The following is a 461,373-nucleotide window of genomic DNA, read 5'->3' as shown; positions in this document are numbered from 1 at the left end:
GAATTATTCAATCGTTCAATACGCAACGCAGTCTTAACTTGATCCCTTTCCAAGGCTCAACAATTATTAATGTGAAAATTGGTTTTTTAGAAATTTTCTATAATTTTTTAATCTTCCTTCCTTTTGGTGGTTTACTGTCTGTTTCCAGTAAACGAACCTCATTTTTAGAAAAAACAATGCTGATGATCGCTTTTAGTTTAACCATTGAAATTCTACAGTTTATTTTAGGTATTGGGGCATCTGATGTGACCGATTTATTGATGAATGCTTTAGGGGGGATAATGGGTTTGCTGATTTATCGTTTATTATTACGTTCATTTCCTGAGATAAAATTAGACAAGTTTTTAGTTATGCTTGGTAGTGTAATTTTCGTACTTTGTTTGGCTTTCGTTGCCTTTATTATTATTTACAACTTATAAAAAAAAAAAAATGGGGCATCCAGATAAGATGCTCCATTTTTTCACTTCAATCTATTTACGTTTCTTTTTCTTCTTCTTATTTTTCTTCACCATCCGGTTCATGGCCATCTTACCCATTTTACCTTTGATTCCTGAGCCAAACATTTGGTCCATTCCTGCTGGCATCGAGCCCTTAGACATTTGTTGCATCATTTTACGAGATTCTTTAAATTGTTTAATCATTCGATTAACTTCAACCACAGAATTTCCTGAACCTGCTGCAATTCGACGACGGCGACTTGGATTTAATAAATCAGGATCTTCCCTTTCGGCTTTCGTCATTGAATAGACCATTGCTTTTTTTCGTTCCACATCTTTTGGATCAACTTGAATATTTTCGATTCCAGGCATTTGATTCATTCCTGGAATCATTTTGATTAAATCTTCAATTGGTCCCATGCCCATTACTTGATCTAATTGTTCGATAAAGTCATTAAAATCAAAGCTATTTTCCTTCATCTTACGCGCAAGTTCTTCAGCCTTTTGTTCATCATAATCTTGCTGCGCTTTTTCAATTAAAGTCAGCATGTCCCCCATCCCTAAAATCCGAGAAGACATACGATCTGGATGGAATACTTCTAAATCAGTTAGTTTTTCACCAGAACCAATAAATTTAATTGGCGCACCAGTCACTGACCGAATTGATAGTGCTGCACCACCACGAGTATCCCCATCTAATTTAGTAATAACAACCCCAGTGATACCTAATTGTTCATTAAAGCTTTCTGCTACATTGACTGCATCTTGTCCAGTCATCGCATCGACAACTAATAAAATTTCGTTTGGATTAGCCAATTCTTTGATTTGTTTTAACTCATCCATCAGCGTTTCATCAATATGTAAACGACCAGCGGTATCGATCAAAACATAGTCATTTTTCTTTTCGCGGGCTAATTCCATCCCTTGACGCACGATTTCAACTGGACTAACATCTGTTCCCATATCAAAAACGGGTACATCTAACTGTTGTCCTAAAACTTTTAATTGATCAATCGCCGCGGGACGATAAACGTCTCCAGCAATCATTAATGGTCGGGCATTTTCATTTTTTATTAGATAATTTGCCAATTTTCCAGCAAAGGTTGTCTTACCAGCCCCTTGCAAACCAGCCATCATAATTACCGTTGGAATCTTAGGTGATTTTTCTAGACCGACAGTTTCAGAGCCTAAAGTTTTAGTCAATTCTTCATCAACAATTTTGACGATTTGTTGTGCTGGAGATAAGCTGTCTAAAACTTCTTGGCCTAAAGCCCGTTCCCGTACATCTTTTGTAAAGCGTTTCACAACTTGCAAGTTAACATCGGCTTCTAATAAAGCCAAACGGATTTCTCGCATCATTTCGGTAATATCTGATTCAGTAATTTTACCTTTTCTTCTTAATTTACTCATCGCCTGTTGCAGACGTTCGGTTAAACTTTCAAATGCCATTTATTTTCTCCTTCTATTCATCTAAATCTTGTAATTCCTTGATATCACTAGCTAAATGCTCATCTTTTGGATAATGTTCGCTGACATACGTTTCAAGACGTTCTAACACATCTTGTCGTACCATATAGTCAGAAAACAAAGATAGCTTGCGTTCATATTCTTCTAAGATTTTTTCTGTCCTTTTGATATTATCATAAACTGCTTGTCGACTCACGCCATATTCTTCAGCAATTTCTCCTAAAGAAAAATCATCGGCATAATACAGTTCCATATAATTCATCTGCTTTTCTGTCAGTAATGTTGCATAGAATTCAAACAGTGCATTCATACGGTTCGTTTTCTCAATTTCCATTTAAGACACCCTCTAACTGACTTTCTTCTGAATATATTTTAATTCCATGATTGATGAAATAAGCTGTTGCAACACCTACACCGTTTATTTTTGTCCCTGAAAAAGTGCCATCATAAATTTTTTTACTGCCACAAGACGGACTGCGTTCTTTTAAAATTAATTCAGTTATTTGTTGCTTTTCTAGCCTTTCATAGGCACAAATTGCACCTTGCTTGAAAGATTCTGTCACATCTTGACCGTTTTTATCGATTACTCTAGCTTCTTCTTGCCAGACATCAAAGCCATCTCCGCCAACAATTTCTGCTGGTGTTCGTGGTGTTGACATCTCTCCTAAAACTTCTGGACAGATTAAAACTGCTTCATGGTCAGCTAAATAATCTTTAATTTGCTTGATTTCATTATGGTTACCATCATAACGACAAGCAATTCCCGCCAAGCACGAACTAATTCCTAACATAAGCTCCTCCAATCCGATAAAAAAGGTGACAAAACTGCCTATTCATTATACCATTTATTCATAGTAGTAAATAGTCCTACAAGGAATGAAAAGAAAACAACATTGATTTTTCATTTTTCAGATTTAAAATTAATAAGCGAACAATAATTTATATATTTAAAAGGAGAACCTAATGAAACATATACTGGTTGTTGACGATGAACCGTCAATTGTTACACTATTAACCTTTAACCTTGAAAAAGAGGGTTATCAGGTTACTTCAGCAGAAGATGGTTTGATTGGTTATGAACTAGCTTTAGCAGAAAACTATGACTTTATCATTTTAGATGTCATGCTGCCTTCAATGGATGGTTTAGAAATTGCAAAGAAATTACGACAAGAAAAAATTGACACGCCAATACTAATGCTGACAGCTAAAGATGAGGCAATTGATCGAATTTTAGGGTTAGAGATTGGTGCAGATGATTACTTAACCAAACCTTTTTCTCCAAGAGAAGTTTTGGCCCGGATGAAAGCTATTTTCCGTCGGATCGAGCCTAGACGGGAAAAAGAAGATACTACTCACGAATATTTAACTGCCGGTGAAATTCAAGCTGATTTAAGCAATTATCAAGTCACCGTTCGTGGCGAAAAAATTGAATTAACTCCTAAAGAATTTGAGCTGTTGGTATATTTTATGAAGCGTAAAAATCGAGTCATTGACCGAGATACTTTGTTAGATCGCATCTGGCAGTATGATTTTTCTGGTCAAAGTCGAATTGTTGATGTACACGTCTCACATTTACGGGAAAAAATCGAAGCCGATCCAAAACATCCGCAATATCTACAAACTGTTCGTGGCTTTGGATATAAATTTCAGGTACCGGAACAATGAAACGCAGACAACTAGACTATGTTGTTTTATTACTCATCATTGGGCTATTATTTTTTGGCAGCTGGCGTTTAGCAAATCGATTTTATACCAATCAATTAATTAGCCAACAGGAACAAACGCTAGAAGAAAATGGTCGCGTTTTATCTACTCAACTGGATTTAAATAATTTAACTGATGAAAAAAATCAGCAAACCATTGATCAATTTTCACAAGAAACAGAAGAAAGAATTACTTTATTGGATGCTGATGCAAAAATTATCTATGATACTTTTGATCACAGTCTACACGACAGTCGGAGTAATCGGCCTGAAATAAAGTCTGCCATTGATGGTAATAGTGTCGGCTCTGCTGTCCGCTATAGTGTTACTTTAAAAGAAAATTTGCTCTATACTGCTCAGCCGATAAATCAACAAAATCAAATGGTGGGGATTATTCGAATTGCGAAACCAACAGCTGTTTTCGAAGAGCAAACGCAAAATTTCCGTCGCTCCATTTTCTTTGTCTTTTTACTTTTTTATTTAGTCATCTATAGCATTATTTTTTATTTAATCTATCAACGTAATCGACCTATCCAAGCGGTCCTACCCGTATTAAAGCGAATGGTCGAGCAACCTGATAAAAGCAATTATGTCATGCAAAACTCTTCTCAGTGGCAGGAATTATATCTGACCATCAATGAATTAGGGGAACAAATTAATCAGACATATGCTGCCTATACTTCAACTGAGGAACAATTTACTACCTTGTTTCATGAGTTAATGATTGGGGTTTTCATGATTGATACTGAAGGAAAAATCGTTATGATGAATCCAACGATGGAAGAGATGTTACAAGTTGCTGGTGCGGAAAATCATTTCTATTGGGATGTTTTTAAAGACAATAAAATGATTCAATTAATTCAGCAAACACTTGTCGAAAAAAAACAGATTTATGAAGAAATTACTTTACAAGAACCCTCGCAACTTAGCTTAGAAGTGCGTATGCGTTATTTAGAAAATTTAGTCAATGGTGATCAGATTATGGCTACTGTTTATGACCTAACCCATGTCCGTAATTTAGAAAAAATTCAACGGGATTTTGTGGGTAATGTCTCCCATGAATTGAAAACGCCAGTGACTTCACTAATTGGTTTTACAGAAACCCTATTAGATGGCGCAAAAGAGGATCCTGAACTAACCACTCAATTTCTGGAAATTATCGAAAAAGATGCCAAACGTTTGCAACATTTAATTACTGATATCATCGAACTTTCTAAAGACAGCACCCATTTATCTGATCAGTGGCAAACGATTGATTTAGATTTATTTTTACAACAGCAAGTCGATTTGTATAATCATCTATTAAAACAAAAAAATATTTCAGTATCCATCGATAAAAAAGGCCCAGCACTTTTCCAAACACAATTAACTTTCTTCCAGCCAATTGTCAAAAATTTACTGGAAAATGCGATTCAATATTCTTCACAAGATAGTCAAATTATCATAAGTTATGATAATGCCAATGACCCTTTAATTTTGAAAATTCAAGATCAAGGCGTCGGTATCAGTCAAGCGGATCAAGAACGTATTTTTGAAAGATTTTATCGAGTCGATAAAGACCGTAGTCGCCATTCTGGCGGTACTGGTTTAGGGTTAGCTATCGTAAAAGAATATAGTGAAATCCTTGGCGGCACCGTCAACATTGACAGCCATCCTCAACTAGGCTCAACTTTTATTGTAACTCTACCAAAACATTAAAAAAGGACTGTTAGATTTTTTCTAACAGTCCTTTTTCATATTATTGATTTGTTACATTACCCTCTGCATCACGTTCCACTTTCATTTCTGTGATTGGCAGATAACCTAATTTTTTGACTGGTCCATTTTGGATTTCATCAGTTGTCATATAATCCATGAAATCTTTCAATGCGCCTTTAGGTTCACCATTAGTATACATATGCTCATATGACCAAATTTTCCAGTCGTTTGTTTCAATATTTTTAGCATTAGCAGTGATACCATCAACTTTCAACGCTTGTAAACTATCATCTAAATAAGAAAGTGCTAGGTAGCTGATTGCCCCAGGTGTATCGCCAACAATTTTTTTCACAGTTCCTGAAGAATCCTGTTCTTGTGCCTTGATTGGCTCTTGTCCATCTAAAGCAAATTCTTCAAAAGTTGCCCGTGTACCACTTCCAGAAGCGCGATTAATCACGTTAATTTCTTGATCTTTTCCACCAAGTTCTGACCAATTAGTAATTTTACCCGTAAAGATATCAATTAATTCTTGTTTCGACACGTCTTCAACGCCTACATCTTTATTTACTACTGGAGCAAATCCTACAACAGCAACTTTATGATCGACTAATTTGCTAGCATCGACACCTTCACCGGCTTCAGCAAAAATATCTGAATTACCTATCTCAACAGCACCGCTATTAATTTGACTTAAACCAGTCCCACTTCCGCCACCTTGGACCGAAATTTGAACATTCGGATGTTCTGCTACGTAACTTTCTTGAGCAGCATCAACTAATGGTTGTAAAGCTGTTGATCCAACTGCAGTAATTTTAGCTGCCTCATCACCACCACTGCTATCCTGACTAGAATCATTACTACTTCCACAACCTGCTAATACAAGTCCTGATACAAATAACGTTAAAAATAATTTCTTCATCATTAATCTCCTTAACATTTCGACTGTCTTCGTCTTATTTGAAAAAGTCGTTTCTTTATTACAAAAACAACTTTAACAAAGCTTTGTAAATGAAGAATTGTTTTAAGGTAAAGCTCTCGTAAAGATATGTAAATTTTTAGTAAAGACAAAATAAAAGTCATTTTCCTAGTTTTGACGTACAATATTTTCGAGGTGAGGAAAATGCTTATCATTTATTATTTTATCGACGATACTGTTACTAAAAAAGCTTATCAAAATGCAGCGGATTTCATTGGTGCGCAATTAAAAGAAGTCCCCGATTTAGAAGATTACTATCGAATTGATAAAGTGATTTTAGCCGACCAAGAATTAACGCTGAAAAATAAAACTATCGGTGGCTTGTTCGATCATTTGAATAAATAAAAAATAAGGTTGCGACATCTAAATCGCAACCTTATTTCTTATTTCCCTAAATATTCAGTTAGTCGTTTTACCGCTTCTTCTAAATCTTCCATCGATGCAGCATAACTCAAACGGACATATCCTTCTCCTTCAGGACCAAAAGCACTTCCTGGGATTAACGCCAGTTTATTTTTCTTTGCTAAATCCAAACAGAAATCCATGGCATTCAACTGGATATCAGCAGGTATTTTTGCAAATAAATAAAATGCCCCTGATGGACGAGCCACATCAAATCCTAAATCCGTCATAGCTTGATACAAATAATCTCTTCTAGCTTTGTATTCTACCCGCATAATTTCACCATCGCGAATACCCTCAATTAAAGCCTCAACTGCAGCCATTTGAGAAATCGTAGATGCTGCTGTAACTAAATATTGATGGACCTTTATAATTTGATCGGTTAATTCTTTCGGTGCACAAATAAATCCGATTCTCCAACCAGTCATTGCATGAGATTTAGACAACCCATTAATAACGATAGTTTGATCGCGCAAGTATTTCCCAAATGAAACATGCTCACCTTCGTAATTCAATTCACTATAAACTTCATCACTTAGCACAAAGACTGAATATTTTTTCAAAGTTTCTGCCAAGACTCGTACTTCTTGATCGTTATAAGCAACCCCAGTTGGATTAGACGGTGATGTCATGATAATCGCTTTTACTTTATCACCATGCTCTGCCATTGCTGCTTCTAATTTTTCTGGCGTCAAAACAAATCCACTATCTCGTGTGTCAATCGCAACTAGCTCAGCGCCAGCCAAAGTAACAATCGGTTCGTAGCCAGGATAAGTTGGCGCCGTAATCAGCACTTTGTCTCCCGGATTCAAAATCGCCAATAAGCTAGCAGAAATTGCTTCTGTGGCACCGACTGTAACTAAGATTTCATTCTCAGGATTGTAATGTAAATCATATTTCTCTTTGAAAAATTGACTAACACCTTCACGAACGTTCACTAAACCAGCCATACCACTATAATGACTGTAATTATTTTCAATCGCATCTTGTCCTGCTTTTTTAACATGCCCTGGTGTATTGAAATCTGGTTCACCTAAAGTCAATTTTAACATCCCAGGAATTTGTGATACTTCCTGATCAAATTGACGAATCAACGATACTTCAATCTTATAAACATTATCATTAAATCTATCCTGTAATTTATTCATAAAAACCCTCCATTTCTAATCATATTATCACAATAAAAAAGATAGTAAAGATTCAATTTCTTTTTTTCAATTCAAATAGAAATAGTTATTAAAATATCGCAAAATTTCCTTATCACTAAGATTCAATGGAAGAAAAATAAAATAACTTTAATTATCTATCATCATTCTTATCTGAAGATTGAATAATGATATTAGTAACTATAAAATAACAATATAATTACTATTAGGAGATAAATATGCTATTTTATAATAAAGTATGGTCGCTTTCTTTTATCTACTTTTTAATTCCCTATTGCCATCTAGCTTTAGCTATTGACTACCAATACCATTCATTGATAGGTATTTTCGCTGCTTTATTTATCGTCTCCATATTAGGATTTTTTGCTGGTAAAACCAATTATGTTTTCCATTTATTACTAGGTAACTTTATCAATCTGATTCTTTCTTACCTAATTATTCTATTAGAAACAAAATTCGTTGTTGCTTATGACAATAGCTTTTTAAATATTTCTGTTTTGTACAGTTTATTCTTAATAGCACAATTAATCAGTTGCTTTTGGGGCAAACTGTTTAGGAGTGAAAAAAAAGGCTTACTAAAGTAGCAAAAATAAATAATTATTCAAAAAAAAAGAGCTTTCCTGTTGCCAGGAAAGCTCTTTGATTATTGTCATAAAAACAATCGCGAATAATTGAATTATTCTGCAGCGTTTGTATCTTTGAGACCGTATTTTTTGTTGAAACGATCGACACGTCCATCTGCTTGTGTGAATTTTTGACGTCCAGTATAAAATGGATGTGAGTCAGAACTTGTTTCAACACGAATAACAGGATAAGTATTGCCATCTTCCCATTCGATTGTTTCTTGTGAAGATTTTGTAGAACCTGACAAGAATTTGAAACCAGTCGTTGAATCCATAAATACAACTGGGTGATATTCTGGGTGAATTCCTTGTTTCATCTTTTTTTCGCTCCTTTGCCCTGAATCATTTGCTGAATCAGAGTTATTTTTGCATTTTCGCAACAGATATATACTATCATGAAAAATTCAGCAATGCAATTATCTTTTCATATTTTTTCGTGGGGCGCGACTACCAAATGAAACATCTTTGAAAGCTTCAAAAAAGGCTTCATTATTATTGGTTTTACGTAGAAACTGAATAAATTGTTGGGTATATTCCAAAGAATCTCCCACCATATTTTTACGAATTTTCCAAATTTCTTCTAAGTGTTCTGGTGCCATCAGCAACTCTTCTTTTCGGGTACCAGATTTTTTAATATCAATTGCTGGGAAGACGCGACGTTCAGATAATTCACGTGATAATTGTAACTCTAAGTTCCCAGTTCCTTTAAACTCTTCATAGATAACGTCATCCATACGGCTACCTGTATCAACTAAAGCTGTAGCTAAGATTGTTAAACTACCGCCTTCTTCAATGTTTCGTGCCGCGCCAAAGAATTTCTTTGGTTTAAATAAAGCATTAGGATCAATACCGCCGCTCAAAGTCCGGCCACTTGGCGGTACTACTAAATTATAAGCCCGAGCCAAACGGGTAATACTATCCATTAAAATCACGACATCGCGTTTGTCTTCAACTAAGCGCATTGCTCTTTCTAGCACCAATTCAGAGACACGCGTGTGATTACTTGGTTGTTGATCAAATGTTGAATAGACAACGTCACCTTTAATGCTACGTTCTAAATCAGTTACTTCTTCCGGACGTTCATCAATCAATAGCACAATTAATTCAACTTCTGGGTAGTTATCTGTAATACCATTGGCAATTTCTTTTAACATAGAAGTTTTACCAGCTTTCGGTGGTGCAACAATTAATCCTCGTTGACCAAATCCAACTGGTGCAAATATATCAATCATTCGAGTAGATAAACGGCCACCGGTTGTTTCTAGCGTCATATGACGGTTGGGATAAAGCGCGGTTAAGGCTGGAAAATGAGGACGTTCTTTAGCTTCTTCAGGATCCTTACCGTTAACTGATTCTACGTGCATTAATCCGTAATAACGCTCTGATTCTTTTGGTGGACGGGCTTTTCCGGCAACTTTATCGCCATTTCTTAATCCAAAACGACGAATTTGCGAAGAAGAAATATAAATATCTTCCGCACTTGGCCCATAATTAATTGGACGTAAAAAGCCGTAGCCTTCTTGTCCGACAATATCCAAGACACCTTCCATATAAAAGAAGCCTTGCTTTTCAGCTTGGGCACGAATAACTGCCAAAGCCAATTCTTTTTTATTCATTTTATTGTAATACGGAATCTTGAACTGGCGCGCATAACCATAAATATCTTTTAGAGTTTTGTTTTCCAGTTCAGCCATTGTTAAATAGTCGCTCATTTTAAACCTCTTCCTGCACTTCTTCTTCGATCATTTCAATGGTTGCACCAAGATTTGTCAATTTTTCAATAATGTGGTCATAGCCTCTTAAAATATATTCAACATTGTAAATTGTTGTTTTACCTTCTGCCATTAATCCAGCAATTACTAAACAAGCGCCTGCTCTTAGATCAGAAGCTACAACCTCAGCACCATGCAATTTATTCGGGCCATTTAAAATAATTAAATTACCCGCTACTCGAGCGTTAGCACCCATTCTTACCAACTCAGGAATATGATTAATCCGCTTTGAATAAATCGTATCAGTAATTTCGCCTGTTCCATGAGCCTTAAGCAATAATGATGTCAGCGGCTGTTGTAAATCAGTCGCGAATCCTGGATAAGGAGAAGTCGTCACACTAACCATCTTTAAATCATGAGAAGGCAATACTTCAATCGCATCTTCAGAAATATTCATTTTTACGCCAATTTCTTGTAATTTTGCGATAAAACTTTCTAAATGTTCATAAATCACATTGTGGACTGTTATCCCTTCACCCATTGCTGCTGCCATCGATAAGTAAGTCCCCGCTTCGATTCGATCGGGGATAATTGAATGAATCGTGCCATGTAATTCATCTACACCTTCAATTCTAATTTCATCAGTACCCGCACCACGAATTTTTGCGCCCATATTATTTAGTAAGGTCGCTACATCAATAATTTCTGGTTCACGGGCAGCATTTTCGATAATTGTTCGCCCTTTTGCTTTAACAGCTGCCAACATGACATTAATCGTCGCCCCTATGGAAACAACATCCATAAAAATTCGCTCACCATTCAAGCCATCCTCATTAGTACGCAAGTAAATCACACCATGCTCATTGGAAACCTCTGCACCTAAAGATTCAAAGCCTTTAATGTGCAGATCAATCGGACGCGGACCTAAGAAACAACCACCTGGCAAACCAACAACGGCCTCCCCAAATTTTCCTAACAAAGCACCCATGAAATAATAGGATGCTCGTAGTGAATTAATTTTTCCGCTTGGCATTGGAATTGACACCACATTGGTAGGATCAATCACCATTTTATTATTTGAAAAATCAACCTTTGCACCCATAATTTCTAAAATTTCAATCAAAGAATACACATCTTGAATGTCTGGTACACCTTCTAAAGTTACCGGCGAATCCGCCATAATCGCTGCAGGAATCAACGCTACCGCACTATTTTTTGCTCCACTAACAGTAACATCGCCTTTTAATGGTTTCCCACCAATAATTTCTATTTTTTTCATAATTTATATTCACCTATACGTTTTTTATTTTCATCATTTTAAATTACATAAACCAATAACCATTTTATCATAAAATTGATTTTATAAAAAGATAGGCGTAAGAACTTATGAAAAGCACAAAAAAAAACCTCGGATTTCTCCGAGGTTAAATCTGTTTTAATTAAGCTTTACCAGCTGAACCAAACCAGTCAATGTGTTCTTCAGCATCTTTGATGATTGCTTCCACACCTGGTGCTAATAATTTACGAGGGTCAAATCCTTTACCTTCTTGATCTTTACCAGCTTCGATGTAAGCACGTGTTGCTTTAGCGAAAGATAATTGGAATTCAGTATTTACGTTTACTTTAGAAACACCCATAGAGATTGCTTTTTCGATTTGTTCTTGAGGAATACCAGAACCACCGTGTAATACTAGAGGTACATCATTACCTACAGCATTTGCAATTTCTTGTAAGTGATCAAACGCTAAACCTTTCCAGTTTTCAGGATATACACCATGGATATTACCGATACCACAAGCTAAGTAGTCGATACCAGTGCCAACCATTTGTACACATTCGTTTACGTCAGCTAATTCACCAGCACCGATAATGCCGTCTTCTTCGCCGCCGATTGAACCAACTTCACATTCAACTGATACACCTTTTGCATGTGCTTTTTCTACAACGTCTTTAGCTAATTTCAAGTTTTCTTCGAATGGTAAATGAGAACCATCAAACATAACTGAAGTATAGCCAACTTCGATACATTCTAAAGCAGCTTCGTATGAACCATGGTCTAAGTGAATTGCTACGGGAACTGTGATACCCATAGAATCTACTAAGTCAGTAATTAAATCTACACATAATTTGTAGCCGCCCATATATTTAGCAGCACCCATTGATGTTTGGATTAAAACTGGCGCTTTTTTAGCTTCTGCAGCTCGTAAAATCGCTTGTGTCCATTCCAAGTTGTTTGTGTTAAATCCTCCGACAGCGTAACCGCTTTGGCGTGCTGCATTTAAGAACTCTGCTCCTGATACTACTGGCATAAATAAATTCCTCCTAAGAATTTTCTTTTTGGCTAAGACGAATCTTAACTAACGACCCTATCATATCAAAGTTTTTACAAGTTTGCTACCACAAACCTTTTAGTAAACACTTACATTTTACAAATATTTTTTATTTTATTTTTTTCAGATAAGTGAAAACATATGAATTAAATTGATGGACTAAAAAAAGTTGTTTCCTTCAATCGTGGAACCCGTAATTTATCTATTCCTTGTTGTAAATCAACCAAATTTTTATAAGAAGGAATATCCTCCACAACAAAGAGTTTTTCATTGGGAATTTTTTTCAAAGTAAAATTGGCTACGAAAATATCCACTTCAATTGTTTGAGGATCTTTCAAGTAATAGAATGAGTCGGGCTGAACTTTAGTTTCTATTTTTTTGCCAAAAACTGCTTTTAGGTAATTAGCTAATGATTCCGCATGATACCTTCCTAGATCACTAAATACTGCAACTTCAACAACTTTTCTTAAATTATCAAATTGTAAAAAGAAGTCTTTCCAATAAAAAGCGACTACTGTAATCATATGGTCAAAATACATTGAATACCAAGGGCAATCAGTCTTTGCTTCTAAATCTTTTAAGATCTTTTCCATTACTTTACCAAAAAACAAATGATCTTGAGTTAGAATATGGCTGCTATACCAACTGCGATTATAAAAAATATATCTTGGATAAGGATAAATTTTATGACGCATATAAGTCTTTATAAAAGCCGCATTAATTCGCTCACGACTCTCATTATCGATGGTAAAGTCAAAGCTAGTAATTACTTGGTCAACAAAATCATAACCAATTTTTCGCAAACGCAATGATTCCTCAAAGTTATCCCACGCAAATTCCCACCAAAAAACAGTAATGATAAAATCTTCTTTCCATTTTTCAGGGAGTTGATATCCTAAAGGAGCGATAATTTTTTCCATGTCTGGTTTATACTTTTCCATCAAAGCGATTAGTTTTCGATGCCTTGCAGTCATCCTTGGCACTTTGACCATTAAATAATTTTGCTCACTACGTACAATAGTTACAGCAATTGCATAAGCTAAATCAACACGATCTACATCACCGTGCTCCCAATGAAAATCTTGATTCATTAAAAAAATTTGGATTTGCCGTTCATTTTTTCCTTCAATTCGATAAGGTGTTTTATTTAAGTCCATCCCTCTTAAATTGAGTACTTTTTGAATCTTTTGTGCTAAACGATATAAAGAAGCGCTACTTAAATGAAACGTTTTTTTCCAGTATTCTGCTGTTCGATTTGGCTGGAAAAATATAGCTTCTAATAATTTAAAGGCGCTAGAATCCTTTAAAATATAGCGATAAATGTCATGGATCGAATGATCTTTCGATTGGACCAATCGATATCCTAATTTTTTTTGATAGTCCATCGTAATATATTCTGACCAATGATCTTCTAAGTAATGTAAATCTGCTATAACTGTCTTCCGAGAAGCATTCGTTGCTACCATTAAATCCTCTATCGTGGACCAACCAGTAGAACTATGTAACGCATATAATAAATAAAATCGCCGGCGCATCGTATTGGATAAAATTGTTTCCATATTGCAAAACTCCTTACCATAATCAATGTAAGCCCTTTATAAAATTATAGCACGCTTCATAATTATTTCCGTCTCCAAAGATTCTTTAAACTTGTTATACTAATTTAATAGAACACTACTTGACCTTCCAGCTACTGGAAAGCTTAGTCTAAAGATGTGGAAAATTTCCGAAGGAGAAAAATAATGTTAACAATCAATCAATTTTCAAAAGCCGCCCAAATTCCGGCAAAAACCTTGCACTATTACGATGAAATTGGTTTACTAAAGCCTGCTAAAATCGATGCGGTTAACAATTATCGTTACTATTCAGTTCAGCAATTAGCAGATGTCATCACTATTCATTATTTAAAAAAGTATGATAGTAGTCTCGCTGAAATTCAACAGGTTTTAAAAGATGAAAGTTTTTTACCCACTCTTTTAAATCAAAAACAACATGAAATGATTGGTAAAGCAAAACATTATCAAAAGCTTCAAGAGGAAATCGCCACGGATATTACGGCTTTAGCTGAAGGAGGAGATTTTATGCTTTACAAAGATCAGATCAAACTAGTCAACAGTCCGACACAACATTTATTTTCAGTGCGAGAAACAATTAACATCAAGAATTTTGGTCAACTGATGGAGAAACTATTTTCCGAAATGAAAATCGCCGAGATACAACCTATGGGCGCGCCTATGGCGATTTATCATAGTGATGAATATACGCCAGAAAATTATGATTTAGAACTAGCTGTTCCAATCCAAGAAGTAAATAAGTCTACTAGAGAATTACCTGCTTATCAAGCAGCAAAATTAGCCTTTAAAGGTAATTACCAAGAAATGCCAGCAGTTTATGCTTCTTTATCTCAGTGGATTGCTGAAAATAATTATCACCTGATCGATAGTCCTTTTGAATATTATGAAACAGATCCAAGTGAAGCAGCTCCTGATGAAAACGAGGTAATTGTTTATTTCCCAGTTGTTAGAAGCTAAAAAAAGCCAGCATGTCGAGTCGGCATGCTGGCTTACTTTTTCTATTTAACTTCTTTATTTGCTAATGCAGCGCCAACAAAGTCTTTAATTAACGGTTGTGGGCGGTTAGGACGTGAAATCAATTCTGGGTGGAATTGACAACCTACAAAGAATTTTTTATTTGGTAATTCAACAATTTCAACTAAGCGATTATCTGGTGAAACACCAGAGAAAATCATCCCCTGATCTTCAAATAATTGACGATAAGCATTGTTAAACTCATAACGATGACGATGACGTTCTTGAATCACATCTTCATTTTGATAAGCATCAGCAGTTACTGTGCCTTTTTTAATTTTACATGGATATAAACCAAGACGTAAAGTACCACCTAGATTTTCTACATTTTCTTGATCAGCCATCAAATCAATAATATTATTTTCTGCATCAGGTTTTGTTTCAGTTGAAGCTGCATCTTCCAAATCTGCTACATTGCGTCCAAATTCAACACACATCATTTGCATGCCAAGACAAATCCCTAAAAATGGTACATCATTTTCGCGAGCATATTTAATGGCTTCGATTTTACCTTCAACACCGCGATCACCAAAACCACCAGGAACCAAAATGCCATCTGCATCTTTTAGTTTTTCATGAACATTTTCAGCAGTCACATCTTGGGCTTTGATCCAATCAACTTCAATATCAGAATCAAAGGCAAAACCAGAATGTTTCAATGCTTCAACTACTGATAGATACGCATCTGGTAATTCTACATATTTACCAACTAAAGCAATTCTCGTTGTTTTCTTCAAACTTAAAACTTTTTCTTCAAGTGCTTGCCATTCTGTCATATCAGCTTGTGGCGCATCAATTTTTAAATGATCACAAACAATTTGATCCATTCCTTGTGCTTGTAAAGCTAATGGAATCGAATATAATGTTTCAACATCACGAGACTCAATTACCGCTTCAGGTGCGACATCACAAAATTGCGCTAATTTATTTTTGGTACTTTGAGATACTGGTAATTCTGTTCGTACAACTAAAATATTCGGTTGGATCCCTAATCCACGCAATTCTTTCACGCTATGTTGCGTAGGCTTGGTTTTCATTTCACCAGCCGCTTTTAAATAAGGAATTAAAGTTGTATGAATGTACATCACGTTATCAGAACCCACATCAGCTTTCATTTGACGTAAAGCTTCTAAGAATGGTAGCGATTCGATATCTCCTACAGTTCCCCCGACTTCAGTGATGATCACATCAGAATCAGTCATTTTAGCTGCCCGCATGATTTTAGATTTAATCTCATTAGTAATGTGTGGAATGACTTGAACTGTTGCACCAAGATATTCCCCTTTGCGTTCTTTCCGTAAAACTTCAGAGTAGATTTTTCCAGTTGTCACATTTGAATATTTGTTTAGATTAATATCAATGAAACGCTCATAATGGCCTAAATCCAAGTCAGTTTCTGCACCATCATCTGTAACGAACACTTCACCATGTTGATAAGGACTCATTGTTCCCGGATCAACATTAATATATGGATCGAATTTTTGAATTGTCACTTTTAAGCCACGATTTTTTAGTAAACGACCTAAAGATGCTGCTACAATTCCTTTCCCGATAGAAGAAACAACGCCACCAGTTACAAAAATATACTTTGTCATATAAGAAAAAAACCTCCATTATAATTTTACAGGAAGTGTCTAGAAAATAATAAAAGCTCCCCACCAAAAAATGATAGGGAGCGTAATTTCTAAACCTGACCCTCTTAAAAGGGTGCCCAAGCAGTATAATAACCAGTCTTGCGAAAATTGTCAACTAGGATTTAAAAATTCTTAGTCAAATAGTCGCTCAAAGAAACTCTTTTTCTTGGATTCAGGTAATTCCTTTTTTTCCAAATCAGGATACTTTTCTGCTACATCAATTACTGGTTCATCTACTGCATGATCAGCCACCAATAATAAACCGATTTTATCATCACTTTCTGCTGTTGCCGTACTAACAATAGTAAAATCAATCTTATTGGTACTAGCAAATGTAATATATTTTTGCTGTAGAGTTTCTGGCATTGCTCCATTAATTAATAGTTTTGCATTTGGTTCCTTTTCAATTTCACTTTTCAAAGCAATTGAATAAATTGGATCACGCATTTCTTTGATATTCATGCTCAAATAACAACGTTCACGAAAAGTACCTAAGTATTTTTTTTGCTCATCAGGATTTATTTGTGGCTTGCCATACATTCCTTTATCTAAATGCTGTTGCAATTCATCTTTCGCCATCAAAATCGCTCCTTTAGTTTTGTTGCCAACATTATAGCAAACAAAATAAAGATATAAAAATTTTTCTATTTATTTTCGATAAAGGCCAGTTTAGCCGCTTGTAAGTTCGCTGAAGTATACGCACACATAAAAGCTGTCCCATTTGGATAAACTTCAGGAACCATTCTTTCAAAGATAACCGCTAACGGTGTATATTCCGTTTCCCAAGTTCTTACTTGAATATCCTCTGCCATTTTGATTAATTCACTTTTTGTGATTGGAAACTTAATATCTAACTCTGCTACAGCTTTTAAAAAAAAGTGCATACCAATATTAGGAAATCTCATCTAGTTTTCCTTCTGACGTAAATATTGATACATTTGTTTATCTTTACCAATACCAAACATATCAGGAGAAGCTGCACCACGATGATTACCCAGCCAAATTAAATCTCCCATATAAGCCTGTTTTTGAATTGCGTCACAAATTCCTGGATATAAATCCGCTTTAAAAATATATGGTAGACCCACAGGGGCTTGAGTAATTATATCTCCTTCTGGATTAACTACCATACTACGGCCAAACAAGGAATAACAATCATCCATTTCTGAATTATTGACGGCTACAACATAAACTTTATTAAAGTACGCTCCAGCTCGGTTTGTAATTTCATAAGCATTTTCAAAAGGTGTCATATAAGTCGTTAAACGTAATACAACATTGGCTCCTTTTGTCGCCGCTTCCCGCCAATTATCTTGGTAGTCTCCGTCAGAACAAATAATAGTAGCAATTCTTGCTCCTTTTGGTCCGGCAAAAACGTTAATTTCATCACCTGGACTAGTGGGTTCCACCGGATTCCAAGGCGTCACCTTCCGATAAACGTCAACAATCTCCCCGCGATCATTTATAGTAATACCACAGTTTTTATAAAAATTACCATCTTCTTCATCCACACAAGCGCCTACTACTAGCCAAATCTGATATTCTTTACAAGTTTCTTTTAAAAGAGCAAGTTCTGGTCCCTCTAGAGAAATGCAACATAAAGATGCATGTGGACCAACACCATTTAAAGATGCTTCAGGAGTGACAATCATATCTAGACCTGGATAACCAGTGACTGCCCTTTCAATCCATTCAATCAATTTATCGACATTTTTCATTACTTCTTCTTTTGATTTCGGCACGACTGCTAAACTCATTTGAAAAAGCACAACGCTTAAACACTCAGTTTCAATTTTACCAGGTAAGGGAAAACAATTACCTACGTTCATATCTTCCTCCTAACTAAAATATCATTTAGACAAAGTAACACTTTCCATTAGATTTTTAGGTGACTGCTGAGTAAATAATTGAAATTCATGAATTAAGTGAGCCTGATCATAATAACCTAATTGACAAGCTAACTTCGCCAAAGTCATGTCAGTCTTACCAAAAACAGCTTTGATCGCATTTTGAAAGCGAATAATTCGACTGTATTTTTTAGGACTAATCCCAATCTCTCTCCGAAAAATTTGTTGGGTATAGCGTCTAGAATAGCCTGTTTCATCGCCAACTTTTTCCATCGAAATAGCCGTTGTATTAGTACACAGCAAGACTGATAAATACTCCGACAATACTGAACGGCGATTTTCATCCAAGAAAATACTGCGATGATCAGCCAAAATCAAATCCTTCCGTTGTTGAAAATCCTTCACCAGTTTAAATTTTTGAATTAACTCATTTGCAGCGGGAAATTGGCTATCCAAAGAAACCAGTTGATTGACTAAACAGCTCTGATCTTTTTCCTTACAACGCAAACCGACATTGGTATAAGGTTTCACCCCAAAATAACAAATTCCCGGTTCGAAAATAGTTTCTTTTGCCTCGGTTAAAATCCCTAGCATTTTACTAGTCACTTCTTCTCCTTTGATTTCAAAGATTAGGTTGACACAAGCATCCGGCAGATAGGTAACCACCATCTCTTCCTTAACTTGAAACTGATAAAATAATGCCTCGGTTTTTAAATGTTCCCGCGACCAATCCAACAGCTCTTCTTGATAATCAATAATTCTATAATCATGGGAAAATAGCTGAAAAGGTTTGGCGTCAATTATTTTATTTTTGGTTTCCATGATTTTCATCAGACTCACTCTTTTCCATTATCAATTTAACTGAAGGACACAATCGTTATACTGTAAATCTAACATATTTTGTCATTCTTAGTTATAAAAATATGGCATCAAGAATTTTTTCAGTACCTACTCAGTTTCTATAAAGTTGTAAAACATTTTGAAACGATTTTCCATTGACCCTCAGTATCTTTAATCAAGTGGAAATGATCCTCCAAAGTCCCATCTCCAAAGAAACCTGTTTCATAGACGGTTGCTTCAGCAATATTTCCGGTTACTACTAAATGAGTAATCTCAGCCTTATAAGGGGCACCACTGTCTTTCATTGCTGGCTGAGAACCCACATCTTCGATAAAAGGTGTCGGTGTCGCAATCATCAAATCCGGTCCCATATAGCCAGTCATAATTGCACTAGGATGAAAAACTTTTTTCAACATTTCGGTGTCAGCAGTATAAGTTCCTTCGATATAATTCTCTACTACTTTTTGAACAGCTTCTTTTGTCATATTTTTTCCTTCTTTCCTTATAGTTTTAATAGTCTAGCAGCGTTATGATAAAAAACTTTTTCGATACTTTCAGGATCATTTGCTAAAGCTTTTTTAACCTCCAAAATTGAATATTTAAAATTACCAAAAGGATAATCCGTACCAAAAAGCACTCGATCTGCCCCTAATAAGTCCACCCCTTGCTTAATCAAAGTCGCATTACAGAAAGTGGTATCAGTATACACATTATCTAAACCAGCCGTTTTTTTAGCAAACTCTTCTGGCCAGCCACAACAGTGTGCTGCAATCAAATCATAATCTTTAAAGCGTGGTGCAAACTCATAGAAGTAACGCGGATCACCAAACTCTGGATTTTGCGGATAATTTACATCTGGACCATAATACTGACCAATCCCCACGTGGAAAATAACTGGTAGACCAGCTTTACCAAATAAATCTACCGCAGCTTCTACTTTTTCATTTTCCAAACTAATATTTTGCAAGATCGGATGGACTTTTAAAGCTTTGGCTCCTAATTTAATATCATTTAATAATTTTGCTTCCATCTCTGGAATCTCCAAATCAAAATTTGGACAAGTAAAAGGAATGAAGCGCTGATCTAATTTAGAGACAGCCAAATATTCCTCAAAGTTTGTGTTTGGCAAGACCGGTAAAAGACAAGCATAAGCAATCTCATTTTCAGTCATGTCGTGGGCAAAATTTTCCATCGTACATTCCCAAACGCGATATTGTCCCGCATCAATCAACTGTTGCAAGGCTACCGGATTTTCTGGGAAAAATGGCGTATTGTAACCAGAAGCTTCAAAAGGGATAAACGGATCAACATAATCACCTTTTTTATAATTGGTTTTAAAGGTAATACTACGATTTTCGTGGAAAATATCTCCTATATGAGTATGAAAATCAATAATTTTCATCTTATCTCCTCCTAATATCCTTCAAGATGTAAAATTTTAGCCGCATTTTCAAAGAAAACTTTATTCATCATTCTTTCGTCATCAGCGAAAGCCCGTTTAACTTCTTCGATTGAATATTTAAAGGTTCCAAATGGATAGTCCGTCCCAAAGAGCACTTTATCTTCGCCGATATATTTTACTCCTTGCTGCATCAATTCAGCCGAACACATAGTAGTATCGGTATATACGTTATCTAGACCCTTAGTATTTTTTGCAAAGTCCTCAGCCAACAAACAGCAATGAGCCGCAATCAACGGATACTTACTAAAACGAGGTGCAAAATCATAGAAATACTGTGGATCACCAAATTCTGGATTTGTCGGATAATCTTTATCTGGTCCATAATAGGAAGTCACACCAACGTGGAAAATTGTTGGAATATTGGCTTTACCGAAAACTTCCACCGCTGCTTCAACTTTTGGATCTTCTAAGCTGACATTTTGTAAAATCGGATGAATTTTTAAACCTTTCGCTCCTCGTTGAATGTCAAGCTCCAATTTTTTCTCTAATTCTGGAATCGATAAACTGAAATCAGGACAAGTAAAGGGAATAAAGCGAGAATCTAATTTTGAAACAGCTAGATACTCTTCAAAACTTGTATTTGGTAAAACCGGCAGCAAGCAGGCGTAATCAACATGATCTTCCGTCATATCATTGCCAAAATTTTCCATTGTACATTCCCAAACTCGGTATTGACCTGCATCGATTAAACGTTGATGGTCTTTTTCATCTTTAACAATCAGCGGCTTAGTATAGCCAGAACGTTCAACTTCAATAAATGGATCTTCGTAGTCACCTTTTTTAATATTGGTTTTAAAGGTAATACTGCGATTTTCGTGAAAAATATCTCCTACGTGAGTATGAATATCTAAAATTTTAACCATTGTTTTCTCCTTTACTCTGCTAAATTTTGTTGGTTCACATTTTTTGAGGTGCTGGTTTTGATACTCCAAAAAATAGTTATGACTGTTAAAATGGCTAGAAAAACTACACTAGTTAAAAAGACCGTACCGTCGTCAGCATTGGGAATTAAGCCAGCTAAGGCATTGATAATCAGTGGAGAGGCGGCTGCACCAACTGAGGTGAATGCCATGTAACTTCCCATTGAACTAGACATTTGTTCAGGTGTCGCCGTTTCAGAAATTGCCTGAATCCCTAAAGGAACCGACAATGAGAAACCAATCCCGGCCGTAATCGCTGCTAAAAAGACCACAGCAATACTTGGGAATAGTACCAATAGCAGATAGCCTCCTGCGGTTACCGCACATGCTAAGGTTAAGACGAAACGATTTAAAACTTTAAAAATTTTAGGAAAGGCAAAACCACCCACTACTCCGGCTCCGGTACTTAGTGACATAGCCAAAGCTACCGTTGAAGGGTCGCCTAAGTTCATTGAAGCAATATAAAGCGAAGCATTCAATGAAAAAGTCGAATAGCCAATACAGAACAAGCAGATCAACAAACCAATAAAATAAATCGAACCAGGAACTTTTGCTTTTGGCGCGCCACTATCAGCGGCTGTTTTTTCTGGTGCGACTTTTTCAGCTGGTAACCAGATTGTCACAATGATAATCGTCACAATGATAATCCCAAAAGTCAGATAAGCTTGAGACCACTGCACCCGCGCTAGCATCCCTGCTAACATCATCATGACTACTGAACCTCCATTTTGAAAAGCCGTCTGTAAACCATACATCTGACTACGCTCTTCTCCTTCAAATAACTCAGTAGAAATATTACTGATGGTCGTCATTAAAGTCCCTTGTCCGGCACCAATTAACAAACTTGAAGCATAAATATAAATCAATTGATCATTTAAAAAGGCTGGAATCAAACCGCCAATCATCATTAAAAACAATGCAACTAATACTAGATATTTCTTATTGATTTTATTACCTAGGACTCCTGCCAATAAGGTAGCAGGAAATGAAGCCACCATCCCAAAAGTCATTACCATCTGAATCGCTGTCAAACTGGCTTCAGGAAAGTTTTGCGCAATATTTGCTAAGACTGTCGAAGCCACCATGATTGCCATTACAATAAATGATTGAGATAGCACGGCAGCTTTTATTTTAAAGTTATTCACTACTTTTCCTCCTCGTACTACAAAAATGAGTGTCAATTTTGGGAAAATAGAACGAACACAAAAATCTTTCGTCATCTTTACTTTAAAATCATGATTTTAATTTTTGAATTTATTTTACTAAGGATGGCTTAGCTGCAGTCTAAACGCTCCTTAAATTCACATGCTTAAATAATGTCCATCGCCGCATAATAGCCGGTGTGGACGGCTTTTCTCACAACTGATGCGCCGGTACAATCGCCAATCGGCATAAAACTTTCCCAGCCATCCCAACTACGAATTTCTTCGACAATTTTTTCATTTGGTTTCATACCTACTGCGTAAATCACAGTATCAGCTTCAAGACTGTGAGCCTGTCCTTCAGCGTTTAAATAAGTTACGCCACTTTCTGTTACCTCAGTGACTTGAACTTGTGTCTGGCTATGAACCAAATCAGCCATTTTATCCATCATTTCAAATAGAGCTGCTTGATGAATCCGATTAGAATCGACTGCCAAGCCAGTTTGAAGTTCTAAAACGGTTACATCAACTCCTGCTTCAGCTAGGTGTAAAGCAACTTCACAGCCCATCAATCCCCCACCGATCATAATTGCTTTTTTTCCGACCTTCTCGGGGTGTTGATAAACCTCGGTTGCATGAATCATTTCAAACTTATCACTGCCAGGTAGTTTTAATTCCACCGGTGTGGCACCAGAAGCAACAATAATTGCTTGAGGGTTAAGTTTTTTCACCAATGCTAGATTCGCTTCTGTATTCAATTTCACTTCAACAGCATTCTTAGCTAGTTGTCTAATTAAATAATCCTTGAAACGTCTTAAATCATCTTTATGAGCGTCAATATCAGTAAATTTTAAGTTGCCTCCTAGTTGAGCTTCCTTTTCTACCAAGGTTACTTGATGGCCTCTTTTGGCTGCGGTAATTGCTGCTTTCATCCCGCCAGGTCCACCGCCAATAACTAAGACCCGTTTATGATTGACTACATTTGGCGTTCTTAGTGTATACAATTCATTTCCGGCTATTGGGTTAACATCACATTCATTGTGACCATCATACTTACCACCTAAACAATTCGTACATCTTAAACAAGGCGTCACATCGGCTTGACGACCAGCAAAAATTTTATTTGGAAGTTGAGGATCTGCCACAATTCCTCGACCAATCGCAATAAAGTCAGCCTTACCTTCAGCAATAATTTTTTCCATGTCCTCTGGATTATAATGGGCACCAACTGTCACAATTGGTGTTTTCACCCCACCGTTTTTCATTGCTTCAGCTAGTGGTAAATTACAGCCATGAGGCAAGTAAACAGATGGGAAGGTATATTGTTTTGTAGCATAATAAGAACCTGCGGAAACATGTAATAAGTCAATTTTCCCATCTAACATTTTAGCAAATTCAACGGCTTCATCAATTTCCATACCGCCCTCTAGATATTCATCCCCACTAATTCGATATTCTAAAAGAAAATCTTCTCCAACTTTTGCACGAATCGCATCAACCACCATTAAAGGAAATTTTGCGCGATTTTCTAGACTCCCACCGTATTCATCTGTTCGATGATTGGTAGCTGGTGATAAAAATTGAGCCAATAACCAACCGTGGGCACCGTGAATCATAATTTTTTGGAAGCCACTGTATTTAGCATACCAAGCTGTTTCCGCAAACTCATCGGCCACCCGCTTCATGTCGTCTTCGTCCATCTCTTTTACAACAGTGCCGTTTTCTTTCGTGAAACCATTTGGCCCAATTGGTTGGTGTCCGCGGGTAAAAATAGGTTCACTAGTATCGCCACCGTGGAAAATTTGGATCGAAGGAACTGCCCCATGACGTTTAATTGCATCGGTAACTTTTAACCAACCAGAAGTCGGAAAAATAGCTCTTTCAAAATCAGGTACCAGTACATCATCATTCGGCCGTCGACTCGCATCATAACGATTAATCGCGGTTTCACTCAACGTCACACTAGCAGCACCACCGCGGGCCTTGTCTTCGTAATAAAAAACTGTGCTTTCATCAGGCATACCGGTATAATAATCCGGCCAAACTAAGGATGTCGGTGAAGCAAAAATGCGGTTCCTAAAGGTGATGTTCTTAATCTTTTTGGGACTGAATAAATGTGGGTACTGTCTCATTTTAATTCCTTCTTTCAGCTATTTTTATAAACAATCTTCCCATCAACCATTGTCATGACTACTTTTGTTTTACCAATTTCTTCTGGTGGAATCATTAAAATATCCTGGTCTAAAATCTGAAAGTCGGCTACTTTCCCAACTTCAATTGATCCCCGAACCGCTTCAAGGTGTTCTTGTTTTGCGCCATTAATGGTGTACATGCGAATCACATCGGCACGCTCACTAGCTAAATCTGGACGATATTTATTTCCAGAGACGGTTTGCCGAGTCACTGCAAATTGAGCCCCTTCTAACCAATTTAAAGAAAAAATGTTAGAATCTGATCCATTGGCAACATTTACACCAGCTTTTTGATAGACATCCCAGGCAAACAGCGCATTTCCATATTCTTCGTCAAAACGCAACCGCATAAAATCCATCATTTGATAAGCTGCCACCGCTTGAACTGACATACTAATATCATATCTTGCAGCAACTTGGGCATTTTCGACTGTCATATCATCACCATGAATAATAAAATGACGAGGATTTTCCCGCGGATATTTTTCTAAGGCTTGTTTATAACCTTCAATAATTGTATCAATTGTTCGACCACCAATCGCATGAATTCCTAATTGCCAACCACGACGATGAACTTCGATAATTGTCTTAATCAATTCTTTTTCTTGTGCTAAATCGGTCTCTCCCGGAAAAGTTGAACGCCCATGATCTCCGACCACTTGATTATTTTCTCTTAGCCAACCGCCACCGTCACCGAATATTTTGACTGTCTCAGCCTTCACCCAGTTTCGATCTTGAAAATCTGGTAAAGTAGTTTTCTCCAATCCTTCCGTAATTGCTTGATAACTTTGAATACCATCAATTCCCGCTAATAAATTAATACTTACTCGAGCAGTTAATTTATCTTCCCTTGCTAATTTTTCGTAAATTCCAATACTTTTCTCGCCCCAAGTGCCTCGAATAAGCTGATTACCACCAATGCCTAAAATATCCACATGGCTAGTAATCCCATATTTATTTAACTCTCGGTTCATTTCTAAAATACAGGCTTCAATTTCTTCTGCTGGTAATGTTGGCACCTGCTGCCAAACTAAAACTTGAGCACCCCATTCATTTAAATAGCCAGTGGGTTCTCGACTGTTTTCTAGTCGTTCAATCAAACCAGCTTCTGGTGGCAAATCCGGTGTTTTTTCAGAAATATCGCAACGCCCCAAAGCTTGACTATTAACCACCATTCGATGGGCGCCATAATCATTTAAAACAACTGGATTATTTGGTGAAACAACATCTAAATCCCATTTTTTTAAGGTTCGTCCCTCTGCCAGACATTCTTCAATTAACATTTCATTCCAGCCCATACCGACAATCCAAGCACCCTCAGGAACTTTTTCAACGGCTGCTCGAATAATTTCTTGTAGATCAGAAATTTTTTTAACTTTAGGAAATCGGACATCTAAAAAAAGGGGACTTAAAGATAAACCGGTATGAACACCATGCATATGGGCATCATGAGTGCCTGGCAACATCAACTTGCCTTGTAAATCAATAACTTCGGTTGCTTCATCGAGATATTTTTTAATCTTTTCATTTGAATCAACGGCGATAATCCAACCAGAATTAACCGCCACTGCCTCGGCTAATGAGAATTCTTCATCCACTGTTGCAACTTTTCCGTTTAAAAAAATCACATCTGCTTTTTCCAACTGATTGCCTCCTAAGTTTTACAAGCGCTTTCTTTTCTTAATTGTATCAATCGCTTGTTGTCTAAAATTGTAAAAAAAAGAACTAAAAAATTTTTTTCCCTGCTAAATTATTTTGAAAATTAGCCAGAAATATTCTCTCAAAAAAAAGATACGTTTTTTATTCGAAAACACAAAAAAACCTGTAAGAAAATTAATTCTCACAGGTTGAACTACTTGTTTTTAATTACGCTATTAAATTATGCAAAACCTAAAGTATATACTTCATTTAACAAATCTGATTTATCTTTTTGGCCTAATGCGTTAAGTAGACTGCCGCCTGAAGCCAACCCACCTAAAGCGATTGAAGCACCATTTAAGACAGTTTGACGACCTTGATCAGCTAACTTCCATACCGTATTTAAAGCAAAGTGACCAGTTAATAATAGACCATTAATTGCTAATGGAATAATCCCTAAAATTGGAATCGCACTTAAAATACCTAGTGCCCAATAAGCTGCCACAAATGCAACTTCTACAACTGCATGTAGAGCAGTACTAGCGATTTGAATCCCACTATCTAAAAGAGAAGGAACAATTGTACCTAATGCACTTGCAATAAATAAAGCATTGTTCAAAGCTGCTTGATCAGCTACTGCTTGATCACGATCTGAACCCGTTACATTCATATTTTCAATATGACCATTAGCACTATCAAGTTGTGTTTTTAATGCTAAAAGCTGTGTAATTGTACTCAATGTGTTGTTTACAACTGTCCGACCTGTCATTAATAAATCTTTGCCGATATTAAATGCAGCGGCTGGAAAAGCTAATAATCCATCAAGGAACAACGGCAAAATACCTACAACTGGAATCGCACTTAAAAACCCTAGGCCTAACATTGGTAAAAAGAAAGCCAAATCAATCGGTGTTTCCACAACACCTTCAACGACATTGGCAACTAAATTGGCACCTCCACCAACAACAGCTGATCCAGGACCAATCAAGCTTAAAATTGCAGCTTGAATGGCTTCTTCAGCAGCGTGTTTATCAGCAGCTAGCTGTTTATCTTGTAAATCAAAACTTCCATTTCCAAGATTATGAATATTCCATTCATTGCCTTCATCATCTGTCACATCTACAGATCCCATTTTAGGAATACTAGCTACGACACCATTGATTAAAATAATACTTTCACCAGTATTTACATCATAAACAATCGTCATATTTCCTGCATTATTGATAACAATATCACCCATTGTATTTCCTTCAAGGGATTTCAAATATTTTTGCCAAATGACATTTGTTGTTAAATCACTTTCAGTTAATACATTACTTGTAATACCTTCAGCGTTAATAGTTTTCACTTCTTGGTCTTTTTGGCTATCAGCAATGCCGTTTACTGATACCGTGTTATCGTTAATCGGTGAAGTACTTTGATTCCCAGAAGTTTTTTCAGTTTCTGCTTCTGGTGTTGTTTGATCCACCACTTCCTCTTCGGCTGGATCAGTAACTGCAGCATTTTCATCTTTGACTGATTCGTCTTCAATACTTTCGGTCACTTCTGGCGTTTCATTAACATCAGTAGAAACCTCTGAATTTTCAGTACTTTCTGGCACGACTACCTCTTCTGTAGTCTCAACATCAATAGTAGTTGTTGGCTGTGCTGTCGCTTGTTCTTGCAAGGCTGCCACGGTCGTTTGAACATTTTGTGTTTTTTCTTCTTGCTGCTGTTGTTCAACCGCTACCTGTTCACTTTGTTCAAGAACATCAGCGCTTGCTTTCACGCTGCTTACAGTAGTCAGTACAGTCGACATTAATAAAACACTCAATACCCCCAATACTGGTTTTTTAATTTGTTTCATAATGTTATCTTCCCCTTTCATTTTAACATCTCTTTAAATTATATCATTAGTTATTATATTTTCAAATATAATTTTAAAAGATAACCAAAATCCTTATCAACAAGCTATTAGGAAGATGATTACAGCACAAAAAAATAATATTCAAAGTTATATTAAAAATGTTTTTTTCAGAGAAAAATATATTCCCTTTTGATACAAGTATTATTACTTGCGAAATAGTTTGCACATTGACAATTGATTCTTGAAATAAAAAAAGACTGCGAGAGAATCTCACAGTCTTAGGTCCGAGTATTTAAATCAAATTAACCGATAAATGGGTTGTTTTTTAAGTTGTAGAAAGATTTGATTCCTTGGTATTCAGCAACATCACCAAGTTGATCTTCAATACGTAATAATTGATTGTATTTAGCAATCCGGTCAGTACGTGAAAGAGATCCTGTTTTGATTTGGCCAGCATTAGTTGCTACAGCAATATCAGAGATTGTAGAATCTTCAGTTTCACCAGAACGGTGAGAAACAACTGCAGTGTAGCTAGCTTTTTTAGCCATTTCAATCGCATCAAAAGTTTCAGTTAAAGTACCGATTTGGTTAACTTTGATCAAGATTGAGTTAGATACGCCTTTAGCGATACCTTCAGCTAATTTTTCAGTGTTTGTAACGAATAAATCGTCACCAACTAATTGAACTTTGTCGCCTAAAGCATCAGTTAATTTTTTAGTACCTTCCCAGTCGTTTTCATCTAAGCCATCTTCAATTGAGATGATTGGATATTTAGCAACTAAGCTTTCGTATAAAGCGATCATTTCGTCAGTTGTTTTTTCGCCTTCGCCTGAATCAGCAAGAACGTAAACACCTTTTTCTTTGTCGTAGAATTCTGAAGAAGCAGCATCCATAGCAAGAACGATGTCTTTACCAGGAACGTAGCCAGCTTTTTCAATTGCTTCGATAATTACTTCGAAACCTTCTTCGTTAGAACCAAGGTTAGGAGCGAATCCACCTTCGTCACCAACTGAAGTTGCTAAACCTTTTGCTTTTAAAATAGCTGCTAAAGCGTGGAATACTTCCGCACCATAACGTAAAGCTTCTTTAAATGTTGGTGCACCAACTGGCATAATCATGAATTCTTGGAAATCAATTGAGTTGTCAGCATGTGAACCACCATTGATGATATTCATCATAGGAGTAGGCAAAACTTTCGTATTGAATCCACCTAAGTAGTTATACAAAGGAATTTCTAAAAAGTCAGCAGCAGCACGAGCAACAGCGATTGAAACACCTAAAATAGCGTTCGCACCTAATTTACCTTTGTTAGGTGTACCGTCTAATTCGATCATTGCTTGGTCAATCGCAGCTTGGTCACGTACATCATAACCAATGATTGCTTCTGCAATAATGTTGTTTACGTTATCGACTGCTTTAGTAACACCTTTTCCGCCGTAACGAGCTTTGTCGCCATCACGTAATTCAACGGCTTCGTATTCACCAGTTGAAGCGCCTGAAGGAACCATTCCACGACCAAATGCGCCGTCTTCTGTATAAACCTCTACTTCGATTGTTGGGTTACCGCGAGAGTCTAGGACTTCACGTGCGTAAACATCTGAGATAATTGACATGTTTTGTCTCTCCTTTAAGATTGTTTTTATTAATAGGGCAAGCCCTTATTATTGATAATAGTGAAAAATTAGCGTTTCTGCAAACAAAAACGTCGATTTTCAGAAAAAATTATTGAGCGCCTTCTAATAGTGCTAAGAATGACTCTGTTTGTAAGCTTGCGCCACCAACTAAAGCACCATCAACGTTTTCTTTTGCCATATATTCTGCAATATTTTCAGGTTTTACTGAACCGCCGTATTGGATACGAACTTTGTCAGCAACTTCTGAACCGTAAATACCAGCAACTGTTGAACGAACTACGCCACAGATTTCGTCAGCGATTGTTGCATCCGCAGATTTACCAGTACCAATTGCCCAGATTGGTTCGTAAGCGATGACCATACTTGAAACTTGTTCAGCTGTTAAATCAGCTAAACCGGCTTTAATTTGACCTTCGATCCACTCAGAAGTTTTATTAGCTTCATAAGTTTCTAGAGATTCACCACAGCAAAGGATTGGTAACATACCGTTTGCAAAAATAGCTTTGGCTTTTTTATTAATTTCTTCATCTGTTTCATGGAAATATTCGCGACGTTCAGAATGACCGATGATAACATAGTCAACACCTAAGTCTGCTAAAGCAGCTGGTGAAGTCTCACCAGTGAAAGCTCCTGAATTTTCCCAGTAGCAGTTTTGAGCAGAAATTTTCAAGTCAGTACCTTTAGCAGATTCAACTAATTCTTGTAAGAATAAAGCTGGTGAGCCAATCACAGAATCCACTTTGTCGTTTGCAGGAATTTTATTTTTAACTGCTTCAGCAAAATCTTTTGCTTCAGAAGCTGTCAAATTCATTTTCCAGTTTCCAGCGATAATAGGTTTACGCATTTCTTGCACTCCTTTTGATATATTATTTTTTTAATTATTTATCGTTAATTGCTTCTAAGCCTGGTAATGCTTTACCTTCTAATAATTCTAAGCTGGCACCGCCACCTGTAGAGATATGGGTAAATTTGTCAGCAAAACCTAATTGTTCAGCGGCAGCGGCAGAGTCACCACCACCAATGATTGTTGTTGCACCTTCAAGATTAGCAATTGCTTCGCAAACACCGATTGTTCCGCGAGCAAAATTACTCATTTCGAATACACCCATTGGGCCATTCCAAACAACTGTTTTTGCACCACTTAATGTTTGAGCAAATAAAGCAATTGATTCAGGTCCAATATCAAGACCCATTTGACCTGTTGGAATATCACCAGTATGTTCTTCAGTTGGAAGATCGTTTGAAAATTCTGCAACAGTAATTGAATCTACTGGTAAAACTAATTTGTCGCCAGCTTCAGCAATTAATTCTTTTGCCAATTCAACTTTATCTTCTTCCACTAAAGAATTACCGATTTCCATACCTTTAGCTTTATAGAAAGTATAAGTCATTCCACCACCGATTAAGATCTTGTCAGCTTTTGGAATTAAGTTTTTGATTACGCCAATTTTATCTGAAACTTTTGCGCCACCTAAAATTGCCACCATCGGACGTTTAGGATCTTCTACTGCTTCACCGATAAATTTGATTTCTTTTTCCATTAAGAAACCAGCAACAGTTGGAATACCAGTTGAGGCAATTCCAACATTTGAAGCATGGGCACGGTGAGCTGTACCAAATGCATCATTTACAAATACATCGCCTAAAGAAGCCCAGTATTTGCCAAGTTCAGCATCGTTGCCACTTTCTTTTTTACCATCAACGTCTTCAAAACGCGTATTTTCAAAAACCACAACATCGCCATCTTGCATTTTGCTAATTGCGCCTTCTAATTCTTTACCGCGAGTTTCAGGTACGAAAGTCACAGATTTACCTAATAATTCACTTAAACGTTCAGCAACTGGTTTTAAAGATTTGCCAGCTTTATCTTCTTCTGTTTTCACACGACCTAAATGTGAGAACAAAATAGCTTTGCCGCCTTGTTCTAAAATATAATTAATTGTTGGTAATGCTGCTTTGATCCGAGTATCGTCAGTGATTACACCGTCTTTTAATGGTACATTAAAATCTACACGGACTAAGACTTTCTTATCTTTCAAGTCAATGTCTTTAACTGTCATTTTTGCCATGAAAGAAACCTCCTAATATTTTATTTGTTGCACAAATCAAATTATACAACTAGATAGCTCTTTTGAGCCAATATTTACTCTAAAAAAAGCGGAGAAGCGCGCAGCTTCCCCGCTCGATTCAGACATTTTCGTTAAATCTTATAAGTTAGCGAAATATTCTAAAGTACGAACCAATTGTGCAGTGTATGACATTTCATTGTCATACCAAGAAACAGTTTTAACTAATTGTTTGTCGCCAACAGTCATTACTTTAGTTTGAGTAGCATCAAATAATGAACCGTAAGTCATACCAATGATATCAGAAGAAACGATTTCGTCAGTGTTGTAACCATAAGATTCGTTAGCTGCTGCTTCCATAGTCGCGTTGATTTCGTCAACAGTTACTTCTTTGTCTAAAACAGTTACTAATTCAGTTAATGAACCAGTCGCAACTGGAACACGTTGTGCAGCGCCATCTAATTTACCGTTTAATTCAGGAATTACCAAGCCGATTGCTTTAGCAGCACCAGTTGAATTAGGAACGATGTTTTCAGCAGCAGCACGAGCACGACGGAAATCACCTTTAGGATGAGGGCCATCTAATGTCATTTGGTCACCAGTGTAAGCATGGATAGTTGTCATTAAACCTTCAACAATACCATAGTTATCATTTAATGCTTTAGCCATAGGAGCTAAGCAGTTAGTAGTACATGAAGCACCTGAGATAACAGTTTCTTTACCAGTTAAAATTTCGTGGTTAGTGTTGTAAACAATTGTTGGTACATCGTTTCCACCAGGAGCAGTGATGATTACGCGTTTAGCGCCACCTTTTAAATGTAATTCAGCTTTTTCTTTAGAAGTAAAGAATCCAGTACTTTCTAAAACGATATCAACTCCTAAGTCAGCCCATGGAATTTCTTCAGGGTTGCGGCTAGATAAAACTTTCACTTCTTTACCATTTACGTCAAAAGAACCTTCGTGAACTTCAACGGTACCGTCAAAACGTCCTTGTGTAGTGTCATATTTTAACAAGTGTGCCAACATTTTAGCATCTGTTAAGTCATTGATTGCTACTACTTCTAATCCTTTTACGTTTTGGATGCGACGGAAAGCTAAGCGTCCGATACGTCCGAATCCATTAATTCCAACTTTTACTGTCATTAAAGATTTCCTCCTCAGGGATGTAAAAAATTTTTTTATTTTTAAAGGGTAGGCCCTTTTAAAATCTCATTTGCTGCGGCTTCATCAGTAATCAGCCACGTTTGTTTTGGTGCATTGTGCATGTAAGCAACAACTGCTTTGGCTTTTAATCTACCACCGGCAACTGCTAGTACAATCGGCAACTTTTGAACATCTTCTAAAGAAAGCCCAATTCTCGGTGCCCGATAAACAATTTCACCATATTCATTAAAGAAATAACCGAATGACTCTGCTACGGCGTTTTCTTTTTTTAAATGAAGAATTTCTTCCTCACTCATTTTTCGTCGACCTGCCATATGCAACGCTCGACCAATACTATGAACCACACAATCAGCATTTTTAATTGTCTCTAAAACACTTTTAATAGCTGGTTCTTTTAACAATGTATGATAGGCAGCTTGACTTAGCTGTTCTGGAACATATAAAACACGATGGGTTCCACGGGCATTTGCTGCCATGGTCGCGCTGACAGAATTGGCTTGAATCGAAACTGATTCACCTATTCCTCCGCGAGCAGGTACAAATATATTGTGGCGATTGGCTCGTTCCAATGGAGTCAATTGCTGTGCAATTTCCGCCATGGTTGTGCCACCCATTACTGCAATAATATTTTCTCCATCGGGAAGTCTTTCATTTAATGTCTCATCAATGATTGTACCGAAATCACTAATAACCTTAGGCTGTTCGTCAGAATTTCCTGAAACAATTAAACAGCGTTCAATCCCTAGTTCGTCAGCTAGCTTTTTTTCTAATTGATCCATTCCAAAGAACTGATCCATTAAATCTTCCAACTGAGCAAGTAATGCTGTACCTTTATCGGTTAACTGCATGCCACTTTTGGTTGCATCGATTAACTGATGTTCTCGTAAAAAATCTGTTTCACTTCTTAAAACACGTTCTGTTAGATGAAGTGATTCAGCAAGATTTCGACGTCCAATCGGTTGCATCCAGAAAATACTTTGCAAAATTCGGTAGCGCTTATTGACTTGTTCTAAAATGTCAGGGACGATTGTTTCCAATACTTTTAATTCACTTAACAAAAGGAATCCTCCGCCTTTGGACTTAATTAGTCCCTCATAGACTTTTTTTGACCCATCAAGCTTAAAAAAAAGTAAGAAATTGTAAAAATAAACTCATTTATTTCAAACTTCCTACAAAACAGAGTGTATCAGTTTTTTCCATTTTCTGCAAGATAAAAAACCAAGAAGTTTCCCCCTTGGCTTAATCAAAACGTTTTCTCTTAGCTGAACTTGGAATTTTCAAATTTTCACGATATTTTGCAACCGTTCGGCGAGATAATTTTTCGCCATCGTTTGCTAATAATTCAACTAACTTTTGATCAGACAGTGGCTTATTTTTGTCTTCTTGATCAATCATTTCTTTAATCTTCAACTTAATACCATCAGCTGAACTATCTTCATTATTAACTTTATTAACAAAAAATTGACGCAACTCAAAAATCCCAAAATCTGTTTCAATATACTTTCCATTGACAGCGCGGCTGATAGTTGATTCATGAACACCCGCAATTTCAGCAATTTCTTTCAATTGAAGTGGTTTTAAGGCACCAGATTGGTTTAAGAAAAAATCTTTCTGTCGTTCAACAATAATCTCACCAACTGTTAAAATTGTATCTTGCCGCTGACCCAAAGTTTTTTCCAACCATTGGAAACGTTGCTGTTTTTCTTTTAAATATTGTAATGTCTCTTCATCCGCTTCTTTGCTTAATCGCTCAAAATACTTGGTTTGGAAATTCACTTTCAATTGACCTCGTCGGTTAGAGACCACGTTTAACTTTTCGCCGTCTCTCATTAAAGTCAGATCTGGAATAATAAATTCCGCTTGATTATCTCCAAAGCTTGCTCCGGGAAAAGGATCCAAACTACGAATATAGTCTAAAATATTTTGTACTTCTGGTAAACTCAATTGATATTTCTTGGCAATCTGCTGAAACTGTCGATTGGCAATCGCTTCAAAGGCTTCTTCTAATATTAAATAAGCTAGTTCAGGTGCATTGTCATCTCGCTCTGTCTGAAGCATTAAACATTCCTGCAAGCTCCTAGCGCCTACACCAGCAGGATCTAATTGTTGTAATAAGGTTAAGCCATCTAAAAATTGAATGTCACTAGCCTGAAGTTGGGCTTTAACTTCTGCCTCATCTACGCGCAAATAACCATTTAAATCTAATGATTCCGCAAGAACTAGAACAATTTTGCGTAAAAAAGTATCACGATAATTTAGATGAATCTGATTCATTACATATTCAAACAGGGAGATTTGTACATCAGGAATTTGAATTGTTTGATTGTCTTGACTGGCGGGACTTTGACTCTTCATTAAATCACTTTGCAGTTTTGGTGCCCGGACTTCGATTAATGGATTTTCCAAAGCTTCACTTTCAACAAAAGTTAACAGTTCTTCAGTATTATATTGTAAAATTTGGATAGATTGCTGTAATTGTTGGGTCATGGCCAATTTTTGCGTCTGTTGTTGTTTTTGACTTTGTTGTTGTTGAAACTTCATTGGAATTTCCCCTTGTATTTTCTAATTTTTATGCTAAACTATCAATTGTGCCTGCGCCCTTAGTGTAGTGGATATCACGTAAGATTCCGGTTCTTGAGACGGGGGTTCGATTCCCTCAGGGCGCGTTTTTTTACAAGTATAACTGAATTTTTTATTTTTTTAAAGCTTCCTCGCCCTTCAATCGGCGAGTTTTTTTATTTAAAAATGCCAAGTAAGCAATCGCTCACTTGGCATTTTTTCTTTAAATATCCTCTTCGTCGTCATCTTCATCATCATCGTCGAAATCATCATCGTCAATAACGCTTAATTCATCTTCGATTCCGCCGGGTACGATTTCTTCATCATCTTCATTTTCTTCATCAGCACCGATTTCTTGTAAATCAGTATTGTATTCTGCGATTTCATCATCATCGTCATCATCGTCATCGTCATCGATTTCATCTTCTTCATCGTCCACAAGATCTGTATCTTCTGGATCGTCATCGTTATAGTCAATTGCATCTTCATCATCATTAATGAAGGCATTCACTTTTTTACGTTTCTTACGACGTGGCGCATCTTCTTCATCGTCTTCCAAACCATGGTTGACTTCTTCATCGATGGAATCAATCGCATACCATGAGCGTAAGCCCCAACGATTGTCGCCTAAAGAAATGAAACTGCCATCAATATTTAAATCAGTATAGAATTGTGCCAAAGCATCACGAATTTCTCCATCAGATTTGCCTAAATAATTTTGAATTTGGTTAACCAAATCAGAAAAATCCATCACATCGGCACGTTCTTCTAAAATTGCATGAGCCACTTCAATCATTGACAATTCATCTTTGTTTAAGCTCTCAAATATACTAAGTTCCAAGTATGACACGTCCTTTCAAAGTCTACTCTTTATCATACAAAATTGATCTTCAAAAAGCAAACCTTTCTTTTCTTAAGTGGTAAATTCTAATACCATATGATAGTCACCCACTTTGGCATCTTTCATGTACAAACCATAATCGATTGTCACGATTCCAGAAAACGGCCGGTCTTTTAAACTGACATGTAAATCTTCTGTATAAGTAGAAATTAGAAAAATCCCATAAGGTGTCCGATAGTTCGTATCCATCTTCTTTCGATAAGCAAATTTCATCTGCATGCGAACATTGCCAGAGCGAATGATGGATATTGTGCTGTCAGGCGTGATTTTTACTGTCACTGGGACAGTCTCTCCATCTTCTTGTTTTTCTTTATAACGAATGTAAAGCGTGTCTCCCATTTGAACAACTTGGCCATTTAAATCGAAGGCAAATTCTTCTTTTTGATTATTTTGAATCACTGTTGTACGTAATTTTATTTTTGCTGGACTTCCTTGTTGGATACTCATTTGAATCCGCCCCTTTCAGCATATATTTTTGACGGTTTTTTAATTTTTGTCAACTACTTCTAACTTTTTAAGCAGATTAATCCAATAACTACCAAATATTGTTTATAATAATGAAGAAAATTCAAATGAAGGAGCTTTTATGGATAAACTATTATTTTTTGATCAAGGCTTAGTAAAACCATCAGAAAATTTCTCCCCTTTTGCTCTAACCGATGTGTTAACAGCCTTTGCAGGTGATCAGAAACAACCTATCATACATTTTTGGCAATTAGATAAAACGTTAATCTTAGGCATGAAAGACAGCCGTGTTCCATTTTTGGCAGATGGGTTAAAATCTATCCAACAAACTGACTATCAAGCTTTGCTTAGAAATGCTGGTGGCTTAGGTGTAATCAGCGATTTGGGCATTTTGAATGTCTCCTTAATTTTGCCAAAAGGAGATTTATCAATTGATCAAGGCTATCAAAAAATGATTGCTTGGTTAGAACAAACGATGATTGCAAAACAACCCTTAATTAGTGGAGAAGTCACTGATTCTTATTGTCCAGGAAAATTTGACTTGTCTTTAGCTGGCAAGAAAATTGCTGGGATTGCACAACGTCGTGTGAAAGACGGTGTGGCTATTATGATGTATTTAAGTGTCAATGGAAAGCAATTCGAACGTGGGGAAATTGTCAGAGATTTTTATTTAGCTGGACTTAAAAAAGATTTTGGTGAACATGGTTACCCACCAGTTAATCCAAATAGTATGACAACTCTCGCTGATGCGTATCAAACAAATCTATCCGTCGAAGAAATTAAAGCGGACTTAATTGCACCCTTATCAATTGATCATCAGACAGACTTTTTAGAAAATTTTTACCATACAGAAGACTACCGCAAGCGAATCGATAGCATGATTCAGCGCAACCAACTACTAACAGAGGTGACTCATGAAAATTAATAATCAAGCATTACCAATGGAAAAAGTTTTTCGTGACCCGGTCCATAATTATATCCATGTCCAACATCAAGTGATTTTAGATTTGATTAATTCTCGCGAAGTACAACGTTTAAGACGAATCAAACAGTTAGGCACCTCATCTTTTACTTTTCACGGTGCCGAACATAGCCGTTTTGCCCATTCACTAGGCGTATATGAAATCACGCGTCAGATTTGCGATATTTTTAAACGTAACTATTCAATTGAAAAAATTGGTCCTGATGGTTGGGATGACAGTCAGCGTTTGGTTACTTTATGTGCCGCTTTATTACACGATGTGGGCCACGGTCCCTATTCCCATACCTTTGAGCATATTTTTAATACTGATCATGAAGCTTTAACAGTCGCAATTATCACTTCACCGGAAACAGAAGTATTTCAAATTTTAAATCGGGTGGCTGAAGGGTTTCCTGAAAAGGTTGCTAGCGTCATAACTAAAACCTATCCTAATCAACAGGTCGTACAAATGATTTCTAGTCAAATTGACGCTGACCGGATGGATTATTTATTACGAGATGCTTATTTTACCGGCACAGAATATGGGACCTTTGATTTAACTAGAATCTTACGAGTAATTCGTCCTTATCGCGGTGGAATTGCCTTTTCAATCAATGGGATGCATGCAGTTGAAGATTATATTGTCAGCCGTTATCAAATGTATGTTCAAGTTTATTTTCATCCTGTTTCTCGTGGCATGGAAGTAATATTGGCTCATTTATTAGATCGCGCCCATGAATTATTCCATGAGGATAATCAATTATTCGAGTACCATTCACAATTTTTAAAACCCTTTTTAAAAGGGAAATTTACTTTAGAAGATTATCTACGTTTAGATGACGGTGTATTAAATACCTACTTTTCTCAGTGGATTTCGGAAAAAGATTTGATTTTAAGTGATCTGGCTCGCCGATTTCTAGATCGTAAACCATTGAAATCAATTACGATTGATTCAGTTGACAACCCTAATCTACCAATCATGCGGGATTTAGTGGAAAAAGCTGGTTTTAACCCTAATTATTATACAGCAATAAATTCCAGTTACGACTTACCTTACGACTTTTACCGCCCCGAACAAGGACGTCATCGCACTCAAATAGAACTAATGGAAAAAGATGGCTCATTGGTGGAATTATCGAAAGCCAGTCAGTTGGTTGCAGCTCTAGCAGGTCAAGGGCAAGGGGATGCTCGTTTTTATTTTCCAAAAGAAATGATTCAAAAAGATCCGACAAATTTGTTTGAAGATTATTATCAAGCTTTCAGTAGCCACATTCACAATGGTGCATTGGCAAAATAAAAAAAAGTTTAGTGACCGCATGTTGTCGGTCACTAAACTTTTTTTAACCAATTTTCAACAGCCCATTTATGGCTGCCTCTTTTTAATAAAACCATGGCCTCTTCAGGAGCAACCCAGCGGCTCAAACTTCCTTCTTCGGTTGGTTCAGAAACTTTTTCCCAATTTTTTGCTACAAAAAAATAACCTGGATTATAAAAATAAGTATCTCGATGGCGGGAATAGAAATACTCGTCTGCCTGACCCAAGTATTCTGCCAAGTCGACTTTAAAACCTAATTCTTCCATCATCTCGCGATCAATCGCTTCTTCTTTCGTTTCAGAACCTTCGATTTCTCCACCTGGTAAAAAGAATGCTCCATTTGGCGCTTCCACGATTGCTATCTTCCCGTGTTGATTAACTAAAATCGCATAAGCTGCATAACGTGCCTGATAATCTTTTTCTTCTTTCGTACCAAATGTTGGAATCATAATTCTCCTCCTAAGATGTTTTATTTTAGTTTACCTGATAAAAATCCCACAAACAAGCCAACAAGCAAATATTTCCAGCTTCTTTTTTAATTATGCTATGATACAGTTAACAATTCATTTCAATCCACTTCACTTATTTTTCTTACGTGGATTAAATAGGAGGAAATATATTTATGAAAATGGCTCATACTTGTGTTCGTGTAAAGGATTTGGATGCTTCACTAGCTTTTTATCAAAAAGCTTTCGATTTCGAAGTTTCTCGCCGTAGAGATTTTCCTGAATCAAAATTCACTTTGGTTTACTTGACCTTAGCTGGAGATGACTACGAATTGGAATTAACTTATAATTACGATCATGAAGCTTATGACTTAGGTAACGGTTATGGTCATATCGCTATCAGCGTAGATGATTTGGAAGCATTACATGAAAAGCATCAAGCAGCTGGCTTTAACGTAACAGATTTAAAAGGATTACCTGGTACTGATCCTTCTTATTATTTTATCGTTGATCCTGATGGTTACAAAATCGAAGTTATTCGTGCCTAATCAAAAGGTGAACTGAAAATTCAGTTCACCTTTTTTTATCCGATCATGACACTTTCTTCTGGCAATTTATAGTGTCCAGTTGCTTGATTTTTTGCAATCTGAATAGTCAATGACAAGCCAATGGTCAAGATTCCTACCCGACCAATATACATCAACAAAATGATGACTAATTTGCCAACTACTGTCAAATCAGGTGTCAATCCCATAGTTAAGCCAACTGTTCCAAAAGCTGAGACAACTTCAAAAAAGAAATATTCCACTCCAGCAGTTGTAGGCAATTCTTCCGTAATTGATAAAATCACCACCGCAACGATACAAATCGACAAAGCTAAAAAGAACATTGTTAGAGCTTTAAAGACCACTGATGGTTTGATCGTTCGACCGAAAGCTTCTGCTTTATTACGCCCTCTTAGCATTGAAAATATTTGAATCAATAATACTCCGAAGGTAGTCGTCTTTAACCCACCAGCTGTCGAACCCGACGTTCCTCCAATAAACATCAAAAGGATTGTCACAATAATCCCAGCAGAGCTCATTTTGAAATAATCGATCGAGAAAAAGCCGGCTGTTCTTGGCGTGACAGCTAAAAAGAACATATCAACTAATCTAGTTAAGCCACCATTTCCATTAGTTTCAGTTAGATAGAACAATCCAGTTCCGACAACTAATAAGCCAATCGTCACGGTCAAAGCAATTTTACTATGAAGAGAGAATTTTTTCCTTTTTGTAAAATCCAACAAATCTCGCCACACGATAAAACCCAGCCCACCAGCAATAATCAAGCCGGCAATAATCATTAAGACATAAGGATTATCTTCAAATCCCACCATGCTATCGCCAAATAAATCAAAGCCAGCATTACAAAAAGCTGATACAGCATGAAATATGCTCAACCAAAGTCCTTGCGCAATACCATATTTAGGTAAAAAATCTATTGCCAACAAGAAGGTTCCTAATAATTGAATACATAGAGCCAGCCGAATAATATAAAGCATTAATTTCATGACTCCAGACAATGACTCCAAATTTAAGGCTTCTTGCAAAACAATCCGTGCTCGCAATCCCACCTTCATTCGAAACATTGAAAAAAATAAAATAGGGATCATCATAAAGCCTAAACCACCGACTTCAATTAAACATAAAATAATGGCTTGCCCACCAAAATTCCAATGTAAATCTGTCGGCAAAGTGGTCAATCCAGTAACGCATGTAGCCGATGTAGTGGTAAATAGTGCATCAATAAAGGGTGTTGTTTCACCCGACTGACTAAAAAAAGGCAATGTTAATAAACCACTACCTATCAGAATCAATGCTAAAAAGCCCAAAGGGATATATTGAATACTGTGGATTCTAGAAACATTCCTCAATTTTTTCATTCGCTTTATCCTTTAATTATTCCCCATATTTTTGATTTTTATTAGACGTGTAACCTCGGCCCGTTCATTTTCTTCGAGCTTCATTTGAATAAAATAAATCGTTTCTTCTAACTGAGGAATGGTCATATATTCTAAGGCATTCACACGACGTCGAGTTTTTTCAATTTCTTTAGCCATCAATTGACAAGTTTTTTCAATCTCTGTCAGTTCCAAAAGCTTTGGTAATACTTCTGCAAAACGAGCGACACTTTGATCAAGTTCCTCATTAGAATTTAAAAATCCATACTCTAGCGGTCCATCAGCCAAATCATTTTGATGTTGAAAATTCATTACCGGCACTTTGACACTCATAACATCTTTTTCAATCACATCTACTGATACGCGATCTTTTGGCACTGCTAATAGCTCATCAATAAATTTATCATTAATCATAGCGTCAGCTAAGGCAAAATCTTTCATCGCTTGATTTAATTCTACCTCAACTTCTTTACGCAACTGATTATTTTTTTTGATTAAAATAATAAAACGACGCATCAATTCATCTTGTTTATCTTTTAATAATTTGTGCCCTCGTGTCGCTGTGACTAATTGTTTTTTTAGTTTTGACAACTCCATTCGGGTTGGGTTGACATTTAACTTTGCCATGAGTGATCACACTCCTTTTGACAAATACTCATCAAGCATATCATCTTTGATTCGTTTTAATTCAGTACGCGGCAACATTGATAATAGCTCCCAGCCTAAATCTAAGGTTTCAAAAATTGAGCGATTTGTGTAATAACCTTGATTAATATATTCGGCTTCGAAACAATCTGCAAATTTTGCATATATTTTATCGGTATCAGATAAAGCTGAATCGCCTAAAACAACTGCTAATTCTTTGGCTTGTTTACCTTGGGCATAAGCAGAGAACAATTGATTCATGGTAGCAGCATGATCTTTTCGTGTTTTTCCTTCACCGGTCCCTTTATCTTTTAGTCGAGATAAGGATGGCAAAACATCAATTGGTGGTTTGATTCCGCTCTTGTATAAATCTCGAGATAAAATAATTTGACCTTCTGTAATGTAACCAGTTAAATCGGGTATCGGATGAGTCTTATCGTCTTCTGGCATTGATAATATTGGAATTTGCGTGACTGAACCCTTCAAACCGCGTATCCGTCCAGCCCGCTCGTATAAAGTAGCTAGATTAGTATATAAATAACCAGGGTAGCCTCGACGACCAGGAACTTCTCGCCGCGCAGCAGAAATTTCTCGCAAAGCTTCACAGTAATTGGTCATATCTGTCATGATAACTAGGACATGCATCCCTTTTTCGTAAGCCAAATATTCAGCCGCTGTTAAGGCCATTTTAGGTGTCGCGATTCGTTCAATTGCCGGATCGTTAGCTAAATTCATAAATACGACAGAGCGATCAATCGCGCCGGTTTTACGGAAATCCTCCATAAAGTATTCGGCTTCTTCAAAGGTGATCCCAATCCCTGCAAAAACTACAGCAAAATCATCATTAGCATTTAAAACTGCTGCTTGGCGAGCAATTTGAGCTGCCAATTCTTTATGGGGCAAACCTGAACCAGAAAAAACTGGCAATTTTTGTCCACGAACAAGAGTATTTAAATGATCAATCGCTGAAATCCCTGTTTGAATAAATTCATCAGGGTAATCACGAGAAACTGGATTGATTACTTCGCCGTTAATATCTAGATGTTTTTCTGCTAAAACTGCTGGACCATTATCTTTAGGACGTCCTAGTCCATCAAACACCCGGCCAATCATATCTTCAGAAACGGCTAATTCAAGTGGATGACCTAAAAATCGAGCTGTAGATTCTTGCAAATGAATTCCGCTAGTTCCTTCAAACACTTGAACCAAGGCCTTATCTTCACTAATTTCAAGAACTTGTCCTCTTCGAATCTCGCCATTTTTCATACGAATTTCTAACAATTCTTCATACTTGACGCCTTCAACTTTATCAACAGCCATTAAGGGACCTACCACTTCGCTGATTGTCATATATTCTTTAATCATTGGTCATCCCTCCTTTAGCAACTATCTCTTGTAAAATAATTGGTATGCTTTGATGAATATCACTCAATTTTTCAATCTCTGCTTCTGGTAAATACTTACTGCGGGCAACTTTATCTCGCAAATCAGTTGTTCCCTCCATGATTTCTTTCAAGTAGGCACCTAGATCTAGCGCTTTGCGACTCTCACTATAAAAAGTCAAAATATTGTTTAACATTTTAAATTGCTTTTCTCTTGAAGTAAATGTATCCACATCATCAAAAGCATTTTGTTGCAAATAATCTTCGCGAATAGATTTCGCTACTTCCAAAGTTAAGCGATCTTTTTCAGACAGTGAATCAATCCCCACTAAACGAACAATCTCACTTAACTGCGATTCTTCTTGTAAAATTTTCATTCCTTCAGTTACTAAGTCTGACCAAGAAACTTGCATTTGCTGGTCTAAATATAATCCCACTTCATTTGAATACAATGAGTAACTGGACAACCAATCAATTGATGGGAAATGCCTTTGTTGGGCTAGGTTTGCACTCAACCCCCAAAATACTTTTACAACTCGTAAAGTATTTTGCGTGACAGGCTCTGAAGTATCTCCCCCTGATGGTGATACAGCCGAAATTGCAGTAATGGAACCTTCACGCCCATCTGATCCCAGTGCCACGACTCGCCCAGCACGTTCATAATACTCCGCCAAGCGAGAACCTAGATAAGCGGGATAACCTTCATCACCAGGCATTTCTTCCAAACGTCCACTCATTTCTCGCAAAGCTTCAGCCCAGCGAGAGGTTGAATCTGCCATAATTGCTACGTTATAACCCATATCACGGAAATATTCAGCAATGGTAATCCCAGTATAAATAGATGCTTCTCGTGCTGCCACTGGCATATTCGATGTATTGGCAATTAAAATCGTTCGTTCCATCAAGGATTCTCCTGTTTTAGGATCAATCAATTCCGGAAATTCATTCAACACATCGGTCATTTCATTACCACGTTCACCACAGCCAACATAAACTACTAAATCGACATCGGCCCATTTGGCTATCTGATGTTGCACAACCGTTTTCCCAGCACCAAATGGTCCTGGTACAGCAGCCGCTCCACCTTTTACCACTGGAAAGAAAGTATCAATTACTCGTTGACCAGTGATCATTGGTGCTTCTGGATTTAATTTTTCTTTGACTGGTCGACCGCGACGAACAGGCCATTTTTGCAGCATTGAAAAACTTTTTTCACCTTCTTCAGTCGCTAAAACATAAACGGTTTCAGTGATATTAAACTCACCTGAGTGAATTTTTGTAATGGTGCCGCTAACACCATTCGGAACCATAATTTTATGTGTTAGTACTTTCGTTTCTTCTACGATTCCTACTACATCTCCAGCAGAAACAACTGTACCAATTTCTAAAGCTGCTTCAAACCACCATTTTTTTTGATGATCTAAAGCCGGTAATTGGACACCTCGACTCAAAAAATTACTTTGGGTCAACGTTTGAAATTTATCTAAGGGTCGTTGAATGCCATCAAACATTTGAGACACAATTCCTGGACCTAATTCAACCGATAAAGCTTCTCCCGTTGTTTTTACGACTTCCCCTGGTCCAATCCCAGCAGTTTCTTCATATACTTGGATGGAGGCGACATCTTTTCGCATTTCAATAATTTCGCCAATTACCCCCAGCTCTCCAACATAACAAATATCTTGAATTGCTGCGTGACCCATATTTTCAGCCATTACTAACGGCCCAGATACTTTGATTACTCTTCCTTCTTGCAAGCTGTCTGCTCCTTTACAATATATTCATTCCGACTGCTCGTTCTACTTGATCTTGAATCATTTTTTGCCCCAGTCCATCTGTTCCTGCAAAATTTGGAATTAAAACAATCGCAGGGATCATCTCTTCTTCATATCTTTTGACAGTTTCAGGAACCAGTTGCGCAAATTGTTCAGTCAGATAAATGATCCCATAACCTGACTGAGCCATTTCTTCAATATTTTTTCGAATAGCACTTGGTTGTTTATCCGTTCTTACATCAAAATCAAATAATTTGAAAGGCAATACCGAGTCTTTATCGCCAATTGCACCAATTTTATGCGTCATGGGTTACTCGCATCCTTTCCTTAATATCAGATTGATCCATTCCGATTTTTTTTCCAACAACTAATAAACGCAGATTTTTTATTTCAGTTTCTTTTCCGTGCAACAAAGCTAACATTGGTAATGGACCGAAAGCTTCAACTTGATAAGCTTCAAATAAACTTGCCAAATAATCATCTTTGGCCTTTTCCAATTTTGCTAAGTCAACTTTTCCATCTACTACCGCTGAAGCTGCTTCATTTCCATAAGGACTAGCCAAAATAAAATCAGCAAATGTTTGGGGCTGTTCAATAATCGCTAATAAATCTTCTTTGGCGATACTTCCTTGACTAGAAAGAACTGTAGATAGAAAGGCTTTACTTCGTTTTTGACGAATGCCACGACCTAAAATAATTAAATTAGTAAAATCAATAAAGGCTGTGATTTCTGATAGTAGCGCGACATAGCCTAACTTTTCTCCTACTATTTCTTGATTACGCAAAAAATCACGGTCAAAGATAATATCGATTCCTTGTAGACTATTAGACTCTGAAAAATGTGCCTTAACCGCATTTACCGTACCGATAATCTCATCAGGTAAACTATTAGATTGTCCAGTTTTAACCACACTTTTAATTTGTTCTAAAGAATAAAATCCATCATACAAAAATAATTCATCAAAGTTTTGTTCAAGTAATTCTGCCTTCATCAGGGCTTTTAAATTATGATAAGTAAATCGCATCGTATAAATCCATATCACTTCCGGCTCAGGTGCCAGTTCGATTAATTCTGTAATTAATTGATTAAAAGAGTTTTGTAAGCTTTCTTCAAAAGTCTCAGCAAAATCTCCCTGTAAAAATTCCCCATAAAAAGTACTATTTAGCAATTGCTGAACTTCTTTTAAGTCTTTTGCAGCAACTAAACGATCAAACATATCTGGGGTTAACAATTCAAGTTCTTTTAAGCGAATCAGAGGATTTAACTCATGATAGCTATAAGTTTTCATTTAGACCTCCTTAATCCAAAAAGGTTTGTGCCAGTTCGAAGCTTAATGTTTCTTTTTGTTCCTCGATTAATGTTTGATAGAGAAAATTATATTGAATACCTGCTTGATCTAAAATGAACCCCGCTTGATTGGGAATCACTTCATCTGATAATGTTAGTTGGTATTTTAACTGTGCATTTTGGATAGCCAACCATTCTTCGGTGTAAACATCTTTAGTTATTCCACCAGAAATGAATTTCAGCGAGCCAGAAACTGCTAATTTTTTTAATGCTCCATTAGCAAAATTTTGGTGTTCTTCAATTGACCAGTCATTCATGGCTTCTTGTGCGGCAATAAACATTTCATCCAATAATTGTTGTTTTAAATTTAAGTTAGCTTGTTTAGCTGCTACTTGTTGGCGATTTTTTAATTGCTTATTTTTTTCTTCTAATTGATCTAATTGATTTTCATATCTTTTTTTCTGTTCCAATTCAATCTCTTGTAAACTAGCTTGAAATTCTTGCTCAATTCGCATTTTTTCCGTTACTTGAAATTCTGTTTGCTTAAGTTGTGCTTCTTCATTTAATTGATCAATGATTTTTTCAATAGCATCCATTTAAATCGCTCCTTATACTTGACCTACTAATAGGAAAGAAATAACGAAGCCTAAAATGGCATAAGTTTCTACCATTGCTGCATAAATGATTCCCTTTGTTGCGTGCTCAGGTTTTTTAGCCAAGATTTGGATACCCGCTGCAGCCACTTTCCCTTGGGCAATTCCAGAAAATAAACCAGTAAAAGCAATGGGTAAAGATGCTCCTAAATAGCCTAACCCTTGAACAACTGTTAAATCAGACGATAGATTAGTAAAAATTAAGAAGGCAATTACGAACCCGTACAATCCTTGTGTTCCGGGTAATAGTTGTAAAATCAATGATTGTCCAAATTTTTCAGGTTGACTAGTTGTTAGAGCTGCCGCTGCTTCACCGGTCATCCCCACACCTTTCGAAGAACCAATTCCTGAAAAAATTGTTGCTGTTGCCATACCCAAAATCGCAAAAATAATCCCACCACTATTGTTAATTAAATACTCTGTCATTTTGAAATTTCCTCCAATTTATCTTTCTTTTCAATATTGATATATTTTTCCTCTGTTTTCAAAGGCTTGAAGGGTTTGCCTCCACCTTGATAAAATTTGCCGAAAAACTCTACGTATTGTAATCGTGCACCGTGAACATAAGCACTTAATAAGGATAAGAAAATGTTCAAGCCATGCAAGACCAACATTAGCAAAATCCCTACACTAAATTTTGCAACCGGTGGCATATAACCCACCAGCATATTAAACGCTGCGGCGATACTCCCACCTGAAATACCTAAAGCCATCAAACGTGTATAACTTACTAAATCTCCGATATAACCTGTGATGCCGTATAAATCATAGGCCCCACCGGCTAACGCTGCCAATTTTGATTTACTGCCAACCATCGGTAAAACGACTATTGAAAGAGCGCTAATTCCAGCAATAATTATCCCTAAAATAAAGATTGGCGAACTAGTTAAAAGCATCTTCCCAGCGGCAGCAATAATACCGCCTACAAAAATCCCTTGCCAAGCAAAGCCTTGAGAAATAGCTGCCAAATAATTTTTTGCTTTAATATTTTCTGCAGCTGCCAATCCTAAGCCAACGAAAATTTGGATCAATCCGAAAATGATGGATAAAATTAAAATCGTAATTACATCATTACTGGTAGACAATATTGGTTTGTATGGTAATGAAAAACCAAAGAATCCATTATAAATGAGTCCCCATACAATAGTTGGTATGGACAAAATTTGAAAGAATTCCATGAATCGCTTGGTCCCATTTGGTAATATTTGCGATTTTAAAACTATTGTCGTTGCTATCAACATCAATAATCCATATCCAATATCAGCGACCATCATGCCAAAAAACACTAAATAAAACGGCGTGAACCAAGGTGTCGGATCAATTTCTTCATATTTCGGTAGTGCATACATCTCAGTCAGCATTTCAAAAGGCTTAACTAAACGACTATTTTTAAGCTTGGTAGGAATTTCTGTTTCAATTTCAACCAGATTAGGCTCTTCCACGCTTAAATAAACTTCTTCTGTTGCTAACCTTTTTTCCAAAGACAACACTTCATCCTCAGCAATCCAACCTTGCAAAACAAATAAATGGTCTGTTTGGATATAGCTCTTATGGACTAACAATCGATTTTTCTGGGCAAGTAAAGTCTCTTCTGCCCACTCCAATTCATGAATATTTACTCGCTTTTGACCAATCATAGTAGATAATTGCTGTTTTGCTTGATAAACATCATTTTGCTCAGAATGAATTTCAGCTAACTTATTTTTTGGTAACTGGCTTTCTAGATAATCAAACTTCGTGATACTAAAATGAGCGATTAATTGCTTGACGACTGCTTGTTGCTGGTTTAAATAAATTAAACTGAAATTAGTGATTTTCCCATCACTATAAACTTCTTCGAAATAAATTGTTTCTTGCTGTAGATCAGCTTTTAGTTTTTCCCAATTCTCAGTCTCAACTGTTCCTAAAAAAGTTTGACTCGTTTTCAAATTATTTTGCTGTGGAATAACATCTAAATACTGCCATTTAGAAAAAACTTCTTCCTCTACCGTCAATGTTTTTTCTCTTTGATTCAGTTCTGCGAAACGACTGATTAAGTTTTCAATTTCTGTTAATTCAGTCAATAATTTTTCTGGATCAAATTGTTCTTCTAATTGCTGCAAGGTCAAAAATCTGCGTTTTAAATGAATCGCTTTTTCTTTACTGCTACCATGATCTTTAATAAATTTAATACTTTGATGAATAGCTTCAATTTGTTGATCGATCTGTTGAATTTGGTCTTGCTGATCATTTGGTTCAAAATCAGTAAAAAAAGCTTTTACCCACTGATTATTTTCCTTTAAATCGAAAACATCACGCACTTCAACGCCTTGAAATCCTTGAAGGGTAACTAAAATTTCATGGGTTTTTTTATCTTCAGCAATGAGTGTCAGTTTTTTCATTTTACTGACTGCCATATTTTTCTCTCACCCCTTCTAAAATTTTTGTAATTGCTTGCGCCTTAATTAATTCAAAATTTGCTTGATAATGATCCGCTAACTGTTTTTTTTGCTCTTCTAGCTGAAGCGCTTCTTTTTTTAGGTCATCATTCAACTCACGATTTCTCTCAGTTATTTTTTCGTTATTCTTTTTTTGTAAATCTGCTTGTTTTTCCTGTAACAATTGTTGATTCTTTTTTTCAAGTTTTAACAATTCTTTTTTGACTTGGTTCATTTGTGCTTCGTTTCTTTCTTCGGCTGCTTTGATTTTTTCCAGTGCCTCTAGCATCCCGCTCCTCCTTTAATTTGGTTATCTTTTATTTTCATTTTTTTGATGATTTTCGTTTTTTTAATTGAAAACAAAAAAAGGCCGCAAATCTTCAAGTGTTTCTCTCACCCCTTGAGAAACATGATCCTTGAAGCTTACGCCCAACCATTTTGAATAATAAATTCAATTCCATTATAGTATATCAGAAGTTATTAAGAAAAAAAAGGATTCTTATGACAGAGTAGGTTATCTTGCCAAAAAGATTATTTTATGTTATCAAAAGGATAAACCATTTAAAGGAGTTTTATATGAAAAAACCAATCATTGGTATTGTTGCCAACCAACATTATTTAGATAACACAGCTTTTTTTGATCAACCTTTTAGTTATACTCCCCAAGGTTTTATTGATGGTATCCATCAAGCAGGTGGAGTTCCTTTAGTACTTCCTCTTGGTCTTGCCGATTTAGCAGCAGATTATATTGAAAAAATTGATAAACTTTTGCTAGCTGGTGGACAAGATATTACCCCTAGCCTCTATGGGGAAGAACCTCATCCTAAGTTAGGTGCGACTAGTTTGGAGCGAGATTTGTTTGAAATGGCTCTTATCCAAGAAGCTATTGAACAAAAGAAACCAATTTTTACTGTATGTCGTGGCACGCAGATTTTAAATGTCACTTTAGGAGGAAATCTCTATCAAGATTTATCCTTGTATAATGATTGGTCAGTGAAACACGATATGTTCCCAACACCACCTGCTTTTGCTTTACATTCGATTAAAGTAGCAAATAATTCTATCTTAGGAAATTTATTAGCTGAAGAAACACAGGTCAATTCATTTCATCATCAAGCCTTAAAAGAATTAGCTGAACCGCTAAAAGCGATTGCTTGGTCCAAGGATGGTATTATCGAAGCTGTTGAAAGCAAAGATCCTGGTGTGCCGATTTTGGGTGTTCAATGGCATCCTGAATTAGTTCATAAAGCAGACCCTAAAGAGCAGGAATTGTTCAATTTTTTTGTCCAAAAATTCTAAAAAAACGAGCGCCGTCAACTGAATGACGACGCTCATTTTTTTAAAAATTAAAATTATCTGGATCTCCACCTAAACGCTCATTAATGTTTAAGCTATCGATCTCTTTCATATCATCTGGACTTAGTTCAAAATCAAACACATCAAAATTTTCTTTGATCCGATTTTCATGCACTGATTTTGGAATCACAATAATATCACTTTGTAAATGCCAGCGAATAATCACTTGGGCTACACTTTTTTGATGGGTTTCAGCAATTTTCATTAAAGTTGGATTGCTTAAAATTTTCCCTTGTCCTAGTGGGGACCAAGCTTCAACTGCAATATTTTCACTAGCTAAATATTTGCGCAAAGGCTCTTGTGTTAACGTAGGATGAATTTCAACTTGATCAACCATTGGTTTAATTTTTGCAGTTGTCATTAATTCTTCAATATGGTGTTGATGGAAATTAGAAACACCAATTGCTTTTGCTCGACCACTTTCATAAACTTCTTCCATCGCTTTCCAAGAATCGTTAAATTTACCTGGAACTGGCCAATGAATCAAGTATAAATCAACATAATCTAAACCTAATTTTTTCAAGCTTTCATCAAATGCTTGATGTGCTGTTTCATAGCCTTGATCAGCATTCCATAATTTTGTAGTAATAAACAGCTCTTCCCGTGATACGCCAGATTGGCGAATACCTTCACCAACTTCAGCTTCATTCTTATAAATTGCCGCTGTATCGATTAAACGATATCCTGCTTGAATCGCCCATTTTACCGAATTAATTGCATCTTCCGGATCTACACGCCAAACACCTAGACCAAAACGTGGCATTTCTAAACCATTAGCTAATTTTTTTGTTTTTTCCATACAAAATTCCTCCTCCAAATCTTTCAACTATACTTTATTTTGAAGAAAATCTTTTATTTGGTCAAATATTTTGATTATTTTTCCCGATCATTGCGCATAATTGAAAATGATTGGCGCAAGGCACTCACCATGCCACCTTCACTATAAACCAATACATTTGATTTATATAACTGAGCTGAAAATAAGTTCAATAAAATGGTGAAAACAATCAAGACAACTAAAGAGATTACAGCCCCAGAAAGACTCACTGTATCTGTCGACAGTCTCAGTGGCATACTATATGAGGAAAGAAATGGAATATATGCAGTGACCTTTACAATAATATTGGTTGGATTGGCTGCCCCCATAATGATATTTAGCATATAACCAATTAATGAAAGATACATCACTGGCTGTATCGCCTTTGCAGTGTCCTCAGGTTTGTTAACTAAAGAACCACATAAAGCAGATAATACTGCATAAAGTAAAATTCCGAAAATCATAAAGGCCAGCATAATGATTGTGTTTACGCCAAACAAATGTTTAAAGGTGACATTATTAGCTATCCCAGCAATAAAATCGGTATTTTTAAATTGCTGATAACCCACAACAATGGCGACACCGTAAATAATTAATTGGGTCAACGCAACTAGTAAAACGCCAATAAGCTTCCCATAGTAATGAGTTTTAGCCTTCATACTGGATAATAAAACTTCCATAATTCGGGTCCCTTTTTCTGAAGCAATTTCTTGTGCAATAATTGAAGAATAACTCATAATAAAAATAAACATAATAATAGTTGTTGCAAAACTAATCCAATATTGCGCGCCGGTATCAGCCTCATCAACTTTCATTTTACCATCTTCAAAATTCACACGTTTTGCTTGAAATTGCCCGGGTTCAATAATATGAGCGACTTGTTGATTGTTGATATTTAACTGACCAGCACGTAATCCCAACTGCAATTGATTAGTTATTTGTGTCAGCGCACCTTCTGTGGTCGTACCTAATGATGAAGTACTATATAGGGTACTTTGAACAGTATCATCATCTTTTGTATCGATAACGAAATAAGCATCAATTTTTTCATTCTCCAATTGATTTTGTGCTTGTTTCTTTGAATCCATTACTTTGAAATTAAAATCCTCTGACGATTGGCTTTTTAATTGTTCTGCAACTGCCGGCTGATTACTAATGATACCAATTTCGTTAATATCATTTGTATTACCAAAGAAATGTTGTGCCAAATAAAAGATACCCATTAGCAAAAATGGTGCCAAAATCATGATGACAAAAGCTGTTGATTTAACATTTTTTTTGTAAACGTCTTTAATAATAATTCCCATTTTACTCATGTTGGTCACCTGCTTTCCATTTGAATATCTCTTCTAAAGTTGGTGGTTGCTGATTGAACATTGGAATATAGCCATTTTCAGTTGCTTTAGCGAAAATATCTTTGCCAATTTCCGGATCAGACAAAGTTAAATCAAAAGTTCCATCTTCTTTTTGAACAATTTTTTCAACACCAGCAAATTCATCCAATTCCGCAGCTGTTAATGAAGAATCTAGATACAGTTTCGTTCGTCCAAAAGATTCACGAATTTCATGAACCTTACCATCTAAAACAGTTTGGCCATTCCGTAACATAATTAAATTGTCACAAATTTTTTCGACATTATCCATATTATGACTAGAAAAAATAACACATGAACCTTTACCTTTTAACTCAATGATGCCATCTTTTAATAGTTCCGCATTCACTGGATCCAAGCCAGAAAAAGGTTCATCCAAAATAACTAATTTAGGCTCATGAATCAAAGTAGCGATCAATTGAACCTTTTGCTGATTCCCTTTTGATAAGGATTTAACCTTATCTGTTTTCTTACCTTTTACTTGGAATTTTTCCATCCATTCATCAATTTTTGGTACAATTTCAGCTTTTTTCTTGCCTCTTAAAGCGGCAAAAAACAATAATTGTTCTTCAATCGATACTTTTGGATACAATCCTCGTTCTTCTGGTAAATAGCCAATGATGCTATAATCCTTCTCAGTTAATGGTTGTCCGTTCCATAATATTTTCCCGCTATCTTTTGCTAAAAAATCTAGGATCAAACGAAATGTTGTCGTCTTACCGGCACCATTTTGTCCAATTAAACCTAAAATTTTCCCATCCTCAATCGTTAAAGATAAATTATCTAACGCTTTGAAGTCTCCAAAAGTTTTACTAAGTTGCTCCACTTGTAACATTCTTCCCACTCCTTCATTTATAAACTCGAAAACAATAATGCGAAACCAACACCAATCACGGCTCCGATGACTGCGCCAATAATCATTAAAATAGATTGGTCGCGAATAAACGATTGCTTTTTAGCAAACTTATCTGGTTGGTTGTAATATCTTGTACGATCTCGGTAAAACAATTTATAAAACAACATCGTTGCAAAAATACCAATCGGAAAAAAAACACCAAAAAGCCCAAAAAAAGCAATGAATAATAATAATCCGTTAGGTACCGGCCACTCAGCTGCTTGAATAAAACTAATTGCTACCAGTACAATAAAGCCGAACAGTGCATAAATCAGCGAGCGCAAAAAATTATAGCGCCATTCCAACTTAAATTTTTCACGATAGCTTTCTTCGTCGGAAAAAATACTAGGTGTATCTTTATCAGCAGAAAAAAAATAATATTTTTTTCGGAAATCACTGACTTTTTGCCAACCACTTATTTGATACATCTCTAAATACTCTGAGAGATCTTCTGATTTACCAGAAAAATAATCAACTGCATACTGCCGGTTTTGTGGAACGCCTTTCTTGAAAACTAAAAAGCCAAAAATATTTAACTTCTCAAACTCCCAACCTTTAGCAGCTTGTTTTTCAAGGCGAAGCATTTCTTTTTCTGGATAAAAGGCCACACCTAAGCTGAGTAAATATTTCTTCTCAAACAACCCCATTAACCTTCGCCTCCTGCATCAGATAGTAATCTCTCACCGAATTGGTAAAATAATTTTCGTCGTCGGACGTCTTTTCGTAAAACTTCTTTTCCACTATCTGTAATTTGATAGATTTTCTTTCGATCAGTACTTTCTTCCAAAGTAATGTAACCACTTTTGGTTAATTTTTTTAAAATCGTATACATACTAGCGGGCCCGATCTCAAAATTTCCCTCAGTTAAAGCACTGACTTCTTTCATAATGGCATAACCGTGTTGTGGTCTTAATAAAGCCAACAAAATTAAATAGTTCGAATCTGTTAATGCTTCATCCATCTTTTCACCTTCTCTATATCACTCACTGATATATCTCTTAACGATATATTATCGAATGATATATATTTTGTCAATTTATTTTTAATTTTTTTTGATATAAGAAGAAAAAATCGAAATGATGTTCGTTAATAATTCTGAAACTCTTTCTGCCGTAAAAATAGCATCTCTGCTCGTCGATTACTATCCAATCCCTTTTACATCGTCCGTTTTATCATAAAAAAATAGCTTTACCAAAAAAAGACCAGTGAAATAATATTCACTAGTCTTCATGTAATTTTTGATAAACATTTTCGGCAACCTTTTGAGGTAAGCCGATCATTTTTAATTCTTCAATTGAAGCTGCTTGGATTTTTTTCAAAGATTTAAATTCTTTTAACAATAATTTTTTGCGTTTAGGGCCTAAACCATCAATCGCATCTAGTTTAGAAGCAAAACTATTTTTACTTCTTAATTGACGATGGAAGGTAATTGCAAAACGGTGGACTTCATCTTGAATTCTTTGTAGTAAGAAAAATTCCTGCGAGTTTCTTTCTAGTGGGACCACTGACAAGTCTGCTCCAAATAACAATTCACTGGTTTTATGTTTATCGTCTTTGGCTAATCCAGCAATCGGAATATCTAGACCCAGTTGATTATCTAAAACTTCCTTTGCAGCATCAACTTGCCCTTTGCCTCCATCAATTACAATTAAATCAGGAAAAGGTAGGTCTTCTTTTAATACGCGAGAATAGCGTCGATAGATAACTTCTCGCATCGATGCATAATCATCTGGACCTTTAACGGTCTTAATTTTATATTTCCGATATTCTTTTTTAGCAGGCTTACCATCAATAAAGACTACCATAGCTGCCACCGGATCAGTTCCCATAATATTTGAATTATCAAAAGCCTCAATTCTAATTGGTGCTGGAATATTCATAGCATCACCTAATTTATCGACAGCGCCAATTGTCCGCGCTTCACTCCGTTCAATCAGATTGAATTTTTCATTTAGGGCTACTCGAGCATTTTTACTAGCTAAGGTTACCAATTTTTTCTTTTCGCCTCTTTGAGGTTGTAAAACTTTAGTATCTAACAAGGCTTCAACACTGGCTTGATCAATATCGTCAGGGATTAACACTTCTTTTGGAATAAAATGTTCATTTTCTTGGTAAAACTGACCTAAGTAAGTTAAAAAATCTTCTTCAGCGTCATTGTAAAAAGGAAACATTGAAACATCTCGTTCAATTACTTTGCCTTGGCGAATGAAAAAGACTTGGACACACATCCAACCTTTGTCAGTACTATATCCAAACACATCCCGGTCAACTAAATCAGCGTTGGTCATTTTTTGTTTCGTCATAACTGTTTCAATCGATTTAATTTGATCCCGGTATTCCGCTGCCTTTTCAAATTCCATATTTTCAGCCGCTTGAGCCATTTTTACTTCTAATTGTTCCTGAATTTTTGTATGACCACCATTTAGAAATTGTTTAATTTCATTTACCATTACCCGATAACGGACTGTTGGAATATCAAAAATACACGGAGCCAAACACTGTCCCATATGATAATACAAACAAACTTCTTTCGGTAAAGTTTTACATTTTCGCAATGGAAACAAGCGATCCAATAATTTTTTGGTTTCATTTGCGGCACCAACATCAGGATAAGGACCAAAATACAACGCTTTATCTTTTAAAACCTTCCGTGTAATTAATAATCGAGGATAATCTTCATTAGTGATCTTAATAAAAGGATAGGTTTTATCATCTTTTAGCATGATATTATACTTGGGATCATTTTTCTTAATTAAATTAATTTCTAACAATAAAGCTTCAATATTAGACTCAGTAACAATATATTCAAAGTCCTCAATTTCACTAACCAATCTTTCAGTTTTCGTATTATGACTGCCAGTAAAATAAGAACGTACACGATTTTTTAAAATTTTAGCTTTACCTACATAAATAATTGTGCCATTTTTATCTTTCATTAAGTAACAACCAGGTTGATCTGGTAAAAGCGCTAATTTATTTTTTATTCTTTCATTCATTTGGATTCTCCTAAGTTTTCGCTAGGAATATTTTCTCACAAAAAGAAAGCCGAGACAAAAATTTTCCTTTGTCCCGACTCTGTTAACGAGCTTACATATGTGATGTAACTAATTCTTTTAATTGGTCTTTGGTATGTACACCAATCACTTTATCGACGATTTCGCCGTCTTTTTTAAGAACTAAAGTAGGAATACTCATGATTCCAAACGATGAAGGAGTTTCGGGATTTTCATCCACGTCCATTTTTACGATTTTTAATTCGCTATCATCATATTCTTCAGATAATTGTTCTAAAATTGGTGCTTGCATGCGACAAGGACCACACCAAGTTGCCCAAAAGTCGATTAAAACTAATCCTTCGTCAGTTTCTTGACTGAAAGTTTTATCAGTAACTACTTGTGACATAAATCTTCCTCCTTTGATTTGCTAAATGTATTATAGCACGATGTTTTTCTCCTGCAAATTTTTCTGCTTACAACTGTAAACTATTTAAAAGTGACCACAGTTGCACCATTTCCACCTTGATTTGCTGGTGCAAACTCAAAACTTTTGACTTGACGATTATTTTTCAAATAGTCTGTAATTCCTTGACGTAACGCGCCAGTTCCTTTGCCATGAATAATTCTGACCTGAGCATAACCGGCTAATAAAGCTGCATCAATATATTGGTCGACTTCTGCTAAAGCTTCTTCATATCGTTTACCACGTAAATCTAATTCCATTTTTACGCCAGCAGTATTTCCCCGTTTTACACCAGAAACTTGGCGGGCTTTTGGCTCTTCCAAAGGGGCTACTTGCGTCATATCATCTTCTGAAATAGTCATTTTCAAAATACCGATTTGAACTTGCCAATCTTTATTAGAGACTTTATCAATCAGTGTCCCTCGTTGGCCATAAGTTTCGACGATTACTTCGTCACCAGCCTTGAATTGTTTCTTGGCTTTGGCTTTTTGCAATACTTTATTTTTTTTCAGCTGTTCAGCTTGTTTCAAGTTGGTCAACTGACTTTTCGCATCGATTAATTCGTGCTCTTTGATATTTCCTTGCCCACCGCTTAACTGCATTTGGCGAATTTCTTTAATAATTTTTTCAGATTGTTCTTCTGCTTCATTTACAATTTTATTGGCCTTTTGACGGGCATTTTCCATTTCTTTTTCTCGTTCATCAAAGAAATAGCTATAAGCATTTTTTAAATCACGATAAAGCTTTTCGGACTCCTCCACATAATACCGAACTTCCAAATATTCTGTTTCCGTCGCTTTACGTTGATTTTCTAAATCAGAAATCATCTCATTCAAATCTTGACTTTCTTCATCAATAATTTGTTTGGCACTGTCAATAATCTGATTAGCCAAACCTAAACGGCGAGAAATTTCAAAGGCATTACTCCGTCCTGGTACACCAATCAGTAAACGATAAGTTGGACTCAATGTATCTACATCAAATTCCATGCTGGCATTAATTGTGTTTGGACGATTATAACCATAAATTTTTAATTCAGGATAATGCGTTGTCGCCATTACATAAGCCGATTTCGCACCAACAGCATCTAAAATAGCAATTGCTAGCGCTGCTCCTTCTTGCGGGTCGGTTCCGGCACCTAATTCATCGAATAAAACCAAGGAATGTTCATCAAATTTGTCTAAAATATTCACGATATTGGTCATATGAGATGAAAAAGTAGATAAGCTTTGTTCAATACTTTGTTCATCACCGATGTCTGCAAAAACTTCTGAGAAAATACCCATTTGGCTATCTTCATCTACAGGTAATGGAAATCCGGTTTGTCCCATTAGTTGCAGCAAACCTAAAGTTTTTAAAGTAATTGTTTTACCACCTGTATTTGGTCCAGTAATAACTATCGCCTGGTAATCTTCCCCAATCATAATATCATTAGCAACGACCATTTCTTGATCAATTAAAGGATGACGCGCTTGCTTGAAGAAGACCTGATTTTCATCATTGATTGCTGGAACAATAGCTTTTAATTCTTTTCCAAAACGGGCTTTCGCATTCATTAAGTCGAATTGTCCTAGAACATACGCATTATGTAAAATATCTTTACGGTATGGTACTAAACTAGCAGAAAGTTCAGCGAGAATCCTTTCAATTTCATTTCGTTCAGCAATTTGTTGTTGGCGTAGACGATTATTTAATTCGACAATTTGCTTTGGCTCCATAAATAATGTTTGACCAGAAGCACTTTGATCATGTACAACACCACCAAAAACACCACGATACTCTTGTTTAACCGGAATCACATAGCGATCGTTACGCATCGTTACAATAGCATCACTTAAATATTTCGCATTTTTACCACGAATTAAACCATCTAATTGTTCACGAATATTTTGTTCACTGCGGCGGATCTGACTGCGAATTGTCCGTAACTCAGCTGAAGCTTCATCACGGATCGAACCATCCGCTTCAACAGAACGTCTTAACTGCCCACTTAATTCAGGTAAAGTAACTAATTGGTCATGCCAAAAATACAATCGTTCAAATTCTAATTCACTATCATGCAAATCTTCGACAAAACGAACCACTTCACTAGTGGTCGATAAAACTCGTGATACTTCGGCTAATTCTAACCCATTTAAATTAGCGCCAATTTCAATTCGTTTCATATGTGGTGCGATATTATTTAGTTTTGGAACTGGGATACCACCGCGAAGACGTTGAACTTTTAATCCATCTGCTGTTTCGGCCAGCCAACTTGCTACTCGTTCCTTATCGCTAGAAGGCGTAAGTTGACGTAAATTCTCTGTCCCTTGTTCTGTTGTTAAATATTGTTGAATTTGATTTTTCACTTGTTCAAATTCTAATGTTTTTAATATACGTTCATTCATTATTTCACCTTCTTACATAAAATAAACCGAAACCAGTTGGTCTCGGTTTTTCCTTACCCTATAATATTCGTAACCCACAAAGTGTCAAATAAACGGCTCAAAATCAAAGAATGTTCAATAATCATTTTACCATACCAACTTTGTTCGATGAGATTTTGCACAAATCCCATTGGTACGAAGGTCATCAGTTTCAAAATTAAAAAAATCGCAACATAGCAATTAATGATTTGTAAAATCATTGAAACTAATGAATCATAACGAGGTAATAATTTCTTAAATAATAAATTGCGGAAAAAAATCCCAACAAAATGTGTCAATAACCAACCAATCCCCAAGATTAGCAGAAAAGCAAAACCAGCATAAAAAGCTTGATCTAATCGAAAAGCCTCTTCAACTGTATAATAAACCATTTGAGAATTTTCTGTCACTGAAGGATACGGCACATACAATTCAAACTTTGATCCTAAATTTTGATATAGCTGACGCGCAACAATAAAAGAAATCAAATAGCCAATCGAAAATACTAATTGATAAGCAGTTCCTCGGCGATAACCGGTATAAATAGCCAATAAAAAGGCGAATAAAATGATAAAAGTTAACATATACGACCTCGCTTACTTATCTGCTGCACGTTTTTGAATCTCCCGTTGACGATTTTTATTGACAACATCTTGTGCATCCACATGGTTCCGAATACCGGTTTCGTCTTTTCCTTGTTGCCGTAAAATCTCTTTGGCCTCCGCTTCAACTGCTTCGATTTTTTTTATTCGCTCTAAATTATGAGCAGCTTCTTGTTCCTTAGCGGTATACCTTTTTTGTAGCTTTAAATTTTCTTCTTGTTTGACAAGTTGATCGCTCATTGCGTTAATCGCCAATAAAATAGCGGCTTTTTCTGTAGAAATTCCAGGTGAAAGCTGCTTAATTTCGTTCAATTGTTCATTCACTAAAGCGGTCACCATATCCATATGTTGTTTGCTTTCTTGACCAATGATCGTATAATCTTGACCGTCTACAGTGGCTTTATATCTGTTTTGAGTCATCTGACTTCCCTCCATAGGAAATATGCTAAAAATACCTACTTATTATATGATAAAAAAGGCTACTTGTACAATTTTGAAAAAATTAGATAGCAATTTGAAAATGAACGACTGTTTTTACATAAAAAAATACACCAGCAAAAGGAATTGTTGAAGTGACCCAAAAAAATTAAACCAAAGATCTAATTTTTTGGGGTCAGTACATGTTCACTTTCTACTGGTATTTTTTTAATCCATTAAATCATATTCTTGCGTTGTTTTCTTAATTGATTTATACAATGCTAAGATTGCTAAAATATTAGGAATAATCATTAATCCATTAAATAAGTCTGCCATACTCCACACAAATTCAACTTTTAATGAACTACCGATGGCAATAAAAATCGCGACTAATACAGCATAAATCGGTACTGCTTTTTTTCCGAATAAGTACTTGATATTTACTTCTCCAAAGAAATACCAGCCAATCAATGTTGCATAAGCAAACAAAGTGACACAAATTGCAATAAATGGATACCCTAGATTACCTAAAGTTTGAGAATAAGCATATTGGGTTAATTCAATACCATCCAAAAATTCACCATGCTGCATTATTCCAAGCGAATTAGTAGTTAGGATAACAAATACAGTCATCGGTAATAAAATGATTGTATCAATAAAAACTCCCATCATTGCAACTAATCCTTGTTTGGAAGGATGTGAAACTTTAGCCAAGGCATGAGCATGAGGAGTGGACCCCATTCCTGCTTCGTGAGTGAAGAGCCCCCGTGCGATCCCAAAGCGTACACTTTCTTTAACACCCACCCCGAGGATACCACCTAAAACAGCTTCTGGTTTAAAAGCACCAACGAAAACATCTCGTAAAGCTTCTGGAATGCCTCTAAAGTTTACAATCACTACAAACATTGAGACAATTGCGAAAAATACCGCCATGATTGGTACAATTTTTTCTGTAACAGCCGCAACACGTTCTGTTCCACCAATAAATACATAAAGACTAGCTAGTCCTAAAATGACTCCGGTAATTAGTGGATGAATGCCAAAAGCGGCCTCCATTGCTTGACCAACTGAATTTGCTTGTACCATATTCCCCATAAATCCCAGTGCTAAAATTAAGAATATTGAGAAAATAACAGCAACAACTTTTCCTAAGGTCCCTTTAAAAGCTGCTCTGATGTAATAAACTGGTCCACCAACAACTTCATTTCCTTTTTTAGTTCGGTACATTTGTGAAAGAGTTGCTTCTGAATAAATAATTGCCATTCCTAAAATTGCACTAATCCACATCCAAAAAACCGAACCAGGCCCACCCATAACCATTGCTGTAGCAACACCAGCCAAATTACCAGTCCCAATTTGAGCCGCAATCGACGTCATTAACGATTGAAATGAAGTCATTCCCTCATCGCCAGCCTTAGTTCCTTTAAAAGAAATATTTCCGAAAGTTAATTTAAAGCTTTCTTTTAACTTTCTAAATTGAATGAAACGTGTCTGAATTGAAAAGAATATACCAGCAAAACATAACAGTGCGATAATAATGTAGTCCCACAAAAAATCTCGAATCCCATTAATAATCTCCATTTTTCCCAACCTTTCAATTTTAATTAGTAAAATTGTATCATAATTTCAGTGTATTAAGCATGAAAAAGCAAAAAAATATTCCATTTTACATAAATATTTTTTATTTTAACGCAAAAAAATCCTGCACGCTTTATGTGCAGGATGTCTAAACTAAATTGCAGAAATAGTACTATTAATAATAATTGATCTAACTATTCTACATAGAGAATCCTGTTAAAGCATCCAGATTTTTTACCATAACGATTCTCGAATTTTGATTTTTTAATTACTTCTCTTTATCAAGACGGATTAACAATGTTTTGAAAGCCATTTTTTAACTCTTGATTCTCAGTTTGACTAAAATGGAAGGCACCATCAGGCATTCCTTGATTTTGCATGGAAGTTAAAACGACTGGATCATTATTATGAATAGCAAAGAAATATACATGTTTTGCAGCAAAAGCAGCGGTATCAGCGTCTGAGTATACTGCAACTATACTATATTCAGCAGCTGATTCACCGTTTCCTGACCATTCTGCTGATACGATTTGATTATCTACTGCCATCGGTTGTTTTTGGGTATTTTCCAGTACGTCATCTGGTAGTTGTAAACCATAAAAATTAACATTGTTTTGCGGTTGATACTCTTGATAAGACTGTCCCATAGTCGCACTCCAGTTAACTATAAATGAACGTAGTGCATCTGCTTTTTCACTATCCCAGATGTTTTTTGTTACATTATTCTCAGGTTCTTCTGAATTTGTAGCTGATGTCGAACTGGAAGATTTCTCAATGACTTTCTTCGCCTCACTACTATTACTACTTGTTGTAAAAGTTTCTTGCTTCTGAATCTCATCATTTTGCGTCGTAGCAGTTTTTCTACAAGCACTTAAACCTAACAAACTTACTGATAACATCAAACCAACAACTATTTTTTTCATTATTTCCCCTCCCCGATTACATTCAACTTAAGCTTACCAAAATTAATTTACAAAAGGTAGTCCAATCGACTTCAAAAACAAATAAGGATACGTCAAGATCATTATCTTAACGTATCCTCACATCATTTATGTTCTTATCGGATTACTCAAATGCTTTTTTTACATCATCTAGCATTCTTTGCAATGATTCTAATCCGCCACCACTTAAGTACCAAACTTCAGGATCTAGTTCAATTACTTTATTATTTTTACCCGCATTGGTTTGTTGAATCAGTTCATTACTAGCAAGGTCATCATTAGTAGTATCTCCGCCAATCGCTTTTGTTCGATCAATGACAAACAAAACATCTGGATTGGTTTCTAGTACATATTCATAAGAAACATTTTGACCATGAGTAGAAGCTTCAATCTTATCATCTGCTTGTTGGAAGCCAAAAGTATCATGGACAATCCCAAACCGAGAACCATCACCATAAGCCGAAAGTTCTCCTTCATTGATTAAAACAACTAATGCTTTCTCACCACTAGACTTAGCCTGATCACTAACTGAAGTGATTTCTGTTTGTAACTCATCTAATTGTTTTTCTGCTTCTTGGGTTTCATCAAAAATTTTGGCTAGAGTCTTTACATTTTTTTGAATAGACGCCCATGTGTCAGTATAATCAACTTCTAAATAAATTGTTGGTGCAATTTGGCTCAATTGATCGTAATAATCAGCCTGCCGACCGGAGATAATAATTAAATCTGGAGACATCCCATTAATTGCTTCCACATCAGGTTCTTTGATGCCACCTGCCGAGGCTACATCTGCATACTTATTAAGATATTCTGGCAAGCTATCAACTGCAGCCCCAATAACAGTATCTTCTTTACCTAATGCATCGATTGTATCTAACGAACCCATGTCGAAAACGACAACTTTCTCTGGGTTTAATGGCACCTCCACCGTACCATTCGCATCAGTTACTTTCATTGTCTGACTCGAAGATTGTTCTGTTGCTTTTTTTGAAGAGTCAACTGTATCGCTCGCGCCTGATCCACAGGCCGCGATCGTAAATAATGTAGCTACCAAACCTAAACTCATTAAAAATTTCTTCATTAATATTTCTCTCCTCTACTTGTTTAAAAGTACATGCAAAATCTTTTTCCCTCAATTTCGCAAATTTTTATATTCATATCATATAAGGGATTTAATACTTCTTTTTTGATCATATTTTCTGTTTCTCCTCGAGCAAAAATCTGACCTTTTTTCATCGCTACAATTTCATCAGCGTAACTAGCCGCGAAATTAATATCGTGTAATACAATCAAAATCGTTTTACCTAATTTATCAACTAAATGGCGTAATGTTTGCATCATTTGAACCGCATAATTCATATCCAAATTATTCAACGGTTCATCTAACAAAATATAGTCTGTATCTTGCGCCAAAACCATTGCAATATAAGCTCGTTGAAGTTGTCCACCAGATAATGTATCAATCATTTCTTCAGCTAAATCAGACAAACCTAAATTTTCTAAAGCATCCTCCACTAACGCATGATCTTTTTTTGATAATCGACCTTTGCTATAAGGAAAACGACCGAAATTCACTAATTCGCGAACCGTTATTTTTAAACCGATCCCGTTACTTTGTTTTAATATAGCTAATTTTTTTGCTAACTCTTTAGATTTCCAAGTTTTCACTTCATTATGATCTAAATATATTTCTCCTGTATCGTGAGGAATTAATCGACTGACCATTGAAAGCAAGGTGCTTTTTCCAGCACCATTAGGACCAATAAACGCAGTTAATTTTTTTTGACTGACTGGTAACTGTACTTCAGTAACAACACGTTTTTCTCCGTAGTGTTTTGATACATTATGAATTTCAATCATGCTGTCTTCTTCCTTTCATGGACAATTTTCCCAACAAAATAAATGCCACCAACAAATTCGATCACAACACTTAAAGTTGCATTTAAAGCAAAAACTTGTTCAACTAAAAATTGTCCTCCTACGAGCAGAATAATACCAATTAAGGTACTCGTTAAAAATAACCAACGATGTAAATAGGTTCTGGTCAATTGATAGCTAATATTTGCCGCAATAAATCCTAAAAAGGTAATTGGTCCAACTAAAGCCGTAGCTGTTCCCGTTAGCAAACTGATTATAGCAAATAATAGCGTTTGAAAACGAGAAACCTGAATTCCTAAATTAGTCGCTTGATCATTTCCTAAATGTAAAACATCTAAATAAGGCGATAATTTCATCAAGAGAGCCGCTCCTAAAACAATAATAACCGTTGCCCAAATTAAATGATTTCCATTAATGTTCCCAAAACTAGCAAACAGGCGACCTTGCAGTAAATCATATTCATTAGGATCCATTAATACTTGTAGAAAAGTGCTCAAACTACTAAAAAGTGTTCCTAAAATCATGCCGATCATTAACAATAGAAATAAATTATTTTGACTCCGCTTTAACAAAAATTTACTCAGCAAAAGACTGACCAACGTCATCAATAATATATTGGCAAAAAACATACTCAATGTCTCCTGCGACAGCATGGTCACACCACCAATAAAGAAAAATAGTAAAGTTTGAATGACGACGTATAAAGAATCGTAACCTAAAATATTAGGAGTTAAAAAGTGATTTTGCGTCATTGTCTGAAAGGTAACCGTCGCAAAGCTAACTGCAATCGAGACTAAAATAAAAGCGATTAATTTTCGACCTCGAATTTGTAAAGCAAAATTTAAATTGCCATGGGTCTGATACGTTAAATATAAAAAACACAATAAAACGGCAAACACTGCTAAAAACGAAAGCCTAAATAAAAACTGTTTTTTCATAGCCGCTGCCTCCTTAATAGTAAAAAGATAAAGAGGACACTGCCGATAACTCCGACAATCACACTAACTGGTATTTCATATGGTGCAATAATTATCCGTGATAAAATATCACAAGAAATTAAAAAAATACTCCCAGCAATTGCTGTTAAACCTAATGTATCTTTCATATGGTCACCATAAATCATGGCAACGATATTTGGCACGACGACTCCTAAAAAAGGAACCGTTCCAACCATTATCAAAGTTACAGCACTCGCAATCGCTACCAAAAAAATACCGAAAAATTGAGTTACTTGATAATTCAAACCTAAGTTTTTGGCTAAATCTTCCCCCAGACCGATAATTGTAAACCGATAGGCAAAAGCATAAATCACAATAAAAATTGGAACGGTTAAATAAAGTAATTCGTAACTTCCTCGTGTGACTGTCGCGAAATTTCCTTGTAACCAAGAAGACATATTTTGTACTAATTGATACTGATAAGCGAAAAAAGTCGCCACCGAACCAACAATATTACCAAACATCACGCCAACTAAGGGCAACATCATCTGGCTTTTTCCAGGTAGATAACGTGATAGAAATAAGAACGCCAGCGTTCCTAATAAAGCAAAAACGAATGCCACAAAACCTCGTGTCAAAGTTGAGGCACTTGGCAAAACCAACATCACAAAAACAATCCCAAGACGTGCACTGTCCATGGTTCCTGCTGTTGTAGGCGAGACAAATTTGTTTTGCGTTAAATGTTGCATCACTAGTCCGCAAATACTCATTGTCGCACCTGCTAAAACTAAACTAACTGTTCGAGGTAACCGAGTGGTCATAAATAATAACCGCTGTTGGCCAACATTTTCCAATAAACCATTCACAGTCAGATCATTCACCCCAACAAAAAAAGAAAGAGCAACAAGTAAAATTAAAATAAAAAATAATGTAAATTTTTTCATTACTAGACCTTTCTGTTTTTTAATTGAGAATGATTTTCATTCCTAATGATTAGTTTAAAAAAAATTTAGCATTAAAGCAAGTTTTTTTTAGTTTTATCAAAAAATAATTTAGTGAAAGACATAAAAAAAAGAAAGAGCACCCAACTCTTCCTTTTTACATCAAAATTATTATAAATATTGACATATTTTTAATCTATCCATTTTTTCAAATAAGACAAGGGTAATTCCATTCTGACAGTTTTATTGGGATCGACAATTTGGCAAATTTTTAAGTTTCCTGCTAACGTTAATAAGTGTATCGCCTCTCCAGTCGATAATTCTGTATAATTTTCTACAAGCTGGACCATATTTTTTGTTGCAGCAATAGTAGCTTCGTCAACTGTTAGCTTTGAAGAAATCGTGCTGATTTTTCCGTTTCTAATCAAAAAAGGTAAGGGCCATTTTTTATTTTTAATAACAGAAACAGAAACAGTTACTTCGCTAGGAATTTCTGCACCACAACCAGATACTTCACCATCACCCATCGCTGCATGACAATCTCCCAGTGCTAGTAAGGCACCCGCTATATTAACTGGTAAATATAATTCAGCACCTTCACTAATTTCTGTACAATCCATATTTCCCCCATGAGCGTCAGGAGTCCCACAAGAAATTGGTGCACCTTTTGGAGCTGTCCCAATCACCCCAATCATCTTATTTATTGGAATCTCAATCTCATCAGTCAGCTGAACTTTATTTTCTTTAATATTTAAGACTCGAATGACGTTTTCTTCCAACTCATCTCCCATAACACCTAGATCTGGGCCGGTAAAAAGTGTCGCATTTCCTTTAATCGCAATTTTTTTTATTGAAATTTTTAATGTATCACCAGGTTCAGCACCTTCCACAAAAACTGGACCCGTAGCTGGATTAATCTTGTTCCAGTCCACTCCTTGATAGGAACTAGTTTCATCAGAAATTTGATTAGTAAAACAATCATAGATTTCAAAAGTAATTTCTTCCCCATCTTTAACAGTTAAAACCGGTTGATTATTTTTATCCATTGCATAAATACAGTTTTCTTTTTTTACAAAGTTCATTTCATTGCCACCTTCCTATTTTTTAATTATTTTATCATCAATTAAAAAATAGGAAAAGTTTTGTTGGAAGCAAAGTTCCTTTAGCCTTTGACAAGAACGACAAAAAAGGAGAAACCTACAAACAGGTTTCTCCTTTTTAACTCATGATTTATTCTTCTTCAGACATGAAAGTATTGAAAACTTCTTCAATCATATTCCATTCTTCATCAGTTTCAATTTGTAACAATTCACCTTCGCTACCATCTTCATTTTCAAGATAAGCATAAGCTTGTAATTCTACATCTTCATCTTCAGGGACACCTGCCGGATAAAGTAAAACATAATTTTTTTTGAATTCTTCTTGACCATCAATAGTTAAAAGAATTTCGTATAATGTTTCATTTCCTTCATCATCCACCAAAGTAATCATTTCGTGTTCATGACTATGGTCGTGATCGTGGTCGTGATTGTGTTCGTGTGCCATCTAAATTCCTCTTTTCTTAAAATTTGTTTCCTGTTCGGTCAAGATAATTTTGTAAGATCATCACTGCTGCAACTTTATCAATGACCTTTTTTCTTTTAGCCCGGGTCGTATCAGCTTGTTCAACTAACATGCGTTCAGCTTGAACAGTTGTCAGTCGCTCATCTTGATAATCAACAGGCAAATTGAAAAGTTCTTTAATCTTGTCGCCATAGGCCATCGAGGCTTCAGCTCTCGGCCCAATAGTATTGTTCATGTTTTTGGGTAATCCCACGACAAATTTAGTCACCTGATACTCCTTAACAAGCTCCGATAAACGATCAAAACCAAATTCCTCATCGTCTTCGTTAATGCGGATAATTTCTACCCCTTGGGCTGTCCAACCAAATGGATCACTGACTGCAATTCCAACGGTTTTCGATCCGACATCTAATCCCATAATTCTCATCGAAGTTCAATACCATGATCTTCTAAATAATATTTAACTAAAACTTCCATTACTTCATCACGTTCATGACGACGAATTAAATTTCTAGCATCATGGTAACGGGGAATATAAGCAGGATCACCTGATAATAAATATCCTACAATTTGATTAATTGGATTGTAACCTTTTTCAGCCAATGCATTATACACAATAGCTAACGTTTCACTGATTTCTTTTTTACGATTGTCGTCAAAATCAAAACGAACTGTTTCATCTGTATATCCCATCAGTACACACCTCTTTATCATTCACTTATTTTATTCTACTTAAAAAGTATAACAAACTTACCACAAGGTTGAAAGCCATGATACTTTTTAAAGAAAGAAAAAATTAAATTTTAAACTAATTGAGAAATTTGTTACAAAACTCCATTAAAAAACCTCTGGTAAAAGATCACCAGAGGTTGTTGTTGTGTTGATTAATACAACTCTAAATATTGCTCACGTTCCCATTCAGAAACTGTTTGACGGAAGGCCGCCCATTCTAATTTCTTCGCTTCGACAAAGTTAGAATAAATATGTGAGCCTAATGCATCCACAATTACTTGATCTTCACGCATAGCTTTAATCGCATTGTGAATAGTAGAAGGCAAGTCATAGATTTGTGCTTCTTTACGTTCTTCTTCGCTCATCACATAAATATTACGATCAACGGCTGCTGGCGGTGTTAATTTATTATCAATACCATCTAACCCTGCTTCTAATAATGTTGCCATTACTAAATACGGATTAGCAGAAGGATCAACTGAACGTAATTCTAGACGAGTAGATAAACCACGAGATTCTGGTACGCGGATTAATGGAGAACGATTGCGTCCACTCCAAGCCACATAAACTGGCGCTTCAAATCCTGGTACTAAACGTTTGTAAGAGTTAACTGTTGGGTTACATACAGCTGTATAGGCGCGTGCATGTTTCAATAAACCTGCTAAAAATTGATAAGCTGTTTCACTTAATTGCATTGGACCATCTTCATCATAGAAGACATTACCTTCATCATTAAATAAAGACATATTACAATGCATTCCTGAACCGTTGATTCCGTATAAAGGTTTTGGCATAAAGGTTGCATGCAAACCGTGTTTACGAGCAATTGTTTTAACTACTAATTTGAAAGTCTGAATGTCGTCACATGCTTCAATCGCATCAGCGTATTTAAAATCAATTTCGTGTTGACCTGGTGCCACTTCATGGTGAGAAGCTTCCACTTCAAATCCTAAATGTTCTAATTCTAAAACAATATCCCGACGGCAGTTTTCACCAAGGTCAGTAGGAGCAAAATCAAAATAGCCACCTTTGTCATTTAAGTCTAATGTCGGATCGCCATTTTCATCAACTTTAAATAAGAAAAATTCTGGCTCTGGTCCTAAGTTAAATGCAGTGAAACCATAATCTTTCATCTTAGATAAGGCACGTTTTAAGTTTCCACGAGGATCCCCTGGAAATGGATTGCCATCTGGACTATAGATATCACAGATTAAACGAGCTACTTTGCCATGATCGCTTTCCCAAGGGAAGATCATCCAAGTTGTCAAATCTGGGTATAAGTACATATCGCTTTCTTCGATTCGAACAAAACCTTCGATAGATGAACCATCAAACATCATTTTGTTACTTAATACTTTTTCTAATTGACTCACAGGAACCTCGACATTTTTAATTGTTCCCATAATGTCTGTAAACATTAAACGTAAAAATCGAACATTTTCTTCTTCAACGATTCGTTTGATATCTTCAACAGTTAAATCTCTTTTTGGCATAGTATCCCTTCCTTGCACTTCATTTTTTTATTTCCACAATCACTACAGCCGTGGACCTTGTGATTGGTATGGATGTTGTTGTTGGTTTAAACCACTTTGGGTCATCATTTCATCATAAAAAATTCGGCGAACATCTTTATCAGTTAACGGTGGTTTATCTTTGGCAGCTTTGGCTTCATCTTGACGCATTTGATAAACTCGTTTAATCCCTGCCATATTTAATCCGTCTGATAGATAATCTTTAATCTCTAGTAACACATCAATGTCGTTTAAAGAATACATCCTACGGTTCCCATCGCTACGTTCAGGATGAATCAGTTCTTGTTCTTCGTAATATCTAATTTGTCGCGCCGTTAAATCAGTTAATTTCATAACTGTACCAATTGGAAAAACAGCTAAAGATCTACGTAATTCCTTTTCCCGCATGACTTATCCTCCTTGCCTCTTGATGTTGAAAATAGAATACCAAAGCGTTAGACCGGTTGTCAACCCAAAATGTTAGATTTCCTTACATTAAAAATAAATTGTTCGGAAATGAGGGATTTTTAATTTAACTATTACCGGTAAAAAACTTCATTAATTGCATTGGAAACAGCGATTTTAACATGTTCAAAGGTCAAGCCACCTTGTAAATATAAGGAATAAGGTTCTCGCAATGGACCATCGGCACTTAACTCAATGCTGGCACCCTGAATAAAAGTTCCAGCCGCCATTATTATGTCATCTTCGTAGCCAGCCATGTACGATGGAACAGGTGCAACATACGCATCAATTGGTGAGAATTTTTGTATCGCTTGCGCAAAAGCAACCATCTTTTCCTTGTCTCTAAAGTCAATGAGCTGAATTAGATCGGTGCGAGGTTCATACCATTTAGGTGTAGAATTGAAATCATGTTCAGCTAAAATTGCAGCCGAATAAATTGCACCGCTAATAGCTTGGCTGACTACATGAGGGGCCAAAAAGAATCCGTATAACATATCATAGACATTTCCCAGCATGGCTCCACCTTCAGCACCTACTCCTGGAGTTGTTAGGCGGATAGCAGCTTTTTCTACCAAATCTTCTCGCCCAACAATATATCCACCCGTTTTTGCAATGCCGCCACCTGGATTTTTAATCAAGGAGCCAGCTATTATATCCGCACCTACTTCAGTCGGTTCAGTTAGCTCAGCAAACTCACCGTAACAATTATCGACAAAAATAATCACTTGTGGTGCGATCTGTCTAATGAAATCACACATTTCTTTGATTTTTTCAATCGTGAAAGAAGCGCGCATAGCATACCCGCGAGATCTTTGAATAGCAACAATCTTAGTACTTTCAGTTAATTTATTTTTTATTCCTGTAAAATCAACTGATCCATCTGGTAATAAATCAACTGCATCATAGCCAATATTATATTCTTTAAAAGAGCCTACGCCATTACCAGTTTCACCTAACACTTCCAACAAAGTATCGTAAGGAGTCCCTGTAATATATAAAAGTTCATCTCCAGGGCGTAGATTTCCATACAATGCTGTTGCAATTGCATGGGTACCAGAAACAATTTGTGGACGAACTAAAGCAGCCTCTGCACCAAAAACTTGGGCATAGACTGCTTCTAATACATCGCGACCTAAATCATCGTTACCATAACCAGTTGAAGGTAAAAAATGGGTCTCTGAAACCCGTTGTTCACGAAAAGCTGTTAAAACTTTTTGCTGATTTGTTAAAGCAATATCTTTTACTTCTTTTAGGCGAAGTTCAATTTGTTGGTCCACTTGTTCAATCTTATTTTTTAATTCATCTGGAAAATTATTCTGCCACATTGTCACCCATTCTCCTTATCCATTGAGAACTTTCTTTCGCAAAACCACGAATTTGATAGGTTTCACTAGACTCGTCAAAGTCTTCCGCTAAAACCAATGTTACTCGTTTAATTGTGCTTAATAATTGTCCCTCACTAGCTGAAATACTTAGCAAATATGGGCTCAAAATTTCCATTATTTCTTTTCTAATACTTTCTGACAGCTGTTCTTTTCCTTTAGAGGATTTAGCTGAAATAAGTGTATTAGGAAATAGGGTTGGTGCAAATTGAATCGGATTGATTTTATCGGCTTTATTATAAACAGTCAGCGTGGGAATATCTTCCATCTCCAACTCTTTCAACAAATCTAAAACCGTCTGTTCTTGCTGCTGACGGTCCTCAGCACTAGCATCGACCACATGTAATAATAAATCCATTCCACGACTTTCTTCTAAAGTTGAATGAAAGGCATCCACTAATTGTGTTGGTAAATCTTGAATGAATCCAACAGTATCAGTTACCGTTGTTTGCATTCCTTGCGGTAATGACCAACGTTTAGTCAAAGGATCTAAAGTGGCAAATAATTGATCTTGTGAATAAGTATCGGCGCTCGTAAGTAAATTAAAGATCGTTGATTTACCGGCATTGGTATAGCCTATTAAACCAATTTGAAAGACAGTTGAATCGTTTCTTTTTTGACGAGAACGTTCACGATGGGCTTCCACTTCTTTTAAATCTTTTTTAATAGCAGAAATTCGTCGGCGAATATGTCGTCGATCTGTTTCCAATTTGGTTTCTCCAGGTCCACGGGTACCAATCCCACCACCTAAACGAGATAAACTTTGCCCTTGACCAGTTAATCGATGAAATAAATAATTTAATTGCGCCAACTCGACTTGCAATTTGCCTTCTTTTGAACGAGCTCTTTGGGCAAAAATATCTAATATTAATTGAATACGATCAATTACCGGCACACCTACAATACCTTCAATTGTCTCTGCTTGGCGAGGAGATAAAGCATGGTTAAAAATAACTAAATCAGCTTCATGAGCTTCTACTAATTGTTGCAGTTCAGCCATTTTCCCTTTACCGATAATTGTTTGGCGGTCTACTTTTTGACGTTTTTGGGTCAATGAATACACAATTTCACCATGGGCCGTTTTAGTTAATCCGGCCAATTCGTGCATGGATTCTAAAAAATTGGATGTTGTATCATCTGTTTCTACACCAACTAGAATTACGCGTTCTGACAATTCTATCCCTCCTTAAGCCATGTTGCCACAGCATTTTCTATATTTGTAATAGTTTCTGGTTGTTGCACCAAATCATACCAAACAACAGGCATTCGATTTCTAAACCAAGTCAACTGCCGCTTGGCATATCTTCTGGATTGCAACTTAATTTCTTCGGTTGCTTCAGTTAAAGATTGTTCTCCTCGAAAATATGGGAATAATTCTTTATAGCCTATTCCTTGAGCTGCTTGAACAGTAGGCGTAACAAAAAGTTTTTCGGCTTCATCCAATAACCCATCATTAATCATTTGATCCACCCGTTGATTGATCCGCTGATATAACAATTTTCTTTCTGTATTTAGGCCAATAATCATTGGATTATAAAGCAATTTAGGTGTTTTTTCTGGTGAAAAAATTGAACGTCCAGTTAATTCAAAAACTTCCAATGCTCGAATAACTTTTTTTTGATTATTAAAGTGGATTTTCTCTGCTGCTAATGGATCGAGCGCTTTTAACTGCCCCCAAAGTGCTGATTTGCCGTTTTTTTCAGCAAAGATTTCATATTTTTTTCTTAACTGAAGATCATGGTCAGTTTCAGCTTTACCTAACTGATAATCCCATAACAAGGATTGAATATATAAGCCTGTACCACCTACTACGATTGGTAATTTTCCCGTAGCAGTAATATCCACAATTTTTTTTCGCGCTTCTTTTTGAAACTCTGCAACTGAGTAATTTTCATTTGGATCCTTAACATCAATTAAATAATGGGGAATTCTCTCTTTTTCTTTTTCAGTCACTTTGGCAGTACCAATATCTAGTGTTCGATAAACTTGCAAAGAGTCACCACTAATAATTTCACCGTTAAATTTTTTTGCTAAATCAATACTCAAACTGGTCTTACCAACCGCTGTTGGTCCAACTATAACTAATACTTTCTCCATTATATTCCTACTTTACATCAAAATAGCGTAACGGTTCTTTTGTTAAACGTGCTAATTGATTTTTCTTTTCCTGCGTAATTGAAAGTAATTCATCAGCAAAAGATTCCATCAATACTCGTCCACCCTTGTATGCGTAACCTCCCAAACGAACGGTTTCTTCAGGTGAAATAACCATTTTACGATGGGAAATATTTTTAAAAAACTCTTCCACTAGATATGTCGGTAAATAAAAATTATTTTGTGCGGCAAAAGATTGCAAATAAATATAATCATCAATTGCTATATAAGTATCATCAAATGCATTGAAACTAACGTAATTTTCCATCATTAAGCTACGTTTACTCAAAATTTCATTGATTTTTTTATTTAATAAATTCATTACTTCAATTTCTTTTACTCGGTGTTCAAGTTCTCGTTTCCGATAAGTTTGTCTTTCTTGATATTTAAAAAAGAAAAAAACTGTCACGCCAACAATCGCAGCACCAATCAAAACACCGATTAATCCAATAAGTCCAGTACTCATTTTTCACCCTCTTTTCCTGTCTTTTATATTACCATATTTCCGAATTAAAAAGGATGGTTGAAGAAAGTCAAAATAATCGTCCAAAACATTTGACCAATGTTGACCAATAGATTATACTATGTTTTAGAATTTAGCAATTACACTTGAAGTGTGCTAAAATAATTTTGAAAAAAGATTTGAGGAGGAATTTCCTATGAATTTAGTCCCTACAGTTATTGAACAATCATCTCGTGGCGAAAGAGCTTACGATATTTACTCTCGTCTATTAAAAGACCGGATTATTATGTTGAGTGGCGCGATTGATGATAACGTGGCAAACTCAGTGATTGCCCAATTACTATTTTTAGATGCACAGGACTCTGAAAAAGATATTTATATCTACATTAACTCTCCTGGTGGTAGTGTATCTGCCGGTTTAGCAATTTTTGACACAATGAACTTTGTAAAAGCCGATGTCCAAACAATCGTTTTAGGGATGGCTGCATCAATGGGTAGTTTCTTATTAACAGCTGGCCAAAAAGGGAAACGTTTTGCCTTACCGAATGCTGAAATCATGATTCACCAACCATTAGGTGGCGCCCAAGGTCAAGCAACTGAAATCGAAATTGCAGCAAAACATATCTTAAAAACTCGCGAACGCTTGAATAAAATTTTAGCTGAACGGACTGGTCAACCACTTGAAGTGATTGAAAAAGATACTGACCGTGACAACTATATGACAGCTGAAGAAGCAAAAGCATATGGTCTAATTGACGAAGTAATGGAAAATAGTTCAGCTTTAAGCTAAACAAAATGACTCCTGCAAATTTTTTGCAGGAGTTTTTTTATATAAACATATTTACTAAATAAATCACCCATAGATGCAATGGATAAAAAACGTAAAAGAAATATTTAGATGTTTTGGTTTGATAACCGCCTCTTTTTCCATTGTATAAATAAATCAATGGTAATACCGTCACCATCATAAACTCATTATCAAACGTCAAATATTGATACAAACTCTCCCCAGTATTCATCTGCCAAAAAATAACAATACTCCACGCAAACAAAACAAAACAAATAGCAAAAACTCCTAAATAAAGAATTTTCGAATTTTGCTTCAAGTGGCTAAAGTAAAAAATTAAGCTAATTGGCAATAAATAAAGACCACCTTCACTGAACAAAATTGGTAGTAATAAAAATCCCGCTACTACTAAATATTTACCATTCTCTCGACTTAAATCAACTGCCCATATCAAAGCGAACAATAATGCCAATGTTAGAAAAATATTATTTGGTCCAATTAATTGCAACACACTAAAACCACCAGTGAAATGATCGGTATAATTGTCAGCCAAAAAATTAATTAAACTATTCCCTAAAAGCATTATCCCCGCGCCTAAGCTTAATCGCCTCAAATATTTTTTTCGACTATGAGTATAAAAAAATCCTTCAATCAATAAAAAAACAAATAATGGTGCTACAAATCGACCCAACCAAGATACCCACAAAGGCCACCCTAAACTTGCACCAAAATAAGTATTGATATGATCGATTACCATAAAAACAATTGCTATAATTTTTAATTGATAACTAGATAAACCTTTTTTTAACATTTCATCTCCCCGCTTTCAATTCTTATCTTAGCAAAGAAAAACTTTATAAAAATGGGACGTTAGTCTGAAATGCTGCGAACAAAATTGTCACTTAGCTCGCTTTAGAATAACCAGTGGTATAATCAATCGTTACACCATCTTGCACATTGTAAATAAAAACATTATACGAAACATTTGAATCCTCAATACTTTGAGCTTCCATCTGGACCCCACGAGCAACCAATTCATCGTCTTTAAAATAAGGTGATACACGATAACGTACATGATGTTTTGTTTCACGAATATAATCGCCAACCTCTTCCTCATACTTAGTCATACCCGGGTGATTGAAACGAGCCGTTCCAGTCATCAAGTTTTTCCAGTTATTATTTTCGCCACTTAATTGAAAAGCAACCAGATGACAACGATTATATAAAGGTTGATCATCATAAAATTTTTGATGCCAGCCAGTTGGCTTAACGTTTAAACTTTCTCTTTCTTCTGTTGGCATCAACTCTTGACTTAACATTCCATTTGCTGGTCCTACGCGATTGAGATCATCTAAATCAGAAAAAATTGTCCATGAACCATTGGCTAATGACAAGTCAGTTTCGTTAAAATTGGGATTATTTTGGTTCAACGTAATGACTTTTTCACCATTATAATCTGGAATTTCTGATAAATGATCAATCGTAACACTTGGCATCGTAGATGAAATACTAGGTTCTGTTGATATCGTCTGATTTTCTGGATTGCTTTGACTGTAAACACCATAAGCAATTGCTAATAATATAATAATGCCGCTAACGACAGTCGGTCTCTTTTTTTTAACCATACATACCTCTTTTTTTAATTTTTTTGCTTAATTATTATAGCAGATTTTTTAAATAACGATGAAGATAATTTTTTTTAGAATGTTTGATACTAATTAAAAATTATCTTCAGGATTTCTTTTAATATAAAAATTTTTTCGAGATTTTTGGAAGAAGTTTGATAAAATAAATATAAAGGGGGCGTTAGAATGGAAACATTATTAATTGTGTTAGGCTTCATCGCTTTTGTTTTTGGTATTGTCAATTTTATTTCGGCATTTCGTAAAAAAACTGACAAGAAAAAAAGTGGCTATATTATTGTTGGTTCATTATTTATCATGGCTGCCGGCAGCATCTTGGCACCTGAACCTCAACAAACATCACCAACAACTGTATCAACGACGATTGCTTCAACAGAAACAAGTAAGAAAAAAGATTTACCAGATACAGGAAATGCCGGTAAAACAATTGCGTTGGATTTCCAAAAAGAGCAACAGCAGATCCATCAAGAGCTGGCAGCCATGGAATATACAGATCAGCAGACAATCGATGTAAATGGCGGTAAACCGACTTTTACTGAAGAAGACTCGGGTACAGACATCGGGTATTGGGAAAGTTATGGTGACTTAGATTCATTAAATCGGGCGACATACGGTGAAGCCTTACTAAACAAATCTTTGATGCCAAGTGAAAAAAGAGAAGCCCTAACGGTTGATCCGACAGGTTGGCGAAATAAAAAAATTGATAACAATTATCTCGACAATCGTAGTCATTTGATTGGTTTTCAATTAACTGGTCAAAATAATAATTTAAAAAACTTAATTACCGGTACACGGCAACTAAACAGTCCTGAAATGTTACGCTTTGAGTCTGATATTGCTTATTTCCTAAAACAAAATCCGAAGAAATTTGTTCGTTATTCAGTCACACCAATCTTTCGTGAAAATGAATTAGTTGCACGAGGCGTCCAACTTCAAGCTCAATCAATTAATAACGATGAAATTAGTTTCAATGTTTATATCTTTAATATCCAAGATGGTGTTGAAATTAATTACGCCGACGGAAGTAGTCGAACCACTGCTGAAATTCAAGCAGAAAATGACCGGAAAGCTGCGGAAGAACACGCAGCAGCTGAAGCTGAACAAGCCAGAATTGCTCAAGAACAACAAGCGGCGGCGGCTGAGCAAGCCAGAATTATAGCCGAACAAGCTGCGCAACAGCAAGCCGCCCAAGGAAGAACTGTTTACGTAGCACCACAATCTGGAAAAAAATATCACTTTAACGCCAATTGTCGCGGACTTTCTAATGCAAATTCAGTTGTTTCAATGACTGAATCTGAAGCTGCTGCTCAAGGATATGGCCGTTGTGGTTTTGAATAAATAAAAGAGACTAGCAGATTGTAGTGACCCCAAATAGTTAGACTTTTTTGGAGTGGAGAAATCCACTCCTTTTTTCTTTGTTTTTACTGCTATTATATTTTAAGCTGCTTTCAATGCCGATTTTCTAAATTGCACCGGACTCTGCCAATTTAATTTTTTCTTCATACGTTCATGATTGTAGTAATAAATGTAATTATCAATTGCTTGTTTCAATTCCTCAAAGCTATGAAATTCTCGTCCATAATAAATTTCTTGTTTTAATAAACTAAAGAAATTCTCCATGATTGAATTATCCAAGCAGGTGCCCTTACGGGACATACTTTGAAATATTTTATGTTCTTTTAATTTATGATTGTATGCCTTCATTTGATAAGCCCAGCCTTGATCAGAATGAAAGGTTCGACGGTAGAGACAGTCTTTTGTTACTTGAATCGCTTCTTCCAATGCCTCCATGATCGCTAGTGCATTTGGCTTTTCAGAAATACGATAAGAAATAATCTCACTGCTGTACATATCTAAAAAGGGATCAAGATACAGTTTCTTTTCACGAATGGTCCCGGATTTGTCTAGTTCAAAATATTTTAGCTCTGTCGTATGTGTCGTAATCTTTTGATGACAAATGCTTGTGCAAAAGCGTCGATGAATTCGATTTTTCGTAACCGCACCGATCTTCCCACGATAAGAATGATAACGACGAGATTTCCTCGTGAATGAGCGGACCTCAATACCCAGTTTCCTAATCAAGCGTTGCACTTTCTTCTTGTTTACATGGAACCCACGATTACATAATTCCTTTGTTAGGCGCAAACAGCCATAATCCTTATGTTGGCTTCTTATCTTAAGTATTTCCTCTTCAATTTCTTGATCTGGATTTTGTCGATCAAACCGTTTTTGCCAATACATAAAGGTCGATTTAGGGAATTTCAAAGTTTCAAGAAGCTCAACTAATTTGAAGGATCCTCGGAGGCTGTCGATGATTCGTGCGATTGATTCTTTCGTCTTTGTTGGGCTTCCTGTTTCGCAGCTTCCTCAATTCTTTTAAAAAAGCATTTTCAATCTGAAGAGAACGGACTTGTTTTTCTAATTCCTTGATGCGATCACGTTCTTCAAGGGTTGCTTTGTTTGCCTTTGGATTTTCTTTTTTCTTAGACAAAATCGGCGGACGTCCTTTCTTTTTTGAGAGTCCATCTACTCCTTCTGCACGAAAGGTTCTCATCCAATTGGCGATTAATGCAGGATTGTTTATCCCTAAATGATTCGCCACTTCACGATAGGACAACTCAGATGTTTGATATAACTCTATCGCATCCATCTTGAATTGAACAGAATAACTTTGATTTTGTCTTTTACGAAGAAGCCCTTCTTCACCAAATTCTTGATAAGCATTGAGCCAATTTTTCATTTGATTTTCTGACTTCAACCCGTGTTTCTTAGATAAATAGGAGAAACCTCCTTTTCCGTCAAGATACTCTTGAAGGATTTTCAGTTTGAATTCAAAACTATATTTAACCATAAAATACCGACCTCCAGAAGTTAGATTTTTGGTCTAACTTTTTGGGGTCGGTACAGATTTGCTAGTCTCTTTTCTTATAACGAACCTAATAAATTAAATAAGAGATGAATTGCCATACTGTAGCGTAAATCTTTCGTATATAAATAAGTTCCTGCTAGAATCCAACCTAAACTTGCATAATATAAAAAAGCCAGTGAAAAAGAAGCTTCATGCATCAAACCAAAAACAGTTCCAGAAACAATAATTGCTAATATGTGTGAATTACGTCGATTTTGATTAAAAAAATAATTGAAAAAAATACCTCGAAAAATTATTTCTTCTGCTAAAGGGCCAAAAACGACCGTATTGAAAACTGCCAGCATAGGCACTAAAGCGGTTGCTTGATTAATTGCTTCTTGATTATCTGGTGTATCTAAAGACAAGAAACTACTAAAAACAATAGCAACTATGTTCATGACAACAAACATACCTACCGTAAACAAAATCTTATTTCCAGCTAGTTTTTCTTTTCCAAAATGATTTGGGTTAGCAATTCTCAGCTGATTCCGATAACGACTATACAGGAAATGTAACAAAAAGACACTTAACGTCACCTCCCCAACTAATAAAGGCAGTTCATATTGCTGCATAAAATTGGGAAAATAAGGAGCAAAAGCTTCAAATTGTGGCACTCCTAAAATTTGAATAAATAAAAAAAAGAAAAATATTTTTAAGATTAACTTTAAAAAAACAGATTGATCTTTATCAGCCATTAGATTCACCTCATTTCATGAGTTTATTCTACACCAGTATTTGTGTAATCAATGTTTCATTTCTGTAAGATTGGTTTGGGCGTACTGAGTTTCAATAGAATTAAAAAAGGAGTTTTATTATAATTATTTTCAAAATATTTGTACTTTGTTTCAAGATTCGATAAAATATAATTGAAAGCGTTTTATAAAAAAGGAGGAACTATCATGAGAAAAGGTTTAATAGCTTTATCTTTGGGAACTGCTGTAGGATTTTGGGGGTTCGTAGTCAATAGTGAAGATGCGTCAGCGGCGGAGATGTATCGTCTTTACAACGCCAATAGTTCAGAACATTTTTACACTGAAAACAAAGGAGAAAGTGACAATTTACGGAAGGTTGGCTGGCATTATGAAGGTATAGGGTGGATAGCTCCAAATAGTGGTTCACCAGTTTATCGTTTATACAATGCTAATGCTGGCGATCACCACTACACGATGGACACAGGTGAAAGAGATCATTTAATAAGTGTTGGTTGGCAATACGAAAATATCTCGTGGCTCTCAGCTGAACAAAATGATTTGCCACTTTACCGTCTCTATAATCCTAACGCCGTGGCGGGAGCTCATCATTATACTTTGGATACTGGCGAAAGAGATAATTTAAAACGTGCCGGCTGGAAAGATGAAAATGTTGCATGGTATGCTGAAAGTCGTCCAACTTATCCATTTGCAGTGGCTAACAATGAAATCAGTGGTACAAAGAATTTTTATATTAGTGGCGTAAACGTCCCGAATAATATCTCAACAACCTTTACAAATCCTTCCAGTTCAGCAAATGGTCAAGTGACATTCAAATACACTGATTACAATGGTCAACAAAATTCGATTGTCTACAATGCTACTTTACAACAAGTAGCAACCAAAGATGTCCGAATTTTTTCTGCCAAAGATCATAGCATAAAAACAAATTCAGTAAATACCACTATTAAACTTGGGACTATCGTTTCTGGAGAAGAACAACAAGACCTTGTCGGTGATCTCTATCTTCAATACAATGACTCCGGCAGTATTTCATTAATCACACCAAATTATGCAGGAAATGTTATGCCAGAAGACACTGATGTGATGCTTGAGTATCTGATTCAATAATAATTACTTTTGTTAAAAAAATTACTAAAAAGCACGAAACCTTACTTGATAGGTTTCGTGCTTTTTTTAAGCGGGTGACGAGAATCGAACTCGCGACGGAAGCTTGGGAAGCTTCTGTTTTACCACTAAACTACACCCGCATTACCATAAAAAGTATAACGCTTTTTATTTTTTTCTACAAGCAAGAAAAGATGTTTGACAAAAAGATCATAATCTTCTACCTTCAACAGTATAAGATGGGAGCTAATTTTTTATGGACACTTTAAAAAATACTCAACAAAATATTGCTGATAAGAATAATACCGTTGTTTTTATCTCTTCACCAAATTGAAGTATCTGTCATGTTGACGAGCCTCGGGTACGAGCGCTAACAGAGAAATACCAGATGCCTTATTTTCATTTAGATATCATGACAGAACCAGACTTAGCCGGTTACTTTGAAGTGTTGACAGTTCCGGCAATTTTAATTTTTCATAATGGTCGTGAAGTTTTACGTCAAGCGCGTTTTTTACAAATGAAAGACATTGAACATATTTTACAGCAACTACCAAAAGAATCCGCAGATGTTGACTACAATGATTTATTTAATTAAAAAAGCTCGAAGCAATTGTTGAAAATTGCCTCGGGCTTTTAAAATTTACTTTTCATCATTTCCATGGTGTAAGAAATAAATCAAGGTTTGTAATTCATTTGTTAAATCAACGCTTTGAATAATAATATTATCTGGCGCGGATAAGCGAGCTGAAGTAAAGTTCAAGATTCCTTTGATCCCTGCTTCAACTAATTGATCGACTACTGCTTGTCCTTGTTCAGCTGGAATTGTTAGAATTGCAATTTCAATTTGTTGTAATTTAATTTGCTCTTTCATGCTATCTAATGGATAAACGGGAATACCATCTACAATCCGACCAACAATATCTTCTTTTACATCAAAGGCGCAACTTACACGAATACTATTGCTTTGATGAAATTTAAATTTTAATAGGGCACTACCTAGATTCCCCACCCCAACCAATGCAACGTTGGTTAATTGGTCATCGTTTAAAATTTTACCGAAGAAATTCATCAAATCTTCTACATCATAACCGTAACCTCTTTTACCCAGTTCACCAAAGTAAGAAAAATCACGGCGAATTGTCGCGCTGTCTACTTGAATCGCTTCACTTAATTCTGTTGAGGATACTTTTGTCTTGCCAGCGCTATTTAAAATCCGTAAATACCGATAATATAACGGCAAACGTTTAACTGTTGCTTTTGGAATTGAATTTTCTTTCACAATAACTCTCCTTATAATAAAAATTGCAATTTGCTTTACTACAAACCTATAATAGCAATTTTTATACTAAAAAAGCAATGGCTATGCTCACTAATTGTGAAATATTCACGTTGCTTTAAGAAAGCTAGTACAATTATTCCACCTTTTTCTAAAAAATAAAAAAGAAATATGATAGACTAAATCTAGCTAAAACAGATAAAAGAGGAAAAAATATGATTTTATTACAGGCAAATCAGGTCGCCCGCTATTTTGGCGCCGAAACATTATTTGAAAATCTCCATCTCGAAGTTGCCAGCAAAGCGCGCATCGGTCTTGTTGGGCGGAATGGCGCAGGAAAATCAACTTTACTAAAAATTATTGCTGGTATCGAAGCACCCGACGCTGGACAAATTATTAAAAATAAACAAGCAACTTTAGGCTATTTAGCACAAGACACTGGCTTAACCTCCAATGAAAATGTTTGGAATGAAATGCTAAAAGCTTTTGAAAAAGTACGTCAAATGGAAAGGCGCATGCGAGAATTAGAAGTACTAATCAGCACTACTGCTGAAAATGATTCAAATTATCCTAGTCTGATGAAAGAATACGACCAACTACAACACGATTTCAATGACCAAAATGGTTATGGCTATGAAAATGAAATCAGAAGTGTCCTACATGGTTTTAATTTTGATGAATCTTTTTATCAGCAGCCGATTGATACCTTGTCTGGTGGTCAGAAAACCAGACTGGCTTTGGCTCGTATGTTATTGGTCAAACCAGATATTTTAATCTTAGATGAACCTACTAACCACCTCGATATTGAAACTTTGGCTTGGTTAGAAGATTATTTACAAGGCTATCCTGGCGCATTACTGATTGTTTCCCATGACCGCTACTTTTTAGATCATGTGGTGAATCAAATATATGAAATTGCCCGCCACAAAATGACTCATTACACGGGAAATTACTCCCGCTATTTAGATCTGAAGGCCGCTCAATTGCAAAGTGACTGGAAAGCCTATGAAAAGCAACAAACAGAAATTGGTAAGCTGGAAGATTTTGTTGCTCGAAACTTAGTCCGTGCTTCCACTACGAAACGTGCCCAAAGTCGCCGGAAAACACTAGAGAAAATGGATCGTTTAGATCGACCAGATGGCAAAGAAAAATCAGCAACATTTATGTTTGATATTAACAAGACTTCTGGTAATGTGGTATGTCAAGTTGAAGATGCGGCTGTTGGATATGATGAAATTTTAGCTGATCCTATTAATTTAGATATTCGCCGTCAAGACGCTGTTGCATTAGTTGGACCTAACGGAATTGGAAAATCTACATTACTTAAATCAATTATTGGTCAAATTCCTTTTATAAAAGGAGAAGCTCATATTGGGACAAATGTTTCAATTGGTTATTATGATCAAGCACAGGCCGAACTACACGGCAACAAAACCATTTTAGCTGAATTATGGGATGAACATCCTACCACTCCAGAAAAAGATATCCGCACAGTTTTAGGTGGCTTTTTGTTTAGTGGTGAAGATGTCGAAAAAACCATTCCTTTATTAAGTGGTGGTGAAAAAGCTCGTGTCGCTTTAGCAAAATTATCTATGAACAAAGAAAATTTCTTAATTTTAGATGAACCTACTAACCATCTAGACATTGACAATAAAGAAGTTCTAGAAAATGCTTTAATTGATTACGAAGGAACATTGCTATTTGTTTCCCATGACCGTTACTTTATTAATCGAATTGCTAATAAAGTCATTGAATTGCGTCCTGAAGGTAGTAAATTATACTTAGGTGATTACGATTATTACTTAGAAAAGAAAAAAGAAGAAGAAGAAATCGCAGAAATGTTAGCGGAAAAAACTACCGTTACCGAAGCACCTAAGAATAAATTCTATCAAGATAAAGAACAACAAAAGCTGCAGCGCTCGCTATCTAGAAAGATTACCGCAATTGAAGAAAATTTAGCAAAACTTGATGAAACGATTGGACAATTAGAAACAGCCATGACCAAACCTGATGCGCTAAATGATCATGTGCGACTTTTAGAGCTGACAAATCAATTGGAAGCTGTTAAAGCTGAACAAGAAAATCAAGAAGCTGAATGGGAAGAATTAAGTTTATCTTTAGAAGAGTTGGAATAGGTCTTTAGACAGATGACACCTCCGGATCTTTATTGTTTAATGAAGACAACGGAGGTGTTTTTATGCGACGAAAAAGTCGATTTCCGAAATTTTTATTTTTATTACTACTATTAGGTGGCGGCTATTTCGGTTACCGCTATTTTATTGAAAGTAGCCAACCCGTCGATGCTGCTTTTGTCAGTGAAGCCAATCAAAAATTACAAACAGACGGACAAAAAATGCCATTAATTTTACAGACTGATCCTACTTGGGCCAACACTCCTTACGGCAGTGGTTCGACGACTAACGATTTAGCTACCAATGGATGTGCCATAGCTAGTCTTGCGATGGTTGCTTCCTTTTACCAAAGTCGTAACGTGAGTCCTCAAGAAATTTTAAACTGGAGCGGCAATACATATTATACTGAAGGTTCTGGGACAGCATGGTCAATCTTTTCCGCTTTTGCGGCGAATAATGGTTTGAATTATCAAAATTTAGGAGTGGATGGCAGCGCTATTCAAAATGCTTTAAATCGAAATATACCAGTTGTTCTTTCAGTTAATCCAGGAGAATTTACCGATGTTGGTCATATTATGGTTATCATGAAAGATCTAAATACTGATCAAATCCGGGTATTCGATCCAAATGACTCACCACGAAAAAAGCATTACAATCAAACTTATAACCTAATTGACATCTTAAACCAAACTTCAAATGCTTGGGCATTTAGTTGACAAAAAAGGACATTGGAGAATTATTTTTCTTCAATGTCCTTTTTTGTATTTAGTAATTACTTAGACTGATATATGATTTAATAATTGTTGATTTTCATAAGCTGCAATTTGTTCACAAAAATGTTTTGAAAGATAGTAACCTTTTCTCCAATTAGTAATAATATAATTACCATCAATATTCTCATTTTCCATCTTTTGTCGTAATTTTCGAATGATTTGTGACAACTGGGCTAAGTTTGATTGGGTAGTTTCTCCTGACCAAAGACAACTAGCCAATTCATTTCGGCCAACAATTTCCCCATTCGCTTGATACAATTCATTAAAGGCACGCCGCTCATTTTTCGATAAGTCATTCAGGAAATTTTGTAATGATTGCTGTTCAGTCTCTTCACCTTGTAGCCCAGCGGACATTTTTAATCGGTCATTTTCAGTTGTTAGTCCAGTTTTTATCAATACTTCTCTAATTTCTTTTAACGACATATTTGGTGTTAACCAACCAGAAAGACCCATCTCTTCAAAATCTTCTATTAAAGACCCCTCATCTACTCGATAAGTTCTGATACCATTTTTAGCTATTTTTCTAAATAATTGCTCCGTCGTATCATCAGATAAGGTCTCACTAAAAATAATAATTTCAAAAACAGACAAATTGTTGAATGCCCGTGTTCGATCATTAAGTATTAAATTTACTAAAGAGTTCGAGCATAAAACTTCGTAACCTAATAATTCTAATTTTTGTCGCAAATCATTTTCGGCCAAAAGATTTTGCGTTAATATTAAAACTGTATTCATAATCCACACTTCTTTCACAAAAAATTATTTTAGTACTTTAGTTATTTTAAAATTTAAGAAATTTTTGACAGAATAAAAGATTTTTATTTATTTCACTGTACAAATGTTACTACATTAGCTTTTCTTGTAAATCCCTTTGAAACCGTTTTCTCAACATCTTGAGTCTTTTATCTATTATTTTTTGAGTAATGTGATACTATCGTTTTAGAAAAGAGGAGGGATTAGCTGATGCGTATTTTTATGATCGACGATCAATTTATTATTAGAAAAAAAATAAAGGACGTAATTTCTGCATTAGCGTTCACAAATCTTTCTTTAAATGAAATTACGAATGAACAGGAATTTTATCAAAAAATATCTGAGCTCGAAATTTTTGACGATGATTTCTTTATCTTAGATATTGACCTAAAAACTTATTTTTCAGGAATTGATCTTGCTGAAAAAATTAGACAGCAAAATAAATCAGCGTTTATTGTTTTTTTGAGTGCCTTTGACTCAAAGGGAATTGAAATTTTAAATCGACAAATCTTCCCCCTTGGTTATCTACTAAAAGATCAGTCTGCTGATGAACTGACTGTTGCGATAGAGACGCTTTTAAAAAAAGCCAATTTGAAAGTTATAGAGAAACAAAAAGAAGAACAGATCTTAGTATTAGATAATTTTGAAACTGATATTTTGATTTTAGAAAGTAATATTTTTTATGCGGCCACCGTCCCTGGGTTTAAAAAAACGGTACTGATTAAGCATAAAGATGGTGAGTGTATGGTACGTGGGAAACTATCTGATCTGAAGAAGTCGATGAAGAGTCCTTATATATGTAAGGAATTAAAATCTTTTATCATTAATTTAGCATTGGTGAAAAATATTAGTACTTTAGAAGGAACCGTTCAGTTTACTGATGGTACGAGTTTGGAGATTGGTAAAGTTGGGGCACGTAAAATGAAATTATTTTTGAAGGGCCTTGAGTTAAATGAGCTTTAGCTTTATGGTCACTGCCTATGCAATTAATTACTTGGCATTGATCTGGAGTTTTTTTTACAAGAAGTTACTTTCAAAAAGACAGGCTTTAATTTTATCTGTTATTACTGCGTCAACCGCTCTCCTTTCAGTCTATACTAGTGATAGTTTCCTATACATTAATATTCTAGCTTACTTCTTTATCCAATACTTTATGATGTATAACCATACTAAAAATTGGCTTTTGCCTGCTGTATTTCTAATTTTTGCTGACAGCTTAATTATGTTAGTTTGGGTAGTTACCTATCATTTCCCTAGAGAAATTATGAATTTGTTAGGTCAACCGTTCCATTACAACCACTTAATTGTTAGTGTTCTTCAATTTTTATTGTTATTGCTCTGCTCATTCGGGTTTAGTAAATTAGATAAAAAATATGCCATTTGGCAATCTTTAAATGATACATCCCAAAAATATACACGTCTAGGCTTAGGTATTTTCCTACTATTCCTAATTCTAATGTTTTTACATGTCTACATTTCTATGCGTGGAGTCGTGGTCACACTCCTTTTAGTACTATGTTTAATGTTCGTAATCTCAACTTTACTGATTTCTTTACTGACTTTAATCAATAAAAACTATCAACAGAGAAAATATGTAGAAAATCTGACACTATCTTTGGAAGATGAAAGAGAGAATTTTCAGCTAATTAGAGAATACCGCCATGATTTTCGAAATATCATGTTAGCCATGGAAGAATACTTGTCTAATGAGGATATCATTGGTGCTCAGGAATTTCTGGAACAGATCGTGGGTAGTACAAAAGGATATCTGAAAAATTATCATTATGATCAAATTTCAGTTATTCAAAATACTGCTTTGAGAGGATTAGTCACTGAATTCATTCGTGTTTGTGAACAAGAAGATATTGAATTGACTTTGAAAATTGATCCAATTTCAACAATTCCAACAGTATCATTAGTTGATTTTTTAAGGGTATTCTCTATCTTAATGAACAATGCAATCGAAGCAGTTCAAAATGAAAAGAATAAAAAAATCTCAGTCAGTTTTACTAATGATCGTGACAAATTAATCATTAATGTGGCTAACCCTTCTAGTAATCCTGTCGATATAGCAGCTATTCTAAAAAAGGGAAATAGCACAAAGAACAATCATTCTGGCCTAGGCTTATGGAATTTAAAGAAAATTATCCATTCTTACCATGATTGCCAATTTTTACTAAAGAATGAAAATGGCTTTTTTAATGCAAAATTGATCCTAAAATATTAAAACCTTTAAGCGAAACCACTCAATGGTTGTCGACTTAAAGGTTTTTTTCATTATTCAGAATAATGAATTCGAGATATTATTGTTTCTTTTGTTACCATTTTAGTAGTTGCAAACGTTAAAATCAATTGAACGATAATTACAATTAAAATTAATAAAACGACTTGTATCGTTGGATAGGCATAGGTTTTTATTTGTAATACCCGATTTGTTACAGCATAAATATAAGCGCCATAGCCAAGTATGCTACCAAAAAATACCGACAATGCAATAATACCTACTGCATAAAATAGTCCTTCTCCCTGTAACATACGACGCATTTGACGATTCGACATACCAATCGCTTGCATGACACCTAACTGTTTTTTGCGTGACAAAATACTATCTATAGTTGTATTGATTAAATTCATCACACCGACAATGCCAAGAATTATCATGATTCCATAAACTGCACCACTCATTAAAACAGTGATTGATTCCCATTCTTTTTCAATTTCTGTAAATGAATCCATTGTCAAATAATCATATCTATTGATAATATTAGTTAGTTTTTCTTTGATAGCAGTCATTTTTTGAGGTTGGACTTGGACATCAATCGAATATGTCGTATTGTGGGGTGACTGTTCTTTTATGAATTGATTACTTGTCAATAGAGTTCCTCTACCTACAATTCCTTCGGGAACATCAGCGATAGCTGCAACCGTTAGTTCTTGAATGTGGGACTGATCTCCAGCAAATAATTCTACTTTTATTTTACTTCCTACTTTGATCTCCGGATAATGTTTCACTAAAACTTCTGTCGCAATCACTTTATTGCCAGTTAATAAGTCCGCAAAACTAACATCCTCTTTCTTCACGTAACTCTTTATTGTCTTAAATTGTTCTTCGTCAAAGCCTTTAAGAAATCCTGTTAATGCACCATCACCGTATATACTCATTATTGCGGGTGCCTCAAAACTCATCATTCGCTGAGGATAGATTTTTTGAACACCAGAAAGTTGTTCAATTTCTTGTAGAGTATCTTCAGACAATGGATTATTTTGTTGAATTACCGTCCATTCTTGCTGAGGATTCATTTTATCTCCTGAAACAGCATCTGTTTCTATCCTAAAGTCTTCAGCAATAGCATCTCTGGCAATCTGAGCTGGGTTCATACAGGTAAAAATAGTTGCCACGATAATAAATAAAATCCCAATCAAACTCAATGAAATAATCGTTGTGAATGTTCTTTTTTTATTACGGAAAAGATTGGTTTCAGCCAGCTTTCGCAAGTTTAAATTTGTAAAACTTTTTTGATGTTTACGTTTTTTCGATTTCTTTCCTGCATAATTCATCGCTTCAACAGGCATGATTTTACTAGCGAATCGCATAGGTTTCAAAGATGAGATAACCACTGTTAACAATGTAACCACTATTGCCAATATTGCAATCCACGGAATAAATAAACTAACCTTACCTTCCGCAATAATTTTCTGTATAACGATCATCATTTCATTTTCAGTATAAGTAGACATAATTTGTTGGAAGAAAAATTTCGCAGAAAAGATACTAATGATTAAACCAATTGGAATCGCAATAAGGGCCACCAATAAATTTTCAACCAATACAACTATTCTAATTTGCTTTTTGTTTGCGCCTAATGCTCTGAGTTTCCCGTATTCTTGGACTTTATTAATCATTGAAACGTAATAGATACTATAAATCGTTAAAGCTCCCACTATCAGAATGATTGCAACAATAAAAATCATTCCTTTAAAAAAACTAGGATCAACATAATTGGCAAAAAGATAATCACTATTCATGACAGTATCTGCTTCTGAAATATCAAAATCTTCTGCGATTTTTTTTGAAATATTTTCTATCTCATCAGTTGTACTTGCTTCGTTCGTACGAAATCTTACTAAAACTCTATATGTCCTTTCTGTTTCAGGAATAACTGATTTAGTAAAATTCTCTGAAACCAGCATCGATAATACTTTATTTTTCTTCGTTTGCGTTCCTTCTGGTAAAATACCTACTAATTTAAAATCATTAGTTTGTGCGATACTTAAACCTTCTTTTTCATAACGTTGGTAAGCTATAGGAATTGTGTCTCCCAATTTAGCATCGGCAAATCCTAGAGACAAAAGCCCTCCTTTAGATAATGCGATCTCATTATCTTTTTGCGGCGCTTTTCCTTCTTTGATAGTACCTTTTGACAGTTTTAAGGCTTGCTTGTCAAAATGCGTTATTACTATGCGTCCATCCTCAATAGGTATCTCGCCGATGTCTTGTCTTAAGCCATATGCTTCAAAAGATTGATTCAAAATTAATTGATCCTTCACTGGCTCCGAAACATTTCGATACATCGTATGAAAAGTTGGATAAATACTATTTACTGCATAATTTTGTGTATTGACCATTCCCATGCCAATACTAATAATTAAATAAACCAAAATTGTCGTAAATACAATCGCTAAACCTGATAAAATATTTTTAACCCGATGATATTTCGTATTCGCCCAGGCTAAATTTAGTACGGTTTTCATTTAAATCACCTGCCCATCTTCAATATGGACAATCCGATCCGCCATTTGTGCAATCATTTCATCATGGGTAATCATAATTAACGTCTGACCAAAATTTTCTACTGAATTTTTCAATAATGTCATGACTTCTAGTTCTGTTTTGGTATCAAGATTCCCGGTTGGCTCATCTGCTAAAATTATTGAAGGTTCAGCTGCGATAGCTCGTGCAATTGCTACCCGTTGCTGTTGACCACCAGATAATTCGCTGGGTAATGCACGTTTTCGATCTGCTAAACCAATCGTCTTTAATAAGTCTTCAATGAAAGGTTCTTTCACTTTTCGACTATCTAAACCAATCGGTAAAACAATATTTTCCCAAACATTCAAAGATGGAATTAAATTATAGCTTTGAAAAATAAAGCCGATTTTTTTCCGGCGAAATTCAGCAAGCTTTTCGTCTTTCAAAGTGAAGATATTTTTATCGTCTATTATAACTGCTCCAGAATCTGGTCGATCTAAACCACCAATTAAATTTAACAAGGTGCTTTTACCAGAGCCTGATTTGCCGACAATCGTAACAAATTCCCCTTTCTCCACTAACAAATCTATATGGTCTACAGCCTTAACAATTGTACTACCATCATCATAATGTTTTACCAAATCATTAATCTCCAAAATCATTTCAATCGCCCTCTTTCCTATCTCTTACTACAAGTATAAAAAAGAAAGCTTTCAATCAGCTTTCAATCTAGATAACAGAACTGTAAGAAACTATTTAATTAAAGGTAAGGTTATTTGAAAATTTGAACCTTGAGGATTTTGATTTTTCACCAGGAGAGCACCATGCTGTTCTTCAATAATTTTCCGCGCTAAAAATAAGCCAACCCCTGAACCTTCAATTTCTGTTTCAACTGTTTGCTGACCGCGATAAAAACGTTGATAAATTAGACTTAACTCTTCTTTGGCAATCCCTGGACCTTGATCAATTATTTCTATTAAGGCGTAATTGACTAAACTAGAACAGCGAATACGTATTTTTGAGTCAGTTGGTGAGTATTTTATAGCGTTCTCTAAAATGTTTCCTAGAGCCTCCCGTGTCCATTTGATATCAACAAAAATATCGATAGCTTCAGTTTGAATGACTTCAATCTCAATCTTCTTTTCAATTGCCGACATAATCAAACCGTTGACAACTTTTTCTAATAACTTTTCCAAACTATATTGTTGAGGGCTTAACGAAATTAAGTCTGCCTCTAATTGAGAGATTTTAACCAAACCATCTAACATCAAATCTAGCTTATTTATTTGTATTTCAGCTTGCTTCTTAAAATCTTGCCGCTCATCTACAGAATAATTTTCAGAAAGGGCAATCTCCATACTTAATTTCAAAGAAGAAATTGGCGTTTTTAACTGATGAGCAATTTCAGTTATGCTGGATTTAATATCGTCATCTTCTTTAGACTTTTTTTGAAGCTGCAATTGAGTTAACGTAATAGCCTCTGTTTGTTCAGTCAATTGATTATCCACTAAAATCTGTTCTTTTCTTAGCCTTTTAAGATGAAAAATAAAAAAAACAATCAATAAAAACACTGTTGTAATAGTAATTAGCAGATTTTTGATTGTATATTTCTGAATCAAATTTTGTTGAGTTGTTTCTTTGTTTAGCAAACCATATTTTTCTGATAATAACTGACCTGTCTCTATTTGTGCTTCATCAGTTTCTTGATTAACAATACGAATTACTTGTTCTTCTGACAAACTACTTTCTTCAATCAGTTTTCCTAATAAATAAGCCTGGTTTTCACGAAATCCCGTTTGAAAAGACTGATAGTTCCAAAACAATAATCCACCACTAAAAAGCAATATTAGCAGACTGATTATTAAGATCTTTGAACTGCGTTTACCCATAAATAGCCCACCCCTCGAATTGTTTTTATATTTTCTTTTCCAACTTTTTGTCGCAAACGGCTAATATTAACAGGAATCGTATTTCTATCTATGTAACCTTCTTTTGTATCCCAAATAGTTTCCAACAATTGTTCTTGTGACAAAATCTGTTGAGGATTTTCCAAAAATATTAATAATAATTGCAATTCTGTTTTACTTAAAACCACCACTTCATCACCAAGAGTCACTTTCATTTCAGCTGGGTTGAGTGTTAAATCGTTTGAATGTAAAATATTGCCACGATTATTTTGAACTCGCTTGAATAAAGCGTTAATCTTTGAAATCAAAACCATTAAACTAAAAGGTTTAGTAACGTAATCATCTGCACCTTGTTCATAACCAGAAACAATTTCATATTCTTCTTTATGTGAGGTCAATATTAATATCAGAATATTTGAATGTCGACGAACTTCTTGACAAAAGTCCAAGCCATTGCCGTCAGGTAAAGTAATATCACTAATCAATAGATTAAAACTTTGTTCAAAGAATACCTTTTTAGCGGCTGCAATGGTAGAGCAAATTATTACTTCATAGCCTTCTTTTTTCAAGCTTAGCTGAATTCCTTTACTTAAGCTTTGATCATCTTCTAACAATAGTATTTTACTCATGACAACCTCCAAATTTTTCATTCTTTAAAACTATTGTAGCAAAAGTTTAAAGGGAATTTCTTCCTTACTTATAAATCTCTAACCAAAAAAATAAAGTGTAAGCTTTATACTTACACTTCACTCGTTTATTTTTTGATCATATCTAAATAAGCAATGCTTCTCATCAAACGCTGAGCTCCCTCAATAATTTTGTCCTGTGGTGCTCCTAGATTAAAACGAAGATAATTCATTCCTTCTGGACCATAGGTTTCCCCACGCATGATGGCGACCTTTTCTTTTTTTACCAATACTTCTTGAAGATCATCCATTGAATAAGGTAAAGTTTCAAGATTAATCCAGCCTAAATAAGTCGCTTCAGGGATTAAAAACTTTATTCGTTTGTCTAAGTCTAAAACTTTTTTTAGTGCGTTAAAATTTGCATCAATTGTTTGATTTAACCTTGTTAACCATTCCTTTTGATTATTATAGCAATCCATCAAGGCTAATAGGGCCAAATAAGGTATTGAAGACAGACCATCGCGTCCTTTTAGAATTGCTAGAAATTGTTCTCTTAATTGTTCATCGGGAAAAATAGCATATGATCCTCCTAAACCTGGTGTATTAAATGTTTTAGAAGGTGAAGATAACAGTACAACTGGTGTTTTTATATTATTTTTTAAAGCTAATATAGGTAAATGAGTTTTTCCAGGTCGACGAACATCCATATGAATTTCATCACTAATAATTGCAACATTAAATCGATTACACAGTTCAATTATTTTTGCCAATTCCTCTTGATTAAAAACACGTCCTGTTGGATTATGCGGATTACACAAAAGAAATACTGCTGGTCGTTCTCTTTCGATTGCTTCTGCCAACATCCTAAAATCAATTGTAAAAAACTCATTTTGATTGGTTAAAGAAAATGCCAACAATTCCCGTTTATTTTCTTTGATACAATTAAAAAAAGCATCATAACAAGGAGTCAATGTCATGACTTTATCATTTTCTTGACTAAACATTTGGAGTGCAACTGATAGACTATAGATAATGCTAGGCGCATACACGCACCATTCTGGATCAATTTTACAATCGAATTGTCGAAGAAACCAACCACTTATACTTTCTTTAAAATCAAAATGATTCCAGCGTGTATAGCCAAAAAAACCTCGATTGACTGCTTGATTTAAAACTGCCGTCGTCCCTTCTGGAATCATAAAATCAGTATCAGAAATAGAAAATGGCAGCAAATTTTTTTCACCAAAACGATCTTGCACATAATCCCATTGAGTCGAATAGGTACCATAGCGAGACTGCTGCTGTTTAAAATTGCTCAAATATATCACTCCTTTTATCTAAAACTTCTAAAACCGCCAAAATCAAATCAATTGTCCTTTGGATATCTTTTAAGTCAACTATCGAATGCCATGAATGACAATATCTCACAGGAATACAAAGAACTAAAGTAGGTTTGCCATTAAATAGTTGGACTGAACCAGCATCAGTTCCACCACCTGCCAACAAATCATATTGCCAATTAAGATTTTTTTCTTCAGCAATCTCTTTTATAAAATCTAATAATTTTAAATTACCTAAAGCTGTACGATCAGCTAAAACTAAGCCCGGACCGTTCCCTAAGATTCGATTGGCAAATTGAGCGGCTTTTGGTGTGTCTTTTCCATTAGCTACATCAATCACTAAATTAAGATCAGCATCGACATTTTTTACAGCAACTTTTGAGCCACGAGTGCCGGCTTCTTCCTGTACAGTTGCGACCCCAATCACCTCACAATTTTGCCCTTGATATTGATTTAAAACTTCTGACATAACCGTACAGGCTACACGATTATCCAATGCCTTACCGATTATTTTTTGCTGATTAAAAGTATAATTAGCTATTGTATCTGGTAGTATCATATCTCCAATTTGTAGACCTGCTGCTATCAATTCTTCTGCCGAACTAGCACCAAAATCAATATACATTTCATTTATTGGTACCACAGATTTCATATCATGATTTTCTTTTGGTAATGTTCCCACCACACCTTTCAGCGTGTAGCCATTTTTTCGACAAGTTGCTCGCACAGTTTGACCTAAAATCACATGACCCCACCAACCACCAATCGGATAAAAATAAACAAATCCCTCTTCGGTAATTCGATGCACAAAAAAACCAACTTCATCCATATGAGCGTATATGGCTATCTTTTTTCTAGTAGCCGTTAGGTTGCCAAAATATAAATTCCCAAAGGCATCTTGCTGACTTGAAAGTTGAATTTCTTCTTTCAATGCAAGCCTAACTTGTTCTTCTTGTCCTGGTAACGCATCTAAATTTGACAATTTCATCAATAAATTAGCAAGTTTCATCAATCATCATCCATTCTTTTGGAAATTTTGTCAGTATTTCTGCAGTACCTTCTTTATTCACCAAAATATCATCTTCGATTCTGATTCCAAATTGCTGTGGTAAATAAATTCCCGGTTCAATCGTAAATGTCATATTTTTCTCAATTTTAGTCGTTTCATGAGGTGCCAAGGACGGATATTCATGACACGACAATCCTAAACCATGACCTAAATTATGACTAAAAAAATCAGCTATTCTGTCTTCCGCAAATCCGTTTCGAGCTTCTTGATCCAGTTCACCAAACGCCTTTCCTGTCACTACTTCTTTGATAGCTGTTTTTTGAACAGCTAATACTTTTTGATAGATCGTTTCAATTTCAGCTGACACTTGACCAAAAGCAAATGTTCTAGTGATATCTGAATAATAACCTTGATTAATCGTGCCAAAATCAATCATGATTAACTCATTTACAGAAATTTTTTTGTGACTGGCATGTGCGTGAGGCAGTGCTGTTCGTTGACCGGAGGCTACAATTGTTTCAAAAGCTGGACCATCACTCCCTTTTTTCTTACTGCGGTAATCAATTTCATTAGCTAATTCTATTTCAGTCATACCAGCTTGAATGAATGGAATGATTTCTGCTAAAGTCTCATCTGCCAATTGTGCTGCTTTTTTTATTTTAGAGATTTCTTCATCTGTTTTGATCATCCTCAACTTTTCAATTAAAAAATTAGTAGGTACTAATTTACCGATATTTTTCTCAGCAATTGTTTGGAAAAGTTTGAAAGTTTGATAATTAATTGTTTGTGCCTCAAAACCAAATGTTTGCTGTTTAAATTTCTTTGCTAATAATTCCTCTAATGAACTACCAACGGGAATCTCACAAATTTTTGTATCTTTTGTTTGCTGCTGCGCTTGTTCAGTATACCGACCATCTACAAACAAATGACTTTCTTTTTCTGTAATTAACAACAAACCATTAGATCCAGTAAAGCCTGATAAATAACGTCGGTTAACTTTATCTGTTACCAATAGACCATCCAAGTTATTAACTGCTAAAAGGGACTGTATTTTCTTGCTATTCATGCACTCACTCCTTTAAAAGAAAAAGGACAGCTTTTAAACTGTCCCGGTTGTTTAAAAATCAATATCCGTTAAATATTGTTCATCTTCATCACTAATTATTTGATTTGATTTAGCAATATTCTCTGCTTCACGGTCCAATTCTTGTTTTTCTAAAACTTTGAAAAATGGTAGATACAAACCAAACGACAACGCAATTTGAACCACTTGAATAATAATTGCTCGCCAGTCAAAACCAGTTAAAAATCCTTCCATAAAAATCGGCACATATGGTGGATCAAAAATTGGAAAGTTTAAAAATCCTAATTTCATCGCAATCATTGGTAACATTCCCACAAAGGCGCCTCCAAAAATAAATGGAATCATTAATACTGGATTTAGAATAATCGGTACCCCGAATAAAACGGGCTCATTAATTCCGAATAGAGACGGTAGTAAAGCAACCGCACCAACTTTTTTATATCGAGCCGATCGGCTAATTAACATCGCAATAACCAGTCCCATTGTTACGCCTGAACCGGTAAAATTAGCAAAAGCAGATAACGTTCCATTTGTAATAACATGAGTCAACGGTTGTCCAGCTTCGTGAGCAGCAATATTTTCAGATAAATATTGAACAGCAATTGGTGATAAAATTGGTGACAATACCGCCGAATGAATTCCGAAAAACCAAAAAACTAAACGTAAAACCAAGACGATATAAATAATCCAAAGAGAATCTAAACTACCAATAGCTGGTGCTAAAACATCCATAATTACTTGAGGTAATAAAACACCACCAGATAAGCTATCAGTTACTGCACGAATGACAATAAATAAAATCCCGATTGTTGCAGTTGGCGTAATTAATTCAAAAGAGCTGGAGACAAAATCCGGTACCCCTTCTGGCATCTTAATTACCAGTTTATGTTTCGTGAAGAATTGATAAATTTTAACTGAAATAATAGCTACAAAAATAGCGGTAAATAATCCTTTTGAGTCTAAATAACTAGCAATAATATTCCCGTTTTCATCAACATCCATTGCTACTATTAAAAAAGCAATAGCAGAAAGCATCATGGAGCCGACTGTATAAAGCTTATAGTTTTCACTTAAAAAATAAGATATTGCCAACACTGCATACAAACCAACCAGACCTAGCGAAACTTTTGAAATAATACTAAAAATATAGCCATAAGTTTCAAACCAATTTGCAACCGCTTGCGTTTTTATGAATTCAGGAATCGATGGGAAAATTGCTGCAATAGATCCCAATAATAAGACTGGTGTCATTACCACCATCCCTTTTTTAATTGCTGTTAAATAGGGATTGTTATCTACTTTATTAGCAACTGGCACCAACGTTTTTCGAATAAATCCTTCAACCTTGTCAAATGCACTTTGTTTTTGTGGATTTTCCATTTTTTAGCCTCCTATGCTTGCGCTTGATTTTTTCGATAAGCAACCAATGCTTGTTTCATGACAGTCGCTCCATCCATTGAGCCATAGATATCCGAAGTCAAAAGCACAGTTGGTTTATTCACTTTATCCGCTTCTGTTTTTATAAAATCATATTTATGGCTCAATTGTGGTCCGACTAAAATGACATCGTAATCATTGATATAACGATCCAATTTGTCGATTCCGATTGCTTCCATCGGATAATCCGCTTCCTCTAACTTTTGAGATTCTTTAACAACTTTTTTCATAGATTCCATCATCATGGTTGTTGAAAAACCCCCGGCACAAACTAATAATGTTTTCATTTATATTTCCTCCTTTTATTTATTACTTTTCTCGTAACATCTCAATCATTTCTTCAATCAAATCTCTTGCTAAAATGCTATTCATTAAATGGTCTTGCGCATGAACCATCAATAAAGAAGTTTCAGTTTTATCCCCATTTATTTCTGCAGTAATCAATTTTGTCTGGACATCATGAGCTGCGATACTTTTTTCTTTTGCTTCCTTCATTTTGTTATCAGCTGCAGTAAAGTCACCTTGTCGTGCAAAACGCAAAGCTTCAAAAGCAGCACCTCTTGAATCTCCTGCCGCCGAAATAATTTTAAAAATGTCCATTTCTTGGTTGGTCATATTGTTATCCTTCTTTCATCAAGCTTTTTATATAAGTGATAAATTCGTTATATGAATTTATTTTTGCTAATTGATTATTTAATTCTGGATCATCCATCATTTGAATCATCAAATAACTAATTTCTTTATGAAGTGTTAAATGATCTTTTTTTATATTGATTAAAAAAATAATTTTGACTTCTTTATCGTGATAATTCAATGGATTTTTTAATAAAATGAGATTGATTACTTCTTTTGTGGCTCCTTGCTCCATTGGATGGGGACCGGCGATACCTTTTTGGTAAATTGTGTCAATTAAATTTTCCCGTTCCAGTACACTCTTAGCAAAACCCGGTTTAGCTACTTCAAATTTTTCTAACTTAACTGCTTCATTTTGTAAAAGAGTTAAATAATCAGAATTCTCGTAAGAAATTCTAAACCATTCCTCTTTAAAAAGATCCAGCACAATTTGATTCGCATCTCGGCCATGTTTTTGTGATTCCCGTAAAATCGTTAAATCCTTTTCTATTTTAGAAAGATCCTTGGCATTTAAAATCGGCTTAGTAAAAATAACTGGCAAATCAATTTGATCTGTTTCTAACGGCACAGTTGAAATCAATAAATCATATTGATTTCCTATTCGACTAATTTCATTTAAAGCAAAAGTAGTGACCTCTGCTTTGGCAAATAAGCGTTCCAAATTCACTTTTAGCAAATAAGAAGCCCCGCCTCCGGTTGCACAAATAACTGCAATTTTTTGATAATCATCAACTACTTGATTGGCATACTTTTCCAAACTTGCAGCAAAATAAATTGCCACGTAGCCAATCTCATCTTTACTGATTTTGACGTCTGAACCTTCGTTTAATAAATCGATAAATGTTAGTGCCAAACTAAAGACATTGGCATATTGAGTGTAGATATCTTCAATTAAAGGATTTTCCAACTGATGTCCTGTATACAATCGTTGCAGTAGCGGCGCTACATGCATCAATAAAGCATTAGCTAATTCTTGGTCGTTGCTAAAGCTTGTTTGATAACGACGATCAATTATTTTCAGTGCCTGATGTATTTTATCAACAAGGTGATGATTATCAGTTTGATTTTTTAAAACTGTAAACTTTCCTCGTAATTGTTCTTTCAAATAAATTTTTTCCGATTGACTAAAACTTAATTGATAGTGATCTGTTAAGTACTGAAGCAAATTTTTGGTCAATTGATCATAAGTATCCTGAACCTGAGAATTAAAATTTTCTTCGTCAGAAAGTGTATTGTGTTGAAGCATCCGAAAACTCAATAATTTAATATGCTGCATCACGTTTTCAAAAACGATATCGCTAACTTTTAAATGATTCAGCTGTATTTGCTGCTGCAGAAAATTTCGTAAATCAGCTTCATCAAATATTCTATTGAATTCTTGATACTTCTCGGTCAGCATAGGTAGTTTTATATTTTTTCTAAGTAGGTCTAAAATTGCTTTTCGCTTTTGCATTTCTGAGCCGGTAATTTTTAATCCATAATGAGCTTTACTATATAATTTCAACTGATATTTTTGACAAAATGCTTCTACTTTTTTCATATCGGTCTTAATAGTTGATAAACTGACTACTAGATAATCAGCTAATTCTTGTAAAGTAATAAAATCTTCGCTGAACAATAAAACAATCAAGCTACTTTTGATCCTTTGCTCTGGACTAGTACTGTCAATTAGTTCGTCATGAAAACTATCTGTTAAAAAGCTCTGAAATTTTTCTTCAGAGACAATCACTAATTGATAGCCACTCCCTCGAATTCTTTTTAAAGCGAAACCTGCAGATTTTCCGATAGCGTTGATTAGTTTAATATCATTCGCTAAGGTTCTTTCAGAAATGCCGAATGCATCAGCAATTTTTTGAGGCGTAACAATCTGATCTTGGAGATATAAATATTCAACTATTCGCTCTTGCCTCATCATATGCTCCTCCTTACAAATCAAACTATATAATGTAAGCCCTTTATTTAAAATGGCAAATCTTGCAGCCAAAATTTGCAAAAAAAGTCTCATATTATTTTGAAGGTTGATTATAGTATATCGTCATCTTAAAATAACTAAACTAAAAGTTTATACATGAGATGAATTTCTTATTTATTCTTTGAAATATTTTTTTAAACCTATAAAACAATTCTTTTTAAGATTATAAATGTATTTTTCTGAAAGCTGTATTAGTACTTGGCGAACATCACATATTCTTTTAAAAACACATGATTATTGTCCCGTAATAATTAGTCAAAAAAAAAACGGCAACTATGGCCGTTTTAAATACTTCGATTATCTTATTTTCGATACATCTTAAACTCTAAATACAAATCATTATAAATCTGTAAATACTCTGAGCCTAAATCTTTATAAACCTCCAAATGGCTAATCGTTTCATCATCAGGATAAAACTGCGGATCATTCGAGATTTCCTTTGGTAATAGTGCTAGAGCTTTTTCATTAGGTGTTGAGTAACCAATATATTCTGCGTTTTGAGCAGCATTTTTTGGTTGTAGCATGAAATTAATAAAATCGTAGGCACCTGCTTGGTTTTTTGATGTTTTAGGGATGACAATATTATCAAACCAAAGATTGGAGCCTTCTGACGGAATAACGTAATGAAGATGACTATTTTCTGCCATCATATCAGCGGCTTCACCAGAAAATGTTACTGCTACCGCACTTTCTTCATTAGCCATATACATTTTAATTTCATCAGCAACAATTGCCTTAACATTTGGTGTTAAAGTATTTAATTTATCTACTGCCTGATTTAGCTGTTTCATATTTTTACTATTGATGGAGTCCCCTAAACTATCTAATGATAAGCCCATTACTTCTCGTGCCCCATCAATCAACATAATATTATTTTTTAATTCTGACCGCCATAAATCATCCCAATGTTGGATTTTTTCACCAGAAATAAATTTGTCGTTGTAAACAATGCCTAAAGTTCCCCAAAAATACGGAACTGAAAAAGTATTGTTCTCATCAAAAGATTGATCTAGAAAACGAGCATCGATATTTTCCAGTCCTTTAATTTTACTATGATCTAGTCTCAACAATAATTTTTCTTTTTTCATTTTTTGAATCATGTATTCACTGGGTATTGCAATATCGTAAGCGGTACCGCCTTGTTTAATTTTGGCTTCCATTGCTTCGTTAGAATCAAAGGTTTCATAATTGACTTTGTAGCCATATTCTTTTTCAAATTTAGCTAGTAATTCTGGATCAATGTAATCTCCCCAATTGTATATATTTAAGACCTTTGAACTAGCATTGCTGCTACGATTAATTTGCCAAACAGCTAACGATAAAATACAAATGATCCCAATCACACCAATGAATAATGCGTATAGTTTTCTCATTTCAGTACTGCCACCTCCTCAAATTCCCGTTTGCGTTTCCGGCTTTTTTTCGAATTGTCGCGGCTGATAAAATAATAACCTACAACTAAAATGAGAGAGAAGATAAAGACAAGTGTCGATAAGGCATTAATTTCCAAACTGATTCCTTGACGGGCTCGCGAATAAATTTCTACAGACATCGTAGTAAAACCATTTCCGGTTACAAAGAAAGTTACGGCAAAGTCATCTAAGGAATAAGTAAAAGCCATGAAATAACCAGCAATCACACCTGGAGTCAAAAATGGTAAAATAATGTTTTTTAAAACTTGCCAATTATTTGCCCCTAGATCTCTTGCTGCATCAATCATAGAATCATTCATTTCTCGTAATTTCGGTAAAACCATCAAGACCACAATCGGGATACTAAACGCCACATGGGAAATCAGCACACTGAAAAATCCTAGTTGAAACGAGCGAATCCAACCACCTAACATCGTAAATAAGATTAAGAAACTGGCACCGATAATTACATCCGGTGAAACCATTAAAATATTATTCAAACCTAATAACGCATTGCGAGAGCCGCGTTTTCTTGTATAGTAAATTGACATTGCGCCAAAAGTGCCTATCGCTGTAGCAATTAAGGCTGACAAAAAAGCTAAAACAAAAGTTTGCAACACAATACTAATCAAACGACTATCAGCAAATAAATTCTGATAATGTTCCCAAGTAAAATGAGTAAAGTTGCTCATATTGCCGCCTGCGTTAAATGAATAGAAAATTAAATAAAAAATCGGCAAATACAGCAAAACAAAAATAACTATTAAATAAATGTTTGCCCATGAAAATTTATTCTTCTTCATTAATTACGCCCTCGCTTTCTCTCACCCGTTAACATCATGACAATAAACATTGCTAAAATTAAAATCACTCCAATTGTTGAACCCATGCCCCAATTTTGAGTCACCAAGAAATGTTCTTCAATCGCAGTTCCTAAAGTGATTACCCGATTGCCACCGATTAAACGAGTCAGCATAAATAGTGACAAGGATGGAATAAATACAGCTTGCACACCACTTTTTACTCCATTTAATGATAGCGGGAAAATCACTCGCCGAAAGGTTTCAAAATTATTTGCTCCTAAATCACGACTGGCACTAATTAATGAAGGGTTGATTTCTTCCAATGCATTAAAAATTGGCATAATCATAAAAGGAAGTTCAATATAGGCAGCTACAAACATAAAGCTAAAATCAGTAAATAATAGCTGCTTCGGTCCAATCCCAATGAAACTAAGGAAATCATTGACTGAACCATTGGCACTAAAAATCCCGATAAAAGCATAAGCTTTCAATAATAAATTTACCCATGTCGGTAAAATTACCAGCAGTAAAAAAAGTTGCCGATGTTTTAGACGAGACAAAAAATAAGCAGTTGGATAACTCAAGAATAAAGTAAATAAGGTAATCAAAAAGGCAAAAACCACCGAATTCAGAGTCATTCTTAAATAAGTACTAGAAGTCAGATAGGTCCGATAATTATCTAAAGTAAAATGTCCCGACATATCAAAGAAAGATTGATAAACAATTAAAATCACGGGGGCAATTACAAAGAATAACAGCCAAAAAAAGTAAGGAACGGAATAAAAACGACGCATATTTTTCATAAGTTCCTCCTAATCTTCATAGCTTTCTAAACGAGCATCAAATTCTTCTTCTGATTCATTGAAACGCATTACATGGATATCTTCTGGTTCAAAATACAAACCAACTTGACTACCCTTTTTAGCTTTTTTGGTCGAATGAACCATCCACTCATTTCCATCAGAGTCAATGCCATTCATTTCATAATGAACACCACGGAATAATTGACTATCGACAGTTACAACTAACTTCCCTTTTTCTGGTGTCGTCAAAGTTAAATCTTCTGGTCGTAGTACTACTTCCACAGATTCATTTGGCCGCATCCCACCATCAACACATTCAAATTTTTTCCCAACAAATTCTACTAAATTATCTTCAATCATCGTACCGTTGACAATATTACTTTCTCCTACAAAATCAGCGACAAAATGATTAATCGGTTCATCATAAATATCAACTGGTGTACCACTTTGGACAATTCTACCCTTATTCATCACAAAAATTTCATCGCTCATGGCTAAAGCTTCTTCTTGATCATGGGTCACAAAAATAAAAGTAATTCCTAAGCGTTTTTGCAATTCTCGTAATTCATATTGCATGTCTGTCCGTAATTTTAAATCCAATGCTGATAAAGGTTCGTCTAATAATAAAATTTTGGGTTCATTAATAATCGCTCGTGCGATAGCCACTCGTTGGCGTTGTCCACCAGACATTTCGCTGATTTCACGATGTTCATAACCTTCCAACTGTACCAATTTCAAAGCTTCTAAAACTTTTTTCTCAATCTCTTTTTTATTTAAACGTTTGATTTTTAGACCAAAGGCAACATTGTCAAAAACATTCATATGAGGAAACAAAGCGTAATCTTGAAAAACGGTGTTAACTTGCCGTTTATTTGCTGGTACATCATTCATCCGTTTGCCTTCAAGAAAAATATCACCTTCAGTTGCATCGGTAAATCCAGCAATAATTCTTAGAATAGTCGTTTTACCGCAGCCAGAAGGTCCCAACAAAGTATAAAAGTGACCTTCCTCAATATCAAAATTGATTTTTTTCAACACCGGTACATCATCATCATATTTTTTAACTACATCTTTAAAAGAAATAATTGTGTTTGTCATTTCTTCACTCCTAACTTCTATAAATAAGAATCTGTCGCTACAATCAATAGCTGACTTTTGCCATTCGCTGCATTTTGCAAACGATGAGGTTTACTAGCTTCATAATAAATACTCTCTCCTGCATTGGCTATGTAATCATCCTCGCCAAATTGCAAAGTAACCTTGCCAGCTAACACATAAATAAATGTCTCTGATAATGAAGGTGAAAATTGTTTATATTGTCCATTTTTTTCAAAAGTTAGCAAAATAGGTTCCATTTCTTTTTCATTTGATTCTGGAATCAACCATTTGATTTGATACCCATTGGATTCATCATGATAAAAGGTCATTTCTTCATCTGAATAAACAATTTTTTGATTGACATTTTTTTGACTAAAGAATTGCTCTGGCGTCACACCTAAAACAGCTAAAATATCAAAAAAAGTTTCCATTGAAGGTGATGAGACATCATTCTCCAATTGTGAGATATACCCTTTAGATAAATCGGTTCTTTCGCCTAGCTCTTCCTGAGTCAAATTTTTTTGAACCCGTAAATTTTTTAATTTCTCGCCAATTTTCATATATTTACTCCTTGTGTTTGGTATTAGTAAACTTAGAGTTTAATACAACTATTCAAGTATACGAAGATTATCCTAAAATGCAAGACAACCATCCCTTTTATGAGAATCTTTTAAACAAAAAAATAAAGCAGATTCATTTGGCTTTTCGTCTTTTTTTCGCTAATATAGAGGGTATAAAATTGTTTGAAGGGAGCACCAACTAATGCCAACCTATAAAAGATTTCGTGTATCCAAAGATCAAACTGTATCGTACCAAATTGAAATTTTTGAAAAACCACAACCAAAAGAAAATGAGGTATTGCTTTCCATCAATTATTCCAGTGTGAATTATAAAGATGCTTTAGCCACAAGAGATAATACCGGGGTTTTACGTTACTACCCGATCACTCCGGGGATTGATTTAGCTGGGACAGTTTTAGTTTCTAATCATCCAGATTTTGAAGTTGGTGATACGGTCATCGCTAATGGTTTTGATATCGGAGTTGCTCATGATGGTGGCTTTAGTCAATTAGCGGTTATTCCAGGAGAATGGTTGGTTCACTTACCGAAAAATTTAAGTGAAAAAGATGCGATGATTTTTGGCACAGCTGGATTTACTGCGGCGTTGGCAGTGGATGCTTTGAAAAAACATGGATTAAATTCTGATAGCCGTGTTTTAGTTACTGGAGCTACCGGTGGTGTTGGTAGTTTTGCAATACATTTTTTAAAAGAATTAGGAATCAAAAATATTATTGCTTTAAGCCGAAAAGAAACTAAAATCGATGAATTAAAAAAATTAGGTGCGAGCGAGGTTATACAACCACAAAGCTTTTTGCCAGAAAAAGCTCGACCTTTAAGTAAACAGCTATTTGATTTTGTAATTGATTCTGTTGGTGGCGATTTATTAAGTCAGTTAATTCCTTTTGTCGGCTATGGAGGTAGTTTAGCCCTTTGCGGAAATGCTGCTGGAATTAAATTAAACACAACTGTCTTGCCTTTTATTTTAAGAAGTGTCAATTTATTAGGAATTGATTCTGTCAATGTACCTTTAGAAAAACGGCTACCAGTTTGGGAGGAATTAGGCAATTGGCAAGTCCCTGAAACTTTGACTATCAATACGACAACTTTGGAAAAATTACCTGATGTCGCAGAAAGTTTACTGGCAGGTACTCACGTTGGACGTACCATCGTTGAATTAAATACGCCATCCGTTTAAACATTTTTTTAATTTTATTGTCTTATTCAATATTAGGAGGAAATCAACATGCGTATCTTAATTACTGCTGGTGGAACGGCTGAAAAAATTGATGATGTCCGTTCGATTACTAATCATTCTAGCGGACGTCTAGGTCAAACGATTGCCGAAAAATTTCCCAAAGAAGTAGAAATTGATTACATTACAACAAAACAAGCGTTACAGCCTAAAGGTGACAATATCAAAATTTATTTGATTGAATCAACCACTGATTTAGCAAAAAAAATGACCGAGTTACTAGAAAAAAATCCTTATCAAGCAGTCATTCATAGTATGGCGGTCAGCGATTTTACTCCTGAAAGTTCTGTCACTATGGAAACTTTGGAAGAAACAATTTCAAAAAATCCAACTGATTTAGCCAATGCTCTAAAAGTAGCTGCCGATAGTCGAACTGAAAAGAAAATTTCTTCTAATACTGATCATTTAGTCATCATTTTGAAGCAAAACCCAAAAGTGATTTCGATAGTTAAAAAAATCCAACCAGAAACGATCTTAGTTGGTTTTAAATTATTAGTTGACGTCCCAATGATAGAGCTATTAAATGTCGCTAAAGCCAGTCTGGAGAAAAATCAAGCTGATTTTGTTTTAGCCAATGATTTAACTGAAATTTCTGGAGAAAATCATCATGGTTACTTATTGAATAAAAATGGAAAAGTTAAAGAAGCCAAAACCAAATCAGAAATTGCCGAATTAATTATTCAAGCAGTAACGGAGGAAACAAAATGAAAACTATTTTATTAGGTGTCTCAGGCAGTATATCTGCTTACAAAGCTGCCGATTTAACCAATGAGTTAACAAAATTAGGCTATCAAGTCGATGTTGTGATGACTGACAGTGCCACAAAATTCATCACACCTCTTACGATTCAATCTTTGTCTCACCGTCCTGTTCATTTGGACGTGATGGAGGAAATTGATCCAGCTTTAATTAATCATATTCAACTAGCTAAGCAAGCCGATTTATTTTTAATTGCACCAGCTTCAGCAAATACAATAGGAAAACTTGCCAACGGGATTGCTGATGATTTATTATCAACAGTAGCACTTGCTCTTTTACCTGAAACACCGAAGTTGATTGCACCGGCAATGAATACTTATATGTATCAAAATCCGATTATGCAAAAAAATTTAGCGACTCTAACTGATTTGGCTGGTTTTAAGGAAATTAAACCACGAGAAGCTCTGCTAGCATGTGGGGATTATGGTCGTGGCGCTTTAGCGACAGTTTCAGATATTGTAGAAGAAGTATTATCGAACTTGAAGGGATAGCAACATGAAAAATATGAGTGTCAGAAATTTTGCTTTGACTGCGATGTTTTTAGCAGTCATGATTATTTTGGCGGTAACGCCTTTAGGATTTATTCCGATTGGTCCGATTAATGCAACCACGATGCATGTTCCAGTAATAATTGCATCAATTGTTTTAGGACCCAAAATTGGTGGCAGTTTAGGTGGGATTTTTGGGGTCATGAGCATTATTCGCTCAACCATTATTATTACACCGATGTCTTTTGCGTTCTCTCCACTAATTGCCAATCCATTAACTGGACATGGTGATTGGCGCGCGCTAATCGTCGCAGTCATTCCACGTATTTTAGTTGGTATTGTCCCTTATTTTGTTTATAAAGGTGGACAAAAAATCTTAAATGAAAAAGCTGGTGGCTTAAGTTTATTCTTAGCGGGATTGGTTGGTTCTATGACCAATACAATTTTAGTCATGGGCCTAATCTTTATATTCTTCAAAGATAGTTATGCTCAAGCAATGGAGGTTGCCGCCAATACTGTTTTAGGTTTGATTTTAGGAATTGTCTTTGGTAGCGGCATTGTAGAAGCTGTAGTTGCTGGTATTTTAACGACGGCCGTCGCAGCCATCTTATTAAGACTAATGAAAAGAAGAGCCTGAGAAATTAATTCTCAGACTCTTCTTTTGGTTCTTCACCGATAATTCTCACTTCTGTTTCTAAATCCACATCGAATTTTTCTTTGATGACAGATTGAATATGGGCAATTAATTCAGTGTAATCTGTTGCAGTGGCCTGGTTAATATTAACAATAAAACCTGCATGTTTTTTAGAAATTTGCGCACCACCCCAGATCAAGCCTTGTAGCCCAGCATCTTGGATTAATTTCCCAGTAAAATGACCAACTGGCCGTTTAAAAACACTACCGCAGGATGGATATTCTAATGGCTGTTTTAACTGGCGTAATTCCGTTAATTCTTCCATTCTTTTTTGGATCAAAGCATAATCGCCTTTAGCTAATTTAAATCGCGCACTTAAAACAACGACTGGGTTTTCTTGAACTTTTGAATGACGATAGGCAAAGTCCATTTGACTAGCTGTCCAAGTTTCGATAGAACCATTTGGCAATAAAATTTCTGCATCATAAAACACATCTTGCAATTGGCCATCATAAGCTCCTGCATTCATAAAGACCGCTCCACCAACACTTCCTGGAATACCGCAAGCAAATTCAAAGCCACTTAAATTATTTTCTAATGCCAAATAAGTTGTATCAATTAATTTCGCACCAGCTTGTGCTGTGATCATTTCACCAGACACTGAAATTTCTTTCATCTCTGTCAAAATAATAACCACTCCACGAATTCCGCCATCTCGGACAATTAGATTACTAGCATTTCCCAAAACTAACCATGGAATGTTTGCTTGTTGACAAGCGGTAACTAAATTTTGAACTTCTTGATTATTTTTTGGAAAAGCTAATAAATCAACAGGTCCGCCGGTTTTAGTAAAAGTATAGTTTGCTAATGGTTCATTTTTTAAAATTTTTATTTCTGGATATTTTTCTAAAATTTGGTACACGTCTTCTGCTCCCTTACACATGACATCTGATATATTCTATCATGGTCAAAATAAATTCACCAGATTAAATTGTATGACGAAAATGTTGGGCTAACAATTCAGCACATAAGCGATGACTTGAAAGAACATCTCTTTGCTTTAAATCATGCGATTCATGCTTTACAGCTGCCACAAATTGCTCCACTATTTGTTCAAACCCACGTTTAAACAAGGTCGTTTCCCAATCGGAAAACTTCTCAATCGTAATGTCTCTTCCTCTGATTTCTTGATACTCAGTCAAATTTTCAACCATTGTTGTTTTTTCTGAATTGGTTACTTGATAGCGTTCATATTTGGCACCACTTTGTAAATCCATCGAGATAAAGCATTCTGTTTGTTTTGTCGATAAATGCATATGTGCATAGGTCATCATTCCATCGGTTTCTTTCACTTTACCAGTCATTTTTATAATCTCGTCATCTAGCAAATAAACTGCCGTATCGACTAAATGAATAAATAAATCATAAATGCCGTATTCAGTCGCTAGCGAATGACTGGTTTCATTTTTTTCTAAATGAATTGTTCTCTTATTAGGCATTTCCTTTAGCGCAACTACTTTTGGCGCAAAACGTCGATTAAATCCTGCCATAAAAATCAGATTTTTTTCTTCTGCTAATGTTAACAATTCCTTGACTTCTTGATAATTCTCACTAATAGGTTTATCGATAAAGACCGAGATATTATTTTCCAAGCAAGTCTTTGCCAGTTGATAATGGGCTTTTGTAGCCGCATGAATCAAACAAGCTTCGATTCCTTGCGTCATTAATTCATTTAAATCTTGATAAACTTCACTAAAACCAAATTGCGCTGCTAATGCTTTACGAGTCATTTCATTACTAGAAGCAAAATAAAAATCTGCTTGATTGCGTATCTTTAAATAAGTAGGTAAGTATGCTTTTTGAGCAATACCACCAATACCAATAACACCTATTTTCATTTAAGTTTTCCTTCTTTCTTTTAAAAATTATTTCGTTTAAAATAAGTATATGACAATTCGTACAGGAGGAATCATTTTGAAATTAATTTCGTGGAACGTCAACGGCCTACGGGCAATTATGAAAAAGAACTTTATGGAAGTTTTTAACCAATTAGATGCCGACTTTTTCTGTCTGCAAGAAACCAAATTACAAGCTGGTCAGATTGAAATGGATCTACCAGGCTATTATCAATACTGGAATTATGCCGAAAAAAAGGGGTATTCTGGGACAGCTATTTTTACAAAACACGAAGCTCTATCTGTTCATTACGGTCTTGGAATGGAAGAACATGACCAAGAAGGTCGCTTGATTACTTTAGAATATCAAGATTATTATGTAATCACTTGTTACACACCAAATTCCCAAAACGAGTTAAAACGATTAGATTATCGCATGACTTGGGAAGAAGCTTTTCTAAATTACTTAAATCAGTTAAAAGCGAAAAAGCCCGTCATTTTCTGTGGTGATTTAAATGTCGCCCATGAAAATATTGACTTAAAAAACTGGAAAACCAACCAAAAAAATGCTGGTTTCAGCCCACAAGAACGTGAAAAATTCAACATTCTTTTAGATAATGGCTATATTGATACTTTCCGCTATTTCTATCCTGATTTAGAAGGCGTTTATTCTTGGTGGAGCTACCGCTTTAACGCCCGTAAAAATAATGCTGGTTGGCGGATTGATTATTTTGTTGTCTCTGACGATCTGAAGAATCAATTAATTGATGCTAAAATTTGGACAGAAATCACGGGTAGCGACCATTGTCCGGTGGAATTAGATATTTCTCTTTAAGAGGTGAAGCAACTTGAACTTTATTGCGATGGATTTTGAAACAGCTAATTATCAGACCCACAGCGCCTGTTCTTTAGCACTTGTCATGGTAAAAAATGATAAAATAGTTGGGGAATATTATACCTTAATCAAACCTCAGACAGATTTTTTCTGGAAAAATATTCAAATTCATGGTATTAAACCAGAAGATGTAGCAAACGCACCAGAATTTCCAGAAGTTTGGGATCAGATTAAACATTATTATTTAGAAAATCGCTTAATTGTCGCTCACAATGCCGGTTTTGATACAAAAATTTTAGCCGGTTGTCTGGATTATTATCATATTCCGCAGCCCCATTATTTATCCTTGTGTACAGTGCAAACAAGTCGGCGGCTGTTTCCTGAAATGCACAATCATCGGCTAAATACGGTCTGTGATGAATTAGATATCCCTTTAAAGAACCACCATGATGCTTTAGAAGATAGTCGAGCGTGTGCCAATATTCTATTGTATCAAGCAGAACATTTTGGTACCCACCCACTAAAAAAATTAGTTAAAGCTTTATAAAACTAGCTTAGGCCATGAGCCTAAGCTAGTTTATCATTTTACTCATCAATAATACGGTCAAAAATTCGCCATCATTACTTCTTGTGCCCCGTTCCAAAGAAGCTTCTTCTTTAAAACCTAATTTCTGATACAAATGAATTGCTCGTTGATTTCTTTCTTGCACGGTTAATTCTAATCGATAAATTACTTCAGTTTCTTCTGACCAAGCAATTATCTCTTCTAGTAAAATAGTACCTAAACCCATTCCCCAGAAATCTTTAAAAATACTCATTCCAACTTCACCAACGTGTCGAATCGGTGCTTCTGAGCTAGCTTTCACTGAAGCATTACCGACAATCATACCATTAACTTCTGCCACTAATAAAATATTATTTTCGCTCTCATAAATAGATTCTAGGTTTATCGCAAGTAATTCCTCGGTCAACTCAATCCCCAGCTCATCAACGACTATAAAATCTGTCTCTTGATTAACGATATTAGTGAATGCTAAAATTTCAGCAGCATCTTTTGGAATCGCTTCACGAATGATTACTTCAAAATTATCCATACTTTTTCTCCCATTCATTCAAGATGCGCTCAGCAAATTTCTGTCCTTTTTTACCGTGAGCGACTAATTCTATCTCGCGACTATTATCATCGACTTTATTTAAAATAAGTTCTAAATAATCTAACGGCATGTATTCCCCTAATTGCTTGCCCCACTCAATCACCGACAAGCCATCACCTTCAAAATAATCATCTAAACCTAAATCATCCGCACCTGATTCAATTCGATAAACATCCATATGATATAGAGGTAAACGACCTTGCTGATACTCACGAATAATCGTATAAGTAGGACTTTTAACCATCTGTTGAATCCCTAAGCCTAATGCTATTCCTTTAGTCAAAGTAGTTTTTCCTGCACCAAGATCTCCCGTTAACACAAGATTATCGCTTGCTTCAGCAGTCTGACCAATGATTTCTCCTAGTCTTTGACTTTGATTCACATCTGCTAAATAAATCATCTACATCTCTCCTCTTTGACAGTATAACGATTTCTGTCGGTGAAGCAAAGTAATCTCTACGAAAAAAAGAAGCCCAAATAACGAGCTTCTCTTTAAAACAAATTTTAGTCTTCAATTAATGTTTGTGCTGCCGTGATGATTGATAATTTGTAAACATCTTCTTCATTGGCACCACGTGAAAGGTCAGAAATTGGTTTGTTTAATCCTTGTAGGATTGGTCCAATTGCTTCAAACCCACCAAAACGTTGCGCAATTTTATAGCCGATGTTTCCTGATTGTAATTCTGGAAAGACAAAGACAGTTGCTGTTCCAGCTACTTTTGAATCAGGTGCCTTTAATTGTGCTACAGCTGGAATATAAGCTGCATCAAATTGTAATTCACCGTCAATTGGTACATTTGGTGCTAAACTTTGCGCAATCTTAGTTGCTTCTGCTACTTTGTCTACTTCTTCTGAGCTCGCAGAACCTTTAGTTGAAAAACTCAACATCGCAACTTTTGGATCAATGTCGAATAATGCTGCTGTTTTTGCTGATTCAGCAGCAATTTCAGCCAATTCTTGCGCATTTGGATTAACGTTAATCGCACAGTCAGAGAATAGATATTTTTCTTGGTCACGACCACGAACCATTAAGAACGCTCCGCTGGTTCGGCTGATTCCTGGTTTAGTTTTAATAATTTGCAGTGCTGGACGAACAGTATCACCGGTTGAGTGAATTGCACCACTGATCATACCATCAGTAATATCCATATAAGTCAACATTGTTGCAAAATAGTTTTCATCTTTTAATGTTTTTTCAGCTTGTTCTTTTGTTACTTTGCCTTTACGACGTGCAACAAAACTTTCAACCATTTCATCCCAACGATCAAATTTATCAGGATCAATGATTTCAAAGTTAGCTACGCGAATACCACGAGCATCTGCTGCCTTTGTAATTTCTTCTGTATTCCCCACTAAAATGGGTTCCATTAGTTCTTCGGCTTTCAAACGTGATGCAGCACCTAAAATTCGTGCATCAGTTGCTTCCGGAAAAGCAATCTTAATGTTGCGACGAACAATCTTAAATTTCAAGCTATCAAATAGTTCCACAGTTATAAACCCTCCAGTAATTATTTACACCAAACATCATACAACACTTCATAAGAAAAAAACAGAAAAATTTTGCTGTATTAGTAAAAAAATTCTAATGAATAAACAAAGAAAGCCTTTTAACAATTTCTCTTATATAACAGAAAACGTTGTATTATTCATCTGTTTCAGATAGTTCCCAATCAATTGGTTGCTCTCCCCAACTTTTTAAAATTTGATTAGTTTTCGAAAAAGGTTGAGATCCAAAAAATCCTCTCCTTGCTGATAATGGTGATGGATGTGGCGCCGAAATTATCGCATGCCTTTGTAAATCAATCATTTTGCTTTTTTCTTGTGCTGGCTTCCCCCACAAAATAAAAACAATTGGTTGTTCACGCTGATTTAATTTCCGGATAATTTCGTCAGTAAATTGCTCCCAACCCTGTCCACGATGAGAATAAGCAACCCCTTCTCGAACAGTTAAAACAGTATTCAATAATAACACGCCTTGATGTGCCCAACTCATGAGATTTCCGTGAGAGGCTGGCTTTATATCCACGTCTGTTTCCATTTCTTTATAGATATTTCTTAAAGATGGCGGAATTTTTACTCCTTTTTTGACAGAAAAGGCCAAACCTTGCGCTTGTCCTCCACCGTGATAAGGGTCTTGTCCTAAAATCACTACTTTTACTTGATCGTAAGGTGTTAAATTTAAAGCTGTAAAAATTTCATTCTGTGGTGGGAAAATTGTTTGTGTTTGATATTCTTCTTCTAAAAATTTAGTTAACGTAAAAAAATATGGCTGCTCAAATTGATCAGATAAAACCTTACGCCAACTATTGTCTAATAGTAATTCCATTTTTTTGCTCCTTTATACCTATGGGTTCATCATCAAGAATATGGTACACTATCAATGAAAAAGAAGAAAGTTAGGTGAACAATTTTGATTAAATTAATTGCTTCTGATATGGATGGCACTTTACTAAACCACCAGATGCAAATTTCTGAAGAAAACATTACCGCTATCAATAATGCTTTAGACAAAGGTCTAAAATTTATTACGGCTACCGGCCGAGGTATTATCCACGCAGAACGGGCTTTAAATCCCACCGCGATTCGCGTGCCGATGATTTTACTAAACGGTGCTCAAATTGTTAATCAAGATAGAGAGACTGTTTATACAGCAGCTATCCCGCAAGACTTAGCCTTTAGTGTCTTAAATCATTTAAACGATCAAGCCATTTATGCAGAAGTATTTACAGCAGAACACGTCTATTCTGAAAATCAAGCTGTCAGAGAAGCTTTTCTGAATCAAAATGTCTTAGATCATGCGCCAGATTTAACACCTGAAGAGTTAGCTGTCCAAGTGGCAAATGTGATTGAAGAACTCCACACTGATTTTGTTCCAGATATTCAGGCAGAACTTATCAAAACCCAAGAAGAAGTATTAAAAATTATTGCCTTTGATAAAAATGGGGCAGAAATTTTAGAAAAAGTCTCTGCAGATTTGGCTGACTTAGGAGACTTAGCCATTACTGCTTCTGACAGTACTAACCTGGAAATTAATCATAAAAATGCTCAAAAAGGTGTGGCACTTGCTCATTATGCTCAACAGTTTGATTTTACATCAGACGAGATTATGGCAATTGGAGATAACTATAATGACATAAGTATGTTAAAATATGCTGGTACGAGCTTTGCGATGGGTAATGCAGAATTACCTGTTAAAGAAGTAGCCAAGTTTGAAACTGCCACCAATGAAGAAAGCGGCGTCGCCCTTGCCATTCAACAGATTCTTAGTGAATAATTCAAAAAAGCGGTGATAGAAATGACGGAATATTTTATTCAAGAACAACAACTCAGCGCAACTACCCGAACCGTCATTAAAAATTGTCAGGGAAAAGCGTTATATCTAATGGTCGGAAACTGGGGTCGCAAAGGCAATGTTTTGACCCTTTACGATATGTCAGGTGAAATGGTTGCTGCCATCAAGCAAGCCAGCGTAATTTTTGGACACAAGTTTGAAATTTATCTTGGGATTGAAAAAGTTGGTAATCTCCACAAAATTTTTAATTGGCCTGGTGATTTTTATTATATTAAACATTTAAATTGGGCTGTTTATGGAAATATTTACCACCATAAATATAAAATCAATCATTTTAATGAACCGATTATGCGGATGGATAAAGCAACATTATTAACCGGAGATTACTATGTGATGGATGTTACCAATCCAAAAGATGCACCGATTTGTATTTGCATTGCAGCAATCATGGATTACTGGCTTTACAATCGAAAAAAACAACCCGAAAATACTTCAAATCTTGAAGTAAATTTCTCATCCTAAAAAAGTAGCGCAGTCGTCTATTTAGACGGTTGCGCTACTTTTTTCTGCATATGATCATATACATGTCCGCTCAATGTCATTTCCCCAACATCATGAAATCCTTGACGCGCATATAAACGTTTGGCTTGAGGATTACCTTGGTCAACATTCAAGCCGATGACTTCTTTACCGTCACGAAGGGCCAATTTATCTAATGACTCTATTAATCGTGAGCCAATGCCATGCCCTCTAAATTCAGGATTTACCGCGATTGAATCGAGATACCATTCTCCCGGCACAGTTTCAGGATCAATAAACATTTTAATATCTTCTTCAATCCCTTTTTCTTTTAAGTAATTCATCAGTGGTAAGTCAATCACAGCCTCATCTTCCGCTGGATAACCAAAAGCAACGCCAGCGATTTTCCCATCAATCTCATCGACAATACCACGGCGATAACTATAGCGATAAGTTGGATCTAAAAAACAATCGGCAATCACTTTTTTCGTCTCTTCTTCACTGAAATAGTTCAGAAAATCTAACTCCATGTCCTTTAAAATAATTAAAATTAACTCTGCGGCTGCCATGCCATCTTTTTTTTCTGCAAAACGAATCATTTCCAAGCTCCTTTAATTAATTTCTATCCCCAGTGTAACATCTCTTTCGCTAAGTTTAAAACTAACTAAGATTATTTTCTATAAAATTCTGCTATCATATCTTTGGAGGGATTAAAAATGAAAAAAATATTGAAAATAATTGGTATCTTAATTGGCTTATTTGTTATTGTAATCGCAGGCTATCTTATCTATCTTTTTGCCTCTTATGACCGCATTGCTGATAACCAAGCATTAAAACCACAAAATATTTCTCAGCAAGAACTAACAACGAATACCGAATATCGCGCTATGACCTATAATATTGGCTATGGCTCTTATCCACCAAGTTACAGCTTCTTTATGGATGGTGGGGATAAATCAATTGCTGATTCTTCACAATCAGTGAAAGCTAATTTAGCTGGCGTCATAAATACGACTAAAAGTTTGGATCCAACCTTGGCTTTCTATCAAGAAGTCGATCAAAAAGGAACTCGTTCAAGACAAGTCAACGAAGTCCAAATGCTAAAAGATCAATTACCAAGCTATAATAATCTATACGGTGAAAATTATCACTCAGCCTATTTATTCTATCCCTTTACTCAACCAATCGGCCAAGCTAAATCTGGCCTAGTTACTTTGAGTCATGGAGAAATAACAGCTGCCAGACGTTATTCTTTACCGATTGAAACTAATTTTAATAAATTTTTCGACTTAGATCGCGCTTTTACTGCCGCATATATCCCTACTGAAAATGATAAGCAATTAGTTGCCATAAATATCCATTTTTCAGCTTATACAAGTGACAAAAAAATTCAAACAGCGCAATTTAATAAACTGTTTGAATTTATTAGCGAAGAATATCAAAAAGGCAATTATGTAGTAGTTGCTGGCGATTATAATCACGATCTTTTAGGCAATAGTCCAGAAATTTTTAACACGACGAAAGAACGTCGCACTTGGACGCACCCATTTCCAAAAGAAAAATTACCCGCCGGTTTTAGTCTACCAAATAAAGACTTAGCTAAAGATGCTGTTCCATCTGCTCGTGATTTAAACGAACCTTATCAAAAGGGAAAAACATACACTACTTTAATTGATGGCTTTATCGTTTCAGATAATATTGAAGTGAAAAATTTACAAGTAGAAGATACCGAATTTGAATATTCGGATCATAATCCAGTTTATTTGGACTTTCAATTAAATGAATAAATTGAGTGACTCTTTTTAAATCAAAAAAGCTTAAAGAAAATTAATCGATAAAACAAATTTTCTTTAAGCTATTATTTTTGTTCCCTTTTTCGTAGAGAAAATTTACTCTATGGCCGAATACCATTAATAAATGTCCAATTTAATGTTGCTTTATAATCCCCTTTAGAACTACCTCCAGCTGTTTTGATAGAAAAACCATTTCTCTTATTTTCTGGCACATTACCTAAATTACTCTCTAATGTCCAATCATCAGAAATAGTAACGCCACTACTAGCATCTCCATCCGAGTTGGCATCAAATATAGTCAAAGATTCATTTATTACATTTTTTGGTGCTCCGTTTTTATAATAACTTAATGCACCATTTAGTTCTTTAGATTGATTAGAATCAATTATTTTTGTACTTTCGACATTTAATGCCCAGTCAGTAGTATTAGTATTATTTTTAATTTCAAGTTTACCGTCAATACTTTCAGGGAAATAATTCTTTTCTTTGAATTCAGTCTTTTTCTCACCAAAATCTATTACATTAGGAACAGTGAATTCTGGAAGGTTAGCTGCATAATAATAATTCACATTCGTTTGATTTTTTTCAAGCATACCCAAAGTTAATGAAACAGGATCAGCTAATTGATACTGAGTACTTTCTTTGTTTAAAGTAGCATATTTAAAAATCCAGTTATCCTTGTCATATTCGTAATCCCGCAAGTTTAAATTATAGGTACCATCAACTGCTAAATCGGTGTCATCAATCTCAATCTCTCTAGCCTCTGTGATAGGTTCATCCGCATTGTTGAGATATTTTAAATTAATTTTATACTTATTAGCTGATACATTTACCGTTTGTGTGACAATATCAGACTCTTGATTATATTCATCCACTGCTTTAAATGAAAATGTATGTGTACCTATATCTCCTACATCTAGATATAATAAATTGGGAATTTCGAATTCTTTTTCATCCCCAAGATCATTACTAGTATCAATTTCCGAAAGCAATTGATACTCTCCACCATCAAGTGAATAATACATCTTAACTTTGCCAGATTCTACCGAGCTGACTGTTCCTTGTAATTGACCGCGTTCCCTTAGTTTTAAATCTGTAGAGTTTTGATCATCCAATTTGATAATTGGTTTTTCAAATTTTTGTAACACATTTAAGATAGCCGAGTTGATTTTGCCTGTTTCGCCACCTTCACTCGCTATAGCTGTACCATTAAAGTACACAGGACGACTGACATTTAAATAATTCATTAAGGCAGAAATCGGTTGCTGATTTCCTTCGTCATCTAAAATAGTTTGGCTAGTAACGATACTTTTTGTAGGGTCATCAGTAATATCTTTTCTTTCAAAGAAATCGACGATTCGCATAAACCGATTCCCTCGACCACCTTTTTCACTGAGGGAAGGATCATTAAGTTCTCCGTATGTCATCAACAAATCTTTATGAGATATAGTAAGATTTCTTTCGTTGTACAGCGAGCCTTCGAGAGCCATAGTATAATCATCTCCGTCAAGCTCTTGGAACTCTGTCGCCAGATAATTACCCTCACCGTCCAGTTGGGAATGAAGATTAAAACTTTTCAGAGGATCGAGGTTTAAACCATCACTGGATATTTGATCTGACACATCTCTAATCTTATCAATTGGTGAGAAATAGCTACTCCAGGAAGGGATTGAATTGTTTTCTACTGGATTTTTTTCAAGTTTACTTATATCGAAATACGCATCCTCAATTCCCCCTAATCTCTTTCCGTACCCAGCTAATCCTGGTGCTAGCATCAGTTCGTTATCAAGAAGGTAGAATGCCCATTCCAATTTATTAGCCGGATCAGGTGGTAAGGTTCCTTTAGTTAATACCTTACCTGGACTATTATCTGCTCCTTTAAAGGCATCAGCATTCCCAATAGGATCATAGTTCATTTCTATCAATTCATTTCTTGTTAAATTCCCTTCGTAACGATTGACGTCAATGTCAATATGCCCTGCAGCATGGCCGAGTATATCACCCAACCCGCTCAATGTGGCGATCAGACCTTCTAAAACAATAGGACGAGTGGTCATATCCCCTCTTTCAGACAACGAAAAGTTACTGTAATTTACACCTTTAATTAAGATATAAATGGCGCTAGGATCATCTTCACTCCATCTAGTGTATCTCGGAGCCCAAGTAACTGGAAAATAAAGTTTAGGAAATGGTAGAGGGACAGTATTAAGGGCTCGAAGTATATACCTTGAACTAGCTCCAGAGTTTTTCCAGTTAATTGATTTTGCCATCGAACGAGCATCTACACCTGGGGAAAAAGCTAGCCGCACGTATGCACCATAGTTTCCTGTCTGGATATCAGATAGAGCATTACTAGCTCCTTCAAGTTTTATACTTGCAGTCAAGGGAACAATCCCGGTACCTTTCCAAGTTCCTCCTTTAAATGGTTCGCTGCTCGAACCCGGTGTATAACTTGTCCTAAACTCCGCCTTAGGATCGATTCCGACAATATTAGCAAGAAATCCTGCGTCTCGAGTAAGTAGCTTCATTGAAGATAACTTAGTGTAATCGTTATTTTTCTCACCAATCCCAATAACCCCTCCTTCTTTTTGAGGAGTTGTATAATTGGTTTCCATAAGGCTTTCTAAGAAAATTCCAGTAACGTTACCGTTCTCATCTGTTTCCTCACGTATCTGACCTGCATTAGGATCATCAGCTCCCAGATTAATGTCTGGTTCATATTCTTTCCCAAATTTAAATTCGTCATATTCACCTAAATTTGGATCTTCATCATCTGCCGCAGCAGCTGTCAATGGAAAAACTGCTGCTAAAAAAAATGTTAAAAATAACAACATTAAACCTTTAATTTTTCTATCCATTTATACCCATCCTTATCTTAATTTCCAGATATATCTCAATTAAATATTATTTTAATTTCTCTATCTGAAAATTTGAATTCACAATAGTATAAAGGGGCTATTTGTTCTTATTCAGATAGTTTTTTCTTTCGCGTATTCCTTTTTCCTCTTATATAACAGGCAAAGTAAAATTATCAAAACCAAGAGAATACCTATTAAAGATAGACTTATGGAAATTATTTCTCCCGTTTGTGGAAGGCTCTTTCTTATGTTACTCGCAGGACGATAACCAGTTGTTACCGGATTTCCTTGCGGTCCTGCAGGTTCACCAGGATCTGGTGTTGGCGAATCCGCAAATTCTGATAAAGTAACACTACCTGGTGTCGAAGCGGCCATTACTTCGACAGGACTGTTAATGAGGAGGATCCACAAAAAACAAAATATGGAACAAAACAAAGCAAAGAATTTTTTCATTGCTCAGTACCTCCTTGTTTCAAATCATTAGAAATAATTGGTGTATTGTATATACACTGAAATCTTAATACTTACTAGTTTAAAGTTGTTAGTTTATCTATCCTGTTCTTCTTCTTTTTTCTTTTTACGACGATACAAGACAAAAAGTAATATTAATAATAGTATTATTAGAATGACAATTAATAATATAATTAACCATGTCCAATTTGATTCTTCGACTTCAGGATCATTAATTGCTTTTGAACTATATTCTCTCACTTCATTTTCCGTAATCGTGAAATCTTCTGTCCATTCCCAAGTCTTTTCTGCCCATTTTGGATCTGTCGTGGTCGCTTTTACATTCATCGTATAACGACCTGCTTCCATTGGTTTATCATTATAAAAAACTGGGAAGGAATAGTTTGAATTTGGTGCCATGATTAACCCACTAATTTCGTTAGAATACAACACTTCATACTCTCCACGTTTCATTACTTCTGCCGAAACAGTTAAATTAGATAAAACTGCTGCTTGATCATTTTGTAAATTCGCATTGATCACTTTTCGATAATTATTCAATCCTGTCGTAATATTTAGTAAGTTCATATTGGGCGCTTCAATTTCTTTATTCACAGTTAGCTTGATAGCCATCGCATAACTATACATGTTATTAATAGAAATTCCTTCAGAACTAGAAGTCGTTTCATCTTGCCCATCCCTTAAAAAATACCAAGAACCTAAATAAACACCATCTGGAATATTATCAGGTATTTTGATTTCTACTGTGACAACTTCAGAACTATTTGGTGCAATTGTAGCATCAATATCTGATGCTACAATCGTCGAAAAATCACTAACCTTAAATTTTAAACTACTATCGTATTTTTCTGGTTGGGAAGTATAGCTAATTTCTCCATTAGCATTTGTATAGGTTGTAAATATGTCAGAATGAACGCTGATTTCTTCTGCCTCGGAATTCTGAATCCGTGCTTGAATCGTTCGTGTTTCTCCTGGAGTCACCAGTAAATCATAGTACGAACTGGCTTCTGAAACTTGTGCTCCTTCAGGACTAATTTTTTGTACACTGTATCCGACACCAGCATTTTGAGTTGATGCTACAGTGACTATGCTTCCCCCAATAAAAAACAAAAGAAATGCCAGCAAATTAACAAATAATATATTTAATTTTTTCATTCAGCATAACTCCCTATATATAATTTATTTTTTAGCTATACACATTTGCAGTCAATGTCCAAGTTATAGTGGATTCATATGTTTTATCTTCTTTTGATTGACCACCTGGAACAATTAACGCAACTTCCCCTGCATTCCAAGTGTTCACAGAAGTTGCTTTACCCGCACCAGAGTTATCAACCCCAAATACGGTAAGAGTATTTAAGCCATCACCTGAAATAGTTCCACCTTTTGTAGAAATATTCGAAACGGCTGTTTCGCCAGTAGTGCTATTTCTAGCTACACCTGATGGCAGAACAAGCGTTGCACCAGCTAAAACATCACTTGTCGTACTTGTAAACTCAGTCATTCCAACATTGACGCTCCAACCATTGAGCTCAGAACGATTATCAGTTACTTGTAAATAATTAAGCTTATTGGTACTTTCAGGGGTATTTTTGTAGGTTGCTGCTGTTGCAGAAACTTTTTGTGTACCAAATTTAAATTGCTTTGGAATTACATCTAGTGACAATGGCCCTTGGTTCTTGGTTTCTTCATTGTCACCATCATTTCCACCAGGATCAGGTTTACTCGGATCTGTTGGATCTACTGGTTTAGTCGGATCATCATTAATCACAAAAGAAATATTACCATCAGTTTCCCCCACTGAATTTTCTGCTGCTAATACAGGTGATACTGTAGACAGAGATAGAGCAATGATTAATGCGATACTGGCTAATTTAACATTTTTCACTTTTGTCTACTCCTCTACAAATTAGATTGTTGGTCCGGCAGTTAGTGACCATTCCACATTGTTCGTATAAGTTCCTGCTTTAGCTACTCCTGCAGGAATGGTTAATTTAACTTCGCTAGATTTCCACAATGAAGTTGAGGTTGCTTTCCCTTTATTTGTCGTTGTTGATGTTGGAGCAAAAACAGTTTGTTCAGCAGTTGAAATATTCAACCCAGATCCACCAACCGTTGTAAAACTAGTATCGATAGAAGTTGACGGAACATTTAAACTATTCCGAGCATCTGCTTTTGGTAATTTAATATAAGCACCCGTCAAAATATTGTTAGTCCCATCATCAGTCAATTCTCGATCTTGTTTAACTTTTACAGTCCAACCAGTAACATCTGCTTCACGATTATCCGTTACTTGTAAGTAGTGTCGATCACCTCGTTCTTCGGAATTATCCATAGCTACACCAGTGTAAGTATGTTTAGTTTGATACATTTTTTGCACACCAAAATCAAATTTTTTCGGTGCAACATCCAATGATAGAGGACCTTCATTTCCGGTACCTGGATTATCTGGATCTTCTGGTTCCAATGGTTTAGTAGGGTCTGTTGGATCTACTGGCTTAGTCGGATCATCATTTTCTTCTAAAACAATACTACCTGGAGTCTTAGCAGTTGACGGTAGACTCTCAGCATTTACTGGTAAACTACCTAGTAACAAACTACTGCACAACAATGCACCCATTAACATTTTTTTATTCATTTTCATTCTGTACATCTCCTTTTCTTAATTAACAACTTGAATGCGTATTCAAAAATACATATTCAAGTTATCTAATAAATCAAAAACGGACATCTCAAAAACAAAGTAACTATCAATTGGTTTTAGTTTCAGCGACATCTTACCAACTACACCATCATGCACCCCCTCAAAAATTCTGTTTCAAGACTAATAATTATTAGATTAAAGATTGAACACCTTTAAACATTGAGAAAATTATTACTATCAACACATTAAAAAACAAATATTCAAAAAGACGATTTTTTTATAACCATTTTTTATATATCGAAAGATAAAATAAGAAAATATTAAATAATTTTATATAAAATATTAAAAAGTTTAAAAAAATACGCGTTTTTTGATAAATTTAATTTACAAATTAAGCTTAAAATCATTTTAGATGTTTGTCAAGAGAATTTTGAGTTATTCTTATTTAAAAAAATTATTTAAATAAACATTATATTTATTATTTTTTAAAATATTCCCAAAAAATAAAAAAGCTTAAAGAATGTTGGTTTCACATCCTTTAAACTTTTTTGTTTAATTCTATTATCCTACAGAACCTTCCATATAAAACCTGGCTATTTTATAGTTTCGAGTAGATATGTTCATTCTCGCTATTGAAGTCTTTTAACCTAATAGCGATAAGATAAAAGCACATAGTTTTACCCAGTGTCACAGATTTTTTCACAGACCACCAACGCCAAAATACATATTATTAAATTCTCATCTTGCGTGGAATATTATTTCTCATTTTATAGACGATTTTTTATTGTAAACTAAGGCATTTGTTTGACCTATCAAATCTTCTTTTGCAGTCAATATAAACTTTAATTTGGCATTAGATACTTTGATAAATTTATACGTAGTACCATCACTATCTTTATATACTAATGCTTCATCAGTATTTTTATTAACTCGTCTGAGTTTCATCGTTTGTTGATCATCAATGGTCAATGATATCTCGTTACTTTTGGTAGATGTTATATCTAATGTACTGCTAAGTTCGCTATCAGAAGATTGCCAGTTCCCCACAAGCCAACCAGAATCATTGTCACTTTTTAAATTAATTATGGCTAATATTCCGCCCGTTATTAACACAATAATTCCCATGGCTACTACTAATTTCTTCTTCACGATTCATTTAACTCCATTATTTAGAACCTTTTTAATCAAATTCAAAAAGTGTCCAATTTTTGATTTACCAACTAAATGTGAAACGTCCTGTGTCACTTCAATACAGCCGATGTAATTGCCTTCGTCATCTCTCACTGCGAAGAAGCTAATTTGAATTTGTTTCCCTTTTGCTGGAATGACCATTACTTGTTGACTAATTTCTCCACTATGCATTTGATCTAGCAATTTATTTATTCGCTTATTGCTTTTTCCTGGGTGTACATCCAGAACATGCTTGTTCAAGGCACTCTTATCTCTGTCAAACAACCGCATAGAGTTATTAGAGTACCACTTCACAATGTCGTTTTCGTCGATAAAATCAAATTCCTGTGGTATAGCTCTGAAAATACCATTTAATTGTTCAATCGTTAGTCTGCCTGATTCTAATTCAATTGGTAACATATTTTTCCTCTTTTCTTTTTACACTAGTTTACTTAATTGCTCTTTAGCAACTTTTGATTAAATATATATTCTGATGTTTACCTTTTAAATGGAACTTCTGAAAGAAACTATATAATTTTCTAGCTACATTTGCCCCGCTTTTAAAAAGATAACGGCTAACTTACTATGAATGAACATTGCTGTAACTAAAAACTTCTCCAATTACAATTTTGATATATTATTTCAAGTTTTCCTATTTTTCGCATTTATATCGGCTAAAACCATTGGCGAAAATGTTAGGAAATAACTACTATAAGAACTTTTTTTCACAGTGAAGCAATTCGCATGTAATGAGATCATCTTTGAATAATCGATTATTATAAAGCAGTAAGAAATGTTATTAAGCCAAATATTATCCCTGGAAAGTTAGCTGTTGCTAATGGGATATCTCTTGGGTTTTTTCCAAGCCCATAAATTACCCATAAGGTGCAATTCACTGCTGCTACCATTGGCTGTATAGGATTACCCTTTGAACCGGACAAGTTGTCTATTATCTGTGGTATATAAGAAACGTACATCAAAATTGACATGAAGTTGCTGTCCAACTCAAATATCTAATAAACTTATTGTTTTCCATTTTAAACCGCCTCGTATTCTTGAATAATATATTTTTTCTAATGATAATCTGTGCACGCTAAAAGACCTAGCAATACAACCGATTTTATTCGTCTAATCATTATAATTGTCTCCTTAAGTCTATAAATGCTTTACTAATAAAAAAGTGATGGGCATTAATTAAAACGAAAAAATTTTTTCGTTAAAAATGAAAAGTAGTTGGTATGCTTCATTTGGTATTCTCAATTTTATTTTGTAATCATGGTTACATAGATAGAGAAATTTGGTTCTTAATATGAATTATGATCATACTAATTACTTTTTTTAAATTTCATATTGGGATAATTCTTTACAATTCTATTCAGATTATGAAGTCGCAAATTTTTATGCTTTTGAGACAAATTTTCAAGCACCTTTGTTCTACCCTTTGAAGATCTTTTATTTTCGAATATATGTTTTAGCCTATATTCTTTGATTGCCGCGTTCTCAGTATCAGATTCATCTATGTGAACTTCGACTTCTTTTTTAGTAGTAATTGTAAATGTAAATGTCGTCACGACATCAGTTAAAAATAAGATTGCTAAAAGAATCGGGCCAATGCTCCGTGTATTATTTATGAAAAGATGAATATAATATTGAAAAAATGGATTAACAATTTTTATTAGAATAAGACAACCAATACCCCAAAAAAGAGAAACAGGAACAGCAACCCTTCCACCAATATTTAATGGAACATTTGTGTAATCCCATAATTTCATATTAAATAATTTTTCAAGTAACCAGCTAGTTATATATTCGATAATCGTTACAATTACAACAACATTGAAATATAAGTTTAGTAAGGTTCCCGCGTTTTCTGGTACTAATAACAGTACTGCGACTACACCAAAACCATAGACAGGACAGTATGGTCCTAATAAAAAACCTCGATACACAAAATGTTTATCCTTAATCGAACAAAAAATACTTTCCCAAACCCAACCTACAAATGAATAAACAATAAATGTCATAAAAAGTGTTTCAATACTCAATTTATTTACCTCGCTACCTGTCTTTATTTAGTGTGACTATTTCCAACTTCAATATTTTTTGGATGTTCTGTTAGCCAATACAGTTATTTTTTAATTATTTCCTATGCAAAAAATAATGTTGAACTAAATCACCTAGAATTAAGTATACCAAAATATGCTAATAGTACGATGGACATTTTACAATGAATCTATCTCAAAGTTTTATTATCTATATTACAAACAGTTACAACTAGGGTGATATATTCGATACTGTTATCTTGACCATATATTTATAGACCTACTTCCCATTACCACAAAAAAAGAACTCTTTTTCATAGTCTGCATATTTTTTCGCAACCTATAATTTAAACGGCGGTAATGTCCGCTCATCTGAAAAAAGTCTTACAATCCTATTTGTTTTCACCTCTAAACCTTTGAACTCACCATTTTTGACGTTTCCTAAACGGGCTGAAATATTCACTACACCCTTATTCCTGACTACAACAAAAAAGTCAATCGATACATGACTGGCTAGAACCTTTTAAAAATAAAGAGTAAGATAGATAATTGATCAAATACTCATTACTCTGGTACTACATTCGTGGCTACTGTTCCTTTGCTATTCTCTCCAATCGTATATGCAACTAGTTGACCAGCTTCTAAATTACGATAGCCGTCTCCGACAATTTCACTATACTGGACAAAGATATCTGTTCCAGACCCCTCGTTCACAATAAATCCATAAACTTTTTCTCCGTTAAACCATTTGACAGTTCCTTTTTGCATGTACATTTCTCTCATTTCTTTTATCTATCTAAATAATGAGTAAAAACATTTTGCCTAAAGCAAAAAAAAGAAGAAAAGAAGCTGTAGTATTATACAAAGGAAGAAATGAATCAATTTTTCAAATGTCTCAAAGACTATGGAAACTTTAAACAATTGACTTTCTTTCGATTACTAGCTTTTACAGCTGTCACAAATCTGAGATTCTTTCATTACAGTGGAAGGATATTGATTTACAAAACAATAGCGTCTCAATCGGTAAGACATTAGCCTTGGATGAGTTTACTAACATTATTATTCAAACGCCTAAAACTGCGTCTGGTACCTGTTCAATCAGCATGGATAATGAAACTGTAAATATCATGTCAAAATGGCGGGTAGTTCAACGTACAGATTATTTAAGCATGGGATTCAATACTTCAAGTGAAGATCAATATATTTTCACCAATGTAAAACGAACTATATTATCCATAAATCGTGAATGATTGGTTGAACTACTTAATAAAAAGTATGAATTGCCGAGAATCACAACACGTCATTTTCAGCATACTCATGCTTCAGGCTGGCGTACCAGTTCAGGAAGTAAGTGAACCCCTTAGCCATAAAGACGTAAAAATTACTTCAGAGATTTATTCTCATATCATGCCAGAAGAAGCTGAAAAAACCGCTGATAAATTTGCTCAATTTGTTGGTTTTAAAAAAAGTCACAGACCTTTTCACAGAGCCTACCTATTTTTACGCAAAATAAAAAGCTAGAAACCCTACAAAATAAGGTTTCTAGCTAGTAGAACAGGTTTATCCCACAAAAGGATGGTGTTTTCTACAAGTTTCAACAGCTTCTAAATGCTGTTAAATCAACATCCGTTATTTTGGAAGAAGCTGTGAAATTCTATCGAATTTTCGGGGTTAGTGCTAGTTTGGGTGTTAGTTTTCCAATAATAGTTACAAATCAAAAATCAGTATACTTTGTTTTTCTTCTAGCTACTTGATCTATGAATTCAATAATCTCTATAATCTTAACGATAAAATCACTATCTCTTTCTTCCAACTTCATCTCGCAAGACTTAATCTTTTTTAACGCTCCATATACATAGTCTAATTTATATAATTCTTTATACAGCCCTATCATCTCAATATATTGGTTAGATATTTCTTTTTCACTTGACGATAACTCCTTATTTACAACAATTGATCCAAATTTATTTCTGTAAAAAAGATTTTTAAAACTGGGATCTATAGGATCTATAAAATAGTCTATTTCCTTATTACTTTTAGAACAATTACACACTGGACATGCCAAAGCCATATATTGATAACTATCAATTAGTTCAGAATGATTATCTTTATTTTTAGTATGTTCAATATGAAAGAAAGAATCTGCATATGAAGCATACTCCCAACCACAATATGCGCATCTTGAATGAAAATCTTCTATTAAATACTTTCTTATTTGATTCCTATCTGATTGTCTAGTATATTTTAAAGACATCACTTCATCGCCACTTCTTCTTGTAGGAGGTGTTTCATACCCTCTGTAGTCACTTTTATAAATTTTTCTTATCATTTATCATCATGTCTTTCAGAATATTTGTCAATAATTTCAAATGCGTTTTTCATAAGAATTTTGAATTTTTCTTCCTCATCTTCTGAGTAATTCGAATCATAAAAAAGAGAAAATTGCTTCTCTATCTCTTCCTCATTCTTTAAAACAGAATATGATATAGATTGATCATTTTTCAATCCCAAATTGGCCCGTTCTAGAATCTCAATCTCCTCAAAATTATGCGTAATTTGTTTAAGTAGATAGCGCATCATATCACTCGTTTGTCCGGCGACATCTTTTTCAAAAATTCTTTCAGCATTCCTATCAATTGTAACTTCATCACTATATGAAGTATAGATTGCTAAAGGAAAATGAGCATTGTGTGACTTAATTCTTTTCCACATTATTTCAGCACTATCAAAAATTTCACTATTACTCAATCGAAAATCCATTATTAAAGCATGATAGTTATTCTCCAATAAACTATCCCAGAAATCTTCTTGTGTTCTCTCATCTTTAATAAAAATAAAAGATGGCTTGATGTCAAATTTTTTATATTCATCTAAAGAGACAATTTTTTTCAACTCTCGTTTTATTTCACTATAGGAACTATACATTGCATCTATATCATCATCAATATATCCAATAACAATCTTTTTTACATCATTATTCATCAAAAATACCACCTAACAAAGTAAATTCTATTTCGAAACCTTTTTCTCCTTTTTCAGAGAGTAATTTCTTTTCTCCTTTTAAACTTCTAACTATTGAATAGAAAATCCACATACCCATACCCGTTCCTCCATACCTCTCACTGTAGGTTTTATATGGTTCAAAAATGTTATTTTCATCTTCAATTTCTTCACTCAATCCAATGCCATTATCTGAGTAAACAAATTTCACATGGTCTGATGAGATTAACGACACATCAATATTTATATTTCTATTTACAATTTTCCCTTCTTCAAAGCTTTTATGTGAATTTGAAATTAAATTTAAGAAAATGCAATCCAATTGATGGTCACTAGCATGTACAAAGATTTTTTTTAAGGGATCCGCTAGTTTAGCATAATCGTGTTCACCATTTATTGTATAATTGTACGTATTATAATTATCACGTATCGAATTTTCCCACCATTTTAAAGTAAATTCAAGGTATTCAATTAAATTTATTTTGGTCTTACGAGCTTTTTTAGGATTCTTAGTTGCATTTTCAATAAAACCTAATATACTTGAATTTTTACGTTCAATAGAATCAGCATAACAATAAATATTTTCATCTTCTTCAAGTTCATCATATCTAACCCCAAACCTCTGCTCGTACAAATCTCCTATTTCTTTTAAATTAATGGGTACATTTCTAAAAAATATTTTGTCATTTTTTATCTGATGGGCAAACGTAGACATTATAATTCCTTGAGTAGCAAGAGTTCTTAACATATCTAACTCACTTATTAAAGAATCATTTTCATCTTGCGAAACATCCGTTAAAGAATATAATTCTAGAATTGTTTTCGGAGTTACAATTTTTTGAAATTCTTTATCTTCAAATAACTTTTGAGAATCTCCAAAATTCTTCTTTAACAATCTATCTATAGTTCGTTTTTTAGACTTGCCTTGACGACTGTGATAAGTTTTGTCAGATTTACCATCTAAATACTCATTATACAAAATATGGAGATTTGATCTAATTTGAGAAAATTCTTTAATTATCTGAATTAAAATTTTGACTAAATAAGAGAACTCAGAACTTTTTTTTAAGCCCTCTCTATTTGATTGATCTTCAAATCCATTATTCTTTTCTTTAGTAATATTAATGAATCCACTTAATTGATTAGCCTGCATTAAATATGTTGGCCTTGAAACAGCTGCCGGATCTTTTGCACGAATATTCTCTATACCTAACCAATCAAATCCTATTGTTTCTGTCTCACCATAAGGTCTAATTCTGAATCCATCTCTATAAAGCGATATTCCAGGTTCATAATCAAATTCGTAATATTTACTTGCTGGTGGATTAATAAACGGATACTGTCTACCACCTGATTTTTTTGTAAAATAAATGGTTCCATCAAAATCTCCTATTGGATTTTTAGGAGGTGTTTCTAATAGAAACTCACTAATTTTTTTTTCATCATAAAAAGAAAACCTATTAATTCTTTTCCCATCTTTTGTTATATATTTCCTCAATTCATTATAGTACTTATTTATAAAATCTGGAGGAAAGTTGAGAACATTTATCTCAGGAAACTCGCCTTCTAAAAGTAATAAATCATCATCATATGAGTAACTGAATGTAATATATGCATCACTATCGAGTTCATCTATCTCATATTCAATAGATTCAACTTCACCAAAGTAGTTTAAAAAAATTTGAAAATCTTCAAAATCCTGATTTTTCATTGGATTTTTCAGCTTACCAAGACTTTGCTTTAAAAGTATGTAATTATCCTTTTCTTTATTATCTTCACTTCGTTCCCAATCGTCACTCAAATCCTTAGAAATTATAATAGTTCCTTTTTGGCTAGGATTTTGCAAGTTTCTATTTTTATACTCTTCTTCAAATTGTCCAAGGCTTATTTCAGTAATAGGTATTTTAATACTCCCTATATCTTTACCAGAGCTAAACACTGTCCAGTCAATATCAAACTTATGCGCCTGATATGAATCACTTGTAATTATGGTTGATTTATTTCCAAGCCTTCCTAATGAAAGCCTACCAATTCCCATTGAACCGTTCATTATTCTCTTATCGCCATCAGTCTCTATATAAGGTATATTAGTTTTATCATCAGTTCCAACAGTAAAAAAAACCTCAAGAATTTTCTCATAACTCATTCCAGAACCGTAATCAATAATTTCAATGTTTTCGTTGTTTATTGTTACATCGACTCTTTTTGAAAAAGCATCATAACTATTTTTTACCAATTCTAGGACTGCACTTCTATAGTCTAAAACATTATCCCTACCTAATAAGTTAACAGTTCTTGTTGTTGCTTTAAAATTAGCAATCTTTTCTTGTTTCATTCTAAGTCCTCCCCTACTATTAAATCTCTTGGAATTTTAATCTTCTTCAAATCTGTAGAACTAATACTCTTATATCCAGCGGCATAATTTTTAGATGTAATGGTTAAATAAGCTCTTACTACATCTGAATTAAGATAGTCTAGAATTTGATTTAAATCAGTTCTCAAATATTCATTTTTTAGTTTAATCGACAGACCAGATAATAAGAATCCTTCTCCAACAATTTTGAATGGATTATCTTCCAACGAAGCCACCTTAGGAATCACTATTTTTTGATCATAATAACAAGTAAAGCCTTGGGTTCTACCAAAATATAAACCATATTTATCTTGATATTTTTCATCAAGCCTTTCAGATAAATAATCGTAGGTTTCTTGGTAATGCTCCTCTATTTCAGTATCTTGAAGATAAGCTGTTTTTGTTTCGTTTGCAGAAATATATGGAAAAATCAGATATTTTATTTCTTCAACTTTTGAAACTCTTATAACTTTCCTAAGCACTTCTTTATTGACTGAGAAAGGCTTTTTCTCCTTCATAAACATTAGTACATTATCTGTTTCTCCAGTTATCTCTTTTTCGTTTACTATAAAGACTTTATCCTGCAAGGTAGCAAGTCCATTTCTTATCTCAGCAAACTCTCCCAAATCAATAAACTCTTCCTGAACTTCAGTTAAAAAATCATGGCTGTATATCATATAATTATATTTCTCCATTAAATCTCTATATGTTACCTTAACCAAGTTTATCCCCTTATTATTTTTTACTCGTAAAACTTTATTACCTGTAGAAAAAACACTGATTGCCGTATAGGTAGTTGCCCCTTCAAACTTCATCTCATCTTTATAATCAATGATTGTTTCAACTAGTGAATTATCAATGAGATATCTCATCATTACTTCACCACTTCTAGCTTTGATATAGCTATTAGGCGTGATATAAACAATTTTCCCACTTCTGTTCCATAAATCAAATCCTATTTCAAAAAAATAATAATATAAGTCAAAATTAAATTTTGAACAAAACTCACTTTTTTCTCTTAGAGCAGTGATTGTTCTCTCATCCATATTATGTCTTGAAACATATGGGGGATTACTGATTACATAATCATATGTCCCAAATTTTTCAATAAGTTCTTTTCTATTAAGAGCATCAAATTTCTGAATATTCCATTCAATTTTTCTTTGTATATATTTTTCTGATAGATCATTTAATTTGCTTACACAAACAGCTATCGCTTCGTCTCTAATATCAAACCCAGCTATATTATTTTCCAAAAATTCAGCCTGTTCATCTTTATTTTTATCTTTGTTCTCAATAAAATATTTTTTCACAATAAGAGACAGTATATGTCCCTCACCGACAGCTGGTTCAATAAGAGTGAATTCACTCTTATAATCTATCTTTAATAAACTAACCATTTTGTTAGCCAATTTTTTATCAGTATAAAAAATGCCATTTTCCTTAATAAATTTATGTTCGTCGTACACGAGTATGTTCTCCTTTTAATAATAAAAAAATACGAAGATATCTATATTTTTTTCGCTAACTTTTTTTAAATTAAATATGGCTCAACTTTTTTTGTGGAACAATACATAAAGTCATCATTTAATTAATTATCTTGTTATAATCGGATGTTTAAAATCTTTATTACAAAAAAGTGTCTTTTTTTGGTTGCCTAAGTACTGTAATTAGTACGACACTGATTAGTATTAATACATTTAAATATAGTTCTTCTTTTACTTTATCATGAAAACAATTTAAGATATTTGTATCCATTAGTATTATCTTAAATCTTTTTATTTAAAATTTGCATAAACAAAATAACTCACATTTTATTCAATAATACTATGTAAAATTGTACAGCACCTTATGTATTTCCGCTATATCAAATCATCTATAATTCAAAAAATCTTTTTTAAGAATTTAAAACTCAAAAAAATATATCTAATAAATGCTAAATTATAATTTTATTAAAATAGCATAAGATATATTCTATTTAAATGCACCTTACATTTATTTGGGATACTAAAAAAGCTAAGAGCACTATTAAAATAGTATTCTTAGCTTTCTTCTGATTTTATCCTACGCTACCTTCCATCTCGTACTGGAATATTGGGCGTTACTTTAAGTTTACTTCCGTTATGTATGGATAGCTTCAAATCAATGTTTATAGGGTTTTATCGTCATATTGATTTTTACTAATTCGTTCGTATTTAGTATTTTTTGTGGCAAATTTGTGGCAAATTTTATTGTCATGTCTAAATCACAGTCTTATCATAGACATATTCAACATTTCCGTTTAACCCAGCAATACCTCTGAAAAATTTCTTATCCTCTTGTTTAATCCAAGCATCTCTCCACAAAAAAAAACAAATCATTTTTTACTTCAATTTTATCTATTTTTCCTTCTCTGAGATCCTTTATTTGTTTATCAAAATTATCCACTTATCTCACCTCAAAAATATATTATCATACATTTAACGACTTCTTCACTTTACATCAGAGTCAAGACACTTTTGTTTCTCACATTGTAATTTTAAATGATGGTATAAAAACATTGATAATTTGTATAATATACGGTTAAATTAATTTGAGATTATTTGGTTAATGATTTTAACTACATTTATAAGGAGTTTTATTGATGAAAAAAATATTTATCGGACTAACTCTAATTTTTTCATGTATTTACTTTTCAATTCAAACAATTGAATCTAATGCTCAAAAATTAGAAGTTACCCAAATGAATTCAAAAAAAAATACCACACTTGACTCAAATAATAAAATAAAAAAGTATTTGAAATCTAGCAACAAATCTTTAAAAATAAAATCTGTTGAAGGTGTATATGCTGAAAAAGGTAACTACACAGTCAATATTGAATTAAATTCTAGCAACAAAGGCATGAATTACGCTAAGAATCAAGTAGTGATGACAATCAAAAAACTAAATAAAAAAAGTTTAAAAAATTTCTCTAATATCAGTATAAGTGTGGTTGCAGATATGAAAGATGGTTCTCAAGGCTATGCAATAAAGTCTGATTTTAGTCCTACTTTCATTAACTCGGATGATGCAAAAATAGTAAGAATCAAAAACATCAATACCAAAGCTGAGTCATGGTGGGAACTATCTTAAAAATTTTCACCGGAAATTTGATAAAAACAGTAAAAAAAGCCTAGATTTTTTTAGGCTTTTTTATTTTTAAGAATTTGTTCGCTTTACAAATACAAACATACGTTCGTATAATGTTTTTGAGGTGAAAATTATGGTGCGACCATTTAGCAATGACAATATTCATGTAGAGGCTGAGTTCCCCTACCGTTTTAAGTCTACGGATCAATTAGAAATTGACCTAATTTCAGTAATCATGGAACCTATTCCCTTTTTTGCTTTTCATGACAGTCTATTACTAACTTTATTTCATAGTAAGAAAGATTATTTTTTGATTCCTGCTAAAAAGAACAAGAAAAATAAAGACTTATATTTTAGGTTCGATGTCGAAGTATTGAAACCGAAGGATTATAACTCTCCAACCGGACCAACAATTTTTCGATATAACTATAAAGGGTATGATTTTGGCAAGGAACTTAAGTAGATTATGATGATTTTATGAGGCGTGCGATGCTATGCTATACTATTTTTGAGGTGATGACGTGGATAAATTTACTGGATACTTAACAAAAATTCGACTAATAAACAGTAAGCCGTTACTTGTTAGATTCACTTTAGTCACGGCTGGTGAAAACATCAATTGTATTGCTGCTAGAGAGATACTGGCTAATCAGATTATGATGTTGCCAGATGATAAATACAACATGGCTATTATTGGTCATTTTAACAAGAGAAAGCAATTTGTTGTGAGGTTTTTGAATGTCATTAACAGCGATAAATTCACTAATGATTTAGGGTTATAAAGTCCGATTTTTCGGGCTTTTTTTGATGAAAAGAGTTGACTTCATATATACTACAGTATATAATATAAATATAGTTAAGGAGGAGGTGAAAGTGATGAAATTAGATGAACTAAAAAAGGCAGTCGAAATAGTCTTTACAATTCTAGCCTCAGCCAAGGTGTTAAAAGAATTATTTAAAGACAAAGACGACTAACCTTATGGGGAGGGTAACTCCTCCCTGTTCATCTGTATTTTATCATGGATTGTATGAAAAGAAAATTATTACTCATATTGCTACTTTTGTTTAATCTCGTTTCTGTGATTGCTCTAGTAACTAATAGAGCATCTAATACTTGGGGAACAATGACAATTATTGTAAATAGTTTATATGTTTTTTGGGATGATATAAAAAGAGGTGTTTCAAAATGATAATTGACACTGATTTAATAAAGAAAGCTATCTTTGATGGTTCTGCAGTTGAAGCTGCTGAACTATGCAACATACCCGCCCAGACTATCCGACAGTATCGTTCTAACAAACAATCGAACTCATATAGAGATTGGGAAAAAATAAGTTTAATAAAAGCAAAAGAGATTATGAACAATATTGAATCAAAGAACTCAAATCTCTAATTGTTGAACGGGGGGCGTCTATCCTTTTTATGCGCTCAGTATCATATGCATCACATTATTAGTATAAACCGTGTAGTCCAATGAATTGATTAATGTTCTCTTTCAATTTGTTCAAATTCTTCAATATTTATGTCATTAAATTTTGTTGTAATATAGTCAACTCCGCTTTCTTTTAAAAAATTTAATTTATCATAATCATACAATGTCCATGATCCAACTGAGATTCCATTTAATCTAAACTTGGAAACATTTTCTTTTGTTAAATCTGCTGAGTTTTGATCTACATTAACACCAAAACGATATTTTTTGCAGATTGACAGGACATCGTCATTCAATGAATTAGTTATATACCAAAGGTTAGCATGTTCGGACATACTTCTTAATTTCTGCATTATATCTAGACTGAGACTCATTAATATACAATTTTCAATACCTATATTTTGTTCGATATCTTTAAACAAGTTTTGATAACTTTTCTCAGAATAATTTCTCTGTCTAAGCTCAATAATTGGTGTTAATCCCTTTTCTTTACAAATTTTCAGATATTCAGATAATGTTGGAATATTTTTTTCTTCATCCGTCATATTGTTTATGTTAGGACCTATGTCTAATTTATATTTTCTGAGTTCCTTTAAAGTCATATCCTGAACATAGCCACTTCCGTTAGTAGTTTTATCTATTGTAATATTGTGCATTAACACCCATTGATTATCTTTGGTATCAATTATGTCACATTCGGCTGCTTTTATATTTTTGGGAATACTTCTGTATCCAGGTAATGAATTTTCTGGATACTCTTGACTATTCCCAGCATGAAGGATATATCTAATCCCTTCTAAAATACCGTCCCCCGCTTTTACAGTATATGTGTTGAACAGTCCAAAAACCATTACTATTAAAATTATAATTACCATCCAATTTACTAAAACCTTTTTCATTTTTCTATCCCCAATGTAATTTATAAGAATTTATTATTTAAATAACAAAAAAATAATGAAATATTGTGAAAAATATTTTTTTAAATGGCTATATCACTAGATATTCCTGTATTAAATGCTATAATGATATTAAATTAAATCACAATAGGGAGGCTATTTCAATAGATATAAAAGTAAATAATGCTAAAGGCATTTTAATATTCTTAGTCGTTTTTGGTCATTTTTTAGAGTTTAATGCAGGACCTTATTATCCACTTTTTCTTTTTATCTACACATTTCATATGCCTTTATTTATAACGATAAGTGGTTATCTAGCAAAAAGAATGACTATTCAAAAAATTATTAGACTCTTCATTTTATTAATTGCATTCCAGATATTTTTTGTATTCTTATTTAACTATTTTGATTTTATAAAATTCTCATTGTTGACAGCTTTGACTATTCCAATTTATCACTTGTGGTATTTGGCAAGTCTTATAGTTTGGTATCTAAGTGTTTTAGGTTTGAATAAAATTGATAATAAAAAGATAAAAGTAATGGTAATCGCACTTATCATTTTCTTCTGTGTAATTTCTAGATACTATACATCGAATATTTCAGCCTTAATTCCAATTCCTGGAGCATATAGTTATACATTTAGTTTTCAAAGAACCTTATCATTTTTTCCGTTTTTTCTTATTGGCTTTCTTATTCCAAAAAACATTATGCAACAACTTTACAATATAAAACCAAATATTTTGAAACTAGCATTTATTCCAGTTTTTCTAGTTACTTTAGCTCTGTTGAAAGTGGAGCATATAGACCTACTTCTTAGAGGTGCCGTTGGATTTTCAGAAATGAATTTATATCCAAGATTATTACCCAGCGTTCAATTATATATTTTTTACTTTCTTATTCCTTTAATATGTATTGGGGTCTTAAATATTATCCCTTCTAGAAAAACTATCTTTACGAATATAGGTTCCAAAACACTTCCTATTTTTTTGCTACATCCTATTTTTATTCTTGTAGCTTTTAAACTTAAGTTTTTCATATTTGAATTTTCTTATTTTGTTCAGATAATAATTTGGCTAATATTTACTATCATTACTATTGCTATTACTAGTAATAAAATATTTGTAGACATGCTCAAATTAAAGAAAATAAAATTAAAGTAGCCCTCGATTAAGAGGACTACTTTTTTATTTATTCATAGATTCTAAAATGGTACTGATATCGTTTGTTGTAGATTCTCTAAACGCTTTATCTTCATAATATCCAAGTGTACGGAAAACAGCATCGGCTGTCGAATTATTTTCTCGCCAATCAAATACCTGTAGTTCTTTTCCTTCATGAGTTTGACTATAAACACCCCGAATTGCTTTCCAATCATCCTCATTCTGTAGAACGCCAATCGTTCCACCTTGTACATAAAAAATTGCTCCTCTATTTGCAAATGCATAAACCATATCTTCATCCTCCTCAATTATTTCTTCTATTTTTTCAATTTTTTGACCACCGATATAAGCACGCCAATCTTCTCGTGTCCCATAGAAGACATTTAAATCTAAACGACTACCATAACCATCTAACCAACCATTCGAAGTATATTGGAACATCGCTGTTGTTGAAAAGTGGTTGGATACTGGCGGGTTAGGTTGACTGTATCCTTGTGGCTGATCTGTATAATAATTTGCAATCCATAATGGATAACCAGCTTGAGCTACTGAACTGAAATTGTATGTATTTACTACGCCAGTATAAGTATAGAAAAATGGTATACTTCCAGTTTGATCTTTTACGTAATCTAAAAAAGCTTTTGCCCATGCGACATTCGCTTTGTTGGTTGATTCCCAATCCAAAACTAGATTAACTTTGCCTATATAAGAAGCTATTTGTTTTAAAAAATGTTGAGCTTCTTGAATTGCTGTACCTTCTAGCCCTACTTCATTTGCGTAATGATACAAGGCAACTTCTTTTCCAGAATTCATAGCTTGTATTAATTGACCTTGAAAATATGGATTAGTGTAACCAACACCGCCAGTAGCTTTTATAATGACAAGGTCAGCAGCTACTCCTCCAGCTCCAACATTTATACCAGCTTGCCAGCTAGCAATATCAATCCCATTTAACATGATTTAATCACCATCCTTTTTGTTACTCTTAAAATTATCCATAAACCGCTCAAATAGTGATGTATCATTTCCCATCTTTTGATAGTTTTCAAAAATAGACTTTATTTCCATACATAGATAACCAATATATAAAACATAAATCAAACCTACTCCCGCCCCTCCTGGAACTAACGGCGCTAGAGGAATAAAATATATAAGTAAAACCATACTGGCGACTTTTCTTAAAATACCATTGATACCAACCTTAGATTTAAATTCTATATCCGGATTGATTTTTGCTGCGATAGTGCCTGATAAAAAATCGATAATCATTGCTATACATATGAGCATGAGAACATAAACAGCCTTGAAATCTTGATCATCCACCAAGTGCGCTAAGTAACTAAACATTTCCATAATACCTACCTTCTTTCATAATAAAAAGGACAACCAAAATCATTTGGATGTCCCTTCCCCAAGCCTTTACTATTGTATTTACTCCCAGAACCAGCTTTCTTTACCCAGCTCTTGAATGCGAATAAAATCTACACCATAATTATAGAAAACATCAGGATAATTGGTGTCAGCTTCAAGCTCAATCACATCACCTTTTTGGAAAGTAAAACGATTTGTAAAAGAAATATCATTTTCCCAGCCAATATCTCCGCTTAAACCAGCCAATCTAGCTAAGAATTTTCCATTTACTTTAATATTTAAGTAGCAATATGTCCCATCTCGTCGAACCATAGAATTAGAAAACATACCATCCATTTGCAGCATTGCATTACGCTTTAGAGTGATTTTTTTCCCATCACTGCTTAAGCTGAAAACATCATTATTAAGGGATCGTTCATTATCCCATCCCTTAATGCCTGTACCAAAAGAAAGCAATTCACCTTTGCTCACTTTTTTATTTCTAACTAATCCGCCGCCGTAAGCAATTCCAAAATTTTCATTATTCATATTTTTCATTTCTCCTTTTATAATTAATAAAAAAAACACACCGAAGTGTGTAAGTTATATGTTGAGATCATTCAAATTTGTAGTAATGTGGTCAACATTACAATCCAATAAATACTGATACCGATTTCGATTATATAAAGTCCATGCCCCAACTTCTACTCCAGATTGTTTAAAAGTAGTCACACGATCTTTTGTTAAATCATTTGCACTTTCAATGACATTCACATTAAAACTATTTTTTGTACATGTTGCTAATACATCATCATTCAATGAATAAGCTAAATACCATAACTGAATTGAAGCAGACATTGCTCTTAATTTCTCCAAATTTTTCAAATAAAAACCCATCAAAACACATTCAGACATATTAAAGACTTCGTTGATTTGTTTGAACAATTCCAAATAAGCGTCATCAGTATAATCTCTTTGACGAAGTTCAATTAATGGTGTTACACCTTTTTCTTTGCAGATTAGCAATAACTCCTTTAATGTGGGAATCATTTTTTCACTATCGGTCATATTATTAATATTTGGACCAATATCTAATCGGTATTGTCTTAATTCTTCCAGCGTCATGTCTTGAACGTAGCCAGAACCATTAGTCGTTCGATCTATCGTTAAATCGTGCATTAAAACCCATTGGTTATCCTTAGTGTTGATAATGTCACATTCAACTGCTTTAAAATTATCAGGCATAGTTCTAAAGCCTGGTAAAGAATTTTCGGGATATTCCTGACTATTACCCGCATGCAGAATATACTTATCAACAGTCAGGTTGTTATCGCCCCCGATTTAATGCCACCCCTATTACTTGACCAGCAAAAGCTGATGAACCTGCCGAACGATTATAAGCCCCGAATTGAATATTGGTACTTGATACACCAACCACCGCCATTGAATTACCTACAGCACCAGCAGCAGAAATACTAGCTGTTCCATAAACAGTATCAGCAAATTTAAAGTTACTTGGAATTTTACTACCTGCTAGAATTTCAACCCAAGCACCATTTTGATTTGTTGGTGAAATAGAATAGGAAACGATAATTAAATCATTGATTCGTTGAAATTTAACCCAACCGGTCATACCATTTGAAAATCCAGATGAAACAGTCAATGTCGCATATTTATCAGTAAATGGTTTTCCACCCACAGTTGGTTCATTAACAAAGTTCTTTGTACCTGAAATAGTTTGATCCCCTGTAGCTTCAACAAATTTATCCGACGTCCATTTTGCAATTGCATCAAAAACTCTACGAGGTGTCATGAATTTGAGTAAAGAGGTACCTGATTCCGCATCTGATTGAGTAGCAGTAGCATAATTGTCTACATTACCTAATCCCACTTGATCTTTAGTTACTTGATTTGGATTGTCTCTTCTTGCAACGAAAGTATCAAATTCTGATTTACTTGCCTGCTCAACGTCGGTCACATTCCCTAAACCAATAGCTTCTTTTGTAATATCATCTTTCTTAGCAAATCCACTTTGAGATAATACGGTCAAAGGATTCAAGCTAATGATTATTTGTAGACCAACATAATCAATATCAATGCTTGAAGCTGTCACTCCGTTTGAACTATCTGAATAGACGATAACATTTACTAAACCATCAGAATCAATGAAGTTACTATCATTAATCTCATTAGTGAAATCAGTGTATTCCGTTGCGTTACTTTGAAGTTGTGTAGAATAACTATCAGTTGACTCTAAATAAGTAGCTGCCTTTAAGTTTTTGTTGTTTGGCGCACTCGCTTTACCTCGAATGGATAAAGAAAAGGAAACGAAGTTCTGTTTGACAAAAACTATTGATTCCGTCAAAGACATCCCTGTGAAGATTGTAGGCGCTAAAGCTTTCACAGCTTCCACAACATTAAACTTATAAAGCTGTTGTGGAATAACTCCACTTTGCGATGAACCAGTCGAAACACCAGAGTCATCACGGCTGACTAAACTATTGTAGTTCGTTTGTGTTATTTCATTCCATGATCCACTAGGTTTTTTTAAGTTAGTAGCTGTAAAATCAGAAAATGCTTGATGGGGATTTGAAGCAGTATTCCCCACTGTCTTACCACTAAAATTCATCATTTTAGTTGTATTAACAGCGCCAGAAAATAATTGGATTGCATCAGCAGTCGTCAATCGATTACTAAAATCACGATTTAATCGAGTCGCTAAAGTTGATTGCTTAATACCCTCTGTATCAGTTCTTGCTTGAACAATTTCCGGATTACTATCACCAGATTCAGCTACTAACTCATCAAATTCATTCCGTAAGGTATCGAATTCTTGCTTATTTTGGTTCGCTGTACTGACTGCCGAGTTTGAAGTGGTAATTGCCGTTTTAGAGTTGGCCAGAGCTTCATCAGCCTTAACGTTGGCTTGATTTCCGGCAGTTGTTGCAATTGACACTGCGTCCTCTCCAGCAGTTGTTGCAATCTGCTTTGCTTCATTAACTCCATTGGTTAATTCTGTTTTATATCCATCAACTTTTGCAGAAGATTCATTTGACTGCTGTAAGATGGCATTTATCTTCACACGTCCTTGATTCAGCGTATCTGTTTCATTAATACTTTGAACTGCCATGTAATCACTCTCCTATACTTCTTCTATGGATTCAATCGTTGATTTCTGTTTAATTATTTTTCCTAACATAATAAACGGACCTTCTAAAGTATTATTCAATTCCTCGAATATATCTTGAAAAGTCCTGCCATCATTTATTTGTATTTCAAATGAATCTAATTCATTAATTAATTTAATTTTTAATTTCACTAAAACTGCCCTCCTAATTGTGATTGTATAAATACGCGACAAGTTACTTGTGCTTCGATCCTTGCTAATTTATCGGGTTTAATTTGAATTGTATGATTTCCTCTTTGAATTTTTCCGGCACTTGTTTTCTTAAGATAATTCACTATATTCAGTCTACTTTGTGATGTATCATGATCTGGCAACGTAGTTCCATCTACAATAATATCTACCTTAGAAGCTGAATCGCTAGCTTGAAAAATCCCCCATTCTAAAGGATGTTTGTGTTCTGGAAGTATTACCTCATGTTTATGAGCTGGTATATCAACAGTATGTCTATGATTAGGAATGTTTACAGTATGGCGATGGTTTTCTACTGTTAACGTATGGCTATGAGGATTAATATTGATTGAATGCACATGATTGCTTGAACCACCCGCTGTCTCAAGATCGCTTAACCCTCCTCCAGCAACGTAAATAGAATTACCATTTTTTGCGTGATATACATTTGCTACTTTTTCACTACCCCAATCATGATTAACATACCTTATTGCTTTAAACATCAAATGAGTATGATCTCCTCCGGCACCTGACGTTTGAGAAACTCCTCCACCTGAAGAACTCGTTTGCGTTTGTCCGCCTCCAGATGAACTCGTTTGTGTAGAAGCACCTCCATCTGAGCTGGTTTGCCTGCTACTCCCACCTGTCTCGCTAGTAATGGTTTTAGCACCACCACCCATTACTGCTTTTGTATAGCCACGATATCTTTTCGTTTTAAATGTTAGTTCTACAGTGTTTATATTAAAAACATCATCATCAATATAAAATTCAATTTCTGCCGGATAAGCAGCTTCACAATTATCTTGGTAAGAATAATTTAGAATATTAGTTGCCCCTTGGCTGTATGTTTCATTAATTTGTTGCTTTCTTGCCAAATCAGACATTGTCGTATTAATATCTCCAGTTAGATTCCCTATTTCTAATGTTAAATCTTGGGGTGCACCAAACACATCAGATTTAGATTCTTTTTTGATGCGCAGATTCACACTTCCGAATTCGTTTGTATTGATCATTACTACGCTACCTAACCTTAAAGAATCAATGCTCAAAGGCTCATCAGTAAGTTTAATTAAATCAGCTGCTTCTATACTCCAAGTTATTGATGGCTCCGACCATTTAGTTAACATATTTAGTGCATTGTTTTTTAATGATTGTGGATCTGTAAAGCGTTGATCCACCCAAACATATTCAACTAATCCATATTTTGTAATTGAGACCGCATCTTCCACATATTCAATATTGTTATTAACTGACTTAATATTTACTTGGTTAACACCTTCGCCAGCTCCCAATGGATAAATTCGATTCACCAAATTATTAGGATTCTTTTCAATTTCAAATCCTTGCATGTTATAGCCTTCTTGAATTCTGGCTACAGGTTCGGTTTGGGGTCTCACTAGCGACAACTCAAATGGATAAACCTGAGTGTTCCAAGTCCAAATATAGTCTTCGTCAAAGGCTTCTGGAATAGAAAAAAGTGCATCAGCTAATCCGTTCTCATTTTCCCATGCATAACTAAAATAACGTGTAAACTCACATGTCCGTAACACCCAATGCTTCGTAGTTTGTTTACTTAAAACATAATTAATAACATCTTTGGTTGTTCTATTCACCAACTCATGGTAACCAAAAAGGACGCTATCTAATAGCGTCCCTAAAACATGTATAGCTGTATATTTTATTGTATTATTGGATTCATCCTTTTGAATTGTTGAGGGCATAATTCGATAAAGACCAATATATTCATCTTCATTGTCTGTCAATTCCACGTACAACATTTCTTGTAAAAAATTATTTTTTTCATCATCAATTGGCATTGTGAATTCAATGTTACCAATTTGATTTTCTACTTTCTCATAGCTTACTTTCGAAGCATTCTCAAGAATAGCTGTGTATTCTCGTTTAAGATCCATGGCCATCAGCATAGCATCACACCCTTATAAAAATCTATTTGGATAATTTATTGTTAATTGGATTGTCCCTTCACGTGCCTCAACATATAAAGGCTCATTCGGGTAGATATAAAAATCATTCATTGGACGTATCATTGCTCTTCCATTTTTTGTAATGTAAAAATTCTTTGTATCAATGATAATAGTAGAATAGTCAAAATCCCCCAAATCAACAGTATCACTTCTAGTTCTGATTTTTACTCCTCTACCAGTCCCAATAATTGTGATAGTTGGTTTCACTTTTAAACCCTCAACTGTTGGATAAATTTCATATGGTTTCGTAGTAGTCCCTTTATCGCCCATTAAGTACCCTTGATGTTGAAATGTGATTAAACTACTTCCCCAAAATGCGCCACTCTCAAACTTAATTCTTAAGTTAACAGCACCACTGCCAGTGTTACCCATTAAATAATTTGCCTGAAAAGTAATATCTTTTGATCCCCAAATTACAGATGTAGCATCACTCTTGGTATATTTATATGGGTCGTTAAGCAGAATTGTAAAAGTAGATACTACCGAATTAATTCCTTCCGGAACTGCTTCAGCATCACTTTTACTACCACTCCACAACATTTCGGGTTCATCGTTGAACCAAATAGTTACATCTTTTTCAGAAAATAGTGCTACGTTTAATCTATTAAATTTATCTCTAAATGCCTCGTTACTATCAGCAATAATTTGATATTTAATCGTCAACTCGCGATCTGGAATTCTTGAATAAATTTGTCTTTTTCCATCCCTAATACCTAACTGATAACTTTGAACTTCAGTCATCGCAAGCTCTCTACCTGTAACATTTAGCGTTCTATAACCTGGTATTAAATCTTCCAAAAACTGCCCGTTAAAGTTTATTGCTTCGGAAGGTAGGAAAGTGCTTGTACTATGTTTTGTCGTATCAATAAAATCGTACATTTAACTTCTCCTCCCTCTTGCAAAATTTGTTTTTCCTTGTGCATTTTGCAATTCAGTTGCCATATAGGGGGCTGTCTCAGAAGCAATGATTTTCCCATTCAGATTACTTTGAACCGTTACATAAAGTGGTCGTTGCCCAATGTTTTCTGCTAAAGATAATGTTTGCGAAGTTTTTATATTTCCATTTAGATTTAGGCTTGAAGAACTAATACTATTATTCATGTCAAAATATTCTGAAACAGCGTCAGCCATCACATTTATTGTTCTTTGAACAGATTCGAATTCACTTTCTAGCCCTTTGTTTAAACCTTCCATAATAGATTTACCGGCTGGAATCAGTAATTTTTTATCATAAGAAATTGGACCTTTGTGTTCTTCAATCCAATCGGCTATCCCACCTATGAAGTCCTTAACAGCATTAAATTTATCTTCCAAACCTTTTAAGAAACCTTCAATGATTTTTGAACCTGCTGCAAATAAATCGATATCACCTAACGCATCAAAAAAATCTTTTACTTTTTCCAAACCAGTTTTAACTACATTCTTCATCAACTCTAGGATATTTTCAAAAATCTTCAACACCACATTTAAAGCTGATAGAACTATATCTTTAATCAATCCTAAAACATTTAGAAATGTATTCTTAATAGCTTCTAAAATTGTAATAGTAACTTTTTTTATACCTTCCCAAACACTTTCCCAGTCGCCATTAATTACTCCAGTGATTATCTGAATTATTCCTAAAATCAAATTCATTGTTGTCTCAACGGCAATTTTTATCTGATCCCATACTGCTGAAACAATAGCTTTTATTAATTCCCATGCGGTTTTTATATAAGGAGATAAAATATTCATTACTGCTGTTATGACATCACTAATTCCTTGCCACACTATACTTGCGGCTTGTTTGATTTCTTCGCCATTGGCCTTCCACCATTCCGTTAGTTGACCCCAAATATCCATTACGAAAGCACTAACTGCGCTAATCACAGTTTGAATGGTAGTTAAAATAAACTGCCAAACACTTTGAATCACTTCTCTGACGGTCTCATTAGTGTTGTAAAGATATACAAGAATAGCAACTAAAGCAGTAATTGCGGCGATAATAATTCCAATTGGTCCAGTTAATAAGGTAAATATTGGACCCAATGCTGGTAATGATGTACTAAGAAATGCAACTGCGACTTTTAGCTTTGCAAACCAAGTAATTAGTGATCCTACGACTAGTAAAACAGGTCCAATAGCAGCCACAAATGCTGCAATTGCTAAAACTAACTTTTGCATCGACTCAGGAGCGGAAACAAATTTCTCTACCATTCCCCCAATTGAATCTGCTACTTTTCTTATTGCAGGAGATAGAATATCCTGAATAACAATTGCTGCAGACTCAAAAGCACCTAACATTTGTTCAATTGAAGAATTCATATTATCTTGCATTGTTCGAGCCATTTCATCAGCAGCACCATCTGAGTTTTTAAGGGAATCAGTTAATTTACCTAGCGCACCAGGTCCCTTTTCAACAAGTGCCATCATTCCTGATAAAGAGTTCTGCCCATATAGTGTTACGAGAGCATTATTTTTTTGTTTATCTGTCAATCCTTCAAAAGCACCCTGCAAGATACCGATTTGATCCTGTAAAGAAACCATTTTACCTTCACCATCATAGAAAGATATTCCTAATTCTTCCATCTTTTCGTTCATTGCTTTGGTTGGTTTAGCCAGTCTCGCAAGAGCGCCACGTAAAGTTGTTCCGGCTTGGCTACCTTTAACACCAGCATCTGACATGATACCAACAGCCGCTGCAGCTTCTTCTAGTGATATCCCCATTGCATTTGCTACTGGGGCAATGTATTTCATTGCTTCCCCCATATCAGCTACTTCTGCATTTGTATCAGCTGCTGCCCTTGCGAAAACATCTGCAACATGTCCTGCTTGCTCTGCATCTAATCCAAAACCTCGAAGTGCTGTTGCAGCATTTTCGGAAGCTAAAGCAACATCTCCACCAGACACAGCTGCTAAATCTAGTAATCCTGGCATAGCAGCCATTATTTCTTTTGCATCAAAGCCTGCAGAAGCTAAATTTTCCATACCTGCTGCTGACTCTTTTGCACTAAAAGCTGTTTTAGCACCTAAATCAATTGCTTGGTCTCTTAAATCCTCAAAACTATCCCCAGTTGCTCCGGATATAGCTTTTACACGACCCATTTGTTCCTCAAAGTCACCACCAATTTTTACCGCAGCAACACCAGCACCAAGAATAGGTACAGTCAGACCTTTCGTCATTGTGGACCCAGCACTGGTCATTGCTGACCCAACTGCCATCATTGTACTGTTAGAGTCTTTTTGGAAAGTATCCACTGCATCCTGTGCTTCTCTGAAGGTTGAAATAAATCCACTATCAGTAGCTTTTAAGTACGCTTGTACCGAAAAAGATTCTGCTATGATTTCCCCCTCCCTTCACGATATGACCTAACTCTTGTCGCTATAGTAGTTAATTGGCTCTTTTTCATATCAGTTAATTTCGAACTGGCCATATCTGTTTCGTGAAGAACTTTATCAATTTGATTTTGATAATTGTAGAAGCTATCAAAGTTTTTAAATTTTGGTTTTCCGTTTTTTTCTGTAGCTCCTGCTAAAGTATTTAAATAAGCAAGCTGATGTCTTTTGAATTCTTCATCAACTTGCCTTAATTTAAAAGCATTCATTCGCCACTGATACTCTTCCAGAGTCATTAAATTAACTTCATTCAATGACTTACAATTTAAAAACCTAAAAGCGTTAATTGCTATTTCTTGATAAAATTCTTTACTAGTTTTTATTACTGTTTGTCTTGAATCTTCTTGGCTTGTTTGTTTAGGTTTTTGACCATCGCTTTGGTCAAATCCTGCTTTCCCAACTCTTCCATAAAATCATTGCATAGCTTTTCAATGTCTTGTGTTAATAGCCAAACTTCTAATTCGGAACGACCAACTTTTGGTTTTCCCGCTTGCAAAGCTTCAATAATATTTCGTAAAACCACTGGATTGTATTGCTTTAAATAAACAATAGAAGAACTGATACCCATTCCGAATTTTGCGCCACCATTTTGGACTTCATAAATTTTATCCAATGCTTCAATTGCACCAATTGTAAATTTAACTTCAATTACTTTATCGTTAATTTCTAAATTCATAATTTCCTCCTAATTTTACTTTCCTGCTTGACTGCTAGCAGTAGTATCTGCAAATACATATTGAGCTTCTTCAACTACTGCATTAGCTACAGTCGCAAATCCATCTACTGGTTTCCCCTCAATAGTTGCTTCAGTTTCAATTTCAACCAAGTCTTCTACGTTAGCTGGTAAAGTCCATGAATTAACATATCCTCTTGCATATGTAGCAGGATATTTACCATCCTTTTGCTCCCCTTTTAAATCGACATCCCAAAACTCCATCATGGCACCGTCTTCTACAGATTTTTTCATGTACATATTTTCATCATCTCTCGAAGCTAATCCATTTAATGAAAGTGTGACTTCTAATCCGCCAACGGTGGATACACTGCCGTCTTTAGTTTGCTGAGCGTCATTACTTCTTGAGTAATCCCACTCGTGCTCAATTTGATATAAGGGCTTTTTCGCATCTGTAGTTGTTGCTTCATCTAATCGTCTGACTAAAAGAATTCGATCTTTACCTTGAACTGCTGTCATTTAAATTCCTCCTAATTAAAAAACTGCATCTCTAGCGGTATAACGCAATGCCAGAGTGCAGTATTCGTTGTTGTGTCTTGCAGCATTTGCGGCTGCGTTTGATTGTTAGAGATTTTCCAATTAAAATTATTAGATTTTCTAAATTTTCTTAACTCAAATAAAATGTTTCCTTTTATGTCAGAAACTTCCTTACGTTTCTTTTGAAGTCCATAGATATGGATATTCAGTTGTATTGTCCCAAATAATGCAAATTTAGTTGCTATGGGCAGTTCAAAAGATTCTCCAATGAACACAAAAGGATATTTAGTTCCATCATCAGGTAAATAACCGTAAGTATCGTATCCGAGCGTTTTGCAAATTTTAAAAACTTCATCATAAAGCTCTTGATCTGGTTGTTTTAGCATTATTTCACCAACTTCTTCATTTCCTGCATGAAAATTACTTTCTGATAATTAAATGAATTCGTTACAAATGGTTGAGCTGATTGAAATCTAGTTCCGTAATTTACATAAGGAGCATACTCTGCTGTTGGCGTTACTACACCAGTGAAACCAGCTTCTTTTATTTCAAAAGTTATTGATCTTCTCATAAATCCTGTATCTACTGGTGATTCTCGCTGCATCTTCTTCTGAAGTTCAGTAGTATTCCTTTTCACGGTTTCTTTGACCTCATTGAATGCCATAGCATCTCTTAAATGATTCATTAATTGATCTATGCCTTTATATTCAAGGTGCGCTTTCATTAAGAATCACTTCCTCGACAATTAGGCTATTTCGTTCTAGAGGGCATCTAGCAGTTGTCAATTGATAATTTTTATTACCAACTTGAATGTATCTCCACTTCTCAGGCACCAAAAAAAGAGGCTGTGTTCGGATAACTTTAGCCCCTTGCTTAATATCTCCAAATATCGTTACAGATCGATTCGTTCCTAAGTCTGTCACGTTTGCTAATGTATTGGTGATATCTGGTTCACCTTCCACATACTCACCTAATTCTGGATCGTAATAATCATCTGCCGCTGGTAAGACAAAAGAAATTTCGGTTGTATATCTCAATATAATCGAAACCTCCCTCGCCGATTGTCAATGTCTTGCTTATCCTTCCATGCATTTATTTCAGACAAATACTCGTCAAAATCTGATTCAGGAAAAGCAACTGATAAACCTTCTTGAGAATAGCTGGACATACCTTCATTCCCAATGCGATTGAACCGCTTGAGAGTAACTTCGTAACTGATATGTTCTAATTCATTAGGTACAGAATCAACATCTAGGATTGCTGACAAACGCTCTTTGGTACGTCTTTCAATGACTTCTAACTTATCATCAATCGAACCACTTAGAAGTTTTTTTACGTCATCCGCTATAGACATTTAACCACCAGCTTTCTTTGTGGTTTCTTTCTTCTTCACTTTTGGCTGCTTCACTTGCTTAGTCGTTTCTTTTTCAGCCTTTTTATAAGCTGGCAAGTGACGACTTAAAAGGCGACTCATTTAGCCGCCTCCGCCTGTGCCTACAGTCACTTTAATAACTTTTGTTAAGTCATATAGATAAGCTGCATAATGTTCGTCACTGGTGATCACAGTCGTTTTAGTTACGATGTCACGATCTGTCTCTACTTGTACACCACGTTTCATTACTAATTTCAATGCAGGTTGGTTAGCTACGATTTTAAACATTAAAGCCTCACCTTTGGCCAACTTCTTAGAACGTACAATTTGAACGCCTAAAGTTTCACCATAAGTACCAGAAACAATAATGTTAGCTCCCAACTCGGACCCAGCTAACCAGTTCTTTCCGGCATCTAAGCGTAAAGCTGCTGCATCTACTGGCGACATCACAAACACATATGCTTGTGCATCTTCATCATTAAATACATCCAAAATAGTTTGTAATCCATCTACTGTAGCCGGTGCAGTTGCTGTTTGCGTTGTCGTCTTAGCCGCCGCAAGTAAATCATCATCGACTTTATTTGCAATTGCCAATCCCAGTTGTTTATTAGATTCTCCTACTGGATCGCCATAACCAGATAATACTGCTTCGTCAGTGATTTCAGTTCCTTTAGCGGCTTTCTTAACTTTAACCTGTTTAGTAGATGTTCCAATTTTATCTAAAGGGATTGCTTCACCTTCACCGACATCTGTAGCGTCGCCCATGTAAGTAAATGCTGGGAACGTCAAAGTATCACCTGCTTGTCCTTGTAATGTAGCGTCTACTTGTGCTAATGGAGTGAAACGTAGTGCTTTCTGTAATTCATAAGATACGATTGGTGCTAACACTTCTGGATTTACTAAATCCGCAATCATTGTTTTTGGCATATTAATACCCTCCTGTTAATTTTTTGAATTGTTCTGGATCGTTTGTTGCTAATTTTGATTTTTCAGCAAAAGTCATTGAATCAAACTGTTGTTGATCAACTGATGTTTTCCCTTTAGGTACTTGCTTAGGTGTATCTCCAGTATTTCGTTTGATTTCCCATTGCTTTTGTTGCTCATTTAAGAAATTGATAATCGCTTTAACATTTGAGTAAGTAGTCTCTTCGTCTTCATTAACGATAATTGAGAGAACATCTTTACCGACGGCTAATCCAGATTCTTTAAGAACTTCATCAGCTTGTTGGGTTAAATCAGCAACTTTAATCTGAGCACGAAGGGCAGCAATTTCATCATCTTTAGCTTTTTGAGCTTCGATTGCCTTCTCTTCATCAGATTTTTCTTTGACTGATTTTTTTGAACCTTTCTCTAACTCTTCAATACGAGATAAAGCTTGATCAAGTTGAGTCTTGGTTTCATTTTTTTCAGCCTGTTCTTTACCAATACGTTTTTGCAATTTCTCAATCACTTTTTCTGAATCTACAGCGTTCGTTTCTTGCTCTTCAACCTGCGCATCAGTTTCTTGAGTGTCAACTTCCTCTGTATTTTCAACTGTTTCTTCTAGTTCCATAATTTTTTCCTCCTTCTCGCATTTAGAGGCTTGGGAGCCTACATCACGCATTTAACGTCTTGGGAGACAAAATAAAAAAGCCTTAATCAATTGATAAGACTTTAACGTACTTATTACCGTCTAATTCATTTAACATTTGTTTAGCTTTATCCTTTTTAAACATACTGATTAATTTAATCTGAAGTATTTTTAGATAAAACACTTTCTTAACTTTCAGGTTAATATGAACTTTTTCCGAACTTTTCAAAATTATCACTCCTTTCTATTTTCTACGAATCCAGATGTGCTACATCGGCAATTAGCATGCATCGGTGCGGCATTAGTTCCTGGCTCCATTTTTTCTACTTTAAATATTCTGCCATCTAATGGTTTGCAAAGTGGACAGGCTGTTGGTTCAGCAATAAACTCATATTTTTCAATTTCGTACATTTCATAACTTTTTTTCTGAATAGCGGTTTGTATTCTAGCTGATTCAGTCCGCATTAAACGCTCCGCTTCATATTTGCTAGAATCAAATAGCTTTCTAAGCTCTCTAGCCATATCCCGAGGATTTTTCCCTTGTGTAATAGATCGAATAAGCAATCTATCGAGTTCAGCCTTTAACGCTTCATTATTTCCCCATATTCTTTCGGAAAATGTAGCCGAAAAAAAAGAAGCGTTAACCACTTCATCTACATAGTATTTATAATTTGAGAAAACTGTTTCACCTAAAATACCAGCTTGCCGTTCCGCTTCAGCCAAACCTTCTTTACTTAATATATCCGCAAGGTACCTATCAACATCATTTGACAAAGCTATCAATTCAAGACCAATTTGTGATTTAAGAAGTTCTAAACGATTTACTCGCATTGTGACATTGTAAAGTCGCAATTCATCATTAGCAGTCTTTGAAAAATCCTTATCTTTGACATACTGCTTAGCTTTTCTAGCAAATGACTCGACATCTAACTCACTTGATAGTTTCTTGGCTTCGCTGAGAGAAATACCTTCTTTACCAGCAAACCGCTGCCAGTTTGCATCAATCTCTTTTTGAATATTATCTAAGGCTTGTTGAAATCGAGTTGCTATCTCTTTTTGCATTTGAGCATCGTCTTTAATCAGCTTTTCAATGTGTTCTTTTTCTCGTTTTCTCCAATAATTTTTCGAAGTGGTCATTTGATCACTCCTGACTTATCTGTTTCTTAACCTTTTTACATACAGCCTGTCTAATTTTAAATAACACAAAACAAAAAATAAATTGAACCGCTGCAAAAAAAATAGTTAATTTATTAAACCACAATATCAATGCGATAATTAAGATTGCTATCACGATTAATGATCCTCTAAAAAGTATTACCATTATTCCTAATTTTAATAGACCTTCTTGGATATTAAGAGGAAGATTTTCAGTCTTTAAATCTGTTAAATTATTATTCAAATACTTCGACTTCTTCATCATTTTCCTCCTTATCAATGTCAAACACAGGTTGATTTGAATGACTACTCTTTATTTTTTCCATCTCAGTAGATACATCTGGAATAATAGATAGAACACTCAATGCCGTTTCTTCACTAGTTACACCCATTAATTGACTTGCAGTCTGAGCTTCTTCAAGAATATTTTTAGGTTCATTCCGTGTAAATTTATACTCAATGTTTTTCCATTCATCAGATTGAGAATCTGGAACATTGGTACTCAGTGAAAAAAACAATTTATATCGTTTATTTAGAGATGATTGAAATTTTCTCTGGAAAGCCAAAGCAAGGTTACTCATCGCTTCTAATTTGTACGCCAAAGAAGTTCCACTGGAATTACCAAAGTTTTCATCTGATATATTTGCCACCATCGCTGTATGGAAGATTCTCTTTTCTAAACGATTCAATAAGTTTTCTGTTTGAGCATCACTATCAGGCTTATCTAGAAACTTTACTTCAACCTGTTTACCTTCAGCACCAAAAAAATTAATCACTCGATTATCACGGATATTTTCTAAATCATCTTCTTCGATTTCAGCACCTAAAAAAGCCAAATATTGATCACTAAAATAATCAACATCATTGGCTTTTTCTGATAAAGCTTTATTATAAGCATTTTGAAGTGAGATGACTGATTCGAAAATACTCATTCTTTCTTCATTAACAATCCATTCTGTAACTGGTAACTCTGAGTAGAATGATTTTAATTCTTCACCAATAGTAGCTTGAGTTTCTGATCCTGATAGTTTGAAGTTTCCCTCTAGCGTATAGAGTTCACCAACATATTTATCGTCCTCATTAATGCCATACCTAATAGCAAATAGTGGTTTTTGTTCAATAGTTGAGTCATAAACAACAAACATATCTTCAGGACTGTTGTAAACCACTCGGGTATTAGCCTCTTCATTTTGATATATTAATTCATAACAACGACCATAAACACAAGCCATTTTAGCAAGTTCAGATTCTTCATCTTCCATATCGTTTAGATTATCAAACTCAGAAATCTTATCATTTATTTCATTATCAGTATGAGATTTTTTAACAGGGATACCGTTAAAATATCCAGTAAAAGTATCAGTAATAAATTTTGCAAAGTTCACTGCTAAACGATTATCCGGCTTAAACGGGTCTTTATCCGCTTGTTGAAATATCTCCATTTGTCCTTTGTACATATCCATTAGATATCGGTACCTTGGAATTTCAGCTTGATGTTTTACTATGAACTTATTAATGACTTCGTTATCAATAGGCTTATCTTTATCATATATAAAAATTTCAGGAGGCTTGAAACCTCTGGCTAATGATTTAAATTGCATTTATATGCCTCCTTTAAATGATTTGAGTTTTGCTTTCGTATTACTCATTGTTTCAGCAATCCCAGTAGTAGCGTCTGGTGCGTCATCATGTTTATTTTTTCCTTCTCGTTGATAAGTGTTCATTGCCTCATAATAATCAGGCCATCTACTACGCCAATCTTCCGGAAAAAATACATTTTGTTCTATCCAAGCACTGTTCGAATATATCCGTGCCTCTTTGTTACTTGACTGATAGAAATCTTCAACAGCCGTTGCTGCTTTACCTTTAATTTTGTCTCTAACAGATCGCGCAAAAGAACGCCCACCGTTATTTCTTTCGATGCGCGCTTTGTTTACTCTATTATTTATAAATTGGTTGGCAACTGCTGATTCCGTATACTCCATTGGTTCTTGAGTATAAACTACATCGATTACTTCACACCGACCTTCATTTGTCTCTCCCCATACAATTGAACACAAATAGTCCTTACCAGTATCGGCTGTGTCACAATAGGCCCATATCTTTTTATAAGCTGATCTTCTTTCGTAAGTTTTAAAGTCACTATAAAGCCGCCCTTTAATATCAATCGGTTCTTGTTGATAGTTAGCTGATGCTATATCAGCTCCCATAGCATTCACTTTTCTAAAGTATTCTTTTTTCGAAAGAATATCATCACAAAGCATTTTCCCAGTTTTTTCATTATAGGCTTTTGCACTAACATGTTTTACTCTATATTCCGATTTCGGTAATTCTCTTAACGCTTTACCTGCTAAATCGTCTGAGTGCCACCGTGTCATAATAATTATTATTTTTCCACCAGTTTCTAACCTTGATAACATTGTATTAACGAACCATTCCCAATGCTTTTCGAGTACCATAGCATTGTTGGCTTCTTCAGCATTTTTTATCAAGTCATCAATCAAAATGATATCAGCACCGAACCCTGTTGCTGTTCCTGTTGGGGAAGTAGCCAGGTAATTGTTATACCCACCATCCAAGCTCCATAAATTCATTGCGCCATCTCCTTGTTTGATGGACGTAGCTGAAAAAATATCCTTGAATACTACTCTATCTTCATCTGCTTTAATCTCTTGAATAGTATTTCTTACATTTTTAGAGAATACAGTAGATAACGTTTCATTGTATGAGCCTGTCATTACTTTTTTCGTTTTGTCGTTGCCAAGAACCCATTCAACAAATTTCCCAGCAGTTCTTGATTTTCCATGTCTTGGAGGCTCATTTATTACTAAAACATCATGTTTTTCATCATGTAGGAATCCTTGTAACTCGTCACATAAATCAACTAAGTAAGTTCTATTCGGTTTATAGAAGTCATTGGCTGTCATATAGCAATAATGAAAGAAATAACTTCTAGCTAGGTCTTTATCAATCTGATCCATCTGAATCACTTCCATACCTTTTAGCAGCTAATTCTTTTAGTTGCTCAAACGTTAAGTCGCTTAAAGAATTTTCTTGTTTAACATCTACACCACCGGAATGTTCAACTTCCTGCTTATCACGCCATTCTTTCGGTTTACGATTCTTCAACCAGAATATTTGAGCTGTTGTATCAGGCACTTGCTGTTTAGTGACTATTTTAGTAATCATCATGCCATCGTTTGTTAACTCTTGCGTAGTTTCCTTGTATTCATACCCTAACGCTCGTTTAAGTAGTGCATTTTCGACTTGACGATCAATTACTTCCTTGCCTCTTTTTAGGGCGTCAGAAATGTCAGGATAGCTTTTTTTCCAAGCATACAATGTGGGCCTTCGAATTCCGATATTTTCTGCTATCTGTTCATCAGTGAGGCCATCATGCGCCCACCCTTCAAGTTTCAACAAACCTTCATCTGTTAACCACTCTTCGTATTTACCTTTTGCCACGACCTCACCCTCTTTCTATGTAAAACAAAAACAGCCCGCTAGGACTGCTGTTCAATAATTTCATATGTTTTTTCGAAAACTTCTTTATCGCAAATGTACAATTCACCATTAACGCCTCTTATTAGATAGTCATTCAATTTTCCGTCCATCCAACCTTCAAGAGTCAAAACTTTTATAACAAGTCGTTCTTTTTTTCTTAGCCACCCGTATTTCTCATAAAAGAAGAAAAAGTTCAAATCATAAGCATAAGCTTCCGTAACCCAATCGGGTGCATTATTTTTATAAACTTTGGGAGAGCCTATTATTTTCCAAGCATCTACAATCAGTGGTTTCTTTCTGACTTTCATTTTATCTCCTCCCAAAATAAAAAGACCGCCTAAGCGATCTTGATTATGTATTAAGCAACCTACTCCATTCTGGAACCCACTGTTTATCCGTGCCCGGCAGATAGGAATGCTCGACTGCTATGTTCTCATTTTAGGGTAGAGAGACACCCGCATACTTCGGTCGCGCTTTACGGTGGCGAAACACCGAGTACGATACATTTGAAAGGTAATTCACTGAACAAAATCGTACCGAACTAGCAACACAAGGTGCATCACTGAAACCTATCACTGCATTTAAACACTGGACTAGATTACCGCCTCTAGCCTTGGCAACCTCATTGAACTATGTGCCCATTCTCTACTTCCCACATAGACCGCATACAAAGCCTGCGTAAGGCAACTTGCCGTGTTCCAAGCAAGTCCAACTTAATGTTAATTGAGATTGACCTCTTCTGACTGCGCAAACTGAAGAAGTTCAGTACTTTTCGGCTCGGAGCACAGTCTCAATCTCTAAGTCACTGGAGTGGTACTGCCCCACTCACGATATTACTCTTTTGTTTTATATCTAGGTCGAAGCAGGCTGCGTACAGTTCCCTGATGAACCTATGCGTCTTTTACTTCCGCCACAGTGACAATAACCACCACACACTTCATTCGCTCTTTTTTAAAGTATAGTCGAAAAGACAGTTCAATAATGTGGTCGAATTGTGTGTGGTAGCTTAATGAAAATTTCCATAATACTATATTATCAGGTTTTTACCCCCGTAAACGGTACTCTTTTTACCCCCTAAACGGTAATTATTTGAGTTTCAGCATTTTAGCTAGAATAGTCGCAGCTATAGTATCCTTTTTCCGACAGGCTTCTTCTGACAAATTCATCTGCTGACTAACCTTTACCCAACTTGGTAGTTCTTTAGCCCTTCTGAGGCTTTCACCTTTATCAGAAAGATATCTGTATTTAATAACCTCTACATAATCAGAAGGTAAGTCACTCAACATGTTTCTTACAAGTTCAACATGTCTTGCTGCTGTGACAAATTCATCATTAGTCCAAACACGTTCCATTTCAATTGCTTGCGGACCTTGATTCGATGAAACATGTGAACCACCAATATTTTCATCCGACTCTCTCCAAGGATGACGCAAGCTTTCTTCAATCACCTTAATCTGTTTGGCTTCATAATTATGGTGGCGTAAAACTTTTCTAGCATAGTTTCTTGCTTCTTCACTGACTTTATAATATCTCAAATGCTTACTCCTCCAATTAATTTATTGTTTTGACTCTTTTCTTACTTCTTCTTTCCCTACGAAATAACCCACATATAGGTCATGAACCAAAACACAACTCCGACAATAATTTTTAGTATCAATTAATTATCTCCTTTCCTTAAAAGAATACGTTTACTGACTAATATTACTATTCTTTGTAAGCGTTTTATGATAAACTATGAATACCAACAGACCATTTTCATTTTGTTCCACGCCAGTCGCAACTTGTGGCTGGTATTTTTATTTGCTAAAATATTTAAGTCTGCGGAAAACAGACACAACTGTTACAAAAATAGTTGCTAGTCAACTGCTTTTTTTGTTGTATCATGATTTAAAGTTAGCTCAGGTTCTAACACAAATTTGAATACCTAACTTATTGACCGTGGCTCCTATCGCCGCGGTCTTTTTAGTGATAAAATATCTAAGTCTGCGGAAACAGACAAGTGTAATTATCTTTAGGTAGCCAGTGGTCGGCTGCCTCTTTTTATTGTATAATCTAATTCGAGCCTAATTAATTATTAATGTAAAATTCTCCCAAAGCTTTTTACTTTTACATAATTAGACTCATTGACCGCCACCTATCCCGGCGGTCTTTTTGTGATATAATAATTGTAGCCATATTTTGATTAAACCATTCAAAGGCTGACCGTTATCTCTCTCCGAGTAACGGTCTTTTTCTGTAAAAGCCGACGTTAGCTGACTTATTTTGTTTTCACATAAAGTAAACTATCCAGAATATCTCTAGCCTCTTTCTTACTTAGATTGCCTTTATAATTTGTAACTAACTCAGAAAATTCGTTTAATATATCATCAGAAAAATCAAGAATTCTCTTTTTAGCAGTAGACTCCATCAGTTCATCTGACTGATTTTTTTCTTTTACCAGGTTGTTATTCTGAATTCGTAACGTACTGTTTTTCCCCTGTAATTCAGCATTTCTATCTTTTAACTCTTCAACAAGTTCTAACTGCTGTTCCAACAGTCTAATATCTGTTTCCTTTTTAGCTAGTACCACTTTTAAAGCATCAAATTCCTCGGTTCGTTGCTGAAGCTTTTTTATATAACTTTCTTTCTGTTCCAACTGATTCATCAGTTCTTTTTCTTTTTCATATCCCTGAACCACATAATTTTTCAAGTTGTCTACAGGAATATTGTCGGTCAAGGAAACTTCTTTTTCTTTTGGTTTAAATAAACTGAACATTAATAATGCTCCTTTCCGTAAATGGCTGAGTTAGCTGACTTCTAATCTTCTAGCTATATCATAAATTACTGGCACAGTGACCGAGTTTCCGGCTTGTTTATATAGCTGACTATCAGAGTTAACATTTGATGCTTTATCAAAAGCCCCGTCAGGGAATCCCTGTAGCCTCCAACATTCACGAGGTGTGAGCTTTCGAATCTGAAATGAATCAGTTACTACAGCTTGCTCCTCTCCTGTTAAAAGAGTATTAGCTATACCTTTGCCGACTCTGCCACGTCTTGTCTCAGATTTACGATGAGAGAGATTGACACTGTCACCAGGTAAGGCTTCTGAATAGCCTTTAGAAGTTGCTTCTTTAACTTTCAAAAAGTTATTCTCATGCCAGCTACTACTTGAAAGTGTTGGCGCAATTTCATAAGATCCCCCTTCGTTATATCCTCTGGGTTTTTGTAAAATAGCAACACCATGTTTGTCTTGAGCGGTTAATGTAAACATCTCTTCGCCGTTTTCTTTGAATCTCCTACCGTTTTGCCGTTTTTCTAAACGGTCTGGAGTCAAGACAGGAATTGCTATCTTTAGTGCATCCTTTTGAGTTGTAGTGCTACACATTGTTGGTGAAATACTATCGATCGATACAACATCACCGCTTTGAGATTTTCCTTTTTTCCTGATATTCCCTATTTTTTTGATTCCATATTTTTTATTAGCCGATTGGTCATCTTTTGAGAAAGGAAATACTTGTCTGGTACTACCTCCTCTAAGATGTCCGATAATGAATATTCGCTCCCTGTTTTGCGGGATATAATCCTTTGAGTTAAACAAACTCCATTCACAGTCATACCCGAGTTCATCCAAGGTTCTGAGGATTGTCTCGAACGTAGACCCTCCTTCGTGATTGAGGAGTCCTTTGACGTTCTCAAGGAATAAATATTTTGGTCTGAGAATAGATGCGAACCTTGCAATTTCAAAAAAGAGAGTTCCTCGAGTATCTTCGAAACCTTTCCGTTTTCCCGCAATACTGAAAGCCTGACACGGAAATCCTCCGCAGATAACATCGACACTTCCGATTCTTCGAATAAACTCATCTGTAACTGCAGTGATGTCATGCATTTCAACCTCATTTTCTGTATTATGAATCGCTTTGTAGCTTTTTCTTGCGAATTTATCTTTTTCGCAAAATCCAACACATTTGTGTCCAGCTTGTTCCATACCGAGACGAAAGCCGCCAATCCCGGCAAACAAATCTAAGAATTTCAAACTTCCATCTTCTTTCTTTAATTAGTTATTTTGGTGTAGTATTAGTGAGAGGTGATAATATGGTAAAATTTGAAAGAATATCCGCAACAGACCAAAGGTTTGTTGCTGTAAAAGAGCTTTATTCAGAACACTTGCACGAGTTTTATGATTACGCAAACATGCTTACACAAAAAGCAGGCCGAGTTAAAGTTAAATCCAATAAAGCTGCCTCATATGAGAAATACCTTGTTCGATTCATTATTTTATATGAGGATTATTTTAAAGACGATGTGCCTAATCTTTTAACTTTCGAATCTCTTTTTAAATTTAAAAAAGTTTCAGCACTAGATGGTTTTAAAGAGTTTAATAAAGAAACAAATCATTTTTTTAGCGCAACCCTAAATTGCTTCACAAGTTTTTTATCTTATAAAAATCAAGCAGCTGAGTTGATTAGTGATGAAATTTTAAATAATGAACTATCTCAACTGTCAAAATTGCAAGAACAAAAACCCAATACAAACTTAAAATCCCCCAAAAAAAAGCCTAATAAATCTGTTCAAACTCCAAAAGGAAATGCCTATCTTCGTGACATTAATGAGGCTATTCAAGCCAAAAAGAACAGTAATTGGCAATGTGAAATGGATAGTAGTCATACTACTTTTATTTCAGAAACAGATAAAATGCCTTTTGTTGAAGCTCACCACTTAATACCAATGTCAGTACAAGACTCCTATATATATAGTCTTGATTTCGCTGATAATATTGTTTCGCTTTGTCCAAACTGTCATAGACTTGTCCATCATTCCACTAGTGAAATTAGAAAAAAAGCGTTAGAAAAGCTTTTCAAAACAAGAAAAGACAAGTACAAAATACATGGAATCGGAATTGACCGAAAAACATTACTAACCTATTATGGAATTATTTAATGCAAAAGCTGAGTAATCAGCTTTTTCTGTTATCTTGGTGGTTAGCGGAATTCATTTAACTTCCGATCAAGATTGTCCTTAGCTTTTTCATCAAAAAATACATATTTTTCTTTATTAGGATTCGTAAAACCCTCTTTAATAATTTTAATGATTTGAACCAATTGTTTTAATATGACTCGAATTGTTTTCAATTTCATCTACCTTTATGCTAAATCCGCCTTTAACAAACTAATCAATTTCTTTCTATGTCTATTTCTTCGCTAGAAAGATAATTCGCTAGACAGTCATTGTCACAAAACATATTGTCGCTACCATCTTCAAATTGAAAAAAATTCATAATTAAAAAATTGTCTCGAATTGTTACAAAGGATTGGCTTGTAAATCCTTCTTCATCAAATAAATTTTTTCTACAGTTGGCGCAAATTGAATTTTCTTTATCAAAATTTGGATAACTCATTTTTATCCCTCGTTTCTTCGAATTACTGAATTGATTTTTTGTATTCTTTAACTGCACTAGCATTCTCTAAAATGTAATCTGAGTCATAACGTTTAGTTAGAATATTTTCTAATAATTTAGGGTTAATAAAAAAATTATTAGCTACCTCTCTCGCTTTTTTTGATTCTTGAAAAGTTTCATCATAAATTTTAGATGTTTCCAGGTTTGGCAAATATCCCCCCGTAGCATCAACATACCAATAGGACACTATTACTCGCTTTCTACTTCGTCCATGAAGTTTTATCGAATAATCTATTCCGTTATAACTGACACTTGCATATAAAGAATGAGGTGCTTTTTTATTTTTCTCATCGCTTATCTCCTATGAATTCAGCAATCTCCGTCGTTTATTGACTATTCTTTAAGTGCATTTTTCATAAAAGCCAGTCTTGTTTCAAGTCGGAAAATCACATAATGCTTGATAGTATTAAAATTCTCATAGATAAATTCTTCTTCTTCTGAGCCTTCTTCAATTTCATTTTCAGCAATAAAATCTTCTGGAAAAATGTCACCTTTACTTCTGCTCAATAATTCTTCTACATGTTTGATTTCAATTTTCATTCATTGCTCCTCCGTTCTATTTGACCAAAACAGCCATTTTGGTTAAATAATTCCGCTAAATCTTTCGTTTGCTGACTTACCAATTTAAACTTTCAGGTATTGGATTACCATGTGGATCATAAACAGGTACACGTCTTTTATTTAACCGTTTAATCATAAATTCTGTGTTGATATCTTCCACGCTTACTATTTTTACAAACCAATCCATTCCTATATTTCCAATGCAAGCTTTAGCACCGTTCAAAGCACGTCCATAGGAAGAATATGTTTTAAGCTTTTTTGATATATAAGTCGAGTTATCTTCTAGCGAATCAATCAATATTGGGTACTGTTCCATTCCCCAATATTGTGACCAATACCCACAATAAAATCCACATAAACCTTCAGTCCAGGCATACAAAACATATTTTTTCGTCACTGTCATGACCTCACCTCATTCCGCTATTTCTTCCGTTTGCTGATTTTTATAAATCATCCTCATCGTCTTCATCATTTATCAGTTGATCAAACGCACCAGACATAATTTTTAGTTTTGAACTATATTCTGCTTCGGTTATTTCTTTATCGAGATCAACATGAAACATTGCACTTGTAGTAATTCCGTGTTTTTCGTAAAGTTCGTTATAAAAATCTCTCATTGTAGGCATCTAATCAATCCTCCCAATCTTCAAACAAAATCGCATAATCATCTATATCTAATAATTCTGCTATATCCGCGATCTTTTTAAGACTAACGTTCAGTTTGCCTTGTTTTGCTACAGAACTATTGCCGCCCACAAGCTCATACCAATTAATTTCTTTGTTTTGTCTGTGCCAATCGACATTTTTCCAGAATGTTTCAAATATTGATTTTCTTTCAGGCATCTAATTCACCCACAATTCTTAAGGCATCATCGACTGAACGAGCAATGCCATATAAAACGGGTTGCTGCTTTAAGAAATTACCAAATTTAACTTGATCTTCCCTGAGTCTCCCAGTTTCATTTTTCACCTCAATAGCGAAAAATATACCTTGATTGGTCCAGCCAAATAAATCTGGCCATCCCTTTGGCAATCCAGTATCAAACCAGCGTCCGTCTTCTGTTTTTACTTTTCCTACATTACCTCGATAAACAAAATGACCATATTTAGGTAATTCTCTTCTAATTGCATTTTGAATGTCTATTTCTGCTGTCATAAAAACCTCCTAACCAATGGGTAGACAGTTCAACCAAATAGGTAGACAGTTTGAAATCTTTCTATCCCTTGTCGCTCTAAGCGTTAAGTCAATTAGGTAGATAGTTTCATAGTTTTTCTGGGTTGCATTTGTATTTTATATATTTACTCTTTTTATTTTTAAAATTTAACTCTATATAAAAACTATCTACACTATCTACCTAACTGTGTTGAGCCTTACAGCCGTATAGGTTTATTTGGGTAGACAGTTTTTCAAAAACTATCTACCAACTATCTACCTAACTGTCTACCTATTTTATAAACCGGGTACTGAAACAGAATATTCTTTGTATTTTATTTTTAAATTTACACCCCGATAGACTACTTTTCCTTTAATTTTGGCTTTTTCATATTTATCAGAAACTTTCTTACCGAATTGAGTTTGTGTGAATTGGTGTTCGTTCATGTTCTTAGCCCATTTGTCATAGGCTCTGAACAATTCTGTTGCCCCGATTGAATAACCGGGTCCTGTTTCGCAACATTCTTCAATAAAACCACCAATGACATCCATTTCTTTTCGGTATTCTAAAGTAGCTTTTTGTATATCTTGAGGTGGTTTAAGTCCCTCCCTCTGCCACATTAAACAACCTTCTACAGCCCAATTAAATATCCCTGGCAATTCTCGCATCAGTTTTTCTTTGAGATTCTTGTCTACCTTTTCAAGAGGTATCTGAACTGTAAATGGTATTAAAGGTAATCTCCGCCATATCCCATCGTCATTGCCACGAATGATCGGTTTATGGTTAGTAGCTAACCAAATTTTGTATTTTGGTGTGTAATCGAAGGTATGGCCACCTTTGTAACTGGCAGAAACTACATCACCGCCAGTTAATTGTTTGATTAATCCTTCATCTAAACGAACACCCTCGTTGGGTTCTGATGATGTAACTAAACGTGCACCGTCTAATCTAGCGATATCTTCATTGTGTCCATTGCTGTTGCCTTGTTTGACCATTAAACTACTTGCTTGCATGCCCATGGCATAGGTTCCCATGATTTCCCGAATAATATCTAAAAATACAGATTTTCCGTTACGACCATTTCCAAAGAGAATAAACATTACCTGCTCTTTTATTGAGGCTGTCATGGAATAACCTACGGCTTTTTGAATGTAGTGAATCAATTCTGTGTTCCCACCAAAAATTTGATTTAGAAATACTTCCCACCTTGGGCAGTCACTTTTATCTGTGTATTCTGCATTAGATATTCGGGTAAACATCTTATCAATTTTATGTTCGTGCAAAATACCATCTGATAAATCCAAATAACCATTCTGAGCATTAAACAACATATCGTCCGCATCAAATTCTTCAGGCAATACTGCCACATTGTGCTTTAATTCCCGCATCATGGCTTCTTTACCAGCATTATTCCGTGAACGTTTTAGATGCTTCTCTTTGGCTTCAATTGAAGCTTTAGTATCATCTTCGCTAGCATTTTTAGGAACATTAATAGGTTCTTTCTTGAATATCTCAATTGTTTGATCTACCCATTTTCTAACGGCACCAATATTATCCTGCTCCCAGTTTTTACCATTGTAGAAATACCAAATTTTATTGACGTAACTAAAGCGAGTAAGTGTTCCATAAATATCAAGAAAACGTTCGGCATTTCCTGTATCATCGTATGAATAAAAACGTTTAGGTTTATCATCTTTGGTTATTCCTGGTATGGATAAGAAATAATCATCGGCAGTTTTTTTGCCACTGTAATGATTTGTATTTTCTGAAATAGCCTTGTTCAATATTCCGATTCCATAGGTTGTTTTCCCACGCTTCTGATCGTACTTATCACGCATCATGGCTGACATCCGGAAGATTTCATCCATCTTCTGAAAATCGCCAGCCGCCCAGAAGGCTAAATCATTGGCAAATGCCAAATCTGCCTCAGATTGACTGGTATATAATTTTTCCCAGCCACCATCCATGAATAATTTAAAACGTGCTCCTGTGGATGAATTTTGCGCCGTCTGTATAATGTCGTCTATTGATAAATCATTGCCATCTTCCCATTGACGACTAGAGAAATCGTGTTTTACTACAGTTTTATTCTCTAAATAACGGCTATATAAGAAGTTCATTTGTGTTTCAGGAATCTCATTGATTTCATTATTTGTCCCGAAGAAATTTCCTGTAATAGCGAAGAAGCGACCGTCTGTATACATTTCAACGTTACCTTTTCGTCTACGACTTCCCGGAATATTGCCTTTACCTATAATGTGAATCCCTTTACCACTCATTGAAATTTCTGAATATGTTTTAGTAGAGTTCATAAATACATATACTAAATTATTTTCAATATCTCCTTCTAAAAATCGATTCAAATCTTCTTCGATATCATCTAAATCAATTCCCATATAAGGTGGTTTAAAATAAAATGCTAATCCGTCAGCTTTATATGTCGCAATAGCAGAGAGAGCGGTCTGGAAATCAGACCATTTGCTCTCATCAGTGCTACTGCCCAGCTTTCCTGTAAAAGGATCATACGGCTTTTTATTCCACTTCCCTCGTTGTTCATTCCATGAGCGTTTGAAGATTCCCCACTGTTTCAGCTCACGAAGTTCTAAGGGAATGCGCTCATAATTGTTCATTAGAACGGAAGGCTTGAGTCTGGAACATTAATTGGTGCATTGTCCCGACCGAAGTCAGTTTGTGAGGATTCCTTCTTTTTCCATTGATGCTGTAATTCTGGAAAATTACTTTTTTCAAATTTCTTAATATTGGTATTGTCATAAGTCTGACCGTTATATTCAGACTGTTCATTTTTTACTCGGACCTTGGCAGTACGAAAAGCAAAGTCGTTTAAAAAATCTTGAAAAGAAGCGTATTCTTTTCCATCAGGTAAGCCAAAACTTTTAGCTAATGACATGACCATCCCTAAATTGTATTTTCCTGTTTCTTTAGACTTCCAAATCTTATGGAACAAATGACTGTTTTGTCTTTGCTGCTGAAGATCATTTCTAATTACCATATCGAAGTTAAGATTTTCTGCTCCGTTTTTAGTTGCTTGTTCTGTCACATTAAAAATGACTACTTCATAATCTCCATCTGGTACTGCACTGAAATCCTGTGCTTCGTTGTAATCTACTTTAAATCCTGTCATAAGTTTTTACCTCTTCCTTAATAAAATTTTTCTTTGAACCAATCAGGTTCTTTTTTTACTTCTTGAGACTTTTTAAATGCCCAATCATAGGCTTTTAATATTTTTTCAAGGGATAATTTACTTTCTATAGAAAACTCTTCTAACTGATTAAGAGTATATTTTTGTTTTCTATATGCAGTTAACGAACCAAACAATTTAAATAGCGGATTACCTTTTCCTGCTATTATTACTTTTGCATCAGCGATTTTATAATTTTCAATTAATGATTTTTCTTTAGTAATCTTTTTTCTAGCAAGCCTGAAGTTCTGCATTTTTTCTACTTTCAATTCAACCAACTCAACCGTCTTGTCAAAAGTTACGTTAGAATTTTCTTTTTGATCAATTTCAGCTAAGCAAAATGGACAGTGTGGTTTATCTTCTATTTTTAACAAACTTTTCAATAGAAACTGTTGCCCACAAGTGTGACATGTCATTCTTGGGGGACCACCTTCTGAGCCTGTTGTTTTTTTCTTTTTCTGTCCTTTCAAAGACCATTCAAAATCATCAACTGGCAATCCAAGATTTGCACCATTTCCAACGTGATCCAGAATAATTGACTGCTTGCCTTCCACATACCGCATACCACGCATGGACTGCTGTAGATGCAGTACAATTGATTGTGTTGGTCGACAAAGAATAATTACACCAACATCTGGAACGTTAAAGCCTTCAGATATCAAATCCACATTGCATAGAATTGTAATTTTCTTAGATTTAAAATCTGTCATAATGGCATCCCGCTCTTTTATGGGTGTTGTGCCATCTGCATGAACTGCATAAATACCTGCTTCATTGAACCATTGAGCAATTAATTTACTGATTTTTATCGTCGGCGCATAAACAATCGCTTGTCTTCCTTTAGCATATTTTTGATAGTTTTCAATAATATCCCCACAAATAGTTGCGTCAGACTCAAATAATTTTTCCGAGGATTGACTTTCTCGTTTCAAATTTTTAAAATCTATTTTCATTCGATCAATTAATGGAATTGAAAACCAACGATATGGAGCTAAGTTTTTATTTTCAATGAGCCATCGAATTGTGGGCCCTTGGACCATTTCATCATAAATATCAGTAAATCCTTCACCACTTAATCGATAAGGCGTTGTTGTGAAACCCAGTCTCGGAACATCGTAGAAATACTCATAAATTGCTTTATAAGTCTTAGCTTTACCATGATGCCCTTCATCAGTAATTATTAATGTCGGCTTTTCCATCGATTCCAATCGGTTTTTTGCCATCACTGCAGATAAGATAATTACTTTATCAAGGTCTACATCGTTGGTTTCCAGCGATTCCCTTATGTTGTCTAATAATTCTCTCCGATGGGCTAAAAACAGGACTGTTCCGCCTCTATTCGTAGCCAATCGAACAATTTCTGCTATTACAACTGATTTACCGCTACCTGGAGGAGATTGAATCAAGACTCCCTTAACGCCTGTAGCAAGGAAATTTCGTGATTCTGTAACTAATCTATTCTGGTACTGTCGAAGTTTGTACATCTTCAACACTTTCCTTCACATCACCGATATCAAATAGCTCTTCTACTGAAGAAGCTGTTCTATTATCCAGTCGATTTTTAGCATAGATTGCATCATTACCTTGTAAAATCACACCACGATTCCCTGTGTCAGGATTAATAATCATTCGTCCAACAATATCAGTTAAACCCATCAAACCATCTCTAACAGAGTCACGAATTTGTGGTGCGTACTGATTGAATGTTTGACCCTTTTCTGTGGTAATTTCTCTTTGATTTTCCCAAGCTGTTACTAGGATATTGACGCCTTTCATCAAATAGATTGTCGTCATTATTCTTGCAAAATAATTTGTCCACTGACTATAATCTTGTATCTCGTTACTGATACCATTTTTTGATGATCTTCCACGTTCAACAAACCAATCTCTTTCAAAACTAGAAATATTATCAATGACTAAATTGTCATAATCTTTTATCAGCTTTGGAGCTTCTAAAATAAATTCAGAAATAAACTCATGGGGATGAACCCGGTCAAATGAAATGACGTCGATATTTTCTTCACCAGACAATACCTTTGATGAATCATCCAGATCCAAAACTAACGTTTTTCCAGTTAAATATTTAGCTACTGACGTTTTACCTGTACCCGGTTTGGCATAAATCATGATTCGCCAGTCTTTATCACGTTTGATGTCTGAGGCTTTCTTAATTTCCATCATCTAATCCTCACACTTTCCGTTTGAATTAATACAACAACGCCAGGTAATTCCAAACCATCTTTTAATTCTTGCTTCAACTGCGTTTTATCTAATTTGGCTGGTTGTGGAATATAGAATCCTTCTGGAATACCTTTTTCATCAATCACATGAACCGAAGGCGCATTCTTTTGAATAGCTACTGTTAAAAGTTCTCCATTAATTTTTTTCTTACCGATGGCTTCCATTTGTTCCTGTAAATAAACCTTCATGGATTTAGCATTGTTTTTCATGGTTATTTTACGTTGTGTTAGTCTCTTAATTTCAGCATCAATAATTGTCGCTTGGCTTTCAATTTCTTTAATGGACTTAGCAATATTTTCTGCTTTATCATCGAAAGCTTCGTTAATTGAATCCAGTGTGTCTTTTAATGTTCCATCGTCCAATTGGTCAGCCATTTCTACTACATAGTTGTAGTTATCAGCCAACTTATAAAGTATTGCCATATAATTCATCTCCTCTTACTGGTTTAAAATCAAAAAATGCGGCATATCCGTTAGCTTTTATAAAATCGAATAAAGCGGATTTAATCGTTTCTTCGTATTCGCTTCTACGCATTGCTTCTCTCAACAATTCATTCGCTTCACCAGCAGTTAAATCTTCAATATATTTTTCAGTAAAACTTTCTAGATTTTCTTCTTTAACAAATTCATGATCGTTCTTGTAAATGACATCTTCTGAAGAAACTTCCGAATCAAGAGCATCGTGAATCGGACGATAATTTTCTTCTGGTATATCAAGAAGATGACAGTCTATTTCTTTTTCTAGTGAGGCCATGTTATAATCTCCTTAAATAGATTGTTACACTTTGACACGATTAGCTTGCCGGCGATCGTGTCTATTTTTTTGTTGTACATAGTCAGTAATAATTAAAATACCGACTAAAAAAATTGATAATTGCCAGATACCAGTAAAAACGCTTATTAACACTGAACCGGTCAAAAACGATTTTTTCGCACGTCTTCTAGAAACTTTTTTAGCATTAACCTTGGGTACGTAATCTTCATAATAAAAATCGTTTCGCATATCCATACCTCCTAATAGTCTGGTAACTCATTAAATAACCGCTTTAAAAATGGTCTAATTCGTTCAGCATCAATTAACCATTGAGCTTTGGGACTATCGCTTTCTTTTTTTGCAATCTTGTTTTTCCTCACGTATGGATCATCAATAATGAATTGCATAATCCAACCTCTTTTACGTCGTGTAATTTTTTCCAAGTCGGCAATCGTTAGCCATTCAGGTCGTAATGATTTATCATACAATTTCTTGATATACTCTTTAGCATATTTTTCCATATACCTATCATCTACTTGGATAGCTACTTGAATAGGAATATCAGCGTGCTGCATCATCTTTTGCCTCCTATCTGATTTTGTAATATTCGATTATTGCGGTCAAAGTTTCGTGAGCTTTTCTGCTTTGATTTTTTCCTGAAAGATAGTCATTTAGATCCTGTTTAGCTACTCCAAAATATGTGGCAACTGTGACCAAAGAAATTTTTTTGTCTTCGAAATACTTACGAATCTTATTTCTCCCAATTGTAGTATCCGGCATTTTTTTCACCTCCTAATAAAAATGTAAGTTATTCTAAAAGAAAAAGTGTAACTATTTGTTGACTTCCTTGACCCATTCGGATACTATTAGGGTATAGAAAAATAAGGCTAATAATACCTTTTTAAATTTGCTGCAGTCGCCAAACTTTGCAATTAGGGTATGTTTTTAGTTTGTCTATCTATTAGAATAACTTACAAAAGAAGTATAACCCAAACGGATACTATTTTCAACACTTAAGTTATATTTTTGGGTATTTTTCTTTTGGATTATAAGGAGAATGCCATCATGACAGTATTTGAACGAATTCAAGAATTGGCAAAAAACCAAGGAAAAAGCGTAAAACAAATTTCCAAAGAACTAGGATTCGGTGAAAGTACGATTTACAAATGGAAAATACAATCACCTAAAATCGAGTATTTAGAAAAAGTAGCTGCAAAGTTAAACACTACCACAGATTACTTGATAGGAAAGTCGGACAATCCAAACATTAAAGAAAACTTGCTTGATGAAAGTGAAAATGATTTAATTGCTGCTTTTCGTCTTGAAAGTAACAATATGAGTCCAGAAGAAAAGAAAAAATTTAACCAGTCTCTTAAAGGCATGATGAGAATTGCTAAAGGATTACTTCAAGATGATTCTAATTGGAAAGAATAGTTGGTGAAATCATGAGAAAGTTTGAATATCAGAGAGTTACAGATATAGAATATGAAGAATATAAACTAAAATCCCAAATTTTAATTCAGGATATTTCTTTTCAATTAGGAAAGGCAATATCACAATTAACTTATCGGGATGTTATTCAATATTTTCAAATTAATTACAATCTAAGCTTTACATTTTTTGATGTCCACCCTCTTTCGCATCTTGATATAGATTGGACAACTGGCATACCAGATAATTCCTGGATAAAATTTAAACAACTTATCAAGACTGCTAATTTTCGCTTTATGGATTCTGAAATTGTTCATCGAATATCTGGTGTTACCATCCCAGACAATAATCGAACACTTATATTGATCAACCAAAATAGACCACTGACTCGTATTATTTTTACTATTTTACATGAATTATCGCATTTTTATTTCCATATTAGAGATTCTGAATTAAAAGAAGTTTTTATTTCTTTGGCAAGTGACCAATTAGACGGAGTCTATAATGAGGAATTGATTCCTTTTGAAAATGAAGCTAATGTTATTGCGTCATTATTATATTGCAATCATGAAACTTTAGAATACATGATTGCTAACAGATTTACTTTTAAAGACATGGCAAATCATGTTGGAATGAGCGACTCTGCCATGCATAATCGATTAATAAACTACTTAGATCACAGTTTTTCAATCAGACCAGGAATGAGCTTAGATTATGTTGTTAAATTTAGAAATGGAAATAATAAAATATTTGACTTTATAGAAAATTTAAAGCGTACAAAAGAAAAAAGAATTAAAAAAAATGCGGAAACAGTTGCCTTAGTGAAAATGCAGGCTGCATATAAAGACAAGTTGAGTGGAAGTGAATTTTGGGACGACATTTTAGTCAATATGGGGTTTGTTGACAACGATGTTGCATTATCTGAAGAAAAATCCATTTATTCACCGAATACTAATCAGAATTTTCTTGATGATAATAATTCCACGTTTCACTAAATTTCTTTGAAAATTAAAATTTTTTATCTAAATACCATGTAAACTCAGAAAGGAGTAATTCATTATGGCTAGTGTTAAACAGCAAGCGAATGGTAAATGGCGTTTTCGAATGCGGTATAAGGAAAATGGTAAATTCAAAGAAGTATCCAGAAGTGGATTTCGGACAAAAAGGGATGCACAAGCTGCTGCTAATGATATAGAACGACAACATCGTAACGGAGTTAGTATCAGTGGTGGAAACATTCTAGTTGAAGATTATTTACCAGATTGGTTAGAAACTTTCAAGAAACCACACGTTAAGCAATCAACTTATTTAAGATTAGAGCGCGCAATAAGATTACATATATTACCTACATTTGGCCTCATGAAACTTAATGAGATTACTAGAAAAGATGTGGTTAAATGGGTAAATCATCTTAGCGAAGAAAAAAATCAACTTAAAAGTACCGTACGTTCAAATTTACTCGTCCTTAGAGACGCACTGGAAACAGCAACTATCGAACTTGACTTTCTTGAAAAAAACGTTGCAAGTGGCATCAAAATTCCAGGAAAAGAATCATCTGATAAAGTAAAGTTTTTCACTAGAGATGAACTTGATCAATTACTGACTTTTCTTAGTACCTATCAACTTGGAAAATACGGTCACTCAATTCAATATTATGCGTTATTTACTCTACTTTCACATACAGGATTAAGATTAGGTGAAGCTTTAGCATTAGAATGGTCTGATATAAATTTTGAAACGAAAATGTTATCTATTTCAAAAAATCTTGCTTATGATGATCACAACAATGCTGTCATAACGACGCCTAAGTCTGAGTCAAGCAAACGTATTATTAAGATGGATGCTATTACAGTAGACGTATTAAAAAGACACAAAGTGAATAAAAATGAGTGTATTTTAAAATATCCGTCATATTTAGCGCCAAAAAATATTAACCAAATTTTTTCAAATGAAAATGGAAATTACCTGAGACATTCTGTTGTTCGAGATTTTTTTGCTGTTTCATGCAAACGAGCTAAAGTACCTGTTCTTTCTCCGCATGCACTTAGACACAGTCATGCGGTTCATCTATTAGAATCTGGTGCAACATTAAAATATGTAAGTTCTCGACTAGGTCATAAAACTATATCAATAACTGCTGATACTTATCTTCATATAACCCAAAAAATTGAGAATGATGCGTTAGATTTATACGAAAAATATATATAAAAAGAGTATCCAAAAGGACACTCTAATTTTTAATCTAATTTTTTGTGGCAAATTTGTGGCAAACAGCCGCAACAGCTTCACTAAAACCCTTATAAACACTGGTATAAAGCGGTTATCCCACACTGCCTTCCATCTCGTACTGAATCAAACGATTCAACTCGACAGCATATTCCATCGGTAATTCTTTGGTAAATGGTTCCACAAATCCCATAACAATCATTTCAGTTGCTTCTTGTTCAGAGATTCCACGACTCATTAAGTAATACAATTGTTCTTCGGAAATTTTTGAAACTTTGGCTTCATGTTCTAGAGATACGTTGCCATTCATAATTTCATTGTAAGGAATGGTATCTGAACTCGATTGATCGTCCATGATGATCGTATCACATTCGATATGTGAAAATGAGCCTTCACTGTCTCTTGTAAAACGAACGGTTCCACGATAATCTACCGCGCCGCCATCTTTGGCAATTGATTTAGAAACAATTGAGCTTGAAGTATTTGGTGCATTGTGAATCATACGGGCGCCATTATCTAAAACAATATTTTTACCAGCTACAGCAATTGATAACATTGTTCCACGAGCGCCACGGCCATTCATGTACACGGATGGATATTTCATGGTTACTTTTGAACCTAAGTTACCATCGATCCATTCCATCGTCCCGTTTTCTTCAGCAGAGCCACGTTTGGTTTCTAATGAATAGACATTATTTGACCAGTTTTGAATCGTTGTGTAGCGGCAATAGCCATCTTTTTTAACAAAAACTTCTACTACGGCAGCATGTAAACTATCTGAAGAATACGTTGGTGCTGTACAGCCTTCAACATAGTTTATACTTGCGCCTTCGTCAACGATAATTAATGTCCGTTCAAATTGTCCAGTGTTGGCTGAATTAATTCGGAAATAAGACTGAATTGGAATATCAGTTTTTACTCCTTTTGGTACATAGATAAAGCTACCACCTGACCAAGCAGCTGAATTTAAGGCAGCTAATTTATTATCAGTCGGAGGAACCAAAGTCCCAAAGTATTCTTTCAATAATTCGGGATACTCTTGTAAAGCCGTATCCGTATCGGTAAAGACAATTCCTAATTTTGTGAATTCGTCTTTCATATTGTGATAGACCACTTCTGATTCATATTGGGCGGAAGCACCGGCTAAGTAAGCTCGTTCCGCTTCAGGAATCCCTAAACGTTCAAAAGTTGTTTTGATTTCTTCTGGTACATCATCCCAGTCACGGGCTTTTTTATCACTAGAGCGGATAAAGTAATTAATTTTATCAAAATCTAAATCAGATAAATCAGGACCGTAATCTGGCATGTCCATCTTATAAAATGCTTTTAAAGATTTTAAACGGAAGTCAAGCATCCATTCTGGTTCATTTTTAGCGCGAGAAATTTCGCGAATGACATCTTCTGATAATCCGTCACCGGTTGTGAAGACGGGCTTAACATCATCGTGAAAACCATATTGATATTCTTCTTGTAATTCAAGTTCGCTCATACTTTTCACTCCTATTCGTTATGAAGTTGTTCTTCTTTGGCTTGACCAGTTTCGTCAGTTAAAGCTTTTCCTAAAGCTTTCCAAGCTAAAGTCGAGCATTTGATGCGGGCGGGGAATTTCGCCACACCTGATAGCATTGCGGCATCACCGAGGGCATCACTGTCTTCTTCTGAGATTTCGTTGCCCTGTACCATTTGAGCAAAAACAACTGCCAAATGTTCGGCTTCTTCCACTGGTTTTCCAATCACTACATCGGTCATCATTGACGCAGACGCAGAGGAAATAGAACAGCCACTGCCAGAAAAAGCGATGTCTTCAATCTTTCCATCTTTTACTGCTAATTCCAATTCGATTACATCACCACAGGTTGGATTATTCATTTCAATATTTGCAGTAGAATCTCCACTAATCTTTCCAAAATGATGGGGATGACTTGAATGATCCAAAATGACTTGGCGATATAAATTATCTAGTTTAGATAAGGCCATCTTTGAAAAACTCCTTCGTTGCTTCGATTGCAAAAATCAACCGATCAGCATCTGCTTTTGTATTATAGAAATAAAAGCTTGCCCGAGCTGTTGCCGGGACATTTAAGTATTTCATTAAAGGTTGGGCACAATGATGTCCTGCTCTGACCGCGACACCTTCCATGTCTAAAGCAGTCGCTAAATCATGAGGATGCACGCCGTCAATATTGAAAGCAATCACACCCGTATGACTAGCTACATCTTGCGGGCCATAAATAGTTACCCCTTCAATGTTTTGCAATTTTGGTAAAACGTAATCAACCAATTCTTGTTCATATTGGTGAATATTTTCAATCCCAATTTCGTTCAAATAATCAATCGCACCACCTAGAGCAATTGCGCCAGCAATATTTGGTGTACCTGCTTCAAATTTCCAAGGTAATTCTTTCCAAGTACTGTCAAAAAGATTCACGAAGTCAATCATTTCGCCACCAAATTCAACTGGTTCCATTGCGTCTAAATATTTACGTTTGCCATATAATACACCGATTCCAGTTGGACCGCACATTTTATGCCCACTAAAAGCAAAAAAGTCAGCATCTAAATCTTGCACATCCACCTTCATATGTGGCGTCGATTGGGCACCATCAACAATCATTACTGCATCGTTGGCGTGCGCTAATTGAGCAATTTCTTTAATCGGATTAACGACACCTAAAACATTTGATACATGAGCTAATGAAACAATCGCTGTTTTTTTGTTGATAACTTTTTCGACTTCTTCCATGTCTAAATGACCTTCGTCAGTAATAGAAAGATAGCGTAAAGTTGCTCCTTTGCGATCCGCTAATTGTTGCCAAGGAATAATGTTTGAATGATGTTCCATATAAGAGATGACAATTTCATCGCCTTCTTTTACGAAAGCATCGCCATAACTTCGCGCCAACCAGTTTAATCCAGTCGTCGTTCCCCGGGTAAATAAAACTTCTGCTGTTTCACCAGCATTAATAAACTTACGGACTTTTTCACGACTTGCTTCGTAATCTTTGGTTGCGCGTTCCGCTAAAGTATGAACACCACGATGAACATTAGCATTGTCGTGTTCGTAGTAGTAACGTAAAACATCTAGTACTTGGGTAGGTTTTTGAGTCGTTGCTGCATTATCTAAATAAACCAGTGGTTCGTCATTTACATCTTGAAATAAAATGGGAAAATCATTTCTAAGGCTAAAAAAATCTTTCATTATTTCGTCAACTTCCCTTCGATGGTGGCAATTAACTGATCTTGCGTCGCTTTCACTGGAATCGCCGTTAAAACTGGACCTAAGAAGCCACGAATAACTAAACGCTGTGCTTCATCTTTTTTTAGTCCCCGGCTCATTAAATAGAATAATTCATCTGGATCTACACGACCCACACTGGCTGCGTGACCAGCAGTGACTTCATTTTCATCAATTAATAGAATCGGATTGGCATCGCCACGAGATTTTGTTGAAAGCATTAATACGCGACTTTCTTGTTGCGCATCTGCTCCTTTGGCACCTTTTAAAATATGTCCAATACCGTTAAAAGTTAAAGTAGATTTTTCTAAAATGACACCATGTTGTAAAATGTGTCCAATTGTATGCGGCGCTTTATTGGTCACTCGCGTATCAATTCCTTGAACTTGTTTACCAGTACTAATGGCTACAATTTTCACTTCAGAATGAGCACCGTCACCCACTAAATCAGAATCAAAATCAGCAATCACGTTACCATCATTCATAACACCGATCGCCCAGTCAATCATAGAATCTCTTAGTAAATATCCGCGACGGTTCATATAAGTCGTAATATTTTCACCCAGTGAATCCACTGCTGAGAATTTTACTTGGGCACCTGGTTTGGTGATCACTTCTACTACCACATTACCAGTTAATTTTTTCGCTTCATTGCCATGAGATTCAAAGCGTTCCAAATATGAAAATTGGCTGTTGTCTTCCGCAACAATTAATACATGTTTAAAGAAATGTGCATCCGCGTTACCATCATGTAAAAATAAACTTTCTAAAGGTTTTTCAATCACAACATTTTTTGGCACGTACAAGAATACACCGTTGTTCATAAAAGCTGCATGTAAAGCAGTTAATGAATTTTCTGTGTAAGGCACAGCTTTTGTCATGAAATACTCTCTCACTAAGTCACCATGTTCCTTGACTGCTGTTACAAAGTCAGTGAAAATTACACCTTGTTCAACTAACTCCGGTGAAATCTGTTCAAATACGGTTTGTTCACCTTGTTGAACTACCATTGGATTGTCTGACATATTAGAAAAATCAGGGACATTTCCAGTAGTTACTTCTGCTTCAGGTTTCACATTATATAAATTCCAACGAGCGAAACGAACTTTTTCAATCGTTGGTAAAGGTAGTTCATCAATTTTACTTAAGGCATCTACCCGCAAATCAGTCAGCCATTGAGGTTCTTCCCATGCCGCTGAATAGCGTTGCACGTCTTCAAGATAATCAATCCATTTTGTCATTTATCTTGCCCTCCTAAACTTCTTCTTTGTAGTCAATACCTAATTCTTTTGAAATGCCGGCATAGCCTTCTGCTTCTAGACGACGCGCTAAGTCAGCGTCACCTGTTAAGACAATTTTGCCATCCATCATGATGTGTACCACATCTGGCACGATATAATTTAATAAACGTTGATAGTGAGTAATCACTAAGGCGCCAAAATTTTCTCCTCTTAAAGCATTGATACCTTTTGATACAACTTTTAGAGCATCAATATCTAAACCAGAATCAATTTCGTCCAAAATCGCAAATGTTGGTTCAATCATCAATAATTGTAGAATTTCGTTCCGTTTTTTCTCTCCACCAGAAAAGCCTTCGTTTAAGTATCGTTCAGCCATTTCTTCTGGCATATTTAATAAAGCCATTTGTTTATCTAGTTTTTTCAAAAATTGCATGACTGAAATTTTATCGTCTTCTGGACGGCGCGCATTCATAGCTGCTCGCATAAATTCAGCGTTGGTCACACCAGGAATTTCACTTGGATATTGCATCGCTAAAAATAGTCCTAGACGGGCTCTTTCATCCACTTCTAACTCTAAAATATTTTTTCCATCAAATAAGATTTCTCCTTGGGTCACTTCGTAATTTGGGTTACCCATGATGGCTGCTGATAAGGTTGATTTTCCTGTTCCGTTTGGTCCCATGACTGCGTGGATTTCGCCGGTTTTCATGATTAAATTAACACCTTTTAAGATCTCTTTATCTTCAATGGCTACGTGTAAGTCTTTGATTTCTAAAACTGACATGAATTTCCCTCCAAAAAAATATTTTTCCGTTCTCACATATTTTAATCTAAATGAGAATGGAATACAAACGAATTCCGATAAAATTCTTTAAAAAAATAATCTTTATTTAGAATAATTATAATTTCAGAAAATAGCAAGGATCTTTCAATAAAAAAACTCTGAAAACGTTTTTTCGTCTCCAGAGTTTCAACATTATTTATTTGATCATTCACCAGCATCACTAGCTACTGGTTTAACTGAACCGCCCCATTTTTTAAGGATCCAGTCTTGTACTTCTTTTTGATGTAATACATCATTTAATTTTTGGATATTTTCGTTATCTTTATCTTCTGTGCGTGACACTAATACATTTACGTATGGTGAGTTATCTTCTTCTAAAGCAATTGAATCTTCCAATGGATTTAAACCAGCACCATAGGCAAAGTTGGCATTAATTGCAACAACTGTTTTTGGTTCATTTTGATAGGTTGTAGTTAACAACGATGGATCAATATCGTGTTTAAATTCAAGGTTTTTAGGATTGTCTGTAATATCATCAAAAGTTGCAGTCTCTAAATCGGTTCCTTCTTTAACATCAACTAGACCAGCATTTTTTAAGATAGTAATAATTCGGCCCCAGTCAGATTCTGAATTCGAGGTAATAATTGTCGTTCCTTCAGGAATGTCATCAATATTTTTGACATCTTGTGAGTACAACCCCATTGGCTCAATATGAATGGCACCAACGTTACTGAATTTATAATCATTTTCTTTGATGGCTTTATTTAAGAATGGTAGATGTTGGAAATAATTGGCATCAATATCACCATCTGCTAAAGCTTTATTTGGTAGAACATAGTCATCAAATTTTTTGATTTCTAAGTTCACACCCTCTTTTTCTAAAATCGGTTTTACATGTTCTAAGATTTCAGCATGAGGGGTTGGTGAAGCGCCCACCACTAATGTATTACTATCGCCGCCTGAACTATCAGAACTTGATGAATCACTATTACCACATGCTGCTAAGCCAAATGTCACTAATCCCAATGCTACTAATCCTGCCCATTTCTTCATAAATATTTCCTCCCATATTTTAAGATAATCTATTTTTTATTTCATTGAATCCTGAATTTACTCTCAACGTTTGTCGGTTTTCTTTGTTAAGAAATCTCCGACCCCTTGAACAATGAATACAATAATTAGAATAATGATTGTTGCTACAAAAGTTACAGTATAATTTCCTCGTTGGAAGCCTTCTTGCCACGCCAGTGAACCAAGTCCTCCTGCACCAATTGCCCCCGCCATCGCTGTAAAACCAATCATGGAAACAGTAGTTACAGTTAAGCCAGAGATCAACGCTGGTAAACTTTCTGGAATCAAAACTTTGATAATCGTTTGAAAATAATTAGCACCCATTGCATCAGCAGCTTCTAGCACACCACTGTCAACCTCACGAAAAGCAATTTCAACCAAGCGTGCATAAAATGGTGCTGCTGATAAAACTAAGGCCGGAATGGCTGCCTGAGCTCCTAAAATCGTTCCAACTAAAGCTCGTGTAAATGGAATAATTAACACCATCAAAATCATAAACGGTGTCGAACGGAAAATATTACTTAAAATCGATACGATACCGTATAAGATACTTCTGGCAAAAGATTTCTTACGACCAATTGAATAAAGCAACAGACCTAAAAGCAAACCTAAAACCAAAACAATTACCATCGAAACGATCGTCATATATAAAGTATCTCTAACAGCTTCTTTCATTGTGGTAGGATCAACATTGCTAAAATTCAAATATTGTTCTACAAAACTTTGATTATTATTAGCCATGATGCAACACCTCCACCCCAACTTTTTGACTTTCGAAAAATTCGATAGCCTTGGTGACTTCGCTACCTGTTAATTGCACAGTCAAAGTACCAAAAGAATTACCAGCCGCTCGTTCGATGTTGCCGTAAATGATACTAACATTCACATCAAAATTTCTAATAGCTTGTGAGACGACTGGTTCACCCGCATTGTTTTCGACAAATTGTAACGAAGCCAATGTTCCTGTTGGGTTTTCTTTGATAAACTCTGCTAGTAAGGCAGCTGGGTCATTTTTAGGTTCTAATTCTTGTTGTACAAAAATTTTAGTCACGGCTTGTTGTGGATGACGGAAAACTTCTTGAACATTGCCTTCTTCCACAATTTTTCCTAACTCCATTACTGCCACTTTATTACAAATTTTTCTAACCACATTCATTTCATGAGTAATTAAGACAATGGTTAAGCCTAATTGTTGGTTAATATCTGCCAATAATTCCAACACTTCTTCGGTTGTTTGTGGATCTAAAGCACTAGTGGCTTCGTCACATAAAAGAATATCTGGATCATTTGCTAATGCCCGCGCAATTCCAACTCTTTGTTTTTGCCCACCAGATAATTGTGATGGGTAGGCATTACCACGGCCCTCTAAGCCAACTAATTTTAATAATTCTTCCGCCCGACCTTTTCGTCGTTCTTTTGGTACTCCGGCTAATTCTAAAGGCAATTGAATATTTTCTAAAACCGTTCGTGACCACAAAATATTAAAATGCTGAAAAATCATGCCCACTTTTTTGCGAAATTGTCGCAACTGATTTCCTTTTAATTTTGTAATGTCTTCACCATCGACGATGACTTCACCAGCAGTTGGTGTTTCAAGTCCATTTAATAAACGAACCAACGTACTTTTCCCTGCCCCTGAATAACCAACAATACCAAATACGTCACCTTTTTCGACAGTTAAATTAATGCCTTGTACCGCATGAACTGTGCCAACTTTGCCGCTAAATGTTTTTACGACTTGACTAAGTTCGATGAATCCCATAAATCTTCCTCCTCCAACAAAAAAAGCCTCCGCCCCAAATGTATAAAAAGATACACTTAGGACGAAAACTCAAACTTTCGTGTTACCACCTATTTTTGTCATTATCTCGCAATAATAACCTCTTCAAGTACTTGTCAACGACGCATACTTAGGTGCTATATCGGGCACACCCGTAACGAACTCATCGTCCGCTAAAGCTCAAAGACCATCTTCTACCTATGCAACTCCATTCCTTTTCAGCTACCGGAACTCTCTGTATGACTTGTTTAGATATACTCTTCTTTTCATTGCTTGTTGTTATGTTGAAATGAATTATAGCAGTCTAAGAAATCTCTGTCAACAAATTCATCAAGCTTAATTTTTCTCGGCTTATTTTTTAATTTTGACGATCCACGCAGCAACTTCGTCTTTAGGATCAATTTTTTCTGGAGTTTGCAAGAAAATTTGATTGATTTCTGAAACTGTTCCTGCTACTGGACTTTTAAATTCACTTACTGCTTTTTCAGCTTCTAATTCTGCCAAAACATCATCCATTGCTAAAATTTGGCCTACTTTAGGTAAAGAAGCAAACGAGATTTCGCCTAACTCATCTAAAGACGTTAATGTAAGACCAATCGTTGTAAAATCATCTGTTTCATCTAGCCATAAACCGTTTTTTTCATTTGCCATTAACTAAACACCTCTTCATAAGTTGTATCTTTAAAACCATTCACTACAAAGTGATTGTCTTTAATAATCATTGGTCGCTTTACTAGCATGCCATCACTAGCTAATAATTTGCTAGCTTCCGGGATGCTCATTTCTGGAACTTTATCTTTTAATTCTAGTTCACGATATTTCATCCCGCTAGTATTAAAAAATCTCCGTAATGGCAACTCACTATTGGTCAACCATTTTTCGAAATCCTTTTGACTTGGTGTTGCTTGAACTAAATCAATTGTTTCAAATTGAACTTGATTTTCTTCTAGCCAAGCTTTTGCTTTTCTACAAGTAGAACATTTTGGATACCAATAAAATTTATACACGTCGCGCCCTCCTGTGAAGCTCAATTTCTGGATTTTTTTTACTTTGATACCGCATGGATAAAATTAGACCGACACCAATCATATTCCCTATAATTGATGATCCCCCTTGACTAATAAATGGCAAAGGAATCCCAGTCAACGGTAATAGTCCGATATTTGCACCAATATTTTCAAAGACGTGGAATAAAATCATCATAATAATCCCAGTCGATATATAAGCATAAAATTCATTGTTCATGTCAAAACTGACCCGAATCATCCGATAAATCAGTAAGAAATATAATAAAATAATCAATGCACCGCCGACAAAACCAAAATTTTCACCAAAAACGGTAAAAATCATATCAGATTCACGTACTGGTACGTAAACACTACTTACATTGTAGCCTTTACCAAACATACCTCCAGAACCAATTGCCATTAAAGAATGGGCTAATTGAAAGCTATCTCCCTGTGGGTCATGGAAAGGATCTAACCATGAATCAATCCGGGAAAACTGATAATTCTTAAAACCAATAAAGCTTAGCACTTCACGGCCAGAATCAGTTGTTACTAGAAAAATAACGGATCCTGCTAAAAGAACCGCCAAACTCATTACCGGGATAATAATAATCCAAGAGATTCCGGACATTAAAAACATACCTGCAAATATCGCAAAGAAGACCAGCATTGTTCCGAAATCATTTTGTGCCATGATTAAGCCTAAGACTGGAATCGTGACTAAAAACATTTTACCAATTAATTTCAAATCACTTCTTAAACTGCGCACACGATGAGCTACATTATGTCTTGTAATCACATAAGCCATCATCAAAATATAGGCAATTTTCATTAATTCCGCCGGTTGAAAGGTTAAACTCCCAAAGCGGAACCAGTTTTTCGAACCTGTTGAAGCTGCCAATGCAGGATCATAAAATCTTAATAAGGCCAGCATGACCGCCAAACCAAGGCCATACAAAAATGGTGTAACTTTCCAAATAAATTTCGCATTAAAGTGAATAATAATTATAATTGCAACAGCTCCGACGATGTACCATAAAGCTTGCATCGATAAGCTAGTAAATACATTAGGATTTCTCGGGTCATGACCCAGAGCAACATACAATGACAATAAACCGATTAGACATAAAACAAAGACTGGTAAAATCACACCATAATCAATGCGACTGTCATCATTGCTTCTTTTTCTTTTTTTATCCATTTTTCATCTCTTTTCCACCAGTATACTGTTACATTATAGACGCTCCTGATGATAAAACAAAGCGGCAATCATCGGTCTTTTGAAAAACTTTGAAAAAAGAGCACGTATTATTTACACATATGGTAAAAATAAAAAAAATTTGGCTTTATAAGAATTTTACTGAAAATAGTTTTTTAAATAAATAGGATTGATGGTATAAATTTTATAAAGTAAACGTAGTAAATTGCAAAAAAATAATCTCTTTAAACATAATAATCAATGGATGGGTATGGTCAAGGAATACGTTCAGTTAAAAAAGTAACTTTTTATACCGAAAGATGAAACTTTAGGTATTAAGCTAAAATAATTTATTTATATTTTAAATTAAAAAAGACAAATCCACATTTTGGCGTGGATTTGTCTTTTTATGCCAGCTGCAGGAATCGAACCTGTGACCTACGCGTTACGAGTGCGTTGCTCTACCGACTGAGCTAAGCTGGCAAACTACAAAAAAATTATAGGCAACTTTTCAAAAAAAGTAAAGGCAAACCTTCGAAAAAGTCCCATAGATGAAAAAATGGCTAAAAAATGTTATAATGTAATGTGTAACACTAAAGGAGGCGAGTTTTTTTGGCAACATTTGGTAAAATGGACACGCAGATCGACCCTTCCGAATTAGGAAAAACTTTTCCTATTACTACGCAAGTTACTTTTACTGTTCATGGTAAGAAACAAACTGGTAAGGTAACGAAACAACTACGTAACGCAGCAATTGTTGAGATCGATGAAACAACAGCAAATACAAATTTGATAAATGAATCAAATGGTGTCGCTGTAATTAACTACAAACAGCTAGAAAAAATTTAAAGCTGATAAGATAAAAGACCGATTCTTTAAAAAGAATCGGTCTTTTTCTTATTTAGTACCGAATAAACGGTCGCCTGCATCACCTAAACCAGGTACAATGTATCCTTGTTCATTTAAATGATCATCTAATGCTGCAGTATAAATATCAACATCTGGATGAGCATCTTGTAATACTTTTACGCCTTCTGGAGCAGCAACTAAACAAACGAATTTGATGTTAGAAGCGCCACGTTTTTTTAATGAATCAATTGCCATGATCGCAGATCCACCAGTCGCTAACATTGGATCGACTACGAATAATTGACGAGAATCAATATCTTCTGGCATTTTAAAGAAATATTCGTGTGGTTTTAAAGTTTCTTCATCACGGAACATTCCCACATGACCTACTTTGGCAGCTGGAATTAATTCTAAAATACCATCAACCATTCCTAGACCTGCACGCAAGATTGGCACAATTGCCACTTTTTTTCCTGACAAAGTTTTTTGAGTGGACATAGTGATTGGTGTTTCGATCTCTACATCTTCTAAAGGCATATCGCGAGAAACTTCATAAGCCATTAACATGGCAATTTCGTCTACAACCTCACGGAAAACTTTTGTACCACAGTTTTTATCGCGAATAATTGTTAATTTGTGTTGAATTAAAGGATGATCGATTACTTGAAACTTACCCATTTTTAATTGCTCCTTTTGTGCTCATTTTGTCTTATTATAAGCTATCTTTTTCCATAAGAAAAGTTTTTCTTACAAAGGATTTTTCTGAGTGAGTCTCAACACTTCAGCTTTCACTTTATCTAATTGTTGGCTGTCACCTTTTGATTTTAGTGTAGCGATAATTGCTTGTGCTACCGCTTTTGTATCTTCTTCATCAAAACCACGAGAAGTAATCGCCGCTGTACCGACACGAATGCCACTGGTTTCTCTTGGGCTTTTTGTTTCAAACGGAATTGAATTTTTGTTTACAGTAATATTCACTGAATCCAACATTTCTTCAGCTTCACGTCCACTAATCTCAAAACCAGCTAAATCTAATAAAAGTAAATGATTGTCACTGCCGCCTGAGACAACTCGCATTTCTGGCGTATCATTGAAAACAGTTTCCATCGCTTTAATATTATTTAAAACTTGTTGGCTGTATTCTTTAAAATCAGGCATTAAAGCTTCTTTAAATGCGACAGCTTTAGCAGCAATTACGTGCTCCAATGGGCCACCTTGCGTTCCTGGAAAAACAGCGCTATTGATTTTTTTCGCTAACTCAGGATTATTAGTTAAAATTAATCCACCACGAGGTCCTCGCAAAGTTTTGTGAGTCGTAGAAGTAACAATATCAGCATATAGCACTGGATTGGGATGCAAACCAGTCGCAACCAATCCAGCAATATGGGCCATATCTACCATTAATTTTGCATCCACTTCATCAGCAATTTCTTTAAACTTAGCAAAATCAATTGTTCTAGAATAAGCACTTGCTCCTGCGACAATTAATTTTGGTTTGTGTTCAAGCGCTAATTGGCGCACAACATCGTAATCAATAGTTTCAGACTCTGGATCAACACCATAGCCTACAAAGTGATAGGTTTTCCCGCTAAAGTTTACCGGAGAACCATGAGTTAAGTGACCGCCCGCTGATAAATCCATTCCTAAAACTAAGTCACCAGCTTCAATCAGTGACAAATAAGCTGCTTGATTGGCTTGAGAACCAGAATGAGCTTGAACATTTGCAAATTTTGCATCAAATAATTCCTTGGCACGATCAATTGCTAAATTTTCTACAATATCAATAAATTCACAACCACCATAATAGCGACGACCAGGGTAACCTTCTGCGTATTTATTCGTTAAAACGGTCCCTTGCGCTGCACGAACAGCTGTTGAAACAATATTTTCTGATGCAATCAATTCTAAATTGTTCTGTTGGCGCTCCTCCTCTAAGGAAACTGCACGCCATAAATCTGGGTCTAATTCTTTGTAATTCATCAACACTCCACCCCTTAACTGTTTAGTAGTTTTAAGTATACGAGATTTGTAACCTTTTATCGAATATTATGCCAAATTATTTTTTGAAGTATTTTTGTCCTGCCGCTTTTTTTAATCGATTCATATAAGCCAAACCTAGATCTGTCTCAGAAAAAACATTAGCAAAAATAATGTCAACATCTTCTCTCTGATCCAGTGCTCGTAACCCACTAAACAAACCATGAGTAGCTGCTTCAATCGAATCGTTCTCAAAAATAAAATGATTCAATCCAGTAAATTTATCACTTATCGCTGGACCTGCTAAAATACCCACTCGTAAATTCTCACTTTTTGCCCAATCAATAGCGGCTGGCCAATCAGAATTTTCCACCATATAAACCGGTGTGTCCGGCGAGTAATGTTTATATTTCATCCCCGGTGCTTTTGGCGTTTCAGTTTCTTTCACCAAATGAGCGTCCAAAGGAACCTCAATTCCTAAAACATCTTCCAAAATTTCCTTAGTGACTGCTCCCGGTCGTAAAATAGTCGGAACGTCACCACTTAAATCTAATACGGTTGATTCAACACCAATTTGTGTCGCACCGTCATCTAAAATTCCTGCTATTTTTCCATTTAAATCGTGATAGACATGTTCAGCTGTCGTTGGACTCGGCTTGCCAGAGGTATTGGCACTAGGTCCGACTAAAGGAAATCCCGCTTCTTTTATTAATTTTAACGTTATTTTATTGTCTGGCACTCGAAATGCTGCTGTGGATAAACCACCTGTAACAACAGGATTTAATGCACCTTTTTTTAATTCAAAAATTAATGTCAACGGTCCTGGCCAGAATTCTTTTATGATCTGTTGAGTTAAAGGATGATACTTTTCCACAAATTGTTTCGTCATTTCAAAGTCTGATACGTGCACAATTAAAGGATTGTCAGCGGGACGTCCTTTGACCGCAAAAACTTGCTTGACAGCTGCTGGTAAAAGCGCGTCAGCACCCAATCCATAGACAGTTTCCGTGGGAAAAGCGACTACCTCGCCGCTTTTTAATAAATCAATCACCTGCGGCAAATCTGCCGCTTTAAATATTTTTGTTTCCACAGTTTATCCACAACTCCTATTATCTTGATTTCCCAATTTTTCAAACACTTATTTTAAGTTACCCACGACTTGTGGATAAATCTTTTGTCAAGTGTGCATAACCTTGTTGATAACTTTTAATTCGTTTTCAAGACTGATACCATCAGTTTTTCTATAAATTATGAAAGAAAAATAAAATTTTTATCCCCAGATTTTTATTCAACGACAATCATCCGATCCAAACCAAACAAATCTCTTTTCAGATTGACTTCTTTAGCTGGAAAAGCTTGTTGAAAGATTTCTTTAACAGAGTCTGCCTGTTGGAAGCCAATTTCTAAATAAATTTTTCCTTGAGGATTTAATAATTTCGGTGCTTCTTCAGCAATTTTCTGATAGATTGCCAATCCTTGATTATCGGCAAATAATGCTTGTTTCGGTTCAAACTTACGGACACTGACATCCATTAATTCCCATTCATCAGCTGAAATATATGGCGGATTACTAATAATGATATCTTGTTTTTCTGTCAATTTTGCTAGAACATCACTTTTTTTAAAATGAACTTCTGCAGACAAGTTTTCAGCATTCATTTTTGCCACTTCCAGTGCTGCTGTTGAAATATCTAATGCTGTGACTTGCCAAGAAGGTTGCGCTAATTTCAAACTAATGGCGATCACCCCCGTGCCTGTCCCAATATCGGTCACTTTTAAATCTTTTTTAGGATTTTCAGCTAGACATAAAGCAACTAATTCTTCTGTTTCAGGTCGCGGAATTAAAGTGTCTTTAGTAATCTTAAAAGTTTGACCATAAAACTCTTCATAACCTAATAGGTATTGGGGTGGAATGTCTTTCATTAGCTCAGCTAAATCTGCTTCAATGATTGCTTCATCAGCCGGCGAGATTGACTTGCGCATATTTAACAACCAAGTGGTTTTGTCCCAATTTTTACGTGCTAAAAATAAATATTCTATTGCATGGCCTTCTTTTCCATGACGCTCTAAAAAAGAAGAAGCCCTGGTCAGGACTTCTAAATAGCTGTTAGACATTTTGTAATTCTTCCAATTTCTTCGTTTGATCGTAAAGAATCAAGGCATCAACTACTTCATCTAATTTACCAGCTAAAATTTGATCTAGTTTTTGGATTGTCAAACCAATCCGATGATCAGTCACCCGATTTTGTGGATAATTATATGTTCTAATTCTTTCAGAACGATCACCAGTACCGACTGCTGATTTTCTTGATGCGTCGTATTCGCTTTGAGCTTCTGATGAAATTTTATCATACACTCGGGCACGTAAAATTTTCATAGCTTTTTCGCGATTTTTGATTTGTGAGCGTTCATCTTGCATTGCTACCACCACTCCAGTTGGAATATGTGTTAAACGAACAGCCGATGCAGTCTTGTTGACGTGCTGCCCGCCGGCGCCTGAAGCATGATAGATATCTGTTCGAATATCTTTATCAGCAATATCTATTTCAACTTCTTCCGCCTCTGGCATGACTACCACTGTCGATGTTGAAGTATGAATCCGACCTTGCGATTCAGTCGATGGTACCCGTTGCACTCGGTGGGCACCACTTTCATATTTTAATTTTGAGTAGACATTGTCACCAGTAATCATCATGATAACTTCTTTATAACCGCCGATGCCCGTTACGTTCGCTTCTAAAACTTCAGTGCGCCAGCCTTGGCCTTCAGCATATTTTTGGTACATATTAAATAAGTCACCAGCAAATAAAGCTGCTTCATCACCACCAGCTGCACCACGAATTTCCATAATAATATTTTTATCATCATTAGGATCTTTAGGTAGCAACAAAATTTTTATTTCGTCTTCTAATACTTCTTTTTCTTTTTTTAAATCCGCTAGTTCTTCTTTTGCCATTTCAGCTAGTTCAGCATCTAAGTTTTCACCTAGTAGTTCTTCGGCTTCACTGATTCCTTCAACGACCTTTTTGTATCGACGATAAGTTTCAACGGTCTCACGAGTATTTGCTTCTTCTTTTGACAATTGCATAAAACGATTTGTATCAGAGATTACCGCTGGATCACTTAATAATTCTCCGAGTTCTTCATATCGATCTTCAATTGCTTGCATTTGATCGTACATGGATTATGTTTCCTCCTTAATTTTTGGGTGTAAATAGTGGTTACGACAAACTGGGTAATAAGCTTCATTTCCGCCAATTTGCACTTGGTCTCCTTCATAAACGGGTTTGCCATCAATATAATGCAAGTTCATGATTGCTTTTTTGTGACAGAACCAACAAATGGTTTTTAATTCTTCCAATTTATCTGCATATAATAAAAGATATTTTGAGCCTTCAAATAGTTCATTTCTAAAATCATTTTTTAAACCAAAGGCCATCACTGGTATGCCCAACTGATCAACAATTTTAGCAAATTCTAAGACATGATGTTTCAGTAAAAACTGTGCTTCATCAATTAAAATACAATAAGGCTTGTAGTCTAACTGCCTAATTTCTTCAAAAACATTGGTCTCTGCAAAAATTGGTTGCGCCTCACGACTTAAGCCGATACGACTAGCAATTCTACCAACACCATCTCTTGTATCTAAACCACTTGTCATTAAGACAACGGGTTTGTTTTGTTCTTCATAATTGTGAGCAACTTTTAAAATCTCAATAGTCTTCCCACTATTCATTGCTCCGTATTTAAAAAAAAGCTGTGCCATTAGTATCACCTTTCCAAATAGTTCCTAAAATATCATAGCAGAAAAAGACTGATATTTACAGATTTTTCTATTGCTTCACTGTCATTCGCTATATTTTGTAGCGATTAAATAAAATACAAGCTGTTATCTCTCTTCTTAAATTAAAATTAAATAATATAAAAATGATAATCTTTTCAATTATTTTTGATCAAAGAAATGCGTTGTATAATAAATTAAGGGCATTTTAAAAAAGTCCTTAAAATATAAAAGGAGTTGTTAAAAATGGAAGAAGTCCCACAAAAGAAAAAGCGTTCATTTCCCAGTGCCTATACGGTAATTATCATCGTATTAATTATGGTACAAGCCCTCACTTTTTTTATCCCTTCAGGTAAATACAGTACTTTAATGTACGATGGTGAAAGCGATGAATTTGTTATTACTGCACCTTCTGGGAAGGAAGCTACAGAACCTGCAACGCAAGCAACTTTAAATGATTATGACATCAAGATGGACGTGGAAAAATTTAGGGATGGGACGATCTACCGTCCAGCAGCGATTCCTGGATCTTATGAAGAGATTGAGAAGCCTGCACGGGGAGTTACAGGAACAATCTATCAATTTCTATCTGCCCAAGTCCAAGGGATTGCCGACAGTATTGATATTATTATATTTATTTTAATTCTAGGTGGTGTCATCGGTATCGTTAATGCTACAGGTGCGATGAATGCCGGTATGATGCGTTTATCAGACAAACTAAAGAATAAACAAAAATGGTTAATTGTCATCGTTTTAACTTTAATTGCTTTAGGCGGTACTACTTTTGGTTTGGCAGAAGAAACGATTGCCTTTTATCCCATTTTGATTCCGATTTTCCTATTAGCTGGTTATGACACACTCACCGCGGTCGCCACGATTTATCTGGGAACAGCTATTGGAACCATGGCATCGACTGTCAACCCCTTCTCAACAGTTATCGCTTCAAATGCTGCTGGGATAAACTTCACCGAAGGAATGGGTTTGCGGGTTGCAATGTGGATAGCTGCTGTTGGTTTATCCATTGTTTATACCATTCGTTACGCTGAAAAAGTTCGTTTAAATCCTGAAAAATCATTGGTAGCAGACACTGCTGGTGAAGATCGGGCACATTTTTTAGGCGATTTAGATTTAGAAGAACGTTCCCTTTTCAGTGGTCGTCAAAAACTTACGTTAATTACTTTTGTAATGGGCTTCGTGGTGATGATCTGGGGCGTGCAGCAATTAGGTTGGTATTTCACTGAAATTGCAGTAGTTTTCTTGGGTGTTACTTATATCTTGGCTTTTGTTGCTGGCTTAGGAGAAAAGAAATTCATCAACAGTTTTGTGGCCGGTGCAGCTGATTTATTAGGCGTTGCCTTAACTGTCGGGATTGCTCGTTCTGTCGGTATCGTAATGGAGAACAGCTTTGTAAGTGATACAATCATGAACTTCTTTAGCAATAAAATTAGTGGCATGAATAGCGTATTATTTATTTGTGTCTTGTTCTTTGTTTATATTATTTTAGGTTTCTTTATCCAATCATCTTCTGGCTTAGCGGTACTTTCAATGCCGATTATGGCACCGTTAGCTGATGTGGTTGGGATTGATCGGGCAATGATAATTGATGCCTACAACTGGGGCCAAGGGATCATTGCTTTAGTGGCACCGACCGGTTTGATTTTGGTTTCATTAGCCATGGTCAATGTCGGCTTTGATAAGTGGATGAAATTTGTCACGAAACTTTTGGCAATGACCGTTGTACTTATCTTAGTCTTCTTAATTATTGGTGTATTGATTTAATAAAAGATAATGTTAGACGAAGATTGATAAATAATCTTCGTCTTTTTTGTTGACAATTTTAATAAACAAATTATAATTATGTTTGACAGGAGGGTATTATGGATATTACTAATTTATCTTTAGAAGCAATCAAACAAGGTTGGCATCAAGGTGATAATAAGTATCATTGCAATTATTGCGATGCCGTTTTTGCTAAAGAGGAAATATTTCAAATCGGCGAAAAATTCTTCTCAGCTGAACAAGCAGTCATTCAACATTTGATTAAAAATCATGCAGGTAAAACGAATCCTTTAATTCATCTGGACAGTAAATACAATACTTTGACAGATAAGCAAAAAGATTTATTAACGGCTTTTGCTAGCGGAAAAAAAGATGCTGAAATTGCCGAACTTTTTAAAGTCAGCCCATCAACCATTCGACATCAAAAATTTACCTTCCGTCAAAAAGCGAAACAAGCCAAACTATACTTAGCAACCTTTGAAAATGTCTTTCAAAAGGACGATTATTTACCAATTCCACTAAAAGCTACTGATGTAGATGATCGATTTGCAATTACTGAAGAGGAATATACAGCCTTAATAAAAAAATACTTTGATTTTTCAAAAGGCGCTCAATTAAAACAACTACCTAAAGGTCAAAAGAAAATCATCGCCATCCTAAATCGAGTGATTGAGGAAATTCCAACAGAAACGATGCTGACAGAAAAGGAATTGAACCAATACTTGACTGAGATCTATTTTGATTATGTGACCTTAAGACGCTATTTGATTGACTACGGTTTTTTAAGTCGTACAACCGATGGAAAAAAATATTGGCGGGAAAGTAACAAATAAAGGAGATTTAAGATGGATTTAGCGAGAAAAAAAGCATTATTGCAAGAATACAAACAGCAAAAAACATATTACGGTGTCATTCAAATAAAAAATAAATCAAATGGAAAAATCTTTATCAAAGCCGTTCCTAATACAAAAAATCGTTGGCATTTTTATCAATTAAATTTAAATAATAATTTTTATCATGGCACACCACTACAAGAAGACTGGAATCAATTGGGAGCAGAAAATTTCAGTTTTGAAGTTCTTTGGGAAAAAGACACTGATAAAGTCACTAATATGAAGCAAGAATTAAAAAAACTGCAAAAATAATGGCTGGGAAAGCTACAACCTTTTGCTGATAAAGGTTACAATAAACCAGTAAATGATTAAACGCACTGATTTTCAGCGCGTTTTTTTGATTGTCTGCTATACTAAGATTAAGAAAAAAATTTAGGAGTACCCCTATGCACTTAGAACAACGCTTCGACTTTTTGAAAAAACAGTGGCAAAAATTAACTAATCGCTTTTCGTCGATTCAAATTATTGTTTCCTACTATATTGTAATGACAATTTTAGCATTAGGCTTATTTTATTTGCCGATTTTTCGACAACCAGATTCCCATGCTTCTTTTTTAGATATGCTGTTTATGTCCATTTCAACTATATCAGTAACTGGTTTAACGACTTTCAATATTCACGAAATATTTAATGATCGTGGCGTTGTTTTATTGGAAATTCTATTTCATGTTGGTGGTTTAGGAATCATGATGATTAGCACTTTCTTTTTCATTGTTTCTAAACGTAAAATCACCTTAAAACAAAGGCAACTAATTATGACTGATATGAATCAACCTCGTTTAAGTGGGATTGTTAATCTAATCAAGGTTACTTTTAAGATGATTCTGTGGGTTGAATTGATTTTTGGCATTTTGTTTTCTCTTCATTTTTATTTAAGCGGTTCTTACAAAAAAATCAGTCAGGCAATTTTCTATGGTTTTTATCAAGCAATTTCGGCGGTTACCAATTCAGGTTTTGACGTGACTGGTGATTCGATTATTCCCTTCGCAAATGATCATTTTTTCATTCTAACGGTTATGCTATTGATTTTTATCGGTGGGATTGGTTTTCCAGTGATGATGGATTTTCATGGCTGGGTTTTTCACAAAATAAAAAAAGACCGAATGCCCTTTCGTTTTTCACTCTTTTCTAAAATTGCCCTTTTAGCTTTCGTAATTTTATTTATCGGCGGCGCATTAATTATTTGGTTACTAGAAAAAGACCATAGTTTTAATCAGATGAATTTCTTAGACCAATGGTTAAATGCTGGCTTTTATTCCATGACTACCCGTAATGCTGGCTTACAAATTCATGATTTAAACCAATTCCAAGGTACTACTTTGATTGTCTTTTCCATGCTGATGTTTATTGGCTGTTCACCTAGTTCCGTTGGCGGTGGTGTTCGAACGACAACCGTTGCAATCATCGGATTATATCTCTATTCTTTCTTGAAAAATGAAAATGACATTAATGTTTTTGGTCGTAAAATTCCACCAGAAGATGTCAGAAAATCGGTTGTAGTTTTTATGCTTTCAGCTGGAATGTGTTTTTTTAGTATCTTATTTTTGACTGCTACTGAAAAACATTCTTTGGTAGCAATCATTGTCGAGGTTACTTCCGCCTTTGGAACCACCGGACTATCATTAGGCATCACACCAGATTTATCTATAACAGGTAAATTGATGATTGCTTTATTAATGTTTATTGGTCGAATCGGAATGCTGTATACTTTAATGCTCTTTGTACCAAAAGAAACCCGCGATATTGGTTACGAATTTCCTGAAGAAAAAATTATTATCGGATAATCAGCACAAAAAGTTTAAAGGTTATCCAAAAATTCATCGTATTTTATTCATATTTCTTCGTTAATATACAAACATACCAAATAATCCTATTTCTTTTTCATCCTTACTCCTGACCCGATGTTCCCCTGACATCGGGTCTTTTTTGGTTAAAACTTAAGAAAGAGAAAAGCCGTTTAAATTTTTTTGGCAAATATGATAAGATACAACTAAATTTGTAAATAGACACGGAGGATTTATGATGGGGTTAAAAAGTCAACTAGCGATTACCGCTGGCAAGACGGCACAATGGGTTCTAAAAACCTTTTTTAAAGGAGGTTCCAGCTATCCGGGGAAACTAGCGTTAAGCTTAGATCCAAAAGTGCTGGATGCCCTTGTAAAAGATTATAAAGTGGTGGTTGTTACTGGAACAAACGGTAAGACTTTAACAACCGCTTTAACGGTAAATATTTTAAAACAAGAATACGATTATGTCTTAACCAATCCAACTGGTGCCAACATGGCCCAAGGAATCGTATCTACTTTTTTAAATGCCAAAGGAAAACGGGGCGATAAAAAAATTGCTGTCTTAGAAATTGACGAAGCAAGTTTAAGTAAAGTGACTGAATATATCAAACCAGAGCTGTTTTTATTTACCAATATTTTTCGCGATCAAATGGACCGCTACGGTGAAATTTACACAACTTACAAACTAATCGTCGACGGCGCCGCAAAATCGCCTACAGCGCCAATCATTGCTAATGGTGACTCGCCAATTTTTAACTCAGTAGAAACCGTGAATCCTAGAAAATATTATGGCTTCGATCACGAACCTGATCATGAACAGGATGCCCATTACAATACTGACGGTTTGCTTTGTCCAGTTTGTCAGCACATCTTAAAATATCAAATGATTACTTATGCTAACTTGGGTAAATATTTCTGTCCTAACTGTGGTTTCCATCGTCCTGAATTAGACTATCAATTAACCGAAATGGTAGCTATGGATAACCAATCCTCTGAATTCGTGATTGATGGACAAGATTATAAAATCGAAGTCGGTGGTCTTTACAACGTCTACAATGCACTAGCGGCTACCGCTGTAGCAGAATATTTCAACATTGCTCCTGAAAATATCAAAAAAGGCCTTGGTTATGATGAAAAAGTTTTTGGTCGCCAAGAAGAATTTGAAATTGAGGGTAAAAAATGTACCTTAGTTTTAGTGAAAAATCCGGTGGGTCTAAACCAAGTAATCGATATGATTGGACTAGCACCCTACCCTTTCTCACTAGTCTCTTTACTAAATGCTAACTACGCTGACGGGATTGATGTCAGCTGGATCTGGGATGGTAATCATGAAGCATTCGCTGAAATGAATATTCCAGCGGTAATTGCAGGTGGCGATCGGCACAAAGATATGGCTTTACGACTAAAAGTGGCTGGGATTCCTACAGAAAAATTAACTGAAGCCGAAAGCTTAACTGAAGTCATTGAAGATATCAAAAAATTACCTACTGAACATGTCTATATTTTAGCGACTTACACAGCAGTCTTACAATTGAGAAAAGAATTGGCACAAAAAGGTTACATTGATGGAGGAATGGATCGTGGCTAAATACGAACTGAATCTAGCACACTTATATGGTAATTTACTCAACACATACGGCGATAACGGCAACTTGTTAATGTTGAAATATTATGCTGAAAAGATGGGCATTGACTTGCATACTGAAATTGTCAGTATCTACCAAGACTTCGACGCTGAAAAATACGATTTAGTTTTCTTCGGTGGCGGACAAGATTATGAACAAATGATTGTCTCAAAAGATATTCAAAATAAAAAAGAAGCCATCGAAAAATATATCGAAAATGATGGTGTGCTTTTAGCTGTCTGTGGTGGCTATCAATTATTAGGTCATTATTACGTCGGCGCTGACGGCGAAAAAATTCCCGGTATCGGTGTAATGGATCACTACACTTTGAGCCAAGACAATAATCGTTTTATCGGTGATATCATTATTCATAATGAAGAATTTGACGAAACCTATTACGGCTTTGAAAATCATAATGGTCGGACTTTCCTTGGTGAAGGTGAACGACCACTCGGTACGGTAAAAGAAGGTAAAGGGAACAATGGCGAAGACAGCGGCGAAGGTGTCATTTACAAAAATGTTTACGGCACGTATTTCCATGGTCCAATTCTTTCTCGCAATAAAGCCCTAGCTATCCGTTTATTACAAACTGCTTTAAAAAATAAATACGGTGAAAATATTGACTTACCAGAAATTCCTGAAGACTAAAAAAGCGTGGCTACGAAAAAATCGTAGTCACGCTTTTTAACATTAATTTTCTGGTGGATCCCAAATCATAAAGGTCCACGGTACTTGATAAAGCGGTTCGGTATCAGCTTCATTTTGATAAGCGTTAAAGACAATTTGATATTCGCCATTTAAACTTTGAGCTAAATCATTCGCTATCTGAATATTCCAGGAACCAGTATCAGCTCCCAAAATCGGATTCAAATTAGCAAAAATTTGATCTCTCACTGCATCCTCCACCACTTTATATTGACTGCCATTTTTCACTTGAACTTCAGCCGTTACTTTTGAAATATTGGTTTTAGAATAGTTTAAAGTAATATCTCGAACTGAACTGCTGTTGTATAGTAGGCGGTCATTTAGGTTTGATGTGACTCTTAAACCAGTTGAAGGCTGCTGGGATATCATAAAAGCTCCACTAATCGTATTAACAACTTTCCCATTGAGTGGATAGTCGCCTTCATAATTAGTTTTTATTTGCAAGTTCAGATTATAAAAGCCAACTGGTAATGGATCGACTGGTGTGGTGATTTTAAAATTATATTCAAACAATGCCCCAGCGTTAGTCAGATCTCCTAATGGATAAATAAATATCAGCTGGTTACCAACTCTGCGGGTTTCAATAATTTCGCCCTCACTGTCTGTAAGTAACGTCCCTTGAGGCCAATTGACGGTATCCCCATTCATCGCACTGGTCAAATCAATAACCATTGCTACAGACTTATCTGTATTAAAAGCATCTACACTACCAGTCACATCGTTTACATCGAGGCTACCACCTAAATTTAGTGCTTCATTTTGTTGCACACTAACAGGTGGAAACTCAGTTTGATTATGGGTGAAGATACGTTCAGAATTTATGTTATAGCTTGGACTTTCATAAGCTGCACTTGTCGCAAATTCCAAACTAATATAATTATCAGAAGTAGTTACAGGTGCGTTTCCTTGTCCGAAATCTATAATAAATAAATAAGAAAGTTGATCATAATCGACCGCCCAATTCTTCATATCCGCGATAGTCAAGGTTTCGTTCGTTGTCCCAGTCCGAATAAATTTGGTGAGATCAACCTTAGTTAATGGACTACCCGTTTCATTTCTATAGTAATAATAAATTGGGTCAATAGGCTCACCATCTTTTCGTGACTGATTCTTCATCAAGATTGTCGCTCCTGCTGGTAGATTCACTTCAGCTGAAGTCGATCCATCGGATTTATTAAAAGATAGGAAAGTATCATTACCAATTGCTGCACCAACATTATTTTCATTCACTCCTGTCACATCATACGCAAATTGAACAGTAAAAGCACCATCTTCTAATGTTGTAGTAGCATCACCTGGAGTTATTGTAGAATATTCTTTCCCAGCAACCAAAGCAGTTTCTGGTGTAATTTTGGACAACCGTCGTCTAATGTTTAGAACTACTTGAAATTCAAGATCATCCGAATCTTTTGATTGATAAGTAATTGTCACTTTTCTTGCATCTAATACATTATTGATATTGTTTGTATTAAATATTTCGTAGTTTAATTGATTTCCAGTTTGCGAAATATTACCAATCGAGGTAATACCATTGATTGAAGCCAACTCTTCTATTGAACCTCCACTAAATCCATTATCAATCGCAAATGTTCGATTACCATAAGTTACGCCGTTATTTAAATTGTTACTAATTGTATTTTTTGTCTCTAAATCAACATTGGAGGTGGTTTCTACACTCTTTATTTGCAAATTAGATCCTGTTAAATTCTCAAAATCTGGTAAATCGACAGTTTGTATTCTTGGGGTATTTTCAGTTTGCCAATTTGGATAATCTGTTTCATTAAAAGCATAAATGTCACGCTCAAAAATTTCACGGTAGCGAATCCTAACTTGTTTTACTGGTGCAATGTTTCTAAATTCATTGGTTGCGCCATCAAGTGTGTACCGTTGAATCAAATATGGCTGCCACGAGGTAACTTCTTTAGCTTTTGTATCAAATTCTGTCTTGGAACCATTATAGATAACAGGCAAACTTGCAGTCATTTGTTCTCCATAAGGAACAAGGGTATTATTTGCTCCTCGAACTTCTGCAACAACTTTGACCATTGTCACATCTGCTAAACTATCCTGAACATCTTCATAGGGAACATATTTGGCAACAGTGGCACTTCCTCCAATCGAGGTATCACCACTATTATAGAGCAGATTTTTATCCGTGGAATAATACACTTGATAATTAACATTTGCCGAAGATTCTATTGATACCTCTCCATTTAACTTCAGGGAATATTGGCTAGTTTGTTGTGAATCATACCATTCAGGTAAGTTCGCATCTGCAGTTGTTTTAGGAATTGGTAAGTAATAGAAAAATCTACCTGTTGGGCTGACTACATATCCAGGCTGACTAGTATTATTCATGGAAAAATTCATGTCAAAGGCTGTTTCGTTACTGTCTAACATTCCTATTCCAGCATCATCTTCAGGTACTTCTTCAGATAAATCAGTGCTTAAACCGAAATCGAGCTCTGCTTGAACAGTATTAAACATGTAATTTCCACTATTATAAGCACCAGATAGTCTGTAGCCTGTTTGTGATGGCGTATTATTAGAATAATAAAATATCTTTGCTAAATCAGTGTCTTGGGCTGTCTCTTCTGCACTTATTGCTTCCCCGACTCCCCATTGGTCTTGTACCATAGTTCCAGGATTTTGACCTGCATAACCAGATGCTAAATTTTTATCTGTTATAAACAATAACTCTTGATAATTTATCAGTTCGGCACGGGCAGAGATATTTACCTGCATCTGATAATTAATTGTAATATTATTACCTATTGACTCACGGTCTTCATTATAATATCCTATGCCTTTCTCTGTCTGCGGCGTGACCAGATAAACTTTACCATTCACGCCATTTTCTCCTAAAAGAATCGGATCACTAAGATCATAGGCTAACGCCTCACCGTCTTGGGTGAGGCCGATTGTCGAAGGCAATAAATCCATATCTACTGGCGTTCGAATGATAAAAACTGGGTCAGGAGAATATTGCCCATAAGCATACGGATAAAAATAATGAAAAGCTTGAGCTTCTATATTTACTTTTTCACCTACCGCGACCCGATCATCTGATGTCATCATCAATTTATCATTTTCATTTTTGACAGTCATATCATTGATACCTAGAGAAACATCTGCTTGGTTGGCGACATAACTATCCGTAATGATTTGTGTACGAATACCATCGTTAACGTAATTATTACTTTCAGTACCATTAATACCCTTGATACTAAATGTAGTTTGCGGTCTACCATTCCCTAAGGCTGTCTGGAAAGTTTTTCCAAAAAAATTCCCTCCAACATTTCTCAGTTGATTTGAATTTCCACTTGTATAATGCCCACCATCTCTTGTTGGAGTAATCGCTAAATCATAAGTCAAGGATTTAATGTAATAATCGTCAATATCCTCTGGTACTTCATCTAATCCTTTAGTTAACATTTCACGATTGACATAATAATACCCTCGTTCGTCAGGATATCCGAGTAGCGGCTCCACCTCTTTTGAATTGACATTACCTACAACGCTTTGACTATAGTTTCGTGAAATGTTTACACCTGCATACTCTTGACTGGGTGTTAATGTATATTCCCCTTCTAATTCATTTTGACCTGCAGTAGATCCTTTTTTTTGAAGTTTAAATTTAAAATTATAGGGATACTCTCTTGCTGAAGTAATACTACCACCATAGTCAGTATTTACCGTCCAGAATTGGACAGTTGTAACACCCATTCGCCAAGGCGTTCCAGTCCCAAATTCATAATTTACTTCGGCAGTTCCACTGCCACCTGTGTTTTCTTCAATCAAATTAAATCCTAGTAAATTTTGCTGTCCCTCTGTTCTAGTTAACGTTGAAAACCAACTACCACTAACTCCGTGTGATTTTTCAAAATTTAGTGGCACATCTGCACCTTTGATTGAGACAGAAATCGTTGAATCTCCTAAAGGCCAAACTTGATTTCTTGTCATATTCATATTACCGTCTTCATCAGCCTGATAATTCCCAAAATCCCAACCTAAATTTTCACCGGTAAATAAAATTTTATCACTAGTAGAAAAATTCTTGCTAGGATCCGGTTCTTCTACTTCTGAAGGTAGTTTATAATGCATCTCTAGTTGATTGACTAATAATAAATATTCTTGACTTGTATCGGCAAAAGAATAATTCACGATAACTCTGCCATCCGCCTGCGTTTCAGTAGAATACGTTAATACTGGTTTTCCATTTGCTGCAGTCAATCGATCAATCCAGGCTTGCATTCTTGTACCATCTAAAATAGCCGATACATATGTTCCGTCTCCTAAATCTTTGTGAGGAACATAAGCTTGCCAAGAAACATTACTCATATAATAGGCATTTCGGCCAAGACTCTCATTCGTTCTTCTTAAGCGCGTTTGAATGTAAATACTTAAATCTGTATCTAAAGTTTGCGGATTGGGTTGTCCACTTCCTGGTGTTGATCCAGTAACAACCGATGCCACTGCTGGTGAAGGCATATTAATATCATCTAAGGTTCTTTTTTCAACTGACGTATCATCTTCAAACATTTCAATTGTTAATGGAAGGCCTCGAGTAAGACTGCTATTCTCCACACCGGACCAATAGGAGCGATTATCGTGACCAGTATCCATATAATTGGGCAACAGACTTAGAGATAAACCCGCAGTTTCAAATGAAGGATCTAGCTCAATAACAATCTTTGATCCAGTTATGTAACTAGCATTATAAGGATTATCTTCATTACTAGAATCAAGAAATTCTGACTCATTAAAGGTTGTATCCATTTGATTAATTACACGCGGGTTTCTTTCTTTGATAGACCAGTTAATTACATGAGGAGAGGCGTTAGAACCAGCTATATCATCTAATTGCGTTCTTCTTATCATAACGCCATAAGGAATATCAATTTCTACTTGTCTAGTAGCTGCTGAAGTTGTGTAATCATTCAACTGAATATTTAGATTATATCCTTGTGTATCTACACCCAGCCAGTTTGTACTAACGTCGAGTTCATCGTCTTTTCGAAAATAAGTTTCTGAACCATTTTCTCCAGCAACCCTTGAAAAAAATCGATCATTCACAGCTTGTTCTGATCCAGTTTTGGCTTCGGGCATTTCTATGTCTGCTGCCTCTTGTTCAGTATCTTCCTCAAATGATATTTCCGGTTCTTCAGAAGAAGTACTTGTTGCTTCATTTGCTGGTATCTCTTCATTTTTTGTATACGAATTCAAGGTACTAGTTTCTGTCCCAGAAGTTTGTCTTTGACTAACAGCAATCGAAGAAATATTAGCAAACGAAGAGACTACTAATAAAAAAGTGATGACTGATATAACTATAGGTCTTATTTTTTTCATAAAATCATCTCCTCAAACTTTCCTCGAGTTACTAATTATTTACAGCTAATCCACTTACAAAAAATACATCTGCTGATTGATTTGTATAAACTTCATCAGGCCTGTACTTCAGCATATAAAAAACAATTGATTCTCCTGAATTCAAAGTATCTAACTGGATAGATCGAGCATCCCCGATTCCATTCACGATGGTTTTTCCAAAAAAAGATCGAATTTGTCTGATCAGGTGCTACAGTATCGTTACTCCAGGATAAAGTTAAAGCTGTAGCTGTATCTGCCGTAACTGTTACTTTGGCATAAGGACTGCTAGCTGAATCTTCTACCGAGTAGGTATAACCACTCGCTGCTTTCTTAATTAAAAAATCAGCTGACAATTCATAACGATAAGGAGCTGTTACTGTAGCTTTCACTCGAACTTTTCTTTCCTCTACTCCCGATAAAAAGTCATCAGGCAAAATAATATTTATATCATCAGTTGTCTGTCGTGTTTTCACATCAGAAGCAGCTAGAGTATTACTGTAACTTGTATCATTTGCACCACTAGCTTTTGTTCTAAAACTCGTTACACCACCATCAAGTATGATTGTGTAATCAATCGGTACCTCGGTAAAACGTTCCGCATCTGGAAAGTTTTTTAATTTCAAACCGATGCTGTCTCCTGCAATCCAGTTTGACAGAGTGTAATCAGCTTCTGAACTAGGATTATCCTCTAATAAATAATTGCTATTAAAATACATATCACGAGCCTTAATCGGTTGGTCCTCAGATTGTACCTCGATATATTTTGCGTAAGCGAACAAGCCTATGAAAAGAATTGATACTACCGCAATCGCACCAACTATTTTTTTGTTTTTTAGTATATTCTTCATCTTATTCACCTAATCCAGTTGTTGCGTGTCTAATCTCAAGCGCAATGCTTTCAATTGACCTGCATAACTATAATCATTCATGTCTTCTGGCCAAGTAACCGTGAGTATAAATTCATCTGTTAACTCTTGTTTTTTTCCAGGCGTCATTTTTCCACTGTACGGCAATGATTCCGTTACACCATCTTTTTTCAAAGTCCATTCCAATGGTAGAGAAGCAAAATTTTCTAATGATAAGTTATATGTATACGACGTTTCAGTTTGACTTGCGCCTTTAAAATTCGAAATGCTCACAGGAATATTGATTGTTTCTCCCGGAACCATCTCGTCATCATCTGTAAGATTTTCAACAACCATTCCATCGCCTAAAAACAAAGCGACACGAGAAGTTTTATTATTTTGGACACTTTCTTGATATTTTGAATATGTAAAACGAACAAGAAAAGAGAACGAAATCAGAATAACTGAAAATAAAATGGCAATTAAATAGCGATTGTCTTTTACAAACTTATTCATTCGTCTCTTCCTTTCTTTTTCGTTTAATAATTAAAACTATGCCAATTAATAAAAATCCGGTATAAACCCACCAGTATTGCAAGGCCTCTCCCGTTTTTGGTAAATATCTGAGAATTCCCGAATCTCGATTAGTCTGAGTGCCTGAACCACCTCTTGTATTAGGAATCTGCATCAACGGTATGTTTCCATCACGATCCTGATCATCACTGGCAATTCCTTCCTCATTCAAAATGGTGATAATAAATTTGTAATACAAATCTTCATTTTGTGCCTGAATGCCCAAATCAGTATCCCGTGGATCGCTAACATAACCGTCCCACTGCCACCTAATCTCATAATTTTCAGTCTGACCTCTCGCCAGACTTCGATCACGACTTAAGGTCCCATTCAACTCTTGATAATTGGCCTCGCTGCCAAAAATCAACTCATTATTTCGATAGATTGCATATTCAATTGGAATATTGTGCTGATTTTCAGTAGCCATCGTTAGGCGATAATCTTGTCTAACATCGGTAATATTTTTAATTGTAAAACTGAAACTGCCATCTTTGGTTGGGTATAATAAAGTATCACCATTTAATTCGGGGTCGCCAAATAGAGGGAATTTTTCATTCTCTTGCCAAATGACATTGTTTTGGTCTTCAATTTCTAAAAATTCTGATGCCCTTACTTCTTGTGCCATTCCGAAAAAGAAAAAGAGACACAATCCGCAAAGGAAGTATTTAATTCTTCGCATCATTGTGCCCCCCTATTAATTAGTCAAGTTGTGTAAATGCAACATCTACTTTTAGTTGGTATTTTGATAATTTGTCATAGTCATTATCACCAGTTATTACTTCGTTTTCGTTTGTTGCATTCTTTGTACCTAAATTTGTGTCTAATGAATCATTAGTAGCAACAGGTTCTCTTTCAAATAACCAACGCCAAGCTACAGCCACTGTTTTTGTTGTTGATGTCCCACTAGCTGGTTTCATTAAATCATAGGTACCTAATCCAGATGCAGTTGAAATTGCTGTATTTAAAGCAGCAATTGTACCCCAATCAGATGAAGTATCTGGTTGACCACTAGCATTATAAGTAATTAATGAATACTCAATTGGAATACTGTTCGTATTTGTTTCACTAAGAGTAATGTTAGAAGCTCTTACCGCAACCTCTGAATTGTTTTCCAAACCAATTTCAAAGAAGCCTGATGTACCTGGTGCTAAAATATTTTTGTCAGTGTTATTTGACCAAACATCTTGTTCACTAGGATCACCAGCTGTGTTAACAGCTGTCGGCGTTTGCAAAACATTACCTAAAATGACAGGTTTTTCTTTCCAATCATCATATAAAGAATTTAAATTAAATACATCCTCTGTAAAACTACTACCTACTTCAAATTTCGCCACCCGTGCTGATGCATCATGAGTTGCTGTGCCTGTATACTTCGCCAACGTTCCTCCAACTAAACTTAAAGTGACCACAACGAGTGCAGTGACTATGCCTGCGCGTCTGATGTTCTTATCCTTCTTCCGTTCCTTCATCACTTGTTCCTCCTTTTCTTTTATGCATAAATGATCGAATTCGATCATAAGCCAAAAATAATAAAATCGGTATGCTCACTGTAATTACTAGACCAATTGGTGTTTGTAAAAACAGCAAGACGTCGCCAAGCTTTGGGATGGTAATTGTACTGCTCCCTAAAACTTGCTCAGGTGTTACTAGATTTTGGTCGGGTGTATTATTTGCCCGCCCTTGTGTTTGATAGGCTATTTCTCCATCTTGTTCTTGAATCGAGATGACCTCATGGGTAATGTACTCATTATTTATTTCATAAGTGATAACATCTCCCACTTGGAAAGTTTGACCATCCGTTTTTGTATCAACAATGACCAAATCACCCACTTTGATACTGTCAGCTTGTCCATCGTCCATCGATCCAGACTGAACAATTAATGGTGTTTTCCCAAAAATTTGTGGAGGAATATCAGGATTAGCATAACTCTTATATAGTAAGTAACAATTCATAATTAATAATGGAATCATTATTACTAATAATATTTTCCCAATCAAACCAGAAATTGAAAACTTTTTTTTAACACTGGATTCCAATTTATTAACCTCCTTTTATTTAATTTAAGAAACAAAACCTCACTTAATTATAATAGAAATCAAACAAACCAACAAGATTATTATCTAATTTCCAAACAAAAATCACTTTTTATAACTAATAGTTATAATTAATTAAATTTATTTATTCTATTGACTGTTATATCATCTTTTTAACAGAATTAATTTACTAAATTGATTCTTCACACTTGTGTTTATTTAGCAAAATAAACACAAAAAAAAAGCCAGAGATATTAATAAAAATTACATCTCTGGCTTTAAAAAAATATTATAATATTTTCAAAATGAATTTTAAAATAACAATTATTGAAAATTAGAATTTTTTAATGTTGTGGTGTAGAAGCAATTATTTTGCATTCTCCAGCGATTTTCCAGTCTTTTATTTGGTTTGGTACGATGAAACTGGTTCCCGCATTTAGTTCAAAAGTCTTTCCTTCAACAGTCATTTCGCCGTAACCTTCAATAACGGTCGCTAAGGTGTATAGGCTAGTTTGGCTCAAGTTTAATTCACCCATGATTTGCCATTCATAAATATTGAAGAAATCTGATTCCAAATAAGTAATAATCGCTGAATTACCTTTTTTTACTTCTTTGATCTGTAATTCAGGTGTAGTTGCAGGGACGGTCATAACATCAATGGATTGTTGAATGTGTAATTCACGTAGCTTTCCTTGATCGTCTTTTCGATCATAATCATATACTCGATAAGTTGTGTCAGAACTTTGTTGGGTTTCTAAAATCATGATGCCTTTACCAATCGCATGCATCGTCCCACTAGGAACATAATAAAAATCGCCCGCTTTTACCGGGATTCTGCGTAATAATTGATCCCATTTTTCATCATGAATCATTTCAGCTAATTCTTCTCGAGTTTTTGCATTGTGACCATAAACGATCGATGCACCCGGCTCAGCACTGATAATGTACCAACATTCTGTCTTGCCTAATTCACCTTCATGAGCCATTCCATAAGCATCATCTGGATGAACTTGAACGGATAAATCATCTTCGGCATCTAGGATTTTTGTTAACAAAGGGAACACTTCTCCTGCTTGATTACCAAATAATTCTCGTTGATTTTTCCATAATTGACTAATTTTTTGACCTTTAAACTCGCCATTTTCGACAATGCTTTCTCCATGAGGATGCCCACTAATTGCCCAGTCTTCTCCGATTTTATCGTTGGGTAAATCAAAACCGAAGACAGTGTTTAAACGATTGCCACCCCAAATTTTTTCTTGAAATACAGGTTTTAAGAATAATGGTTCCATAATGTGCTCCTTATTTTTGATAGATTTTTTTTCGTTCTGATAAATAACTAGTAATAATTTCGTCTCGCGCCAAAATATACTTTTCTCGTTCATCAACTGGATGGACACGATTAGATAAAAAGATAAATCCTGACTGATGGTAACTGTCTAACAAAATAAACGTACCGGTATAACCTGTGTGAAATAATAACGGTGCTTGATTTTGATTACTAAACTTTAGATCCCAACCAAGTGAACGCTTTCCCGAAAAATCTGGTGTTTGATCTTGATAGAGTTCCTCAATCGTTTCTCGCTTCAAATAATCTTTTCCAAATGCCAAATACATTTCAACAAATTTGGATAAATCCGTTAAAGAGCTGAATAAACCGGCATTTCCAGCATGCGTTTTAAGTGTTCGCGCTTTAGGATCATGGGTGACGCCTTTTAAGATTTCCCCAGTCACTAATTTTTCAGTTGGTACAAAACGTTTGTCTATATTATTAGGTAAAAAACAGCTTTCTGACATATCAAGAGGTTGCAAGACTTCTGATTGAAAAACCTCAGTCACATCTTTTTGAAATATTTCTTCTATTAAAAAACCCAATAAAATCGTTCCAGCATCTGTGTACTGCACTTTTTTTCCTAAATCTTTCCCTGGTTGAAGTTTCAAATAAGCAGCTTGTAATTCTTTGGCCGATAAGCGGTCTCGTTGAGGAATATACGTCTGAATATCTGAAGTATGGGTTAACAAGTGGCGCAAAGTAATCTCAGGATTTTCGAAGTTAGGCAAATATTTTTTTAAAGGTTGATCCCATTCAATTTGCTTTGCTTCATGCAATTGCAGCATCACCGTTAGAGTGCAAACGACTTTTGTTAAAGAGGCTACATCAAATAATAAATCTGCTGTCATTGGCTGTAAAACTGGTGCAATTTGCGCATAGCCCAATGTTTGTTGGAAGGTCGCTTGATCTTCCATAAACTGATAGACTACTCCAGGATAGACTCCTGCTAACATTTTATCCTTAATTAATTCTTGTGTCTCAGGATACATAATTTCACCTTTTCGTTTAAAAAAGAGTGGTTTCCCACTCTTAAAGTTTCCAACTGGTTACAAACCACCATTCAATCCCAATCGGATCATAAATCGTAACAAGTGTTTGTTTTTTATCCGCAAAAAATTCGCGCTTTTCTTTTTCTAAGTTTGCAATTAACGCCACTAGGTTTTCTTGACTGATCTTAAATTGTAAAAAGTCTAGACCTAACACTTTATCAGTCGGTAAATCAATGACACCGCCATCAACTTCGGATAGTCCAACGTTAAAATCACCACGATTAAGTGCCACCACTTTATCAGTTTCTGTCTGAGTTTTTAAGCCCAATACTTCTTCTAGAAATTTTTCTTGTTGGGTTAGGTTGTTAACATTTAAGTGGACTTTATCAAAATAAGCTTCGTGGATTTTTTCCTTGTTGGTCGCTTTTTTCAATAATTTTTCAAAGTCCACTTGAATAATTTCAGCAGTCGATCTTTCTTTACTAGGCGCGTAAAAGATTTCTACTTGATTACCTTCAGGATCTTCTACTAATAAGCCTTTTTCTTCACCGCTGGCTAAAGCACTTTTTACTTCATAATCATTTTTTTTGATGCGTGCGTAGACATTAGCTAGCTCTTCTTCATTTGGTACAACTAATGAAATACGAGCCAATCTTTTTACTTCTCCAAAATGTTCTTCCGCTCGGGGACTTTCTTCAAGCCATAAGATTTCGCGGTAAGGTTCTTTATAACCTAATATCGCTAATTCGTTTTCTTCCCGTAACAAATGAAAGCCAATAATATCACGATAAAAATGAATTAATAAGTCACGATTTTTTACTCGAATGGCGATTGTCTTCAACGACATTTCACCTAAATCAAAATTTTCCAATGGATACACCTCATCTCGATTTAATTCTACCGATAGGCTTCTAATACCGCAAGTAATATCTTTCTTCTTTTTGAGCTTTTTAAAGCATTTTGTCGAAAAAACCGAACAATCGCTAGATTGTCCGGCTTTTTCTATGCAACTTCTTCTGAAAACTGACTATTATATAAATCTGCGTAAAAACCTTTCTTTTCCATTAACTCTTCGTGATTTCCAGTTTCAACAATCGCTCCATGGTTCATAACGATAATATTGTCGGCATCCCGAATCGTTGAAAGGCGATGTGCGACTACAAAGCTTGTTCGTTTTTCTAACAAACGGCTCATAGCTTTTTGGATTAAAATTTCAGTTCGTGTATCTACACTGGAAGTAGCTTCATCTAAAATCAAAACATCCGGATTTGCCAAGAAGGCGCGAGCAATCGTAATCAATTGACGTTGTCCTTGAGAAATGTTGCTAGCTTCTTCATTTAAGACAGTCTGGTAACCTTCAGGTAATTTACGAACAAATTCATCTACGTGAGCGGCTTTAGCTGATCGAATAATCTGTTCTTCCGTCGCATTCTCATTACCATAGCGAATATTATCGTAAATTGAACCGGTAAATAGCCAAGTATCTTGTAAAACCATCGAGAAATGACTACGTAATTCATCACGAGAAATATCTCTGGTATCGACACCATCATATTTAATTGATCCATCTTTCACATCATAAAAACGTTCCAATAAATTAATTAAGGTCGTTTTTCCTGCTCCAGTTGGTCCAACAATTGCCACCATCTCTCCCGGCTGAACATTTAAATTAAAGTCGGTCATCAATAATTCATCATCCGAATAACCAAACTGTACATGCTCAAATTGGACTTTATAAGGAGAATTTTCTTCTACAGGAATTCCTGATGGATTATTTTCCATTTCTGCTTCGTCTAATACTTCAAAAACCCGTTCTGCTGAAGCGACCGTCGATTGAATTGTGTTCATTAAGTTAGCAATTTGAGTGATCGGTTGTGAAAATTGATTGGTATATTGTAAGAATGCTTGCACATCCCCTAAGGTCATATTTCCGTTTGCAACCTTTACCCCACCTAGGACAGCTACAAAGACATAGCCTAGATTTTTTACAAAATTCATTAGCGGCATCACAATTGCAGAAATAAATTGTGCTTTCCAACCAGATTTGTATAGAACTTCATTTTCTTCTTCAAATTTTGCTTGGTCGGCCACTTCATGATTAAAAGTTTTAACCACTGTGTGTCCACCATAAGTTTCTTCTACTTGGTTATTTAGCAGTCCTAAACTCTTTTGCTGACTCGCAAAGTACCGTTGTGATTTAGGTGCTACAATCATTACCACGATTAAACTTAACGGAACAGTTGCCAAAGCTACCAAAGTTAATTGCCATGAAATAGACAGCATCATCGCTAAAACCCCGATGAAGGTTACGACACTTGTAATCATTTGGGTCAAATTTTGTTGCAAAGTGCTGGCAATATTATCCATATCATTGATTGCTCGAGACATGATATCTCCATTTGAATGGGTATCGAAATAAGAAATTGGCACTAGATTCATTTTTTCTTCTAAATCCCGCCGTAATTCGTAAACCGTTCGTTGAGATACACGAGTCATAATAAATTGTTGCATAAAATTGAAAATAGCAGAAATCACATACATGGCAATTACCATCATGATGATCTGTGCAATTTTATCAAAATCAATTGGGAAATTCTTAACTGGAATCCCCATCTTCATTTGCTGATAGCCCTTCATTACTCCTTTAAAAATTTCAGTAGTTGCTTGTCCTAAAATCTTGGGTGTTTGAATTTGAAAGACTACAGCAGCAATTGCCAAAACTAAAACGGCAACAATCGCTACAATGCGATGAGACATATATGAAAACAAACGTTTTACAGTCGACCAAAAGTTTTTTGCTCGTGGCCCTTGTTTGCCGATATTTCCAGCTGGTCCATGACCTCTTCCTGGTTGCGCCATCTATAAGTCCTCCTCTCTCAATTGAGATGAAACAATTTCACGGTAAGTCTCATTAGTTTCCATCAACTCCGCATGCTTACCTTGACCAACCACTTTACCTTCTTCTAAGACTAAAATGGTATCAGCATCCATAACAGTAGAAACTCTTTGGGCTACAATTACAACTATGCTGTCGGTGATTTCTTGGTTTAATGCTTTTCGCAAATTGGCATCGGTTTTAAAATCCAAAGCTGAAAATGAATCATCGAAAACATAAACATCCGCTATTTTAACCAAAGCTCGTGCGATGGCTAAACGTTGCCGTTGTCCGCCGGAAAAGTTCCCGCCACCCTGTTCTACTCGAGCATCTAATTGCTTAGGCAGTTTACTAACAAAATCTTTGGCTTGAGCAATTTCTAGTGCTTTCCAAATGGTTTCATCACTTGCATCTGCTACACCATACTGCATATTTTCTCGGATGGTTCCAGAAAATAGAACCGCTTTTTGTGGAACAAAACCAATCAGCTCTCGTAGATCATGTTGTTTCATCTCACTAATTGATACGCCATTCAAACGAATCTCACCAGATTCAATATCTAATAAGCGGGGAATTAAATTAATCAAGGTTGTTTTCCCTGAACCAGTTCCCCCGATAATCGCCACTGTTTCGCCAGCTTTAGCTTTAAAATGAACATCTTCCAAAGCCAAATTTTCAGCGCCGTTATAGCGATAATTCACATGATCAAAGACTAATGTCGTTTGATCACCAGCAGCTTCAATCACTTTTGGTACTGTTGGATCAAGAATCTTATCTTTTGCATCCAATACTTCATTGATCCGATCAGCTGAAGCTTGTGCTCTAGGCACCATAATGAAAATCATAGATAGCATCATAAAGCTCATTAAAATTTGCATGGCATAAGTCATAAAGGCAATTAAATTACCAACTTCTAAAGTTTGTTCAGCAATATAATGTCCGCCGAACCAAGTAATGGCGATATTGGTACCACTCATGATTAATGTCATTAACGGCATCATTAAAGCAACAATGGTATTTACTTTAATGGCGGTATTCGTGTAGTCCAAGTTGGCATTGTTAAAACGGTTTTCTTCATATTTTGTTTTATCAAAAGCCCGAATCACTCGAACACCAGTTAGTCCTTCACGAAAAACCAAATTCAAACGGTCAGTTTTCTTTTGCATACTTTTAAATAAAGGAACTGCCAAAAACATAATAATGCCGACAACAACTAACATGATAGGAATAACTACGAAAAATATTTTTGTTAGTTGTGCGTCTTTTTGATAGGCTAAAAAGCTAGCACCGACTAACATAATCGGTGCATTAATCATAATTCTTAAAAACATCTGTGTGACCATCTGTACTTGTGTCACATCATTGGTCGTTCTGGTAATCAATGAAGCAGTTCCGAAAGAATCAAATTCTCGATTAGAAAATCTTTCAACTTTTGCGTAAACGTCACTTCTTAGTTGTCTCCCTAATTTTTGTGATTCTCGCGTAGCAAAATAAGTATTCCCCACTGCAGCTAAAATACCTAAAAGAGAAATTCCGATCATCACAAAACCAGTGTGCCAGATATAATCAATGTTTCCTTTAGCTACACCATTATCAATAATATTTGATGTTAGTGTCGGTAAATACAAATCAGCAATTACTTGGAAAAACATAAATAAAATTGCTAGAATTGCCGCACTATAAGAAACACGTTTTAATAATTTCAGCATTTACTCTCCGTCCTTTCGATAGGCACCATCTCGCAGCCACGACAAACCTAGCTTGAGATTGGTGACAATTTGTTCAATTGGATAATCTGGATTTTTCATACGTTCATGATAGCCTTGACCAATTGTGGTAAAAAACATATTCATTAGATAGCGGATCAAGACCGCTAACTGTTCATCGTTTTCAACTTTTAAAGGTTTTTTATTAATGATTAAGAGCAATTCAGGAATGACTTTATGTTGATGAGTACGCTGTGATTGCCCCTCAGTCACTTTACGGCTGGCACGATAATCCATATGTAAAAATAAATTGCGATAAAAAGCGGCATCCTTGCCATTGAATAAATCAGAAATAAAAGCCGAAAAATAATGATCATAACCAGTAAATAAATCACCATCAGCAGCTTTAATTGCAGCAATTAGTTCTTCGCTACGGTCTTTTCTTAATTGATCAAAATAATAAAAATATAAATCTTCTTTGTCTTCAAAATATTGATAGAAACTTCCTCGTGGCACCTCTGCCAAGCGAATAATTTCGGCTATCGAAGCATCTTTTAATGGGTGCTTCGAAAATTCAATTTTTGCGGCCTCTAATATTCGGTCGCGCTTTTCTTGATTTAAACGAAAAAAAGTATCTTTGGGCATGAAAAAACTCCTTTTTTAATGACACTCTGTCATGTGACACCATGTCATTATAGCATATCTCATTTTTTTTACAAATATGACGATTTAAACTGAATTGTGTTAGTTTAGTAACGTTTTCCTAAAATTTTCTGAAAGCAACTTTAATCGCTTGATATAAATCTTGATTCATATTATTATCCAAACATATCAAAAAAAAGAGGTTATCGTTATGTTGCACACAATTACAACTCAAGAATTTAAAACTCTAGTAGATACTGCTAACGTGGCAGTAATTGATCTACGTGATCCAGATTTATTGGAACCAGAAGCATTAAATGAATTTAACAATAGTTTACAAATTTCATTTACCGAATTACCAAGTCGAATAAATGAATTAGACAAAGAAAAAACTTACTATTTGATCAGCCAATTTGGTGGACGGACTAAACCGATCGCTCAATATTTAAGTGAAAAAGGATTTGATGTTGTCAATGTTATTGGTGGCGTCAATGCCTATCATCAAGCTGTATTGGTCTAAAACAATTACAGATTATGACGTAATGCCTAGGCATTTGTCATGATCTTTTTTTATATTTTGATTTACTTACTTTTTATCAGACAAATAAATTGTTTTTTGTCATTTTTTTATGTATCATTTACGAGTAATGAAAAAAAAGGAGTGTATTAGATGTCAAACGTATTAGTAATTAAAGCTCACCCATTAACCAAAGACGAGTCACAATCAGTGGCTGTTTTGGATACATTTTTAACGGAGTATGAAGCAAAAAATCCATCTGACGTAATTGAGGTAGTCGATTTATATGATACAAACCTACCAGAAATCGATAAGGATATTTTATTAGGCTGGCGTGCTTTACAAGCTGGTGCTGATTTCACTAGTTTATCCGCTACACAACAAGAAAAAATTGCGACATTTAACAGCTTTACCGAACAATTTTTAGCTGCTGACAAAATCGTGATTGCCAATGGTATGTGGAACTTAAACATCCCAACCCGCTTAAAAGCTTGGTTTGATACGGTCAATGTAGCTGGTAAAACTTTCAAATATACTGCTGAAGGACCAGTTGGTTTAGTTGAAAATAAAAAAGCCCTACACATTCAATCTAGTGGTGGCGTGTATGGCGGAGAAGATTTCTCTTCATCATATATTAAACATATTCTAGCCTTCATCGGGGTAACTGATTTTGAAGCGATTTACATCGAAGGTGCGGATTACAATCCAGACGACCGTGAAGCTATCATGGCGGCAGCAAAAGATGCTGCAAAACAATTAGCAGATTCATTTTAATCAACAAAAAAACGTCGCTAGCCTAAGCTAACGACGTTTTTCTTATTCTTGTTCTGCTTGTGAATCATCATCTGTATATAAGCCAGAAATACGTTTATACCAATCAAAAATATGGATCGCAATAACTTTAATTACTGCATAAAATGGAATACCTAAAATCACACCGGCAATCCCAAATATTTTCCCAGCCGTTAATAAAACAAACATAATCGTGACTGGATGAATCTTTAATTGTGTCCCTAAAACTAACGGTGATACAATTCGTCCTTCAATCGTCTGCTCAATAATAAAGACCACAATTACTTTGACTAACATCAGCGGACTGGTTACTAATGCCAGAAAGACAACCGGCACCATCGCCAAGAATGATCCTAAATAAGGAATCAGGTTTAAAAATCCTGCCAAAACGCCTAAAGTAATAGCATAGTTTAAACCAATAATTGAAAATCCTGTCACAAACATAACCGCCACCGCAAAAGCCACCGTCAACTGTCCTCTAATATAAGACGAAAGTTGACTATTCATTTCAACTAACACTTTACCTGTTGGTTTGCGCATCTTTGTTGGTAAAAATGAGATTAGATATGGTGCTAGGTCTTTGCCATCTTTTAATAAGAAGAATAAAATAATCGGCGCAGTAATTAGCGCTATAACAATGGTTGCTACTGTCGAAACAACACTGCCTAAGCCTTTGATCGTAACCTGAGAAATATTTTTAGTGATGTCCGTCACTGATTCAAGAATTTTTTGAGCGCTATTTTCTAGATGCTCTTGGATCGGTTTAAAAGCTGGATCTTTAAAAATCTGATCGGCTTTAGCTGTTAAAGTATCAATGTACCCTGGTAAGCTTTGAATAAACAAACGGACTTGCTGTTGAATCTCGGGAATAATGACCACAATCCCCCAAATAATCAAACCAACTACTAAAATAAAAAGTAATATAATGCTGTAGGTTCGCTTAAGTCCCTTTTTCTCTAATAAATTAACTATTGGATTCATTAAATAAAATAAGATCCCCGCGATTACTACCGGCAAACCGACTATCGCAAAGAATTGCCCCACTGGTTCAAACAAATAGGAAACTTTAGTAAATACAAAAATAATAGTTAGTAAAAGTAATACGATAATTAAAGCGATCACTACTTGATTATTTAAAAACCATTTCCAAAACCACGATGTTCGTTGACTTAATTTTTTCTTGTCCAATCTCACCACTCCTGTATCAAACTCTTTAAAACTTTATTGAATTTGCGTAATTTTCACGAATAAATTTTGTTTTATTAATCAATCTCTTGCCATTAATTATAGCATAAACTATTTGAAATACTGAGATATCTGGTACAATAAAAAGAGCAAATTAGAGGAGGCATTTTATGATACAAAAAGTATTGTTAGGCACTTATACCCGTAAAGATAGTAAAGGCATTTATGAAATAGACCTAGACACTGATAAAAAAACACTGACTAATTTAAAATTGGTCGCAGCCGAAAATAGTCCAACCTATTTAACAAAGAGTCTGGCAAATAACCTTTATTCTGTCACTACCGTCCAAGAAAAAGGTGGTGCTTCAGCTTATGATCCACAAAATAATTTCATCAATGCTGTTACTGAAGATGGTGCTCCCTTGTGCTACGTGGCCGTTGATGAAAAAAGACAACTTCTTTACGGCTCTAATTATCACAAAGGTGAATTAAATTCTTACAAAATTGAGAAAGATGGCAGTCTTACAGCAGCTGATCATGTCTTCCATCAAGAAGCTGTTGGTCCCCATCAAAACCAAGACCATGCCCATGTGCATTTCAGTGACTTAGCGCCAGATGGTCGACTAGTTGTCTGTGACTTGGGAACTGACGGTGTCTACACCTATGATGTTACTGATGATGGCAAATTCTCATTAGTTTCCCTTTTCAAAGCTGAACCAGGTACTGGACCTCGTCATTTAGTTTTCCATCCAACTTTATCGATTGCTTATTTATTTGGTGAATTAAATAATACTGTCCGAGTTTTAACTTATGAGAATGGTGTTTTTACTGAAATAGAAAGTCTTTCTACTTTACCAGCTGATTTTACTGGCGATAGTAGTGGGGCAGCGATTCGTGTCTCACAAGACGGTCATTTCTTATACACTTCAAATCGCGGACATGACTCAATTGCTGTAATGACGATTGATCCTAATGGAAAAAATTTGGCTACTATTCAAATCATTTCCAGCGAAGGAGCTATCCCGAGAGATTTCAACTTAGATTCAACAGATGAATTTTTGGTTTGTGGGCATCAAAACAGCGATAATTTAACCTTATTTTCTCGTGATAAAAACACTGGTTTACTGAGCTTATTAGAAAAAGACGTTTACGCACCAGAAGTTGTTTGTGTTTATTTCGATTAGGAGGAAAAAAATGAACCGCGAAGAAGTCATAGAGCGTTTAACAGAAGAATTAGAAATCCCATTATTCAACGGAAAAATCGAAGAAAAAAATTACAGTGAAGAAGAATATCAGAAGATCAAAAAAGATTTAACTGATTATTTCGATAACTATGTTAGAAATGTAGAAAATTAAATTATTTTGAAATCTTGGGTCGTTGATCCAAGATTTTTTTGTAAAAAAAAAGACCACCGGTGGTTAGTCGGTGGAAAGGAGTTGATTACCTAATAGTAATGAAAAAGAAAAGGGTTGTTATTGGTATGAATGAATCATATCATCAATTCTAATTTCAGTATTTAAAATAACATTATAATCAAATTAAAAAACCTTTGTTGTCATAACTTAATTTATTTTAATAACAAATTAGTAATTTTTTGAATCACTTTGTATAAAGTATCTGTAGCTAAATCTTGCACTTTTTCAGCTTCGTTAAAGGCATCAACGTTCACTTCTCCAGCTAAACTGTCAGTCATCGCTTGGCAACCGTTAACATATTTCTCATATGCTTTTTCGAATGTTTTATGATTTCCCATGACTTTTGCAGGTGGCTTTAATAACTTAATTTTTTCGAAATTTAAACGATAAAATTGCGTTCCTTCGTCAAAAAGTTCATGAATTTCTTTAATGTGGGCTTGATCTAAGTCAGCTAGTTTATCCTCATCAATTGCTAAGCGGATTTCTTCATAGCTAGGGTGTAATTGTTCTCCCATTTTTTCTGTATTTTGAATAATCTGATTTATTTCTCTTGCATAAAAACCTTTATTTGGACGCATCAAGACTTCCTCTCTTTCTTGTAAACTATATCTATTTTACGTTTTTTTATTAACAAATGCAAAAAAAAATAAGGGAAAACTAATTCCCTTATTTTCATTGACTAAGCATCCTTATTAGTAGCTCTTTGAACCGCCTTAACAATTTCCACAATCGGGATAATTGCAAAGGATGCACCAATCACAATTCCCCATTGGTACAAGTCAAGATGGGCTACCCGGAAGATATCATTTAATCCTGGCACGATGATAATAACCATCATTAAAGCAAATGAAAGTAAAATCGCCCAGTTAAAGGCTTTGTTTCTAAATGGCCCCACTTTAAAGATACTTTGATGCACAGATTTCACATTAAAAGCATGGAATAGCTGCATCAACCCTAAAGTTGCAAAAGCCATCGTCAAGGCATCAGAATGAATGGCATCATAAGTTGCATGGACCGGCCATTGAATAGCTGACCAATAAACAAATAATACTGTAGCACCTTCTAAAATCCCTTGGTAGATAATACTTGAAAAGACTCCGCCGGAAAACAAGTTAGAGTTCCGTCCCCGTGGTTTGTGGGACATTAGGTCTTTTTCAGCTGGCTCCATTCCCAAAGCAATCGCTGGGAAGGTATCTGTTACTAAGTTAATCCATAATAAGTGAATCGGCAATAAAGTGTCCCAGCCAAACAATGTAGCTAAGAACAACGTCAAAACTTCACCTAAATTGGCAGCTAATAGATATTGAACTGATTTTTGGATGTTTGAGAAGACTTTCCGACCTTCTTCAACTGCAACAACAATTGTCGCAAAGTTATCATCAGCTAGGACCATGTCAGAAGCACCTTTAGAAACTTCTGTCCCAGTGATACCCATACCAATCCCAATATCAGCTTGTTTTAGAGCAGGTGCATCATTGACGCCGTCTCCGGTCATCGCTACAACCTTGCCTTCATGTTGCCAAGCTTTCACGATACGAACTTTATGTTCTGGAGAAACCCGTGCATAAACTGAATAATTGCCAACTTTCTCAGCAAATTCATTGTCGCTCATTTCATTTAATTCAGCTCCAGTTAATACTGCAGCGTCATCACCAGCCGCGATAATACCTAAACGAACCGCAATCGCTTCAGCCGTATCTCGGTGGTCTCCGGTAATCATAATTGGACGAACACCCGCATCTTTAGCCACACGCACAGCTTCAGCTGCTTCGGCTCTTTCTGGGTCAATCATACCGACTAAACCAGCAAAAATTAAATCATTTTCGATAATTTCTGATTCTAATTCAGCAGGAACTTGGTCAATATATTTATAAGCCATTCCTAGAACACGTAAGGCTTGTTTCGCCATATCCGTGTTGTTTGTTAAAATATCATTTTTTTCTTTTTCGCCTAGAGGAAGAACTTCTCCATTTAATAAAACGCGATCTGCGCGAGTTAATAAGACATCTGGTGCCCCTTTAACTGCGACTAAAATCTTACCGTCAGCTTGTTGATGCAAAGTGCTCATGAGTTTACGATCTGAATCGAAAGGAATTTCTGCCAAACGAGGTTCAGCTTTTACTTTTTCACGAACATCAAATTGATTGTTTAAACCAAATTGGACCAACGCTGTTTCGGTTGGGTCACCGATCAATGTGCCCTCTTGGGTAAATTTAGAATCGTTGGCGTAGTTCATGATTTTCATACCCATGCTATCAACTGGTAATTCGCCATCAGCATCATACTGATGATTATCAACATACAATTTTTCAACTGTCATTTGATTTAAAGTTAAAGTACCTGTTTTATCAGAAGCAATAATGTCAGTTGAACCCAATGTTTCAACCGCTGGCAATTTACGAATGACTGAATTCCGTTTGGCCATTACTTGTGTTCCTAAAGCTAAAATAATCGTTACAATCGCTGGTAAACCTTCTGGAATTGCCGCAACTGCTAGTGAAATAGAGGTTAACAACATATCCACCCAAGAAGTATTGTTGAAGACTATCCCAACGAAAAACATAATCACCGCAATAATAATAATTGCAAGCGTTAAAAACTTCCCTAGTTGATTCAAGTTAGTTTTTAATGGTGTTTCTGTTTCATCAGCTTGTGCTAACATACCGGCAATTTTTCCGACTTCGGTGTTCATTCCAGTATTAACAACCACACCTTTACCACGACCATAAGTTACATTTGAATTTGAATAAGCCATGTTGACCCGATCACCAATTCCGATTTCAGTATCATCAATTATGCCTAATTCTTTTTCAACTGGTACAGATTCTCCTGTTAAAGCTGCTTCTTCAATTTTTAATGAAGCGACTTCTAGTAAACGTAAATCAGCTGGCACCACATCACCAGCTTCTAGCATCACGATATCACCTGGTACTAAGTCAGTTGATTTAATCGAAGCGATATGATCGTCTCGTAAAACATTGGCATTTGGCGTCGACATTTCTCGCAACGCTTCGATGGCTTGTTCGGCTTTTGATTCTTGCACCACACCCATCACCGCATTAATGATAACTACTGCTAAAATAATAATTGAATCGACTACTTCATGCGAAACAACGGCTGAAATAATGGCTGCAACGATCAATACTACAATCATCAAATCTTTAAATTGCTCAAAGAATCGAGCGAATAGACTTTTCTTTTCACCTTCATCCAATTCGTTTGAACCATACTCAGCTAATCTTTTTTGAGCTTCAGCTGAAGATAATCCTTCGTCTGTCGTCTGCACCTCAGCTAACACTTGTTCTTCGGCTTCAGCATGGAAAGCTTTGATTAATTGTTGCTTTCTTTCTTCTGACAATGTTTTTCCCCCTGTTATTGTGTATTGATTCATTTGGTGTAACAAAAAAAGACTCCTGTATGCATACGGGCACATACACAAGTCTCACTATTTAAGACAACACCAGAAATTTCGTTTCTTGTTGGTGGCATTGCCACAGATATACATCTGCCAGTTACTCCCTCATGAATAATCTTTGTTAGTATATCATAAGAAACAGCTTTTATTCAATCATCTCTCAAAGGAATTTATGATTACTTTGATTTAAATATGACTCTTTGTCCAAAAATCTGCAGCTGTTCCTTGCTCTATCCCCATGATAAATTTTTGCCGAATATCGGGATAAGTTTTTGACAGATTTGTTACCAGTTCTTTGATTTCTTCTCGTTTGGTTTGTTTATCTACCGGACAAGGGTTGAAAATAACCGGTAAGTCCTCTCTTTCAACGTAGCGAATAATTGATTTTTCTTCCACATAAATCATTGGTCGGATCAAAGTGACCCCCGTTTTTGACAAATAACTTTTTGGTTCAAAGCTATTCATTTTGCCGTGGAATAAAAAGTTCATCAAATAAGTTTCAAGCGCATCATCTAAATGATGACCTAAAGCCACTTTTTTACAGCCTAACTCTGCAGCTCGTCGATATAAAATACCGCGCCGCAATTTTGCACACAGTGAACAAGGAGATTTTTCAGCCCGAATATCAAAAACAATCTTTGCAATATCCGTCGGGATTACTTCTAATTCATAGCCTAAATCAGCGACAAATTCTCTAAGAGGAGAAATATCAAAGTCTTCAAAGCCTAAATCCATACTAATTGGCACCAACTCAAAAGAGAAACCTAGCCTATTTTGTTTGGCAATCTGATCCAAAAAATAAAACAAACTGGTACTATCTTTTCCTCCGCTTAAGCCTACTGCCACTTTATCACCAGCTGCGATCATTTCGTGATTTAAAATACCACGGCGAATCGGATTAAAAAATATTTGATTGTCTTTTTTGCTAAATGACATAGGTTTTCTCCTTCTATTAATTATTGGTCCTAAAAAAGTTTTCTGCTAAACTATATTGTTTGCCAGCAACGATGTCGTATTGAATCAATTGATACGCTTGATAAATTTCTTCTTGGCTTTGATTCAAACTTTTTTCTGTGCGGAAACTCCCATTACGATAATACATTTGTTTTTCAAAGGCTGGCATAATTTCTTGCATCTGTAACAGTAATTGTTGAAAGCCGCTGGTTGGTAATTGTGCTTGCTGAAATAAATCAGCCGCAAAATAAAATGGGCTAGTAACGACATCTTGTTGATTTTCTAATTGATGGCGGTTATCATACATCAAAAATTCAGTCTCATGAAGGGTTGTTCCTTCATTTTCCGCTTGCAACTCCTCTGAATAAATCCCTGGTAAATGATCTCCCCAGAAAACCACCAATGTTCGCCGATCAAGCTGATCGACTTTGTTTAAAAATTCATTTAAAGCTTCGCTACTGTAAGCAATATCTTGCAAATAATTATTTACAGCGTCAGTATCTTCACCGATTGCGGTATAAGGACTATTCGCATATTTGTTACTGTAAGGCATGTGCGTCTGCATCGTCACTAGATGGACAAATTGTGGATCATCAGTTTGATTTAGAATTTCCATAATTTGCTGATAAGCCGCTTCATCAGAAATATAGGGATTATCTTCGATTGTATCAGTGAAATCCATCGTATTTTCATCTAAAAATTGATCAAACCCAAACGATTGATAAACACTTTTACGTTTATACATGGATGTATTATAAGGATGAATCGCAGTAGTGTCATAACCTTCTTCTGATAATGTATTTACGATTGATGGAAACTCCGTAAAATTTGGAACCAACATTGTATAAGGCGTCGTCATTTGAGCATTAAACATTTCCATTGAAAAACCCGTCAAAGCTTCAAATTCAATATTTGCAGTACCGCCGCCATAGTTTTGCGATAACATTTGACCACTATAAGTCTTGTTAGCCACACTACGATAATCAGCTAGTGGATCTCCGCCTTCAATTGTGATACCCTTCAAGCGACTCGTGTCAGAAAAGCTCTCACTCATAACATAAATAATGTTCGGGCTATCTTCCTGATTTTCACTTTTGGTTTGTTCGGTTGTATATTTTTCAACAATCTCTTTGATGGTAGCTTCAGAATAATTATCTGGTTGATCCATTGGAATAATCTCTAGATTATATAAAAAACCACCAATAAAACCCGTATTATAATAATTCATCTTTTGACTGTACGGAATCCACAAAGCCGTTTTATTATAAGCTTGCCGCAACAAATTACTTGGTTGATTAAAATTGCTGGCATAAATTAAACCAGCAAAACTAATTACAAATAATAGCCCACGAAAAATTTGGAAACTTCTTTTTTTCTTAAAGCTACGGTAAATACTGTAAATTATTAAGCCAGCACCAGCTATTAGCAACAGGACAAATCCTAAGAATAAAGGCCAACCTGCAATATCTTTTAAAGTAGCGAATTCAACAATCATCTTTAAATCATCGGGATATAACGGTTCTTGCCGATATTGCATCTTTAAGGCATCCACAATCCCAATCCCAAAAATCAAGAGACTGTAAAATAAACCACCATAAACTAATGAACCTAATACACTGCTAATGAAACCCCATAAAAAGAATAACACTAAGCAGGCTAAAAAGAATTTTTCTGTATGCCATGAAAAAGCAAAATTAAACGCCAAACTTAATGACCAAGAATTCTGTGCCAATTGTAAAAATAAATTGGAGCCGACTATTAATAAAAAGATACTTAACACGATAACTGCAATTTTTAGTGGCTTTTTTTGCCACCATTTGATAACGAAATTTCTTAACGAAATCATTTTTTTATTTTTTAAAAAGTTCATTCTATTCCCACCTATAAAAAATAGTGTAGCGAGATTCAGAATAAATGTAAAGGCGATTTTGATTCCTTAAAAAAACATTCAAGGAAGACCTTTTTCTTCACAGCTTTTTGCGTATAATATTAATGATAGGAAATGAGGCTATTATGGAAAATTTACTAACATTACTTGAAAAAACTTTTGGTTACACCAGCTTTAGACCTGGGCAATTAAATATTATTGAAAAAATTCTAGCTAAAGAGCCTGTTTTGGGAATTATGCCGACTGGTGGTGGCAAATCGATTTGTTACCAGCTTCCTGCTTTGGCCTTGCCGGGTGTGACTTTGGTCGTTTCCCCTTTGATTGCTTTAATGAAGGATCAAGTTGATAGTTTACAAGAAATGGGCGTTCCAGCAGCTTTTATTAATAGTAGTTTAAATTATCAAGAAGTCCAAAATCGGATGCGTCAAGCCCGCAATGGCGAATTAAAATTACTTTACGTGGCACCTGAACGACTAGAATCAGAATCTTTCCAGCTACTGCTAGAAAGTTTGCCGATTGATTTAGTAGCGATTGACGAGGCTCACTGTATTTCACAATGGGGACATGATTTTCGTCCCAGCTATTTACGCATCCCTGAATTATTACAAGGATTACCGAAAACTGCTACAGTTGTTGCTTTAACAGCTACTGCTACGCCAAAAGTTGCTGAAGATATCTGTCAGTTATTAGCTATCTCACCAAATAATCGTGTTCAAACCGGTTTTGCCCGCGAAAATTTGGCTTTTCAAGTAGTCAAAGAACCAAAGGATATTTATTTACGGGAATACTTAAAATTAAATAGTGGACAATCAGGTATCATTTACGCCGCCACCCGCAAAGAAGTTGACCGCTTATATTATATTTTAAAAGACGCCAAATTTTCGGTGGGACGTTATCATGGTGGCCTGTCAGAAAAAGAGCGGACAGCCAATCAAGAGGCTTTCTTATTTGATGACATTCAAGTAATGATTGCTACTAATGCTTTTGGGATGGGGATTAACAAAAGTAATGTTCGCTTTGTGATTCATGATCAGATTCCAGGTAATTTAGAATCTTATTATCAAGAAGCCGGACGGGCTGGACGAGATGGCTTACCCAGTGAAGCAATTTTATTATTTGCTCCCCAAGATTTACAAGTGCAAAAATTCTTTATTGATCAGTCCCAAGGCACAACTGAATATCAGCAGCAAGAATATTTAAAGCTCCGCGAAATGGAACAATATGGTCATACTCAAAATTGCTTGCAAAAATACATCCTCCATTATTTTGGAGAAGAAAGTGGCGATTGTGGTCGTTGTAGTAATTGTCTAGATCAACGGGAGAAAGTCGACGTCACTTTAGAAGCACAAAAAATCCTCTCTTGCATCAAACGAATGGGAGAACGATTTGGTAAAGCTCTCGTCGCACAAGTCTTAAACGGCTCAAAAAATCAAAAAGTTTTGCAATGGCATTTTGAAGAGTTATCGACTTATGGTTTGATGAAGGATTGGTCGCAAAAAGATCTAACTCAATTAATAGATTATTTATCAGCTGAAGGTTACTTAGTGGCCTCAGACGGACAATTTCCCGTTTTGAAATTATCAGAAAGCGGCGTAAGTGTCTTAAAAGGTCAGCAAAAAGTCTATCGGCGCCAAGCCCAAGTTAAACAGTTAGTAGCAGATGATGCCTTGTTTGAAGCACTCCGTGGCTTGCGCTCTGATTTGGCGCAGCAGCAAAAATTACCGCCATATATGATTTTTTCCGATAAAACATTACAGGAAATGGCTGAAAAACAACCCCAAAATTCATTAGAGTTCCTAGCAATCAATGGTGTGGGGCAAAATAAATTAGATAAATATGGTGCAGACTTCATCGCGTTAATAAATGAATCAGCATAAAAAAACTTTGATCCACAGTCCAATGAGTCTGTTGATCAAAGTTTTTTATGATTATTGAATTTTTAATGGGTGAAGCCATATTTTTTTACTTCGGTTTTTTCATGATATACCAAATGGGCTTGATTCAAGTCAGCGATAGCTTGTTGCATATCTTGAATATAATCAGCTGCCATATTCATCCCGAAATCTCCCCGCACCACAATCCGTTGAATCACTGTTTGATCTAGATTTTTTGGCAACGGATAGGCAGGAACTTGCCAGCCCTTCATCAATAAGCGATCCGATAAATCATAAAGGGTCCACTCTTTATCAAAATCAGCTTTTAACTTGTAACAAACCAATGGCAGTTGTGAACCGTCATTAATAATTTCAAATAAACCTGTTTCTTCAATTGCTTTGGCTAAATAAACGGCTATGTCATGGGTTCTTTGATGGATTGCTTGATATCCTTCAAAACCGTAACGAATAAAATTATAATATTGACCGATTAATTGCGCGGCACTGTGGGAAAAATTAATCGCCATCGTCGGCATTTCGCCTCCCAAATAGCTAACTTTAAAGATCAATTCTTCTGGCAAATACTGTTGATCCCGCCAAATGACCCAACCAACCCCAGGATACACCAACCCATATTTATGACCTGAAGCATTGATAGAAATGACATTGTTTAATTGAAAATCCCAAATTAAATTTGGTTCAACAAAAGGTGCGTAAAAACCGCCAGAAGCTGCGTCCACATGAATGAATACTTTGTAGTCAGTTGTTTGATTGTATTGTTCGACTAAATCATTCAAGGCTTGAATATCATCATATCGCCCAGTATAAGTAATCCCCAAAATGCCCACAATTCCAATCGTATACTCATCCACATAATCCATGACCTTGTCTAGATTAATCGACATATGGTCTTGATCCATCGGCACTTCTCGCATTTCAATATCCCAATAGACACAGAATTTTTCCCAGCAAACTTGATAACCTGATGAAATCACCAAATTAGGTTTCTGCGCATGCATATCTAAGCCTAATTTTTCAGCCCGTTTACGCCAAGAAAATTTCATCGCCATGCCGCCAAGCATGCTTGCTTCCGAAGAACCAATCGTAGATGTACCCATAAATTTCTCATCATTGCCTGCATGCCACAAATCTGCAATCATGTTGACACATCGATTTTCTATTTCCGCCGTTCGAGGATATTCTGATTTATCGATGACATTTTTTTCCAATGTTTGACTCATTAGCTCCACAGCTTCTGGTTCCATATAGGTTTGGCAAAAAGTCGCAAGATTTAAACGAGCGTTTCCCTCATCCAGCATTTCATCTTTAACCAATTGATAGGCTATCCGCGGCTCAATCGACTCTTTATTTAATTTATATTTAGGCAAATCCATCTTTTCATCTTTTGAACCAAAAATAGGCTCTAAATAATCTGCTTCTTCTCGATTTTCTTTTCCGTATAACATAAAAAAGCCTCCTTAATCATCTAAAAATTATATTTAATATGTACAAACTCAGCTATCTTAATTGTTTCACGTTCCCTCTTTTTATGCAATTCATATGTAAAACAAAAAATAGACAAAGAAGCATCCACTCTTCCTTGTCTATCATTCAAATCTATTTCCAAAAATCATCAAAAATTGTAATTGGCAAATGACGTTTATGTTGCGTCTTGTTCCACCAGTTTTCAATTTTTGTTTGAGCGTCAGTCGATATTTCACGACCTTCTAAATAATCATCAATATCATCATAAGTCACACCTAAAGCGACTTCATCCGCTACTAATGGTTTGCCATCTTCTAAATCAGCTGTTGGTACTTTTAGATAAATTGCTTCATCGGCACCCAATTCTTTTAACAACATTTTTCCTTGGCGTTTATTTAAACGGAACAAAGGTAAAATATCCGCACCACCATCACCGTATTTAGTAAAGAAGCCAGTAATATTTTCAGCCGCATGATCGGTCCCAATCACAGCACCATTGTTTTCGCCAGCCACGGCATATTGAGTAATCATTCTTTGGCGAGCTTTCATGTTGCCTTTATTGAAATCAGAAATAGTCAAATCATTTTCTTCAATCGCTGCCACTTGGGCATCAACTGCGCCTTTGATATTGACGCTTAAACTCACATCCGGTTGAATAAAGTTTAATGCCCGAGTCGCATCTGCTTCATCTGCTTGTTCGCCATAAGGTAAACGAATCGCGATAAATTGATAACTAGCGTCACCGGTTTCCGCCCGCATTTCTTCCATCGCTAACTGTGCTAGACGACCAGCCAATGAAGAATCTTGTCCCCCACTAATGCCTAATACAAAGCTTTTTAAGAAAGGATATTTTTTCAAATAACTTTTTAAAAAATCAATACTTTTACGAATTTCTGCTGAGGCATCAATTTCTGGTGAGACCCCTAATTCTTGAATAATTTCTGCTTGTAAGCTCATTTAATCATTCCTTTGCTGCTGCATTTTTGACACTTGTTTGCGAACCTCATCGATGATTTTGTTCTTGTGATTCCAACAATCAGTCGAAAGATCGACAGGATATTTTTGGGGATTCAAATCACGTTTGTATTCATCCCAAAGAGAATCTAGACGTTTCGCTGAAGAGGCTTTAATCTCTTCTAACGATGGTAAATCATAAACAAGTGCACCGTCAACATAAATATCTTGCAAGATTGGTCGTGCAGTAAAGTCCTTAACTGTCTTGTTGATGTAAGGATAGACCGGATGAAACATGAAGATTTCCGCTTCTTCTGGTGGATATTCATCCCACAATGTCACATAGTCTCCTTGTGATTTATGATCAGAATTTCGTGTGATGCGCCAGACTTGTTTCTTTCCAGGGGTCGTTACTTTTTCAGCATTGCTAGACAATTTGATGGTATCGATCATCTTGCCTTCTTTATTTTCAATTGAAACTAATTTAAATACCGCACCCAATGCTGGTTGATCATAAGCGGTAATTAGTTTTGTGCCAACACCCCAGACATCAATCTTGGCGTGTTGCATTTTTAAGTTCAATATTGTGCTTTCATCTAAATCATTAGAAGCATAAATTTTTGCTTCAGTGAAGCCCGCCTCATCTAATTGTTGGCGTACTCGCTTAGAAATGTAGGCCATATCTCCGCTATCAATTCTGACTCCTTGGAAATTAATTTTGTCGCCCATTTCCTTAGCAACTTTTATCGCATTTGGGACACCAGAATTTAACGTATCATAAGTATCAACTAAGAAAACACAATTTTTATGGGTTTGCGCATAAGCTTTAAAGGCTTCATAATCATTTCCATAAGATTGCACTAGTGCATGAGCATGGGTACCACTATCTGGAATACCAAATATTTTCCCTGCCCGTACATTACTAGTAGCGTCTGCGCCACCAATATAAGCCGCTCTAGTTCCCCAGATAGCTGCATCTAATTCTTGCGCCCGGCGAGTACCAAATTCTAGTAAAGGATCGTCACCAATGACTGATTTAATTCGGGCAGCTTTTGTCGCAATCAACGTCTGGAAATTAACAATATTTAATAGCGCCGTTTCAACTAACTGACATTGAACTAAAGGACCTTCCACTTGAATAATCGGTTCATTATCAAAGACCAATTCACCCTCCACCGCCGAACGAACGGTACAAGCAAATTTAAAATTCCGTAGATACTCAATAAACTCAGTCGGATAATTTTCAACTTCTGCCAAATAAGCTAAATCACTCTCGCTGAAAGTCAACTGCTCTAAATAATCTACTAATCTTTCCAAACCGGCAAAAATTGCGTAGCCATTATCAAAAGGCATATTTCGGAAATAACATTCGAAGACTGCATTTAAGTTTGCCCGTCCCGTTTCCCAATAAGTTTTCATCATATTGATTTGATAAAGATCGGTATGCAAGGTCAAACTATCGTCTTCATATCGTTTAGTCATAAATAGGCTCCTTTTTGGTATTAAAAACTAATATGTCCATAGTATAACAAAAAAGGTGCCTAGAGACTAATTATCTTTGTCTCGGCACCATAAAATTTTGCTTATTTGTAGTAATAAGTGATCGAGATGATATCTTTGTAATCACTCTTTGGTCTAACACCCGCAGCCAACATTTGTTTCTTATAACCAACATTGACAGTGACATCTTCACGTCCAACTTTTAACAAACGATGAATAATCGTATCGACATCTTCATGTCGTATTTTTCTGTTTTTGTTGGCTAATAGTAATTCTATGCGATCAAATCGATCTAAATAGATGATTTTTGTACGATCATAAGCGTATAGTTTATAGACTTTCACAGCTGTTTCTTTTTCAAAAGCAAACTTGGAAATATTGGGATACATTGACTCAAAATCAAGATTGCTTTTTATTGGTGTTTCAATTAATTTCATACATTTCTCCCCTTTTCATTTTTGTTGTAAACGTTTTTTCTATGTAATCTAAATTAATTTTAACATATAAAAAAACATTTTTCTTTAGATTTGCTCATATTTTTTCCAAAAAATCAAAAAAAAACCAGCGAACTCAATCGCTGGCTACGCATTAGTCAACTTTAATCAAAGTCGTATAAGGCTGTAGATAAATAACGCTCACCGTTATCTGGAATGACAGTTAACACTTTTTTACCTTTGCCTAGTTTTTTAGCAACTTCAACCGCGGCAGCAACTGCGGCACCACTAGAAATCCCACCTAGAATACCTTCTTTAGTTGCAATATCTCGTCCCATTTGAATCGCTTGATCGCTATCAATCTGAACAATTCCTTGGTAGATTTCTGTATCCAGCACACTAGGAATGAATCCAGCAGAGATTCCTTGAATTTTATGGGGGCTATGTTGTCCGCCTGATAAAACAGGAGATTCAGTCGCTTCAACTGCATAGATTTCAATATTTGGATTAGCAGCTTTTAAGACTTCACCTACGCCAGTAATCGTGCCACCAGTTCCGACACCAGCAACAAAAGCATCTAAGCCATCATTGCCAAAAGCTTCCAGAATTTCTTTACCAGTCGCTTGACGATGAATCTCTGGATTAGCTAAGTTATCAAATTGCATTGGTAAGAACCAGCCATTTTTTTCAGCCAGTTCTTCCGCTTTGGCAATCGCGCCCTTCATTCCTTCAGCACCTGGCGTTAAAATTAATTCAGCACCATAAGCTTGAATCAAGCGGCGGCGTTCCACTGAAAATGTGTCTGGTAAAACAATCACCACTTTGTACCCTTTGGCAGCACCGACAAAAGCCAGACCGACACCGGTATTTCCAGAAGTTGGTTCGATAATTGTGCCACCTGGTTGTAGCTTGCCATCTTTTTCTGCTTGCTCAACCATTGCTTTGGCAATCCGGTCTTTAACAGATCCACCAGGATTGAAAAATTCAACTTTTGCATAAACGTCAGCTGCACCTTCAGGAACCACTCGGTTTAATTTTACAATCGGTGTTTCGCCTGTTAGATCTAAAATATTATCTACTACTTTTACCATGAACATTCTCCTTTTTTGTTTAATATTCTTTAATATTATGCTAGAAAACTAGCAATGTAAAAAAATCTGTTTAGGAATTAAATAATTCTAATGCGGCAATTCTCTCCACCGCTTCAATTAGACGCGGTTCTTCAATCGTTAAGCCTACCCGTACATAGCCTTCACCTTGTTCTCCAAAACCATTACCCGCCGCCACAGCGACACTGGCTTTTTCCAACAATAAATCCGCAAATGCTTCACTAGTATAACCTTCAGCCACTGGCATCCAACAATAAAAGGCACCGCTAGACGGATATGCCTGCCAACCAATTTTTTCAGCAGCTTGAATAAATGTCTGACGCCGTTTGCGATAAGTTTCAACTAACGCCGCGATGTCTTTTCCATCGCCCTGTAAAGCTGTCGCGCCTGCCACTTGCAACGCTGGGAAAATACCTACAAACAAATGATCTTGTAATAAATTAATCGCAGCAATTAATTCTTTGTTTCCTACTGCAAAGGCTACCCGCCAACCAGCCATGTTAAAGGTTTTTGATAAGGTATAAAATTCTATTCCCACATCTTTCGCACCCTCAGTCGTCATAAAACTAATGGGTGGTGTGATACCATCACCTAACGCACCGTAAGCAAAATCATGAACCACTTGAAAATCATTTTCTTTTGCGACTTTGACCGTCTCTGCAAAAAATTCAGGTGTGGCTTGAGCACCAGTAGGATTATTCGGATAGTTTAAATACAGCAATTTAGCAGCAGCTAGAATTTTTTCATCTACTTGGCTGTAATCTGGTAAATAGCCATTCTCAGGTTTTAAAGGCAGTAATTCCTTTTTTGCTCTTGCTAATTCAGTACCCGATAAATAATCAGGATACCCCGGATCCGGTAATAATAAGGTATCTCCCGGCTCCATCACAGTTAGAGGTAATTCGACTAAACCAATTTTGCTACCACCTAAAACAGCAATCTCTGTTTCAGGATCTAAAGTCACGCCATAATTTTTTTGGTAAAAATCAGCACAGGCTTGCTTATAAATATGATTACCGCGAAATTGAGAATACTTATGGTTATCAGGCTCCGCCACAGCTTGTTGTAGCGCTTCAATAATATAGCGAGGCGTAGGTAAATCTGGATTTCCTTGACCTAGATTAATCACATCATAACCTGCCGCGATTTTTTGATTTACTTTAGCCACTAATTGAGCAAAAAACTGATCAGGCAAACTCTTTAAAATAGAAGAAAATGGCATCTACATTCATCCTTTGATTTAAAATTTTTAATACCTTATGCTACCACATTTCCCTGCAGGTGAAACAATAAATTTTAATGTATTTTTCATCTATTACTAATTTACTCCTTCTTGGCTTCTTCGACCATTTGGAAAAAGTTATCACCAACCAAAGTTTTTTTCTATATAAAAAAATGGAGACACTGCAACCACAGTATCTCCATCTCCTAAAGTCAATTATTAATTCTACCTTGTTCCTTACTTCCCATAAAACCCAATTCCCTCAGATTTCCAACCTTCCCGAAGCAACCAAGTATTTTCTGCAGTGCTCAACGTATAATGATGAGAACCTGCATCTTGGGAATTCGGATTGAAGACGCGATAAATTGGAATTTTTGTATCTTCTGCTGTATAAAAAGCAATTCCTTCTTGCGTCCAACCAGCGCTGCCGACACCATTGTATTCACTTTGATCCAGAGTATAAAAATGTTCACCCGAATTTGGATTGTAGAGACGATAGACCGCTTTGCCGGTAGTCTTTCCAGCGTGCCAGCTGATGCCTTCATCATTTAATCCAATGTCATCAATCAACCAACGGGCTTCTTCTGCACTTAAAGTATAAAGATGCTCTCCGTTATTAGGATTGTACACTCGATAGACTGGAAGACGATCTTGTTCTTCGTCAGAATTCCCTTTGACTGTCAATGTTCCTGCCACATAACGGATCGCGTAATTCTTCGCCTGCTGATTCTCAGTTCCTGGTGTGACTTCGATGGCAGAAGTGCCAACTGTGCCACTATCCCCAGTAAATCTTCCTGTCGGCAAGCTGCTGAAAATTGTCGCCGCTTCTTCACCTTCTGCGAACTCGCTATAATTAATTGTCACTGCTGGTAAGATTGCACCTTGTGCCACTTCCACATCTGCAGCAGTGATAGTTAGCGGTTTTGCGGTGATGGTAAATTCACCGACTAAGGTATCAGCACCTGTATAGTCATCTGAACCAGCATTTCGTACGTAGACTTGATAAGTCCCGACATTTGGTGTCTGTCCTTCTGCTTCACCTTGCTTGATCACTGTTGAAAGCGTCCCTAAGTTCTCATGGTCAGTCGTGACTTTTATTTCTGGAAACTGACCGTTGTAGACATGTTCAGCTGAGATTTCCACCTCATACAAGCTAGCATCTGGTTTTTTCTCTGTAACAGTTAAGGTTCCAGATTTATATGCAAGATTATAATTTTCACCTCGTGTATTGGTTTTACCTGCGGTTACTTCGATCTCAGAAGTCCCTACTTCCGTCGTGTCCCCTAAATAATTGGCAGTCGGCAGCTGAAAAAAGATAGAGTTCTCATTTTCACCAGTCACAAACCCAGCATATTTGATCGTTGCTTCAGGTAAGTCAGCCCCTTGTTGGACTTCAACATCTACGGCAGTGATGGATAACCGTTTCTTCGTGATGGTCAGATCTCCTAATTTGACATCTACCGATGCATATTTATCGGTTCCTCCGTTGCGTGCGTATACCTCATAGTTACCGACATTGGGTGTGGTGGTTTCCGCCGTCTCACCTTTTTGTTTAAAGACTGTGTTGATTTCCCCTTTATTCTCACTAGCATTTCCACCTATTTCATCAATTTCGATAGTCGGGAAACTTCCGCTGTAAGTGTGATTACTTGGTACATCGGCTTGATAATAACTACTATCTGGTTTCACTTGATTTTCAACAGTTATTTCAGCATCAACTATAACAATACCATCTGGCGTGGCATGATTAGGACTGTCATCCTCTATGTTAATTAATTTAATACGATATTTGCCTGTTTCTGTCATTTCTGTTAATTCTCTATTATTTGAATCATCCGTTTTAATATATCTAACTGAGAAACTAGTGATTTCTGCTTTATTTTTTACAATATCTGTTGCACCCAGAGTTAATCCTGTGCCATCTTCCTTTAGATATAAAGTTGTTTTTTGATCGTAATCAAAATCAGCTTGCGTACGGGAGGCTTTATTGATGGTTATTTCACCAATTTTTGCGGATCCATTTAATAAATTAACCGCGGGAGCTACTGCTGGAGTCACACTTGCCAAAACATCATAGGTACCAGCATTTTTTAATACATCCCTCTCACTGGCGCTTGTCGATTGGTTTAAGAATGTTGGTGTCTTGCTTACTTCTTGAGAAATAACATCTGCTAGAGCAGCATTGCCATAAGTAGCTTCTGCTTCAACTGAAATAGCTGGATTTTGCACTTCCCCAGTATAGGTCAGATTTGATGGCGTCACCTTTTGAAACATATCCGAGTTCAAAGCAAACTGTGCGTCTGTTTCAGGAATAAAACCTTCATGGAGAGCATTTTGACTGTCCGTATACTTATAGGCAACACCTACTGCATTATTCCCATCAGCATCTTCTTGAATAGTCCATTTGTTGGTCCCTTCACTTTGAATATCCTCACCATATTTATAAGTTAAGTCTTTATCACTTTCCCATGTATAAGGACTGGATGTTTTAGCATTTGCGATGATCACAGCATCATCGGTGATGTCTTCCCAGTCGCCGCCAGTCCTATAATTATAAACTAAACCATTGGTCGCATCTGCTTCTCCGTAGATTAAGCCTCCAGATATCGTGAGGGTGAAAGTACCAATATTATCATTACATATAGCCGAACCACCATTGTTTGATGTATTATTAACTATTCTTCCGCCAGTCATATCAAATTCACTTTTTTCACCAGTAATAAAAATACCGCCACCTATATAAGAACATTTGTTGTTGCTAATAGTCCCACCACTTATATTTACTTTGCTTTGCATCGCATACACACCACCTCCGTTACCTGCCCGCTCGTTTTCACTGATAGTTCCACCTTCCATATTTAATGTTGCATATAGAAGAAATAAAGCACCACCCATTGCACCGCCACTGTTTCCAATAATGGCTGCTTCATCTTTTATGTTTACTGTTCCTCCATTACTAACATATATACCGCCCGCTCCTTCATTTGATTGATTTTCCTTTATAGTTCCGCCTTCAATGTTTATTATCCCTGTATCGTCAGAATAATTAGTTCTTGAAATAGAGCTAATGGCGCCACCTCTACTGTTCGAATAATTGTTGCTGATAATTCCCCCTTTAATACTTATCTCACTACTAGTACCCCTAGCTAGAATTGCCCCAGGGCCTTCTCTTCCATTTCCATTCTCAATCGTCCCATCCTCTAAAGTAAAAGTTGATTGTGTCACAGAAATAAGTGACTCTCCTTGGCTATTATTAGCGTTCCCATCAACATTCACACCATTAATCGTTAGACTTCCTTTATTACCAGCACCATCTTCTGTCACAATGAACACATTGCCGGTATAACCAGTCATTCTTTTTATAGTGGCACCATCAGTGGAAGTCAGTGTAATATTCTTCCCATCAATCGCAATTGCGGAACCGTCAATTTCTAATTCACCATCCCAAGTAAATTCAGCGCTTCCTCCAGCAGCTACTCCACCGATCGCTGTTTTTAATTCATCCACAGCGGGAACTTTCGTAGCATCTTGCACACTTGGACCATTTCTTGTCGTACCTTTACTCGCCTTGGTCTGACTTACACTGGGATTATTCCCAACTGTTTTTTGATTTTCCCCTGTGATGATGGCATTAGACATGCCTAGCGTCAGTTGATTGGTGTCATTTTGATTTTTCAGGCTACTTGCTGGGACATAATCTGGCGTCTCAGCCATGACATTCACCGAACCAACCGCCAATTGACTGACAAATAAAACTCCGGTAGCCACTGAAATCAATTGCTTGTTCCATTTGATTAATTTAAATTTTTGTCTTTCCTTCATTATTTTCTCCTCCATCTTTACAATTACATCCACCTAATTATATCAAATAAACACTTCTTATTGTTGAGTTTCATCATTTTTAAGTTTAATTATAATATAATATGAGTAAAAAATATTATAATAGAATAATTGTTTATTACATTTTTTACGCAATTAAAATTAACAACAAGATAAAGATATTTCCGCAAACTGGAAATCTTTTTTCGATTTTTCAGTTGTAAGTTAACGATTTATTTTTCTGCTTAAAAAAACTTTTTTCTTCTTTGATGAGTCTTTTCCCATAAAAAAGTCGATCTTTGACAAATTTTCTGCAAGATTTTGGCATAAGAAAAAGCCCGACACAATTGTCGAGCTTTCCTTTTACACTGGCGCAAATTGGCTATTATAAAGATTGGCATAAAAATCGCCTTTTTCCATTAGGCTGCGATGACTGCCTTGTTCAATAATTGAGCCATTCTTCATCACCAAAATCAGATCAGCATTTTTTATCGTTGATAGTCGATGAGCAATGACGAAGCTTGTTCGCTCGCTAGTTAATTGATCCATCGCTTGTTGAATCATTTCTTCGGTTCTTGTATCGACACTTGAAGTCGCTTCATCAAGAATGAGGATTTGTGGATCAGCCAAGATAGCACGGGCAATCGTCAGCAGTTGTTGCTGACCCTGAGAAATCTGACCATCCTCAGAAGAAATGATCGTGTCGTAACCATTCGGCAATGTCCGAATAAAGTGATGGCACTGGGCAGCTTTGGCAGCTTGGATCACTTCTTGACGTGTAGCATCTGGATTGCCGTAAGCAATGTTGTCTGCCACTGTGCCTTCAAACATCCAAGTATCCTGCAGCACCATTCCGAACTTACGACGAATCGCTGCTCGGGAAAAATGCTTAACGTTTTTACCATCGATTTCGATCTTTCCGCTATTTAAATCATAAAAACGCATTAACAAATTGATCATAGTCGTTTTCCCTGCACCAGTTGGTCCAACGATGGCTACCATTTGTTTGGGTTTGACTTTGAAGTTAACATCTTCCATTAATAAATGCTCTGGTTGATAACCAAAGGCTACGTGCTTAAAGGTAACTTCCCCCAGTACTTTTTCTGGAACAGGCAAGGACAAGGGTTCCTCACTTTCCTCTGCTTGATCCAAAATTTCAAAAATTCGTTCTAGCGCCGCAAAAGCACTTTGCAGACTATTGATGACATAAGAAACTTGAGTAATAGGCTCCGAGACTTGATTGACATATTGTAAATAAGCCTGCACTAAACCAATCGACATCTGACCATTAATCACCATGATCCCGCCAACAACTGCACTAGTCACGAAGCCTAATTGATTCACTAATCGAATCAAAGGATTAATAGCGAAGCTGACAAACTGTGCTTTTTTAAAAGCTTGAAATTGCGCTTCATTTAATTCATCTAACTCTTCCACCGTTTCTTTTTGACGGTTATACGCCTTGATGACTAAATTTCCTGAATAATCCTCTTCCGCCTTCGTTCCCACAGCGCCTAAAGCTACTTGGTTTTGAGAAAAATATTCTTGGTTCTTATTAGCCAAATAATTTGTCAAAAATAAACTAATCAGTAGAATCACTACAATCCCAATCGTCAGTAACGGACTTAAGTAAATCATCAAGCCTAAGCCAATCACGATAGAAAGAATCGCTGAAATCATCTGCATTAAACCCACTTGCAAGACTTCTGAAACCTTATCCAAATCCAAGGTAGCTCTAGTTAGAATATCGCCAGTCTTGTATTGGTCAAAAAAGTTCATCGGTAGGCGATTCAACTTTTCAGTTAAAGTTTTTCTTAATCGCAGGGTCAGCGTTTCCGCAACACTAGCCATAGTATATTCCTGCAGTAACGAAAATAAGGATACCCCGATCCAAGTCAGAAATAAGAAAAGCACTGGACGTGTTAAAACAGACACTAGACGATTTAAAGAAAACTGATTGTTCTGAAATAAGGCAATGATCGCATCTAATCCCCAACCTAAGATTAAAGGAGTAATCGCCATCAAAGCCGCAAAACAAATCGCGGAAGTAATAATAATTAAAAAGCGGCTTTTTTGAATCGCCAATAGTTTAAATAGACGCAAGCCGGTTTTTTTCATATCTTTCGGCATTTCTGTATCTACTCTTTCATCAACTTGCTTCATGCTCATGCTTTTTCTCCTCCATTCCTTGAGATTTGGCAAATTCTTGGTACACACGACAAGTCGTTAATAATTCTTGATGGGTCCCTTTGCCTACAATTTTTCCTTCTTCTAAAACAATTATTTGATCGGCATCTTTAATAGTAGAAAGACGCTGAGCAACAATCACGACTGCCGCATCTTTTAAATAACTCTTCAAAGCTTGCCGTAACTTCGCATCTGTCTGATAATCCAAGGCTGAAAAGCTGTCATCAAAGAAATACAAATCCGCTGGCTTGATCAAGGCTCGGGCAATACTCAGACGTTGCTTTTGACCACCGGAGAAATTATTCCCTTTCTGGGCAACTGTTGCCTGATATTGATCGTCCAGTCCATTAATAAACGCATCCGCCTGAGCAATCTTAGCCACCTGCTGCATCTCTTCCTTAGTCGCCGCAGGATTCCCAAATAAGAAATTGTCTTCAATTGTGCCGCTAAATAAAAAAGCCTTCTGGGGTACATAACTGATCCGATCTCTTAAAGTATTCTGGGAGACATCCTTGATTGATTCTCCTAAGAAACGAATCTCGCCCTTTGATGTATCTCTAAAACGCAGTAAGGCTTTAGCAATGGTACTTTTACCTGAGCCAGTCCCGCCAACAATCGCGGTAGTCCCGACAGGTATGTCAAAAGTAATATCAGATAAAACAGCTTCTTCTGCTCCACTGTAAGCAAAATCTACTTGATCAAATACCGCAATTGGACCATCTTTTCTTGCTGAAAAACTATTTTTAGCCCCATCAACGATTTCTTCTTCTTTTGCCAAGACTTCGTCGATCCGCTCTAATGAAGCTAAGGCTTTAGGTATCATTACGATCACCATCGCCGCCATCGTCAAGAACCATAAGCTTAAAATAGTATACTCGCTGATAGCTGTTAAACTACCGATTGGGACATTTCCTTGTAAGACTAAGACGCCACCAAAAGCCAAGACAGCGGTCATTCCCAATCCCATCACCAAATTCACCGTCGGGTTCAAGACAGCAAACATCTTATTCACTCGAATCATCACATCAGCATAACTACTAAATGTTTTATCAGCACGCTCTTTTTCGAATTTAGTTTTGTCAAAAGCACGAATCACCCGAACGCCTGTGTAGAATTCTCTAAGCACTTGCATCATCTTATCCATTCTTTGTTGCATAATATCTGCTAATGGAATCGCCTTTTTGATTACCACTAACGAGATAATTGAAAATAGTACAATCGATACTGTAGGAATCCAAATAAAGCGCCAAGAGATCGCTCCCGTCAATACAATCGAAGCAATGCAGATTAAAGGAGCTGGGATGATCATTTGAAATACCATCATCAAAATTTGTTGAATATTGGTAATATCACTAGTCGTCCTCGCTAAAAGTGTCGGCGTACCGAACTCTTCCATCTCTGCTAATGACAAGCTTTGGGTCTTCTCAACCAAGCCTTTACGTAAAAAATAGCCGAAGCGCCCGGCTAAGATCGCAGAATAATAACTGGCAATGATGGAAACAATCCCGGTAACTACAGCTACCCCCAACATTAATCCCCCATTACGCCAGATAGCTCCTTGATCCTGCGTTAGTATTCCTTCATCAATAATTTCAGCAACATAGTACGGAATCATTAGTGTTCCCACAGCTTGCAAGATCATTAAGATGAAGGTTGCCAAGAACATCTTACGATAATTCTTGAAAAAGATTTTAAATAATTTCATCTTTTACTCCTCCTTCTAAAGTGATAGAATAAACTGTAACGTAACGTCACAGTCAAGCAGAAAAAGGAATTTCTTATGAAAAAATATCTCTCAATCAGCGAAATGGGTAAATATGCTGGCATCAGCAGGCGAACACTCATCTATTATGATCAAATCGATCTATTCAAACCCATCAAGATCGGCGAAAATGGTTATCGCTATTATGGAATCGATCAATATTTTGAATTAGATGTCATCTTACTTCTTAAAAATATCGGTATGCCTTTAGAAGAGATTCACACTTTTCTAAAAAACCGAAATGTAGATTACGCTGTACAAGAGTTCTACCGCCAACGATCTAAGGTTGACCAACAAATAACCGCCTTAAAAGATATTCGCACATCTTTAGACAGTTATATCAATCGCTATGAAACTCTAAAGAATTTTGATTTGGAATCAATCACTTATAGTTACCGTGAAGCTGAATCTTTTGTCATTTCAGATACTATCGACAGTGTCGGCGGTATGGACTCGGTGGAAATATATGGTCGTTTCTACTCTTCCGTCGACAGTAAAGACTTATTTAGTGGCTATCCGATTGGTTTTTTAGTAGACGGCGCTGCCTTTTATGAAGAAAACTTTCACGCAGCTCCCTACCGCGCTCTTGTAAGAATCTCTGACGAACGATTGCCACTTTATCAAGCTCAAAAAATTGTCAAACGTCCCGCCGGTTATTATGTATCAGGCTTTATGAAAGATGAGATTCACAACATCAATATTTTCAATAACCGCTTTAGAAATTACCTAAAGGAACACAACTTAGTCCTCGATGGTGACATCTGGGAACTGCTTTGGCAAGATGAAGCCACATCCGAACACTCAGAAGACCAGATATTCGAAGTCCTCATCCCCGTTAAAGAAAAAGACTAAATATTTAACACAAAAAAAGAAGTCAGCCTCTTTGGCTAACTTCTTTAACAAACTATTTTACTGCTTGACTGACACTTTCAGCGACAACCTTTGCGACATTTTCATTGAAGGCATCGGCGATAATGTTGGTAGTAGAAAGTTCTTCTGTTGGAACCAAGCTAGCAATCCCTTTTGCGGCTGCTACTTTCATCTCCATCGTAATTTTCTTTGCTCGAGCATCTAAGGCGCCACGGAATATTCCTGGGAAAGCCAAGACATTATTGATTTGGTTCGGGAAATCACTCCGACCAGTTCCGACAATGTAAGCACCAGCGGCTAAAGCTTCTTCTGGGAAAATTTCTGGTGTTGGATTCGCCATGGCAAAAATAATTGGTTTTTGATTCATGGTTTGAATCCATTCGGCTTTTAAAGCACCTGGAGCTGATACGCCGACAAATACATCTGCATTTTTTAATGCTACTGATAAGTCACCAGACAAGAAATCACGATTGGTTACTTTAGCAATTTCTTTATGGTAAGGATTATATTCTGCATCTTCTTTTTCATTGATAATACCGAAACGATCGACAATCGTCACATTTTTTACACCGGCTGCTAAGAATGTCCGGCTGATAGACAATCCTGCTGAGCCGCCACCATTGACGACGACTTTGATTTCTTCGATATTCTTTTCAGCTAATTTCAAGGCATTATATAAGGCGGCTAACACAACAATGCCGGTGCCGTGTTGATCATCATGAAAAACGGGAATATCTAATTCTTCTATTAAACGACGTTCGATTTCAAAACAACGAGGGGCGCTGATATCTTCTAAGTTAATCCCACCAAATGTTGGTGCAATCATTTTCACCGTTTGAATAATTTCTTCTACATCTTGGGTATCCAATACGATGGGGACAGAATCAACTTCAGCAAAGCGTTTGAACAAAGCTGATTTCCCTTCCATTACAGGCATCGCTGCTTCGGGACCAATATTGCCTAAGCCTAAGACTGCCGAGCCATCACTGACGACTGCCACCGTATTTTTTTTGGTAGTTAATTCATAGGCTAAATTCTTATCTTCTGCGATCGCTGAGGATACAGCTGCCACTCCAGGGGTGTAAGCAATACTTAAATCTTCACGGTTTTCAATCGGCACTTTTGAAACCACTGCTAATTTTCCACCATTTTTTCGCGCTTGTTCTAAAGCTAATTCTTTTACATCTGACATTTGAGATTTCCTCCTTGAGTTTCGATTATCATATTTTTAAAAAATCATTCTTAAAATAGCTGTCATGGTAATAACGGTAATTGCCCCACCTAAACGAGTTGCTACTTGGGCAAAAGGCATCAAGTTCATCCGATTAGCTGTACTTAAAATCGCCACATCACCAGTTCCACCCATACCACTTTGGCAGGCTGAAATAATTGCGGCTTCCACTGGATGCATATTCATAAAACGAGCTACCACAAAGCCAGTCGCAATGACTGTGAATACCACACTGATAACCACTACAAAATACTGCCAAGTTAAGGCGCCGACAACATCTTTTAATGGGATATACAACAAGCCTAAGCCAGCCATTAATGGGAAAGTAAAGTTACTAGAAATAAACTTGTACAACATTTTCGAGCCTTTTTGCGTATCTTTTGGCACAATGTTTAAATATTTTAACAAAGCTGCTGCCACAATCATTAAAACAGGGCCAGGGAAACCTGTCAACGCCTGTAATAGAGAACCTAGAATGAATAATGTACAAGCAGTTAGTACGCCCGCACCCATTTTTTTCAAATCAATCGGCTCATCTTTTTCATCCAAGGCGCCAGCTAAATCATCCACTTCACCTTTTTTAAACTTGATTAATTGGCCTTTACCAGATAGCTCTGGTCGTTTTTCACCTAGACGGCTTAGTAAGCCAGTACACATAATCGCAAAGAAGTTTCCGATGATCGTCGCTGGAATTAATTGTGCCACTAATTGTTCACTACCTAAACCAGTAATTGCGCTGTAACCTAATGATAATGGTAAGATTCCTTCACCAATTCCGCCAGCTAATACGGGCGTAACAATAAAGAACAAAGTATGCTGCCAATCCAAACCAACTAAGACACCTACTAAAGTTCCCACACCCATCGCTAAAATCATGCCAATCATCATTGGCACGATCATCCGCAACAAGCCTTGGACCAAAATCTTACGGTTCATCCCTAAAATACTACCACAGACTAGACAAGCAATGTAAAAATATAAAAAGTTAGCTTGCTTCATTAAAATGTCGGCACTGTCTAAAATATTTTGGTTAACTAAATTATAAAATACTAGAATCGATGGAACTAATAAAGAAAAAATTGCCGGACCACCAAAATTTTTCAGAATCGGAATATTGCCGCCGATGGTTCCTAACAACCAACCTAGCGTCAAGATAACCGCAAAGCCACCCAACATATTAACTGGTAATTCTTTTAGCATCCCCGTGATGAAAATAATGGTTGCCATCGTCGCATAGACAGGTAGACTGACGGAGCCAATCTGAATTTTCTGCCACCATTTTGTTTTTTCAGCTAGCTCTTCTTTGGCTAAAACAGTTTTATTTAACTTCTGATCCATTTTGTTTCCTCCTTGTGTATCTCTTTGATATGCTTAATATAATGTATCCGGTTTCAACAAAATAGTTTATTTAACTTATTTAACTAAAGAAAGTAAGTGGTGCTTTTCACAAAGAAAAAGCGCTTCACTTTGATTGTGTTATACTGAAAATTGGAGGATTCCTATGAAAAAAGGCTTGCGTTTATGGATGTTATTGGCAATTAGTTTTATTTCAGTACTATTAGTAGTGACAACCTTGTTTTATTTACTGATTTCTTATCAAAATACCCGCTATATTCAAAAAGAGGAAGGCAATTTACTTTTGAGAACGGGAAAATTAATTGCTGACGATTCACGGGTGTTGACTGCTCTGGAAAAGGGTGAATCTTCTGATGAATTACAAGCCTTTAGTCAAAAAGTGACTAAGCTTTATCAGTTAGACTTTACCGTCATCTTGAATATGGATGGTACGCGGCTCACTCACCCAAATCAACAACAGATTGGCAAACCTTTTCAGGGAGGCGATGAAGCGCCAGCTTTAGAAGGAAAAGAACATCTTTCCACCAGTGCTGGGACTTTGGGAGAATCACTACGAGGCTTTGTGCCAGTTTTTTATCAAGAAAAACAGATTGGCGTCGTTGCCTTAGGAATTACTACGACTTCTCTCGGCAGTTTAATCAATAAATCGAAAAATGATTATACGATGGCCTTGTTTATCAGTTTGGCAATTGGCTTATTGATGGCCTTTTTAATCACCTACTTTTTGAAATTACAATTACATAATTTAGAACCAAAAGAAATCGCCCGTCTATTAGAAGAACGCAATGCCATGTTAAATGAAACCAAAGATGCGGTCTTCGTGGTGGATTTGCAACAAAAGATATTATTAACTAACCACCAAGCTGAATTTTTTGCCCAACAAAAAGTAGCAAATGATGAACAGCTGATTGGCTTAAAGCTAAATGATATTTTCGAAGATTTAGAGCAACTAGATTTATCCCAAAAAAATGAGCAGTTTTACCAACAAGCTGGACAGGATTATTTCTTTTCAGCTGCACCAATCATCGTCAAAAATAGCAAAATTGGTTCCATCTTATTTTTACGAAATGCTACTGAGACACTATTTTTAGCTGATCAATTATCTTCCACCACCAATTATGCAACAGCTTTACAAAATCAGGCCCATGAGTTCATGAACAAACTCCATGTGATTTATGGTTTAGCCGAACTTGGTGCCTACGAAAAGCTCAATGATTATCTAAAAGACATTATTCAGCCAGAGAAAGAATTAATTTCTCGTTTGGCCATCCTAGTCAATAATCCATTGATTGCTGGTTTTTTATTAAATCAAAGACAGAAATTTTTAGAAGAACAGTCCCATTTGTGGGTGGAGATTACACCAGAGATTCCTAAAACAGATGACCCTAAAGTAACTGAACAACTGCTAAATCTATACCGTTTTGTGGAACATTTCTTATTTCAATGGGAACTACCAGCCGAAATATTGCTACAAATAAATTATCAGGACCAGCGATTACAAACGACTTATTCATTTGTCGCTACTAGTGAACAAGTCGCTTCGATTGAAAAACAATTTTCGACTTTATATTTCAACAATACGTTAGAAGCTCTAAATGGCACATTCGACTGGCACTATCAGCAAGACTACTTACAATTAATTTTTAAAACTGACTATCGAGGTGAGATTGATGACCACCATTTTAATTTTAGAGGATGATCCGATGGTTGCCTTCATCCATCAAAGCTATTTAACCAAAATTGACTCCCAATTGAATATTTTAGAGGCAACCTCCACCGATGATGCCAAGGCACTTCTAGCTGAGGAACAGATAGATTTAATTTTGTTGGATTTACACTTAAAACATGATGATGGCTTAGCCTTTTTGCGAGATCTCCGACAACAAGAATTTCCCGGCGAAGTCATCTTAATCACAGCTGAGAACCAAACTGAAGCCTTAAAAGCCGCCCATCATTTAGGTATTTTAGATTATTTAATGAAGCCATTTAGTTATGAGCGCTTTGCCCAAAGCTTTGAAAGCTTCTTAGCAAAAACAACTATGCTCCAGCATGAAGAATTAAATCAAGCCCAAATTGACCAGCTATTTTACGACAAAAGCCAAAAGAAAGCAGAATTGATTTTGGAAAAAGGACTCTCCAAAGCCACACTGGCTCGTATTTACAAAACCATGCAGGAATTTCCTGCTAGCTTCACGGTAGCAGAATTGGCGGAAAAAAGTGGCTTTTCCCACGTCTCCGTCCGCAAATATATGCAATTTTTAGAACAGCAAGACTTACTAACCAGTGACGTAATCTACCGCAAACAAGGCCGTCCTTTCCAAACTTATCAAATAAAAAATCCCGCCCTCTGGCAAAAATATTTTCCAAAATAAAAAATAAACCTTCACTTTGTACGTTAGGCAAAGTGAAGATTTTTTGCTGAAAAAAAGAACCCCGATTTCTCGGAGTTCTAAAAATTCTGATGAATTACATCATGCCGCCCATCATGCTTGGGTCCATTGCTGGAGCCGCAGCTGCGCCACCTTCAGCAGGTTTGTCAGCAACAACTGCTTCAGTTGTTAACAACAATGCTGATACAGAAGCTGCATTTTGTAATGCTGAACGAGTCACTTTAGTTGGATCCACGATTCCGGCATCCACCATGTTTACCCATTCGCCAGTAGCAGCGTTAAAGCCTAAGCCATCATTTGCATTTTTTAATTTGTCGATAATAACTGAACCTTCGAAGCCAGCATTTTCAGCGATTTGACGTACTGGTTCTTCTAAAGCACGAACAACAATCTTAATTCCAGTTGCTGCATCGCCTTCTGCATCTAATTCAGTTACTTTATTGATAACGTTAACTAATGCTGTACCACCACCAGCAACAATACCTTCTTCAACTGCTGCGCGAGTCGCGTTTAAAGCATCTTCAATTCGTAATTTTAATTCTTTTAGTTCAGTTTCAGTTGCTGCACCAACTTTAACCACTGCAACCCCACCAGCTAATTTAGCTAAGCGTTCTTGTAATTTTTCACGGTCAAAGTCAGAAGTTGTTTCACCAATTTGGCGTTTGATTAATTCAACTCGTTCAGCCAAGCGTTCTTTGTCGCCAGCGCCTTCAACGATAGTTGTATTGTCTTTATCTACTACAACTTTACCAGCAGAACCTAAGTTTTCAACTGTTGCATCTTTTAATTCTAAACCTAAGTCTTCTGTAATTACTGTTGCACCAGTCAAGATAGCTAAGTCTTCCAACATCGCTTTACGACGGTCACCAAAACCAGGTGCTTTAACAGCAACTACGTTAAATGTTCCACGGATTTTGTTCAATACCAAGGTTGGTAAAGCTTCGCCATCCACGTCATCAGCAATGATTAATAATGAACGAGATTGTTGTAATACTTGTTCTAACAATGGCAAGATATCTTGAATGTTAGAGATTTTTTTGTCAGTGATTAAGATGTATGGATTTTCTAAAGCTGCTTCCATTTTATCGTTATCAGTTACCATGTATTGAGATAAGTAACCACGGTCAAATTGCATCCCTTCTACAACATCTAATTCAGTATCGATCCCTTTTGATTCTTCAATCGTAATAACACCATCGTTACCAACTTTTTCCATTGCTTCAGCGATTAATTTACCTACTTCTTCGCTACCAGAAGAAACTGCCGCAACTTGTGCGATCGCATCTTTTGAATCAACGATTGAAGAAATATTGTGTAATTCTTCAACTGCAGTTTTAGTAGCTAATTCGATTCCGCGACGGATACCCATTGGGTTAGCACCAGCAGTTACGTTTTTCAATCCTTCGCGTACAATTGCTTGTGTTAAAACAGTTGCAGTTGTTGTACCGTCACCAGCGATGTCGTTGGTTTTTGATGCAACTTCAGAAACTAATTTAGCCCCCATATTTTCAAAATGGTCATCTAATTCGATTTCTTTAGCAATTGTTACGCCATCATTAGTAATCAATGGAGAGCCATAAGATTTTTCTAAAACAACGTTACGACCTTTAGGGCCTAATGTTACTTTTACTGTATCCGCTAATTTATCTACCCCACGAAGCATTGCTGCCCGTGCGTCTTCTGCAAATTTAATTTCTTTTGTCATGATTTTTCACCTCAAAATTTTTTATTATTCAACGATTGCCATAATATCTTTGGCAGAGATAATTAAGTATTCAGTGCCTTCATATTTTACTTCTGTACCTGAATATTTTTCAAACATTACCATATCACCAACGGCAACTGGCATTGGACTTTTTTCACCGTTTTCAAGTGTGCTACCTTCACCAATAGCTACAACTTTAGCTGTTTGGGGTTTTTCTTTAGCAGCTGATGCTAAAACTAAACCACCTACAGTTTTTTCTTCTTCTTGCGCTACTTCTAAAATCACGCGATCACCTAATGGTTTTAACACGATAAATCCCTCCAAAATTTGATTGGTTTTTATTATTAGCACTCTTAGACAAAGAGTGCTAACTCACATTTCTTATGATACTCATTTTCGATTCACTTTGCAAGTTTTTCATCTGATTTTTTTAAATTTTTTCTAGATCTATTTATGCTATACTTAAAAGAAAAAATTTAAAGGAAGTATCTATGACAGCAAAAAAATATAGTATCGCAACAATTATCACTTACTTGATGGTCTACCTATCACCTGTGATCTTCGCTTTAATTGTTCGACCTACTCAAAACCAAAGCATCACCATGACGACTTTTGCCTATATTATTGGCGCAATATTACTATTAATCTATCTATTTAAAAGTCAAAAATTTAACATTGAACAAAAACCAAAAGCGATCGGTTGGATGATTCTCTTTGGCTTCTTAGGAATCTTCGGCTCCATCCTTTTACAGAATGTTTTACTCATGGTGGAACAGGCTTTTTTCAATGCCCCCACCGCATCACAAAATACTGAAAATATTATTCAACTGATTCAAGAGAACATGGTATTTATTTTAGCCACTACTATCGCAGGACCGATTATGGAAGAATTGGTTTTCCGCCGGGCAATCTTTGGCGCCTTATCAAATCGCTGGGGCTTTATCTTGCCAGCATTAATCAGCTCGGCTTTATTTGCAGCCGCTCACGTTGATGGACATTATTTATTATATGGCGGCTTAGGTTTATTCTTCTGTTTCTTATATCGTTATACTGGACGGATTGGGACTTCAATGATTACCCACGTAGGGATGAATTTATTAGTAATAATTGTCCAATTAGCTGCACGTCAAGCTGGCTTATTATAATTGCTTTTCTTTGCTTTTTTTAAAAAACCTCCTTACACTGAAAGAGAAATCAGTATAGGAGGTTTTTTATATGAAAATTGCAGTAATTGGTGCCACTGGACATGCCGGTTCTTTGATTTTAAAAGAAGCGCTGGCTCGTCATTTGGATGTCACCGCTATTGTCCGTAGCCCAGAAAAATTAGCTTCTGACGTTCCTTTTGTTAAAAAAGATTTATTTGATCTAACCAAAGAAGATTTGCTTGCTTTTGATGTGGTGATTGATGCTTTTCGCGCACCGAGTGGTCATGAAGAATTACATCAAACATCCTTGCAGCATTTAATTGACCTGCTTAGTGGCACCGAAACTCGTTTATTAGTGATTGGCGGGACTTCTTCCTTGTTTATGGACGATGCCAAAACAGAACGGATGATTGATTTATCAGATCCTAATGCCGGCTATTATCCCACAGCGTATAATATGTACAAAGCTTTCTTAGAATTAAAAGACAGCAAGAATCTCCACTGGACCTATATTAGCCCTGCATCTTATTTCGTACCAAATGGTGAACGCACCGGCAAATATACTTTAAGTGATGACCGCATGTTAACTGATGCTAATGGCGATTCTATGATTAGTATGGCTGACTATGCGATTGCTATGGTAGACGAAGCAGTCAATAATACCCACCCCAATCAACATATTAGTGTCGTAACTATCTAAAAAAAAATTCCGTCTCTTCATTGAGACGGAATTTTTTAAATAGCAAATAATTCTGTAGCGGCATTAGGATCTGTATCAAAAATTTGAAACTGATGATTGACACCTAAATCATAGCGTAACAATGTTTCTTCCATTGTCATATGGGCCAACTCTTTCATGTTGTTTTCTTTACTCAAATGCCCCAGATACACACGCTTCGTATGATCACCGATAATGTCGGTCATCACTAAGGCGCCATCTTCATTGGATAAATGTCCCCGATCCCCTAAAATCCGTTGCTTTAAATTCCAAGGATAAGGTCCCATCCGCAACATTTCCAAATCATGGTTACTTTCGACTAAATAAGCATCGGCATCAGAAATAATTCCCTTCACATGCTCACTAGCATAACCAGTATCTGTCAGCATCACAAAAGAATGACCATCTTTATAAAAACGATAAAACTGCGGTGCTGCTGCATCATGAGATACACCAAAACTTTCAATATCCATATCACCAAAAGTTAAGACTTTACCCATATCAAAAATTTGTTTCTGTTCCAAATCGACTTTACCAATCAGAGGCATCATCGCTTGCCAGGTTTTTTCATTCGCATAAACTGGTAATTTATACTTTCGTGCTAATACACCCACGCCATGAATGTGATCACGATGCTCATGAGTCACTAAAATCGCATCTAAATCTTCCGGTTTACGGTCGACTTCAGCTAATAAACTAATAATTTTTTTGCCACTTAAGCCAGCATCGACTAATATTTTTTTGCCTGCACTCTCTATAAACAGTGAGTTCCCACTGCTGCCACTAGCCAGAACACTGACATTAAAGGCATGATTCATATCTAACATCAAAAGTGGTCCCTTCTTTAAAAACTGTCTTTAAGTATACAACCCTTTTTACGGATTTTCTACCTTTGGCACCAAATTATTGGAAATAACTTGGTTACTCATGGCATTCACTCGCTCAATCTGACTCACATCATCAGAAGTTTGTATTTTTACAAACCAGACAGGAACATATACATTCTTTTCCCCCACTTCAATCGTTCGAAAATAACCTAAATAGATATCTTGAATCGTTGAATTCGCAGGAATATTGTTATTAATGTATAAGGTATTTAAGATTTCCTCTTCTGAATAAAGGGTCATTTTTTCCCTTAATGGTTCAATCTGGCGTAATAACGTTTGGGTATATTGCGTCACTTCAGCATTCGTACCACTAGTATCGATATCTAAAGTTACCCGCGAAGTTTCATCAATAAAAGGGATGCCCTCATAGTTCTGAGCGCCAACTATTTTCACATCGTCTTTCTCTTCTTTAGAGATATGAGAAATGTATTGATAACTTGTCCCTTCATAAATGAAGCTATCATCTTTCATCGCGCGATTAAAACTACTCTTTATTCTATTCATATTAAAGCGTCGTGGTTGCCCTAAATAGTTAGTCAGAACATTATCAGATATTGATGAAGTACTCATGATATCTTGAATATTATTTTCACTTAAGACATTCATCACATTGACTTGTTCAGCACTTAAATAATATCCTTCAGGTTTTTTAGTAGAAATTTTTCCTTTAAAGGTAATATTGTCATTTTTTAAACGTGAAGTGATGCCTTCTTTTTGATTATAAGTTGTCGTAACAGCTTGTTGATCATCTTGACTACTTTGATAAATATTAAACAGAAAGATATTTAAACTAATGAAAACAAGAATGAATAACCACTCTATTTTTCTAAAATCCATTAGACACCTCCGTAACCGAAGCCATCAGTTGACTTGCTGCAAACCAATTACCATCATATTTTACATACCACTCAGGTGTTAATGATACCAGTCGATTCGCACCATCTACATCACTCCAAGTATAACCAATGATGTAACTTTCGACCTTGTCGATATCCAGACCCGCGTACACCAATTGATTTTCCATTTCCAATGAACTGGATAACTCAATTTCCTCATCTGATGGAATAGGCACCTGAACAGTATCCATACTCATTTGAATCGCGACTGATTTTGCTTCATCATTTTGGGCATCTCCAATCGTTACGACCATTTTTCCTTTGTCAGACTCACTAAAAATCGGATAACCTTCGACAAATGTCCGATAAGTTATCTGTCCGCCTTCACGATCAAAGTAACGCAGATTCCCAACGCCCGTACCCAAGCGACTAACATAGCCAAAGGTTTGGGCATAAATACTATCCGATTGTACATCTTTAGGTAATTCTCCTGAAAAATCAACAGTACGCTGATCATCATTTAAGATTAATTCTTCCTGACCACTAACAAAAGATTGAACACCTTGTTCATTTTCCTGCCCCTTGGCTCCAACTGGTTCCCGGAAAAAGGCATTTCTAAAAAGTGAATAAGATTGGGTAGTCAATATATAATTGTACCTTTTCAACCGAATGTTACCCTCGGTTTGCAATAACCGTGGAATAATTTGATTTTCTTCTGTCATTGGAATAAAACGACTCTGATTGTTTTCGTAAATATCTTGCAATGTATTCGTGCTAAAGGTGATATCTCCTTGATAAACCGTCTGTCTTGCATAATTAAGAAATCGGATATGATTATTTTCATAATCAATCTGGATTTTATTAAAACGAATCCGATTAGGTTGATCAAAATTATCGATATTTATCGGTATATCAAAAACTTTCAAATATTCTGCCAAAGAAAACTGACCTTCATAGTTTAATTCCATCCCTCGATTGACTTGGTAATAGTTTTGCATTTCAGCTTCACCTTGAGCAACAATCGATAATTCACCATAATCTGCCTCGGTTAAACGTGCTTGAGCCGTGGCTAATAAGTTTTCACTATTTGTCTGAAATTTTTGTCCATCCAGATCCCAAATTCCTCGAATCGGTAAATAGGAATCGGTTGCTTTGGCATAGTTTTGTTCTAAATTATTAATTGTTTGCGTATTTGAGTTTACATTTGGTGTGCGATTTGTTGGTGCTAGCCAAATATTATAGGAGAAGACGATACTTAAAAGAATCAAGACAATCAAGATGCCTCGTAAAATTTTTTCTGATATTCTCAATCCCACCATTCCCCCTCATAAGGTTCATACGGTAACGAAATGGAGAAGGTTGAGCCTTTTCCTTCTACGCTCTCCACCCAGATTTGACCTTTATGGGCCTTCATTACTTCTTTGGAAATCGCTAAGCCCAAACCTGTTCCGCCTTGTTGTCTTGCCCGTGCTTTATCTACTCGGTAGAAACGCTCAAAGACTTTATCCAAGTCTTTTTTCGGAATACCCAGGCCTTCATCAGTAATACTTAATACTACGTTATTATGAGTTTCCATTAAATGAGCTGTGATTTTCCCACCATCTGGTGAATATTTAATCGCATTATTCATAATGTTATCAATCACTTGCATGATTTTGTCAGTATCAACTTCCACCCATAATTCCCGTTCAGTGAAATCTCGTTCAATCACATATTTTTTCTCTTGACTCGTCACCATCATGTCAAAGCGATCCAATACATAATCAACTAGCTCATTAAAATTCACAAATTCCAGTTCTAACTTTTGTGCACCAGAATCCATTCGCGATAAATTCAACAGATCATTAATCATTCGAATCATCCGATCTGTCTCACCTAGAGTCACGGAAATAAACTGCGGCGCAATTTCCTCATCACGCCAAGCCCCTTCATCCAAAGCTTCAATATAACTGCGAACTGAAGTCAATGGTGTTCTTAATTCATGGGAAACATTCGAAACAAACTGACGTCGTTCTTCTGCTGTTTTTTCTTGTTCAGTAACATCATGAACCACGACAACCAGTCCACTGATAAAGCCAGAATCTCGTCGAATCATCGCAAAGTCCGCTCGCAAAATTTGCGTTTCAACTTCACCGCCTGATTCATTATCACGATCAATCAGGATTTCTTCTTGCGTTTCTAATAACTTACGCAAGGTGTATCTTTCTTCTAAATCCAATAACGGTAAGATGGATTGACCAATCGCTTCTTCACTAGTCACATCTAATAAAGACAGAGCAGTTTCGTTAATGGTAATTACTTTCCCACGGCGATCTGTGGCAATAACGCCATCAGTCATGTGGGTAAGCACAGAATCTAAACGATTTCGTTCTGCTTCCATCGTATCTTGGGCATCCTCAATTCGATCTGACAATTTATTAAAGGTTTCCGCCAATTGACTTAATTCATCATGACCTCTAATTTCAACTTTGTCAGAATAATCCCCTTGAGCAATTTTCATTGCTTGCTTACGCATTTCTTCTATTGGTTTGGTAATTGAGCGAGCAACTAATAAAGCAATAACCATCGAAATCACACCAGCAATCATTGAAGCAGTAAAGAAAATCAACGCAGTATTAGCGATGTCTCCATATTTTTGCTCAATGTCACTCTGAACATAAAGAGCCCCGATAACGGCAGAATCACCGCTCGGGGACTGAATCGGTTGGACATTGATATAGACTCTCTGTCCATTATCATCTAAAGCAATGTATTGTTTGACGGTAAAATCATCCACATCACTATATTCATTCTTCTTACCTACAATGGAATCACGATCCGTGACATCCCCTGTAGCCAACACAATTCCTTTGTCATCCACAACCCACATTTGTTTAATATCTGAAGGACTATTGTTCTCCAGAAGACGCTGGACTGTTTCTGCCTCGCTCTCATTGTTTTCAGACATGGTGGTTCCTAAAGTCGTCGCTAAATTAGCTACCCGCGAATTCATATCTCGTGTAAAAGTATTGATGGTTGATTTTTCCAACCCACGAATAAAATACGCGCCGATAATTTCAATCGAAATCAGTAAAATTAAAATAAACGAAAAAGCAATTTTAAAATTGACTGACCGGTAAAAACGAACTTTATTTTTCATTCATTAATCCTCAGTATTACGTAAATAATAGCCGACGCCACGACGGGTAACTAAATAAGTCGGATGGCTGGGACTATCTTCAATTTTTTCTCGTAAACGACGAACTGTTACATCGACAGTCCGGACATCACCAAAGTAATCATAACCCCAAACGGTTTGCAATAAATGTTCCCGAGTCATCACTTGTCCGATGTGTTTTGCTAAATAATGCAATAATTCAAATTCACGATGGGTTAGTTCAATCGTTTCGCCATGTTTCGTAACCACATAAGCATCTGGATGAATCGTTAAATCCCCGATTGTTAAATCGCTTTGGGTCGTACTTTCATCTTCTTTAGGTGCTTGTCCACCACGACGTAAATTAGCTTTTACCCGTGCAACTAGCTCGCGATTAGAAAAAGGCTTAGTCACATAATCATCAGCCCCTAGTTCCAATCCTAAAACTTTATCAATTTCAGAATCTTTAGCGGTCACCATAATAATTGGCATATCGTGGGTTTTGCGGACTTCTCGTGCTACTTCTAAGCCATCTTTTTTAGGTAACATTAAATCTAATAAAATTAAATCGGGTACAACTTCTTCGACTTTTTCTATTGCTTCTTCACCATCATAGGCTGTATATACTTCATAGCCTTCTTTTGTTAAATTAAACTTGACGATATCAGAAATCGGCTTTTCATCATCAACGACTAGTATTTTTTTCAAAATTGTCACCTCATTATTTGTTTTCAAAATCGTCTTCATGCCTACCATTATACATTATTTTCATAACGGTTTCATCTTTTCATAAAATCTAGCTTTGGCTTAAACGGATTATTTATTACTTTATTTAAGCTTTGCCGTCAGAATTCACAGAATCTTCACCTTTGTTATCGAAAATAATCTTCTCAGCCAACATTTTTTGGGCAAAAGATTGAGTACTACTATATAATGCAATTTGACGAAAATCAAATTTATAATTTTCATTTGTGATTTTATCTCGATTGATGACCTGAGTAACTTCTTTCAAAGCAGACTCTTGTGCCTCACAAAAATGATTATAAACTTCATCGGCTTGCGCTACTTCCAGCTGCATATCAATTAATGCTTTAATGTCTGGAATTGATAAAACTTGCTTCAAAATTGTAATCATCATCAAATATGCTAAATGTTCACGACTGTATCGCTTTTTCACTGGCGCAGGAATTAATTTATGTTTGACATAATTATTCACCATGGCACTCGATAGTAAATGGGCTTTTTCAGAGGTCATCATAGAAGATAGATAACGATCCACCAGATTAATCACTTGATCCATATACAATTCAAATTCTGGTAATTCTTGCCATCTTGGTAAATGAATCTCTTGAATCTGATTTCCCCAGTTTTCTAAATTTATTTTCTGCAATTTCGATAGCTCCTCTCAAGTTTCATACTATCAAAAATCACTCGATGAAACAATTTAGTTGAAAAAACTCACAGTTACTAGGGCATTCAGTTTACTCTTGCATTTTTAGATTCCTAGTGCTAACATATGAACGTGCTAACACGGGCCGTTAGCTCAGTTGGTAGAGCAGCTGACTCTTAATCAGCGGGTCGCGGGTTCGAGCCCCTCACGGCCCATGGGTGCCAAACCCACGCCACCGGTACAACCTTGGTCTCTTAGGAGATTTCGAAAAGGATGTGCGCGGTGGTATTTTTTTTGCGAAAAAATAGAATATTAGATAAAGTAACATTTTGCTTGATATTTCTTAATGTCGAAACTAAAAAAAGACGCATTTATTTAATAATACTGAATGCATCGTTTTCTCTTTATAGAATCACTATTAACCCCTTTTTACCTTCAAACACAGTTGATTCGCTTTCCATCTATAGCATTTGCTGTACCTTTTTGCATATAAAAATTTTCACCTTAAATTTGAGTAGGCTTTCTTTTACTTATCAATTCAAAAATCTATATATAAAACATCCTTCTAACTTCCATTACCTCTTTCTTCGATATAGCCAAAAAGAAAGTCCAACACAGACAGCTTCTGTTAATACAAAAGCCCACCAAATTCCTGCTATTCCAAAAAAATGACTCAGTATAAATGCCATTGGTAATAATAAAATAAGTTGTCGGATTAAAATTAAGCAGACTGAAGAAAATTGTTTGCCTGTAGCTTGAAAATATGAAGTAAAGACGTAGCCGATACTGGCAAAACAAAAATTCAAAGCAATAATTTTCAAAGCCTGTTCACCTATTGTCAAAACAGTTTGATCTGTACTAAACAAAGAAATAATTTCCTTTGAGAAAAGCAGAAAAATAATTGTTCCAATGACACTAAAAATTTCAGCAAGAATTACTGATAATTTTAGACTCTCCTGCAGGCGACTCGTATTTTTTGCTCCGTAGTTATAACTCATGATTGGTAAAGTTCCTTGAACGATACCATTAATTGGCATGAAAACAAAAGATTGAACTTTGTAGTAAATACCAAAAATGAGTACACCTACCTGAGAAGTTGTTGCTAAAATTAAATTGATTCCACTAACCATAATTGATCCGATTGAAAGTAATAAGAATGAGGGAATACTATTGTAATAAAGTTCTCGAGTTAAGGACTTGCTCCATTTAAAATTTTTAAACACAAAATTAATTGGCATATGTCCTTTTTTAAAAAATAAAATGGCTAAACACATTGAAGACAACTGGCCAATTACTGTAGCAATGGCTGCCCCTCGAATTCCCATAGATGGTAAACCGAACCAACCAAATATTAAAATCGGATCTAAAATTATATTGACCAGCGATCCAACTAGTTGGAAAATCATCGGAGCTATCATATTACCAGATGCTTGATAAACCTTTTCAATTGTAATATGAATAAATACGCCAAAACTGAATAAGAAAATGACACTGATATATTCATATCCTAAAGATAGCGTTAAAGCATCATCAGAAAATAAGGCCATAAAAGGTTTGGCAAATACTAAACCTAATACCACCACCAATAAATAGTGTAAAAGTGAAGTAAAAATCCCCTGGGTAGCTGCTTGATTGGCCTCTTCATTATCTTTACTACCTAGTTTTCGTGATAAAAAGGCATTAAGACCTGTTCCAAATCCCACCGTTAAAGCTAAAATCAAATTTTGGATAGGAAAAGCAATTGAGACTGCTGTTAGCGCCTCCGTACCAATTTTTGCGACAAATATTGAATCCACTATGTTATACATAGACTGAATAAGCATCGAAAAAATAGAGGGTATTGACATTTTAATAATTAATGATAGTAAATGATTTGTTTCAAATTTGTTCGTTTTTTCCATTTGTTTCCTCCAAAAAAAAAGACACGTTTTTTATTGTTTGGTTTACGGGAAACAATAAAAATACGTGTCTTTTTTTATTTTATTTACATAGTTCTATAAAATCATAAAAATTAGTTTGTTTGGATAGTTTTTTTACAAAACTTCCTTCATCTAAAATCTTGACCAAAAAACCAAAAAGTTCTTCAAAGGCATGATCACGTTCTTTTTTCATTGCCAGAAGCAAAACCAGGCGCACCCGATTACCACCCCATTTGATAGGTTTTTCTAAACAACAGACAGCAACAGCATTTTGTAACGCCGTTCTCTGAATCGCATGGGGAATCGCATAATAATTTTCATAAGAAGTACAAGAAAGTTGCTCTCGATCCAACACTTTTTCCACGTAATTAGGTTCACAATAACCCTGATCGGTTAATTGTTGACATAAAAAAGTAATCACTTCTTCTCGATTTTTAAAATTTTGATTAACAAAGAATAGTTCTTCTTTAAAAAAATGATGAATAATTTCTTTGGATTCATCTTGTTCTTTTAAAATAGATTCTACCCTTGAAACATCTGAATCATCAAAAATTGCTGAGTAAAAATAGACAGGAATGTTAGAAGATACTGTTACATTTTCTGTTGTAATTATCAAGTCGAGCTCGTTATCTAAATAATTTTGAACATCAAAAACAGTTGTCGCTTCTATCAAATCAATTGTAAAATTCAACTTCCGTAGCTTATTATGAACTAGTCTTCTGCTAGCGACTCCATAAGGAGATACTAGTAAAATTCTCTTTAGTTTGCCATGACTCATGGTTTCCGAGGCTGATAAAAAATGCAAAGCAATATAAGCAATTTCATCATCTGGAAAGGTGATATTTAATTCCTTTTGAATGGCGTCAGCTGCCAGTACACTGACATTATAAATAAATGGATACTTGTTCTTTAATTCTTCCGTCAGAGGGTTACTTAGATATTGCTTTTTAACCGCTCGTCGATATAAGGCTGACAGATGCGTTGATAAGTAATCTTTCATCCGCTCATCTGCAGAAAAATCAATCATAAAATTTTCATCAATTATTTGAATGATGCGATCTGTTAAAGAAAGAAACCCCTCTTCTGCCAGTTCATCCATCATAACAAACTTACCTGAATAAAGTCTGGCTACATAATACAGTTCTTTTTTTGGAATAATAATTCCTAAACTGTTTTCTAGCTTTACAATAAACTGCTGAGCCAGTTGCTGGCTTTTTTTATCAATTTTTTTTACCTGTAAAGTTTCAATATAACTACCTTGACTTACACGTTCAATTAACACCGCCACATGAATGATGAAAGAAATCATCGAAAAATCATTCATATAAAAATCTATTTCATTGTGATGATCAATCACCAAATTAGAAAGAACAGTTAAATCGCAGTGTTCAAAATAGTCACTGTATTTATCTAAACTTAATTTATGAGTTTTAATTTCTTGATTCAAAAATAGATTAAAAATGGCGCGTTTTTGTTCCTCTTCACCTTCTACTAGCAATTGATTCTGTCGACGAACGATACATAACGACTCATCTTTTTCCGCAATTACTTGGTTTAATTCTTGGATAATTCTACTAAGCGTCGACTCACTAATAAAAAATGCATCTGCCAAATCATAAAAATTAATAGCTTCTCTTTCTAAAATACGATTTAATAGTTCAAAACGCAGATTTTCTGTTTCGAGGGTACTATCTACGTCCTTTAAAAAATTTTGTGGATCACAAATAAAATAGCCCGCTCCCGCTTTAGATTCGATGACTGGTGATTGAAAGGCTGTATTTATTTTTGTAATATCGTTTCTAATTGTTTTAGACGATACCCCTAAGCTTCTAGAGAGACTACTTGCAGTCACTAAAACTGGACTATTTTTGAGAGCCTTGATCAACTCATTTTGTCTTTTTGTTATCACATAATTGCCTCCTGAATCTTTGGTCTATTCCAAATTATAGCATTTCAGTCCAAGACAATGAAAATTTATTTGTTAACTTTCAAAACCACGAATAAGGTTAGAGTAAACTAACCTTATTCACCTATTTTCTTAGTTTTCAATAGCAGAATTTTCTATTATCTGAGCATCCTTTGATGATTCTTCCTGTTCTGCTTCTCTTTCTAGTTTCATTAAATCTTTTTCGTATACTTTCAAGAACGGCAGATACATTAATCCGTTAATAAAGATTAAAGCAAAGATTAAAACTACCGATTTCCAGTCCATGGTCGAAAGAAATGCTCCAATCGGTGCTGGCATTTGCCAAGAAAAGACTGCAAATGTTTTACCAACAATTCCCCATGACATGCATAAATACGTTACTATACCGTTAAACACTGAGGTAAAGATAAATGGAAAGAAGAAAATCGGATTTAACATAAGTGGTGTACCAAAAATAATTGGTTCTGAAATTCCGAAGATTGAAGGCAAGAAGCCCACTTTCCCGACTGTACTCAGCTGCTTTGATTTGGAACGCATCATTAAGAATGATAAAGCCAAAACAGAACCCGAACCACCAATAATCACGAAATAAGTCCAAAACGGTGTAGTGAAGATGTGTGATAAATCTTGTCCTGCCATTTGTTCAGCAGCGTTTATTGACAAATTACCATCACGAATTGGGCCTAAAATTCCTGCCAAAGCAGCATCGTGAATACCAAAAAACCAGAATAAATGTACCAAAAAGATAATTAAAATAGTAAAAGGCAAACTATCGGCAGCTCTAAAGCTTGGTGCCATTACATCGTATAAAAATTTCACAGCAGTTGTATCTAAACTATGGAAAATAATAAAAATAATCGTAAAGACTGTCAGTAAAACAATCCCTGGCACTAATGCGGCAAATGTTTCTGATAAAGAAGCAGGAACACTCTCAGGCATTTTAATGCGACCAATATTTTTCTCACGCATCCAATGGTAACCTTCAACCGTTAAAATCGCTACAAATATCGAAAGTAATATGCCACGACCATCTAAAAAACTAATTTCTACAATTTTTCCATCCCAGCCTAAACTTTGCGGGTCCAATACCAACATAAGAAATCCAGCGATTGAAAACATCATGGGCCGTAAAATATCTTCTTTATAATGACGGCACAAATAATAAGTAATCCCGATACAAATATACAGTGACATCGCACTCAAAGTAATACTACTTACCCAGTTTAATATCAAACTATTTTTTTCAGCAAAGCTCGCCCAAGCTAAAATAAATCTGTTGGTTGTATCTTCAGTGACGGGTGCTGCCCCTAAAATCAGAGGAATTGAACCAAATAAGGTTAGTGGCAACATAGACATAAACGCATCACGGGTTGCTTTCAAATGTCTTTGCTGACTTAATTTATTTGCAAAAGGTGAAATATAGCGGTCCATTTTTTCGCTTATAACACTGAAATTCATAACCTTATCCTCCTACTATTTTTTTGATATCCTCATAAACGCCTTTACCGTCCATTATGCCGTATTTCATTGGAGAAATTGCCTGTACCGGAACAGTTACCTGTTCTTCAATTTGTGGCAATAAAAAGCGGATTTGAGGACCAATCAGTACTAAATCGATACCCTCTAAATAATCACTGTATTCAGATTCACTGTACGCACTTACTTTTAGCGTATTATTTGAAGCGGCCTCAATTTTTTTAGCCAATATTCCTGTAGACATCCCAGCGTTACAAACTAACATTATATTCTTCATATTTAATCTGCTCCTTTTAATTGAAATTTCGTCGTTTTATGAGTTCACCTTGACTTGCAATTACATCTTTGAACCAATGATAAGAAGCTTTTGGTGCTCTTGTCTGACCATTTTCAAAATCGACAGCAACTAAGCCATAGCGTTTTTCACAACCATTCTTCCAAGAATACAAATCAAACGATGACCAAGCATAATATCCACGAATATCACAACCAGCATCTTGAGCATTCATAATGGCATTGATATGATCGTTCATAAAGGAAATACGATATTCATCCTTCACTTCATCGACAGTTACATCTTCACGAACGCCAACACCGTTTTCTGTAACATAAATTGGTAAATGATAACGTTGGTAAGCTTCAATTAAACCGTCTTCCAGACCTTTAGGATAAATCTCAGTATCCCATTCAGTCGTTTCATTATTTGGATCTTTCACTTGTTCGAACCAGTTTTTGATTAATACTTTGGACTCGCCTTTTTTCCCAGTGTGGTTAAAAGATAGTTGGGTTTCTCCTCCGGTATAAGGTTTAACCAGAGTTCTAGAGTAATAATTTAAACCGATAAAATCGACCGTATTTTCTTTAATAATTTCAAGTTCTTTCGTGCTAATAAAACTAATGTCATAGTCTTTTGCTAAAACTGAAATCAAGTCAATTGGAAATTCACCTAAAGCAGCTGTATCTAAAATCCAGTTATTACAGTAATTGTCGGCATAACGCATGGCAATTTTAGTTTCAATGCTATCATCAACACCATTTACAGGTGTATAGCTATGAACGATACCAATCTGTCCTGGATAATTTCCTGCTCTAAAAACCCTAACTCCTAACGCACTCGCATACATCACATTATAAGCGGCAATCATTGTTTTCTGAGGATCTTGCAAGCCTGGAGGATAGTTACCAATCATATAACCATTCACCACAAACCATTTTGGTTCATTAAAGGTTGTCCAGTTACGAATCTTATCACCAAATGCTTCATAACAAACTTTTGCATAATGTTCAAAAGCCCCACATACTTCGTGATTTAACCAACCACCAGTTTCTTCCCAATACTGTGGTAAATCCCAATGATATAAGGTTACAAATGGTTCAATCCCATACTTCTCACAAGCATCCAAAATACCATGATAAAAATCTAAGCCTTTTTGATTCACATCACCGTTTTTATTTTTAATTATTCGTGGCCAAGACAGTGAAAAGCGATAAGAATTTTGCCCTCCTTCGGCCATCATACGAATATCTTCTTCATAATGATGATAATGATCACTAGCTACATCACCATTTTCCAAATTATTTTCATGCAGGTAAACATCCCACATTGAAGGTGCTTTCTCATCTACATCCCAAGCGCCTTCACATTGATAAGAGGCTGTTGCTCCTCCCCATAAAAAGTTTTTATCCATCAATAGTCTCCTTCCATTTATACAACTCACCAAATTCACCAATCAGGTCTACTGCAATATCTGTTGAAGATAAATGACCTTCAGCATGAACTAAAAGTAAATCAACTTCTTTCATTTGATTCGATGATGATAATTTTCGCAATAGCTCAGCATGGGCTTTATGTGCCAATCTTATTTCTTGCTTTGCCTCAGTATACTTTTCATCGAACAAATCAAACTCACTTTTTTTAGCAGCCATTAAAGCTTCATAAGAACTGCTTTTTGCATTGCCAGCATGTAAGATAATCGCCATTGATTCCAGCTCAGTACTTACCTGTACAGTTTCTGCCATCTAAGTTCCTCCTCTTTTCTTTTTACACTCTTACTATAAATCGTTTTCAAAACTCAATAAATTCATAATTTTCCACTTTGATTGTGGTAATTTTTTTCTAAGATACAATTGGTCAATTCAATGCCTTAGAAGATACTGATTTTTTCTTTATACTGAAACACTTTTTTCCAAACATACAAAATTTCTTACATTAAGCTTAAAGCAACCTAATGAGGTATTTATTGATATATCTCTAAACTCTCCTCAATAGATTGCTAATTGGATTTCCTCATGTGCAATAAAATCCACCGAAGCAAACTGACAGTTTTCGAAACATATAATAAGAGCAAAGCCTTAAATTAGCTTTGCTCTTTTGCCTCAAACTATCTGTAAAAAAATCTATTGAAGAAAGCTTTTCCCCCAAAGTAAAAAAATATTTTCATCTTTTTCTCATCTTTTTTTAAATTTTAGGTTGACATTGGTTGCTCCTTTGTTTATTCTTTTAACAAGCAATTAAACAAAAATTCTGACAATTTTAGGTGAAAAATTATGATGACGATAAATAACCAAAATAACACAACTTTATTATTATAACAGGGACTCTTTTTTTAGTTTTCTAAAAGAGTCCCTATTCGCATTGCAGCTAAGGAGAAAATGGTTCTTCTTAACTGGGATGCTTTTTTTATACCCAAATTTAAAAAGAGGAGCGGTTATTATGAGAAAAATTCAATTTTTTGACACAACATTAAGAGATGGTGAGCAAACACCTGGTGTAAATTTCAACACAAAAGAAAAAATTCAAATTGCCCAGCAATTAGAAAAATGGGGTATTGATGTAATTGAGGCAGGCTTCCCAATTGCTTCTGATGGCGATTTTGAAGCAGTGCAAAATATTGCCCGTAATGTTAAAAAAATGACTGTGGCTGGTCTGGCGCGCTGTCAGAAAAAAGATATTGATCGTGCATATGAAGCGTTGCAAGATGCGGTCCATCCACAAATTCATATCTTTTTGGCTACCAGTGACGTGCATATGAAATATAAATTGAAAATGACAGAAACTGAAGTTTTAGCATCAATCAAAGAGCATGTCAGTTATGCCCGCAACTTATTTGAAAAGGTTCAATTTTCACCAGAAGATGCCAGCCGAACTGAAAAAAGTTTTCTTTTAAAAGCTGTTCAAACAGCCATTGATGCTGGTGCAACTATTATTAACGTACCAGATACTGTCGGTTACTCTAATCCAACAGAGTACGGCGCACTTTTCAAATTTCTAATTGATAATATTCAAAGTGAGCAGGAAATTATTTTTTCTTCTCATTGTCACGATGATTTGGGTATGGCAACAGCAAATGCTCTAGCAGCTATCGAAAATGGCGCGAATCGCGTGGAAGGTACCGTCAACGGTATTGGTGAACGAGCAGGAAATACTGCTCTAGAAGAAGTTGGCTTGGCTTTATATATTCGGAATGACTTTTATCAAGCAAATAGCCAAATTGAATTAGCCGAAACCAAACGGACAAGTGATTTGGTCGCTCGCCTATCAAGTATTCCTGTACCAAAAAATAAGGCCATTATCGGTGAAAATGCTTATGCTCATGAATCTGGTATTCACCAAGATGGTGTTTTAAAGAATCCTGAAACGTATGAAATCATCACGCCATCTTTAGTCGGGGTAAATAAAAATTCTCTGCCTCTAGGAAAACTTTCTGGTCGTCATGCCTTTGTAGCAAAATTAGCAGAGCTTGGTTATCAACTATCTGATGATGAATTAAAAACGGCATTTGCTCGCTTCAAGTCTCTAGCCGACAAGAAAAAACAAATTACTGATGATGATTTGATTGCTTTACTAACAGATCAACATCGAGAAGAAACCGAACAATGTAAATTATCTTCTGTTCAAGTGCAATACAGCTCTAACGGTTTCCAAGGAGCTATTGTCTCAATTACCGATTCGAATGATCAAACCAAAGTGGCTTCAACCATCGGCTCTGGTAGTATCCAAGCTATCTACAATGCCATCGATGAGATTTTTGACCAAGATGTTTCCTTAACTGAATATGAAATTCAAGCCATCACTGCTGGTGAAGATGCCCAAGCTGAAGTGCGAGTCTTGCTGACAGATGAAAAAAATCAGCAAACTTATCGTGGTGTCGGCATTGATTTTGATGTGTTACAAGCCTCGGCAAAAGCTTATGTCGCTGCTAGCAATCAAGTTTTTACTAAAAATATTTAAGGAGTGCTCAAATGTCAAAAAAAATTACCGTATTAGCTGGAGACGGCATTGGACCAGAAATAATGAAAAGTGGACTAGCCATTTTAGCAACCGTCAAACCAGATTATCAAATTGAAGAACAATTTTTTGGTGGCGCTGCTATTGACCACAGCGGTTCTCCGCTACCTGCAGAAACAATTGAAGCTTGTCAAAATGCTGACGCCATATTATTAGGAGCAATTGGTGGTCCGAAATGGGATAACGCAAATGAAACACCAGAAAAAGGATTGTTGGCTTTACGAAAACAGCTACAATTATTTGCTAACATTCGACCGATAAAAGTAACCGATAGTTTAATCGATTTTTCACCGATTAAATCAGAAATCATTCGCGGCACTGATTTTGTCATCGTTCGAGAATTAACTGGCGGTATTTATTTTGGCAAACCACAAGAATTAAATGCTGAGAATGCATTAGATACCAATACTTATCAAAAATTTGAAATCGAAAATATCTTGCGTCAAGCTTTTCGTTTAGCACAACAAAGAAGAAAATTAGTCACCTCGGTGGATAAAGCCAATGTCTTAGCCACTAGTAAGCTATGGCGTAAAACAGCCGAAGAAATCGCGAAGGAATTTCCCGATTGTACTTTAGAGCATCAATATGTTGATTCAGCAGCAATGAAAATCATCCAACAACCTACCCACTTTGACGTTGTTGTTACTGAAAATTTATTTGGAGATATTTTAAGTGATGAAGCTTCTGTTTTGCCAGGCTCTTTAGGCGTGTTAGCCAGTGCTTCCGACAGTTTAAACGGCCCTTCTTTATACGAGCCCATCCACGGATCTGCACCTGATATCGCTGGGCAAGATATTGCCAACCCGTTGTCGATGATCTTATCGGTAGCAATGATGCTTCGTCAATCATTTAACGAAAATCAGTTAGCTGAAAAAATCGAAACTGCTTGCGACAATGTATTAAAAAAAGGGATTGCCACCAAAGACTTAAAAGGCAGTGCCACGACAACCGAATTTACAAATGCAGTAATTACTGACTTGAAGGGAAGATAATTATGGGAAAAACACTTTTTGATAAGCTTTGGGACCGTCATGTGGTTTATGGTGAGGCGGGTTCGCCACAACTTTTATATATTGATTTGCATCTGATCCATGAGGTTACTTCACCTCAAGCTTTTGCTGGTATTCGCGAAGCTGGACGCACACTGCGCCATCCTGAAAGAACTTTTGCAACGATGGATCATAATACACCGACGGTTGATATTTTTAATTTCAGTGATTTAGTCGCAAAAAAACAAATTGATACTTTAAGAGACAATTGTCAGGAATTTGGTGTTGAGCTTTGTGATAATGGCACTGAAAATCAAGGGATTGTTCATATGGTAGGACCAGAAACTGGTTTGACTCAGCCTGGAAAAACCATCGTCTGTGGCGATTCTCATACCGCAACTCATGGGGCATTTGGTGCTTTAGCTTTTGGGATTGGAACAAGTGAAGTGGAGCATGTTTTTGCCACTCAAACCATTTGGCAAAGTAAGCCTAAAAATATGGGTATTAACATTACTGGGGAGCTTCCTAAAGGTGTTTACGCTAAAGATATTATTTTGGCTTTAATTGCAAAATATGGTACGAATTTTGGCGTTGGTTACGGCGCAGAGTTTTTCGGGGATACAATTGAAAACTTGTCGATGGAAGAACGCATGACGATTTGTAATATGGCGATTGAAGGCGGCGCTAAAATTGGTATTATGAAACCTGATCAAACAACTTTTGATTACGTTGCTGACCGGACTTATGCTCCTAAAGATATACAAGCAGCCAGTGAAAATTGGCAGGAGCTTTTTACTGATGAAGATGCACAATATGATACCGTTCTTACTTTAGATGTTAGCCAACTCTCTCCTTTTGTTACTTGGGGCACAAATCCTGAAATGGGTGTTGCTTATGATGAACAGTTTCCAGCTGCTGACTCTGATGAATTTGTTAAGGCTTATGAATATATGGACTTGCAACCTGGTCAAAAGCCAGCTGATATTCCAATTGGATATGTTTTTATTGGTTCTTGCACCAATGGTCGACTTTCTGATTTAAAAGAAGCCGCTAAAATAATTGAAGGTAAAAAAGTAGCTGATGAGGTGACTGCGATTGTTGTGCCGGGCTCACGTCCCGTTCGAAAAGCGGCCGAAGCCATCGGTTTGGATCAAGTTTTTAAAGCAGCTGGTTTTGAATGGCGCGAGCCTGGTTGCTCAATGTGCTTGGGTATGAATCCTGATCGTGTGCCAGCTGGCGTCCATTGTGCTTCAACGTCTAATCGTAATTTCAAGGGACGACAAGGAAAAGATGCTCGGACCCATTTGTGTTCACCAGCTATGGCAGCGGCAGCCGCAATCAATGGTCATTTTATTAATATTTCACAGGAGGTTGTTTAAATGGAAGCTTTCACACAATATAGCGGTAGCGTAGTTTCTTTAAGAGAAGATAATATTGATACCGATCAAATTATTCCCAAAAACTTTTTAAAACAAGTCGATAAAAAAGGCTTTGGCATTCATTTATTTGACGAATGGCGTTACTTAGCCGATGGGAGTGACAATCCTGATTTCCCTTTAAACTTTCCAGAAAATAAACAGGCGACCATTTTAGTTGCTGATGAGAATTTCGGTTCAGGTTCTTCCCGTGAGCATGCCGCTTGGGCGTTGCAGGATTATGGTTTTAAAGCCGTGATTGCCGGTAGTTTTAGTGATATTTTTTATATGAATGCTTTGAAAAATGGCTTATTGCCTATTAGAATCGAAAAAGAAATTCGTGACGACATCAGTCAATTACCTGCTGGTACAAAGATTGAGATTGACTTACCTGCACAAAAAATTACTACACCAAATGCTGAATACTCCTTTGCTTTTGATGCCACTTGGAAAGATAAACTAGTTAATGGTTTAGACGATATCAGTATTACTTTACAGCATGAAGATGCGATTCGTGCTTATGAACAGAAGATGGTCCAATTTTAAATTGTAAATGAACTGTATCGATTGCGATACAGTTTTTTTATGCAAAAAAATCCTCGACTGATTGCCGAGGATTTTACATTTTTTATTTACTTTGCTCTTCTTTTACTGGACAGCCACAGTCGCAGTCTTCACAAGAGGCGCCATTTTTAATTTTGCGATAGACAATCACTCCTGCACCGCCAAAAATTAAAACAGATAAAATTATAGTTGCCATTCTTTCACCTCATCTAAATGTTGAATTGTTACGGTTGGTCGATTTGATTTATTTGGTTTCTTCAAGATAAAGTATAGCATAATCGCTAAAACAACGGCTGCTAAAATAAATCCAATTCCTATTGAACCACCTTCAAAAAAGACGTGTCCAAATTGATAAACAACGAAACTCACTGCATAAGCCAAACCACATTGATATGCAATTGCACCGGCAAACCATTTACCATTTGCCATTTCACGACGGATGGCCCCCATCGCAGCAAAACATGGTGCACACAATAAATTAAATACTAGGAATGAATATGCCCCAACTGGCGTATAAGAACCTCGCAAGGCTCCCCAAATCTGAGAGCCGTTTTCGGAAACTGATGGTTGATTGTATAAAATCCCAAAGGTCCCGATGACATTTTCTTTGGCAATTAGTCCTGTGATTGCTGCTACTGCGGCTTTCCAATTACCAAATCCAAGAGGTGCAAAAATTGGTGCTACAAGGTTTCCTAAAACTGCTAAGATACTTTGATCTTCTGGTACTGCTTGGAACATAAAATTATGGGTCTGAGTAAACCAAATTAAAATACAAGCGACAAAAATAATTGTTCCTGCTTTTTTAACAAATGCTTTACTGTGATCATACGTATAACGAATCGTATTACCGATTCTTGGAAAATGATAAACTGGCAATTCCATAATGAAAGGTGCTGGATCACCGGCAAACAAACGTGTTTTTTTCAAAGCAATCCCTGATAAAACGATTGCTGACATACCAATAAAATAAGCTGAGGGTGCTACCCAAGAACTATTTGGGAAAAATGCCCCCGCTACTAAGGCAATGATTGGCAATTTAGCTGAGCAAGGCATAAATGTCGTTAGCATGACAGTCATTTTGCGATCTTTTTCATTTTCAATTGTCCGACTCGCCATGACACCTGGCACACCACAACCTGTTGCAATTAACATCGGAATAAATGATTTTCCTGACAAACCAAACTTTCTAAAGAAACGATCCATTACAAAAGCAATCCGCGCCATGTAGCCACAATCTTCAATTAATGCCAAACAAAAAAATAGAACCATTAATTGTGGTAAAAAACCAAGTACTGCGCCAATTCCGGCGACAATCCCATTTAAAATCAAGTCTTGCATCCAACCAGCTACTTGCCAAGATTGCAAGGTTGTTTCGATAAAGTTCGGTACGATATCACCAAACAAAGTATCATTTACCCAGTCAGTTCCAATGGCTCCGACAGTTTGAATCGCAATGTAATAGATTAACCACATAACTAAAGCAAAAATCGGTAACGCTAAAAAGCGATTCGTCACAATCCGGTCAATTTTATCTGATAATGATAATTTAAACTGGTCATCATCAACAACACATAAGGTTTTCAAGTCCGAAATAAAATTATATCTTTCATTAATAACGATGGATTCAGCATCATCTGCGATAATCTTTTCAGTAATATTAATGGTTTCTTCAATTTCTTTTTGCTGAATAGTACTCAAATCTAATGCTTGGCTTGCTCGTGAATCCCGTTCGAATAATTTCACGCTGTACCAACGAGCATATTTGTCTTCAACTGTGCTACCTAAAATGGTTTCGATCTCATTTAAAGCAGCTTCAAGACGTTTATCATATTGGGGATAATTGATTTCTGTTTTATTTTTTGCAGCTGCGATGGCTTCTTTGACTGCTTTATCAACATTTCGATTTTTCAAAGCTGATATGCCAATCACCGGTACGCCTAAAGCATAAGATAATTTTTCTAAATTAATCTGCTTGTCACTTTTTTCCAAAATGTCCATCATATTGACAGCTACGACTGTTGGAATCCCTGTTTCAATTAATTGGGTCGTTAAATAAAGATTCCGTTCTAAATTTGTCCCATCGACAATATTTAAAATGACATCAGGTTCACCTGACAATAAGTAATCTCTAGCAACAACTTCTTCTGGTGTATAAGGTGAAAGAGAGTATATACCCGGCAAATCATCAATCGTAACATCAGTATTCTTTTTATAGACGCCACCTTTTCTTTCAACGGTGACACCCGGCCAGTTTCCAACGAATTGATTATTACCAGTTAATACATTAAAGGCGCTAGTTTTCCCACTATTGGGATTTCCGGCTAATGCTACATGTAGGTTTGCCATCACGCTTCCTCCTTCGCAATAATAATCATTTCCGCTTCAGATTTTCTCAAAGTCAATTCATACCCGCGAATCCGAATTTCAATCGGATCTCCCAATGGGGCAAGTTTAATAATTTTAATCAACGTTCCTTTGGTTAAGCCCATATCCATTAAGCGGCGTTTCACTGCACCGGTGCCGTGGACATTTACGACAACCCCTTGTTCTCCTATTTTTAATTGATCTAAAGAAGACCAATGATTTCTTTCTTCTGTTATATCTTTCACATTAATACTTTTTAAAATAGTCTTATCAATTGCCACACGAGAATTGTGTAACAAGACAATACTATTATGCCCAGACTGACTCACAACGGCAATTTTCGAACCAATTACCATTCCGAGATCCTGCATCCGGCGCTTCATATCTGAATCTAATGTGACTGAATCAATTTCCACAACTTTATTCAAAGAAACATCTGCTAAAGTAGTCATCATTTTTCCGCCTAACTTTTTCAATTAATAATGAGAATCTTTCTCACTTAGATTAACTGGATTTGTGAACAATGTCAATATGAAACATAACTTTTTCTTAATCTTTTGAGCAGTAAATTTGACTTATTATTTCAAACTTGTTTAGAAAGGTTATTTAAAATTTTTTTGTTCGTAAAAAAAACATTCAATTTTTGTTTTTCAAATAAAGAAAGGGCTTTTCCATTGAATTCATCTGCTTTCATCATTTTTCCAAAAACACCAAGCCTTGTGTATCCCAAAAAACGAAACACTATATATAGTGTTTTTCGATTGACTTTTTCCCAACATCTTTTATACTGATAAGTGTAGAAAAAAAGGGGGAACATCCATGGTAAAAGTATATTCAAAAAACAATTGTATGCAATGTAAGATGACAAAACGTTATTTAAACGACAATCATATTAGCTTTGAAGAAATTAATATAGACAGCGAACCAACTGCTTTAGACTTCTTAAAAGAACAAGGTTTCCAAAGTGTACCTGTTACTTTTAATGGTTCAGACACAATTATCGGCTTTCGTCCTGACCAACTAAAAGCTTTAGCTTAATCAATAAATCTAAATGAATGACGAACTGAGATGAAAAGCGACTATTTTTGTCTCAGTTTTATTTATTACTATATATAGGAAAGAAGTGACGAAATGAGTCTGAAAAATCTAGGCGATGTGACCTACTTCAAACTTAATAATGAAATCAACCGTCCTGTTAACGGACAAATCCCATTAAATAAAGATAAAGAAGCTTTAGATGCATTCTTTAAAGAGAATGTTGAACCGAATACCCACAAGTTTTCTTCTATTAAAGAAAAACTTGATTTCCTAATTTCAGAAGATTATTTAGAACAAGAATTTATCGAAAAATATTCTCTTGCTTTTATTGAAAAATTATATGCATTTTTAGATGAACAGAATTTTGTCTTTAAATCATTTATGGCCGCCTATAAATTTTATTCTCAGTACGCTTTAAAAAGTAACGATGGCGACGAATACCTAGAGTCATATGAAGATCGTGTAGCTTTTAGTGCCTTATACTTTGCAGACGGCGATGAAAATCTAGCACTAGATTTAGCTGATGAAATGATTCATCAACGCTATCAACCTGCAACTCCTTCATTTTTAAATGCAGGACGTAAACGCCGTGGAGAATTGGTCTCTTGTTTCTTAATCCAAATGACGGATGACATGAATAGTATTGGTCGCTCAATCAACTCTGCTTTACAATTATCAAGAATTGGTGGCGGCGTTGGTATTAATTTGTCTAACCTTCGAGAAGCTGGTGCGCCGATTAAAGGTTATGACGGAGCCGCTAGTGGTGTCGTTCCAGTAATGAAATTATTCGAAGATAGCTTTTCTTACTCAAACCAATTAGGACAACGTCAAGGAGCCGGTGTGGTTTATCTAGACGTCTTCCATCCAGACATTGAGATGTTCTTATCGGCTAAAAAAGAAAATGCCGATGAAAAAATTCGGGTTAAAACTCTGTCACTAGGTGTCACTGTTCCTGACAAGTTTTACGAATTGGCTCGTAAAAATGAAGATATGTATTTATTCAGCCCTTATGGTGTTGAAAAAGAATACGGTGTCCCTTACTCTTATGTGGATATCACAAAAGAATATGACAACATGGTAGCTAATCCCAACATTCGTAAAAAACGTGTTCGGGCTCGTGACTTGGAAAACGAAATTTCTAAATTACAACAAGAATCTGGCTATCCTTATATTATCAATATCGATACGGCTAATCGGGCAAATGCGGTTGATGGAAAAATCGTCATGAGTAATCTATGTTCAGAAATTTTACAAGTTCAAACACCATCTGCCATTAATGATCGTCAAGAATATGAAACATTAGGTACAGATATTTCTTGTAACTTAGGCTCAACAAATATTGTCAATTTAATGGAAAGTCCTGACTTTGGCAAATCTGTTAAATCAATGGTTCGAGCGTTAACTTTTGTTACAGATGCTTCAAATATTGATGTGGTTCCTTCTATTCAAAACGGTAATCATTTAAATCATACGATTGGCTTAGGTGCGATGGGCTTACACAGCTTCTTTGCTAAAAACTTGATGGTTTATGGATCTGAAGAATCAATCGATTTCACTAATATTTATTTCATGCTGTTAAATTATTGGACTTTAGTGGAAAGCAATCAAATTGCTAGAGAAAAGAAACAAAGCTTCCATAATTTTGAAAAATCAAAATATGCTGATGGATCTTATTTTGACAAATATGTAACTGGTGAATTCATGCCACAAACTGATAAGGTCAAAGAAATCTTCAAAGATATTTTTGTTCCAACTGCAGAAGACTGGGCAGCTTTAAGAGAGGCTATTAAAACAGATGGTTTGTATCACCAAAATCGTCTAGCTGTAGCGCCAAATGGTTCGATTTCTTACATCAATGATACTAGCGCTAGCTTACACCCTATCACTCGTTTAATTGAAGAACGTCAAGAAAAGAAAATTGGTAAAATTTATTACCCAGCACCATATTTGAATAATGAAACATTGCCTTATTATATGTCTGCTTACGATATGGATATGCGTAAAGTTATCGATGTCTATGCCACAGCGCAACAACATATTGATCAAGGAATGAGCTTAACTTTATTCATGCGTTCTGAAATTCCTCGCGGTTTATACGAATGGAAAACAGAAACTAAGCAATCTACTCGTGATTTAAACATCTTACGAAACTATGCCTTCTACAAAGGCTGCAAATCGATTTATTACGTTCGGACCTTCACTGAAGACGCAGAAGAAATCGGTTCAAATCAATGCGAAAGCTGCGTCATTTAGAAAGGAGAACCTCATGACAGAAACATATTATGAAGCAATAAATTGGAATGAAATTGAAGATGTCATCGATAAATCAACTTGGGAAAAATTAACTGAGCAATTTTGGTTAGATACCCGGATTCCTTTATCAAATGACTTAGATGATTGGCGTAAATTATCAAAAATGGAACAAAACTTAGTCGGCCACGTTTTTGGTGGTCTGACTTTACTTGATACCGTTCAATCAGAAACTGGGATGGATCAACTGAGAGAAGATGTGCGCACACCACATGAAGAAGCCGTTTTAAACAATATTCAATTCATGGAATCTGTTCACGCAAAAAGTTATTCATCGATCTTCAGTACTTTAAACACAAAATCTGAAATTGATGAAATCTTCGAATGGACCAATACAAATGTATATTTACAAAAAAAAGCTGAACGAGTGAACGAAATCTACAAAAACGGTACACCATTAGAAAAGAAAATTGCCAGTGTCTTTTTGGAAACTTTCTTATTCTACTCAGGCTTTTACACACCACTATACTATTTAGGAAACAATAAATTAGCTAACGTAGCAGAGATCATTAAGTTGATCATTCGTGATGAATCTGTTCACGGAACTTACATTGGCTACAAATTCCAACGAGGATTCAACGAGCTACCTGAAGCAGAACAAGAATCATTGAAAGAATGGATGTATGATTTATTGTACGAACTTTACGAAAATGAAGAACGTTACACTGAAGAATTGTACGATGAAATCGGTTGGACAGAGGAAGTCAAAACTTTCTTGCGCTATAATGCCAACAAGGCGTTGATGAACTTGGGACAAGATCCATTATTCCCAGATACCGCCGATGACGTAAACCCAATTGTCATGAATGGAATTTCTACTGGTACAAGTAACCACGACTTCTTCTCACAAGTCGGTAATGGCTATTTGTTAGGCCATGTCGAAGCGATGGATGACGATGATTATTTGATTGGTTTTGAATAATATAGCGAACCAGGCAACTTCCATTTAGTGAAGTTGCCTGGTTTTTAGTTTAATTGTGCAGCAATCAAAGTCTTTGTATATTCATGCTGCGGGTTTTCTAAAATATCTTTGGTTTCGCCAACTTCAACAATTTCTCCTTGATACATCACTGCTACTCGATCTGCAATTTTTGAAACTAATTGTAGGTCATGAGAAATGAATAAGTAAGTTAAATGAAACTCTTTTTTTAAATCCAACATCACATTAACAATTTGTGCCTGCAACGAAACATCTAAAGAAGAAACAGGTTCGTCGGCAATAACGAATTTAGGATTGGTTACCAATGCTCTGGCGATGACGACTCGTTGTTTTTGTCCACCACTTAATTGACTAGGGAAACGTTGAAATAAAGACTCGTCGATGCCTACTTTTTTTAAAATATTGATCACCTGTTTTTCACTACTCAGCTGCTCCTGCCCTAAAGCTTTTAACGGCTCCATCACAATATTAAAAATGGTCATGAAAGGATTCATCGCTGATTCAGGATTTTGAAAAATAATCTGCATTTCCTCTGGAGAACGCTTTACTTTTGTCTGATCAGTTTGATTTAAAAAAATGATATCTCCAGCAGTTGGTGCTTCCATCTTTAAGAGAAGCTTTCCCAATGTAGATTTTCCACTACCAGATTCACCAATTAAGGCAAATAACTCTCCTTGATAAATAGTCAAACTAACATCTTTCACCGCTCTTACAATCGGTTTTTTTCTTAAATCAAATCCACTTTTCTTAAAAGTCTTCGATAAATGATTCATTGATAAAATCGGGATTTCTCTCTGCATTCTGCGACTTCCTTTCTGCATAGAAGCAGCGAACTGCATGCTGTTTTCTCTCTTTCAAAAGAGGATGGCTTTTTGTACATTCTGGTAATTTCACTGAACAACGCGAAGCAAAAAAGCAACCAGGTATTTGTTCATCCATCGTTGGTACATTTCCTGGGATACTTGTTAATTCATGAGATTTACTAGGACTGGCCGCTAATAAAGCTTTAGTATAGGGATGTTGCGTTTTTTTCAGAATAGTTTGTAGTTTACCAAGCTCTACTATTTCCCCAAAATACATAACAGCAACACGATCAGCCACTTGTTTAATAACCTTTAAATCATGACTGATTAAAATAATTGTTAAGCCTTCTGTCTGCTGTAATTCCTTCAGTAAAAGCAAAATCCCTTTTTGTGTAACTGCATCTAAAGCAGTCGTCGGTTCATCTGCGATTAAAACTTTTGATTTAGTTAAGAGTGCCATAGCAATCATTACTCGTTGCTGAAGGCCACCGGAAAGCTCATGAGGATACTGCTTCATCCGCTGTTTCGGGTTACTAATTGCAACTTTTGCTAAAGTTTTCTCAGATAATTCGATAGCTGCTGCTTTTGATACTTTTTGAAAACGTCTAGCTACTTCAGCTAATTGACTTCCAATCGTTTTAACTGGATTCATCGCTTTTTTGGGATCTTGAAAAATCATCGCTATTGATAAATTTTCATCCAGTCGATGCATCTCACTTTCAAAGATGAATTCTTGGTATTGGTACTCAAAAAATCGAGGTAAAATATTTTTCAAACAACGCATCAAAATACTTTTCCCTGAGCCAGATTCCCCAACGATTCCTAGAATTTCTCCCTGAAAAACCGTCAAATCTAACTCTTTAATAATTTCATATGGTTTTTTTTCCAAGCCTTGATAAGTAATCACATTGAGTTTTTTGACTGTTAAAATAGCTGTCATCATATTTACTCCTTATTCTTGATCAGAGAAGATTTTTCTTAAAAATTCTCCGACACCATTAAAAGCTAATACTGTTAAAATAATAAAAATCCCTGGAATTAATGCCATATGAGGAGCTCCTTGAAGGTTGCTTTGGGCATTTTCTAATAAAGAGCCCCAAGAACTTTTAGGTTGTTGAATTCCTAAACCTAAAAAACTCAACGCCGATTCTGTCATAATTGCACTAGAAAGATTTGTTGTTGCGGCAACTAAGATTGTTGGTAGAATCGGTGGCAGCAAGTGTTGAAAAATAATTTTCCAAGACTTTTCACCAATGAATTGACTATATAATACATAATCTCTTTCTTTAAAAGAAATCGCCTCACCACGCACTAGACGTGAAATATTCATCCAGGAAAATAGACTGATTACTAAAATCACAGTGCCAATTCCCGGTTCCAATAAAACACTTAGCACAATCGACAAAACCATCCAAGGAATTGACGACAATACATCAACTAATCGCATTAGAATTGAATCAAGAATACCCCCAAAATAACCTGACAATAAGCCAACGGCTGTTCCTAAAATGGTAGCTGTCGCCATTGCAACAAATCCGACAGTTAAAGAAATATGTCCGCCATACAGGACTCGTAAAAAATAATCTCGACCTAGTTCATCAGTGCCAAAAAGATGCTTCAAACTTGGACCCTGCGATAACTGAGTTACATCAATTTTATTAGGATTTAGTGGTAATAAAAAAACAAGAAAACTAACTAAGATAAGCAACAATAAAAAAAGCAATAGAAATCGATAAGAAGGATAATAACGTAAAACTTTACGACATTTTTGCCAATAAATTTTTATCATAGGCGACCTCCACGAATTCTGGGATCGATTAAAATAACCAACACATCAGCTACCAAGTTTCCGATAATCACCATTACTGAAGATAATAAAACAATCGCCATAATAATTGGATAATCCAACGCTTTTGCTGCTGTTAAAAAGAAGTTGCCGACACCGGGCCAGCTGTAAATAGACTCTGTAATAATTGCTCCAGTAATCATTGTTGGAAAGAAAATACCAATTTGAATCGCAATTGGTGTCATGATATTTTTAAAAACATGTTTGATTAATATTTCTTTTTTACTGGCACCAAATGCCCTTTGGACTAGGACATACTCCGCCTCTAATTGCCTCATAGTTGCACTACGAATATATCGAATCAATTCTGGCGTAAAAGCAAATACCAAAGTAATATACGGTAAAATAAAATGCTTCAAAAAATCTAACAGATCATTTTCAACCCCAATCGTTCGCATACCGATAATTGGTAAAAGATTTAAATGATAACCAAAAAAATAAATTAACAACATGGCTAACCAAAAAGTCGGTGTAGCAATACCTATCCCAGCTAATTTTTCTATCAATTTTCCGCTAAATTTATCACTTCGATCACCTGCAAAAATACCTAAAATACACGCCAATATCAAAGCTGTCACATAAGATGGCAGAACTAACACAATTGTATTAGGAATTTTTTGTAATAATGACTCACCGATACTCTGATGACCTACCAAAGAATAACCAAAATCCCAATGAAAAATATTTTTCAGCCAATAAAAGTATTGAACGATTGCTGGTTGATCTAAGCCTTTTTGTTGCCGAATCATAGCGATAGTTTCAGCAGACATATTTGGTGTAACTGAACTATCCACCGCATCATAAGGCGCCAATTGAATCAAGATAAAAGTCAAAATCGTCACCAATAATACTAAAGGAATCGCATAAAGCAAACGTTTTACGACATATTTTGCCATTGTTTCACCTACTCTCACAAAAAGAGCTACTCAAAAAATCTTTAAGATTCTTTCAGCAGCCCTAAATCAACTATTTAGATAACTTAGACCAGTCTTCCATAATATATACTGGGACAAATTTTGCATCAGAAAACCCTTTAACACTTGGATTAGATGCAATAATTTTTTTGTTGTCAACAATTGGATAGAAAACTGCATCGTTTGCAATTTCAGTTTGTAATTGATTGTAAATATCTTTGCGTTTTACTTCATCTAATTCGTTGGCACCAGCATTAAATAATTCATCTACTTTATCATTTTTGTAGTGCATGATGTTAAAATCGCCATCGGATTTAAATTGTGATTTATAAGCATCAGGATCATTACCCCAAATATAGCCACTGATATACATATCGTATTTTTTGCTATTTTCTTTTTGCAACTCTGTCACTAAAGCAGCTGTTTCTACCGCTGAAAGTTTTACTTTCAAACCAATTTCCTCAAGCGCTTCTTTAATGAATGTGACTTGCATTTTTTGAATTTTATCACCAGTCATGTAGCCTAAGTTTAATTGAGTCCCCTCTGCATCGGCCTCTTTAATCAAATCTGTTGCCTTTTTAACATTGGTTTTGTATTTCTTCACTTTATTATTATAGTATTCATTGTTTGGTGGTAAAATCGAATAAGCATTACTGTAATATTTTTTATTTAAGTAGGTCGCTTTATTCATTTCAGGCTTGTTTAAAGCTAAAAACATCGCTTGACGTACTTTTTCGTCAGCAACTTTTTTTGAATTCATATTGATTCCCATATAACCAACACGATTTTCACTATATGAACGAATTTTCAAATCGTTTTTTTGCATTTCTTTTACTTCAGCCGGTTGCACTAAACCAGCATCGACTTCCCCACTTTGCAACGCGACTTTGGCTGTGTCAGGGTTAGAAATGATTTGTAAGACCACATTGTTTAGGTTAGCTTGACCACCGTAATAAGATCCATTTGCTTCAAATTTTAAGTATTCACCCTTTTTATATTCAGCAAATTTATAGGGACCACTACCAACCGGATCAACATTAACTTCTGCTTCCGCAAAATCAACATTTTCATAGACATGTTTTGGTAAGATATACGTATCTACCGCTACTTGATTCAAAATCGGTACATTTAATGCTGGTAAAGTAAATTTAATCGTTAAATCATCAACTTTTTCTACGGTTACAGGTTGTTCACCTACCCATAGCATGTCAGAAGCGCCATTATTTTTATCTATTTTCTTTTCATAAGTAAATACAACATCATCAGCTGTTAAAGGTTGTTCGTCTGACCAAACCAAATTTTCCTTTAGTGTAACCGTAACACTTAATCCATCATCAGCTTTCACAATTTCATTAGCCAATTCGTTTTTAATTGCTCCGTCACTTTCTGAACGTGCCAAAGGAGAAAAGACTAAGTTCACTGCAGTCATGCCCCAGCGATCATTTGCACTAATTGGATTTAGTGAAACTGGGTCACTGTCAATTGAAAAAGTAAATGTATCGTCTGCACTTTCCTTTGCTTCAACTGTATTTCCAGCCTGTCCTAATCCTAAACCACCTAAAAGTAAAATCATTGTGAATAACACTGTAAAAATTTTTTTCTTCATTTAAAATGCTCCTCCAAATTCTCTATTTACATTCAATTTTTGAATTTAGCATTTTTATCTCATATATATTGCGAGAAAATGCCTACACCTAGAAAACTCTAGGCTCTTTAGAAAATCCAATCACACCCTCATAAAAAGACGGATACCATTTCGTTTCATTTTCTCACGCCCTTTCTTTAAAACGCTTACAATAATTAGTATAAAAAAATTCTCCTCATATAACAACAAGAGGAGAATAAATAGTAAGTAATATTTTTTTCATAATATTCAATTTGTTTTATATTTATTGCAGATAAATTTTAGCTTGTCTTAAAGCTTCCTTGTCCAGTACCTACACATTAATCATCCTTAATTTTGTAATATTTTTATACATCGATAAATCTTCAATCACATCTGTATAGGATAGTCCTTTGGGCAAATCAATCGTATACACATTGGTATAAATCCGATAATCCTCCATAAAATCCACATCAAAATCAACATCTTCAACTTCGATATTTTACTATCAAAATAGTTCATATATCAAATGATCTAGATGATTGTTGTAAATTATCAAAAATAGATTAAAAGTACTTTACTTTTTTGAAGTAAAGTGCTTTTTTTATAAATTTATCGCTGCAGTAAGATTTTTTTCCATCATCGTTACAGCATTTTCAATATTTTCATCTAAGTTAAATAATCCACTTTTACCAACTATTAGAATATCCGCCCCAGCATCAATCATTTGTTTATAAGTTTTTTCATTACATGATCCATCAATCTGAATTTCAAAACTCAAATTTTGTTCTTCACGAGATATTTTAAGTTGTCGTACCTTTTCTAAACTTTCTGTAACAAATGTTTGTCCAGCAAATCCAGGATCAACAGTCATCACTGTAACAATATCAATTAAATGTAAAAAATCGGCAATGACATTTAGTGGCGTTTCAGGATTTAAAACAACCCCCATTTTTTTCCTATGCTTTTTGAGTAACTCACTTATACGAAAAGCATGACCGTTTAAGTGTTCAGCGTGAATGCTTATTACCTCTACATTTAACTCTAACAATTGATCAATGTAATCAATCGGATTAGTTACCATCAAATGTGCATCTGTTGGAATCGAAGTATATGGATTTAATTGTTCAATAAACCATGGAGATAAAGTCATATTTTTAACATAGTGTCCATCCATAATATCTATATGATAATAATCAATTTTCTTATTCAAACAACTAATTTGTTCTTCAAATTTACCAAGATTCATGCACATTAGAGACGGGGAAATTTTTACCATTTTATTCTCTCCTTTAATTGACTGACTGACCACCATCTACAACCACTTCCGACCCTGTCATAAACCGAGATTCATCTGAAGCTAAAAATACAACAACATCAGCAACTTCATCGGCTGTACTAATTCTTTGATATAACGGAATACGACTGCCCATTTCTTCCATAGTACGCTCAGTGGCTTCCGCTGCATGAGCAGCCATCTGCGTTTTGATATAAGCTGGATGAACTGAGTTAACTCTGATCCCTCTTGGTGCAAATTCAATCGCTGCTCCTTTGGTCAATGCCGAAACGGCACCTTTAGACGCGGCATAAGCAATTCTATTTTTTGAACCCAAAAAGGAAGCAATTGAACTAGTATTAATAATACTACTACCTTCTCCTAGCAAAGTTGACATAGTTTTAATTCCTAAAAAGACACTCAATGCGTTAACATCCATCGTTTTTTCCCACAATTCAACACTTGTATTTTCAATTGTTTCAATTTTAAAAATCCCAGCATTATTAAATAATACATCAATATGACCGTATTTTTCTTTAATATCAGTTGCCGCATCAATCCAAGCCGCTTCATCAGTAACATCAAAAGGATAAGCATAAAGTTCATCGTCAGTAAATTCAGCTAACAATGCATCAATATTATCTTGATTATTATCATTTACTAGCACGATAAAATCTTTTGTTAATAATTTTGCAACCACTGCTTGACCTAGCCCTCCTGCAGCACCAGTTATGAATGCAATTTTTTTGTCTGTCATAAAATAATCTCCTCTATTCTAAGTTCGCATGACGTTTTTTTAGATCTGCCATAGTTAAGTTTTTTTCATCCATCAAACGTAAAGCTAATACATCATGAAAAATCAATAGTCCTTGTTCAAAAATTGTTGTCATTGGTTGAATCGAAGTGAATTTTTGACTGCTTTTTGATGGACTCTCAAATTGAACAATCACATCTGCTAGTTCCGCAATTGAACTATTTGGATTTGACGTTAAATGAATGATTTTCGCTTCGTATTTTTTCGCTTTTTTTGCAATTTCTAACGGAATCACCGATTCACCTGAACCACTGCCAACAACTAATAAATCATCTTTAGTGATTGGTGGTTCATTTAAATCACCTACCATATGACAATCAATACCTAGATGCGTCAATCTTTTAACAGCTGCTTCTAGTGCTAACCGAACACGGCCAACACCAACAAAAAAAACTGATCGAGCTTCTAACAAAGCTTTTGCATATATGTCAATTTCTTCAACAGAAACTTTTTCTAGTAATTTTTTTAATTCTTCGATGACGGATTGACTATCATCATAATAATTTCTCATCGACCATCAACACCTTATTATAAAATTCTTTTTTCTCATGAATCATTTCAAACGCTTCGATTAAATCTTCAATTAAAACTTTATGGGTAACTAAAGGTTTTAGATTTAATTGTTTACTCGCAATTGCTTGTGCTGTTACTTGCCATTCATTTTTAGGAAAATGTTCATAAATGCTATTAAACATCCCAACAATGGTCCCTTCTTTACGCATAAATTGATCATACGTTTTTTGCTCCAATACCATATCGGAATGAGGATTACCTAACAAAACTACTCGACCAAAAGTCCGAATAGATTGTGCACATTGGTCAAAAGCTGCACTAGAACCCGTTGCTTCAATCGCAACATCAGCGAGTTTTCCATCTAATACATCCAAAATAAATTCTTCTGCCGATATTTCCTGACTATTACAAACATTTTCAAAACCTAATTCTTTTGCAAACGCAACTTTTGTTGGATCGATATCAATCAAAATAACTTTTCCAGCACCATTAATTTGTGCCCATTGTGCGACCATAATCCCTATTGGCCCAGCACCATAAATCACAATGCTATCTCCAACACTCAATTCTGCTTTGTTAATGACATGCTGAGCAACTGTGGCTGGTTCTACCATTGCGCCTTCTTCGTAGCTTACGTGATCTTCCAGTACAACAAGATTGAATACAGGTACCGCTAAATATTCTTCAAAACCACCATCGGTTCTCGAACCAAAATAGTTATAGTTTTTACATTGCGCGTAATAACCTGATTGACAGTATTCGCATTCATTACAAGGCAGTAATGGAAAAACAGCTGCCTTTTTTCCGACATATTCTTGATCAACATCATCAGCAACTGCCACAATTTCACCAGCAAATTCATGCCCCAAAACCGTCGGAAAATGATAAGAACCATTTACATATACTCTCGGAATATCTGAGCCGCAAATACCGCACGCCATAATATGGATTAATACTTCTCCCTTACCAGGAATAGGTTTTTCTTTTTCTACCAGCGCTAACTGATTAATTGCCTGTAGTTCAACTGCTTTCATAGTTTAACTGCCTCCTGCCTATTCTGGAATTCCCAGAACACCTAAATACGATAAGCCAATTCCTAAAACAAAAATAATTAGTATGATTAAATTAATATTCACTTTTTTTCGTACCAACCAATAAACCATTAATGTAATAGCCAACGGAACAATTCCCGGCATCAAAGCATTGATTACTTGATCCTGTACATTTAATTCCACACCTCTTATATTTAAAATTAAAGGAATTTCAATATTCACTCGAGAAGCAGTCATACAACCTACAACCATCAAACCAACCATACTAAAAATTTCCGTTAGACGTGCAATCGTTCCCTCGCGTAACATCGTTAGGATAAAGGATTTTCCTTTTTGGTAACCTAAGCGATACATATTCCAACCAAAACCAATCAAACAAATTTTATAAGCAATTTCAAAAAACAAAGGTCCGACATAACTTCCATCAATCGCTAAAGAACAAGCAATTCCGGCCAAAATTGGATAAACGATCCCTTGACTAACAGTATCCCCAATTCCAGCGACAGGTCCCATCAAACCTGTTCTTAACGAATTAATTGTTTCATCTGTGATGTCTTCTGCACCATTCGCTCTTTGTTCCTCCATAGCAGTTGCCACACCAGGAATCATCGTACCGACAAAAGAAGGTTCAGTATTATAGAACACAAAATATTTTTTTAATTCTTTCACTTGTCTTTCCTTATTATCAGGATACAGTTTACGAATAACTGGGACCATTGCGTTTGCTTGCCCCAACGCCTGCAGTCGTTCATAGTTATAGGCTGTCTCACTCGAATAAGTCAGTGCCCAATTCTTCATTAACTCTTTTTTTGTTAATTTTACTTCTGTTTCCATTTTATGATTGCTCCTTTCCTGCTGGTTTCATATCAAGAAATCCAGTGTTGTAGAAAACAAATCCCATAATCGCTGCGACAGCTGTGACGGCCATTACATCTAAGTTTAGATACACTGCTAAAATAAAACCTAAGAAAAAGAACGGCATGATTTTTTTATTCCCCATGAAACTAATTAACATTGCAATCCCTAATGCTGGCATAATTGCCCCAACAACTTGCATCGCATTAACAAAAGAATCTGGAATCATGTCCAATAAGTTTCGCATCGGACCAGCACCAAAGTAGACTAAAATAAAAGCAGGAACCCCTGTAATAATTAAATTCAAAATACCCGATGGAACATAATTCATCATGCGCATTGCACGTATATTACCTTTGTCCAAGAATTTTTCTGCTTGGTGAACCCATAGCGCATTGATTGACATTGTCAATTGGAATGTCAAAATACCAAACAAACTAAACGGTACGGCAAAAGTTACGGCCAAGCTAGGATCAGCACCTGATAAAATTGTCATAGCTGTTCCGAAAACTGCGGCAACTGGCAGATTACCAGGCATTGTCCCACCCGCTGTAATCCAGCCAAGATAAGCCAAGTTAATGTAGGCTGCGGCTTGCATCCCAATCAACGGCTCACCCATAGCAAGTGCAACTAGAAATCCAGACCAAATCGGATATAACCAAGAACGTGTGATTAAATGACTCGGCCACCAATTACTGACTGTCGAAATAATAGCAACCAAAATAGCAGATAAAAGCATTTTTTTTCCCCCTTTTTATAGATATTTTGAAAGATCTGTTTCTTTTTGATCTGGAATAATATGAATCACGACGGGAACACCACGATCAATTAATTTTTTAAATGTTTCTCTTTCTTCATCAGAAGCAGAGATATTTTTATAAAGCACGCGACGATTTTCTTTAGCACCCATACCACCAACAACTAATTTATCTATCACAATACCCCGATCAATCAACGCTTCAATTGTGATCGGTGCTTTGACTAAGATAATCAAACGTTTATTTGCAGTTTCTTGTTCTTGCAAAAAAGTGACCGCATCTTCTAAACCTTTTACCGCAATTTCAATACCTGAAGGCGCTGACATTTTTAAAATTTCACTCATAAAATCATCTTTCGCTACTTCTTCATCAATAATTAAAATTTGATTCGCTCGTGTTTTTTTTACCCAAGCTGTCATCACTTGTCCATGTATCAAACGGTCATCCACTCTAGTTAGTACAATTTCACTCATTCTTAATCATCCTTCCCAAAATTTTCAAATAATTCCTTAATGCCATCTTTTCCAATTTCTTGAACATGAAGAGCCAACTCATCTAAACTCATTGTCTCTCTGCTACATACAGCTTCGATTACCATTGGTAAATTCACACCAGTAATTGAGCGATACTTTACTTTGTCTTTTAATAACTGATAGTTTTGTGCTGTCACATTATAAGGACTAGCACCAAAGATGTCACAAAAAATAATTACACCTTCACCCTGATCCAAAGATTGAATTTTTGTTGCTACTTCTTCTTTGTAGTCTTCAATACTCGTTTCATGAAATAAACCCAAAGTATCAAGATTTTCTGCTTCACCTGAAATTAAATTTAAAGCAGTTTGAAATCCCGATGCTAATTCACCATGTGTCAAAATTAATACACCAATCATTGTTCCACCTCCTCATTATTCTAAAAGCAATTGCTGTGCCAACTTTTTTAAACAATTAAAAAAAGTATCAAATCAGTGTTTTCCGAAGAAACAATGAGTAGATACTTTCTAATGAACAAATATTTATTTTAGTGTGCTGTTTATAAAAATTTAGTGTGCTCTTAAAAACATTTATTGGTACTCTTCATAAATCGTACTAGTATTGACCTCGATTAATTCCATTAAATAGCTAAGTTCGCTATCTTCAATCACAATCGCAAACCGATTTTCTAATGGTTTTAATAGTTCTTTTAAGTATTGATATAACGTTGTATTCGCTTGAATAATTAGAACACTTTCCTCTCTTGAAAATTGTTCTTTACGAATCGCTCGTTCAATCATATTACTCATGTGAAATAAAAATTTAATCCAAAAATCTTCATAGTGTTCAATCGGATAATTTTCAGCAATTTTTTTAGCTTCAACTTCTAATAAGTCATAAATGACAGTGCCATCTAAAAAAATCAAACTTTCTTCCAAGATACAAATTATTTTACTCCGACGATCATCAACCAATGTTTCTGGTTTTTCTTCAAATATTTTGGTTTGAATATCCTCCACACTATTGCCGATGTAAGCACTTTGTTCGATAATACTCTCACACAATTCTGTGATTGACATCTTTGGAAGCAATGATTTTCTTGTAGCTTCAATCGCCATTGGCGTGGTCACCATTTTAATTGTTTGCGTTGGAATACCGGTTTTTTTAGTAATAATATCACCAAACATATTTAAAGAGCCCATATCACTGAGAATAACGACTCCTTTTCCTTGATCGATTTCTTGGATTATTGTGGTTGCTTTCTCTAAGGTATCAGCGACAGATTGCGTCAACGGCATATTAAGTCCTACAGCATGATCCACATTTAATAATTGATTCGACGTGCTAGCTAAATCTGTTGCTGCAGTAGTACCATGCATTAAAACCAACACGCCGATTTTTTTCTCTGTATACTTTTCATTCATTGCTTTTAAATAAAGAGAAATAAAATATTTTTCACTTTCTGGCAACTTCACTTCAAGCTGATTCGAGATTTCTTTACAAATTTGTTCAGCAACTTCTATTTCTTTTTCTAAGGCCAACTCATTTGGTTTACGTTGCTCTAAAAAGTTATTATCTCTGAAACAATAACCTTCTGAAATTTTTTCAATCAGCGTATCCAAGTGTAAAGCGAGGCTTTTAATATTACTTTCTTCTAAATGATATTGTTTATTTTGCGCAATTTTTTTTAAAATATTAATCGTCACTTCATAATTCTTTCGAGAGACAATTTTAAAAATAGCTTGTTGTCGATTGCCTTGTTTTTTCGCTAGTTGTTGTGCCTTACCATGAATAATTGATTTCAGTGGTGACAATGAACTTTCACCTTGCAAATGCTTATGGTAAACTTCTAAAACATCATGTGAAATACTATCTTCCTCATCTACTAACAAAAATGGATCAGAATCTTTTTCTCCCTCTGGATTAAAAACAAATTCCTCGATTTTTAATAATTTTAATTTTTCACGAATCTCACTATTAATTTCTGAAGAATGCGTATAGTAGAATTGATCAATCAGATACGTAGAAAGATGAGAAAGTTTCACTTGAATTATTTCCGACTGACTAGAAATACTATCTACTAAAGCATTAGCACATAATAATTGAATATCATTTTTCATTTGTCCAATGTTGCCGACTGGGTCATATTGCAGGAAAAAGCGAATGACATCTTCATTTACTTGTAGTTTTCGCCCGACCTTCTTAGCTTCTTGCTTAAAACAAAAATAAATTAATTTTATTTTCTCAGCTAGCCCACGTTCTTTGACGCTAGGCATATAAATTTTTAGAGGAATACGTCTCAAAAAAGTTGATAGAATGTTGCCTTTAATTTCTTCGGTTGTTGCACCAATAATTAAAAGTTGCACTTTTCTCGGATTTGAAGATTCCCCTAATCGATAATATTCTCCCCGATCCATGATTGAGAATAGCATTTCTTGACCTTCTGGTGGCAAGCGATGAATTTCGTCCAAAAATAAAATACCGTTATTAGCAGAAGCAATCAGCCCATCTTTATCTGATTCAGCTCCTGTAAAGGCATGTTTCACATGACCAAACAAATGATCTAATAATAAATGTTGATTATTAGAGTAGTCGGCACAATTAAATACAATATATGGCGCATCCTTTTGCAGTTTTCCAAAATTGGTAGCATATTGATACATAAACCGTGCGAAAGTTGTTTTACCTGAGCCAGACGGACCGGTCAATAACGAATGCAAACCAAAAGGAGGATATAACAACGCTGCTTTCGCTTGTTTAACAGCATTTTCTAACGAGCCATCATAGCCAATTAATTCACTAAATGGAAAATCATTAGAACTTTTTTGTGATTGTTTAGTCAATAATTTTTTTATTTTTTCCATTGTCAACGTCTCGTCTATCACTAAACTATTACCAATTTTTTCTTCAATCAGATCTTTTGCTAAAAAGCATACAGGTCTTCCGGAAAGCTTAATGACTTTTTCTTCCTCGACTAATCTATTTAAATCTCGACTAATATTATAACGTGCAATCCCCATAGCTTCTGAAATACTAGTAGAATTTAACTTTGGCGAATCATTTAAAGAAATAAAGCTTTTTGTTTCTTCCTGCAAAAAATTAAAAACACTTTCTTTTCTCATCATTACCCCAGCCTCCTCTGTAAATGATATTGTACACAGATTAACATAGGCTTTCAACTGAGTGAAAATAACTCCATCTTTGATCAAAAATAAAAAAACCGACTATAACAGTCGGTCTACACATTAATCATCCTTAATTTTGTAATATTTTTATACATCGATAAATCTTCAATCACATCTGTATAGGACAGTCCTTTGGGCAAATCAATCGTATACACATTGGTATAAATTCGATAATCCTCCATAAAATCAACATCAAAATCAACATCTTCAACTTCGATTTTTTTACTATCAAAATAGTTCATAATAAATTCTTTGGTTTCTTCTCGATGAATATAACGAATTTCAATCTTTTTGATAGCGTGAACTTTAATAACTCGTTTCACCACAATTAAGGCCGCCATGATGCCAACAAAACTACTGAAAGCAATTGCATAAAATCCCATTCCAATTGCTAATCCCAAACCAGCTCCCGCCCAAATGGAAGCCGCAGTTGTTAGACCCTTTATGGAACGATTAGTGACAATAATTGTCCCCGCACCAAGAAAACCCACGCCACTAACAACTTGTGCGATTAATCGGGCTTCATCTGAACGAACAACTCCTGCCAATCTTGGTTCACTCAAAGCAGTTTGTAAGGCATTATAACCAATTTCGACTTGAATTAAAGCAATGATTGTCGCACCCATACAAACTAAAATATGCGTCCGCAAGCCCGCCGGTCGATTATGCAATTCTCTTTCTGCACCAATCGCACCACCCATTAAAATGGCTAAAAACAAACGCAACATAATTTCATAGATTGAAAGATGGGTATCCATCCTAATCACTCCTTCAACTTAACTAATTCTTCGTCAGTAAGTGCTCGATACTGACCTTTTTTTAAATCGACTGGCAATGTTAACTGACCCATTCGAATGCGTTTTAAATAAGTCACTTCCTTGCCACAAGCTTTCACCATCCGTTTCACCTGATGAAATTTTCCTTCTTGTAAAATAATTCTTACTTTTGAAGTTACTGCAGTTACTTCATCAATCATTAACTTCGCAGGTAACATTTTTTCCCCAGCTAAAATAATTCCCACTTCAAAATTTTCTTGATCTGCTTGATCCATTACTCCAGAAACTTCCGCAAAATATTCCTTTTCAACATGTTTTTTAGGACTTAATAATTGATGACCCAGTTCCCCATCATTCGTAATGATAAGCAAACCCTCAGTATCTTTGTCCAAACGACCAACTGGAAACAAATCAGTGCGATAGTCTTCTGACGAAAACAAATCTAGCACTGTGCGATGAACAGGATCACTCGTCGCACTAATAACACCCGCAGGTTTATTTAACACATAATAATAAAATTCTTGATAAATTAATGGGGCATCTAAAAAAGCAATCTGATCTTTTTCAGGATCAACTTGGGTTTTATCCGATTTGACTACCACCTGATTTACTTTAATTTGTCCTTTTTTTATCAACTGCTTCACTTCTTTACGACTTCCTAAACCCACTTCTGATAAAAATTTATCCAAACGCATAAGTTCTCCTTAACGATAACATGATTTTAAAAATGAAAGTAAATAATTCTTGTAACCTCTTGATGATAAAACGTCATCTTAGTATTAAGTATCAAATGTGAAGGCTAGAGTGTCAATTAAAAGTATACGCTTTTTCAATCGTTTTGTTATTAAATTTAACGATATCGTAATTTAAAAATATAAGTGAAGATTGCAAAAATTCCTAAATCAAAACCAAATGCTTCGAGATGAGGACCAATGTCTCCTAATGAATGTATCACCATGCCACTAGTGATTACTAAATGCAAGTCCCCTCCTGTCTGATTAAAATATTCAATGCGAGCAATCATTTGAACAAGATGAACTAAAATAATCACAACAGCAGTACTTGCTAAAGAATCAACCATTATTTTCTTAACAAGTTCATCATTTCGTTTGTGAGCTTGATTTATTAAAAATATAAGCGTAGATACTATTGCATAAAAGAAAAATAACCCCAAAATTATTACTAATAAAACTAACGGCCAACTAAGATTAGTTCCATAAAAAAAAGCCATTTTATTCATCCCCCTCTAAATAGAAAATTTCCTGAAACGATAAAGAAAAATAATCAGCTATCTTTAAAGATAATTCCAGACTAGGATTATACTTCCCTTTTTCAATTGCATTCATTGTCTGACGAGAAACGTCTAGGTCGGCAGCCATTTGCTTTTGTGCAATGCCTCGTGTTTCTCGAATTTCTTTAATATGATTGATTACTTTCATTTTCCCACCCACTTTTTGTAAAGATATCTTTACTAAATGATAGCACTTTTGTTTTTCTATGTAAAGATATATTTACATAGAAAAAGAGCAGCCTTCAAAAGGCTACTCTCAAAATTCTATTTTTTTATAATTTACTTGCCGCATCTTCATCAACAATTACGATCACGTCTTGATGGTTTTGTAAAACACTTGCTGGTAAATCTTCAGTTACGGGACCTTCCAACATGCCTTTAATTGCATCGGCTTTATTTTCGCCGAAAGCCATTAAAATAATTTTTTTACTTTGCATAATTGAACCAATCCCCATTGACAAGGCATGAGTTGGAACGTCCTCTGCTTTATCAAAGTAACGTTTATTCGCTTCAATCGTTGACTCAGTTAATTTAACTACGTGGGTAGTTGCATCAAATGAAGTCCCTGGTTCATTGAAACCAATGTGACCGTTACGTCCAATTCCTAATACTTGAATATCGATTGGATGATCAGCAATTACTTGGTCATAACGTTTACTTTCAGCCTCTAAGTCTTCCGCTTTTCCATTTGGAACGAAAGTTTCTTTGAATGGTTTTTGATTAAACAAATGATCATTCATAAAATAGCGATAGCTTTGTGTATCTTCGCCGCCTAAGCCAACATATTCATCTAAGTTTACTGATGTCATATCAGAAAAATCAATCTCACTACTTACCATATCTTGATATAAAGTTTCAGGAGTACTACCGGTTGCTAAACCTAAAACTTTGGCCCCATTGTCCATACCTGCTTTAATCAATTCAAATGCTTTTTTTCCGCCTGCAACAGCGTCTTTTACGCGAATAACTTCCATGGTAAAAACTCCTATCTCTCATTTGGTATGTACCAATTATAAATCAGATTTTTTTATTTTGCAAGAATTGTATAGACCATTTCTTAAATTTTTAGCAAAAAAAGAGGAACTATCATCAGTTCCTCATAAACCAGGTTATTTTTGATAAGTTTTTACAATTTCACCAATTAATTCATCATCTTTTAAACCAGTAACTTCTTTAATAACTTCAGCAACTGTTTTTTCAGCCAATAATTTTTGTAATTCCATACTTTCTTGATCAGCTGGATCGTTGTAACTTAAGATCATAGCAACCACGTCAACTAAATTTTGATAACCTAAGTTGCGATCTTTTAACTCGCGGATTGGTCGGATAAATCTTTCATCATAACCAAGTTTACGAATCGGTGTCCGTGCGACACGATCAACACCATCTGAAATATATGGATTTTCAAAGCGGCCAACAATTTTATCGGCATAAGCTTGATGAACAGCTTTATCAAAGCCCCATTTATCTATTAATAAATTTCCTGTCTCAGCTAAAACAGCTTTTAGTTTTCCTAATACATCTGGATCCTTAATCGCTTCACCAATGGTTTTGTAACCTTTATAGGCTCCGGTATATGCTACTGTCGCATGACCAGTATTCACAGAAAATAATTTTCTTTCGATATAAGGTTCTAAATCAGCGACATATTCTACACCAACTAAATGAACAGCTTTATTTTTACTTTGAGTTTCATCAATCACCCACTCACTAAAAGGTTCCACTGAAACAAATAAAGGATCTTCATGATGTTGAATCGGTACAATCCGGTCGACTGCCGCATTTGGAAAACCAATATATTTTTCAACGTAAGCTAAATCTTCAGTAGTCAAAAATTCTTTGACTTTACCAAATAAAAATTGACTTCCACCAATCATATTCTCGCAGGCAACGATGTCCAATGGTTTTTCCAACCCTGCTGCTTGGCGTTTTTGAATTCCTTGAGCGATTAATTCAGCAATAAAAGGCAACACATTTGGACCAATAGCGGTAGTAACAATGTCTGCTTTAAAAACAGACTCTACTACTGCTGCTGGATTGTCTTTATTGTTTAGTCCATCGACATTTTCTACATGAATCCTTTTTTTACTGGCATCTGCTAATTCAATGTCATACGCCTTTCTTTCGTTTAAGGCATTGATAATTGTTTCATTGATATCCACAAAATCAATGGAAAAATCATTGCTAGCCAAAATTTCACCAATAAATCCACGACCGATATTTCCGGCTCCAAAATGTGTTGCTTGCATGTTTATTCAACCTCCTGTAATAGTCCAATAATTTCTTCTTTTGTTTTCGCATCTGCTAGTTTTACAACATTTTCTACATCTGAGCAGTAAATTGCAATTTTTTGTAGAATATCTAAATGTTCATCACCAACACCGGCAATGCCAAATAAAACCATCGCTACATCATCCGTATCATCAGCACCAAATTGCACTCCGCTAGGCACTTGAATTACCGAAATACCACTTTTTTGAACATATTTTTTGGCTTCATCGGTGCCATGAGGAATGGCAATAAAGTTTCCCATATAAACTGAAACCAATTTATCCCGTTCAATCATTGCTTCGATATATTCTGGTGTTACACAGCCAGCATCGACTAATAATTGTCCCGTTGCACGAATGGCCTCTTCTTTATTTTGATATGTTTGGTCGACTAAAATCATGTCTACTTGTAATTCCATCTTTCTTTCCTCCTGATTAATCATTTAATTTTCGCGAATTTCCTTAACAAATAATGAACTCAACAATTGATAAATAATTTCTTTATTGCCGAATTTATAAATCTCCGTATTCAAATCACTTTCAATAATCGAACTACTTATTTTGCCTAACAAACTACTTTGACTTTCTGGCATCGGATCAGGCGCCAACAATAATAAAATCCGGGTCAGTTCAATACTTTTTTTATCCATTCCTTGAATTAAAAAAGAATGATCCAAATCATAGATGGTAAAAAAAGGTTCTTTGATTTCTGGTGCTGCAGTATGAAACAAGGCAAAATTAGTTTTTGGTATGCCAATCGGTGCCACCAGATATCGTTGGATTACCAAATCAGTCACTATAGTAGCATCACTGACAATGGTTCCGGTTAAGCTTTCAATAATTTCAGCCAGTGTTTCTTCAATTGTTTCTTTGGCTTTGATTTTTTTTAAATCAAAAGCTCTCAGTAAATTATTAGCGATCCGCATGGTTTCATAAATTTCATCGAAAGTTTCACTACCTTCTAAAATCAGATCAGTTGGATTCAGATTCACTGCTTCTGGCTGAATACCTCTTACATATTCTTTAATCTCCCGAAGTTCATCATCTAATAATAAGGGTGAAATCACTTTGTAAGGCAATTCAAAGCCAGGCAGAAAGACTGTTGATAAAATCATATCGTAGTCATGAAAATTCAAGTGATTCATCTCTGATATTTTAGCAGCCTGAACTGTTTCAATTTCAGGAATATATTTATTTAAACGACTCTCTAAAATTCGAGCCGTTCCAATCCCACTAGAACACAATACTAAAGTACTGAGATTTTTACTGGTAGGATATCTTTCCAACGATGTAGCGAAATGAATCACTACATAACCCAGTTCATCAAAAGTAAACGCATGGTCTGGGAAAACCACCGCCAAATTTTCGACAACTGAGGCCGTAACTTTTTGATACTTATCCATCACTTTTTGTAGTATTGGATTGTTACTGCCTTGAATCACGGTTAAACTGCGCTTTAATGCAGCGGTCATGTGCGCTAATAAATCGGTAAACAATTGTTCATCTTTATAAAAGTCATAACTTGTCGCTTCAGATACTAGACGAATCAATTCACGCGTTTTATAGGATAGTTCCACATCAAAACTATCAATAAAGATATTTTGTGGCTTTTTATAATTGACGCCCTCTAATTGATGGGCAAAAAAGCGAACTTCTTGATTGGTAATACTTTGTTTAATCAAGGTAGCGACCTTTACCATAACCTGACTCGCCAATTGCATACTTTCTGGTTTTGGGTTTTCTTGGATATCACTTTCAATCATGTGTCCCGTTTTCATACGATCAATCGACAATGCTAAAATAATTAAGATCCGTTGCATTTGATTGTCAGTTACGCGATCAAATAAACTGGCATTTACTTCGCCAAATATTTTCTTGGCTTGAAACAAGCTTTCACTAGACAATAAGCTTAAAAAATAATTGTCAGATACTTGCTGTAGATTTTCTAAGGTTAATTGATCTAAAAAGTTAAAGAAGTCATACTCGCTGATACCATTAAAAATCAAATTACTTAATAATTGGCGACGTTCATTTTCACGGCCAACAATACTAATGCCACGCCCTTTCAATCGTGCCAAATCTAGTTGATAACTGACTAAACTCGCTTCAATTGTTTGTAGATCAGTTGTAATTGTCGTTGTACTAACGGCAAAATCATAAGATAAACCTTCAATTGTTTCTTCCTCATCGTTCAATAATAAAGAACAAACAATCGCACTTTGCCGTATTACATTATCTGTGAACCACTCGTTTTCGTCACCATCTAATTGCTCAGCTAACTTAGCTAAATCTTGCGAATCACCGACAATTCGATAACCAGCTCCTCGTGGCTTAATAATCTGAACATCTAGAGATTTAATTGTTTTTTCAAGACTGGCAACTTCCCGATAAATCGTTCTTTTAGAGACTTGTAACAAATCTTGTAAATCTGCTAAAGCCACTCCATTTGGATACTCTAACAGTAAGGCTAATATTTTTTTCTCTCGAACCGAAAAATACACTTTTCTTTCCCCCATTTTTAAACAACTAAATCAATAAAAGGATGAGACCAAACTGGTATCTAAACAAATTGCTTAGCAGTTCGGCCCATCTTTATTATACAAATATTCTCAGAAAAATGTGACCTATTCATACTTAGCTTAATACGGTTCGAGTAAATAAACTACTTGTTCACTAAATGATCAATCAATTTATCAAATTTTTCTGATGCTACTAAATCTGTCACTGAAACATGCACAGCGCTTGGTGCTTGTTGCTCAGCTGCAACTGTTTCCGCATTTAGCGTGATAATCATTGCATCAACTTCATCTTTTAAGTCAGCAATTGGAAGTACTGAAACTGGATAAGCTAAATTTTTATCTTTCAAAATTTTCTTAATAATCGTTGCTGCCATATGTGCAGAACCTTTAGTATCTTGATAAGCAACAATTAAATGAGTTACTTTGCTATAATCAGCCACGCCATCCACTACATCATCACTGACTGCTGGTGCAAATGCCGCACCAGTTTGAGCATCGTTACTTAAATTATCAACAATTTCATCATAGCGGGGTGAATTCATAAAGTTTTCGACAGATACAAAAGTTGCGCTTGGTGCTTTTTGATTTGCTCGTTCATGTAATTCTACTTGAGTTACAATCAAAGCATTTGGATCATCATTCAAATTATTGATTGCTGAGTTTGAAACTGGAATTTTCAGACCAGCTTTTTTCGCTTTATCCCGTAGGATTGAAGCTCCCATTGCTGAAGAACCCATACCCGCGTCACAAGCAAAGATAATTTTATTAACATTACCAAACATTTCTTGATTAGACTCAGTCATACTTGCATCAGAGCTTTGACCTTTTGCAGAAGCCTTAGCACTTGAAACAGCGGCTTGGCTAGCAGCTAAATCGTCTTCTTCATTTTTATCTGCTTTAATAATAATACTAGCAACTAAGAAAGAAACAATTGTGGCGACTACAATCCCGGCAATATTAGCAAAATATGTTCCTCGTGGTGTCATCGCTAAGACAGCCAATATCGAACCTGGTGAAGCTGCTGCTTGTAACCCAGCACCTAGTACTGAAAATACAAAGGTTCCTGATACACCACCAGCGATTACAGCTAAGAACAATAGCGGTTTCATCATTACGTAAGGGAAGTAAATTTCATGAATCCCACCAAGGAATTGAATAATGATTGCACCTGGTGCAGAAGATTTCGCAGCACCTTTACCAAAAATAGTGAAGGCTAACAATACACCTAAACCTGGTCCAGGGTTTGTTTCTAATAAGAATAAAATCGATTTACCAGTTGCAGCTGCTTGCTCAGCTCCTAAAGGTGTTAAAATTCCGTGGTTAATCGCATTGTTTAAGAACAAAATTTTCGCAGGCTCAATTAAGACATTCGCTAATGGCAATAGATGCATATTAATAATCGCTTCTACACCTTTACCCATTAATTCAGTTAAGTAACTTACAATTGGTCCAATCCCATAATTCCCTAAAATCGCTAAACCAAAACCAAGTAAACCAGCTGAAAAGTTGTTTACTAACATTTCAAAACCAGCTTTAATCTTGTCAGCAAAAATATCATCAAATTTCTTAATCACCCAACCGCCTAAAGGACCCATAATCATAGCTCCAATAAACATCGGTACATCTGAACCAACAATCACACCCATTGTTGCAATTGCACCCACGACTGCTCCCCGTTGACCATGAATTAAGTTACCTCCACTGTAACCGATTAATAATGGCAATAAATAAGTCAACATCGGACTAATCATCAATGCTAAATGTGCATTTGGTGTCCAACCAGTTTCCAAGAAGAAAGCTGTCAGTACCCCCCACGCGATAAATGCACCGATATTTGGCATGACCATACTTGAAAGACTACTACCTAACTTTTGGACTTTCGCTTTAATCCCCGTTTTCGGACGAGTATTTTCCATTTTCGTTTCCTCCTTCAAAAAAGTAATTTTTCTATACTTGTATTGTAATCGCCTCCAATTGTTTCAGCAATTAATAGTAGCTACAGCTTTGGCACAGAACTTTGTGCCATTATTTTTATTTATAAAAAAACCCTTCTCTTCAACTCTATAAATAAAGTCAGAAGAAAAGGATTCCTAATTTTGAGAAGTTATTTCTTGATTTTTTTACGATTAAATAATTTAACAAAATGAAGGCCACTAAAGACTGCTATAAATTGCATAATTGAAACACCTACACCTGTATAGACACGCATAAAATATTGTCGGATTTGAGCAGTTTCTCCAAAAGAACAAAACCAAGCAACCCCAAAAAGAAAAACGATATACGTCAAACCTAGACCAACCGTAATCAACAAGTGATCACGATAAAAAGTTTGCTGCTTCTTTGAAAAAATACTACCCAATACCATCAAAACTAAGCCAAATATGGAAATTATTATAATAGGTATCTTAATGAAATTAGCCACTAGAATCAAACGATTTGCTATTCTACCAGTCAAAGCAATCGGTGGGTTGATAGGCTCACTTTCTGCTGATTGCCAACGACCTGAAAAAGAATGATCCAAGATTTTTTCAGCAATTTTTCGATCTTTCTTGCTGGAATATAGAATATTTCTACCCTGTTCATAGCTACCATAATCTAAATTTTCGCCAATCGCAACGCCCATTAAATTAAAAACACCTGGAAAATCCTTTAATATTTTCCCATCTCCGCTTTTAGTTAAATAAAATTCTTTTTTAGTCGTAATTTTTTGCTCTCGATAAGCTTCACTTAGTTCATGATTTATTTTCTTTAATAAATTATCGGTCTGCTCAGCGTTATTATTGTAATAGCCTCGTTGTTTTAGTGCCTCACGAAATCCCCAGAAGAAATAATCACCAGATACTTGCTTATCAGCAGTCGCCCAAACACTATCAGTAAAGATCCAATTGGTATTCACTTTCATCTTCTGTAAAGTTGGTGAAACTTGCTCTGCTTTTTTTACCGCCTGCCGCGTAATCCAAATCTTATTATCTTTTTGATTTAAATCTGTACCATCATCCAGTCGAATCAGATAACTCATCAAAGTCACAAATTCACCGTCACTGCGGTCATTAACCATTGCTACACCATAATGCTGGTCATTTATCGCCACCAATATTTTAGTTGTAACTAAAATCGAAATAAATGGCAGTGCGCAGACCAAAATTTTAGGTAGAATTTTCGTGATAAAAGATTTAGCTATTTTTCGTCTCATAATATCGATAACCAGTTGTTGCTTTTGTTGAGTCAATATCAACTGAACAATTGCAAAAAAAAGACCCCCAGCAACAAAAGGAAAAATCCAGATACTATCTTCTCGCAAATACAAAAAAAAAGGTAAAGAAACCACTAAACCACTCATCCAAAGAGCAAATTTTTTAATGCTCCCATCGCGTCTTAAATAAATACCGATCGTACAAGCTATAATAATGACGGCTACTGGCACCACCAAAGCATTTCGGTAAATTCGCGTACTATACTCATCCATAAAAGTAATTGGCGAATACAAGAAAAAAATGAATATACCACTAAAAAATAATTGACTCTTAACAATGGGTTTGAAACATTGAGCTGCCAGAAAAGCGGCAAAAATCTGTAACAATCCAAAACTCAAACTATATGGAAGATGAAGTTTATAACTGCCAGCTAAAAAAAGCGCGTAGGAAATACCTTTTGACAAGGTTGTCGTATTGTAATCACCCAGCCAATTACCGGAAATCAATTCATCTGCTAAATGAATATAATGACCATCATCATATGAACCGTAAAGATTCGCAAAATAATCAGCATTAAGATATAAGCCTAAGCGTAAAACTACCAGCAGTAGCAAAACGATAAAGAAAAAAAGATTCTTTTTTGATTTAAATTTTTCAAAGCTTACCTTTTTTCCCCAATCAACTACATTCATGCTAGTACTCCTATCATTCAAATAATAAAATAAGTCATTAATCTTTCTTCTAAACCAAATATTTCATTTTCATTACAAAACTGTAACAAAATTTTACATCAAAGAATTACAAACTGCAAGATAATTTTAAAAAAAGGACTAGAGTTTCAGCAAAGATTGCTAAAGACTGTAGTCCTACTTAAACATTATTTTCTTTGAAATTTCCCTCTTAATCCTCGTGTAATTACTTGAGTAAAGCTAAGAGAGCGTACCATGTGACTTGGATCAACGTATTCACGAATTGCCCGTAAGGTCTTCTTAGGATCTTTAGATGAAAAACTATATGTACCATTTCGTTTTGTTTTTACTGCAAAACGCGGAATCCATTTTCCTTTAAACATTACTGATGCAATAATTTGATCGACTTCTTCCCACGGAATTTGGATAAATTTTTTGGCATCACGATCATTGAAAAATTCAAAACCTTTATCACCGATCATGATTTTGCCATAATCAGACATTCCCAAATAAGAAGTACCATCAATTACTAAGTCAACTTTGGTGTTGATTGATTGAACCATTTTATGATCCTCCTTTGCTACTTCGTTCATTATACGAGTTTTTGTTTATTAATAAAAGAAGCTGGGACAAAAATTTGTCCCAGCTGACTAAGAATTTTTGTGATTACATAACACCTAAAACGTGTAAGCCAACACCTACTACGAATAATCCCAAGATAATGATAATTGGAGAAACTTTTTTCTTCAATAACCACATACATAAGAAAGTAAGTAGTAACGCAGCCAGACCAGGAATTAATTGATCTAAGTTATCTTGCAAAGTAGTTACTTTGGTAGCTGATAATGATAGACCTGAAGCTTGATCTTGTAATGCTTGTTGAATACCTTTTGCACCACTTGGTAAGCTATTCCAATCAATATAAGCGCCTTTATCAAGTTTTACTTCAGAAACAACTGGTGTGAACTTAACATTTACCCAACGTTGAACCAAAGCTCCTAGTACGAACATCCCAAGAATTGATGCACCTTTAGTTACATCTTGTAATAAACCACCAGATAAGTCATCAGTGATAGCAGACCCAGCACGATAGCCGAATTCTTGTGTGTACCACATAAATGCCCAACGAATAATATTCCAAGCAACGAAGAAAATAATTGGACCTAAAATGTTCCCTGTCAAAGCTAGAGAAGCTCCTAGGGCACCTAAAATTGGACGAACTGTAAACCAGAAGACTGGGTCACCAACACCGGCCAAAGGACCCATCATACCAACTTTTACCCCTTGAATAGTTACATCATCAACAGGAGCACCATTGGCACGCTCTTCTTCAAGGGCTAAAGTAACCCCTAAGATTGGTGAAGCGATATATGGGTGAGTATTAAAGAATTCTAAGTGACGTTTTAATGCCGCTGAGCGATCTTCTTTAGTTGTATATAATTTTTTAAGCGCTGGGATCATTGCAAATGCCCAACCACCATTTTGCATCCGTTCATAGTTCCAAGAACCTTGAAGGAACGTTGAGCGCCATGCAACAGATAAACGATCTTTTTTAGTTAATGAGATTTTTTCTGCCATTTTATTTCTCCTCCTTCAAGATTAATAGTCATTCAAGATATCGCCAAGTGGGTCACCAGTATTTGATGATCCGCCACCACCATTTGAACCGCCGCCTGATTTAGACAAGTTCAAGTAGATTAAAGCGAAAGCAACAGCGATAACACCTAGTGCGATCAAAGTTAATTGTGAAATAGCAGCCAATGCAAAACCAATTGCAAAGAATGGCCATACTTCACGAGTTGCCATCATGTTAATAACCATTGCATAACCAACGGCTACTACCATACCACCACCAATTGCCATACCATCTGTTAACCAAGCAGGCATTGATTCTAAGAAACCACGAACAGTGTCTGCAGGAATAACTAATAAGGCAGCTGCAGGGATAGCAATCCGTAAACCTTGCATACAGATAGCGATAATATGCCATAATTCAACTTTTCTAAAGTTTCCTTCTTCAGCGGCACCATCCATAATGTGAACGATTGGCACAGCTAAAGTACGAGCGATCATAGTTAAGAATAAACCAGCAACAGCTAAAGGAACCGCTACTGCAATCGCAGAAGAAACACCTTTAACGCCTTGTCCCCCTAAAACTAAAATAATTGCAGAAGCGATTGATGCCAATGCAGCATCGGGTGCTACGGCAGCTCCGATATTTGCCCAACCTAAAGCGATCATTTGTAAAGATCCACCTAGGATAATGCCGGCAGTTAAGTTACCAGTTACTAAACCAATTAATGTACATGCTACTAGCGGTTGATGGAATTGGAATTCATCCAAGATACCTTCCATACCAGCTAGAAAAGCTACAAGAACGACTAATATCATTGAGATAACAGACATTTTATAAACCCTCCTATTTTTTCTTTTTATTTAGCGTTTTTTAATTCATTTTTAGCTTTGTTAAGTAATTCATCAAAGTTAGCTCTTGAATCATTTGGCACTTTACGAACATCAAAAGTGATGCCGTCAGCTTTCAATTTTTCAAAAGTATCCACGTCATCTTGACCCATTGATAATACTTTACTTACAACAACTTTCCCAACAGAATGTGCCATTGAGCCAACATTGATTTCTTTAATGTCAACGCCGCCTTCAATTGCACGTAAAACATCTTGTGGATTTTCAAAAAGTAACAACGCTTTTGTATTTCCAAAACGAGGGTCTTTTGAAATTTCAATCATTTTTTCTACTGGAATAACGTTAGCTTTAACTCCTGGAGGTGCAGCTTGTTCGATTAATTTTTTACGTAAATCATCTTTAGCCACAGCATCAGAGACCACGATGATCCGGTTTGGTCCAGTTGTTTTTGTCCATGCAGTCGCAACTTGTCCGTGTAACAAACGAGAGTCAACACGTGCTAATACGAATTTGATATGACCATCACCTAATACAGTTCCTTCTGGAATAGATCCAGCTGGTTGACTTGCTTCAGGCATTGCAGCTGCTTCAACTGGTTGTAATTCTTCAGGTTTTACTCTCACGCCTTCTTTAGCTGTTTCAATAATGTGAGCTGCAATTTCTTGTGCAGATTCCATTGTGAAACGTGAAGAGAAAGCTTCAATCACCATTGGCAAGTTCATGCCGGCAACGATTGCCCATGTGTCTTTGTGTTCTTCAAACAAACTATTGGCTTGGTTGAACGGTGTACCACCCCAAAGATCGACTAGAAATAACACTTCATCTTGGTTTTCGAAAGAGGCTACAGCTTCTTCCATTTTTTGCTTAACGTCATCTGGACCTTCACTTGGCATCAATGTCACTGCTTTGACATTTTCTTGTTCTCCGAAAATCATCGTGCCGGACTGTAAAATACCGTTAGCGAATTCCCCATGACTAGCAAGGATAATTCCTACCATCTTTATACCTCCTACTTTTATTGTTACAGTGCAATAATATAAATAAGTTCTAAAAAACCTGTAACCAAAATTAATTCAGCATCTTTTCTTTTTGCATTAATGAAATTAAATTGTTCTTACGATCGTTAGGAACTTGTCTTATTTCTAATTCGATGCCCGATTGATGTAACTGTTCAAAATCTGCTACATCCTCTCCGTCAACTGAAATAAAGTTCGTAATCATTTTTTTACCTGGAGAAAAACGCATACCACCAATATTTACTGAATCTAATTTCACTCCAGCATTTACGATCGCTAAAACATCCTTCGGCGTAGCAAACAATAGCATGACTTTCATTCCATCAAACAATTGATCGTGATAAACCTCCACCAACTTTTTCTTAGTGACAACATTTGACTTAATTCCTGGCGGCGCTGCTTGTTTTAATAAAAATTTCCGCAACTCATCTTTAGCAACATCATCGCTCACAACTAAAATCCGTTCTATTCCAGTTGCCTTTGACCAAACTGTTGCTACCTGCCCATGAATTAGCCGGTCATCGATTCTGGCAAGTTTAATATCCATTACCATTCGATCACCTCCTACAAAAAACTACAAAAAGATACTAGAACACAGTATTATAGTGTTCATTTATATATAAGCAAGAAGCGTGCCAAAATACACTACTGATTTATCATTGATTTTAAAGCATTTATAGAAAGATACACAAAAAGGATACAGAATACTGTATCCTTTTTGTGTATCTTTTATTGTATTGTTTCTTGCTTATTTTGTAATAATTGATTAATATAGTACCTTTCTGAATTAGGAATTGTAACGTTTAATTGATTTTCTAAATCATTTAAAGCATTATTCATTTTTTGATTATTATTATTTGCTTCAAAATTAGCTAATTCTTGTTGATCAATCATTAAGGGCTCATTTAAAATACTTCGTTCGATGGTTCCTGACATATGCATAACAAAATTCACCATCAATGCATAGTCTTTTGATTCCTTTTGATTTCCGATGATTCTTTCAGCTAATTGCCAAAGTGGAGCCAACATTTTTTTTGGATTAATAAAAGTAAAACTTTCTTCCATAAATTTCAAGCATAAATCTTTGGCGCTTGTTGCAGTCAACACCACATCTTTTTGTTCTGATAGATCATTTTCCAAAAGGAGTTCGTCTAACACTTGGTTTGTTTCTTGGTTTAAAATTCTTTCCATTGGAATATAAGGTGCACTTATTTTGGGATCTAAAATCCCGGTTGTGGCAATAATTTGATATTTCTCTTGAAAATCAGCAATTTTCTCTTTCATATCTGTTACAGCTAATGTTTTAACTGAAACATGGTCTAATTTTCTTTGTTTTAATGGTCGCTCAATAATCTCTTTAAGCCGTTGCGCGGTGCCTTCACCTGATGCACATATAGCTAAAATAATTTTTTCTACCTGGGTTTTTGCGACTTTTTTCTTTTCTACTCTGCCGTAACCTCTAAATTCACCTAATGATTGAAATAAATCCTCTAATCCTGAACCTAATACACTAGATTTTCGCGTTGCTTCCATCAATAAAGGTGTCGTTACCATGTCTAAAGTTTTAACTGAAATACCGGTGTCGGCTTTAATTTCTTCATTAAAAGTAGCTAACGATCCCATATCTACCATAATTAAAACACCGCTGCCTTCATTAACCGAAATAACTGCTTCGCGGATTTTTTCGTAAGCTACTCTTGGATGCATATCCAACGGCATATCGACCGCTTGGATATGATTTACCTCCAATAGTTCTTTTACTACATTCACCATTGAAGTAGCGGTACTGTTTCCGTGTGCGGCTACTACAACGCCGATTTTGCCATTTGGTTGATCGTCTCGTAAAGAAACTAGTAAGACAGTTAAATAATAATCTTCACTTTCTGGAATCACTACCTGAAATTCTTCTTCTACTAAATGGCGAATTTCTTGCGCCACAACAAATTCTTGAGGATAATCATTAGCCATTTCACGAATATTAACATTTGTTTCCCGTGTTTCACCTACATTTATTTTCTTTAAAAAAGAAGAAATGTGTAAACTCATAGCGTAAATAAAATTCTGTTGAAAATAGGTTTGCAATCTCTCACTCACAAGACTAGCAATTCGGTTACTTAAATCAATAATTTGTTTATCAACGAATTCATTTAAACGGCTCTCTGTATCAAATGAAAAACCGTGATCTTTATAAAATGATTTTAAGTGAACATTGATATCTGTAGAGATAAAATGATTGATGGTTTCTTGATCTAGTCCCTCGGTTTTCAACAAAGCAGCTTTATCACCAATAATATCGTATAAATTATAAGGCAACTCATATGTATCTGTACGAATTAATTCATTCATTTCATCTGGAGTAACCACCATCTCTGGTTCTAGATACGGAGAAATATCAGAGGTTTTAACCCGATCCGCAGATAATTGGACCAAGCCGCTTTTTACTCCTTCAGTTAAATCATTGATTGTGATTTGAATAACCTCTTGAGACATATGATTCATAAAACCACGGGCACATATCAATTGAACATTTGATTTTAATTGTCCAACATTTCCATAAGAGACACTGCCTAACAGCGCCTTAATTACATCTTCTGTCAATGTAATCTTACGTTGAATCCGATTGGCCTCCATCGCCACCATCACTCGAACCAAATCTAATTGTTCTACGACTGGTCGATGATTAAATGATGGCATTTGAATATTGATAGGAATTCGCCGCACAAAAGTATCCAATAAAGCTGAATGTGGATCTTCTGTCGTCGCACCCACAATTCGTACATCAGCAAAATGAGTTTTTCCTGTTTCTCCTAAACGATTATAGCTACCGTGATCCATGAAATAAAAAATCATTTCTTGACCCTCTGGCGGTAAACGATGAATCTCATCTAGAAACAGCATTCCGCCATCTGCTTGCTGAATCAATCCTTCACGATCAGTTTCCGCTCCAGTAAAAGCTCCTTTTACGTATCCAAAAAGATGACTCATTAAAAGCTCTGGATTGTTGGCGTAGTCGGCACAGTTAAAAACAATTAGCTCTCTATCTTGATCGACAATCTGATTGGTTTGAGCAAACTGGAACATGGCATGAGCAAAAAAAGTTTTCCCTGAACCTGTCGGACCAGTAATCAAACAATTCAAGCCTTTAGGTGGATATAAAATTGCCGCTTTTGCTTGTTCTACCGCATTTTTCATACTGCCAGTTGTACCGATTATTCTAGCAAACACATCGGTTGCTTGATTGGGATAACTGATGTTTTCTTGTGATTTTGTTGGTGTTGATGGAGAAGTTAGCGTCTGTGCCAGGATTGTCTGGTTCCGATCAGTCGCAAAATATTGGACTGGTCGACCTTCACTTTTTTTTAGTTGACCATTTTTTACTAAAAGATTTAAATCCTTACTTGCATTAGATCGCTGAATATTTAATGTTTCAGCTATTTCAACTGTTGTTATCCCAGATTGTTGATAAACCAGTTGATAAATTCGCTCAATTCGTCTTTTCACTCTTCATCCCACCTTAGTGTATTGCTTTATCCTTAATTGTCTATATTTTTTAAAAAATGTCAAATAAATAACTTTAAAAAAGATACACTAAACTAATAAATAAACCAGCTAGTCTTATTTTTCTAGCTGGTGCTGATGTTTGTTTTTGATAAATCGGACAAGTAAAACTAATACGATAACACTTGCAACTAAGATTATTGCAGTTTTTGTATCTCCATGGAACAATGCTTCACCGCCAAATGCGTACAAAATAGAAGATGGTAAAACACCGATTAACACAGATAAAAAAATTTCTTTTAGTGGCAACCGCAATGTATCAGCGGTAACGTTGACAATAAATGATGGAATTACGGGGACCATATAAGCCAGCATGATTCCAATTTTAGGATGCTTCATTTGCGAAATACGTTTCACCCATTGATTGTCCTTATGTTCATGGGACATAATCTTTAAACGTTTCAATACAGTCATCGATAATAAATTGCCCCCCGCATTGCCAGCAATATTCATTAAGCTACCTATTAAAGGACCGTAACAGACACCGATTAAAATCCCGATCACAGAAGTTGGCAGCCCTGGTAAAGCACACATCAAAACAGTTAAAGCGATTAACAATCCAGCTGTCCGTATTCCGTGAGAACGAACCTCTTTTAACAATAGCTCACGGCTGGCTTTAGGATCTAACAACAAAGAAATATCTTTATGAAATTCTAAATACAATCGGTAGAGAACAATACCAATTAAAATGATTCCTAAAATAATTAAGATTTTCCGAAGTCTTGCTTTATCCATAATTCACCCGTTTATTTTTATTATAGCAAAAAAAGCCTTTTCAAGTCTGTTTGAAAAGGCTAATTAATTATTTTAGTTTAAACTGCTGTCCAACCGCCATCAACAAATAGGATATCTCCAGTAACATAAGAAGATTCATCTGCTGCTAAGAAAACAACTGCTGAATCTAATTCACCATTTTTCCCAGGACGTCCCATTGGAGTACGACGAGTAATGAATTCATCCATAGAATCCATCGCGGAATCATCATTCATTTCGGAAGCAAAAAATCCTGGACACAGCGCATTAACAGTAACACCTTTTTGGGCCCACTCAGCAGCCGCACCTCGAGTAAAATTAATTACGCCACCTTTTGAAGCATGGTAAGGAATCACTGGCAATTCAGGCAATCCACCTTGACCTAAAATTGAAGCAATATTAATGACCCGGCCGTAACCTTTTTCAATCATGGAAGCACCAAATGCTCGTGTCACATAAAAAACACTATCTAAATCAAGCTTCATTAGATTATTCCATGTTTCATCAGTCATTTCAGTTAAAGGCGCTACTGCACCGCCACCAGCATTGTTCACTAAAATATCTACTTTGCCAAACTCAGCCAACACTTTATCCCGTGCTTCATTGACGATTTCAGAATTCGTTACATCACAAGCCACCGGAAGACATTTCACACCTAATGACCGGATCTCTTTAGCAACTTCTTCTAATTTTTCCACTCGGCGAGCTAAAATGGCAATATCTGCACCTTGTTTAGCCAACGCTAAAGATAATTGACGGCCCAAACCTGCTGAAGCTCCTGTAACTACTGCCACCCGTCCTGTTAAATCAAACATACTTATTCGCTCCTTTTATAATATTTTATTATATTATTTTAACAGATATTGTTCGATTTTTCACAATGCTTTTTAGGTTAATTATAAGTTTTTATTTTTATCACATCCAACATCAATAAATCTTTTACTTATAAAATAGCTGATACATAAATGATAAATTTTTAAAAAGAACGTAGTTTAGAATTTTTCCACTCCCATTTTTAAGCCAAACATTCTCGAAAAACATGAGTTTACGAAAAAAATGTTCAGTAGAATCAACTTCACAAATTATTTCTAACTCAATAGATTAAGCTAAATCTTTCCCAAACAGCTACTTTTGTCTCATAATAGAAAACGATACAGGGAAAAAAGGAGGAGCACATATGTCAGACAATAAATTTATGCATGCAGTTGGTTTTTTCGAAGGATTACCAATTGATGACCCACAAAGTTTTATCGATGAAAAAAAGGGAATTCCTGAACCTAATCCCACTGATGTATTAGTAAAAGTAAAGGCTGTTTCGATTAATCCAGTCGATACAAAATTACGACAAGATGCAGCAAAAAACAACGCATTGAAAGTTTTAGGCTTTGATGGTGTGGGAGAAGTTGTTGCCAAAGGTTCTCAAGCAACAAAATTCAAAGTTGGTGACCGCATTTTTTATGCTGGTACAACAACACGCGCAGGTAGTAATCAAGAGTTTCAATTAGTGGATGAAAAAATTGCCGCATTGGCTCCAAAACACCTCTCAGATGAAGAAGCAGCAGCATTGCCATTAACTTCTCTAACTGCTTTTGAATTACTATTTGAAAAATTTGGATTGATTCCAAAAGAAAATGCCAACCAAGGAAAGAAAATTCTTGTTGTCAATGGTGCTGGCGGTGTGGGTTCTATTTTAAATCAATTAGCCAAATGGGCTGGACTTGAAGTTTTTGCGACTGCTAGTCCTAAAAACTTTGAATGGCTTGAATCAGTTGGTGTAGATCATCCCATCGATTACCACGAAGACTTGAAGCAAAGTCTGCACGATTTAGGTACCCATGAAGTAGATTACATTGCTGTCCTATTCGATATTACTCGTTATTTAGATCAAATCAAATATTTGATTAAACCATTTGGTCATGTGGGTACAATTGTTGGTGTACATGAACCTTTAGATTTAAGCGTCTGGAAAAACTTATCTGTCAGCTTTGACTGGGAGTATATGTTTGCCAAAACAGACCACAATTACCTCATCGAAACCCAAGGTGAAACTTTAGCTTTAATTGCTAATTTAGCTGAAAAAGGTGTTTTAAAAACTACTTTGAGCAAAGTTTATTCTGATGGGATTAACGCTAAAAACCTGAAATTAGCTACCAAAGATGTAGAGGCTGGGCATATGTTAGGCAAAGTCGTTGTAAGTGGCAAATTTAACGGTGATATTGACACGTTCTAGATAAAAAAGAGCTAACAATCTCAATTTAAGAGATTGTTAGCTCTTTTCGTTTTTTCTACATAGCTGTCAGTCCACCATCTTGTCGGATACATTCTCCAGTAATATGACCAGCCTGTTTTCCATATTTTTGATTTAAAACCTATTTTGGATAAATAAAAAAGCTCTATTCCCTTATTGAAAAAGGAACAGAGCTTTTAATAAATTAAGCTTCTTGAGCTACCGGATAAACCGATACTTGTTTTTTGTCGCGACCTTTACGTTCGAAACGTACAACGCCGTCAACTTTAGCGTATAAAGTATCATCGCCACCGCGACCTACGTTTGCGCCTGGATAGATTCTAGTACCACGTTGGCGGTAAAGAATAGATCCACCTGAAACTGTTTGACCGTCAGCACGTTTAGCACCTAAACGTTTTGATTCTGAATCACGACCGTTAGAAGTTGAACCGCCACCTTTTTTGTGGGCGAATAATTGTAAATTCATTTTCATCAACATAAGATTTACCTCCTATAAATTAGTTTGTAACTGAATGGCTTGTTCATTCTCTGCTTCAATTGCCTGTAAACCTAATAACAAATTTTCTAATAAAATTTGTGAGATATTTACTTGTTCTTGGGTCAAACCAGAAAGGATTTCAACATAAAGGTAACCACCTTCATCTTCATCCACATCAACGATTGGCTCATAGCCAGCTAAGGCATCCAAACCATTGACTGTACTGATTGCTAAAGCGCTGACCGCCGCACAAACAATATCGTGACCATATTCACCCGATTGGGCGTGTCCGGACAATTCAAATGAAACAATGACTCCAGCTTGATTTCTTGTAAATGCACCTTTAATCATTTAGGCACCTGCTTTTTTAATTAAGCTTTGATTGCGTCAATAACAACTTTTGTGTAAGGTTGACGATGACCTTGTTTGCGGTGAGAATGTTTTTTAGGTTTGTATTTAAACGTAACAACTTTCTTTTGTTTGCCATGTTTTTCTACAGTTCCTTCAACACTTGCACCATCAACGATTGGCGCACCTACTTTAGTAGTTTCTCCGCCAACTAAAACAACTTCGTCAAAGACAACTTTTTCTCCAGCTTCAACATCTAATTTTTCGATGTAGATTGCTTGGCCTTCTTCAACTTTGATTTGTTTGCCGCCAGTTTTAATAATTGCGTACATGCTTGTGGCACCTCCTTAAATTTATACTTAGACTCGCCATCCCAAGTGGCCGTAGCACTTAATACTTGTTCTGCGCGGTTGTAGCTGTGAGTTCCACAATTACAACATTACAAGTTTACTAAATGTCGTCACGAAAGTCAATCATGAAAATTTCATTTTAATAGTCGGTAAAATTGACGGACGGACTTTTTTTTCTTACTATTAAAGAAATCTTGATTAAAAAGGAAGATATGATGTTAAACGAAATGATGCACCGCCCAATTATAAATCCTGATATTTTAAATTATTTAAGAGACAATCAGCGACAACTTGATGGAAAGCTAGCCGATTTAGAAAATTATGCCCATGAAAAAGGGGTGCCCGTTATTCCCCATGAAACTGTTGTCTTTTTAAAATTTTTATTGCAGCAAAAACAACCGAAAGATATTTTAGAGATTGGTACAGCTATCGGTTTTTCTGCCAGCTTAATGGCGGAAACTGTTCCCGAAGCTAAAGTTACCACTATTGATCGCTTTGAAATCATGATCAATCAAGCCAAAGAAACATTTGAAAAAATGAATTTGACTGATCGTGTGACTTTATTAGAAGGCGACGCAGCCGATGTATTAAAAACGCTGGATGGTCCTTATGATTTTATCTTTATGGACAGCGCCAAAGCCAAATACATTACTTTTTTACCAGAATGTTTGCGGTTATTAAGTGACACAGGCATTTTAATGGTAGATGATATTTTTCAAGCCGGCACTGTTTTACAACCGATTGAAGAAATTCCTCGAAAAAACCGTTCAATTCATCGGCACTTAAACGAATTTTTAAAAGAAGTCAATGAATCTCCAGAATTAAATGCTACCTTACTACCATTAGGTGATGGTGTTGCCTTGATTTCGAAAAATATAGCAAAATAACCCTTGCTCTATTTTTTACTATCTGATAAAATCAATGATGTTGAAATTTTCAATTTAATTGATTTTTTCCGATACTGTGCCAGTAGCTCAGCCGGATAGAGCATCCGCCTTCTAAGCGGACGGTCGGGGGTTCGAATCCCTCCTGGCACGTATTTGAAGATTTATCTATTTTAAAAAAAATGTTGGTTGATTGTGAAATTGACCAACATTTTTTTTATTTGCCCCACTCACCTATAACAAATTAAGATCCTTCTCCAGCAACTACTTTTTCAAATTGTAGCTTAATCCAAAGTTGAGATAAGTTAAACAATTGTAAAACGAAAAAAGCTATTTATCCCCGTAAAATACTGAAAATAAATAGCTTTATAAAAATAATTTTATTCTCTTATCCATTCAACAATTTCCCCAGGTTGACAATCCAAAACTTCGCATATTTTTTCCAATGTATTAAAACGAATTCCTTTAGCCTTTCCTGTTTTTAAAATAGACAAATTGGCTGGCGTAATACCGATTTTTTCTGCCAATTCTTTGGAAGTGACACCCTTTTCTAACATGATTCGATCTAAATTTATTTTAATCATAGGCTCACACAATCTCTTCGTTTTCTTGACGAATTCGAGAGCCTTCCTTAAAGACGATATATAAAGTGTAAATTCCTGCCAATTGGAAAACTGAATTAATCAGATTTTCCCAGAATGATGGAATGCTTGTCGAAATTATTTGACCACCTAAAAAATGAAGCATCGTTTCAATTAAAAAGGTCATGACAATTAGCATAAGATATCGAAATAGAATACGCTTAATCGATAAAATACTATTATCTGAAAAAGGTTTGCCATCATTGATATTCTCTAACAAATGCCGGAAACTACCTGCTAAAAGAAATTGGGTTATACACAATAAAATAAATGCTAACACAAAAAAGACTGTTAAAATCAACTCGTTTATTGGACTATAGCTTTTTCCTCCAAAATCCACTCCCACCAACACTAGACTGTCTCCCGTTACTTCGGGAAGCCCTTGAAATGGTATTGAAAAAAGTTGAATTAAAAAATGAAAAATGCTAAGCCCCATAGCCAATTGCATCACAAAGAACACCATCGTCAAAATAAAAATCGTCACCTTTTTCATTTTTGCCACTTCCTTATCCCTTTAATATAATTATTGTAAAACGATATCAAATTATTGTCAAACAATATTTCGATATTGTTTTAGAATAATAAAAAAAGTGGACAAAATATTGTCCACTCTAACTTTTAAGCAATTAATTCTAGTAAATCTTCTTTCGTAATATTCCCAAAGTAATGTCCAACATCGATTGTATCAATCACTTCTTTCAAAGCTTCTTTACTATATTTAGTGCCGACCAGTTTATCTTCGACGTCTTTGATTTCTCCTAAACCGAAAAAGTCTCCAAAGATTTTAGCTTCTTTGATTTCACCATCGGCAACATTCAAACGAATTTCAACGGAGCCAATTGGGAAACGTTTTTGACGTTCTAAGTTAAATTCTGGTGAACGGCCATAATTCCAATCCCAGTTACGATAGTATTCGTCTGAAATTTGATTGATTTTTTTCCAATCATCCTTAGTTAATTCATAAGTGTTGATTTGGTCAACATGATCAACCCCAAAAATTTGTAACAGAATGGCTTGACGGAAATCTTCAGTCGACATATTTTGATTTTCTTCAGGTAAAAATGGTTTGACGTTAGTTACCCGAGAACGAATTGATTTAATTCCTTTAGATTCAATCTTATCTTTTTTTACTTTTAGCGCGTTAACGACTTCATTAATATCAGAATCAAACATGATTGTTCCGTGGGCAAACATGCGACCATTTGTTGAATACATCGCGTTACCTGAGAATTTTTGATCATCAATCACTAGATCATTACGGCCTTTTAAATGAGCCCCTTGAATTCCAAGATTGTGTAGTGCTTCCACGATAGGTTCTGTTAATTTTTTGAAGTCTCGGAAAGAATTGCCATCATCTGGCATAATAAAACTGAAATTCAAATTTCCATAGTCATGATAAACGGCGCCACCACCAGATAATCGACGGACAACAATAATGCCATTTTCATCCACATAATCTTGATTAATTTCTTCAATCGTATTTTGATTGCGACCAATAATAATCGACGGTTGATTGATATAAAATAATAAAATAGGTTCCGTCAAAGGCATATTTTTTAATAAATAAGTTTCAATCGCTAAGTTAACTCGTGGATCTCTTTCTTGATCATTTGGTACATAAAGCATCGTTTCATCTCCTAAATGATAAATTTTTTATGGGGTTGGGCCAAGACCACTGGAATCTCTCCACTAGCAACTTGCGCTTGTTGGCGAAGCTCCTCCAGATTACCAATTTGCGGTAAGTGAGTTAGCACTAATTTTTTCGCATGGGCATTTTTTGCAAACGTTCCAGCTTCTTGAGCTGTAAAATGCGCTTTATGGTGTTCATTGCCGTTAAATAAATAAGTGTCAGCTAAAAATAAATCGGCATCTTTTGCGAACTGATTAAAGCTCTCTAAGTAACCAGAATCACCGGTAAAGACAAAGATGGCGCCCGTTTTTATTTCTACAAACCGCATGGCATAACAAGGAACCGGATGAATAGTTTTCATAAAGGTAACAAGAAATGGGCCCAATTTCAATTCTTCTGATTCAAAGTAAGGACGACCTTCAGAAATACCCTCCATCGTCAAATCATTGAAATGAAATTCGTCTTCTGTATGACCATAAATCGGTAATATCGGTTTTGGCACTTCAGTTGGAAAAAGCTGCCAATAATATTGCAACACCCCTAAATCAGCAATATGATCGTGATGATAATGGCTCAAAATAACTGCATCTAAAGCTAATGGATCTAACTCTTTTTCTAATTCCACCAAAGTACTACTACCGGCATCAATTAATAAATTAAAGCCATCCGCTTGTAGTAAAAAACTAGTAGTTCCTTGACCATCATAAGGATAGGCACCAAGACATCCTAGAACTGTCAGTTCCATTAAAATTCCCCCTTACAGTAATTTTTCTTTGACGGCTTGATCATAAAAAGCCGCACTGGCTGTTTGCGCGTAAGCTGCTGCAAAAAAGACTCCCACAAAAAGAGCGATAAAACCTAAGATAAACCAACCGATAAATGACAGTTGCAATAAAATATATTTACCCCAGCGATCTTTCATTAAATACCATGCCCGCGCAAAGCACTCTTTTAGACTTAACTCTGGATAATCAAAACTCACCCATACCGCAAAATTAAATAATACGCTAATAACAACTCCAATAACTAAATACAACAGTAATAGTATCACTGCTAAACTTGCAAAACCTAAACTCATCACAGAGTCAACCGTATATTGAGTAACACGTGAACCGAAAAGCATGTTAAGATAGACAGCCATACCGCTGCTTAATAAAATTGGTATGAAAATAACTAAACCGATAACATATTGAACGATTTGTGAAATCAAATGAACGAAAAGCATTTTTGAATAATATGGTTTTTGAAAAACAACAAACAGCATACTAATATCAGCTTTACCACCACGAGCCACGTATAAGCCTAGAAAATTTTGGGCATAAGAAAAGGCGAAACCAATCGTACAAAGTAAAATAAAAGCCGCCAACGACCGAGCCGATTCACTATTAAATACAGTCGATACTTGTTGAACAACAGTTGTTAAAATGGCGATTAAGAAAATAAAAGCTGCCATCTTCAGCCATTGTCCTTGCAATCTATTTTTTGCTGTTTCTTTAAAATTACTAATTGTCATTTTTTCTCTCCTCTAATAACTTTTTATTTTATTAACAACATCATTGTTTAAGCGAGCAACCACTTCTGTCACTAATTTTACCGTATTAAAATAATCATCTTCATGAATAATTGAAGTATGAGAATGCAAGTACCGCACTGGAACTGTAATTGCTAAAGAAGGGACGCCGTCACGAGTCAAGTGCATTTGACCAGCATCTGTCCCACCACCAGCAATAACGGTATATTGAAACGGAATATTTAATTCTTCTGCCACATCAATTACAAAATCCAATAATTTTTTATGAGGAATCATTGATGCATCAAAAATTAAAATTTGCGGTCCTTTTCCTAAAACAGAATCAGCTTCTTTTGGTGACATTCCTGGAGTATCTCCAGCAGTTCCCGTATCCAAAGCAAAAGCAATATCCGGGTTAACTAAATGAGTACTAGTTCGTGCTCCACGTAAGCCAACTTCTTCTTGCACATCACTGCCAGCAAATAAAACATTGCTGTGATCACGTTTAGAGAGATTTTCCAATACTCGTAAAGCAATCGCCGTACCAATTCGATTGTCCCAAGCTTTTGCCAATAAAAATTTTGAATGATTCATGCGTTTATACGAAATATATGGCGTAATCATATCTCCCGGACGAATGCCCCATTCTTGCGCTTCTTCAAGACTACTTGCACCAATATCAATAAACATATCTTTCACATCATATGGTTTTTTTCGAGCTTCCATAGACAACACATGAGGCGGTTTTGATCCAATAACTCCGTGGATATAATCGCCCTGACGGGTTTTAATTTCAACTTCTTGTGCTAGCATGACTTGATTCCACCAGCCGCCAATCGTTTGAAATTCAATAAAACCTTTCTCAGTAATTTTTGTTACCATAAAACCAACTTCATCCATATGTCCTGATATAAAGATTTTTGGTCCACCAGCGCCTTGTTTTGCAATCACACTACCTAAATTATCAAAAAAGATATCGTCAGCAAATGGCTGTGCGTAGGTTTTAAAAATTTCTCTGACTTCATCTTCGTTCCCAGCAATGCCACGAGCAGAAGTTAAATCAATCAATAATTGTTCTTCTTTCTCTTCCATTTTATCTCCTCCTTAGGAAACTTCTATTTAAAAAGTATACCATTGTCAAAAAATAATGCGTAGAATAAACTATGTGTAAAAAAATATACTGGAGGAGCTTATAATGGCAAGAACTTTAGCAATCGAATTAACCATGATGTGCTTAATTAAAAACACTCAAGGACAATACTTAATCCAAAATAGAACAAAATCAGATTGGCCTGGCTGGACTTTTCCTGGTGGGCATGTTGAAAAAGATGAAAGTATCATGGCTGCAACAATCAGAGAATTAAAAGAAGAAACGGGTTTATCAGTACAACCGATACTAGCTGGTACCGCCGAATGGAATAATCACACAAAAGAAACCCGTGAATTGGCTTTTTTATTTACAGCTGAAACCCATGAAACTATTAATCAATCAGCAGAATTATTTTGGGTAACGAAAGAAGAATTATTGACCCATCAATTAGCAGGAACTTTGTCTGATTTATTACCAATATTTTTAGGGGAACTGGATACTATTTATTTTGAAGTTTAAAAAAGGAAATGGCTTTCGGACCATTTCCTCAATTTTATTTAATTGTCGCTGGATTTTGTTGTTGCCATTTTTTACTTAAAAAATATGCATTATTCATTTGATAATTTTGGGCTTCCTGTTTATTCCCTTTTAAGAATGGTGCAATTTTTTGATCAGCTGCTAACCAACCTTGCCAACCTAAATGAATCGTATCTTGCATGAAATAGTTGGTATTGTTGTCGTTAGTGAAATCAGCAATATTGTTAAAGCCTTGTGATTGCAGCTGATATTTAATTTTAGTACTAAATTGTTGTAACATTTCTTGAGACAAGCCAGTGTATTTAGACCATTTACCGTTAACTGGCGGAATGATGAATAAGACATCCGCATGTTCTTTAGCCAATTGATCTAAAGCCAATTGAAAATCAGAAAATTCTTTTGAATACCGATAATCCAATTTGTTTTGCTTATTCCGTAATTCTGGCAAATGTTTTCTTAACCCACGGAAAAATTTATTTTGAATCTGCAACGAATTATCAGAAGTTTGTTCGCTCCCAATTTTGTTGGCTAGTTTTTTCAAATCGGCTTCATTATATTGATCCGGTAACTGTTTGGCACTAGCATCAATTTGTTTTTGCTTGCTTCTTAAGCCAATCGTTGAAAATAATTCATCTTCACGACTAAATAAGTTTAGTTTTAACTGGGAAATACGTTTATCAAAAGTACTAGGTAGTTTCCCCGCAGCAACATTTCTCAACATTTCATCAGTTCGGGCATCCTTTACTTTATACTGAACTAAACGTTTAGCTAAGTAGCGGTCACTTTCATCAATTTTTTTCAAATGTAACAGCCAATTTAAGGTTTGTTCCGGTGAATAATAAGCTTGAAAATATGCTTGTTTCAAGCCGTCCCGCACAAACCATTGTGGAGAAATAACAAAAACTACTTTTCGATTTTTTAAATCATTGCCCAATGACTGCATCATCATAAATTGTGCCATTGACTGTGTACCTGGTGCACCTAATAAAAACGGTGTGTAACCTCGTTGATATTTTTCCGCTAAAACAGACGGATGAAAAGGACTGATTCGGCTCAATTCAGATGACCCAAAAAAAGGAACATATTGATCAGTACTAAGAGCCTGTTTTTTGACGTCGTCTCCTCTTAAAATATTTCCCGACATGGAACTAGCAGCCTCTTTTAATAAAGCCGGATCATGTTGGTTGATTTTAACCGGTGAAAAGAATAAAACGACGATCAAGACCGCAGCTAAAATGACTGGCCCAAAAATACTAAAAAGTTGCTTTTTCATTATTCTTGTAAAGCTTTCACTTGTTGAATAATTTTATTCGGTGTACTCCAGTTGTCGCGGTCAAACTCAGACACCGGTACGTTGACGCCTAACTGTCCTTCTAATTCTACTAATAATTGTACGGTAGCCAGTGAATCCATCAAACCTTCAGCAAAAACATCCACATCTGGATTGTCTCTTACTTCGTCACTACCTGTTAAATCTTCTAAAATTGCAAATACTGTTTCTTCCATGTTCAATCGCTCCCTATTTTAAAAATGGTGGAAAAATAATTTATCTAAAAAGCCTGAGAAAATCAAAAAGCTAAAAATCACTGCATGAAAAGTTAATACTACTGCAAAAGCATGGGTAAACTTGTTTGATGGCAGCTTTTTCTTGTGCTTTTTCTTAAATCGCAACCATGCATCTGTCACACAGATTAAAGTCGCATGGTAAAAACCATACAAAATGTAATACCAAGTTAAGCCGTGCCAGATACCCATAATTAAAAACAAAGCAAAGTAACCGACATTTGAAGCGACGATTCGACTTTTGAAAACTTTCTTCTTAATCAAGGTGAACATCAAGCGCATATAAATATAATCACGAAACCAAAAAGACAAAGTCATGTGCCAACGATTCCAAAATTCTTTAATATTCCAAGATAGGAAAGGTTTATTAAAGTTAATTGGTGTATCATACCCCATAAGCTTACTGGTCCCAATTGCAAAATAACTATAACCTGCAAAATCAAAGAACAAATACATACTATAAACGTACATATAAGCAACTAAATACCAAGAGACACCGCCTTCAGCTAAAGCTCTAAAAGAAACTACTGGCAGCAATACCTGTCCAAAAAAATATCCAATTAAAAACTTATAAAGAAAACCCATAAAAATATCATGAATCCCTCGTTGTAAAAAAGGCAGGTAATCTTCTCGGGTAGGTGGATTCTTTAAATCTTTTTCAAAACGACGATAACGATCAATTGGTCCTGACGAAATAGTAGGAAAGAACAACAGAAATTTGATATACGTCAAAGGACTATATTCTTTGATCACACCATCTCGCATTTCCATAATGATTTGAACCGACTTAAAGGTCAGATATGAAATCCCTAAAAATCCAAAAATCGAATTATTGCCTGCTTCAAATAACGGCGTCACTTTCACAAAAATCAGAGGCACAATACTTAATAAAACTGCCCCGTAAAAAACCCATTGATGATTGGCTTTTTGACGATAGCGAAAATATAGTTCCACCAAAATACTTTGAAAAATCACATAAAAAATTAAAGCCAAACCTTGACGATAATCTTTTCCGCCAAATGAAACAAATAAGAAAAACAAGGTTATCAGTGATTGGTATATATTTAAACGTCGCCCATTTAATAAGGCAATCATTATTGGTAATAAGGCCACCAGTAACATCACAAAGTAAATCGGTGAAGCATAAGGCACCATATGTGGAATAATCATGGGCGATTCACCTCGTTGATTAAGCCTTTACGGTCAATTTTTCCGTTGGTTGTTCGGGGGATTTGATCTACATAAATGAATTTCTGGGGAATCATGTAGTCCATCACTCCTTGGCTTAATTCAGCTTTGATAGCTTTGGTCAATTGATAATCTTTAGCAAAATCATTTGAATTTGCTACGACAAAGGCAACTAACTGTTGCACTTTGTGATCTTGATATTTTGGTACCACAGTTGCCTGTTTCACATAAGAAACTTTTTCTAAATGATGATCAATATCTTCCAGTTCAATTCGAAAACCATGTAATTTGACTTGAAAATCAATTCGGCCTTCATATTCCAGCAAGCCATCGACAGTTAATTTCCCGCTGTCTCCTGTTTTATAAGCGGGCACCCCATCAATCGTTAGAAAAGCCGCAGCTGTTTTCTCGGGATTATTTAAATATCCTTTGGAAACACTAGGACCTTTAATCACGATTTCACCAATTTGATCGGCTAGTTGTAACTCGTCTTCATCAATAATTAATAACTCCGTATCTTCTTTCACATAACCGATGGGTACACGGTCATATTTTGTCAAAATTTCTGGTGTAATCAACACTTGCGAAATAGCTACGGTAGCCTCAGTAGGTCCGTAAGTATTAAAAATTTTCGCATTAGGGAACCGACGTAACAGTTCTTCTGCCGTTTTCCGTGTCAGTTCTTCGCCACAAAATTGAAAAATTTCAAGGGACGGTACATGTTCTCCATCAAAGTCTTTTTCCATTAAACAAATATCCATGAAAGACGGCGTCGACACCCAAATATTCAAATCTAGACTAGGTAGAAATGAAAATAATTTAGGAAAATCATTGATAATTGTTTTATCCATCGGTACCAAAGTACCACCACTAGTTAAAGCGGGATAAATACTCATTACTGACAAATCAAATGAGTATGGTGCCTGTGACAAAAATCGTTTTCCCGAAGCAATACCAAAATCTTGTAGATCCCAATTTAGGAAACTGCTTAAATTATCATGACTAATCTGCACTCCTTTGGGCACACCAGTTGTACCGGAAGTGAAAATGATATAGTAATTTTCGTCACGAGTTACCGGTGTCGCTACAAAATTTTCTACTTTTGCTTGAAAGATTTGTTGCAAGTCTAAAGGAGTCACGATAGTTAACTCTGTCTCTAATGCACTAGGCCAATCATCAACTGCGATAATCAATTGCGGTTGTGCCACATTCAAAATTAATTCAACTCGTTCTTGTGGTGTATTGGCTTCAATAGGAATATAGGCTACTCCTGTTTTTGAAACGGCTAAAAAGGCTGCTAACATTTCAAATTCTAATTCACCGTAGACGACCACTGGTGCTTTTGTTTTCAAATGATGCTGTAAAAAACTTGCCAAACTGTCCGAAGATTGTCGTAGGGTTTGATAAGTAAAACTTTCTGTCTCTGATTGATAAACTAAATTATCGGGAAATTCTTCCGCTAGGGCATCAATCGTTGCCACAATATTCTTCATAATAAACCCCTCCCCTAAAATTCGTTATAGATAAAATTCCCACCTTGAATACTCTTGTAATGATATAAATAAATCAAAACTAGGAAGATGGCAAAATAGAAAAGCGTGCGACCAATAAAGCTCAGCCAATATTTCGTCTTGGGTTTATTTAGCCAGACTTTCATTTTATCTACCTCCTTATTGATACTTATTATAATCTCTTCAAAGAACAGCTCCATTGATTGTCCTTACACAATAAGCTGGTCAACGAACGTTTTTGTCACATCAAAAAAACGATCCGAAATAACTTCGAATCGCTTCAAAATATTTTTATTAAATAAACCGTTTTTGATATTGGCAAATCCCCCAGTAAAATATGAAGTAAATAATTAACAAAACACCACAGAAAAGATAAACAAACCAATAGCTAGCATTAGCCACCAATTGTTGAAAAACTAGGATAGCAAAGCAACTATGCAGTAAACCAATCGCCGCAGTTGGGAAAAATACCACAAAATTTTCACGATAAATTTGTTTAACTAAATAATTGTTAGGAATACCCATCTGTTTTAATAGCTTAATCCGATCGCGTTTTTGCGGTAAGTCAGATAATTGCCGCATACTTGCCGTACTAGCCATCGTCACAATAAAAGTCACCACCACAAAAGTCATCATAAATAGCAATAATCCCACTTGATTTCTAGTTGAACGATAGATTTCTGATTTTGAGACGTAATTAATCCGGTAAGCCGCATTTTCTTGATTTTCTTCCGTTCTGGATACTTCACCGCTTAATTTATTATTATGCCATTCTAAATTTTCTTTAATTGGATCAATCCATTTTGAAGTCAGTTTTTGATCAATGATTTTTTGTAAAACCATCATCTCATTATTAGCTACATTAACTGCAGCTAATTTGTACGAAACACCAGAAATAGCTTGGTAAGTTTCATCTGAAACAACAATAATCTCTTGCCCTAAGCGTAAACTCGTATCACCTAAGTAATTAGTCTCCACTCCTTTTATCTGCAATACCCGATCGGCTAAATGAATCTTACTACTATATTTTATATAATCCTTTAAAATTGATTGAACTGGTGTAAACATAATTGCTTGATTGCCAGACAAATCAACTCTTGCTAACTGTGGATTTATTTTTCTAAAACGAAGATAATTTGATTGACTGATTAAATCAAAAAGTTGTGGCTTTTCATCGGTTCCTTCACCAACAATCCGCAATGTTTGCTGACCACCCACTAGTTTAAGGCTTAAAGTAGTCGCCTGATAGCCACTTAACTGGCTGACTTCACTTTTTATTGTTTGATAATTTTCTTGATCAATCATTAAAGACACTGGTGCAAATTCCCGAATATTATTCATTGATAAAGAAACTACCGCCGTCGTCGCGCCTAAAAATGCCAATGCTAAACCCAATAAAATCGTCATTGTTCCAGCTAAACGCCAATTTTTATAGTAATAGGCGAGGTTCTCACTGCGAGTCAATATTTTTAAATCACGATAAACACTGTCTACTTTTCGTTTTTGGTAATAGGGTAAAGTACAAGCAAAAAATAAATAGGTTCCAATAATACAAATAACAAAAATAATCAGCATGATTACTAAAATCGATTCCACTAAATAAAATTTCCCAACCGCTATTTGAACAATTTTTAAAAAGAAGATGGCGCTCCCCCAACCAACAGCCAAGAAAACAATCCCTAAAATTGCAGTGATTTTCTGAAATCTTTTTTTTCGATTTAATTGAGGAAAAGAAATTTTCTGATTTTCCCAAGAAAATTTGAAACTAGAAACTAACCACAACGTTTGAATTGCTACTAGCAGTAATAAGAAAATTAAAACTGTAGCTGTTGAGGTGATGGCTTCAAACGAAACAAAAAAATCAACTGCAATATTTAATCCCATTGCAAAAACTAAGATCATACTTAATAACTTTGAAAAAAGCATTCCTAAAGCAATCCCAATAATAAAGGAAATCCCCCCTAAGAGTAGCAATTCAAAGGCAAACCATAGATAGATTTGATAAAATTTCAAGCCAAACAAATGAAAGATTGAAATGTCTTTACGGCGATTTTCGATAAAAAAACGATTGGTCGTCAGCATGAAATAAACTAAGATAAAGACAATTGCCACAATGCCCAAAGTTAAAACTGAAACTACCTGAGCATTGTTCCCAGCTGTTTGGATAATCGGCTGCTCTTTGGTAATCGTCACAAAAGAATAATAAAGCATCACGGCAAAAATCATACTAACTAAAAACAATAAATAGTTGCTTAACTGTCGAACAAAACCACGCCACATTAATTTAATCAGCATTGGCGCGCCCTCCTCCTCCAATCGTTGCTTGCATATCAATCACTTTTTCAAAAAATTCTTTACGAGAAGATCGTCGGACAATTTCAGAGAAAAAACGACCATCTTTAATAAACAAAACCCGATTACAATAACTAGCGGTGTAAGGATCATGAGTCACCATTAGTATAGTTGTGTTTTCCTGTAAGTTGATTTCGGCTAGGTAATTTAAAAACTCAGTAGCCATCTTAGAATCTAGCGCACCAGTAGGTTCATCCGCTAACAAGATTGGTTGTCGCGCCACTAAAGCTCGAGCCGCAGCAGTCCGCTGTCTTTGCCCCATCGAAACTTCTTCAGGATAATGATCTAAAATGTCATAAATTCCTAATATTTTCGCCAGTTCCTCGACTCTATTCATCATTTCAGCCGTAGATAGTTTTGAAACTGTCAAAGGCAAAACAATATTATCTCTTAGTGTCAGACTATCAATCAAATGAAATTCTTGAAATATAAAACCTAGATTCTCCCGCCGAAAATCGGTTAATTTGTTTTCTCGCATACGAGTGATATCCTGCTGATTGATTCTCACTTGACCCATCGTTGGAGTGGCGATAGTGGCCAGTATATTCATTAAAGTAGTTTTACCGGCACCACTAGGACCCATGATGCCAACAAACTCACCTTTTTCAATTGAAAAATTCAAATCATCTAAAATAGTCATTTTATTTTTTCGATTACCAAAAGTTTTAGTAAGATGTTGCACTTCAATTAATTTTTCCATTGATTTATCCTTTAAATTTTTTCTTTATCGTATCACAGAATGGCATTGGTGGAATCTTTTTCGAATTTTAAAATAAAGATAGCAATAATTAATTAATCTTTCAAAAAAGCCTATGACTATCAGTTTTCATTGATTTTACAAGGAAATACAAACACAATATATAGTGTTTTATTTGGTACAATTAAAATATACACCACTATATCTAGTTGAATCTTTCTGAAGATTATTATAAGATATATTATGAATTATTTAGAAACGGAGTGGTTGGTATGATGGAAATTCGCAACAATGATACTTTTGTCGCAACTTTTCAATCTTCTTTGGGAGAGATGAAAGTCATCAAACGCGATGGTCGCCAAACAATATTTGATGACCAAAAAATTTATGACGCATTAATTAAAGCACAGGCAAAAATTCAAGGGAGTCTTGATCCTTTATCTCATGTAAAAATTCAATCAATTGTTGAAAAAGTAGATGCAGAAATCGCCCAACGTTTTAATCGGGATATCAAAATTTATGAAATTCAAAATATAGTGGAGCACGTCTTGTTGGAAAACAATCAGTATGACTTGGCGCAAGAATATATTAATTACCGCACCAATCGTGATTTCCAACGAAGTCAAGCCACTGATATTAACTTTACAATTAGCAAACTAATCAATAAAGATCAAACTGTCGTTAATGAAAATGCCAATAAAGACAGCGATGTTTTTAATACCCAACGAGATTTAACAGCTGGGATTGTCGGCAAATCAATCGGCTTAAAAATGTTGCCACCGCATGTTGCTAATGCCCATCAAAAAGGCGATATTCATTACCATGACTTAGACTATCATCCGTATACACCGATGACTAACTGCTGCTTGATTGACTTTAAAGGGATGTTAAATGACGGCTTTAAGATTGGGAATGCCGAAGTAGAAAGTCCAAAATCAATCCAGACAGCGACAGCACAAATTTCGCAAATTATCGCTAACGTAGCTTCTAGTCAATACGGCGGTTGTTCTGCTGATCGCACCGATGAATTACTAGCACCGTTTGCTGAATTAAATTATCAAAAACATTTAAAAGATGCGGAAGAATGGATTGAAACACCTAGTCGTCGTGAAGAATATGCCAAAGCAAAAACTAAAAAAGACATTTACGATGCGATGCAAAGTCTAGAATATGAAATCAATACTTTATTTACTTCTAATGGTCAAACACCTTTCACTTCGTTAGGTTTTGGTCTAGGAACTTCTTGGTTTGAAAAAGAAATTCAAAAAGCCATTTTGCAAATTCGAATTGAAGGCTTAGGTAGTGAAAAGCGCACAGCTATTTTCCCTAAACTAATCTTTACTTTAAGAGACGGTGTCAATTTAAAACCGACAGATCCAAATTATGAAGTTAAAGAATTAGCATTAGAATGTGCCACTAAACGGATGTATCCAGATATTTTAAATTACGATAAGATCGTTGAATTAACAGGCAGTTTTAAAGTACCAATGGGTTGTCGTTCTTTCCTACAAGGCTGGAAAGATGAAAGTGGCGAAGAAATTAATGTTGGGCGTATGAATTTAGGTGTTGTAACCTTGAACTTACCGCGAATTGCCATGGAAGCTGGCGGCGATCAAGATAAATTCTGGTCTTTATTAGAAGAACGCTTAGCTACAGTCAAAGATGCGATGGTTTTCCGTGTAGATCGGTGTAAAGAAGCAAGTCCAGCTAACGCGCCAATTCTTTACCAATACGGTGCTTTTGGTAAACGATTGAATCGCAATGAATCAGTTGATGAATTATTTAAAAATAAACGCGCAACTATTTCATTAGGGTATATCGGCTTATACGAAGCAGCTTCGGCTTTCTTTGGCGGTGAATGGGAAAATAATTCAGAAGCCAAAAAATTCACTTTGGATATCTTAAAAAATCTGAAATTGCATGCAGATGCTTGGGGTAACGAATATGGCTATCATTTTAGTGTTTATTCAACACCAAGTGAAAGTTTAACTGATCGTTTCTGTCGTTTAGATACCGAACGCTTTGGCGTTGTTGAAAATATTACCGATAAAGAATATTACACTAATAGCTTCCATTATGATGTACGGAAAAATCCAACACCATTTGAAAAGCTAGATTTTGAAAAAGATTATCCAAAATATTGTTCTGGTGGCTTCATTCATTATTGCGAATATCCCGTACTACAACAAAATCCAAAAGCATTAGAAGCAGTTTGGGATTATGCGTACGATAAAATTGGTTATTTAGGTACCAACACACCGATTGATCATTGCTATGAATGTGGATTTGAAGGAGATTTTACGCCAACTAAACGAGGATTTGAATGTCCATCATGCGGCAATCACGATCCTAAAACAGTCGATGTCGTGAAAAGAACTTGCGGCTACTTAGGAAATCCGCAAGCACGTCCAATGGTTCACGGCCGTCATCAAGAAATTGCTTCACGTGTCAAACATATGAAATAAATAAAAGACTGTGGGAGAAGCCAAATTTTCCCGCAGTTTTTTCAAGATAAGAGGGAAAATATGCGAAATCCAAAACCAAAAGAATGGCTAGCATCAGATTTAAGCCAAAATTATATTGCTGATTACAAATCATTTAATTTTGTCGATGGTGAAGGTGTCAGAAACAGTTTGTACCTTTCTGGTTGTCCGTTTGCTTGTGAAGGTTGTTTTAATGTGGCCGCTCAAAACTTTCGTTACGGCAAACCTTATACAAAAGAATTAGAAGATCAAATTATTGCAGATACGAGTCATGATTATGTGCAAGGAATTACTTTATTAGGCGGCGAACCTTTTTTGAATACGCAGGTGGCTTTGTCTTTAGTTAACCGGATGAAAGAAGAATTTGGGGATGATAAAGATATCTGGTCTTGGAGCGGTTATACCTTTGAAGAATTATTGCTAGAGAGCGATGATAAATTAGAACTGCTAAACAAAATTGACGTTTTAGTTGATGGTCGTTTTATGGAAGATCAAAAGAATCTCATGCTCCAATTTCGTGGTAGTAGTAATCAACGGATTATTGACGTTAAAAAATCTTTAGCTGAAGGCAGAGTTGTTTTATGGGAAAAGCTGCATGATTCTAAAAAGGCTTTTGAACAAATCAAAAAGAGCGAGTTGATTTAATTCAACCGCTCTTTTTCTTGCCATAAAGGCAACACAATATTCTCATAGGCAATTGGATCGAGATTAGTGACTGTCACACCTAGTAAGCGAATCTGTTTTTCGATTCCACCGACCTCTTCCCAAATAATTCGTGCTTGAGAAAAAATCTCTTCTTTTTTTTGCAGGTATTCTGGTAATGTTATTCGCTTCGTGACAGTAGTAAAATCAGCATAGCGGATTTTAACAACTACCGTTTTGCCATGGCGTTGGACACGCTTTAAGGCCCCCTCAACTTTTTCAGAAAGTTGTCGCAACTGACTTAAGACTTCTTCTTCAGTAGATAAAGGTCGACCATATGTATGTTCTTTCCCAACTGATTTCCGCTCTCGCGTAATATTGACAGGTGAATCATGAATGCCACGAACTTTCCGATACAAGGAATAACCCATCTTACCAAATTGCTGAATCAAAAACATTTCACTTTTTTGATACAAGTCTTCCCCAGTAAAAATGCCTAACTCATTCATTTTAGGAACTGTTTTTTTTCCGACACCATGAAATTTTTCAATCGGTAATTTTTTTAGAAATACTTCGGCTTCTTCTGGTGAAATTACAGTCAATCCCCGTGGCTTTTGATAATCAGAAGCCAATTTGGCCAAAAATTTATTGTAGCTAACCCCTGCCGAACAAGTTAGTTGAACTTCCCGCCAAATATCTTTTTGGATGGATGTGGCAATTTTGATCGCTGAAGTTTGATCAATCTTATTGTTGGTGACATCTAAATAGGCTTCATCAATTGACATCGGTTCAATCACATCAGTGTAACGTAAAAAAACTTCCCGCACTTGTTTTGATACCCGTGAATATTTTTCATGATCACCTGGTTTAAAAATAGCTTCTGGGCAAAGTTCATAAGCTTTTTGAGCACTCATGGCTGAATGAATGCCATATTGTCTGGCTTTATAATTGGCAGTGGTAACAACTCCTTTGCCACCGGTATCAGAGGGGTGACGGGCAATAACCAACGGGTGCTTAGCCAATTCAGGATCATCACGTTCTTCAACCGACGCAAAAAAAGCGTCCATGTCGATATGTATAATTTTTCTTGATGTATCTTTTTTTAAAGGAAAATATAATTCCGCCACCTTTATTCACCTCACCTCCATTATAACCGAACATTTGTTTGCTGGCAAAAAGCCAATTCTGAATCTACTATCTTCAGAATTGGCTTTTATCTTTCAATCAAATTTACTTGTCCAATGGTAATCATATCGCTGCTACGGTGACTCTCATATGCTTCACCAAAAATTTCGGCATAAATAACTTTATTATTTTCTCTTCGTCGTAATTGGTAAATAATCTTCCCGGTTTCGGACAGTTCTCTTAATAACTCCGTAACGCCACCAAATCCAGTTTTTTTCGTAATGAAACCAGCTTGGACCATCCACTCATCTAAATATTTAACAGATAAGTTGGCACCTTTAACTAGAACTTTTCGTAAAGCGATAGCTAACTCTTCTAATTCTTCTGGCACTTGGTTTTCTTTTTCAACAGGTTTATATTGTTTATCTCTGAATTCAGACAACTCTTCTAAAAGCTCTTCATATTGTTCTTGGGTTAACATGATCCCAGCTACTTTTTCCCGGTTAAAGACATAGACTCCGGTACCAGCTTTACGGGCTTGGCCAAAGACATCCATCGGTGATTTTTTTACGTCAGTGATTGAAGATGTCGGCACATCAAGTTTTTTCAATTCCATCTCGGTCCCCCCTAGTCTTTTTCATTATAGCATATTACTAAGCAGAACTTAGGTTGCCAAAAACTTAGCCTCAATTTCTTTCATCACTTCTTCTTGCCAAAAATGATTATGAAAGTCATCATTACTAAAAGTTGAATAGCGCTCAACATAAAATGAGCACAAATAAGCATCACGGACTGTTTTTTCCAATGTATAAGCCAAGTCAGTCACCGGACAATTATCTAGTACAACAACTAGTTCTTTCATTTTTTTACTAATTCGCCAAAGTTTAGGGCTACTAGAAAAATCGGCCAGTTGATTGATAAAACCAATCGGAAATCCTTGAGAAAGATCCAATAATAACCGAAATAATTTTAATTGAAGACGTGCTTGTACCCGTGGATCATCTATCTTTAAATATTTAATCAGCATATAACTACATAATCGTGCATCACGATATAAGATGCTTTCAACTTCTTGATGCTGTAAATAAAAGCTCAAAAATAAATCATAATATCTTTTCTGCTCTTCAAAATAAAGTAAATATGCAACGGTTTCCGGCATTAGACTACGAGCTAAAAATTGATTAAAATGATCTGGACTAGCTACAAAATACTCCCATCCCAAAGCGAAATCTAAATGACCAGCATCTATAAATTGGTAAAAACGAAACATCTTTTCTTCAATTACATGCTTTTGATTTCCCACTTCAAAATCCAGTAAATACTGCCAACGCAATTGAAATAAAACAGCGTCATTACCAATTAGTCCTTCCTTAGTTAAAGAAAGATTGAGTTTCAACAATTTTTCATTTAAATGACGATAGGTACCTCTTTTATAAGGAATTGGGTGCTTCCACAAAAAATGACGAAAAACATTAAAGGCTTCACTTTCTTGCAACAAATCAAAATACAATTGATGATATACTTCAGCATTTTCCCAAACAATGACCCCTTTAGTAAAAAAATGTCCCTTTGTCTTTTCTAATTCCGCTAAATCTCGACGAACCGTTTTAGTACTGACACCAATTTCTTCTGCAAATTGTTTAACCCGCATTGGTTGTTGCTTCAAGCAATTCAGCAGCTTAATTTTGCGATTAATCTTAGCCTCAGTCAGTTGCTCCCAGATCATTTTGATCACCTTCTCTCAAGTAAAATATAGCATTTAATTTTTAAAAAAAATAAAATTTTTTGAACTTCTAGATAAAAATAAACGCCTGAAATATTCAGACGTTTATCATTATATTTTTTTTCGATTTAAACTTAGTGAATTCAACAAGACACTGACTGAACTAAAAGCCATTGCTGCGCCAGCAATAATCGGGTTTAAGAACCCAAATGCCGCAAATGGAATACCAATGACATTGTATAAAAATGCCCAGAAAAGATTTTGTTTGATTTTATTTAAAGTAACTTTTGATAATTTAATGCTTTTGCTAACAGACACCAAATCACTATTCATTAAAGTGATATCTGCCGTTTCCATAGCAATATCAGCACCTGATCCCATAGCGATCCCGATATCAGCTAAAGCCAACGCAGGTGCATCATTGATGCCGTCGCCTACCATACCAACGGTTTCACCTTTTTGTTGAAGCTCGCGAACCACATCAGCTTTATCTTCTGGTAAAACTTCTGCAATAATATCTTGTTCAGTTAGACCAACTTGCTCACCAATATAATGAGCAGTTTGTAAATTATCACCCGTTAACATTTTAACGGTCAAACCTTGATTTTGTAAATTTGAGATTGCTTGTTTAGAGCTATCCTTGATTTGATCTGTCACTGAAATTGAAGCCAATATATTTTTCTCATCTGACAAGAACATCACGGTCTTACCTTCAGCTTCCAATTGCGTCACTTCTGCCAAATTATCTATCATCAGTCCACGTTCTGTAACACTACGTTTAGAACCGACATAATAAATGTTACCATCTACTTTACCAGTCACACCACGACCAGTTAAACTTTCAAAATCAGTAACTGGTTTTAAGTTGGTCCGTTCTTTGCCATAATTTACAATTGCTTTAGCCAAAGGATGTTCAGAATAATTTTCAATACTAGTTAAAATAGTCAATGCTTCTTCATTTTCTGTGAAGAAATCAGCGACTACTGGTTTACCTGCAGTAATAGTACCGGTTTTATCTAGTACAACAGTTGTCAGATGCGCCGTTTTTTCTAACGCTCCGCCACCTTTAATTAAAATACCATTCTTCGCACCTAAACCAGTTCCCACCATAATTGCAGTTGGTGTAGCCAAGCCTAATGCACAAGGACAAGCGATCACTAAAACCGAAACACTGTGAACAATCGCGGTTTCCCAATTACCTAAAGCAAAACCTGTCACAACAAATGTAATTGCAGCAATCACTAAAACAGTTGGCACAAAAATCCCTGAGATCCGATCAGCAATTTGTTGAATCGGCGCTTTTTCACCTTGGGCGTCTTCCACCATCCGAATAATTCTTGATAAAACAGTCATACTGCCGACCTGTGTTGCTAGTAATTGAATACTGCCAGTCGTATTTAAGGTTCCGCCAAAAACTTGGTCATCGACACTTTTATCAACAGGTAAGCTTTCACCTGTTAACATACTTTCATCCAGTGTTGTTTGCCCACTTTTGATAACTCCATCTACTGGAATTTGTTCACCTGGCCGTACCAATAATAAATCACCTACCAAAACATTTTCGATTGGGATTTTTAATTCTTCTCCTTCTCGCATTACAGTGGCAGTTTTAGCTTGTAAGGCCATCAACTGTTTAATGGCATCGCTAGTTTTAGTTTTGGCTTTTTGTTCTAAATATTTCCCTAATAAAATTAAGGTAATAATCATGCCACTACTTTCAAAATACAAATCACTATTATGAGGATTGAAAAATCCATTATAGACACTTAAGGCATAAGCCGCTGTCGTTCCCATCGCAACCAATACATCCATATTAGGGGCTTTCGTTTTAATGGCGTGATAAGCACCTGAATAAAAACGACGACCAATCCAGAACTGAACTGGCGTAGCTAAGATTAACTGCACCACTGGACGATGCAGTAAATGTACCCAAGCAGCTTGAGAACCTAAAAGCATGGCAATCATCGCTGCCATTAAAGGTAAGGTCAAAATCCCACTAATGATTAAATCTCTTTTCATCTTTGCTAAGTAACGTTGTTTTTCTTCAACAATCTTTTGTTTATGAGCTTCATCAAATAAAATTGCTCCATAACCAATATTTTCCACCCGTTTGATTAAATCATCCGCCGTAAGTCCTTGCTCAAAAGATACTGTGGCTTTTTCAGTCGCTAAGTTAACATTAGCTTCCACCACTCCATCAGTCGCTTTTAATTCCTTTTCTACCCGAGCAGAACAATTGGCACAAGTCATCCCGGTAATGGCAAAAGTCTCCACCGTTTGGCTCATTTAGATCACCTCTGTTTGATAACCTGCATCCGTTACTTTTGTAGCGATTTCAGCTGCGGTAACTTGTGCTTCGTTGAATTTTACAACACCATTATTTTTTTTCAAATTTATTTTTACTTTATCAATTCCTGGTAATTCGTTAACTGCATTTTCTACATTTTTCACACAATGTTGACAAGTCATACCTTCAATATTAAATGTTTGTTTCATGATAATCTCTCCTTATAATTTAAATTTAAGCACTGTGATGTTTACATTCACATTGTCCTGGAATACAATTGCAGACAACTTCTGCTACCGTTTCTTTTTTATTTAAAGTAGCCATAATTTTCGCCACATCTGCTTCGGTCAGTTCAGCTTCGTCAACTAATTCCGCGATTGTATTACCAATTTGCTTTGCACAAATATGTGAAAATAAATTTTCAGTAGCGCTTTTAACAGTTTTACTTTCACTGATTTTTGGATAATAAATATATTTTTTTCCAGCTTGTTTGGTGTAAACAGCATCTTTTTTTACTAGACGTCCCAACAAGGTTTTAATGGTTGCCGGCTTCCAATCCATTGTCTCGCCAAGTATCTCACTAATTTCTTGAGCTGTAGTTTCTTGCTTGGTCCAAATCACACGCATTATTTCCCATTCGGAATCACTAATTTTTATTGGTTCAGCTGTAATCGTCATCGTGCTTCTCCTTTCGTTTACATATGTAATTACAAATTAAGTTTACAATTGTAATCATAATAAGTCAAGTTTTTTCTACAAAAAAAATCTTTAGCTTTTTCTGCTAAAGACTTACATATGTTTATCGTAATATTTTATCCCTAAAGTTTCGACAAATTGCTCCAGACATATCAGAAAAAAGCCAAACATTAACACCCGACTTAACGAGAGCTGAACATTCCATTCTGGTTTATACAATAAAATTGTCGTTATTATTGCAATTAAAACCACTAAAACTTGATAATATTTTAAGCCAATTTGGTTAGCACGGTTGGAAATTGCTTGCCAGCGCTCATCATTTTTGTATTGTACTCTTTTTTTGGCTTGATAAAATCCCGAATAAAAAAAGAGACCCAAAATAATTACTTGAATAATAAAAATTATCACTTGACTCATTCAATCTCCTCCTCAGGATCAAAAACTTGATTAATATCTACCTCAAATGCCTTTGCCAACTTAAAAGCTAATTCTAACGATGGCGTATATTTATATTTTTCAATCGAAATCACCGCTTGTCGAGAAATACCAACTTTTTTTGCTAGTTCTTCTTGGGTCCAATTTTTTTTTGCCCGGAGAACTTTTAAATGATTTTTAATCAAAGTAATCACAACTTTCCATAAAGTAACGACTTGTTTACATTAATAATTGTAATCAGTTGTTTACATTTTGTCAATATAAGGTAAGCAATATTCTCTGTAAAAAAAAATGGAGTAGATTTCTCTACTCCAAAAAATCTTTTATATTGTCTGTGGTTAAATCTATTTATTTAAGCTGATCCATGACAAATTTAATTGCTCCGGCAGGGTTACGTGTAAGTTTAATATATTCTGCTCCTTTTGTGGCAATTAGTTTGATACCTAGCTTATCTGTATCTTCTTTAATATCATCATAATAGGAATTTACTTGCGGTGCCAAGACTACCATATCAAAATTCGGCATAATATCATAATGAGAACCATAAGCTCCAGCCTTAGCAATGACATGGGCCCCTGTTTCTTTAGCTCCTTCTTCTAGAGCATTAGCTAACATTGCACTTGTCCCCGCACCTGCACATAAAACTAAAACTTTTAACTCCTTTTCATCAGCCATAGTTGCTACACTAGAATGCTCTTCAACAACCACTGTTTCATTATTATCTACAATTGCCGTTGCACTTTCTGGTGATAATTGAGGGACTATTCCTTCGATTTCCTCAATTTCTTCAACTCTTTCTGCCTCTTGCGCTACCAATACTTTATCGTATGCCTTACAAAACGGGTAGTAAATAGCAAAATCAACTAATAGTAAAACTACTGACAGCAAAATTGAAATTGGCTGAAAGCCCGTATTCATCACTGTTCCAATCGGTCCCGGGGTCGCCCATGGCAAAACATACATAAAACCATTCATGCCTAATACGCTGATAAAAAATTTACCAATTAATACATTCGCTACCGGTGCAATACAGAAAGGAATAAAGAAATAAGGATTCAAAATAATTGGTGCTGCAAATAATAGTGGTTCATTTACGGCAAACATCACGGGAATGATTGATGCTTTCCCGACCGTTTTTAATTGCTTAGATCGCATAAAAAGAATAAAGATAATCGGTACTATAAATGTTGCACCCGTCCCACCTAACTCACCAATGAAATTCCCAAAATTTTCAGTTAGCGCATGAGTTGGATGACCACCTTCTGTAAAAACTCTTAAATTGGCTTCCGTATTTCCATACAAGGCAGCAGATAATCCAGGTTTTACAACTGATGGTCCATGAACCCCAACAAACCAGAATAATGGAATTAAGAACCAAATAATAGATAAACCAAAATAACTTTCAGCTCCAGCAAATAATGGTGACAACAGTTTGGAAAAAACTTCTCCAAAAGGAACATTAAGTACGGCTCTCGCTACAATATCAATCAGTGCACAAGCTAAAACAGAAAAAGAAAAAGGAAAAACATCTCTAAAATTTTGTGCGATGCTGCCAGGTACTTCCTTTGGCATCTTAATTGTGATGTCACGAATCACACAAAATTTATACATATTTACAGTGATAAAAGCTGAAATAAACGCTGATAAAATCCCTTTTGTTCCCATATAATCAGCTGCAAAAGAACCATCAGCTTTAGTAATTGCTAATAAAAGAAAACCACAAGTCGCTGCTAACATAACTGATGTCTCGTTAATTATTTTTCCATCGGGCATTTTTCGATTCATACTACCCGCCAAACAGCGAGCAGTCGTTCCAGCCACTAACATACCAACAACACCCATCGTGTAATCATAGATTTTCCATAACCATTCTTCTACCCCGCTTGGAATGGTTACGCCAAAAATCGGTGGAATTGCTGCACACAAAATGAAAATACTCGAAAACAAAATAACTGGCATGGCTGCTAAAAAACCATCTTTGATTGCCATTAAGTAAATATTCTTCGACACTTTTTGAAACAGAGCTTGTCTTTTTTCAATTTGTTGAATAATTACATTCATTTTTTTACCTCCTTCAATCCTTTTCAGCGATATTTTTCTTGGTATAGCTCAATAAAATCTTGGACTAAATCTCTTAATAATAAGGTTGTCATCAGATGATCTTGGCCATGAATGAAGATAAAACCTAATTCTAAGTCATCACCGCTAGCTTCATTGGCAAGAACTTGCGTTTGAGCATTATGAGCTAATTTTAAGTTCTCATCTGCATCTTGGAGTTTGCTTTCAACATTAGAAAAATCACCGCCGCGAATTTCTTTTAATAGGCCAAGTAATGAACTACGAGCGTCACCTGAATAAGCAACGATTTCAAAACCGAGCATTTGTAAGTCATTTTTATTCATTTCAAATCCTCCTCCCTCGTCTTAAATAATCGTTTTTGTTTCACTGACAAATTTATACCAATAGGCAGATTCTTTCGGGTAGCGCTTTTGCGTTTCAAAATCGACATAAAATAGTCCGTAACGTTTGTTATAACCATTAACCCAAGAAAAGACATCCATCAGAGACCAAATGAAGTAACCTTTAACATTAACACCAGCATCAATCGCCTTAGAAATATAATTAAAATAGCCTCTTAGATAATCAATTCGGTCATCATCTAAAATAACGCCGTCGTCAAACTTATCTTTATAACCTAAACCATTTTCCGTAATATAGATTTTTTTATAATTTGGGTAATCCTCTTTAATCCTAACCAATAAATCAAAGATTCCTTCAGGATAAATCAGCCAGTCCCAATCCGTTCGTGGTAAATCTGTCCGCTGAATACGTTCACCAATCCCTTTAATACGATAGACTTGCGTGCCTTTCTCACCAGTTGTGTTATAGAACATTTGGCTTTCGTCATTATAAGCTTTCACCCAATGGCTGACATAATTGTTAATCCCAAGATAGTCATTACGATTTGCAGCTTTTTTCATTTCAACAAAATCATTTTCATCAATGGTAATACTTGTATCATTTGCTGCTAAAATTTCATTAATACATTTCATAGTATGCTCAGAATAATAGCCTAAATAAGTCGCATCCATTAAAAATTTCACCGATAACGCGTCATCTAATTCGGCTGCATGAATATCTTCTGGTGTATCTGAAGCTGGATATTTAGGTTCTAATGAGTGAACTACACCAATCTCACCTTCATAATCGCCTTCTTTGAAGATATTGACTGCTTGTGCGTGAGCGTACATCATGTTATGCAATGCTGTAACTGTTTTTTGTAGATCGAAACGAATTTCAGGAGGAAAAGCACCCGTCAAATATTGATTTGTTGCAGCTGGGTAAATTTCATTAAAAGTACTCCAATAATAGACTTCTTTAAATTCATCAAAGCAGAATTTTGCGTAGTTCACGAAATGTTTGATATTCTCACGATTTAAAAAATCTCCGTCATCAAATAATGCTTTAGGTGTATCAAAATGATGAATTGTGACAAATGGTGTGATTCCTTGTTTTTTACATTCTGCAAAAACTTGATGATAATAATCGACACCTTTTTGATTAACTTCACCATAACCATTTGGAAAAATCCGACTCCAAGCAATCGACATCCTTAAGCTATCAATTTTAAATTTTTTACATAGTTCAATATCAACTGGATATTGATTATAAAAATCACTCGCTGGCTCAGCTGTATAACGTCCTTTTTCTACTAAAAATGTATCCCAGGCTACTGGCCCTTTACCATCTTTATCAATGGCCCCTTCGACTTGATAAGCTGCCGTTGCTCCTCCCATTAAAAAGTCCTCAGGTAGTTTTCTTAATTCAGTCATGATTATTTCTCCTTTTCTCTTTCAATATTTTTAAATGTATTTTTCTTGAATACTTGATTGTTTTATAACAGGCGTTGAATGTGGATTGTAAAATAAATTCGTTCATTTTCATTTAGCGTTTTCCCTAAATGATCTTCAATCAATCTATAAATACGATTGCCGATTTGATAGGCTTCAGGATAATCTTTCTTTAACGTTTCTTCAAAATTTAGTGAAAAAGATTCAGGATCAGCTACACCACTCATGATTCGTTCTAGAAAGTAATTTAAATGAATCATCAGTCGGTCATAATAATTTTGATTTTTATTCGTCCTACTGATTCCTGAAATCGACAACTCATTTTGGACTAATTCAATCATTTTTTTCTCAATTCGGTCATCAGTAGATACCGCAGTTGAAGTCCCCTTAGCATTAATAAAATGTAATGCAATGCGACTAACTTCTTCTTCAGGAAAATCAATAGCTAGTTTTTCCTTGATTAATAGGACAGCTGCCTGACCAATCTTAAATTCAATTGGATAATTGGTTTTGATATTCGGTAGAACGGTGCTTTCATATGTGCCTTTACTTAAATTTTGATAACTCAAATAAATATGATCAGTTAAAGTAACATATATATATTCTTGAACTGGGTATTGATACTGACTAATGGCTCGTTCAATAATCTCATAAGAAGTCGTGATAAAGTCCAGCGGGATATCCTTCAACAAAGTCGAAAAGTTATTTTGTGATTCTTCATTTCTTAAGGTAAAAATTCTTTCGACAACTTTTTCGCTTATCAGATCACCTTTCTTTTTTTGATAAGTTATTCCAGCTCCCATGACGACTGCTTGCTGACTGGACACATCTCTGACAATTGCAACATTATTATTTAAAACTTTAACGATTCGATACATTTCTATCCTCCTTTCAAACAAAAAGAGACTGCAAACAGTAGACAATCTCATAATGAAATTCTAATCTACTATTCGCAGTCTCGCCTAATCAAGTTAGTAACGATCCACTAAATATTCTGTTTTCGTTGACACAATAATAGCATGCGCTTACATAAAAGTAAACACAAAATTTATGAAAAACAAACAATTTCAAACTAAAATAAATATTAATCAACAATTCTAGTCTTCTTAAACGCCGTCTAATCACTCTTTCTATCCTATTATAGTTAGCTAAAAAAAACGACTAATCTTTCAATTAGTCGTTTCAACATTTATTTCACTCGTAAACAACGCATCGCATTAATGACTGCCAATACAGTTACCCCAACATCGGCAAAAACAGCTACGGGCATCGAAACAATCCCAACTGCACCTAAAGCTAGAACGATTATTTTGACTCCTAAAGCAAAAATGATATTTTCTTTAACGATTTTCATGGTTTTGCGAGCAACTTTGACTGCCGTAACGATTTTTTCTGGCTGGTCATTCATAATTACTACGTCGGCAGCTTCAATCGCTGCATCGCTACCCAAACCACCCATGGCGATACCTAGGTCCGCTCGAGCTAAAACTGGTGCATCATTCATGCCATCACCAACGAAAGCAACTTTATGATTCTCTTGCAACAATTCTTCTAAATGACTGACTTTATCTGCTGGTAATAATTCACTATAAACGTGATCGACACCAATTTTTTTACCGATCGCGTCAGCAATTTTTCGATTGTCACCAGTTAACATCACTGTTTGTTTGATCCCTAAAGCTTTTAATTCTTTCATAGTCTCACTAACACCGGCTTTTAAATCATCGGCAATTACTAAGTAACCCAAAAATTCCCTTGATTTTGCCAAATAAATGATAGTTCCAATTGCGTGTACTTCAGGTATGACAATATTTTCAGCAGCCATCAATTTATCATTTCCGGCAAAGTAATTAACCTTGTCAATTTGTCCACTAATCCCATAACCAGCCTTTTCGACAACATTTTCCACGGATGATAAATCTTTTTGATTGGCTTTTAAAATAGACTTGGCAATTGGATGATTTGAACCTTGTTCCAAACTAGCCACTATTTGTAAGAAATCAGCTTGAGGTAATTGGGTTTCAATCTCTTGTACCTCAAAGACTCCTTTTGTAAGAGTACCAGTTTTATCGAAAACAATTGTTTGCGTTTTGGCTAATGTTTCAATATAGTTACTTCCTTTGATTAAGACTCCTGCTTTACTAGCTCCGCCAATTCCGCCAAAGAAACTCAACGGAACAGAAATCACCAACGCACATGGACATGAAATAACTAAGAATGTTAAGGCTCGATAAATCCAAGGATAAAAGGCACTTGCCGTTACTAAAGGTGGCACAATAGCTAATAAAATTGCTAAGCCAACAACGATTGGCGTGTAATATCTAGCAAAGCTAGTGATAAATTTTTCAGCTGGTGCTTTTTTACTAGCTGCATTTTCTACTAAGTCGAGAATTTTGCTGACGGTTGATTCACCAAATACTGTCGTGACTTTGATAGTTAGTTGTCCTTCTTGATTAATAAAACCTGATAAAATTTCTTCGCCGGCTTCAATACTACGAGGGACCGATTCTCCAGTTAAAGCAGAGGTATCTACAAATGAACGTCCTTCAGTAATCACACCATCTAATGGCACCTTTTCGCCAGGCTTAACAACAATATAGTCTCCCACATGAATTTCTTCTGGTTTAACTTCAGTTAATTGACCATCTAATAGTAAGTTGGCTTTATCTGGCCGACTAGCTACTAAAGATTTAATTGATTTACGCGAACGATTGACTGCATAATCTTGGAAAAATTCACCGATTTGATAAAATAGCATTACAGCCACAGCTTCTGGATATTCGCCAATTGCTAAAGCACCTATCGTGGCAACCGTCATCAAAAAATTTTCATCAAAGATTTCTCCTTGAAAAATATTTAGGACCGCTGTTTTCAAAACATCAAAGCCAATCCATAAATATAATGCACTATAGGCGATAAGTGAAAGCGGCATAACGGGCTTAACTAATGCTAAGACCCCTAAAATAATTAAGGCACTTACAATTTGAATTACTTTAAAATGATTATTTTCCTCTTCTGATTCATCTTGCCAGTTTTTTATTTTTACATCTGGCTCAATTTTTTTAACAATTTGTTTGGCTTCGTTACAAACCTCACTTAAATCAGCATTTTCTGCTTCAATTGTTAATTTGGTTGTAGCAAAATCAACTTGTGCTCGTTCAACACCTTGAATTTCTTTAATTGATTTTTCAATTTTTGCAGCACAGTTTGCACAGTCTAAACCATCTAAACGATAAATTTTTTCCATGATGCATCCTTCTTTCTTGATTACACATGAATGTTTCCTCATGTATATTATATATGAATGAATCATCATGTGTCAACCAAAAACTGAACCGTTTCCAAAAATAAATAAAAAAACTGCCTTAGAAAATTTCTTCTAAGGCAGTTTCTTTTTATGGATAAATTCGGTTTAGCAAACGTGGGAACGGAATCGCTTCACGAACATGATCAATTCCGGCAATGAAAGTGATGGTTCTTTCTAAACCTAAACCAAAGCCAGCATGGGGTACAGCGCCATAACGGCTCAAATCTAAATACCATTCATAATCTTTTTCATCTTGACCAGCAGCTCTGATTTGTTCTACTAAATAGTCATAATCAGTTGCCCGTTCACTACCACCAATAATTTCACCATAACCTTCTGGCGCGATTAAGTCGGCACAGATCACCACATCATCTCTTGTTGGATGAGGTTTCATATAGAAAGGTTTAATCGCTTTTGGATAGTTTAAGATGAAGACGGGTTGATCGTATGAATTAGCGATAAAGGTTTCATGTGGAGAACCAAAATCATCTCCCCATGTAATATCATCAAAGCCATTTTTAATTAGCAATTCAACAGCATCATCATAAGAAATACGTGGGTAAGGTAGTTTTGTATATTTTTTCAAGATTTCTTTATCACGTCCTAAAACGTCCAGAGCATAATCACAATTGTCTAAAACACTTTGCACTAAATAAGCGACATATTGTTCTTGAATTTCTAAGCTATCTTCTTGATGCATGAAGGCCATCTCTAATTCAATCATCCAAAACTCAATTAGATGACGACGTGTTTTAGATTTTTCAGCACGGAAAGTTGGACCAAAAGAAAATACTTTACTGAAGGCCATCGCTGCAGCCTCTAAATATAATTGTCCACTTTGAGATAAATAAGCTGTTTGATCAAAATAATTTGTTTCAAATAAATCTGTCGTACCTTCAGGAGCTGAACCTGTCAAAATTGGCGGATCCATTTTCACAAAACCTTGTGCATTTAAAAATTCATAAGTCGCTCGAATGACTTCGTTACGAATGAGCATCAACGCATGTTGCTGTGATGAACGCAACCATAAATGACGATGATCCATTAAGAAATCGACTCCGTGTTCTTTTGGTGTAATTGGATAATCATGACTTTCTCCAACAACTTCGATTTCTTTCACACCTAGTTCATAACCAAATTTTGAGCGGGTGTCTTCGCGAATTTCACCAACGACCCAAATAGATGTTTCTTGGGTTAATTCTTTAGCTAATTGGAAAACTTCTTCAGGTACTTCACTTTTTACCACAACTGCTTGAAAATAAGCCGTTCCGTCTCTTAATTGTAAGAAAGAAATTTTTCCGCTTGAACGTTTATTAGCTACCCAAGCACCAATTTTTACGGTTTGTCCTACATAATCTTTTGCATCAATAATTGAAATTTGTTCCACTATCGTCTCTCCTAACTTATTTATCCCGAATTGCTTTTTCTTAATAAGTTACTTTTGATTCTTTTCAATAAAACGGCGAATCCGAACAACGGCTTCTTCTAAGTCTTCTAAACTAGCTGAATAACTGATCCGAACATTTTCCGGTGCGCCAAAACCTTCACCTGTTACTAGAGCAACTTGTTCTTGTTCCAATAAATCATTGACCCAAGTCGTTACATTTGTGTAGCCGCCTAAGTCCATAGCTTCTTTGATATTTGGGAACAGGTAAAAGGCTCCTTGTGGTTTAGTTAAATGAAATCCTGGTAAAGCTGCAACTTTTGGAAAAATCGTATTTAAACGTTCTTCAAAAGCTTGGCGCATTTCTTCAGCTGTATTTTGTTGTCCACTCAAAGCTTCAACTGCTGCTGCTTGACTGACAGCTGCTGGATTACTTGTCGCTTGAGAGGCGATTTTGGTCATTCCAGCAACAATATCAGCTTCTCCTATTGCGTATCCAATACGCCAGCCTGTCATTGCATAAGTTTTAGAAACACCATTAATGATAACCGTGTTTTTCCGAATAGCCTCTGAAAGCTCAGCAATATGAACTGCCTTATTACCATTATAAACCAAATGATCATAAATATCGTCTGCAATAATCAACACGTCATTAGCAACTGCCCACTCACCGATTCCTCTTAACTCTTCTTCAGTGTAAATCATCCCTGTTGGATTTGAAGGGGAATTGATAATAATAGCTTTAGTTTTTGAAGTTTTTGCTGCTGCTAATTGCGCTACTGAAATTTTATAGTCATTTTCTTGTGTTGCGTTCACAAAGACTGGTTGCCCTTCAGCTAATTTGACTTGTTCTCCATAGCTGACCCAATAAGGAACCGGAATAATGACTTCATCAGCTGGATCCAAAATTGTTTGAAATAAAGTATATAACGCAAATTTAGCACCACTTGTAACAATAATATTTTGGGGCTTAACTGTGAAACCATAATTTTCTTTAGTAAAGTGAATAATGGCTTCCTTTAGCGTTGGTGTCCCACCAGAAGCTGTATAAAAACTCACACTGCCACTTTTAATTGCTTCGATTGCTGCATCTTCAATATTTTTTGGCGTCGTGTAATCAGGTTCTCCAACTGTTAGACTAATGACATCTAGTCCTTGTGCTTTTAATGCTTTGGCTTTTGCAGTTGCTTCTAAGGTGACTGACGGTTCTAAGGTTTCCATGCGCTTTGCTAATTTCATCGTTATCACTCCTACCAAGATTAGATGTTATTCAATGTTTTTACTTTCTTCCCATCAGCAAAAGCAATCAAATAATAATTATAATTGCCTTCACTATTTTTTGCTGAAACTTCCCAAACTGTTTGCTTTTGATAGATGCCTAATTCGGCTTTTTCGACAGTCACATCTGGATAATCAGTTGAAATTTGTTTTTTTGCGGCTGCTTCCGTCAAGCCATCGCTTTGATCCAATACGCGAATTTTATTGCCTTTTTGTGGAACAATGACGACAATTTTTTTTCCAGAAGTATCTTCACCAGTGACAGTAAAATAAGTTTTTTTACGATTAAACCAATAAAATTTATCTACTGTATCTAAATCGCCGTATCTTCTAGCGACTTGAATCGTTTCTTCGCGTGCCTGATGTAACGGCCGATTAGAGCGAATAAAAATAATAGTAACTGTCACAACAATTGTTAATAAAACAATAATTGCTGCAATTAACCAGAGATTGATTTTCTCGCCGATCGTCTTTCTTTTCGACAAAATAATTGGCTCCTTTCAGATAAGCTACATTATACCAAAACTCGCGCGCTTCCTCATTACTTCTCTGAATTTTTGTCAGAATTTAAAAAATCATGGGCATCTGCTAAATTATCTGCAAAGGAATGATTAATAATCGGTAATTCTTTAGGTAGGGCTTTTTGCAGACGTTTCCCATAGCTTGCTTTAATGAACCGTTGATCTAACAAGAACATGACTCCCTTGTCTTCTTCCGATCGGATCAAACGACCTAAGGCTTGGCGCAACCGTAAAATCGTATGAGGAATTGCTTCTTCATAAAATGAATTCACCCCGAGATTAGTTAAATATTCATTTCTAGCTTTTACTAGCGGACGTTTAGGATTTTCAAAAGGTAAACGAGTAACAATCAAGACTTGCAGAATTTCTCCAGGTAAATCGATTCCTTCCCAAAAACTATCGGCTCCAAGCAAAATAGCATCCTCAGACAATAAAAAGCGTTTGAGTAATTTTTCACGGCTACCACCCGATCCTTGTGCTAAAATTTCTCTATTTTCTTGAAGCATCGGTAATCTCAAATAACGATAGACTCGATTCAAAATATCATGAGAAGTAAATAAAACCAATATTGGGCGAACTTCTTTTGCCGCAACTTGACCAATAATTTCTGCGATATATTGTCCGTACCTTTCAGGCGAGGCGGTTTGAATATCTAAACTGTCGTTTGGTACATAAAGTCTTGCTTGTTGGCTGTAATCATAAGGACTTGCAATCACTTTTAAATCCGCGTCAATTCCCCAACGTTTTGCAAAGTATCTACGATCACTTGTGATTTTCAACGTCCCACCTAAGTATAAAATTTGTTGATAGCGGCTATACCATCGCGTTTCTGGTAAAACTTGTGCTGCTAAATCTTCAACAGCAATTCGTTGGCTTTTTTCTTCTAACCAGTGGAGATAACGGGCCTCCCAGAAAGTCACAAATTGATCAAAAGTTTCCCCTTCAGAGTTTAACTTTTCTTTTAAAGCCAAAAAGTCATGGACATCACTTTGTTCTTCAATACCAAAGCTTGCTTGATGCAACTGAAAATAAGCTGCTATTTTTTCAGTCACGATCGAAATATCCCGGTATAAAATTTGGATACGACTAATCAAGTCTTGCCCATAGTTCGACACTTGATCAAATTGATCTTGGGACAACACCTTAATATCATCTTTCGTTAAGCGTATCATTTCTGGAAATAAATCCGTTAAATCAGCCACTAACTCACTATAAATATCAAATAACATTTCAATTAGATGACTGATCTGTTGATCATGATTAACTAAATTTTGCCATGTTAATATTTTATTGGTTTCCAGTAATTGTTGGTACCTTTTGCTAATGGCAGTCACACTCAATTGGTGACTACTAATACGGGTCAATGTTCGGCTCAAATGATGGGCTTCATCAATAATTAAGTAACTGCTGCTAGGTAATTGAGGCGTCTTTCGATAGCTTTCTTCCGCTAAAAAAGCATGATTAGTAATGACTAAATTACTTTGCTGCAATTTTTTATTACGCTGGACAAGAAAATCGACGGCGTAAAATGGATTACTAGGATTTAAACTTTCTAATCCTAAATGTCCAACCTCCTGCCAAAAAGTATGATTCAAACGAGTCATATTTAATTCATCAAAATCACCTGTCTCTGTCATAGTCAGCCATACCAAGACAGCCATTTGATAGAAAGTATATTGTTTTTGACCGATTTCTCCTTGTAAGGTTTGATAAAAACGAGCCAAATCAATGTAATGTCGACTACTTTTCATTACTACCGCTTGCAACTGCTGTTCTAACAATTCATTAAGTAAAGGTAAATCCTTATTCAACATCTGTTCTTGTAACAATAATGAAGCCGTACTGACCACTAAAGGATTTTCAGGGGTGGCCAAATAGCTCATGGGTAAAAGATAGCCTAAAGTTTTACCAATTCCAGTCGCTGCTTCAACAATTAAATCAGCTTTTTCTTGGCTATTGAAAAAATCATAGACCAAATTCATTAATCTTCCTTGCTCTTTACGGAAGCTCAATTTTTGACCATATAATTTTTCTTTGTTTTTTTTCATCCTAGGATAACTTCTTTGGTAGAGATTCTCTAAATAAAGTGGCGCCGTTTTTTTCTTTAAAGCCAGGCCAAAGATTATTTCAATCTCAGCTGAAGGTGTTTCTTGTTGCTGTTTTCGATCAGCCAATATTTCTGCTAGATAATCTTTCGTTTGAAAAGCCATATGATCGGCTAGTTTGACAATTTGTTCTAAAGTAATTAACGGTAATTGGCGAATTCTCTTCTCTAAATTAATCAAAAGCTCCGCTGTTACTTCTGCATCACTGTCTGCTTGATGAGGGTTCTTATGACTAAATGCCAATTCTTCTGCTAAATCTTTCAAACGAAAACTTAAAGCAGTTGGCATAAAGATTTGTGCTAATTCTACCGTATCAATTCCTGGGCTAGTTAATTCTGGTAAGCCACAACGAACCAATTCATTTGATAGAAAAGTATAATCAAAATAGATATTGTGGGCCACAAATATTGTGTCCGATAAAAAATTGGCAATAGTAACTGCCACATCTTCAAAATAAGGGGCTTTGGCTACTCGTTGATTGGATATTCCCGTCAAATGTTGAATCTGGCTTGAAATTCTCTGGTCTGGATTAATATCTGTCGCAAAACGAGAAACAATTTCCCCATTCTCTACTAGTACACAACCGAATTGAATAATACGATCAGTTTTAGGATCAGTTCCAGTTGTTTCGATATCAACGATGGCATAAGTATTTTTCACAGTCCGCCTCCTTCCTTTGAAATTATAGCTTTTTTTCGCTACAAAAAAAAGCCAGATGCAAAAATTGCACCTGGCAGAAATTGTTTAATTAAGCTTTTTCAACATTTGTAGCTTGAGGGCCACGTTGACCTTCTTCTACGTCAAATGTTACTGCTTGGCCTTCTTCTAAAGTTTTGAAGCCGTCGCCTTGGATAGCTGAAAAGTGAACGAATAAGTCGCTGCCGTTTTCTGCTGTGATAAAGCCATAACCTTTTTCTGCGTTAAACCATTTTACTGTACCGTGTTCCATGTAAAAAACATCTCCTGTTTTTAAATATTTTTTGTAATTCTTGAACGATAAAAATAGGAAGATGTTTCAAAAAACACTTGCCAATGATTAGCCGACAACAACTACGGTTTAAAGTATACCACAATCAATAACCAAACTAAAGAAAGAAGTAAGATTCCTCATATTTCTTTACCAATTGATAATGAAGACAATTAATAACGTAAAATCGCTAATAAACTCTTTTCATCTGGGATCGCTTTTTGATCCAGTACAAAGACTTGCCCACCACCTGAAATAACAAGTTCTGCAATTTGATTCAATACTTGACGACGATCATATTCGGTATCTGGGTCATCACCAAAGCCAGGTATTAAATTACTGGTAGCAATGAATAGGTGAGAAATACGAGCATCTTTTGCTGCTAGATCAATATCAACTAATTGATCGTTGAATTTTTTATCAGTTAGTTTTTGATAGCTAGTTGTTTCCAGTTCGGCCAATTCATCAGATAATTTTAAAGCGCCTAATTCAATATCCTTGATACTCAAATTAGCTGGTGATGCTGAAATTGCTGCTTTATCAGAATAGTAATTAATTTTTGCCACTTTTTTAAATTGGCTTTGATTTTCTGGTAAGGCAAATAAATACAATGGTAATTGTTCCGGGTTAGCTAAGCCTCGTAAGAAATTATCAACTGCTTGGTAATAATTCAACCAATCAACCTCAACTTCTTCATCTTTAGGACTCATTCCATGGAAGCTTAAACCATCTGCTGAGCCAGCGCCAGAAGTATTTACTCGGCTTTTATCAGCAAGCTCGTCACCTAATGCTTTAGTTGCGTCAGTTGGTGCTTCTTCAGGTAAGGTTACTTCACTTAATTGTTTATTCTTCATTTGATATAGCTTCATTGAATCGCGATTTAAAGCCAATAACAAATAGTTATAATTAAATTGTGCATTTTTAATAATCGCTAATAAATAAGGTAAGTCGGCCACATAATATTGATCATCGACTTCGATACTTAAGCGGTGAATATAAGTTTCATCTTTTGTTAAGATGATGGCAACACTGGCTGTTGGAGAACGCCAGAAAGATAAGTCAGTTAATAAACGATCGATTTTTTCTTGGAATGGTGCAAATTTTTCATCAGGATAGCGTTTCTCAAAACGTTTTTTCGCTTCTTTTGCAAAATTTTTCAACATCAACTGATCTTTCTCAACTTCTTGATGAGACACATGGGTATTCAACATAAATGTGACGAACGGTCCGACTGCTTCTTCTGAAGTTAATTGAGAAAGCAAATTTTTACTGATAGATGACATAAAACCCCTCCTATTTTAAAATCTACTTAATAAGTGTAACACAAAGACTTTTTTGTTAAAAACAAAAAGAAACGACTAGAAAAAAAGTTAATCATCGCTTTCTCATAGATTTCTTAGCATAAAAATAAAAATTATTCATGAAAAAATAAAGCGTTTCCTTTATTATAAGATTATACCAATTATCCCGAATTGGTTTTTTCATACTTACTCCTACCAAGAGTAAATAACAACCTTCATTTCCACCATAGTGACGGCTATGGTGGTTTTTTTGTGCTATACTTGATAAAATTATTTCGTTTTAAAAGGAGCAATACGATGAAAACTGCCCAAGAGATGTACCAATATTGCAACCAACAGCATTTTTTTGGAGGTACCGATCCTAGTTTTTCCCTAAAACATTTTGAAGTATTAACTAAAAACTTGAGAAATGATGAAACCGTACTTGTTTGCTTCTTAGGAATGCACAACCGTCAATCTGCCACTCGTAATGATGGTTTTTATGCCTACGCTTTAACAAATCAGCGCTTCATTATGGGACAAAAAAAGATGCTGGGAGAAACTTTCCGTGTTATCACTCGAAGTAACCTGCAAGAGTTTCGCTTAATGAAAGAACACAGTTTAGACTATCTGATGGTACTTACTTCAGAAGACACCATTCCGATTGTTTTAACTGAAGGTGAGTCACAAGCTATTTTAATCGCCTTAACAGATGCTTTCAAAAATCCTTCAGCTGACGAACAACCAAAAGATACCTCCTTAACTATTGCGGAACAATTAATCAAAATGAAAGAACTATTGGACGCAGGTATTTTAAGCCCAGCTGAATTCGAGAAAATAAAAAAAGACTTGCTTCAATAAAAAAACGTCAAAAACCTTTCGGTCTTTGACGTTTTTCGTTTATGAAATAGCTGCTTCTCCTCGTTCTCCTGTTCGAATTCGAATAGCTTCTTCAATTGGGTAAACAAATATTTTACCAGTACCAAAATCTTCTGACTGACAAATATTTAAAATCAAATCAATCACGTGATTGACATCCTCATCTGCCAGAACAAAGCTCACAGTCACTTTAGGCAATAAACTCGTTACAATTTCTTTACCCCGCACATGAGTTGTTTGTCCTTTTTGCAAACCAATTCCTAAAACTTGTGAAACTGTCATACCATTTACCTCAAAATCTTTATCGATTGCTGCTTTAATTTCTTCTAATTTTTCCTGCCGAATAATCGCTTCAACTTTTTTCATGCTACTTTCCTCCTAAGAATCTAATCCCATAAACGTTGGGTAGGCACTTTCTTCATGTTCTCCTAAATCTAAACCAAGTGCTTCTTCCTGATCTGTTACACGAATTGGCATGAATAATTTAATAATTGAAATAATAATAAAGCTTGCTGCTCCGGCAAAAACTAACGTGAAAATAATTGATTCAAGTTGAGCAACAAATAAATCTACACCACCGTAAATCAAACCTGTACGGCCACCTACACTTGGATCTGCAAAAATACCTGTAACAATACCACCAAAAATCCCGCCGATACCATGACAACCAAAAGCATCCAATGCATCATCAAATCCTAAACGTTGTTTAATCACTGCAATGAAGAAGTAACAGAAGGGACTTACTAAAAGACCAATCAATATACTAGACCATAGTGAGACAAAACCAGCCCCCGGAGTAATTGCAACTAAACCAACCACAGCACCCGTACATGCACCTACAACTGTCGGTTTACCATTTAAAACCTTCTCAATAAGCATCCAAGAAAGCATCGCTGCAGCTGCTGCAGTATTTGTTACTAACCCAGCGTGAATAGCTAAACCATCAGCCGCTAAAGCTGAACCGGCATTAAAACCAAACCAACCAAACCACAATAGACCTGCACCTAATACTACAAACGGTACGTTATGAGGACGATATTCTGCTAAGTGATATTCACGACGACGTCCTAAAACAACCGCTAGAACCAAACCAGAAATCCCTGAACTAATATGAACAACGTTCCCACCAGCAAAGTCAATTGAACCAATCTGGTCTAAGAAGCCTCCGCCCCAAACCATATGAGCCAACGGTGCATAAACAACAACTAACCAGATGGCGATGAATAAGAAAATTGCTGAAAATCTCATGCGTCCTGCTACCGAACCTGTTAATATACCAGTGGTAATTAAAGCAAACATCATTTGGAAGAAAGCGAACAATCCATCAGGAATCCCATCTCCCTCTGTCATTGACACTCCATTTAAAAAGACTTTATCGAGATTTCCGATAAATGAACCTGATCCACTAAATGATAATGAATAGCCGACTGCAATCCAAACAATTGAAGCCAAACCCATTACACAAATTACCATCATCATTGTGTTTAAAATATTTTTTCTTCTTTCTAGACCACCATAGAAAAACGCCAATGCTGGAGTCATTAAAAATACCAACCCCGAACAAATTAAAATAAATGCAATATTTGCTGCCATATAACCACTCCCATTTTTTATTATGTAACATATCCTAACATTAAAAATGAGAATTTGCAGTATATTTTTACGTTTATTTTCATAAACTTCTAATTTCGTCACTATTCATGTGAGGTTTTTTGACGTAAAAAGGACAGAGTGTATTCTCCGTCCTTTTTTTAGCCTTCATGATAAGCTTTATAAACATCTTGTTTTTTCAAATTTTGTTGCTTAGCAACTAACTTAATAGCCTCTTTACTTGTTTCACCCGTCTGAATAATTTTTTCGACTTGTTCTTTTAGACTACCTTCAAAAACAGGTAATTCTTCGTCTACTTGATTATTACCAGCAATCATTAGACAAATTTCCCCTTTAAGCTGATGCTCAGTCAAATAAGTAATAATTTCACTTGCACTTCCACGTAAGTATTCTTCAAATAACTTAGTCAATTCACGACAAACTACAACCTGGCGATCACCAAAAACTTCTAATATATTCGTTAAGGTCGCCTTTAAGCGATAAGGTGACTCATAAAAAATCAGCGTCGCTGTTTGATCATTTAACGTAGTTAAGGTTTCTTTCTGAATATTTTTTTTTCGTGGTAAAAATCCATGAAAATAAAAAGGTTGTGGCAATAATCCAGAAGCAATTAAAGCTGTCATACCCGCCGTTGCTCCCGGCAATGAAACCACTGTTAGATCTGCCGCAATACAAGCCTCCACTAGCTCATGACCGGGATCACTAATTGAAGGCATTCCAGCATCTGAAACCTGTGCAATTTTTTTACCTTGCTTTAACAATGCAATTATTTCTGGAATACGTTCTTTATAATTATGTTCGTGTAAACTTTTTTGTGGTACTTTAATTTCAAAATGATTTAGTAATTTTTGGGTATTTCGAGTATCTTCACTAGCAATTAAATCAACTTCTTTTAAAGTTTCCACGCCGCGAAAAGTCATATCCGCTAAATTACCAATTGGTGTAGGTACTAAATAAAGAATCCCCTTTGGTTCTTTAGAAAAGCTTTTTTGGATTTTCATCATTATCAATCCTCTCAATTAAAAACGGAATTGAGCGATTACTCAATCCCGTCTACTTACTTATTTACTTGGTTTACTTTCACTATAAATGACATCTAAACAAAAAGCACAAGGTTCATCATCTTCTCTTCTGGAACCATATAATAAATTGCAGACATGAAAACCATCTTCATATATTTTTTCCAAATTCATTTTTGATTGGGATAATCCTTGTTTTTCATCTGTGGTTTGAGGATGCGCTTTTTGATTCATCTCTAAAATACGCTCTCGTAATCGTTGGTTTTCAATTTCCAAGGTGGTATTTTTTTCGACTAATTCCAATAAAGTTTCTTTCATTGTTGTCAACTGTTCAAGATTTTCTTCCATCTTGAATTCTAATTGATTCAAACCATCATAAAGACTACGTCTATCCATGACCTTTGTCACCTGCTTTAACAAGTTCAGAAACATCATATTCTAGCGGTGTTTCACGACCTACTAAACGAACTTTTACAATCCGACTCAATAGATTCAGACCAACTACACGTCCTTTACCTTCTGGTGTAATGACTTCTTTGCCATAATCGGGCATTTCTTTTTTCGCTTGTTCGTATTCATCATTTTCATATTTTAAGCAGCACATCAAACGACCACACAAACCAGAAATTTTAGCTGGATTTAATGATAGACCTTGATCCTTTGCCATTTTAATCGAGACAGGAATAAAGTCACCTAGGAATGTTGAACAACATAATTGCCGGCCACAAGGTCCAATCCCCCCTAAAATCTTAGCTTCATCACGAACACCAATTTGACGCAACTCAATCCGAGTACGAAACACAGCTGCTAAATCTTTCACCAATTCACGAAAATCAATCCGTCCATCTGCAGTAAAATAAAAAACCATTTTACTGCGGTCAAATGTGTATTCGACATTGGTTAATTTCATTTCCAACTCATGTTCACGAATTTTTTCTTTAGCTATTTTAAAAGCAGCTTTAGTATCTTTTTGATTTTGCGCTAATTTGTGTAATTCTTTTTCACTCGCTTTATGTAAAACAGTTTTTAAATCCTCTGATAAATCTTCCTTTGCCATTTCAACTTTAGGAAGTGCCACGGTGGCAATTTGTTGCGCTTGTTGTGACTCAACCAAAACTTTATCGTTATAATGAAATGTATTTTTGCCAGGAGCATAATAATAGATGTGTCCGGCTTCTCTAAAACGAACACCCACTACTTCAACCATTGGTCCACCTACTTTTCTATTTGAATATTACGTGGAGGGTTATTTGTTCGGCAATACTTTGAAAAGCGACGTTGGCTTCTAATTTTTGAATGGCTTTCAAACTTTCAGCTAATAACCGATTGTACTTTTCAGTCATCGCTCTATCATCATTCAACACTTGATTGCGTTGACTTTTAGAAAAATAACCTAACATTTCAAAAGCTAAACGTTGCTGGTTTTTTTCTTTAAAAATTTTGACTAATTTTTTTTGCACATAAACAAAGCCTTGAGGATCGTCTTTTTCAAGATATCGGAACCATTGCATAACCGTCTCTTTAGCCTCATTAAACCATTCATCATTTGATAATTCAACTGCTTTTTGATAACTATTCGTCAAATCCACTAACAAACTAGCACTTTCAACAGAAAATTTTTCTTGTGTTTGTAGTTGCTGGATTAAATGTTTTTTGGCTAAACCTTGAAAATGAATAATCTGACTGCGAGATTGAATCGTCGGTAAGATCTTTCCTAATGCACTAGTCATTAAAATGATCATAAAATCTTTTGGTGGTTCCTCTAAAAATTTCAATAAACTATTGGCTGAATTGACGTTCATCTTTTCTGCTTGATGAATCAAGACAACCTTTTTATTTGATTCGAAACCACTTTTAGCTAGTTCTTTTTGCAATTCACGAATCTGGTCAACTTTGATTAGTTGCCCTTCTGGTAGTACCTCAATCACATCTGGGTGTTCCTTTTGACTGATTCGCAAGCAATTATTACATTTTTCACAAGGTTGATTATCCTTTAAATCTAGACAAAACAAATGTTTGATAAACCACAGGGCCATCATTTCTTTACCGGTGCCGCTATCCCCTTCAAAAAGGTAAGCATGGGCCAAACGCCCATGCTCAAAACTGTTTTGTAATTGTCTAAACACAATCGGTTGCAAATTTCTTAATGTATCTTTTTCGTTCATCTTAATATTGGAAGAAGCTTTCGACTGGTAATACAAAAACAGTTGCGCCACCAACTTCAACTTCTACTGGATACGGTACTTGTCCGTCCAAAGAAATATCCAAAGTTACCGGTGTTGTCACATATTGTGTTCTTGCCTTAGAGGTTTCTTGAATCAGTTGCAGTGTTTCCTCTACACGTTCATCTTCAATCCCAATAATAAAAGTAGAATTGCCGGCCTTTAAAAAACCACCTGTGGATGATAATTTTGTTGCACGAATGTTAGCGTCAATGAACTCATTAGCTAAACGATTAGAATCTTTGTCTTGGATAATTGCTAAGATTAATTTCATAATCTAACTCCTCTCTATTATTGAAAATATTGGGGATAACGGGAAACTAAGACTTCAAAACAGTCTTCTACTACATCTTCCAGTCGTTGTTTGGCATCAATTTTGATGATTCGTTCAGGATTTGCCTCATAGAGTTTCAAGTACTCATGACGAACTCGCTGATGGAATTGTAGTCCTTCAGAATCTAGGCGGTCAATTTGATTGCGGCGTGACGCCATAATTCTTTGCAAACCGGTATCAGAATCAACATCCAAATACAAAGTCACATCTGGAATAGTTCCTTCGGTTGCAAATTGGTTAATGTCTGCCACTGGTTCAACGCCAATACGACGCCCTGCCCCTTGATAAGCCAACGAGCTGTCAACAAAACGATCACATAAAACAATTTTACCACTTTCTAATGCCGGCCAAACTTTTTCAACTAAATGCTGACGTCTAGCAGCTGCATAAAGCAACGCTTCTGTCCGATCATCCATTCGATCATTTTGCGGATCTAAAATAACTTGTCGAATTTTTTCAGCGATGGGAATCCCACCAGGTTCTCTTGTTTTCATGATATCTGTTGCAGCGATCTGACGCAAACGCGGATACAAATATTCTACAACACTTGTTTTGCCAGCACCATCTGGACCTTCGATTGTAATAAATAAACCTTTCAATATCTTATCCTCCACTTAATATACTTTCAATTCTACACAAAAACGCTATGAAATGAAAATTTACAGTTCACGACGCCCTTCAACTGCTTTTAATAAAGTAATTTCATCTGCATATTCAATATCACTACCAACTGATAAACCATGGGCTAAGCGAGTAACCTTAATTCCAGCTGGCTTTATTAAGCGAGAAAGATACATCGCTGTTGCTTCGCCTTCAGTTGTTGCGTTAGTCGCAATTATTACTTCTTTCACTTCATCATCATGTAGCCGTTTAATCAACGGAGCGATATTGATATCTTCTGGTCCAGTACCTTCCATTGGTGACAATACGCCATGTAAAACATGATACAATCCATGATAATCTCTGACTTTTTCTAAAGCCATCACATCTTTTGGTTCTTCTACTACTAAAATTGTACTGCGATCTCGTGTCGTATCACTACAAATTTCACAAGGATCATCTTCCGTGATATTGCCGCAAATACTACAAAAATGTAAATCTCGCTTTACTGAAATCAGCGAACGCGCAAACTCATTTACACTTTCATCTTTCATATCAATCGTAAAAAAAGCTAAACGAGTCGCCGTTTTTTGCCCGATCCCCGGCAACTTCATATAACTTTCAATTAATTTAGCAATTGGTTCAGGATATTGCATTCATTTCTCCTTTGGTATCAAATTAACAACTACCAGCATTTACTTTAAAAGCCTGGTAATCCTTTAGTATATTTACCCATTGTGCTTTCAGTTACTTGGTTAATTTTACTCATGGCATCATTGACTGCTAAAACTAGCATGTCTTGCAACATTTCTGGATCTTCTGGATCAATTAGTTCAGGATTAATTTCAATGCCTTGCATCTTTTTATCACCAGTGAAGGTCACCTTTACTAAATCATTAGTTGAAGAACCAGTAAAAATTGACGCATTCAACTCATCTTGAGCTTTTGTCATATCTTTTTGCATCTTTTGCATTTGTTTCATCATACCTTGCATGTTTCCCATTCCGCGCATATTATCTACTCCTTAATCTTCTTTAATCGTTACTAAATTACCAAATAAACTTTTGGCTTGCTCTACAACCGCATTTTCTTCTTCCACTGGTAAAGAAATTTCTTCAGGCATTTCGTCAGTGTTTTCCTGCGGTTCATCTTGATGCTGACTTAAATAAGCTTGGCGCAATCGCGGCCAATTTTCCTTTGGGATATACACAAAATCCGGTGTGTAATCTTTCACCATCATACTTAAGCTATTTTGTAAATTCAACTGAAGCTCACTATCTGCTTCTGCCCGCTGACATAAAATTTCATAATCAAAAGCCAACAAGACTAAATTTGGTCCCGCCGCTTGAATTTCACTCGCTTTTAAAATCGCTCTTTGAGTAACTGGCAGAGCCATCAATAAATCTTCCCACACCCCTCTGACTTGTTGCAAGTCATTCTTAGTGGCTTCACTTAAGACTTGATAGACTTTTTCAGTTGGCAAGCGATAATTACTGCTCACTTTTTTATTGACAGTTTTTTCTTCTGTTGGTGCAGCCTGAGCTATTCCTTGATTCCTTAACTGCTGTAACTCATTTTTTAATTGCTGTACTTCTGTTTTTAATGCCGTTAGTTCTTGACTACTTACTGACGGCCCACTCTCTTTTTCGCCTTCAATATATGCTGATTGATTCTTCTCAGCAGTTGCTAGTTTTACAGTCGCCACTTCTAAGTAGACATTAGCATGATTGGTAAAACGAATTTCATTTTGTGTTTCACTGAGGATTTTTATCATTTGATAAAGTCGGACAGACACCGTGTTCTCAGCTAAATTCTTAAAGGCATCGGTTAATTGTTTGGTTTCGTCTAATAGTTCAGGTGCCTGTTGATACATTAATAAATCACGGCAATAAAGTAATAAATCTTCGGTTAAGCGACGGGCTTCTTTACCTTCTGCCAAAATATTTTCTAAAGCCGACAACGCTCCAGACACGTCTTCCGCTAAACAAGCCCCAATATATTCATCCATCATTTCGGTGGTTAAACTTCCCGTTACCGCCAAGGCATCTGATAATGTAATGGTTTCATTACTAAAAGAAATAGCTTGATCCAAAATACTTAAAGCATCCCGCATTCCGCCTTCTGCTGCTCTAGCAATGACTGGCAAAGCGGCTTCTTCATAAGAAATTTGGCTTTCATCTAAAATATAAGCCAAACGTTTAATAATGACCTGAGTATCGATTCGTTTAAAATCAAATCGTTGCGTACGAGAAATAATTGTCGCCGGAATCTTGTGGGGTTCTGTCGTAGCTAAAATAAAAATGACATGTTCTTTCGGTTCTTCTAGCGTTTTTAACAAAGCATTGAAGGCACCTGTTGAAAGCATATGCACTTCATCAATAATATAAACCTTATAAGCAGCCGTAGTTGGCGCATAATTGGCTCGATCACGAATAAAACGAATTTCTTCGACACCATTATTACTAGCTGCGTCGATTTCAATCACATCTTCTTGACGGCCTTCAGTAATAGCTTGGCACATCTCACAATGATTACAAGGTTCACCATCAACACTGTTAGGACAGTTAATTGCTTTAGCGAAAATTTTCGCCGCACTTGTTTTACCAGTTCCTCTCGGTCCCGTAAACAAATAGGCGTGCGATGTTTTGTGTTGAGCAATTGCATTTTTTAAAGTTCTAGTAATTGCCTCTTGTCCTACCAAATCATCAAAACGTTGAGAACGCCAGACCCGATACAGTGCTTGATACGCCATTTGTACTCCTCCTTGTAAAAAATCACTATCTATTATTATACGAAAATATTGTCAAAAAAGATAGTTGTTGCCTTAAAGCCGTAAAAAAAATAATCTCCTTTTAAATAAGACTTGCGACGGATTCTTAAAAAAATTCTTTCCATGGTATAATGAAAAAAAAGTTTTTACGGAGGGATTTTAATGGGTCTAATTAAAGCAGCAACAAGTTCAATCGGTGGCGGCTTAGCTGATCAATGGCTAGAAATCATCGAACCAGATAATATGGGCGCAACAACGGTCATGACTAAAGGTGTAGCAGTTAGAAAAAATGATAAACGTGGTGCTAATAAAAAAGCCACCCGCGATGTTTTAACTGACGGCTCCGTTGTTCATGTTTATCCTAATATGATGATGCTTTTAGTGGATGGCGGAAAAATTATTGATTACACCGCTGAAGAAGGCTATTACACAATCAATAATGAATTAGCCCCTTCTATGTTCAACGGCCAATTAAAAGACGCTGTCAAAGAAACTTTTGATCGTTTTAAATTCGGTGGCGTGACACCACAATCACAACAAGTTTTTTATATTAATCTGCAAGAAATTAAAGGCATTAAATTTGGTACGCCAACGCCTTTAAATTATTTCGATAACTTTTATAATGCTGAATTATTTTTGCGAGCACATGGTACGTATTCTGTTCAAGTGACTGATCCTTTATTGTTCTATGCCAATGGTATCCCACGGAATTTATCACAAGTTGATTTAAACGATATCAATGAACAATATTTGCAAGAATTTTTAACAGCTTTACAGACAGCCATCAACCAAATGTCACAAGCAGGTGAAAGAATTTCTTATGTGCCATCAAAAAGCATGGAACTAAGTAAATATATGGCCGATGTGTTAGACGAATCTTGGAGAAGTTTACGAGGAATTGAGATTGTTTCGGTTGCCGTAGCGAGTATTTCTTACACTGATGATTCAACTAAATTAATTAATATGCGTAATCAAGGAGCGATGTTAGGCGATCCAAGCATTCGTGAAGGTTACGTTCAAGGAGCTGTAGCTCACGGAATCGAAGAAGCTGGCAAAAATCCTGGCGGCGCCGGACAAGGATTCTTCGGTGTTGGAATGGGTATGAATGCTGGTGGTAATTTTATGGGTCAAGCCAGTGATAATAACCAAAAACAAATGGCGCAAGAACAAGCAAAAGCTGACTCTTGGACCTGTCCAAAATGTGGAACCGAAAATACTGGAAAATTTTGTAGTAATTGTGGCGAACCAAAACCACAAGCAACGGTCAATAAAATTGAAATGAAATGTAGCGAATGCGGGGAAATCGTTGATCTATCTAATGGTGTACCCAAATTCTGTCCCCATTGCGGCAAACCATTCAAAGGCATTCCGCTAGATTAGGAGGCAATTTATGAATGATACAATTACCCATCATTGTCCCAATTGTGGCGGACCTTTAACTTTTAATCCCGATGATCAAAAATTTCATTGTGATTATTGCTTAAGTATTTTTACAATCGAAGCCGTTGATGCGGAAGAAGAATCTAGCATCGTAGAAAAAAATATTGAAGAAACGAGTGAAAATGAACTCTTTTTGTGCCCTAGTTGTGGTGCCCAAATTGTTACAGACGCAACCACGGCTGCAACTTATTGCTATTTCTGTCATAATCCAGTTGTTTTGCAAGGGCGCTTAAGTGGAGAATTTCTTCCCAATAAGGTTTTACCCTTTAAGATTGATCGCAAGAAAGCTGAAGCTGATTTTTTAGCTTGGGTGAAAAAGAAAAAATTTATTCCTAAAGATTTCTATGATACCCAGCAAATTGAAAAAATGACCGGTGTTTATTTTCCTTACTGGGTAGTAGATGCAAAAACACAGGGAGAATATCACGGTAAAGGAACCGCGGTTCGCGTTTGGATTGTTGGTGATTTGGAATACACTGAGACAAAAATTTACGATGTTTACCGCAAGGGAAAAGCAAAAATCAATGATTTAGTCAAAAATGCTTTGAGTAAAAATATCCAGCAAAAAATGGTTAATCAAGTGCAACCTTTTCCTATCAATAATGCTGTCAATTTTAAAACCGAATATTTGTCAGGTTTTCAAGCCGAAAAAAGAGACATCGAAATGCAAGATTTATCAGCTGATGTCTCCCGAGAATTAAATGAATATACCGATAATCTAATGCGTGATACCATTACTAGTTACACCACCTTTAATAAAAAAAGTAGCAGCATTGCAATTGATGAACAAAACAATCACTATATGCTCTTGCCTGTTTGGTTGGTTACTTATCACGATAAAAATGGTAAAGTTTATTACTATGCCATGAATGGGCAGACTGGAAAAACCAGTGGTATATTGCCGATTAGTTATTCAAAACTAGGACTAACTTCTGCTGGAATTTTTGCGGTTGTGGCAGCCGTTTTAATGATTGTGGGGTATTTCATATGAAAAAATATTTCTTACTTCTATTATTTTTCTGTGTTTTACTTCCTACGAAAGTTTTCGCTGCTGGTGATACGATCACCGATCAGGCCGGATTATTTAATGATTCAGAAATTCAAGAATTAAGCCAAAAAGCAGACGAATTGGATCAGCAGATCAAAGGGAGAGTCTTTATTTTAACCACCGATACAAATGAAGAAGAACCGCGAAAATTTGCCAATCAAAATTTGATGCAGCGCGTTGGAAAAGACAATAATGGCGCACTTTTATTAATTGATATGAATCAACGAAAAGTTTATCTAACTACCTCTGGTAATATGATTGATTATTTAACCGACAAACGCGTAGACGATATTTTAGATGATGTCCAAACAAATTTGCAAGACAGTGACTACTACAATGCCGGCAATGCCTTTTTAACAAAATCAGCTAAATTTGTTTCTCATGGCGTACCTCAGGGCAGTTATCGGATTGATGAAAAAACTGGAAAAATTACCTATTACAAATCAATTACACCGCTAGAAGCCATCATCAGTTTGGTGGCCGCCGCAATAGCTGGTATTGCCTTTTTTATTTTCGTAAGACTTCGTTACCAGCTAAAGAGTGGCAATTTTCGTTATCAATATCGGCAAAATGCCCAATTGGATTTAACTGAAAAAAGTGATACTTTAGTGAATTCTTTTGTGACAACTCGAATTATTCCTAAACCGAAAAACAACAGTGGCGGTTTTGGTGGCGGAGGTGGCAGCACCACAAATTCAAGCGGCGGCGGTACTTTTGGTGGTGGCGGTCGAGGCTTCTAGAACAAGGCTTTAAGAATTTGATAATCTGCTATATTTAATAATCAGCTTCCGTTAGAATAAAACAGGAAGCTGATTTTTCCTTGTCGTCACGAATAATTTTTGGTAGACTTGGATAATTCATGAAAAATTACTGTTTGCTTTCTTTATTATTAAGCTTATTCAAATGATACCTTGCTTAATAATAAGTCAAACTTAATTTTCAAAACAATCTATTATTTTTATTTGAAAAAGGAGTCAAGCATGTCTATCAAGAAAAAAATATTGGCTTTACTGCCTATTGTTTTAGCGTTTTCATTTATTTTTGCGACACCTGCTCACGCCGATGATTTCTCTGTCGAAGCCAATGCAGGTTACGCAATTGATGCTGAATCGGGCAAAATTCTCTTTAACCAAAATGGTGACACACCCTTGGGAATTGCTTCAGTTACAAAAATTTTATCAGCTTACTTGGTTTTAGAAGCAGTTAAAAATAATCAAATCACTTGGGAAACACCTGTACCTATCTCAACCTACGCTGCTGATTTAAGTACAGTAGCTGGTCTTTCCAATGTGCCATTAAATACGACCGATACGTATACAGTAAAGGATTTATTCGATGGGATGTTGATAGAATCTGGCAATGCATGCGCCGTTGCCTTAGCTGAATTAATTAGCGGCAATGAACCACAATTTGTCAATCAGATGCGGGAACGATTAACGACTTGGGGCATCACCGATGCAAAAATTGTTACAGCTTCTGGCTTACCAGTATCTTTTTCTGGCGATAATCGTTATCCTGGAACCGCCGATGATGATGAAAACTTAATGTCTGCACGAGATGTGGCAATCGTCGCTCAAAAATTAGTGACTGATTATCCTGAAGTTTTACAAACTACTAGCATCACCGAAATGACTTTTGGTGCCAACACTTCTACTCCTACTGCAATCGAAACTTGGAATGAATTGTTGCCGGGACAAGATCATTATATGGAAGGTGTCGATGGCTTAAAAACCGGCACAACTGATTTGGCAGGTGCTTGTTTTGCTGGCACCATTACTCGTGATGGTCGTCGTGTAATTACGGTCATCTTAAATGCCACCAATGAAGAAAATGATTCCTCTGCTCGTTTTGTTGAAACAGCTAAATTAATGAATTATGCTCTTGATAATTGGCGGATTGAAACAATTGATACGAGCCAAATGAGTTTACCAGAAAATTCTCTTAATGTGATTGACGGCAAAGCTAAAGAAGTTAATTTGACATTGAGCGGTCAAGTCCAACTTTGGGTACGCAATGATATGAATATCAATGATTTAACAATTAATATGAATTACGATAATGAAAAACTAACAAACCAATCTTTAACTGCACCAGTTAGTAAAGATGAGACAATCGGGACAGCTGAAATTAGTTTGGCCCAAGATACTTTAGGTTATTTAGTTGAACCAGAAACGCCAACTGCTGAGATTCTAACTACTCAAGCGGTTGCCAAAGAGAACATTTTCATTTTAACTTGGAACAAGATTCTGGCTTTTTTCAAATAGCAAAAAGACTTTAGACCTCAGAATGTTTCTTCTGGTATCTAAAGTCTTTTTTTATTGAACTGGAAAATACAAGGCCACTTCGCCTTCTGCAAAATTTGGTAAATAATGTTCTTGAACTGCTCCTGCTAAAGTTACTTTTTCTAAAGGTAGCACTTGCTCCAGCATAATTTCTGTTGCTCGATCAATTTTTTCTCCATCGGTCTTTAGGGTTAAATATGTTTGTGCGGGCAATACCCAAACACTCCAACCTTCTGGTGCAATTGTCCCTGGCTTCACTTGTACGCCGGCCAAATAACGACCAGTTTCTCCCCAAGGCGCCAACCAATTTTGTTGGTCACTCATTAAACCCCATAAATGTAAGTTTTCAATTTCTGTAGCATCTATAAATGGAATAACTTCATCAAAATGCTGATTCATTTCATCCCACAGAGGTGCTACCCAAGAAGTTGCTGCGCTGCTTAGACCAATACCTTCTTTACCTAGTACGGTTATTTCTGGTAAGACTACTTTGTCTACTCCTTTTATTTTTGTCACGATCATCCCTCCTCACAAATATTCTACCCATTCTATTTTTAAAAAGCCAATCGATTGTCCGGCTTTCACAGTTTCGCTAGTTTTTGTTATACTAAATTTGAGGTGATGTTATGGGAGTTATTGGTGAAATTACGATTAGCAGTATTTATCTGATCTTATTAATTGGTTATTTTATTTGGCTGAGAAAAAAAGACAAAAGCAGAAAATCTTTATGGCTTTTTAGCGGTGCTTATTTCTTATTGTATTTAATCTTAGTAGAAATCTTAAATCACAGTTTTTATTTGATTATCCCAGCTTTGTTTTTTGGTTTGTTTTATTATTTTTATCAGCGAGATAAACCTCGCTTGCGAAACGGCTGGTTGTTCACTTTATTTTTAGTGGTTTTTGCCACTTATCTAGTCGCCATCAGCTTTTTAGGCCAATCTTATATTACGATTGGTCTGTTAGGAATCTTAGGAATTATATTTTTATTCGTTCTACTTTTTGGTCTTTATGCACTGATTATTTTTCTGATTGGTAATAGCTACATTGTTTTAAAAAAAGAATCTCATTCGATTGCTAATTTACTGACTTTAATTTTAGCCGTTGCTTTAATTGCTTGGTTGGTTATTCAGCAAATCGGACCAGAGATTTTACCCCAGTGGTCCTTAATTCTGTTATCAATTCCCAGCACAATTCTGGTCTATTTCTTTTTAATTTTCTGGAACTTTTTGCTTATTTCACTTATCTATCAATTAAATCAGCCAAAATTCAATCAAGATTATCTGATTGTTTTGGGTGCCGGCCTAATTGATGGTGAAAAAGTTTCTCCTATTTTGGCGAGTCGTATCAATCGGGGCATTGCTTTTTACCATCAACAATTTGCAAAAGCAAAACGCACGCCCATTTTACTAATGTCAGGTGGGAAAGGCAGTGATGAAAAAATCTCAGAAGCCGAAGCAATGAAAAACTATGCAGTAGAGCAAGGTATACCATCAGAGGATATTTTATTGGAAGCGACCTCCACTAATACGTACGAAAATATGCTATTTAGTAAAAAATTAATGGATCGTCTAACTCCTGCTGGTTACCAAGTGATTTTTACTTCAAATAATTTTCATATTTTTAGAGGTGCGATGTTTGCTGATCAAGTTGGTCTAAAAGCTGATGGTATTGGAGCCAAAACGGCAAAATACTATTTACCAAATGCTTTTTTACGAGAGTTTGCTGCGATTATTTTAATGAACAAACGCCGACATTTGATAGTCTGTGCTGTCATTGTTTTACTATTTTTCTTAATTTCAATGCTTAATCTTATTTTTACTTAAAAAAGATACGCCCATATTGTAACGACCTCTAAAAAGTAGATTCCTGATCTAATTTTTGGAGGTCGATTCATTTTGGACGCATCTTTTTCTTTTAAAATTCTTGATAAGTACTTGGATCTTGATTCTTTAAGCGCCCGTCTGGCTTACTTAATTGATTAATTTTTTCCATTTCTGCTTCAGTCAATGCAAAATCAAAAATATCAATATTTCCTAACTGACGAACTTTTGACGATGCTTTAGGAATTGGTGCTGTACCTAATTGTACTTCCCAGCGTAAAATAACTTGACCAACATTTTTAGCATATTTTTCTGCAATCTCGCTAATAATCGGATTATTTAAAATTTCACTAGCCCTTCCTAAAGGACTCCAGTCTTGCGTTAATATACCTTTAGACTGATTATAAGCCCGTTGTTCGGCCTGATTAAAATGGGGATGTAATTCCACTTGGTTAATTACAGGTAACACACCAGTTTCTTTTTCTAAACGATCTAGATGCTCTGGTAAAAAGTTACAAACACCAATCGAGCGAATCAAACCAAATTTTTGTGCTTCAATCAAAGCTTGCCAAGCTTCCACATAATGGTCTTCCAGTGGATTTGGCCAATGAATTAAGTATAAATCATAGTAATCTAATCCAGCCCGCAAAAGTGATTCTTGAATGGTCTGAATAGCCGCATCATGGGTTTGATGACGCCCTGGTAATTTTGAAGTGACAATAATTTCGCTGCGGGGTACTTCTGAACGACGAATTGCTTCACCGACTGCACCTTCATTTTCATAATTAAAAGCAGAGTCTAATAAACGATAGCCATTACTTAAAGCTTGCACCATTGTGTTGACCCCACCTAAACCATTTAACTTGTAAGTGCCAAAGCCAACTTTTGGAATAATTAAACCATCTCGTAATTGATATGTTTCCAATATTTTTGCCCCCTTTTACTATTTAAGTTAACTATACCTTTATTCTTATTTTTCTGCTAGTGAAAAGACTAAATGATAAAAACGATTTATTTTCATGTTAAATAGTGGTTAATTTGTTAAAATATGACAAAGGAGGGATTTTATGAAAAAAACACCCGTATTTTTGATTGCTTTAAGCAGTTTATTTTTCGTTGCTTGTTCGAATCAAAATAATAACGACAATGCGACACCAGCCAGCCCGTCAAGTAGTACAGTTGCTAGCTCTGGCGATAATACTAGTAGCACTGATAGTCAAGGAAATACCCCACTGTCAAATTTACCTATGACAACACAAGAAGCGATTGACCTGTATAATGAAAATTATCCTGACAGTGACATTACTCAAATCGAATTAGAAATGAGTCTGGGCAAACCGATTTATCAAGTATCTGGTCGAAATAATACTGAAGAATTTGAAATTCGTTTTGATGCAACTTCAAAAGAAATTATCTCACAACAAACAGAGCAGGTTGATCGGGATGAACAAAATGATTTAGATCGTCAACAAGATGCTATTGATGTTTCAAATATCATTACCGCTGACGAAGCAGCTAGCATTGCCAGTAATGCCGTAAGTGGAACTGTTGATGAAATTAAATTAGATAAAGACGATGGCGTTGTTTTTTGGGAAGTCAAACTTAAAGAAGGCCAGATGGAAAATGAAGTAAAAATTAATGCACAATCTGGTGATGTTTTAACCACCGAACAAGATGATTAAAAAAAGGAAATCCGACTTGGATTTCCTTTTTTCTTCATTCTGCTCGCAACGCAATCGCCGCATCTTTTTTTGCAGCCAGTCTAGCTGGAATGTGACCGCCTAACATAGTTAAAATAGTCGATACCACAATTAAAATGACGGCATGAATTGGATTTAATTGGGCTACATCTTTCAAATCAGTTAAATTATAGAGTAAAATATTTACCGGCACAGTTGCCCCCCAAGCAAATAAAACCCCTAAAATACCAGAACTAAGACCTAATATACAAGTTTCTGCGTCAAAAACACGGGTAATATCTTTTTTACGAGCCCCCAAAGCTTTCAAAACTCCGATTTCTTTCGTTCGTTCAATTACCGACGTATAGGTTATAATTCCAATCATAATCATACTAGTAACCAAAGAAATACCAGCAAAAGCGATTAACACATAAGTGATTGCTTTCATTAAGCCACCTGTTAATTCTGTCATCGTACCCGCCAAATCAGTATAAAGAATTCTCTCTTCTTTCGATTTACCAGTGTTATAAGCATCTAAGTAATTTAAAATTTCTTCTTTGTCTTGATAATTGTTAGGATAAACCATTATATTTGCTGGTAAACTATCTCCACCTAGTTGTGTTATCGTCGTCTCTTTTTGCTCATCCGTTAAAGGTTGGTTACTAATGACACTACTCTCACTATTTTTTTGTGCATCAACGATAGCCGAATGCTGATTTTCATTTACAATTTCTGTAGTTAATTCGTTACTATATGCAATCCCCGGTGCTAATAAATTCATCACGGCATTTGGTTTAACTCTTAAAATACCTGAAATTGTCACCGTACGATTGTTCGGGTTATCATATAACGCTTGATAATCATTATTAGGAACAAAATTACCTGCTGCGGTTTGCGTATAGTAGTCATTATTATGAATGAGTTTAAAAGTTGTTCCTACAATTTGATTGAAATCTAGTGCTTGATCTTCAACAATTTCAAAACCTATATTTTTCAATGAATTCAGATTCGTATTGTTATTCGCATCGACTATTAAAACAACATCCGTCGTCGCTTTCGGATAATTTCCACTTAATAATTGGTAATTATCTTTTAAAAAATTATCTCCAGTATTTTTAGTTAATTGAGTTGGAAAAGTAGACACGCCGACACCAGTCATATTAGAAATAAAACCATCTAAATCCATACTATTGGTATTTTGTTCATCGTTGATAGTTGTTGAAAAACTAACTGGTTCCACAGAATCATTTAGTTTGCCTAATAAATTCATTTCTACCATTCTAGTGTACCCAATATTATTACTTAGTTTTGGATCGATATTTTTAATGTAATCAAGATAGTTTTGATCAATTTTGTTTGTATGTTGCACCCGATCTTGTTCACTGATTTTTGCAGTAATTTGCTTGCGTTTTGAAAAATCTCCTTTTTCACTCCCCAGTGCTTGTTGACTATTGTCACTTTGATCAGTCACCGTTTTTGAAATTGTGATTGGGAATTTCGCCAAAGTTTCTGTTTGGGTGCGATTAATTTGCACCTGAAAACCACTGGCAAGCGATAATACAATTCCAATGCTTATTATCCCGATACTAGAAGCAAAAGCTGTCAGAAATGTGCGACCTTTCTTCGTTTTTAAATTATGAAAAGAAAGCTTCAATGCTGTTGTAAAACGCATTTTAGTTCTCTTTAAAACAAACTGATGACCCTCTTCAACTTTTTTATGAGGATGAGAATCGTTTAAAATTTGTCCGTCTGAAAATTCAATGATGCGGTCTGCATATTGATGAGCTAAATTAGGATTATGGGTCACCATAATGACTAATTTTTCTAATGATAATTCTTGAATCAAGTTCATAATTTGAACGCTGGTTTCTGTATCTAATGCGCCAGTTGGTTCATCACATAGCAAAATATCCGGGTCATTGGCTAAAGCTCGTGCGATTGCTACCCGTTGCATTTGCCCACCAGAAAGTTGATTTGGTTTTTTGTGCATATGATCTGCTAAACCTACGCGTCTCAGAGCCTCTTCGGCCTTTTGACGTTTTTCTTCTTTCGCAACACCACTTAAAGTCATGCCTAATTCAACATTGTCAATAATCCCTAGATGATTAATTAAATTATAACTTTGGAAAACAAAACCAATCGAATTATTACGAAAAGCATCCCAATCATTTTCTTTAAAAGTTTTGGTGGATTTCCCGTCGATAATCATATCGCCAGAATCATAGTTATCCAACCCGCCAATTACGTTTAACATCGTGGTTTTTCCCGAACCTGAAGGCCCTAAAATGGCGACAAATTCTTGTCGCCGAAAAGATACTGAAATCCCATCTAATGCTTTTGTAGTCATTTCGCCTAAGTGATAATATTTTTTTATCGTGTGTAACTCTAACATTTTCTCATTCCTTTTCTCTTTTCAACAGCTTGAAAAAACAATTAATATAACTAACTATTATAAAAAACGCGAGCTATATAACTATCATTATTAGTAATAAAAAGCTTGTTGTCAACAAAATAAAGGGATTGATAATTTTATCAAAAATAAAATAAAATAACTATATAAAAATTTATATCAGATTGTTTCATTTTTTTATTGATATCTTTATAAAAAAAATAACACTCCTCCTTTTAAAGCTACTATTCTATAAACAAACACGTCAAAATTTACAATAAAAAAAGCAGACTAAATTCTCTAAAGAACCTAATCTGCTACTTGAAAATAATTATTCTGCTCGCAATGCTATCGCTGCATCTTTTTTAGCTGCCATTTTGGCTGGAATATGGCCACCTAACATAGTTAAAACAGTCGATACCACAATTAAAATGATGGCATGAACAGGATTTAACTGGGCTACATCTTTCAAATCAGTTAAATTATAAAGTAAAATGTTTATTGGGAAGGTTGCACCCCAAGCAATTAATACTCCTAATATTCCTGAACCAACACCTAAAATACAAGTTTCCGCGTCGAAAACGCGAGTAATATCTTTTTTACGAGCGCCTAATGCTTTTAAGACTCCGATTTCCTTCGTCCGTTCAATCACTGAAGTATACGTGATGATTCCAATCATAATCATGCTGGTTACTAAAGAAATACCGGCGAACGCCACTAGCACATAAGTAATTGCATCCATTAAACCACCGGTTAATTCAGTCATGGTTCCGGCCAAATCAGTATAAAGAATTTTATCTGCTTTTTTCTTACCGTCATTATAGTTATCTAGGTATGTCAAAATTTCTTCTTTGTTCTTAAAGTTATTAGGATAAATCATGATACTAGATGGAATACTGCTGCCGCCTAATTGTGCTAAAACAGCATCTTTTTGTTCACTAGTTAAGGCTTGATTCGTCATCACACTTGTATCACTATTTTTTTGCGCTTCAACAATGGCTGAATTTTGATTTTCTTCCACAATTTGCGATGTTAATTGATCACTATAAGCAATTCCTGGTGCCAATAAATTCATCGTAGAATCCGATTTGACACGTAAAATACCACTAATAGTCAAAGTATCATCATTTGCATTGTCATACATTGCTTGATAATCATTGTTTGGAATAAAGTTTCCAGTTGGCAATTCCGTATAGTAATCATTATTATGGATTAACTTGAAGCTCGTGCCAACAATTTGACTAAAGTCAATTTTTTCGCCATCTTTTACATCAAATCCTAAATTCTTCAATGAGTTGATGTTGGTATTATTATTAGCATCAACAATTAATACCACATCAGTAGCATTTTTAGGATAACTACCATCTAGCAATCGATAGTTATCTTGTAAAAAATTCTCACCTGATTTGTTGTCTAATTGCGTTGGAAAAGTTGAAACACCTACTCCAGTCATACTTGAAACAGCACTACTCATAGCTGCCCCACTGTCTTCACTGCTAGCTGCTGCCGAAAAAGTGACGGGTTTTACTTCGCCACCGACATTTCCTAATAAATTCATTCCGACTAAGCGAGTATAACCAATATTATTACTTAATTTAGGATCAATATTCTCAATGTAATCGATATAGTTTTGATCAATTTTATTGGTATGTTGAGCACGATCTTGGTCACTAATTTTGGCAGTAACAGTCTGGCTTTTCGGGAATGTCCCCTTTTCACTTCCTAATGCTCGGTCACTGTTAGCAGTAGCATCAGTAGCAACTTGAGAGATAGTGATAGGGAATTTTGCCATGGTTTCTGTTTGGGTCCGATCAATTTGTGCCTGAAAACCACTGGACAAAGATAATACAATCCCGATACTAATAATCCCAATACTTGAAGCAAACGCCGTCAGAAAGGTCCGACCTTTTTTCGTTTTTAAATTATTGAAGGATAATTTCAACGCCGTCACAAAACGCATCTTGGTTCTTTTCAAAATAAACTGATCGCTTTTTTCACTTTCTTTATGGGGATGAGAATCATTTAAAATCCGACCATCGGAAAATTCAATGATGCGATCTGCATATTGATTAGCTAAATTAGGATTATGAGTAACCATAATAACTAATTTTTCTTGCGATAATTCTTGAATTAAATTCATAATTTGGACGCTGGTTTCTGTATCTAACGCGCCAGTTGGCTCATCACATAATAAAATATCGGGATCATTGGCTAAAGCCCGTGCAATTGCTACCCGTTGCATTTGTCCACCGGAAAGCTGGTTTGGTTTCTTATGCATATGGTCAGCCAAACCAACTCTAGTCAAAGCTTCTTCGGCTTTTTGGCGTTTTTCTTCTTTCGCGACACCACTTAGCGTCATTCCTAATTCAACATTATCAATAATTCCTAAATGACTAATTAAATTATAGCTTTGGAAAACAAAGCCAATTGAATTATTACGATAAGCATCCCAGTCACTTTCTTTGAAAGTTTTGGTGGATTTCCCATCGATAATCATGTCCCCTGAATCATAATTATCTAAACCACCGATAACATTCAACATCGTCGTTTTTCCTGAACCTGAAGCTCCTAAAATGGCAACAAATTCTTGCCGTCGAAAAGATACTGAGACGCCGTCTAACGCTTTTGTCGTCGTATCTCCCACATGGTAATATTTTTTGATATCCTTTAGTTCTAACATGCCTTCATCCCTTTTCTTTTGAAGTTTGCCAAAGATAGCACGCCTTTGTTAACTCAAGTTGAACAAACTTCATCTTTAATTCATAGTTACTATGTACTATTATTTAACAACAAGGAGGGATTGGCAAATGAACCGATTACTAATTGTCGAAGATGACGAAAATTTAGCCTTACTTTATCAATCAGCTTTAAAACGTGCGTATTTTTCTACTGAAATTGCTAGAAATGGTTTAGAAGCTTTAGATATTTTAGATAAACAACACATTGACCTAATTATTTCCGATATTATGATGCCTGATATGGATGGCTATGAATTGGCGGACAGTCTCCGTTCAGCCGGATTTGATCTACCAATTTTATTTATTACCGCTAAGGACCGTTTTGAAGACAAGAAAAGAGGGTTTGACTTGGGAGTAGATGATTATATGGTGAAACCCATTGATGTTAAAGAAATGATTTTGCGAGTAGAAGCTTTATTGAGACGGGCCCAAATTGTTCATGAACAAGAACTAACTGTCGGACAAACAACTTTGAGTCAGGCAACTTATCAAGTTGAAAGCCCCACTTTAACCGAAAATTTACCTCAAAAAGAATTTTTACTTTTATACAAATTACTTTCTTATCCCAATAAAATTTTTACTAGACAGCAATTAATGGATGAAATTTGGGGCATGGACAGTGATTCAGATGAACGAACGATAGACGTCCATATCAAACGTCTACGAAATCGTTTTGCTAATAATTCAGATTTTTCAATTGAAACCATTCGGGGCCTTGGTTACAAAGCAGTGGTTCAAGCATGAGAAAAAAACTCTACTCACAACTATGGATTTATTTTGCCTGTATTATTTTTTTGATGATGTTACTTGTGTTAACAATTTTCATCTTCTTATTACTACTGATTAACCATTACGAATTTCTATCAGCTGAACGAAATAATCAATTCTTTCCTTTAGGTTTTATTTCTCTATTAAGCTTAGTGATTGGCGCTGGCGTTTCATTATTTGTGGGAAAACGGATTTTACAACCGATTGCTAATCTCCGAAAAGCCATGAATCAAGTTTCTCAAGGGGATTTTTCAATTGCTTTAGACGATCAACAAAAAGTCCATGAAGTTGCTCAACTCTACCATGATTTTAATTTAATGGTCCGGGGATTAAACAGCATCGAAATGCTACAGAATAATTTTGTTTCCGATGTTTCCCATGAGTTTAAAACGCCAATTGCAACTATTCAAGGCTACGTACAATTACTTCAAGCAGAAGATTTAAGTGAAGTTGAACGGCAAGATTATTTACGACGAATTCAAGATGGTACCCGACAATTAAGCCAACTTACAGAGAACATCTTAAAATTAACCAAATTGGAAAATCAAGAATTAGGCCTAGAAAAGCAACATTTTCGTTTAGATGAACAATTACGGCAGGTAATTTTATTTTTACAGCCTCGTTGGGAAAACCAAGGGATTAATTGGCAGCTTGATTTAATCAACACCGATTATTTTGGCAATGAAGAATTGCTGTATCAAGTTTGGTTAAACTTAATTGATAATGCTTTAAAATACAGTCAAGAAAATACCACAATCATAATTTCTATAAAAGTATTACCTGACACAGTAATTGTCGCAATTAGTGACCAAGGAGTTGGGATGGCTGAAAAAACAATCCCAAAAATTTTCGATAAATTTTATCAAAATGATACGAGTCGTCAATCAAAAGGCAATGGTCTTGGCCTAGCCCTTGTCCAAAAAATTGTGGCTTTACACGATGGAAAAGTCAAAGTCACTAGTCAACTGAATGTAGGCACCACATTTAAAGTTTATTTACCCTTAGACACAAAAAAGTCATAAATAAATGACAAAAGCTTCTCCTTTCACTTCACAATTAGTTAACAAAGTCAGGGTAAACTGATTGTATTAAGTAAAGGAGCTCAAAACTTATGGAAAAGAAAAGCGTTTATTTTATTGAAGAAACTCAAAAAATTGAAGGTTCTTACATTGAGATTGATACTCTAGGAATTTATGATAATCAAAATCAAGCAGAAGAAGCTTACGAAAATATGATAAAAGAACCAAAAAAATCTAGTGGGATCGTTTTAAACGAATATGTGATTCAAGCAGAAGATAATTTTTTCAAACGATTATTAAATTCTTGGAAAAAATTACCAGCCGAATTTTATCGCAAAATGACAATCTTGACCTTCCGTCCCTTAGCAGAATTTCAAGCCTAAAATAAAAGTGCCAGCAAAAAGTCTAACAGGACCTTTTTGCTGGCACTTTTTTAAATCAAGTTCAATAAAAAAATTGCTGCCAAACCTGTCAATACAGATATGGCCATCGAACGGCTTTTATAAGCAACCACAGCTACAATTAACATGGCAATAATTTTTACATTCCCAATCAGATCGATTGCATTATCAGTCAAAAAAACATCTTTAAAGACCAACGCGGCAAATAATGAAATCGGTACAAATTTCATCCATTCACTGAACCATTCCGGCACTTTATGCTTGGCAAAATACATCATTGGAAACAATCTTGGTAAATAAGATGCACCAAACAAACAAATGATAACTAGCAATAAATAATTACTCATAAAGAGGCTCCTTGCTGTTTTGTGGTTTTTCTTTTATGCTGACGTTCCAACAAATATCCCGCCAATGAAGCCAGTAAAGTAGCTACAATTAAACCAAATGTATTTTGAAAAAGCAGCATCAATAAAACAGATAATACACCCGATAGTAAGCCGGAAAAAAGCAATAGGCGATCCTTCAATTGCATCATAAACATAAAAATAAACATTGCTGTCAAAGCAAAATGGACCAATTCTGTATTGATATGGATGACCGAACCAAAAATCGTTCCTGCTACCGTACTGATTGTCCAAGCACTCAATGATAGCCAATTAACTGATAGCGCTTTTTTATAATTCCAGTTGGAATCCGTCGAATATTTTAAATAATTTACTGCATAATTTTCATCGTTCATCGATTGGGCAAACAAACCAATTCTTCCCCGCGACTCATCTTTAAAAAATTGTGATAAACTCGCCCCCAATAAGGCATAGCGCAACTCCAAGAAGAAAACCATCAAAACTGTCGTTGCCAATGATGCATGAACGGCTAACATTGAAACAACTAAAAATTGGGCGCCGCCAGAAAAAACTAAGATCGATATTAATGCTGTTAAGAAAACGTTAAAACCAACTTTTTGTAAAAGCATTCCGCACGCTAAACCAACAGGAATATAGCTTAAACAAAGGGGTGCTGCCGCGGATAACGTTTCTATCCAGACTGGCCTTTTAGGCATGGTGCTTCTTTCCCTTCACAGTTCACATGATAAAAAACATGTTTATTCTAACACAACTGGGTAAAAAAGATAGTTGCAACTTCATTTCTGTTGCTATAAATGAGAAATTTCAAGATAGAAATGCTGATAAAATGGAAATTATTTTTCAAGAAACTTTTCTTTGTGCTAAGATAAGACAGAAAAGAGATGATTTTTATGAAAAGCTTCCATGAAAATCCTTCAGTAGGACTGATGCTGACTTTTATTGGCGGCATGTTGGATAGCTATACTTATTTACGATACCAAGCTTTTGCTTCCGCTCAGACTGGTAATTTAGTCTTAGCCATTATTCAAGGATTTGACGGTCAATGGGCGTCCGTTGGTAAAAAGCTATTGTCGACTTTGTGTTTTTTTCTAGGAATCTTTTTGGCAAAATATTTAATTGACCTTGCCAATCAGAAAAAATGGTTCTTTTGGCGTTTAGGCGTGTTGTACTACGAAGCTGTAATTTTTCTTTTGTTAACGACACAATTTTTTCAACCGTTGCATACAATTGTGATTATGCTGATTGCTTTCACTGCAGCTATTCAATGGATTAGCTTTGACAAAATCAATGGCTTAACTTATACCAATTTGTTTACCACGGGTAATTTAAAAGGGATGGCCACCAATTTTTACGACTACCTTAAAAATCATGACCCGCTTGCTAAAAAAGGTTTTTTTCATTTTTCCAGTGTAGTTACCGCCTTTATTAGTGGTGTCGTTGTCGCGGTTTTTTGTTATCATTTGATTGGATACCAAACTACTTTTATCATTGCACTATGCTTTTTGGCATTAGCTTTAAGTCAAACTTTCTTCATTTGGAAATTTACCCGTGGAGCTAATTTATTCCATAAAAAAACAGGAAACGGCTAAAAACCGTTTCCTGTTTATTTTTGTTGTCGGTGAAAACTAGCTTTGATTTCAATAAATTCTTGAAACAATTGAAAAAGCTGAAATAGTTGGGCTCGATTTTCAAATGCTTCCCGACTATCTGGTAAATCCTTTTGCCGATATTTTTGGTTTGTTTCGGCAATTTTTTCTTGAATCGCCTTACCATCATTATCTTCAGCCAAAGTTTCACTAGTAAAGTTTAACAACTCCTGCAATTCGTGAGCCTCTTCTTCAGTCGCTGACAAATCTTGTAAAATAGTCAACATATTATTTAAAATACGTAACTGTAAACGCCGCATCGCAAAATATTCGAAATAATAATGATTGGCCCCTACAAAACGATTCTCTTCAAATTGGCGGGCATTATTTTGCGCTTCTTTAATAAAATCTGCTAAAGATTGGCACATTTGAAACAGCATGGCTTCTTTTGACGACTGATTCAAATAAGTCGCCATCTCTTGCAAAAGATCCCTCATAATGACTTCCACGACTAACTGATCTTCTTGAATTCTTTTTTCTGTATCAGGCATGTACAAATTAACGGCTAACGCACAGCCAACACCAATAATCATCAACAAATATTCATTGGCAATGGCCGGCCAGCTAAAGCGACCATCACTGAGAAAATGAGTGATCAAAACGGAACTGACAGCAATTCCTTCACTTAATTTAAATTTGACTGAAAAAGGAATAAAAATCAGCAAATACAAACCAAAAGCAATCGCGTGAAAACCTAATATAGAAAAACAAATCAATGCTACCGCTAAGGCCAAAGTCAGCGATAAAACTCTCCCTATGGCTGTTTTTGCGGTAGAGCGTTTCGTATTGGTGACGCTCAAAACAGTAATAATCGCCGCCGAGGTCGGATAAGCTAAACCAATCGCTTCAGCAATTAACAATGCAATTGCGGCACCAATGGCAGTTTTTATTGTTCTTAACCCTATTTTCATTTCAATCTCCTTAATTTATTCTCTAAAAAAAGACTACACCATAATGATGTAGTCTGAAAAGGATTATTTTATCTTTCTTGGTTTAAAGCTTTTTGACCTGCAACATTTAGTAAGTTCCAACGCATATCAAATTCTGGTTGGAAGAAGAAATCAGCATAAGCCAATTGTTCAATCGTGAAACCAGTTTGAATAGCGATCGACATAGCATTGATGTTTGCTGTCAAATCTTGTTTAGATAAAATTTGTGCGCCGACGATTTTTAAAGTTTCTGGATCGTAAGCTAATTTAAACAATACACGTTCTTTCATTTTTTCTGGTACGAAATCCATCAAAGTATCTTGTTCTACTAAGACAGATTTGATTTCAATCCCTAATTTACCAGCAGTTGCATCATTTAAACCGGTTGAAGCAAATTTATAATCAAAAACACGTAAGGCAGAAGAACCTTGAACCCCTGGGAATGGTTTTGTCGGTGCCATTAAGTTTTTCACAGCATAGCGACCTTGACGACTTGCATTAGTTGCAAGAGAAACATTCATCTCAATTTGTCCTGGATTATATTGGATTAAAGTGGCATCACCGACTGCAAATACATCTGGTGCACTAGTTTGCATGAATTTGTCTGTTTTAATCATACCATTTGGTAATAATTCAACAGCGCCTTCTAACCATTTTGTATTTGGTCGAACACCGGCAGACATAACAACTAAGTCAGCTGAATATTCACCTTGATCAGTGATTGCTTTTTTGACTTTACCATCAACGCCCTCAAAAGCTTGCACTCGTTCGCCAGTGGCAAACCGAATATTATTTGCTTCCATCGTTTCTTGCAATACATCCGTCAATTCTTTATCCAAATAAACGCCTAATGGACGACCAATCACATCGATCACCGTTACTTTTTTACCAGCCACAGCAAAACTTTCTGCCGCTTCGATACCGATATAACCGCTACCGATAATCACCACATTTTCAATCTCTGGATCAACAGCTAACATTCTTAAATCAATCGTGTCTTGACGACCCCGCATAGTTTTAATGTTTGCCAAATCATTACCAGGAACTGGTACGATAAATGGATTTGCTCCAGGACTTAAAATTAATTTGTCATAACTTTCGACGCGGTTTTCACCAGTCACATGGTTCAATACTTCTACCTGATGTTTGTCAGGTTCTACTTTTGTAATTTCAGTGTTATCAAAGACGTGGACCCCACGTTCTCTCATCTTTTCTGGTGTCATATAGCGAATTGAATTCACATCTTTTACGACCCCTTCAAGATACATTTGCGTGCCTCAACCCATGAATGAGATGAAGTCACCTTTTTCATACCACTGAATCTCTGCATCAGGATGCATCAGCAATAGTTCTTCTACAGCTTCATATCCACCATGAGAAGAGCCTAAAACGATAGCTTTCATGAAAAATCCCTCCTATTTCTTTTTATCTTACCCTTCCATCTTACTTTATAATCATTCAAAACTGTAGGAAAATGCTTAATTTTTTATTTTATCTCATTTTTTTCTGTTATTAGAATGAAAAATACCAATTTCTATGATGGTTTATGTAAGTAAAATCATGTAATAGCTATGTTTTAGATTTATTCGACGATGGATGAAGAAATGAGAAGCTAAATTTCGCTAGAAAAAATAGATTTTTATATTTATCTGCTTTAGACTTATTTTTGGGTTTTCAATCAAAAAATGCTATTCTTATTGAGAATCAAATGACATTTAGGAGGAAGAAAATGGAAAGCTGGCTTTTTCTTGGCTTAATCGTAGCAATTGCTTTCTTTGCTAAAAATCAGAGTTTGCTAATTGCTGTTTTGGCTGTTTGTCTATTAAAAATCTTGCCTAACGCCGATAAAATATTAACCACCTTGAATCAAAAGGGGATTAATTGGGGCGTTACTTTAATTTCTGCAACTATTTTAGTACCAATCGCAACAGGCGATATTGCTTTTCGTGATTTATTTAATACTTTGAAATCACCTTTAGGCTGGGTAGCAACTTTATGTGGTATTTTAGTCGCTATTTTATCTGCTCGTGGTGTAAATTTAATTGCCCAATCACCCGAAGTAACGGTAGCTTTAGTCTTTGGAACGATTGTCGGGGTCGTCTTTTTAAAAGGTGTCGCTGCTGGTCCTGTAATCGCAGCGGGGATTACGTATATGATTATGCAGGCTGTTCAACTATTTGTAGCAAAATAAAAAAATTCTGACGCATATTGCGTCAGAATTTTTTTATTTAAAATCTTTTGCCGCCAAAAATGGTGCATAGCTTTCGGCCGCTTGAACACCCTCTAATATGGCTGCTCGCACTGCTCTCACTGTTAGAATTGACACAGCTTCAAAGCTTGCGGGAATTTCGTTAGCTGCCAAGATAAACATTGTATCGCCATCGTAAGTAGTATGGGCTGGTCGAACTGCTCGAGCAATCCCATTATGACTTAAATCCGCTAATTTATTGGCTTTATTTTTTGGCATCATGGCATTGGTCATAACACAACCAATCACTGTATTACCAGAATATAGATCTGAATCTGTTAGATATTTTTCCAAAAGAATTTCTTCTGCATGACCCATCGTTGTTCCCCGGCGAGTACCAGCGATAAATTGATTTTTTTCTTCATCATAAATATCTCCAACAGCATTGACTGCAATAACTGCTGTCACAAATAATTCTCCGTAAGTTAGTGTATAAATTCCAATACCGCCTTTCATGGCATTTTCTGATCCATTAATCGTACCAACTGTCGCGCCAGTTCCCGCACCAAAATTCCCTGATTGAAAAATTTCTTCGGAAAACGCCGCTTCACAAGCTAGACGGCCCGCCTCTGAATCTGGTCGCACCTCACTATTGGCAATTTTTAAATCAAATAAACTTGCGCCGCTGACATTAGGAACCACTGTGACACCAACATCACGACCAATTTTTTTCTTTTCCAAAAAGCCAACAACACCATCACTAGCTGACAAGCCAAAGCCGCTACCACCTGATAAAGTCACTGCATGAAGAAATTTCCGATTGTTTTCTGATTTCAAAGCGTCAGTATCACGAGTATTGGGAGAACCTCCACGAACATAAACACCGCCCGTTGCACCATTTTCCGCAACAATTACGGTACAACCAGTCATATTTGTTTGGTCAGTATAATGACCAATTTTAAAAAATTTTTGCCATGGTTCCACTTTTTTCCCTCCTTGTAGCTTTAAATTCGATTAATGACTTCATCAACATTTTTAATCATTACCGAAATTGTGCCATCTGGTTGATTCACAAATTCGATTAAATCCGGATTACGATAAACTTCTAAGGGTACAATCAATTCGATTCCGTTGGAAAGCTTTAATTTTTGCTTGCCGTATTTTTTTTCTGTAATCGCTTTGGCTTCTTTCACTAAAGAAACTGAGCTCTCCACACCTTTTTCAGCAACTTCAGCTTCAAAAGCCATTTGGGCAGAGATATTTTCTTTGAAAACCTTTTGGGAAACTTCTTTAGGATTGATTTGACCAGTTTCTTCCACCTGCTCATAAATGGCTTCTTTGACATCTGCCACTAAATCATGTTTAGGATTTTCAAATTTACTGCCGATTTTTTCAGCTGCTCGTTTGATAACTTTAACATTTTCCTCCAATGAAGGAACCGGCACACTCTCAATCACTTTAGTCGAAAAATAGAATTGTTTTTCACCAGAAAAGACATATTTCTTTTCAATTAATTCATAGTTTAATTTTGCTAAGTTAACAGTGATGGCTTCATCAGCTTTTTGCGTCTTGTTTGATAACAAAGCTTGATGTAAAATCAATTCATTCTTCATACCTGTTTCGTCTGCCTCAACTAAATGAGTATAACCCTGATTGTAATTAATTTTTAGCAAAGCCAAATACATTTCAGTATCTTCTTCATATAAAGCCAATAAAATATCACAACTCGGTGCTTCTTCACTTTCTTTATATGCGTCATACCACAACTGCAATAATTTTTCACTGTTAGCAACAAAATGATCCGCTGTCTCTTTGGCAATCATAGCAAATCTAGAATCCTCAGCTAAAACCCCAGTTTTTGTTTGTGGCGATGAAATTTTTAAGATTTTCCTAGTTAAATAATCTCGTACATATTCCTTACTCAAATCTAGTTCTTGTTGACTAATTAGTGGATCACCACTGCTACGGTCAACGATATGTAAAATTGCTTTCTTTAAATAAATATCCACAAGTCTGCTCCCCTTCAATTAAAAAGACAGCAGTTGGTCCGCTGTCTCTTTAATATCATATACTTGATTTAATTTATTGTAAAACTAATTTCCCGTCCGTCATACGATAAATTTTATCACTCCATTGGGTCATTCTTTCATCATGGGTGACCATCACGATGGCTTTTTTCCGTTCATGGGCTTCTTTAGCTAATAATTTCACCACATCAAAAGCATGATCAGAATCTAAGCTGGCAGTCGGTTCATCAGCCAAAATCAAACTGGGATCATTAAACAATGAACGGGCAATCGCGACACGTTGCCGTTCGCCACCAGATAAGGCTTTAGGATATTGGTTGCGTAAATCCCAAATATCTAATGATTTTAGGAGTTCTTCCAATTTTGCTTGTTTGTTTTCATGTTCAATTTTTTCGACTAACTGAAATTGTTCTTGTACTTTTAAAAAAGGAATTAAATTGGAAGCTTGTAAAATAAAGCCAATTTCTTTAAAACGGGCTTTAGCTCGTTCTTTTTCTTTCAAATCAGTAAAATCAAAATTGTTAATCGTAATATTTCCACTAGTCGGGCTTTGCAGACCGCCAGCAATGGTTAGAAAAGTGGTTTTCCCTGAACCAGAAGGCCCGATAACACTGACAAATTCTCCAGCTTCCACCGAGAAATCAATTCCTTTTAAAGCTGTGACCTCAGTATGTCCTTGACCAAATTTTTTTACAATATCTTTCATAACTAATATTTCTTCCATTTTATTCTCCTCCAATGGCGGTTATTGGATCAACTTTTGTCACGGTTCTAACTGAAAATAAACCGCCCAACATTGCTACAATGACTAATATCACACTATAAATTCCCCACTGCATCCAATTGACTGTAAAAGGCATCGCAGCTGGTAAGACTAAACTCGTCAGTCCACTTAAAACAATCGCTACTACTACACCAAAGACACCGACAATTAAGGCTTGAGCTAAAATCGAACGAACCAAATATTTAGTCCCAATTCCTTGCGCCTTCATCACACCAAAAATCGCTGTTTTTTGTAGAGTCATAACATACATGAAAATTCCGATAATGGCAGCAACAACTACAAATAAGAAGTAAATCATCGTATTTAAAGTTAAACTTTCAGCTGAAAAACCAGGTAAATTCTCGATAAAAGTCGCCAAGCTTAGTTTTTGCAATTTGGTAGCACCATTCACTTGTTGTAAACTGCTTTTTCCTTTAACCGCGATTAAATTAATCGGCTTAGTTGCATCACTAGCAAATGGTTGATTGCCATATTTTAAATTTGTAAAAGCATTTAAATTCATATAAACAACTGGAACAACTGAGTAAGTAGTCGCTTTACTTATCCCAACAATTTTAAAAGTTTGACTGCTGCCAATGTTTATTTGATCACCGATTTTATAACCATCATCAGCTAAATTTTGGGAAATGATAATTTGATTATCTTGTTGATATTTTTTTCCTTTAATTACATCTGGGACTACAAAACTATTTTTTTCCGCAGCAAAGATTGAAATATTTGTTTTTTTGCTACTGCCCTTTTCTTCAATCGCACCAGAGGTCATTCCCACCGCAGCTTTTTGATCGGCTGTGACCCGTTCCAAATCCCCTTGAGTTAATTGGGAAGCGCTGGCGATTTTGTTACTGTCTTCTGATAAAATAATTGAAGTAGCATCCCAATCGACAATCGCTTTTTTGTGGCCATCAGCTAAACCATTCGCTAAGCCTGACAACATAAAAACCACGTAGCCCACCAAAATCATAATGCCAATAATTAAACTAAAGCGCAGTTTTGAATAGCGCATTTCTTTCCAAGCTAAAAACATAAATTTCCCTCCATTTTTAAAATGACAATTTGTCACTCGTGTTTCAAAAAAATATTTTTCTTTGATTACTTGTGCATGTTACACGCTTAGTAACAATTTGTCACCAATTCTGCCTCATCATTTTTTTCATATGTTATAATGTTTTTGACAAAGCAAAACGAGGTGAAAATAATGCCCAAATCAACATTTAAAAATTTGCCAACAGAGCGACAGGAATACATTCGAGGAATTTTATTGGATATTTTTTATGCCAAACCTTTAGGCCAAGTAAAAGTCAGCGAAATTGTCTCAGCATTAAATATGTCACGGGGAATCTTTTATAAGTATTTTGAAGATTTGAATGAAGCATATGATTATTTAATCCATTATTATGCCGGGATTGTCCATGGCGAAATTATCGGTTATATTACCCACCAAAAAAGTGACTATTTTAAAGGAATTGAAAACTTTCTATTGTCTTATATCGATTTAGAAGAAACAGAGCCAAAATATCGACAATTGGCTCTATTAACGCAAAATAGCTACTTGTTTTCTTATCGAAGTCCAATGGCTCACGGCATGGATGCTTGGACAGCTATCTTACAAGAAAATCATTTTAATATTCAAAGTGAAGCAGAAAGTGTCAGCTTTTTATATTTTTCAATGAAGCTAGTCATCGATTCTTTAACCGATATGCTAGCAAATGATTGGAGCAAAGAAGAACTGATTCATGATTATCGTTTTAAAGCCCGCTGGCTAACAGAAGGTTTACAACAAAAAAATTCCTTGAAATGATTTTATTCATCTCAAGGAATTTTTTTCCTGTTAATAGTTGCCGCTTTTTTCAGCTGCTTGTTTTTGAACCAATTGAATAAATTCCGCTTTCGACATTTCTTCTACATCATTATTGGCATGTCCATGGCGACGTACAGCAAATTTATCACCTGAAACCTCTTTATCACCGATAACTAAACTGTAAGGAATTTTCTTCATTTCCGCATCACGGATTTTCTTACCAAGTTTTTCATTCCGAACATCTATATCTACCCGAATACCTAATTCTTTAAATTCAGTATATAGTTTTTCAACATATTCCTGATGGGCTTCAGAAACAGAAATTAATTCCACTTGTTTTGGTGCTAACCAAACTGGGAAGGCACCGGCAAAATGTTCAATCAAGATTCCTAGGTAACGATCCAATGAACCAAATACTGCTCGGTGAATCATTACTGGACGAGCTTTTTCGTTGTTTTCATCCACGTAATTCAAATCGAATTTTTCTGGCATTTGGAAATCCAATTGGACAGTTGCACATTGATGACTACGATTTAAGGCATCTTTGATATGAATATCAATCTTCGGACCATAAAATGCGCCATCGCCTTCATTAATTGTATATTTATAGTCTAAATCACTTAGTACTTTTCCTAGAGACGCTTCCGCTTCATTCCATAGTTCAATGTCACCCATGAAATCATCTGGACGAGTTGAAAGTTCTACCGCATATTCAAAGCCAAAGATTTTATAAACTTCATCAATAATTTTTAAAGCTAACGCAATTTCTTGTTCGATTTGATCACGACGAACAAAGATATGGGCATCATCTTGACAGAAAGTCCGAACCCGTAATAGTCCATTTAAAGCCCCGCTAAATTCATGACGGTGAACTTGACCAAATTCTGACATCCGAATTGGCAAATCACGATAAGATTTCGCACTATTTTTGAAAATTAAACAGTGTCCTGGGCAGTTCATTGGTTTCAAAGCGTAATCTTGATCATCTACTTTTGTAAAGTACATATTGTCTTTATAATGATCCCAGTGACCTGATTGTTCCCATAACCGTTGATTCATAATCAATGGTGTTTTCACTTCACGATAATCATATTTGGCTTGCAATTCTCGCAAGAAACGTTCAAGTTCGTTACGAATAATTTGACCATTTTCTAAATAAAATGGCATCCCTGGCGCTTCTTCTGAAAACATGAATAATTCTAATTCTTTTCCTAATTTTTGGTGGCTACGTTTTTCAGACTCATCTAGAAATACCAAATAATCCTCTAATGGTTGCGCATCAGCATAGACTGCAGCTGAGATTCTTTGCAACATTTCATTGTCTGCATTGCCTTGCCAATAAGCCCCAGAAACTTTTACTAAAGCAAAGTTTTTAGCCGCTTGTAAGTTTAAAGCCAATGGTTTTAAACTAAATATCACTACGCCTGCTAAGTCATAAACAAATACCGGAATATCATCGGCAAATTTTGCTAAATAAAATAATTGAAACTCATTATCTTTGAAGACTTCACGAGCTTCAGCGGCACTCATTTGATTGCTTTCAATTTTTCGATCACTTTTAATGATTTTTTTCATTTCTACTTCAATATCTTTTAAAGCCAAAACACTTAATGGTTGGGCTAAACGCATATCTAGATAAAAACCATTTTCCACTAATTCTTCTGGTGCAAATTGTACTTCAGGATATAGATTTTTAACTGCCCGGGCTAAGATTAAACTACTTAAACGACGAATCGCAGCCTCGCCTTCAGGACTATTTTTTTGATAAAAAGCCACTTCACTATTTTCAACGACTGGCTGAGCTAAGTCTACCAACTCACCATCGATGCTTCCAACAATTGCTTTTGCTTTTTGTTCACGATTTATCTCCATCAAGGTAGTATCATTCACCACCATTTGTTTTTTTCCATCTTGAAAGACGATTTCGATTTCTTTGTTTGACATACTACTCAACTCCAATCTGTTATTTGGTTTAAATTTATAAAAAAATACGCCCCTTTAAAAGTAAAAGGGACGTAGTTTCACACGTGTTACCACCCAAATTCCCAAAAATAAAAATTTCTGGCTCATGGTGATGTGTTAACGAACATCAAGCGGGATTTTTTAAACCCGATTCAAAGGGAGTAAGTTAAAAAATATGTTAGAAGCTTCCAGCCTTGGCTTCTTTCTCTTGCAACAGGGAATACTTTAACTCATGACCTTTTTCAACCATATCAATATAAACAAAAAACGCCCCTTAAAATATAAGGGACGTGACTAAACGTGTTACCACCCAAGTTTTCAAAGAAAAAAATTTCTTTGACTCTTGCAATACGTAGCGAGTATCAATCGGATAGTTTTCTATCAGCTCAAAGGGAGTAATCTTATTTATTCCAGAAGAAGCTTTCAGCCTTGGCTTCTCTCTCTTAGCAGTAAATAAAATAAAATCATGACCTTTTTCTTAGCAGGTTTATTTTATAAGTAAAGAATAGCCTTAAAAAAATTGAATGTCAACCACTCTTTTGAGAAATTTTTCCGTTTAATTTTTAAAAGAATGAATCGGTGCTGGAATTCTACCGCCTCGCATCACAAAATCTGCTGAACTATTTTGATTGGTTTTAATGACTGGAGCTCGTCCTAGAAGACCGCCAAATTCAACCATGTCACCAATTTTTTTGCCTTTCGCAGGAATAATTCTGACTGCTGTCGTTTTGTGATTAATGACACCAATAGCCGATTCATCAGCAATCATCGCTGCAATACTTTCAGCCGGTGTATCGCCAGCAATCGCAATCATATCTAATCCGACTGAACAAATTGCCGTCATAGCTTCTAGTTTTTCAATCGTCAAAGCACCTTTATTGACCGCGTCTATCATTCCAGCATCTTCAGAAACAGGAATAAATGCGCCTGACAAACCACCGACATGATTACAAGCCATCACGCCACCTTTTTTGACTGCATCATTTAATAAAGCTAACGCCGCAGTAGTTCCATGAGTCCCGACTGTTTCTAGACCCATTTCTTCTAAGACATGAGCAACAGAATCGCCAACAGCTGGTGTAGGCGCTAGAGATAAATCAACAATTCCAAAGGGAACATTTAATCTTTCGGAAGCTACTTTTCCAACTAATTGACCCATACGGGTAATTTTAAAGGCTGTCTGTTTAATGGTTTCAGCAACGACATCAAAAGATTCTCCTTTGACTTTTTCCAGTGCGCGTTTAACCACTCCAGGTCCACTGACACCAACATTAATGACACAGTCGGCCTCACCAACACCATGAAATGCACCAGCCATAAAAGGATTGTCCTCCACCGCATTGGCAAAAACAACCAATTTAGCACAGCCTAAATCAGATAATGCTGCCGTTTCTTTAATGATTTCACCCATTTGTCTCACAGCATCCATATTAATCCCAGCTTTTGTTGAACCAACATTGACCGAGCCACAAACAAAATCAGTTTCTGCTAACGCTTGAGGAATGGAACGAATTAAAATATCATCCCCATGTTGATAACCTTTTTCTACTAATGCTGAAAAACCACCAATAAAATCAATTCCTAAAGTTTTCGCAGCACGATCTAAAGCATGAGCATATTTTACATAGCTCGTTTCTTGTGAAGCTGCCGCAACAATCGCAATTGGCGTCACTGAGACCCGTTTATTAATAATCGGAATACCATATTCCGCTTCGATTGCCTCACCGACTTTAACCAAATCTTTCGCCTTAGTGACAATTTTTTGGTAGATTTTTTCGCAAGCTTTATCTCCATCACTGTCGATACAATCCAAAAGAGAAATCCCCATGGTAATTGTTCGAATATCAAGATTTTCTTCTTCAATCATACGAATTGTTTCTAATATTTGATTAGTTTCCAAAGTTCTTCCTCCTTATAATTTATGCATCGTGTCAAAAATTTCTTGGTTTTGAACACTAATTTTAACTCCTAAAGCTTTGCCTAATTCCCGTAACGTTTTAGCAGTTGTTTCAAAATCTTGTGCTGCATCTTTTAATTCCAACAACATCATCATGGTAAAATAATCTCCCATGATTGTTTGCGAAACATCTAAAATGTTTACATTTAATTCAGATAATTTTTGACTTACACCCGCAATGATACCCACTTTGTCTTTACCGATTACTGTTAAAACTGCTTGCATTGTCTTCACTCCTCTAAAAATGTTGTGAACAGTATAACATAAAGATTGCACTCAGATGAAAATAAGATGAAATTTTTCATATTATTTTTTTTGAGAGATTTCGCTAGCTAGATTATTCCATTTTATTTACACTAATTAAAAAGGAGTGATTCGATGGAATTATTTGAACAAATGATTCAGCATACTTCTGTGCGGAATTTTCTTACAAAAGAAATCCCAGAGGCTGTAAAAGAAAAATTAGTGACTGCAGCTAAAAGTCCCAGCAGTTCACATTTTATTCAAGCTTATTCATTAATTGAGGTTAAAGATCCAGAAAAGTTGGTGGCAATTGAAAATATTTCAAACGCTCGAGGCTATACAGATACCGGTGCATATTATGTTTTTGTGGCAGATTTAAATAAACATGCCCAAGTTTTAAATCAAGCCAAGCAAGATTTAACACCCTTAAGAACCATTGAATCTCTCGTAGTAGCAATTGTTGATGCCACCATCGCCGCCCAAACCATGGCAACTTATGCGGAATCAATTGATTTAGGTATTTGTTACATCGGTGGCTTACGTAATGATTTATTTCGGATCAAAGAATTATTAAACCTACCCGAATTGACGTACCCGATTTTTGGTCTAACTATCGGTTATCCCGCGAAAAAAAATGAAGTGAAGCCAAGAATTCCTTTAGCAGGAACGCTTAATATCGACAGCTATCAAAAATTGACCCCAGAAACTTTGACAAAATACGATGAAATTATGGCATCTTATTATGCCAACCGCAGTTCTAATCAGCAAAATGGCAATTGGTCAGACACCATCTTGCAACATTTTCATCAAATTTTACGTCCTGATACAAGCGAGTTTTTGAAAGAACAAGGTTTTCGACTATAAAAATCAGCGTTTCCTATCAAACAGGAAACGCTGATTTTAATCTTCGGTAGGTTGTTCTTTCTGGTTATTAGGAATACTGGTAGACGCCGACCCAAGGTTGCCTAAACTAATATCAATCGAGACAGTATAATTTAGGGGTAGAAAAATATTATGAACACTCATCCCCACAACCGTTCCTTTTGGTTGATCAGAATCTACTTGTCGAATTGTATAGTTAATATTGACACCTTTAGAGTTAAACTCATCATAAAAATACTTTTGCAAATCCCCTTCTACATAAGAGCCTCTTAAATCTTTTATATAGGGTTGACCAAGAGAGTACACAGCTTCAACCCTCAAATCATTTTTAGCATTTAAAACTGTACCTGCTGGAACACTCTGTGAAACTAACTGTCCATAAGGTAAATTATCTGTATAAATTCCTCTTGCCTGAACTTGCACTCCGTCTATTGCATTTGCAGCATCTTCCATACTAAAATCAGAAAAATTTGGTATCACATAGCCTTTACCTAAAGAAACTACCACTGTCATTTCATCTTTTTTAGCAATTTTTTCATCTTTAGCCAAACTTTGAGAAATAACACTATCTACAGGTAGATCATTAGAAGTTGTTTCTTCATAAGTCATATTGATCTCATTATTTTTCGCCCAAGTTTCTACTTCATTTCTAGTTTGTCTGACAAAATTCGGTACGGAGATATCTTTTTTATAAGTTTCCTTCCCCTTAGAATAAAACACTTTTGCTGCATCCTTACGTCGATATTTCTTTTCCGAAACGTCAGAGTTTGCAATTTCAAATTTGAGAAACTTTCCCTTTTCAGTTGTATCACTATATTCTTCAATTAACGAAAGGTTCGTTGCTTTGTTTTCCTCAATCCATTTTTCAGCCAACGGCTTACTTAATTTGGAAAAATCTGGTAATTCTAATAGTTGATTAGGATTAGGGCCTTTACTAATGTTTAATCGAATAGTTGTGCCTTTCTTTACCCTTCTACCAGCTTGATTGGACTGAGACATCACTACGTTCGCTTCTTTTTTTAATGAAAATTCCTGTTTAGTAGAAACTTTCAATTTATTTTTTGTTGCCCATAAACGAGCGTCTGACAAAGATTTATCAGTAAAATCAGGCATCTTCACATGACTCATCTGATAATAAATGACAAAACAACCTATCACAGCTAATAAGGCAGCAACAATTATTCTGCGTTTTTTTCTTTTTTGCTTATCTTGATAAGTATCATCAATTTCAGTTATTTCATTTTTTGAACGTTTATTTTCTTTTTTTTCTGGCACCTTTTTTTCTTCTATTTTCTCAGATCGTTCTTCGCTTTTTTTATAATTAGGGCCATTAAAATTTGAAAGGAAATCACTCATAATGAACCAACTCACCTTGTTTTAAAAAGAAAGTTTTATCTGATTGCTGCGCGATTTCTTTCGAATGAGTTACTACGATTACGCATTTGTTATGAGTAACGGCCAAATCTTTAAAAATATTGACAATTTCTTGTTCCATTTCTTGATCTAAATTTCCAGTTGGTTCGTCAGCTAAAATAATGTCAACATTTGTTGATAAGGCTCGAGCAATTGCCACTCGTTGTTGCTCTCCACCTGAAAGTTGTGTCACTACGCGATCAGCTTTATTTTTATTGATACCAATATAATCTAGTAAATTGTAAGCAACTTCTTGATGATTTTTTGGTAAGGAATTATCTGTAATCGTCATAGCTACTAACACATTTTCCAGCGCTGTTAAATAAGGAACTAAATTGTAATTTTGGAAAATTATACTTACATCATCTCGTCGGTATTTTCCATAACCAATTGTTTGAATATCCGTTCCTTGGTATAGAATTTCACCGGATTTTGGTTCATCTAAGGCACTTATCAATGACAGAAAAGTGGTCTTACCTGATCCAGAATCACCTAAAATTGTATAAAACTGGCCTTTTTCAAAGCTAACAGAAGTATCATTTAAAATAATTCGCTTTTGGTCACCATCTTGATAAAAATAATAAATATTTTTTGCCTTTAAGATTGTCATAAATTTCTCCTCCTACATCATAATTTTCTTAGGATTTAAGCGCATTACATAAGTCAACGGCAAAATCGCTGATAATAAGACCGTTGAAATTCCTGAAATTAAAAAAGTAACGATGTAAGACAACGAAAATTTGACTTGGTAGTTATTAATTACATCTTCTGTGCTAAGACTAGCACCTAGACTTGAACTCCCAGAAATGAATAATTGATTTCCTGCAGCTTGTTGTAATTCCGTTAATGCATCACTGGCGACTAATGACTCAGAAATTAATTTACCTAACATATTTCCGGTAATTAAAGACAAACACATGGCTACCAAACTAATGAATAAAAGCTCTAAAACAACCTGTTGCATGATGTGTTTTCTACGTTCCCCTAAGGATAAATAAATGCCCCATTCATGTTTTCGATCTCTCATAAAAAGTACAACGACTAAAGAAATAATCAATAAAGAAGCAATAATCGACAATATAACTACATAACCAGAAATTGTTGAAAGTTTTTGAACACTGCCACCAACCTTATCAAACTCATCAGTTGAAGCAGTTGCTTTATAACCTTCTGGTAACAAAGCTGTCATTTCTTCTTTGAAAGCTTCAACATCATCAGGCGATTTCAAATTATAGATTGGTGTGATCTGTTGCTGGACTTCCTCATCTTTATAAGCATCAGGATCAAGTTCTTTTCCTTTTTCAATTTCTTGTTGGTTAATTGAACGTACCAATTTATTAGACATATAAATTGTATTGAACTGATCCATTTCTAAAAACTGTTGCTGGATGCCACCTTTTTTTTCATCATTTTTCTTTTTATCTAAAGTGATTGGTTCAAACAAGCCCACAATTTCTATCGAATGTTTCAGCGCTTCTTGAGATTCACTTGTCCCGTCAGCATTCTGAGAAACCATTTTTGTATCAATCACCATTTGATCTCCGATACCCAAACCATTCTCATCAGCCACTTTTTTTGAAATAACCGCTACTGCTTTACCATTTTTGATTTCATCCTTAGACACTAACCGACCTTCAACTAACTTAATTTTTTTATTTTTGAAATCAGCAGCTTCACTTCTATTACTTCCTTTCAAGTTTAAAGAAGCAATATCGCCATTTACACTGACATTATCATTTTTCATTTGATATGTTTTAAATTTATCAACAGTTAAATAACCTGAATAACTATAATCATAGTCTTTCACATACGAAGAGGATCCAATTTGTTTGATTGTTTCTTCTTTCAAAGGAGCAGGACCAGTGAACGAAGCGGTACCATCACCTTCCTCCATTAATTTATCGATGTCCATTTCTGCACTCACTGTGGCTCCTAATTGTTGTTTCATTTTCTTTTCCACATTTCCAGTTGATTGTTGAATTGCAATTGCACCGGCAATGACATTTCCTAAGACAAAAACAACAGTAAATAGAATGAAAGATTTTCCTTTTCTGCGACTGACACTATACCATGCTCGTTTCAAATAGTTCATTTTTGATCCTTTCAATCAAAGAACAACGATTTTTCATCTCCCCGATTTATCTTGGCTGCTCTTTAATAAATAATAGTTTTCCCCCATTCAAGCCCCACAATTCATCGGCAAATTTTATTGCATTATTTGACTGACTAACTATCACCAGACATTTATCATTTCTTCGACAGAAATCTGCTATTTTACGCACTATCATTTCTTCGTCTAACTCTGAAAATAATTGGCTAGGATCATCTAATAAAATCAATTTAGCTCGACTGACTAAAATTTTGGCTAAATACACCATCTGTCGTTCTTTTTTTGTTAGCTTTTTAATGTTTGTTTTTATTTTTTTATCTGTTAATCCAGCAATTTGTAAACTATTGATTAATTCATCCGTTCGATTTGGTTGCTTGCTTAAGAGCATTTCAAGTTCTAAATTCGCTAACGCACTATCATTCACCAAGTTTCCATTTTGAAAAAGACAACAAATTTTTTCTGCTCGAAAATCATCCTGATTAGTCAAACTAAGATCTTCTCCATCGACTAGAATTTTCCCTTCAGTGCAACGGACTAGTCCGGCTAGAATTGATAATAATGTCGTTTTACCTGTCTGTTTCTTTCCCAAAATAAAATAGATTCTTCCTGTCAAAAATTCGCCGTTTATTTGATCTAAAATTTTTTCTGTTGAATTTTTAGGACAATAGCTTACATTTTCTAATACGAGTTGTTTCATGATTTCATCAGCCTCCTTGATTGATAAGAATAGCTGCTATATATATAACTTAAGCGTCCTGTTAAAGCTGAAGTAATTACCATGAAACCAATTAAATAAGGGACTAGAATAATTAAGCTTCCCACAAAAAGCTCTTGAACCACAGCTGAATTAAAAATCGGTTGTTTTAATGACAGCAAAGGCAGATAATCTCGGGTAGTTTGTTGTAAGCGGCTAAACCAATCCTTTGTCACTTCAATCGTTAACAAATTGGTTAATATACACGCACTTAACCAGCAAATAATCACGATTAAAACAATCTCCAAAATATTGCTAAGGATCAAATAGCTTTGACGCAGCCCCATTAAATGTAGGCTGAATAAATCGGATTGGCGCTTTTTAAAAAAGTAATAATAAAACAAACTAAGTAAAAATAAATTCAAAATACCGCTGGCAATCACACCATTTAGCAACATTTCTTTTTGATTCAGAAATACCTCGTAGACTTGAACAAAACTCTGATCCTTATATACCCGGTAATGATTAAACGAAGAAATTTTATGGAGCTCTTTTTTTAAAGCTCCTAGTTTCTTACTAGACGTTAGCTGGATGCTTATAGTACTAAAATTATTATCTTGAGGAACATTTAAAGACTGGTTGGTTATTGGGTTAATAAAAATTGAGCTGTAAAATGCTTGTGCTGCGCTGTTTTTTTTCGGGTTAGCAATTCCAACAATTTTTAATTTTTGCCTTTGATTCGTTTCTCCAACACTTAGTTCATCAAATAATTTTAGTTGATTTTCTTCGGCAAACTGTTTAGTGACTAAACACGTTTTTACCTCTGAAGGTAGACCACCCTTGATTGACCAGTTCTGACTAAAATATTTTTTTAGTGCCTCATCAGATAAAATAGTTACTCCCATGGTAGGAAATTCAGAAGTTTCAAATAAATCAGTATCAGATACAATAGCTCCTTCTGTTTTTGTGATCTTTTCACTAGTCTGCAGTCCATCAATTTCTAAAGAAGTGTAACCAATCATATTGATTTCTTTCACATACGGAAGTGCTTTGATTGTTTGAAGATCTTCTGCCGTCAAATTTTCTACCTGCTCTTCTTTAAAACTGGGTTCTACAGTCACAACTGTTGCCGTTTGCTTTTGCATTTCGGATAAAAAATAATCAGCAACTTTATAGAGTTGCAATAAAAAACAAAACAAAAAAATTAAACAAAAAAATAGTGCAGCAATCATAGAATCATGCCATTTATTGCGCCTAAAATTCAATAACGCCTGTTTGATGATAATCATCATTTTTCCTCCTACAATAGGATAGTAGCAAATCAAATGTTAATTCTATGTTAACTCTCACTAGGGAATGTTAAATAAAAAACTGACCCTTGATTTTCTTCACTTTCTAGATAAACGAAGCCACGACATAAATTACAAACATGCATAACAACAGATAAACCAATGCCGTAACCGTCTTGTTTCAATCCCCGAACCCGATAATTATGAGAAAAAATTTCGGATTGTTTTCTCTCTGGAATACCGCAACCTTGGTCCTTGACTTTTACGATGATACTTTCTTTTAACTTTTCAACGACAACTTCGATTGGCTTACCTTGACCATACTTAATCGCATTATCAACTAAATTGGAAATAGCACGATAAATCCAACGATCCTTACCATAAATCATCGTTGCAGCTTCTTCATCAAACCTAAAATATAATTGAGGGTAATATTTTTGGTAAAGATCACACACTTCTGCACAAATTAATGCCACGTCTACCTTTTCCTCTGTTAAGTCTCCCTGATTATTTGACAGTGTTAAAATATCATCGATACTATCAGTTAAGCGGTCTAAAACCTGCAGATTCGTTTGTCCTGCACTTTCCAGTTCGATGTTATTCCTCAAAACAGCGATTGCATTTTTCTGTTCGTGAGTCAAATAGCTATTTAATCGTTTATAATCACTTAGATGACCGTCGAATTTTTGCTTTATTGTTCCAAAAGCATTAGCTACGGCTTGATCTTTTATCGTTTCGATTGATAAGTCTTCAATGAAGTTCATATCATGAGTAATTGCTAAAATTTGTTTATTATAGATTTTTCGCAAAACCGCCCACAAAAGAAAGGTCAAGAGTAAAATCACGCTACAAACCACTAAAGCAATCGATGGTAAATATTTAAAATACTCATTCATATAGATACTATCTAATCGATCACTGCTGACTGCAAATTGAGAAATATTTTGTCCTTCAGAAGCTGAAGTAATTTCAATTTTGGCATCTTGGATATTTTCTACAAAAAAATTGTCCCCTAAAGAATCAGCGACATTCATTTGTAAAATATTGGTTCGTACAAGAAAAAAACTGCTAATTAAAACAGCAGTAACTAACAACGAAAAAGTCACCATTACAACTGTCATTTTGAAATTTAGTCGCATATTTGATACCCCTTTGATCGAATATTTTTTAATAATTCTCTGTCAGCTGCATCTGCCAATTTTTTCTTCAAACGAGCCATGTGAACACGCAAAACTGATGAAGAAGGGTCGAAATCATCATCATAAACATGCTCAGCAATCTTTGCGATAGGGACAATCGCTGGATAGTTTTCAACAATGCACAATAAAATATCGTATTCTTTTGGTTTTAGTGAGATGACTTTTTGGTCATATATGACTTGGCGGCAGACTGGATTCACTACTAATTTTCCAATCGTAATTTGGGGTGTCGTTCGACCATGAAACCGACGAATAATTGCCCTTAATCTAGCATTCAATTCTAACAAGTCAAATGGTTTTACTAAATAATCATCTGCCCCAAAATCTAAACCTTTCGCCCGTTCTTGAATTTCATCTCGTGCGGTAATAATTATTATTGGTGTTTCAACTTTTGATTGCCTTAAAAAAGACAAAATCTCCAAGCCATCCTTATCTGGCAAATTTAAATCTAATAAAATTGCATCATATGAATTAACAAAAGCTTTTTCTTCCCCAGCTATTCCAGTGTATGCAAGATCGACTGAGATTTTTTCCTGCTCCAATCCAGCTTTCATGCTAGTTGACAATTCCTGATTATCTTCAATTATTAACACTCGCATAACAATATCTCCTTTTTTCTTATTCCTTTCTAAGATAGTATAAAAACTTTGGCTTTGTCTACGGCTATTTTTTGAAGAAATTATGAAGCTGAGCAAGCGTTTATTTTTTAAAATAAAAAAAGCAACCTCTCAAAAAAATAGAGAGGTTGCTTTTTTTCTACTTCACAATGACAATTTTTCCTTTAGCATGATGGCTTTCACTCATTAAATGGGCTTCTCGTATCCCAGCCGCAGTTAATGGAAATTTTGCGCCAATTACACTGCGTACTTTGCCGGCAGTCATCAAATCAGCAATTTCTTGAAGTTGTTGTCCATTGGGATTCAACCAAATACTTTTTGCCAATAAAATGTCTTGCGCCAATGATAAATCCGGTTGGCTGACGATTGAAATCAGACGTCCTGTTTGATTTAAAACTTTAAAACTTTTTTCTTGAATTTCGCCACCCATTGTATCGAAAACCAAATCAACATTCTGCAATTCTTCAGAAAAATCAGTAGTTCGATAATCAATTACTTCATCGGCGCCTAATTCTTTTAATAAATTGATGTTACTGGCACTAGCAGTTGTGATTACTTTTGCGCCAGCATTTTTCGCTAATTGAATTGCATAAGTACCCACACCACCAGCACCGGCGTGAATCAAAACAGTTTCACCAGCTTTTAGATGTCCATGAGTAAATAATGCTTGATAAGCAGTTAATCCTGCCAAAGGAACAGCTGCCGCCTCATCAAAACCAACATTTTCAGGTTTTTTAGCCAATAGATGATCGTCAACAATAACATCTTCTGCGTAAGTGCCGAAGCGAGTCGTTTCTGGTCTAGCAAAAACGGCATCACCAATTTTCCAATCGGTTACTTCACTACCAACTGCTTCGATAATTCCAGCAACGTCCCAACCTAAAATAATTGGAAATTCCCATTCAAACATTTGAGCCAAAAATCCTTCACGTAATTTCCAATCGATGGGGTTGATCGATGTGGCTTTCGTTTTAATTAAAACTTGATGTTCTTTTAAATCTGGTAAAAGGACTTTTCCTTCCACCAGTTGATCTGCATGTCCATATTGATTAATTATGATTCCTCGTGTTTCCATCAGGCATCCCTCCAGAAAAGTATTATAATATTTTTAGCAAAAAGTCGTTACGATTTTGTCTCTTTTTTATTAAAAAGACTTAAATTTCTCGTCAATTAATGCTATGCTTGCTAGAAAAAATGGAGGGATTTTATGTCATTAGAAAAAGTTCAATCATATTTTTCCGAATTTGGTCGCGAAGAAGATATTATTGTCTTAAATGAATCTTCAGCTACCGTCGCTTTAGCAGCACAGGCATTAGGAACCAAACCGGAGCAAATTGCTAAGACCTTATCTTTTAAGCGAAAGAATCAAGACCGAGTGATTTTATTGGTCACTGCTGGTGATGCAAAGATCGACAATCAAAAATTTAAAAGCATTTTTCAAGAGAAAGCTTTTATGTTAAAACCTGACGAGGTGGATACAAGAGTTGGTCATCCGGTCGGTGGTGTCTGTCCTTTTGCGGTTAATCCAGAGGTAGATATTTATTTAGATGAATCGTTGAAACGCTTTGATTATGTTTATCCTGCTTGTGGTAGTGGCAATAGCGCCATTAAGCTAACAGTTCCTGAGTTAGAAGAATATACCGATTTTCAAACTTGGATTGATGTTTGTAAAAATTGGTAAAAAAATGCGAGCTGGGAGAAAAACTCTCCCGCTCGTATTTTTTAAACTATTCCTTGTTCAATCACATGACCCTCAGTTAAATAAGCTTCTAAAACTTCTTTGATTTCTTTTTGTATGGTAGCGAAGTCATCCGCTAAAAAATGATAACCGATCACGATCGCTTCCGATGTATCTTCACCAATCATTCCCCGCGTTGAATCTGCTGTTGGACTGCCAAACGGTCCCGATTCGTCGGTTAATACCATTAAATTTTCAATATTGACTGAAGCTTTACCGATTCCTGGATAAGTTTCACCAGCTTCACCCACCGTTAAAGTAATTGGTGATTGGATTTTTGTTACATCGTAAGAACCAAAAGGGATTCTATATTTCAGTGAAAAAAAATTATTTAAATCTACTAAATCATTGATTTGATACAAGCCCTTTTGCTGGGCTACGCGACGCCACAAACTATCTGAAGACGGTCGAAAACGTGCCGGATCTTTCCCTAATGCGCGATAAACCTTTTTAGTGGCGATGATTTGCGGATCCTCTTTAATCTGACCAACGCCCCCAGTCTCTAATTGTTGAAACAGAGGATTTAATAGTTCTTGCCACAATTTTTCTTGGTGATCTTGATTTTTAAAAGAAACTAAGTGATAACTTAAAGTGACACCTAATTCCTTTAATGTTGGACTGACGATTAATTCCATAAAACACCTCTTCTTTTTAAAGGGATCTTAATAGTTTATTTTCCTATCTAAAAGTATAATAAAAAAAAGGAGGTTTTTCTATTGAAAATTACCTATCACGGACATTCGGTTTTATCAGTGGTTACTGACGACGGCACAAAACTATTATTTGACCCTTTTATTAACGGTAATTCCCTCACTGATTTGGAAGCCAGTAAAGTAGAGACAGATTATATTTTGATTACACATGGGCACAACGATCATATTGGTGACATGGTAGAAATTGCCAAAAATAATGATGCGACAATTATTGCTCAACCAGAAATTTTACATTTTGCAGCGATACAAGGTGCTGAAAAAGGTCATCCTATGAACCTTGGTGGGAAGTTCGATTTTCCTTTTGGTCGGGTGAAAATGATGCACGCTCAACATAGTTCTGGCTACGAATTTGAAGGTAAAATGCTTTATATGGGTGATCCAGCTGGTTTTATTTTGCAAAGTAATGGCAAAACGATTTATCATGCTGGCGATACTTCAAATTTTGGTGACATGGAATTATTTGGTAAAGCCTTTGAAATCGATGTAGCTTTCTTGCCAATCGGTGATAATTTCACGATGGGACCACAAGAAGCAGCTAGTGCAGCCAAACGACTAAAAGCTAAAAAAGTCGTCCCGATTCATTACAATACTTTTCCTTTAATCAAACAAGATCCCGAAAAATTTGTAGAACTATTACCAGATGGTATTGGTCAAGTAATGGCGGTCGGTGAATCCATCCAACTATAAAGCTGAGGCATCTCTATTATGAGGTGTCTTTTTGTATCCAAACAAATAATGGGGCATTTCAATCCCGCGATAATATTTGACCATTCTTTTTTTAATAATAAAACCACAGCGAATCGCGACGTTCATGGAGGCAATGTTGGTATCTCTGGTGGTAATAATTAATTCCGTATAATTTGTTTCTAGCCACGTCCAATCTCGAACCGCTAGAGCAGCTTCTGTAGCGTAGCCTTGATGCCAAAATTTTTGTGCCAAATGATAACTAATTTCGGGGAAAAATTCTCCGTCAATTTCTTGTAAAATCAAACCGCATTCTCCAATAATTTCACCAGTTTCTTTCAATTCCAATGCCCATAAGCCAAAACCATTTTCAGCATAGGATTTTACATTCCAAGCTAACCAATTGGTGACTTCTTCATCAGAAAAAGCATGTTCATAAGCGGACATCACTTCAGCATCTTGTAAAAATTTATTCAAAAGGATTTGGTCTCCGTCACGCCACTCTCTAAATATTAATCGTTTTGTTTCCAAACTAAAAACTCCCCTTGATAATAGATTTATTTATGGGATAATTTTATCAGAAAGATGCTTCATTAGACTAGGAGGAATTAGATGTTAAATTTTGAGAGCGATTACTTAGAAGGGGCACATGAAAAAATCTTGGCTAACTTGGTGGCAACTAACGAGGAAAAATTAACTGGTTATGGAAATGATATTTATTGTCAAAATGCCCGTCAAAAAATTCAAGCAGCTTGTGAAAAACCAGATGCTGATATTTATTTTATTTCTGGTGGTACGCAAACCAATGCTTTAGTGATTGCTTCGATGCTAAATAAAACAGAAGGTGTGCTAGCAGCTGAAACCGGACATATCACTACTCACGAAACTGGAGCGATTGAATTTACCGGTCACAAAGTATTGACTTTACCGCAAAAAGTTGGCAAAATCTCAGCCACTGACGTGAAGCAATATATGAAAAATTATTGGAATGATGGCAACCGTGATTTTGCGGTGCAACCTGGCATGGTTTATATTTCTCAACCAACTGAATATGGGACGATTTATTCTAAAAAAGAATTAACGGACATCAGCGCCGTTTGTGATGAATATAAAATTCCTTTGTTTGTTGACGGGGCTCGTTTAGGTTACGCTTTAGCAAGTTCAGAAAATGATGTAACTTTGCCAGAATTAGCTGATTTAGTAGATGTTTTTTACATTGGCGGTACAAAAGTTGGTGCCTTATTAGGAGAAGCCATCGTCTTCACTAAAAATAATACGCCAGCTCATTTTGTTCCAAATATGAAACAGCAAGGCGCCTTATTAGCTAAAGGACGTGTATTAGGGATTCAATTTGATACTTTATTTACCGATAATCTATATTTTGAAATCAGTAAAAATGCAATTGAGTTAGCTGATTTATTAAAAGCTGGCCTAAAAGAAAAAGGCTATCAATTTTATCTAGATTCCCCAACAAATCAACAATTCATTATTTTGGAAAACAAGAAAATGGAAAAATTAAAAGAACAAGTTGCTTTTGGTTTCTGGGAAATCTTCGACGATAGTCACACAGTAATTCGTTTTGCTACGAGCTGGGCAACTAAAAGAGCAGATATTGAAGCCTTATTGGCGATTATGTAAAGAGTTTTTTATAAATTGGAGCAGCCTGGTCTGCTTCAATTTTTTTATTTAACAGTTGACCTTACGATTGTTTTCATGGGAAGATAAAGCGATTCGAATGAGAGGATGTTTCGACTTTGTTGCCATTAAATAAGCCCCCCTGTTTGCTGCTGAAAACTTAGATTAAAATTAAAGGAGCAGCTTCATGGAAGAGAAAAAAAGTTTTATTTCATGGCCAGTTTTAGCCATGATGTCTTTTGTTACAGTTATCGGATTTGATGATATTATTTATAATTTTGCCAATCAAGGAATGGGAGTAATTACTTCTTGGGTGATTTTGCTGTTACTTTATGTAATCCCTTATTCATTGATGGTGGGACAATTAGGTTCAGTTTTTAATCATGAAGGTGGCGGCTTAACTTCATGGGTCAGAGGAACTAGCGGCGATCGGTTAGGCTATTTTACTGCTTGGACTTATTGGGCGGCCTCAATTCCTTACGTAGTAGACACAGCCAATGCGGTAGTGGTTGGTTTTGGTTGGGTCATTAACGGGAATGATTCGTTAGAAGAGCAATTGTCTAACTCAATGTTTGCGTTGTTAACTTTTGTCATTTTTTTAATATTTATTTTTTTACAACGTCATTTCAAAAAGTCTTTGGAAGTGTTAAGCACACTAGGTGGTGGGGCAATGTTTATTATGGCGATTTTATTTGTCGTGATGACCTTCACTTCCCTATTTATGCCCAATGGTCATATTGAAACGCAACCGATGAATTTTCAAACCATTTTGCCAAAGTTTAATTTACATTATTTAACAACAATTGGATTATTGATTTATGCCATTAACGGTGCCGAATTGGTCGCTCCTTTTGTGACTCGGATGAAAAAACCAAAAAGAGATTTTCCTAAAGCAATGATTATGTTAACGGTGATGACGATTTTCTTAACGGTCTTTGGTTCATTCTCATTAGGAGTTTTCTTTAATGCCCATAACTTGCCAAATAATTTGAAAATGAACGGTTCTTACTATGCTTTTCAACGTTTGGGAGAATTTTATCATCTAGGAAATACCTTAATGTATATCTTTGCCATTACCCAAATTATTTATATGTGCGCTTTACTGGCAGTTTTATTGGATGCGATGACTCGAATGTTGATCTCTGATACCGGTAAAAAGTATATGCCGCAAGCCTTAACCAAGTTAAATGAGGATGGTTTACCAATCAATGGCTATATTTTAACAACTGCCTTGAGTGCCTTCATTTTATTACTAGGGGTTTTCCTGCCAGAGATGAATGATATTTTTAACTGGCTGTTGAACTTAAACGGAATTATTTCTCCCGGTGTCACTTGTTGGATTTTTTACGCCTTTATCAAAATTCGACAAGATACACAAAAATTTCCTTCCGATTATGTCTTTATTAAAAATGATCGCTTCGCCGTATTTGTCGGTATGTGGTGTTTGATTATTACTGCAGTTGCAACAATTTTTGGGATTTTGCCACAAGATGCCCCTTATGGCTCTTCACTTTTCTGGCACGAATTAATTATTAATATTGTCGGAATTGTCGTTTTAATTGGATTGGGTTTTGTAATGCCGATCTTAGCAAAACGTGAACGTCTAAAAAAAGGTGAAATTTAAATGAGAAGTCCGAAAATTTTTCGGGCTTTTTTGCTATTGCTATGAGCGACAGCTTCATGTTAGTATTGATTTTAATTATTTTCTCATTTTAAAGAAATGAAGGTGTTGGGATGATTCTTTTGGGGTCTGTTGTAAATGGTTTAGCAATTATTGCCGGGAGTTTGTCAGGAGTGGTTTTACGAAATATTTCTGAACAGACGAAGGATACTGTAACAAAAGGAATTGCTTTAGGGGTGATTGCTTTAGCTGTCCAGATGGCGATTACCGCCAAGTCATTTATTCTAATTATTATTGCGATTTGCATTGGTGGCATGATTGGTGAAGGTTTAAAAATTGAAGATGCCATGACAAAATTGGGTCTGTTTTTAGAACGGCGTTTTGCTCGGGGAAATAGCAATTTTGCTGAAGGTTTTGTCACGGCTAGTCTGATTTATTTAATTGGTTCTATGGGGATTATCGGTGGGATTCAAAGTGGTGTGTCTAATGACCACACTACCCTATTTACCAAAGCAGTGATGGATGGTTTTATGTCGATTATGTTGACTGCTTCACTAGGGATTGGCGTATTATTTTCAGCTTTTCCAGTAATTATTTATCAAGGATTAATCGCAATTTTTGCTAGCATTATCGTGAAATATCTACCACCTGAATTACTGACTCTCTTAATGGATGAAATCAGTGCGATTGGCGGACTGATGATTATGGCGATTGGCTTTAATGTTATGAAATTAACCAAAATCAGAGTCTCAAATTTTTTACCGGCTATTTTAGTTTTAGTCGCTATTTTAACTGTTCAATATTATTATTTTTAAGAAAGGCGTTTTAATAAATAATATTTAGTGATGCCGCGAACTGGCACATCTGTTAGTTCTGCAAAAGTTTGATATCCTTGTTTCAAATAAAAATCTAGCGCCTGATAGCTTTTAGTTGTTAAAGTTATAGTGGTTAATTTTTCTGTGAGTGCATAGGCTTCAACTTTTTCAATCAACTTAGCCCCAATCCCTTGATTTTGTTGCTGCGGCGATACCGCCAACAAGGAAATATGCAGGCTTTCACCAGTAATTTTAGCAGTAACACCGCCGACAATTTGATCGGCTATTTCTGCTGAAAAAGCGATGGTCTGAATAGGCATAGCTGAGACCGCTTTGTTCTGCTGGTCAAAAGCTAATAAATCGGTCAAAATCGGTGTTAATTTTTGTGGGGAAATATTGTTTATAATCATTAGAACCTCCAAGAAAGGATAAAAAATGAACGAAAATTTTTGGGATGATTTCGCCGAAGAATACGACGAAATTCAAGCAGCTTCTTTTACAACAATTGAAAAAGATCTAACTGATTTTTTGCTCCAAGCAAAAATTTTACCTCAGTCTAGTATACTTGATTTAGCTGGTGGCAGTGGTAGATATATGGCATTTTTTCAATCTTTTACAGAAAGATATCTACTAGTGGATTTCTCAAAAAAAATGATTGAGCTTGCAAAAAAGAAGGCCAACTCAAAAGTTGCCTTCCTGCAAATGGCACAAACGGAATTCTTTCAACAGCCACAACATTTTGATCTCGTTTTTTCAGCGATGAATCCGGCTTTAAAAGCTGATGACTTGCCTGCTTTTAATCGTCTCAGTAAAGATTGGTGTTGTTTATTACGGGTCATTGAAGATTCTGACAGCTTATTTAGCCCATTTGAAGCTAAAAATCCCGATTTAGCAATCAACCAAAGTTATAAAAAAAAGCTCGGTCAATTACAGATTAGCTATCAAACCAAACAATTTACTTATCAACATAAAGAAATATACGAAAGATCTTTTTTCCATGATTATTATCAAGACGAACTTTCCTCAGAAGATTTGGCGAAACGACTAAACACCGTATTTGGCGATCAATTAACTAAAGAAAATATTCACCAGATTACTTTTGAAATCATCTATTATCAAGTCAAGGGCACGAGTTAATTCTTAAGCGCCCTTTCTTTTTCCCATTTTAATAAGTATAAAGATAAAATAGCCGCAATCAAAGATAATCCAGTCATTAATAAAAAGACATGGTGAAAAGCTGTCAAAAAGGTCGTCCCTAATTGAGGCGTGATATATCGTACACCTGATAATTGAGCAAATAAAACCGTCGAAGCAATCGTAATCCCCAAACTCATTCCAATTGTTCTAAAAAACGAAGTCAAAGAACCTGCCACACCTGTTAAACTTTTATCTACATAGGAAATGGCCAAAGAATTATTAGGCGCCAAAAACATTCCCATACCTACACCATTCAATAAAATTGGTAATAAAACTAGCGGCCAATTAAATTTAAGAGGAAACATTGTATAGCCTATTTGAGAGACGGCTAAGACTAACAAACCGGCAATAATTAATTTCCCTGATCCTATCCGATCAGCTAAACGGCCAGAGATTGGTGAAACAAACAACATCACGCTAGATTGCAAAATCATAATTAAACCAGCAATCAATGGCGATATACCATTGAAACTTTGTAAATAAAACGGTAATAAAATATTCGAGGCAACATTCACCAACATGGCTAAGAATAAAGCGAACATTGAAAAAACAAAAGGTTTATTCCGTAAAATGGTTGGAGAAATCCAAGGTGTTTGACTGTGATCATCTTGCATATAGGAATAAATTGTTAAAACGGCTCCTAGAATAAAAGCTGCTATACCGACTAAATAGCTTAACTTTGGGTTTTGAAAAAATAAACTACTTACAGACAAAACAATAATTCCCACTGAAAAAAAGATTTGCCCGAACCAATTGGCACCAGCCAAAGATTTTTTCACAGTCGCAACCGATATTTTAGGGAAGATAAAAACCTTCAAACCAATTAAAATAAATAAAATTCCCAAAGGTACATTGATCAAATAAATCAAGCGCCATGAAGTAAAGGATAAAATCAACCCACCGATAGCCGGACCAGAGATGGCACCTACTGAAATAAACATCGAGGTAATGGCTAATAGTTCGCCACGGTTTTTAGGTGTGGACAATTCTGTAGTAATGCCAATTGAGTTTGCCATTATCATTGCCGAACCAATAGCTTGCACGACCCTCCCCAACAATAAAATCGTTAAACCTGGTGCCAATCCGTTCACCAGTGATCCCAATGTAAAAAAAATGCCACCGATTAAGAAAACAAATTCTTTTGAAATCATATCTCCTAAATGACCAAAAGCCACTAACAAAATGGTTGTTGTAATTAAGCCTACTTGAACAATCCAAGTAGCTTGGTTATTGGTTATTTGTAACGCTTGACTAATATTTGGTAAGGCTAAATTGGTACTTTCTCCTGATAAAGATGATAGAAATGAAAACAGACCCAAAACAATAATTGGGCCTGATAGTAATTTGCTTTTGCTGGCCATAATCGAATCCTCACAATCTTTGTTTCCATATTTGATAATCCAAAGTATAGAACCAATCAAGTTTTTTTTCGATTATTTTTGACCCGTCAAATTACACTATTTTTTTATTATTTTTTAACCAACACTTTAAAACTTGTAAATAGCGCCCACTACCGATTTTTTTTAAAGCATAACCGATAATCAATAATAAAAGCAGTAAAGCAAACATATGTACAAAAACCGTCGGCCATCCGAGCAAATCTGCATCCAAATAACTGTATGGATAACACGAAAAACTATTTCTTAACGGTAAGTAAAATGTTGCTCGAACAACTATAAACAACCAATACAATAACGGAAAAATGATCCAGGTTAAAGGTTTTGTCTGCTTAATATCCGCCCTTGGTACAAAGATAAACCAATCCAGCAACATTAGGAGTGGTAAAAAATGATGCAATAGAAAAATAACTCTTGGATCCACTGTACTAGGTGTGGTAAAAAAATTATCAGCGACCGAGGAAAGGATAGCTAGCAAAGTTAACTTACCTAATAGATTAGCAGAGACGTCTTTTGAAATAAATTTCCGTTGATATAAGCTTTGAAAAAAACTAGTGACAACTAAAAAAAGATACGTTAAAAAAATTAAAAAATCACTTTGAATCGTATAAAAAATCAACTGAAAACTATCAAAATCCCCACCTAACATTCCCAGCTGCCAACTCAATCCTACACCACAAATAATTAGTATAAAAAAACGAAATATATTTTTTATTATTTCTCTCATCAAATCCTCTTTCTTTTTCTTTATCCTTCTTATTATAACTAAATATTTAAAATAAGGAAGATTATCTAAGTCCTATCCAACCTTTAAAAAAAAGTTTATAATAATTTTGAAAGGGGCGTCATAAAAAATGGATGAAAAAGCATTTCAACGTATCAAAGAGTTAACTGAATTACAGGGAACCAGTGGATTTGAAGAAGACATTCGTAGCTATATGAGAAAAGCACTGACACCTTTAGTTGATGAAGTCGCACAAGATGGCTTGGGAGGTATTTTTGGCTTAAAACATGCTGCTACCGAAAAACCACGGGTCATGGTTGCTGCTCACATGGATGAAGTTGGTTTTATGCTAACAGAAATTACGCCAAGAGGTTTGTTCAAAGTTACCCCATTAGGTGGCTGGAACCCTTATGTTGTTTCTGCTCAACGCTTTACGCTAAAAACAGCTAATGGAAATTATCCTTGTATCTCCTCTTCTGTTCCGCCGCATTTATTAAGAGGAACGAGCGGTCAAGGACAAATTAAAGTAGAGGATATTCTATTTGATGCTGGCTTTGAATCTCAAGCAGAAGCTGAAAGTTATGGCGTGCGACCTGGGGACACCATCGTACCTCTAGTAGAAACCATTAAAACGGCCAATGGAAAAAATATCATCAGTAAAGCTTGGGACAACCGTTATGGCTGTACAGTCGTCTTAGAAGCGCTAGAAGCTTTAGCCCAAGAAAAACTAGATTATACCTTAGTCGCCGGCGCAAATGTCCAAGAAGAAGTTGGCTTGCGGGGAGCAAAACCAGCAGTCACAAAATTTCAACCAGATTTATTCTTTGCGGTGGATTGTTCAGCAGCTGATGACACTGTCACAACCAAAGGAACTTTCGGACACTTAGGTGAAGGGACACTCTTACGGATTCAAGATCCTGGAATGATCTTATTGCCTCGCCTAAAAGAATATTTATTAGATATTGCGGCAACTCATCATATTCCTTATCAATACTTTGTTTCAAAAGGCGGTACTGATGCTGGCGCTGCCCACACATCAAATCAAGGAATTCCAAGCACAGTGATTGGTGTTTGTGGTCGCTATATCCATACCCACCAAACGATGTTTAGCATTGCGGATTTTGATGCTGCTAGAGAAATGTTGATTCAAGTGTTAAAAGGCTTAGATCAAAGTACCATCGAAACCATCATTGCTGGAAAATAATTAAGAACAAACAAAAACGTTGCGCTCTTAAAAAAATTCCTGTAGTATTCACTTTACGATAAAAGAAGATTCCTTAGGGGAGTAACCGACAACTCGAGTAGTTGTTATGATATCAACAGTAAGTTAACGCATCGCGTTCTCTGGTATCATATGAAATGGTGAGACCTAAGACAAGTAAACATCACTTGTCTTAGGTCTCTTTTTTTATTGAATTGGAGGAATATAATGGAAATTTATCAGAAAAATATCAAAGATTTACAACAGACACTGCAAACATCAGAAAATGGTTTGTCAGTTGCTGAAGCGACTAAAAGACTGGCAGAAAATGGTCCCAATCAGTTAAAAGAACAACCAAAAAAATCTAGTTGGCGACTATTTTTAGACACCTTTAAAGATGCCATGGTAGTAGTACTGTTAATTGTTGCGATTGTTCAAATGGTGATGGGCGCTCACGTTGAATCCTTAGTAATTTTTGCAGTATTATTACTGAACTCGGTAGTGAGTGTGATTCAAACTAAAAAAGCAGAAGGCTCGCTAGATGCACTGAAAAAATTATCGGCTCCTGATGCCGCTGTAATACGTGATCAACAAGAAATTCAAATCCCAGCTAAAGATTTAGTCGTAGGTGATTTAGTTATTTTAGAAGCCGGTGACTATGTGCCAGCTGATGGGCGATTGGTTGAAGCCGGCTCTTTAAAAGTAGACGAAGGGATGCTAACTGGTGAATCGACGCCAGCAGAAAAAGACTTAGCCGTTTTAACTGGCACTTTACCGGTGGGTGATCGTGATAATATGGTTTTTAGTGGCACAATTGTTACCTATGGTCGTGCTAAGTTTTTCGTTAGCGCAACTGGTAGCCAAACTGAAATTGGGCAAGTTGCCAATCTATTAGAGTCTACAACCGAAAGTAAAACCCCACTGCAACGTGGTTTGGATCGTTTCAGTAAAAAATTAAGTTTGGCTATTTTAGCCTTATCGATCTTAATTTTGGTGGTTCAGATTTCGCGTTTATTTATTGGCGGTGCGCCTACTAACTTAACGGAAGAAATTATCAACGCCTTTATGTTTGCAGTCGCGGTCGCAGTGGCGGCAATTCCTGAAGCTTTACAGTCAATTGTTACCATCGTCTTATCACTAGGAACGAAAAAAATGGCTAAACAACATGCGATTATTCGTAAGTTGCCAGCCGTTGAAACTTTAGGATCCACAAGTATTATTTGTACTGATAAGACTGGTACCTTAACCCAAAATAAAATGACTGTGATTGATTTTTATCTAGCCAATGGTCAATCAGGCGAATTTTCTAACGAACCAAAAAATTGGTCTTTTGATGAAAAACGCTTGATCGACATCAGTGTCTTAGCCAATGATGCGTCAATAGCTGAGGATGGTACCAAACTAGGTGATCCAACCGAAATTGCTTTAATTGATTACAGTCAAAAAAATAATCAAGCTTATCGAGAAATTCAAAAAAATTATCCCCGTTTAGCTGAGTTACCATTTGATTCTGATCGTAAACTAATGTCTACTCTTCATGAAATAGATGGACAAAAAATAATGGTGACAAAAGGTGGACCTGATATAGTCTTTCAAAGAGCTAGTAAAATTTTACTAGATGGTAAAGTAGTTCCATTTGATCAAGCTGCTCAGAAAAAAATGCAAGCGCAGAATGAAGCTTTTTCCAATCGGGCCTTGCGGGTATTGGCTTTCGCTTACAAAGAAATTAATCAAGACGAGCTGAACTTTGAAGCTGAAAATGATTTAATCTTAGTTGGTTTACTAGCCATGATTGATCCCCCTCGTAAAGAAGTTTTTGCTGCTGTCAAAGAAGCTCGAGCTGCCGGTATCAAAACAGTCATGATTACAGGTGATCACAAAACCACCGCCGTAGCAATCGCCAAAGAAATCGGGATTTTTACAAATGGTAATCAAGCTCTAACTGGTTCAGAATTAGATCAATTAACTGATGCTGAACTTACCGATCGTCTGGCTGATATTACTGTTTATGCGCGGGTTTCACCAGAAAATAAAATTCGGATTATTCGCGCTTGGCAAGCCCAAGGTCATATCTCTGCTATGACTGGTGACGGTGTCAATGATGCACCGGCTTTAAAACAAGCCGACATAGGGATTGCTATGGGAACTGGAACTGATGTGGCAAAAGATGCCGCTGCGATGGTTTTAACCGATGACAACTTTGCTTCAATTATTAGCGCTGTAGCTGTTGGTCGAAATGTTTTTGACAATATAAAAAAAGCAGTAGCCTATTTATTCGCAGGAAACTTAGGGGCGATTATCGCGATTGTTTTTGCCTTAATTATCGGTTGGGACAATCCTTTTACGGCACTACAATTGCTGTTCATTAATCTAGTCAACGACTCTTTACCAGCTATTGCTTTGGGAACTGAAAAAGCTGAACCAGATATTATGGCAAGAAATCCACGAGATCCTGATAAAGGAATTTTTACTGGCAAAACATTGATTTCAGTGACTTATCGTGGGATTTTGATTGCTGCAGCCGTCATCTTTTCACAATGGTTTGGTAACATGACCAGTCCAGAAATTGGTGTTGCGATGGCTTTTACCACTTTAATTTTTAGTCGTACATTGCAAACTTTTCCAGCACGCTCGAATACTGAGACAGCCATTCAAGCTGGCTTCTTTTCAAATAAAATTGTTTTAATTGCCGTACTGGCGAGTGGCTTATTATTTAGTTTGACATTATTGCCAGGAGTACGAGAAATTTTCGCTATTCCAGCTGATTTCTCCCTTGGAAATATTGGTCTTGCTCTAAGTCTAGCTTTATTAGCTGTTTTCTTAATGGAAATCACCAAGGTATTCTTGAATAAACGTCCGCAAAAAAATTATCAGGCGGCTAAAAATCAACAATAATAAAAAGAGTTGAGCAATGAAGCGCCCCTAGAAAGTTAGCCAAAAAACTAACTTTCAGAGGCGCTACAAAATTCCCAACTCTTTTTTTAGATATATTGCAATTCTTTACTTTCTTTATAAGCGTGGTCAATTAAGCCGCCGCCTAAACATTCCATTCCATCGTAAAAAACAACTGCTTGTCCAGGTGTAATGGCACGAATATGTTCGTCAAAAATAACTTCTGCCCGATTATCTTCCAATAAATGAACCGTCACAGGTAAATCTTCTTGGCGATAACGGAATTTTGCTGTACAACGGAATTCTTTTGGTTTTTCTTCATCCGTAGTAAAGTGAATTTCACTAGCATCCAAGCTAGTCGCATACAATGCTTCATTATGAAAGCCTTGTCCTACATATAATGTATTAGTGGTTAGATCTTTGCCGATTACAAACCATGGATCTTGCGTTTTTCCACCGCCGCCAATTCCTAAGCCTTGACGTTGACCAATCGTATAATACATTAAGCCATCATGTTGTCCTTTGACTTCTCCGTCTAAAGTAACCATGTTGCCTTTTTGAGCTGGCAAATAATGACTTAAAAATTGTTTGAAATTCTTTTCGCCAATAAAACAAACACCGGTAGAATCCTTCTTCTTAGCTGTAGCTAAATCAGCGCGTTCAGCGATTGCACGAACTTCTGATTTTTCCATTCCGCCTAAAGGAAACATTGTTTTAGCCAATTGTGCTTGAGATAATTGACTTAAGAAATAAGTTTGGTCTTTGTTATTGTCCACCCCGCGAAGCATGTGAACGACACCATTTTCATCAGTTTCTACTTGGGCATAGTGACCAGTAGCGACATAATCAGCGCCTAAATCCATTGCATAATCTAAAAATGCTTTGAATTTAATTTCTTTGTTACACATCACATCTGGATTTGGTGTGCGCCCAGCGCGATATTCTGCTAAGAAATATTCAAAAACCCGATCCCAATATTCCTTTTCAAAATTAACCGAATAATACGGTACACCAATTTGGGCAGCCACTTTAGCGACATCTTTGTAGTCTTCCGTTGCTGTACAGACACCATTTTCGTCAGTGTCATCCCAATTCTTCATAAAAATTCCCACCACGTCATAGCCTTGTTCTTTTAAAAGCAAAGCTGTCACGGATGAATCTACGCCGCCAGACATTCCTACGACGACGCGCGTGTTGCTGTTAGACACAGTATCACCATCATTTCATTTAAATTCCGAAAAAATTATCGATTTGAAGGTCGCAACTTTTCAGTAATCTGCATTATACAACAATTTAAAAATAAATTCGAGAGGAAAATTTTTTGACACTTTGTATTATTTGTATTAATATAAATAATACAAGGAGGCATGATTATGATTTTAGAAATCGATCCATTATCAGAAGAAGCGATTTATTCACAACTGAAGCGCCAAATCATTATCGGCATTGCAAAAGGCGAATTAAGTGTTGGCGAACAATTACCGACAGTTAGACAAATTGCTGATGAACTGGGCGTCAATACTATGACTGTTTCTAAAGGTTATCAGCAATTAAAAGAAGCGGGCTACTTAATTGCTGACCGCCGCAAAGGAACAGTTGTTGCACCATTACCAGTGATTACAAAAGAAAATCGTGACGAAAGCCTCACTTTGATTTTAGCGGAATTGGCGCTTTCCGGTATCACAGAAAAAGAATTGCTGGAAAAAGTTGCAACTATTCTATCCAGCTTTAAAAAAGGAGCTGATCAATCATGATGGGAATCATCATTTTTGTCATATTTGTTTTTTGTAGTTTTATCATGGCCTTTACCGGCGGTTTGGCAGCGAAACCTCACAATTATGTAGTGATTGAAAATACCTTTTCACCAGAACATGTAAATGATCCACAAGTCACTACCTTAGCGAAAAAATATCGGAAAAGATTATTTCAAGTGGCAACTATTTACTCATTGATTTCCTTAATCTTTTTTCTACCAATGAAAGACTCTATCTTTATGACCTTATTCTTTCTATTATTGTATGCTTTAATTGCTAATTTTTACTTTTTACAAATTCGCTACATTCGAAAGATGCACAATTTAATTGTTCAAAATCATTGGGAATTAACCGAGGCACCCGTGCAGATGAATACCCAAACGATTATCGAGAAAAATCGGAAAATAGTTTCAATCTGGTGGTTTGTTGCTGCTCTAATATTAATTATTGCCGGTAATGTTGTTTTGCTTTCCTTTAACCAAGGTTTAGGTATCATTATGTTAATCACTATGTTGGTGACTTGGTTATTATTAATCGTGGGCTGGTACTATATTAAACGTTTACCAGTACGAGCGCTGACTGATGATCAAAAAATTAATCAGCAATATAATGATTTAACCAAATTTTACTGGTCCAGTATGATGGCCGGTATGAGCATCGGCATTACGTTAATGATATTTATTCCTATGTTTAGCATCTATATGAAACCTAGTACCTTCATGATTTTTATGATTGTGGAATTTATATTGATGTTCCTTTTAATTGGTTTTACTCTCTACTGGTTATTACGTTTACGAAAAAAACAAGATGCATTACTGAGTCAAACACCGACATTTCGTTATCGTGGCGATGATTATTATTGGCGCTTTGGACTTTACTATAATCCAAACGATCATCGCTTAATGATTCCAGATCGAGTTGGAATGAATATGGGTGTCAACATTGGCCGTTTGGGAGGTAAAGTCTCGATGGCTATCGTAGGAATTATTTTGGTAGTGGCGATGGTGGGTACCATTGGACCGATGTATTTTTTAGATTATCATCCTAATCCCATGACTTACCAAGTTGAAACCAACGAAATCATTTTAGATGCGCCTTTTTATCCTTCAAAAGAAATTGCCTACAATAATATTGAAAATGTTCGCCTAGTGAAGCAATTACCTGACCACTTTATAAAAACAAACGGTTTAGCAACTGACCACTATGCTATCGGCAATTTTCAAGACAAACAAACAAAAATTTCCATGTTTGTCATTAATAATGATCAACCGATTTTAGAAATTCAAACCAAACAACGCACCTATTATTACACCAATAAACAAGCAAAAAAAACCAGAGATGCCTATCAAGCTATTTTGGCTCATCTGCCCTAAAAAAAAAGCGCTGCGGAAATCCCGCGGCGCTTACTTTATTATCTTGGTTAATTCAGTTAATTGGTTAAAAATTTTCTCCGCCGACCAATCCCACCATTTTAGTTCTTCTAGTTGACTAATTTTTTCTGCTGAAAAACGCGGTTTAATTATTTTAGCCGGATTGCCACCTACAATATGATAAGCCGGCACATCCTTTGTCACGACAGAATTAGCAGCAACAATCGCGCCATTACCAATTTTGACACCTGGCATCACCGTCACGCTTTGCCCAATCCAGACATCATTACCGACAATGGTATCACCTTTAAAAGGTAAATCACTCAGTTCTGGCGTAGCTTTTTCCCAACCATGTCCCATAATGTTAAAAGGATACGTCGTAATACTATTCATCCGATGGTTGGCGCCATTCATGACAAATTCAATCCCACTAGCGATTGCACAAAATTTACCGATGATTAATTGATCCCCTAAAAATTCATAGTGATGAGTCACGTGTTGCTCAAAATTTTCTGGTCCATTCGCATCATCGTAATAAGTATAGTCACCCACAGTGATATTTTTTCGAGTAATTACATTTTTAATAAAGCAAACACTTTTAATCGCTTCATTAGGATAAATTGCTTTAGGATCTGGTCCGTAATTCATCAACTTCACTCCTTAAAAAAAGCACTGCAACCAACTTGCAATGCTTCAATTTATTTTAATTTCTTTATTTCTGCTTCTTTTTCAATAGCGATAACATCGATGAGATTTTCGGAAATTGGTGCCCCAAACGGTAATTTTTCAGGTAATAAATCCCGCTCCGGTGCATCGACACCAACGTTGATATCTTCAGCAATCGGCATACTGTAATGGTGAATGTGCCCATGCAAATTACGGATATTTACTGTTTTACCTAAAAGCATCGGATAATGGGTCAAATAATATTGATGGTGATTAAATTTTACAATCGCACCTACATCATGGAATTCAAATTTATTAGAACCATCTGGCATTAATGGATCGTTGGCTGCTAAAAAATTAAAGAACGCCCGTGAATCGTGATTGCCTTTAATAAAAATAATCCGACCATTTAATTTTAATATTTCCGCTAAAATTTCATCATTTCCCCGTTCATACAACGGATGCATCGCCACGTCGCCTAAATGATAAACCACGTCTTTATCCTTGACTACTTGATTCCAGCCGTCTACCAATGCTTGATTCATTTCTTTCACGGTATCAAAAATACGTGGAGCAAAATCATTGTCCCCCAATAGATTTTCATGGAAAAAATGCGTATCGGAAATAAAGTACTTCATCTCTCTCACCTACATTTTATGACTTAGGTAAGTTATACCCTTGTTTTTTTAATTTATCTTGGTATTTTAACTTCACAATTTCAATCAAGACCGCTACCTGCGATAAATCCTCGATATTATGTTCATCAAAGTCTGAAGTTCGTTGAAAGCCGCTACCAGTGTCTAACACGTGACTTTTTTTATTCCATTCTTCAAATTCCGCTAATGTGTTTAAATTACCAATCGGAAAAGCCATCCCATCCCAAATCTCAGACAATCTAAAGATAACAAATGCTGTATCAACAATCGGCTGCTTTTCATCGCTTGTTCCATGGTGAATTAATACTTTTTGAGGATGAAAAGTTAAATACCAATCCAATAAAACAAAAAAAGCTGGCCAACGATTTGGGTTATCAAACATTTTCTCTGTGTCTTTTGTACACCTAAATAACAAAGGAATCAAATATTTCTTCTTATATTGCCACATCGGTAAAAAATCAACGAAATAATCTAGGTAACGAGTTAAATAACTATTTCCTTGATATTTTCCAACTCGATAATCATCCACGCCATAGCTTTGCAGTTGTTTTGCTAAGCTGGCACAATCTTCTATTGAAATACTCAAGCCTGTTAACAGGCGATATTCAGAAATAATTTTATGATGGGGGACTGTCTTAATCTTATGTACCAAATTCTCACCTTCTCCTAAGATACAAAAGTACGTATCTAAATAACAACTTGAAAACGATTTTGTTATTAAGAGTGTACCATATTTATCTTGCCTTGCCTTCTGATAAACAAAAAGAAATAAATTTTATCCCCGTAAGAATAAAATTTATTTCTCTTATTTTTCACTTTTAGTAAATAAACCCCGATCAATCATGCCATCCATTAAAAAATAAAATTTCTCTTGCACCAATTGATTTTTTTCATCTTTAAAAATATTGAAGGTTTTTAAACCGTTGGCAGTCGTCACTGACATTTTAAAGCCGTTCAATTCTTTGTCGACTGTGATTTTTAATTTGAATCCTTCTTTACTTTGGGGTGTTGCATTCAGCGGCATAACCAATTGAAAATTGCCAGCTTTGGTTTCTTTAAATCCATTGTCTCGCAAAGTATAGCGTTTGGCTTCGGGAGCCAACTTATATTCAAATTTTGCGCCTTCAACAGTATCCATTTGACTGTATCCCATCATTTCACCTCATTTATATTCTTTCATTCTTATTATAGAGATGTTTATCTGGCATTTCAATCTACTTTGCCAGCTCTTGCAAACTAGTCACCAAAATTTTGGTTAAATCGCTCATTTGCGCTTCTGTATTTCCTTGACCAAAACTAAAACGAACCGATTCTTTGATTTCAGGTGCATTTTTGCCATAGATTGCTTCTAGTACGTGAGAAGGATCAACGGTTCCAGCTGTACAAGCAGAACCAGTGGAAACAGCGACACCTTTTAAGTCTAGTTTCATCAACAGTAAATCATTAACTACACCCTTAAAACGTAGATTCAAGATTTGCGGTAATTTATGATCAAGATCGCCATTAATCGCGTAAGGAATTTCAGCAACATCTAAGGCAGATAAAATCATTTGGCTAAAGCTTTGGTACATTTCTGTCCGTTTCTCGCGTTCTGCTGGCGTCAAAATTTCCACTGCTTTGGCTAAACCAGCAATGCCGGCGATATTTTCTGTTCCAGCCCGACGCTTTTCTTCTTGTTCGCCACCTCGTAGTAAAGCTGGCAATTTGATGGCATCATTTTTAAATAAAAAGCCCACGCCTTTTGGTCCGTTAATTTTATGGGCTGAAATATTTAATAAATCGATCCCTAATTCATGAGGACGAATGGTTTCGATCCCATAAGCTTGAACTGCGTCACTGTGGAAATAAGCTGGATGATCCGCTAATATTTCGCCAATTTCTTTTATTGGCATCAGATTACCAATTTCATTATTGCCATACATGACAGAAACTAAAATCGTATCCTCTCGCAACGCAGCTTGAAATTCATCCAAAGAGATACGGCCTTTTTTATCCACACCTAAATAAGTAACTTCAAAACCATTGTCTTCTAAATACTTCATAGTATTCATGACAGCTGGGTGCTCAATCGCAGTTGTGATAATGTGTTTACCTAACTCAGCTCGAGAAAAAGCCACACCTAAAATTGCCGTATTATCTCCTTCGGTACCACCACTATTAAAAATAATTTCATGAGGTTTCACCGCCAAACTTTTAGCTACAATATCTCGCGCAGCCATTAGTTTCTCAGCAGCTTCACGACCAATTCCGTGAATACTAGAAGGATTACCATAAATATTACTCATTACGTCAGTCATTTCTGCGATGACTTGTGGATTCATTGGGCTAGTCGCTGCATGATCTAAATAAATCTTTTCCAAAAAAATCGAACCTTTCTGCTATGTAAGTCGTTTTATTCTAACACACAAGAAAATAGACTGCCAAAAATTATGACAGCCTTAAATATAGCGTGGTAATAGCTGATTAAATTTCTCGGCTTCCTCCCATTGGGGAAAATGGCTGGAAACTTCAAACCATTCAATCTCTTTAGCTGATGAGATTCTTTGGTAATAGCGGGCCAATAAGTCTGCCGAGACATGTTGATCGTGACGTCCCATAAAAAATACTACTGGCACTTCAAAGTGCGTGACTTCAGAAAAATCAACTGTCATCAATTCTAGCCATAAGGTTTGAATCGCTTGTAAAGAGCCTTTTTCCCGATTCAATAAATCCTTCAAAGAATATTCGCGAGAGAAAATAAAGTCTTTCACCAGTTGATTATAATTAGATTTTCCATACAGAGACCGGCGATACTTCACAACTTTTTTCGTAACAAACAATAAATCTTTCAACCAATTTTCGTCATTTAACGCTTGATTGACTTGCAGAAGTTGGGTAGTTGTTTTCTTTTCTTGGCGTGCTTGGCTTTCGGTCAAAACAAATTGACACTGCCGCTGAAAATTTCCCTGCATATTCACTACTTGACCAATACCAAAATATTTTTCAATTAATTCAGGATGTTGCTGGATAAATTTCAGACCTAAGACACTGCCCCACGAATGTCCTACTAAATAAAGTTTTTTTCGTTTAAATGTGGTTAACAGAATTTTTACCAAAGCCAATAAATCGGCTTCAAAAGTCGCCATATCAGGCAGCTGGTCATCAAAAGGATAGTAGGATTTACCCGCCCCTCTTTGCTCCCAATTCACCACAATAAAATGCTTTTCTAATTGCTGATTATACTTTCTCATCAAAGGAAAAGCCGCATCCCCAGGCCCACCATGAAGATAGAGTAATAGTGGTAAATCTGGCTGTTTTCCTCTGATGGAAACAAACTGAGGTTGTCCATTTAATTCAATCATTTCTTCAATAATAATTGCCATAAAACACCTGCCAATCAATTAATAAAAAATGAGGTCTGCAATTAGACCTCATTTCGACATTCTTATTCGTAATTCTTCGGTTCCATCGTGAACAATGGACTCACACTTTGATTATTATAAATACGTTTGACCCCTAAACCTAACAATTCACCACAGCTGATGATAGAAAGTTTATCAGGATGACGTTCTTCTGGGACTGAGACTGAATCAGTCACACAAATATCTTTGATTTCAGTTTGATCTAACAATTCTTTTGCAGGTGTTGACAATAATCCATGAGAAGCGCAGGCGACTACTTCTTTAGCGCCTTCTTTCATTAATGTTTTAGAAGCTTCTACAAAAACGATACCGGTATTTAAAATATCGTCTACCATGATACAAGTTTTTCCTTTAACATCACCAATCACATAGCCTGTTTCGGGATTGTCGGCTTCTTCTTCATCAACAATAGCAATCGTGGTATCCAAATATTCTGCCAATGATCGGGCACGAGTCACACCACTATTTTTCGGTGAAACCACCACATAATCTTCTCCCACCATGCCACGTTTACGATAATAATGAGCAAAGAGCGGCATAGTAAATAAATTATCCACTGGAATATCAAAAAATCCTTGTACTTGCACTGTGTGTAAGTCTAACGTTAGTATCCGGTTGGCACCCGCATCCGTTAATAAATTGGCAATTAATTTTGCCGTGATTGGTTCATGGGGCTTAGCCGTACGATCTTGTCTTGCATAACCATAATAAGGTAACACTACATTGACCGTTTTCGCACTCGCTCGTTTCATGGCATCAATCATAATTAATAGTTCCATGTAGTTATCGTTGACTGGATCATTGGTTGATTGAACCAAGTAAACGTCATAACCACGGACAGTTTCTTCAATGTTGATCGCGATTTCACCATCGCTGAAGTGCTTAACTGTCGATTTCCCCAAACTCACGCCACATACTTCTGCAATCTTTTCAGCCAATGGTACATTGCCATTTAGACTGAAAATTTTAAACTTATTCTCAATAGATTCGTTAGACATGCTGTCCCTCCATTAATTTGTTACCACCAGTTTATCATATATTTTAGGATTTTCATTTAGTTTTTATTTCTTGTAATGAAATTGTCCCATTTCCCCAGCGGGCAGGAATAATTTTTTCAGTCGCACCCCAGTTGTCGTGGATTTTGTAATAGCGCTGACCGTCATTACTTTCGTAAAAACCATGCACCACTACCCAATGATTGCCATAGGTTGAACCGAAATATTTCGCTAAACCGATCATCACCGGTTCCCCCGCCAAAATCCGTTTTGTTACCCGTTGCCAAGAACCAATGCTTGTAGATCGTGCTCGAAAAGGTAGCTGATATTTATGAAAATACCAATTTAAACCAAAGCTAATTTGAAGCGGTACTGTCGGCAAATCGATTGGCTGCAAAATTGGTTGCAAGATATCAATCAATTTTTTCTGATTTTCAAAAGGTTGACGAGTCGTCACTGGAATCGTTGGTTTTGCCAAAACATCCTGATAATAAGCCAATAAAACACTGCTGGCATAGGTTCCGCATAAGAAGCCACTAGGTGTCTGCCAGTTTTTATAAAAAGAAAAAGCGTTAAGCTCAATCCATTGATTTTTAGGATACAAATAAATTCCTCCTTAACTGAAACGGATAAAGTCTTTTGTATGGTGTATTTACATAATATATATCATAATATAGGAGAAAGGGGCAGATAAAATGGATAAAAATTTATTAAAAGATGATTTATATCAAGCAGTAAATGGTGAATGGTTAGAAACCGCTGAAATCCCTGCCGACAAACCAGCGACTGGCGGCTTTATTGATTTAGTCGATCAAATCGATGATTTATTAATCAATGACACGAAAGAAATGGTTGAAAAGCCAGAATCAGTTCAAGATGACTTGCTAAAAGAATATCTGGCTTATTACCAATTAACAAAGGACTTTGCAAAAAGAGATGCCGACGGAGCAACCCCTCTTTTGCCATTACTAAAAAGAGTAACAGACTTACGCAACTTCTCTGATTTAAATAAACAGATTGATTCTTGGGTACTAGATGGGATGCCTTTACCCTTTGGCTTAGAAATCGATGCCGATATGAAAAATACGCAAATCAATGCTTTGTTTGCAGCAACTACCGGTACCATTCTACCAGATAAAACGTATTACGAAAAAGATCATCCTCAAGCTGAACAACTGTTGCAAATGTTTAAAGAAATGACTTTACAGTTATTTGCATTAGCCGGCTACGATTCAGAAACAGCTGAGAAAATAACCGATCAAGCCATTGCTTTTGATAAAGCGTTGGCACCTCATTTGAAAAGCTCGGAAGAAAATGCCGACTATAGTAAAATGTACAATCCGCAAACAGGAACTGAGTTTGTCAAACACTCTCATCACTTTGACTTAGAAAAATTAGTAACTGGTCTGATCGGTCAACTACCTGAAAAAATCATCGTGACTGAACCAGAGTATTTTGAGGCACTAGATCAAATAGTCAACGAAGAAACTTTTGAAAAATTAAAAAGCTGGATGCTAGTCATGACTTTAAATGCTTTAACTGGCTATTTAAGTGAAGAATTTCGTCAAATCGGTGGCAGCTACAATCGTGCTTTATCCGGTGCTGAAGAAGCCCGCCCACAAGAAAAAGCCGCTTACTATTTAGCTTCCGGTCGTTTTGATCAAGTCGTTGGTAATTATTACGGTGAAAAATATTTTGGTGCCACAGCCAAAGCAGATGTCAAAAAAATGGTGACCACCATGATTGGTGTCTATCAAGACCGTTTAAACAACAATGCTTGGTTAAGTCCAGCAACTAAAGAAAAAGCCATCTTAAAACTAAGTACCCTCGGTGTGCATGTGGGTTATCCTGATAGTATTCCGGAAATTTATCAACAATTTCGCGTCACAACAGCAGAAGATGGCGGTACTTTATTAACCAATGCCCTCCATTTTGCAAAACTAGTTCGGCTTGATAATTTCAGCAAATGGAATCAACCAGTCGATCGCGACGAATGGGAAATGAGCGCTTCAACAGTGAATGCGTATTACCATCCTTTTAGAAATATCATTGTTTTTCCAGCGGCGATCTTACAGGCGCCTTTTTACAGCCTAGAACAATCTGCCAGTCAAAACTTTGGTGGTATCGGAGCCGTGATTGCTCATGAAATTTCTCATGCCTTTGATAACAATGGCGCACTATTTGATGAATACGGCAATATGAATAACTGGTGGACTGAAGATGACACGACCCATTTCCAACAATTAGCAGATGACATGATTGCCCAATTTGATGGTTTAGAAATTGCTGGTGGCAAAGTCAACGGTAAATTAACTGTCTCAGAAAATATTGCCGATGCCGGCGGTTTGAGTTGTGCCTTAGAAGCTACTAAAAAAGAAGCTGAGGTAGATTTAGCTGCCTTCTTTATCAACTGGGCAACCATTTGGCGGATGAAAGCTCGAGAAGAATATAGTCAATTATTATTGGCTGTCGATGTTCATGCACCAAATAAATTAAGAGCCAACGTCCAAGTGAAAAATCTCCCTGAATTTTATGATACTTTCCATGTGACAGAATCAGACAATATGTATTTAGCACCAGAAAAACGAGTGAGTATTTGGTAAATAAAAAAAAGGTCTTCGCAGCAATTTGCGAAGACCTTTTATCTAATTATGCTTTTGGTTTACGAGAATCAATTGCGTATTGACGACGTCCGCCTGGTTTTGGTACTAAATCACCTAGCATAATGCCAAAGCCACCTTCAACGCGTAATTCGTGACCATTTGTATAGTCAGAACGTTTGCTGGCTAAGAATAAAGCACTGTTTGCAATATCTTGTACATCACCGATACGACGAGAAGCGACCATCCGACGACGACCTTCTTCTACTTCAACATCTTCATAGAATTTAGTTGAAAGAGGTGTTTTAACAAAACAAGGTAAAATACAGTTACTGCGGACACCATATTGTCCCCATTCAGCTGCGATTTGTTTCGACATCATGTTTACGCCAGCTTTAGATGGGCTGTAAGCACCTGAATAAGTTTCTGGTGAAATTGAGGCAATAGTTGAGATATGAACCATTCTTCCGCCTTGTTGTTCGATCATGACTTGACCCACTCGTTGTGAGATTAAGAAGTAACCATTCAAGTTGACATCGATTACTTGTTTCCATTCATCAAATGGTAGGTCTTCTAATGGACTAAATTTCAAGATGGCTGCTGTATTCACTAATACATCAATCCGACCAAAGTCAGCTTTTACATCTTTAATTAATGCTTCCACTTGTTCTTCAACTGTTGAGTTACATGCATAACCTTCAGCTTTTACATTGTAAGTATTTGCCAATTCTTTTGCATATGCTGCAGTGGCTTCTTTATTTAAGTCGACTAACGCCATGTTTGCGCCTTGTTCTGCGAAATCATTAGCAATTTTACGACCCATTCCACCTAATGCACCAGTAATTAAAACGACGTCGCCTGCTAAATTTAACCATGAATTTTCCATATTAATAAAAACGCTCCTTTTAAGTTTGTTATTACTATCACTATACTTTATCTATTCCCATGATACTAATTGGTATTTTCAATTAATCGATAGCTTGTGACAATAGTTTCAAAGTTGCTGGATTTGTCTGATAAATTGCCAGCTATAATCCTCATCGATTGGATATAACAACACCGGATTTAATAGTAAAACCGGATAATCCAACTGAAAAAAAACTTCCGCAAACCGATTAGCAGCAATCTCACTTAAAGCATGTATCCGCGCTTTTCGTTTGAAGGGTCCGGTTTTATAAGTCACGTGCTTTTCTTTCGTGAATAACTGATCTTGTTCCTCTAGAAAATGAAAAAGTTCGTGGGCTTGTAAAATTTCAGTCAAACTGGCTTTTCCCGTTAAGAAAGCCAAATTAGGCTCTGCTTGAAGCAATTCATTTCCTACATCAATTAAAGTTTGATTGACTCTGATCATATCCGGCTGTTGAAACTCGGCTAAGACATGATTGAAGCTAACCTTAGTCGTATCTTCAAATGTTTCCAGCTGTAATTGATAGTCCGTCAACCATTCAGCTAATTTTTCCCCTCGTAACTTTTCAGCGATTCCTTCACCACAAGCCTCTGCCTGAGAAATTAACTCAGAGCGTTGCGCCAGCGGTATTTTGTTGTACAAATGATCTTGTTGCAACAAATATGCTGCGAAAATATTTCGCGGTTCTTTTGCTAAAGTTAAGATAGTTGATGCAAATACTTCCATAATAGCTCCTAAATAAATCGGTTGGCAGCGATGATGATAACTTCTTCATCACCCATGATTTCACTCATTTCAATATCGATCAGCATTGTTAACTGTTGAAAATCTGTATTGGAAAAGTCTAATAAGCGTGGACCGACACAGAAGTAATAGTCAGGCCGTAAAATAATATCACTTTGATAGTTGGCCATGCTGTCCCATAATTTGCTGACTTGTTCTAAATAGCTAGACATCGTTGTGTGGACCACTTGGGCGTGTTCTCTTTGTACTCTGATAAAGCCTTTTTTATCGATTACGCGAATGCCATTTCCTTTATTATTAGAAGCGCCAAAGATAGTGAAGAAATCAGTCTTATCGATTAATTTCACTTCTTCCTTCGGCAAACGGAAATCTTGTACTGCTAAATCAAAAGCTTCTTCTTCATTTGGTGCACCGTCTAACTCGGCTGCTTGAGCGGCAGTCGCGCCACTAGCGCGAGCGGTAATTTTTTGTGTTTGCGGATCGATTTCGATATGGACTTCGATACTGGCTTCAGTCGCGCCACTTTCAATCGCTTTATTGGTTACTTCTTGTTTAATCGACTGAATATCTGCTTTAGTTGGACTAGGAACAATTCTTTCCACCACATCTTGCACCGCTGCCAAAGCCACCCCAATCGAGGATATTACTTCCGCATTTTCCGGAATTTTATAGCTTAGATCCATTTTTTGCGCTGCATATTTGATTAATGATGCGACACCGCCGCCAACTCCAACTAGGGTCATTTGATTTTTTTCAAGATGGTATTTTTTTGCTAGGTTTTCAATTTCAGGAACAATCTTTTCTACTGCTTTATCTAAGATCTGTTGCGCCACTTCTTCAACTGTTAAGTTTAAATATTCCGCTAAAGGCAACATCGCTTTTCTAGCAGAATTTGGATAACCAAAAGAGAAATCTTCTTCAGTAACATAGCCTAGAACATTAGCGGCACAGGAATTGGTAATAGTTACTCGTTTGCCTGAGGCTAATTTGATTGCTACATAGTCAGCAGGATCGCCTTCTTTTGGTGCAAATAATTCTAATTCAGGATCAACAATTTCTTCCTCAGGAGTGTAAACAGCATATTCTAAACCAGCAATATGGGCACTTCGAGGTCCTACGTCTTTAACGCCTGAATGACTGACCCGAATCATTGATCCGCCAGCGACTCCTAATACGCGGACATCTAAAGAGTTAACATAGGTTTTGTGACCAGAAATTTCTGAATAATCGATTACTGGACGACCATTTTTGATGACACCTAAATTTGTCGATGTTCCACCAACTTCAAAGTAAATCCCATTTGAGGTACGCAAATACATCAAGGCACCCATCACGCTTGCAGCAGGTCCTGATAACATAGTTAAAACAGGGCGTTTTTTCATTTCTACCACGTCCATTAAGCCACCATCGCCTCGCATAATCATCAAAGGGACATCAACGCCAGATGAACGCACACTAGATTCAGTAGAATTAGCAGTCTCTAACATTTTAGGCAAAATTGACGCATTGATAGTTGCTGTCCGGGTGCGGCGTGACAAGCCATAAAGCTTGGTCATTTCAGATGCCAGCGTAACTTGAACACCCTTTTCTTTAGCAATCTTAGCAATATGCTCTTCACAACTTAAATCATCTACCCCAAAAGCAGAACTAGCAACGATTACTTCGACGCCTTCTGCCACCAATTCATCGATCATTTTTCCAATCGCTTCATCAGTTAATTGTTTCGCAGGTAAATAACGGGATAAGATATGAATGCTTCTTCCCGTTCCTAAATCTATATCTTTTAAATTGGTTTGGAATTTGGCTAATAAGCCTTCCACCCCATTTTTCGCAGTCGAAATAATCCCAATTTTTGCCACATCACCTTCTAAAAGAGCATTAGTCGCTTGCGTCGTACTGTGGGCAACAAAAACTACTTCTTCAGGTTCAATCTTGTATTCAGCCAAAACTTTTAAAAAAGAATTGACGACCCCTTCAGCCACACCTTGCTCATGATCATGAGTGGTTTTCACTGAAGATTTCCCAATAATTTCTTGGCTATCATTATCAATTGCGACGGCTTTTGTATGGGTGCCTCCCACATCAATTCCAATTCGTACACGCCGACTCATAAAGCTTCTCCTCTTTCATATTAAGGTATTAATTTTTCCAAAATTAGTTTTATTTTCAAGCCGTATACCATTCAACTAGTTTGATACTTGGTTGAGTTGAACTGGCATCCTCTTTCATACTAAAGTAATAATTTTTTCCAAAAATTAGTTCTATTTTCAAACCGTATACCATTCAACTAGTTTGATACTTAGTTAAGTTGAACTGGCATCCTCTTTCATATTAAGGTATTAATTTTTCCAAGCAACTTAAAGTGGATTATTCATCAGAAAGTTACAGATTTCTAAAATTAAGGCAATGACTGTTCCAGGAATCAGTGCAACTTTCATATAAGAAACTGTATTGATCCGATTAAAGCCTAAGCCCCAGGCATTCCAAGAAATCGTAATATCAAAATGGGCCATCCCGATTAAGACTGCCGCAAACAACGGATATAAAAATGTGGTCGGATAGCCAGTGGTATTAATTACCACCGCTAGTAAAGCTGCACCAGAGCCGATTAACGACAGCGGTCCTTTGAACCAAGTTAATGGTGCCAAAATCCCGAAGATAATACATAAAATCAATGGAGATGTTGGAATAATTCCGCCAATAATTGTTTGGAAATATGGCGCTGCAAAAGCCGCCGACTGATTAAACATCGCTAAAGTAATCCAAAAAGCTACTAATGAAGACATGTCTTTCACACCTTCAGTAAATAAATAGGATATCGTCCGACAAGCTTCTCTAAAGCCATTATTCAATCGTCCACAGATAGCTAAGCCATAAATACTAGCTAGCACAAAACACAAGATGACTGGTAGTTGAAAAGCCACCACACCAACCACCGGAATAAATGGTGTAATCAAAGAAATACTTGGTGCATCTTTGACTTCAGCACTTTTGGTAGCTGCCCAAGAATAGGTCAAGTTCCCCATCTTTAAATAAATCATTGAAGCAATCGAAACAATTGCTAACATAATCACAAAAGCCAGCAAACCAAAAGGCAAATAATCATTATATGTATACTCAGGGCCGCCAACTGCATTACCAAAAAATGCTTGGTACTGACCAAAATTAATTGGATTTAAAAATATCCCAGCCGCAACTGAACCTGAAAATGAGAAGAAGGCAATTACTTTTGGCACACCGATTGAAAATAAGATTGGTAAGATAATCATTGCGATGGCAATTACTGAACCACCACCGGTCATCGAAGTAAAGATCAATCCGGTAATCAAATTGATCACTAACAAAATAATCGCTAAATTATCGCCACCTAGTTCGACACTTTTTCGAATAATCGTTGCAGCAATACCTGTTTCTAATAAAATCCGTCCAAAAAAAGCCCCTAGAAATATATTCATTAAACTAGGTCCGTAGCGTTCTGGTCCGGTTTGATAGACAGAAATTAGCATTTCATTGACACTCATCCCAGCAAAAGCAGCATTTGGATTTAGTAAATTACCAATAATCGGCAGCACTGTCCAAATCGTTGCCATAATAATGAAGCCAACCATTAAGTTGTAGCCTTTTATACAATAGATAACCATTCCCACAAAGGAAAGAATTAAAATGATCCCAATAATAATATCCATGGGTACCCCCTCTAAATTACCTCGTTATGAACAAACTTTTCTCATCATAACTATTAAATCATAGAAAAACAAGGAGGGAACGATTATTAAACCGTTTTCCCTCCATGATTCTTAATTAATCATGCATCTTATCAAAAGCACTGTAACCAAAAATTCGTTTGTGTTGCACTACTAAGTAACCCATCATCAAAATGGCTAGAATTGCAAATACCAATAATAGTGCCATCATAATGTAGACTGCTTGTGTTTCACCAACTGAGCTAGTCATTGAAGCAACAATGAATGGTAAGAAAGTACTAGCCAATCCCATCCAAGTATAATAAATCCCAGTATTTCGACCTTTTGGACCTGGAATAAACATTTGACGTAAGCTCAAACCAGCTTGTAAGGCACCACCTGCAGCAAAGAATCCTAAGCAAGCAATACTTACATAAACGATGGCTGGTGAACGGAAAACCAATACGATTGCCAAGGCAACAGCTGTGAAGATTGAATCAATTAATAATACTTTCAACGGATTCCATCTTAATTTACCCATCACTACTGCCCAGAAGATTACCGCAATAATTGAACCTAAAGTGTAAATTGAAGTTAAACCAGCGGCTTGTGTTTCAGATAAGCCAGCATTGTTTAAACCGAAAGCTTTTGTATATTGTTGTGCGCCATACATGATGAACATACAAACGAAACCGTAAAACATAGTAATGAAGTTTACTAAAAAGTTCGGTTTTACTAACATTTTTGCTTTTGCTTCGGCGATTTCTTTATTAATCACGTCTTTACTAGCGTTACTATTTTTATCTTTTTTGCTTTCTTTCATCTGATCGTCATACACGAATGGTGAAACGATCGCCATAATTAAACAAACCACCGACATTACTAACGGCAAGATAATGCTTAATTGTGGTTGACCACTAGCGGCAAAATTAACTACCAATAATGGATAAACGACACCTGAAATAGATACGAATAATTTAATTCCTAAAAGTGCTGAAGCTGAATATTTCGGTGCGCTTTCTTGAACTGCTGGATATAATGATGCATCCCAGAAACCTGATGTAGCAACCCCTGCGATAAAGGCACAAATACTGGCAATCACCATGCTGTTGGTAATTAGCAAGCCACTAAAGCATAGTACATATAAAATTGCACCGCCGATCGCCATTTTTTTACGACCAACTTTATCAGAAATTTCTCCACCAATCCAAACAGAGATGAATTTACCAAAACCAGTTGCTGTGATAGCTAATGAAACTGCTGCAGCTCCGGCTGTTGCATCTACATAACCCCATTTTTCAGAAAAGTAGGGAATATTTTGACTTAAAATTAATGCTTGCATCCCATGTGTAAAATAGCACAAATACACCGTGATTAAAGAGGCAATATATTTTTTCGCTTTCATGTTGTTACTCCTTTTTAAAAGTAGCAGAGATGGCCATCTTTCATGCCATCTCGGCAATAATCAGATTATTTTGGTCGTACAGGTAATTCTTCCCCAGTAAAGATCTTAAAGGCTGCTTTTCCTTGTTCTAGTAACATGCCAGCACCAGTCACAGTTTTTAAGCCAGCTGCTTCTGCATCTTGGATTAGTTGTGTTTTTGGCGGATTGTAGATGGCATCTGCCACTGTTAAGTTTTCATGGAAGACACTTGTATCAGCAATCGGTGTTTTCGTGTTGCCTTCACCCATTCCAACAGTTGTACCATTAACTAAAATGTCAGCAGCGGCAATTTTTGATTTCAACAAATCAGCATCTAATAAGTCATAGATGGCGATATCTAAATCAGGATATTGTGCTTTGACTTTTTCAACTGTTTCTTCGCCTTTTGCAAAGAAATCATCTTTAATGTTAAAGATTGAAACTGAAGCGGCACCTTCAATTGCTACTTGTACTTGAATCGCTGTAGCCGCGCCACCAGTACCGATGATGACAAGATGTTTACCTTCAACTTCTACGCCATTGTTTTTTAAGTTATTCACAAAACCCATACCATCTGTGATATGACCGATTAATTTACCATCTTTATTTTGGAAAGTATTAATGGCACCAACCATTTGTGCTGCTGGAGATAATTCATCCATGTATTTAGACATTTCAACTTTACAAGGCATAGTCACATTTCCGCCTGGCATGTCAAAAGTTTTAATAGCATCAATTGCGTTTGGTACGTGCTCTACATCCACATCATAGGCCAAGTAGACAGCATCGATTTTTAATTGTTCAAAGGCATAATTGTACATTGCAGGTGAGCCAGAATGACCGACTGGGCTGCCAACTAAACCATACATTTTTGTTTTTCCTGAAATACTTTCTAGCATCTTATTTACTTCCTTTTTCAACGAATTTTTATCTGCGAGACTTATTATACTATAATCTCACCTTCATGAGTTTATCAGATTACAAATTAGCCTAATAATTCAGGCCAAGCTTGTTTAATCACATCAATACTTGTTTCGTAATTCATGTTTGCAGATTTTTGATAACCTAAAGCTAGGATTGGATCAGAAATAACTTCAGTACCAACAACCCGTGGTTTGATTCCGTGTTCCTTGATGGCTTTTAGGAAACCAACTGTATCGCCCCAACCAGTACCTGGGCAAAGACGATCATGCATACTTTCATCCCGTAAGATTGTATCTGGGTAGCGACGTTCTAATACGTCACAGATTTGAATAGAAACAACTTTTTCAGCTGGTACATCTTTCAAATCTTCTTTCATAGTATCAGCTCTTGCCCAATGCCAAGTATCTAAAATCAACATCCCGTTGTCGCAATCAGCTTTTTTCACAATGTTCCAAGCGCTTTTCAAATCTGGCACACCAGAATATGGCATGAATTCTAAACCAATCACTAATTCTTTTGCCCGTTCACATAATTCTTGGAAAGCTTTTACGTGAACTTCTTCAGGATAATGTTCCATTAAACCACAGTTGATATGACCAACTCCGAATAAACGAGCCATATGATAAACAGTTTGTTCTTTAAATTGTTGTAACAACGTTTCTGGTGTTTCAACTGTTTTATTTGGGTCGCACCATAAAGTAATATATTCTACTTCTGTTACTTTCATATCGTTTTCAGCTAAGATTTCTAACATTCTATCATCAGAATAACCTTGTTTCACTGCCAACATATAAGTTTCGGCACGTAAACCAATACCGTCAAAACCAGCTGCTTTAGCTGTTTTTACCCGTTCTTCAAAATCGATATCCACGCCTAATGTGTAAGAGCTGATAGTTAATGGTACTTTTGTCATGTTGATTTCCTCCTAAATTTTACGACTATCTGTCAATTTTTAATAAAGTTACTTGATTCACAAAAGAAAGTAAAAAAATCAGCGGGAGTGGAAATATTTTTCAAAAAATTTTTTTCCCTCATGCTTTAAATAATTGTAACTTTTTTCACAATCATTTCTTGGTTTCATTTTAACCGCTGAGGTTTTAAATTTCTAATTGGTTTTACCCAAAAAATCTATAGGTAAAAGATATAGATTTTTGTTATAATGATAAAAATGACTATTAGGAGCTTCATAATGAATTTACAACATTTAAAATACTTTGACGTTTTAGCAAACGAACAACATTATACCCGCTCTAGTAAAATCTTAAATGTCACCCAACCCAGCTTGAGTAATGCCATCTCTTCACTGGAAAGTGAGTTAGGTATTACGTTATTTGAAAAAAAAGGACGCAACGTTGTTTTAACAAAACCAGGAATGATTTTTCATGATTATGTCAAAAAAACTTTGCAGACCTTAGATACTGGGATTGAAACAGTTGAAAAAATCAGTCGTGGTAGCGGCTTTATTAGTTTTGCCTTTTTACCAGTATTGGGGACAACTTATGTACCTAATTTAACCAGACTTTTTTTAGCAGCCAATCAAAATCAGCAAATTCAATTTGATTTTCATACATCAGACGGTGTTTCTAAGCGGATCGTGGAAGGCGTCCGTAATATGAAATATGATATCGGCATCTGTTCGTATATCCCAAACGAGCCATCGATTGAATTTCTACCAGTTGCTAGCCAAGAATTGGTCGTGATTGCCCCACTAGATCATCCACTGGCTAAATTTGATGAAATTTACTTAGAGCAGACGCAGCCTTTTGAACAAATTGTCTTTAGTAAAAATAGCGGTTTGCGGGATATTGTTGATGAATTATTTCAAAAAAATAATAGCACTTACAAAATCGGCTATGAGGTCACTGTTGATCAAGTGATTGCCGGCTTAGTCAGCCAAGGATTTGGCATTGCAGTAGTACCAAATATGTATATTCTGAAGCATTTACCTTTGAAGACTATCCATTTAAAAAATATTACCCGCTCCCGCAGTTTTTACTTAGTGACTAACAAAGAAGCTTATTTAACCCCTGCCGTCATAAATTTTAAAGAGTTTGTCTTGGCACATTCCTCACCTGATGAGATTGTCTATTAACAAAAAACCTCTTAGGACACAAAAAGCGTCCTAAGAGGTTTTTTTTGATCTAAATTAGATTTTTTTCTGTTGGATCAATTGCTGGTTGAAAGGTTTTGATTTCTTCGATGATAGCTAACAATTCTTTGTGAGCCGTCATATAATCATCAATTTTATCTCCATAAGTTTCGTTGAAGCCTTCGATGTCACCTTTAACAAAGGCGTACTCGTAATTGTAAACTTCGTTATATGCTGTTGCGAAACGTTTCAATAAATCCATTTTTTCAGCTAAGTGTAGAGCCATTTGAATCGTACGAAAATCACTATAACCTAGTTCAAACTGAACTGCCCAAATTCGAATAAAAGGATGTCCTGCTTTAATATGCAAAAAGTGATGTTCTGTATTCCAAGCTAAATTTTCTAACGAACCGCGTACATCTAACATAAAATCATCTTCTTTATTTTTTTTGTCACTTTGCAGCTAATTTATTAAAATGCAAAGTGATAAGACTCAACTTATTCTGTTTCCATAATTTGAACAACCGTTTCATAAGGATAATACTTGCTTGCAAAATCTTTTTTGAAATTACCAGTTATATGATGGAAAACATCATAAGGAAATTCGTTTTCAGGATTTTCAATCACTGGCTTTAGCTCTGTTAATAATTCTTTTTTCTCTGCCAACTGTTGAATAGCAGAAATCTCCATCAGACTGGCAACATATTCTACTAAATAGTTTTCGTAATAAATTTTTTCCAAGCTAATTCCTTTGGCATGGTTGCTACTAATCGATTCAGTTAACAAGTCTACTAACCTGTCTTCGTTTTCTGATTGTCCTACGACTTGATCTAGTTGCGCAATCAGATTTTCTTCGCTTAAAGCACTGTAATCATTTTTTGCGATACCTTTAGCAAAGGTATCCACCAAAAACAAAGAGCGGTCCATCATTTGTAATAATTTTTTGGCCATAAAAGTGATGGCTTCACTATCAACATCATTCAAGACGATTTCTTGTGCTTCTTTCGCAATTTTTTCAGCAACCGGTAAAATTCTTTGGGGTGTTTCTAAAGCATTAGTTAAAAAAGTATTGGCTAAATTACTTAAGATCATTTCAAATTTTTCTTGTGTATCCATCGGGACACCTCCTATTACTTATTATAAATAAGTAAATGATTTAGTCAAAAAAAGCTCCTCCCCAGATATTGAGGAGGAGCTTTTTATTAATGTCCTTTTTGATAAGATAAATAGTAAGCTAGTGAGACAAAACAAACGCCACCAACCACATTACCTAAATAAACCGGGATGATATTGTAGAAGAAAGCACCAATCCCGATATGCCCTTCAATAATGGCATTCGACAAGACAAACATATTCGCAACACTATGCTGAAAACCTAGTAAAACAAAGATCATGATCGGAAACCAAATACCCAATATTTTTGATGTGCCATCTTTTCCAGCATAAGACAGCCAAACACCTAGACCGACAAACCAGTTACAGCCAATCCCTGATATAAAAGCTTGTAAAGGCGTCGCCGCAACTTTTGCATCTGCGACAGAAGTTAATTCATGGAGAAAATCACCACTGCTTGTTAAGCCTACGATATGTCCAAAGAAATAAGCTACAAATATGGCCCCTAAAAAATTCGCAAAAGTAATAATTGCCCAATTATTCAAAACATCTACGGCTTTGATTTTTTTATTAATCCATGCGCTTGAGACAGCCACCATGTTCCCGGTAACTAATTCGCCACCGGCTAATAAAATGACGATTAAACCAATAGGGAAAACCGACGCACCTAATAAGTTTCCTAGAAAGACCAGTGTTTCAGGTGTTTGGGCAACAATTTTCATATAAGCCACATAGCTCAACGAAATCATTGCCCCACCGATAAAGCCTAGAATCATTTTCGCAAGCAAATTTTTCTGTGTTTTTTCCAAACCTTTAGTCGCACAAATGTCCGCTGTTTCTTGCGGTGAATACATTTTTCCACATCCTCTATGATCATTTTTTCACATTTCAAGTTATTTTACACAATTTTCCCTAAGATAAAAAGGTGTTTTCGTGAAAAATTTCGCTAAAAAATAATAATCCGCTTAAATTTTAGAGTTATTTGATTGGGATAGCTATTTTGGTATCTTAAATTCTAATAAAAAAAGCACTAGAGGATTTATTTTGATCCTCTAGTGTTTCTGAATTTTAATATGATTGGTAAGAAAATAAGGGTTGCTGCCGAGACAAAGAATGAGACTTTGTATAGTAAAGTCGCTTGATAGATCACTGTGACAAAATTATCTTTAGGAAACTTAGTTAGTCTTATTTTGCCATTTTTAGCTACTTTAAAGGACAAGTCTTTTCCATCAGAATCTTTTACCGTCACGCCTTTGTAGCCAGCTATTGGCAGCTCTACAGTGCTATTTGCGACAATCTTCTCAGTATTTACTTTGGCCCGATTCCCTGTCATGGTGTAGTCGATGGTTGTTTTCTCTTGATTGATTTTCCCTTGTTTATTCAAATATTCATATGGATCAGCAATTTTTGGCAAATAATCAAACATACTGAGACTGACTTCATTATAATAGCCATCTTTTTGCAAATCAGTCGCTGTCGTGTATTTTTCCATAATCTTTTGACTGGTTAAATATTGAGAAACCAGCAGCGGCGTAGCTAAATATAATAGCAAACTAACTGTAATTAACAAGCCACTGTGTTTACTAAAGGCCGTCAACACTTCGGCAAAAAAGAGACTGCCACAGACTGCTCCTAGTAAAGTCGCCAATAAATTTAAACGAAATGGAAACTGGATAATCTGAATGAAGCTATCTTCCAAGTAATCCCAGGGAAATACATTGGTCGTCATAAAAATCAGCAAGCCAGTCATAATCAGTAGCAAAAAGCCAAACTTATTGCGGAAAAGATTTTTCTTACCTGGTAAAAAGAAAAGCAACAAACTACCTAAGTAAGGAATCAATATAAAAATACCGACTGTATAATAACTATATTTTTCCGGTGATACGAATGAAAAGAGATACGCCAAGGAACCAGTCATCTGGGCGCCTTCAACTAAACTGGCTTGATAAGCACCGGTAATATCCAGATGCTGCATCTGTTCAAGCATCGGAACCAAACAAAAAGCACTGAGTAAAGCCGCCATCGCGCCACTGAAAATTAATTGTTTCCAGACAGTCACTGACCATTTCGGAATGAGTAACAATAAACAAATCACTAAAAATAAAACTACTAACAATGAACTAACAAAGTGAGTATAAATTAAGCCTGCCATTCCAAAAATCAGCCAGCTTTTCTTCTTACCTTGATCAAAAAAGAGACTGAAAAATCCTGCCATAATTAATGGTAAGAAGACAAAAGCCGCACCTTCACCAAGAGCCGTCCGCATAAAAATATTCACTAGGCGATACTGAGAAAAACTATAGACAACCGCAAAAATAAATGGCGCTATTTTCATCCCTTTATCTGATAATGGCAAAAGCTGTAGTTTTAAGAAATAGCGCATCCCATAATAAGCACTGAGTAAAGTCAGAAAAGTTAAGAGCAATACATATAAATAATAGCCTTTAAAAATATTTCCTACCACCATGGTTAAAAGCGCCAATGGCAATACCGTCGTTTCATATGGATAAAATAAATTTACCCCATAGGCATATTGAAAAGGTGAAAAATTCCCTACTCCAGTCGGATAACCCATTTCCTTTAATTGATCAGTCATACTAAATGTGCGCATGAAATGAAAGGCAAGATCATCTCCTTGTAACAATTGAAAATGTGGCGAAGTTAATCTTAACATCGGTAATGTATAAATAAAGCTGATAACTAGAAATAATCCTAGTAAGCTGATGGTTTTTTTGAACGTCATTTTATTTCCCCTAAAAATTTTTTCTCTCACCATTATACTAGAACAAATAAAAAAGAGTCAGCTTCTGCCAACTCTTTTAAAAATTTATTTACCAGCACGTTTTACATAAGTGCCTTCTTGAGTATTGATTTCTAATAATTCTTCTGCTTCTACAAAGTCTGGCACGTTAACTACTAAACCAGTTTCCATTGTTGCTGGTTTACCAGAACCAGTCACTGTTGCCCCTTTAATTGAAGGTTGCGTCTCAGTCACTCGTAGAACAACTGTTGTTGGTAATGTAACTCCGATAACTTCGTCGCCGAAGAATTGGATTTTTACTTCCATATTTTCTAGTAAATATTTCATTTCTTGTTCGATCGTGTCTAATGGTAATTCATATTGTTCATAAGTTTCTAAATCCATGAAGACAGCCACATCATCTTGGCTATATAAATATTGAACACTTTTTGTTTCAATGATGGCTTGTTCAAATTTTTCTTCAGGGCGGAAAGTTGTGTCATAAGTTGAACCAGAGCGAACATCTCTCAGTTTCATCCGCATTACAGTATTTCCTTTACCTGGTTTGTGGTGGCTTGCTTCTAATACACGGATTAATTTGCCATCTTGGACAAAAGTCATACCGGCTTTTAAATCACTTGCTGAAATCATATATCTCTCTCCTTTAAGATTAGTCGACTCCTCATTTTAACAAATCCCATAGGCAGTGACTAGCTAAACTTACTAGAATCAAATAAACATAAAATAAATCTCGCATTTGATTTGAATTTCCTCTAAAATAATAAGCAAAGGGGTGAGTTTTATGTTAGACACAATTGAGCTGGTCACAGACAAATGGTGGACTTTTACCAACCTAGAAGATCCAAAACACAAAACGGCTGAATTCACCAAACAATACGGCCTTGAAGGCGTCATCAATGAATTTATCAGTGATTTATACGGTATTATGAAACACACGATGGATCCACTAGAGGCAGAAATGATTTTTTCCGAAGTCAAATTTTGGGATGATTTTAAAAAGAGCAATCGTTTCTTTGAATTTGAAAATGAAGACAACGAGCATGAAATGTTGTTAGAGTTACTGCAACAAATTGCTCATCATTTAGATTTTGTACAAACAACCTTACGTTTAGCCAAATAATAAAGCTTCGAAAAAATGACAGTCATTTTTTCGAAGCTTTATTTTTAAATACGTTTTAGACGTTCTTTGTAAGAATTCCAGCGCGCACTTAATGGTGCAGCCGCTTCTTTGATGGCACAATATTTATCTACCAAAGTAACAATGTAGCTCTCTTTATACTTAGGTGGTGTGATCGTTGCACCCCACATATGCTTAATAATAATGTCACGTTCAAGTGTTGATAATTCAGTAATTTTTTCGGCATTTTTCACGGCGATTCTTGGATGCATGTAAGCATGAGAACCTTCGTCAAATTTTGTTGTATGCCAATCATAATAAAATAAATCATGTAATAAGCCAGCGCGAGCTGTTGCTTTTGCATCTCCGTTAAAACGTTTGGCTAATTTATAACTATTGTATGAAACGCTAATTGAATGCTCCAGACGAGTGGAATTCATATGTTGCGTATAGTTTGCTAATTTTTGTACTTCTTCAGTTGCTAATAAATCTTCTATGTAAGAAAGATATTCTGCATCTTCACGCCAATTTTCCGTCATTGATTAAAAGCTCCTTTTCTGCTGCTACAAAAAAGTATAACACGGCTTTGGTACGAGTAGGGCGCTGACAAAAAAAAGTTGTTTAATTTTAAATCTTTCTTTACACTTTTTAAGCTTGGTTTATTAAATGAAACATTAATATGCCCCCAGCAATCGCTACATTTAATGACTCTGCTTGGCCTTTCATTTCAATGTAAGTTGTCACATCTACTTGCCCCAACACTTCCTCTGAAACACCTTGTCCTTCATTTCCTAGCACCAATGCAAAGTTTTCTGGTGGTGTCACTGTGCGATAATCCTTGGCTTGTTTGTCTAACGCCGTCCCGATAATTAAACCAGTCTCTTTAAAATCAGCCATCACGGTCATTATATTTTGACTGACTACCGACAAATGATACAAACTGCCTTGGGTACTCCGCAAAGTTTTAGGATTATATAAGTCTGCTGAGCCGTCACCTAAAACCACACCTGAAAAACCTGCCGCATCAGCTGTTCGAATCAAGGTCCCAACATTTCCAGGATCTTGAACATTATCTAAAAGCAGCCAGGCACCACGATAATCAATAGTCGTTTCTTCAGTTGTTTTTGCCACCGCAATAATCCCTTGAGGCGTTGGCTGACTAGCCAAACTTTTCAAGATGTCATCAGAAACCAACGTCATTTCAGGCAATTCAGCAGTAAACCATTTGTCCCATTCCTGCAAGCCCCGTTGACTGACAAAGACTGCTGAAAAAGTAATTCCAGCCTTGTGAGCTTCCTGCACCAAGTGAAAGCCTTCCAACAAATAGCTCCCGGTTTTGTCACGATATTTTTTTTGCTGTAACTTTTTTATTTCTTTAATTAATGGATTTTTTAATGATCCTATTTCTTTCACGAAATCACCTCTTGGACATTATAGCATGAGATTTGTCAGCACTAAAAAAACTCGTTATGATAGATAAAAATAGATTTTATTAGGAGGAATTCATATGAAAATGCGCATGAATGTCACTGGTCGCGTCCAAGGAGTTGGCTTTCGTTATACAACGCATCAAATTGCCAACGAAATCGGTTTGACTGGCACCGTTAAAAACGAAGCAGATGGCAGTGTCTCCATCCAAGCTGTCGGTAGCCAGACACAAATAACCAATTTTATTGATCAACTGAAAAATCCCAAAAATCCCTTTTCCAAAGTAGAGCATATTCAACAAACAATCGACGATACACTGCCTGATTTTAAAACCTTTGATGTGATTTATTAAGAATCTCCTAACCTTAACTAAATTTTCTGATACAATTGAAATAGCCAAAAATCTTTAGTATAGTTATCTTTGTCTGATATTATTTAGTGAAGGAAGAAGTAAATGAATAAATTAAAAAACTGGCTATTAGGGTCAGGTATGTTAGGTCTCGTTATCTTTTTATCCGGCTGTGTCCGCACAACAAGTGACGGTTCACCCGATACTTCAGGAATTGTCTATCGCTTTTTAGTGGTTCCGCTAGAAACATTTTTAGATTGGATGGTTAATAGTTTTGGCTGGGGTTACGGACTAGCCATTATCATTTTAACTGTTATTGTTCGATTGATTATTTTGCCATTAGGTGTTTACCAATCAAAAAAATCACTGGTCCAATCAGAAAAAATGCAAGCCATCAAGCCACAGCTTGATGCCGCTCAAGCAAGACTAAAAGAAGCAACAACACAAGAAGAACAAATGCAAGCACAACAAGATTTACAAGCTGTCTACAAAGAAAATAATATGAGTATGATGGGCGGTATGGGTTGTCTACCATTATTAGTCCAAATGCCAATCTTCTCAGCTTTATATTTCACAGCTCGCTTTTCTGAAGGGATCCAAAGTTCACCATTCTTGTCTCAACGAAGTTATTTATTAGTTGCGATTGTCGCAGGAGCTTACTTCTTACAAAGTTTCATTTCATTAATTGGCATTCCAGAAGAACAGAAAAAAACCATGAAATCAATGATGATTGCCTCACCTTTGATGATCACGGTGATGTCCTTCACGTCTCCAGCTGGTGTGGCTTTATACTGGGTGGTCGGTGGTATCTTTAGTTGTATTCAAACCTTTATTACTAACGTGATTATGCGCCCAAGAATCAAAGCGCAAATCCAAGAAGAATTACGCAAAAACCCACCAAAACAAGTAATTTCTAAAAAACCAATCAAAAAAGCTGAACCAATTAAGTCCCAAAAAAATGTACCAACCAACAAGAAAAATAACAAATCTGGCCAAGGTAGAAACGCCGGAAAACAACAAAAAAGATAATTAAATTATTGTATTTAGCACCTTTCCTTAAATGGGAAGGTGTTTTTTTCTGAAAATGAATAGTTTTTAGATACTTTATTCTCGATTTTTTTGCAATTCAGCCATCTTTCAAAGAGTATTTTTCATATTTTTTTGATTTCCGGTGCATTTTTCATAACATGTAGTCTCATTTTCAGTATTTATTAAAAAAAGACAACCATTTCTGGCTGTCTCTTTCTACAATCGCATATTTATTTATTCCAATCTATTGTTGGAGCAGTAACTAATTTACTTTCTAACTCAGAAGCATCTTTTAATAATGGTGCAGATACTGTAACTGATTCACCTTTGCCATCTGTAATAGTATAAGTTTCATTTTCAATGAAATTATTTTTTATAAAATCTTCTACTTTAACAATGTCTGCTGGGTTGATATCAGAAAGAAAAGCGGCAAAATCAACACCATCACCATTCGTTACGAAATATCCATTATAAGCTGATTGTATATAATTTTGAACGTAAGCCAATACAGTGGTTTCCTTACCATTGTCATTGACTTCTTTTTTCATTTCATCACTGATCGCGCTGCTATTGATTGTTAACGATTTACCATAAGCAAACATGGTATTGAGGTTTTTAATGAATTGCAATTGATTAAATGCTGTTTGTAAATCAGTATTAACTTTTTCTGCAGAATCATTAGTAACGGCACCAGTTTTTGATGCGTTAATTAAATTTTGAGCTGCTGTTAAGGCTGCACTATATTTATTCCATGACGAAACGGTATAACTAGAAGCAACAAAACTGCTATTTGGTTGATTGCTTAAATCAGTTAGTTTAGAAATGGTTGTATTCACAGGTACTACAGCAGGATCCAACGGTTTTTCTGCCAATTGATCAATCGCTGTTTGTAGAGCAGTGACTTGTTCATTCACTTCTGCTTGAGTCGCATCACTATTATTTAAAATAGTTTCGCTAGCATCAATTTTAGCTTGTAATGCAGCATAACTTGCTTCTGTATAGTCATCACCTTTAATTGCTTTCGCAGCGGTAATTTTAGCCGCTAATTCAGCTTTATCAACGACAGCTACTTTTTCCAAATTGTTAAAAGTATTTTGTAAATTTGTGGTAGCTGCATCTACTTCTACTTGTGTTGCTTTCTCCTCAGCTGATACTTTTTTTGCTGCCGCTAAAGCTGTTTGAAAATCTGCAAAACTAGCAGCAGTATAATTTGATGATTCCGTATTTTCAACTTTTTTAATTAAAGTATTTAATATATCCTTGTTCACCACAGTTTCTGATGAACTATTGGATGTCGCATAAAAAGCCACCTCTTCATTTACCCAGCCTAATTTATCCAAACCATTATGTTCAGATAATGAAGTGGTATAAAAGTGGGCGCCACTTGTAGCATTGGGATTGTAATCACGATAAACAGGAACCTTCTTAGCTGTATCACTCAAAAATGCTTGTCCTTCTTGTGTCCAACCTTTTTTGCCTAACCAGTTATACTCGCTTTCACTTTTGGTATAAAAATGATCACCCGCATTTGAATTATACAAGCGATAGACTATATCACCTTTAACAGGCACTTGCCATGCGTCATTTTCATTTGTCCAGCCTTGTTTTACCAAATTGTCTCTTTCATTAGCACTTTCTGTATAAAAATGTTCACCACTATTTGGATTATAAACACGATATAACGTAGTATTGCTATCATTTGAAGCTGCTAAAACTTGTTGACCGCCATAAGCAACGATACTTAGACCAAATAAAACACCTAAACTAATCAAAATTGTTCTTTTCATCTGACTCACTCCTATCTTTTCAAACGCTAGATAACATTTGTGATGTCAGAATACTCTTGCTTAAAACTTTAGTCAAAATATTAATTATTAGAAATACAAATTAAACAAAGGCTACGAAGCTTAAAAATAGCAAATAAATTACTTTTATACATAATAATTAAAGATAAAGTATCTAATATTAGATACACTAGTAAGATTGAGCTAAATTTCATTCTAAATCATTCAAATTAACTACTTAATAATGAGTGGAAACTCTAGGGGATTTTGAACTTTTAGCAACAAAAAAAGCCAAACGATTTACATCGTTTGACTTTAAAATCATGTTAGTGATTATTATTCAGCAACTGTTAATGGAGTTTTACCAACAAATCCATCAAATAATGCTTTTACTGCTGCACGATCTGTGTTATCTCTTAAAATTTGAGAACCAGGCACAGTGATTGATCCACCAGCAGGAGCTTCATATGTTCCAGCAAAAACTTGTTCCCAATTTGCAATAGTTGCTGCGTTATTGTCATTTGACAACGTAACATCGTAATCAGCTACATCTGTTGCATAAGCCGTAAAGTACGCTAATGCGTTAGCATTAACAAATACTTCATCAGTTGCTTCAGTACTTAAACCTGCAACATAAGCTTTAAGAGCTGTTACATCTTTAGTATAAACTAAAGCGTTGTACATATCAGTTAAATTATTTACAGACCAATTAACATCTGTTTGAGTAATTTCAACATTATTTACATCAGCACGTTCTGTAGCAGTAGCTAAAGCTGTTTCGAAATCAGCCCAAGCTTCATCAGTTGCAAAATCAGCTGCTTGAGGATTAATTTCATCAATACGAGCAACTAATTCTTGTAAGCCTGCTTTATCAAATTTTTTACCTTCTAAAGCAGTATATGCATCATTCAAATTAGTTGTTAATTCAGTGATTTCAGCAGAACCAATTACTTCATTCAAACCATTTTTAACAGCTGTTAAAGCATCTTGATATGCTGTCCATAATTCACCTGGGTAGTCAGTGCTTACTAATTCTTTTTCAGCTTCAGCTTCTAAAGCTTCACGTAAAGGTGCTTTAATACTTGTATCTGTGCTTGCTAATAATAAGTAAGCAGCATCAACCGTTGCCTGATCAGAATTAGTATCAGCTAAAACTGCTGCAGCATTTGCTAATGCAGTTTGGAATGCTGTCCATTTTGATGGTTCTCTGAAATCTAAATTAGTATAATCTTTTACTAAATCATAACGTTCTTGTAATGCTGTTTTATCAACATCAGTTGATGGATCTTCTGGATCAGTAGTAGGGTTCACACCGTAGAATGCGATTCCTTCGTTTGTCCAACCGTTGTCTTGTACTAACCAGTTTTGTTCATCTGAAGACTTAGTAAAGTTATGAGAACCTACTACAGCATTCGGATTGTAAGCACGGTAGATAGCTACTTCTTCAGTAGTTGAAGAGTAGAAAGATGTGCCTTCTTTTGTCCAACCTTGAGCTGCTAACCAGTTATACTCGTCAACGCTCTTAGTATAGTGGTGGTCTCCTGCATTTGAGTTATAAACACGGTATACAGTATCACCTGAAGTTGGTGTGTTCCAACCAATTCCTTCGTCTGTCCAACCAGCCGCAACTAGTCCGTCTTTTTCGCTAGCACTTTCAGTATAAAAATGTTCTCCTGAGTTTGGGTTATACACGCGGTATAATTCGTTAGATGCAGCTGATGCATCAGTTCCTCCGTATACTGCTAAACCTAAACCAATTACTGCTCCAAGACTAAGTAATACAGTCTTCTTCATAAAATTTCTCCTCCTAAAAAATAAAAAGTTGTTTCGTTACAAGAACAACGATACCATAGTTAAAAAAAAAAGCAAAGTAAATTCTTCATTTTTTCTATATTTTTTTCGCATTTATCACAAACAATAGTTATCTATTTAACACTTTATTTTGAAAAAGTTTTCATTTTTTCTTTTATTGTAATAAAAAACGGTAAAAATAATTATTTCGCAATCTCTAAAATAAGAATTGAAATCCAGCAATTTGCTATTAATAGCAGGTATATTCTTCACCTCAAATATTGAATTAAATCACTCTAAAATTCCCTCTTTATCAAAATAACTATTGGTATTTTTTGAAAATATTTTCAAAACCTTTTCACCAAAAACAGTTCAAATGTTTTTCTTCCAAAAAAATTCACAAACAAAAAAATTTACTTTTTTAGTAAAAATAATTAATAACAATTGTTCTATTTTTTCGCACAAAAAAAGTCAAACGATTTTCATCGTTTGACTTTAAAAATTAAGTTAATAATTATTAAGCTTCAACTAATGGAGTTTTACCAGTTAAAGAAGAGAAATCAGGTTCAGTAACACCATCTTTTAATTTGCCAGTAATTAATGATTTAATAGAATTTACAGCACCATCAATATTACCTTGAGTAGTTGATGCACTACCATCTTTCACTGCTGCAAGAGTATTAGTATACTCTGTGTACTTAGCATTGAATTCTTTAGCATCTGCATCTGATTTAAATGATGAAGCTGAAACTCCTGAAGTAAGATTTAAAACTGAATCTAAATCTTTAATATAAACTAAACTGTTGTATGCATTTGTTAAATCAGTTACTGACCAGCTTACATCACCTTGTCCATTTTCAAGATCAACTTTATTAACATCTGCACGTTCTGTAGCAGTAGCTAATGCAGTTTGGAAAGTTTTCCAAGCGTCTTTTGTTCCATCAGCATAGTTTGCAGCAAAATCAGCTTCTTGAGGATCAATTTCATTAACACGAGCAACTAGTGCTTGTAAAGCTGTTTTGTCAAATTTAGCACTTTCTAAGTTAGCTACAGCAGTATTCACTTTTCCTGCCTCAGCTGTTACTTCAGTGTCCTCCATTTGTTTGGTTAAGGAAGTTTTAGCATCTGAAATTGATTTTTGATAATCAGCCCATGCTTTTGCTGGGAAATCAGTTTCTACATAACCTTTTTCTGCAGCTGTTTGTAACGCTTTACGTAATTCAGTTTTAACACTTACTGATTCTGCATTAGATAATAAAGCTAAAGCAGCATCAATTGTACCTTGTTCAGCATTTGCATCTGCTAACACACTTTGAGCGTGAGTTAATGCTGATGAGAAAGTATCGAAAGCAGCTTGGTCAGCAAAATCATAGGCAGTATAATCTTGTACTAAGTTAACTAAACGATTTAATTCCACTTTTCCATTTTCTTCTAAACCAGCAATCGCTGTGTCTAAAGCTGCTACTTGTGCATCTACTTGTACTTGAGTCGCATTAGCATTATTGAAAACAGTTTCTGCTGCTGTAATTGCATCTTGTAATGCTTGATAGCTTTCGGCAGTGTAATCAGTGCCTTCGATTGCTTTTGCTTCAGTGATTTTAGCTTCTAAAGCTGTTTTATCAGTTTCTGCTGGAGCTACTGCTTCTAAAGCTGAAACCGCAACTTGTACTGCAGATACTTGTGCATTTACTTCTGCTTGAGTTGCATCTGCATTTTCTAAAACAGCTTGTGCTTCATTTAGAACAATTACTAATTGTGAGTAGCTTTCTGCTGTGTAATCAGCTTCGTTTAACGCTAACGCTGAAGTAATTGCTGCTCTTAAAGCATCTTTGTTCACTTCTACTGTATCAGCATTCACGCCATAAAATGCAACACCTTCATTAGTCCAACCTTGTTCATTAACTAACCAATTTTGTTCTGATGAAGATTTTGTAAAGTTATGAGAACCTACAACAGCATTTGGATTATAAGCACGGTGAATTGCTACTTCTTCATTAGTTGATGAGAAGAATGATCTTCCTTCTCTAGTCCAACCTTGGCTAGCTAACCAGTTATACTCATCAACACTCTTAGTGTAGTGGTGATCACCTGCATTAGAATTATAAATCCGGTAAACAGTATCACCAGAAGTTGGTGTATTCCAACCAAGTCCTTCATCAGTCCAACCTTGGCTTATCAATCCATCTCTTTCGCTGGCACTTTCAGTATAAAAATGCTCACCAGAATTTGGATTATAGACACGATACAATTCATTTGATGCTGCTGAAGCATCAGTACCTCCGTATACAGCTAATCCAAGTCCGATGACTGCACTCAAACTTAATAAAATCGTCTTTTTCATAAAATTCTCCTTCCAATTTGAAAAAAATATCCCTTACAAAATATAGAATAACATATAAAATAATTATTTCAATGCTATTTTCATTCTTTTTCGATTTAATTTTTTTATTATATACTTATGTAAACACTGTCATATAAGCTTTGATGTCGGATTTTTAGAAAAGTAACGGTAATATAAAAATAAATTATAAAACAATATTAAATAACAAATAAAACGTATTTTTTAGACGTAATTATTCGTCATAAAAAAAGAAATAAAGATTTTTTTTGCTAAAAATCACCAATATATAGATAGTAAATGACACCTTCAGAAAAAATTTCCCTACGATATTTACTTTTTTGAGATCTCATTTTTCCCCAAAAGAAAGTTTTTTTAGATTGTTCCCTTATTATGCGTTTATATATTTTATTTATGTTGTTTATATGCGTATCCAGTGTATAATATGTATTGTATAAAATGATTTAATGGAGGACCTTTATGAATTTATCAGAACGGCAAGAGAAAATTATTGCTATCGTAAAAAAGGAACAGCCTTTAAGTGGGGAGAAAATTGCTGAGCATTTAGGTATTTCTCATGCAACTCTACGGACAGACCTTTCTTTTCTTACTATGGCAGGAATTTTAGAAGCTAGCCCAAAAGTTGGCTACACGTATACGGGAGTTGGAATTGAACAATTTTTATTTGATAAGATTTTTTCAGTAAAAGTTGGTGAGATTATGTTGTCTCCTTTATTAACACCACAAGATACTTCGATTCACGATGCTATCACCAATATGTTTATGTATGATGTCGGCTCAATTTATGTGACTGACGAAAATAAAAAATTAGTGGGTTTACTTTCTCGCAAGGATTTATTACGGGCGGCATTAAATAGCAATTTACAAAGCACACCCGTGGCAGTCGTTATGACTCGGGCGCCACACGTCAGAACTTGCACCAAGGATTTCACTATTTTAGAAGCTGGTGCTGTTTTATTAGACTATCAAGTCGATTCTTTACCAGTAGTAGATGAAACAGATTCGAAACAAATTGTTGGAAAAATTACGAAATCACGAATTTTTAACTATATCATGCAACAAGCACGACAAACTGAAACCAACCGATAGGAGAGTAAACCATGAAAAAGAGCGTACCATTGTATATGATTTCAGATTCAGTAGGAGAAACATCTTTAAAACTAGTAAATGCCGTCATCGCCCAATTTCCTTCCGTCGATTTTGACACGACGTATCGTTTTCCTTTTACAAAAGACGAAGAAGAGTTACAGGGAATTTTACGAGATGCCTTAAAAGATGGCGCTATCGTCGTGACGACTTTAGTTAGCGATAATTTAACCAACATTGTGACTGCATTCGCTAAGAAAACCGGCCTACAACACATCGACTTCATGACACCTTTTATGGAAATTATTCATCAAAAAACCGGCGTCTCACCTTTACAAGAAGCCGGCGTTGTTCATAAATTAAATCAAGAATACTTTGATCGCGTAGCAGCGATTGAATTTGCTGTGAAATATGACGATGGAAAAGATGCCAAAGGATTCTTAGATGCTGACATCGTTTTATTAGGGATCTCCCGTACCTCTAAAACACCTTTAAGTATGTATTTGGCAAATCATCGCTTAAAAGTAGCCAACTTACCACTGATTCCGGAAGTTCCAATTCCTGAACAAATTCGCCAAGTACCGAAAGAAAAAATTATTGGCTTAATCATTGATCCTGAAGTACAACAAAAAATTCGAACCAGTCGTTTACATTCTTTAGGCTTGGCTGAAAATTCTCGTTATGCAGATTTAGGCCGGATCAAAGAAGAAGTTGACTATGCATTTTCAATTTATGACGAATTAGGTGCTTACGTATTGGACGTAACCACTAAATCAATCGAAGAAGCAGCGACTTTAATTAATGAACACATGGATAATTACATGGAATAATTTACTATATAGTAGAAGAACTTGATGACTAGACTGACGAATATGACGGAAATAATCTTTATTTAGGAGGAAGGAAATGCTATCCACTCGTGAAAAGTATTATCAGATGTTAGAAAAAGAGTTCCATTCAAAAGAAGATGTTGTGACTGAATTAATTAATTTAGAAGCCATTATGAATTTACCTAAAGGAACGGAACTTTATATTAGTGACATCCATGGAGAATTTGGCGCTTTTGACCATATCTTACGGACTGGTGCTGGCAATATTAAAGAAAAGATCAGTGATTTATTTCAAGATCGCTTAACTGAACGAGAAAAAGATCAATTGACTATTTTAGTTGCCTATCCTGTTGAATCTTTAGCTAGTGACTCGCTTTTCTCCCATAAAGATATTTCTTGGTATCGCACGAAAATTCGCCAATTGCTTGAACTTTTAACTTTTTCTTCTACTAAATACACCCGTTCAAAGGTGCGGAAAGCTTTACCAAAACAATTTGCTTATATTATTGAAGAGTTAATGTATACAAATACCGCCTATGTTGACAAAGCGGCTTACTATGACGAAATTCTGTCACATCTTTTAGAATTGGAACAAGGCGATGCTTTCATTTCAGCTTTATGTCAAAGTATTCAACGCTTAGTGGTGGATCATTTACATGTGGTTGGTGATATTTATGATCGTGGACCAGAAGCTGATAAAATTATGGACAAACTTTGCCAGCATCCTTCGATTGATGTGCAATGGGGTAACCATGATATTTTATGGATGGGGGCTTATGCTGGCTCTCGCGCTTGTTTGATGACTTTATTACGGATTGCTGCTCGTTATAATTATTTGTATGAAATCGAAAAAGCTTATGCCCTGAATTTACGTCCATTATTTATGTATGCTGAAGAACATTATCAAAAAAATCCTGTTTTTACACCGAAAGAAAAATGCAGCAATGCAAATTATTCGATTGAAAGCCTGGACACACTGGAAAAAGTGCACCAAGCTTTAGCTATCTTACAATTCAAATTAGAAGGTCAGTTGATTAAACGTCATCCAGAATTTGATATGACGGATCGTTTATTATTTGACCAAATTAATTTTGATCAAGACACAATTACTTTGAAAAATAAAACCTATTCGCTACAAGGTAGCTGTTTTCAGACGCTACAAAAAGATTTGTACGCCCTTACGGAGCAAGAAGAATATGTGGTGGATATGTTAATGGCCTCTTTCCAGCAATCGACTAAGATGCAAGAGCACATGAATCTTTTATTGGAAAAAGGCTCGATGTATTTAGTTTATAACCAACATTTATTATTCCATGGGTGTTTACCGTTGACTGATAAAGGTGATTTCCTGCCACTTAAAGTCAATGGGATCAATTATCGGGGAAAAGATTTACTACGCTTTTTTGAAGATCAATTGCGGCAAGGCTGTGACTTGCAGATATCAGATAATCCTCATGCTGATTGGTCTTGGTATTGTTGGACAGGAAATATTTCTCCGCAATTTGGTAAGAGTGCCATGACGACTTTTGAGCGTTACTTTATTGCTGACAAGAAGACTCATGTGGAAATTAAAAATAGCTACTATAAATTCCGGGACACAAAAAAAACTTGTGAAATGATTTTACAGGAATTTGGTTTGTATTCACCTCATTCAAGAATTATCAATGGGCACACGCCAGTTAAAGTTAAAGGTGGCGAATCTCCCATTAAAGGTGAAGGCATGTTGTTTGTAATTGATGGCGGTTTATCAAAAGCCTATCAAAAAACAACTGGGATTGCCGGCTATTCCTTATTAAATAACTCTTATGGTTTTCAAATTGTGACCCATGATCCTTTTTATTCAATTGAAGACTTAATTGAAACTCAAACGGATGATACTTCATTGAAACGGGTAATTGATCATGATATTTCCCGCACCATGATCCGTGACACCACAATTGGTGAAAGTATTGAGGAACAAATTGAAACTTTAAAAGGCTTTTTACATTACCAAATGAATTAAACAAGCAAAAAAATTCCTGCTTCGACTTTATGAAGCAGGTTTTTTTGTGTATAGTATTTTTGAGGTGTATAACATGTTGTCTGCATATATAAATATTTTAATGATTTTTGCTTTAATGTTCTTAGGTTATTTCTTAACCTACAAACAATGGTTCTCTAATCAAATTGGCGATGTTTTTTCAAAATTGGTTTTAACGATTGCGTTGCCTACCAATATGTTTTTAACGATTACCCGTAATTTTACCCACGATCAATTTTTAGCTTTGATCCATGGCGCAATTATTCCTTTGGTCTCGATGCTGATCACCTTTTTAATCAGTTGGATCTACATCAAGCTTTTTAAAATTACTCCTAGTCGACAAGGATCTTTTGCTACAATGTTTACTTGTTCCAACACAATTTTTATTGGCTTGCCGATTAACTTAGCGATCTTTGGTGAAAAAGCGGTACCGAATGTTTTGATATATTATATTGTGAATACAACCATCTTTTGGACGATTGGCATTTATTGTATCGCCCGGGATAATCCCAACATCCAGCAGGCTAAAGTCAATTTTCATTTGCTGCCGGTATTAAAAAAGATTTTTTCTCCTGCGCTATTAGGTTTTGGGATCGGTTTGGTTTGGGTATTATTAAGCTGGCAAGTACCTGCTTCAGCTGAAATTTTCTTGACTTATTTAGGGAATTTAACTACGCCTTTATCGATGTTTATCATTGGCATCATCGTTTATAATGTTGGTATTAAGAATTTAACCATTAATAAAGATATTATCGGCGTCTTGATCGGTCGCTTTATTCTTTCTCCTTTGATTGTTTGGGGACTGGGTCAGTTTATTGAAGTACCTACTTTAATGCTACAAGTTTTTATCGTACAATCGGCGATGCCGGTACAAAATTCGGTACCGATCCTGACTCGTTCTTATGGTGGCGATCAAGAATATGCTGCTTCGGCACTGGGTTATTCAGTGTTACTTTATCTTGCTTATATTCCACTATTATTGAAATTACTTTTATAAAAGATAAAGGTCCGGCAAAACTTAATTTGCCGGACCTTTCGTTTATTTATTTTTGGCTTTTTTAGCAATGATGCGAATCACCGCCATTGAAACTATTGCAGCGGCAGTCATACCATAACCCATGCCATTAAAAAAATCAGCTAAATGGCTATTGTAATTACTACCGATTAAATAGTTTCCAATAATTAAGATGACCCCTAAAATACCAAATAATAAAAATTTCATCTGCGCCTTATTGCTACGTTTTTCTGTTTTAATACTGTTCATCACTTGAACGTCCCCCTTGATTAATTCATCTAAGGACAAGTCATAAACTTCGCTTAAAGTAACAAGGCTATAAATATCTGGCAGACTCTTTCCGGTTTCCCAGTTAGAAATAGTTTGACGGGAAACCTTTAATTTTTCAGCAATTGCTTCTTGGGTCAAGCCAATATTTTTTCGATGCTGCTTTAGTTTTTCATGAAGTTCCATGTCTTGCTCCTTACATATACTTTAATCAAGATTTTCAAACTATTCAGCCAAAAGTCTTGTACATCAAGCTTTGTCAAAGTTTTTTTGACAGCTTAATAAGAATCTTTTTCAACTAAACAAGGGATTGTCAAAGCAATTTGACAGTCAATTTTATTTAGTAATGATTTTTTCAATACTAGCTAGTGCTTTTGCCATATCAGCGATTTTGCTTAATTGTAACAAACGATTATTGCGGACTTTTTCATCTTCTACCATTACCATAGTGTCATTGAAATAACGTTCGATTACTGGTCGTAAACCAATCAAGGTCTGATAATTCTCAGCCATATTTTGGTTGCCAAATTCATCTTCCACTTCTTTGATCGCTGCGTACAACTCACGTTCACTATCATTTTCAAAGAGACTTGGATCAATTTTTCCTGTTAAAGGCTGATCAGTTTTCTTCGTTAAATTAATGACACGGGTCAAAGCTTCCATCGCTTCTTTAAAGAATTCATCTTTTGTGTGTTGACTAAAAATTTGGGCAATATCAAAAATTCGAGTGAAATCATCTTGATTTGAGTCTACTACGGCATCGATGACATCATGACGAATATTTTCCAATTGAAGACGCTGACGTAAACGACCTTTAAAGAAGTCGATCAATTCTTTTTGATCTTTGTTAAAATGAATACCGAATAAACCTTCATCTGCATTAATCGCATCCACCACAGCGCCTTGTAGTTGACCAAATGGAAAGGCCCAACTTTTATCTTCAATGATACGAACAATTCCGTAAGTTTGACGACGTAATGCGTAAGGATCGTTCGAACCGCTTGGAATCATCCCTACTGCAAAGAAGCTTAAAACTGAATCTAACTTATCAGCAATCGCTAAAACTGCACCAATATTTGATTCTGGTAAAGCCCCCTCAGCAGAAATTGGTAAATAATGTTCTCGAATAGCTTGTGCCACAGCAGGATTTTCACCTTGTAACAAAGCATATTTTTCTCCCATGATACCTTGCAATTCGGGAAATTCACCTACCATATTCGTCACTAAATCAAATTTGTAGATTCCAGATGCCCGTTTCAAGTCAGTTAATTCAGTTTCAGATAAACCAACTTGTTTGCCAATAATTTGCGCAATTACAGTCACCCGTTGCATTTTTTCATAAATACTACCGATTTTTTCGTGGAAAGTCACATTTTTTAATTTTTCTACCAATTGATCAATCGTTAATTTCTTATCTTCTTGATAGAAAAATTCACCATCTTCTAAACGAGCGGTTAAAACTTTTTGATTACCTTTTATGACATTGTCTAATTTCACATTGTTACCGTTACGAACTGAAATAAAATGTGGTAATAGTTGACCGGCTTCATTACGAACTTCAAAATAGCGTTGGTGTTCCTTCATAGAAGTTACCAGCACTTCTTCGGGAATTGATAAGAAACGCTCTTCAAAATCCCCCACAAAAGCCGTTGGATACTCCACCAAATTGGTGACTTCTTCTAATAAACCAGCATCTAAATCCAATGTCCATTTATTTTCTGCAGCTAACTCTTCGATTTGTGCCACAATCACTGCTTGCCGTTTTTGTCCGTCAGCAATTACAAATTGTTCCGCTAATTTTTCTTCGTATTCATTAGCATTAGCCAATTCCACGCTGTCACCTAAGAAACGATGGCCTTCAGTGGTGCGTCCAGATGTTACATCAAGTAACTCCATCTCAATCACTTCATCATTTAATAAAGCGACAATCCAGTGAATAGGACGAATGTATTCAAATTCAGTAGTTCCCCAATGCATCATCGTTGGGAAAGTCAAACTTTTAATAACTTCGACCAAATCAGCCAAGACTTCTTTACTTTCTTTACCGTGAATATATTTGGTCACGTAAACATATTCTACCCCTTTAATTTCTCTAAAAGTAATCGCATCAGTCGTCAGACCTTGTCCGCGGACAAAACCTTCTGCTGCTTTACTCCAATTACCCTCAGAATCTTGAGCGATTTTTTTAGCGGGTCCTTTCACTTCTTCTTGCACATCTTCTTGCCGGTCAGGAATGTTCGTGACTCTGACAGCCAAACGACGTGGCGTCGAAAAAGTTTCAATCGTGTCATAAGTTAGACTGTGATCTTCTAAAAATTTTGCCACTTTGGTTTGAAATTGCTTAATAGCAGGCCAAACAACGTGGGCCGGCATTTCTTCTAATCCAATTTCTAATAGTAAGTTTTTCGCCATTTTATTTGACCTCCTGATGATTTAATAGTGGGAATCCTAGTTTTTCTCGTTCTGCAACGAAGATTTTAGCGACTGACTTCGCCATATTTCTGATACGGGCCAAGTAACCAGCTCGTTCAGTTACAGAAACAGCGCCACGTGCATCTAATAAGTTAAAAGTGTGGCTACATTTTAAAATATAATCATAAGCTGGATGAACCAAATCTTCATCAATACAACGTTTTGCTTCTTTTTCAAATTTATCAAAGTTTTCTAGCAACATTTCTTGATTGCTTTCTTCAAAAGAATATTTTGAATGTTCATATTCAGGTTGTTTGAAGATTTCACCGTATTTCACATCATTTGACCAAATCAAATCATAAACACTTTCAACTTCTTGAATATATGAAGCCAAGCGTTCAATACCGTAAGTAATTTCTGAAGTTACTGGATGACAAGGTAGTCCACCAACTTGTTGGAAATAAGTAAATTGGGTAATTTCCATACCATCTAACCAAACTTCCCAACCAACACCGGCACAACCCATCGAAGGATTTTCCCAGTTGTCTTCAACAAAACGAATATCATGCTCTAAAGGATCAATCCCAAGTAAACGCAGGCTATCCAAATAAAGTTCTTGAATATTTTTTGGTGAAGGCTTCATCACCACTTGAAATTGATGATGTTGGTATAAACGATTGGGATTTTCACCGTAACGTCCATCTGCTGGACGACGAGATGGTTCTACGTACGCGGCATTCCAAGGTTCTGGTCCAATTGCTCGTAAAAAAGTATAGGGACTCATGGTTCCCGCACCTTTTTCAGTGTCGTAAGCTTGCATCAATAGACAGCCATTGTCTGACCAAAATTTTTGCAAGGTTAAAATCATTTCTTGTACTGTTAATTTACTCATGTTTTTCCTCCTTCTAAAACAACAAAAAGTCCCTATGTCTCGACGACATAGGGACGTATCAACGCGGTTCCACCCTACTTCCAAGAAAAATCTTGGCAGCTTTTAAAGTTGTGCTCACAAATGCCTGCGACAAAAAGTTTTCTTATCTGGCTTCCACTTTTCCAGACTCGCTTAAAAGATTAAACTCTATTCTTTTTTTGCTCAACGCACGATTTAATTGTATTTATCATAGCGGTTTGGCTATTTTTTGTCAATCGCTAAAAAGCAATCGGTTGGAAAATACCGTCTTTTAATTGATAGCTTTCTTTAAAGCCGATATCTGCTAAAATCTGCTTTGTTTCTGGAAAGAAACAAGTTAACGTATCAGTCGCATGAGAATCACTCGTAATAATAATCGGCACTTTGCGATCTAGTAAAATTTTCATTAGAAAATCTTGCGGATAAGGACCACTACGCCAGTTACGAGAAATCGCACCAGTGTTAACCTCTACCAAGCCATCATAGGTTTGAATCACATCAATCACTTGATTTAAAGCAGTACTGGCAATTTTTTGATATTCCTCAGAAGTTGCATCAAACCATGGATTCTTTTCGTTGAATTTAGTGATTAAATCAAAATGTCCCACAATTTTATTTTGATTTTTGCTAATGTGCTTCACTACATTGTTATAAAAATCTTGAATCATTTTGTAGGCATCACCCTGATAAAAAGTTTGCAAAGTTTCAGCCAAGCTTTCTGGTGATTCATCAACACTGCGAAAAATACCATCTTGCGGCGGAAAATAATGAACTGAACCGATCGTATAATCATAATTTTGCAAAATCGCTGGACTATAATAATCTTGTTCAATCCCTGTGCTTAATTGAATCTGACCCGCAAATTTATCCTGGACTTCAGCGATGGCTTTTTGATAACCGAACTCATCTTCAACTCCTAAACAACTTGGATCAAAAGGAGCATATGAGTGGGAAGTAAAACCTAAATCAGTAAAACCTAAGTCGATCGCTGCTTGGGCCATTTCAGTGAGGGTATTTTTTCCATCACACCAAGTACAGTGAGTATGGGCATTCGAAATAAACATCCGGCACCATCCTTTTTTATTTCATGGTTTCTTGTTTGTTTTTTTTGTCAACAACATGACGATTCGCCAATTCATCTTTGACTTGATTCAATTCTATCCCAGTTTCCGCCAACAAAACAAGTAGATGATAAATTAAATCGGCACTTTCATAAATAGTTTCTTCAGTATCAGCTTTCATGGCACCAATCACCACTTCAGTTGACTCTTCACCGATTTTTTTGAGAATTTTTTCAATTCCTTTATCAAATAAATAAGTTGTGTAACTACCTTCTTTAGGATTTTCTTTGCGATCTTTTAATAAAGCAAATAAATCAGCTAATTGGTCACCGGATTTTTCTCCATATAAACTTTCATTGAAGCAACTTTCTGCACCAGTATGACAAGCCGGACCATCTTTTTTAACCTGTGCCACTAAAGCATCTTGATCACAGTCTAAAGTCAAAGAAACCAAATGTTGATAGTTACCACTAGTTTCTCCTTTACGCCATAGTTCTTTTCTGGAACGAGAGTAATAAGTCATCAACTTGTCTTTTAGCGTTAATTGATAGCTTTCTTGATTCATATAAGCCAAAGTCAACACTTCATGGGTATAATAATCCTGTACAACCACGGGAATCAAACCGTGGTGATTAAATTTTAACTCTGCCATATTTGTCTCTCCTTAAATAATTCGTACGGGAATTTGTTTTTTAGCTAAAGATTCCTTCAAATCAGGAATCTTTACTTCGCCAAAATGGAAAATCGAAGCGGCCAAGCCGGCTTCAATCTTGTCTAACTGAAACAATTCCACAAAATCTTCAGCATTGCCAGCACCACCAGAAGCTACAATTGGTAGACTAGATATTTCACTAATAGCGGTCAGTAATGGCAAATCAAAACCACTCTTCGCACCATCAGTGTCAATACTATTGACTACTAGTTCACCGGCGCCTAAAGCTTCTCCTTTTTTAATCCATTCTAACGCATCCATTCCAGTGTCTTCACGACCACCTTTAGCAAAGACATGCCAGCTGTCGCCAACTCTCTTAATATCAATCGACAAAACGACACATTGGCTACCATAACGCTGAGCGCCTTCTTGTATTAATTCCGGTCGTTTAATCGCGCCAGAATTAACCGAAACTTTATCTGCACCGGAATTTAATACTCGTTCAAAATCAGCTAACGTATTAATCCCACCACCGACAGTCAACGGAATAAATACTTCAGAGGCGACTCCTTGCAAAATATCGGTAAATAATTCCCGTTCTTCAAATGACGCCGTAATATCATAAAAAACCAGCTCATCTGCGCCTTGTTGATTGTAAAACTTTGCCAAAGTAACTGGATCATTCACATCTTTTAAGCCAGCAAAATTGACGCCTTTGACTACTCGACCGTCCCGCACATCTAAGCAAGGAATAATTCTTTTAGCAATCATTTTACGTCCTCCTTTGCAGCGTTTAACACATCGATCAAATCCAAGCTACCACTGTATAATGCTTTACCGACGATACAGCTGCTGACACCGATCTCTTTTAGCGCGGTAATATCAGCTAAGCTTGCTACACCACCAGATGCCACAATTTCACAATTTAATTGATTTAGTTTTTGATATAAAGGAATGTTCAAACCTTCTCCAGTACCATCGCGGGAAATTTCCGTAAAGATAATTGTTTTTGTTCCCCAACTGACGACTTCTTCACAAAAAGCAAAAGCTTCTGCATCCGTTTTTTCCAGCCAACCCTCAACTGCAACTTGACCATCTTTGGCATCGACACCGATCGCAATTTTTTCTTGATATTTTTCCACCATTGCTTTAGCAAAATCAGGTTGTTTCTGAGCAATCGTACCTAAAATCACCCGATCCACACCGGCTGCTAAACAATTTTTGATGGTTTCTTCATCCCGAATACCGCCGCCAACTTCAACAAATAAATTGGTTTGTTCAGCAATTTGTTGGGCAATATCAAAGTAATGGAGATTTCCGGCCTTGGCACCATCTAAATCCACTAAATGTAAATACTCTGCGCCCTTTGCTTCAAAACCTTTGGCAAAAGCTACCGGATCATCGCCGAAAATTTCCTGTTGCTCGTAGTCCCCTTGATATAAACGGACCACTTTTTTATCTAATAAATCAATCGCTGGGAAAATTTTCATGCTGACACCTCCGCAAAAGCTTTTAAAATATTTAGACCGACGTCACCACTTTTTTCAGGATGAAATTGTGTGCCGTAAACATTATCCTTTTGAACCATTCCAGGAATCTCGATCCCATATTCGCTAGAAGCGACTAAAGAAGCTTCGCAATCTGCTGCATGAAAGCTGTGGACATAATAGACATGTTGACCTGGTTGAAAATCTTTTAACAATGCAGATTCTTTTTGAATATCTAGTTGATTCCAACCAATATGCGGCACTTTTAAATCAATTTTCTCTTTATTAAAAGCCTCTCGCATAGAAACAATTTTACCGGGAATCAAACCCAATCCTTGATGCTCACCAAATTCTTCGCTGGTTTCAAATAATAATTGCATGCCTAGACAAATTCCTAATAAGGGTTTGCCACTGGCAGCAAAATCTAAGATCGGTTGAACTAAACTTAATTCATCCAATTTATTTTTTGCATCGCCAAAAGCACCTACGCCTGGCAAAATCATCCGGTCAGC

454 protein-coding genes, 5 tRNA genes, 4 pseudogenes and 3 other annotated features (2 of these 466 only partly in view) are annotated in these 461,373 nt (G+C 35.7%); of the genes and pseudogenes, 101 read left to right on the top strand and 362 right to left on the bottom strand.

Annotated features, from left to right (window positions below):
- A protein-coding gene (locus ACVWNY_RS04795) for a VanZ family protein (RefSeq protein WP_454071786.1) crosses the window boundary here: on the top strand, positions 1-419 show its 3' portion. Its footprint begins 94 nt before the window's first position; only the last 419 of its 513 coding nucleotides appear in the window; the start codon falls outside the window, past its left edge; it ends in the stop codon at positions 417-419.
- A 51-nt stretch (positions 420-470) separates the two neighbouring features.
- Here the strand turns inward: ACVWNY_RS04795 and ffh are convergent, their stop codons facing one another.
- From ffh to ACVWNY_RS04780, 3 genes are read right to left on the bottom strand one after another with little or no spacing between them, the layout of a single operon-like run.
- Positions 471-1,886, bottom strand: a complete 1,416-nt coding sequence (gene ffh / locus ACVWNY_RS04790) for a signal recognition particle protein (protein ID WP_218324642.1) — start codon at positions 1,884-1,886, stop codon at positions 471-473.
- A 13-nt stretch (positions 1,887-1,899) separates the two neighbouring features.
- A complete protein-coding gene (locus tag ACVWNY_RS04785; protein WP_218324641.1) occupies positions 1,900-2,238 on the bottom strand; it encodes a putative DNA-binding protein in 339 nt (112 codons plus the stop codon).
- Positions 2,228-2,695, bottom strand: a complete 468-nt coding sequence (locus tag ACVWNY_RS04780) for a 2-thiouracil desulfurase family protein (RefSeq protein ID WP_454071785.1) — start codon at positions 2,693-2,695, stop codon at positions 2,228-2,230. Before ACVWNY_RS04780 ends, ACVWNY_RS04785 begins: the two co-directional genes overlap by 11 nt.
- Positions 2,696-2,867: 172 nt before the next feature.
- Between ACVWNY_RS04780 and ACVWNY_RS04775 the strand changes: the two genes are divergently transcribed.
- Both ACVWNY_RS04775 and ACVWNY_RS04770 read left to right on the top strand, forming a co-directional pair.
- Positions 2,868-3,569, top strand: a complete 702-nt coding sequence (locus tag ACVWNY_RS04775) for a response regulator transcription factor (protein WP_218324639.1) — start codon at positions 2,868-2,870, stop codon at positions 3,567-3,569.
- A complete protein-coding gene (locus tag ACVWNY_RS04770) occupies positions 3,566-5,305 on the top strand; it encodes a sensor histidine kinase (RefSeq protein ID WP_218324638.1) in 1,740 nt (579 codons plus the stop codon). The genes ACVWNY_RS04775 and ACVWNY_RS04770 overlap by 4 nt, the downstream gene beginning before the upstream one ends.
- A gap of 40 nt (positions 5,306-5,345) precedes the next feature.
- Here the strand turns inward: ACVWNY_RS04770 and ACVWNY_RS04765 are convergent, their stop codons facing one another.
- On the bottom strand, positions 5,346-6,224 hold the full coding sequence (locus ACVWNY_RS04765) for a phosphate ABC transporter substrate-binding protein PstS family protein (RefSeq protein WP_218324637.1): 879 nt from the start codon (positions 6,222-6,224) through the stop codon (positions 5,346-5,348).
- A 201-nt stretch (positions 6,225-6,425) separates the two neighbouring features.
- Between ACVWNY_RS04765 and ACVWNY_RS04760 the strand changes: the two genes are divergently transcribed.
- Positions 6,426-6,626: a DUF4649 family protein gene (locus ACVWNY_RS04760; RefSeq protein WP_218324636.1), complete on the top strand. Its 201-nt coding sequence runs from the start codon at positions 6,426-6,428 to the stop codon at positions 6,624-6,626.
- A gap of 38 nt (positions 6,627-6,664) precedes the next feature.
- Here the strand turns inward: ACVWNY_RS04760 and ACVWNY_RS04755 are convergent, their stop codons facing one another.
- Complete coding sequence (locus ACVWNY_RS04755) at positions 6,665-7,831, bottom strand: pyridoxal phosphate-dependent aminotransferase (protein WP_218324635.1); 1,167 nt, start codon at positions 7,829-7,831, stop codon at positions 6,665-6,667.
- Between the two features lie 236 nt (positions 7,832-8,067).
- Here ACVWNY_RS04755 and ACVWNY_RS04750 point away from each other — a divergent pair, with 236 nt between their 5' ends.
- On the top strand, positions 8,068-8,433 hold the full coding sequence (locus tag ACVWNY_RS04750; protein WP_218324634.1) for a hypothetical protein: 366 nt from the start codon (positions 8,068-8,070) through the stop codon (positions 8,431-8,433).
- A gap of 92 nt (positions 8,434-8,525) precedes the next feature.
- On the opposite strand, the gene ACVWNY_RS04745 is transcribed toward ACVWNY_RS04750, so the two are convergent.
- The 5 genes from ACVWNY_RS04745 to ACVWNY_RS04725 all read right to left on the bottom strand — a co-directional run bounded on the left by ACVWNY_RS04745 (position 8,526) and on the right by ACVWNY_RS04725 (position 14,073).
- Entirely contained in the window at positions 8,526-8,789 is a 264-nt protein-coding gene (locus ACVWNY_RS04745; protein WP_218324633.1) for a type B 50S ribosomal protein L31, read from the bottom strand.
- Positions 8,790-8,888: 99 nt separating this feature from the next.
- Positions 8,889-10,184 (bottom strand): transcription termination factor Rho, encoded by a 1,296-nt coding sequence (gene rho / locus ACVWNY_RS04740; protein ID WP_438720320.1) that lies wholly within the window; start codon positions 10,182-10,184, stop codon positions 8,889-8,891.
- A 1-nt stretch (position 10,185) separates the two neighbouring features.
- Positions 10,186-11,463 carry a UDP-N-acetylglucosamine 1-carboxyvinyltransferase gene (gene murA, locus ACVWNY_RS04735; protein WP_218324631.1) on the bottom strand — a complete coding sequence of 426 codons (1,278 nt, stop codon included), beginning with the start codon at positions 11,461-11,463 and terminating at the stop codon, positions 10,186-10,188.
- A 160-nt stretch (positions 11,464-11,623) separates the two neighbouring features.
- On the bottom strand, positions 11,624-12,493 hold the full coding sequence (locus ACVWNY_RS04730) for a class II fructose-bisphosphate aldolase (protein WP_218324630.1): 870 nt from the start codon (positions 12,491-12,493) through the stop codon (positions 11,624-11,626).
- Positions 12,494-12,660: 167 nt separating this feature from the next.
- Positions 12,661-14,073, bottom strand: a complete 1,413-nt coding sequence (locus ACVWNY_RS04725; protein WP_454071784.1) for an AcpB/EbpR/MafR family transcriptional regulator — start codon at positions 14,071-14,073, stop codon at positions 12,661-12,663.
- A 183-nt stretch (positions 14,074-14,256) separates the two neighbouring features.
- Here ACVWNY_RS04725 and ACVWNY_RS04720 point away from each other — a divergent pair, with 183 nt between their 5' ends.
- Positions 14,257-15,045 carry a MerR family transcriptional regulator gene (locus ACVWNY_RS04720; RefSeq protein ID WP_454071783.1) on the top strand — a complete coding sequence of 263 codons (789 nt, stop codon included), beginning with the start codon at positions 14,257-14,259 and terminating at the stop codon, positions 15,043-15,045.
- Between the two features lie 41 nt (positions 15,046-15,086).
- Here ACVWNY_RS04720 and pyrG read toward each other — a convergent pair whose 3' ends face one another.
- The 18 genes from pyrG to rpoN form a co-directional block, all read right to left on the bottom strand.
- The gene (pyrG, locus tag ACVWNY_RS04715; protein ID WP_454071782.1) at positions 15,087-16,697 is read right to left on the bottom strand and encodes a CTP synthase; all 1,611 of its coding nucleotides are present in this window, start codon (positions 16,695-16,697) and stop codon (positions 15,087-15,089) included.
- Positions 16,698-16,868: 171 nt separating this feature from the next.
- Positions 16,869-17,315 carry a YueI family protein gene (locus tag ACVWNY_RS04710; RefSeq protein WP_218324626.1) on the bottom strand — a complete coding sequence of 149 codons (447 nt, stop codon included), beginning with the start codon at positions 17,313-17,315 and terminating at the stop codon, positions 16,869-16,871.
- Between the two features lie 65 nt (positions 17,316-17,380).
- Positions 17,381-17,641, bottom strand: a complete 261-nt coding sequence (locus tag ACVWNY_RS04705; RefSeq protein ID WP_454071781.1) for a hypothetical protein — start codon at positions 17,639-17,641, stop codon at positions 17,381-17,383.
- Positions 17,642-18,565 (bottom strand): nitrilase-related carbon-nitrogen hydrolase, encoded by a 924-nt coding sequence (locus ACVWNY_RS04700; RefSeq protein ID WP_454071780.1) that lies wholly within the window; start codon positions 18,563-18,565, stop codon positions 17,642-17,644.
- Positions 18,566-18,586: 21 nt separating this feature from the next.
- Entirely contained in the window at positions 18,587-19,414 is an 828-nt protein-coding gene (locus tag ACVWNY_RS04695; RefSeq protein WP_454071779.1) for a helix-turn-helix domain-containing protein, read from the bottom strand.
- 128 nt (positions 19,415-19,542) lie between these two features.
- Positions 19,543-19,908 (bottom strand): nuclear transport factor 2 family protein, encoded by a 366-nt coding sequence (locus tag ACVWNY_RS04690; protein WP_218324622.1) that lies wholly within the window; start codon positions 19,906-19,908, stop codon positions 19,543-19,545.
- A gap of 17 nt (positions 19,909-19,925) precedes the next feature.
- On the bottom strand, positions 19,926-20,825 hold the full coding sequence (locus ACVWNY_RS04685; RefSeq protein ID WP_218324621.1) for an amidohydrolase family protein: 900 nt from the start codon (positions 20,823-20,825) through the stop codon (positions 19,926-19,928).
- A gap of 11 nt (positions 20,826-20,836) precedes the next feature.
- Positions 20,837-21,748, bottom strand: coding sequence for an amidohydrolase family protein (locus ACVWNY_RS04680; RefSeq protein ID WP_218324620.1), 912 nt, complete (start codon positions 21,746-21,748; stop codon positions 20,837-20,839).
- 11 nt (positions 21,749-21,759) lie between these two features.
- A complete protein-coding gene (locus ACVWNY_RS04675) occupies positions 21,760-22,950 on the bottom strand; it encodes an MFS transporter (protein WP_218324619.1) in 1,191 nt (396 codons plus the stop codon).
- A 164-nt stretch (positions 22,951-23,114) separates the two neighbouring features.
- Positions 23,115-25,079 carry an oxidoreductase gene (locus tag ACVWNY_RS04670; RefSeq protein ID WP_454071778.1) on the bottom strand — a complete coding sequence of 655 codons (1,965 nt, stop codon included), beginning with the start codon at positions 25,077-25,079 and terminating at the stop codon, positions 23,115-23,117.
- Between the two features lie 14 nt (positions 25,080-25,093).
- Complete coding sequence (locus ACVWNY_RS04665; protein ID WP_454071777.1) at positions 25,094-26,782, bottom strand: amidohydrolase; 1,689 nt, start codon at positions 26,780-26,782, stop codon at positions 25,094-25,096.
- Between the two features lie 236 nt (positions 26,783-27,018).
- Entirely contained in the window at positions 27,019-28,623 is a 1,605-nt protein-coding gene (locus ACVWNY_RS04660; RefSeq protein ID WP_454071776.1) for a hypothetical protein, read from the bottom strand.
- A 302-nt stretch (positions 28,624-28,925) separates the two neighbouring features.
- A complete protein-coding gene (gene eno, locus ACVWNY_RS04655; protein ID WP_218324615.1) occupies positions 28,926-30,236 on the bottom strand; it encodes a phosphopyruvate hydratase in 1,311 nt (436 codons plus the stop codon).
- 109 nt (positions 30,237-30,345) lie between these two features.
- Complete coding sequence (gene tpiA / locus ACVWNY_RS04650) at positions 30,346-31,101, bottom strand: triose-phosphate isomerase (protein WP_218324614.1); 756 nt, start codon at positions 31,099-31,101, stop codon at positions 30,346-30,348.
- Positions 31,102-31,135: 34 nt separating this feature from the next.
- Positions 31,136-32,326 carry a phosphoglycerate kinase gene (locus tag ACVWNY_RS04645; RefSeq protein ID WP_218324613.1) on the bottom strand — a complete coding sequence of 397 codons (1,191 nt, stop codon included), beginning with the start codon at positions 32,324-32,326 and terminating at the stop codon, positions 31,136-31,138.
- 138 nt (positions 32,327-32,464) lie between these two features.
- Positions 32,465-33,466 carry a type I glyceraldehyde-3-phosphate dehydrogenase gene (gap, locus tag ACVWNY_RS04640; protein ID WP_218324612.1) on the bottom strand — a complete coding sequence of 334 codons (1,002 nt, stop codon included), beginning with the start codon at positions 33,464-33,466 and terminating at the stop codon, positions 32,465-32,467.
- 41 nt (positions 33,467-33,507) lie between these two features.
- Positions 33,508-34,545, bottom strand: a complete 1,038-nt coding sequence (locus ACVWNY_RS04635; protein WP_218324611.1) for a sugar-binding transcriptional regulator — start codon at positions 34,543-34,545, stop codon at positions 33,508-33,510.
- A 181-nt stretch (positions 34,546-34,726) separates the two neighbouring features.
- A complete protein-coding gene (rpoN, locus tag ACVWNY_RS04630) occupies positions 34,727-36,028 on the bottom strand; it encodes an RNA polymerase factor sigma-54 (protein ID WP_454071775.1) in 1,302 nt (433 codons plus the stop codon).
- 53 nt (positions 36,029-36,081) lie between these two features.
- Between rpoN and ACVWNY_RS04625 the strand changes: the two genes are divergently transcribed.
- Positions 36,082-36,153: transfer RNA gene (locus tag ACVWNY_RS04625), tRNA-Arg, on the top strand.
- A gap of 116 nt (positions 36,154-36,269) precedes the next feature.
- On the opposite strand, the gene rpoE is transcribed toward ACVWNY_RS04625, so the two are convergent.
- Positions 36,270-36,887, bottom strand: coding sequence for a DNA-directed RNA polymerase subunit delta (gene rpoE, locus ACVWNY_RS04620; protein WP_218324609.1), 618 nt, complete (start codon positions 36,885-36,887; stop codon positions 36,270-36,272).
- 72 nt (positions 36,888-36,959) lie between these two features.
- Complete coding sequence (locus ACVWNY_RS04615) at positions 36,960-37,394, bottom strand: YwiB family protein (protein WP_218324608.1); 435 nt, start codon at positions 37,392-37,394, stop codon at positions 36,960-36,962.
- Positions 37,395-37,533: 139 nt separating this feature from the next.
- Here ACVWNY_RS04615 and ACVWNY_RS04610 point away from each other — a divergent pair, with 139 nt between their 5' ends.
- Both ACVWNY_RS04610 and ACVWNY_RS04605 read left to right on the top strand, forming a co-directional pair.
- Positions 37,534-38,337, top strand: a complete 804-nt coding sequence (locus tag ACVWNY_RS04610; RefSeq protein WP_218324607.1) for a lipoate--protein ligase family protein — start codon at positions 37,534-37,536, stop codon at positions 38,335-38,337.
- Entirely contained in the window at positions 38,327-39,670 is a 1,344-nt protein-coding gene (locus tag ACVWNY_RS04605; RefSeq protein WP_218324606.1) for an HD domain-containing protein, read from the top strand. The genes ACVWNY_RS04610 and ACVWNY_RS04605 overlap by 11 nt, the downstream gene beginning before the upstream one ends.
- A 32-nt stretch (positions 39,671-39,702) precedes the next feature.
- On the opposite strand, the gene ACVWNY_RS04600 is transcribed toward ACVWNY_RS04605, so the two are convergent.
- Entirely contained in the window at positions 39,703-40,137 is a 435-nt protein-coding gene (locus ACVWNY_RS04600; protein ID WP_246601350.1) for an NUDIX hydrolase, read from the bottom strand.
- A 173-nt stretch (positions 40,138-40,310) separates the two neighbouring features.
- Between ACVWNY_RS04600 and gloA the strand changes: the two genes are divergently transcribed.
- Entirely contained in the window at positions 40,311-40,682 is a 372-nt protein-coding gene (gene gloA, locus ACVWNY_RS04595) for a lactoylglutathione lyase (protein ID WP_438720329.1), read from the top strand.
- Positions 40,683-40,717: 35 nt separating this feature from the next.
- Here gloA and ACVWNY_RS04590 read toward each other — a convergent pair whose 3' ends face one another.
- Genes ACVWNY_RS04590 through ACVWNY_RS04545 form a run of 10 tightly spaced genes read right to left on the bottom strand, consistent with a single transcriptional unit; the run spans position 40,718 to position 50,525 of the window.
- Positions 40,718-42,058 (bottom strand): TrkH family potassium uptake protein, encoded by a 1,341-nt coding sequence (locus ACVWNY_RS04590; RefSeq protein WP_454071774.1) that lies wholly within the window; start codon positions 42,056-42,058, stop codon positions 40,718-40,720.
- A 12-nt stretch (positions 42,059-42,070) separates the two neighbouring features.
- Positions 42,071-42,703 carry a V-type ATP synthase subunit D gene (locus ACVWNY_RS04585; protein WP_218324603.1) on the bottom strand — a complete coding sequence of 211 codons (633 nt, stop codon included), beginning with the start codon at positions 42,701-42,703 and terminating at the stop codon, positions 42,071-42,073.
- Positions 42,704-42,709: 6 nt separating this feature from the next.
- Positions 42,710-44,086 (bottom strand): V-type ATP synthase subunit B, encoded by a 1,377-nt coding sequence (locus ACVWNY_RS04580; protein WP_218324602.1) that lies wholly within the window; start codon positions 44,084-44,086, stop codon positions 42,710-42,712.
- Positions 44,079-45,860: a V-type ATP synthase subunit A gene (locus ACVWNY_RS04575; RefSeq protein WP_218324601.1), complete on the bottom strand. Its 1,782-nt coding sequence runs from the start codon at positions 45,858-45,860 to the stop codon at positions 44,079-44,081. The genes ACVWNY_RS04580 and ACVWNY_RS04575 overlap by 8 nt, the downstream gene beginning before the upstream one ends.
- Before the next feature lie 13 nt (positions 45,861-45,873).
- The gene (locus tag ACVWNY_RS04570; protein ID WP_218324600.1) at positions 45,874-46,185 is read right to left on the bottom strand and encodes a V-type ATP synthase subunit F; all 312 of its coding nucleotides are present in this window, start codon (positions 46,183-46,185) and stop codon (positions 45,874-45,876) included.
- The gene (locus tag ACVWNY_RS04565; RefSeq protein ID WP_218324599.1) at positions 46,175-47,167 is read right to left on the bottom strand and encodes a V-type ATPase subunit; all 993 of its coding nucleotides are present in this window, start codon (positions 47,165-47,167) and stop codon (positions 46,175-46,177) included. Before ACVWNY_RS04565 ends, ACVWNY_RS04570 begins: the two co-directional genes overlap by 11 nt.
- A 10-nt stretch (positions 47,168-47,177) precedes the next feature.
- Complete coding sequence (locus tag ACVWNY_RS04560; RefSeq protein WP_218324598.1) at positions 47,178-47,762, bottom strand: hypothetical protein; 585 nt, start codon at positions 47,760-47,762, stop codon at positions 47,178-47,180.
- A 12-nt stretch (positions 47,763-47,774) separates the two neighbouring features.
- Positions 47,775-48,245 carry a V-type ATP synthase subunit K gene (locus tag ACVWNY_RS04555; protein ID WP_218324597.1) on the bottom strand — a complete coding sequence of 157 codons (471 nt, stop codon included), beginning with the start codon at positions 48,243-48,245 and terminating at the stop codon, positions 47,775-47,777.
- Positions 48,242-50,215 carry a V-type ATP synthase subunit I gene (locus ACVWNY_RS04550; protein WP_218324596.1) on the bottom strand — a complete coding sequence of 658 codons (1,974 nt, stop codon included), beginning with the start codon at positions 50,213-50,215 and terminating at the stop codon, positions 48,242-48,244. The genes ACVWNY_RS04555 and ACVWNY_RS04550 overlap by 4 nt, the downstream gene beginning before the upstream one ends.
- Positions 50,202-50,525, bottom strand: a complete 324-nt coding sequence (locus ACVWNY_RS04545; protein ID WP_218324595.1) for a hypothetical protein — start codon at positions 50,523-50,525, stop codon at positions 50,202-50,204. Before ACVWNY_RS04545 ends, ACVWNY_RS04550 begins: the two co-directional genes overlap by 14 nt.
- Before the next feature lie 97 nt (positions 50,526-50,622).
- Positions 50,623-50,671: a sequence feature (sodium ion sensor (DUF1646 type); this cis-regulatory element may regulate processes involved in with the transportation of sodium ions), on the bottom strand.
- A 141-nt stretch (positions 50,672-50,812) separates the two neighbouring features.
- Between ACVWNY_RS04545 and ACVWNY_RS04540 the strand changes: the two genes are divergently transcribed.
- Positions 50,813-51,535: a gamma-glutamyl-gamma-aminobutyrate hydrolase family protein gene (locus tag ACVWNY_RS04540; protein ID WP_218324594.1), complete on the top strand. Its 723-nt coding sequence runs from the start codon at positions 50,813-50,815 to the stop codon at positions 51,533-51,535.
- A gap of 40 nt (positions 51,536-51,575) precedes the next feature.
- Here the strand turns inward: ACVWNY_RS04540 and ACVWNY_RS04535 are convergent, their stop codons facing one another.
- The 26 genes from ACVWNY_RS04535 to ACVWNY_RS04410 form a co-directional block, all read right to left on the bottom strand.
- Positions 51,576-52,391 (bottom strand): aldo/keto reductase, encoded by an 816-nt coding sequence (locus ACVWNY_RS04535; protein WP_218324593.1) that lies wholly within the window; start codon positions 52,389-52,391, stop codon positions 51,576-51,578.
- Positions 52,392-52,465: 74 nt separating this feature from the next.
- On the bottom strand, positions 52,466-53,725 hold the full coding sequence (locus tag ACVWNY_RS04530; RefSeq protein ID WP_218324592.1) for an ABC transporter permease: 1,260 nt from the start codon (positions 53,723-53,725) through the stop codon (positions 52,466-52,468).
- Positions 53,718-54,617 carry an ABC transporter ATP-binding protein gene (locus tag ACVWNY_RS04525; RefSeq protein ID WP_218324591.1) on the bottom strand — a complete coding sequence of 300 codons (900 nt, stop codon included), beginning with the start codon at positions 54,615-54,617 and terminating at the stop codon, positions 53,718-53,720. The genes ACVWNY_RS04530 and ACVWNY_RS04525 overlap by 8 nt, the downstream gene beginning before the upstream one ends.
- A 17-nt stretch (positions 54,618-54,634) precedes the next feature.
- Positions 54,635-55,324, bottom strand: a complete 690-nt coding sequence (locus ACVWNY_RS04520) for a DUF2812 domain-containing protein (protein ID WP_438720332.1) — start codon at positions 55,322-55,324, stop codon at positions 54,635-54,637.
- Positions 55,324-55,638: a PadR family transcriptional regulator gene (locus ACVWNY_RS04515; RefSeq protein WP_218324589.1), complete on the bottom strand. Its 315-nt coding sequence runs from the start codon at positions 55,636-55,638 to the stop codon at positions 55,324-55,326. The genes ACVWNY_RS04520 and ACVWNY_RS04515 overlap by 1 nt, the downstream gene beginning before the upstream one ends.
- A gap of 259 nt (positions 55,639-55,897) precedes the next feature.
- Positions 55,898-57,673, bottom strand: a complete 1,776-nt coding sequence (gene uvrC, locus ACVWNY_RS04510; protein ID WP_218324588.1) for an excinuclease ABC subunit UvrC — start codon at positions 57,671-57,673, stop codon at positions 55,898-55,900.
- A 91-nt stretch (positions 57,674-57,764) separates the two neighbouring features.
- Positions 57,765-58,079: a thioredoxin gene (gene trxA / locus ACVWNY_RS04505; protein ID WP_218324587.1), complete on the bottom strand. Its 315-nt coding sequence runs from the start codon at positions 58,077-58,079 to the stop codon at positions 57,765-57,767.
- An 80-nt stretch (positions 58,080-58,159) separates the two neighbouring features.
- Positions 58,160-60,523, bottom strand: a complete 2,364-nt coding sequence (locus ACVWNY_RS04500; RefSeq protein ID WP_218324586.1) for an endonuclease MutS2 — start codon at positions 60,521-60,523, stop codon at positions 58,160-58,162.
- A gap of 53 nt (positions 60,524-60,576) precedes the next feature.
- Complete coding sequence (locus ACVWNY_RS04495) at positions 60,577-61,125, bottom strand: CvpA family protein (protein WP_218324585.1); 549 nt, start codon at positions 61,123-61,125, stop codon at positions 60,577-60,579.
- A 12-nt stretch (positions 61,126-61,137) separates the two neighbouring features.
- Positions 61,138-61,563, bottom strand: a complete 426-nt coding sequence (gene zapA, locus ACVWNY_RS04490; RefSeq protein ID WP_218324584.1) for a cell division protein ZapA — start codon at positions 61,561-61,563, stop codon at positions 61,138-61,140.
- A gap of 225 nt (positions 61,564-61,788) precedes the next feature.
- Complete coding sequence (locus tag ACVWNY_RS04485; RefSeq protein ID WP_218324583.1) at positions 61,789-63,141, bottom strand: alanine/glycine:cation symporter family protein; 1,353 nt, start codon at positions 63,139-63,141, stop codon at positions 61,789-61,791.
- 278 nt (positions 63,142-63,419) lie between these two features.
- Positions 63,420-64,061 carry a DUF4767 domain-containing protein gene (locus tag ACVWNY_RS04480; RefSeq protein WP_218324582.1) on the bottom strand — a complete coding sequence of 214 codons (642 nt, stop codon included), beginning with the start codon at positions 64,059-64,061 and terminating at the stop codon, positions 63,420-63,422.
- A 142-nt stretch (positions 64,062-64,203) separates the two neighbouring features.
- Positions 64,204-65,160 carry a siderophore ABC transporter substrate-binding protein gene (locus ACVWNY_RS04475; RefSeq protein ID WP_218324581.1) on the bottom strand — a complete coding sequence of 319 codons (957 nt, stop codon included), beginning with the start codon at positions 65,158-65,160 and terminating at the stop codon, positions 64,204-64,206.
- Positions 65,161-65,183: 23 nt separating this feature from the next.
- Entirely contained in the window at positions 65,184-65,939 is a 756-nt protein-coding gene (fitC, locus tag ACVWNY_RS04470; RefSeq protein WP_454071773.1) for an iron chelate ABC transporter ATP-binding protein FitD, read from the bottom strand.
- Entirely contained in the window at positions 65,936-66,895 is a 960-nt protein-coding gene (locus tag ACVWNY_RS04465; protein WP_218324579.1) for an iron chelate uptake ABC transporter family permease subunit, read from the bottom strand. The genes fitC and ACVWNY_RS04465 overlap by 4 nt, the downstream gene beginning before the upstream one ends.
- Positions 66,892-67,839, bottom strand: coding sequence for an ABC transporter permease (locus ACVWNY_RS04460; RefSeq protein WP_218324578.1), 948 nt, complete (start codon positions 67,837-67,839; stop codon positions 66,892-66,894). Before ACVWNY_RS04460 ends, ACVWNY_RS04465 begins: the two co-directional genes overlap by 4 nt.
- 188 nt (positions 67,840-68,027) lie before the next feature.
- Positions 68,028-68,918: an acetamidase/formamidase family protein gene (locus ACVWNY_RS04455; protein WP_218324577.1), complete on the bottom strand. Its 891-nt coding sequence runs from the start codon at positions 68,916-68,918 to the stop codon at positions 68,028-68,030.
- Between the two features lie 148 nt (positions 68,919-69,066).
- Positions 69,067-69,381 (bottom strand): DUF1292 domain-containing protein, encoded by a 315-nt coding sequence (locus ACVWNY_RS04450; RefSeq protein WP_218324576.1) that lies wholly within the window; start codon positions 69,379-69,381, stop codon positions 69,067-69,069.
- A gap of 16 nt (positions 69,382-69,397) precedes the next feature.
- Positions 69,398-69,826 (bottom strand): Holliday junction resolvase RuvX, encoded by a 429-nt coding sequence (ruvX, locus tag ACVWNY_RS04445; protein ID WP_218324575.1) that lies wholly within the window; start codon positions 69,824-69,826, stop codon positions 69,398-69,400.
- Positions 69,823-70,092, bottom strand: a complete 270-nt coding sequence (locus ACVWNY_RS04440) for an IreB family regulatory phosphoprotein (protein WP_218324574.1) — start codon at positions 70,090-70,092, stop codon at positions 69,823-69,825. Before ACVWNY_RS04440 ends, ruvX begins: the two co-directional genes overlap by 4 nt.
- 191 nt (positions 70,093-70,283) lie before the next feature.
- The gene (gene glnA / locus ACVWNY_RS04435; RefSeq protein ID WP_218324573.1) at positions 70,284-71,624 is read right to left on the bottom strand and encodes a type I glutamate--ammonia ligase; all 1,341 of its coding nucleotides are present in this window, start codon (positions 71,622-71,624) and stop codon (positions 70,284-70,286) included.
- A 42-nt stretch (positions 71,625-71,666) separates the two neighbouring features.
- Positions 71,667-72,050, bottom strand: a complete 384-nt coding sequence (locus ACVWNY_RS04430) for a MerR family transcriptional regulator (RefSeq protein ID WP_218324572.1) — start codon at positions 72,048-72,050, stop codon at positions 71,667-71,669.
- 131 nt (positions 72,051-72,181) lie between these two features.
- Positions 72,182-73,432, bottom strand: a complete 1,251-nt coding sequence (locus tag ACVWNY_RS04425) for a methionine gamma-lyase family protein (RefSeq protein WP_218324571.1) — start codon at positions 73,430-73,432, stop codon at positions 72,182-72,184.
- Positions 73,419-74,663 (bottom strand): GTPase HflX, encoded by a 1,245-nt coding sequence (gene hflX / locus ACVWNY_RS04420; RefSeq protein WP_454071772.1) that lies wholly within the window; start codon positions 74,661-74,663, stop codon positions 73,419-73,421. Before hflX ends, ACVWNY_RS04425 begins: the two co-directional genes overlap by 14 nt.
- A 2-nt stretch (positions 74,664-74,665) precedes the next feature.
- Positions 74,666-75,586: a tRNA (adenosine(37)-N6)-dimethylallyltransferase MiaA gene (gene miaA / locus ACVWNY_RS04415; protein ID WP_218324569.1), complete on the bottom strand. Its 921-nt coding sequence runs from the start codon at positions 75,584-75,586 to the stop codon at positions 74,666-74,668.
- A gap of 7 nt (positions 75,587-75,593) precedes the next feature.
- Positions 75,594-76,109 (bottom strand): hypothetical protein, encoded by a 516-nt coding sequence (locus ACVWNY_RS04410; RefSeq protein WP_218324568.1) that lies wholly within the window; start codon positions 76,107-76,109, stop codon positions 75,594-75,596.
- A gap of 193 nt (positions 76,110-76,302) precedes the next feature.
- Here ACVWNY_RS04410 and clpP point away from each other — a divergent pair, with 193 nt between their 5' ends.
- Positions 76,303-76,896: an ATP-dependent Clp endopeptidase proteolytic subunit ClpP gene (clpP, locus tag ACVWNY_RS04405; RefSeq protein WP_218324567.1), complete on the top strand. Its 594-nt coding sequence runs from the start codon at positions 76,303-76,305 to the stop codon at positions 76,894-76,896.
- Positions 76,897-76,933: 37 nt separating this feature from the next.
- Here clpP and ACVWNY_RS04400 read toward each other — a convergent pair whose 3' ends face one another.
- Positions 76,934-77,704 carry a TraX family protein gene (locus ACVWNY_RS04400; protein WP_218324566.1) on the bottom strand — a complete coding sequence of 257 codons (771 nt, stop codon included), beginning with the start codon at positions 77,702-77,704 and terminating at the stop codon, positions 76,934-76,936.
- Between the two features lie 91 nt (positions 77,705-77,795).
- Positions 77,796-78,518, bottom strand: a complete 723-nt coding sequence (locus tag ACVWNY_RS04395; protein ID WP_218324565.1) for a DNA/RNA non-specific endonuclease — start codon at positions 78,516-78,518, stop codon at positions 77,796-77,798.
- Between the two features lie 186 nt (positions 78,519-78,704).
- Between ACVWNY_RS04395 and ACVWNY_RS04390 the strand changes: the two genes are divergently transcribed.
- Positions 78,705-79,874 carry a DNA/RNA non-specific endonuclease gene (locus ACVWNY_RS04390; protein WP_454071771.1) on the top strand — a complete coding sequence of 390 codons (1,170 nt, stop codon included), beginning with the start codon at positions 78,705-78,707 and terminating at the stop codon, positions 79,872-79,874.
- A 99-nt stretch (positions 79,875-79,973) separates the two neighbouring features.
- On the opposite strand, the pseudogene ACVWNY_RS04385 reads toward ACVWNY_RS04390, so the two are convergent.
- A pseudogene (locus tag ACVWNY_RS04385) lies at positions 79,974-81,387 on the bottom strand (IS3 family transposase).
- A 74-nt stretch (positions 81,388-81,461) separates the two neighbouring features.
- A complete protein-coding gene (locus tag ACVWNY_RS04380) occupies positions 81,462-82,139 on the bottom strand; it encodes a CPBP family intramembrane glutamic endopeptidase (RefSeq protein ID WP_218324563.1) in 678 nt (225 codons plus the stop codon).
- 294 nt (positions 82,140-82,433) lie between these two features.
- On the opposite strand from ACVWNY_RS04380, the pseudogene ACVWNY_RS04375 reads away from it, so the two are divergent.
- Positions 82,434-82,820 (top strand): annotated as a pseudogene (locus ACVWNY_RS04375) (C39 family peptidase); the annotation flags it as partial.
- Between the two features lie 513 nt (positions 82,821-83,333).
- Here the strand turns inward: ACVWNY_RS04375 and ACVWNY_RS04370 are convergent.
- Positions 83,334-83,404: transfer RNA gene (locus ACVWNY_RS04370), tRNA-Gly, on the bottom strand.
- A 245-nt stretch (positions 83,405-83,649) separates the two neighbouring features.
- On the opposite strand from ACVWNY_RS04370, the gene ACVWNY_RS04365 reads away from it, so the two are divergent.
- Positions 83,650-83,856: a thioredoxin family protein gene (locus ACVWNY_RS04365; RefSeq protein WP_246601349.1), complete on the top strand. Its 207-nt coding sequence runs from the start codon at positions 83,650-83,652 to the stop codon at positions 83,854-83,856.
- 45 nt (positions 83,857-83,901) lie between these two features.
- Here the strand turns inward: ACVWNY_RS04365 and ACVWNY_RS04360 are convergent, their stop codons facing one another.
- Positions 83,902-84,540: a redox-sensing transcriptional repressor Rex gene (locus ACVWNY_RS04360; RefSeq protein ID WP_218324561.1), complete on the bottom strand. Its 639-nt coding sequence runs from the start codon at positions 84,538-84,540 to the stop codon at positions 83,902-83,904.
- Between the two features lie 212 nt (positions 84,541-84,752).
- Here ACVWNY_RS04360 and ACVWNY_RS04355 point away from each other — a divergent pair, with 212 nt between their 5' ends.
- Together ACVWNY_RS04355 and ACVWNY_RS04350 are read left to right on the top strand one after the other, a co-directional pair.
- Complete coding sequence (locus tag ACVWNY_RS04355; RefSeq protein WP_218324560.1) at positions 84,753-86,672, top strand: ABC-F family ATP-binding cassette domain-containing protein; 1,920 nt, start codon at positions 84,753-84,755, stop codon at positions 86,670-86,672.
- 62 nt (positions 86,673-86,734) lie between these two features.
- A complete protein-coding gene (locus ACVWNY_RS04350) occupies positions 86,735-87,385 on the top strand; it encodes a C39 family peptidase (protein ID WP_218324559.1) in 651 nt (216 codons plus the stop codon).
- A gap of 60 nt (positions 87,386-87,445) precedes the next feature.
- Here ACVWNY_RS04350 and ACVWNY_RS04345 read toward each other — a convergent pair whose 3' ends face one another.
- Entirely contained in the window at positions 87,446-88,177 is a 732-nt protein-coding gene (locus ACVWNY_RS04345) for a winged helix-turn-helix domain-containing protein (protein WP_454071769.1), read from the bottom strand.
- Between the two features lie 228 nt (positions 88,178-88,405).
- Here ACVWNY_RS04345 and ACVWNY_RS04340 point away from each other — a divergent pair, with 228 nt between their 5' ends.
- Together ACVWNY_RS04340 and ACVWNY_RS04335 are read left to right on the top strand one after the other, a co-directional pair.
- Entirely contained in the window at positions 88,406-89,158 is a 753-nt protein-coding gene (locus ACVWNY_RS04340; protein WP_218324557.1) for a response regulator transcription factor, read from the top strand.
- A 4-nt stretch (positions 89,159-89,162) separates the two neighbouring features.
- Complete coding sequence (locus tag ACVWNY_RS04335) at positions 89,163-90,422, top strand: sensor histidine kinase (RefSeq protein ID WP_454071768.1); 1,260 nt, start codon at positions 89,163-89,165, stop codon at positions 90,420-90,422.
- A 50-nt stretch (positions 90,423-90,472) separates the two neighbouring features.
- On the opposite strand, the gene ACVWNY_RS04330 is transcribed toward ACVWNY_RS04335, so the two are convergent.
- From ACVWNY_RS04330 to ACVWNY_RS04255, 16 genes are all read right to left on the bottom strand, one after another.
- Entirely contained in the window at positions 90,473-92,947 is a 2,475-nt protein-coding gene (locus tag ACVWNY_RS04330; protein ID WP_218324555.1) for an ABC transporter permease, read from the bottom strand.
- A complete protein-coding gene (locus tag ACVWNY_RS04325; protein ID WP_218324554.1) occupies positions 92,948-93,607 on the bottom strand; it encodes an ABC transporter ATP-binding protein in 660 nt (219 codons plus the stop codon).
- A 90-nt stretch (positions 93,608-93,697) separates the two neighbouring features.
- On the bottom strand, positions 93,698-94,834 hold the full coding sequence (locus ACVWNY_RS04320) for a sensor histidine kinase (protein WP_218324553.1): 1,137 nt from the start codon (positions 94,832-94,834) through the stop codon (positions 93,698-93,700).
- Positions 94,807-95,481, bottom strand: a complete 675-nt coding sequence (locus ACVWNY_RS04315; RefSeq protein WP_218324552.1) for a response regulator transcription factor — start codon at positions 95,479-95,481, stop codon at positions 94,807-94,809. Before ACVWNY_RS04315 ends, ACVWNY_RS04320 begins: the two co-directional genes overlap by 28 nt.
- A gap of 125 nt (positions 95,482-95,606) precedes the next feature.
- Positions 95,607-96,797, bottom strand: coding sequence for a MalY/PatB family protein (locus ACVWNY_RS04310; RefSeq protein ID WP_218324551.1), 1,191 nt, complete (start codon positions 96,795-96,797; stop codon positions 95,607-95,609).
- Complete coding sequence (locus tag ACVWNY_RS04305) at positions 96,784-97,827, bottom strand: M42 family metallopeptidase (RefSeq protein ID WP_218324550.1); 1,044 nt, start codon at positions 97,825-97,827, stop codon at positions 96,784-96,786. The genes ACVWNY_RS04310 and ACVWNY_RS04305 overlap by 14 nt, the downstream gene beginning before the upstream one ends.
- Positions 97,814-98,893, bottom strand: coding sequence for a M24 family metallopeptidase (locus tag ACVWNY_RS04300; RefSeq protein WP_218324549.1), 1,080 nt, complete (start codon positions 98,891-98,893; stop codon positions 97,814-97,816). Before ACVWNY_RS04300 ends, ACVWNY_RS04305 begins: the two co-directional genes overlap by 14 nt.
- A 51-nt stretch (positions 98,894-98,944) precedes the next feature.
- The gene (locus tag ACVWNY_RS04295) at positions 98,945-100,291 is read right to left on the bottom strand and encodes a PTS sugar transporter subunit IIC (RefSeq protein ID WP_438720364.1); all 1,347 of its coding nucleotides are present in this window, start codon (positions 100,289-100,291) and stop codon (positions 98,945-98,947) included.
- Positions 100,292-100,302: 11 nt separating this feature from the next.
- The gene (locus ACVWNY_RS04290) at positions 100,303-100,635 is read right to left on the bottom strand and encodes a PTS sugar transporter subunit IIB (protein WP_454071767.1); all 333 of its coding nucleotides are present in this window, start codon (positions 100,633-100,635) and stop codon (positions 100,303-100,305) included.
- A 22-nt stretch (positions 100,636-100,657) separates the two neighbouring features.
- Entirely contained in the window at positions 100,658-100,963 is a 306-nt protein-coding gene (locus tag ACVWNY_RS04285; protein WP_218324546.1) for a PTS lactose/cellobiose transporter subunit IIA, read from the bottom strand.
- Between the two features lie 4 nt (positions 100,964-100,967).
- Positions 100,968-102,896, bottom strand: coding sequence for a BglG family transcription antiterminator (locus ACVWNY_RS04280; protein WP_454071766.1), 1,929 nt, complete (start codon positions 102,894-102,896; stop codon positions 100,968-100,970).
- 359 nt (positions 102,897-103,255) lie between these two features.
- Entirely contained in the window at positions 103,256-104,326 is a 1,071-nt protein-coding gene (locus ACVWNY_RS04275) for an ABC transporter substrate-binding protein (protein ID WP_454071765.1), read from the bottom strand.
- The gene (locus tag ACVWNY_RS04270; RefSeq protein WP_454071764.1) at positions 104,323-105,168 is read right to left on the bottom strand and encodes an ABC transporter permease; all 846 of its coding nucleotides are present in this window, start codon (positions 105,166-105,168) and stop codon (positions 104,323-104,325) included. The genes ACVWNY_RS04275 and ACVWNY_RS04270 overlap by 4 nt, the downstream gene beginning before the upstream one ends.
- Positions 105,168-105,971 carry an ABC transporter permease gene (locus ACVWNY_RS04265; protein WP_218324543.1) on the bottom strand — a complete coding sequence of 268 codons (804 nt, stop codon included), beginning with the start codon at positions 105,969-105,971 and terminating at the stop codon, positions 105,168-105,170. The genes ACVWNY_RS04270 and ACVWNY_RS04265 overlap by 1 nt, the downstream gene beginning before the upstream one ends.
- 9 nt (positions 105,972-105,980) lie before the next feature.
- Positions 105,981-107,069, bottom strand: coding sequence for an ABC transporter ATP-binding protein (locus ACVWNY_RS04260; protein ID WP_454071763.1), 1,089 nt, complete (start codon positions 107,067-107,069; stop codon positions 105,981-105,983).
- Positions 107,070-107,086: 17 nt separating this feature from the next.
- Positions 107,087-107,629: a helix-turn-helix domain-containing protein gene (locus ACVWNY_RS04255; RefSeq protein WP_454071762.1), complete on the bottom strand. Its 543-nt coding sequence runs from the start codon at positions 107,627-107,629 to the stop codon at positions 107,087-107,089.
- A gap of 202 nt (positions 107,630-107,831) precedes the next feature.
- On the opposite strand from ACVWNY_RS04255, the gene ACVWNY_RS04250 reads away from it, so the two are divergent.
- From ACVWNY_RS04250 to ACVWNY_RS04235, 4 genes are read left to right on the top strand one after another with little or no spacing between them, the layout of a single operon-like run.
- Complete coding sequence (locus ACVWNY_RS04250; protein ID WP_454071761.1) at positions 107,832-108,824, top strand: YhdH/YhfP family quinone oxidoreductase; 993 nt, start codon at positions 107,832-107,834, stop codon at positions 108,822-108,824.
- A gap of 48 nt (positions 108,825-108,872) precedes the next feature.
- On the top strand, positions 108,873-109,589 hold the full coding sequence (locus ACVWNY_RS04245; RefSeq protein ID WP_218324539.1) for a phosphopantothenate--cysteine ligase: 717 nt from the start codon (positions 108,873-108,875) through the stop codon (positions 109,587-109,589).
- A complete protein-coding gene (gene coaC / locus ACVWNY_RS04240) occupies positions 109,586-110,131 on the top strand; it encodes a phosphopantothenoylcysteine decarboxylase (protein ID WP_218324538.1) in 546 nt (181 codons plus the stop codon). Before ACVWNY_RS04245 ends, coaC begins: the two co-directional genes overlap by 4 nt.
- Before the next feature lie 4 nt (positions 110,132-110,135).
- Positions 110,136-110,765, top strand: coding sequence for an ECF transporter S component (locus ACVWNY_RS04235; RefSeq protein ID WP_218324537.1), 630 nt, complete (start codon positions 110,136-110,138; stop codon positions 110,763-110,765).
- A gap of 4 nt (positions 110,766-110,769) precedes the next feature.
- On the opposite strand, the gene murB is transcribed toward ACVWNY_RS04235, so the two are convergent.
- Both murB and ACVWNY_RS04225 read right to left on the bottom strand, forming a co-directional pair.
- Complete coding sequence (gene murB / locus ACVWNY_RS04230) at positions 110,770-111,684, bottom strand: UDP-N-acetylmuramate dehydrogenase (protein WP_461211723.1); 915 nt, start codon at positions 111,682-111,684, stop codon at positions 110,770-110,772.
- Positions 111,685-111,748: 64 nt separating this feature from the next.
- The gene (locus tag ACVWNY_RS04225) at positions 111,749-112,660 is read right to left on the bottom strand and encodes a Gfo/Idh/MocA family protein (RefSeq protein ID WP_454071759.1); all 912 of its coding nucleotides are present in this window, start codon (positions 112,658-112,660) and stop codon (positions 111,749-111,751) included.
- Between the two features lie 76 nt (positions 112,661-112,736).
- Here ACVWNY_RS04225 and ACVWNY_RS04220 point away from each other — a divergent pair, with 76 nt between their 5' ends.
- Together ACVWNY_RS04220 and ACVWNY_RS04215 are read left to right on the top strand one after the other, a co-directional pair.
- A complete protein-coding gene (locus tag ACVWNY_RS04220) occupies positions 112,737-113,492 on the top strand; it encodes an exodeoxyribonuclease III (RefSeq protein WP_438720373.1) in 756 nt (251 codons plus the stop codon).
- A 13-nt stretch (positions 113,493-113,505) separates the two neighbouring features.
- The gene (locus tag ACVWNY_RS04215; RefSeq protein WP_218324533.1) at positions 113,506-114,039 is read left to right on the top strand and encodes a 3'-5' exonuclease; all 534 of its coding nucleotides are present in this window, start codon (positions 113,506-113,508) and stop codon (positions 114,037-114,039) included.
- Positions 114,040-114,064: 25 nt separating this feature from the next.
- Here ACVWNY_RS04215 and ACVWNY_RS04210 read toward each other — a convergent pair whose 3' ends face one another.
- The 4 genes from ACVWNY_RS04210 to ACVWNY_RS04195 all read right to left on the bottom strand — a co-directional run bounded on the left by ACVWNY_RS04210 (position 114,065) and on the right by ACVWNY_RS04195 (position 116,972).
- On the bottom strand, positions 114,065-114,586 hold the full coding sequence (locus ACVWNY_RS04210; RefSeq protein ID WP_218324532.1) for a GNAT family N-acetyltransferase: 522 nt from the start codon (positions 114,584-114,586) through the stop codon (positions 114,065-114,067).
- Positions 114,579-115,046 carry a tRNA (adenosine(37)-N6)-threonylcarbamoyltransferase complex ATPase subunit type 1 TsaE gene (gene tsaE, locus ACVWNY_RS04205; protein WP_218324531.1) on the bottom strand — a complete coding sequence of 156 codons (468 nt, stop codon included), beginning with the start codon at positions 115,044-115,046 and terminating at the stop codon, positions 114,579-114,581. Before tsaE ends, ACVWNY_RS04210 begins: the two co-directional genes overlap by 8 nt.
- Before the next feature lie 104 nt (positions 115,047-115,150).
- The gene (gene pta, locus ACVWNY_RS04200) at positions 115,151-116,134 is read right to left on the bottom strand and encodes a phosphate acetyltransferase (RefSeq protein ID WP_218324530.1); all 984 of its coding nucleotides are present in this window, start codon (positions 116,132-116,134) and stop codon (positions 115,151-115,153) included.
- Positions 116,135-116,288: 154 nt separating this feature from the next.
- Positions 116,289-116,972 carry a uracil-DNA glycosylase gene (locus tag ACVWNY_RS04195; RefSeq protein WP_218324529.1) on the bottom strand — a complete coding sequence of 228 codons (684 nt, stop codon included), beginning with the start codon at positions 116,970-116,972 and terminating at the stop codon, positions 116,289-116,291.
- Between the two features lie 84 nt (positions 116,973-117,056).
- Between ACVWNY_RS04195 and ACVWNY_RS04190 the strand changes: the two genes are divergently transcribed.
- Complete coding sequence (locus ACVWNY_RS04190; RefSeq protein WP_218324528.1) at positions 117,057-117,920, top strand: Cof-type HAD-IIB family hydrolase; 864 nt, start codon at positions 117,057-117,059, stop codon at positions 117,918-117,920.
- A 21-nt stretch (positions 117,921-117,941) separates the two neighbouring features.
- Positions 117,942-118,460 carry an LURP-one-related/scramblase family protein gene (locus ACVWNY_RS04185; protein WP_454071758.1) on the top strand — a complete coding sequence of 173 codons (519 nt, stop codon included), beginning with the start codon at positions 117,942-117,944 and terminating at the stop codon, positions 118,458-118,460.
- Positions 118,461-118,477: 17 nt separating this feature from the next.
- On the opposite strand, the gene ACVWNY_RS04180 is transcribed toward ACVWNY_RS04185, so the two are convergent.
- On the bottom strand, positions 118,478-119,056 hold the full coding sequence (locus ACVWNY_RS04180; RefSeq protein ID WP_218324526.1) for a GNAT family N-acetyltransferase: 579 nt from the start codon (positions 119,054-119,056) through the stop codon (positions 118,478-118,480).
- A 117-nt stretch (positions 119,057-119,173) separates the two neighbouring features.
- Between ACVWNY_RS04180 and ACVWNY_RS04175 the strand changes: the two genes are divergently transcribed.
- Positions 119,174-120,244 (top strand): endonuclease/exonuclease/phosphatase family protein, encoded by a 1,071-nt coding sequence (locus ACVWNY_RS04175; RefSeq protein WP_454071757.1) that lies wholly within the window; start codon positions 119,174-119,176, stop codon positions 120,242-120,244.
- A gap of 107 nt (positions 120,245-120,351) precedes the next feature.
- Here the strand turns inward: ACVWNY_RS04175 and ACVWNY_RS04170 are convergent, their stop codons facing one another.
- The 15 genes and pseudogenes from ACVWNY_RS04170 to ACVWNY_RS19280 form a co-directional block, all read right to left on the bottom strand.
- Positions 120,352-123,108, bottom strand: coding sequence for a hypothetical protein (locus tag ACVWNY_RS04170; protein ID WP_454071756.1), 2,757 nt, complete (start codon positions 123,106-123,108; stop codon positions 120,352-120,354).
- A 111-nt stretch (positions 123,109-123,219) separates the two neighbouring features.
- Positions 123,220-123,561 carry an EF2685/EF0750 family sortase-dependent surface protein gene (locus tag ACVWNY_RS04165; protein WP_454071755.1) on the bottom strand — a complete coding sequence of 114 codons (342 nt, stop codon included), beginning with the start codon at positions 123,559-123,561 and terminating at the stop codon, positions 123,220-123,222.
- Positions 123,562-123,654: 93 nt separating this feature from the next.
- Complete coding sequence (locus tag ACVWNY_RS04160; protein WP_454071754.1) at positions 123,655-124,734, bottom strand: WxLIP family cell surface protein; 1,080 nt, start codon at positions 124,732-124,734, stop codon at positions 123,655-123,657.
- Between the two features lie 31 nt (positions 124,735-124,765).
- Positions 124,766-125,467: a WxL domain-containing protein gene (locus ACVWNY_RS04155; RefSeq protein ID WP_454071753.1), complete on the bottom strand. Its 702-nt coding sequence runs from the start codon at positions 125,465-125,467 to the stop codon at positions 124,766-124,768.
- A gap of 21 nt (positions 125,468-125,488) precedes the next feature.
- Positions 125,489-126,223 (bottom strand): WxL domain-containing protein, encoded by a 735-nt coding sequence (locus ACVWNY_RS04150; RefSeq protein ID WP_454071752.1) that lies wholly within the window; start codon positions 126,221-126,223, stop codon positions 125,489-125,491.
- 762 nt (positions 126,224-126,985) lie between these two features.
- Positions 126,986-127,372 carry a hypothetical protein gene (locus tag ACVWNY_RS04145; protein ID WP_454071751.1) on the bottom strand — a complete coding sequence of 129 codons (387 nt, stop codon included), beginning with the start codon at positions 127,370-127,372 and terminating at the stop codon, positions 126,986-126,988.
- Positions 127,373-127,375: 3 nt separating this feature from the next.
- Complete coding sequence (locus tag ACVWNY_RS04140) at positions 127,376-127,813, bottom strand: PAS domain-containing protein (RefSeq protein ID WP_454071750.1); 438 nt, start codon at positions 127,811-127,813, stop codon at positions 127,376-127,378.
- A 356-nt stretch (positions 127,814-128,169) separates the two neighbouring features.
- Positions 128,170-128,429: pseudogene (locus ACVWNY_RS04135) on the bottom strand (SemiSWEET family transporter).
- A 289-nt stretch (positions 128,430-128,718) separates the two neighbouring features.
- Positions 128,719-129,417, bottom strand: a complete 699-nt coding sequence (locus tag ACVWNY_RS04130; protein WP_218324817.1) for a putative ABC transporter permease — start codon at positions 129,415-129,417, stop codon at positions 128,719-128,721.
- Positions 129,418-129,999: 582 nt separating this feature from the next.
- On the bottom strand, positions 130,000-130,203 hold the full coding sequence (locus ACVWNY_RS04125; protein WP_454071749.1) for a cold-shock protein: 204 nt from the start codon (positions 130,201-130,203) through the stop codon (positions 130,000-130,002).
- Between the two features lie 946 nt (positions 130,204-131,149).
- Positions 131,150-131,764: an HNH endonuclease gene (locus ACVWNY_RS04120; RefSeq protein WP_454071746.1), complete on the bottom strand. Its 615-nt coding sequence runs from the start codon at positions 131,762-131,764 to the stop codon at positions 131,150-131,152.
- Positions 131,761-132,417 (bottom strand): hypothetical protein, encoded by a 657-nt coding sequence (locus ACVWNY_RS04115; protein ID WP_454071745.1) that lies wholly within the window; start codon positions 132,415-132,417, stop codon positions 131,761-131,763. Before ACVWNY_RS04115 ends, ACVWNY_RS04120 begins: the two co-directional genes overlap by 4 nt.
- Positions 132,410-134,770, bottom strand: coding sequence for a sensor histidine kinase (locus ACVWNY_RS04110; protein WP_454071744.1), 2,361 nt, complete (start codon positions 134,768-134,770; stop codon positions 132,410-132,412). Before ACVWNY_RS04110 ends, ACVWNY_RS04115 begins: the two co-directional genes overlap by 8 nt.
- Positions 134,767-136,257, bottom strand: coding sequence for an Eco57I restriction-modification methylase domain-containing protein (locus tag ACVWNY_RS04105; protein WP_454071743.1), 1,491 nt, complete (start codon positions 136,255-136,257; stop codon positions 134,767-134,769). The genes ACVWNY_RS04110 and ACVWNY_RS04105 overlap by 4 nt, the downstream gene beginning before the upstream one ends.
- A 771-nt stretch (positions 136,258-137,028) precedes the next feature.
- Positions 137,029-137,148 carry a hypothetical protein gene (locus ACVWNY_RS19280; RefSeq protein ID WP_490338464.1) on the bottom strand — a complete coding sequence of 40 codons (120 nt, stop codon included), beginning with the start codon at positions 137,146-137,148 and terminating at the stop codon, positions 137,029-137,031.
- A gap of 263 nt (positions 137,149-137,411) precedes the next feature.
- On the opposite strand from ACVWNY_RS19280, the gene ACVWNY_RS04100 reads away from it, so the two are divergent.
- From ACVWNY_RS04100 to ACVWNY_RS04085, 4 genes are all read left to right on the top strand, one after another.
- A complete protein-coding gene (locus tag ACVWNY_RS04100; protein ID WP_454071742.1) occupies positions 137,412-137,900 on the top strand; it encodes a hypothetical protein in 489 nt (162 codons plus the stop codon).
- 130 nt (positions 137,901-138,030) lie between these two features.
- Complete coding sequence (locus ACVWNY_RS04095; protein WP_454071741.1) at positions 138,031-138,360, top strand: DUF5960 family protein; 330 nt, start codon at positions 138,031-138,033, stop codon at positions 138,358-138,360.
- Positions 138,361-138,418: 58 nt separating this feature from the next.
- Positions 138,419-138,679, top strand: coding sequence for a hypothetical protein (locus ACVWNY_RS04090; protein WP_454071740.1), 261 nt, complete (start codon positions 138,419-138,421; stop codon positions 138,677-138,679).
- A 404-nt stretch (positions 138,680-139,083) separates the two neighbouring features.
- Complete coding sequence (locus tag ACVWNY_RS04085) at positions 139,084-139,290, top strand: hypothetical protein (RefSeq protein WP_454071739.1); 207 nt, start codon at positions 139,084-139,086, stop codon at positions 139,288-139,290.
- A gap of 89 nt (positions 139,291-139,379) precedes the next feature.
- Here the strand turns inward: ACVWNY_RS04085 and ACVWNY_RS04080 are convergent, their stop codons facing one another.
- Complete coding sequence (locus tag ACVWNY_RS04080) at positions 139,380-140,228, bottom strand: glycerophosphodiester phosphodiesterase family protein (RefSeq protein ID WP_454071738.1); 849 nt, start codon at positions 140,226-140,228, stop codon at positions 139,380-139,382.
- A 65-nt stretch (positions 140,229-140,293) separates the two neighbouring features.
- On the opposite strand from ACVWNY_RS04080, the gene ACVWNY_RS04075 reads away from it, so the two are divergent.
- The gene (locus ACVWNY_RS04075) at positions 140,294-141,385 is read left to right on the top strand and encodes an acyltransferase family protein (protein WP_454071737.1); all 1,092 of its coding nucleotides are present in this window, start codon (positions 140,294-140,296) and stop codon (positions 141,383-141,385) included.
- 24 nt (positions 141,386-141,409) lie between these two features.
- Here the strand turns inward: ACVWNY_RS04075 and ACVWNY_RS04070 are convergent, their stop codons facing one another.
- From ACVWNY_RS04070 to ACVWNY_RS03935, 28 genes are all read right to left on the bottom strand, one after another.
- A complete protein-coding gene (locus ACVWNY_RS04070; protein ID WP_454071736.1) occupies positions 141,410-142,342 on the bottom strand; it encodes a GH25 family lysozyme in 933 nt (310 codons plus the stop codon).
- A gap of 3 nt (positions 142,343-142,345) precedes the next feature.
- Positions 142,346-142,732 (bottom strand): phage holin family protein, encoded by a 387-nt coding sequence (locus ACVWNY_RS04065; protein WP_454071850.1) that lies wholly within the window; start codon positions 142,730-142,732, stop codon positions 142,346-142,348.
- A gap of 84 nt (positions 142,733-142,816) precedes the next feature.
- Complete coding sequence (locus ACVWNY_RS04060; RefSeq protein WP_454071735.1) at positions 142,817-143,284, bottom strand: hypothetical protein; 468 nt, start codon at positions 143,282-143,284, stop codon at positions 142,817-142,819.
- Between the two features lie 54 nt (positions 143,285-143,338).
- A complete protein-coding gene (locus ACVWNY_RS04055; protein ID WP_454071849.1) occupies positions 143,339-144,037 on the bottom strand; it encodes a glycerophosphodiester phosphodiesterase in 699 nt (232 codons plus the stop codon).
- Positions 144,038-144,062: 25 nt separating this feature from the next.
- Positions 144,063-145,865 (bottom strand): hypothetical protein, encoded by a 1,803-nt coding sequence (locus ACVWNY_RS04050; RefSeq protein WP_454071734.1) that lies wholly within the window; start codon positions 145,863-145,865, stop codon positions 144,063-144,065.
- Between the two features lie 12 nt (positions 145,866-145,877).
- Positions 145,878-146,054 (bottom strand): phosphoribosyl-ATP diphosphatase, encoded by a 177-nt coding sequence (locus tag ACVWNY_RS04045; RefSeq protein ID WP_454071733.1) that lies wholly within the window; start codon positions 146,052-146,054, stop codon positions 145,878-145,880.
- On the bottom strand, positions 146,054-148,015 hold the full coding sequence (locus tag ACVWNY_RS04040) for a phage tail spike protein (RefSeq protein ID WP_454071732.1): 1,962 nt from the start codon (positions 148,013-148,015) through the stop codon (positions 146,054-146,056). Before ACVWNY_RS04040 ends, ACVWNY_RS04045 begins: the two co-directional genes overlap by 1 nt.
- Positions 148,016-148,027: 12 nt before the next feature.
- Complete coding sequence (locus ACVWNY_RS04035) at positions 148,028-148,954, bottom strand: distal tail protein Dit (protein ID WP_454071731.1); 927 nt, start codon at positions 148,952-148,954, stop codon at positions 148,028-148,030.
- On the bottom strand, positions 148,955-151,312 hold the full coding sequence (locus tag ACVWNY_RS04030) for a phage tail tape measure protein (RefSeq protein WP_454071730.1): 2,358 nt from the start codon (positions 151,310-151,312) through the stop codon (positions 148,955-148,957). It lies immediately after the preceding gene.
- A gap of 80 nt (positions 151,313-151,392) precedes the next feature.
- Positions 151,393-151,659 (bottom strand): hypothetical protein, encoded by a 267-nt coding sequence (locus ACVWNY_RS04025; protein ID WP_461211722.1) that lies wholly within the window; start codon positions 151,657-151,659, stop codon positions 151,393-151,395.
- Positions 151,660-151,772: 113 nt separating this feature from the next.
- Positions 151,773-152,126: a tail assembly chaperone gene (locus tag ACVWNY_RS04020; RefSeq protein WP_454071728.1), complete on the bottom strand. Its 354-nt coding sequence runs from the start codon at positions 152,124-152,126 to the stop codon at positions 151,773-151,775.
- A 15-nt stretch (positions 152,127-152,141) separates the two neighbouring features.
- Positions 152,142-152,642 carry a phage major tail protein, TP901-1 family gene (locus ACVWNY_RS04015; RefSeq protein ID WP_454071727.1) on the bottom strand — a complete coding sequence of 167 codons (501 nt, stop codon included), beginning with the start codon at positions 152,640-152,642 and terminating at the stop codon, positions 152,142-152,144.
- Positions 152,643-152,653: 11 nt separating this feature from the next.
- The gene (locus tag ACVWNY_RS04010) at positions 152,654-153,046 is read right to left on the bottom strand and encodes a hypothetical protein (RefSeq protein ID WP_454071726.1); all 393 of its coding nucleotides are present in this window, start codon (positions 153,044-153,046) and stop codon (positions 152,654-152,656) included.
- Positions 153,046-153,384 carry an HK97-gp10 family putative phage morphogenesis protein gene (locus ACVWNY_RS04005; protein ID WP_454071725.1) on the bottom strand — a complete coding sequence of 113 codons (339 nt, stop codon included), beginning with the start codon at positions 153,382-153,384 and terminating at the stop codon, positions 153,046-153,048. The genes ACVWNY_RS04010 and ACVWNY_RS04005 overlap by 1 nt, the downstream gene beginning before the upstream one ends.
- Positions 153,368-153,697 carry a hypothetical protein gene (locus ACVWNY_RS04000; protein WP_454071724.1) on the bottom strand — a complete coding sequence of 110 codons (330 nt, stop codon included), beginning with the start codon at positions 153,695-153,697 and terminating at the stop codon, positions 153,368-153,370. Before ACVWNY_RS04000 ends, ACVWNY_RS04005 begins: the two co-directional genes overlap by 17 nt.
- Positions 153,694-154,014: a phage head-tail connector protein gene (locus tag ACVWNY_RS03995; RefSeq protein ID WP_454071723.1), complete on the bottom strand. Its 321-nt coding sequence runs from the start codon at positions 154,012-154,014 to the stop codon at positions 153,694-153,696. The genes ACVWNY_RS04000 and ACVWNY_RS03995 overlap by 4 nt, the downstream gene beginning before the upstream one ends.
- Before the next feature lie 120 nt (positions 154,015-154,134).
- Entirely contained in the window at positions 154,135-154,959 is an 825-nt protein-coding gene (locus ACVWNY_RS03990; protein ID WP_454071722.1) for a N4-gp56 family major capsid protein, read from the bottom strand.
- A 1-nt stretch (position 154,960) separates the two neighbouring features.
- On the bottom strand, positions 154,961-155,584 hold the full coding sequence (locus tag ACVWNY_RS03985; protein WP_454071721.1) for a capsid assembly scaffolding protein Gp46 family protein: 624 nt from the start codon (positions 155,582-155,584) through the stop codon (positions 154,961-154,963).
- Between the two features lie 82 nt (positions 155,585-155,666).
- Positions 155,667-155,831, bottom strand: a complete 165-nt coding sequence (locus tag ACVWNY_RS03980; protein ID WP_454071720.1) for a hypothetical protein — start codon at positions 155,829-155,831, stop codon at positions 155,667-155,669.
- Between the two features lie 5 nt (positions 155,832-155,836).
- The gene (locus ACVWNY_RS03975; protein WP_454071719.1) at positions 155,837-156,739 is read right to left on the bottom strand and encodes a minor capsid protein; all 903 of its coding nucleotides are present in this window, start codon (positions 156,737-156,739) and stop codon (positions 155,837-155,839) included.
- 4 nt (positions 156,740-156,743) lie between these two features.
- Positions 156,744-157,019 carry a hypothetical protein gene (locus ACVWNY_RS03970; protein ID WP_454071718.1) on the bottom strand — a complete coding sequence of 92 codons (276 nt, stop codon included), beginning with the start codon at positions 157,017-157,019 and terminating at the stop codon, positions 156,744-156,746.
- Positions 156,994-158,358 carry a phage portal protein gene (locus ACVWNY_RS03965; protein WP_454071717.1) on the bottom strand — a complete coding sequence of 455 codons (1,365 nt, stop codon included), beginning with the start codon at positions 158,356-158,358 and terminating at the stop codon, positions 156,994-156,996. Before ACVWNY_RS03965 ends, ACVWNY_RS03970 begins: the two co-directional genes overlap by 26 nt.
- Positions 158,359-159,738, bottom strand: a complete 1,380-nt coding sequence (terL, locus tag ACVWNY_RS03960) for a phage terminase large subunit (RefSeq protein WP_454071716.1) — start codon at positions 159,736-159,738, stop codon at positions 158,359-158,361. It lies immediately after the preceding gene.
- Positions 159,725-160,222, bottom strand: a complete 498-nt coding sequence (locus ACVWNY_RS03955; protein WP_454071715.1) for a helix-turn-helix domain-containing protein — start codon at positions 160,220-160,222, stop codon at positions 159,725-159,727. The genes terL and ACVWNY_RS03955 overlap by 14 nt, the downstream gene beginning before the upstream one ends.
- 38 nt (positions 160,223-160,260) lie before the next feature.
- Positions 160,261-160,569 (bottom strand): hypothetical protein, encoded by a 309-nt coding sequence (locus tag ACVWNY_RS03950; RefSeq protein WP_454071714.1) that lies wholly within the window; start codon positions 160,567-160,569, stop codon positions 160,261-160,263.
- A gap of 777 nt (positions 160,570-161,346) precedes the next feature.
- Positions 161,347-161,796, bottom strand: a complete 450-nt coding sequence (locus tag ACVWNY_RS03945; protein WP_454071713.1) for a DUF722 domain-containing protein — start codon at positions 161,794-161,796, stop codon at positions 161,347-161,349.
- A gap of 722 nt (positions 161,797-162,518) precedes the next feature.
- Entirely contained in the window at positions 162,519-163,016 is a 498-nt protein-coding gene (locus tag ACVWNY_RS03940; protein ID WP_454071712.1) for a coiled-coil domain-containing protein, read from the bottom strand.
- A 30-nt stretch (positions 163,017-163,046) separates the two neighbouring features.
- On the bottom strand, positions 163,047-164,273 hold the full coding sequence (locus tag ACVWNY_RS03935; RefSeq protein ID WP_454071711.1) for a DNA cytosine methyltransferase: 1,227 nt from the start codon (positions 164,271-164,273) through the stop codon (positions 163,047-163,049).
- A gap of 59 nt (positions 164,274-164,332) precedes the next feature.
- Between ACVWNY_RS03935 and ACVWNY_RS03930 the strand changes: the two genes are divergently transcribed.
- Positions 164,333-165,178, top strand: coding sequence for an HNH endonuclease (locus ACVWNY_RS03930; RefSeq protein ID WP_454071710.1), 846 nt, complete (start codon positions 164,333-164,335; stop codon positions 165,176-165,178).
- Positions 165,179-165,219: 41 nt separating this feature from the next.
- Here the strand turns inward: ACVWNY_RS03930 and ACVWNY_RS03925 are convergent, their stop codons facing one another.
- The 17 genes from ACVWNY_RS03925 to ACVWNY_RS03845 all read right to left on the bottom strand — a co-directional run bounded on the left by ACVWNY_RS03925 (position 165,220) and on the right by ACVWNY_RS03845 (position 174,383).
- Positions 165,220-165,369, bottom strand: a complete 150-nt coding sequence (locus tag ACVWNY_RS03925) for a hypothetical protein (RefSeq protein ID WP_461211721.1) — start codon at positions 165,367-165,369, stop codon at positions 165,220-165,222.
- 41 nt (positions 165,370-165,410) lie between these two features.
- Positions 165,411-165,635 carry a hypothetical protein gene (locus ACVWNY_RS03920; RefSeq protein WP_438720188.1) on the bottom strand — a complete coding sequence of 75 codons (225 nt, stop codon included), beginning with the start codon at positions 165,633-165,635 and terminating at the stop codon, positions 165,411-165,413.
- A 22-nt stretch (positions 165,636-165,657) separates the two neighbouring features.
- A complete protein-coding gene (locus ACVWNY_RS03915; RefSeq protein WP_454071708.1) occupies positions 165,658-165,846 on the bottom strand; it encodes a hypothetical protein in 189 nt (62 codons plus the stop codon).
- A gap of 182 nt (positions 165,847-166,028) precedes the next feature.
- Positions 166,029-166,235 carry a hypothetical protein gene (locus ACVWNY_RS03910; protein ID WP_454071707.1) on the bottom strand — a complete coding sequence of 69 codons (207 nt, stop codon included), beginning with the start codon at positions 166,233-166,235 and terminating at the stop codon, positions 166,029-166,031.
- A gap of 76 nt (positions 166,236-166,311) precedes the next feature.
- On the bottom strand, positions 166,312-166,659 hold the full coding sequence (locus ACVWNY_RS03905) for a hypothetical protein (protein WP_454071706.1): 348 nt from the start codon (positions 166,657-166,659) through the stop codon (positions 166,312-166,314).
- A gap of 40 nt (positions 166,660-166,699) precedes the next feature.
- Complete coding sequence (locus ACVWNY_RS03900) at positions 166,700-166,882, bottom strand: hypothetical protein (RefSeq protein ID WP_454071705.1); 183 nt, start codon at positions 166,880-166,882, stop codon at positions 166,700-166,702.
- Between the two features lie 4 nt (positions 166,883-166,886).
- A complete protein-coding gene (locus tag ACVWNY_RS03895) occupies positions 166,887-167,099 on the bottom strand; it encodes a hypothetical protein (protein ID WP_454071704.1) in 213 nt (70 codons plus the stop codon).
- Positions 167,092-167,412, bottom strand: a complete 321-nt coding sequence (locus ACVWNY_RS03890) for a VRR-NUC domain-containing protein (RefSeq protein ID WP_454071703.1) — start codon at positions 167,410-167,412, stop codon at positions 167,092-167,094. Before ACVWNY_RS03890 ends, ACVWNY_RS03895 begins: the two co-directional genes overlap by 8 nt.
- A gap of 294 nt (positions 167,413-167,706) precedes the next feature.
- Positions 167,707-170,040 (bottom strand): phage/plasmid primase, P4 family, encoded by a 2,334-nt coding sequence (locus tag ACVWNY_RS03885; RefSeq protein ID WP_454071702.1) that lies wholly within the window; start codon positions 170,038-170,040, stop codon positions 167,707-167,709.
- Entirely contained in the window at positions 170,040-170,552 is a 513-nt protein-coding gene (locus tag ACVWNY_RS03880) for a DUF669 domain-containing protein (RefSeq protein WP_454071701.1), read from the bottom strand. The genes ACVWNY_RS03885 and ACVWNY_RS03880 overlap by 1 nt, the downstream gene beginning before the upstream one ends.
- Before the next feature lie 17 nt (positions 170,553-170,569).
- A complete protein-coding gene (locus ACVWNY_RS03875; protein ID WP_454071700.1) occupies positions 170,570-172,093 on the bottom strand; it encodes a DEAD/DEAH box helicase in 1,524 nt (507 codons plus the stop codon).
- Positions 172,065-172,790 carry an AAA family ATPase gene (locus ACVWNY_RS03870; protein ID WP_454071699.1) on the bottom strand — a complete coding sequence of 242 codons (726 nt, stop codon included), beginning with the start codon at positions 172,788-172,790 and terminating at the stop codon, positions 172,065-172,067. Before ACVWNY_RS03870 ends, ACVWNY_RS03875 begins: the two co-directional genes overlap by 29 nt.
- On the bottom strand, positions 172,787-173,272 hold the full coding sequence (locus ACVWNY_RS03865; RefSeq protein WP_454071698.1) for a siphovirus Gp157 family protein: 486 nt from the start codon (positions 173,270-173,272) through the stop codon (positions 172,787-172,789). The genes ACVWNY_RS03870 and ACVWNY_RS03865 overlap by 4 nt, the downstream gene beginning before the upstream one ends.
- Positions 173,256-173,603 (bottom strand): hypothetical protein, encoded by a 348-nt coding sequence (locus ACVWNY_RS03860; RefSeq protein ID WP_454071697.1) that lies wholly within the window; start codon positions 173,601-173,603, stop codon positions 173,256-173,258. Before ACVWNY_RS03860 ends, ACVWNY_RS03865 begins: the two co-directional genes overlap by 17 nt.
- Positions 173,604-173,627: 24 nt before the next feature.
- A complete protein-coding gene (locus ACVWNY_RS03855; protein ID WP_454071696.1) occupies positions 173,628-173,852 on the bottom strand; it encodes a hypothetical protein in 225 nt (74 codons plus the stop codon).
- An 11-nt stretch (positions 173,853-173,863) separates the two neighbouring features.
- Positions 173,864-174,181 carry a DUF771 domain-containing protein gene (locus ACVWNY_RS03850; RefSeq protein WP_454071695.1) on the bottom strand — a complete coding sequence of 106 codons (318 nt, stop codon included), beginning with the start codon at positions 174,179-174,181 and terminating at the stop codon, positions 173,864-173,866.
- Between the two features lie 10 nt (positions 174,182-174,191).
- The gene (locus ACVWNY_RS03845) at positions 174,192-174,383 is read right to left on the bottom strand and encodes a hypothetical protein (protein ID WP_454071694.1); all 192 of its coding nucleotides are present in this window, start codon (positions 174,381-174,383) and stop codon (positions 174,192-174,194) included.
- Positions 174,384-174,668: 285 nt separating this feature from the next.
- Here ACVWNY_RS03845 and ACVWNY_RS03840 point away from each other — a divergent pair, with 285 nt between their 5' ends.
- From ACVWNY_RS03840 to ACVWNY_RS03830, 3 genes are all read left to right on the top strand, one after another.
- The gene (locus tag ACVWNY_RS03840) at positions 174,669-175,037 is read left to right on the top strand and encodes a helix-turn-helix domain-containing protein (protein ID WP_454071693.1); all 369 of its coding nucleotides are present in this window, start codon (positions 174,669-174,671) and stop codon (positions 175,035-175,037) included.
- Positions 175,025-176,029, top strand: coding sequence for an ImmA/IrrE family metallo-endopeptidase (locus ACVWNY_RS03835; protein ID WP_454071692.1), 1,005 nt, complete (start codon positions 175,025-175,027; stop codon positions 176,027-176,029). The genes ACVWNY_RS03840 and ACVWNY_RS03835 overlap by 13 nt, the downstream gene beginning before the upstream one ends.
- A gap of 64 nt (positions 176,030-176,093) precedes the next feature.
- On the top strand, positions 176,094-177,242 hold the full coding sequence (locus ACVWNY_RS03830) for a site-specific integrase (protein WP_454071691.1): 1,149 nt from the start codon (positions 176,094-176,096) through the stop codon (positions 177,240-177,242).
- Positions 177,243-177,354: 112 nt separating this feature from the next.
- Here ACVWNY_RS03830 and sufB read toward each other — a convergent pair whose 3' ends face one another.
- The 12 genes from sufB to ACVWNY_RS03770 form a co-directional block, all read right to left on the bottom strand.
- The gene (sufB, locus tag ACVWNY_RS03825) at positions 177,355-178,749 is read right to left on the bottom strand and encodes a Fe-S cluster assembly protein SufB (protein WP_218324513.1); all 1,395 of its coding nucleotides are present in this window, start codon (positions 178,747-178,749) and stop codon (positions 177,355-177,357) included.
- 11 nt (positions 178,750-178,760) lie between these two features.
- Positions 178,761-179,237 (bottom strand): Fe-S cluster assembly sulfur transfer protein SufU, encoded by a 477-nt coding sequence (gene sufU, locus ACVWNY_RS03820; RefSeq protein WP_218324512.1) that lies wholly within the window; start codon positions 179,235-179,237, stop codon positions 178,761-178,763.
- Complete coding sequence (locus tag ACVWNY_RS03815) at positions 179,224-180,459, bottom strand: cysteine desulfurase (RefSeq protein ID WP_454071690.1); 1,236 nt, start codon at positions 180,457-180,459, stop codon at positions 179,224-179,226. Before ACVWNY_RS03815 ends, sufU begins: the two co-directional genes overlap by 14 nt.
- Complete coding sequence (sufD, locus tag ACVWNY_RS03810; RefSeq protein WP_218324510.1) at positions 180,459-181,736, bottom strand: Fe-S cluster assembly protein SufD; 1,278 nt, start codon at positions 181,734-181,736, stop codon at positions 180,459-180,461. Before sufD ends, ACVWNY_RS03815 begins: the two co-directional genes overlap by 1 nt.
- A gap of 13 nt (positions 181,737-181,749) precedes the next feature.
- The gene (gene sufC, locus ACVWNY_RS03805; protein WP_218324509.1) at positions 181,750-182,520 is read right to left on the bottom strand and encodes a Fe-S cluster assembly ATPase SufC; all 771 of its coding nucleotides are present in this window, start codon (positions 182,518-182,520) and stop codon (positions 181,750-181,752) included.
- A gap of 204 nt (positions 182,521-182,724) precedes the next feature.
- Positions 182,725-183,573 (bottom strand): MetQ/NlpA family ABC transporter substrate-binding protein, encoded by an 849-nt coding sequence (locus ACVWNY_RS03800; RefSeq protein ID WP_218324508.1) that lies wholly within the window; start codon positions 183,571-183,573, stop codon positions 182,725-182,727.
- A 63-nt stretch (positions 183,574-183,636) separates the two neighbouring features.
- Positions 183,637-184,332, bottom strand: coding sequence for a methionine ABC transporter permease (locus ACVWNY_RS03795; protein WP_218324507.1), 696 nt, complete (start codon positions 184,330-184,332; stop codon positions 183,637-183,639).
- Complete coding sequence (locus tag ACVWNY_RS03790; protein ID WP_218324506.1) at positions 184,325-185,353, bottom strand: methionine ABC transporter ATP-binding protein; 1,029 nt, start codon at positions 185,351-185,353, stop codon at positions 184,325-184,327. The genes ACVWNY_RS03795 and ACVWNY_RS03790 overlap by 8 nt, the downstream gene beginning before the upstream one ends.
- A gap of 54 nt (positions 185,354-185,407) precedes the next feature.
- Positions 185,408-185,650: a binding site (T-box leader), on the bottom strand.
- A 72-nt stretch (positions 185,651-185,722) separates the two neighbouring features.
- Positions 185,723-186,022: a glycine cleavage system H family protein gene (locus ACVWNY_RS03785; RefSeq protein WP_218324505.1), complete on the bottom strand. Its 300-nt coding sequence runs from the start codon at positions 186,020-186,022 to the stop codon at positions 185,723-185,725.
- The gene (locus ACVWNY_RS03780; RefSeq protein WP_218324504.1) at positions 186,022-186,378 is read right to left on the bottom strand and encodes an arsenate reductase family protein; all 357 of its coding nucleotides are present in this window, start codon (positions 186,376-186,378) and stop codon (positions 186,022-186,024) included. Before ACVWNY_RS03780 ends, ACVWNY_RS03785 begins: the two co-directional genes overlap by 1 nt.
- On the bottom strand, positions 186,371-187,579 hold the full coding sequence (locus ACVWNY_RS03775; protein ID WP_218324503.1) for an FtsW/RodA/SpoVE family cell cycle protein: 1,209 nt from the start codon (positions 187,577-187,579) through the stop codon (positions 186,371-186,373). Before ACVWNY_RS03775 ends, ACVWNY_RS03780 begins: the two co-directional genes overlap by 8 nt.
- A 407-nt stretch (positions 187,580-187,986) precedes the next feature.
- A tRNA-Thr gene (locus tag ACVWNY_RS03770) sits at positions 187,987-188,059 on the bottom strand.
- A 147-nt stretch (positions 188,060-188,206) separates the two neighbouring features.
- Here ACVWNY_RS03770 and ACVWNY_RS03765 point away from each other — a divergent pair.
- Positions 188,207-188,425, top strand: a complete 219-nt coding sequence (locus ACVWNY_RS03765) for a hypothetical protein (protein WP_218324815.1) — start codon at positions 188,207-188,209, stop codon at positions 188,423-188,425.
- A 48-nt stretch (positions 188,426-188,473) separates the two neighbouring features.
- On the opposite strand, the gene upp is transcribed toward ACVWNY_RS03765, so the two are convergent.
- The 6 genes from upp to ACVWNY_RS03735 all read right to left on the bottom strand — a co-directional run bounded on the left by upp (position 188,474) and on the right by ACVWNY_RS03735 (position 194,168).
- Positions 188,474-189,103, bottom strand: coding sequence for a uracil phosphoribosyltransferase (gene upp, locus ACVWNY_RS03760; protein WP_218324502.1), 630 nt, complete (start codon positions 189,101-189,103; stop codon positions 188,474-188,476).
- A gap of 69 nt (positions 189,104-189,172) precedes the next feature.
- Positions 189,173-190,405, bottom strand: coding sequence for a serine hydroxymethyltransferase (gene glyA / locus ACVWNY_RS03755; protein WP_454071689.1), 1,233 nt, complete (start codon positions 190,403-190,405; stop codon positions 189,173-189,175).
- A gap of 76 nt (positions 190,406-190,481) precedes the next feature.
- On the bottom strand, positions 190,482-191,492 hold the full coding sequence (locus ACVWNY_RS03750) for an L-threonylcarbamoyladenylate synthase (RefSeq protein WP_454071688.1): 1,011 nt from the start codon (positions 191,490-191,492) through the stop codon (positions 190,482-190,484).
- Positions 191,493-191,686: 194 nt separating this feature from the next.
- The gene (gene prmC, locus ACVWNY_RS03745) at positions 191,687-192,517 is read right to left on the bottom strand and encodes a peptide chain release factor N(5)-glutamine methyltransferase (protein ID WP_454071687.1); all 831 of its coding nucleotides are present in this window, start codon (positions 192,515-192,517) and stop codon (positions 191,687-191,689) included.
- Positions 192,510-193,583 (bottom strand): peptide chain release factor 1, encoded by a 1,074-nt coding sequence (prfA, locus tag ACVWNY_RS03740; RefSeq protein WP_218324498.1) that lies wholly within the window; start codon positions 193,581-193,583, stop codon positions 192,510-192,512. The genes prmC and prfA overlap by 8 nt, the downstream gene beginning before the upstream one ends.
- 3 nt (positions 193,584-193,586) lie before the next feature.
- Positions 193,587-194,168, bottom strand: a complete 582-nt coding sequence (locus ACVWNY_RS03735; RefSeq protein ID WP_454071686.1) for a thymidine kinase — start codon at positions 194,166-194,168, stop codon at positions 193,587-193,589.
- A gap of 261 nt (positions 194,169-194,429) precedes the next feature.
- Here ACVWNY_RS03735 and ACVWNY_RS03730 point away from each other — a divergent pair, with 261 nt between their 5' ends.
- The 6 genes from ACVWNY_RS03730 (at position 194,430) to ACVWNY_RS03705 (ending at position 200,915) form a co-directional block, all read left to right on the top strand.
- Positions 194,430-195,962, top strand: coding sequence for a YfcC family protein (locus ACVWNY_RS03730; protein WP_218324496.1), 1,533 nt, complete (start codon positions 194,430-194,432; stop codon positions 195,960-195,962).
- A 98-nt stretch (positions 195,963-196,060) separates the two neighbouring features.
- Entirely contained in the window at positions 196,061-196,795 is a 735-nt protein-coding gene (locus tag ACVWNY_RS03725; RefSeq protein ID WP_454071685.1) for a DUF2087 domain-containing protein, read from the top strand.
- A gap of 12 nt (positions 196,796-196,807) precedes the next feature.
- The gene (locus tag ACVWNY_RS03720; RefSeq protein WP_454071684.1) at positions 196,808-197,107 is read left to right on the top strand and encodes a GIY-YIG nuclease family protein; all 300 of its coding nucleotides are present in this window, start codon (positions 196,808-196,810) and stop codon (positions 197,105-197,107) included.
- A 134-nt stretch (positions 197,108-197,241) separates the two neighbouring features.
- Positions 197,242-198,639: a TrkH family potassium uptake protein gene (locus tag ACVWNY_RS03715; RefSeq protein ID WP_454071683.1), complete on the top strand. Its 1,398-nt coding sequence runs from the start codon at positions 197,242-197,244 to the stop codon at positions 198,637-198,639.
- A 238-nt stretch (positions 198,640-198,877) separates the two neighbouring features.
- Positions 198,878-200,230, top strand: coding sequence for a Mur ligase family protein (locus ACVWNY_RS03710; RefSeq protein WP_218324492.1), 1,353 nt, complete (start codon positions 198,878-198,880; stop codon positions 200,228-200,230).
- Complete coding sequence (locus ACVWNY_RS03705; protein ID WP_454071682.1) at positions 200,223-200,915, top strand: type 1 glutamine amidotransferase; 693 nt, start codon at positions 200,223-200,225, stop codon at positions 200,913-200,915. Before ACVWNY_RS03710 ends, ACVWNY_RS03705 begins: the two co-directional genes overlap by 8 nt.
- Positions 200,916-200,957: 42 nt before the next feature.
- On the opposite strand, the gene ACVWNY_RS03700 is transcribed toward ACVWNY_RS03705, so the two are convergent.
- The 12 genes from ACVWNY_RS03700 to ACVWNY_RS03645 all read right to left on the bottom strand — a co-directional run bounded on the left by ACVWNY_RS03700 (position 200,958) and on the right by ACVWNY_RS03645 (position 217,342).
- Positions 200,958-206,321, bottom strand: coding sequence for a hypothetical protein (locus ACVWNY_RS03700; RefSeq protein WP_454071681.1), 5,364 nt, complete (start codon positions 206,319-206,321; stop codon positions 200,958-200,960).
- Between the two features lie 95 nt (positions 206,322-206,416).
- Positions 206,417-207,190: a hypothetical protein gene (locus ACVWNY_RS03695; protein ID WP_454071680.1), complete on the bottom strand. Its 774-nt coding sequence runs from the start codon at positions 207,188-207,190 to the stop codon at positions 206,417-206,419.
- A 9-nt stretch (positions 207,191-207,199) separates the two neighbouring features.
- Entirely contained in the window at positions 207,200-207,703 is a 504-nt protein-coding gene (locus ACVWNY_RS03690; protein WP_454071679.1) for a hypothetical protein, read from the bottom strand.
- Positions 207,696-208,439: an LPXTG cell wall anchor domain-containing protein gene (locus ACVWNY_RS03685; RefSeq protein ID WP_454071678.1), complete on the bottom strand. Its 744-nt coding sequence runs from the start codon at positions 208,437-208,439 to the stop codon at positions 207,696-207,698. The genes ACVWNY_RS03690 and ACVWNY_RS03685 overlap by 8 nt, the downstream gene beginning before the upstream one ends.
- Positions 208,440-208,458: 19 nt before the next feature.
- The gene (locus ACVWNY_RS03680) at positions 208,459-209,229 is read right to left on the bottom strand and encodes a hypothetical protein (RefSeq protein ID WP_218324486.1); all 771 of its coding nucleotides are present in this window, start codon (positions 209,227-209,229) and stop codon (positions 208,459-208,461) included.
- Positions 209,207-209,797 carry a signal peptidase I gene (locus ACVWNY_RS03675; RefSeq protein ID WP_454071677.1) on the bottom strand — a complete coding sequence of 197 codons (591 nt, stop codon included), beginning with the start codon at positions 209,795-209,797 and terminating at the stop codon, positions 209,207-209,209. Before ACVWNY_RS03675 ends, ACVWNY_RS03680 begins: the two co-directional genes overlap by 23 nt.
- Positions 209,798-210,138: 341 nt before the next feature.
- Entirely contained in the window at positions 210,139-211,089 is a 951-nt protein-coding gene (gene manA / locus ACVWNY_RS03670) for a mannose-6-phosphate isomerase, class I (protein WP_218324814.1), read from the bottom strand.
- 7 nt (positions 211,090-211,096) lie between these two features.
- A complete protein-coding gene (locus ACVWNY_RS03665) occupies positions 211,097-212,116 on the bottom strand; it encodes a serine hydrolase domain-containing protein (protein WP_454071676.1) in 1,020 nt (339 codons plus the stop codon).
- 40 nt (positions 212,117-212,156) lie between these two features.
- On the bottom strand, positions 212,157-212,987 hold the full coding sequence (locus tag ACVWNY_RS03660; RefSeq protein ID WP_454071675.1) for a VOC family protein: 831 nt from the start codon (positions 212,985-212,987) through the stop codon (positions 212,157-212,159).
- 131 nt (positions 212,988-213,118) lie between these two features.
- Positions 213,119-214,975, bottom strand: a complete 1,857-nt coding sequence (locus tag ACVWNY_RS03655; RefSeq protein ID WP_454071674.1) for an ABC transporter ATP-binding protein — start codon at positions 214,973-214,975, stop codon at positions 213,119-213,121.
- The gene (locus tag ACVWNY_RS03650) at positions 214,976-216,700 is read right to left on the bottom strand and encodes an ABC transporter ATP-binding protein (RefSeq protein ID WP_218324481.1); all 1,725 of its coding nucleotides are present in this window, start codon (positions 216,698-216,700) and stop codon (positions 214,976-214,978) included.
- Positions 216,701-217,342 (bottom strand): TetR/AcrR family transcriptional regulator, encoded by a 642-nt coding sequence (locus tag ACVWNY_RS03645; protein ID WP_218324480.1) that lies wholly within the window; start codon positions 217,340-217,342, stop codon positions 216,701-216,703.
- 208 nt (positions 217,343-217,550) lie between these two features.
- Here ACVWNY_RS03645 and ACVWNY_RS03640 point away from each other — a divergent pair, with 208 nt between their 5' ends.
- Both ACVWNY_RS03640 and ACVWNY_RS03635 read left to right on the top strand, forming a co-directional pair.
- Positions 217,551-217,859: a rhodanese-like domain-containing protein gene (locus ACVWNY_RS03640; RefSeq protein ID WP_218324479.1), complete on the top strand. Its 309-nt coding sequence runs from the start codon at positions 217,551-217,553 to the stop codon at positions 217,857-217,859.
- 150 nt (positions 217,860-218,009) lie between these two features.
- Entirely contained in the window at positions 218,010-218,630 is a 621-nt protein-coding gene (locus ACVWNY_RS03635; RefSeq protein WP_218324478.1) for an FMN-dependent NADH-azoreductase, read from the top strand.
- 42 nt (positions 218,631-218,672) lie between these two features.
- Here ACVWNY_RS03635 and ACVWNY_RS03630 read toward each other — a convergent pair whose 3' ends face one another.
- Positions 218,673-219,836, bottom strand: coding sequence for an AI-2E family transporter (locus ACVWNY_RS03630; RefSeq protein WP_218324477.1), 1,164 nt, complete (start codon positions 219,834-219,836; stop codon positions 218,673-218,675).
- A gap of 167 nt (positions 219,837-220,003) precedes the next feature.
- On the opposite strand from ACVWNY_RS03630, the gene ACVWNY_RS03625 reads away from it, so the two are divergent.
- A complete protein-coding gene (locus tag ACVWNY_RS03625) occupies positions 220,004-221,017 on the top strand; it encodes a lactonase family protein (RefSeq protein WP_218324476.1) in 1,014 nt (337 codons plus the stop codon).
- Positions 221,018-221,027: 10 nt separating this feature from the next.
- A complete protein-coding gene (locus ACVWNY_RS03620; RefSeq protein WP_454071673.1) occupies positions 221,028-221,189 on the top strand; it encodes a hypothetical protein in 162 nt (53 codons plus the stop codon).
- Positions 221,190-221,401: 212 nt separating this feature from the next.
- On the opposite strand, the gene ACVWNY_RS03615 is transcribed toward ACVWNY_RS03620, so the two are convergent.
- The 4 genes from ACVWNY_RS03615 to ACVWNY_RS03600 form a co-directional block, all read right to left on the bottom strand.
- Positions 221,402-221,827, bottom strand: a complete 426-nt coding sequence (locus tag ACVWNY_RS03615; RefSeq protein ID WP_218324474.1) for a hypothetical protein — start codon at positions 221,825-221,827, stop codon at positions 221,402-221,404.
- Positions 221,828-221,928: 101 nt separating this feature from the next.
- The gene (locus tag ACVWNY_RS03610) at positions 221,929-224,607 is read right to left on the bottom strand and encodes a cation-translocating P-type ATPase (protein WP_218324473.1); all 2,679 of its coding nucleotides are present in this window, start codon (positions 224,605-224,607) and stop codon (positions 221,929-221,931) included.
- A 243-nt stretch (positions 224,608-224,850) separates the two neighbouring features.
- A complete protein-coding gene (locus ACVWNY_RS03605; protein WP_218324472.1) occupies positions 224,851-225,600 on the bottom strand; it encodes a tRNA 2-thiocytidine biosynthesis TtcA family protein in 750 nt (249 codons plus the stop codon).
- A 16-nt stretch (positions 225,601-225,616) separates the two neighbouring features.
- A complete protein-coding gene (locus ACVWNY_RS03600) occupies positions 225,617-227,488 on the bottom strand; it encodes an LTA synthase family protein (protein ID WP_246601345.1) in 1,872 nt (623 codons plus the stop codon).
- Between the two features lie 143 nt (positions 227,489-227,631).
- Between ACVWNY_RS03600 and recQ the strand changes: the two genes are divergently transcribed.
- Positions 227,632-229,383, top strand: a complete 1,752-nt coding sequence (gene recQ / locus ACVWNY_RS03595) for a DNA helicase RecQ (protein WP_218324471.1) — start codon at positions 227,632-227,634, stop codon at positions 229,381-229,383.
- Positions 229,384-229,445: 62 nt separating this feature from the next.
- Here the strand turns inward: recQ and gad are convergent, their stop codons facing one another.
- From gad to ACVWNY_RS03550, 9 genes are all read right to left on the bottom strand, one after another.
- Positions 229,446-230,846, bottom strand: coding sequence for a glutamate decarboxylase (gene gad / locus ACVWNY_RS03590; RefSeq protein ID WP_218324470.1), 1,401 nt, complete (start codon positions 230,844-230,846; stop codon positions 229,446-229,448).
- A 151-nt stretch (positions 230,847-230,997) separates the two neighbouring features.
- Positions 230,998-231,822, bottom strand: a complete 825-nt coding sequence (nadE, locus tag ACVWNY_RS03585) for an NAD(+) synthase (RefSeq protein ID WP_218324469.1) — start codon at positions 231,820-231,822, stop codon at positions 230,998-231,000.
- The gene (locus ACVWNY_RS03580) at positions 231,823-233,301 is read right to left on the bottom strand and encodes a nicotinate phosphoribosyltransferase (protein WP_218324468.1); all 1,479 of its coding nucleotides are present in this window, start codon (positions 233,299-233,301) and stop codon (positions 231,823-231,825) included.
- A 101-nt stretch (positions 233,302-233,402) separates the two neighbouring features.
- Positions 233,403-233,756, bottom strand: coding sequence for a DUF1827 family protein (locus ACVWNY_RS03575; RefSeq protein ID WP_218324467.1), 354 nt, complete (start codon positions 233,754-233,756; stop codon positions 233,403-233,405).
- Positions 233,757-233,917: 161 nt separating this feature from the next.
- On the bottom strand, positions 233,918-234,844 hold the full coding sequence (gene cysK / locus ACVWNY_RS03570; RefSeq protein WP_218324466.1) for a cysteine synthase A: 927 nt from the start codon (positions 234,842-234,844) through the stop codon (positions 233,918-233,920).
- A 70-nt stretch (positions 234,845-234,914) separates the two neighbouring features.
- Entirely contained in the window at positions 234,915-236,084 is a 1,170-nt protein-coding gene (locus tag ACVWNY_RS03565) for a pyridoxal phosphate-dependent aminotransferase (protein WP_218324465.1), read from the bottom strand.
- A 237-nt stretch (positions 236,085-236,321) separates the two neighbouring features.
- Entirely contained in the window at positions 236,322-239,906 is a 3,585-nt protein-coding gene (locus ACVWNY_RS03560; RefSeq protein WP_218324464.1) for an MBG domain-containing protein, read from the bottom strand.
- A 360-nt stretch (positions 239,907-240,266) separates the two neighbouring features.
- Positions 240,267-242,072, bottom strand: a complete 1,806-nt coding sequence (locus ACVWNY_RS03555; protein ID WP_218324463.1) for an ABC transporter ATP-binding protein — start codon at positions 242,070-242,072, stop codon at positions 240,267-240,269.
- Complete coding sequence (locus ACVWNY_RS03550; protein ID WP_454071672.1) at positions 242,053-243,795, bottom strand: ABC transporter ATP-binding protein; 1,743 nt, start codon at positions 243,793-243,795, stop codon at positions 242,053-242,055. The genes ACVWNY_RS03555 and ACVWNY_RS03550 overlap by 20 nt, the downstream gene beginning before the upstream one ends.
- A 75-nt stretch (positions 243,796-243,870) precedes the next feature.
- Between ACVWNY_RS03550 and ACVWNY_RS03545 the strand changes: the two genes are divergently transcribed.
- Entirely contained in the window at positions 243,871-244,704 is an 834-nt protein-coding gene (locus ACVWNY_RS03545; RefSeq protein WP_218324461.1) for a MerR family transcriptional regulator, read from the top strand.
- 52 nt (positions 244,705-244,756) lie between these two features.
- On the opposite strand, the gene ACVWNY_RS03540 is transcribed toward ACVWNY_RS03545, so the two are convergent.
- Positions 244,757-245,914, bottom strand: coding sequence for an NAD(P)-dependent malic enzyme (locus tag ACVWNY_RS03540; protein ID WP_218324460.1), 1,158 nt, complete (start codon positions 245,912-245,914; stop codon positions 244,757-244,759).
- Positions 245,915-245,950: 36 nt separating this feature from the next.
- On the bottom strand, positions 245,951-247,291 hold the full coding sequence (locus ACVWNY_RS03535; protein ID WP_454071671.1) for a 2-hydroxycarboxylate transporter family protein: 1,341 nt from the start codon (positions 247,289-247,291) through the stop codon (positions 245,951-245,953).
- Between the two features lie 163 nt (positions 247,292-247,454).
- Between ACVWNY_RS03535 and ACVWNY_RS03530 the strand changes: the two genes are divergently transcribed.
- A complete protein-coding gene (locus ACVWNY_RS03530; protein ID WP_218324458.1) occupies positions 247,455-249,008 on the top strand; it encodes a Spo0B domain-containing protein in 1,554 nt (517 codons plus the stop codon).
- Entirely contained in the window at positions 248,980-249,681 is a 702-nt protein-coding gene (locus ACVWNY_RS03525; protein WP_218324457.1) for a response regulator, read from the top strand. The genes ACVWNY_RS03530 and ACVWNY_RS03525 overlap by 29 nt, the downstream gene beginning before the upstream one ends.
- A 94-nt stretch (positions 249,682-249,775) precedes the next feature.
- Here the strand turns inward: ACVWNY_RS03525 and groL are convergent, their stop codons facing one another.
- Together groL and groES are read right to left on the bottom strand one after the other, a co-directional pair.
- Entirely contained in the window at positions 249,776-251,404 is a 1,629-nt protein-coding gene (gene groL, locus ACVWNY_RS03520; protein WP_218324456.1) for a chaperonin GroEL, read from the bottom strand.
- Positions 251,405-251,428: 24 nt separating this feature from the next.
- Positions 251,429-251,713: a co-chaperone GroES gene (gene groES / locus ACVWNY_RS03515; protein ID WP_218324455.1), complete on the bottom strand. Its 285-nt coding sequence runs from the start codon at positions 251,711-251,713 to the stop codon at positions 251,429-251,431.
- Positions 251,714-251,895: 182 nt separating this feature from the next.
- Between groES and ACVWNY_RS03510 the strand changes: the two genes are divergently transcribed.
- Both ACVWNY_RS03510 and ACVWNY_RS03505 read left to right on the top strand, forming a co-directional pair.
- Positions 251,896-252,549, top strand: coding sequence for a CPBP family intramembrane glutamic endopeptidase (locus ACVWNY_RS03510; protein WP_218324454.1), 654 nt, complete (start codon positions 251,896-251,898; stop codon positions 252,547-252,549).
- Positions 252,550-252,619: 70 nt separating this feature from the next.
- Positions 252,620-253,249: an NAD(P)-dependent oxidoreductase gene (locus ACVWNY_RS03505; protein ID WP_218324453.1), complete on the top strand. Its 630-nt coding sequence runs from the start codon at positions 252,620-252,622 to the stop codon at positions 253,247-253,249.
- Positions 253,250-253,284: 35 nt separating this feature from the next.
- Here ACVWNY_RS03505 and ACVWNY_RS03500 read toward each other — a convergent pair whose 3' ends face one another.
- From ACVWNY_RS03500 to ACVWNY_RS03475, 6 genes are all read right to left on the bottom strand, one after another.
- Entirely contained in the window at positions 253,285-254,094 is an 810-nt protein-coding gene (locus ACVWNY_RS03500) for an MBL fold metallo-hydrolase (RefSeq protein WP_218324452.1), read from the bottom strand.
- A 48-nt stretch (positions 254,095-254,142) separates the two neighbouring features.
- A complete protein-coding gene (locus tag ACVWNY_RS03495) occupies positions 254,143-254,991 on the bottom strand; it encodes a two-component system regulatory protein YycI (protein WP_438718707.1) in 849 nt (282 codons plus the stop codon).
- Positions 254,981-256,300: a YycH family regulatory protein gene (locus ACVWNY_RS03490; protein ID WP_454071670.1), complete on the bottom strand. Its 1,320-nt coding sequence runs from the start codon at positions 256,298-256,300 to the stop codon at positions 254,981-254,983. Before ACVWNY_RS03490 ends, ACVWNY_RS03495 begins: the two co-directional genes overlap by 11 nt.
- Complete coding sequence (gene walK / locus ACVWNY_RS03485) at positions 256,297-258,129, bottom strand: cell wall metabolism sensor histidine kinase WalK (RefSeq protein ID WP_218324450.1); 1,833 nt, start codon at positions 258,127-258,129, stop codon at positions 256,297-256,299. The genes ACVWNY_RS03490 and walK overlap by 4 nt, the downstream gene beginning before the upstream one ends.
- A gap of 3 nt (positions 258,130-258,132) precedes the next feature.
- The gene (yycF, locus tag ACVWNY_RS03480; RefSeq protein ID WP_218324449.1) at positions 258,133-258,834 is read right to left on the bottom strand and encodes a response regulator YycF; all 702 of its coding nucleotides are present in this window, start codon (positions 258,832-258,834) and stop codon (positions 258,133-258,135) included.
- 124 nt (positions 258,835-258,958) lie between these two features.
- Positions 258,959-259,516 (bottom strand): DUF1836 domain-containing protein, encoded by a 558-nt coding sequence (locus tag ACVWNY_RS03475; RefSeq protein ID WP_218324448.1) that lies wholly within the window; start codon positions 259,514-259,516, stop codon positions 258,959-258,961.
- 142 nt (positions 259,517-259,658) lie between these two features.
- Here ACVWNY_RS03475 and ACVWNY_RS03470 point away from each other — a divergent pair.
- Positions 259,659-259,731, top strand: a tRNA-Lys gene (locus ACVWNY_RS03470).
- Positions 259,732-260,091: 360 nt separating this feature from the next.
- On the opposite strand, the gene ACVWNY_RS03465 is transcribed toward ACVWNY_RS03470, so the two are convergent.
- The 6 genes from ACVWNY_RS03465 to ACVWNY_RS03440 form a co-directional block, all read right to left on the bottom strand.
- Positions 260,092-261,417, bottom strand: a complete 1,326-nt coding sequence (locus tag ACVWNY_RS03465; protein WP_454071669.1) for an MATE family efflux transporter — start codon at positions 261,415-261,417, stop codon at positions 260,092-260,094.
- A gap of 79 nt (positions 261,418-261,496) precedes the next feature.
- Positions 261,497-263,344: a BglG family transcription antiterminator gene (locus ACVWNY_RS03460; protein ID WP_218324446.1), complete on the bottom strand. Its 1,848-nt coding sequence runs from the start codon at positions 263,342-263,344 to the stop codon at positions 261,497-261,499.
- 129 nt (positions 263,345-263,473) lie between these two features.
- Positions 263,474-264,820, bottom strand: a complete 1,347-nt coding sequence (locus ACVWNY_RS03455; protein WP_454071668.1) for a PTS sugar transporter subunit IIC — start codon at positions 264,818-264,820, stop codon at positions 263,474-263,476.
- 4 nt (positions 264,821-264,824) lie between these two features.
- Positions 264,825-265,115, bottom strand: coding sequence for a PTS sugar transporter subunit IIB (locus ACVWNY_RS03450; protein ID WP_218324444.1), 291 nt, complete (start codon positions 265,113-265,115; stop codon positions 264,825-264,827).
- Positions 265,116-265,131: 16 nt separating this feature from the next.
- Positions 265,132-266,526 carry a glycoside hydrolase family 1 protein gene (locus ACVWNY_RS03445; protein WP_218324443.1) on the bottom strand — a complete coding sequence of 465 codons (1,395 nt, stop codon included), beginning with the start codon at positions 266,524-266,526 and terminating at the stop codon, positions 265,132-265,134.
- A complete protein-coding gene (locus ACVWNY_RS03440) occupies positions 266,519-266,857 on the bottom strand; it encodes a PTS sugar transporter subunit IIA (RefSeq protein WP_218324442.1) in 339 nt (112 codons plus the stop codon). Before ACVWNY_RS03440 ends, ACVWNY_RS03445 begins: the two co-directional genes overlap by 8 nt.
- A 694-nt stretch (positions 266,858-267,551) precedes the next feature.
- Here ACVWNY_RS03440 and ACVWNY_RS03435 point away from each other — a divergent pair.
- From ACVWNY_RS03435 to leuD, 4 genes are read left to right on the top strand one after another with little or no spacing between them, the layout of a single operon-like run.
- Positions 267,552-269,069: a 2-isopropylmalate synthase gene (locus tag ACVWNY_RS03435; RefSeq protein WP_454071667.1), complete on the top strand. Its 1,518-nt coding sequence runs from the start codon at positions 267,552-267,554 to the stop codon at positions 269,067-269,069.
- An 11-nt stretch (positions 269,070-269,080) separates the two neighbouring features.
- A complete protein-coding gene (leuB, locus tag ACVWNY_RS03430; RefSeq protein ID WP_218324440.1) occupies positions 269,081-270,118 on the top strand; it encodes a 3-isopropylmalate dehydrogenase in 1,038 nt (345 codons plus the stop codon).
- 2 nt (positions 270,119-270,120) lie between these two features.
- Positions 270,121-271,494, top strand: coding sequence for a 3-isopropylmalate dehydratase large subunit (gene leuC / locus ACVWNY_RS03425; protein ID WP_218324439.1), 1,374 nt, complete (start codon positions 270,121-270,123; stop codon positions 271,492-271,494).
- On the top strand, positions 271,495-272,076 hold the full coding sequence (gene leuD / locus ACVWNY_RS03420) for a 3-isopropylmalate dehydratase small subunit (RefSeq protein ID WP_218324438.1): 582 nt from the start codon (positions 271,495-271,497) through the stop codon (positions 272,074-272,076).
- Positions 272,077-272,158: 82 nt separating this feature from the next.
- Here leuD and ACVWNY_RS03415 read toward each other — a convergent pair whose 3' ends face one another.
- Genes ACVWNY_RS03415 through ACVWNY_RS03405 form a run of 3 tightly spaced genes read right to left on the bottom strand, consistent with a single transcriptional unit; the run spans position 272,159 to position 274,910 of the window.
- The gene (locus tag ACVWNY_RS03415; RefSeq protein WP_218324437.1) at positions 272,159-272,290 is read right to left on the bottom strand and encodes a FeoB-associated Cys-rich membrane protein; all 132 of its coding nucleotides are present in this window, start codon (positions 272,288-272,290) and stop codon (positions 272,159-272,161) included.
- A complete protein-coding gene (gene feoB, locus ACVWNY_RS03410; protein WP_218324436.1) occupies positions 272,278-274,440 on the bottom strand; it encodes a ferrous iron transport protein B in 2,163 nt (720 codons plus the stop codon). Before feoB ends, ACVWNY_RS03415 begins: the two co-directional genes overlap by 13 nt.
- Positions 274,440-274,910 (bottom strand): FeoA family protein, encoded by a 471-nt coding sequence (locus ACVWNY_RS03405; RefSeq protein WP_218324435.1) that lies wholly within the window; start codon positions 274,908-274,910, stop codon positions 274,440-274,442. The genes feoB and ACVWNY_RS03405 overlap by 1 nt, the downstream gene beginning before the upstream one ends.
- A 367-nt stretch (positions 274,911-275,277) precedes the next feature.
- On the opposite strand from ACVWNY_RS03405, the gene nrdH reads away from it, so the two are divergent.
- The 3 genes from nrdH to nrdF all read left to right on the top strand — a co-directional run bounded on the left by nrdH (position 275,278) and on the right by nrdF (position 278,728).
- A complete protein-coding gene (gene nrdH, locus ACVWNY_RS03400; RefSeq protein WP_218324434.1) occupies positions 275,278-275,496 on the top strand; it encodes a glutaredoxin-like protein NrdH in 219 nt (72 codons plus the stop codon).
- A gap of 93 nt (positions 275,497-275,589) precedes the next feature.
- The gene (gene nrdE / locus ACVWNY_RS03395) at positions 275,590-277,749 is read left to right on the top strand and encodes a class 1b ribonucleoside-diphosphate reductase subunit alpha (RefSeq protein WP_218324433.1); all 2,160 of its coding nucleotides are present in this window, start codon (positions 275,590-275,592) and stop codon (positions 277,747-277,749) included.
- A 13-nt stretch (positions 277,750-277,762) separates the two neighbouring features.
- Positions 277,763-278,728, top strand: coding sequence for a class 1b ribonucleoside-diphosphate reductase subunit beta (gene nrdF / locus ACVWNY_RS03390; protein ID WP_218324432.1), 966 nt, complete (start codon positions 277,763-277,765; stop codon positions 278,726-278,728).
- Positions 278,729-278,772: 44 nt separating this feature from the next.
- Here the strand turns inward: nrdF and ACVWNY_RS03385 are convergent, their stop codons facing one another.
- The 33 genes and pseudogenes from ACVWNY_RS03385 to ACVWNY_RS03225 all read right to left on the bottom strand — a co-directional run bounded on the left by ACVWNY_RS03385 (position 278,773) and on the right by ACVWNY_RS03225 (position 312,143).
- Positions 278,773-279,546, bottom strand: a complete 774-nt coding sequence (locus tag ACVWNY_RS03385; RefSeq protein WP_218324431.1) for an ABC transporter ATP-binding protein — start codon at positions 279,544-279,546, stop codon at positions 278,773-278,775.
- Positions 279,494-280,489: an ABC transporter ATP-binding protein gene (locus ACVWNY_RS03380; RefSeq protein WP_218324430.1), complete on the bottom strand. Its 996-nt coding sequence runs from the start codon at positions 280,487-280,489 to the stop codon at positions 279,494-279,496. Before ACVWNY_RS03380 ends, ACVWNY_RS03385 begins: the two co-directional genes overlap by 53 nt.
- 12 nt (positions 280,490-280,501) lie before the next feature.
- Positions 280,502-281,338: an ABC transporter permease gene (locus ACVWNY_RS03375; protein ID WP_218324429.1), complete on the bottom strand. Its 837-nt coding sequence runs from the start codon at positions 281,336-281,338 to the stop codon at positions 280,502-280,504.
- Positions 281,335-282,291 (bottom strand): ABC transporter permease, encoded by a 957-nt coding sequence (locus ACVWNY_RS03370; RefSeq protein ID WP_218324428.1) that lies wholly within the window; start codon positions 282,289-282,291, stop codon positions 281,335-281,337. Before ACVWNY_RS03370 ends, ACVWNY_RS03375 begins: the two co-directional genes overlap by 4 nt.
- 70 nt (positions 282,292-282,361) lie before the next feature.
- The gene (locus ACVWNY_RS03365; protein WP_218324427.1) at positions 282,362-283,915 is read right to left on the bottom strand and encodes an ABC transporter substrate-binding protein; all 1,554 of its coding nucleotides are present in this window, start codon (positions 283,913-283,915) and stop codon (positions 282,362-282,364) included.
- 331 nt (positions 283,916-284,246) lie between these two features.
- Positions 284,247-284,414, bottom strand: a pseudogene (locus ACVWNY_RS03360) (MgtC/SapB family protein); the annotation flags it as partial.
- Between the two features lie 102 nt (positions 284,415-284,516).
- Entirely contained in the window at positions 284,517-285,191 is a 675-nt protein-coding gene (alsE, locus tag ACVWNY_RS03355; RefSeq protein WP_454071666.1) for a D-allulose 6-phosphate 3-epimerase, read from the bottom strand.
- A gap of 13 nt (positions 285,192-285,204) precedes the next feature.
- A complete protein-coding gene (locus tag ACVWNY_RS03350; RefSeq protein ID WP_454071665.1) occupies positions 285,205-285,945 on the bottom strand; it encodes an SDR family NAD(P)-dependent oxidoreductase in 741 nt (246 codons plus the stop codon).
- 13 nt (positions 285,946-285,958) lie between these two features.
- On the bottom strand, positions 285,959-286,513 hold the full coding sequence (gene hxlB, locus ACVWNY_RS03345; RefSeq protein ID WP_454071664.1) for a 6-phospho-3-hexuloisomerase: 555 nt from the start codon (positions 286,511-286,513) through the stop codon (positions 285,959-285,961).
- A complete protein-coding gene (locus ACVWNY_RS03340; protein ID WP_454071663.1) occupies positions 286,497-287,549 on the bottom strand; it encodes a galactitol-1-phosphate 5-dehydrogenase in 1,053 nt (350 codons plus the stop codon). The genes hxlB and ACVWNY_RS03340 overlap by 17 nt, the downstream gene beginning before the upstream one ends.
- An 18-nt stretch (positions 287,550-287,567) precedes the next feature.
- Positions 287,568-288,401: a PTS system mannose/fructose/sorbose family transporter subunit IID gene (locus ACVWNY_RS03335; protein ID WP_454071662.1), complete on the bottom strand. Its 834-nt coding sequence runs from the start codon at positions 288,399-288,401 to the stop codon at positions 287,568-287,570.
- Between the two features lies 1 nt (position 288,402).
- Entirely contained in the window at positions 288,403-289,161 is a 759-nt protein-coding gene (locus ACVWNY_RS03330; RefSeq protein ID WP_218324422.1) for a PTS mannose/fructose/sorbose/N-acetylgalactosamine transporter subunit IIC, read from the bottom strand.
- Positions 289,162-289,176: 15 nt separating this feature from the next.
- Positions 289,177-289,653 (bottom strand): PTS sugar transporter subunit IIB, encoded by a 477-nt coding sequence (locus ACVWNY_RS03325; RefSeq protein WP_454071661.1) that lies wholly within the window; start codon positions 289,651-289,653, stop codon positions 289,177-289,179.
- A 2-nt stretch (positions 289,654-289,655) separates the two neighbouring features.
- A complete protein-coding gene (locus tag ACVWNY_RS03320) occupies positions 289,656-290,072 on the bottom strand; it encodes a PTS sugar transporter subunit IIA (protein ID WP_454071660.1) in 417 nt (138 codons plus the stop codon).
- A gap of 171 nt (positions 290,073-290,243) precedes the next feature.
- Complete coding sequence (locus ACVWNY_RS03315; protein WP_454071659.1) at positions 290,244-292,778, bottom strand: sigma-54-dependent transcriptional regulator; 2,535 nt, start codon at positions 292,776-292,778, stop codon at positions 290,244-290,246.
- A gap of 113 nt (positions 292,779-292,891) precedes the next feature.
- A complete protein-coding gene (locus ACVWNY_RS03310) occupies positions 292,892-293,596 on the bottom strand; it encodes an MgtC/SapB family protein (protein ID WP_218324418.1) in 705 nt (234 codons plus the stop codon).
- A gap of 5 nt (positions 293,597-293,601) precedes the next feature.
- Entirely contained in the window at positions 293,602-294,309 is a 708-nt protein-coding gene (locus ACVWNY_RS03305; protein ID WP_454071658.1) for a pseudouridine synthase, read from the bottom strand.
- Between the two features lie 155 nt (positions 294,310-294,464).
- Complete coding sequence (locus tag ACVWNY_RS03300; RefSeq protein WP_218324416.1) at positions 294,465-294,845, bottom strand: hypothetical protein; 381 nt, start codon at positions 294,843-294,845, stop codon at positions 294,465-294,467.
- 1 nt (position 294,846) lies between these two features.
- Complete coding sequence (locus tag ACVWNY_RS03295; RefSeq protein ID WP_218324415.1) at positions 294,847-295,053, bottom strand: helix-turn-helix transcriptional regulator; 207 nt, start codon at positions 295,051-295,053, stop codon at positions 294,847-294,849.
- Between the two features lie 124 nt (positions 295,054-295,177).
- Entirely contained in the window at positions 295,178-295,879 is a 702-nt protein-coding gene (gene nagB, locus ACVWNY_RS03290; protein ID WP_454071657.1) for a glucosamine-6-phosphate deaminase, read from the bottom strand.
- Positions 295,880-296,014: 135 nt separating this feature from the next.
- Positions 296,015-297,154: a mannitol-1-phosphate 5-dehydrogenase gene (locus ACVWNY_RS03285; protein ID WP_454071656.1), complete on the bottom strand. Its 1,140-nt coding sequence runs from the start codon at positions 297,152-297,154 to the stop codon at positions 296,015-296,017.
- A gap of 2 nt (positions 297,155-297,156) precedes the next feature.
- Entirely contained in the window at positions 297,157-297,594 is a 438-nt protein-coding gene (locus ACVWNY_RS03280; RefSeq protein ID WP_454071655.1) for a PTS mannitol transporter subunit IIA, read from the bottom strand.
- Positions 297,595-297,618: 24 nt separating this feature from the next.
- Entirely contained in the window at positions 297,619-299,676 is a 2,058-nt protein-coding gene (locus ACVWNY_RS03275) for a BglG family transcription antiterminator (protein ID WP_461211720.1), read from the bottom strand.
- Positions 299,677-299,837: 161 nt separating this feature from the next.
- Positions 299,838-301,610, bottom strand: a complete 1,773-nt coding sequence (locus tag ACVWNY_RS03270; RefSeq protein WP_454071653.1) for a PTS mannitol transporter subunit IIBC — start codon at positions 301,608-301,610, stop codon at positions 299,838-299,840.
- Between the two features lie 188 nt (positions 301,611-301,798).
- A complete protein-coding gene (locus ACVWNY_RS03265) occupies positions 301,799-303,580 on the bottom strand; it encodes a hypothetical protein (RefSeq protein WP_454071652.1) in 1,782 nt (593 codons plus the stop codon).
- A 185-nt stretch (positions 303,581-303,765) separates the two neighbouring features.
- On the bottom strand, positions 303,766-304,140 hold the full coding sequence (locus ACVWNY_RS03260) for a DUF956 family protein (protein ID WP_218324408.1): 375 nt from the start codon (positions 304,138-304,140) through the stop codon (positions 303,766-303,768).
- Positions 304,141-304,243: 103 nt separating this feature from the next.
- Entirely contained in the window at positions 304,244-305,155 is a 912-nt protein-coding gene (locus ACVWNY_RS03255; RefSeq protein WP_218324407.1) for a PTS system mannose/fructose/sorbose family transporter subunit IID, read from the bottom strand.
- A 21-nt stretch (positions 305,156-305,176) separates the two neighbouring features.
- Complete coding sequence (locus ACVWNY_RS03250) at positions 305,177-305,983, bottom strand: PTS mannose/fructose/sorbose transporter subunit IIC (RefSeq protein WP_218324406.1); 807 nt, start codon at positions 305,981-305,983, stop codon at positions 305,177-305,179.
- A 26-nt stretch (positions 305,984-306,009) separates the two neighbouring features.
- Positions 306,010-306,999 (bottom strand): mannose/fructose/sorbose PTS transporter subunit IIA, encoded by a 990-nt coding sequence (locus ACVWNY_RS03245; RefSeq protein ID WP_454071651.1) that lies wholly within the window; start codon positions 306,997-306,999, stop codon positions 306,010-306,012.
- 70 nt (positions 307,000-307,069) lie between these two features.
- Positions 307,070-307,570 (bottom strand): PTS sugar transporter subunit IIB, encoded by a 501-nt coding sequence (locus tag ACVWNY_RS03240; RefSeq protein WP_218324404.1) that lies wholly within the window; start codon positions 307,568-307,570, stop codon positions 307,070-307,072.
- Between the two features lie 176 nt (positions 307,571-307,746).
- Positions 307,747-310,518 carry a sigma-54-dependent transcriptional regulator gene (locus tag ACVWNY_RS03235; RefSeq protein WP_454071650.1) on the bottom strand — a complete coding sequence of 924 codons (2,772 nt, stop codon included), beginning with the start codon at positions 310,516-310,518 and terminating at the stop codon, positions 307,747-307,749.
- Between the two features lie 114 nt (positions 310,519-310,632).
- Positions 310,633-311,310, bottom strand: coding sequence for a TVP38/TMEM64 family protein (locus ACVWNY_RS03230; protein ID WP_218324402.1), 678 nt, complete (start codon positions 311,308-311,310; stop codon positions 310,633-310,635).
- A 77-nt stretch (positions 311,311-311,387) separates the two neighbouring features.
- A complete protein-coding gene (locus tag ACVWNY_RS03225; protein ID WP_218324401.1) occupies positions 311,388-312,143 on the bottom strand; it encodes an SDR family NAD(P)-dependent oxidoreductase in 756 nt (251 codons plus the stop codon).
- Between the two features lie 362 nt (positions 312,144-312,505).
- Between ACVWNY_RS03225 and ACVWNY_RS03220 the strand changes: the two genes are divergently transcribed.
- Complete coding sequence (locus ACVWNY_RS03220) at positions 312,506-313,558, top strand: zinc-binding alcohol dehydrogenase family protein (protein WP_454071649.1); 1,053 nt, start codon at positions 312,506-312,508, stop codon at positions 313,556-313,558.
- A gap of 202 nt (positions 313,559-313,760) precedes the next feature.
- Here ACVWNY_RS03220 and rpmA read toward each other — a convergent pair whose 3' ends face one another.
- Genes rpmA through rplU form a run of 3 tightly spaced genes read right to left on the bottom strand, consistent with a single transcriptional unit; the run spans position 313,761 to position 314,734 of the window.
- Complete coding sequence (gene rpmA, locus ACVWNY_RS03215; RefSeq protein ID WP_218324399.1) at positions 313,761-314,054, bottom strand: 50S ribosomal protein L27; 294 nt, start codon at positions 314,052-314,054, stop codon at positions 313,761-313,763.
- 12 nt (positions 314,055-314,066) lie between these two features.
- The gene (locus tag ACVWNY_RS03210; protein WP_218324398.1) at positions 314,067-314,405 is read right to left on the bottom strand and encodes a ribosomal-processing cysteine protease Prp; all 339 of its coding nucleotides are present in this window, start codon (positions 314,403-314,405) and stop codon (positions 314,067-314,069) included.
- A gap of 20 nt (positions 314,406-314,425) precedes the next feature.
- Entirely contained in the window at positions 314,426-314,734 is a 309-nt protein-coding gene (gene rplU / locus ACVWNY_RS03205) for a 50S ribosomal protein L21 (protein WP_218324397.1), read from the bottom strand.
- A 19-nt stretch (positions 314,735-314,753) separates the two neighbouring features.
- Positions 314,754-314,824, bottom strand: a sequence feature (ribosomal protein L21 leader region).
- Positions 314,825-314,967: 143 nt separating this feature from the next.
- Between rplU and ACVWNY_RS03200 the strand changes: the two genes are divergently transcribed.
- Together ACVWNY_RS03200 and ACVWNY_RS03195 are read left to right on the top strand one after the other, a co-directional pair.
- Complete coding sequence (locus ACVWNY_RS03200; protein WP_218324396.1) at positions 314,968-315,639, top strand: O-methyltransferase; 672 nt, start codon at positions 314,968-314,970, stop codon at positions 315,637-315,639.
- 76 nt (positions 315,640-315,715) lie between these two features.
- A tRNA-Arg gene (locus ACVWNY_RS03195) sits at positions 315,716-315,789 on the top strand.
- Positions 315,790-316,016: 227 nt separating this feature from the next.
- Here the strand turns inward: ACVWNY_RS03195 and ACVWNY_RS03190 are convergent.
- The 6 genes from ACVWNY_RS03190 to ACVWNY_RS03165 all read right to left on the bottom strand — a co-directional run bounded on the left by ACVWNY_RS03190 (position 316,017) and on the right by ACVWNY_RS03165 (position 320,509).
- Positions 316,017-316,220, bottom strand: a complete 204-nt coding sequence (locus tag ACVWNY_RS03190; protein WP_218324395.1) for a helix-turn-helix domain-containing protein — start codon at positions 316,218-316,220, stop codon at positions 316,017-316,019.
- Positions 316,221-316,224: 4 nt separating this feature from the next.
- On the bottom strand, positions 316,225-316,770 hold the full coding sequence (locus ACVWNY_RS03185; protein WP_218324394.1) for a hypothetical protein: 546 nt from the start codon (positions 316,768-316,770) through the stop codon (positions 316,225-316,227).
- Positions 316,771-316,895: 125 nt separating this feature from the next.
- On the bottom strand, positions 316,896-317,903 hold the full coding sequence (gene lplA / locus ACVWNY_RS03180) for a lipoate--protein ligase (RefSeq protein WP_218324393.1): 1,008 nt from the start codon (positions 317,901-317,903) through the stop codon (positions 316,896-316,898).
- A gap of 11 nt (positions 317,904-317,914) precedes the next feature.
- Positions 317,915-318,652: an MBL fold metallo-hydrolase gene (locus tag ACVWNY_RS03175; protein ID WP_218324392.1), complete on the bottom strand. Its 738-nt coding sequence runs from the start codon at positions 318,650-318,652 to the stop codon at positions 317,915-317,917.
- Between the two features lie 12 nt (positions 318,653-318,664).
- Positions 318,665-319,420, bottom strand: a complete 756-nt coding sequence (locus ACVWNY_RS03170; protein WP_218324391.1) for a DUF975 family protein — start codon at positions 319,418-319,420, stop codon at positions 318,665-318,667.
- 12 nt (positions 319,421-319,432) lie between these two features.
- Complete coding sequence (locus ACVWNY_RS03165; RefSeq protein WP_218324390.1) at positions 319,433-320,509, bottom strand: M42 family metallopeptidase; 1,077 nt, start codon at positions 320,507-320,509, stop codon at positions 319,433-319,435.
- 103 nt (positions 320,510-320,612) lie between these two features.
- Between ACVWNY_RS03165 and ACVWNY_RS03160 the strand changes: the two genes are divergently transcribed.
- Complete coding sequence (locus tag ACVWNY_RS03160) at positions 320,613-321,026, top strand: NUDIX domain-containing protein (RefSeq protein ID WP_218324389.1); 414 nt, start codon at positions 320,613-320,615, stop codon at positions 321,024-321,026.
- Positions 321,027-321,060: 34 nt separating this feature from the next.
- Here ACVWNY_RS03160 and dltD read toward each other — a convergent pair whose 3' ends face one another.
- The 7 genes from dltD to ACVWNY_RS03125 all read right to left on the bottom strand — a co-directional run bounded on the left by dltD (position 321,061) and on the right by ACVWNY_RS03125 (position 328,358).
- Positions 321,061-322,317, bottom strand: coding sequence for a D-alanyl-lipoteichoic acid biosynthesis protein DltD (gene dltD / locus ACVWNY_RS03155; protein WP_218324388.1), 1,257 nt, complete (start codon positions 322,315-322,317; stop codon positions 321,061-321,063).
- Positions 322,317-322,556: a D-alanine--poly(phosphoribitol) ligase subunit DltC gene (gene dltC, locus ACVWNY_RS03150; RefSeq protein WP_246601341.1), complete on the bottom strand. Its 240-nt coding sequence runs from the start codon at positions 322,554-322,556 to the stop codon at positions 322,317-322,319. Before dltC ends, dltD begins: the two co-directional genes overlap by 1 nt.
- 12 nt (positions 322,557-322,568) lie before the next feature.
- Positions 322,569-323,777, bottom strand: a complete 1,209-nt coding sequence (dltB, locus tag ACVWNY_RS03145; RefSeq protein ID WP_218324386.1) for a D-alanyl-lipoteichoic acid biosynthesis protein DltB — start codon at positions 323,775-323,777, stop codon at positions 322,569-322,571.
- A complete protein-coding gene (gene dltA, locus ACVWNY_RS03140) occupies positions 323,774-325,288 on the bottom strand; it encodes a D-alanine--poly(phosphoribitol) ligase subunit DltA (RefSeq protein ID WP_218324385.1) in 1,515 nt (504 codons plus the stop codon). The genes dltB and dltA overlap by 4 nt, the downstream gene beginning before the upstream one ends.
- Positions 325,289-325,302: 14 nt before the next feature.
- Complete coding sequence (locus ACVWNY_RS03135; protein WP_218324384.1) at positions 325,303-325,452, bottom strand: teichoic acid D-Ala incorporation-associated protein DltX; 150 nt, start codon at positions 325,450-325,452, stop codon at positions 325,303-325,305.
- Between the two features lie 148 nt (positions 325,453-325,600).
- Complete coding sequence (locus ACVWNY_RS03130) at positions 325,601-327,601, bottom strand: FtsX-like permease family protein (protein ID WP_454071648.1); 2,001 nt, start codon at positions 327,599-327,601, stop codon at positions 325,601-325,603.
- Positions 327,591-328,358 carry an ABC transporter ATP-binding protein gene (locus ACVWNY_RS03125; RefSeq protein ID WP_218324382.1) on the bottom strand — a complete coding sequence of 256 codons (768 nt, stop codon included), beginning with the start codon at positions 328,356-328,358 and terminating at the stop codon, positions 327,591-327,593. Before ACVWNY_RS03125 ends, ACVWNY_RS03130 begins: the two co-directional genes overlap by 11 nt.
- 272 nt (positions 328,359-328,630) lie before the next feature.
- Between ACVWNY_RS03125 and nrdD the strand changes: the two genes are divergently transcribed.
- The gene (gene nrdD / locus ACVWNY_RS03120; protein ID WP_425514593.1) at positions 328,631-330,820 is read left to right on the top strand and encodes an anaerobic ribonucleoside-triphosphate reductase; all 2,190 of its coding nucleotides are present in this window, start codon (positions 328,631-328,633) and stop codon (positions 330,818-330,820) included.
- Positions 330,821-330,880: 60 nt separating this feature from the next.
- On the top strand, positions 330,881-331,483 hold the full coding sequence (gene nrdG / locus ACVWNY_RS03115) for an anaerobic ribonucleoside-triphosphate reductase activating protein (RefSeq protein ID WP_218324380.1): 603 nt from the start codon (positions 330,881-330,883) through the stop codon (positions 331,481-331,483).
- Here the strand turns inward: nrdG and dinB are convergent.
- The 19 genes from dinB to ACVWNY_RS03020 form a co-directional block, all read right to left on the bottom strand.
- The gene (gene dinB / locus ACVWNY_RS03110; RefSeq protein WP_218324379.1) at positions 331,480-332,607 is read right to left on the bottom strand and encodes a DNA polymerase IV; all 1,128 of its coding nucleotides are present in this window, start codon (positions 332,605-332,607) and stop codon (positions 331,480-331,482) included. The genes nrdG and dinB overlap by 4 nt on opposite strands.
- 86 nt (positions 332,608-332,693) lie before the next feature.
- The gene (locus ACVWNY_RS03105; protein ID WP_218324378.1) at positions 332,694-333,221 is read right to left on the bottom strand and encodes a type II toxin-antitoxin system Phd/YefM family antitoxin; all 528 of its coding nucleotides are present in this window, start codon (positions 333,219-333,221) and stop codon (positions 332,694-332,696) included.
- Between the two features lie 48 nt (positions 333,222-333,269).
- Positions 333,270-334,331 carry a DeoR family transcriptional regulator gene (locus ACVWNY_RS03100; protein ID WP_218324377.1) on the bottom strand — a complete coding sequence of 354 codons (1,062 nt, stop codon included), beginning with the start codon at positions 334,329-334,331 and terminating at the stop codon, positions 333,270-333,272.
- A 108-nt stretch (positions 334,332-334,439) separates the two neighbouring features.
- Positions 334,440-336,614, bottom strand: a complete 2,175-nt coding sequence (locus tag ACVWNY_RS03095) for a heavy metal translocating P-type ATPase (protein WP_454071647.1) — start codon at positions 336,612-336,614, stop codon at positions 334,440-334,442.
- Entirely contained in the window at positions 336,615-336,824 is a 210-nt protein-coding gene (gene copZ / locus ACVWNY_RS03090; RefSeq protein ID WP_454071646.1) for a copper chaperone CopZ, read from the bottom strand.
- Positions 336,825-336,849: 25 nt separating this feature from the next.
- Positions 336,850-337,293, bottom strand: coding sequence for a CopY/TcrY family copper transport repressor (locus ACVWNY_RS03085; RefSeq protein ID WP_218324374.1), 444 nt, complete (start codon positions 337,291-337,293; stop codon positions 336,850-336,852).
- 111 nt (positions 337,294-337,404) lie between these two features.
- Complete coding sequence (locus ACVWNY_RS03080) at positions 337,405-337,728, bottom strand: hypothetical protein (RefSeq protein WP_218324373.1); 324 nt, start codon at positions 337,726-337,728, stop codon at positions 337,405-337,407.
- Entirely contained in the window at positions 337,725-337,931 is a 207-nt protein-coding gene (locus ACVWNY_RS03075; protein ID WP_218324372.1) for a helix-turn-helix transcriptional regulator, read from the bottom strand. The genes ACVWNY_RS03080 and ACVWNY_RS03075 overlap by 4 nt, the downstream gene beginning before the upstream one ends.
- Positions 337,932-338,094: 163 nt before the next feature.
- Positions 338,095-339,807 carry a PTS lactose transporter subunit IIBC gene (locus ACVWNY_RS03070; protein ID WP_218324371.1) on the bottom strand — a complete coding sequence of 571 codons (1,713 nt, stop codon included), beginning with the start codon at positions 339,805-339,807 and terminating at the stop codon, positions 338,095-338,097.
- 23 nt (positions 339,808-339,830) lie between these two features.
- Complete coding sequence (locus tag ACVWNY_RS03065; RefSeq protein ID WP_218324370.1) at positions 339,831-340,148, bottom strand: PTS sugar transporter subunit IIA; 318 nt, start codon at positions 340,146-340,148, stop codon at positions 339,831-339,833.
- Between the two features lie 21 nt (positions 340,149-340,169).
- Positions 340,170-341,579, bottom strand: coding sequence for a 6-phospho-beta-galactosidase (gene lacG, locus ACVWNY_RS03060; protein WP_218324369.1), 1,410 nt, complete (start codon positions 341,577-341,579; stop codon positions 340,170-340,172).
- Positions 341,580-341,641: 62 nt separating this feature from the next.
- Positions 341,642-342,475: a PRD domain-containing protein gene (locus ACVWNY_RS03055; protein WP_218324368.1), complete on the bottom strand. Its 834-nt coding sequence runs from the start codon at positions 342,473-342,475 to the stop codon at positions 341,642-341,644.
- Between the two features lie 311 nt (positions 342,476-342,786).
- Positions 342,787-344,844: a heavy metal translocating P-type ATPase gene (locus tag ACVWNY_RS03050; protein WP_218324367.1), complete on the bottom strand. Its 2,058-nt coding sequence runs from the start codon at positions 344,842-344,844 to the stop codon at positions 342,787-342,789.
- Positions 344,845-344,992: 148 nt separating this feature from the next.
- Entirely contained in the window at positions 344,993-346,291 is a 1,299-nt protein-coding gene (asnS, locus tag ACVWNY_RS03045) for an asparagine--tRNA ligase (RefSeq protein ID WP_218324366.1), read from the bottom strand.
- A 48-nt stretch (positions 346,292-346,339) separates the two neighbouring features.
- Positions 346,340-347,527 (bottom strand): pyridoxal phosphate-dependent aminotransferase, encoded by a 1,188-nt coding sequence (locus ACVWNY_RS03040; protein WP_218324365.1) that lies wholly within the window; start codon positions 347,525-347,527, stop codon positions 346,340-346,342.
- A 20-nt stretch (positions 347,528-347,547) separates the two neighbouring features.
- Positions 347,548-348,051 carry a cell wall elongation regulator TseB-like domain-containing protein gene (locus ACVWNY_RS03035; RefSeq protein ID WP_218324364.1) on the bottom strand — a complete coding sequence of 168 codons (504 nt, stop codon included), beginning with the start codon at positions 348,049-348,051 and terminating at the stop codon, positions 347,548-347,550.
- Positions 348,052-348,107: 56 nt separating this feature from the next.
- Positions 348,108-350,852, bottom strand: coding sequence for a helicase C-terminal domain-containing protein (locus ACVWNY_RS03030; RefSeq protein WP_454071645.1), 2,745 nt, complete (start codon positions 350,850-350,852; stop codon positions 348,108-348,110).
- 88 nt (positions 350,853-350,940) lie between these two features.
- Complete coding sequence (locus ACVWNY_RS03025; protein ID WP_218324362.1) at positions 350,941-351,141, bottom strand: cold-shock protein; 201 nt, start codon at positions 351,139-351,141, stop codon at positions 350,941-350,943.
- A 191-nt stretch (positions 351,142-351,332) separates the two neighbouring features.
- A complete protein-coding gene (locus ACVWNY_RS03020; protein WP_218324361.1) occupies positions 351,333-352,442 on the bottom strand; it encodes a baeRF6 domain-containing protein in 1,110 nt (369 codons plus the stop codon).
- A gap of 315 nt (positions 352,443-352,757) precedes the next feature.
- Here ACVWNY_RS03020 and ACVWNY_RS03015 point away from each other — a divergent pair, with 315 nt between their 5' ends.
- Complete coding sequence (locus ACVWNY_RS03015) at positions 352,758-353,300, top strand: SHOCT domain-containing protein (RefSeq protein ID WP_438718759.1); 543 nt, start codon at positions 352,758-352,760, stop codon at positions 353,298-353,300.
- Positions 353,301-353,339: 39 nt separating this feature from the next.
- On the opposite strand, the gene ACVWNY_RS03010 is transcribed toward ACVWNY_RS03015, so the two are convergent.
- The 11 genes from ACVWNY_RS03010 to dnaX all read right to left on the bottom strand — a co-directional run bounded on the left by ACVWNY_RS03010 (position 353,340) and on the right by dnaX (position 361,856).
- Complete coding sequence (locus ACVWNY_RS03010) at positions 353,340-353,684, bottom strand: P-II family nitrogen regulator (protein ID WP_218324359.1); 345 nt, start codon at positions 353,682-353,684, stop codon at positions 353,340-353,342.
- 12 nt (positions 353,685-353,696) lie between these two features.
- Positions 353,697-354,911: an ammonium transporter gene (locus ACVWNY_RS03005; RefSeq protein WP_218324358.1), complete on the bottom strand. Its 1,215-nt coding sequence runs from the start codon at positions 354,909-354,911 to the stop codon at positions 353,697-353,699.
- 158 nt (positions 354,912-355,069) lie between these two features.
- Positions 355,070-355,930 carry a 16S rRNA (cytidine(1402)-2'-O)-methyltransferase gene (gene rsmI, locus ACVWNY_RS03000; protein WP_218324811.1) on the bottom strand — a complete coding sequence of 287 codons (861 nt, stop codon included), beginning with the start codon at positions 355,928-355,930 and terminating at the stop codon, positions 355,070-355,072.
- A gap of 60 nt (positions 355,931-355,990) precedes the next feature.
- Positions 355,991-356,344 carry a DNA replication initiation control protein YabA gene (locus tag ACVWNY_RS02995; protein ID WP_218324357.1) on the bottom strand — a complete coding sequence of 118 codons (354 nt, stop codon included), beginning with the start codon at positions 356,342-356,344 and terminating at the stop codon, positions 355,991-355,993.
- The gene (locus ACVWNY_RS02990; protein ID WP_218324356.1) at positions 356,337-357,155 is read right to left on the bottom strand and encodes a PSP1 domain-containing protein; all 819 of its coding nucleotides are present in this window, start codon (positions 357,153-357,155) and stop codon (positions 356,337-356,339) included. The genes ACVWNY_RS02995 and ACVWNY_RS02990 overlap by 8 nt, the downstream gene beginning before the upstream one ends.
- A gap of 16 nt (positions 357,156-357,171) precedes the next feature.
- The gene (gene holB / locus ACVWNY_RS02985; protein ID WP_454071644.1) at positions 357,172-358,113 is read right to left on the bottom strand and encodes a DNA polymerase III subunit delta'; all 942 of its coding nucleotides are present in this window, start codon (positions 358,111-358,113) and stop codon (positions 357,172-357,174) included.
- A gap of 1 nt (position 358,114) precedes the next feature.
- Positions 358,115-358,444, bottom strand: coding sequence for a cyclic di-AMP receptor DarA (darA, locus tag ACVWNY_RS02980; RefSeq protein WP_218324355.1), 330 nt, complete (start codon positions 358,442-358,444; stop codon positions 358,115-358,117).
- A gap of 17 nt (positions 358,445-358,461) precedes the next feature.
- Positions 358,462-359,103, bottom strand: a complete 642-nt coding sequence (tmk, locus tag ACVWNY_RS02975) for a dTMP kinase (protein ID WP_218324354.1) — start codon at positions 359,101-359,103, stop codon at positions 358,462-358,464.
- Between the two features lie 60 nt (positions 359,104-359,163).
- Positions 359,164-359,760, bottom strand: a complete 597-nt coding sequence (gene recR, locus ACVWNY_RS02970; protein ID WP_218324353.1) for a recombination mediator RecR — start codon at positions 359,758-359,760, stop codon at positions 359,164-359,166.
- Positions 359,761-359,804: 44 nt separating this feature from the next.
- Positions 359,805-360,116 (bottom strand): YbaB/EbfC family nucleoid-associated protein, encoded by a 312-nt coding sequence (locus tag ACVWNY_RS02965; RefSeq protein WP_218324352.1) that lies wholly within the window; start codon positions 360,114-360,116, stop codon positions 359,805-359,807.
- A gap of 12 nt (positions 360,117-360,128) precedes the next feature.
- On the bottom strand, positions 360,129-361,856 hold the full coding sequence (gene dnaX, locus ACVWNY_RS02960) for a DNA polymerase III subunit gamma/tau (protein WP_454071643.1): 1,728 nt from the start codon (positions 361,854-361,856) through the stop codon (positions 360,129-360,131).
- 180 nt (positions 361,857-362,036) lie between these two features.
- On the opposite strand from dnaX, the gene ACVWNY_RS02955 reads away from it, so the two are divergent.
- From ACVWNY_RS02955 to ACVWNY_RS02940, 4 genes are all read left to right on the top strand, one after another.
- Positions 362,037-363,254: an SPFH domain-containing protein gene (locus tag ACVWNY_RS02955; protein WP_454071642.1), complete on the top strand. Its 1,218-nt coding sequence runs from the start codon at positions 362,037-362,039 to the stop codon at positions 363,252-363,254.
- Positions 363,255-363,264: 10 nt separating this feature from the next.
- Positions 363,265-364,305: a TFIIB-type zinc ribbon-containing protein gene (locus ACVWNY_RS02950; protein WP_454071641.1), complete on the top strand. Its 1,041-nt coding sequence runs from the start codon at positions 363,265-363,267 to the stop codon at positions 364,303-364,305.
- Positions 364,302-365,102, top strand: coding sequence for a TPM domain-containing protein (locus ACVWNY_RS02945; protein ID WP_454071640.1), 801 nt, complete (start codon positions 364,302-364,304; stop codon positions 365,100-365,102). The genes ACVWNY_RS02950 and ACVWNY_RS02945 overlap by 4 nt, the downstream gene beginning before the upstream one ends.
- A 240-nt stretch (positions 365,103-365,342) precedes the next feature.
- Positions 365,343-366,626: a serine hydrolase gene (locus ACVWNY_RS02940; RefSeq protein ID WP_454071639.1), complete on the top strand. Its 1,284-nt coding sequence runs from the start codon at positions 365,343-365,345 to the stop codon at positions 366,624-366,626.
- 51 nt (positions 366,627-366,677) lie between these two features.
- Here the strand turns inward: ACVWNY_RS02940 and ACVWNY_RS02935 are convergent, their stop codons facing one another.
- Complete coding sequence (locus tag ACVWNY_RS02935) at positions 366,678-367,160, bottom strand: GyrI-like domain-containing protein (RefSeq protein WP_343214698.1); 483 nt, start codon at positions 367,158-367,160, stop codon at positions 366,678-366,680.
- Between the two features lie 110 nt (positions 367,161-367,270).
- Here ACVWNY_RS02935 and ACVWNY_RS02930 point away from each other — a divergent pair, with 110 nt between their 5' ends.
- Entirely contained in the window at positions 367,271-368,467 is a 1,197-nt protein-coding gene (locus ACVWNY_RS02930) for a YdcF family protein (RefSeq protein ID WP_454071638.1), read from the top strand.
- 91 nt (positions 368,468-368,558) lie between these two features.
- On the opposite strand, the gene ACVWNY_RS02925 is transcribed toward ACVWNY_RS02930, so the two are convergent.
- Entirely contained in the window at positions 368,559-369,389 is an 831-nt protein-coding gene (locus ACVWNY_RS02925; protein ID WP_218324344.1) for an aldo/keto reductase, read from the bottom strand.
- Between the two features lie 142 nt (positions 369,390-369,531).
- Between ACVWNY_RS02925 and ACVWNY_RS02920 the strand changes: the two genes are divergently transcribed.
- Positions 369,532-370,146 carry a PepSY domain-containing protein gene (locus tag ACVWNY_RS02920; protein WP_218324343.1) on the top strand — a complete coding sequence of 205 codons (615 nt, stop codon included), beginning with the start codon at positions 369,532-369,534 and terminating at the stop codon, positions 370,144-370,146.
- Positions 370,147-370,180: 34 nt separating this feature from the next.
- Here ACVWNY_RS02920 and ACVWNY_RS02915 read toward each other — a convergent pair whose 3' ends face one another.
- Positions 370,181-372,535 (bottom strand): ABC transporter ATP-binding protein/permease, encoded by a 2,355-nt coding sequence (locus tag ACVWNY_RS02915; RefSeq protein ID WP_454071637.1) that lies wholly within the window; start codon positions 372,533-372,535, stop codon positions 370,181-370,183.
- A gap of 328 nt (positions 372,536-372,863) precedes the next feature.
- Positions 372,864-375,212: an ABC transporter ATP-binding protein/permease gene (locus ACVWNY_RS02910; protein ID WP_218324341.1), complete on the bottom strand. Its 2,349-nt coding sequence runs from the start codon at positions 375,210-375,212 to the stop codon at positions 372,864-372,866.
- 127 nt (positions 375,213-375,339) lie between these two features.
- Between ACVWNY_RS02910 and ACVWNY_RS02905 the strand changes: the two genes are divergently transcribed.
- The 3 genes from ACVWNY_RS02905 to ACVWNY_RS02895 all read left to right on the top strand — a co-directional run bounded on the left by ACVWNY_RS02905 (position 375,340) and on the right by ACVWNY_RS02895 (position 377,440).
- Entirely contained in the window at positions 375,340-376,014 is a 675-nt protein-coding gene (locus tag ACVWNY_RS02905) for a response regulator transcription factor (RefSeq protein ID WP_218324340.1), read from the top strand.
- A complete protein-coding gene (locus ACVWNY_RS02900) occupies positions 376,011-377,060 on the top strand; it encodes a sensor histidine kinase (RefSeq protein ID WP_218324339.1) in 1,050 nt (349 codons plus the stop codon). The genes ACVWNY_RS02905 and ACVWNY_RS02900 overlap by 4 nt, the downstream gene beginning before the upstream one ends.
- An 89-nt stretch (positions 377,061-377,149) precedes the next feature.
- Positions 377,150-377,440, top strand: a complete 291-nt coding sequence (locus ACVWNY_RS02895; protein WP_218324338.1) for a hypothetical protein — start codon at positions 377,150-377,152, stop codon at positions 377,438-377,440.
- A gap of 50 nt (positions 377,441-377,490) precedes the next feature.
- Here ACVWNY_RS02895 and ACVWNY_RS02890 read toward each other — a convergent pair whose 3' ends face one another.
- Positions 377,491-377,805, bottom strand: a complete 315-nt coding sequence (locus ACVWNY_RS02890; RefSeq protein WP_218324337.1) for an AzlD domain-containing protein — start codon at positions 377,803-377,805, stop codon at positions 377,491-377,493.
- Complete coding sequence (locus tag ACVWNY_RS02885; protein ID WP_218324336.1) at positions 377,802-378,518, bottom strand: AzlC family ABC transporter permease; 717 nt, start codon at positions 378,516-378,518, stop codon at positions 377,802-377,804. The genes ACVWNY_RS02890 and ACVWNY_RS02885 overlap by 4 nt, the downstream gene beginning before the upstream one ends.
- Positions 378,519-378,713: 195 nt before the next feature.
- Here ACVWNY_RS02885 and ACVWNY_RS02880 point away from each other — a divergent pair, with 195 nt between their 5' ends.
- Positions 378,714-379,412, top strand: a complete 699-nt coding sequence (locus ACVWNY_RS02880; protein ID WP_218324335.1) for a YoaK family protein — start codon at positions 378,714-378,716, stop codon at positions 379,410-379,412.
- 14 nt (positions 379,413-379,426) lie between these two features.
- On the opposite strand, the gene ACVWNY_RS02875 is transcribed toward ACVWNY_RS02880, so the two are convergent.
- The gene (locus tag ACVWNY_RS02875) at positions 379,427-380,380 is read right to left on the bottom strand and encodes an aromatic acid exporter family protein (RefSeq protein WP_438718775.1); all 954 of its coding nucleotides are present in this window, start codon (positions 380,378-380,380) and stop codon (positions 379,427-379,429) included.
- Positions 380,381-380,448: 68 nt separating this feature from the next.
- Positions 380,449-381,801: an FAD-dependent oxidoreductase gene (locus ACVWNY_RS02870; protein ID WP_454071635.1), complete on the bottom strand. Its 1,353-nt coding sequence runs from the start codon at positions 381,799-381,801 to the stop codon at positions 380,449-380,451.
- Between the two features lie 326 nt (positions 381,802-382,127).
- Here ACVWNY_RS02870 and ACVWNY_RS02865 point away from each other — a divergent pair, with 326 nt between their 5' ends.
- Positions 382,128-382,589 carry a DUF441 domain-containing protein gene (locus tag ACVWNY_RS02865; protein WP_218324331.1) on the top strand — a complete coding sequence of 154 codons (462 nt, stop codon included), beginning with the start codon at positions 382,128-382,130 and terminating at the stop codon, positions 382,587-382,589.
- A 33-nt stretch (positions 382,590-382,622) separates the two neighbouring features.
- Here ACVWNY_RS02865 and ACVWNY_RS02860 read toward each other — a convergent pair whose 3' ends face one another.
- From ACVWNY_RS02860 to ACVWNY_RS02845, 4 genes are all read right to left on the bottom strand, one after another.
- Positions 382,623-383,570 (bottom strand): P1 family peptidase, encoded by a 948-nt coding sequence (locus tag ACVWNY_RS02860; RefSeq protein WP_454071634.1) that lies wholly within the window; start codon positions 383,568-383,570, stop codon positions 382,623-382,625.
- Between the two features lie 20 nt (positions 383,571-383,590).
- Positions 383,591-384,595 carry a nucleoid-associated protein gene (locus tag ACVWNY_RS02855; protein WP_438718778.1) on the bottom strand — a complete coding sequence of 335 codons (1,005 nt, stop codon included), beginning with the start codon at positions 384,593-384,595 and terminating at the stop codon, positions 383,591-383,593.
- A 73-nt stretch (positions 384,596-384,668) separates the two neighbouring features.
- Positions 384,669-385,337 carry an ABC transporter ATP-binding protein gene (locus ACVWNY_RS02850; protein ID WP_218324328.1) on the bottom strand — a complete coding sequence of 223 codons (669 nt, stop codon included), beginning with the start codon at positions 385,335-385,337 and terminating at the stop codon, positions 384,669-384,671.
- A gap of 1 nt (position 385,338) precedes the next feature.
- Positions 385,339-386,421 (bottom strand): ABC transporter permease, encoded by a 1,083-nt coding sequence (locus ACVWNY_RS02845; protein ID WP_454071633.1) that lies wholly within the window; start codon positions 386,419-386,421, stop codon positions 385,339-385,341.
- Between the two features lie 171 nt (positions 386,422-386,592).
- Between ACVWNY_RS02845 and ACVWNY_RS02840 the strand changes: the two genes are divergently transcribed.
- On the top strand, positions 386,593-387,195 hold the full coding sequence (locus ACVWNY_RS02840; RefSeq protein WP_454071632.1) for a TetR/AcrR family transcriptional regulator: 603 nt from the start codon (positions 386,593-386,595) through the stop codon (positions 387,193-387,195).
- A 30-nt stretch (positions 387,196-387,225) separates the two neighbouring features.
- Here ACVWNY_RS02840 and thrS read toward each other — a convergent pair whose 3' ends face one another.
- The 3 genes from thrS to ACVWNY_RS02825 all read right to left on the bottom strand — a co-directional run bounded on the left by thrS (position 387,226) and on the right by ACVWNY_RS02825 (position 391,339).
- Positions 387,226-389,139: a threonine--tRNA ligase gene (thrS, locus tag ACVWNY_RS02835; RefSeq protein WP_454071631.1), complete on the bottom strand. Its 1,914-nt coding sequence runs from the start codon at positions 389,137-389,139 to the stop codon at positions 387,226-387,228.
- A gap of 574 nt (positions 389,140-389,713) precedes the next feature.
- Positions 389,714-391,057, bottom strand: coding sequence for a PFL family protein (locus ACVWNY_RS02830; protein ID WP_454071630.1), 1,344 nt, complete (start codon positions 391,055-391,057; stop codon positions 389,714-389,716).
- A gap of 12 nt (positions 391,058-391,069) precedes the next feature.
- A complete protein-coding gene (locus ACVWNY_RS02825; RefSeq protein WP_218324323.1) occupies positions 391,070-391,339 on the bottom strand; it encodes an ACT domain-containing protein in 270 nt (89 codons plus the stop codon).
- Positions 391,340-391,492: 153 nt separating this feature from the next.
- Here ACVWNY_RS02825 and ACVWNY_RS02820 point away from each other — a divergent pair, with 153 nt between their 5' ends.
- Complete coding sequence (locus ACVWNY_RS02820; protein WP_454071629.1) at positions 391,493-392,221, top strand: NADPH-dependent oxidoreductase; 729 nt, start codon at positions 391,493-391,495, stop codon at positions 392,219-392,221.
- 36 nt (positions 392,222-392,257) lie between these two features.
- Here the strand turns inward: ACVWNY_RS02820 and ACVWNY_RS02815 are convergent, their stop codons facing one another.
- The 8 genes from ACVWNY_RS02815 to ACVWNY_RS02780 all read right to left on the bottom strand — a co-directional run bounded on the left by ACVWNY_RS02815 (position 392,258) and on the right by ACVWNY_RS02780 (position 400,636).
- Complete coding sequence (locus ACVWNY_RS02815) at positions 392,258-393,514, bottom strand: PASTA domain-containing protein (RefSeq protein ID WP_454071628.1); 1,257 nt, start codon at positions 393,512-393,514, stop codon at positions 392,258-392,260.
- 73 nt (positions 393,515-393,587) lie between these two features.
- Positions 393,588-394,262 (bottom strand): ABC transporter ATP-binding protein, encoded by a 675-nt coding sequence (locus ACVWNY_RS02810; protein ID WP_218324320.1) that lies wholly within the window; start codon positions 394,260-394,262, stop codon positions 393,588-393,590.
- 12 nt (positions 394,263-394,274) lie between these two features.
- Positions 394,275-395,744 (bottom strand): ABC transporter permease, encoded by a 1,470-nt coding sequence (locus ACVWNY_RS02805; protein WP_454071627.1) that lies wholly within the window; start codon positions 395,742-395,744, stop codon positions 394,275-394,277.
- Positions 395,745-395,790: 46 nt separating this feature from the next.
- Complete coding sequence (locus tag ACVWNY_RS02800) at positions 395,791-396,459, bottom strand: ATP-binding cassette domain-containing protein (protein WP_454071626.1); 669 nt, start codon at positions 396,457-396,459, stop codon at positions 395,791-395,793.
- Positions 396,456-397,745, bottom strand: coding sequence for an ABC transporter permease (locus ACVWNY_RS02795; protein ID WP_454071625.1), 1,290 nt, complete (start codon positions 397,743-397,745; stop codon positions 396,456-396,458). Before ACVWNY_RS02795 ends, ACVWNY_RS02800 begins: the two co-directional genes overlap by 4 nt.
- Before the next feature lie 50 nt (positions 397,746-397,795).
- The gene (locus ACVWNY_RS02790; protein ID WP_454071624.1) at positions 397,796-398,884 is read right to left on the bottom strand and encodes a sensor histidine kinase; all 1,089 of its coding nucleotides are present in this window, start codon (positions 398,882-398,884) and stop codon (positions 397,796-397,798) included.
- Complete coding sequence (locus ACVWNY_RS02785) at positions 398,875-399,543, bottom strand: response regulator transcription factor (RefSeq protein ID WP_454071623.1); 669 nt, start codon at positions 399,541-399,543, stop codon at positions 398,875-398,877. Before ACVWNY_RS02785 ends, ACVWNY_RS02790 begins: the two co-directional genes overlap by 10 nt.
- 157 nt (positions 399,544-399,700) lie before the next feature.
- Positions 399,701-400,636, bottom strand: a complete 936-nt coding sequence (locus tag ACVWNY_RS02780; protein WP_218324314.1) for an NADP-dependent oxidoreductase — start codon at positions 400,634-400,636, stop codon at positions 399,701-399,703.
- 132 nt (positions 400,637-400,768) lie between these two features.
- Here ACVWNY_RS02780 and ACVWNY_RS02775 point away from each other — a divergent pair, with 132 nt between their 5' ends.
- Positions 400,769-401,242 carry a YbaK/EbsC family protein gene (locus ACVWNY_RS02775; protein WP_218324313.1) on the top strand — a complete coding sequence of 158 codons (474 nt, stop codon included), beginning with the start codon at positions 400,769-400,771 and terminating at the stop codon, positions 401,240-401,242.
- A gap of 41 nt (positions 401,243-401,283) precedes the next feature.
- On the opposite strand, the gene ACVWNY_RS02770 is transcribed toward ACVWNY_RS02775, so the two are convergent.
- Entirely contained in the window at positions 401,284-401,934 is a 651-nt protein-coding gene (locus ACVWNY_RS02770; RefSeq protein ID WP_218324312.1) for a B3/B4 domain-containing protein, read from the bottom strand.
- An 81-nt stretch (positions 401,935-402,015) separates the two neighbouring features.
- Between ACVWNY_RS02770 and ACVWNY_RS02765 the strand changes: the two genes are divergently transcribed.
- Entirely contained in the window at positions 402,016-402,699 is a 684-nt protein-coding gene (locus tag ACVWNY_RS02765; RefSeq protein WP_454071622.1) for a metal-dependent hydrolase, read from the top strand.
- Here ACVWNY_RS02765 and ACVWNY_RS02760 read toward each other — a convergent pair.
- On the bottom strand, positions 402,694-403,227 hold the full coding sequence (locus tag ACVWNY_RS02760) for a GNAT family N-acetyltransferase (RefSeq protein WP_454071621.1): 534 nt from the start codon (positions 403,225-403,227) through the stop codon (positions 402,694-402,696). The two genes, ACVWNY_RS02765 and ACVWNY_RS02760, sit on opposite strands and share 6 nt — an antisense overlap.
- Positions 403,228-403,308: 81 nt before the next feature.
- On the opposite strand from ACVWNY_RS02760, the gene ACVWNY_RS02755 reads away from it, so the two are divergent.
- The 3 genes from ACVWNY_RS02755 (at position 403,309) to ACVWNY_RS02745 (ending at position 406,767) form a co-directional block, all read left to right on the top strand.
- Positions 403,309-404,334: a threonine aldolase family protein gene (locus ACVWNY_RS02755; protein WP_454071620.1), complete on the top strand. Its 1,026-nt coding sequence runs from the start codon at positions 403,309-403,311 to the stop codon at positions 404,332-404,334.
- A gap of 184 nt (positions 404,335-404,518) precedes the next feature.
- Entirely contained in the window at positions 404,519-405,955 is a 1,437-nt protein-coding gene (locus tag ACVWNY_RS02750) for an APC family permease (protein WP_454071619.1), read from the top strand.
- 110 nt (positions 405,956-406,065) lie between these two features.
- Entirely contained in the window at positions 406,066-406,767 is a 702-nt protein-coding gene (locus ACVWNY_RS02745; RefSeq protein ID WP_218324307.1) for a DUF554 domain-containing protein, read from the top strand.
- Here ACVWNY_RS02745 and ACVWNY_RS02740 read toward each other — a convergent pair.
- The gene (locus ACVWNY_RS02740; RefSeq protein WP_454071618.1) at positions 406,764-407,177 is read right to left on the bottom strand and encodes a GNAT family N-acetyltransferase; all 414 of its coding nucleotides are present in this window, start codon (positions 407,175-407,177) and stop codon (positions 406,764-406,766) included. The two genes, ACVWNY_RS02745 and ACVWNY_RS02740, sit on opposite strands and share 4 nt — an antisense overlap.
- A gap of 25 nt (positions 407,178-407,202) precedes the next feature.
- Between ACVWNY_RS02740 and ACVWNY_RS02735 the strand changes: the two genes are divergently transcribed.
- Entirely contained in the window at positions 407,203-407,904 is a 702-nt protein-coding gene (locus tag ACVWNY_RS02735) for a methyltransferase domain-containing protein (protein ID WP_454071617.1), read from the top strand.
- On the opposite strand, the gene ACVWNY_RS02730 is transcribed toward ACVWNY_RS02735, so the two are convergent.
- Together ACVWNY_RS02730 and ACVWNY_RS02725 are read right to left on the bottom strand one after the other, a co-directional pair.
- The gene (locus ACVWNY_RS02730) at positions 407,901-409,325 is read right to left on the bottom strand and encodes an MFS transporter (protein WP_454071616.1); all 1,425 of its coding nucleotides are present in this window, start codon (positions 409,323-409,325) and stop codon (positions 407,901-407,903) included. The genes ACVWNY_RS02735 and ACVWNY_RS02730 overlap by 4 nt on opposite strands.
- 91 nt (positions 409,326-409,416) lie before the next feature.
- Positions 409,417-410,088: a Pr6Pr family membrane protein gene (locus ACVWNY_RS02725; protein ID WP_454071615.1), complete on the bottom strand. Its 672-nt coding sequence runs from the start codon at positions 410,086-410,088 to the stop codon at positions 409,417-409,419.
- Between the two features lie 127 nt (positions 410,089-410,215).
- Between ACVWNY_RS02725 and pepA the strand changes: the two genes are divergently transcribed.
- Both pepA and ACVWNY_RS02715 read left to right on the top strand, forming a co-directional pair.
- Positions 410,216-411,289, top strand: coding sequence for a glutamyl aminopeptidase (gene pepA / locus ACVWNY_RS02720; RefSeq protein WP_454071614.1), 1,074 nt, complete (start codon positions 410,216-410,218; stop codon positions 411,287-411,289).
- Between the two features lie 225 nt (positions 411,290-411,514).
- The gene (locus ACVWNY_RS02715) at positions 411,515-414,181 is read left to right on the top strand and encodes a cation-translocating P-type ATPase (protein ID WP_218324301.1); all 2,667 of its coding nucleotides are present in this window, start codon (positions 411,515-411,517) and stop codon (positions 414,179-414,181) included.
- Between the two features lie 86 nt (positions 414,182-414,267).
- On the opposite strand, the gene mnmA is transcribed toward ACVWNY_RS02715, so the two are convergent.
- Positions 414,268-415,386, bottom strand: coding sequence for a tRNA 2-thiouridine(34) synthase MnmA (gene mnmA / locus ACVWNY_RS02710; RefSeq protein ID WP_218324300.1), 1,119 nt, complete (start codon positions 415,384-415,386; stop codon positions 414,268-414,270).
- 165 nt (positions 415,387-415,551) lie between these two features.
- Here mnmA and ACVWNY_RS02705 point away from each other — a divergent pair, with 165 nt between their 5' ends.
- A complete protein-coding gene (locus tag ACVWNY_RS02705; protein ID WP_218324299.1) occupies positions 415,552-415,932 on the top strand; it encodes a GntR family transcriptional regulator in 381 nt (126 codons plus the stop codon).
- Positions 415,929-417,305 (top strand): PH domain-containing protein, encoded by a 1,377-nt coding sequence (locus ACVWNY_RS02700; RefSeq protein WP_454071613.1) that lies wholly within the window; start codon positions 415,929-415,931, stop codon positions 417,303-417,305. Before ACVWNY_RS02705 ends, ACVWNY_RS02700 begins: the two co-directional genes overlap by 4 nt.
- A 30-nt stretch (positions 417,306-417,335) precedes the next feature.
- Here the strand turns inward: ACVWNY_RS02700 and ACVWNY_RS02695 are convergent, their stop codons facing one another.
- The 8 genes from ACVWNY_RS02695 to ACVWNY_RS02660 all read right to left on the bottom strand — a co-directional run bounded on the left by ACVWNY_RS02695 (position 417,336) and on the right by ACVWNY_RS02660 (position 423,624).
- On the bottom strand, positions 417,336-417,950 hold the full coding sequence (locus ACVWNY_RS02695; protein ID WP_218324297.1) for a Vat family streptogramin A O-acetyltransferase: 615 nt from the start codon (positions 417,948-417,950) through the stop codon (positions 417,336-417,338).
- Between the two features lie 50 nt (positions 417,951-418,000).
- Complete coding sequence (locus ACVWNY_RS02690; RefSeq protein ID WP_218324296.1) at positions 418,001-418,606, bottom strand: metallophosphoesterase family protein; 606 nt, start codon at positions 418,604-418,606, stop codon at positions 418,001-418,003.
- 16 nt (positions 418,607-418,622) lie between these two features.
- Complete coding sequence (locus tag ACVWNY_RS02685; protein ID WP_218324295.1) at positions 418,623-419,276, bottom strand: hypothetical protein; 654 nt, start codon at positions 419,274-419,276, stop codon at positions 418,623-418,625.
- A 153-nt stretch (positions 419,277-419,429) separates the two neighbouring features.
- Entirely contained in the window at positions 419,430-419,777 is a 348-nt protein-coding gene (locus tag ACVWNY_RS02680) for a DUF1831 domain-containing protein (RefSeq protein ID WP_218324294.1), read from the bottom strand.
- Between the two features lie 61 nt (positions 419,778-419,838).
- On the bottom strand, positions 419,839-420,984 hold the full coding sequence (locus ACVWNY_RS02675; RefSeq protein ID WP_218324293.1) for a cysteine desulfurase family protein: 1,146 nt from the start codon (positions 420,982-420,984) through the stop codon (positions 419,839-419,841).
- A 78-nt stretch (positions 420,985-421,062) separates the two neighbouring features.
- On the bottom strand, positions 421,063-421,986 hold the full coding sequence (locus ACVWNY_RS02670) for an alpha/beta fold hydrolase (RefSeq protein WP_218324292.1): 924 nt from the start codon (positions 421,984-421,986) through the stop codon (positions 421,063-421,065).
- A 62-nt stretch (positions 421,987-422,048) separates the two neighbouring features.
- Positions 422,049-423,023: a ribose-phosphate diphosphokinase gene (locus ACVWNY_RS02665; RefSeq protein WP_218324291.1), complete on the bottom strand. Its 975-nt coding sequence runs from the start codon at positions 423,021-423,023 to the stop codon at positions 422,049-422,051.
- Positions 423,024-423,075: 52 nt separating this feature from the next.
- Entirely contained in the window at positions 423,076-423,624 is a 549-nt protein-coding gene (locus ACVWNY_RS02660; protein ID WP_218324290.1) for a hypothetical protein, read from the bottom strand.
- A gap of 91 nt (positions 423,625-423,715) precedes the next feature.
- On the opposite strand from ACVWNY_RS02660, the gene ACVWNY_RS02655 reads away from it, so the two are divergent.
- The gene (locus tag ACVWNY_RS02655) at positions 423,716-425,623 is read left to right on the top strand and encodes a M13 family metallopeptidase (protein ID WP_218324289.1); all 1,908 of its coding nucleotides are present in this window, start codon (positions 423,716-423,718) and stop codon (positions 425,621-425,623) included.
- 46 nt (positions 425,624-425,669) lie between these two features.
- Here ACVWNY_RS02655 and ACVWNY_RS02650 read toward each other — a convergent pair whose 3' ends face one another.
- The 7 genes from ACVWNY_RS02650 to ACVWNY_RS02620 form a co-directional block, all read right to left on the bottom strand.
- Positions 425,670-426,506 (bottom strand): SDR family NAD(P)-dependent oxidoreductase, encoded by an 837-nt coding sequence (locus ACVWNY_RS02650; protein ID WP_218324288.1) that lies wholly within the window; start codon positions 426,504-426,506, stop codon positions 425,670-425,672.
- Between the two features lie 108 nt (positions 426,507-426,614).
- Entirely contained in the window at positions 426,615-427,253 is a 639-nt protein-coding gene (locus tag ACVWNY_RS02645; protein ID WP_218324287.1) for a hypothetical protein, read from the bottom strand.
- 8 nt (positions 427,254-427,261) lie between these two features.
- Entirely contained in the window at positions 427,262-429,382 is a 2,121-nt protein-coding gene (locus ACVWNY_RS02640) for a hydantoinase/oxoprolinase family protein (RefSeq protein ID WP_218324286.1), read from the bottom strand.
- 246 nt (positions 429,383-429,628) lie between these two features.
- A complete protein-coding gene (locus ACVWNY_RS02635) occupies positions 429,629-430,957 on the bottom strand; it encodes a citrate transporter (protein ID WP_218324285.1) in 1,329 nt (442 codons plus the stop codon).
- A gap of 115 nt (positions 430,958-431,072) precedes the next feature.
- Complete coding sequence (locus ACVWNY_RS02630) at positions 431,073-432,359, bottom strand: MFS transporter (RefSeq protein WP_218324284.1); 1,287 nt, start codon at positions 432,357-432,359, stop codon at positions 431,073-431,075.
- A 65-nt stretch (positions 432,360-432,424) separates the two neighbouring features.
- On the bottom strand, positions 432,425-433,276 hold the full coding sequence (locus ACVWNY_RS02625) for a shikimate dehydrogenase (protein ID WP_218324283.1): 852 nt from the start codon (positions 433,274-433,276) through the stop codon (positions 432,425-432,427).
- Between the two features lie 86 nt (positions 433,277-433,362).
- Positions 433,363-434,214: a sugar phosphate isomerase/epimerase family protein gene (locus ACVWNY_RS02620; protein ID WP_218324282.1), complete on the bottom strand. Its 852-nt coding sequence runs from the start codon at positions 434,212-434,214 to the stop codon at positions 433,363-433,365.
- A 276-nt stretch (positions 434,215-434,490) separates the two neighbouring features.
- On the opposite strand from ACVWNY_RS02620, the gene ACVWNY_RS02615 reads away from it, so the two are divergent.
- Positions 434,491-435,393, top strand: a complete 903-nt coding sequence (locus ACVWNY_RS02615; RefSeq protein ID WP_218324281.1) for a LysR family transcriptional regulator — start codon at positions 434,491-434,493, stop codon at positions 435,391-435,393.
- 49 nt (positions 435,394-435,442) lie between these two features.
- Here ACVWNY_RS02615 and ACVWNY_RS02610 read toward each other — a convergent pair whose 3' ends face one another.
- The 5 genes from ACVWNY_RS02610 to efp all read right to left on the bottom strand — a co-directional run bounded on the left by ACVWNY_RS02610 (position 435,443) and on the right by efp (position 439,894).
- Positions 435,443-435,817: a hypothetical protein gene (locus ACVWNY_RS02610; RefSeq protein ID WP_454071612.1), complete on the bottom strand. Its 375-nt coding sequence runs from the start codon at positions 435,815-435,817 to the stop codon at positions 435,443-435,445.
- A 71-nt stretch (positions 435,818-435,888) separates the two neighbouring features.
- Complete coding sequence (locus tag ACVWNY_RS02605; protein ID WP_454071611.1) at positions 435,889-436,506, bottom strand: hypothetical protein; 618 nt, start codon at positions 436,504-436,506, stop codon at positions 435,889-435,891.
- An 86-nt stretch (positions 436,507-436,592) separates the two neighbouring features.
- Entirely contained in the window at positions 436,593-437,357 is a 765-nt protein-coding gene (locus tag ACVWNY_RS02600; protein WP_454071610.1) for a formate/nitrite transporter family protein, read from the bottom strand.
- Between the two features lie 185 nt (positions 437,358-437,542).
- On the bottom strand, positions 437,543-439,246 hold the full coding sequence (locus tag ACVWNY_RS02595; RefSeq protein WP_454071609.1) for a hypothetical protein: 1,704 nt from the start codon (positions 439,244-439,246) through the stop codon (positions 437,543-437,545).
- Between the two features lie 84 nt (positions 439,247-439,330).
- Positions 439,331-439,894: an elongation factor P gene (gene efp / locus ACVWNY_RS02590; protein ID WP_218324276.1), complete on the bottom strand. Its 564-nt coding sequence runs from the start codon at positions 439,892-439,894 to the stop codon at positions 439,331-439,333.
- Between the two features lie 151 nt (positions 439,895-440,045).
- Here efp and ACVWNY_RS02585 point away from each other — a divergent pair, with 151 nt between their 5' ends.
- Complete coding sequence (locus ACVWNY_RS02585) at positions 440,046-440,384, top strand: hypothetical protein (RefSeq protein WP_218324275.1); 339 nt, start codon at positions 440,046-440,048, stop codon at positions 440,382-440,384.
- A gap of 44 nt (positions 440,385-440,428) precedes the next feature.
- On the opposite strand, the gene ACVWNY_RS02580 is transcribed toward ACVWNY_RS02585, so the two are convergent.
- Together ACVWNY_RS02580 and ACVWNY_RS02575 are read right to left on the bottom strand one after the other, a co-directional pair.
- Positions 440,429-440,920 (bottom strand): HD domain-containing protein, encoded by a 492-nt coding sequence (locus ACVWNY_RS02580; RefSeq protein ID WP_218324274.1) that lies wholly within the window; start codon positions 440,918-440,920, stop codon positions 440,429-440,431.
- 109 nt (positions 440,921-441,029) lie between these two features.
- Positions 441,030-441,794, bottom strand: a complete 765-nt coding sequence (locus ACVWNY_RS02575) for a TrmH family RNA methyltransferase (protein WP_454071608.1) — start codon at positions 441,792-441,794, stop codon at positions 441,030-441,032.
- A 94-nt stretch (positions 441,795-441,888) separates the two neighbouring features.
- Here ACVWNY_RS02575 and ACVWNY_RS02570 point away from each other — a divergent pair, with 94 nt between their 5' ends.
- Together ACVWNY_RS02570 and yidC are read left to right on the top strand one after the other, a co-directional pair.
- A complete protein-coding gene (locus tag ACVWNY_RS02570) occupies positions 441,889-442,161 on the top strand; it encodes an acylphosphatase (protein WP_454071607.1) in 273 nt (90 codons plus the stop codon).
- 102 nt (positions 442,162-442,263) lie between these two features.
- Positions 442,264-443,187: a membrane protein insertase YidC gene (yidC, locus tag ACVWNY_RS02565; RefSeq protein ID WP_438718826.1), complete on the top strand. Its 924-nt coding sequence runs from the start codon at positions 442,264-442,266 to the stop codon at positions 443,185-443,187.
- A 230-nt stretch (positions 443,188-443,417) separates the two neighbouring features.
- Here yidC and ACVWNY_RS02560 read toward each other — a convergent pair whose 3' ends face one another.
- From ACVWNY_RS02560 to ACVWNY_RS02550, 3 genes are all read right to left on the bottom strand, one after another.
- A complete protein-coding gene (locus ACVWNY_RS02560; RefSeq protein ID WP_454071606.1) occupies positions 443,418-444,974 on the bottom strand; it encodes a hypothetical protein in 1,557 nt (518 codons plus the stop codon).
- 333 nt (positions 444,975-445,307) lie between these two features.
- Positions 445,308-446,765, bottom strand: coding sequence for a hypothetical protein (locus ACVWNY_RS02555; protein WP_454071605.1), 1,458 nt, complete (start codon positions 446,763-446,765; stop codon positions 445,308-445,310).
- A 514-nt stretch (positions 446,766-447,279) separates the two neighbouring features.
- Positions 447,280-449,103 carry a hypothetical protein gene (locus ACVWNY_RS02550; protein ID WP_454071604.1) on the bottom strand — a complete coding sequence of 608 codons (1,824 nt, stop codon included), beginning with the start codon at positions 449,101-449,103 and terminating at the stop codon, positions 447,280-447,282.
- 477 nt (positions 449,104-449,580) lie between these two features.
- Between ACVWNY_RS02550 and ACVWNY_RS02545 the strand changes: the two genes are divergently transcribed.
- From ACVWNY_RS02545 to ACVWNY_RS02530, 4 genes are all read left to right on the top strand, one after another.
- Positions 449,581-450,210: a helix-turn-helix transcriptional regulator gene (locus tag ACVWNY_RS02545; protein ID WP_218324267.1), complete on the top strand. Its 630-nt coding sequence runs from the start codon at positions 449,581-449,583 to the stop codon at positions 450,208-450,210.
- An 11-nt stretch (positions 450,211-450,221) separates the two neighbouring features.
- Positions 450,222-451,037, top strand: coding sequence for a pyruvate, water dikinase regulatory protein (locus tag ACVWNY_RS02540; RefSeq protein ID WP_218324266.1), 816 nt, complete (start codon positions 450,222-450,224; stop codon positions 451,035-451,037).
- 76 nt (positions 451,038-451,113) lie between these two features.
- Complete coding sequence (locus ACVWNY_RS02535; RefSeq protein ID WP_454071603.1) at positions 451,114-453,039, top strand: fructose-1,6-bisphosphatase; 1,926 nt, start codon at positions 451,114-451,116, stop codon at positions 453,037-453,039.
- A 73-nt stretch (positions 453,040-453,112) separates the two neighbouring features.
- A complete protein-coding gene (locus ACVWNY_RS02530; RefSeq protein WP_454071848.1) occupies positions 453,113-454,054 on the top strand; it encodes an AEC family transporter in 942 nt (313 codons plus the stop codon).
- A 42-nt stretch (positions 454,055-454,096) separates the two neighbouring features.
- On the opposite strand, the gene ACVWNY_RS02525 is transcribed toward ACVWNY_RS02530, so the two are convergent.
- The 8 genes from ACVWNY_RS02525 to hisH all read right to left on the bottom strand — a co-directional run.
- Positions 454,097-454,525 carry a helix-turn-helix domain-containing protein gene (locus tag ACVWNY_RS02525; RefSeq protein WP_454071602.1) on the bottom strand — a complete coding sequence of 143 codons (429 nt, stop codon included), beginning with the start codon at positions 454,523-454,525 and terminating at the stop codon, positions 454,097-454,099.
- Positions 454,526-454,675: 150 nt separating this feature from the next.
- The gene (glyS, locus tag ACVWNY_RS02520; RefSeq protein ID WP_454071601.1) at positions 454,676-456,751 is read right to left on the bottom strand and encodes a glycine--tRNA ligase subunit beta; all 2,076 of its coding nucleotides are present in this window, start codon (positions 456,749-456,751) and stop codon (positions 454,676-454,678) included.
- Between the two features lies 1 nt (position 456,752).
- Complete coding sequence (glyQ, locus tag ACVWNY_RS02515) at positions 456,753-457,643, bottom strand: glycine--tRNA ligase subunit alpha (RefSeq protein ID WP_218324261.1); 891 nt, start codon at positions 457,641-457,643, stop codon at positions 456,753-456,755.
- Between the two features lie 257 nt (positions 457,644-457,900).
- The gene (locus ACVWNY_RS02510; RefSeq protein ID WP_218324260.1) at positions 457,901-458,725 is read right to left on the bottom strand and encodes a histidinol-phosphatase HisJ family protein; all 825 of its coding nucleotides are present in this window, start codon (positions 458,723-458,725) and stop codon (positions 457,901-457,903) included.
- A 16-nt stretch (positions 458,726-458,741) separates the two neighbouring features.
- Entirely contained in the window at positions 458,742-459,374 is a 633-nt protein-coding gene (hisIE, locus tag ACVWNY_RS02505; RefSeq protein ID WP_454071600.1) for a bifunctional phosphoribosyl-AMP cyclohydrolase/phosphoribosyl-ATP diphosphatase HisIE, read from the bottom strand.
- 12 nt (positions 459,375-459,386) lie between these two features.
- Positions 459,387-460,145, bottom strand: a complete 759-nt coding sequence (gene hisF, locus ACVWNY_RS02500; protein WP_218324258.1) for an imidazole glycerol phosphate synthase subunit HisF — start codon at positions 460,143-460,145, stop codon at positions 459,387-459,389.
- Entirely contained in the window at positions 460,142-460,864 is a 723-nt protein-coding gene (hisA, locus tag ACVWNY_RS02495; RefSeq protein WP_218324257.1) for a 1-(5-phosphoribosyl)-5-[(5-phosphoribosylamino)methylideneamino]imidazole-4-carboxamide isomerase, read from the bottom strand. The genes hisF and hisA overlap by 4 nt, the downstream gene beginning before the upstream one ends.
- Positions 460,861-461,373, bottom strand: the 3' portion of a protein-coding gene (hisH, locus tag ACVWNY_RS02490; protein WP_218324256.1) for an imidazole glycerol phosphate synthase subunit HisH. 111 nt of this gene lie beyond the right edge of the window; the window shows 513 of its 624 coding nt (coding positions 112-624); its start codon lies off the right edge, out of view — the gene reads right to left on this strand; its stop codon occupies positions 460,861-460,863. The genes hisA and hisH overlap by 4 nt, the downstream gene beginning before the upstream one ends.

It is taken from the genome of Enterococcus sp. JNUCC 77, assembly GCF_054819945.1.
This window is presented reverse-complemented; position numbering and strand designations above follow the sequence as displayed.

What these genes read in the sequence shown, in the direction of transcription:
- ACVWNY_RS04355 (WP_218324560.1), top strand. Translation starts at nt 84,753, where the DNA reads ATGATTTTATTACAGGCAAATCAGGTCGCCCGCTATTTTGGCGCCGAA.
- ACVWNY_RS03550 (WP_454071672.1), bottom strand. Translation starts at nt 243,795, where the DNA reads ATGAAATTATTTAAAATCTTTTTCAAGAATTATCGTAAGATGTTCTTG.
- ACVWNY_RS02885 (WP_218324336.1), bottom strand. Translation starts at nt 378,518, where the DNA reads ATGCCTAAAAGGCCAGTCTGGATAGAAACGTTATCCGCGGCAGCACCC.
- ACVWNY_RS03125 (WP_218324382.1), bottom strand. Translation starts at nt 328,358, where the DNA reads ATGGAAAAATTAATTGAAGTGCAACATCTTACTAAAACTTTTGGTAAT.
- ACVWNY_RS02755 (WP_454071620.1), top strand. Translation starts at nt 403,309, where the DNA reads ATGTTAAATTTTGAGAGCGATTACTTAGAAGGGGCACATGAAAAAATC.
- ACVWNY_RS04760 (WP_218324636.1), top strand. Translation starts at nt 6,426, where the DNA reads ATGCTTATCATTTATTATTTTATCGACGATACTGTTACTAAAAAAGCT.
- ACVWNY_RS02605 (WP_454071611.1), bottom strand. Translation starts at nt 436,506, where the DNA reads ATGGATACACAAGAAAAATTTGAAATGATCTTAAGTAATTTAGCCAAT.
- ACVWNY_RS04660 (WP_454071776.1), bottom strand. Translation starts at nt 28,623, where the DNA reads ATGAAACAAATTAAAAAACCAGTATTGGGGGTATTGAGTGTTTTATTA.
- glyA (WP_454071689.1), bottom strand. Translation starts at nt 190,405, where the DNA reads ATGAATTACAAAGAATTAGACCCAGATTTATGGCGTGCAGTTTCCTTA.
- ACVWNY_RS03930 (WP_454071710.1), top strand. Translation starts at nt 164,333, where the DNA reads ATGGTAAAATTTGAAAGAATATCCGCAACAGACCAAAGGTTTGTTGCT.
- ACVWNY_RS02875 (WP_438718775.1), bottom strand. Translation starts at nt 380,380, where the DNA reads ATGAAAATAGGGTTAAGAACAATAAAAACTGCCATTGGTGCCGCAATT.
- nrdH (WP_218324434.1), top strand. Translation starts at nt 275,278, where the DNA reads ATGGTAAAAGTATATTCAAAAAACAATTGTATGCAATGTAAGATGACA.
- ACVWNY_RS04545 (WP_218324595.1), bottom strand. Translation starts at nt 50,525, where the DNA reads ATGCTAGAGGCACTGGAAAAAATCAAAGCAGCCGAAGAAAGAAACGAA.
- ACVWNY_RS03995 (WP_454071723.1), bottom strand. Translation starts at nt 154,014, where the DNA reads ATGTCTATAGCGGATGACGTAAAAAAACTTCTAAGTGGTTCGATTGAT.
- dltD (WP_218324388.1), bottom strand. Translation starts at nt 322,317, where the DNA reads ATGAAAAAGCAACTTTTTAGTATTTTTGGGCCAGTCATTTTAGCTGCG.
- ACVWNY_RS03970 (WP_454071718.1), bottom strand. Translation starts at nt 157,019, where the DNA reads ATGAAGAAGTCGAAGTATTTGAATAATAATTTAACAGATTTAAAGACT.
- ACVWNY_RS03765 (WP_218324815.1), top strand. Translation starts at nt 188,207, where the DNA reads ATGGACACGCAGATCGACCCTTCCGAATTAGGAAAAACTTTTCCTATT.
- ACVWNY_RS03005 (WP_218324358.1), bottom strand. Translation starts at nt 354,911, where the DNA reads ATGGCAGCAAATATTGCATTTATTTTAATTTGTTCGGGGTTGGTATTT.
- ACVWNY_RS04390 (WP_454071771.1), top strand. Translation starts at nt 78,705, where the DNA reads ATGGAAACATTATTAATTGTGTTAGGCTTCATCGCTTTTGTTTTTGGT.
- ACVWNY_RS04380 (WP_218324563.1), bottom strand. Translation starts at nt 82,139, where the DNA reads ATGGCTGATAAAGATCAATCTGTTTTTTTAAAGTTAATCTTAAAAATA.
- gad (WP_218324470.1), bottom strand. Translation starts at nt 230,846, where the DNA reads ATGTTATACGGAAAAGAAAATCGAGAAGAAGCAGATTATTTAGAGCCT.
- ACVWNY_RS03575 (WP_218324467.1), bottom strand. Translation starts at nt 233,756, where the DNA reads ATGAAATTAATTGAAACACCAATAAAAAGCAATCTTGATTTTGAGTCA.
- ACVWNY_RS03135 (WP_218324384.1), bottom strand. Translation starts at nt 325,452, where the DNA reads ATGAAAGTCTGGCTAAATAAACCCAAGACGAAATATTGGCTGAGCTTT.
- hisIE (WP_454071600.1), bottom strand. Translation starts at nt 459,374, where the DNA reads ATGGCAGAGTTAAAATTTAATCACCACGGTTTGATTCCCGTGGTTGTA.
- ACVWNY_RS03245 (WP_454071651.1), bottom strand. Translation starts at nt 306,999, where the DNA reads ATGGTAGGAATTATCCTTGCTAGTCATGGGGAATTCGCTAACGGTATT.
- ACVWNY_RS04330 (WP_218324555.1), bottom strand. Translation starts at nt 92,947, where the DNA reads ATGAAAACCGTACTAAATTTAGCCTGGGCGAATACGAAATATCATCGG.
- ACVWNY_RS02665 (WP_218324291.1), bottom strand. Translation starts at nt 423,023, where the DNA reads ATGTCTAACGAATCTATTGAGAATAAGTTTAAAATTTTCAGTCTAAAT.
- ACVWNY_RS03880 (WP_454071701.1), bottom strand. Translation starts at nt 170,552, where the DNA reads ATGACAGGATTTAAAGTAGATTACAACGAAGCACAGGATTTCAGTGCA.
- ACVWNY_RS03815 (WP_454071690.1), bottom strand. Translation starts at nt 180,459, where the DNA reads ATGAAAGATTTTTTTAGCCTTAGAAATGATTTTCCCATTTTATTTCAA.
- ACVWNY_RS03730 (WP_218324496.1), top strand. Translation starts at nt 194,430, where the DNA reads ATGGAAGAAGTCCCACAAAAGAAAAAGCGTTCATTTCCCAGTGCCTAT.
- ACVWNY_RS02570 (WP_454071607.1), top strand. Translation starts at nt 441,889, where the DNA reads ATGAAAATGCGCATGAATGTCACTGGTCGCGTCCAAGGAGTTGGCTTT.
- ACVWNY_RS03265 (WP_454071652.1), bottom strand. Translation starts at nt 303,580, where the DNA reads ATGAATGTAGTTGATTGGGGAAAAAAGGTAAGCTTTGAAAAATTTAAA.
- ACVWNY_RS03895 (WP_454071704.1), bottom strand. Translation starts at nt 167,099, where the DNA reads ATGCCTGAAAGAAAATCAATATTTGAAACATTCTGGAAAAATGTCGAT.
- pepA (WP_454071614.1), top strand. Translation starts at nt 410,216, where the DNA reads ATGGATGAAAAAGCATTTCAACGTATCAAAGAGTTAACTGAATTACAG.
- ACVWNY_RS03385 (WP_218324431.1), bottom strand. Translation starts at nt 279,546, where the DNA reads ATGCAGAGAGAAATCCCGATTTTATCAATGAATCATTTATCGAAGACT.
- ACVWNY_RS03505 (WP_218324453.1), top strand. Translation starts at nt 252,620, where the DNA reads ATGAAAATTGCAGTAATTGGTGCCACTGGACATGCCGGTTCTTTGATT.
- ACVWNY_RS03885 (WP_454071702.1), bottom strand. Translation starts at nt 170,040, where the DNA reads ATGAACAATTATGAGCGCATTCCCTTAGAACTTCGTGAGCTGAAACAG.
- ACVWNY_RS04110 (WP_454071744.1), bottom strand. Translation starts at nt 134,770, where the DNA reads ATGAAACAAGAAAAGATTGCTAATTTTAAAGCAACAACAAGAACTGTT.
- nadE (WP_218324469.1), bottom strand. Translation starts at nt 231,822, where the DNA reads ATGAGCTTACAAGCAGAAATTATTCAAGAATTAGGGGTCTCACCAGAA.
- nrdF (WP_218324432.1), top strand. Translation starts at nt 277,763, where the DNA reads ATGACAGAAACATATTATGAAGCAATAAATTGGAATGAAATTGAAGAT.
- ACVWNY_RS04440 (WP_218324574.1), bottom strand. Translation starts at nt 70,092, where the DNA reads ATGGGATATACAGATGAAACAGTTCGTTTTGATTTTGACGACAATCGT.
- ACVWNY_RS02750 (WP_454071619.1), top strand. Translation starts at nt 404,519, where the DNA reads ATGGAAGAGAAAAAAAGTTTTATTTCATGGCCAGTTTTAGCCATGATG.
- ACVWNY_RS04245 (WP_218324539.1), top strand. Translation starts at nt 108,873, where the DNA reads ATGCGTATCTTAATTACTGCTGGTGGAACGGCTGAAAAAATTGATGAT.
- ACVWNY_RS03325 (WP_454071661.1), bottom strand. Translation starts at nt 289,653, where the DNA reads ATGAGTGAAATTGTACTAACTAGAGTGGATGACCGTTTGATACATGGA.
- zapA (WP_218324584.1), bottom strand. Translation starts at nt 61,563, where the DNA reads ATGACTCAAAACAGATATAAAGCCACTGTAGACGGTCAAGATTATACG.
- ACVWNY_RS03580 (WP_218324468.1), bottom strand. Translation starts at nt 233,301, where the DNA reads ATGACTAAACGATATGAAGACGATAGTTTGACCTTGCATACCGATCTT.
- uvrC (WP_218324588.1), bottom strand. Translation starts at nt 57,673, where the DNA reads ATGAATGAAAGAATAAAAAATAAATTAGCGCTTTTACCAGATCAACCT.
- ACVWNY_RS04065 (WP_454071850.1), bottom strand. Translation starts at nt 142,732, where the DNA reads ATGTTTAGTTACTTAGCGCACTTGGTGGATGATCAAGATTTCAAGGCT.
- ACVWNY_RS03605 (WP_218324472.1), bottom strand. Translation starts at nt 225,600, where the DNA reads ATGTCATTTAGCAAAAAAGACAATCAAATATTTTTTAATCCGATTCGC.
- ACVWNY_RS04500 (WP_218324586.1), bottom strand. Translation starts at nt 60,523, where the DNA reads ATGAATGAACGTATATTAAAAACATTAGAATTTGAACAAGTGAAAAAT.
- ACVWNY_RS04005 (WP_454071725.1), bottom strand. Translation starts at nt 153,384, where the DNA reads ATGAAAGCGCACCTTGAATATAAAGGCATAGATCAATTAATGAATCAT.
- ACVWNY_RS04485 (WP_218324583.1), bottom strand. Translation starts at nt 63,141, where the DNA reads ATGGAGATTATTAATGGGATTCGAGATTTTTTGTGGGACTACATTATT.
- ACVWNY_RS04180 (WP_218324526.1), bottom strand. Translation starts at nt 119,056, where the DNA reads ATGATTCGTTTTGCAGAAAAAAAAGATGGCATGGCAGCCGCAGAGTTA.
- ACVWNY_RS03495 (WP_438718707.1), bottom strand. Translation starts at nt 254,991, where the DNA reads ATGGATTTTAGAAAAATAGAGTGGTTATTCATTCTTGTTTTCATTAGT.
- ACVWNY_RS03865 (WP_454071698.1), bottom strand. Translation starts at nt 173,272, where the DNA reads ATGGCAATACTTTATAAGTTGGCTGATAACTACAACTATGTAGTAGAA.
- ACVWNY_RS04320 (WP_218324553.1), bottom strand. Translation starts at nt 94,834, where the DNA reads ATGGGTAAACGCAGTTCAAAGATCTTAATAATCAGTCTGCTAATATTG.
- lplA (WP_218324393.1), bottom strand. Translation starts at nt 317,903, where the DNA reads ATGCTTTATGTACCAAATGATCAAGAAAGAGATCCACGAGTTAACTTA.
- ACVWNY_RS03365 (WP_218324427.1), bottom strand. Translation starts at nt 283,915, where the DNA reads ATGAAGAAAAAAATTTTTACAGTGTTATTCACAATGATTTTACTTTTA.
- ACVWNY_RS04570 (WP_218324600.1), bottom strand. Translation starts at nt 46,185, where the DNA reads ATGACGCATAAAATTGGTGCAATTGGCGATAAAGACTCGGTATTGCCT.
- ACVWNY_RS04565 (WP_218324599.1), bottom strand. Translation starts at nt 47,167, where the DNA reads ATGAAAACTTATAGCTATCATGAGTTAAATCCTCTGATTCGCTTAAAA.
- ACVWNY_RS04700 (WP_454071780.1), bottom strand. Translation starts at nt 18,565, where the DNA reads ATGAACGTAGGTAATTGTTTTCCCTTACCTGGTAAAATTGAAACTGAG.
- ACVWNY_RS04775 (WP_218324639.1), top strand. Translation starts at nt 2,868, where the DNA reads ATGAAACATATACTGGTTGTTGACGATGAACCGTCAATTGTTACACTA.
- nrdG (WP_218324380.1), top strand. Translation starts at nt 330,881, where the DNA reads ATGCGAAATCCAAAACCAAAAGAATGGCTAGCATCAGATTTAAGCCAA.
- ACVWNY_RS03260 (WP_218324408.1), bottom strand. Translation starts at nt 304,140, where the DNA reads ATGGTTCAATCAATCAACACCAAAGTTGACTTAGTAATTGATGGTACT.
- ACVWNY_RS03170 (WP_218324391.1), bottom strand. Translation starts at nt 319,420, where the DNA reads ATGACAATTAGTAATTTTAAAGAAACAGCAAAAAATAGATTGCAAGGA.
- hxlB (WP_454071664.1), bottom strand. Translation starts at nt 286,513, where the DNA reads ATGAGAAATTATTATGATGATAGTCAATCCGTCATCGAAGAATTAAAA.
- ACVWNY_RS04085 (WP_454071739.1), top strand. Translation starts at nt 139,084, where the DNA reads ATGATAATTGACACTGATTTAATAAAGAAAGCTATCTTTGATGGTTCT.
- ACVWNY_RS02795 (WP_454071625.1), bottom strand. Translation starts at nt 397,745, where the DNA reads ATGATTATCATCAAACAGGCGTTATTGAATTTTAGGCGCAATAAATGG.
- ACVWNY_RS03830 (WP_454071691.1), top strand. Translation starts at nt 176,094, where the DNA reads ATGGCTAGTGTTAAACAGCAAGCGAATGGTAAATGGCGTTTTCGAATG.
- ACVWNY_RS03620 (WP_454071673.1), top strand. Translation starts at nt 221,028, where the DNA reads ATGAACCGCGAAGAAGTCATAGAGCGTTTAACAGAAGAATTAGAAATC.
- ACVWNY_RS03615 (WP_218324474.1), bottom strand. Translation starts at nt 221,827, where the DNA reads ATGCGTCCAAATAAAGGTTTTTATGCAAGAGAAATAAATCAGATTATT.
- ACVWNY_RS04710 (WP_218324626.1), bottom strand. Translation starts at nt 17,315, where the DNA reads ATGGCGAAAGATGAATTGCAACAGCATTTAGATAAAGGAATGTATGGC.
- ACVWNY_RS03725 (WP_454071685.1), top strand. Translation starts at nt 196,061, where the DNA reads ATGGATATTACTAATTTATCTTTAGAAGCAATCAAACAAGGTTGGCAT.
- ACVWNY_RS02915 (WP_454071637.1), bottom strand. Translation starts at nt 372,535, where the DNA reads ATGTTAGAGTTACACACGATAAAAAAATATTATCACTTAGGCGAAATG.
- ACVWNY_RS02625 (WP_218324283.1), bottom strand. Translation starts at nt 433,276, where the DNA reads ATGCTAGAAAGTATTTCAGGAAAAACAAAAATGTATGGTTTAGTTGGC.
- ACVWNY_RS04255 (WP_454071762.1), bottom strand. Translation starts at nt 107,629, where the DNA reads ATGAAAATTGGCGAGAAATTAAAAAATTTACGGGTTCAAAAAAATTTG.
- ACVWNY_RS03465 (WP_454071669.1), bottom strand. Translation starts at nt 261,417, where the DNA reads ATGGAAAAAACGAACAAATTTGAAACAAATCATTTACTATCATTAATT.
- ACVWNY_RS02790 (WP_454071624.1), bottom strand. Translation starts at nt 398,884, where the DNA reads ATGCGACTAAATTTCAAAATGACAGTTGTAATGGTGACTTTTTCGTTG.
- ACVWNY_RS03200 (WP_218324396.1), top strand. Translation starts at nt 314,968, where the DNA reads ATGTTAAACGAAATGATGCACCGCCCAATTATAAATCCTGATATTTTA.
- ACVWNY_RS02820 (WP_454071629.1), top strand. Translation starts at nt 391,493, where the DNA reads ATGGAATTATTTGAACAAATGATTCAGCATACTTCTGTGCGGAATTTT.
- ACVWNY_RS04235 (WP_218324537.1), top strand. Translation starts at nt 110,136, where the DNA reads ATGAAAAATATGAGTGTCAGAAATTTTGCTTTGACTGCGATGTTTTTA.
- ACVWNY_RS03910 (WP_454071707.1), bottom strand. Translation starts at nt 166,235, where the DNA reads ATGAAAATTGAAATCAAACATGTAGAAGAATTATTGAGCAGAAGTAAA.
- ACVWNY_RS03280 (WP_454071655.1), bottom strand. Translation starts at nt 297,594, where the DNA reads ATGGAATTACAAGTAGACATGATTTTAGTCGACCAAACATATCAAAAT.
- ACVWNY_RS04210 (WP_218324532.1), bottom strand. Translation starts at nt 114,586, where the DNA reads ATGGATAATTTTGAAGTAATCATTCGTGAAGCGATTCCAAAAGATGCT.
- ACVWNY_RS03375 (WP_218324429.1), bottom strand. Translation starts at nt 281,338, where the DNA reads ATGATAAAAATTTATTGGCAAAAATGTCGTAAAGTTTTACGTTATTAT.
- gap (WP_218324612.1), bottom strand. Translation starts at nt 33,466, where the DNA reads ATGACAGTAAAAGTTGGAATTAATGGATTCGGACGTATCGGACGCTTA.
- ACVWNY_RS04115 (WP_454071745.1), bottom strand. Translation starts at nt 132,417, where the DNA reads ATGAATAATGATGTAAAAAAGATTGTTATTGGATATATTGATGATGAT.
- ACVWNY_RS02735 (WP_454071617.1), top strand. Translation starts at nt 407,203, where the DNA reads ATGAACGAAAATTTTTGGGATGATTTCGCCGAAGAATACGACGAAATT.
- holB (WP_454071644.1), bottom strand. Translation starts at nt 358,113, where the DNA reads ATGAACGAAAAAGATACATTAAGAAATTTGCAACCGATTGTGTTTAGA.
- ACVWNY_RS04280 (WP_454071766.1), bottom strand. Translation starts at nt 102,896, where the DNA reads ATGATGAGGCAAGAGCGAATAGTTGAATATTTATATCTCCAAGATCAG.
- ACVWNY_RS03185 (WP_218324394.1), bottom strand. Translation starts at nt 316,770, where the DNA reads ATGAAAAAGGTGACGATTTTTATTTTGACGATGGTGTTCTTTGTGATG.
- ACVWNY_RS04140 (WP_454071750.1), bottom strand. Translation starts at nt 127,813, where the DNA reads ATGTTACCAATTGAATTAGAATCAGGCAGACTAACGATTGAACAATTA.
- rpoN (WP_454071775.1), bottom strand. Translation starts at nt 36,028, where the DNA reads ATGAAGTTTCAACAACAACAAAGTCAAAAACAACAACAGACGCAAAAA.
- ACVWNY_RS03350 (WP_454071665.1), bottom strand. Translation starts at nt 285,945, where the DNA reads ATGACAGACAAAAAAATTGCATTCATAACTGGTGCTGCAGGAGGGCTA.
- ACVWNY_RS03510 (WP_218324454.1), top strand. Translation starts at nt 251,896, where the DNA reads ATGACAGCAAAAAAATATAGTATCGCAACAATTATCACTTACTTGATG.
- ACVWNY_RS04100 (WP_454071742.1), top strand. Translation starts at nt 137,412, where the DNA reads ATGAAAAAAATATTTATCGGACTAACTCTAATTTTTTCATGTATTTAC.
- ruvX (WP_218324575.1), bottom strand. Translation starts at nt 69,826, where the DNA reads ATGAGAATTATGGGATTAGATGTCGGATCGAAAACCGTTGGAATTGCA.
- ACVWNY_RS02740 (WP_454071618.1), bottom strand. Translation starts at nt 407,177, where the DNA reads ATGATTATAAACAATATTTCCCCACAAAAATTAACACCGATTTTGACC.
- ACVWNY_RS03800 (WP_218324508.1), bottom strand. Translation starts at nt 183,573, where the DNA reads ATGAAGAAATGGGCAGGATTAGTAGCATTGGGATTAGTGACATTTGGC.
- glnA (WP_218324573.1), bottom strand. Translation starts at nt 71,624, where the DNA reads ATGCCAAAAAGAGATTTAACTGTTGAAGATATCAAACGAATCGTTGAA.
- ACVWNY_RS04395 (WP_218324565.1), bottom strand. Translation starts at nt 78,518, where the DNA reads ATGGTTAAAAAAAAGAGACCGACTGTCGTTAGCGGCATTATTATATTA.
- rsmI (WP_218324811.1), bottom strand. Translation starts at nt 355,930, where the DNA reads ATGAAAATCCAAAAAAGCTTTTCTAAAGAACCAAAGGGGATTCTTTAT.
- ACVWNY_RS03850 (WP_454071695.1), bottom strand. Translation starts at nt 174,181, where the DNA reads ATGATGCAGCACGCTGATATTCCTATTCAAGTAGCTATCCAAGTAGAT.
- ACVWNY_RS04765 (WP_218324637.1), bottom strand. Translation starts at nt 6,224, where the DNA reads ATGAAGAAATTATTTTTAACGTTATTTGTATCAGGACTTGTATTAGCA.
- ACVWNY_RS03285 (WP_454071656.1), bottom strand. Translation starts at nt 297,154, where the DNA reads ATGCAAGCAACACATTTTGGAGCCGGAAATATCGGTCGTGGATTTATT.
- ACVWNY_RS03455 (WP_454071668.1), bottom strand. Translation starts at nt 264,820, where the DNA reads ATGAATTTCAGTGTTATAAGCGAAAAAATGGACCGCTATATTTCACCT.
- ACVWNY_RS03440 (WP_218324442.1), bottom strand. Translation starts at nt 266,857, where the DNA reads ATGGCAGAAACTGTACAGGTAAGTACTGAGCTGGAATCAATGGCGATT.
- ACVWNY_RS03545 (WP_218324461.1), top strand. Translation starts at nt 243,871, where the DNA reads ATGAAAAAATATCTCTCAATCAGCGAAATGGGTAAATATGCTGGCATC.
- ACVWNY_RS02945 (WP_454071640.1), top strand. Translation starts at nt 364,302, where the DNA reads ATGAAAAAATATTTCTTACTTCTATTATTTTTCTGTGTTTTACTTCCT.
- ACVWNY_RS03105 (WP_218324378.1), bottom strand. Translation starts at nt 333,221, where the DNA reads ATGGAATTGAAAAAACTTGATGTGCCGACATCTTCAATCACTGACGTA.
- ACVWNY_RS03255 (WP_218324407.1), bottom strand. Translation starts at nt 305,155, where the DNA reads ATGGCAGAAAAAATCTCATTAACTAAAAAAGATCGTTTATCTGTTGCA.
- eno (WP_218324615.1), bottom strand. Translation starts at nt 30,236, where the DNA reads ATGTCAATTATCTCAGATGTTTACGCACGTGAAGTCCTAGACTCTCGC.
- ACVWNY_RS03840 (WP_454071693.1), top strand. Translation starts at nt 174,669, where the DNA reads ATGACAGTATTTGAACGAATTCAAGAATTGGCAAAAAACCAAGGAAAA.
- ACVWNY_RS02780 (WP_218324314.1), bottom strand. Translation starts at nt 400,636, where the DNA reads ATGGAAACACGAGGAATCATAATTAATCAATATGGACATGCAGATCAA.
- ACVWNY_RS04175 (WP_454071757.1), top strand. Translation starts at nt 119,174, where the DNA reads ATGAAAAAAATATTGAAAATAATTGGTATCTTAATTGGCTTATTTGTT.
- ACVWNY_RS04750 (WP_218324634.1), top strand. Translation starts at nt 8,068, where the DNA reads ATGCTATTTTATAATAAAGTATGGTCGCTTTCTTTTATCTACTTTTTA.
- ACVWNY_RS04285 (WP_218324546.1), bottom strand. Translation starts at nt 100,963, where the DNA reads ATGACCAACCAAGAAATGGACATTTTTAAAATTATTTCGGCGGCAGGA.
- ACVWNY_RS04695 (WP_454071779.1), bottom strand. Translation starts at nt 19,414, where the DNA reads ATGAAAATCATGGAAACCAAAAATAAAATAATTGACGCCAAACCTTTT.
- ACVWNY_RS02890 (WP_218324337.1), bottom strand. Translation starts at nt 377,805, where the DNA reads ATGAGTAATTATTTATTGCTAGTTATCATTTGTTTGTTTGGTGCATCT.
- ACVWNY_RS02905 (WP_218324340.1), top strand. Translation starts at nt 375,340, where the DNA reads ATGAACCGATTACTAATTGTCGAAGATGACGAAAATTTAGCCTTACTT.
- ACVWNY_RS04185 (WP_454071758.1), top strand. Translation starts at nt 117,942, where the DNA reads ATGACGGAATATTTTATTCAAGAACAACAACTCAGCGCAACTACCCGA.
- ACVWNY_RS03160 (WP_218324389.1), top strand. Translation starts at nt 320,613, where the DNA reads ATGGCAAGAACTTTAGCAATCGAATTAACCATGATGTGCTTAATTAAA.
- ACVWNY_RS02785 (WP_454071623.1), bottom strand. Translation starts at nt 399,543, where the DNA reads ATGCGAGTGTTAATAATTGAAGATAATCAGGAATTGTCAACTAGCATG.
- ACVWNY_RS04290 (WP_454071767.1), bottom strand. Translation starts at nt 100,635, where the DNA reads ATGAAAACATTATTAGTTTGTGCCGGGGGTTTTTCAACAACCATGATG.
- ACVWNY_RS04585 (WP_218324603.1), bottom strand. Translation starts at nt 42,703, where the DNA reads ATGGCAAAGTTAAATGTCAACCCAACCCGAATGGAGTTGTCAAAACTA.
- ACVWNY_RS04720 (WP_454071783.1), top strand. Translation starts at nt 14,257, where the DNA reads ATGTTAACAATCAATCAATTTTCAAAAGCCGCCCAAATTCCGGCAAAA.
- ACVWNY_RS03025 (WP_218324362.1), bottom strand. Translation starts at nt 351,141, where the DNA reads ATGGAACACGGTACAGTAAAATGGTTTAACGCAGAAAAAGGTTATGGC.
- ACVWNY_RS02670 (WP_218324292.1), bottom strand. Translation starts at nt 421,986, where the DNA reads ATGGCAATTATTATTGAAGAAATGATTGAATTAAATGGACAACCTCAG.
- hisF (WP_218324258.1), bottom strand. Translation starts at nt 460,145, where the DNA reads ATGATTGCTAAAAGAATTATTCCTTGCTTAGATGTGCGGGACGGTCGA.
- gloA (WP_438720329.1), top strand. Translation starts at nt 40,311, where the DNA reads ATGAAAATGGCTCATACTTGTGTTCGTGTAAAGGATTTGGATGCTTCA.
- ACVWNY_RS04770 (WP_218324638.1), top strand. Translation starts at nt 3,566, where the DNA reads ATGAAACGCAGACAACTAGACTATGTTGTTTTATTACTCATCATTGGG.
- ACVWNY_RS03165 (WP_218324390.1), bottom strand. Translation starts at nt 320,509, where the DNA reads ATGGAAGAGAAAGAAGAACAATTATTGATTGATTTAACTTCTGCTCGT.
- ACVWNY_RS02880 (WP_218324335.1), top strand. Translation starts at nt 378,714, where the DNA reads ATGAAAAGCTTCCATGAAAATCCTTCAGTAGGACTGATGCTGACTTTT.
- recQ (WP_218324471.1), top strand. Translation starts at nt 227,632, where the DNA reads ATGGAAAATTTACTAACATTACTTGAAAAAACTTTTGGTTACACCAGC.
- ACVWNY_RS04515 (WP_218324589.1), bottom strand. Translation starts at nt 55,638, where the DNA reads ATGGATGAAGCATTAACAGATTCGAACTATTTAATTTTGTTGGCTTTA.
- ACVWNY_RS02770 (WP_218324312.1), bottom strand. Translation starts at nt 401,934, where the DNA reads ATGGAATTAATCGTCAGTCCAACATTAAAGGAATTAGGTGTCACTTTA.
- ACVWNY_RS03965 (WP_454071717.1), bottom strand. Translation starts at nt 158,358, where the DNA reads ATGCAATTTAAATCATTAGCCAGAGGTTTCAAGCCTCCTGAAATTTTT.
- efp (WP_218324276.1), bottom strand. Translation starts at nt 439,894, where the DNA reads ATGATTTCAGCAAGTGATTTAAAAGCCGGTATGACTTTTGTCCAAGAT.
- ACVWNY_RS03010 (WP_218324359.1), bottom strand. Translation starts at nt 353,684, where the DNA reads ATGAAAAAAGTTGAAGCGATTATTCGGCAGGAAAAATTAGAAGAAATT.
- ACVWNY_RS03635 (WP_218324478.1), top strand. Translation starts at nt 218,010, where the DNA reads ATGTCAAACGTATTAGTAATTAAAGCTCACCCATTAACCAAAGACGAG.
- ACVWNY_RS03080 (WP_218324373.1), bottom strand. Translation starts at nt 337,728, where the DNA reads ATGAGTCAAGTGATAATTTTTATTATTCAAGTAATTATTTTGGGTCTC.
- ACVWNY_RS02650 (WP_218324288.1), bottom strand. Translation starts at nt 426,506, where the DNA reads ATGGAAAATTCATGGTTAAATTTAGCAGGCGACGTCGTTTTAATTACT.
- ACVWNY_RS02965 (WP_218324352.1), bottom strand. Translation starts at nt 360,116, where the DNA reads ATGCGCGGAATGGGAAACATGCAAGGTATGATGAAACAAATGCAAAAG.
- trxA (WP_218324587.1), bottom strand. Translation starts at nt 58,079, where the DNA reads ATGTCACAAGTAGTTACTGATAAAACTTTCAGTCAAGAAACTGACGAA.
- ACVWNY_RS02560 (WP_454071606.1), bottom strand. Translation starts at nt 444,974, where the DNA reads ATGAAAAGAACAATTTTGATTAGTTTAGGTGTTTTATTTGGTCTAAGT.
- ACVWNY_RS03230 (WP_218324402.1), bottom strand. Translation starts at nt 311,310, where the DNA reads ATGGATAAAGCAAGACTTCGGAAAATCTTAATTATTTTAGGAATCATT.
- ACVWNY_RS03335 (WP_454071662.1), bottom strand. Translation starts at nt 288,401, where the DNA reads ATGGAAACAGAAGTAAAATTAACAAAAAAAGAGTTAATGAAGAATTGG.
- ACVWNY_RS02840 (WP_454071632.1), top strand. Translation starts at nt 386,593, where the DNA reads ATGCCCAAATCAACATTTAAAAATTTGCCAACAGAGCGACAGGAATAC.
- ACVWNY_RS04555 (WP_218324597.1), bottom strand. Translation starts at nt 48,245, where the DNA reads ATGACAGAGTATTTAATTAACAATAGTGGTGGGATTATTTTTGCGATT.
- ACVWNY_RS03020 (WP_218324361.1), bottom strand. Translation starts at nt 352,442, where the DNA reads ATGTCATCTATCAGTAAAAATTTGCTTTCTCAATTAACTTCAGAAGAA.
- prmC (WP_454071687.1), bottom strand. Translation starts at nt 192,517, where the DNA reads ATGTCTAACAGCTATTTAGAAGTCCTGACCAGGGCTTCTTCTTTTTTA.
- ACVWNY_RS02655 (WP_218324289.1), top strand. Translation starts at nt 423,716, where the DNA reads ATGGATAAAAATTTATTAAAAGATGATTTATATCAAGCAGTAAATGGT.
- ACVWNY_RS04120 (WP_454071746.1), bottom strand. Translation starts at nt 131,764, where the DNA reads ATGATAAGAAAAATTTATAAAAGTGACTACAGAGGGTATGAAACACCT.
- ACVWNY_RS03445 (WP_218324443.1), bottom strand. Translation starts at nt 266,526, where the DNA reads ATGGATAAAAACTTTTTATGGGGAGGAGCAACAGCCTCTTATCAATGT.
- ACVWNY_RS04755 (WP_218324635.1), bottom strand. Translation starts at nt 7,831, where the DNA reads ATGAATAAATTACAGGATAGATTTAATGATAATGTTTATAAGATTGAA.
- ACVWNY_RS02955 (WP_454071642.1), top strand. Translation starts at nt 362,037, where the DNA reads ATGGGTCTAATTAAAGCAGCAACAAGTTCAATCGGTGGCGGCTTAGCT.
- ACVWNY_RS04465 (WP_218324579.1), bottom strand. Translation starts at nt 66,895, where the DNA reads ATGAAAAAACAGTTTTTATTTAGGCTTTCGTTTTTAGCAGTGTTTGCC.
- coaC (WP_218324538.1), top strand. Translation starts at nt 109,586, where the DNA reads ATGAAAACTATTTTATTAGGTGTCTCAGGCAGTATATCTGCTTACAAA.
- terL (WP_454071716.1), bottom strand. Translation starts at nt 159,738, where the DNA reads ATGGATCAGATTGATAAAGACCTAGCTAGAAGTTATTTCTTTCATTAT.
- ACVWNY_RS04010 (WP_454071726.1), bottom strand. Translation starts at nt 153,046, where the DNA reads ATGCTAAAACAACCAGATCAAGAGCTTTATGATGAAGTTTTTAAAATT.
- ACVWNY_RS04705 (WP_454071781.1), bottom strand. Translation starts at nt 17,641, where the DNA reads ATGAGATTTCCTAATATTGGTATGCACTTTTTTTTAAAAGCTGTAGCA.
- ACVWNY_RS04400 (WP_218324566.1), bottom strand. Translation starts at nt 77,704, where the DNA reads ATGTTAAAAAAAGGTTTATCTAGTTATCAATTAAAAATTATAGCAATT.
- leuB (WP_218324440.1), top strand. Translation starts at nt 269,081, where the DNA reads ATGTCAAAAAAAATTACCGTATTAGCTGGAGACGGCATTGGACCAGAA.
- alsE (WP_454071666.1), bottom strand. Translation starts at nt 285,191, where the DNA reads ATGGTAAAAATTTCCCCGTCTCTAATGTGCATGAATCTTGGTAAATTT.
- ACVWNY_RS02950 (WP_454071641.1), top strand. Translation starts at nt 363,265, where the DNA reads ATGAATGATACAATTACCCATCATTGTCCCAATTGTGGCGGACCTTTA.
- ACVWNY_RS02545 (WP_218324267.1), top strand. Translation starts at nt 449,581, where the DNA reads ATGAATTTATCAGAACGGCAAGAGAAAATTATTGCTATCGTAAAAAAG.
- nagB (WP_454071657.1), bottom strand. Translation starts at nt 295,879, where the DNA reads ATGGAAGTTATTCGCGTAAAAGACGCTGTTGCAGGCGGAAAAAAAGCA.
- ACVWNY_RS04265 (WP_218324543.1), bottom strand. Translation starts at nt 105,971, where the DNA reads ATGAAAAATATGCGTCGTTTTTATTCCGTTCCTTACTTTTTTTGGCTG.
- ACVWNY_RS02640 (WP_218324286.1), bottom strand. Translation starts at nt 429,382, where the DNA reads ATGAGTCGGCGTGTACGAATTGGAATTGATGTGGGAGGCACCCATACA.
- ACVWNY_RS02550 (WP_454071604.1), bottom strand. Translation starts at nt 449,103, where the DNA reads ATGAAAAAGACGATTTTATTAAGTTTGAGTGCAGTCATCGGACTTGGA.
- ACVWNY_RS04450 (WP_218324576.1), bottom strand. Translation starts at nt 69,381, where the DNA reads ATGGCACACGAACACAATCACGACCACGATCACGACCATAGTCATGAA.
- ACVWNY_RS03320 (WP_454071660.1), bottom strand. Translation starts at nt 290,072, where the DNA reads ATGATTGGTGTATTAATTTTGACACATGGTGAATTAGCATCGGGATTT.
- ACVWNY_RS02910 (WP_218324341.1), bottom strand. Translation starts at nt 375,212, where the DNA reads ATGTTAGAACTAAAGGATATCAAAAAATATTACCATGTGGGAGATACG.
- thrS (WP_454071631.1), bottom strand. Translation starts at nt 389,139, where the DNA reads ATGTCAAACAAAGAAATCGAAATCGTCTTTCAAGATGGAAAAAAACAA.
- ACVWNY_RS03240 (WP_218324404.1), bottom strand. Translation starts at nt 307,570, where the DNA reads ATGGTAATGGATATTAAACTTGCCAGAATCGATGACCGGCTAATTCAT.
- ACVWNY_RS02595 (WP_454071609.1), bottom strand. Translation starts at nt 439,246, where the DNA reads ATGACGTTCAAAAAAACCATCAGCTTACTAGGATTATTTCTAGTTATC.
- ACVWNY_RS02895 (WP_218324338.1), top strand. Translation starts at nt 377,150, where the DNA reads ATGGAAAAGAAAAGCGTTTATTTTATTGAAGAAACTCAAAAAATTGAA.
- ACVWNY_RS03600 (WP_246601345.1), bottom strand. Translation starts at nt 227,488, where the DNA reads ATGAACTTTTTAAAAAATAAAAAAATGATTTCGTTAAGAAATTTCGTT.
- ACVWNY_RS03920 (WP_438720188.1), bottom strand. Translation starts at nt 165,635, where the DNA reads ATGAGTTATCCAAATTTTGATAAAGAAAATTCAATTTGCGCCAACTGT.
- ACVWNY_RS02930 (WP_454071638.1), top strand. Translation starts at nt 367,271, where the DNA reads ATGGGAGTTATTGGTGAAATTACGATTAGCAGTATTTATCTGATCTTA.
- ACVWNY_RS03735 (WP_454071686.1), bottom strand. Translation starts at nt 194,168, where the DNA reads ATGGCACAGCTTTTTTTTAAATACGGAGCAATGAATAGTGGGAAGACT.
- ACVWNY_RS03990 (WP_454071722.1), bottom strand. Translation starts at nt 154,959, where the DNA reads ATGCCAAAAACAATGATTGCGGATTTAGTAAATCCAGAAGTGTTAGCA.
- ACVWNY_RS02585 (WP_218324275.1), top strand. Translation starts at nt 440,046, where the DNA reads ATGTTAGACACAATTGAGCTGGTCACAGACAAATGGTGGACTTTTACC.
- ACVWNY_RS04335 (WP_454071768.1), top strand. Translation starts at nt 89,163, where the DNA reads ATGGTCACTGCCTATGCAATTAATTACTTGGCATTGATCTGGAGTTTT.
- ACVWNY_RS02715 (WP_218324301.1), top strand. Translation starts at nt 411,515, where the DNA reads ATGGAAATTTATCAGAAAAATATCAAAGATTTACAACAGACACTGCAA.
- dnaX (WP_454071643.1), bottom strand. Translation starts at nt 361,856, where the DNA reads ATGGCGTATCAAGCACTGTATCGGGTCTGGCGTTCTCAACGTTTTGAT.
- ACVWNY_RS02845 (WP_454071633.1), bottom strand. Translation starts at nt 386,421, where the DNA reads ATGTTTTTAGCTTGGAAAGAAATGCGCTATTCAAAACTGCGCTTTAGT.
- ACVWNY_RS04150 (WP_454071752.1), bottom strand. Translation starts at nt 126,223, where the DNA reads ATGAAAATGAATAAAAAAATGTTAATGGGTGCATTGTTGTGCAGTAGT.
- ACVWNY_RS02705 (WP_218324299.1), top strand. Translation starts at nt 415,552, where the DNA reads ATGATTTTAGAAATCGATCCATTATCAGAAGAAGCGATTTATTCACAA.
- feoB (WP_218324436.1), bottom strand. Translation starts at nt 274,440, where the DNA reads ATGGCAAACCTACATGTAGCATTAGCCGGAAATCCCAATAGTGGGAAA.
- ACVWNY_RS04350 (WP_218324559.1), top strand. Translation starts at nt 86,735, where the DNA reads ATGCGACGAAAAAGTCGATTTCCGAAATTTTTATTTTTATTACTACTA.
- ACVWNY_RS03040 (WP_218324365.1), bottom strand. Translation starts at nt 347,527, where the DNA reads ATGAAATTAGCAAAGCGCATGGAAACCTTAGAACCGTCAGTCACCTTA.
- ACVWNY_RS03555 (WP_218324463.1), bottom strand. Translation starts at nt 242,072, where the DNA reads ATGAGCATGAAGCAAGTTGATGAAAGAGTAGATACAGAAATGCCGAAA.
- tpiA (WP_218324614.1), bottom strand. Translation starts at nt 31,101, where the DNA reads ATGCGTAAACCTATTATCGCTGGAAACTGGAAAATGAATTTGACAGCT.
- ACVWNY_RS04250 (WP_454071761.1), top strand. Translation starts at nt 107,832, where the DNA reads ATGCCAACCTATAAAAGATTTCGTGTATCCAAAGATCAAACTGTATCG.
- glyQ (WP_218324261.1), bottom strand. Translation starts at nt 457,643, where the DNA reads ATGAGTAAATTAACAGTACAAGAAATGATTTTAACCTTGCAAAAATTT.
- ACVWNY_RS04430 (WP_218324572.1), bottom strand. Translation starts at nt 72,050, where the DNA reads ATGCGGGAAAAGGAATTACGTAGATCTTTAGCTGTTTTTCCAATTGGT.
- ACVWNY_RS04040 (WP_454071732.1), bottom strand. Translation starts at nt 148,015, where the DNA reads ATGCTGATGGCCATGGATCTTAAACGAGAATACACAGCTATTCTTGAG.
- ACVWNY_RS04260 (WP_454071763.1), bottom strand. Translation starts at nt 107,069, where the DNA reads ATGACAAACACAATTATTTCTTTTAAAGATGTAGTTAAAAAATATGAT.
- ACVWNY_RS02695 (WP_218324297.1), bottom strand. Translation starts at nt 417,950, where the DNA reads ATGAATTACGGACCAGATCCTAAAGCAATTTATCCTAATGAAGCGATT.
- ACVWNY_RS03950 (WP_454071714.1), bottom strand. Translation starts at nt 160,569, where the DNA reads ATGAAAGTCAGAAAGAAACCACTGATTGTAGATGCTTGGAAAATAATA.
- ACVWNY_RS03095 (WP_454071647.1), bottom strand. Translation starts at nt 336,614, where the DNA reads ATGAGCCAAACGGTGGAGACTTTTGCCATTACCGGGATGACTTGTGCC.
- ACVWNY_RS02850 (WP_218324328.1), bottom strand. Translation starts at nt 385,337, where the DNA reads ATGGAAGAAATATTAGTTATGAAAGATATTGTAAAAAAATTTGGTCAA.
- ACVWNY_RS03690 (WP_454071679.1), bottom strand. Translation starts at nt 207,703, where the DNA reads ATGAATAAGTTTGTAAAAGACAATCGCTATTTAATTGCCATTTTATTT.
- ACVWNY_RS03790 (WP_218324506.1), bottom strand. Translation starts at nt 185,353, where the DNA reads ATGGGATTCATCGAACTTAGTCAAGTCGTAAAAACATTTAGCGGCAAA.
- ACVWNY_RS03220 (WP_454071649.1), top strand. Translation starts at nt 312,506, where the DNA reads ATGTCAGACAATAAATTTATGCATGCAGTTGGTTTTTTCGAAGGATTA.
- ACVWNY_RS04480 (WP_218324582.1), bottom strand. Translation starts at nt 64,061, where the DNA reads ATGAAAAAAATAGTTGTTGGTTTGATGTTATCAGTAAGTTTGTTAGGT.
- ACVWNY_RS03795 (WP_218324507.1), bottom strand. Translation starts at nt 184,332, where the DNA reads ATGGCTAATAATAATCAAAGTTTTGTAGAACAATATTTGAATTTTAGC.
- ACVWNY_RS03700 (WP_454071681.1), bottom strand. Translation starts at nt 206,321, where the DNA reads ATGAAAAAAATAAGACCTATAGTTATATCAGTCATCACTTTTTTATTA.
- ACVWNY_RS04600 (WP_246601350.1), bottom strand. Translation starts at nt 40,137, where the DNA reads ATGATTCCAACATTTGGTACGAAAGAAGAAAAAGATTATCAGGCACGT.
- rho (WP_438720320.1), bottom strand. Translation starts at nt 10,184, where the DNA reads ATGAGCGACTATTTAACAATGGCTGAACTGGAAAACAAAACTCTAAAA.
- ACVWNY_RS03310 (WP_218324418.1), bottom strand. Translation starts at nt 293,596, where the DNA reads ATGGATACCCATCTTTCAATCTATGAAATTATGTTGCGTTTGTTTTTA.
- ACVWNY_RS03270 (WP_454071653.1), bottom strand. Translation starts at nt 301,610, where the DNA reads ATGGAAAATACTCGTCCGAAAACGGGGATTAAAGCGAAAGTCCAAAAG.
- ACVWNY_RS04610 (WP_218324607.1), top strand. Translation starts at nt 37,534, where the DNA reads ATGGATAAACTATTATTTTTTGATCAAGGCTTAGTAAAACCATCAGAA.
- ACVWNY_RS03250 (WP_218324406.1), bottom strand. Translation starts at nt 305,983, where the DNA reads ATGTCTGTTATCTCAATGATATTAGTCGTTCTTGTAGCTTTTCTAGCT.
- ACVWNY_RS04195 (WP_218324529.1), bottom strand. Translation starts at nt 116,972, where the DNA reads ATGGAATTACTATTAGACAATAGTTGGCGTAAGGTTTTATCTGATCAA.
- ACVWNY_RS03065 (WP_218324370.1), bottom strand. Translation starts at nt 340,148, where the DNA reads ATGAATAAAAATGACTTACAAATGCTCGGTTTTGAAATCGTTGCTTAT.
- ACVWNY_RS03890 (WP_454071703.1), bottom strand. Translation starts at nt 167,412, where the DNA reads ATGACAGCAGAAATAGACATTCAAAATGCAATTAGAAGAGAATTACCT.
- ACVWNY_RS04305 (WP_218324550.1), bottom strand. Translation starts at nt 97,827, where the DNA reads ATGAAACTTGCTAATTTATTGATGAAATTGTCAAATTTAGATGCGTTA.
- prfA (WP_218324498.1), bottom strand. Translation starts at nt 193,583, where the DNA reads ATGTACGATCAAATGCAAGCAATTGAAGATCGATATGAAGAACTCGGA.
- ACVWNY_RS03560 (WP_218324464.1), bottom strand. Translation starts at nt 239,906, where the DNA reads ATGAAGGAAAGACAAAAATTTAAATTAATCAAATGGAACAAGCAATTG.
- ACVWNY_RS02540 (WP_218324266.1), top strand. Translation starts at nt 450,222, where the DNA reads ATGAAAAAGAGCGTACCATTGTATATGATTTCAGATTCAGTAGGAGAA.
- ACVWNY_RS03900 (WP_454071705.1), bottom strand. Translation starts at nt 166,882, where the DNA reads ATGCCTACAATGAGAGATTTTTATAACGAACTTTACGAAAAACACGGA.
- ACVWNY_RS02900 (WP_218324339.1), top strand. Translation starts at nt 376,011, where the DNA reads ATGAGAAAAAAACTCTACTCACAACTATGGATTTATTTTGCCTGTATT.
- ACVWNY_RS03875 (WP_454071700.1), bottom strand. Translation starts at nt 172,093, where the DNA reads ATGTACAAACTTCGACAGTACCAGAATAGATTAGTTACAGAATCACGA.
- ACVWNY_RS02730 (WP_454071616.1), bottom strand. Translation starts at nt 409,325, where the DNA reads ATGGCCAGCAAAAGCAAATTACTATCAGGCCCAATTATTGTTTTGGGT.
- ACVWNY_RS04015 (WP_454071727.1), bottom strand. Translation starts at nt 152,642, where the DNA reads ATGACAGCAGTTCAAGGTAAAGATCGAATTCTTTTAGTCAGACGATTA.
- sufC (WP_218324509.1), bottom strand. Translation starts at nt 182,520, where the DNA reads ATGTCAGTTTTAGAAATCAAAGACTTACACGTAGCCATTGAAGATAAA.
- ACVWNY_RS04590 (WP_454071774.1), bottom strand. Translation starts at nt 42,058, where the DNA reads ATGAAAAAATTGAGGAATGTTTCTAGAATCCACAGTATTCAATATATC.
- darA (WP_218324355.1), bottom strand. Translation starts at nt 358,444, where the DNA reads ATGAAATTAATCTTAGCAATTATCCAAGACAAAGATTCTAATCGTTTA.
- ACVWNY_RS03565 (WP_218324465.1), bottom strand. Translation starts at nt 236,084, where the DNA reads ATGCCATTTTCTTCTATTTTAAAGAGTTTGCCTGATCAGTTTTTTGCT.
- ACVWNY_RS04425 (WP_218324571.1), bottom strand. Translation starts at nt 73,432, where the DNA reads ATGTGGCAGAATAATTTTCCAGATGAATTAAAAAATAAGATTGAACAA.
- ACVWNY_RS03500 (WP_218324452.1), bottom strand. Translation starts at nt 254,094, where the DNA reads ATGTTAGATATGAATCATGCCTTTAATGTCAGTGTTCTGGCTAGTGGC.
- ACVWNY_RS04410 (WP_218324568.1), bottom strand. Translation starts at nt 76,109, where the DNA reads ATGAGTACTGGACTTATTGGATTAATCGGTGTTTTGATTGGTGCTGCG.
- ACVWNY_RS02555 (WP_454071605.1), bottom strand. Translation starts at nt 446,765, where the DNA reads ATGAAGAAGACTGTATTACTTAGTCTTGGAGCAGTAATTGGTTTAGGT.
- ACVWNY_RS03625 (WP_218324476.1), top strand. Translation starts at nt 220,004, where the DNA reads ATGATACAAAAAGTATTGTTAGGCACTTATACCCGTAAAGATAGTAAA.
- ACVWNY_RS02620 (WP_218324282.1), bottom strand. Translation starts at nt 434,214, where the DNA reads ATGACAAAAGTACCATTAACTATCAGCTCTTACACATTAGGCGTGGAT.
- ACVWNY_RS03985 (WP_454071721.1), bottom strand. Translation starts at nt 155,584, where the DNA reads ATGGAACTAGAAGAAACAGTTGAAAATACAGAGGAAGTTGACACTCAA.
- ACVWNY_RS02700 (WP_454071613.1), top strand. Translation starts at nt 415,929, where the DNA reads ATGATGGGAATCATCATTTTTGTCATATTTGTTTTTTGTAGTTTTATC.
- ACVWNY_RS03645 (WP_218324480.1), bottom strand. Translation starts at nt 217,342, where the DNA reads ATGCCCAAAGATACTTTTTTTCGTTTAAATCAAGAAAAGCGCGACCGA.
- ACVWNY_RS03295 (WP_218324415.1), bottom strand. Translation starts at nt 295,053, where the DNA reads ATGAAAGTAATCAATCATATTAAAGAAATTCGAGAAACACGAGGCATT.
- ACVWNY_RS03530 (WP_218324458.1), top strand. Translation starts at nt 247,455, where the DNA reads ATGAAAAAAGGCTTGCGTTTATGGATGTTATTGGCAATTAGTTTTATT.
- ACVWNY_RS03845 (WP_454071694.1), bottom strand. Translation starts at nt 174,383, where the DNA reads ATGCCGGATACTACAATTGGGAGAAATAAGATTCGTAAGTATTTCGAA.
- ACVWNY_RS03405 (WP_218324435.1), bottom strand. Translation starts at nt 274,910, where the DNA reads ATGACTACTTTAGCAGATGTTTCTTTGAATAAAGTTGTGGAAATTGAT.
- ACVWNY_RS03330 (WP_218324422.1), bottom strand. Translation starts at nt 289,161, where the DNA reads ATGCTTTTATCTGCTATTTTGGTTGCTATTATTTCGACAGTCAGTAAT.
- recR (WP_218324353.1), bottom strand. Translation starts at nt 359,760, where the DNA reads ATGCAATATCCTGAACCAATTGCTAAATTAATTGAAAGTTATATGAAG.
- ACVWNY_RS03210 (WP_218324398.1), bottom strand. Translation starts at nt 314,405, where the DNA reads ATGATTAAAGGTGCATTTACAAGAAATCAAGCTGGAGTCATTGTTTCA.
- ACVWNY_RS03695 (WP_454071680.1), bottom strand. Translation starts at nt 207,190, where the DNA reads ATGAAGAATATACTAAAAAACAAAAAAATAGTTGGTGCGATTGCGGTA.
- hisA (WP_218324257.1), bottom strand. Translation starts at nt 460,864, where the DNA reads ATGAAAATTTTCCCAGCGATTGATTTATTAGATAAAAAAGTGGTCCGT.
- ACVWNY_RS04050 (WP_454071734.1), bottom strand. Translation starts at nt 145,865, where the DNA reads ATGGCAGTTCAAAGTATTAATGAAACAGATACGCTGAATCAAGGACGT.
- ACVWNY_RS02635 (WP_218324285.1), bottom strand. Translation starts at nt 430,957, where the DNA reads ATGGATATTATTATTGGGATCATTTTAATTCTTTCCTTTGTGGGAATG.
- ACVWNY_RS02530 (WP_454071848.1), top strand. Translation starts at nt 453,113, where the DNA reads ATGTTGTCTGCATATATAAATATTTTAATGATTTTTGCTTTAATGTTC.
- ACVWNY_RS04670 (WP_454071778.1), bottom strand. Translation starts at nt 25,079, where the DNA reads ATGAGACAGTACCCACATTTATTCAGTCCCAAAAAGATTAAGAACATC.
- leuD (WP_218324438.1), top strand. Translation starts at nt 271,495, where the DNA reads ATGGAAGCTTTCACACAATATAGCGGTAGCGTAGTTTCTTTAAGAGAA.
- murA (WP_218324631.1), bottom strand. Translation starts at nt 11,463, where the DNA reads ATGAAAAAAATAGAAATTATTGGTGGGAAACCATTAAAAGGCGATGTT.
- ACVWNY_RS04345 (WP_454071769.1), bottom strand. Translation starts at nt 88,177, where the DNA reads ATGAATACAGTTTTAATATTAACGCAAAATCTTTTGGCCGAAAATGAT.
- ACVWNY_RS03175 (WP_218324392.1), bottom strand. Translation starts at nt 318,652, where the DNA reads ATGGAACTGACAGTTCTAGGATGTCTTGGTGCCTATCCTTATGATGGT.
- ACVWNY_RS03855 (WP_454071696.1), bottom strand. Translation starts at nt 173,852, where the DNA reads ATGCGAAACGATTTTTATTATGAAGATTACGTACCCAAGGTTAATGCT.
- sufU (WP_218324512.1), bottom strand. Translation starts at nt 179,237, where the DNA reads ATGGCCTTATCTAAACTAGATAATTTATATCGCCAAGTCATTTTGGAT.
- ACVWNY_RS04170 (WP_454071756.1), bottom strand. Translation starts at nt 123,108, where the DNA reads ATGGATAGAAAAATTAAAGGTTTAATGTTGTTATTTTTAACATTTTTT.
- ACVWNY_RS03905 (WP_454071706.1), bottom strand. Translation starts at nt 166,659, where the DNA reads ATGACAGTGACGAAAAAATATGTTTTGTATGCCTGGACTGAAGGTTTA.
- ACVWNY_RS03130 (WP_454071648.1), bottom strand. Translation starts at nt 327,601, where the DNA reads ATGCTGATTAAATTAATGTGGCGTGGTTTTGTTCGACAGTTAAGCAAC.
- ACVWNY_RS04275 (WP_454071765.1), bottom strand. Translation starts at nt 104,326, where the DNA reads ATGAGAAAACTATACGCATTATTCATTGGTGTGATTGGGATCATTTGT.
- ACVWNY_RS03100 (WP_218324377.1), bottom strand. Translation starts at nt 334,331, where the DNA reads ATGATCTGGGAGCAACTGACTGAGGCTAAGATTAATCGCAAAATTAAG.
- ACVWNY_RS04165 (WP_454071755.1), bottom strand. Translation starts at nt 123,561, where the DNA reads ATGAAAAAATTCTTTGCTTTGTTTTGTTCCATATTTTGTTTTTTGTGG.
- ACVWNY_RS02940 (WP_454071639.1), top strand. Translation starts at nt 365,343, where the DNA reads ATGTCTATCAAGAAAAAAATATTGGCTTTACTGCCTATTGTTTTAGCG.
- ACVWNY_RS03525 (WP_218324457.1), top strand. Translation starts at nt 248,980, where the DNA reads ATGACCACCATTTTAATTTTAGAGGATGATCCGATGGTTGCCTTCATC.
- ACVWNY_RS04475 (WP_218324581.1), bottom strand. Translation starts at nt 65,160, where the DNA reads ATGAAGAAATTTTTAATGAGTTTAGGTTTGGTAGCTACATTATTTACG.
- fitC (WP_454071773.1), bottom strand. Translation starts at nt 65,939, where the DNA reads ATGATTGAAATTCATAATGTATCAAAACACTACGGAGAAAAACGTGTT.
- ACVWNY_RS04460 (WP_218324578.1), bottom strand. Translation starts at nt 67,839, where the DNA reads ATGAAAAAATTTACATTATTTTTTATTTTAATTTTACTTGTTGCTCTT.
- ACVWNY_RS04605 (WP_218324606.1), top strand. Translation starts at nt 38,327, where the DNA reads ATGAAAATTAATAATCAAGCATTACCAATGGAAAAAGTTTTTCGTGAC.
- ACVWNY_RS04780 (WP_454071785.1), bottom strand. Translation starts at nt 2,695, where the DNA reads ATGTTAGGAATTAGTTCGTGCTTGGCGGGAATTGCTTGTCGTTATGAT.
- ACVWNY_RS04070 (WP_454071736.1), bottom strand. Translation starts at nt 142,342, where the DNA reads ATGTTAAATGGGATTGATATTGCTAGCTGGCAAGCTGGTATAAATGTT.
- rplU (WP_218324397.1), bottom strand. Translation starts at nt 314,734, where the DNA reads ATGTACGCAATTATTAAAACTGGCGGCAAACAAATCAAAGTTGAAGAA.
- ACVWNY_RS04270 (WP_454071764.1), bottom strand. Translation starts at nt 105,168, where the DNA reads ATGAAGAAGAATAAATTTTCATGGGCAAACATTTATTTAATAGTTATT.
- ACVWNY_RS03315 (WP_454071659.1), bottom strand. Translation starts at nt 292,778, where the DNA reads ATGATGAGAAAAGAAAGTGTTTTTAATTTTTTGCAGGAAGAAACAAAA.
- miaA (WP_218324569.1), bottom strand. Translation starts at nt 75,586, where the DNA reads ATGGAGAAAGTATTAGTTATAGTTGGACCAACAGCGGTTGGTAAGACC.
- ACVWNY_RS02630 (WP_218324284.1), bottom strand. Translation starts at nt 432,359, where the DNA reads ATGAAAGCGAAAAAATATATTGCCTCTTTAATCACGGTGTATTTGTGC.
- pyrG (WP_454071782.1), bottom strand. Translation starts at nt 16,697, where the DNA reads ATGACAAAGTATATTTTTGTAACTGGTGGCGTTGTTTCTTCTATCGGG.
- ACVWNY_RS04020 (WP_454071728.1), bottom strand. Translation starts at nt 152,126, where the DNA reads ATGAATTTAGAAATTAACGATAAAGTAATTGAAGTTAAATTTACAATT.
- copZ (WP_454071646.1), bottom strand. Translation starts at nt 336,824, where the DNA reads ATGAAACAAACATTTAATATTGAAGGTATGACTTGTCAACATTGTGTG.
- ACVWNY_RS04060 (WP_454071735.1), bottom strand. Translation starts at nt 143,284, where the DNA reads ATGAATAATGAAAATTTTGGAATTGCTTACGGCGGCGGATTAGTTAGA.
- ACVWNY_RS03655 (WP_454071674.1), bottom strand. Translation starts at nt 214,975, where the DNA reads ATGGCGCAACCAGGAAGAGGTCATGGACCAGCTGGAAATATCGGCAAA.
- ACVWNY_RS04130 (WP_218324817.1), bottom strand. Translation starts at nt 129,417, where the DNA reads ATGACATTTATTGTTTATTCATTTGTAGGTTGGGTTTGGGAAAGTATT.
- ACVWNY_RS19280 (WP_490338464.1), bottom strand. Translation starts at nt 137,148, where the DNA reads ATGATTTGTTTTTTTTTGTGGAGAGATGCTTGGATTAAACAAGAGGAT.
- ACVWNY_RS02510 (WP_218324260.1), bottom strand. Translation starts at nt 458,725, where the DNA reads ATGTTTATTTCGAATGCCCATACTCACTGTACTTGGTGTGATGGAAAA.
- leuC (WP_218324439.1), top strand. Translation starts at nt 270,121, where the DNA reads ATGGGAAAAACACTTTTTGATAAGCTTTGGGACCGTCATGTGGTTTAT.
- ACVWNY_RS02610 (WP_454071612.1), bottom strand. Translation starts at nt 435,817, where the DNA reads ATGTTAGATGTACGCGGTTCGTTAGAAAATTTAGCTTGGAATACAGAA.
- sufB (WP_218324513.1), bottom strand. Translation starts at nt 178,749, where the DNA reads ATGAGCGAACTTGAATTACAAGAAGAATATCAATATGGTTTTCACGAT.
- ACVWNY_RS04645 (WP_218324613.1), bottom strand. Translation starts at nt 32,326, where the DNA reads ATGGCAAAAATGACAGTTAAAGACATTGACTTGAAAGATAAGAAAGTC.
- ACVWNY_RS02745 (WP_218324307.1), top strand. Translation starts at nt 406,066, where the DNA reads ATGATTCTTTTGGGGTCTGTTGTAAATGGTTTAGCAATTATTGCCGGG.
- dltB (WP_218324386.1), bottom strand. Translation starts at nt 323,777, where the DNA reads ATGATTATTCCACATATGGTGCCTTATGCTTCACCGATTTACTTTGTG.
- ACVWNY_RS04530 (WP_218324592.1), bottom strand. Translation starts at nt 53,725, where the DNA reads ATGAGTAAAATGGGAATTATTATTAAAGACGTTTACAAAAAAAATGTT.
- ACVWNY_RS04520 (WP_438720332.1), bottom strand. Translation starts at nt 55,324, where the DNA reads ATGGGGTTGTTTGAGAAGAAATATTTACTCAGCTTAGGTGTGGCCTTT.
- ACVWNY_RS03085 (WP_218324374.1), bottom strand. Translation starts at nt 337,293, where the DNA reads ATGACGATTACAGCTGAACCAATAAAAATTAGTGATTCCGAATGGGAA.
- ACVWNY_RS04095 (WP_454071741.1), top strand. Translation starts at nt 138,031, where the DNA reads ATGGTGCGACCATTTAGCAATGACAATATTCATGTAGAGGCTGAGTTC.
- ACVWNY_RS03055 (WP_218324368.1), bottom strand. Translation starts at nt 342,475, where the DNA reads ATGTATCGAATCGTTAAAGTTTTAAATAATAATGTTGCAATTGTCAGA.
- ACVWNY_RS02525 (WP_454071602.1), bottom strand. Translation starts at nt 454,525, where the DNA reads ATGGAACTTCATGAAAAACTAAAGCAGCATCGAAAAAATATTGGCTTG.
- ACVWNY_RS02680 (WP_218324294.1), bottom strand. Translation starts at nt 419,777, where the DNA reads ATGGGATACAGTCAAATGGATACTGTTGAAGGCGCAAAATTTGAATAT.
- ACVWNY_RS03870 (WP_454071699.1), bottom strand. Translation starts at nt 172,790, where the DNA reads ATGATGGAAATTAAGAAAGCCTCAGACATCAAACGTGATAAAGACTGG.
- ACVWNY_RS03710 (WP_218324492.1), top strand. Translation starts at nt 198,878, where the DNA reads ATGGGGTTAAAAAGTCAACTAGCGATTACCGCTGGCAAGACGGCACAA.
- ACVWNY_RS04560 (WP_218324598.1), bottom strand. Translation starts at nt 47,762, where the DNA reads ATGGATGCTATTGAAAAAATCATTGATCAATTAAATGAAGAAGCACAA.
- ACVWNY_RS04785 (WP_218324641.1), bottom strand. Translation starts at nt 2,238, where the DNA reads ATGGAAATTGAGAAAACGAACCGTATGAATGCACTGTTTGAATTCTAT.
- ACVWNY_RS04300 (WP_218324549.1), bottom strand. Translation starts at nt 98,893, where the DNA reads ATGAATAGCAAGAAAATACAGTCCCTTTTAGCAGTTAATAACTTGGAT.
- walK (WP_218324450.1), bottom strand. Translation starts at nt 258,129, where the DNA reads ATGAAAAATAAAGTTCGTTTTTACCGGTCAGTCAATTTTAAAATTGCT.
- ffh (WP_218324642.1), bottom strand. Translation starts at nt 1,886, where the DNA reads ATGGCATTTGAAAGTTTAACCGAACGTCTGCAACAGGCGATGAGTAAA.
- ACVWNY_RS04455 (WP_218324577.1), bottom strand. Translation starts at nt 68,918, where the DNA reads ATGAACTTTGTAAAAAAAGAAAACTGTATTTATGCAATGGATAAAAAT.
- ACVWNY_RS03975 (WP_454071719.1), bottom strand. Translation starts at nt 156,739, where the DNA reads ATGACCACTTCGAAAAATTATTGGAGAAAACGAGAAAAAGAACACATT.
- ACVWNY_RS02825 (WP_218324323.1), bottom strand. Translation starts at nt 391,339, where the DNA reads ATGCAAGCAGTTTTAACAGTAATCGGTAAAGACAAAGTGGGTATCATT.
- ACVWNY_RS04725 (WP_454071784.1), bottom strand. Translation starts at nt 14,073, where the DNA reads ATGGAAACAATTTTATCCAATACGATGCGCCGGCGATTTTATTTATTA.
- ACVWNY_RS02865 (WP_218324331.1), top strand. Translation starts at nt 382,128, where the DNA reads ATGGAAAGCTGGCTTTTTCTTGGCTTAATCGTAGCAATTGCTTTCTTT.
- ACVWNY_RS03680 (WP_218324486.1), bottom strand. Translation starts at nt 209,229, where the DNA reads ATGAAGGAACGGAAGAAGGATAAGAACATCAGACGCGCAGGCATAGTC.
- ACVWNY_RS03415 (WP_218324437.1), bottom strand. Translation starts at nt 272,290, where the DNA reads ATGGCAACTATAATTTTATCTGTTTTAATTTTTGGCGGTGCAGGAGTG.
- ACVWNY_RS04685 (WP_218324621.1), bottom strand. Translation starts at nt 20,825, where the DNA reads ATGAAAATTATTGATTTTCATACTCATATAGGAGATATTTTCCACGAA.
- ACVWNY_RS03775 (WP_218324503.1), bottom strand. Translation starts at nt 187,579, where the DNA reads ATGGATAAAAAAAGAAAAAGAAGCAATGATGACAGTCGCATTGATTAT.
- ACVWNY_RS04540 (WP_218324594.1), top strand. Translation starts at nt 50,813, where the DNA reads ATGAAAAAACCAATCATTGGTATTGTTGCCAACCAACATTATTTAGAT.
- clpP (WP_218324567.1), top strand. Translation starts at nt 76,303, where the DNA reads ATGAATTTAGTCCCTACAGTTATTGAACAATCATCTCGTGGCGAAAGA.
- ACVWNY_RS04160 (WP_454071754.1), bottom strand. Translation starts at nt 124,734, where the DNA reads ATGAAAAAATTAAATATATTATTTGTTAATTTGCTGGCATTTCTTTTG.
- ACVWNY_RS03940 (WP_454071712.1), bottom strand. Translation starts at nt 163,016, where the DNA reads ATGTTCAGTTTATTTAAACCAAAAGAAAAAGAAGTTTCCTTGACCGAC.
- ACVWNY_RS04365 (WP_246601349.1), top strand. Translation starts at nt 83,650, where the DNA reads ATGCCTTATTTTCATTTAGATATCATGACAGAACCAGACTTAGCCGGT.
- ACVWNY_RS02990 (WP_218324356.1), bottom strand. Translation starts at nt 357,155, where the DNA reads ATGGTTGAAGTAGTGGGTGTTCGTTTTAGAGAAGCCGGACACATCTAT.
- ACVWNY_RS03050 (WP_218324367.1), bottom strand. Translation starts at nt 344,844, where the DNA reads ATGGAAAAAATTTATCGTTTAGATGGTTTAGACTGTGCAAACTGTGCT.
- ACVWNY_RS02920 (WP_218324343.1), top strand. Translation starts at nt 369,532, where the DNA reads ATGAAAAAAACACCCGTATTTTTGATTGCTTTAAGCAGTTTATTTTTC.
- ACVWNY_RS04225 (WP_454071759.1), bottom strand. Translation starts at nt 112,660, where the DNA reads ATGAAAATAGGTGTTATTGGTATTGGTGGTATTGCTCAAAAAGCATAC.
- ACVWNY_RS02615 (WP_218324281.1), top strand. Translation starts at nt 434,491, where the DNA reads ATGAATTTACAACATTTAAAATACTTTGACGTTTTAGCAAACGAACAA.
- ACVWNY_RS02805 (WP_454071627.1), bottom strand. Translation starts at nt 395,744, where the DNA reads ATGAACTATTTGAAACGAGCATGGTATAGTGTCAGTCGCAGAAAAGGA.
- ACVWNY_RS03720 (WP_454071684.1), top strand. Translation starts at nt 196,808, where the DNA reads ATGGATTTAGCGAGAAAAAAAGCATTATTGCAAGAATACAAACAGCAA.
- rpmA (WP_218324399.1), bottom strand. Translation starts at nt 314,054, where the DNA reads ATGTTGATGAAAATGAATTTACAATTATTCGCCCACAAAAAAGGTGGC.
- ACVWNY_RS02645 (WP_218324287.1), bottom strand. Translation starts at nt 427,253, where the DNA reads ATGGAAGTATTTGCATCAACTATCTTAACTTTAGCAAAAGAACCGCGA.
- ACVWNY_RS04315 (WP_218324552.1), bottom strand. Translation starts at nt 95,481, where the DNA reads ATGAGTAAAATACTATTGTTAGAAGATGATCAAAGCTTAAGTAAAGGA.
- ACVWNY_RS04615 (WP_218324608.1), bottom strand. Translation starts at nt 37,394, where the DNA reads ATGAGTATCCAACAAGGAAGTCCAGCAAAAATAAAATTACGTACAACA.
- ACVWNY_RS04495 (WP_218324585.1), bottom strand. Translation starts at nt 61,125, where the DNA reads ATGTTAACTTTTATCATTTTATTCGCCTTTTTATTGGCTATTTATACC.
- ACVWNY_RS03715 (WP_454071683.1), top strand. Translation starts at nt 197,242, where the DNA reads ATGCACTTAGAACAACGCTTCGACTTTTTGAAAAAACAGTGGCAAAAA.
- ACVWNY_RS03305 (WP_454071658.1), bottom strand. Translation starts at nt 294,309, where the DNA reads ATGCGTTTGGATAAATTTTTATCAGAAGTGGGTTTAGGAAGTCGTAAA.
- ACVWNY_RS04745 (WP_218324633.1), bottom strand. Translation starts at nt 8,789, where the DNA reads ATGAAACAAGGAATTCACCCAGAATATCACCCAGTTGTATTTATGGAT.
- ACVWNY_RS02810 (WP_218324320.1), bottom strand. Translation starts at nt 394,262, where the DNA reads ATGACAATCTTAAAGGCAAAAAATATTTATTATTTTTATCAAGATGGT.
- ACVWNY_RS04340 (WP_218324557.1), top strand. Translation starts at nt 88,406, where the DNA reads ATGCGTATTTTTATGATCGACGATCAATTTATTATTAGAAAAAAAATA.
- ACVWNY_RS03685 (WP_454071678.1), bottom strand. Translation starts at nt 208,439, where the DNA reads ATGCGAAGAATTAAATACTTCCTTTGCGGATTGTGTCTCTTTTTCTTT.
- ACVWNY_RS03540 (WP_218324460.1), bottom strand. Translation starts at nt 245,914, where the DNA reads ATGTCAGATGTAAAAGAATTAGCTTTAGAACAAGCGCGAAAAAATGGT.
- yidC (WP_438718826.1), top strand. Translation starts at nt 442,264, where the DNA reads ATGAATAAATTAAAAAACTGGCTATTAGGGTCAGGTATGTTAGGTCTC.
- ACVWNY_RS04680 (WP_218324620.1), bottom strand. Translation starts at nt 21,748, where the DNA reads ATGGTTAAAATTTTAGATATTCATACTCACGTAGGAGATATTTTTCAC.
- ACVWNY_RS03435 (WP_454071667.1), top strand. Translation starts at nt 267,552, where the DNA reads ATGAGAAAAATTCAATTTTTTGACACAACATTAAGAGATGGTGAGCAA.
- ACVWNY_RS03650 (WP_218324481.1), bottom strand. Translation starts at nt 216,700, where the DNA reads ATGCTGAAATTATTAAAACGTGTTTCTTATAGTGCGGCAATTCTAGCA.
- ACVWNY_RS02775 (WP_218324313.1), top strand. Translation starts at nt 400,769, where the DNA reads ATGTCATTAGAAAAAGTTCAATCATATTTTTCCGAATTTGGTCGCGAA.
- ACVWNY_RS03190 (WP_218324395.1), bottom strand. Translation starts at nt 316,220, where the DNA reads ATGATTAAAATAAATTTAGATCGAATCATGTTAGAAAAGGGTGTCACT.
- ACVWNY_RS03225 (WP_218324401.1), bottom strand. Translation starts at nt 312,143, where the DNA reads ATGTTTGATTTAACAGGACGGGTGGCAGTAGTTACAGGAGCTTCAGCA.
- ACVWNY_RS02800 (WP_454071626.1), bottom strand. Translation starts at nt 396,459, where the DNA reads ATGAAACAACTCGTATTAGAAAATGTAAGCTATTGTCCTAAAAATTCA.
- ACVWNY_RS02725 (WP_454071615.1), bottom strand. Translation starts at nt 410,088, where the DNA reads ATGAGAGAAATAATAAAAAATATATTTCGTTTTTTTATACTAATTATT.
- ACVWNY_RS04295 (WP_438720364.1), bottom strand. Translation starts at nt 100,291, where the DNA reads ATGGAAAATCCACAAAAACAAAGTGCATTTGACAAGGTTGAAGGATTT.
- ACVWNY_RS04525 (WP_218324591.1), bottom strand. Translation starts at nt 54,617, where the DNA reads ATGTTACAAGTGGAGCAACTTAGTAAAACTTTTGGAGACTTCAAAGCG.
- lacG (WP_218324369.1), bottom strand. Translation starts at nt 341,579, where the DNA reads ATGACTGAATTAAGAAAACTACCTGAGGACTTTTTAATGGGAGGAGCA.
- ACVWNY_RS04535 (WP_218324593.1), bottom strand. Translation starts at nt 52,391, where the DNA reads ATGGAAAAAACAAAAAAATTAGCTAATGGTTTAGAAATGCCACGTTTT.
- sufD (WP_218324510.1), bottom strand. Translation starts at nt 181,736, where the DNA reads ATGACAAAATGGATTGATTATCTTGAAGACGTGCAACGCTATTCAGCG.
- ACVWNY_RS04690 (WP_218324622.1), bottom strand. Translation starts at nt 19,908, where the DNA reads ATGACAAAAGAAGCTGTTCAAAAAGTAGTAGAGAATTATATCGAAGGA.
- ACVWNY_RS03860 (WP_454071697.1), bottom strand. Translation starts at nt 173,603, where the DNA reads ATGGCCTCACTAGAAAAAGAAATAGACTGTCATCTTCTTGATATACCA.
- ACVWNY_RS03370 (WP_218324428.1), bottom strand. Translation starts at nt 282,291, where the DNA reads ATGGCAAAATATGTCGTAAAACGTTTGCTTTATGCGATTCCTTTAGTA.
- cysK (WP_218324466.1), bottom strand. Translation starts at nt 234,844, where the DNA reads ATGGTAAAAGTAGTAGATAATATTTTAGATCTAACAGGCGAAACACCG.
- ACVWNY_RS04550 (WP_218324596.1), bottom strand. Translation starts at nt 50,215, where the DNA reads ATGGCAGTCAGTAAAATGAAAAAACTGACACTCATTGCTGAAGATAAA.
- ACVWNY_RS03535 (WP_454071671.1), bottom strand. Translation starts at nt 247,291, where the DNA reads ATGGATCAGAAGTTAAATAAAACTGTTTTAGCCAAAGAAGAGCTAGCT.
- dltA (WP_218324385.1), bottom strand. Translation starts at nt 325,288, where the DNA reads ATGAAGAATATTGTGGCAACGATTGATGCCCTAGCGGAAGAATTTCCC.
- ACVWNY_RS04080 (WP_454071738.1), bottom strand. Translation starts at nt 140,228, where the DNA reads ATGAAAAAGGTTTTAGTAAATTGGATGGTAATTATAATTTTAATAGTA.
- ACVWNY_RS03070 (WP_218324371.1), bottom strand. Translation starts at nt 339,807, where the DNA reads ATGAATGTAATTATTCAACAAATTGAAAAAAGACAAGCTCTGTTTCAA.
- ACVWNY_RS03015 (WP_438718759.1), top strand. Translation starts at nt 352,758, where the DNA reads ATGAAAACTGCCCAAGAGATGTACCAATATTGCAACCAACAGCATTTT.
- ACVWNY_RS04730 (WP_218324630.1), bottom strand. Translation starts at nt 12,493, where the DNA reads ATGCCAGTAGTATCAGGAGCAGAGTTCTTAAATGCAGCACGCCAAAGC.
- ACVWNY_RS04125 (WP_454071749.1), bottom strand. Translation starts at nt 130,203, where the DNA reads ATGCAAAAAGGAACTGTCAAATGGTTTAACGGAGAAAAAGTTTATGGA.
- nrdE (WP_218324433.1), top strand. Translation starts at nt 275,590, where the DNA reads ATGAGTCTGAAAAATCTAGGCGATGTGACCTACTTCAAACTTAATAAT.
- ACVWNY_RS03450 (WP_218324444.1), bottom strand. Translation starts at nt 265,115, where the DNA reads ATGAAGAATATAATGTTAGTTTGTAACGCTGGGATGTCTACAGGAATA.
- ACVWNY_RS03380 (WP_218324430.1), bottom strand. Translation starts at nt 280,489, where the DNA reads ATGACAGCTATTTTAACAGTCAAAAAACTCAATGTGATTACTTATCAA.
- ACVWNY_RS03340 (WP_454071663.1), bottom strand. Translation starts at nt 287,549, where the DNA reads ATGAAAGCAGTTGAACTACAGGCAATTAATCAGTTAGCGCTGGTAGAA.
- ACVWNY_RS03300 (WP_218324416.1), bottom strand. Translation starts at nt 294,845, where the DNA reads ATGGCTTTTTTTTATGGAACTAATCTTAGTTGGCCGTTAGTTTTATTA.
- ACVWNY_RS03640 (WP_218324479.1), top strand. Translation starts at nt 217,551, where the DNA reads ATGTTGCACACAATTACAACTCAAGAATTTAAAACTCTAGTAGATACT.
- ACVWNY_RS04325 (WP_218324554.1), bottom strand. Translation starts at nt 93,607, where the DNA reads ATGATTTTGGAGATTAATGATTTGGTAAAACATTATGATGATGGTAGT.
- ACVWNY_RS02600 (WP_454071610.1), bottom strand. Translation starts at nt 437,357, where the DNA reads ATGTATTCACCGCAAGAAACAGCGGACATTTGTGCGACTAAAGGTTTG.
- ACVWNY_RS02580 (WP_218324274.1), bottom strand. Translation starts at nt 440,920, where the DNA reads ATGACGGAAAATTGGCGTGAAGATGCAGAATATCTTTCTTACATAGAA.
- tsaE (WP_218324531.1), bottom strand. Translation starts at nt 115,046, where the DNA reads ATGATTTATTTAGCAGATGTGAATCAAAGTCAAAGACTAGGAGAAATC.
- ACVWNY_RS04580 (WP_218324602.1), bottom strand. Translation starts at nt 44,086, where the DNA reads ATGATTAAAGAATATATGACAATCAGCGAAGTGGTAGGTCCCTTAATG.
- ACVWNY_RS04025 (WP_461211722.1), bottom strand. Translation starts at nt 151,659, where the DNA reads ATGAATGCTTTTAAATTAAGGCAAGTTGATGAAGAATTCAAAAGACAT.
- groL (WP_218324456.1), bottom strand. Translation starts at nt 251,404, where the DNA reads ATGACAAAAGAAATTAAATTTGCAGAAGACGCACGGGCAGCAATGCTT.
- nrdD (WP_425514593.1), top strand. Translation starts at nt 328,631, where the DNA reads ATGGAAATTCGCAACAATGATACTTTTGTCGCAACTTTTCAATCTTCT.
- ACVWNY_RS02995 (WP_218324357.1), bottom strand. Translation starts at nt 356,344, where the DNA reads ATGGATAGACGTAGTCTTTATGATGGTTTGAATCAATTAGAATTCAAG.
- ACVWNY_RS03785 (WP_218324505.1), bottom strand. Translation starts at nt 186,022, where the DNA reads ATGGCAAATGAAAAAAACGGTTTATGGCTAGATGAAACAGATGATTTT.
- glyS (WP_454071601.1), bottom strand. Translation starts at nt 456,751, where the DNA reads ATGGCGAAAAACTTACTATTAGAAATTGGATTAGAAGAAATGCCGGCC.
- ACVWNY_RS03665 (WP_454071676.1), bottom strand. Translation starts at nt 212,116, where the DNA reads ATGTATCCTGAGACACAAGAATTAATTAAGGATAAAATGTTAGCAGGA.
- ACVWNY_RS02690 (WP_218324296.1), bottom strand. Translation starts at nt 418,606, where the DNA reads ATGAAGTACTTTATTTCCGATACGCATTTTTTCCATGAAAATCTATTG.
- ACVWNY_RS02535 (WP_454071603.1), top strand. Translation starts at nt 451,114, where the DNA reads ATGCTATCCACTCGTGAAAAGTATTATCAGATGTTAGAAAAAGAGTTC.
- ACVWNY_RS04035 (WP_454071731.1), bottom strand. Translation starts at nt 148,954, where the DNA reads ATGTACGATTTTATTGATACGACAAAACATAGTACAAGCACTTTCCTA.
- upp (WP_218324502.1), bottom strand. Translation starts at nt 189,103, where the DNA reads ATGGGTAAGTTTCAAGTAATCGATCATCCTTTAATTCAACACAAATTA.